At 65.4% G+C, this 337,651-nt stretch carries 330 protein-coding genes, 1 tRNA gene and 8 pseudogenes (1 of these 339 cut by a window edge); 203 read left to right on the top strand and 136 right to left on the bottom strand.

Annotated features, from left to right (window positions below; genetic code table 11):
• Together AC2EAL_RS09430 and AC2EAL_RS09425 are read left to right on the top strand one after the other, a co-directional pair.
• Positions 1-100 (top strand): annotated as a pseudogene (locus tag AC2EAL_RS09430) (IS5/IS1182 family transposase); the annotation flags it as partial.
• A 104-nt stretch (positions 101-204) separates the two neighbouring features.
• Positions 205-321: pseudogene (locus tag AC2EAL_RS09425) on the top strand (IS6 family transposase); the annotation flags it as partial.
• A 182-nt stretch (positions 322-503) separates the two neighbouring features.
• On the opposite strand, the gene AC2EAL_RS09420 reads toward AC2EAL_RS09425, so the two are convergent.
• The 4 genes from AC2EAL_RS09420 to AC2EAL_RS09405 are packed head-to-tail and all read right to left on the bottom strand — an operon-like array spanning position 504 to position 5,203.
• Positions 504-1,967 (bottom strand): FGGY-family carbohydrate kinase, encoded by a 1,464-nt coding sequence (locus AC2EAL_RS09420; RefSeq protein WP_484723941.1) that lies wholly within the window; start codon positions 1,965-1,967, stop codon positions 504-506.
• Positions 1,964-2,917, bottom strand: coding sequence for a transketolase family protein (locus tag AC2EAL_RS09415; RefSeq protein WP_484723940.1), 954 nt, complete (start codon positions 2,915-2,917; stop codon positions 1,964-1,966). The genes AC2EAL_RS09420 and AC2EAL_RS09415 overlap by 4 nt, the downstream gene beginning before the upstream one ends.
• Positions 2,917-3,684: a transketolase gene (locus tag AC2EAL_RS09410; RefSeq protein WP_484723939.1), complete on the bottom strand. Its 768-nt coding sequence runs from the start codon at positions 3,682-3,684 to the stop codon at positions 2,917-2,919. The genes AC2EAL_RS09415 and AC2EAL_RS09410 overlap by 1 nt, the downstream gene beginning before the upstream one ends.
• A gap of 52 nt (positions 3,685-3,736) precedes the next feature.
• The gene (locus AC2EAL_RS09405; protein ID WP_484723938.1) at positions 3,737-5,203 is read right to left on the bottom strand and encodes an L-fucose/L-arabinose isomerase family protein; all 1,467 of its coding nucleotides are present in this window, start codon (positions 5,201-5,203) and stop codon (positions 3,737-3,739) included.
• 266 nt (positions 5,204-5,469) lie between these two features.
• Here AC2EAL_RS09405 and AC2EAL_RS09400 point away from each other — a divergent pair, with 266 nt between their 5' ends.
• From AC2EAL_RS09400 to AC2EAL_RS09345, 12 genes and pseudogenes are all read left to right on the top strand, one after another.
• Entirely contained in the window at positions 5,470-6,417 is a 948-nt protein-coding gene (locus AC2EAL_RS09400) for a substrate-binding domain-containing protein (protein WP_484723937.1), read from the top strand.
• 70 nt (positions 6,418-6,487) lie between these two features.
• On the top strand, positions 6,488-7,129 hold the full coding sequence (locus AC2EAL_RS09395) for a DUF2291 family protein (protein WP_484723936.1): 642 nt from the start codon (positions 6,488-6,490) through the stop codon (positions 7,127-7,129).
• On the top strand, positions 7,126-8,652 hold the full coding sequence (locus AC2EAL_RS09390) for a sugar ABC transporter ATP-binding protein (RefSeq protein WP_484723935.1): 1,527 nt from the start codon (positions 7,126-7,128) through the stop codon (positions 8,650-8,652). Before AC2EAL_RS09395 ends, AC2EAL_RS09390 begins: the two co-directional genes overlap by 4 nt.
• Positions 8,649-9,689 (top strand): ABC transporter permease, encoded by a 1,041-nt coding sequence (locus AC2EAL_RS09385; protein ID WP_484723934.1) that lies wholly within the window; start codon positions 8,649-8,651, stop codon positions 9,687-9,689. Before AC2EAL_RS09390 ends, AC2EAL_RS09385 begins: the two co-directional genes overlap by 4 nt.
• A 52-nt stretch (positions 9,690-9,741) precedes the next feature.
• The gene (locus tag AC2EAL_RS09380) at positions 9,742-10,575 is read left to right on the top strand and encodes a DeoR/GlpR family DNA-binding transcription regulator (RefSeq protein ID WP_484723933.1); all 834 of its coding nucleotides are present in this window, start codon (positions 9,742-9,744) and stop codon (positions 10,573-10,575) included.
• 616 nt (positions 10,576-11,191) lie between these two features.
• Positions 11,192-12,430: an ABC transporter substrate-binding protein gene (locus tag AC2EAL_RS09375; protein ID WP_484723932.1), complete on the top strand. Its 1,239-nt coding sequence runs from the start codon at positions 11,192-11,194 to the stop codon at positions 12,428-12,430.
• Positions 12,431-12,511: 81 nt separating this feature from the next.
• Positions 12,512-13,393, top strand: coding sequence for a carbohydrate ABC transporter permease (locus tag AC2EAL_RS09370; protein ID WP_484723931.1), 882 nt, complete (start codon positions 12,512-12,514; stop codon positions 13,391-13,393).
• Positions 13,390-14,256 (top strand): carbohydrate ABC transporter permease, encoded by an 867-nt coding sequence (locus tag AC2EAL_RS09365; protein WP_484723930.1) that lies wholly within the window; start codon positions 13,390-13,392, stop codon positions 14,254-14,256. The genes AC2EAL_RS09370 and AC2EAL_RS09365 overlap by 4 nt, the downstream gene beginning before the upstream one ends.
• A gap of 3 nt (positions 14,257-14,259) precedes the next feature.
• Positions 14,260-15,768: a DUF5060 domain-containing protein gene (locus tag AC2EAL_RS09360; protein WP_484723929.1), complete on the top strand. Its 1,509-nt coding sequence runs from the start codon at positions 14,260-14,262 to the stop codon at positions 15,766-15,768.
• Positions 15,769-15,771: 3 nt separating this feature from the next.
• A complete protein-coding gene (locus AC2EAL_RS09355; RefSeq protein WP_484723928.1) occupies positions 15,772-16,842 on the top strand; it encodes an ABC transporter ATP-binding protein in 1,071 nt (356 codons plus the stop codon).
• A gap of 572 nt (positions 16,843-17,414) precedes the next feature.
• Positions 17,415-19,871: a methyl-accepting chemotaxis protein gene (locus AC2EAL_RS09350; RefSeq protein ID WP_484723927.1), complete on the top strand. Its 2,457-nt coding sequence runs from the start codon at positions 17,415-17,417 to the stop codon at positions 19,869-19,871.
• A 74-nt stretch (positions 19,872-19,945) separates the two neighbouring features.
• Positions 19,946-20,652, top strand: a pseudogene (locus AC2EAL_RS09345) (IS6 family transposase).
• A 108-nt stretch (positions 20,653-20,760) separates the two neighbouring features.
• On the opposite strand, the gene AC2EAL_RS09340 reads toward AC2EAL_RS09345, so the two are convergent.
• Genes AC2EAL_RS09340 through pcaD form a run of 6 tightly spaced genes read right to left on the bottom strand, consistent with a single transcriptional unit; the run spans position 20,761 to position 25,461 of the window.
• Positions 20,761-22,086, bottom strand: a complete 1,326-nt coding sequence (locus AC2EAL_RS09340; RefSeq protein WP_484723926.1) for a lyase family protein — start codon at positions 22,084-22,086, stop codon at positions 20,761-20,763.
• A 27-nt stretch (positions 22,087-22,113) separates the two neighbouring features.
• Positions 22,114-22,956, bottom strand: a complete 843-nt coding sequence (locus tag AC2EAL_RS09335; protein WP_484723925.1) for a 3-oxoadipate:acetyl-CoA acetyltransferase — start codon at positions 22,954-22,956, stop codon at positions 22,114-22,116.
• Positions 22,957-22,958: 2 nt separating this feature from the next.
• Entirely contained in the window at positions 22,959-23,576 is a 618-nt protein-coding gene (pcaG, locus tag AC2EAL_RS09330; protein ID WP_484723924.1) for a protocatechuate 3,4-dioxygenase subunit alpha, read from the bottom strand.
• Between the two features lies 1 nt (position 23,577).
• A complete protein-coding gene (gene pcaH, locus AC2EAL_RS09325) occupies positions 23,578-24,300 on the bottom strand; it encodes a protocatechuate 3,4-dioxygenase subunit beta (protein WP_484723923.1) in 723 nt (240 codons plus the stop codon).
• The gene (gene pcaC, locus AC2EAL_RS09320; protein WP_484723922.1) at positions 24,297-24,683 is read right to left on the bottom strand and encodes a 4-carboxymuconolactone decarboxylase; all 387 of its coding nucleotides are present in this window, start codon (positions 24,681-24,683) and stop codon (positions 24,297-24,299) included. Before pcaC ends, pcaH begins: the two co-directional genes overlap by 4 nt.
• Complete coding sequence (gene pcaD / locus AC2EAL_RS09315; RefSeq protein ID WP_484723921.1) at positions 24,676-25,461, bottom strand: 3-oxoadipate enol-lactonase; 786 nt, start codon at positions 25,459-25,461, stop codon at positions 24,676-24,678. Before pcaD ends, pcaC begins: the two co-directional genes overlap by 8 nt.
• Positions 25,462-25,538: 77 nt before the next feature.
• Between pcaD and AC2EAL_RS09310 the strand changes: the two genes are divergently transcribed.
• The gene (locus tag AC2EAL_RS09310) at positions 25,539-26,462 is read left to right on the top strand and encodes a LysR substrate-binding domain-containing protein (RefSeq protein WP_484723920.1); all 924 of its coding nucleotides are present in this window, start codon (positions 25,539-25,541) and stop codon (positions 26,460-26,462) included.
• Here the strand turns inward: AC2EAL_RS09310 and AC2EAL_RS09305 are convergent.
• The 4 genes from AC2EAL_RS09305 to pobA all read right to left on the bottom strand — a co-directional run bounded on the left by AC2EAL_RS09305 (position 26,440) and on the right by pobA (position 30,747).
• Complete coding sequence (locus AC2EAL_RS09305; protein ID WP_484723919.1) at positions 26,440-27,753, bottom strand: TRAP transporter large permease; 1,314 nt, start codon at positions 27,751-27,753, stop codon at positions 26,440-26,442. The two genes, AC2EAL_RS09310 and AC2EAL_RS09305, sit on opposite strands and share 23 nt — an antisense overlap.
• Positions 27,750-28,271, bottom strand: coding sequence for a TRAP transporter small permease (locus tag AC2EAL_RS09300; protein WP_484723918.1), 522 nt, complete (start codon positions 28,269-28,271; stop codon positions 27,750-27,752). The genes AC2EAL_RS09305 and AC2EAL_RS09300 overlap by 4 nt, the downstream gene beginning before the upstream one ends.
• Before the next feature lie 88 nt (positions 28,272-28,359).
• A complete protein-coding gene (locus AC2EAL_RS09295; RefSeq protein ID WP_484723917.1) occupies positions 28,360-29,391 on the bottom strand; it encodes a TRAP transporter substrate-binding protein in 1,032 nt (343 codons plus the stop codon).
• A gap of 186 nt (positions 29,392-29,577) precedes the next feature.
• Complete coding sequence (gene pobA, locus AC2EAL_RS09290; protein WP_484723916.1) at positions 29,578-30,747, bottom strand: 4-hydroxybenzoate 3-monooxygenase; 1,170 nt, start codon at positions 30,745-30,747, stop codon at positions 29,578-29,580.
• Positions 30,748-30,824: 77 nt separating this feature from the next.
• Between pobA and AC2EAL_RS09285 the strand changes: the two genes are divergently transcribed.
• On the top strand, positions 30,825-31,742 hold the full coding sequence (locus tag AC2EAL_RS09285; RefSeq protein ID WP_484723915.1) for a helix-turn-helix domain-containing protein: 918 nt from the start codon (positions 30,825-30,827) through the stop codon (positions 31,740-31,742).
• 22 nt (positions 31,743-31,764) lie between these two features.
• Here the strand turns inward: AC2EAL_RS09285 and AC2EAL_RS09280 are convergent, their stop codons facing one another.
• Positions 31,765-33,393: a XylR N-terminal domain-containing protein gene (locus AC2EAL_RS09280; RefSeq protein ID WP_484723914.1), complete on the bottom strand. Its 1,629-nt coding sequence runs from the start codon at positions 33,391-33,393 to the stop codon at positions 31,765-31,767.
• A gap of 309 nt (positions 33,394-33,702) precedes the next feature.
• Here AC2EAL_RS09280 and AC2EAL_RS09275 point away from each other — a divergent pair, with 309 nt between their 5' ends.
• The 8 genes from AC2EAL_RS09275 to AC2EAL_RS09240 all read left to right on the top strand — a co-directional run bounded on the left by AC2EAL_RS09275 (position 33,703) and on the right by AC2EAL_RS09240 (position 42,022).
• Positions 33,703-35,175, top strand: coding sequence for an aldehyde dehydrogenase family protein (locus tag AC2EAL_RS09275; RefSeq protein ID WP_484723913.1), 1,473 nt, complete (start codon positions 33,703-33,705; stop codon positions 35,173-35,175).
• A 74-nt stretch (positions 35,176-35,249) separates the two neighbouring features.
• A complete protein-coding gene (locus tag AC2EAL_RS09270) occupies positions 35,250-36,302 on the top strand; it encodes an NAD(P)-dependent alcohol dehydrogenase (RefSeq protein ID WP_484723912.1) in 1,053 nt (350 codons plus the stop codon).
• Between the two features lie 104 nt (positions 36,303-36,406).
• On the top strand, positions 36,407-37,714 hold the full coding sequence (locus tag AC2EAL_RS09265) for an ABC transporter substrate-binding protein (protein WP_484723911.1): 1,308 nt from the start codon (positions 36,407-36,409) through the stop codon (positions 37,712-37,714).
• Positions 37,715-37,800: 86 nt separating this feature from the next.
• Positions 37,801-38,532, top strand: coding sequence for an ABC transporter ATP-binding protein (locus AC2EAL_RS09260; RefSeq protein ID WP_484723910.1), 732 nt, complete (start codon positions 37,801-37,803; stop codon positions 38,530-38,532).
• Positions 38,529-39,266 carry an ABC transporter ATP-binding protein gene (locus tag AC2EAL_RS09255; protein WP_484723909.1) on the top strand — a complete coding sequence of 246 codons (738 nt, stop codon included), beginning with the start codon at positions 38,529-38,531 and terminating at the stop codon, positions 39,264-39,266. The genes AC2EAL_RS09260 and AC2EAL_RS09255 overlap by 4 nt, the downstream gene beginning before the upstream one ends.
• On the top strand, positions 39,259-40,185 hold the full coding sequence (locus AC2EAL_RS09250) for a branched-chain amino acid ABC transporter permease (RefSeq protein ID WP_484723908.1): 927 nt from the start codon (positions 39,259-39,261) through the stop codon (positions 40,183-40,185). The genes AC2EAL_RS09255 and AC2EAL_RS09250 overlap by 8 nt, the downstream gene beginning before the upstream one ends.
• Entirely contained in the window at positions 40,182-41,171 is a 990-nt protein-coding gene (locus AC2EAL_RS09245; protein WP_484723907.1) for a branched-chain amino acid ABC transporter permease, read from the top strand. Before AC2EAL_RS09250 ends, AC2EAL_RS09245 begins: the two co-directional genes overlap by 4 nt.
• Before the next feature lie 2 nt (positions 41,172-41,173).
• The gene (locus tag AC2EAL_RS09240) at positions 41,174-42,022 is read left to right on the top strand and encodes an alpha/beta fold hydrolase (RefSeq protein ID WP_484723906.1); all 849 of its coding nucleotides are present in this window, start codon (positions 41,174-41,176) and stop codon (positions 42,020-42,022) included.
• A gap of 58 nt (positions 42,023-42,080) precedes the next feature.
• On the opposite strand, the gene AC2EAL_RS09235 is transcribed toward AC2EAL_RS09240, so the two are convergent.
• Complete coding sequence (locus AC2EAL_RS09235) at positions 42,081-42,464, bottom strand: winged helix-turn-helix transcriptional regulator (protein WP_484723905.1); 384 nt, start codon at positions 42,462-42,464, stop codon at positions 42,081-42,083.
• A 124-nt stretch (positions 42,465-42,588) separates the two neighbouring features.
• On the opposite strand from AC2EAL_RS09235, the gene AC2EAL_RS09230 reads away from it, so the two are divergent.
• The 3 genes from AC2EAL_RS09230 (at position 42,589) to AC2EAL_RS09220 (ending at position 44,624) form a co-directional block, all read left to right on the top strand.
• A complete protein-coding gene (locus AC2EAL_RS09230; RefSeq protein ID WP_484723904.1) occupies positions 42,589-43,473 on the top strand; it encodes an MBL fold metallo-hydrolase in 885 nt (294 codons plus the stop codon).
• Between the two features lie 38 nt (positions 43,474-43,511).
• A complete protein-coding gene (locus tag AC2EAL_RS09225) occupies positions 43,512-43,955 on the top strand; it encodes a nuclear transport factor 2 family protein (protein ID WP_484723903.1) in 444 nt (147 codons plus the stop codon).
• Positions 43,956-44,024: 69 nt separating this feature from the next.
• Entirely contained in the window at positions 44,025-44,624 is a 600-nt protein-coding gene (locus AC2EAL_RS09220) for a dioxygenase family protein (protein ID WP_484723902.1), read from the top strand.
• Between the two features lie 18 nt (positions 44,625-44,642).
• Here AC2EAL_RS09220 and AC2EAL_RS09215 read toward each other — a convergent pair whose 3' ends face one another.
• From AC2EAL_RS09215 to AC2EAL_RS09185, 7 genes are all read right to left on the bottom strand, one after another.
• Positions 44,643-44,966, bottom strand: coding sequence for a YciI family protein (locus AC2EAL_RS09215; protein ID WP_484723901.1), 324 nt, complete (start codon positions 44,964-44,966; stop codon positions 44,643-44,645).
• Positions 44,966-45,805 (bottom strand): class III extradiol dioxygenase family protein, encoded by an 840-nt coding sequence (locus tag AC2EAL_RS09210; RefSeq protein WP_484723900.1) that lies wholly within the window; start codon positions 45,803-45,805, stop codon positions 44,966-44,968. The genes AC2EAL_RS09215 and AC2EAL_RS09210 overlap by 1 nt, the downstream gene beginning before the upstream one ends.
• On the bottom strand, positions 45,798-46,844 hold the full coding sequence (locus AC2EAL_RS09205) for an alpha/beta fold hydrolase (RefSeq protein WP_484723899.1): 1,047 nt from the start codon (positions 46,842-46,844) through the stop codon (positions 45,798-45,800). The genes AC2EAL_RS09210 and AC2EAL_RS09205 overlap by 8 nt, the downstream gene beginning before the upstream one ends.
• Before the next feature lie 62 nt (positions 46,845-46,906).
• A complete protein-coding gene (gene ligM / locus AC2EAL_RS09200; RefSeq protein WP_484723898.1) occupies positions 46,907-48,310 on the bottom strand; it encodes a vanillate/3-O-methylgallate O-demethylase in 1,404 nt (467 codons plus the stop codon).
• Positions 48,311-48,422: 112 nt separating this feature from the next.
• Positions 48,423-49,151, bottom strand: a complete 729-nt coding sequence (locus AC2EAL_RS09195) for a GntR family transcriptional regulator (protein ID WP_484723897.1) — start codon at positions 49,149-49,151, stop codon at positions 48,423-48,425.
• A 63-nt stretch (positions 49,152-49,214) separates the two neighbouring features.
• Complete coding sequence (locus tag AC2EAL_RS09190; RefSeq protein WP_484723896.1) at positions 49,215-50,090, bottom strand: amidohydrolase family protein; 876 nt, start codon at positions 50,088-50,090, stop codon at positions 49,215-49,217.
• A 5-nt stretch (positions 50,091-50,095) separates the two neighbouring features.
• Positions 50,096-50,884 carry a crotonase/enoyl-CoA hydratase family protein gene (locus AC2EAL_RS09185; RefSeq protein WP_484723895.1) on the bottom strand — a complete coding sequence of 263 codons (789 nt, stop codon included), beginning with the start codon at positions 50,882-50,884 and terminating at the stop codon, positions 50,096-50,098.
• 204 nt (positions 50,885-51,088) lie between these two features.
• Between AC2EAL_RS09185 and AC2EAL_RS09180 the strand changes: the two genes are divergently transcribed.
• From AC2EAL_RS09180 to AC2EAL_RS09170, 3 genes are all read left to right on the top strand, one after another.
• Positions 51,089-52,888, top strand: coding sequence for a feruloyl-CoA synthase (locus AC2EAL_RS09180; protein ID WP_484723894.1), 1,800 nt, complete (start codon positions 51,089-51,091; stop codon positions 52,886-52,888).
• Positions 52,888-53,646, top strand: coding sequence for an SDR family NAD(P)-dependent oxidoreductase (locus tag AC2EAL_RS09175; protein WP_484723893.1), 759 nt, complete (start codon positions 52,888-52,890; stop codon positions 53,644-53,646). Before AC2EAL_RS09180 ends, AC2EAL_RS09175 begins: the two co-directional genes overlap by 1 nt.
• A 137-nt stretch (positions 53,647-53,783) precedes the next feature.
• The gene (locus AC2EAL_RS09170) at positions 53,784-54,251 is read left to right on the top strand and encodes a MarR family winged helix-turn-helix transcriptional regulator (RefSeq protein ID WP_484723892.1); all 468 of its coding nucleotides are present in this window, start codon (positions 53,784-53,786) and stop codon (positions 54,249-54,251) included.
• Here AC2EAL_RS09170 and AC2EAL_RS09165 read toward each other — a convergent pair.
• Positions 54,248-55,405: a LysR family transcriptional regulator gene (locus AC2EAL_RS09165; RefSeq protein WP_484723891.1), complete on the bottom strand. Its 1,158-nt coding sequence runs from the start codon at positions 55,403-55,405 to the stop codon at positions 54,248-54,250. The two genes, AC2EAL_RS09170 and AC2EAL_RS09165, sit on opposite strands and share 4 nt — an antisense overlap.
• A complete protein-coding gene (locus tag AC2EAL_RS09160) occupies positions 55,402-56,286 on the bottom strand; it encodes a DUF1932 domain-containing protein (protein ID WP_484723890.1) in 885 nt (294 codons plus the stop codon). Before AC2EAL_RS09160 ends, AC2EAL_RS09165 begins: the two co-directional genes overlap by 4 nt.
• A 134-nt stretch (positions 56,287-56,420) precedes the next feature.
• Here AC2EAL_RS09160 and AC2EAL_RS09155 point away from each other — a divergent pair, with 134 nt between their 5' ends.
• The 4 genes from AC2EAL_RS09155 to AC2EAL_RS09140 are packed head-to-tail and all read left to right on the top strand — an operon-like array spanning position 56,421 to position 59,838.
• Positions 56,421-57,167 (top strand): PIG-L deacetylase family protein, encoded by a 747-nt coding sequence (locus AC2EAL_RS09155; RefSeq protein ID WP_484723889.1) that lies wholly within the window; start codon positions 56,421-56,423, stop codon positions 57,165-57,167.
• Positions 57,167-58,117, top strand: a complete 951-nt coding sequence (locus tag AC2EAL_RS09150) for a VOC family protein (RefSeq protein ID WP_484723888.1) — start codon at positions 57,167-57,169, stop codon at positions 58,115-58,117. Before AC2EAL_RS09155 ends, AC2EAL_RS09150 begins: the two co-directional genes overlap by 1 nt.
• A gap of 1 nt (position 58,118) precedes the next feature.
• A complete protein-coding gene (locus AC2EAL_RS09145) occupies positions 58,119-58,790 on the top strand; it encodes a 4-carboxy-4-hydroxy-2-oxoadipate aldolase/oxaloacetate decarboxylase (protein ID WP_484723887.1) in 672 nt (223 codons plus the stop codon).
• Complete coding sequence (locus AC2EAL_RS09140) at positions 58,783-59,838, top strand: 4-oxalomesaconate tautomerase (RefSeq protein ID WP_484723886.1); 1,056 nt, start codon at positions 58,783-58,785, stop codon at positions 59,836-59,838. Before AC2EAL_RS09145 ends, AC2EAL_RS09140 begins: the two co-directional genes overlap by 8 nt.
• Positions 59,839-59,872: 34 nt before the next feature.
• Here the strand turns inward: AC2EAL_RS09140 and AC2EAL_RS09135 are convergent, their stop codons facing one another.
• Together AC2EAL_RS09135 and AC2EAL_RS09130 are read right to left on the bottom strand one after the other, a co-directional pair.
• Positions 59,873-60,790 (bottom strand): sugar kinase, encoded by a 918-nt coding sequence (locus AC2EAL_RS09135; RefSeq protein WP_484723885.1) that lies wholly within the window; start codon positions 60,788-60,790, stop codon positions 59,873-59,875.
• Between the two features lie 2 nt (positions 60,791-60,792).
• A complete protein-coding gene (locus AC2EAL_RS09130; protein WP_484723884.1) occupies positions 60,793-61,440 on the bottom strand; it encodes a GntR family transcriptional regulator in 648 nt (215 codons plus the stop codon).
• Positions 61,441-61,618: 178 nt separating this feature from the next.
• On the opposite strand from AC2EAL_RS09130, the gene uxaC reads away from it, so the two are divergent.
• From uxaC to AC2EAL_RS09090, 8 genes are read left to right on the top strand one after another with little or no spacing between them, the layout of a single operon-like run.
• Positions 61,619-63,016 carry a glucuronate isomerase gene (gene uxaC / locus AC2EAL_RS09125; protein ID WP_484723883.1) on the top strand — a complete coding sequence of 466 codons (1,398 nt, stop codon included), beginning with the start codon at positions 61,619-61,621 and terminating at the stop codon, positions 63,014-63,016.
• Between the two features lie 28 nt (positions 63,017-63,044).
• Complete coding sequence (locus AC2EAL_RS09120) at positions 63,045-64,028, top strand: TRAP transporter substrate-binding protein (protein ID WP_484723882.1); 984 nt, start codon at positions 63,045-63,047, stop codon at positions 64,026-64,028.
• 52 nt (positions 64,029-64,080) lie between these two features.
• Positions 64,081-64,602 (top strand): TRAP transporter small permease, encoded by a 522-nt coding sequence (locus AC2EAL_RS09115; protein ID WP_484723881.1) that lies wholly within the window; start codon positions 64,081-64,083, stop codon positions 64,600-64,602.
• Positions 64,603-64,605: 3 nt separating this feature from the next.
• On the top strand, positions 64,606-65,886 hold the full coding sequence (locus tag AC2EAL_RS09110; protein ID WP_484723880.1) for a TRAP transporter large permease: 1,281 nt from the start codon (positions 64,606-64,608) through the stop codon (positions 65,884-65,886).
• Between the two features lie 8 nt (positions 65,887-65,894).
• A complete protein-coding gene (locus AC2EAL_RS09105) occupies positions 65,895-66,209 on the top strand; it encodes a cupin domain-containing protein (RefSeq protein ID WP_484723879.1) in 315 nt (104 codons plus the stop codon).
• 12 nt (positions 66,210-66,221) lie between these two features.
• Entirely contained in the window at positions 66,222-67,046 is an 825-nt protein-coding gene (gene kduI, locus AC2EAL_RS09100; RefSeq protein WP_484723878.1) for a 5-dehydro-4-deoxy-D-glucuronate isomerase, read from the top strand.
• Positions 67,043-67,771 carry a 2-dehydro-3-deoxy-D-gluconate 5-dehydrogenase KduD gene (gene kduD / locus AC2EAL_RS09095; RefSeq protein WP_484723877.1) on the top strand — a complete coding sequence of 243 codons (729 nt, stop codon included), beginning with the start codon at positions 67,043-67,045 and terminating at the stop codon, positions 67,769-67,771. Before kduI ends, kduD begins: the two co-directional genes overlap by 4 nt.
• Entirely contained in the window at positions 67,761-69,203 is a 1,443-nt protein-coding gene (locus AC2EAL_RS09090; protein WP_484723876.1) for a mannitol dehydrogenase family protein, read from the top strand. The genes kduD and AC2EAL_RS09090 overlap by 11 nt, the downstream gene beginning before the upstream one ends.
• 345 nt (positions 69,204-69,548) lie before the next feature.
• On the opposite strand, the gene AC2EAL_RS09085 is transcribed toward AC2EAL_RS09090, so the two are convergent.
• The 3 genes from AC2EAL_RS09085 to AC2EAL_RS09075 form a co-directional block, all read right to left on the bottom strand.
• Positions 69,549-70,037: an ester cyclase gene (locus AC2EAL_RS09085; RefSeq protein ID WP_484723875.1), complete on the bottom strand. Its 489-nt coding sequence runs from the start codon at positions 70,035-70,037 to the stop codon at positions 69,549-69,551.
• Positions 70,038-70,605: 568 nt separating this feature from the next.
• On the bottom strand, positions 70,606-71,019 hold the full coding sequence (locus AC2EAL_RS09080) for a hypothetical protein (RefSeq protein WP_484723874.1): 414 nt from the start codon (positions 71,017-71,019) through the stop codon (positions 70,606-70,608).
• Between the two features lie 157 nt (positions 71,020-71,176).
• Positions 71,177-72,613 (bottom strand): ATP-binding protein, encoded by a 1,437-nt coding sequence (locus tag AC2EAL_RS09075; RefSeq protein ID WP_484723873.1) that lies wholly within the window; start codon positions 72,611-72,613, stop codon positions 71,177-71,179.
• A gap of 345 nt (positions 72,614-72,958) precedes the next feature.
• Here AC2EAL_RS09075 and AC2EAL_RS09070 point away from each other — a divergent pair, with 345 nt between their 5' ends.
• The 11 genes from AC2EAL_RS09070 (at position 72,959) to AC2EAL_RS09020 (ending at position 82,898) form a co-directional block, all read left to right on the top strand.
• Entirely contained in the window at positions 72,959-73,669 is a 711-nt protein-coding gene (locus tag AC2EAL_RS09070; RefSeq protein ID WP_484723872.1) for a GntR family transcriptional regulator, read from the top strand.
• Between the two features lie 214 nt (positions 73,670-73,883).
• Positions 73,884-75,002: an ABC transporter substrate-binding protein gene (locus AC2EAL_RS09065; protein ID WP_484723871.1), complete on the top strand. Its 1,119-nt coding sequence runs from the start codon at positions 73,884-73,886 to the stop codon at positions 75,000-75,002.
• Positions 74,999-75,901, top strand: a complete 903-nt coding sequence (locus AC2EAL_RS09060) for an ABC transporter permease (protein WP_484723870.1) — start codon at positions 74,999-75,001, stop codon at positions 75,899-75,901. Before AC2EAL_RS09065 ends, AC2EAL_RS09060 begins: the two co-directional genes overlap by 4 nt.
• Positions 75,901-76,686, top strand: a complete 786-nt coding sequence (locus AC2EAL_RS09055) for an ABC transporter permease (RefSeq protein WP_484723869.1) — start codon at positions 75,901-75,903, stop codon at positions 76,684-76,686. Before AC2EAL_RS09060 ends, AC2EAL_RS09055 begins: the two co-directional genes overlap by 1 nt.
• On the top strand, positions 76,683-77,768 hold the full coding sequence (locus AC2EAL_RS09050) for an ABC transporter ATP-binding protein (RefSeq protein WP_484723868.1): 1,086 nt from the start codon (positions 76,683-76,685) through the stop codon (positions 77,766-77,768). Before AC2EAL_RS09055 ends, AC2EAL_RS09050 begins: the two co-directional genes overlap by 4 nt.
• 9 nt (positions 77,769-77,777) lie before the next feature.
• Complete coding sequence (locus tag AC2EAL_RS09045; RefSeq protein ID WP_484723867.1) at positions 77,778-78,269, top strand: nucleoside deaminase; 492 nt, start codon at positions 77,778-77,780, stop codon at positions 78,267-78,269.
• Positions 78,269-78,889, top strand: a complete 621-nt coding sequence (locus AC2EAL_RS09040; RefSeq protein ID WP_484723866.1) for a flavin reductase family protein — start codon at positions 78,269-78,271, stop codon at positions 78,887-78,889. Before AC2EAL_RS09045 ends, AC2EAL_RS09040 begins: the two co-directional genes overlap by 1 nt.
• The gene (locus tag AC2EAL_RS09035; RefSeq protein ID WP_484723865.1) at positions 78,886-80,121 is read left to right on the top strand and encodes a cytosine deaminase; all 1,236 of its coding nucleotides are present in this window, start codon (positions 78,886-78,888) and stop codon (positions 80,119-80,121) included. Before AC2EAL_RS09040 ends, AC2EAL_RS09035 begins: the two co-directional genes overlap by 4 nt.
• A gap of 20 nt (positions 80,122-80,141) precedes the next feature.
• Positions 80,142-80,618: a nucleoside deaminase gene (locus tag AC2EAL_RS09030; protein ID WP_484723864.1), complete on the top strand. Its 477-nt coding sequence runs from the start codon at positions 80,142-80,144 to the stop codon at positions 80,616-80,618.
• A 2-nt stretch (positions 80,619-80,620) separates the two neighbouring features.
• A complete protein-coding gene (locus AC2EAL_RS09025) occupies positions 80,621-82,147 on the top strand; it encodes an amidohydrolase family protein (RefSeq protein WP_484723863.1) in 1,527 nt (508 codons plus the stop codon).
• Complete coding sequence (locus tag AC2EAL_RS09020) at positions 82,137-82,898, top strand: creatininase (protein WP_484723862.1); 762 nt, start codon at positions 82,137-82,139, stop codon at positions 82,896-82,898. The genes AC2EAL_RS09025 and AC2EAL_RS09020 overlap by 11 nt, the downstream gene beginning before the upstream one ends.
• 60 nt (positions 82,899-82,958) lie before the next feature.
• On the opposite strand, the gene AC2EAL_RS09015 is transcribed toward AC2EAL_RS09020, so the two are convergent.
• The 3 genes from AC2EAL_RS09015 to AC2EAL_RS09005 are packed head-to-tail and all read right to left on the bottom strand — an operon-like array spanning position 82,959 to position 86,705.
• Positions 82,959-84,206 (bottom strand): ribulose-bisphosphate carboxylase large subunit family protein, encoded by a 1,248-nt coding sequence (locus tag AC2EAL_RS09015; RefSeq protein ID WP_484723861.1) that lies wholly within the window; start codon positions 84,204-84,206, stop codon positions 82,959-82,961.
• A 12-nt stretch (positions 84,207-84,218) separates the two neighbouring features.
• Positions 84,219-85,841, bottom strand: coding sequence for a D-apionate lactonase family protein (locus AC2EAL_RS09010; RefSeq protein ID WP_484723860.1), 1,623 nt, complete (start codon positions 85,839-85,841; stop codon positions 84,219-84,221).
• A gap of 33 nt (positions 85,842-85,874) precedes the next feature.
• Complete coding sequence (locus tag AC2EAL_RS09005) at positions 85,875-86,705, bottom strand: phosphogluconate dehydrogenase C-terminal domain-containing protein (RefSeq protein ID WP_484723859.1); 831 nt, start codon at positions 86,703-86,705, stop codon at positions 85,875-85,877.
• 78 nt (positions 86,706-86,783) lie between these two features.
• Between AC2EAL_RS09005 and AC2EAL_RS09000 the strand changes: the two genes are divergently transcribed.
• A complete protein-coding gene (locus AC2EAL_RS09000) occupies positions 86,784-88,151 on the top strand; it encodes a four-carbon acid sugar kinase family protein (RefSeq protein WP_484723858.1) in 1,368 nt (455 codons plus the stop codon).
• Here the strand turns inward: AC2EAL_RS09000 and nanR are convergent, their stop codons facing one another.
• From nanR to AC2EAL_RS08975, 5 genes and pseudogenes are all read right to left on the bottom strand, one after another.
• Complete coding sequence (gene nanR / locus AC2EAL_RS08995; protein ID WP_484723857.1) at positions 88,152-88,871, bottom strand: transcriptional regulator NanR; 720 nt, start codon at positions 88,869-88,871, stop codon at positions 88,152-88,154.
• Between the two features lie 227 nt (positions 88,872-89,098).
• Positions 89,099-89,410, bottom strand: coding sequence for a Gfo/Idh/MocA family protein (locus AC2EAL_RS08990; protein WP_484723856.1), 312 nt, complete (start codon positions 89,408-89,410; stop codon positions 89,099-89,101).
• A 13-nt stretch (positions 89,411-89,423) separates the two neighbouring features.
• Positions 89,424-89,612 (bottom strand): annotated as a pseudogene (locus AC2EAL_RS08985) (Gfo/Idh/MocA family oxidoreductase); the annotation flags it as partial.
• 58 nt (positions 89,613-89,670) lie between these two features.
• Positions 89,671-90,513 carry a phosphogluconate dehydrogenase C-terminal domain-containing protein gene (locus tag AC2EAL_RS08980; protein ID WP_484723855.1) on the bottom strand — a complete coding sequence of 281 codons (843 nt, stop codon included), beginning with the start codon at positions 90,511-90,513 and terminating at the stop codon, positions 89,671-89,673.
• A gap of 165 nt (positions 90,514-90,678) precedes the next feature.
• Entirely contained in the window at positions 90,679-91,515 is an 837-nt protein-coding gene (locus AC2EAL_RS08975; RefSeq protein ID WP_484723854.1) for an amidohydrolase family protein, read from the bottom strand.
• 165 nt (positions 91,516-91,680) lie between these two features.
• Between AC2EAL_RS08975 and AC2EAL_RS08970 the strand changes: the two genes are divergently transcribed.
• From AC2EAL_RS08970 to AC2EAL_RS08925, 10 genes are all read left to right on the top strand, one after another.
• A complete protein-coding gene (locus AC2EAL_RS08970) occupies positions 91,681-92,991 on the top strand; it encodes an ABC transporter substrate-binding protein (RefSeq protein WP_484723853.1) in 1,311 nt (436 codons plus the stop codon).
• Between the two features lie 80 nt (positions 92,992-93,071).
• Positions 93,072-93,959, top strand: coding sequence for a carbohydrate ABC transporter permease (locus AC2EAL_RS08965; RefSeq protein ID WP_484723852.1), 888 nt, complete (start codon positions 93,072-93,074; stop codon positions 93,957-93,959).
• A gap of 3 nt (positions 93,960-93,962) precedes the next feature.
• Positions 93,963-94,829 carry a carbohydrate ABC transporter permease gene (locus tag AC2EAL_RS08960; RefSeq protein WP_484723851.1) on the top strand — a complete coding sequence of 289 codons (867 nt, stop codon included), beginning with the start codon at positions 93,963-93,965 and terminating at the stop codon, positions 94,827-94,829.
• A 3-nt stretch (positions 94,830-94,832) separates the two neighbouring features.
• Positions 94,833-95,918 (top strand): ABC transporter ATP-binding protein, encoded by a 1,086-nt coding sequence (locus AC2EAL_RS08955; RefSeq protein ID WP_484723850.1) that lies wholly within the window; start codon positions 94,833-94,835, stop codon positions 95,916-95,918.
• A gap of 1 nt (position 95,919) precedes the next feature.
• Positions 95,920-97,029: a mandelate racemase/muconate lactonizing enzyme family protein gene (locus tag AC2EAL_RS08950; protein WP_484723849.1), complete on the top strand. Its 1,110-nt coding sequence runs from the start codon at positions 95,920-95,922 to the stop codon at positions 97,027-97,029.
• Entirely contained in the window at positions 97,026-97,355 is a 330-nt protein-coding gene (locus AC2EAL_RS08945) for an L-rhamnose mutarotase (protein WP_484723848.1), read from the top strand. Before AC2EAL_RS08950 ends, AC2EAL_RS08945 begins: the two co-directional genes overlap by 4 nt.
• Entirely contained in the window at positions 97,345-98,406 is a 1,062-nt protein-coding gene (locus AC2EAL_RS08940; RefSeq protein ID WP_484723847.1) for a Gfo/Idh/MocA family protein, read from the top strand. The genes AC2EAL_RS08945 and AC2EAL_RS08940 overlap by 11 nt, the downstream gene beginning before the upstream one ends.
• A complete protein-coding gene (locus tag AC2EAL_RS08935; RefSeq protein WP_484723846.1) occupies positions 98,399-98,845 on the top strand; it encodes a MaoC family dehydratase in 447 nt (148 codons plus the stop codon). The genes AC2EAL_RS08940 and AC2EAL_RS08935 overlap by 8 nt, the downstream gene beginning before the upstream one ends.
• Positions 98,846-98,912: 67 nt before the next feature.
• Entirely contained in the window at positions 98,913-99,650 is a 738-nt protein-coding gene (locus AC2EAL_RS08930; protein ID WP_484723845.1) for an SDR family oxidoreductase, read from the top strand.
• Positions 99,651-99,661: 11 nt separating this feature from the next.
• Positions 99,662-100,501 (top strand): fumarylacetoacetate hydrolase family protein, encoded by an 840-nt coding sequence (locus tag AC2EAL_RS08925; RefSeq protein ID WP_484723844.1) that lies wholly within the window; start codon positions 99,662-99,664, stop codon positions 100,499-100,501.
• 17 nt (positions 100,502-100,518) lie between these two features.
• Here the strand turns inward: AC2EAL_RS08925 and AC2EAL_RS08920 are convergent, their stop codons facing one another.
• The 3 genes from AC2EAL_RS08920 to AC2EAL_RS08910 are packed head-to-tail and all read right to left on the bottom strand — an operon-like array spanning position 100,519 to position 103,368.
• Positions 100,519-101,088 (bottom strand): MaoC family dehydratase, encoded by a 570-nt coding sequence (locus AC2EAL_RS08920; protein ID WP_484723843.1) that lies wholly within the window; start codon positions 101,086-101,088, stop codon positions 100,519-100,521.
• Positions 101,081-102,232, bottom strand: coding sequence for a CaiB/BaiF CoA transferase family protein (locus tag AC2EAL_RS08915; RefSeq protein WP_484723842.1), 1,152 nt, complete (start codon positions 102,230-102,232; stop codon positions 101,081-101,083). The genes AC2EAL_RS08920 and AC2EAL_RS08915 overlap by 8 nt, the downstream gene beginning before the upstream one ends.
• Positions 102,229-103,368 carry an extracellular solute-binding protein gene (locus AC2EAL_RS08910; RefSeq protein ID WP_484723841.1) on the bottom strand — a complete coding sequence of 380 codons (1,140 nt, stop codon included), beginning with the start codon at positions 103,366-103,368 and terminating at the stop codon, positions 102,229-102,231. The genes AC2EAL_RS08915 and AC2EAL_RS08910 overlap by 4 nt, the downstream gene beginning before the upstream one ends.
• Before the next feature lie 134 nt (positions 103,369-103,502).
• On the opposite strand from AC2EAL_RS08910, the gene AC2EAL_RS08905 reads away from it, so the two are divergent.
• On the top strand, positions 103,503-104,321 hold the full coding sequence (locus tag AC2EAL_RS08905; RefSeq protein WP_484723840.1) for an IclR family transcriptional regulator: 819 nt from the start codon (positions 103,503-103,505) through the stop codon (positions 104,319-104,321).
• Between the two features lie 87 nt (positions 104,322-104,408).
• Here AC2EAL_RS08905 and hypE read toward each other — a convergent pair whose 3' ends face one another.
• Genes hypE through AC2EAL_RS08845 form a run of 12 tightly spaced genes read right to left on the bottom strand, consistent with a single transcriptional unit; the run spans position 104,409 to position 113,316 of the window.
• Positions 104,409-105,431: a hydrogenase expression/formation protein HypE gene (gene hypE / locus AC2EAL_RS08900; RefSeq protein ID WP_484723839.1), complete on the bottom strand. Its 1,023-nt coding sequence runs from the start codon at positions 105,429-105,431 to the stop codon at positions 104,409-104,411.
• Entirely contained in the window at positions 105,432-106,568 is a 1,137-nt protein-coding gene (hypD, locus tag AC2EAL_RS08895) for a hydrogenase formation protein HypD (protein WP_484723838.1), read from the bottom strand. It lies immediately after the preceding gene.
• On the bottom strand, positions 106,565-106,846 hold the full coding sequence (hypC, locus tag AC2EAL_RS08890; RefSeq protein ID WP_484723837.1) for a HypC/HybG/HupF family hydrogenase formation chaperone: 282 nt from the start codon (positions 106,844-106,846) through the stop codon (positions 106,565-106,567). Before hypC ends, hypD begins: the two co-directional genes overlap by 4 nt.
• Positions 106,847-106,849: 3 nt before the next feature.
• A complete protein-coding gene (locus AC2EAL_RS08885; RefSeq protein WP_484723836.1) occupies positions 106,850-108,328 on the bottom strand; it encodes a sigma-54-dependent transcriptional regulator in 1,479 nt (492 codons plus the stop codon).
• On the bottom strand, positions 108,325-109,203 hold the full coding sequence (gene hypB / locus AC2EAL_RS08880; protein ID WP_484723835.1) for a hydrogenase nickel incorporation protein HypB: 879 nt from the start codon (positions 109,201-109,203) through the stop codon (positions 108,325-108,327). The genes AC2EAL_RS08885 and hypB overlap by 4 nt, the downstream gene beginning before the upstream one ends.
• Positions 109,203-109,544 carry a hydrogenase maturation nickel metallochaperone HypA gene (hypA, locus tag AC2EAL_RS08875; protein WP_484723834.1) on the bottom strand — a complete coding sequence of 114 codons (342 nt, stop codon included), beginning with the start codon at positions 109,542-109,544 and terminating at the stop codon, positions 109,203-109,205. The genes hypB and hypA overlap by 1 nt, the downstream gene beginning before the upstream one ends.
• Positions 109,537-110,379: a HupK protein gene (locus AC2EAL_RS08870; RefSeq protein WP_484723833.1), complete on the bottom strand. Its 843-nt coding sequence runs from the start codon at positions 110,377-110,379 to the stop codon at positions 109,537-109,539. The genes hypA and AC2EAL_RS08870 overlap by 8 nt, the downstream gene beginning before the upstream one ends.
• Positions 110,376-111,134 (bottom strand): [NiFe]-hydrogenase assembly chaperone HybE, encoded by a 759-nt coding sequence (hybE, locus tag AC2EAL_RS08865; protein ID WP_484723832.1) that lies wholly within the window; start codon positions 111,132-111,134, stop codon positions 110,376-110,378. The genes AC2EAL_RS08870 and hybE overlap by 4 nt, the downstream gene beginning before the upstream one ends.
• The gene (locus AC2EAL_RS08860; RefSeq protein WP_484723831.1) at positions 111,131-111,964 is read right to left on the bottom strand and encodes a hydrogenase expression/formation protein; all 834 of its coding nucleotides are present in this window, start codon (positions 111,962-111,964) and stop codon (positions 111,131-111,133) included. The genes hybE and AC2EAL_RS08860 overlap by 4 nt, the downstream gene beginning before the upstream one ends.
• 9 nt (positions 111,965-111,973) lie before the next feature.
• Complete coding sequence (locus AC2EAL_RS08855) at positions 111,974-112,390, bottom strand: thioredoxin domain-containing protein (protein WP_484723830.1); 417 nt, start codon at positions 112,388-112,390, stop codon at positions 111,974-111,976.
• A 3-nt stretch (positions 112,391-112,393) separates the two neighbouring features.
• The gene (locus tag AC2EAL_RS08850) at positions 112,394-112,714 is read right to left on the bottom strand and encodes a HypC/HybG/HupF family hydrogenase formation chaperone (protein ID WP_484723829.1); all 321 of its coding nucleotides are present in this window, start codon (positions 112,712-112,714) and stop codon (positions 112,394-112,396) included.
• The gene (locus AC2EAL_RS08845) at positions 112,714-113,316 is read right to left on the bottom strand and encodes a HyaD/HybD family hydrogenase maturation endopeptidase (protein ID WP_484723828.1); all 603 of its coding nucleotides are present in this window, start codon (positions 113,314-113,316) and stop codon (positions 112,714-112,716) included. The genes AC2EAL_RS08850 and AC2EAL_RS08845 overlap by 1 nt, the downstream gene beginning before the upstream one ends.
• 288 nt (positions 113,317-113,604) lie before the next feature.
• Between AC2EAL_RS08845 and AC2EAL_RS08840 the strand changes: the two genes are divergently transcribed.
• The 8 genes from AC2EAL_RS08840 to cybH all read left to right on the top strand — a co-directional run bounded on the left by AC2EAL_RS08840 (position 113,605) and on the right by cybH (position 124,149).
• Positions 113,605-114,930, top strand: coding sequence for a sensor histidine kinase (locus tag AC2EAL_RS08840; protein WP_484723827.1), 1,326 nt, complete (start codon positions 113,605-113,607; stop codon positions 114,928-114,930).
• Positions 114,927-115,913: an NADH-quinone oxidoreductase subunit B family protein gene (locus AC2EAL_RS08835; protein WP_484723826.1), complete on the top strand. Its 987-nt coding sequence runs from the start codon at positions 114,927-114,929 to the stop codon at positions 115,911-115,913. The genes AC2EAL_RS08840 and AC2EAL_RS08835 overlap by 4 nt, the downstream gene beginning before the upstream one ends.
• Entirely contained in the window at positions 115,910-117,334 is a 1,425-nt protein-coding gene (locus tag AC2EAL_RS08830) for a nickel-dependent hydrogenase large subunit (RefSeq protein ID WP_484723825.1), read from the top strand. The genes AC2EAL_RS08835 and AC2EAL_RS08830 overlap by 4 nt, the downstream gene beginning before the upstream one ends.
• 153 nt (positions 117,335-117,487) lie before the next feature.
• Positions 117,488-119,761, top strand: a complete 2,274-nt coding sequence (gene hypF / locus AC2EAL_RS08825; protein ID WP_484723824.1) for a carbamoyltransferase HypF — start codon at positions 117,488-117,490, stop codon at positions 119,759-119,761.
• 168 nt (positions 119,762-119,929) lie between these two features.
• On the top strand, positions 119,930-121,015 hold the full coding sequence (locus AC2EAL_RS08820) for a hydrogenase small subunit (RefSeq protein ID WP_484723823.1): 1,086 nt from the start codon (positions 119,930-119,932) through the stop codon (positions 121,013-121,015).
• 3 nt (positions 121,016-121,018) lie between these two features.
• Positions 121,019-122,818, top strand: coding sequence for a nickel-dependent hydrogenase large subunit (locus tag AC2EAL_RS08815; protein WP_484723822.1), 1,800 nt, complete (start codon positions 121,019-121,021; stop codon positions 122,816-122,818).
• Positions 122,819-122,832: 14 nt separating this feature from the next.
• Positions 122,833-123,405 (top strand): HupE/UreJ family protein, encoded by a 573-nt coding sequence (locus AC2EAL_RS08810; RefSeq protein WP_484723821.1) that lies wholly within the window; start codon positions 122,833-122,835, stop codon positions 123,403-123,405.
• Between the two features lie 3 nt (positions 123,406-123,408).
• On the top strand, positions 123,409-124,149 hold the full coding sequence (cybH, locus tag AC2EAL_RS08805) for a Ni/Fe-hydrogenase, b-type cytochrome subunit (protein ID WP_484723820.1): 741 nt from the start codon (positions 123,409-123,411) through the stop codon (positions 124,147-124,149).
• Positions 124,150-124,211: 62 nt separating this feature from the next.
• Here cybH and AC2EAL_RS08800 read toward each other — a convergent pair whose 3' ends face one another.
• Complete coding sequence (locus AC2EAL_RS08800) at positions 124,212-125,258, bottom strand: LacI family DNA-binding transcriptional regulator (protein WP_484723819.1); 1,047 nt, start codon at positions 125,256-125,258, stop codon at positions 124,212-124,214.
• A gap of 214 nt (positions 125,259-125,472) precedes the next feature.
• On the opposite strand from AC2EAL_RS08800, the gene AC2EAL_RS08795 reads away from it, so the two are divergent.
• The 19 genes and pseudogenes from AC2EAL_RS08795 to AC2EAL_RS08705 all read left to right on the top strand — a co-directional run.
• Positions 125,473-126,468: a substrate-binding domain-containing protein gene (locus AC2EAL_RS08795; RefSeq protein WP_484723818.1), complete on the top strand. Its 996-nt coding sequence runs from the start codon at positions 125,473-125,475 to the stop codon at positions 126,466-126,468.
• A gap of 114 nt (positions 126,469-126,582) precedes the next feature.
• On the top strand, positions 126,583-128,106 hold the full coding sequence (locus tag AC2EAL_RS08790; RefSeq protein ID WP_484723817.1) for a sugar ABC transporter ATP-binding protein: 1,524 nt from the start codon (positions 126,583-126,585) through the stop codon (positions 128,104-128,106).
• Entirely contained in the window at positions 128,099-129,091 is a 993-nt protein-coding gene (locus AC2EAL_RS08785; protein ID WP_484723816.1) for an ABC transporter permease, read from the top strand. The genes AC2EAL_RS08790 and AC2EAL_RS08785 overlap by 8 nt, the downstream gene beginning before the upstream one ends.
• Positions 129,088-130,083 (top strand): ABC transporter permease, encoded by a 996-nt coding sequence (locus AC2EAL_RS08780; protein WP_484723815.1) that lies wholly within the window; start codon positions 129,088-129,090, stop codon positions 130,081-130,083. Before AC2EAL_RS08785 ends, AC2EAL_RS08780 begins: the two co-directional genes overlap by 4 nt.
• Entirely contained in the window at positions 130,053-130,952 is a 900-nt protein-coding gene (locus tag AC2EAL_RS08775; RefSeq protein ID WP_484723814.1) for a sugar phosphate isomerase/epimerase family protein, read from the top strand. Before AC2EAL_RS08780 ends, AC2EAL_RS08775 begins: the two co-directional genes overlap by 31 nt.
• An 11-nt stretch (positions 130,953-130,963) precedes the next feature.
• Positions 130,964-132,364 carry an FGGY family carbohydrate kinase gene (locus AC2EAL_RS08770; protein WP_484723813.1) on the top strand — a complete coding sequence of 467 codons (1,401 nt, stop codon included), beginning with the start codon at positions 130,964-130,966 and terminating at the stop codon, positions 132,362-132,364.
• Complete coding sequence (locus tag AC2EAL_RS08765; RefSeq protein WP_484723812.1) at positions 132,361-133,053, top strand: class II aldolase/adducin family protein; 693 nt, start codon at positions 132,361-132,363, stop codon at positions 133,051-133,053. The genes AC2EAL_RS08770 and AC2EAL_RS08765 overlap by 4 nt, the downstream gene beginning before the upstream one ends.
• Before the next feature lie 118 nt (positions 133,054-133,171).
• The gene (locus AC2EAL_RS08760) at positions 133,172-134,206 is read left to right on the top strand and encodes a cysteine synthase A (RefSeq protein WP_484723811.1); all 1,035 of its coding nucleotides are present in this window, start codon (positions 133,172-133,174) and stop codon (positions 134,204-134,206) included.
• A complete protein-coding gene (locus AC2EAL_RS08755; protein ID WP_484723810.1) occupies positions 134,203-136,635 on the top strand; it encodes a DUF3772 domain-containing protein in 2,433 nt (810 codons plus the stop codon). Before AC2EAL_RS08760 ends, AC2EAL_RS08755 begins: the two co-directional genes overlap by 4 nt.
• On the top strand, positions 136,632-137,345 hold the full coding sequence (locus AC2EAL_RS08750) for an alanyl-tRNA editing protein (protein WP_484723809.1): 714 nt from the start codon (positions 136,632-136,634) through the stop codon (positions 137,343-137,345). Before AC2EAL_RS08755 ends, AC2EAL_RS08750 begins: the two co-directional genes overlap by 4 nt.
• A gap of 107 nt (positions 137,346-137,452) precedes the next feature.
• Positions 137,453-137,542 (top strand) — tRNA-Ser (locus AC2EAL_RS08745).
• 1,060 nt (positions 137,543-138,602) lie between these two features.
• Positions 138,603-139,769: an ABC transporter ATP-binding protein gene (locus tag AC2EAL_RS08740; RefSeq protein ID WP_484723808.1), complete on the top strand. Its 1,167-nt coding sequence runs from the start codon at positions 138,603-138,605 to the stop codon at positions 139,767-139,769.
• Positions 139,766-140,680, top strand: a complete 915-nt coding sequence (locus AC2EAL_RS08735) for a carbohydrate ABC transporter permease (RefSeq protein ID WP_484723807.1) — start codon at positions 139,766-139,768, stop codon at positions 140,678-140,680. The genes AC2EAL_RS08740 and AC2EAL_RS08735 overlap by 4 nt, the downstream gene beginning before the upstream one ends.
• Entirely contained in the window at positions 140,680-141,519 is an 840-nt protein-coding gene (locus AC2EAL_RS08730; RefSeq protein WP_484723806.1) for a carbohydrate ABC transporter permease, read from the top strand. Before AC2EAL_RS08735 ends, AC2EAL_RS08730 begins: the two co-directional genes overlap by 1 nt.
• A 39-nt stretch (positions 141,520-141,558) precedes the next feature.
• Complete coding sequence (locus AC2EAL_RS08725; protein WP_484723805.1) at positions 141,559-142,845, top strand: ABC transporter substrate-binding protein; 1,287 nt, start codon at positions 141,559-141,561, stop codon at positions 142,843-142,845.
• Positions 142,846-142,901: 56 nt separating this feature from the next.
• Positions 142,902-143,759: a metallophosphoesterase family protein gene (locus tag AC2EAL_RS08720; protein ID WP_484723804.1), complete on the top strand. Its 858-nt coding sequence runs from the start codon at positions 142,902-142,904 to the stop codon at positions 143,757-143,759.
• Between the two features lie 9 nt (positions 143,760-143,768).
• A complete protein-coding gene (locus tag AC2EAL_RS08715) occupies positions 143,769-144,698 on the top strand; it encodes a DMT family transporter (RefSeq protein WP_484723803.1) in 930 nt (309 codons plus the stop codon).
• A gap of 9 nt (positions 144,699-144,707) precedes the next feature.
• Positions 144,708-145,622 carry a PHP domain-containing protein gene (locus tag AC2EAL_RS08710; RefSeq protein WP_484723802.1) on the top strand — a complete coding sequence of 305 codons (915 nt, stop codon included), beginning with the start codon at positions 144,708-144,710 and terminating at the stop codon, positions 145,620-145,622.
• A 114-nt stretch (positions 145,623-145,736) separates the two neighbouring features.
• Positions 145,737-146,264, top strand: a pseudogene (locus AC2EAL_RS08705) (IS6 family transposase); the annotation flags it as partial.
• A gap of 79 nt (positions 146,265-146,343) precedes the next feature.
• Here the strand turns inward: AC2EAL_RS08705 and AC2EAL_RS08700 are convergent.
• From AC2EAL_RS08700 to phnF, 14 genes are all read right to left on the bottom strand, one after another.
• A complete protein-coding gene (locus tag AC2EAL_RS08700; RefSeq protein WP_484723801.1) occupies positions 146,344-146,952 on the bottom strand; it encodes a DapH/DapD/GlmU-related protein in 609 nt (202 codons plus the stop codon).
• 14 nt (positions 146,953-146,966) lie between these two features.
• On the bottom strand, positions 146,967-147,785 hold the full coding sequence (locus AC2EAL_RS08695; RefSeq protein ID WP_484723800.1) for a transglutaminase-like domain-containing protein: 819 nt from the start codon (positions 147,783-147,785) through the stop codon (positions 146,967-146,969).
• Positions 147,785-148,642: a phosphonate ABC transporter, permease protein PhnE gene (phnE, locus tag AC2EAL_RS08690; RefSeq protein ID WP_484723799.1), complete on the bottom strand. Its 858-nt coding sequence runs from the start codon at positions 148,640-148,642 to the stop codon at positions 147,785-147,787. The genes AC2EAL_RS08695 and phnE (AC2EAL_RS08690) overlap by 1 nt, the downstream gene beginning before the upstream one ends.
• Complete coding sequence (gene phnE / locus AC2EAL_RS08685) at positions 148,639-149,541, bottom strand: phosphonate ABC transporter, permease protein PhnE (protein ID WP_484723798.1); 903 nt, start codon at positions 149,539-149,541, stop codon at positions 148,639-148,641. Before phnE (AC2EAL_RS08685) ends, phnE (AC2EAL_RS08690) begins: the two co-directional genes overlap by 4 nt.
• 65 nt (positions 149,542-149,606) lie before the next feature.
• On the bottom strand, positions 149,607-150,509 hold the full coding sequence (phnD, locus tag AC2EAL_RS08680; RefSeq protein WP_484723797.1) for a phosphonate ABC transporter substrate-binding protein: 903 nt from the start codon (positions 150,507-150,509) through the stop codon (positions 149,607-149,609).
• Between the two features lie 26 nt (positions 150,510-150,535).
• Positions 150,536-151,342, bottom strand: coding sequence for a phosphonate ABC transporter ATP-binding protein (gene phnC / locus AC2EAL_RS08675; RefSeq protein WP_484723796.1), 807 nt, complete (start codon positions 151,340-151,342; stop codon positions 150,536-150,538).
• Between the two features lie 88 nt (positions 151,343-151,430).
• Positions 151,431-152,600 (bottom strand): alpha-D-ribose 1-methylphosphonate 5-triphosphate diphosphatase, encoded by a 1,170-nt coding sequence (locus AC2EAL_RS08670; RefSeq protein WP_484723795.1) that lies wholly within the window; start codon positions 152,598-152,600, stop codon positions 151,431-151,433.
• The gene (locus tag AC2EAL_RS08665) at positions 152,587-153,300 is read right to left on the bottom strand and encodes a phosphonate C-P lyase system protein PhnL (RefSeq protein WP_484723794.1); all 714 of its coding nucleotides are present in this window, start codon (positions 153,298-153,300) and stop codon (positions 152,587-152,589) included. Before AC2EAL_RS08665 ends, AC2EAL_RS08670 begins: the two co-directional genes overlap by 14 nt.
• Positions 153,287-154,030, bottom strand: a complete 744-nt coding sequence (locus tag AC2EAL_RS08660; RefSeq protein WP_484723957.1) for an ATP-binding cassette domain-containing protein — start codon at positions 154,028-154,030, stop codon at positions 153,287-153,289. The genes AC2EAL_RS08665 and AC2EAL_RS08660 overlap by 14 nt, the downstream gene beginning before the upstream one ends.
• Before the next feature lie 53 nt (positions 154,031-154,083).
• Positions 154,084-154,998: an alpha-D-ribose 1-methylphosphonate 5-phosphate C-P-lyase PhnJ gene (locus AC2EAL_RS08655; RefSeq protein ID WP_484723793.1), complete on the bottom strand. Its 915-nt coding sequence runs from the start codon at positions 154,996-154,998 to the stop codon at positions 154,084-154,086.
• Positions 154,995-156,047 carry a carbon-phosphorus lyase complex subunit PhnI gene (locus AC2EAL_RS08650; RefSeq protein WP_484723792.1) on the bottom strand — a complete coding sequence of 351 codons (1,053 nt, stop codon included), beginning with the start codon at positions 156,045-156,047 and terminating at the stop codon, positions 154,995-154,997. The genes AC2EAL_RS08655 and AC2EAL_RS08650 overlap by 4 nt, the downstream gene beginning before the upstream one ends.
• Positions 156,047-156,580, bottom strand: coding sequence for a phosphonate C-P lyase system protein PhnH (gene phnH, locus AC2EAL_RS08645; protein ID WP_484723791.1), 534 nt, complete (start codon positions 156,578-156,580; stop codon positions 156,047-156,049). Before phnH ends, AC2EAL_RS08650 begins: the two co-directional genes overlap by 1 nt.
• A complete protein-coding gene (locus AC2EAL_RS08640) occupies positions 156,580-157,008 on the bottom strand; it encodes a phosphonate C-P lyase system protein PhnG (RefSeq protein ID WP_484723790.1) in 429 nt (142 codons plus the stop codon). Before AC2EAL_RS08640 ends, phnH begins: the two co-directional genes overlap by 1 nt.
• Positions 157,001-157,726 (bottom strand): phosphonate metabolism transcriptional regulator PhnF, encoded by a 726-nt coding sequence (gene phnF, locus AC2EAL_RS08635; protein ID WP_484723789.1) that lies wholly within the window; start codon positions 157,724-157,726, stop codon positions 157,001-157,003. The genes AC2EAL_RS08640 and phnF overlap by 8 nt, the downstream gene beginning before the upstream one ends.
• Positions 157,727-157,879: 153 nt before the next feature.
• Between phnF and AC2EAL_RS08630 the strand changes: the two are divergent.
• A pseudogene (locus AC2EAL_RS08630) lies at positions 157,880-158,586 on the top strand (IS6 family transposase).
• Between the two features lie 620 nt (positions 158,587-159,206).
• Here the strand turns inward: AC2EAL_RS08630 and AC2EAL_RS08625 are convergent.
• Positions 159,207-160,112 (bottom strand): LysR family transcriptional regulator, encoded by a 906-nt coding sequence (locus AC2EAL_RS08625; protein WP_484723788.1) that lies wholly within the window; start codon positions 160,110-160,112, stop codon positions 159,207-159,209.
• 114 nt (positions 160,113-160,226) lie between these two features.
• Here AC2EAL_RS08625 and AC2EAL_RS08620 point away from each other — a divergent pair, with 114 nt between their 5' ends.
• Genes AC2EAL_RS08620 through AC2EAL_RS08600 form a run of 5 tightly spaced genes read left to right on the top strand, consistent with a single transcriptional unit; the run spans position 160,227 to position 164,412 of the window.
• Entirely contained in the window at positions 160,227-160,949 is a 723-nt protein-coding gene (locus AC2EAL_RS08620; RefSeq protein ID WP_484723787.1) for a LamB/YcsF family protein, read from the top strand.
• Positions 160,950-160,958: 9 nt separating this feature from the next.
• Positions 160,959-161,192, top strand: a complete 234-nt coding sequence (locus AC2EAL_RS08615; RefSeq protein WP_484723786.1) for an acetyl-CoA carboxylase — start codon at positions 160,959-160,961, stop codon at positions 161,190-161,192.
• The gene (locus AC2EAL_RS08610) at positions 161,192-162,568 is read left to right on the top strand and encodes an acetyl-CoA carboxylase biotin carboxylase subunit (protein ID WP_484723785.1); all 1,377 of its coding nucleotides are present in this window, start codon (positions 161,192-161,194) and stop codon (positions 162,566-162,568) included. The genes AC2EAL_RS08615 and AC2EAL_RS08610 overlap by 1 nt, the downstream gene beginning before the upstream one ends.
• Positions 162,569-162,578: 10 nt before the next feature.
• The gene (locus AC2EAL_RS08605) at positions 162,579-163,454 is read left to right on the top strand and encodes a 5-oxoprolinase subunit B family protein (protein ID WP_484723784.1); all 876 of its coding nucleotides are present in this window, start codon (positions 162,579-162,581) and stop codon (positions 163,452-163,454) included.
• The gene (locus tag AC2EAL_RS08600; RefSeq protein ID WP_484723783.1) at positions 163,444-164,412 is read left to right on the top strand and encodes a 5-oxoprolinase subunit C family protein; all 969 of its coding nucleotides are present in this window, start codon (positions 163,444-163,446) and stop codon (positions 164,410-164,412) included. The genes AC2EAL_RS08605 and AC2EAL_RS08600 overlap by 11 nt, the downstream gene beginning before the upstream one ends.
• Positions 164,413-164,474: 62 nt before the next feature.
• Here the strand turns inward: AC2EAL_RS08600 and AC2EAL_RS08595 are convergent, their stop codons facing one another.
• Complete coding sequence (locus tag AC2EAL_RS08595; RefSeq protein WP_484723782.1) at positions 164,475-165,440, bottom strand: AraC-like ligand-binding domain-containing protein; 966 nt, start codon at positions 165,438-165,440, stop codon at positions 164,475-164,477.
• 245 nt (positions 165,441-165,685) lie between these two features.
• On the opposite strand from AC2EAL_RS08595, the gene capB reads away from it, so the two are divergent.
• The 8 genes from capB (at position 165,686) to AC2EAL_RS08555 (ending at position 174,761) form a co-directional block, all read left to right on the top strand.
• Positions 165,686-167,470 carry a caprolactamase subunit beta gene (capB, locus tag AC2EAL_RS08590; protein ID WP_484723781.1) on the top strand — a complete coding sequence of 595 codons (1,785 nt, stop codon included), beginning with the start codon at positions 165,686-165,688 and terminating at the stop codon, positions 167,468-167,470.
• Between the two features lie 12 nt (positions 167,471-167,482).
• The gene (gene capA, locus AC2EAL_RS08585) at positions 167,483-169,573 is read left to right on the top strand and encodes a caprolactamase subunit alpha (RefSeq protein ID WP_484723780.1); all 2,091 of its coding nucleotides are present in this window, start codon (positions 167,483-167,485) and stop codon (positions 169,571-169,573) included.
• Positions 169,570-170,334 carry an ABC transporter ATP-binding protein gene (locus AC2EAL_RS08580; RefSeq protein ID WP_484723779.1) on the top strand — a complete coding sequence of 255 codons (765 nt, stop codon included), beginning with the start codon at positions 169,570-169,572 and terminating at the stop codon, positions 170,332-170,334. The genes capA and AC2EAL_RS08580 overlap by 4 nt, the downstream gene beginning before the upstream one ends.
• Positions 170,331-171,065 carry an ABC transporter ATP-binding protein gene (locus AC2EAL_RS08575; RefSeq protein ID WP_484723778.1) on the top strand — a complete coding sequence of 245 codons (735 nt, stop codon included), beginning with the start codon at positions 170,331-170,333 and terminating at the stop codon, positions 171,063-171,065. The genes AC2EAL_RS08580 and AC2EAL_RS08575 overlap by 4 nt, the downstream gene beginning before the upstream one ends.
• Positions 171,065-171,979, top strand: a complete 915-nt coding sequence (locus AC2EAL_RS08570) for a branched-chain amino acid ABC transporter permease (protein WP_484723777.1) — start codon at positions 171,065-171,067, stop codon at positions 171,977-171,979. The genes AC2EAL_RS08575 and AC2EAL_RS08570 overlap by 1 nt, the downstream gene beginning before the upstream one ends.
• Entirely contained in the window at positions 171,979-173,076 is a 1,098-nt protein-coding gene (locus AC2EAL_RS08565; protein WP_484723776.1) for a branched-chain amino acid ABC transporter permease, read from the top strand. The genes AC2EAL_RS08570 and AC2EAL_RS08565 overlap by 1 nt, the downstream gene beginning before the upstream one ends.
• Positions 173,076-174,254 (top strand): ABC transporter substrate-binding protein, encoded by a 1,179-nt coding sequence (locus tag AC2EAL_RS08560; protein ID WP_484723775.1) that lies wholly within the window; start codon positions 173,076-173,078, stop codon positions 174,252-174,254. The genes AC2EAL_RS08565 and AC2EAL_RS08560 overlap by 1 nt, the downstream gene beginning before the upstream one ends.
• A 63-nt stretch (positions 174,255-174,317) precedes the next feature.
• Positions 174,318-174,761, top strand: a complete 444-nt coding sequence (locus AC2EAL_RS08555; protein ID WP_484723774.1) for a GNAT family N-acetyltransferase — start codon at positions 174,318-174,320, stop codon at positions 174,759-174,761.
• Between the two features lie 39 nt (positions 174,762-174,800).
• Here AC2EAL_RS08555 and AC2EAL_RS08550 read toward each other — a convergent pair whose 3' ends face one another.
• Both AC2EAL_RS08550 and torT read right to left on the bottom strand, forming a co-directional pair.
• Positions 174,801-175,466 carry a nuclear transport factor 2 family protein gene (locus tag AC2EAL_RS08550; protein WP_484723773.1) on the bottom strand — a complete coding sequence of 222 codons (666 nt, stop codon included), beginning with the start codon at positions 175,464-175,466 and terminating at the stop codon, positions 174,801-174,803.
• Positions 175,467-175,878: 412 nt separating this feature from the next.
• A complete protein-coding gene (gene torT / locus AC2EAL_RS08545) occupies positions 175,879-176,955 on the bottom strand; it encodes a TMAO reductase system periplasmic protein TorT (protein WP_484723772.1) in 1,077 nt (358 codons plus the stop codon).
• 65 nt (positions 176,956-177,020) lie between these two features.
• Here torT and AC2EAL_RS08540 point away from each other — a divergent pair, with 65 nt between their 5' ends.
• Complete coding sequence (locus AC2EAL_RS08540; protein ID WP_484723771.1) at positions 177,021-179,879, top strand: ATP-binding protein; 2,859 nt, start codon at positions 177,021-177,023, stop codon at positions 179,877-179,879.
• Here AC2EAL_RS08540 and AC2EAL_RS08535 read toward each other — a convergent pair.
• On the bottom strand, positions 179,860-180,561 hold the full coding sequence (locus tag AC2EAL_RS08535) for a response regulator (protein WP_484723770.1): 702 nt from the start codon (positions 180,559-180,561) through the stop codon (positions 179,860-179,862). The two genes, AC2EAL_RS08540 and AC2EAL_RS08535, sit on opposite strands and share 20 nt — an antisense overlap.
• Before the next feature lie 181 nt (positions 180,562-180,742).
• On the opposite strand from AC2EAL_RS08535, the gene AC2EAL_RS08530 reads away from it, so the two are divergent.
• From AC2EAL_RS08530 to AC2EAL_RS08520, 3 genes are all read left to right on the top strand, one after another.
• A complete protein-coding gene (locus AC2EAL_RS08530; RefSeq protein ID WP_484723769.1) occupies positions 180,743-181,684 on the top strand; it encodes an ABC transporter substrate-binding protein in 942 nt (313 codons plus the stop codon).
• Between the two features lie 81 nt (positions 181,685-181,765).
• Positions 181,766-182,788 (top strand): quaternary amine ABC transporter ATP-binding protein, encoded by a 1,023-nt coding sequence (locus tag AC2EAL_RS08525; RefSeq protein WP_484723768.1) that lies wholly within the window; start codon positions 181,766-181,768, stop codon positions 182,786-182,788.
• Complete coding sequence (locus tag AC2EAL_RS08520) at positions 182,785-184,737, top strand: ABC transporter permease (protein ID WP_484723767.1); 1,953 nt, start codon at positions 182,785-182,787, stop codon at positions 184,735-184,737. Before AC2EAL_RS08525 ends, AC2EAL_RS08520 begins: the two co-directional genes overlap by 4 nt.
• 172 nt (positions 184,738-184,909) lie before the next feature.
• Here the strand turns inward: AC2EAL_RS08520 and AC2EAL_RS08515 are convergent.
• A pseudogene (locus tag AC2EAL_RS08515) lies at positions 184,910-185,029 on the bottom strand (IS5/IS1182 family transposase); the annotation flags it as partial.
• Positions 185,030-185,572: 543 nt separating this feature from the next.
• Positions 185,573-186,067 (bottom strand): hypothetical protein, encoded by a 495-nt coding sequence (locus AC2EAL_RS08510; RefSeq protein WP_484723766.1) that lies wholly within the window; start codon positions 186,065-186,067, stop codon positions 185,573-185,575.
• Between the two features lie 196 nt (positions 186,068-186,263).
• Between AC2EAL_RS08510 and AC2EAL_RS08505 the strand changes: the two genes are divergently transcribed.
• The 18 genes from AC2EAL_RS08505 to AC2EAL_RS08420 all read left to right on the top strand — a co-directional run bounded on the left by AC2EAL_RS08505 (position 186,264) and on the right by AC2EAL_RS08420 (position 205,503).
• Positions 186,264-186,983, top strand: a complete 720-nt coding sequence (locus AC2EAL_RS08505) for a FadR/GntR family transcriptional regulator (protein WP_484723765.1) — start codon at positions 186,264-186,266, stop codon at positions 186,981-186,983.
• Complete coding sequence (locus AC2EAL_RS08500) at positions 186,980-188,626, top strand: amidase (RefSeq protein WP_484723764.1); 1,647 nt, start codon at positions 186,980-186,982, stop codon at positions 188,624-188,626. The genes AC2EAL_RS08505 and AC2EAL_RS08500 overlap by 4 nt, the downstream gene beginning before the upstream one ends.
• A gap of 98 nt (positions 188,627-188,724) precedes the next feature.
• Entirely contained in the window at positions 188,725-190,269 is a 1,545-nt protein-coding gene (locus AC2EAL_RS08495) for an ABC transporter substrate-binding protein (protein ID WP_484723763.1), read from the top strand.
• A gap of 55 nt (positions 190,270-190,324) precedes the next feature.
• Entirely contained in the window at positions 190,325-191,266 is a 942-nt protein-coding gene (locus tag AC2EAL_RS08490) for an ABC transporter permease (protein WP_484723762.1), read from the top strand.
• 5 nt (positions 191,267-191,271) lie between these two features.
• Positions 191,272-192,087 carry an ABC transporter permease gene (locus AC2EAL_RS08485; RefSeq protein ID WP_484723761.1) on the top strand — a complete coding sequence of 272 codons (816 nt, stop codon included), beginning with the start codon at positions 191,272-191,274 and terminating at the stop codon, positions 192,085-192,087.
• A 9-nt stretch (positions 192,088-192,096) separates the two neighbouring features.
• Positions 192,097-193,902, top strand: a complete 1,806-nt coding sequence (locus AC2EAL_RS08480; RefSeq protein ID WP_484723760.1) for an ABC transporter ATP-binding protein — start codon at positions 192,097-192,099, stop codon at positions 193,900-193,902.
• Between the two features lie 10 nt (positions 193,903-193,912).
• Positions 193,913-195,085, top strand: a complete 1,173-nt coding sequence (locus AC2EAL_RS08475) for a M20 aminoacylase family protein (RefSeq protein ID WP_484723759.1) — start codon at positions 193,913-193,915, stop codon at positions 195,083-195,085.
• Positions 195,086-195,096: 11 nt separating this feature from the next.
• Entirely contained in the window at positions 195,097-196,464 is a 1,368-nt protein-coding gene (locus AC2EAL_RS08470; RefSeq protein ID WP_484723758.1) for a dipeptidase, read from the top strand.
• A gap of 245 nt (positions 196,465-196,709) precedes the next feature.
• Positions 196,710-197,273 (top strand): hypothetical protein, encoded by a 564-nt coding sequence (locus tag AC2EAL_RS08465; protein ID WP_484723757.1) that lies wholly within the window; start codon positions 196,710-196,712, stop codon positions 197,271-197,273.
• Between the two features lie 38 nt (positions 197,274-197,311).
• On the top strand, positions 197,312-199,894 hold the full coding sequence (locus tag AC2EAL_RS08460; RefSeq protein ID WP_484723756.1) for a methyl-accepting chemotaxis protein: 2,583 nt from the start codon (positions 197,312-197,314) through the stop codon (positions 199,892-199,894).
• Between the two features lie 108 nt (positions 199,895-200,002).
• Complete coding sequence (locus AC2EAL_RS08455) at positions 200,003-200,515, top strand: chemotaxis protein CheD (RefSeq protein WP_484723755.1); 513 nt, start codon at positions 200,003-200,005, stop codon at positions 200,513-200,515.
• The gene (locus AC2EAL_RS08450; RefSeq protein ID WP_484723754.1) at positions 200,499-200,849 is read left to right on the top strand and encodes an STAS domain-containing protein; all 351 of its coding nucleotides are present in this window, start codon (positions 200,499-200,501) and stop codon (positions 200,847-200,849) included. The genes AC2EAL_RS08455 and AC2EAL_RS08450 overlap by 17 nt, the downstream gene beginning before the upstream one ends.
• Positions 200,846-201,214, top strand: coding sequence for a response regulator (locus AC2EAL_RS08445; RefSeq protein WP_484723753.1), 369 nt, complete (start codon positions 200,846-200,848; stop codon positions 201,212-201,214). The genes AC2EAL_RS08450 and AC2EAL_RS08445 overlap by 4 nt, the downstream gene beginning before the upstream one ends.
• Before the next feature lie 7 nt (positions 201,215-201,221).
• A complete protein-coding gene (locus tag AC2EAL_RS08440) occupies positions 201,222-203,351 on the top strand; it encodes a chemotaxis protein CheA (protein ID WP_484723752.1) in 2,130 nt (709 codons plus the stop codon).
• Between the two features lies 1 nt (position 203,352).
• Positions 203,353-203,829: a chemotaxis protein CheW gene (locus AC2EAL_RS08435; RefSeq protein ID WP_484723751.1), complete on the top strand. Its 477-nt coding sequence runs from the start codon at positions 203,353-203,355 to the stop codon at positions 203,827-203,829.
• Positions 203,826-204,695, top strand: coding sequence for a CheR family methyltransferase (locus AC2EAL_RS08430; RefSeq protein WP_484723750.1), 870 nt, complete (start codon positions 203,826-203,828; stop codon positions 204,693-204,695). Before AC2EAL_RS08435 ends, AC2EAL_RS08430 begins: the two co-directional genes overlap by 4 nt.
• Before the next feature lie 46 nt (positions 204,696-204,741).
• Positions 204,742-205,128, top strand: a complete 387-nt coding sequence (locus AC2EAL_RS08425; RefSeq protein ID WP_484723749.1) for a response regulator — start codon at positions 204,742-204,744, stop codon at positions 205,126-205,128.
• A gap of 3 nt (positions 205,129-205,131) precedes the next feature.
• On the top strand, positions 205,132-205,503 hold the full coding sequence (locus AC2EAL_RS08420) for a hypothetical protein (RefSeq protein ID WP_484723748.1): 372 nt from the start codon (positions 205,132-205,134) through the stop codon (positions 205,501-205,503).
• Positions 205,504-205,851: 348 nt separating this feature from the next.
• Here the strand turns inward: AC2EAL_RS08420 and AC2EAL_RS08415 are convergent, their stop codons facing one another.
• The 4 genes from AC2EAL_RS08415 to cobU form a co-directional block, all read right to left on the bottom strand.
• A complete protein-coding gene (locus AC2EAL_RS08415) occupies positions 205,852-207,369 on the bottom strand; it encodes a YifB family Mg chelatase-like AAA ATPase (protein WP_484723747.1) in 1,518 nt (505 codons plus the stop codon).
• Positions 207,370-207,575: 206 nt separating this feature from the next.
• On the bottom strand, positions 207,576-208,448 hold the full coding sequence (locus tag AC2EAL_RS08410) for a glutathione S-transferase (RefSeq protein ID WP_484723746.1): 873 nt from the start codon (positions 208,446-208,448) through the stop codon (positions 207,576-207,578).
• Between the two features lie 74 nt (positions 208,449-208,522).
• Entirely contained in the window at positions 208,523-209,086 is a 564-nt protein-coding gene (locus tag AC2EAL_RS08405; RefSeq protein WP_484723745.1) for a histidine phosphatase family protein, read from the bottom strand.
• The gene (gene cobU, locus AC2EAL_RS08400; RefSeq protein WP_484723744.1) at positions 209,083-209,613 is read right to left on the bottom strand and encodes a bifunctional adenosylcobinamide kinase/adenosylcobinamide-phosphate guanylyltransferase; all 531 of its coding nucleotides are present in this window, start codon (positions 209,611-209,613) and stop codon (positions 209,083-209,085) included. Before cobU ends, AC2EAL_RS08405 begins: the two co-directional genes overlap by 4 nt.
• A gap of 62 nt (positions 209,614-209,675) precedes the next feature.
• On the opposite strand from cobU, the gene AC2EAL_RS08395 reads away from it, so the two are divergent.
• From AC2EAL_RS08395 to AC2EAL_RS08380, 4 genes are all read left to right on the top strand, one after another.
• Positions 209,676-210,554, top strand: coding sequence for an RNA polymerase factor sigma-32 (locus AC2EAL_RS08395; protein WP_484723743.1), 879 nt, complete (start codon positions 209,676-209,678; stop codon positions 210,552-210,554).
• Between the two features lie 112 nt (positions 210,555-210,666).
• A complete protein-coding gene (gene coaBC / locus AC2EAL_RS08390; protein WP_484723742.1) occupies positions 210,667-211,863 on the top strand; it encodes a bifunctional phosphopantothenoylcysteine decarboxylase/phosphopantothenate--cysteine ligase CoaBC in 1,197 nt (398 codons plus the stop codon).
• A gap of 49 nt (positions 211,864-211,912) precedes the next feature.
• Entirely contained in the window at positions 211,913-212,383 is a 471-nt protein-coding gene (gene dut / locus AC2EAL_RS08385) for a dUTP diphosphatase (protein ID WP_484723741.1), read from the top strand.
• A complete protein-coding gene (locus tag AC2EAL_RS08380) occupies positions 212,380-213,414 on the top strand; it encodes a HesA/MoeB/ThiF family protein (RefSeq protein ID WP_484723740.1) in 1,035 nt (344 codons plus the stop codon). The genes dut and AC2EAL_RS08380 overlap by 4 nt, the downstream gene beginning before the upstream one ends.
• Positions 213,415-213,510: 96 nt before the next feature.
• Here the strand turns inward: AC2EAL_RS08380 and AC2EAL_RS08375 are convergent, their stop codons facing one another.
• Complete coding sequence (locus tag AC2EAL_RS08375; protein WP_484723739.1) at positions 213,511-214,950, bottom strand: amidase; 1,440 nt, start codon at positions 214,948-214,950, stop codon at positions 213,511-213,513.
• Between the two features lie 145 nt (positions 214,951-215,095).
• Between AC2EAL_RS08375 and AC2EAL_RS08370 the strand changes: the two genes are divergently transcribed.
• Together AC2EAL_RS08370 and AC2EAL_RS08365 are read left to right on the top strand one after the other, a co-directional pair.
• Positions 215,096-215,881, top strand: coding sequence for a transporter substrate-binding domain-containing protein (locus tag AC2EAL_RS08370; protein ID WP_484723738.1), 786 nt, complete (start codon positions 215,096-215,098; stop codon positions 215,879-215,881).
• Between the two features lie 36 nt (positions 215,882-215,917).
• Positions 215,918-216,718 carry an amino acid ABC transporter permease gene (locus tag AC2EAL_RS08365; protein ID WP_484723737.1) on the top strand — a complete coding sequence of 267 codons (801 nt, stop codon included), beginning with the start codon at positions 215,918-215,920 and terminating at the stop codon, positions 216,716-216,718.
• Between the two features lie 3 nt (positions 216,719-216,721).
• On the opposite strand, the gene AC2EAL_RS08360 is transcribed toward AC2EAL_RS08365, so the two are convergent.
• Positions 216,722-217,894 (bottom strand): cytochrome P450, encoded by a 1,173-nt coding sequence (locus AC2EAL_RS08360; RefSeq protein WP_484723736.1) that lies wholly within the window; start codon positions 217,892-217,894, stop codon positions 216,722-216,724.
• A 219-nt stretch (positions 217,895-218,113) separates the two neighbouring features.
• On the opposite strand from AC2EAL_RS08360, the gene AC2EAL_RS08355 reads away from it, so the two are divergent.
• Positions 218,114-220,123, top strand: coding sequence for a M3 family metallopeptidase (locus AC2EAL_RS08355; protein ID WP_484723735.1), 2,010 nt, complete (start codon positions 218,114-218,116; stop codon positions 220,121-220,123).
• A 72-nt stretch (positions 220,124-220,195) separates the two neighbouring features.
• Here AC2EAL_RS08355 and AC2EAL_RS08350 read toward each other — a convergent pair whose 3' ends face one another.
• A complete protein-coding gene (locus AC2EAL_RS08350) occupies positions 220,196-221,155 on the bottom strand; it encodes a GlxA family transcriptional regulator (protein WP_484723734.1) in 960 nt (319 codons plus the stop codon).
• Positions 221,156-221,227: 72 nt separating this feature from the next.
• On the opposite strand from AC2EAL_RS08350, the gene bcoG reads away from it, so the two are divergent.
• From bcoG to AC2EAL_RS08295, 11 genes are all read left to right on the top strand, one after another.
• Positions 221,228-222,142, top strand: coding sequence for a 3-dehydrocarnitine:acetyl-CoA trimethylamine transferase BcoG (bcoG, locus tag AC2EAL_RS08345; RefSeq protein ID WP_484723733.1), 915 nt, complete (start codon positions 221,228-221,230; stop codon positions 222,140-222,142).
• 19 nt (positions 222,143-222,161) lie between these two features.
• Complete coding sequence (locus tag AC2EAL_RS08340; protein WP_484723732.1) at positions 222,162-222,497, top strand: hypothetical protein; 336 nt, start codon at positions 222,162-222,164, stop codon at positions 222,495-222,497.
• Between the two features lie 22 nt (positions 222,498-222,519).
• A complete protein-coding gene (locus tag AC2EAL_RS08335) occupies positions 222,520-222,804 on the top strand; it encodes a hypothetical protein (RefSeq protein WP_484723731.1) in 285 nt (94 codons plus the stop codon).
• Positions 222,805-223,071: 267 nt separating this feature from the next.
• Complete coding sequence (locus AC2EAL_RS08330; RefSeq protein WP_484723730.1) at positions 223,072-223,296, top strand: hypothetical protein; 225 nt, start codon at positions 223,072-223,074, stop codon at positions 223,294-223,296.
• The gene (locus tag AC2EAL_RS08325) at positions 223,293-224,768 is read left to right on the top strand and encodes a carnitine 3-dehydrogenase (protein ID WP_484723729.1); all 1,476 of its coding nucleotides are present in this window, start codon (positions 223,293-223,295) and stop codon (positions 224,766-224,768) included. The genes AC2EAL_RS08330 and AC2EAL_RS08325 overlap by 4 nt, the downstream gene beginning before the upstream one ends.
• Complete coding sequence (locus AC2EAL_RS08320) at positions 224,765-225,520, top strand: SDR family oxidoreductase (RefSeq protein WP_484723728.1); 756 nt, start codon at positions 224,765-224,767, stop codon at positions 225,518-225,520. Before AC2EAL_RS08325 ends, AC2EAL_RS08320 begins: the two co-directional genes overlap by 4 nt.
• A 10-nt stretch (positions 225,521-225,530) precedes the next feature.
• Positions 225,531-226,694, top strand: a complete 1,164-nt coding sequence (locus AC2EAL_RS08315; RefSeq protein WP_484723727.1) for an acyl-CoA dehydrogenase family protein — start codon at positions 225,531-225,533, stop codon at positions 226,692-226,694.
• Positions 226,695-226,982: 288 nt separating this feature from the next.
• Positions 226,983-228,971, top strand: a complete 1,989-nt coding sequence (locus AC2EAL_RS08310; RefSeq protein ID WP_484723726.1) for an acetate--CoA ligase family protein — start codon at positions 226,983-226,985, stop codon at positions 228,969-228,971.
• Entirely contained in the window at positions 228,971-229,774 is an 804-nt protein-coding gene (locus AC2EAL_RS08305) for a carnitinyl-CoA dehydratase (RefSeq protein ID WP_484723725.1), read from the top strand. The genes AC2EAL_RS08310 and AC2EAL_RS08305 overlap by 1 nt, the downstream gene beginning before the upstream one ends.
• Before the next feature lie 6 nt (positions 229,775-229,780).
• On the top strand, positions 229,781-230,299 hold the full coding sequence (locus AC2EAL_RS08300) for an OsmC family protein (protein ID WP_484723724.1): 519 nt from the start codon (positions 229,781-229,783) through the stop codon (positions 230,297-230,299).
• A gap of 160 nt (positions 230,300-230,459) precedes the next feature.
• The gene (locus AC2EAL_RS08295) at positions 230,460-232,073 is read left to right on the top strand and encodes a GMC family oxidoreductase (RefSeq protein ID WP_484723723.1); all 1,614 of its coding nucleotides are present in this window, start codon (positions 230,460-230,462) and stop codon (positions 232,071-232,073) included.
• A 22-nt stretch (positions 232,074-232,095) separates the two neighbouring features.
• On the opposite strand, the gene AC2EAL_RS08290 is transcribed toward AC2EAL_RS08295, so the two are convergent.
• Entirely contained in the window at positions 232,096-232,821 is a 726-nt protein-coding gene (locus tag AC2EAL_RS08290; protein ID WP_484723722.1) for a helix-turn-helix transcriptional regulator, read from the bottom strand.
• 84 nt (positions 232,822-232,905) lie between these two features.
• Here AC2EAL_RS08290 and AC2EAL_RS08285 point away from each other — a divergent pair, with 84 nt between their 5' ends.
• Positions 232,906-233,301, top strand: a complete 396-nt coding sequence (locus AC2EAL_RS08285; protein WP_484723721.1) for a RidA family protein — start codon at positions 232,906-232,908, stop codon at positions 233,299-233,301.
• 31 nt (positions 233,302-233,332) lie between these two features.
• Here the strand turns inward: AC2EAL_RS08285 and betC are convergent, their stop codons facing one another.
• Together betC and bhcR are read right to left on the bottom strand one after the other, a co-directional pair.
• Positions 233,333-234,835 (bottom strand): choline-sulfatase, encoded by a 1,503-nt coding sequence (gene betC, locus AC2EAL_RS08280; RefSeq protein ID WP_484723720.1) that lies wholly within the window; start codon positions 234,833-234,835, stop codon positions 233,333-233,335.
• Positions 234,836-234,920: 85 nt separating this feature from the next.
• Positions 234,921-235,733 carry an HTH-type transcriptional regulator BhcR gene (gene bhcR, locus AC2EAL_RS08275; protein ID WP_484723719.1) on the bottom strand — a complete coding sequence of 271 codons (813 nt, stop codon included), beginning with the start codon at positions 235,731-235,733 and terminating at the stop codon, positions 234,921-234,923.
• Positions 235,734-235,881: 148 nt separating this feature from the next.
• On the opposite strand from bhcR, the gene bhcA reads away from it, so the two are divergent.
• The 4 genes from bhcA to bhcD all read left to right on the top strand — a co-directional run bounded on the left by bhcA (position 235,882) and on the right by bhcD (position 240,307).
• Positions 235,882-237,072 (top strand): L-aspartate--glyoxylate aminotransferase BhcA, encoded by a 1,191-nt coding sequence (bhcA, locus tag AC2EAL_RS08270; protein ID WP_484723718.1) that lies wholly within the window; start codon positions 235,882-235,884, stop codon positions 237,070-237,072.
• A gap of 88 nt (positions 237,073-237,160) precedes the next feature.
• On the top strand, positions 237,161-238,123 hold the full coding sequence (gene bhcB, locus AC2EAL_RS08265; protein ID WP_484723956.1) for a beta-hydroxyaspartate dehydratase BhcB: 963 nt from the start codon (positions 237,161-237,163) through the stop codon (positions 238,121-238,123).
• 5 nt (positions 238,124-238,128) lie between these two features.
• Positions 238,129-239,292 (top strand): 3-hydroxy-D-aspartate aldolase BhcC, encoded by a 1,164-nt coding sequence (gene bhcC / locus AC2EAL_RS08260; protein ID WP_484723717.1) that lies wholly within the window; start codon positions 238,129-238,131, stop codon positions 239,290-239,292.
• Between the two features lie 55 nt (positions 239,293-239,347).
• Positions 239,348-240,307 carry an iminosuccinate reductase BhcD gene (gene bhcD, locus AC2EAL_RS08255; protein ID WP_484723716.1) on the top strand — a complete coding sequence of 320 codons (960 nt, stop codon included), beginning with the start codon at positions 239,348-239,350 and terminating at the stop codon, positions 240,305-240,307.
• 31 nt (positions 240,308-240,338) lie between these two features.
• On the opposite strand, the gene AC2EAL_RS08250 is transcribed toward bhcD, so the two are convergent.
• From AC2EAL_RS08250 to AC2EAL_RS08240, 3 genes are all read right to left on the bottom strand, one after another.
• On the bottom strand, positions 240,339-241,826 hold the full coding sequence (locus tag AC2EAL_RS08250; RefSeq protein ID WP_484723715.1) for an EAL domain-containing protein: 1,488 nt from the start codon (positions 241,824-241,826) through the stop codon (positions 240,339-240,341).
• A 76-nt stretch (positions 241,827-241,902) separates the two neighbouring features.
• Positions 241,903-242,769, bottom strand: coding sequence for a tRNA 2-thiocytidine(32) synthetase TtcA (ttcA, locus tag AC2EAL_RS08245; RefSeq protein ID WP_484723714.1), 867 nt, complete (start codon positions 242,767-242,769; stop codon positions 241,903-241,905).
• Between the two features lie 131 nt (positions 242,770-242,900).
• On the bottom strand, positions 242,901-243,632 hold the full coding sequence (locus AC2EAL_RS08240) for an SDR family NAD(P)-dependent oxidoreductase (protein ID WP_484723713.1): 732 nt from the start codon (positions 243,630-243,632) through the stop codon (positions 242,901-242,903).
• A 102-nt stretch (positions 243,633-243,734) separates the two neighbouring features.
• On the opposite strand from AC2EAL_RS08240, the gene argB reads away from it, so the two are divergent.
• The 7 genes from argB to AC2EAL_RS08205 all read left to right on the top strand — a co-directional run bounded on the left by argB (position 243,735) and on the right by AC2EAL_RS08205 (position 250,275).
• Positions 243,735-244,634: an acetylglutamate kinase gene (argB, locus tag AC2EAL_RS08235; RefSeq protein WP_484723712.1), complete on the top strand. Its 900-nt coding sequence runs from the start codon at positions 243,735-243,737 to the stop codon at positions 244,632-244,634.
• A gap of 140 nt (positions 244,635-244,774) precedes the next feature.
• Positions 244,775-245,566 carry a sterol desaturase family protein gene (locus AC2EAL_RS08230; RefSeq protein WP_484723711.1) on the top strand — a complete coding sequence of 264 codons (792 nt, stop codon included), beginning with the start codon at positions 244,775-244,777 and terminating at the stop codon, positions 245,564-245,566.
• Positions 245,506-246,192: a ferredoxin gene (locus tag AC2EAL_RS08225; RefSeq protein ID WP_484723710.1), complete on the top strand. Its 687-nt coding sequence runs from the start codon at positions 245,506-245,508 to the stop codon at positions 246,190-246,192. Before AC2EAL_RS08230 ends, AC2EAL_RS08225 begins: the two co-directional genes overlap by 61 nt.
• Positions 246,189-246,692, top strand: a complete 504-nt coding sequence (locus AC2EAL_RS08220; protein WP_484723709.1) for a SixA phosphatase family protein — start codon at positions 246,189-246,191, stop codon at positions 246,690-246,692. Before AC2EAL_RS08225 ends, AC2EAL_RS08220 begins: the two co-directional genes overlap by 4 nt.
• A 264-nt stretch (positions 246,693-246,956) precedes the next feature.
• Entirely contained in the window at positions 246,957-247,619 is a 663-nt protein-coding gene (locus AC2EAL_RS08215; RefSeq protein ID WP_484723708.1) for an SDR family NAD(P)-dependent oxidoreductase, read from the top strand.
• Complete coding sequence (locus tag AC2EAL_RS08210; RefSeq protein WP_484723707.1) at positions 247,613-249,136, top strand: cryptochrome/photolyase family protein; 1,524 nt, start codon at positions 247,613-247,615, stop codon at positions 249,134-249,136. Before AC2EAL_RS08215 ends, AC2EAL_RS08210 begins: the two co-directional genes overlap by 7 nt.
• A gap of 377 nt (positions 249,137-249,513) precedes the next feature.
• The gene (locus AC2EAL_RS08205) at positions 249,514-250,275 is read left to right on the top strand and encodes a hypothetical protein (protein ID WP_484723706.1); all 762 of its coding nucleotides are present in this window, start codon (positions 249,514-249,516) and stop codon (positions 250,273-250,275) included.
• A gap of 80 nt (positions 250,276-250,355) precedes the next feature.
• Here the strand turns inward: AC2EAL_RS08205 and AC2EAL_RS08200 are convergent, their stop codons facing one another.
• Both AC2EAL_RS08200 and hemC read right to left on the bottom strand, forming a co-directional pair.
• Entirely contained in the window at positions 250,356-251,369 is a 1,014-nt protein-coding gene (locus AC2EAL_RS08200) for a glycosyltransferase (RefSeq protein ID WP_484723705.1), read from the bottom strand.
• 64 nt (positions 251,370-251,433) lie between these two features.
• Complete coding sequence (hemC, locus tag AC2EAL_RS08195; protein ID WP_484723704.1) at positions 251,434-252,372, bottom strand: hydroxymethylbilane synthase; 939 nt, start codon at positions 252,370-252,372, stop codon at positions 251,434-251,436.
• Positions 252,373-252,462: 90 nt separating this feature from the next.
• Between hemC and hemE the strand changes: the two genes are divergently transcribed.
• The 3 genes from hemE to AC2EAL_RS08180 all read left to right on the top strand — a co-directional run bounded on the left by hemE (position 252,463) and on the right by AC2EAL_RS08180 (position 255,189).
• A complete protein-coding gene (hemE, locus tag AC2EAL_RS08190; RefSeq protein ID WP_484723703.1) occupies positions 252,463-253,503 on the top strand; it encodes a uroporphyrinogen decarboxylase in 1,041 nt (346 codons plus the stop codon).
• Positions 253,504-253,507: 4 nt separating this feature from the next.
• The gene (locus tag AC2EAL_RS08185) at positions 253,508-254,395 is read left to right on the top strand and encodes a DMT family transporter (RefSeq protein ID WP_484723702.1); all 888 of its coding nucleotides are present in this window, start codon (positions 253,508-253,510) and stop codon (positions 254,393-254,395) included.
• Positions 254,396-254,466: 71 nt separating this feature from the next.
• On the top strand, positions 254,467-255,189 hold the full coding sequence (locus tag AC2EAL_RS08180; protein ID WP_484723701.1) for a BUD32 family EKC/KEOPS complex subunit: 723 nt from the start codon (positions 254,467-254,469) through the stop codon (positions 255,187-255,189).
• Positions 255,190-255,260: 71 nt separating this feature from the next.
• Here the strand turns inward: AC2EAL_RS08180 and lpdA are convergent, their stop codons facing one another.
• From lpdA to sucC, 13 genes and pseudogenes are all read right to left on the bottom strand, one after another.
• Positions 255,261-256,649, bottom strand: coding sequence for a dihydrolipoyl dehydrogenase (gene lpdA, locus AC2EAL_RS08175; protein ID WP_484723700.1), 1,389 nt, complete (start codon positions 256,647-256,649; stop codon positions 255,261-255,263).
• Between the two features lie 85 nt (positions 256,650-256,734).
• On the bottom strand, positions 256,735-257,130 hold the full coding sequence (locus AC2EAL_RS08170; RefSeq protein WP_484723699.1) for an MAPEG family protein: 396 nt from the start codon (positions 257,128-257,130) through the stop codon (positions 256,735-256,737).
• Positions 257,127-258,116, bottom strand: a complete 990-nt coding sequence (locus AC2EAL_RS08165) for a glycosyltransferase family 2 protein (protein WP_484723698.1) — start codon at positions 258,114-258,116, stop codon at positions 257,127-257,129. The genes AC2EAL_RS08170 and AC2EAL_RS08165 overlap by 4 nt, the downstream gene beginning before the upstream one ends.
• Before the next feature lie 3 nt (positions 258,117-258,119).
• The gene (locus tag AC2EAL_RS08160) at positions 258,120-259,688 is read right to left on the bottom strand and encodes a hypothetical protein (protein WP_484723697.1); all 1,569 of its coding nucleotides are present in this window, start codon (positions 259,686-259,688) and stop codon (positions 258,120-258,122) included.
• A 91-nt stretch (positions 259,689-259,779) separates the two neighbouring features.
• Positions 259,780-260,229 carry a hypothetical protein gene (locus AC2EAL_RS08155; RefSeq protein WP_484723696.1) on the bottom strand — a complete coding sequence of 150 codons (450 nt, stop codon included), beginning with the start codon at positions 260,227-260,229 and terminating at the stop codon, positions 259,780-259,782.
• Positions 260,230-260,384: 155 nt separating this feature from the next.
• On the bottom strand, positions 260,385-260,762 hold the full coding sequence (locus tag AC2EAL_RS08150) for a hypothetical protein (protein WP_484723695.1): 378 nt from the start codon (positions 260,760-260,762) through the stop codon (positions 260,385-260,387).
• Positions 260,763-260,838: 76 nt separating this feature from the next.
• Positions 260,839-262,056 (bottom strand): annotated as a pseudogene (gene odhB, locus AC2EAL_RS08145) (2-oxoglutarate dehydrogenase complex dihydrolipoyllysine-residue succinyltransferase); the annotation flags it as partial.
• A 13-nt stretch (positions 262,057-262,069) separates the two neighbouring features.
• Positions 262,070-265,042 carry a 2-oxoglutarate dehydrogenase E1 component gene (locus tag AC2EAL_RS08140; RefSeq protein ID WP_484723694.1) on the bottom strand — a complete coding sequence of 991 codons (2,973 nt, stop codon included), beginning with the start codon at positions 265,040-265,042 and terminating at the stop codon, positions 262,070-262,072.
• Between the two features lie 4 nt (positions 265,043-265,046).
• Positions 265,047-266,189, bottom strand: coding sequence for a glycosyltransferase (locus AC2EAL_RS08135; protein ID WP_484723693.1), 1,143 nt, complete (start codon positions 266,187-266,189; stop codon positions 265,047-265,049).
• Between the two features lie 134 nt (positions 266,190-266,323).
• Positions 266,324-266,728, bottom strand: a complete 405-nt coding sequence (locus AC2EAL_RS08130; RefSeq protein ID WP_484723692.1) for a hypothetical protein — start codon at positions 266,726-266,728, stop codon at positions 266,324-266,326.
• A 2-nt stretch (positions 266,729-266,730) separates the two neighbouring features.
• The gene (sucD, locus tag AC2EAL_RS08125; RefSeq protein WP_484723691.1) at positions 266,731-267,615 is read right to left on the bottom strand and encodes a succinate--CoA ligase subunit alpha; all 885 of its coding nucleotides are present in this window, start codon (positions 267,613-267,615) and stop codon (positions 266,731-266,733) included.
• Between the two features lie 16 nt (positions 267,616-267,631).
• Positions 267,632-268,108, bottom strand: coding sequence for a hypothetical protein (locus tag AC2EAL_RS08120; RefSeq protein ID WP_484723690.1), 477 nt, complete (start codon positions 268,106-268,108; stop codon positions 267,632-267,634).
• The gene (gene sucC / locus AC2EAL_RS08115) at positions 268,105-269,298 is read right to left on the bottom strand and encodes an ADP-forming succinate--CoA ligase subunit beta (RefSeq protein WP_484723689.1); all 1,194 of its coding nucleotides are present in this window, start codon (positions 269,296-269,298) and stop codon (positions 268,105-268,107) included. Before sucC ends, AC2EAL_RS08120 begins: the two co-directional genes overlap by 4 nt.
• A 267-nt stretch (positions 269,299-269,565) precedes the next feature.
• On the opposite strand from sucC, the gene AC2EAL_RS08110 reads away from it, so the two are divergent.
• The gene (locus AC2EAL_RS08110; protein WP_484723688.1) at positions 269,566-270,894 is read left to right on the top strand and encodes an aminotransferase family protein; all 1,329 of its coding nucleotides are present in this window, start codon (positions 269,566-269,568) and stop codon (positions 270,892-270,894) included.
• Between the two features lie 74 nt (positions 270,895-270,968).
• Here the strand turns inward: AC2EAL_RS08110 and AC2EAL_RS08105 are convergent, their stop codons facing one another.
• The 4 genes from AC2EAL_RS08105 to AC2EAL_RS08090 form a co-directional block, all read right to left on the bottom strand.
• On the bottom strand, positions 270,969-272,150 hold the full coding sequence (locus AC2EAL_RS08105) for a hypothetical protein (RefSeq protein WP_484723687.1): 1,182 nt from the start codon (positions 272,148-272,150) through the stop codon (positions 270,969-270,971).
• Between the two features lie 63 nt (positions 272,151-272,213).
• Positions 272,214-272,750 carry a class I SAM-dependent methyltransferase gene (locus AC2EAL_RS08100; RefSeq protein ID WP_484723686.1) on the bottom strand — a complete coding sequence of 179 codons (537 nt, stop codon included), beginning with the start codon at positions 272,748-272,750 and terminating at the stop codon, positions 272,214-272,216.
• 110 nt (positions 272,751-272,860) lie between these two features.
• On the bottom strand, positions 272,861-273,028 hold the full coding sequence (locus AC2EAL_RS08095; RefSeq protein ID WP_484723685.1) for a hypothetical protein: 168 nt from the start codon (positions 273,026-273,028) through the stop codon (positions 272,861-272,863).
• A 229-nt stretch (positions 273,029-273,257) separates the two neighbouring features.
• Positions 273,258-273,839 (bottom strand): TetR/AcrR family transcriptional regulator, encoded by a 582-nt coding sequence (locus AC2EAL_RS08090; RefSeq protein ID WP_484723684.1) that lies wholly within the window; start codon positions 273,837-273,839, stop codon positions 273,258-273,260.
• Positions 273,840-273,930: 91 nt separating this feature from the next.
• Here AC2EAL_RS08090 and AC2EAL_RS08085 point away from each other — a divergent pair, with 91 nt between their 5' ends.
• Positions 273,931-274,317: a DUF4345 domain-containing protein gene (locus AC2EAL_RS08085; protein WP_484723683.1), complete on the top strand. Its 387-nt coding sequence runs from the start codon at positions 273,931-273,933 to the stop codon at positions 274,315-274,317.
• A 53-nt stretch (positions 274,318-274,370) separates the two neighbouring features.
• Here AC2EAL_RS08085 and AC2EAL_RS08080 read toward each other — a convergent pair whose 3' ends face one another.
• Together AC2EAL_RS08080 and mdh are read right to left on the bottom strand one after the other, a co-directional pair.
• Complete coding sequence (locus AC2EAL_RS08080; RefSeq protein ID WP_484723682.1) at positions 274,371-275,579, bottom strand: hypothetical protein; 1,209 nt, start codon at positions 275,577-275,579, stop codon at positions 274,371-274,373.
• 95 nt (positions 275,580-275,674) lie between these two features.
• Positions 275,675-276,637 (bottom strand): malate dehydrogenase, encoded by a 963-nt coding sequence (gene mdh / locus AC2EAL_RS08075; RefSeq protein WP_484723681.1) that lies wholly within the window; start codon positions 276,635-276,637, stop codon positions 275,675-275,677.
• 157 nt (positions 276,638-276,794) lie between these two features.
• Between mdh and AC2EAL_RS08070 the strand changes: the two genes are divergently transcribed.
• Complete coding sequence (locus tag AC2EAL_RS08070; protein ID WP_484723680.1) at positions 276,795-277,541, top strand: sulfite exporter TauE/SafE family protein; 747 nt, start codon at positions 276,795-276,797, stop codon at positions 277,539-277,541.
• Positions 277,542-277,589: 48 nt separating this feature from the next.
• Entirely contained in the window at positions 277,590-277,949 is a 360-nt protein-coding gene (locus AC2EAL_RS08065; protein ID WP_484723679.1) for an Ada metal-binding domain-containing protein, read from the top strand.
• Here the strand turns inward: AC2EAL_RS08065 and AC2EAL_RS08060 are convergent.
• Both AC2EAL_RS08060 and AC2EAL_RS08055 read right to left on the bottom strand, forming a co-directional pair.
• The gene (locus AC2EAL_RS08060; protein ID WP_484723678.1) at positions 277,901-278,212 is read right to left on the bottom strand and encodes a hypothetical protein; all 312 of its coding nucleotides are present in this window, start codon (positions 278,210-278,212) and stop codon (positions 277,901-277,903) included. The genes AC2EAL_RS08065 and AC2EAL_RS08060 overlap by 49 nt on opposite strands.
• 81 nt (positions 278,213-278,293) lie before the next feature.
• Positions 278,294-279,004: a DUF3592 domain-containing protein gene (locus AC2EAL_RS08055; RefSeq protein ID WP_484723677.1), complete on the bottom strand. Its 711-nt coding sequence runs from the start codon at positions 279,002-279,004 to the stop codon at positions 278,294-278,296.
• Between the two features lie 154 nt (positions 279,005-279,158).
• Between AC2EAL_RS08055 and AC2EAL_RS08050 the strand changes: the two genes are divergently transcribed.
• The 13 genes from AC2EAL_RS08050 to AC2EAL_RS07990 all read left to right on the top strand — a co-directional run bounded on the left by AC2EAL_RS08050 (position 279,159) and on the right by AC2EAL_RS07990 (position 288,926).
• Positions 279,159-280,025, top strand: a complete 867-nt coding sequence (locus AC2EAL_RS08050) for an HpcH/HpaI aldolase/citrate lyase family protein (RefSeq protein WP_484723955.1) — start codon at positions 279,159-279,161, stop codon at positions 280,023-280,025.
• Between the two features lie 39 nt (positions 280,026-280,064).
• Complete coding sequence (locus tag AC2EAL_RS08045) at positions 280,065-280,610, top strand: NnrU family protein (protein WP_484723676.1); 546 nt, start codon at positions 280,065-280,067, stop codon at positions 280,608-280,610.
• A 151-nt stretch (positions 280,611-280,761) separates the two neighbouring features.
• On the top strand, positions 280,762-280,965 hold the full coding sequence (locus tag AC2EAL_RS08040) for a DUF1737 domain-containing protein (RefSeq protein WP_484723675.1): 204 nt from the start codon (positions 280,762-280,764) through the stop codon (positions 280,963-280,965).
• Positions 280,962-281,984, top strand: coding sequence for a MaoC family dehydratase (locus AC2EAL_RS08035; protein ID WP_484723674.1), 1,023 nt, complete (start codon positions 280,962-280,964; stop codon positions 281,982-281,984). The genes AC2EAL_RS08040 and AC2EAL_RS08035 overlap by 4 nt, the downstream gene beginning before the upstream one ends.
• Before the next feature lie 199 nt (positions 281,985-282,183).
• On the top strand, positions 282,184-282,570 hold the full coding sequence (gene sdhC, locus AC2EAL_RS08030) for a succinate dehydrogenase, cytochrome b556 subunit (RefSeq protein WP_484723673.1): 387 nt from the start codon (positions 282,184-282,186) through the stop codon (positions 282,568-282,570).
• A gap of 7 nt (positions 282,571-282,577) precedes the next feature.
• Positions 282,578-282,949: a succinate dehydrogenase, hydrophobic membrane anchor protein gene (gene sdhD / locus AC2EAL_RS08025; RefSeq protein ID WP_484723672.1), complete on the top strand. Its 372-nt coding sequence runs from the start codon at positions 282,578-282,580 to the stop codon at positions 282,947-282,949.
• Positions 282,950-282,960: 11 nt separating this feature from the next.
• Entirely contained in the window at positions 282,961-284,763 is a 1,803-nt protein-coding gene (gene sdhA / locus AC2EAL_RS08020) for a succinate dehydrogenase flavoprotein subunit (protein WP_484723671.1), read from the top strand.
• Positions 284,763-285,086: a hypothetical protein gene (locus AC2EAL_RS08015; protein ID WP_484723670.1), complete on the top strand. Its 324-nt coding sequence runs from the start codon at positions 284,763-284,765 to the stop codon at positions 285,084-285,086. The genes sdhA and AC2EAL_RS08015 overlap by 1 nt, the downstream gene beginning before the upstream one ends.
• Positions 285,079-285,945, top strand: a complete 867-nt coding sequence (locus tag AC2EAL_RS08010; RefSeq protein WP_484723669.1) for a hypothetical protein — start codon at positions 285,079-285,081, stop codon at positions 285,943-285,945. Before AC2EAL_RS08015 ends, AC2EAL_RS08010 begins: the two co-directional genes overlap by 8 nt.
• Positions 285,945-286,238 carry a hypothetical protein gene (locus AC2EAL_RS08005; RefSeq protein ID WP_484723668.1) on the top strand — a complete coding sequence of 98 codons (294 nt, stop codon included), beginning with the start codon at positions 285,945-285,947 and terminating at the stop codon, positions 286,236-286,238. The genes AC2EAL_RS08010 and AC2EAL_RS08005 overlap by 1 nt, the downstream gene beginning before the upstream one ends.
• The gene (locus AC2EAL_RS08000; protein WP_484723667.1) at positions 286,238-287,029 is read left to right on the top strand and encodes a methyltransferase domain-containing protein; all 792 of its coding nucleotides are present in this window, start codon (positions 286,238-286,240) and stop codon (positions 287,027-287,029) included. Before AC2EAL_RS08005 ends, AC2EAL_RS08000 begins: the two co-directional genes overlap by 1 nt.
• 3 nt (positions 287,030-287,032) lie before the next feature.
• Complete coding sequence (locus AC2EAL_RS07995) at positions 287,033-287,809, top strand: succinate dehydrogenase iron-sulfur subunit (protein WP_484723666.1); 777 nt, start codon at positions 287,033-287,035, stop codon at positions 287,807-287,809.
• A 250-nt stretch (positions 287,810-288,059) separates the two neighbouring features.
• Positions 288,060-288,926 (top strand): urea carboxylase-associated family protein, encoded by an 867-nt coding sequence (locus AC2EAL_RS07990; RefSeq protein ID WP_484723665.1) that lies wholly within the window; start codon positions 288,060-288,062, stop codon positions 288,924-288,926.
• Here AC2EAL_RS07990 and AC2EAL_RS07985 read toward each other — a convergent pair.
• The 4 genes from AC2EAL_RS07985 to deoD all read right to left on the bottom strand — a co-directional run bounded on the left by AC2EAL_RS07985 (position 288,917) and on the right by deoD (position 292,479).
• Positions 288,917-289,900 carry an aldo/keto reductase gene (locus AC2EAL_RS07985; protein WP_484723664.1) on the bottom strand — a complete coding sequence of 328 codons (984 nt, stop codon included), beginning with the start codon at positions 289,898-289,900 and terminating at the stop codon, positions 288,917-288,919. The two genes, AC2EAL_RS07990 and AC2EAL_RS07985, sit on opposite strands and share 10 nt — an antisense overlap.
• Positions 289,897-291,216, bottom strand: a complete 1,320-nt coding sequence (locus tag AC2EAL_RS07980) for an aminotransferase class I/II-fold pyridoxal phosphate-dependent enzyme (protein WP_484723663.1) — start codon at positions 291,214-291,216, stop codon at positions 289,897-289,899. The genes AC2EAL_RS07985 and AC2EAL_RS07980 overlap by 4 nt, the downstream gene beginning before the upstream one ends.
• Positions 291,217-291,280: 64 nt before the next feature.
• A complete protein-coding gene (locus AC2EAL_RS07975) occupies positions 291,281-291,715 on the bottom strand; it encodes a rhodanese-like domain-containing protein (protein ID WP_484723662.1) in 435 nt (144 codons plus the stop codon).
• Positions 291,716-291,774: 59 nt separating this feature from the next.
• Positions 291,775-292,479: a purine-nucleoside phosphorylase gene (gene deoD / locus AC2EAL_RS07970; protein ID WP_484723661.1), complete on the bottom strand. Its 705-nt coding sequence runs from the start codon at positions 292,477-292,479 to the stop codon at positions 291,775-291,777.
• A gap of 129 nt (positions 292,480-292,608) precedes the next feature.
• Here deoD and AC2EAL_RS07965 point away from each other — a divergent pair, with 129 nt between their 5' ends.
• Positions 292,609-293,349, top strand: a complete 741-nt coding sequence (locus tag AC2EAL_RS07965; protein ID WP_484723660.1) for a hypothetical protein — start codon at positions 292,609-292,611, stop codon at positions 293,347-293,349.
• 9 nt (positions 293,350-293,358) lie between these two features.
• Here AC2EAL_RS07965 and AC2EAL_RS07960 read toward each other — a convergent pair whose 3' ends face one another.
• The 4 genes from AC2EAL_RS07960 to AC2EAL_RS07945 all read right to left on the bottom strand — a co-directional run bounded on the left by AC2EAL_RS07960 (position 293,359) and on the right by AC2EAL_RS07945 (position 296,731).
• Entirely contained in the window at positions 293,359-293,718 is a 360-nt protein-coding gene (locus tag AC2EAL_RS07960; RefSeq protein WP_484723659.1) for a hypothetical protein, read from the bottom strand.
• Positions 293,719-293,803: 85 nt separating this feature from the next.
• A complete protein-coding gene (locus AC2EAL_RS07955; protein WP_484723658.1) occupies positions 293,804-294,259 on the bottom strand; it encodes a hypothetical protein in 456 nt (151 codons plus the stop codon).
• Positions 294,244-294,645 carry a hypothetical protein gene (locus AC2EAL_RS07950; protein ID WP_484723657.1) on the bottom strand — a complete coding sequence of 134 codons (402 nt, stop codon included), beginning with the start codon at positions 294,643-294,645 and terminating at the stop codon, positions 294,244-294,246. Before AC2EAL_RS07950 ends, AC2EAL_RS07955 begins: the two co-directional genes overlap by 16 nt.
• Before the next feature lie 70 nt (positions 294,646-294,715).
• The gene (locus AC2EAL_RS07945) at positions 294,716-296,731 is read right to left on the bottom strand and encodes a protein meaA (RefSeq protein WP_484723656.1); all 2,016 of its coding nucleotides are present in this window, start codon (positions 296,729-296,731) and stop codon (positions 294,716-294,718) included.
• 141 nt (positions 296,732-296,872) lie between these two features.
• Here AC2EAL_RS07945 and AC2EAL_RS07940 point away from each other — a divergent pair, with 141 nt between their 5' ends.
• The 5 genes from AC2EAL_RS07940 to AC2EAL_RS07920 all read left to right on the top strand — a co-directional run bounded on the left by AC2EAL_RS07940 (position 296,873) and on the right by AC2EAL_RS07920 (position 301,807).
• Complete coding sequence (locus AC2EAL_RS07940) at positions 296,873-298,231, top strand: 1-acyl-sn-glycerol-3-phosphate acyltransferase (protein WP_484723655.1); 1,359 nt, start codon at positions 296,873-296,875, stop codon at positions 298,229-298,231.
• Positions 298,232-298,336: 105 nt separating this feature from the next.
• The gene (ccrA, locus tag AC2EAL_RS07935; protein WP_484723654.1) at positions 298,337-299,629 is read left to right on the top strand and encodes a crotonyl-CoA carboxylase/reductase; all 1,293 of its coding nucleotides are present in this window, start codon (positions 298,337-298,339) and stop codon (positions 299,627-299,629) included.
• 123 nt (positions 299,630-299,752) lie between these two features.
• Entirely contained in the window at positions 299,753-299,941 is a 189-nt protein-coding gene (locus tag AC2EAL_RS07930; RefSeq protein ID WP_484723653.1) for a hypothetical protein, read from the top strand.
• A gap of 38 nt (positions 299,942-299,979) precedes the next feature.
• Positions 299,980-301,515 (top strand): ATP-dependent DNA helicase, encoded by a 1,536-nt coding sequence (locus AC2EAL_RS07925; protein WP_484723652.1) that lies wholly within the window; start codon positions 299,980-299,982, stop codon positions 301,513-301,515.
• A gap of 55 nt (positions 301,516-301,570) precedes the next feature.
• On the top strand, positions 301,571-301,807 hold the full coding sequence (locus AC2EAL_RS07920; protein ID WP_484723651.1) for an Lrp/AsnC ligand binding domain-containing protein: 237 nt from the start codon (positions 301,571-301,573) through the stop codon (positions 301,805-301,807).
• A 71-nt stretch (positions 301,808-301,878) separates the two neighbouring features.
• On the opposite strand, the gene AC2EAL_RS07915 is transcribed toward AC2EAL_RS07920, so the two are convergent.
• Complete coding sequence (locus tag AC2EAL_RS07915; protein ID WP_484723650.1) at positions 301,879-302,940, bottom strand: quinone-dependent dihydroorotate dehydrogenase; 1,062 nt, start codon at positions 302,938-302,940, stop codon at positions 301,879-301,881.
• Positions 302,937-303,275 carry a DUF952 domain-containing protein gene (locus AC2EAL_RS07910; RefSeq protein WP_484723649.1) on the bottom strand — a complete coding sequence of 113 codons (339 nt, stop codon included), beginning with the start codon at positions 303,273-303,275 and terminating at the stop codon, positions 302,937-302,939. The genes AC2EAL_RS07915 and AC2EAL_RS07910 overlap by 4 nt, the downstream gene beginning before the upstream one ends.
• A gap of 148 nt (positions 303,276-303,423) precedes the next feature.
• On the opposite strand from AC2EAL_RS07910, the gene AC2EAL_RS07905 reads away from it, so the two are divergent.
• On the top strand, positions 303,424-304,923 hold the full coding sequence (locus AC2EAL_RS07905) for a bifunctional metallophosphatase/5'-nucleotidase (RefSeq protein ID WP_484723648.1): 1,500 nt from the start codon (positions 303,424-303,426) through the stop codon (positions 304,921-304,923).
• Positions 304,924-305,004: 81 nt separating this feature from the next.
• Here the strand turns inward: AC2EAL_RS07905 and AC2EAL_RS07900 are convergent, their stop codons facing one another.
• Positions 305,005-305,355, bottom strand: a complete 351-nt coding sequence (locus AC2EAL_RS07900) for a VOC family protein (RefSeq protein WP_484723647.1) — start codon at positions 305,353-305,355, stop codon at positions 305,005-305,007.
• A gap of 45 nt (positions 305,356-305,400) precedes the next feature.
• The gene (locus tag AC2EAL_RS07895; RefSeq protein WP_484723646.1) at positions 305,401-305,793 is read right to left on the bottom strand and encodes a hypothetical protein; all 393 of its coding nucleotides are present in this window, start codon (positions 305,791-305,793) and stop codon (positions 305,401-305,403) included.
• A 110-nt stretch (positions 305,794-305,903) separates the two neighbouring features.
• On the opposite strand from AC2EAL_RS07895, the gene AC2EAL_RS07890 reads away from it, so the two are divergent.
• Entirely contained in the window at positions 305,904-306,560 is a 657-nt protein-coding gene (locus AC2EAL_RS07890; protein ID WP_484723645.1) for an SOS response-associated peptidase, read from the top strand.
• A 6-nt stretch (positions 306,561-306,566) separates the two neighbouring features.
• Here AC2EAL_RS07890 and AC2EAL_RS07885 read toward each other — a convergent pair whose 3' ends face one another.
• Genes AC2EAL_RS07885 through AC2EAL_RS07850 form a run of 8 tightly spaced genes read right to left on the bottom strand, consistent with a single transcriptional unit; the run spans position 306,567 to position 314,953 of the window.
• Positions 306,567-306,986 (bottom strand): RidA family protein, encoded by a 420-nt coding sequence (locus AC2EAL_RS07885; protein WP_484723644.1) that lies wholly within the window; start codon positions 306,984-306,986, stop codon positions 306,567-306,569.
• A 10-nt stretch (positions 306,987-306,996) separates the two neighbouring features.
• Entirely contained in the window at positions 306,997-308,220 is a 1,224-nt protein-coding gene (locus tag AC2EAL_RS07880; RefSeq protein ID WP_484723643.1) for a flavin-containing monooxygenase, read from the bottom strand.
• Between the two features lie 12 nt (positions 308,221-308,232).
• Positions 308,233-310,326: an oxidoreductase gene (locus AC2EAL_RS07875; RefSeq protein ID WP_484723642.1), complete on the bottom strand. Its 2,094-nt coding sequence runs from the start codon at positions 310,324-310,326 to the stop codon at positions 308,233-308,235.
• 2 nt (positions 310,327-310,328) lie between these two features.
• Positions 310,329-311,084 (bottom strand): nitrilase-related carbon-nitrogen hydrolase, encoded by a 756-nt coding sequence (locus AC2EAL_RS07870; protein ID WP_484723641.1) that lies wholly within the window; start codon positions 311,082-311,084, stop codon positions 310,329-310,331.
• 52 nt (positions 311,085-311,136) lie between these two features.
• Positions 311,137-312,153, bottom strand: a complete 1,017-nt coding sequence (locus tag AC2EAL_RS07865; RefSeq protein ID WP_484723640.1) for an extracellular solute-binding protein — start codon at positions 312,151-312,153, stop codon at positions 311,137-311,139.
• Positions 312,154-312,171: 18 nt separating this feature from the next.
• Positions 312,172-312,972, bottom strand: coding sequence for an ABC transporter permease (locus AC2EAL_RS07860; RefSeq protein WP_484723639.1), 801 nt, complete (start codon positions 312,970-312,972; stop codon positions 312,172-312,174).
• A complete protein-coding gene (locus AC2EAL_RS07855) occupies positions 312,969-313,895 on the bottom strand; it encodes an ABC transporter permease (protein WP_484723638.1) in 927 nt (308 codons plus the stop codon). The genes AC2EAL_RS07860 and AC2EAL_RS07855 overlap by 4 nt, the downstream gene beginning before the upstream one ends.
• Positions 313,895-314,953 carry an ABC transporter ATP-binding protein gene (locus AC2EAL_RS07850; protein ID WP_484723637.1) on the bottom strand — a complete coding sequence of 353 codons (1,059 nt, stop codon included), beginning with the start codon at positions 314,951-314,953 and terminating at the stop codon, positions 313,895-313,897. The genes AC2EAL_RS07855 and AC2EAL_RS07850 overlap by 1 nt, the downstream gene beginning before the upstream one ends.
• Before the next feature lie 78 nt (positions 314,954-315,031).
• Between AC2EAL_RS07850 and AC2EAL_RS07845 the strand changes: the two genes are divergently transcribed.
• From AC2EAL_RS07845 to AC2EAL_RS07810, 8 genes are all read left to right on the top strand, one after another.
• A complete protein-coding gene (locus AC2EAL_RS07845) occupies positions 315,032-315,844 on the top strand; it encodes a response regulator transcription factor (RefSeq protein ID WP_484723636.1) in 813 nt (270 codons plus the stop codon).
• Positions 315,845-315,983: 139 nt separating this feature from the next.
• Positions 315,984-316,673 carry a DUF4129 domain-containing protein gene (locus AC2EAL_RS07840; RefSeq protein WP_484723954.1) on the top strand — a complete coding sequence of 230 codons (690 nt, stop codon included), beginning with the start codon at positions 315,984-315,986 and terminating at the stop codon, positions 316,671-316,673.
• Positions 316,670-317,989 carry a hypothetical protein gene (locus AC2EAL_RS07835; protein WP_484723635.1) on the top strand — a complete coding sequence of 440 codons (1,320 nt, stop codon included), beginning with the start codon at positions 316,670-316,672 and terminating at the stop codon, positions 317,987-317,989. The genes AC2EAL_RS07840 and AC2EAL_RS07835 overlap by 4 nt, the downstream gene beginning before the upstream one ends.
• On the top strand, positions 317,979-318,935 hold the full coding sequence (locus AC2EAL_RS07830) for an AAA family ATPase (protein WP_484723634.1): 957 nt from the start codon (positions 317,979-317,981) through the stop codon (positions 318,933-318,935). The genes AC2EAL_RS07835 and AC2EAL_RS07830 overlap by 11 nt, the downstream gene beginning before the upstream one ends.
• A gap of 32 nt (positions 318,936-318,967) precedes the next feature.
• The gene (locus AC2EAL_RS07825) at positions 318,968-320,215 is read left to right on the top strand and encodes a DUF58 domain-containing protein (RefSeq protein ID WP_484723633.1); all 1,248 of its coding nucleotides are present in this window, start codon (positions 318,968-318,970) and stop codon (positions 320,213-320,215) included.
• Positions 320,215-321,213 (top strand): stage II sporulation protein M, encoded by a 999-nt coding sequence (locus AC2EAL_RS07820; protein WP_484723632.1) that lies wholly within the window; start codon positions 320,215-320,217, stop codon positions 321,211-321,213. Before AC2EAL_RS07825 ends, AC2EAL_RS07820 begins: the two co-directional genes overlap by 1 nt.
• Positions 321,210-322,124, top strand: a complete 915-nt coding sequence (locus tag AC2EAL_RS07815; RefSeq protein WP_484723631.1) for an RDD family protein — start codon at positions 321,210-321,212, stop codon at positions 322,122-322,124. Before AC2EAL_RS07820 ends, AC2EAL_RS07815 begins: the two co-directional genes overlap by 4 nt.
• 150 nt (positions 322,125-322,274) lie before the next feature.
• Positions 322,275-323,069, top strand: coding sequence for a hypothetical protein (locus AC2EAL_RS07810; protein WP_484723630.1), 795 nt, complete (start codon positions 322,275-322,277; stop codon positions 323,067-323,069).
• A gap of 66 nt (positions 323,070-323,135) precedes the next feature.
• Here the strand turns inward: AC2EAL_RS07810 and sucD (AC2EAL_RS07805) are convergent, their stop codons facing one another.
• From sucD (AC2EAL_RS07805) to AC2EAL_RS07790, 4 genes are all read right to left on the bottom strand, one after another.
• Positions 323,136-324,035 (bottom strand): succinate--CoA ligase subunit alpha, encoded by a 900-nt coding sequence (gene sucD, locus AC2EAL_RS07805; protein ID WP_484723629.1) that lies wholly within the window; start codon positions 324,033-324,035, stop codon positions 323,136-323,138.
• Positions 324,036-324,045: 10 nt separating this feature from the next.
• Positions 324,046-325,218 carry a malate--CoA ligase subunit beta gene (locus AC2EAL_RS07800; RefSeq protein WP_484723628.1) on the bottom strand — a complete coding sequence of 391 codons (1,173 nt, stop codon included), beginning with the start codon at positions 325,216-325,218 and terminating at the stop codon, positions 324,046-324,048.
• A 92-nt stretch (positions 325,219-325,310) separates the two neighbouring features.
• The gene (locus AC2EAL_RS07795) at positions 325,311-326,249 is read right to left on the bottom strand and encodes an HpcH/HpaI aldolase/citrate lyase family protein (protein ID WP_484723627.1); all 939 of its coding nucleotides are present in this window, start codon (positions 326,247-326,249) and stop codon (positions 325,311-325,313) included.
• Positions 326,250-326,252: 3 nt separating this feature from the next.
• Positions 326,253-327,452, bottom strand: coding sequence for a pyridoxal-phosphate-dependent aminotransferase family protein (locus AC2EAL_RS07790; protein ID WP_484723626.1), 1,200 nt, complete (start codon positions 327,450-327,452; stop codon positions 326,253-326,255).
• A 153-nt stretch (positions 327,453-327,605) separates the two neighbouring features.
• Here AC2EAL_RS07790 and AC2EAL_RS07785 point away from each other — a divergent pair, with 153 nt between their 5' ends.
• The gene (locus AC2EAL_RS07785) at positions 327,606-329,000 is read left to right on the top strand and encodes a helix-turn-helix domain-containing protein (protein WP_484723625.1); all 1,395 of its coding nucleotides are present in this window, start codon (positions 327,606-327,608) and stop codon (positions 328,998-329,000) included.
• Between the two features lie 34 nt (positions 329,001-329,034).
• Here AC2EAL_RS07785 and AC2EAL_RS07780 read toward each other — a convergent pair whose 3' ends face one another.
• Positions 329,035-329,673 carry a TetR family transcriptional regulator gene (locus AC2EAL_RS07780; protein WP_484723624.1) on the bottom strand — a complete coding sequence of 213 codons (639 nt, stop codon included), beginning with the start codon at positions 329,671-329,673 and terminating at the stop codon, positions 329,035-329,037.
• 187 nt (positions 329,674-329,860) lie between these two features.
• On the opposite strand from AC2EAL_RS07780, the gene AC2EAL_RS07775 reads away from it, so the two are divergent.
• The 8 genes in view from AC2EAL_RS07775 to AC2EAL_RS07740 are tightly spaced (at most 42 nt apart) and all read left to right on the top strand, a layout consistent with a single transcriptional unit that may run on beyond the window.
• Entirely contained in the window at positions 329,861-331,003 is a 1,143-nt protein-coding gene (locus AC2EAL_RS07775; RefSeq protein WP_484723623.1) for an aromatic ring-hydroxylating oxygenase subunit alpha, read from the top strand.
• On the top strand, positions 331,000-332,217 hold the full coding sequence (locus AC2EAL_RS07770) for an aromatic ring-hydroxylating oxygenase subunit alpha (RefSeq protein ID WP_484723622.1): 1,218 nt from the start codon (positions 331,000-331,002) through the stop codon (positions 332,215-332,217). Before AC2EAL_RS07775 ends, AC2EAL_RS07770 begins: the two co-directional genes overlap by 4 nt.
• Positions 332,218-332,259: 42 nt before the next feature.
• Complete coding sequence (locus tag AC2EAL_RS07765; protein WP_484723621.1) at positions 332,260-333,363, top strand: polyamine ABC transporter substrate-binding protein; 1,104 nt, start codon at positions 332,260-332,262, stop codon at positions 333,361-333,363.
• Positions 333,364-333,366: 3 nt separating this feature from the next.
• Positions 333,367-334,473: an ABC transporter ATP-binding protein gene (locus AC2EAL_RS07760; RefSeq protein ID WP_484723620.1), complete on the top strand. Its 1,107-nt coding sequence runs from the start codon at positions 333,367-333,369 to the stop codon at positions 334,471-334,473.
• A gap of 2 nt (positions 334,474-334,475) precedes the next feature.
• Positions 334,476-335,390 carry an ABC transporter permease gene (locus AC2EAL_RS07755; RefSeq protein ID WP_484723619.1) on the top strand — a complete coding sequence of 305 codons (915 nt, stop codon included), beginning with the start codon at positions 334,476-334,478 and terminating at the stop codon, positions 335,388-335,390.
• On the top strand, positions 335,387-336,226 hold the full coding sequence (locus AC2EAL_RS07750) for an ABC transporter permease subunit (protein WP_484723618.1): 840 nt from the start codon (positions 335,387-335,389) through the stop codon (positions 336,224-336,226). The genes AC2EAL_RS07755 and AC2EAL_RS07750 overlap by 4 nt, the downstream gene beginning before the upstream one ends.
• Positions 336,219-337,070: a dimethylsulfonioproprionate lyase family protein gene (locus AC2EAL_RS07745; RefSeq protein WP_484723617.1), complete on the top strand. Its 852-nt coding sequence runs from the start codon at positions 336,219-336,221 to the stop codon at positions 337,068-337,070. The genes AC2EAL_RS07750 and AC2EAL_RS07745 overlap by 8 nt, the downstream gene beginning before the upstream one ends.
• On the top strand, positions 337,063-337,651 hold the beginning of the coding sequence (locus tag AC2EAL_RS07740; RefSeq protein WP_484723616.1) for an amidohydrolase. It continues 1,016 nt past the right edge of the window; 589 of the gene's 1,605 nt are visible here — the first part of the coding sequence; the start codon lies at positions 337,063-337,065; its stop codon lies off the right edge, out of view. The genes AC2EAL_RS07745 and AC2EAL_RS07740 overlap by 8 nt, the downstream gene beginning before the upstream one ends.

The raw sequence follows: 337,651 nt of genomic DNA, 5'->3' as shown, positions 1-337,651 counted from the left end.
ACTGAAGGACTGGCGACGTGTTGCTACCCGATACGACAGGTGCCACAAGGTCTTCCTCTCCGCCGTCGCTCTCGCTGCAACTGTCATGTTCTGGCTATGAAGCAAGAACGAGTCCTGACCCTAGCCTCGCCAACTGACCAAACGGTCCCGCTTCCGCTACTTCAAGACGATCCCCGAGATCATCCGCCTGCCGTTAATCTTCTAGTCCTCGCATCGATCCACAGCCACTTTCCGACGGAGCGCCATCTCCAAGATCGCAACGCCTACAAGCAGACCCGTGCCGCCGCTCTCGCCGAGTGGCGCGGCCTGCTCGGTGCCTGACCCGAAGGTGGGGTTGGGGTAACGGAGACTGGTTCGCATTCGTCTGACAGCACCCCCCAGGTCTTCCTCGCTGCAGTCGCTCTCGCCGCAACCGCAATATACTGGCTATGATGCCAGAACGAGTCCCGCCCCCAGGTTCAATGCGAAGTGTCTCGGACTGGCAGCTTTGGATGAGAATGCACTCAACCTTCGCGTACCGATTGCCGTACGGACGTTGACCAAAGCGATCGAGCTGCTGTCCGAAGATTCTCTGGCATCCGTGGCGAGAAGGTTGTGAACTCGACCTTTGGCACAACCGGGCAGCCAATACTTGCCATTGCCATGCCGGCAACACCCAAAGCACCGATTTCCTCGACCTTGGCCGCGCTTACTGTGTGAGCCAGCAGGTCCGCCTGCAATTGCATCAAGAACCCGTTGCCCGATGCGCCCCCGTCCGCCGAAAGAGTGGCAAGGGGCTGGCCGATATCAGCCTCCATCGCATCCAACACATCCGCGATCTGGTGCGCGATCGCCTCAAAGGTTGCACGTGCCAGATGGGCAGGTTTGGTGGCATGGGTCATGCCGGCAATTGTGCCGCGTGCTGCGTCTTTCCAATGCGGTGCTCCTAGACCGGCGAGAGCCGGCACGAAGGTTACGCCACCTGCGTCTGGTACGGTTTGAGCCAGCGCGGAAACTGCAGCCGCGTCAGCAAGACCCAATATGCTTGCCATGAACGCAGCGGCCTGGGCGGACACTGTGATGTTGCCCTCAAGCGCATAGGCCGTGCCGTTGCTATCGGTCCAGGCAATGGTCCCCGAAAGGCCATGGTTCGAAGTCACTCGGGAGGGCGTCAGCGTCATCAGGCTGGAGCCGGTGCCGTAGGTCGCCTTGACTGGTCCCGGCTGGCGGATGCCATGGCCATACAGTGCAGCATGGCTGTCGCCCAGCATCGCGCGAATTGGCAGTCCGGCGGGGAGTGCAGTCGCGCCAGCCGATGTGACACCAAACAGGCTGTCCGACGGGAGCGGTTCCGGCAGGCAATCCACCGGCGCGCCGAAGACCCGGCCAAGGTCAGCCGAGAAAGTCAGGCTGCGCGTATCGAAAAGCTGCGTGCGGCTAGCGTTGGAATGGTCGGTCGCAAAGGCGGCGCCCCCGGTGAGGTTCCAAAGTAGCCAGGCGTCGACGGTCCCGGCACGGAGGCGGCCCTCTAAGTGAAGTCCCGCAGCCTTCTCGACATTCCGCAGCGCCCAGGCGAGTTTCGAGGCCGGGAAAAGCGGGTTGATTCCCAGACCTGTGGCGGCGGTCACTTCCGGGTCATGGCCTTGAGCGATGAGCGCGGCGCAGTCGTCAGCGGTGCGGCGGCATTGCCAGATCGGAGCGGGGCAGACCGGCTCGCTGGTTTCGCTGTCCCACAGGACCAGAGTCTCACGCTGGTTGGCGATGGCGATCGCGTCGATCTGCGACCCGGTTTCGGTAACAATCTGCGCAATGACGGACTGGACCGAAGCCCAGATGTCCGACGCGGACTGTTCAGCCCAGCCGGGGTGCGGGTACGAGGTTCTCAGCGGCGCGGAGGCACGGGCGAGGACACTGCCGGTCTGGTCTATGAGCAGCGCCTTGGTGTTGGTGGTGCCCTGGTCGATGGAAAGGACTCGCAAGACGCTCATTTGCGACCCAGCGCTCGGTGAGCGGCGGCAATGATGCCATCAATTGAAAGGCCGTACTCCTTGAAAAGCCAGTCGGTGGATCCGGTGGGAAGAAAACCAGGGAAGCCCATGCGTTCGACTGGCACGGGCCTGTGGGCCGAGGTGAACTCGGCCACCGCGCCGCCAAGGCCGCCCCGGACCGAGGCCTCTTCGACCGTGACGATGGCGCCGGTGGCAGTGGCCTCGTGGAGGGCGGCTTCGTCGAGGGGATTGATCGTGGAGAAGTTCAGGACGCGGGCAGTGATGCCTTCAGCCCTGAGCCGGTACGCTGCAGAGGCTGCCAAGTGCACAGTGGTCCCGCAGGCAACGATTGTCAGGTCATCGCCCTGAAGGACGACCTCGGCCTTGCCCGGATGAAAGGTTCGGTTCGGGATATCAAGGTCGGGGACGGGCGTGCGGGAGAGCCGGAGGTAGACCGGGCCCTCGTGCCTTGCAGCCCATTTCACGGCTTCGGCGGTTTCCCAGGCGTCGGCGGGAACGATGACGGTGAGATTGGTCAGGGGCCGGAGCCAGGCGAGGTCTTCGATGGAGTGGTGGGTGGCCCCAAGTTCTCCGTAAGCGACGCCAGAGGATTGACCGACCAGCTTCACGTTGAAATTGGCATATGCAATGTCGGCCTTTAGCTGTTCAAGCGCGCGACCGGTGAGAAAGCAGCTTGCGGCGGAGACGAAAGGAATACGGCCGCCATTCGCCAGCCCTGCGCCGACGCCGACCATCACTTGCTCGGCGATGCCCACGTTGATCAGGCGGTCCGGGAACTTCTTCTGGAAACTCCCAAGCTTGGAGGACCCGACCGAGTCATTGACCACCGCGACAATGCGGGGGTCAGACTCGGCCAGTTGCTCCAGAGTCTGCACCCAGATGTTCCGGCAATCGTGAAGCCCGGCGGCGGCGGTTGAGGCGTGGGCCATCAGGCAAGCTCCCGCATGGCTTGGGCATATTGCGCATCGTTCGGGACGCCGTGGTGCCACGAGGCGACGCCTTCCATGAAGCTTACACCCTTGCCCTTGACCGTGTTCGCGATCACGCAGCGCGGCCTGGTGCCGGGGGCAGCCCCAAGTGTAGCCAGCAGGGCCTCGGGAGTATGGCCGTCCACCTCGAACACGTCGAAGCCGAAGGCGCGGTATTTGTCGTCGAGGGGGTCAAGGCCAGAGGTCTCCTCGGTCCCCGCGCCCTGTTGCAGGCGGTTGCGATCGATGATGAGGGTGAGGTTCGCAAGCTTGCGGTGGCCCGCGACCATCGCGGCCTCCCAGTTCGACCCCTCTTGCTGTTCTCCATCGCCGGTCAGCACAAAGGTCCTGTAGGTCGCGCCGGTGATCTGGCCGGCAATGGCGATGCCGGTGGCGACGGGGAAGCCGTGACCCAGGGGGCCGGTGTTGGTTTCGATTCCGGGCAGGTAGTTGCGGTTCGGGTGGCCGTTGAGGAGCGACTTCGGTTGCATGTAGCTGGACAGCCAATCCTCGGGAAAATAGCCCGCCGCGCAGAGGGCGGAGTAGAGCGCTCCGGTGGCGTGGCCTTTGGACATGACGAAGCGGTCACGCCCATCCCAGTCGGGGCGTTGGGGGTCGTAGTTCATCACCCCGAAGTACAGCGTGGCGAGGATGTCCATGGCCGAAAAGTCGCCACCCGGATGGCCCAGTTGTGCGCGATGTACCATGGTAAAGGCTGTGCGCCGCATCCACAGTGCCTTTTCCCGGATTAGCGGGATCTTGTCATTCGTCAGCATATTGTCAGAACCGGTTCGGGAAGGTGAGTTGGGGTTCAGGCTCTTGCCCATGGTGGTAGATCGGCCAACCGAGATACCGGGTCATTGCCTCGTTGACGACATCAGCATGGTGGCCGCGGACCATGGCGACGTGGTGTTCGAAGCCGTTTTGCGTCACGAACTTCAGCAACTTCCGCAATTCCTTGACGCGGGTGGTGGCGATGCCTCCGTCCATCGCGAAGGGATGGTCGGTGAACTCGCCCTCGCCCAGGTAGCACTTCACGGTGCCGCGCCGGTCGTCCGTGGACAGACGGAAATAGGTCATCGGACCGGGCTTCACCTTGCCCTTGACCGCGCCGAAGCATTTCGACCGCCCGATGCTTTCGCCCAGCACGTCCAACTCGCCCACTTCGGGCGTGTCGCCGATGAAGGACTTCGGGTAGTTCCCGCAATGGGTGCAGACGCAGAGGTCTTCTTCGTAGGCGTAGTTGTTGTTCCAATCGAGGATCGCCGGGGGTGCGCCACTTGCCAGCGCCAGCGCATACATCGACAGTGCGCCCATGATGTCGACCTCGCAGGCCGAGGGCATCAGGTCTTCGCCCATCATCGACATCGTCAGGCAGGTGGCGCAGCCAAAGTTGTCCTGCAGGCTGCGCCAGCATTGAATGGCGCTGGCGTCGCAGCCGTTTTCCTCGATCCAGCGATTGACGGCGAGCGTCCAGCGGGCTTGCCTTTCGATCTGGGCAGGCTGGATATGGGCGGGGATCTTCCCGTAGTTCTTGACCTTTTCCAGCGTGCTCAGCAGGGCCGGGTCGTCAGTCTTGATGGCTGACGCAGCCCCCATCATTTCGGACAGGTCCACGGTCACCACGGTGACGCCGGCTGCCTGCAGCAGCTTTTCGGAATAGCGCATGGTCTGAAAGGCACCGGTCCGCGCCCCTATAGAGCCAAGTCGGGCGTTCCGCAGGCCTTTCACTGTGCGGCAGACGCGGGCAAAGCGGTCAAGGTCGCGGCCAAGTTCCTCGCCCCAGGTGTCGCAGGTATGGCTTGTGGTTTCCGAGAACGGGACACCGTACTGCCAGAAGTTGTTGGTGACGCTGATCTTGCCGCAAAACGCGTCGCGACGTTCGGAGACGGAGACTTTGGCAACCTCGTCATTTGAAGCCTGGACGAGAACCGGAACGTTCAGCCGGGCGCGGTTCACCAGTTCGGCCACGGCGATTTCATCGCCGAAGTTCGGAAGGCAGATTACCAACCCGTCGATCCTATCGGCGTGCGCCTTGAAGTGGGCCGCGTAGAGATCGGCGTCAGCGATGGATTGAACCGCGCCGTTCGCTGTGGCCTCGAATGGCAGGATCACTGCGTCGATGTTCAGCTTTGCCAGCTGCGATAGCACGTCATCGCGTGCGGCCTTGCAGGGGGCGGGGCTGAAGAAGGCGCGGCTGCCGATGACGACACCAAGGCTGATCTTGCGCTGGAAGATGGTGGACATGGTTCCCTTCCCCGGTCGCGGTGGCTTCCTCGCCCCGCAGGCGATTTCGTTTGCTTTCGAGTGCTGTGCTTTTACAGCGAGTCTTCCCGCGGTGCAAGCGGAGTTACCGGATGCGAGTGGATGAACGGATGATCTTGCAGGAAAGAGGATGCCATAAGCGCAATGATCGAAAACATTATAAAGCAATTGACAATCAAAAGCGAGGTCATCATGCATGTATCCCAACGAATCGAAACCTATCGATATCGTTTGAAAGGGAGGACATCATGAAACTGAACCGCCGCCTCTTTGTGGGCAGCCTTGCTGCTGCTGTCTCGGGCATCCTGCCGACGCTGTCCCTAGCGCAGGCCAAAGGCACCATCGCGATCATCACCCCCAGCCATGACAACCCGTTCTTCAAGGCCGAGGCCGACGGCGCCGCCGCAAAGGCGGTCGAACTCGGCTATGAAGTCATGGTGCTGGTGCACGACGACGACGCCAACAAGCAGAACCAACTGTTCGACAGCGCGATCGCTGCGGGCGTGAAGGCGATCATTCTGGACAACGCCGGGGCCGACGCGTCGGTGGCAGCCGTCCAGAAGGCAAAAGACGCTGGGATCCCAAGCTTCCTGATCGACCGCGAGATCACCGCGACCGGCGTGGCCGTCAGCCAGATCGTGTCGAACAACTACCAAGGCGCGCAGCTTGGGGCCGAGGAGTTCGTGAAGCTGATGGGCGAAGCCGGCGACTATGCCGAACTCGTCGGCAAGGAATCCGACACCAATGCCGGGATCCGTTCCCAAGGCTACACCGACGTCATCTCGCAGTATCCCGACCTGAAGCTGGTCGCCAAGCAGACTGCCAACTGGTCGCAGACCGAAGCCTTCACGGTGATGGAATCGATGTTGCAGGCGAACCCAAGCATCAAGGGCGTGATCTCGGGTAACGACACCATGGCGATGGGTGCTTGGGCGGCTCTGGAGGCTGCAGGCAGGACGGATGTGATCGTCGTCGGTTTCGACGGATCGAATGATGTGCGCGACAGCATCTTGGCGGGCGGCATCAAGGCCACCGTGCTGCAACCGGCCTATGCGCAAGCTCAGATGGCGGTCGAGCAGGCCGACAAGTATCTGGCAACCGGGTCAACCGGGCTAGAGGAAAAGCAGCTGATGGATTGCGTTCTGGTCAACGCCGACAATGCGGCCAAGCTTGAGACCTTCGCACTGGGCAGCTGATGTCGGTGGCCTGAACCGGCGCGGCCTGCTCCCGGCCGCGCCGGACCCTTCCATTTGCCTCGGAACGAAAATGACCCGTCTGCCGACCATCGCGCTAGCCTGCCTGGCGACCTTGTGCATGACCGCCTGCAAGATCATCAAGAACCCCGAACCGGGGGCTGCGACGGAAATTGCCAGCGGCGAGGCGGGGGATGAGGCGCGGATTGCACTCTTGCTGGACGAAACACTGCAAAGCCAACTCCTACCCTTTATTCGCGACAAGGCGTCAGAGGCGGGACCGCTACGGGCTGCCGTTGCAGCGGGGCTGGATGCCACAGGGACCGCGACGGGAAATCGGGGTGCAGGCGAAGGCGCAGCTTGGAACTTCGCAGTCAAGGGGAGCGGCCAAGTGGTGGAGGCCAATCTGCAAAGCCGGGCAAGGACGGCGGCTCTGGATCTTGACGGTGACGGCAAGGCAGACCTGACCCTGCAACTTGGTCCGGTGATTAAGGGCACTGCACTGCGCGACGTGGCGCCAATCTACGATTTCAACGATTTCCGCGACCAGATCGAATTTGCCAAGCTCGGTCGTGCGATCAACGACCGGGTCTCGGCCGCACTGAACCTGCCCGAGGGCGACCTGATTGGCACGACGCTTGGCTTCACGGGTGCCGTTACGCTGAAGACTGCAAATGACCCATGGCTCGTCACTGTGATCGAGGTCTCGAAATGAACGACCACAGCGTCGGTTTGCAGGTTCGGGGCGGAGTTAAGGTTTATCCGGGCACGCGCGCCTTGAAAGGCGTGGACTTCGACCTGCACATGGGCGCAGTAAACGTGCTTGTCGGCGAAAATGGTGCCGGAAAATCGACCCTGATGAAAGTGATCGCCGGGGTAGAGACGCTGACCGAGGGTTGCATCCTGATGGATGGGCGCGAGGTGCAGTTCCGGTCAAAGGCAGATGCGGTGGCGCATGGCATCGGCATCGTCTTTCAGGAATTGAATCTCTTTCCCAACCTTACCGTGGCCGAGAACATCTTCATCGGCCGGGAACCCCTGCGAGGCGGGATCGACATCGACGCGGCCCGGCAAAGACGCTCCGCCGCCGACTTGATGCAGCGGTTGGAACAGGACATCGACCCTGACACCCCGCTTGGTCACCTGCGCGTAGGTCAACAACAGATCGTGGAAATTGCGAAGGCTTTGGCGCAAGATGCGCGCATCCTGATCCTTGACGAACCTACCAGCGCCTTGTCAGCGGCGGAAGTTGACGTGCTGTTCCGCATCATTCGGGACCTGACGGCGCAAGGCGTTTGTATCGTCTACATCAGTCATCGTCTTGAAGAACTGATCCGCATCGGCGACCGCATCACTGTCTTGCGCGATGGCCTGATCACGGGCGATCGACCCATGGCGGGTGTGGACATCCCCTGGATTGTGCGTGCGATGATCGGCGATGGCTCGAAGGAGTTCCCGCGGACAGAACCGCCGAGCTTTGGTGATGAAGTGTTTCGCGCCGAGGACGTCACCCTGCCGCGCGCTGGTGGTGGTTATGCGGTTGACCATGTTTCTCTTTCGGTACGTCGCGGCGAAATTGTCGGGCTTTACGGGCTTATGGGTGCAGGGCGAACAGAGTTCGTCGAGTGCGTGATGGCCCAGCATCCCCACTCAAGCGGACGCTTCTTCATCAATGGCAGGCCCTTGACCGAACCCGACGTTGCATCCCGCATCGCGCGCGGCGTGGCACTGATCCCCGAAGATCGCAAGCGCGACGGTCTAGTGCAGATCATGGCGATCCGCGAAAACCTGACCCTTTCGGCCCTAGACCGCTTCAGCCGCTTCTTCCATCTCAGCCTGAAGGCTGAGGCGGCCACTGCGATGGACTTCGTGAAACGACTGACCATCAAGATCGCCAGTCCCGAAAATCCGGTCTCATCGCTATCGGGCGGCAACCAGCAGAAAGTGGTCATCGGCAAGGCCCTGATGACCAACCCGAAGGTCCTCTTGATGGACGAACCCAGTCGCGGCATTGACATCGGAGCGAAGGCCGAAGTGTTCCGCACCATGCGCAAGCTCGCGGCCGAGGGCCTCGGCATCCTCTTTGTCACCTCCGATCTCGACGAAGTTCGCGCTCTCTCCGACCGCATCCTGGTCATGGCGAATGGCCGTATCACCGGAGAGTTCGCGGGTGATGCCGAAGCCGCAGCAATCATCGGGGCGGCCAGCCCAGGCAAATCGAAGGCTTCCGCAGCATGAGCACGCTCTCTCCCACAACCAATGCCCTGCTAATGCTGTTGCGTCTTCGCACCTTCGTGGCGCTGATCCTGGTCTTTGCGTTCTTCGCGGTAATGGCCCCCAACTTCCTGTCTGCCGCCAACGCCGTAATCATCTCCAAACACGTGGCGCTGAATGCCTTCCTGGCCATCGGCATGACCTTTGTGATCATCACCGGCGGGATTGACCTTTCGGTTGGCTCGATCGTCGGGCTGTGCGCAATGGTGGCGGGCTGGCTGATGCTGAATGGGGTCGACACCGGATTGGGCTATACGATCTGGTTCAACACCTACGAAATCGTCGGCCTTGTCGCATTGGTCGGGGTTGGCGTGGGCATGATCAACGGAATCCTCATAACCCGGCTGAATGTTGCCCCCTTCATTGCCACTCTGGGCACGCTCTACATTGCGCGGGGGGCTGCCCTGCTGTCGTCGGGTGGGCGCACCTTCCCCAACCTTTCAGGCACGGAAGAGATGGGCACCACCAGCTTTGCCTTCATCGGTACTGGCACCATCCTGGGCCTGCCCTTCATGGTCTGGATGCTGATCGCGGTCGCGGTACTGGCCCATTACATCTCGCGCCGCACGCCCCTCGGCCGGCACATCTATGCCGTTGGCGGCAATGAACGGGGGGCGGCGCTTTCGGGGGTCAAGGTCAACCGCATCAAGATGTTCGTATACATGTTCTCGGGCTTCTGTGCCGCTTTGGTAGGTCTGATCATCGCCAGCCAGCTGCAGGCCGCCCACCCCGCCACCGGCGAGACCTTCGAGCTGAATGCCATCGCCGCCGCTGTCCTTGGCGGCACCTCGATGAGCGGCGGGCGCGGGCGCATCACCGGCACGATCGTCGGGGCCTTTGTGATCGGCATTCTTTCCGACGGGCTCATCATGATGGGGGTGTCCAGTTTCTGGCAGACCGTGATCAAGGGCATTGTCATCATTGTCGCAGTGGTGATTGACCAGGCCCAAAGCCGCTTGCAGGCCCGCGTTGCTCTGGCCCAAGAGGCAGCAGCGCGGTAATCGGCGTTGCGCGGCTGTCGGATCACGACTAAATCTTGACGCCAACGGCGACATGCCAAAGCAGAAAGACCTTTGGGTGGATAAGCGACCAGAAAAGCTTGGCAAAGACAACATGGCCGGACTGCTGTCCGAACCACGCCGTCGGCGCATTCTGGAGTGGATTCAGGAAGAGGGCGCCGCGCGCGTTCGCGACCTTGCCGCCGCGTTTCAGGTGTCCGAGGCCACCATCCGCCAAGACCTTGAACGGCTGGAGCAAGAGGGCGTTCTGACACGCGAACACGGCGGGGCCTTCCTGAACTCGGTTCCGACGCCGGTTGGCGCGCCTACGCTGCACCATCAGGAGAACATGGACAAAAAGCGCAAGATCGGCGCGCTGGCAGCCGGTCTGGTCAAGGACGGCGAAACCTTGATCCTGGATGCCGGCACGACGACAACTGAAATTGCTCTGCGCTTGGTGGGCCACCGCAACCTGACCGTGATCACCAATGCGCTGAACATCGCCATGATCCTGGGCGCCGTTCCCGGTAACGCGGTGCATATGCCGGGTGGTCAGTTCAAAGCACCGACCCTGTCCCTGACCGGTGACAAGTCAGCCGAGTATTTCCGCAATATCTTTGCCGGAAAGCTGTTCCTTGCCACCGCCGGGGTTGCATCGGATTCCGGTCTGACCTACCCCAGCTTTGCCGACCTCCAACTGAAGGAGGCGATGATCAAGGCGGCCAGCCACGTCTACCTTGTGGCGGACTCGACGAAGATCAACAGATCCTCATTCACGCGTCTTGGCTCGCTGGACTTGATCCAGACCTTCATCACGGATGACGCAATATCCGAGTCGGATGTTGCCGAATTCGAACGCTGCGGCCTCACGATGATGATTGCCCGTTGACCACACCTTGATCTGGCCCGGCAGACCTTGAACACCCTGACCCCAGGTGCCAGCCATCACCGCTAAGGGCCGGAGCCGGGTAGCGGCTCTTCACGCGTCTTGCCCGCATTCTGTGCCGCTTCCGCCGCTTCGCGTGCCTTCGGTGCGATGTGCACACGGAAGGGCCGCCCTTTGTACTCGGACTCGCGAAGGTGACGTCGAGGCAATGTAACCGAGTTTGTGGGGAGATGAATTTCAATCCCTAGCAAAGTGGCACTCAGCACCTCTCCGGCCACTTCGGAACCTAAACCCATGGCTGCTTCGCCGACAAGATCAGCCTCTGGCCAGCAGGCTCTGTTCCTTGTGTCAGCGACGATCTCTAGCTGATTGGTGCAGTTCTTGTGTTGCAGTCAACGGATGTACCCCTTGCCGGAATGAACCTGCAGAGCCATGCGCTAAGGACAGAAATACGTGAGGATCATTGCCCAGTTTCAGGCCCTGGGGCCCAGAACCGAAATCAAAACGCGCCAACCGTAAATATTTGCGGTTACGGAGATTGACGAGTGCGGAATTTCTGTCACTGTGGCCTTGCGAATGATCGTGAACGCGAACGAGCGTTCTTTCGGGGAGGAGCACCATGAAGCGCATGAATCGTACAGGATTGTCTGTCATCGCCTTTTCGGCCGCATTCTGCAGTCAGGCTGCCGCGCAAGACTTGACAGTCTGGGCACTCACGTCGGGATCGGAAGAGGTGACGGCTGCTTGGGATCGCATAGTTGCCGACTTTCAGACTGCGAACCCGGACATCTCTGTGACGCTCGAACGTCGCTCGACGGACGAACACAAGGCGGCGCTGCGCGTCGCTGCGCAGTCCGACCAAGGTCCCGACATTTACTTCATGTGGGCAGGCCTCGGCCTGGGGGGCGAGTTCGTCAACTCCGGACTATCGCTGCCACTGGACGACTATTACGCGCAGTATAACTGGGACGACCGGCTGGTCGGCACGGCAGAGGGCTTTACGCGTAGTTATCCGCCCAACCGCCACGGCGTGCCGTATACGTTCCGCGGCGAAGCGATCTACTACAACAAGGCGCTGTTCGAGCAGGCCGGCATCACCGAGCTGCCTGACACCTATGACGAGTTGAAGGCCGCAGCGCAGAAGCTGAAAGATGCGGGGATTCCGGCATTCACCTTTGGCGGCACGGTGAACTGGCACGTGATGCGTCTAATGGACGTCGTGCTTGAAACGACGTGCGGCGCCGAGAAGCGCGATGCGCTCATGGGCATGAAACTCGACTGGTCGACCGAACCTTGCGCGACCGAGGCATTCGTAGAATTCCACGGCTGGACGTCGAACCACTTCCTCAAGCCGTTCATGGGGATCGATCAGGCGCAGTCCTTCAACCTCTTCATTGCGGATCGCGCCGCGATGATGCTGGAAGGCGACTGGCTGGTGAACCAGGTGAGTGAAGCCGGTCGCGGAGACGACATGGGCGTCTTCCCCTTCCCGACCGGAACGGGGCGGCTTTACGGCTTCGGGGAGAATTTCTACATCTCGACCCAAAGCGACGCTCCCGATGCGGCGGCAGTCTTCCTTGACTACTTGACATCAGACGCAGTCCAGCAGTCCGTGTCGGGCCTGTTCGGATCGATCTCGATCAATTCGAACGTGACCTATACGGATGTTCGGCCGCTCGATCAGGCGTGGATGGACATCTTCGCTACGTATAGCGAGACTTTCGTGAATGGCGATCAGGCCTTCCCGCTGGACGTGACGACAGAATACTTCCGGGTTATCAATGAGGTGGCTTCTGATGTGCTGCCGCCAGAAGAGGCTGGCGCGGCGCTGCAGAAGTTCATTTCCGGCCGCAGCTAGTAGGCGAAACTCAAGGGCGGTGGCCTCGATCGGCCGCCGCCCTTCCTTACTGAGAGCGGTACCACGATGGCTGCAAGGCCAATGCTCAAGTCCTCGACGACGGGCTGGTTAATGCTTGCCCCGGCCGTCGGGGTTTATCTTCTGTTTGCCGTCTATCCGATGCTTGACGTCATACTGATGTCTTTCTCGCGTTGGAACGGTCTGACCACGGACAGTAACTTCGTGGGGTGGGACAACTACCACTGGGTTACTACGCAAGACCCGGTTTTCTGGACAGCGCTCTGGAACACCATTGCTTGGACACTGCTTGCGGTGATCGTGCCAAATCTGGTGGCCTTTGGCCTCGCGCTTGCGCTCAATCAGAACATCCCCGCGGTGGCACCACTGCGGGTCATTTTCTACCTTCCAGTGATCATCGCCTCGATAGCCGTCGCGACAATCTGGAAGTGGATGTACGATCCTTTTTTTGGCCTCCTCAACGCTACTCTTCTGGGACTTGGGCTTGACGGTTGGATCCTCGACTGGCTGGGGGATCGGCAAGTGGCGCTCTGGTCGGTTTTTGCCGCCCATGTCTGGCAGTCTGTGGGCTTTGCAATGGTCCTCTTTCTGGCTGGTTTGCAGTCCGTCTCTCTAACTCTGATCGAAGCTTCACGGATCGATGGGGCTGGACGCTGGGGAGTGTTTCGTCACGTAACACTGCATGCACTCAAGCCCACGATCACTGTCGTCGTGGTCCTGTCGTTGATCAACTCGCTCAAGGCCTTTGACATCGTCTATGGCATGACCGGCGGCGGACCGGCGCAGTCAACCCAGATGCTTGCCATGTGGGCCTACTCACAGGCGATGCAATTGGGCGACTTCGGCCGCGGTGCAGCAATCTCGGTCATCCTTCTGGGCATCACCCTGATCATCGTAATTCCCTATCTTCGCTGGATGCTGAATTCCGAGGATTCTAGACGATGAGCCTCTTCGAACAAGCCTTCCGCCCTGTCGGCAGTTCGCGACGCGACCCGGTGCTGGTGGCCTTGTGGATATCACTGATTGTCGTCGCACTGATCTGGATCATGCCTTTCGTCTTCATCGTGTTCACATCGCTGAAGTCTACGGCCGAGGTGATGCGCTCCTCTGCCTTCGCTGCGCCCACCACACCGGAATGGGCAAACTACGCCTTTGCGTGGGAGACTGGCAGCTTCAATACCACCGCTCTCAACTCCGCACTAATTAGCTTAGTCAAGGTTCCGCTCGGGGTGTTTCTTTCAGCGATGGCCGCGTATGCACTGACCCGGATTGAACTGCCGTTTCGCAGGGCTCTCTTCGTGCTCGTCGTTTTTGGCACAATGATACCTTTTCAGGTCATGCTGGCTCCGATCTTTCGGCAAGTGAATGCTTTTGGTCTGATCAACACCTATCCAGGTATCATCCTGCCCTACCTTGCCTTCGGTGTGCCCTACCAGGTCTTCATTCTGTACGGATTCTTCAATGCGGTTCCGCGAGAGCTGTCCGAAGCTGCACGGATCGACGGAGCAGGGCATTTCACCATTTTCCGGCGAATATTCTTGCCGATTTCGCTTCCTGTTCTCGCAGCTCTGCTGATCCTGGACTTCGTTGCGACCTGGAACGAATTTGCCATGGCCCTGGTGATCCTTCAGGAGCAGGAAATGTGGACGCTTCCCTTGGGGATGATGGGATTCTCGAGTCAGTTCTCCAACGACTATGGTGAACTGAATGCTGCAATCGTAATGACCGTCCTGCCTGCTGCAATCGTCTATCTGATGTTTCAGCGCTACTTCATCTCGGGCCTGACAACTGGCGCCGTTAAGGAATGAACCATGACCCACGTCTATGACCTTCATGAAATACGCTTGGTCGGGCCAGCTGTCGGCAACCCCTATCTGGAGGTGGAGTTGTATGCGACCTTTTCACAGGGCAATCGCAGCGTGCGCGTCACTGGGTTTCATGATGGCGGGGACGAGTATGTTCTGAGATTCATGCCCGACCAGCCGGGCACCTGGGAATGGACCACGCAATCGAACGCCGCGGCATTGGACCGGCAGACAGGAAGCTTCTCTGCCCTGGCTGCCCGGCCTGATGTGCACGGCCCGATCCGGGTACGTGACCGGTTTCATTTCGCCTATGATGACGGTACCCCCTATCTGCCCTTTGGCACCACTTGCTATGCTTGGACGCATCAGCCGTTGGCCATGCAGGAGGAAACTCTGGCCACCTTGGCTGGCACCCGGTTCAACAAGATCCGCATGGGTGTGTTTCCGAAGGACTATCCGTTCAACGAGAACGAGCCGCTGCAGGACATCTATCTGCGAGGAACTGATGGCAAGATCGACTTTGATCGACCCAATCCAGTCGCCTTCCGTCACTTTGAGGCACAGATTGCTCGGTTGGCCGATATGGGCATCGAAGCCGATGTGATCATGTTCCATCCCTATGATCGTTGGGGATACGCCAGTATGTCGGCAGCGCAAAATCGTGCCTACGTTAAGTACCTTGCCGCGCGGCTTTCGGCGTACCGCAATGTCTGGTGGGCGCTTGCAAACGAATATGACTTTCTTCTCGACACCATCCCGATGTCGGAATGGGACGGTTTCTGCCATATCTTGGAAGAACACGACCATGTTGGCCATCTCAGGTCGATTCACAACGGCGACCAGAAAATGAACTTCGACCATCGAAAGCCATGGATCACACATGTCTGCATTCAGAACTGGGACGTAAAACGAACCCAGGAATGGCGTCGCGACTTTGGCAAGCCCGTTGTCAATGATGAGCCGGAGTACGAGGGCACGATCTGGGCATCATGGGGCAACATCTCGGCGAGCGAGCTGACGCACCGGTTCTGGATAACGCTCACCCGCGGGGGATACGCCGGCCACGGTGAAACCTATTCCGACCCCGACGATCTGATTTGGTGGGCAAAGGGGGGAAAACTACATGGACAGGCATGGCAGCGTATCGGATTCCTGCGCGACATTCTCGAATCTTCCGGTGTTCGAGGACTAGAGCCTATCGGATCGAACGATGCCTGGCCCTGGTCGCGCGTGTCGGCTGCGAGAGATGTTTCCGGGCGGGTCGCCTTCATTTATCTGGGCGAACATCAGCCTGACCAGTGGACCAGCGGCTTGCCCAAAACCGATGTCCCTTGCGATGTCGACATTATCGACACCTGGGAGATGACCGTCACGCCGGCCGAACGCATTCCGGCTTATGTTCCACATCCCACCCGACATGGCGAGGTGGTCCGCGGGGGCGTGGCAGACGCGGCGTTTGGTGTACGGTTGCCTGGGCGACCTCATCTCGCCATTCGCGTTACGTTGAAGGGGTAAGAGATGGGTTCCGTCTCGATCCGCAAGGTCGTGAAGTCTTACGGCGCTGTGAAGGCTTTGCATGGAATTGATGTTGAAATAGCGGACGGCGAGTTCACCGTATTGGTCGGTCCGTCGGGATGTGGGAAGTCCACGCTCTTGCGTATGGTTGCGGGACTTGAAACGGTCACCGGGGGCGAGATTGCCATCAATGACAAGCGTATAAATGACCTTGAGCCCAAAGACCGCGACATTGCCATGGTCTTTCAGAACTATGCTCTTTATCCACAAATGACCGTAGCCCAGAATATGGGCTTTGCGCTTGAGATGCAGAAGAAGCCTCGCCACGTGATCGATGCCGAGGTTGCAAGGGCGGCTGAAATTCTGTCACTTGGAGCACTTCTTGACCGAAAGCCTGGTCAGTTGTCGGGCGGGCAACGCCAGCGCGTTGCAATGGGGCGCGCCATTGTTCGCCATCCATCCGTGTTTCTGTTCGACGAGCCCTTGTCCAACCTGGATGCAAAGCTGCGCGTCCAGATGCGCGCCGAGATCAAGGCGCTGCACCAAAGGCTCAAGTCGACCATACTATATGTCACGCATGACCAGATCGAAGCCATGACCATGGCCGACAAGATTGTGGTGATGAATGGTGGTCGGGTTGAGCAGGTCGGAACACCGCTGGAGCTTTATGACCGGCCGGCAAACATCTTCGTTGCTGGCTTCATGGGCAGCCCGGCAATGAACCTTTTGCCGACCACTATAGACGGGGCTGACCTGATAGTTGCTGGGGTGAGGCTTCCCGCTCCGTCAGGGCTCCCGACTGGGCGACCACTGACCCTGGGCATCCGTCCGGAACATGTTCTAATTGGACAAGGCAGCCCAGCACGCGTGCTCTTGTCCGAGCCGACGGGGCCGGAACTTCATCTGACTGTAGAGTTGGGTGGAGAAACCGTGGTTCTGGTCAGCCGAGAACGACTTTCCGCGCGACCAGGCGGCGAGGTCCTCATTAGTTTTGACCTTAGGCACAGTCATGTCTTCGACTCTGAAACCGGGCTTAGGGTCAGGACTAGTTCTCCTGAAATGACCCGATCATGACCTCGCTCATTCTGAGCCATTTGGATCGGCGCTTGTGGTGTTTGATGGGCTTCATGTGCGACGTCCAGCCTGGACCAAAGGGCTTCTACCCCTGATTTTCAATGCTTCTCTGAATCCATCTGCATCGTAGCCCTGTTCGGTCAGTTGCTATTCTGCATTTGGCGATCCAGCCAAGAGGGTGGTCGTGCCCGTAGGCGGGGCGAAAGGGGAAATTGGCGTCGCCGTGGCCTTCGACCAGACGGCTGCGTTTTTCGATCAGGAGGGCGTCGATCAGCGCGACCACGTCGGTCTCGCACTCTAGATGCGCCGCTTCTTCAGTGCTGCCACATAGGTCTTGGCGCTACGGCCGGGGTAGCTGGCGAAGCCGGCCATTGCACCACCTCCGGGGCCGGGGACGATCTCCCAACGATGCATGCAGCCGCGCAAACAGCCATTGGAGGTGCGGTATGGTTGAGACCCGATGGTGCAGTGGCGCGTCCTGCGCTTCGCTAGAATAGCACATGCCGGCCAAGAACGACGCCTAACCGAGCGTTAGGACTTGCGTGGTATCTGATTCGCGAGGTGGTACGGGAATGGCCATGAAACTTCAGACGATGATCCTGGCCGTTTTCGGCCTTATAGCGGTCCTGCTTGCGCTGTTTGGCGGCCAGCTTGCCTGGACGGCCATTTCGGAGCAGCGTGATATCCGGCGTGCGGCCCTTTTGGGAAGCGCCGAGTCGGCCGCGATCAGCGCCGCGATTGAGATGTCGCTCGAAAGAAGTGTCGTCCAAGTGGCGCTTGCGCAGCCGGACCCAATTCCTGCCGACTTCAGCGAGATCGTGATCCGGCAACGCGCTGCGGCAGATGCCGGACTTGCCGATGCCATCCTTCAGCTGGAGCCGCTCGCCGACATGCCGAGTACGGCGGAGTATGTTGCGCTGACGACCGCCAGCCTTGCCCGCGTCGAAGCCTTGCGCGCCGAGATCGACGCGATCCTTGCGCTGCCCGGACCCGAAAGGGATCCGGTGCGGGCCCGGCAATTGCCCGAAGAGCTGAAGCGCGAGGTGGTCAGCCTGCGCAATGCCACGGAGTTGCTGCGCAACCGCGTCGGGGTCTCGACGCAGCTTGCGGGCGCCCTGCAGCATGTCAAGGCGAAGTCCTGGGAAGCGCGCGAGTTCGGTGGGCGGGCCCGCACGTACCTTGCGATTGCCACCCTGACCGGTGCTCCGATTTCCGGCGCCAACCTCGCGGCATTCGAGGTCGACAGCAAGCGGGCAGGCGAGGCCTGGGAGTCGCTTCTGAACGCGATCCGACACGTGGAGGACGTCCCCGAAGACATCCTGCGCGAGATCGCAGCTGCGGATGAGCTGTACTTCGGCCAATACCGTCAGCTGACCGAGCAGCTCGTCGCGGCCTCGCGGGCCGCTGCAGACGGCACGAGAGCCGGCTACGGCATGGATTTCGCGACGTTCTTCGCGACGTCGAACGACGCACTCGGCGCGCTGGAGACCCTGTCGAAGAGCAGCGGTGCCGCGCTGACGGAATACTGGCAGGGCCGACAGGGCCAGGCGACGACGGTTGCCGTCCTGAGCACAGCCTTTGCGGTCCTGTCGCTGATATTGTTGGCATTCACCTACCGGGCGCTGACGGTCCGCGTCATCGGGTTGCTGGGTGCGTCGCGACGGATCTTCACCAGCCTCGCGGCGGGCGACCTCGACATCCGGGTGCGCCAGAACCGGCGCGAACTGCCGGAAATCACGGAATTGCACGCCACAGTGATGGGATTCCGCAGCGCGTTCGAGGCTGCGCGCACGGCCGAGGCCGAGGCAAAGGAAGCGTCCGCACGGCAGAAGGAAGCGGAGATGGAGGAGGCCAAGCGGGAACGCGACCGGATGGCCGAGCGCGAGGCGCTTGCCGAACGGGAACGTGCCGAGACCGAGGCCCGCCTTGCGCAAGAGCGGCGCGCGGCGGCGGAAATCGCCGCAGTCGTCGAGGCCTGTGCCGCAGGCGATTTCTCGCGTCGGCTGGCGACGGACGACAAGGAGGGGATCTTCCGGGAAATCTGCGACGGTATGAACCGGATCGGCGAGGCAGCCGACGCAGGCCTGGGCGCTGTCCGCAGTGCCCTCGACCGGATGGCCGCAGGGGATCTGAGCCATCGCATGCCCGACGCCTTTGCGGGCGTCTTTGCCGAGATCGCCCGCGCCATGAACGGGACGGCGGCAAGCCTGTCGGAGACCCTGACGCGCATCGCTCAGTCTGCGGAACGGGTGGATGGCTCGTCGCAGATGATCGCGGGCTCGGCGCGCGACCTTATGCAGCGGTCCGACACCAACGCGATCCGGATCGAGCGGACGGCGCGGGAACTGTCGCAGATCCTGGAGAACGTGACGACGGCCGCGAAATCGGCCGAGACCGCGCGTGTTTCGGTCGAGGATGTCACCGCAATGGCGCGTGTGGGCAATGACGTGATCACGCAGACCATCGCCGCGATCGATCTGATCCAGACCTCGTCCGACCAGATCAGCAAGGTCCTGAAACTGATCGACGACATCGCCTTCCAGACCAATCTTTTGGCCCTGAACGCAGGCGTTGAGGCTGCGCGCGCCGGAGACGCCGGCCGCGGCTTCGCGGTCGTCGCCTCCGAAGTGCGGGCGCTGGCGCAACGGTCCTCGGAAGCAGCGCGCGAGATCTCGGGGTATGTCGAGACCTCTGCGGGCAATGTTCGCAGTGGCGTCACCCTCGTGCAGCAGTCCGGCGACGCCTTCCGAAGGATCGTCGCAGGGCTGGAGGACGCGACGGTCAGGATCCACGACATCGTGGCGGCGACGAGCGAGACGTCAACTGGGATCGGCGAAATATCCAAGGCCACGACGGCCCTCGATGCGGACACCCGCCAGAACGCCGCTGCCTTGCGCGGGACGGCCGACGCCGTGACGTCGCTGCGGACCGAGGCCTCGACCCTGAACACTGCCGTGGCAGCCTTCCACCTCGACGCGCTCGCCGCCAAAGCTCAATCGTCCAGTCGGCGTCCGGTACGCGCCGCCTGAGTGCCGAGCAAAGAGCGGCGTTTTCAGAAGAACTTGCCTTGCGTTGGGGCAGGGTACTCTGATCGCGTTTCTCGCTGACCACACGATCCCCCTTGCGCTACTTCAAGCCGAGCCCCGAGATCATCCGCTTGGCGGTGATGCTCTACATCCGCTTCCTGTTCTCGCTGCGCAACGTCGAGGATCTTTTGCATGAGCGGGGCGTCGAGGTCAGCCAGAGACAGTGCGATACTGGTGGAACCGGTTCGGCCCGATGTTCGCCTCTGAGATCAATGGCAAGTGGGTAGCGGCAATACGCGCTTGCCGACGATGGCATCGGCACCTGGATGAGGTCTTCGTGAAGATCAACGGGGTGACTCATTACCTTTGGCGCGCTGTCTGTCACGAGGGCGAGGTGCTGGAAAGCATCGTCACCAAGTCCCGAGATCGCAAGGCATCCCTTAAGCTCTTGAAGGGATCCATGAAGCGGCACGGTGGGCCAGAGACCAACGTCACGAATCGCCTTCGGTCCTACGGTGCCGATCTGAAAGACCTCGATCACGGTGATGATCGCCAAATGGGACGCTGACTGAGCAATAGGGCCGAGAACTGGCTCCTGTCGTTCCCACGACGCGAGCGAGCGATGTTGCTGTTCCGGCGCATGCGGACGTTGCAGAAGTTCGCCTCAGTCCATGCCTCGGTCCACAACCACTTTCCGACGGAGCGGCACCTCCAAGGTCGCGACCCCAGCAAGACAACCCGCGCTGCCGCTCTTGCGGAAATGCGCGGCCTTCTCGCTGCCTGAGCCGAAGGTGGGTGGGCGTAACGGAGACTGGTTGCCACTCGTCTGGCAGCACCTCTCCAGTAGACGAAAAGAACAGCCAACCGCGCACGCATCTGGCTGCAGTTCTTGTCAGTTTGCCTGGTGGTCATGTGACGCGGATACTTGCCTGGAAAAGGCAAGTGCGTCGTTCGAAGCCTGACCAAGGCTGGTGGCCATGATGCTGGACCAGTCGAGTGCGGGGTGTGTGCGCAAGGCGAGGGTTGCAAGGGGCTGGCCAGAGGCTGCAGCCTCGGCCAGAAGTGCCTTGACCTGCCGCTCGGCTTCGGGTCGGGGAAGCTGACGGGCAAGGGCGAAGGTCAGCGCCTCGGCATGGATGGCGCCGTGAGCGGTCTCCATCTGTGCGGCCATAGCGGCTGGATCGGGGTGCAGTCGCGACAGGCAATCGTGCGAAAGGGTCAGCACGCGGCCAAGGGCGATGCAGGTCTGCGGCAGGGCCAGCCATTCGGTGAACCAGGCGGCGCCATCGCGCTGCTGGCGATGCAGGCCCGCGCCTTGCAGGAGGGCGGCCTGTCCGACGACGTGACGGGCCAGAGCCACAAGCGCCGAGGGACCAACGGGGTTCTGTTTCTGCGGCATGGTGGACGAGGCCCCGCCTTCGCCCAACGTCACCTCGGCCAGCCCGGATTGGGTGAAGAGGATCAGATCCTCACCGATCTTGCCGAGCGACGCGGCAAGCGTGGCGGCATAGCCTGCAAGCTGGCCGATGCCGGAGCGGTCGCTGTGCCAACTGTGGTCGGGGTCGGACAGGTTCAGCGCCCGGGCCAGGGCGGCGCGGACAGCGGGGCCCTCGGAGCCCATGGCTGACAATGTGCCGGCGGCCCCGGACAGGGACACTTGCAGAACGGCAGGGCGCAAGGCGGCCAGGCGGTCGCGCGCGGCGATCAGGGGCCAGCCCCAGCTTGCAACGACGGCGCCAAAGCTGGTCGGAGTGGCGATCTGGCCGTAGGTGCGGGCGGCCATGGGCAGGGCCGCATGGGTTTCGGCAAGAACGGCCATCTGCTGCAGCAGTGTGCCAAGGCGGGCCTCGTACAAGGCCAGCACCGGCCTCAGACGCAGGGCAAGGCCGGTGTCCATGATGTCCTGACTGGTGGCCCCCCAATGCAGGTACTGCATCAACTCGGGCGCAGTTGCCGCCTTGCGAAAGGCCGCCAGAAGCGCTGGCACCGGCACTCCGTTGCGGGCCGTGTCTGCCGCAAGGGCCGCAGGGTCGATCTGCGCTTCATGGGCGGCCCGCGCGATGAAGGCGGCCGCGTCTGCCGGGATCACGCCGAGGCTGCCCTGCACGCGGGCCAGTTCCCCTTCGACCAGCAACAGGGCGCGCAGCTCGGCGCTGTCGCTGAACAGACGCTCGGTTTCCGGGTCGCCGAAGAGCCCCGCGTAGATCTGAGAGTTCATCGGGCTGGCGGGCATGATGCTGGCTTTCTAGGCAGGCTGCCTCAGGGGCAGCCCGAGAATGGCGCGGGCCTCGGCCCAACTGGCAACGGGGCGATCGTAGCGATGGCAGAGATCGACCACCCGCTGCACAAGAGCCGCGTTCGAGGGGGCAAGCCGGTCGCGGTCAAAGCGCACGTTATCCTCCAGCCCGGTGCGGGCATGGCCGCCCGACGAGACAGACCATTCGTTCAGAACGATCTGGGCCGGGCCGATCCCGGCGGCGCACCAGGGCGCGTCTGGGCCGAACAGGCGTTTGACGGTGGCAATGTAGTAGTCGAACACATGCCGGTCGGCGGGCATGGCGTTCTTCACGCCCATGACGAATTGCACATAGGGCGTGCCGACCAACTGGCCCTTGGTCTGCATCTCTTTGGCCTTGAAGATGTGCGACAGGTCGAAGGCCTCGATCTCGGGCCTGACGCCATAGGTCAGCATCTCGGTGGCAAGCCAGTCCACCAGGTCAGGCGGATTTTCATAGACGCGGGTGGGGAAGTTGTTCGACCCCACCGAGAGACTGGCCATGTCGGGCCGCAGGGGCAGCATGCCGCCACGCGCCTGACCGGCACCGGAGCGGCCTCCGGTCGAAAGCTGCACAATCATGCCGGGGCAATGCTTGTGCAGTCCCTCCAACAGCCGGGCAAAACGTTCCGGGTCGCTGGTCGGTTTCCCTTCGTCATCACGCACATGGGCGTGGACGATGGTGGCACCCGCCTCAAAGGCCGCATGCGTCGATTCCACCTGTTCGGAGACCGTGATCGGTACGGCGGGGTTGTTGGCCTTGGTGGGCAAGGACCCGGTGATGGCAACGCAGATGATGCAGGGGTTGGACATGGTCAGACGTCGATGAACACGGTTTCGCGGTCGCCCTGCAGGCGGATGTCGAAATGGTAGGTGGACGGGCCGGTCGCGGTGGCGATCAGGGTCGCGACGCGGGTGCGCTGTTCGATGCTGGCAAGGACCGGGTCGGCGGCATGGGCGGCTTCGTCTTCGGGGAAGTACATCCGCGTGTTCAGTCCGATGTTGATGCCGCGCGACACCAGCCACAGGCTGAGGTGGGGGGCCTGAACGCGGCCAGCCCGGCCCGGAACCGGCCCTGGCTTGATGGTTTCAATCCGGAACACCCCGGTGTCAAAGTCGGAAATCACCCGGCCCCAGCCCCGAAAGCCCGGCGCGCAATCGGCCATGCGGGGGTCTTCGGGATGGGGATAGATGCCCTGTGCATCGGCTTGCCAGACTTCGATCAGCACATCCTTCACCGGCGCGCCAAGGCCATCCAGCACGAGACCCTCGATGGTCACGCGCTGACCCGGCACGCCTTCCGGTGCGAGGTTCTGGCCCAACTCCGTCTCGAAGGTGTGGAAACCTGCCGCACCGGGGGCGAGGCCGATATGGACATACGGACCGGCGGTCTGCGAGGCGCTTTCGCGCAGGTAGGGCAAGGATTGCACCATCTTAGTTCCCCTCGAGCCGGTTTTCAAACAGCGTCGACCGCCGCCCGCGCAGGACGATGTCGAACTTGTAGGCCAGACAATCCATCGGCACGGCGGAATTCAGGTCGAGGACGGCAGTCAGTTGCTGGACCGCCTGTGGATCGGGGATGGTCTGCACGATCGGGCATTTCGGGATCAGGGGATCGCCTTCAAAGTAAAGCTGCGTGATCAGGCGCTGGCTGAAGGACGTGCCAAAGACCGAGACATGAATATGTGCAGGCCGCCAAGAGTTGACGTAGTTCAGCCAGGGATAGGGTCCGGGCTTGATGGTGCGAAAGGCATAGCGGCCTTCTGCGTCGGTCAGGGTTCGCCCGCAGCCGCCGAAGTTCGGGTCAAGCGCACCAAGGTAGACATCCTTCTTGTGGCGATAGCGCCCCGAGGCATTGGCTTGCCAGATCTCGACCAGGGTGTTCGGAACGGGGCGGTTGTTTTCATCGAGGACCCGCCCCTGCAGAATGATCCGTTCTCCGACCGGCAGTCCGCCATGGTTGAAGTTCAGCGTCAGGTCATTGTCCAACGCGCCGATGTCATTGTGCCCGAAGGTCGGTCCGGTGATCTCGGACAGGGTCTGTTGCAGCGTCAAAAGCGCGTTGCGGGGCGAGCGGGGCACACTGGTCTTGTAGCCCGGATGATGGGCCGGCGGATGCAGGGAACGGTCACGCATGTAGAACTCGGCTGGCTTCATGGGGTGTCCTCCTGCGCCATGGCGGCGAAAACCTCTTTGGCGATCGATATGGCGTGATTGGCGCGCGGGACACCGGCGTAGATGGCGACATGCAACAGCGCCTCCATCACGTCGGCTTGCGTGGCGCCGGTGTTGCGGGTGGCGCGGATGTGCATGGCGAGTTCGTGGTCGTTGCCCAAGCCCGCCAGCAGCGCGATGGTCAGCATGGACCGTTCGCGCAGGGGGATGGTGTCGCGCGACCAGACATGGCCCCACGCCGCATCGGTAATCAGCGCCTGGAATGGGGTATCAAGGTCGGTCTTTGCCGCCTCGGCACGGTCGACATGGGCATCGCCCAGCACGCGTCGGCGGGTTCGCATGGCCGTGGTGGCAAGGTCAGGCATGGGCATGGTCTTTCAGGAAAGGCGCGACGACGGCGGCCCAGGCTTCGGGGGTCTCGACGCAAGGCAGGTGGCCTGCGCCGGGGATGACATGGAATGCCGCATCGGGGATCAGCGCTGCCGTGGCCTGAACAAGATCAGGCGGGCTTGCACCATCTTCCGCCCCGGCAATGACGAGCGTCGGCAGGCGCAGGGCGGCGGTGGCCTGTCGCTGATCGGCGGTCGCAAGGGCACGGCAGGCGGCGATGTAGCCCTCGGCTGGCGTGCGCAGCAACATGTTGCGCCAGGGCGCGCAGGCCGCGCTGGTGCGGAACGGGACGGCGAACCACCGCTCCATCACCGCGTCGGCGATCGAGGTCAGACCCCGGGTAGAGACGGCATCGATGCGGGCCTGCCAGCTGCCCGCGGTGCCAAGCCGGGCGGCAGTGTTCGACAGGACAAGGGCGCGCACAAGGTCAGGGCGCTGGCTGGCCACGACCTGCCCGATCAGCCCGCCGATGGACAGGCCGACAAAGACCACAGGGCCGGGTCCGACAGCTTCGATCACGGCAATCGCGTCGTCGGCGTGATCCTCGATCCTTGTGCCGCCACCCTGATCCGACAGGCCATGCCCGCGTTTGTCATAGCGCACAAGGCGCAGGCCCGGCGGCATGAGGGGAAGGATGGCATCCCAAAGCCGCAGATCGGTGCCGAGCGAATTGGCAAAGACCACCGCGGGTGCGCCCTGCGGCCCGTCGATGCGGATGTGAAGCGTGCCAAAGGGCCGTGTCAGGACTTGCATCAAAACCTCCCCCATTCATAATATAGATGGAATGGAAACGAGAGAAAAATGCAAAAGAGCAGATTGAGCATAACCGAATGATTATGCACCCAGCGATCAAGCTGCGCCATATCCGTGCCTTTCTGGATATTGCTGCCGCAGGGGCGCTGTCGCCCGTGGCGCGTGCCCAGGGCATTTCGCAGCCCGCGCTCAGCCGGACGCTTGCGGAACTTGAGGACCTGCTGGGCGTCCTCTTGTTTCGCCGCGAACGGCGGCGGCTGGTTCTGACCGAACAGGGGGCACTCTTCCGCCACCATGCCATTCTTGGCCTTGGGGCGCTGGAAGATGCGGTGGCGGCCCTGCACCCGGGATCGCGGGACAGCCTGCGCGTCGGTATCCTGCCGACCGCTGCGACGCGTCTGTTCCCGCGTGTCGCCCTGCGGTTTTGCACTCTCCAGCCCCAGACCGTGCTTAAGATCGAGACCGGCCCCCATGCCTATCTTCTGGGGCTGTTGCGCGATGGGGGGATCGACATGATGGTCGGGCGTATGCCCGATCCGCAGGACATGGCGGGCCTGCGGTTCACCCATCTTTACGAAGAGGATGTCGTGCTGGTTGCCCGCGCCGGACATCCAATGGCTGGCCGCTCTGTGGCTGAGCTTCTGCAGGCGGTGCCGGTGATCCTGCCGACCGAGGGCGCCCTGATCCGGCGCACTCTGAACGACTACCTGGCCATGCTGGGCCTTTCCACGCTTCGCCCGGCGATCGAGACGGTTGCCTTGGCTGTTGGTCGGGGTCTCCTGGCGGCCTCGGACGCCGTATGGTTCATCTCGCGCGGGGTGGTGGCCGAGGAACTGGCGAGGGGCGAGATGGTTGTCATTCCAACTGGCGCGCGGTTCCTGTCGGGCGCCGTTGGCGTCACGCAAAGACAGGCCGCCCCGGTCAATTCCGGGGCAGCGCTGTTGCTGCAACTTTTCAACGAGGAAACGCACGCCGGGCCTACGGGATCAGGAACAGCGTGATCCCCGGCACCAGCACCAGAAGGACGACGCGCGCAAGGTCGGTGCCCACGAAGAACATCACCGCGCCATAGGTCTGCCGGATCGGGGTGGTACGGTCTATGGCGTTGATGACGAACAGGTTCATCCCCACCGGCGGGGTTATCATTCCCACCTCGACCACGATCAGCACCAGGATGCCGAACCAGATCGCCATGTGTTCCGGCGACATTCCGAAATCCAGCGCCAGCATGACGGGATAGAAGATCGGAATTGTCAGAAGGATCATCGACAGGCTGTCCATGATGCAGCCAAGCACAAGGTAGATCAGAAGGATGCAGGCCAGGACCAGCCAGGGGCCGAAGCCCTGTTCCACGATCCAGGCCGAGGCGATCTGCGGCATCTGCGTCAAGGCCAGGAAGGCGTTGAAGAACCCCGCGCCCAGCACGATCAGGAAGATCATCGCCGTGCCCGTGGCCGTGGACATCAACGCCGCCTTCAGGCGCGGCCAATCAAGCCCGCCCGAGGCCCAGGCAACCAGCCCGGTCCCCAGCGCGCCGATCGAGGCGCCTTCGGTCGGGTTGAAGATGCCGGTATAGATGCCACCCACCACCGCCAAAAAGATCAGCATGACCGGCCAGACGTTGAACAGCGCCCGGAACCGGTCGCGGTAGGGCATGCGGGGCAGGCTGCCGGCCGAGTCGGGGTAAAGCCGGACATAAAGTGCGATGACCAGCATGTAGCCGATGGCCGCCATGATGCCGGGGATGAAGGCCGCGAGGAACAGCTTGGCGATGTTCGTCTCGGTCAGCGTGGCATAGATCACCAGAACGACCGACGGCGGGATCAGGATACCCAGCGTGCCGCCTGCCGCCAGTGTCGCGGTCGACAGTCCGCCCGAATAGCCCGCCCGGCGCAGTTCCGGTAGCGCGACCTGCGCCATTGTCGCAGCCGTCGCGACGGACGAGCCGCAGATCGACCCGAAGCCAGCACAGGCCCCGATGGCGGCCATGGCCGTGCCGCCCTTGCGGTGGCCTAACCAGGCTTCGGCCGCCTTGAACAGCGCCCGGCTCATGCCGCCGAGACCCGCCAGATGCCCCATCAAGAGAAAGATCGGGATGATCGACAGCGAGTGGCTGGAGAAGGTCGAGAATGTCTCTGTCTTGAATTTCGACAGGACAATGTTGGGACTGCCCGTCACCATCCACATCCCGAACACGCCGACGATCAGCATGGCAAGTCCGATGGGCGCGCGCAGGAAGATCAGCCCCAACAGGACCGGAAAGGCCAGAAGGCCAAGCTCGACGCCGGTCAATGGTTTGCTCCCTCGACGGTGCGGGTGTCTTGCCCGGTCAGGGCGGACCGCACCCGGTCTGCTGCAGACCAAAGACCCACGAGAACACCGATACCCGCAGGGACAAGCGCCGCCGCATAGCCCCACCAGACCGGGAACTGCAGCAGCATCGTGATCTCGTTGTTGCCAAGCTTGCCGAGGAAGCCTTCATAAAGCCGCCAGGCGATGAAGATGACGGTAGCGGTCAGCGCCACTTCCCAAATGGCCAGCAAGATGCGGTTTGCCTGCGCGCCAAGGCCCGCGGTGAAGACATCCACCGTGGCATGGCCTGCCACAAGCTGACATAGCGGCAGAAAGCAGAAGACGGCAAAGGCGATGCCCATCTCGGTCAGCTCGAAGTCGCCGGGCACGGGACCGAGCCCGAGCGGCACAAGCGCGCGACCGATGACGCTGGTGACCGTCATCAGGATGATCAGCACGAGCACCGCCCCGCCGAGCAATGCCGTTCCATTGGCCAGCCCGTAGGCAAGTTTCTTCATCTGCCGCCCTCCCCAGCGCAAAATCAGAAAGGAAAACCCGCGCCGGGCATCTGCCTTGGGCAAGGCTCGGCGCGGGTAAGGCGACGGCTTACTGTGCCAGAAGGCCCAGAGCGTCGTTCAGCAGGGCTTGTCCGTCGAAGCCGGCGGCGGCCGATTCCGCGATCCAGGCATCATAGGTCGGCTTGGCCGCGGCCTCCCACTCGGCCGATTGCGCAGCGTCAAGGACGGTGATGGAGTTGCCGAGGTCCACTGCGATCTGGCGGGCCTTGGCATCTGCCTCCTGGCCGATCCGGCCGGCCATGGCCGAGAATTCGACCCCGGAATTGGCGTCGATGACCGCCTTGAGGTCATCGGGCAGTGCATCATAGCGGTCCTTGTTCATCGCGATCAGGAAGGCGCCGACATACATCGCCTTCCCGGTGAATTCGGTGTGGTTCGTCACCAGTTCCGAGGTCTTGAGCGCACCGGTAACTTCCCAGGGAAGCATCGTGGCGTCGATCACGCCCTTGGAGAGCGACTCCGGTACAGCGGGAACCGGCATGCCGACAGGCGTCGCCCCGAGGCTGGTGACCATCATGTTCGTGACCCGCGTCGGCGCGCGCAGCTTGATGCCCGCAAGGTCCGCCGGTTTGAGGATCGGCGTCTTGGAATGGATCAGGCCCGGGCCGTGGGTGAACAGCGCCAGCACCTTGTAGTCGGCGTACTCGGTGTCGAACATGTACTTCTCGCCCAGCGTATAGAGGACGCGGGACGCGGTCTCGGCATCGTTCACCAGGAACGGCAGTTCGATCACTTCAGTGCGCGGAAAGCGTCCGGGGGTATAGCCTGGCAGCGTCCAGATGACATCGGCCACGCCGTCGACCACCTGATCGACAAGCTCTGGCGGTTTGCCGCCAAGCTGCATGGCCGGATAGTGTTCAAAGACGATCCGGCCGCCCGATTCAGCGGTGATCTTGTCCATCCAGGGCTGCAGCACTTGCGCCGGGATCGGTGCCTGTGCGGGCAGCATCTGGTGCAGCTTAAGCACGACCTCCTGCGCCCAGGCGGCCGAGGCTGTCAGGGCCGAGACGAGGGCAGCGGCCGAAATCCAGCGCGCGGCCTTGGTGTAGGTGATCTTCATGATTTCCTCCCTTTCTTGTGGCAGTCAGCCTTTAGTTTTCCTTCCCGTGGCCGCCCTTGGTCGCCTTGGCTAAACCGGACGGCATGTAGCACGCTCCCATTTTTGGTATACCGATCAATGATGATCCAGAATAATAAAATATTGGACGCTATTCATACCCTATAGATTATGAACTTTTGTCCTTCGTCAGTAGGGCAGGCCCGTGTAGTTTTCCGCCAGGATGCCTCGGGCGGCGGCGGAATTTGCCAGAGTCTCTAGTTCGACTCGCTGCACGCGTCGGTCAAAGGCGCTTTGCCCGGGGAAGTCGTGCAGCATGGTTGTCATGGACCAGGAAAAGCGCATCGCCTTCCACACCCGCTGCAGCGCATCGGCGCCATAGCTGGCCAGCAGCGTCCCGTCGCCGCCAAGATATCTGGCCTTGAGCGCGCGGCTAAGGTAGAAGACGTCGGAAACCGCCAGGTTCAGCCCCTTGGCCCCGGTCGGCGGAACGATATGGGCCGCATCGCCGCACAGGAACAGGCGCCCCCACTGCATCGGCTCGCAGACAAAGCTCCGTAGGGGAGCGATGCTTTTCTCGATCGACGGGCCGGTGACAAGGGTATCCGCCACTTCGGCAGGCAGCCTGCGGCGCAGTTCCTCCCAGAAGGCGTCATCGGACCAGTCTTCGACCCGGTCGGTCAGCGGCACCTGGATGTAATAGCGCGACAGCATCGGGTTGCGCATCGAGGCCAGCGCAAAGCCGCGCGTATGGTTGGCGTAGATCAGTTCTTCGTGGACAGGCGGAGTTCTTGAAAGAATTCCAAGCCAGCCAAAGGGATAGACCTTCTCGAACTCTTGCCGCACTTCGGCCGGGATGCTTGGGCGGCTGACGCCGTGAAAGCCGTCGCACCCCGCGACATAGGCGCAATCGAGGCGGTGCTGCGCGCCTTCATGCTTAAACGTCACGTAGGGCGCTTCCGACTGCAGGTCATGCAGGGCGACGTCGTCAACCTCGTGCAGGATCGTTGCGCCAAGGGCCTCCTGCGCCTCGTAAAGGTCGCGCGTCACTTCGGTCTGGCCATAGACCATGACCTGCTTGCCGCAGCCTTCGAGAAAGTCGATGCGGATCATCCTGTCATCCGAGGTCAGGTAGCAGCCGTGGTGCGGCTGGCCTTCCTTGTGCATGCGATCGCCGACCCCGGCCGCTTCAAGCAGTTCCACGGTGCCCCATTCAAGCACACCGGCCCGAATGCGCGACAGGACATAGTCGCGCGACTTGCGCTCTAGCACCACGGTACGAATGCCAGCCTTCATCAAGAGCTGCGACAGCAGCAGGCCTGCCGGGCCTCCACCAATGATGGCAACATCGGTCTGCAAGGGGACACTCCCATATCCGATTTCTTAACGACGTCGCTTGTGCGTAAAGATGCACTGGCGCTTCGGGAATGGACGTGATGCGCAAAGGATGGTACTTTTCGGACATGCCGCAACCATCCCATGCCCCCGTTGCCAGCACCTCTGCCCGGACCATTCCCGTCTGGCACCTTTATGGTGAAGACAGCGCCTTTCCCGATGTCCTGCACATCGAGACGATCACCCATCGCGCTGCGGGCCTTGACTGGCAGATCGCCGTGCATCGCCATCGGCATCTGCACCAGTTCTTTCTGATTGAGGCAGGTGATGTCCGGATCGAGCTTGATGGACAGACCTTGCAGACCGAACCGCCCTTCCTGCTGAATGTGCCCGCCGGGATGGTGCACGGCTTTTCCTTTGCGGCAGGGACCTCGGGCTGGGTGCTGACCGTGCCGTTGCAGACGCTGCCCGACCTGCTGGACCCAGCCGTAACTCAACAAACAGCGCTGGGGCTGGGGAGGACCACCAGCGCTTCGACCGAGATGTTCGCCCTGTTCCGCAAGATCGAAGCCGAGCACGGCGCTTCCCACCAGGCGCGATCGGTCATGCTGCGGGCCCTTGCTTGCCAGCTGGCCTGCCTTGCGCTGCGCGACATGGACGATGCGGCGGGGGGCGCTTCAGCGACGATGGACCCGCGGTTCCAGCGGTTCCTGGCGCTTTTGGACCTGCATCTGCGCGACCGCTGGCGGCTGACCGACTACGCCCGCGAGATCGGCGTGTCCGAGCGCCACCTGAGCCGGATCTGCCAGGTCAGCTCTGGCATGTCAGGGGCGCGGATCCTTGAGGCAGCCGTGATCCGCGAGGCCTGCCGGCTGCTGGTCTATACCCGGGCCTCGGTGGCCTCGGTCGGCTATGGGCTGGGCTTTGACGATCCGTCCTATTTCTCGCGTGCCTTTCGCCGGGCAATGGGCCTGTCGCCCGCCGCCTACCGCGCAGGGTTCGAACGCGATCTGCGCTGACACATCACAGCTGCTTAGGCTGTCAGGTTCGGCGCGAAAGCCCCAGCTTGGCCAGCCGGTAATCCAGCTTGGCACGGCTGAGCCCAAGCGCCCGTGCCGCGGCCGAGACATTGCCATCGGCGGCGGCAAGTGCGGCGCGATAGGTGTCGATCTCCAGCTCGTCGAAAGTGCGACTGTCCATCGGCCCGGCCAACGCGCCCTGGGGACTGCGCCGCACGATCCGGCCCGAGGCGTGCAGGCCTTCGACAAACTCTGGCAGCTGCTCGATGCCTGTGAAGATGTGCGAAATCTCCAGATCGCCCCCCGGTTCGGCATAGATCACGCCGCGTTCGATCATGTTGGACAACTCGCGCACGTTGCCGGGAAAGTCGTAGCGCATCAGCAGATCGCGCGCTGCGGCGGTAATCTGGCGCAGCGGCTTTCTATGCGTACGGCTGTGGGTCAGCACGAAGTGATCGATCAGCATCGGCAGGTCATCGCGCCGGTCACGCAAGGGCGGAATGACAATCGGCAAAAGCGACAGACGGAAGTAGAGGTCGGTCCGAAATGCGCCAGAGGTGACAAGGTCGCGAGGGCCGGCGCCAATCGCCGACATCACGCGCGTCGAGGTCAGAAGCGGGGCTCCCTCGCCCAGATGGGCCGCAAGCTGAGACTGCAAGGGACGCGGCAACGACAGCAGGTCGTTCAGGAACAGGGTCCCACCCTGCGCACGTTCGACGGCTCCGCCCTTACCGAACAGCGGGGTGTCGGCGTAGCCACTGGAGAACGCGTCACAGTTGACCGTTACGAAGGGCGCCTTCGGTGTTCGGCCGATCTCGTGCAGGCGGCGCGCGAAGAACTCCTTGCCGGTGCCGGGTTCGCCCATGAACATCACCGGCTCGTCATAGCCTGCCACCCGCTCCAGCAGGCGGCGCGCCCGCTCGATGGCTGCGCTCTTGCCGATGATCGGGTGCGGCACAGTGAGCGTGGGGGATTTCGGCTCGGTGGTGGCAGGGTTCCACGGTTTGGCCCGGGGCCGTGTCGTGGCGGGCGCGAATTCGGCCAGTTCGGGCACGTCCTTGCCCCAGGCCGCCGCATTGCGCCCGATCACGACGCAACGCTCCGCCCCCATTCCCATGCACTCGACCTCGCGGAAGATCACGGGCTGACCAAGTAGGGAGGTGGTGAACCCGGCCGGTGCGCCGACCTGCATCCAGCATGTCGGGCAATCGGACACACCGAAGGCCTGCAGGTGCTCGACCGCCTCGGTGCTGTCGTGCCAATGGAATTCGCCGTGGTAGTGCCCGCGCTTGATGTCGAACTCGAACCGCTTGGTGGTGACCTTGACGAAGCCTTCCATCGTGTGAAGGCGCGGCCCGGCGGCAAGAGCGGCGGTCAGGTCATCCTGCCGGAACCGTTTGCGGACCAGATCGGCGTAGCGTTGACCCTGGGACCATCCGGTGCGGTAGAACAGGCTGCGCGCCCGATCCAGGCCCACCACGTTGATCACGTCGCGCCTGAGCATGCCCAGAATGGCTGTCTGCATCATGACCATCCGCTCGTCGCTGAGCCAGATGCGGCCATCGCCCAGTGCGAACTGCAGCGCGCCTGCCAGATCCTCCAGCGTCGGGGCCGCGCCCTCCTTCAACAGCCGGCTATCCCCACGCGCCATGATTCGGGGCGCTTGGCGCGACGCTTCGGTCAAGGTGATGCGCTTGGACATGTTTTCATCATTTCATGAATATGGATCCATCTTTCTCATTTACATGAAAATCCCGCCGAAGCAAGAAGATCAGATTTTTATACTGAAAATCATTATGTTAAGCCTTTATAGGTGTAACACATAATTATTTGTTGCAAAACGAACTCAATCTGACCCGCTCTGTCCACGCCGCTCAGGGAGGAGCCCGGCAGCAACTGCTGACATGCATCGCGGATGCCAGTCAGCGTCGAATGCGCCGGTTGAAACAGGGAGAGAGACATGGACGGATCAGCACCGATTTTTCTGTCGCAGGACGCATGGGAAGGAAAGATCTTCTCTGGTGGCTGGGGCGCTGCGAACGGCGGGGCCTATGAAGTGACCGCGCCTGCAGACGGCAGCCACGTCGCAAAGGTGGGCAATGGCAACAAGGCCGATGTCGCCCGCGCCGCTGCCGCCGCCGCCGCCGCCCAGCCTGCATGGGAGGCCGCTGCCGCCGCCGAGCGTGCCCGTATCCTGAACGCCACCGCCGATATCCTTGAGGCGAACCGTGACGAGTTGATCCCCTGGATCATCCGCGAGTCGGGCTCGATCTACCCCAAGGCCGCCATCGAGATCGAACACTCGGCAGGCTTCCTGCGTGCCGCCGCCGCCGCTGCCACAGAGGACACCCGCAAGGTCGTGCAATCGCTGGATGGGCGCGACGAAGAAGTGATCCGTGTGGCGCATGGCGTCGTCGGGGTGATTTCGCCCTTCAACTTCCCGCTGATCCTGTCGGTCCGCGCGATTGCGGCGGCACTGGCCACCGGCAACGCCGTGGTCCACAAGCCCGATCCGCGCACGCCGATCAGCGGCGGGATCATCATCGCCCGCATCTTCGAAGAGGCGGGGCTGCCGAAGGACCTTCTCCACATCATCCCCGGCGGGGCCGAGGTGGGTACCGCGCTTTGCGAGGACCCCAACATCGCCATGGTCTCCTTCACCGGCTCGCCCGGCGTCGGCGCCAAGGTGGGCGAGGCTTGCGGTCGCAACCTCAAGAAGGTGCAGCTGGAACTGGGCGGCAAGAACGCCTTGATCATCCAGGATGATGCCGATTTCGCACTGGCCGCGGCCAATGCAGCCTGGGGCACCTGGCTGCACCAGGGGCAGATCTGCATGGCGACGGGGCTGATCCTTGCGCCGGCTGCGATGGCCGACCAGCTGGCCGCAGAACTCGCCGCCAAGGCCAGCCGTCTGCCAGTGGGCAACCCGGCAACCGAACAATGCGCGCTCGGGCCGTTGATCTCGGACGGGCAAGCGGCACTGGTGAAGGCGATCGTCGATGATGCTGTCGCCAAGGGTGCAAAGCTCCTGGCCGGTGGCACGCCCAAGGGGCGGATGTTCCCGGCGACCGTTCTGTCGGGCGTGAAGCCGGGCATGCGGGCGTTCGAGGAGGAGATCTTTGGCCCCGTGGCAGTTGTCGTCGCCTATGACAACGACGAACACGCGATCCAGCTGGCCAACATGTCGGAATTCGGCCTTGCCGCCGGGATCATCGCCAAGGACGTCGGCCGCGCCCGCCGTATCGGAATGCGCCTGAAAGTCGGCCATCTGCACATCAATGATCAGACTGTGATGGCCAGCCCGAACGCTCCCTTCGGCGGTCGCGGCAAATCCGGCAACGGCAGCCGCATCTCGGGCCCGGCGATCTGGGAAGAGTTCACGCAATGGGTCTGGATCACCTCGCGCGCTGACGCCGTGATGTACCCGTTCTGATCGACCACCAAACGCAGGTAAGCAAAATGACTGTTCAAATCCGGGCCGCGGTCGCGCGCGGCGCAGGGCAAGATTTGTCGATCGAAACGATCGCTCTGGAAGAGCCACGCCCCGACGAAATCCTGGTCAAGGTGGTTGCCACCGGGGTCTGCCACACCGATCTGGTGGTGATGGCGGGTCACCTGCCCACCCCGATGCCCGTTGTTCTGGGGCACGAAGGCGCTGGGATCGTGGAGCGTGTCGGCAGTGCCGTGAAGAAGGTGAAGGCGGGCGATCATGTCGTCATGACCTTCAACTCCTGCGGCACCTGTCCTTCGTGCCGCGACCATGACATTTCGTATTGCTACGAGTTCTTCCCCCGCAACTTCTTTGCCACCCGCGCCGATGGGTCGGTGGCGATCAGCAAGGGGGCCGAGAAGATCCATTCGAACTTCTTTGGGCAGTCGTCCTGGGCCAGCCACGCCATCTGCCATGAGGCAAACGTGGTCAAGGTAGACCCTTCGGCGCAGCTGGACCTCCTTGGCCCCTTGGCCTGCGGCATCCAGACCGGGGCGGGCACGGTGATGAACGCGCTGAAGGTGCAGCCGGGCAAGAGCTTCGTAGTCTTCGGTGCGGGTTCGGTCGGGCTGTCGGCGGTCATGGGTGCGGTGGTGCAGGGTGCGACCACGATCATCGCGGTCGACATGCACGACAGCCGCCTTGACCTGGCGCGCGAGTTGGGGGCCACCCACACGATCAACGCCAAAACCGACGATGTCGTGGGCCAGATCCACGCGCTGACGGCTGGGGTGAACTATTCGCTCGACACCACGGGACTGCCTGCGGTGATCCGGCAAGCCGTGGATGCGCTCGCCCCGCGCGGCACTTGCGCAATCCTGGGTGCCCCGATGCCGGGGTCGGAAATCTCGGTCGACAACACCGGCTTCATGTCGATGGGCAAGAAGCTGATCGGGGTCGTCGAAGGGCAATCCAACCCCGACAGCTTCATCCCGACGCTGATCGCGCTGTGGCAGGCGGGGCGCTTCCCCTTCGACCGGTTGGTCAAGTTCTACGACTTTGCCGACATCAACACAGCCATCCACGACAGCCACGCCGGCACAACCGTGAAGGCGATTGTGCGCATGTAACCCCGACGGCCGCCTTCCGAAGAAGAGAGGGCGGCCTCGGTGAAGGACCCAACAACCGATGCAGGGGCAGGAAGGCCACTGCACGCATTAACTCGGAGGAACCCATGACGAAGTTTGCCTTGCCATCCGCGAACGGCATCAGCCGCCGCAGTTTCAACCGCCTGATCGCCGGTTCGGCCCTGGCCGCGCCGCTGATCGGGACACGCGCCTTCGGTCAGGACGCGGCCACCTTCAAGATCGGCTATATCGGGCCGCAGTCGGGCCCGCTGGGCATCTTCGGTGCGCATGACGGCTGGCTGATCGAGACGATCAAGGCCAACCTCGCCGGCGGCATCGACGTCAACGGCACCAAGATGAACGTCGAGATCATCACTGCCGACACCCAGTCGGACCCGGTACGGGCCAGCCAGATCACCCGCGACATGATCAATTCGGAGGCCCCTGACCTGATCCTGACCCACTCGGCCCCGGAAACCGTCAATCCGGTGTCGGATGCCTGCGAGGCCGGCGCGACCCCCTGCCTGTCGACCGTCGCCCCGTGGGAGGCGTTCTATTTCGGCCGTGGTGGCAAGCCCGATGCGCAGTCGTTCAAGTGGACGTTCCACTACTCCTTCGGTTCGGCGAACTTCCTCAACCTCTACAATGGCCAGTGGTCTCTGCTGCAGACCAACAAGAAGGTCGGCACGCTGGTTCCGTCGGACGCCGATGGCAATGCGATCCGGGCAGGCCTGCTGCCCAAGCTGGCCGAAGCCGGTTGGGAGGTTGTCGATGCCGGTCCGTACGAGAACATGAGCCAGGATTTCAGCACCCAGATCAACGCCTTCAAGGATGCAGGCGTCGAGATCGTGGTCTGCTTCCCCTTCCCGCCGGACTTCCCCGTGTTCTGGCGCCAGGCGGCACAGCAGGGTCTGGCCCAGCAGCTGAAGATCATGCAGATGGCCAAGGCCGGGCTGTTTGCGGCCGAAATGGAAGGCCTCGGGGACCTTGGGCAAGGCCTTTGCACCGGCGTCTACTGGCACCCTGCCTTCCCGTTTGCCTCGGCCGCGACAGGCATGACCAACGCCGACCTTGGCGCAAAGTACGAAGCCGCGACGGGCGCGCAGTGGGCGCAGGCGCTGGGTGCGTCCGCCTCGCTGTTCGATGCCGCCCTTGCGCTGGCGGTGCAGGCCGGCAGCCCGAAGGACAAGGAAGCGATGGCAGCGGCACTGCCCAAGCTGAAGGCAGAAACCGCGGTCGGCACGGTCGATTTCGGCACGGGCCCGATGCACAACTGTGCTGTCAGCGGCCTGGCAGGCGGGCAGTGGAACAAGGCCAGCGAAGGGCCGTTCCAGTTCCAGCTTGACCTCGTGTCGAACGCCGACTTCCCGCAGATCCAGCTGACTTCGGAGTTCAAGCCGCTGGCCTTCGGCTGAGCTGATCCAGAACGGGGCGGGTGCGAAACCCGCCCCCTTTCTCTGCGTGCGGACAGAAAGGAACGAAGCGCGTGATGATGCCTGCCATGACGGCCGAACCCATCCTGAGAGCCGAAGGCGTGAACAAGTCCTTCGGTGCGCTGAAAGTGCTGTTCGACGTGGATTTCCATGTCATGCCGGGTGAGGCGGTCGGCGTTGTCGGGCCGAACGGCGCGGGCAAGACGACGCTGTTCGGCGCGCTTGCCGGGTCCTTTCCCGTCAGTTCCGGGGCCATTCAGCTTGCCGGGCGCGATCTTTCGGGCACATCTGCTGCCGAGCGCTGCCGGTTGGGACTGGCCCGCACCCATCAGGTCCCGAAGCCCTTTCTGGGCATGACGGTGTTCGAGAACGTCCATGTCGCTGCCCGCGCGGGTGCGGGGATGGACCAGACACGGGCCACCACCGAAGCGGCCGACATATTGCGCCGGACGGGCCTTCTGCCCTTGGCAAACCGCCCGGCTGCGGCACTGGGCCTTCTGGACCGCAAGCGTCTGGAGGTCGCGCGCGCGCTGGCCACGCAGCCAAGCGTCATCCTGCTGGATGAAATTGGCGGCGGCCTGACCGAGGCGGAGCTGGTAGCGCTGGTCGATCTGATCCGCAGCCTTCAGGCAGGCGGTCTGACCGTGGTCTGGATCGAACATATCCTGCACGCGCTTCTGCGTGTGATCACGCGGCTGGTCTGCATGGCCGAGGGGCGGGTGCTGGCCCAGGGTGATCCCCGCGACGTGATGGCCCACCCCGAAGTGCAACGCGCCTATCTGGGGAGCAGCCCGGAATGACTGCAGCCCAGAAACCAGCCTTGACATTGACCGACCTTGTTGGTCGCCACGGGCAGTTGCAGGCGGTCAAGGGCCTGTCCCTGACGGTCGAGCCCAACGAAGTGCTGGCCGTGATCGGGGCAAATGGCGCGGGCAAGACCACGCTGATGCGCATGATCGCGGGCCTGCATCCGGTGGCCGAAGGCGGCATTCTCCTGCATGGCGCCCCGGTCACCAGAATGCCCGCGCATGAGCGCGTGAAGGCGGGCATAGCGCTGTCGCCGGAAGGGCGCCGTCTGTTTGGCGACATGACGGTTGCGGAAAACCTGATGATTGCCGCCGAGAACGGCCGCAAGGGTGACTGGACGCTTGCCACCGTCTGCGACGCCTTTCCGCAACTGACCCCACTGCTGGGAAGGCTTGCGGGCGGCCTTTCGGGCGGTCAGCGGCAGGCGGTGGCGATCGGTCGGGCGCTGATCGCCAACCCCTCGGTCATCCTGCTGGATGAAGTGTCGCTGGGCCTGTCGCCAGCGGCGGTCGAGGGCCTTTATGACTCCCTGGCCGGGCTGAAGGGTCAGGTGACCCTGATCGTGGTGGAACAGGACCTGACCCGTGCGATGGGGTTTGCCAGCCGCCTGATCTGCATCGCCGAAGGGGTTCTGGAACTCGACGGGACACCTGCCACCCTCACCCGCCAGCAGATCACGGATGCCTACTTCGGCATCCACAAGGCCGAGGAGCCGAGCCATGCTTGACAGTCTGATCCAGGGCATCCTGCTAGGCGGCTACTACGCCGTTCTTGCCGCGGGCCTGTCGCTGATGTTCGGCGTCGTGCGGTTCATCAACCTGGCGCATGGCGATATGGCGGTGCTGGGGGCGCTCGGCTCGCTCTGGCTGGTGCAAAGCGCCGGAGTTGTCGTGCCGCTGGCCATCGTCATCACCTTGATCGGCATGGCGGCCCTGGGCTGGCTTATGCAGCGCTTCATCTTCGAACGGGCGCTTGCAGGCGGGTTCCTGATCCCGATCCTAACGACCATCGGCCTGGGCGCAGCGCTGCAAAACGGCATGTTCGCGGCCTTCGGGTCGGACACGAAGTCACTGGGCGCACATATCGGCAATTTGTCCTGGGCCAGTTGGGAACTGCCCGGTGGCATCTTTGTCGGCCAATTGCCGGTCTACATGTTTGCCACCGCAGTCCTGGTGCTGGGGTCCTTGCATCTGCTCTTGACGCGGACGGCCTTTGGCCGCGCGGTACGGGCTACGTCGACCGATGCCGAAGCGGCCAGCCTGTGCGGCGTCGATCCGCGCAAGGTGCACCGCTGGGCCGCAGCCATTGCTGTGGCTTTGGCGGGGCTTGCCGGAATCTTTCTGGCGATGCGGGCGCAGGTCACGCCGTTTTCGGGGCCGATGATGCTGATCTTCGCCTTCGAGGCAGTGGTGATCGGCGGCATCGGGTCGCTGCGCGGCACGCTGATCGGCGGGATCGTGTTGGGCGTGGTGCAGGCGCTGGGCGCGCTGATATCGCCGCAGATCTCGATCCTGGCGGGCCATCTGGTGTTTCTGGCCGTCCTCGGCTGGCGGCTGATGCACGTCGCCGCGTCCGAGCGGGGCGGCTGGCGTGCGGCCCTGAAGGCTGCCTTCAACAAACCTGACCTGTCGCGGAGCCAAGCATGACACCCGCCCAAACCCTGCCCATGGCGACGTCTGACCGCAGGCTCTTGGTCCTTGTCGGGATCGTCCTTCTGGGGCTTGTCACCCTGCCCTGGCTTGGGTCTGCCCTTGTCGTCGACAAGCTGATCTACCTCTTCATCCTGGTGATGTTCGCCGTGATGTGGAACCTGCTGGCGGGCTATGCCGGGCTGGTGTCGGTTGGCCAGCAGGCGTTCATCGGTCTGGGTGGCTATGCCCTGGTCCGATTGGTCGAGGCAGGCCTGCCCCCCTTTCCGACGATCTTCCTCGCTGCTGCACTGACGGGTGCCGTGGCCTGGGCCTTGTCGTGGTTCATGCTGCGCATGAAGGCGGGTGAGTTCGCCGTGGCCACTTGGGTGATTGCAGAAACCATCCGGTCCATCGTGATGTTCGATCCGATCGTGCAGGGGGAAACTGGCACCTCGCTCTTGGCGCTGAATGCCTATGACCCCGATCTGCGCCGCATGGTGCTGTATCTTCTGTCGCTGGGCAGCATGGTCCTGATGGTGGGTGGCACATGGGTTCTGCTGCAGCGTCGGATCGGTGCGGAAAGCCAGGCGATCCGGGATGACGAGGACGCCGCTGCCTCCATCGGGATCTCGACCTTTCAGGTCAAGCAGCGGATCTACATCATCGCCTCGGTTGGCTGCGCGCTGGCGGGTGCGCTGTGGCTGGCCTCGGCCATCACCTTCCAGCCGCGCACGTCCTTCGGCGTGCAATGGTCCGTCTTCATGCTGTTCATGGTGCTGGTCGGTGGCATCGGCACCTTCATCGGGCCGATCCTTGGCGCACTTCTGTTCTTTGCCCTGCAGGAAATCTTTGGCGACTTCGGGGCCTGGTATCTGGCGGGCATCGGGATCGTGGCAATCCTCTTCGCCCTTTACCTCCCGCGCGGGCTGGTGGGCCTCTGGCTGGACCGGGGCCGGGATGAGCCCTTGTCCTTGCGCAAGCGGCTGCGCCTGAAGGAATGACCATGGCTGACCGGTACATAGATGTATCCGGCCTCAGGATCCGCTATCGCGACAGCGGCGGTCCGGGCCTGCCCATCGTGCTGAGCCATGGCATTGCAGGCTCGCTGGAACTGTGGTCGGCGCAACTGGCTGGTCTGGGGGGAACCCATCGGATCATCGCCTGGGACGCGCCGAACCACGGGCTGTCAGGTCTGACCGGCAAGGCCGAAGACTGGGAAAGCTATGCCAAGTGGCTTCTGGCCTTTGCCGATGCGCTGCGACTGGACCAGTTCATCGCGGCCGGCAATTCGATGGGCGGGGCCTTGTCGCTGCGGGTTGCAGGGCTGGCACCGGAGCGCGTCAAGGGAGTGGTGCTGGCCAATGCCGCCTCGTTGGGACGCGAGGTGGTTCCGGCCTTCCGCCTGACGACCCTGCCTTTTCTGGGCGAGGTGATGAACAGGCCCAGTCCGAAGGGCGTCGATCTGATGCTGTCGGCGATTGTCAAAGACAAGGGCTGTGTAAGCGGCGACCTCTACGATGACCTGCTGCGCAACCAGTTCAAGAAAGGCGGTAGAGCCGCGTTCCTCGCCACCCTGCGCGCCACGACAAACGTCTTCGGACAGCGGAAATCAGCCTGGGAACCCAGCCACAGGCTGCTGTCCACGCTGGATGTGCCGATGCTTATCCTGCATGGGCGTCAGGACGCCGTTCTGCCCCTGAAGCACAGCGAAGAGGCCGCCAGACGGGCGCGGAACGCGACCTTGATCGTGCTGGAAGACTGCGGCCACACCCCGCAGGTTGAAAAGCCGGAAGCGGTCAACAAAGCTCTCCACGATTTCGCGGTGCGCGTTTCGGGCCGTGATGCTGCGTGACGTCTGGATGCGGCCTCGTCTGTCGCGCCCACAGGTCCGAACCTAACCCGTGGTCAGATCATTTCCGCGCGTCAAACTCGGCCCGGGCCGCATCAATCTCGGCCCGGTTTTCAATGACCCAGCGCGCCATGCTGGAGAGCCGCACGAACAGGCTTTCGCCCAAGGGCCGCAGCCGATAGTCCACGCGCGGCGGGGCGGTCGGGGTCACGATCCGCTCCAGAAGCCCGTCCCGCTCCAGCTTGCGCAGCGTGTGGGTCAGCATCTTTTGCGACACATCGGGGATGTCGCGGCGCAGCTCCGAAAACCGCCGCGATGACATCGACAAAGCCGCCATCACCAGGATCGACCATTTGTCGCTGACCCCGTCCAGCACCTGCCGCACGGGGCAAGTGGCCGGGTCCAACGAAATCCGGTGCGGTTCGTGCGCGTCGTCAAGGGACATGGCCATCTCGCGGTACTGTGATCGTTGAAGGCCATGGTTACCAAATGGTGCCTCCTTTTCCAACCCTAAATCATCAAATAGATTGCTGGTATCAAAATTATACTAGACATGGAAAGGAAACTGCATGGAGATCTTGAACCGCCGAACGCTGCTGAAGACGGCAGCTGCGACCGGGGCCTCTGCGACCTTGTGGCCCGGTCTTGCTCAAGCCGCTGCCTCGGGGACCGAGCTTTTCACTTCGGATGAAGCCGGGCTCCTTGTCGACAGCGTCGTTGTCCTTGGCGAGCAGTCGGCAGTGCTGATCGACGCGCAGTTCACCGCCGGCAACGCTGGCCTGCTGGCCGACATGATCGCAGCCTCGGGTCGCACGCTGGAAAGCATCCTGATCACCCACCTGCATCCCGATCACATCCTTGGACTGCCCGTCCTGATGGACCGCTTCCCACAGGCGCGGGCCTATGCACAGACCGACATCCAGGCGATCCTGGCGCAAATCCTTGGCGGCATGCATGCGGAAATCGCGGGCAGCGCCCCGGCGGGCGTGTTTGCGGACCGCTTTGTCCTGCCCGAAGCGCTCAGCGCCGATCACCTGATGCTGGAAGGTGAGCGGATCGAGATACTGCCGCCCATGGCAGGCGACACCGCGCTGATCACGCCCGTGCACATCCCCAGCCTGGATACGCTGATTGCGACCGACGTGGCCTATATCGACACCCACCTGTGGATGGAGGAAGTCGCCACCACCGATGGCATCGCCCCCTGGCGCGCCAGTGTCGAGGCCCTGCGGGCCATCGGCGCCAGGACGGTGATCCCGGGGCATCGCAAGTCGGGCAGCCCGAACGATGCCAGCGTCTTTGATGCGACCATCGCCTACCTCGACCATTGGGAAGCGGCCCGCGCCGCCTCGGCCAATGCCGAGGAGTTCCGCGCCAAGCTGATGGTCGGGACCGAAGCCCTTGGTTTCGCTTTTGCCATCGACCGTGGCGTCGCCGCCGCGTTCCCCAGCTGAACCACCTGACCGAAACCCGACATCACAGGAGAAACCCGATGTCCTATCTGAGAAACACCACCTTCGCGCTGGCCCTTGCCATGACTTCCCTTGCCGCCCCGGCCTTCGCGCAGGAGTCCAACAAGGACTTCGTCGTCAAGGCGGTCACGGAATTGTTTGTGAACAAGGACCTGACGGCCATCGACCGCTATTGGGCCGACAGCTACATGCAGCGGAACCCTGGGCTGGCTTCGACCAGCGCCGTGCTGAAGGACGCGCTGAAGGACATGCCAGCCGACATGACCTATGAAATTGGCATGGTCATCGCCGAGGGCGATCTGGTGGCGATCCATGGCCGCTACTCCGGCTGGGGTCCGACGCCGCTGATCGTGGTCGACATCTACCGTGTCGAGAACGGCAAGATCGCCGAGCACTGGGATGTCGGCCAGGACGAGGTCCTTGAGACGGCCTCCGGCCTGCCGATGTTCGAGCCGATGAACTGATCCCCTGGCGGGGCTGACAACCTGACTTTCGGCCCCGCCGCCATGACCATTCCAGACCGGAGGCCTTCAATGACCGATGAAAGCAGAAACCCCGCCAGACGCCGATTTCTGACCTTTGCCGCCTCTCTTCCTGCGGCCTTCGGGTTGGGCGCTGGCAGCGCGTCGGCCGAACAGGCGATGATCCCCACCGCAAGCGATATGGAGGGGCCTTTCTACATCAGCAATGTCCCGGTCGTCACCAACATGAACCGCTTCGGAAAGAAGGGCGAGGTCATGCGCATCGCCGGGCGCGTCATGAACGCCGCTTCTCCCGAGACCCCCGTAGCTGGCGCGAAGCTGGAACTTTGGCAGACGGACGGCAGCGGCAGATACTATCCGGAAGCCAAAGGCGACTACAGCGACTTCCGCGATGCCGAGATGGACCTGCGCGGCACGATCATTGCCGATGCGAACGGCTATTTCGAGGTGCTGTCCCTGTTCCCCAAGGAATACTGGCCCCGCCCGCCCCATATCCACTACCGGATCAGCGCCGATGGTTTTCGCACGCTGATCACCCAACACTATCTGGACACCCGGCCCCGGGATCGGCCGCACCGCACGGCCAACGTCCTCCGCGACCAGGCGCCCGCGCTGTTCCCCGCGCCGACCATCTACATCGAGCCCGCTTGAGGCGGAGGGTCCGGGCAGTCAACCCTGAATGGTTAGCGGCGAGATCCGGCCGGCCTGAAACGTGTCAGCCAGCCGCGTCAGTTCCACCCGCTTGACCACACCGCCCTTGAAGAAGGGATCGCCCTCGGCAAAGGCGCGGGCGGTTGCCTCGTCCTGGGCCTCAAGGATGCCAAAGTTGCCGATCCCTTCGGCCTTGGGGTTCCACAGTGCCGAACCCGTCAGCACCCGGGCAAGACCATTGCCGCCCGAAGCCACCCAGTCGCGGTGCTGCGGGCGCAGACGGTCGCGCAGGGCGCCAACTTCGGCCCCGCTTTTGTGGGGGCAGATCATCAGGAAATACATCAGGCGTTCTCCAGAAGCACCATGCCCGCCCCCGTCATCGAGGCGGGGGCGAAGTAGTGGCGGTGCAGCGTCTTCACTTCGTCGTCCATGCAGCCGCGCATCACCAGCCACATGATCAGTTCCGCCCCTTCGGATCCGAACACCTGCACATATTCCTCACGCGTCATGTCGCGGTAGCGTTGCGGGGCCGGGCCGATGTCGGCGATCCAGCGGCGATCTTCCTCGGGGTTGATGTAGCCGGCCCGCGCGCCCTGCAACTGGTGCGAAAGGCCCCCCGTGCCCAGGACGATGACCCGCTCGTCGGTCGGCCAGCTTTCGATGGCTTGCCGCAACACGCGGCCAAGGTCCCACATGCGTTGCGGGGTGGGGATCGGATACTGGATCGTGTTCACCAGGATTGGCACCACCTTGACGGGCCAAGCCTTGGGCCGCCCGAAGACCAGCTCCATCGGCACCTGCATCCCATGATCCACGTCCAGTTCACGGCAGATCAGCGGGTCGAAATGGCTGGCCACCATCTGATCAGCCAAATGCCATGCGAAATCGGCGGCCCCTTCGAACACGGGCACTGGGCGCGGCCCCCAGCCTTCGTCGATCGGGGCGTAGCTGTCGGCCACGCCGAGCGCCAGCGTCGGCACACGGTCCAGGAAGAAGGCATTGCCGTGGTCGTTGAAGATGACCACGGCGATATCCGGCTTTTGCGCGGCCACCCAATCCTGCGCCGGGATATAGCCGTCAAAGAAGGGTTTCCATTCGTCCGAATGGCGCAAGCCCTTGTCCAGCGCCGCCGCGATGGAGGGCACATGGCTGGTGCCCAATCCGCCGATCAGTCTAGCCATTGCTCACCTTCCCCAGCCGGGTTTCCAGAAATGCGTCAAGGCTCATCCCCGCCTGGGCCGCGCCAATCGCGCGAATGGGCGTTGGGTCCACGGCCGAAATCTTCAGGATGTAGAACAGGTTGCCGCCAAGGCGGACCATCTCCTCCCAATCCCGCGCCACAACGGCAGCGCGCTGTTCGGGTGTCAGGCGAAAGCGGTCAAGGTAGGCCCCCTCATCCGCCAGAAAGGCCGCCCGACCCTCGGGCGTAGACAGGCCCATTGCCATCTTGTTCAGCGCATAGCCTGCATTGGCGCGGGGTCGGTCAAAGAGCGGCGTGTCCGGGATGCGGTCCAGCCCTGCATCCGCGGCGACCACCGGCTTGGCCCAATCGGCCAGCAACCGGGCCACGAGGCTGGGTTGCTCCACCGGGGCGAAATGGCCCGCGTCAGGAACAATCTCCAGGAGGGCTTGCGGGCAGAGGCGGGCGATATCCTGATGCTGGGCCACCGGGCTCCACGCATCTTCGGCCCCGGTGATCAGCAGCATGGGGCCGGAATAGGCAAGGCTCGCCGCCGCATCGGGGCGCGACAGGAGCGCGCGCAACTGGCGTTCGTGAATCTCGGGTGTCATCCGGCAGACCATGGCCGTCAGGTCCGCCATCAGGGTGGGGTTCGGGGCGGCCTTGGCATTCATCATGCCCGGCAACCACGCGCCGGCCAGCGCTGCCATTCCTTCGCCATGGGCCAGGTCAATCATCACCTGACGCTTGGCCTCTTCGCCCTCCCGCCGTGGATGCATGCCCGTGTTCAGAAGCGCCATGCCCGCGATCCGTCCGGGGGCCAGGCGCGCCATTTCCATCGCCACGCGCCCGCCCATCGAATGACCGGCCAGCACCAGCCGCCCCTCGTGCCGCGCAAGCAGGCTGCGCGCCATGTCCTCGATGCTGTTTTGGGTGGTCACATCGGCCACCACCACGGCCAGAGGGTCCAGCGCTGCCACGGCGGCAGTCCAGACAAAACCATCGGACACAAGGCCCGGGATCAGAAGAACAGTCGCCATCGGGGAAGCCTTGACAGGAAAAGGGGCCGCCCGGTGAAGGGCGGCCCAGGGTCTCAGGGAGGTTAGCGTTTCGTCCGCCAGCTGTCGGCGTAGTTCGTCCGCGCCTCGGCGGCATAGGGGGTTGCGGCCACACGCACGCGGATTTCCGTCTGGCGGTGCGGCTCGGTCGAGGTCTTGCAGGTGGTTTCCGGCTCGCCCCATTTCAGGGTCAGGATGTCGCCTTCCTGCACGTCTTGCGCCACCACTCCCAAGGACAGCATGCAGCGTTCGTTGTAGGAATAGCCGTTGAACATGCTCATCCCCACCATCTTGTCGCCCTGCATCACCATATCGGCGCTGGAGGAGGCATAGTTCGGCTGCGGGAAATCGATCCACTTGTACGGCACGCCGGGTTCGAAGTTCGACGCGATGACCTTCAGTACATCGTCGCGGTTCCACTCGAAGGTCACCTTCTTGCGATTCTTCGGGCTGCCCTTCATCGCTTGCAGCGCGGCCTTGCCGACGAAGTCATCCTTCTTCCAGCCGATGTAGAAGTCATACCCTAGCTCGAACGGGTTGACGTAGTAGTCCTCGATGTTGTCGCTGACGAAGCTGCCACCGATGGCACCTGCGGCCTCATAGCTGTCAGCGCCCAGCCAGTCGCGGTAATCCTTTAGCATCCCGTCGCCGGTATAGATGCCCGGCAAGGGTGAGGGGATCCAGCCAGATTCCAGCGTGTTGGTCGAATAGGCCCTGCTGCCGCACTGCACGAGGTTCACGCCGGCATCGCGGGCGGCCTGCAGGATGGTGGAATGGATGTAATCCTTGTCCTTGTAAGGACCCCAGATTTCCAGCCCCGGCGCGCCCGACATGCCATGCCGCAACGCCTGCACCTTCTTCGACCCGATGTTGATCCAGTCGACATGGAAGAACTTGATGTCCGGCACCGGGCCGCCATTCATCTTCTCAAAGACCTTGGGCGCGTCCGGCCCCTGGATCTGGAAGCGGTAATGTTCGCGCAGCACGCGCTCGCCCTCGGGGCGGCTGGGGCTGCGGGGATCGTACTTCAGGCGCACGTTCCACTTGCCCCAGGCCGCGCAGAACATCAGCCAGTTCGAGGTCGGCGCGCGTCCGACGAGGATGTATTTGTCCTCGCGCTCGCGGAAGATGATGTGGTCACCGATGACATGGCCATTGGGCGTGACGGGCACGAAATGCTTGGCGCGGTTCAGGTCGAAATTCGCGAAGCTGTTGATCCCATGATGGGACAGGAACTCGGTCGCCTGCGGGCCTTCGACGATGACTTCGTCCATGTGGTGCGACTGGTCGAACAGCACGGCCGACTGCCGCCAGGCCACCTGTTCGTTGCGCCAGTTCTGGAATTCCGGCGCCACGACCGGGTAGACATACATCCCCGCCTTGGAATTGCGCAGCATGGTGACCGGGTTCCCGGCAGCGGCCATGACGGTTGACAAACTTAAAGCCATCGAAGCTCCTCCCTGAAGCATATGTATACACTGATACGGAAGGGTGGCGATGAATCAAGGCATAATGCGTGAAAATGGGTCGTTGCGCGTGGGAAATGTATACAGAAACCCCTCAGGCGGACAGGATTGCCAGACTCGCCACGCCTTCGCGCATCGCCGCTTCCTGAGACAGCAGGAATTCCACGTTCCGCCTCGCTGCGCGGGCGTGTTCCCGGGCGAGTGATTCGGCGCGAAACCCCTCTCGCTGGGCGATCGCCTCGATCATGGCGCGGTGCTGTTCCTGCGCGGCGGAAAGGGTTTTCGTCAGTTCGGCCTGACGCGTCTGGTCATCCAGGAACGCCGAAGGCGAGGCAAACGGCAGGGCGGTGATCCGTTCAATCTCGCGGCACAGAACGTCACTTTGCGACAGGCGGGCCAGAAGTCGGTGGAACTGCGCGTTCAGGACAGAATATCCATCCATATCAATATCCTGAACAAGGAAAAGTCGGTCAATTCGGCGCAGGATTTCGCGGGCTTCGGCCATCAGGTCATCCGGGGCACCGCGTTCTGCCGCCAGCCGTGCAGCAGTGCCTTCCAGGACGCCCCGCAGTTCGATCGTATCGACCACATCCCGCACCGCGAAACTTCGCACCACAAAGCCACCGCCGGCGGTGCGGTCCAGCAAGGCCTCTTCGGCAAGCCGCGACAGGGCCGCCCTGACCGGGGTGCGGGAAATGCCCAGCTCTTCGGCCAAGGCCACCTCGAACAGGCGGGTTCCGCCCTGCAGATCGCCACCAAGGATCCGCTTGCGCAGGGTGATCAGCGCCCGTTGCGCGTGAGTTGAGCTTTTCTCTTCCGGCACGTCCGATCTCGTCCTGTATACAGGGTCAGAATACCATCAGATGGCAGAATGTATACAAGCCCCTTAGATCTTCAGGATGCGCCGGGCGTTTTCCTTCAGGATCAGCGGGCGCACGTCATCGCGGATCGGCAGTTCGGCAAAATCCTTAAGCCAGCGATCCGGGGTGATTGCGGGCCAGTCCGAGCCGAACAGCATCTTCTTCTTCAGGATTGTATTTGCGTAGTGCACGAAGATCTGCGGGAAGTATTTCGGCGACCAGCCCGACATGTCGATGTAGACGTTCGGCTTGTGCTGGGCGATGGCCAGCCCTTCCTCGGTCCAGGGAAAGGACGGGTGGGCAAGCACGATGGTCATGTCGGGGAAGTCGACAGCCACATCGTCGATATGGATCGGATTGGAGTACTTCAGCCGCATCCCCATGCCGCCGTGCATGCCCGATCCCACCCCGGTCTGCCCGGTGTGGAACAGCGCAATCGCACCTTCCTCGGCAATCGCCTCGTACAGCGGATAGGCCATGCGGTCGTTGGGGAAGAACCCCTGCATCGTGGGATGGAACTTGAACCCCTTCACGCCAAACTCGCGCACCAGGCGCCGCGCCTGTCGGGCGCCAACCTTGCCCTTGGCCGGATCGATGCTGGCAAAAGGGATCAGGATATCGCTGTTTTCGGCGGCGAGTTGCGCGATTTCCTCGTTGTTGTGGCGGTAAAATCCGGTCTCGCGTTCAGCGTCCACGCCAAAGATCACCGCAGCGATCTTGCGTTCGCGGTAGTAGGCGGCGGTCTGCGGCACGGTGGGCAGCATGCCGTCGATCCCGGCCGGGTTCTTGAAGTACGCGGCCATGCCGGCCTGAAACTCGTTGTAGCCATCGTCACGATGGCAATTGCACGGCTCTTCGGCATGGGTGTGGAAGTCGATGGCAATGATGTCGTCAAGGTTCATCGGCGTCAGTCCTTGGGCGCTTCAAGCTTGGCGGTCCGCTTTTCCAGGAAATCCCGCAGGCGATCCTTCGCCTCGGGCGTGACCGAGGTCAGCGAGGACATCAGGCTTTCCACGAACAGCCCGTCTTCGGACGACATGTCGCGGATCCGCGGCAGGGCGTTGATGATGGCATAGTTCGACATCGGCGCATTCTGCGCTGCGGCCTTGGCCAGCTCGATGGCCTTCTCCAAAGCCTTGCCCTCGGGCACCACGTAGCTCACCCCGCCCCATTGCTCCATCTGCACGGGCGACACGGTGCGACCGGTCAGCATCATGTCACCCATCCGCTGCGAGCCGATCAGCCGTGCAATCCGCACCGAACCGCCGCCTCCGACAAAGATGCCGCGCGTGCCTTCCGGCAGGCCGAAGAAGGCGGTTTCATCGGCCACCCGCACATGGGCCGCAGCCGCAAGCTCGAACCCGCCGCCGACAACGGCGCCCTTCAGCGCCACGACAAAGGGAATCCCACCGCGCTCGATGCCGTCAAAGATCTTGTGCCAGCGGCGCGAGCCCTGCACGGCGGCGATCAGCGGCTTTTCCACATGCTCTGCCAGGTCCAACCCGGCGCAGAAATGCTTGCCTTCACCGTAGATGACGGCGGCCTTGGCCTGCGATTGCGCGGCTTCGACGGCAAGGTGCAGGGCCTCGACCACACGGTCGCTGATGGCATTCCGCTTGGCCGGACGGTTCAGACCGATGAGAGCAATGTCTTCGCGCAGGTCGTAGGTGACCAACTGCTCCATACTTCCGTCCATGTCCTGCTCCTTCACGGCCTTGTGCCCGGACCGGGCATCTGCTGATAGTTATAGAACATAAACATTATGCTGTAAACATCTCTTGCGCTGCTTCGTGGCGTGACATACTGTTATATCCAATAACTATTCGGCATCTTCTGGTGACCGGCTGCGTTCGGGGGGATCATGCAAGGCTTAACCGTTCAATACGTTGGCGCAGGCACGGTGCCACTTCTCAGTGAAACCAGACCGGACGGGACGGTCCTGATTCGTCAGGCGGCGCAGCTGAGCGACTGGCCGCGCTGCATCACCGAACGCTTCATGCACTGGGCGAAGGTCGACCCCGACCGGCTCTGGATGGCCGAGCGCGGGGAAGATGGCGCATGGGTGCGTATGACCTATGGGCAGGGCGCGCGGGCGATCCGCGCCATCGGGTCGGCCTTGCTGCAAAGCGGCCTTTCGGTCGAGCGGCCCCTGCTGATCCTGTCGGGCAACAGTCTGTCGCATGCGCTGATGGCGCTGGGTGCACAGCATGTCGGTATCCCCTCGGCTGCCCTGTCGCCCGCCTATGCCCTTTCGGGCGAAGACAGGGGCAAGCTTGCTCAGGTGGTGGCACAACTGACGCCCGGCTTGGTCTTTGCCGATCATGCGGCAAAGTTCCTGCCGGCGATTGATGCCGTTCTGGCCACCGATGTGATTCTGGTCAGCCGGACTGGCCGCAGCGAGACGCGTCTGTCGCTGGACTTTGACAGCCTGCTCGCCACCGCTCCGACAGCCGAGGCCGACGCAGCCCATGTCGCCGTCGGGCCCGACACCATTGCCAAGTTCCTGTTCACCTCGGGCACGACCGGCAGCCCCAAGGCGGTGATCCAGACGCAAGGGATGCTGTGCTCCAATCAGGCGATGGTCGCGGCCGCCTATGACTTTCTGTCACAAGAGCCGCCAGTTCTGGTGGACTGGGCCCCCTGGAACCATACGGCCAGCGGCAACAAGGTCTTCAACATGGCCATCTTTCACGGTGGCACCTATTACATCGACGATGGTCGCCCCACGCCCGCCGATATCGGCAAGACCATCCGCACCCTGCGCGAAGTGGCGCCCACCTGGTACTTCAACGTGCCCGTCGGATATCAGTTCCTGCTCGACGCGATGGAAACGGACGAGGCGCTGGCCGACACCTTCTTTTCGCGCCTCAGGATGATGATGTATGCGGGCGCGGGGATGAGCCAGCCGGTCTGGGATCGTCTTGCCGCGGTCGCCGCGCGCAAGGTGCCGGGCGGTGTGCCGATCGTGTCCGGCCTGGGCGCGACTGAAACCGGGCCCTTCGCCCTGTACTACAGCGACAAGAAGGACCGGCCCGGCAATATCGGCGTGCCCGCCCTTGGCGTGACGCTGAAGCTGGTTCCGCAAGAGGGCAAGCTGGAGGCCCGTTTGAAAAGCCCCTCGATCACGCCCGGGTACTGGCGCAATCCTGCTCTGACGGCGGCCGCCTTCGACGAGGAAGGCTTTTACAAGCTGGGCGACGCCCTGCGCTACGCCGAGCCCGGAGAGCCTTCCGCGGGCTTCATCTTCGACGGGCGGCTGGCCGAGAACTTCAAGCTGTCGACCGGCACTTGGGTCGCCGTGGGTGCGCTGCGGGCCGCGCTGATCAATGCGATGGGGGGCCTGATCTCGGACGCTGTGATCGCGGGCGAAGAAAGGGACGATCTGCGCGCGCTTCTGGTGCCGAACTGGGCCGCCCTGCGTGAGCTTGCGGGTGGCGACGAGGAAGCGCACTCCCATCCCGCTGTTCGGGCCGCCCTGGCCGAACGTCTTTCCGCCCATGCCCGCGCCGCCACAGGCAGTGCCGCCCGCGTGGTGGCGGCGCTGGTGCTGGAAGAACCGCTCAGCTTTGACAGGGGCGAGGTGACCGACAAAGGCTCGGTCAACCAGCGCGCCGTCCTGCGCGAAAGGGCCGATCTCGTGGCTGCCCTCTGGGACGCAGACGACCGCGTCATTGCCGCGGACTGGAAGGGAAGACGCTGATGGAACTTGCCGGCAACCACATCGCCGTCACCGGCGGCGGCTCGGGTCTGGGTGAGGCCGTCGCACGTGCGCTTGCCACAAAGGGGGCCCGCGTCACGGTCATCGACCGCAGCGCCGAAGGGGCCTCCCGCGTAGCTGCAGAGGTCAAAGGCCATGCCCTGACGCTAGACGTGACGGACGAAGCCGCCGGTGCGGAACTCGACGCCGCCATCGCGATGCAAGGGCCGCTCTGGGGGCTGGTCAATTGCGCCGGTATCGGCGGGGCCAGCCGCATTGTCGGGCGTGACGGGCCGATGGACCTTGCGGCTTTCGAGCGCACGATCCGCGTCAACCTGATCGGCACCTTCAACATGCTGCGCCTTGCGGCAGCGCGGATGCAGGCCAATACGCCCGACGCCGATGGCGCACGCGGGGCGATCGTGAACACGGCCTCGGTCGCGGCCTTTGACGGGCAGATCGGCCAGGCGGCCTATGCGGCCTCCAAGGGGGGGATCGTGTCGATGGCCCTTCCCGCCGCCCGGGAACTCGCCCGCTTCGGCATCCGGGTGAACACGGTCGCCCCGGGCATCTTCCTCACCCCCCTGCTGGCCGAACTGCCGCCCGAGGTGCAACAGGGAATCGCCGGCTCGATCCCGTTTCCGAACCGTCTGGGGGATCCGGCCGAATTTGCCGATGTGGTGCTGATGTGCCTGACCAACAGCTATCTGAATGCCGAGGTCATCCGGCTGGACGGCGGTGTGCGCCTGCCGCCGAAATAGGCGCGAGGCGATGAATGCGGCTGTTCAATGCCCTGACAATGGTACGTGAGAATATTGATATGGCAGCGCTTTCGGATCGCAGTATTCTGCAGCCAGACCTGCTGCACTGAAGTCCCGACCGGGGAAAGGGCCAAACCATGGACGCAATCGCTGAGGCGCCAGATCAGACGGCCGAAACGGATCGCCACCTGTCCGCTTTCATTGGCTATGCCATGAAGCGCGCCTTGTCGATCGTGCAGGCGGATTTTGCCAGGACACTGGCCGAGTATGACTTGCGGGCGGTGTCGTTCTCGGCGCTGTCCATCATCGTGGGTGAACCGGGGCTGACCCAGACGCAGCTCGCCGATGCGCTGCAGATCGAACGGTCGAACCTTGTCACCATCATTGACGAGCTGGCCGGCCGCAACCTTATCATCCGCGCTCCGGTGGCGCAGGATCGCAGGCGTCATGCGTTGATGCCGACGTCGGCAGGCAAGCAACTGGCCGCTGCGGCACAGGCAAGCGCCATTGACCACGAGCGCCGCTTGTTCGCCTGCCTGACCGAGGGCGAACGCGCCGAATTGCAGCGCATTCTGCGCAAGTTCCGCAAGGAGGCCGTGGCCTAGACGGCGACGGCCCGCAGCGCAGCCAGCATATCGCTCTGCGCCTGCGTGGGTTGCCAGTCGGTTCGCGTGGTTAGTCCGATCGGCCGCAAGGTCCCCGTTGGTTGAAACGGCAACCGCACGAGTGCGCCCTGCGCGACATCGCGCGCAACCTGACGGGCCGAGATGAACCCAAGATGATCCGAGGTCCCGACCAGATGGCTCAGCAGCGCCATTGATCCGGTTTCAACCAGACTTTCAGGGATCTGCAGTTTCGCGGTGCGGAACATCGCTGTGAAATGGTCACGGGCGGGGGTGCCCTCGGCGGCCACGACCCATGGATAGAGCGCCATCTCTGCGGGCTCGGTCGGGCCCTGAGCCAAAGGATGTCCGGGCCGGGCAACGATGGCCATTTCGTCCTGAAACAGCACTTCCTGGCTCAGATCGGCAGCTGCCGGGCGCAGCGCCCCGACCAGAACATCCATCTCACCCCGGCGCAGGGCCAGGGCCAATTCTGCATAAGGCCCGTCGATCACCCGCACCGGCAGGGTTTTCCACCGCTTGCGAAACAGCGAGATGGCCGGACCCAGAAGCGCCGCGCGGGCCAATGGCATAGCCCCGATGACCACTCGCCCGACTTCGCGCCCGGTCAGTGCGCCAACATCGGCTTCGGCCTGATCCATTTCGGCAAAGGCCAGACGGGCGGCCGTCGCCAGATGCCGCACGGCGCGGATCGGGATCACGCCATGTGAAGTGCGCTCGAACAGCGGCTGGCCAACTTCGCGCTCAAGCTGGCTGATGGCGCGATGCACGGTGGGCTGTGCGATGTTCAGCCGGCGTGCAGCCGCGGAAAAGCTTTCGCACTCGGCGCCCGCGATCAGCGCGTTCAATTGCGCAACGGTTGCCGTTCGGATCAGACGCGGGGCAAGCGACGCCAGGGCCGGATCGAGCCAGGCCAGCGCCCGCTGGAACCGCAGGGCCACAGCCTCACCTGCCGGGGTCGGGATGAACCCGGCGCGTCCGCGCTGAAAGACCGGTACGCCAAGCGCCGCCTCGATCTGCGCCACCGCGGCCGAGACGGCGGGCTGCGAAACATGGCAGCGGGCTGCGGCTAGGGTGACGGACCGGGTCTCCTCCACCGCAAGCACGATCCGCGTATGGCGCAGGCTGATCTTCATTCCCAGGCGCGCAGGATCAGATCTGCCCTTGTCCCCAGATCCTCTGGCCCCGGATCCAGCGCCAGGGCGGCAAGGTCGGACTGCCAGGCTTGCGTTGCCTGGGCCATCCGGTCAGGCATACCCAGTTCGCGCAAGGTGGCGGCGACTTCGGTCATCTCCGCCGCGCGCCGTGATCCATGGACCAGCATCCGTTCCAGATTGTAGGCGCCGCGACGGGTCCAGTCGAACCCTGGGTCCGACGCCTGAAGCGACGCAATCACCGCACCTTCCACTCCCGCCGCCCGTGCGGCCAGAAAGGATTCCGCCGTCAGCGCCTCAAGCCCCTTGATGATGACCGACCGCAGCATCTTGATCGCCGAGGCTTGCCCCACCTGGTCGCCCGCAACCCCGACTTCGATGCCAAGGCTGGCGAGGGCGGCCGCGCCCGCGACGGCGTCTGGTCCGGAGGCAAGCATGGGCGTGCGATGCAGTCGCGGGTGAACCGGGGCCATCAGGGCAAGATCGACATAGCGCCCGCCCGCTGCGCCGATCACATCGGCCGCCTGCTGCTTGGTGCCGGGCGAGCATGAATTGCCGTCAAACCAGAAGGCCCCCGGCGCCAGATGCGGGGCAGCGGCCCGGGCCGCATGAAGCGCCTGATCGGCAGTGACAAGGCAGACTACCACTCCCGACACGCCCAAGCCCTCAAGCTTGCAGGGCGAGACGTCCAGCCGGGACATCGCCTGCCGGAAAGGGGCACCTTCTTCTGGGGTGTCTAGCTTCAAGTCATAGGCTGCGATGCGCAGGGATGCAAGCTGCAAGCCTTTGGCAAAGGCCTGACCGGCCTCACCGAACCCAATAAAGGCGATGTCCTGCACCCGATGAACCCCTACTTTGTCCACCCGGGAGCCTGCAGGAACAGCACGCTTCTCACAAGTAGCTATAGCAAAGACTTATGCCGATTGTCCGAGTTCCGAATTGGCCAAACAGCGCGTCCGGTGCATGACACTTGCACTGTCGAAGGAAGGACCCTGTCATGCCAGCCGCTGGAACTGCCCGGAAAACCGCTCTCATCATCTCGGCCCATGCCGCCGATTTCGTCTGGCGTTGTGGTGGAGCCATCGCGCTGCACGCGGCCATGGACTATCAGGTGACCGTCGTCTGCCTGTCCTTCGGGGAACGCGGCGAAAGCGCCAAGCTTTGGAAACAGCCCGGCATGACGCTTGACACCGTCAAGGCCGCCCGCCGCGCCGAAGCCGAAGCGGCCGCAAAGGCCCTTGGGGTGCACGACCTGATCTGCCTCGATCTGGGCGACTACCCGTTGCGGCTGACGGATGACGACAAGATGCGCCTCGTCGACATCATCCGCGCCGTGCAGCCCGCCTTCATGATGAGCCACAGCGCCTTCGACCCCTACAACACCGACCACATGTACACGACGCAAGTGGCCCTTGAATGCCGGATGATCGCGCAGGCCTGGGGGCACAATCCGGGGCAGAAGGTGCTGGGCGCACCGCAGCTCTACCTGTTCGAGCCCCACCAGACCGAACAGATGGGCTGGAAGCCGGATGTCTTCCTCGACATCACCCCGGTCTGGGACCAGAAGCGCGCCGCCATCGAATGCATGGCAGGGCAAGAGCATCTGTGGGAGTTCTACACCCGCGTCGCACAAAACCGCGCCAACCATTTCCAGCGCAATTCGGGCGGCCAGTCCGGCGGGCGGCAGGCGCTTTACGCCGAAGGCTTCCAGTCGATGTTCCCCCGCACCGTGGATGAGCTGTGATGGGCAACATCGCGCATCTGGGGCATGTCGAGGTCTATACCGACAGTTTCGACGAAAGCCTTGATTTCTTCACCCGCGTCTACGGCCTGAAACTGTCGGGGCAGGACGAGGCCAGCGCCTATCTGCGGGCCTGGGATGACTATGAACTCTGCTCTCTCAAGCTGACGCGGCACCATACCACCGGGGTGGGTCACATCGGCTATCGTGCCGCTTCGGCGCAGGCGCTGGCCGATCAGGTGGCAGTGATCGAGACGTCGGGGTACAAGGTACACGGCTGGACGTCAGGCGACCAGAGCCATGGCCCTGCCTTCCGGTTCGAAGACCCCTTTGGCCATGTCTTCGAGATCTATTGGGACACCGTCCGCTATGCGCCCGGCGAAGGCGACCGCCCGGCGCTGAAGAACATGGCCAGCCGCTATACCGCGCAAGGGGCGGCTCCGCGCCGGATTGACCATCTTAACCTGCTTGCCTCCGATGTGGCCGAGTTCCGGCGCTTCATGGAAACCTGCCTTGGGTCCCGCGTGACCGAGATGATCCAGCTCGACAATGGCCGCACTGGCGGCTGCTGGTTTACCGTCAACAACAAGACCTACGATCTCGCCTGTACCGAAGACCATGGCGGCGGCCATGCCCGGCTGCACCATGTGACCTATGCCACCGACACCCGCGAAGACATTCTGCGCGCCGCCGACATCTTTCTGGAAAACGGTGTCCACATCGAGACCGGCCCCCACAAGCATGCCATTCAGGGCACCTTCTTTCTGTACGTCTGGGAACCCGCAGGCAACCGGGTCGAGCTTGCCAATGCCGGTGCGCGGTTGATCCTGGCGCCCGATCATCAGCCCGTGGTCTGGACCGAGTCTGAGCGCAAGAAAGGTCAGGCGTGGGGCCTGAAAACCATCGACACTTTCCACACTCACGGCACTCCGCCTGCAAAAGGGGATCATTGACATGGGCATTGTCGTGCAGAACATTTCCCGTGTACCGCAAGATGTTGTCGACGGTCTGGCGCGTGCCGGCGTTGCCACCGTGCACGAGGCCCAAGGCCGCAAGGGCTGCCTGCAGTCCTACATGCGCCCGATCTATGCGGGCGCGCAGATTGCCGGCAGCGCAGTGACGATCAGCGCGCCCCCGGGCGACAACTGGATGCTGCACGTTGCCATCGAACAGCTGCAACCCGGCGATCTTCTGGTCCTGGCGCCGACCAGCCCCTGCGACAACGGCTATTTCGGCGACCTACTGGCGACCAGTGCCATGGCGCGCGGCTGCCGCGGGCTGATCATCGACGCGGGCGTGCGCGATGTGCGCGACCTGACCGCGATGGGCTTTCCGGTCTGGTCCAGAGCGATTTCGGCCCAGGGCACCGTCAAGGAAACCCTTGGGTCGGTGAACGTCCCCATCGTCTGCGCGGGTCAGGCGATCGAGGCCGGCGACGTGATCGTTGCCGATGACGACGGGGTGGTGGTGGTGAAACGCGCCGAGGCCGAAGCCGTGCTTGCCGCCGCCAACAAGCGGCTTGCCGCAGAGGAGGCAAAACGCAGCAAACTCGCCGCCGGTGAGCTGGGCCTCGACATCTACAACATGCGCCCGGCGCTTCAGGCCAAGGGCCTGCGCTATGTCTGACGGCATCCCCTGCCTGTGGATGCGGGGGGGCACGTCAAAAGGGGCCTACTTCCTTGCATCCGACCTGCCCGCCGACCCCGACGCGCGCGATGCGCTCCTCTTGCGCATCATGGGCAGCCCCGATCCGCGCCAGATCGACGGGATCGGCGGGGGCGACCCCCTGACCTCGAAGGTTGCGATCCTGTCGCCGCCCTCGCGCCCCGATGCCGATGTCGACTACCTGTTTCTGCAGGTCTTCGTCGATCAGCCGCTGGTCAGCGCTGCCCAGCCCTGTGGCAACATCCTTGCCGCTGTCGGCCCTGCTGCCATCGAACGCGGCCTTGTCACGGCCCGTGACGGTACGACCGACGTCCGCATCCACATGCTGAATACCGGCGAGATCGCCACGGCCCGCATTCATACCCCCGGCGGTCGGGTCAGCTATGACGGTGACGCCCGGATCGACGGCGTGCCGGGCGCCCATGCAGCCGTGCCGCTGATGTTCACCGGCATCGCCGGGTCGATGTGCGGGGCGATGCTTCCGACGGGCCGTGCGGTGGATGTGATCGACGGTGTTGCCTGCACGCTGATCGACAACGGCATGCCGGTCGTGGTGCTGCAGGCTGCAGACCTTGGCCTGACCGGACGGGAAAGCCCCGATGTGCTGGAGGCCGACACCGCGCTCAAGGCCCGGGTTGAATCCATCCGCCTGCAAGCCGGACTGCTGATGAACCTTGGCGCGGTGGCCGCAAAATCGGTGCCGAAGATGACCCTTGTCTCGCCCCCCGTTCAGGGTGGCGCCATCCATACCCGCAGCTTCATTCCGCACCAGGTGCATGCTGGCATCGGTGTCCTGGCGGCTGTCAGTGTCGCGACCGCCTGCCTCTTGCCGGACAGCCCGGCTGCAAAGCTTGCAAAACTGCCAACTGACGGCAGGTTCCTGATCGAACATCCCGGTGGGGCAACCGACGTGCTGCTGGAGATCCGCGATGGCCAGGTGACTGGCGCGGGCACCCTCCGCACGGCCCGCAAGCTGTTTGACGGGCGGGTGTTTCCGGCAGCGGGCTGATCGAACCGGCGCACGTCACCCTGTCACAGGCAACTTACTCGATGTTTGCCACCGAGACACGCGGCAGGCGCACCAGGGCGCCGCGCGCGCCGATCACGTGGCGGGCGAGGCTTGCGGCCTCGGACAAGGCATCTTGGAGTGGTCGCCCAGAGAGATGTGCAGCCAGGAACCCGGCATTGAAGCTGTCGCCTGCGGCGGTCGTGTCTACGACGATGGCGGCGGCATCGGGTTGGTGGCGCAGGGTCTTGCCATCGTTATGCAGGACGACTTCCCTGGCGCCGTCCTTCACCACGACCATGCGCGCGCCGGCCCTTTGGTAGCGCTCTGCCGTCGCAACAGGGTTGGCATCGCCAAAATGCTGGGCTTCTTCATCGAAGGAAGGAAGCACAATGTCCATGCCAGAGGCGGCCTGCGTCACTACCCGGCGCATCGTGTCGTTGTCCGACCAGAGACGCGGTCGGAGGTTCGGATCAAAGGCAAGAAGGGTGCCCTTCGCCCGGGCCACGGCCAAGGCTGCAAGGAGGCGTGCGCGGTCCGCCTCGGGCAGGATCGCCAGCGTGATCCCTGAAAGGTAAGCCAGATCGGCACCTGCCAGGGCGCGATGCAGCGCAGCCTCGTCCTCGGCCAGCCGACGCGCCGCCGACGCCGACCGCCAGTAAGAGAAGCTGCGCTCGGCCCCCGTCAGCGAGATCATGTAGAGACCGACCGAGCCGCCAGCGATCAGCCGGACATGTCGGGTGTCGATGCCTTCCGATGCAATGAAGTCGGCCATTCGCGTCGAGATCGGATCGTCGCCGACAGCGGTCAGGTAGTCCACCTGCCAGCCTTCCGGCAGAGAGCGCCGCAGATACCAGGCCGTGTTGAAGGTGTCTCCCGCAAAGCCCATCGCAAAGCGGCCATCGGCTTCGGGCGCCAACTCTACCATGCATTCCCCGATAGAGACGACACGCAAGGTCAGTCTTCTTCCGCGAAATAGGCCGAATGCGTCCCGCGGATCTGCACGATCTGGTCCAGGATGCGAATGAGATGTCTACGGATGGCGGCGGTTGCCGCATTGGCATCGCGGGCTTGGATCGCCTGCAGGATTTCGCGGTGTTCCTTGTAGGCGCGTTCGGACGCGAAGGAGAGCGAAAGGTATCGCACCCGGTCCATGTGGGCCTTGTTCTCACGGATCGTGTCCCAGACATAGCCATGCCCGGCCCGTTCACAGATTTCCCGGTGAAACTGATCATCCAGCCGATGAAAGCGTTCGGCATCCTGCGGTGCTACTGTGAGGGCCTGTTCGTCCAGGATGGCCGACAAGGCAGTGAAGTCCTTTTCCGTCAGCCGCTCGCAAGCCTCACGGACGGTTTCAAGCTCGATCGCCGTCCGCATGAACCGGGCCTGCTTGACGGACCGCTCCGAGATCAGGGAAACCATCGTCGCGCGCTGGGGGCGGATGGTCAGGAACCCAAGTTTCGATAGCCGGTAGAAGGCATCCCGCACGGGTTGGCGCGAGACGCCAAGTGCCTGCGCGACATCCACTTCCGAAAGCTTTGTGCCAGGGGCAAGGACGAGAGTCAGGATCTGGCGATTCAGCTCTTCGAACACCGAATCCGCCACCGATGGCCGCTGAATCCGTTCGAGAACTTGCAAAGCCCCGTGCACCTGACGCCCCCCTTCGTGCCGCCTTGGGCCGACACTACTGGGCAGGGGTAGAATTCACAACTAGAATATTACTTGACTAGTATGTATCGCGACGGCATCGTCCGTGGGGCAAGGCAGGGGGGGAGACATCGCTTTGGACGACGACAGGCTCTTTCCGGTTGACCCGGCCTTGCGCACTTTGGCGCGCAGGCTGTACGGGCTGGTCCGGGACCTGCCGATTGTCAGCCCGCATGGCCATACCGACCCGCGCTGGTTTGCCGAAGACCGGGCTTTCCCTGACCCCGCTCAGCTGTTCGTGACACCGGATCACTATGTCTTCCGCATGCTCTGCTCGCAGGGGATCGCGCTGGAGGATTTGGGGGTGCCACGGGCCGACGGTGGACCGGTCCAGACAGACGGGCGGGCGATCTGGCGGCTTTTTGCGGCCAACTTCCACTTGTTTCGTGGCACGCCGTCGCGGCTGTGGCTGGACCACGCCTTTTCGACCGTCTTTGGCTGGCACGAACGGCTCTCGGCCGACACTGCCGATGCCGCCTACGACCACATCGCGGACTGTTTGACCCGACCGGAGTTTCGCCCGCGCGCGCTGTTCAAGCGGTTCAACATCGAGGTCATTGCCACGACAGAAAGCCCGCTGGATGATCTGCGCTGGCACCGGATGATCCGCGAAAGCGGCTGGGGCGGGCGGGTTGTAACGGCTTATCGGCCCGATTCCGTGGTGGACCCCGAGTTCGCCGGCTTTGCGCAGAATGTCGAGCAACTGGGTGCCCTGACCGGCGAGACCGCGACCGACTGGCAGGGCTACCTGCGCGCCCATCGCATCCGGCGTGCCTACTTTCGCGAGCTGGGCGCGACCTCGACCGATCACGGCCATGCCACGGCGAGGACCGAGAACCTTTCGCAGACGGATGCCGCCGCGCTGTTCGACAGGGCCTTGCGGGGGCTGTGTTCGGCCGAAGAAGCCGATGCGTTCCGGGGCCACATGCTGACCGAGATGGCCCGGATTAGCCTTGGCGACGGGATGGTCATGCAGATCCACCCCGGATCGTGGCGCAATCATTCGCCCCAGGTGCTGGCCCGGTTCGGTCGCGACAAGGGCTTCGATATCCCGACCCGAACGGACTACGTGCGCGCGCTGAAGCCGCTTCTCGACGCGGTCGGGATGGAGCCGGACCTGGCGATCATCCTCTTCACGCTGGACGAAAGCGCCTATGCCCGCGAACTGGCGCCTCTGGCAGGGGCCTATCCGTCGCTGAAGCTGGGGCCGCCCTGGTGGTTCCACGATTCCGCGGAAGGGATGATGCGGTTCCGCCAGATGGCGACTGAAACGGCCGGTTTCTACAACACGGTCGGTTTCAACGACGACACCCGAGCCTTCTGTTCCATTCCCGCCCGGCATGACGTGGCCCGGCGGGTGGATTGTGCCTTCCTGGCGACCCTCGTGGGAACGGGAAGGCTGGACCTGGACGAAGCCGAAGAGCTTGCGCCGGACCTCGCCCATGGGCTTGCAAAACGGGCCTACAGACTTTGACCAACGACAAACCGGGAGGAGACCCAACATGAAACACCTGAAGACCACGCTGGCCGCCCTGCTGGCCAGTGCCGCCCTGGCCGGGGCCGCGATGGCGGAATGCGAATTGACGCTGAGATCGTCGGACACCCATCCCGACGGCTACCCCACGGTCGCCGCCGTGCAGAAGATGGGCGAGATGCTCAAGGAGCGTTCGGGCGGCCGGATCTGCGTCGAGGTGTTCCACTCGGCGCAGCTGGGCGAGGAAAAGGACACCATCGAACAGACCAAGTTCGGCGTCATCGACATGAACCGCGTCTCGATGGGGCCGTTCAACAACATCATCGAGGAAACCAAGGTCGTCTCGCTGCCCTTCATTTTCCGGGACACCAGCCACATGCACCGCGTGATGGACGGCCCGATCGGCGACGAGATCCTGGCGGCGTTTGAGCCGCACGGCTTCATCGGTCTGGCCTATTTCGACGGGGGCTCGCGCAGCTTTTACAACTCGAAGAAGCCGATCACCTCGATTGCCGACCTTGCCGGCATGAAGGTACGCACCATGCAGTCCGACGTCTTCGTCGACATGATGTCGGCCCTTGGCGCCAACGCCACCCCGATGCCCTTCGGCGAGGTCTATTCCGCGCTGCAGACCGGCGTCATTGACGGTGCCGAGAACAACTGGCCGTCCTTCGAATCCTCGGGCCACTACGAAGTCGCGGGCTATTACACGCTGAACGAACACCTGATCGTGCCCGAGGTGCTGGTCATGTCGAAGGTCAGCTGGGACAAGCTGACCCCGGAAGACCAGGCGCTGATCCGGCAGGCCGCGAAGGACGCGGTTCCGATCAACCGCGAGCTCTGGGCCGCGCGCGAAAAGGTCTCGGAGGAAAAGGTCCGCGCGGCGGGCGTCGAGATCGTCGAGGAGATCGACAAGACCCCGTTCATCGAGGCGATGGTCCCGGTCTATGAAAAGCACGCGAACACGCCGAAACTGCAGGACCTCGTGACCCGCATCCAGGCGACCGAGTGAGCTGACATCAGGGCGGCCGCGTCAGGCCGCCCGCACCAAACCGGGGGAAATCGTGCAGGACGTGATGAAACGGGTGGCCTGGCTTCTGGGCCATGTGGCGAACGCTGCCCTTTGGGTTGCGGGTGCGGCATTGGTGCTGATGACGGCCGTCATCGCTGCGCAGGTGGTCTTCCGCTATGGCCTCAACTCCTCGCTGATCTGGAGCGAGCCGCTGGCCGTCATCCTGATGGGCTGGTTCATCTTCCTTGGGGCCGCAGTGGGTATCCGCGAGGGCTATCACCTCTCGTTCGACATCCTGATCTACATCCTGCCGCAACGCGCCAAACTTTGGCTCTTTTCAGTGTCCGACATCGTCGTCGGCGGCTTCGGGGTCGGCATGGTCTGGTTTGGCGGCCAGCTTGCGGGGTCGGCATGGAACATCAAGCTGCCGTCCCTGGGCATCACCGGTGCCGTCGACTTTGCCCCCATCGTGGGCGGCGGGGTGCTGATCGTGCTCTTTTCCCTGGAACGTCTGGCCCGCCGCGCCGCTGGCCTTCCCACCATGCGCTTCGGCGACAGCCCGGCAGAGGCTTGATCAATGGAACTCTGGATTCTTTTCGGCACCTTCGCCACGCTCCTGCTGATCGGCACGCCCGTTGCCTTCTGCCTTGGCATCGCGTCCTTCGCGACCGTCCTCTACATGGAGATGCCGCCCATCGTCGTCTTCCAGCGCCTGAATTCGGGCGTCTCGGTCTTTGCGCTGATGGCAATCCCATTCTTCATTTTCGCCGGTGAGCTGATGGTCCGGGGCGACATCGCCCGCCGACTGGTGGCCCTTGCCGGGGGCCTTGTCGGCCACATGCGCGGCGGGCTTGGCCAGGTCAACATCTCGGCTTCGGTCCTCTTTGGCGGCATCTCCGGCTCCGCCGCCGCGGATGCCTCGGCCATCGGTGGCCTGATGATCCCGCAGATGAAAGAGCGTGGCTACGGCGTCGACTACGCGGTCAACGTGACCGTGGTCTCGTCGATCATCGCGCTGATGATCCCGCCCAGCCACAACATGATCATCTATTCCATCGCCGGGGGCGGGCGCATCTCCATCGCCGACCTCTTTACCGCGGGCATCCTGCCCGGCCTGCTGCTGGCCGTCTCGCTGATGGTCGCGGCCTGGCTCGTGGCCTCGCGGCGCGGTTACCCGACCGACCCCTTTCCCGGCTGGTCCGCCGTTGGAGGCCTGCTTCTGAACGCGATCCCGGGCATCCTGCTGATCGCGATCATCTTCGTCGGTGTCCGGTCCGGCGTCTTCACGGCCTCCGAGTCAAGCTGTGTCGCTGCCGTCTATGCGCTTGTAGTCACCGCGCTCGCCTACCGCACGATGGACTGGCAGAACTTCGTCGCGGCCACCTTCGCTGCCGTCCGTACGACGGCGATGGTGCTGATGGTCATCGGTTGCGCTGCCGCCTTCGGCTGGCTCTTGGCGGTCCTGAAGGTCCCAACCACGATGATCGAGGTGATGAAGGGCGTGTCCGACAATCCGATCGTGATCCTCCTCCTCATCAATCTCCTGCTGCTCTTCCTCGGCACCTTCATGGACATGTCGCCTCTGATCGTGATCACCACGCCGATCTTCCTGCCCGTTGCCACGGCCTTCGGCGTCGATCCGGTGCATTTCGGGGTCATCATGGTGCTGAACCTTGGCATCGGGCTTTGCACGCCACCGGTCGGAGCGGTCCTTTTCGTCGGCTGTGCCGTGGGCCGCATCGGCGTCGGCGAAGTGCTGAAGACGATCTGGCCCTTCTACGGTGCCGCCTTCGTCACGCTGATGCTGGTGACCTACATCCCCGCGCTTTCGCTGTGGCTGCCCTCGCTCTTTCACTAGGTGACGAAATGCCCTCAAAGACCTACCCAACCGCCACCACCGGCCCCGGTGTCACGCGCCAGGTGCTGGCCGATCACCCCGACCTGATGGTCGTCGCCTTCCGCTTCGTGGAAGGGGCGACGGGCGCGCTGCACAGCCATCCACATGTGCAGGCGACCTACGTCCAGTCGGGCCGCTTCGCCTTCACCATCGACGGGAAGGACCATGAGGTCGGTCCCGGCGACAGTTTCGTGATCCCCAGCGGCGCAACTCATGGCTGCCGCTGTCTAGAAGGCGGGGTGCTGATCGACAGCTTCACCCCCCGCCGTGACGACTTCCTGTGAAAGGCCCTGCCCATGCTCACCGTTGAAACCCGCCCCGCCATTTCCCCGTCCGAGGCCAAGGGTATGGACACCACCGCCCTCCGCGCGGCCTTTCTGGGGCAGGGCCTCTTTGCCAACGGCGAGGTCCGCCTGATCTACTCGCACTACGACCGGATGATCACCGGCGGCGCGGTCCCGGCGGGCGGCAGCCTTATGCTGGACCACGTCAAGGAATGCGGCACTGCCAGCATCCTTGACCGTCGCGAGATGGGGATCGTCAACGTCGGCGGGTCCGGCGCCGTTTCGGCCGGAGGCCAGACCCATACAATGGGAAAGGGTGACGTTCTCTACCTTGGCCGTGGCCTCGGCCCCGTAACCTTCACGGGGCAGGGCAGGTTCTACCTCACCTCCGCCCCTGCGCATGCCAGCCTTCCCGCCCGCCTGATCCGCCTGGCCGAGGCGAAGAACTTCACGACCGGCTCGCCCGAGACGGCAAACCACCGCACGATCTACCAGTTCATCCACCCCGAAGTGATGGAAAGCTGCCAGCTGGTTCTCGGCTATACCAAATTCCACGGGGGTTCCGTCTGGAACACCATGCCTGCCCACCTGCATGACCGCCGGATGGAGGCCTATTTCTACTTCGATCTCGCCCCCGAGGCCCGCGTCTTCCACATGATGGGCCGCCCGGAAGAGACCCGCCACCTCGTCGTCGCCAACGAAGAGGCCGTCCTGTCGCCGCCCTGGTCGATCCACTGCGGCGCAGGCACTGGCAGCTACACCTTCATCTGGGCGATGGCGGGCGACAATGTCGACTACAAGGACGTCGAGATGGTGGGCATGGGGGACCTTCGGTGAGCGCCTTTTCGCTGGACGGCCGCCATGCGCTGGTGACCGGCGCGAATACCGGGATCGGTCAGGCCATCGCTATTGCTCTCGCGCAAGCGGGCGCAAGGGTGACGCTCGCCGCTCGCCGCGATTGCGTCGAGACATTGGCGAGGATTCCCGGGGCCAGTGCGATACGCCTGGACTTCGCCGACCCCCTGGCGGCCCGTGACGCCTTTGCCGGTCAGGACTATGACGTGCTGATCAACAACGCCGGCACGATCCGCCGGGCGGACAGCCTCGACTTCACCGAGGCCGACTGGGACGAGGTGATGGATGTGAACCTGAAGGCCGTGTTCTTCACCGCCCAGGCTTTCGCCAGGGCCTTGCTGCAGCGGACGGCGCGCGGCGCGATCGTCAACATCGCGTCGCTCCTGTCGTTCCAGGGCGGCATCCGCGTGCCGTCCTACACGGCGGCCAAGCACGGCGTGGCCGGACTGACCAAGCTTCTGGCCAACGAATGGGCGGCCAGGGGCATCAATGTCAATGCGATTGCTCCGGGCTATATCGAGACCAACAACACCGACGATCTCCGCGCCGACCCAGAGCGCAGCAAGTCCATCCTTGACCGTATCCCGGCCGGACGGTGGGGCAGGCCCGAGGATATCGCGCAGACGGCGGTCTTTCTGGCCTCGCCCGCGGCGGCCTACATTCACGGCGCGATCGTTCCCGTGGACGGAGGCTGGCTTGCCCGCTGACGCGGTCCGCCTGATCCGTCCGCCCGGCCCGCGCCCGGGCATCGGCATCGTGCACCTTGGGCTCGGCGCCTTCTTCCGGGCGCATGGTGCGGTCTACATCGAAGAGGCGATGGCCGTGTCGGGCGGCGACTGGGGGATCCTTGGCGTAAGCCTGCGCAGCCCCGACATCCGTGACGGATTGAACCCGCAGGGCGGCTGCTACACGGCGCTGGAACTGGCTCCCGAAGGACCGAAGGCACGGGTCATCGGCTCGGTCCAGGCGGTGCTCTACGCGCCGGAGAACCCGCAGTCTGTGCTGGATGCCATGGCCGATCCAGCCGTGCGGATCGTGACGTTGACGGTGACCGAAAAGGGCTATTGCCACGCGCCCGCCACGGGACGGCTGAACCTTGACCATCCCGAGATCCGGCATGATCTGGCCCATCCGCTGCCCGCATCTGCACCGGGCTACCTGGTCCGCGCGCTGCAGATGCGCCGGGCGGCGGGGCATGCGCCCTTTACCGTGCTGACCTGCGACAATCTGCCAAGCAATGGACCTCTGGTCCGGGGTCTGGTCCTTGAGCTTGCCGAAAGGATCGACCCCGGCCTGTCCGCCTGGATCGCTGAACATGCCCGCTTCCCCGCGACCATGGTCGACCGGATCGTCCCGGCCACCACCCCCGATGACATCGCCCGCGTCCGCGCTCTGACTGGCCATGACGACGCCGCCCCCGTGGTGCACGAGCCCTTCCGCCAATGGGTTGTCGAGGATGACTTCGTTGGCGGCCTGCGTCCCGACCTCGGCGCGGTCGGCGTTCAGATGGTCCGGGATGTGGCCCCGTTCGAGCTGATGAAGCTGCGCATGCTGAACGGCGCCCATTCCGCCCTGGCCTACCTTGGTTATCTTGGCGGACACCGGACCATTGCCGAGTGCATGGCCGATCCGCCCTACCAGGATTTCGTGCGGCGGCTCTGGGCCAACGAGATCATTCCAGCTCTGACACCGCCTGCGGGGGTAGACCTTCCAGCCTATGCAGCGGCACTGGAGACCCGCTTTTCGAATCCAGCCGTCCATCACCGCACCTGGCAGATCGCCATGGATGGCAGTCAGAAACTGCCGCAGCGGATCCTTGGCACGCTGGAGACGAACATGGCGGCGGGGCGTGACAGTCCGGGCCTGATGCTGGCTGTCGCGGCCTGGATGACCTATGTCGGGGGCATTGACGAAGGGGGTCAGAAGATCGACGTTCGCGATCCGCTGGCAGACCGTCTCCGCGCGCTATCGGTCGGCCTGCCCGAGGCTCGGGTGGCGGCACTTCTGTCGGTCCGCGAAATCTTCCCGCCTACGATTGTCTCCGTCATCGCGCCCGGCGTGACAGATGCTTTTCTCAGGCTGCAGAACCATGGCGCACGCCACGCTTTGATGACCTGGACACAAGGAGGGTCAGTCTGAGGCGTTCTTTCAGATGAACCTTGCTTCAGACAGGGCAAGGCAGTCCACTAGCCTACAGGCATGACCAAAAGCTCCCCTTTCCGCATTTGCGGCTCCGGCATGTGCAAGCGTTGCAGAAGTTCGCTACGGTCCAAGCCTCGGCCGACAACCGTTCTCCAACGCAGCGCCATCTTCAGAACCGCAACACCTGCAAGCTGATCCAAGCCGCCGCATTCTCCGCGTGGCGCGGCCTTCTCGCGGCCTGACTCCTGGATCGGCTAGAGGCAACAGAGGACGGCACCCATACAGTCGCTTGGCTCGGGGCTTACGCCTCGAGCCAAGCCGTTGGTTGGGCGGTATGCGCCTTCACTGCTCGAATGCGCCCATCTGAAAGAGGCCACCGAGCCAGTCTTCCAGGTGCCAGGTGGTCTGGACCATGCCGTCTTCGTTGAACTCGTGGATGTCGATGGTCATGATGGTGAACTCGCGGCCCTTGGCGGGGAAGCCTGCAAAAGGGCCGATCTGCTTGGCGGTATAGGTCGAGCGCACGGCCACCTTGTTGCCCTCCTGGACGATGTCCTCGATCGTCAGCTTGCCGTCGGCGAAGGTGGCGGCAAAGCCCGGGATCTGCTTCTTGAAGCCCTCGCGGCCCGGTTCCTCGCCCGGGGCGGCGGGAATGTGGACCCAATCCTCGGCGATGATCTGGTCCAGAAGGTTGGCGTCGTTCGTGTTGAAGGTTTCGTAGAAGATGCGGATGCGTTCCTTGTAGTCGTCCTGCGCCATGGCGGTCCCGGCGAACAGTGACAAGGTGGCGGCGGTGGCAACGGCCAGCGCGGCGCGGCGGGTGATGGACATGTTGGTCTCCTTCCTTTGGGTTAAGGTCGCCGGATCGGTGCCGCGCGTCCTGCGCGGCCCGGCGGGCCGTTCGAGTTTCGGTTCTTCCTCGGGAGCCGCTGGCGCCCTCAGGCGGATTGCGGTCCGATAGGGGAAGGCTAGACCTTCACCTGCAGGAGATCATCGGCCCGATCGTTGATCCTGTCTTTCAAGGCGTGAGATGATCCTAGGGGTCCCGCCGTCTTGCAGGCCGCCCGTCGGAACCCGGTGCAGGCCATGATCCCTCGGCCCGAAAGTGGCCCGGCGCGCCCTTCCAGTCCCGGGTTTCACGACAGGGATCAGCTGACACGGTCAAGATGGCGGGCCACCGGATCGGCGGTGCTGTGCGCCGTGGGGTCAGGTCCCAGCGCAGCGGCCAGCTAAGCCTTGGCAGGCGTCAACTGAAGCAGTCGGCACATAGCCCAAAATTCCGCTTCAGAAGACCTTCTCCGGGTCGCGCAAGAAGATCTTCCACGATTGACTTGGCGCCACTTGCAGTCCCGGACCTTCCGTCCAATTCGTCCCGCTCCGGTCGGAAGACCGCCGGTGCTCAACCCTCAGCAAGCTCTTCGATGTGCAAGTCGGGTCTCTGTGTTGCGGCCCGAAGCGCATCCTCGTCGAAAACGACCCGCACCGTGATCGGCGACAAAAACGCAAGCACCTGTTCCAACATCCTGGCGTAACCCAACTGTGTGCTGTCGCTGACGAGGATCGCGCTGATCGACCCGCGCTCAAACTTGGCCAGCAGATCGCGCAGTCCCTCAACTCCAAACAGAACATCCTGGAAGCTCGCGTGGATCTTGGTCACGTCGCGGGCGTCAGTGACCATCAGATAGGTGGGATCGAAGTTCTCATCCTTGGTGTACCGGACGAAGGCTTCCTTGGCCGACACCGTCGCGACATCGTCCCAGAACTTGAAGAACGCGACGCGCTTTTCGGGGAAGACCTTGATCCTGTAGGCCAATCTTGATCCTCGCTGCCCAGGTATAATCAGATTAGAATATCGGCATTCGAGGGAAGATATGTCGCACCTTCAGGAGATCAATCACGAAGTCTGACTTTCTGAAAAGGGTAGCTGACGCGAAGACATGCGTTGGCTCACCAACAGCGGATGGTGAAGTTCAGATTCGGGAACGTTCGGAAGCGTTCGCGCCGTTCGAAACCGCGTCCCGCACTACGGCGGCAAGCTTGGCCATGTCGATGGGCTTGCTCAGGTACCCTGCAAACCCGCGGGCGATATAATGGTCGCCTTGTTCACGCACCACGTCTGCAGTGACGGCGATGACCGGAATGCCGGAGGGTCTTCCGCCAAGCTCCCTGATCTTCTGCAAGACCTCGAAGCCATTGGACTCAGGCATCCAGATGTCCATCAGGATGACATCAATCTGTTCAGTCTGCACCAGATGGAGGGCCGAAACCCCGTCCCCTGCCTCCAGACAGTCTGCACCCAGGGCGCACAACATCGACCGCACAACGATGCGGTTGGTCTGGGTGTCGTCGACAACCAACGCTTTGACATTGCTCAGAACCGCGACCCGGTCTGGTGGGGTCACGACGGGCCGGGCGGGCGCCAGCGCCCCGGAAGCCTCTGCGCGGAATGAAAGACGGAACTCCGATCCCTTCCCCAGTGCCGACGTGACCGTCAACTGTCCACCCATAAGCTTGGCAAGCCGACGGGATATCGCCAAACCAAGACCGGTGCCTCCGGGCACGTATGACTTCGCCGTTCCCAATTGCTGAAAAGGCTGGAAAAGACGGGGTATATCCTCCTCGGCTATGCCGATTCCGGAATCCCTCACTCTGACTTCGATGGTCCAACCTTCCGACTCGGGTCTCGCAGACAGGGTGATGATGATGTCGCCGTTCCTCGTGAACTTCACGGCATTCGAGATGAGGTTGGCCACGCATTGGCGCGCGCGCACCGAGTCGTAGCTCGCAATTTCCGGAATCCCTGGATCGACGATGACAGCCAGCTTGTTGCCGCGTTCGACCGCCCTGGCCCGAAAGAGTTCGGCACAGGAGGTTAGGACTGGCACGATCGGTTGCGGAACAGGCTCCAAAGTGACCTGCCCGACATCGATCTTCGACAGGTCCAGCACCTCGGAAATGACCGCCATCAGGACGTCGCCGGATTCCTGGATGACGCGCAATGCTTCCTTCTGGCTTTCGTCCAGCGAACTCGCCTCAAGCATCTTCGCCATCCCCAGGACGCCATTCAGCGGCGTACGCACCTCATGGCTCATGTTCGCGAGGAACTCGGTCTTGGAGCGGTTGGCCAGGTCGGCCGCGGCTAGCGCTTCCCGAAGTTCGGCGCTGATCATGTTGATGCGCGCAAAGAGCGCATAACCAAGAAAGACCGATGGGGCACCTACGGCGAACGAGACTGCGGCCGCGATCATCAAGACAAGAAGGGCAGATCGCTCTGGGACTGTCCAGCCGAACCAGCTTATGGCCGCAGACCAGAGGACCAGCGAGATGAGCGCACTTGTCACGACGATGCCAAACAGCAGCCAGAGGTTGAAGCGCAGAACGTCGATCCGTGCGGCGCGTTCCAGCATGCCGTCGAACCAGGTCGTTCTAAGTGTTTTCACGTCTGAAGGCCCGGGCATCTCACGTTTCCAGCGGTAAACCGGCCTGAAAGTCCTCTGGCTACAGAAGGTAGTATTTGCGTACGGAACGACCACTTGTAACGGACTAGCCAGAAGGGCGTACTGCCACGGCGGCGACTACGACACGACTGTAGAAGCGCCGCATCAATTCACAAAAAGGATTCTGTCTGACAGGGCGTAAAGCAACTTGCAGTCTTTCGCAGTTTGGCCGGACGAGACCCTGATGGCGACTTGAACCTGCAAGGCACCCTATGCAAACTCGGTTGCAGACCGTATGCAATCAAAGGTTGACCTGTGCCCCATTCCCGCAAGCCAAAGCCGCCTGGCACTCGGACCGAAAGGCTGCACGTCATGCTGAGGCAGGCAATCATCGAACAGCGCCTCGCCCCTGGCATGCGCCTGCCCGAAGATGCGATCGGCGAAAGCTTCGGCACCTCGCGCACCATCGCGCGTGAGGCTTTGGGGCGGCTTGCCGTTGAAGGCCTGGTTGAGCTGATCCCGAACCGTGGGGCGTTCGTGGCCAACCCCACCCTGGACGATGGGCGCGACATCTTCGCCGTGCGCAAGTCGCTGGAGCGACTGGTTGTTCAAGAAGTGGCCGCCCGCATGACACCACAAATCGCCAAGGATCTGCGGGCTCTCGGCCAAAAAGAAGCCGATGCCGGGCCGATTTCCGAGGCCGAGGCCATTCGTCTGGCAGGAGAGTTCCACCTCCGCCTCGCCGAGCTTAGCGGCAATGCACTTCTGTCGCGCTATGTGACCGAGCTTGTGTCGCGCTGTTCCCTTGTGCTGGCCATGTATGGCCGCCCCCATTCCGCCGACTGTGCCGTCAACGAACATATGGCCTTGGTCGAGGCTCTGGCCGCTGGTGACGGGGCTCGGGCCGGTGACCTGATGGACCAGCATCTGGATGCCGTCGCGGGGCGCGCGCTTTTGCCGAAGCCGGTCCCCACTGACATCCGCAGCATCCTGGCAAACGTCTCGCGAGACCTTGGATCCACCTAGCGCCACGCGATTCGGGCCAGAAATCGCATGCAATCCGTGTAGTGATTATTGTGCGATCGTATCGCATCAGAGCAGACAGCCTCTGATTCCGCCCAAGATCCGTGCAAGCTTTGAATAGCGGCCTTTTCGCGCCGCTCAACCGCACGAAGACCTGAGTGGGTGCCCGCATCTGGCGCAGACTTCCTTGCACCATGAAAAGATGCAGGAGAGGTCCATGAAACGTCCGATTGATCTAAGCCGCCGTGGCTTCCTTGGGGCCGGTGCGGCACTTGCGGCCACAAGCACCCTGCGCTGGTCGCCCGCCTATGCCCAGGAGCCGCAGGTCCTGAACTACCTGTCATGGCCGGGCAACGCCGACCCCTATCTGGTCGCTGCGTTCGAGCAGGAGAACAACTGCAAGGTCGCGATCAAGGAATACGTCGGCGGCGACCAGATGCTTGCCGTCATCAACCAGTCGCCCCCCGGGTCCTTCGACGTGGTGCTGGCCGATGCGGAGTATCTGCACCTCTTGAAAGAGGCCGATTTCATCGAAGAACTTAACCCGGCCGACTACCCGCTGCAGGATTTCTGGCCCGAGTTCCAGAAGTTCCCGTTGCACTGGTTCGACGACAAGCTTTACGCGGTCATGACCGACTTCGGCTATCTGGGCCTGTCGTACAACACCGAGGTCTACAAGCCCGAGGAGGTCTCCTCCTACGCAGCGATGTGGGAGCCGAAGGCCACCGGCAAGGTCGGCTTCTTCGACTGGTATCTGCCCTCGATGGGCTGCATCAGCCTGTCGAACGGCAACAAGCCGCCCTTCGACATCGACGAAGCCGCCTTCGAGGCGCTGAAGGAAAAGCTCTTTTCGCTGAAGCCGCAGACGGCGGGGTTCTATACCATCGCCGACATCTTCTCGTCCCTTCGCAACGGCCAGGCGCATCTGATCCCCGGCATTGGCGAATGGGTGACACTGGGCCTGCGGCTCGACGGCGCGCCGGTCGACACGATCCTGCCCGCCGAGGGTGGCATCCAGTGGACCGAAAGCATGTCGATCGTGAAGGGCACGCCGAAGGCTGACCTTGCACGGAAGTTCATCCAGTACACGACCTCGCCGGCCGGACAGGTGGCAATGGCGACCAAGGCCGACAACAAGAAATCGATCCCGTCGATCCCTGGCTGGAAGCTTCTGAACGAGACGATGCCGGACCAGGCCGAGTTCCTGCGCCTGCAGCTGGATAAGCCCAACGTCATGGACGACTGGAAAGCCGGTCGCGTGGCCCTGCGCCAACTGCCGCAACAGCAGTCCATCGAAGACTGGAACGACGTCTGGAGCGAGATGAAGAGCCTGTGACCGACGCAGTTGTCATAAGCGAAAGCGCGCCCCCCCAAGCGGGGGGCCGCAAGTCGGCGCGGCGGGCGATGCCCCTGCTTCTGGGCGTGCCGGTGGCCCTGTGGCAACTGGCCTTCTTTGTGCTGCCGCTGGTCTTTCTGGTCGTGATAACCTTCTGGAAAGTACAGAATTTCAAGCTGGCGCCCGCCTTCGACTTCGGCAACTGGGAGAAGGTGCTGACCTCCACTCCGTTCCAGCGGGCACTGGTCTACACCTTTGAGGTGGCCGCTATCACCACGGTTCTGGCGATGCTGCTGGCCTTTCCGGCCGCTCACGCCATTGCTCTGCGTCTGTCGGAAAAGGCGCGGGCGCGATGGATCGCCTTCCTGATCATCCCGATTTTCTCCAGCTACATCCTGAAGGTCTACGCCTGGCAGGTCGTGCTGTCGCCCGGCGGGATCGTGAATGTGGTGCTGGAGTGGCTGGGCCTTCCCGCCGTTGACCTCCTGGGCGGCGCGTTTTCGCTGTACGTGGGCCTGCTGACGCTGACCCTGCCCGTTGTCACGCTGATCCTTGTTTTCTCGATGATGGGCCTCGACCGCACCCAGTTGGAGGCCGCGCGCAACCTTGGTGCCTCGGGCTGGCAGGTGCTGACCCAGGTCACCTTGCCCGCGATCAAGTCGGGCCTTGGGCTTGCCGGGGTGACGGCGTTCCTGATGTCCTTTGGCGACTATGCGAGCCCAGTGTTCCTGACCGGATCGAACCCGCCGACCCTGTCGATCCTGATCGTGGACACGGTCAAATCCGGCTCGCAATGGCCGCGCGCGTCTGTCGTGGGGGTGTCGATGCTGGCCATTCTTGTGGTGGCCTTCGTGCTTGTCCAGTTCGCCACGCAGAGACGCAAGGTAGGGGGGGTGTGATGGCGACGCTGGTCCGTACGCTCTACCTTGCCGCGCTGGCGCTGTTCATCCTGACGCCGATGCTCGTGATCGTCGTCTTCTCCTTCGATGCCAACCGGTTTCCGACCCTGCCCTGGGGCGGGTTCACGCTGGCCTGGCACCGCGAGGCTTTGGGCGACGCGATGATCGTCAGCGCGATCTGGAATTCGATCATCGTCAGCCTTGGCACTGCCGTCATCGCCACCGTGCTTGGCTTCTGCGCGGCTTATCTGGACTACCGCTACAATTTCTTCGGCAAGCGGACCCTGATGCTGGCCATCGCCGTGCCCCCTGCCGTGCCGGTGACGATCCTGGGCATGGCGATGCTTGCCGCCTTGTCGCGCACGCCGATCTTCGGCACGCCGATGGGCATCATCGTCTGCCACGTGGCGATTGCCGTGTCCTTCGCCATGGCGCTGATCCGCCTGCGGCTGAACGAGCTTGGCCCGGACATGGAACAGGCCGCCTGGAACCTGGGTGCCTCGACCGGTGGCGCCTTGCGGCACGTGGTGATCCCGTTCTGCAAGCCCAGTCTTATCGCCGCCTTCTGCCTGTCGGCGGCGGTGTCCTTCGACGAGTTCATGGTGGCCTGGTTCGTCGGTGGGGTGAACGAGACGCTGTCGGTGCGGGTCTTCAACATGCTGCTTGGTCAGGTGAACCCCAAGATCAACGCCATCGGCACGCTGGTGCTGGCGACCTCGCTAGTGCTGGTGACCATCGCGCAAGTCTCGGCCCGGTTGGGCAAACCCGGAAAGGAGGCCGCATGAGCAGCCCTTATGTGCGGCTTGAAGGCCTGGACATGCGCTATCCCGGCCACCACGCGGTCAAGAACCTGAACCTGGACATCGCGGCAGGCGAGTTCATCGCGCTGATGGGACCGTCGGGCTGCGGCAAGTCCACAACCCTGCGGATGATCGCAGGGCTGGAGCAACCCACATCCGGCCGCATCCTCATTGGCGGTGAGGACATGACCCATGTCCCCCCCGACCGGCGCGGCACGCCGATGGTCTGGCAGAGCCTGGCGCTGTTTCCGTTCCTGTCGGTCGAGGACAATGTGGCCTTCTCGCTGAAAATGCGGGGCGAGACACCAAGCGCGCGGCGCAGGCTTGCCAATGAGTGGCTGGAAAAGGTCGGCCTCGGCGGCATGGGCAAGCGCGACATCGCCCAACTGTCGGGCGGCCAGCGCCAGCGCGTGGCGATTGCCCGGGCGCTGGTCACGCAGCCCTCGATCCTGCTGCTGGACGAACCCTTGTCGGCGCTGGACGCGCACTTGCGGGTGCATCTGCAGACCGAACTGGCCCGCCTGCATCGTGAGCTGAAGATCACCTTCATCTACGTCACCCACAGCCAGTCCGAGGCCTTTGCCCTCGCCGACCGGGTGGTGGTGATGGCGGACGGCATCGTGCAGCAGGCGGGAGCACCTCGTGACGTCTACCGCGCGCCGGTCAACGGGTTCGTGGCCTCGTTCATGGGGATGAATACGCGGCTGGATGGCAAGGTCACGGCCCGTGACAACGGGCTGATCTGGGTCGACTGCCCCGAGGGGCGCATTGCCGTGCCGGATACGGTTCCCACCCCTGCCGGGGGCGAACTGTCTTTCGTCATCGGCGCCGACCGTATCCGCATGGTGGCCGAAGGCACGGCCCTCGATGGCCAGCCGCAAGTGCCCGGCCATGTCGTCGGGATGGAGTTTGTCGGCTCGACCCAGACGATCTTCGTCACCTCTGCCACCGGGCGCGACTTCCGCCTGCAACGGCTCGACCTGGGGGATGAGGCTGTTCTGACCCCTGGCACCCCGGTGACCCTGACCTGGGACCCGCGCCATGCCTGGGCCCTGCCGAACCCATAGGAGGACAAGATGTACGAAGAGAAATTTATGCGCCGGGCGCTGGAATTGTCGGCGCTTGCCCTGACCCAGCCGGGAACCGAGCCTTTCGGGTCGGTCGTGGTCAAGGATGGCAAGATTGTCGGCGAAGGGCTGAACCATTCGCTGGCGCATTTCGACCCCACCTCGCATGGCGAGACCGAAGCGATCCGCGATGCCTGTCGCAACCTCAAGACCGTCGATCTGCGCGGGTGCGAGCTTTACACCTCGGCCGAGCCCTGCGCGCTGTGCGTGGCGGCAATGGTCATCGCCGGCATCGGGCAGATGTACTACGCGGCCTCGATGGCCCAGTGCGACCCGATCTTCGGGCCGTTGCCGATGGCGGAACGTTTTCCCATCGACTGCGACCACCTTCGCGCCGAATGCGGGGCGACCGTCACGGGCCGCAGCCTGAAAGCGGAACAGCGCATGGACGCAGAAGCGATCGAGGTTCTAAAGGCCTGGGCAAGCCCGCGGCTGGGCTGATGGAGGCCGACTTCACCACGCTGCCCGAGGCAGACCGTTACCGGTTGCTGACGAACTTCGTCGGACCAAGGCCGATCGCGCTGGTGACCACGCGGAACGAAGACGGCACCAACAATGCCGCCCCGATGAGCTTTTTCAACGTTTTCTCGCATGAACCGCCGCTGCTGGTCCTGGGCATCCAGCCGCGCAAGGACGGGCGGGCCAAGGACACTCTGGCGAACCTGCGCCGGACGGGCAGCTTTACGGTGAACATGGTGGACATTGCGCTTGGCCCCGCGATGGCCACTACTGCGATGACGGTCGAGCCGGGAGTGGATGAACTGGCGCTGGCCGGGCTGACCCCCGTTGCGGGCCACAGCATCCCGGTCCGTAGCATCGCCGAAAGCCCTTGCATCATGGAATGCCGGGTGGAGCGGTGTCTGGACTGGCCGAAACGCACTCTGGTCATTGGCGAGGTCCTGTTCATGCGGGTCCGCCCCGACTGCCTGGACGCGACGGGCCGCTATGTGGACCCCGCCCGCTACCACCCCATCGCCCGGCTGCACGCCGACAACTACATCGTCGCGGATCGTCAGTTCGAGCTGAAGGTCCCGCCCCTGCCCGAAAAGGTGGCCGGATGAGCTATGATCTTCTGATCAAGGGCGGGGTCCTGCCCGATGGCTCTCAGGCCGACATCGCCATTTCCGGCGACCGGATCGCTGCCGTGGCCCCCGGTATCACAGCCGCCGCCGGACAGGTGATTGATGCCATTGGCAAGCTGGTCAGCACGCCCTTCATCGACTGCCATTTCCACATGGATGCGACGCTGAGCTATGGCACGCCGCGGATCAATGCGACGGGGACGCTTCTGGAAGGCATCCGGCTGTGGGCCGAACTCAAGGTCCTGCAGACCAGGGAAGACATCATCGCGCGGGCCATGCGCTATTGTCACATGGCGGTGGGTCAGGGGATCCTTGCCATCCGCAGCCATGTCGACGTCACAGACCCAAATTTCTGCACCGTCGAAGCACTGCTGGAGGTGCGCGACCGCGTCCGCCATGTGATCGACCTGCAGCTTGTGGCCTTCCCGCAGGACGGCTGGTACCGATCCCCCGGGGCCGAGGCGGCGGTGATCCGGGCGCTGGACGCGGGCATCGATATCGTCGGCGGCATCCCGCATTTCGAACGCACGATGCAGGCCGGGCATGACTCGGTGACTGCCGCCTGCCGGTTGGCTGCCGAGCGGGGCCTCATGGTCGACCTCCACTGCGACGAGACCGACGACCCGATGTCGCGCCATGTCGAGGTGCTGGCGACAGAGACCCTTCGCTTTGGCCTGCAAGGCCGGGTCGCAGGGTCGCACCTGACCTCGATGCATTCGATGGACAACTACTATGTGTCCAAGCTTCTGCCGCTGATGGCCGAGGCGCAGGTGGCTGCCATCGCCAATCCGCTGGTCAACATCGTTCTGCAGGGCCGTCACGACACTTACCCCAAACGCCGCGGCCTGACGCGGGTGCCCGAGCTGATGGCTGCCGGCGTGACCGTTGCCTTGGCGCAGGACAGCACGCGCGACCCCTGGTACTCGATGGGCTCCGGCAACATGCTGGAGGTCGCGATGATGGGCTTGCACCTCGCGCACATGACCGCCCCCGCTGCGATGCGCGCCTGTTTCGAAATGGTCACCACCACCCCCGCACAGATCATGGGGCTGGACTACGGCCTCCGCCCCGGTGCCCGCGCCTGCCTGATGGTGCTGGACTGCGCCGATCCCGTCGACGCCATCCGCCTGAACCCCGCGCGCCTTGCGGTCATCGCCAACGGCAAGTTGGCGGCACGGACTGCACCCGCCGTCACTGAAACCTTCCTTTGACCCGCCAGAAAGGCCCCCCGATGGACAAGACCGACTTCATGGCCCACGCCATAGCCATCAGCCGCCGCGACATGCTGGAAAAAGGCTGCGCGCCCTTTGCCGCCGTGATCGTCAAGGACGGCAAGATCGTGGGCGAGGGATGCAATCACGTAGTCGCCAACCACGACCCCACCAGCCATGGCGAAGTCGAGGCGATCCGCGACGCGGGCCGCAACCTGGGCACCTGGGACCTCTCCGGCTGCGAGCTTTATACCACCTGTGAGCCCTGCGAGATGTGCGTCGCCGCGATGTACTGGGCGCGGATCGACAAGATGTACTACGCCAACACCCTGAAAGATTGCGAAGATATCGGCTTCGAACTCGCCCCCCTCCGCGCCCTTGTCCGCAGTGACCTGCACGACCGCGCGCTTCCTGCCGAACGCCTGCTGGGGGCAGAGGGGCGCGAGGTGCTGGACCTCTGGACCCGGCAACCCAGCTTCAACCGGTTCCAGGGGTAACCATGTCCATTCTCATCAAGGGCGCCGAGATCATCTCAATGGCCGAAGGCCAGGGCGCCACCCCCTTCACCGGCGATATCCTGCTCGAAGGCGACCGAATTGCCGCCATCGGCAAGCTGGACCAGGCACGCGCCGATACCGTCATCGACGGCAAGAACCGGCTGGTGATGCCCGGGCTGGTCAATAGCCACCTCCACACGCCCGAGGCTTTGTTCAAGGGCCGCTACGACAACATGCCCTTGGAAATCTGGATGCTCTACGCCTATCCGATCCTTGGTGCGCAAACCCTTTCGCCCCGCATGGTCTACCTCCGCACCGCCCTCTGCGCGATGGAGTCGCTGAAATCGGGCACCACCTGCGTCACCGATGACGTCTACGAAAGCCCGAACCAGACGCCCGAGCAGCTGGAAGCGGTGTTCCAGGCTTATGAGGATGTGGGCCTGCGCGCCACCATATCGGGACATATCGTCGACCGGCCGTTCCTGGACACCATCCCCTTCGCCCGCGAGCTGGTGCCCGCAGCCCTGCAGGCCGAGGCGGATGTGCTGGGCACGGCCGATGGCGCGCTGTGGCTGGATCGCTGCCGCCATGCGCTGACCCATCTGCATGGCCGGGCCGGGCGGCTGAACTTCATGGTCGCCCCCTCCGCCCCCCAACGCTGCACGCCCGCTTTGATGCAGGCCGCGATGGAACTGGCCGAGGCGCATGATGTGCCCTTCCACACCCATATCCTGGAAACCAAGGTCCAGGCGGTCACGGGGCCGGAATTCTACGGCGAGACCCTGATCGCCTACATGAAACGCATGGGGCTTCTGCGCCGCCGCACGACGATCGCCCATTCGATCTGGATCACCGACGCCGACATGGCACTGATGGGGGACGCAGGCGTCTCCATCGTCCACAACGTGATTTCCAACCAGAAGCTTGGCGCCGGGGTCGCCCCGGTCAAGCGCATGCTGCGCGCCGGGATCAACGTGGCGTTGGGGTCGGACGGGGTCTGCTCGTCGGACAGCACGCGGATGTTCGACGTGGTCAAGGCGGCGGGGCTGATCCACAAGGTCCAGACGCCCGATGATGACCTGTGGATGACCGCCGAAGAGGTGCTCCACTGCGCCACTGTGGCCGGGGCGCGCAGTGCCTGCCTTGATGGCAAGGTCGGATCGCTTGAGGTTGGGATGAAGGCCGACATGCTGGTCCTCGACCTCAACTCCATCGCCTTCACCCCGCGCAATGACCTGGCCAAGCACCTGGTCTACAGCGAGAACGGAAGCTCCCTGACCCATGTCATCGTCAACGGCGAAGTGATGGCCGAAGGCGGGCGCTGCCTGCGGGTGAATGAGGCCGAGCTTCTGGCCGAGCTTCGCGACGAGATGCCCAGGTTCCTTGAAGGCCACGCGAAGACCGAAGCACTGAACCGCCAGTTCGAGCCGTTTTTCCAGGAGATCCACAAGCGCGCCAACCGCCGGGATGTGGGCATTCATCGCCTCGGGCTGGAACCCGCCTGGGGAGGCAACAGCCATGCGGCTTGATGACCTGACCTGGCCGGAACTGGAGGCTTTGACGAAGGCCGGGCCGCCGATCCTCATCCTGCCGACCGGATCGCTGGAACAGCACGGGCCGCATCTGCCGCTGAACACCGATACGATCCTGCCCTTGGCGGTGGCCGACCGCGTGGCAGCCATGATCGGCGCGCTGGTCGCCCCGCCCATCCCCTACGGCTACAAATCGCAACCGAAATCCGGCGGCGGCAACCACTTTCCCGGCTGCGCCAGCCTGGATGGCGCGACCTACATCAACCTTGTCCGCGACCTGATCTGCGATTTCGCGCGCCATGGGCTGACACGGATCGTTCTCTTCGACGGCCACATGGAAAACCAGTGGTTCCTGACCGAAGCCGCCGACCTTGCCTTGCGCGCCCTGAAGGGCGAGGGGATCGCCGGGGTGAGGATCGTCAAGCTTGGCTACTGGACCTTCATCAACGCCGCGACCGAAGCGGTGCTGTTCCCCGAAGGCCTGCTCAGCTGGGAGCTGGAACATGCAGCTGTGATGGAGACATCGGTCATGCTGCATCTTGTGCCGCATCTGGTGCGCAAGGAGCTGATCCCGGACGGCCCACCTGCAGACTTCCCGGCCTACGACGTCTATCCCTTTGATACGAGACCCATTCCGCCAACCGGGGTGCTGTCTTCGGCGGCCTCGGCCACCGCCGCGAAGGGAGAGGCCGTTCTTGCGCAAGTCGTGCCGGACATCGCAGGCGCGCTTCAGGCAGCCTGGTCCTGACAGTGCGGGCGCTTTCTCGGGAGAGTTTGCAACAGGCCGCGCCGCGGTGATGGGCCACCCCTAGCCGAAGGTTGCGAGCGCGGCGGCTAAAGCCGGGCTTTCCTTCGCCGCAACGTCAAGCGGGATGCCCGCCATTGCAGCGTCCCATGCGTCACGCAAGGAGCGGACGCCAGCAGCCGGGCCGTTGCGGTGCGCCATGATCCCTCCGCCTGCCGCGTAGATGAGGTCGGGTGAACGAAGCGCGGCCCAGGTGTCGTGCACCTGAAGCGCCGACTGGCCCGAGGAAAACACCGGCATGATGATCGAGGGGTGCGCCGCCGACATCGGCGTCAGGAGAGCGCGCGCCGAGGCAATCACGCTGTCGTCCGCTTCGCAGAACTTGTTGCGGATGCCGTTCACATGCATGTGGTCGGCACCAGCCAGCCGCCACAGCGCGGACCAGGCCGGATAGTCGAAGCCGAGCGCGGGATGCCGCGACAGATAGCCCCAACCGTTGCGATGCAGGTGGATCGGCAGGCTGGCGTGCCGCCGCAGGGCGATCAGACCTGTCAGCCCGACAGAATTCGCGCTGGCCATCACGCAGGTCCCGCCTTCGGCAAGGACAAGGTCGTGGCGGCGGCGCATCTCGTCGACCTCGCCGGTCAGGTTGAAGGCGTACATCACTTTTCGCCCGGTCCGTTCGGCGTGGGCGTTGATGACGGGCATGACGGCCCGCACACGGTCCTCGAACGGACAGACAGCACCATCGGCCTGCAACTCGTCGTCCTTGATGAAGTCGATCCCGGCGGCGCAGAGCGTGTGGACCATCGCCGCGGTTTCCTCAGGGGAAAGCCCAATGGAGGGCTTGATGATCGTCCCGATCAGGGGCCGCCCCGTGACGCCCGACAGTCGGCGCGTGCCGTCGATGCCGAATGCGGGGCCCGGGCTTGCCGCAACCATCTCGGGCGGAAAGCGCAGGGCGGTCAGGCGCAGCCCGGCGACGCAGTTCAGTTCGAACAGGTTTCCCGCAACGGTCGCAAGGATGTTCGGCAGGCTGATGCCGGTGTTGGAAAGCGGCCAGGACAGCGTCATGGCTACGCGCCGATGCGGCGCATCGGGACGAACCGCGCCGGGCAGAGACGGGCCGGCGACGGGGCCGAGGTCCGTGATCCGCTCGATCCGGGCGGCAGAGCGCGCCTTGAGTTCCTCGGTCTCGCCGGGCACGGCCATGAAAGTCCCGGACGACTGTTCGCCCGCGATCGTGGCCGCTGCTTTCTCTGGGGCGATGGAGGTTTCGAGAAGGTAGTCGGCTTCGAACCGGGCGGTCATCTGCATCCCTTTTCAGGACAAGTGGATTGTGGCGCTTTCCGGAGGAAGCGCAGCGAGTCCCGGCACCGGCGAAGGCGCCAGCTCGGACGTGCAATTCGCGGCGAGCGTGGTGGTGCCCGATGACAGAACGAGCACGCCGCCCCTTTCCACGATCTCCAGGTCGCGTCCCGCGATCCCTGCCGCGACCCGGATAACATCGCCGAGGGGCCCTTCGGCACCAAGCGGACCGGAGGCCATGCCAAGGGCAAGGCTTTCCACCCCAGCCGCTGCTGCCCGGGCGAGGATTCCGATGGCATAGGCGGCGGCGAAACCCGTGGCCTGACGTGGGTCGTGCATGGCCATCGGCAGCCTCAGGCCCTTCGGGTTGGGTGCCACTGCCGCGCCATAGGGGTTCGACCGCATCCCGATCGACAGAAGCCCGAGGTGGAGCGGCTTCCCACCCGCGATCTGCCGCGCCGTGGCAAGGATGTCGGGCAGGGCTTCCAGGGTCTGCCAGACCGACAGGTCGTCGGCGGCGTGTACGACGGCGGTGTTGCCGAAGGTCACAAAGTCGACCGACCCCGGATCGGGCCGGCAGCGGTTAAGCTCGGTGAAGTTGGTCAGGCTTCCGCCCCCGACGGCTGCAGCGGGAAATCCCTCACGCAGCGGCGCAAGTGCCTCGCCCGGGTGCGTGCCTTCCGGCCATGGTCCCTCGGGCTGATGGCTTTTCAGATAGTCCGCCGGCAAGGCTGCAACACGCACCGGGTCGACCCCCGCCGCGCGCGCCCGCCCGATCAAGGCAATCAGGTCGGGCAGGTCTTCGAACACGATCTCAAGTGCTGTGCCCGCGCGGCCCGCCACTGCCCGCAGCTCGCTGTCGGGCGTCGCTGCGGTCAGGCGGAACAGGACGGGCAAATCGGGGAACCGGTCAAGCGCCGCAAGGTCGGACAGTCCGGCTTCATGCGCAAGCATCACCTGCGGCATGCGCGCGACGATGGGCCCCGCTAGAGTGTCCGGACTGCCGACAACTGCCTCCGCCTGCACAGTCAGGACAATCCGTTGGCGGATCGTCTCGCCTGCGGCGACGTCATAGGGGAAGGGCAGCGACAGCGGGCGGCAATAGGTCTTGAACGAGGCGTCCGACCAGTTGCGCTGGTCCTCCATCTCGAAGACGTCGCCCTCCATGGTGATGTCGACACGAACACCGCCCAGCGCGTGCCGCAGTCCGGCGATGTCGCGGGCGGGCTGGGCGGGGCTGACCAGCGCGGGAAAGACCGTATCGGTCCGTCGGCCGTCAGGATGCAGGATGGAAAGCGGGCTGCCGCCCAAGCCGCGGATCGGGTGCAGCAGCGTGAAACCGCAGCGGTTCACCCGCGCCGCACGTCCGAACGTGAAGCTCACTTCTGCCTCGATCCGGTCGGGGCCGAGCGTCACATGGAAGAGGCCCGTGAAACCTCCGCCGCTATCGGCAAAGCGCCGCAGATAGGTCGTGGCGCCGATCTCCTCGGCCTCGGTCACCGTCAGGTGGGTGCCCCAATCGGGGTTGCGCACCGGATAGGTCAGGCCGCGCAGGACCTCGACGCCGCCGCAGGTCACCGCGCCAAGCGCACCATCGCGGATCAGCACCGAAAGCCGGCCGTTCTGCAAATTCGGCACTGAGTCCTCCCGTCCTTACTGCCCGGGGCAATGTCAGGTGATGCGGCGGATCGAGGCGGTGATCTCGTCCCAGTCGAACACCCGTTTCCAGTCGTCCCGCATCAGCACGGGCTTCCCGAAGGCGATGGCCTTGTTGCACGCATCCGAAAAGACGCCCTGCCGCTCTTCGAAGATCACGGCGGCCAGGATGTTCATGTGGCCAAGCAGGAAGTCGCGGGCGCAGTCACGCTGGACGCCGCTTCGGGCAACGCATTCGTCCATCGCCTCGCGCATCACCGTCAGAAGCGAGGCGCAGACCGTCTCGGACAGGCCGGGTTCCAGCATGGCCATCTGTTCCACCGTCACTTCGTGGCTGCGCATGACGGGCGCGAACATCGCCCGCGCAATCCGTTCTCCCAGCGCATAGTGCGAGCGCGGGCCCTGCATCAGCGCGCAGACGATGGCCTGTTTTGCCGCCACGCCGCCGAAGTGATCGGCCTTGGCCTCTGGCGTCGTCTCGTCGTTGAAGATCGGCGGATGACAGGGATGGGTCACGAAATAGGTAATGTCGGTCCGATCCGGCAGGTGCCCTGCAAAGGGTGCCGCCGCATCAAGGATCACCACGATCGTGCCCGCAGCAAGCTGCGGCACGACCTCGGCAGCGACGCGCCCGATATGCGTATCGGGTACGGCAAGGATCACCGCCTCGGCCCCGCGCAGCGCCTCTGCCGCCGGGACGCAGGCAATGCCAAGGGCGTCCTTCAGGCGGGTTCGTCCGGCCTCGCTGACTTCCACATGGGCAACGTCGAAGTCTGTCCGGGCAAGGTTCGTCGCCGATCGCACCCCCATCTTTCCTCCCGCTCCGAAGAGGGCGATCTTCGTCATATTGCGGCTTCCTTCCGTCGCGGCACTGGTATTATCTGCTACTGGGTATACCAACAAAGTCAAGGCGACGCGGCACCCATGGCACATCGGACAGCGGGCCGACCCCGCATCGCCTGGCTGGGCGACGACTTCACCGGATCGGCCGCCGTCATGGAGGTTCTGACCTTCGCGGGCCTTCCTTCGGTCCTGTTCACCGAGGTCCCGGACGCGGCCTTCGCGGCGCGGTTCGACGGCATGGCCGGCATCGGTCTTGCAACAACCGCGCGAAGCCACGGTCCGGACTGGATGGAGCGGGAATTGCCGCCGCTCCTCCGCTGGCTTCACGACCGTGAACCCGATCTCCTGCACTACAAGATCTGCTCTACCTTCGATTCTGCACCCTCTGTGGGCAGCATCGGTCGGGCCATCGAGATTGCACTTACCGTGCGGACCGCCGCCATCGTGCCGCTGCTGACCGCAGCGCCTGCGATCCGGCGGTATCAGGTGTTCGGGCATCTCTTCGCGGCCGCACCTGGCGGGGTTTTCCGGCTGGACCGGCACCCGGTGATGGCGCACCACCCGGTCACGCCGATGACGGACTCGGACCTGCTTTGCCACCTTGCGGCGCAGACCGACCTGCCCACGGCTCTGCTGGACCTGGAGGGACTGGCAGACGATCCGCAGGCCTGCCTGGGGGTCGCGCTGGGGCAGGGGGCCCGCATCCTGTCGATCGACAGCGCAGATCCTTCGTCCGAGGCGGCGGCCGGGCGGCTGATCTGGGAAAACCGCGACAAGATGGGCCTGGTTGTCGGTAGCCAGGGGGTGGAATACGCGCTTGTCCGTCACTGGCAGGACACGGGATTGCTTGCGCCGCCACCCGCACCAAGGGGGACAGGTGCGGTGGACCGGATCGCCGCAGTATCGGGCTCGGTCTCGCCGGTAACGGCGCGGCAGCTGGAGTGGGCAGGGAAGCAGGGCTTTGCACTTCTGCCGTTCGATGCCGCCTCTGTGTGTCTTGCGCCGGCCGACCTTGCGTCCGAGGAAGCGCGGGTCATCCATGCCGCCACCGAAGCGGCAGCCCGCGGTCAAAGCCCGCTTGTCCATTCCGCCGCAGGCACCGACGATCCGGCGGTCGGGCGCTTCCGCGCCGCGTTGTCGGCCAGCCGATTGTCGTCCGAAGCGGCAAACCGCCGGATCGGCGAGGCACTCGGCCGCATTCTGGACGCGGTCCTCCGCCAGACCGGTTTGCGCCGTGCCGTCATCTCGGGGGGCGACACGTCCGGTCACGGCATGCGACAGCTTGGCCTCGGCGCTCTGGAGGCGCTGGCGCCCACGGTTCCGGGTGCCGCGCTGTGTCGCGCGCATGGGGCGGGACCGCATGACGGGCTGGAGATCGCGCTGAAGGGCGGGCAGATGGGATCGGATGACTATTTCGCATGGATCAGGTCGGGTGGCGGCCCGCGTTGATCAGGGGCGATCGCCGTCGGGCTTGCGATAAAGATCGTTCGCCCGCGTGAGGTGGTTGCGCATCGACGCTGCGGCCTTCGCGGGATCGCGCGTGGCGATGGCCTCGATGATTTCCCGGTGCTCGGCGACCGTCAGCCGCTCCTTGCCCGGAACCGACACCAGGTCCACGTGAAAATCGTTCAGCCAGCGAAACAGCGCGTCAGACAGTGCGGGCCAGATCGGGTTGCCGCTGAGGGCCGCGATTTCCCGGTGAAACTGGCCGTCGATCAGACGGAACGTCGGGCCGTTGCCAAAGTTTGCCGCCTGCTCGTCGACGATGCGCGACAGGCGTGCAAGATCGGCCGCCTGGTGCCGCTCGGCTGCAAGCCGGGCCATCTCAAGCTCGAAGGTCAGCCGGGCGTCCTTGAGATTCTCCAGGCTCGCAGCCGAATGGACAAGCAGATGCTTCATCGACTCGGACATCTGGTCGATCATCCGGTTCATCGAGGGTTCGGCTACCCGCGCCCTTTCCCCGTGCCGGATCTGGATAAGCCCCGCGCGTTCCAGCGATTGCATCGCCTCGCGGATGGCGGGCCTGCCAACGCCAAGGCCATCCATCATTTCGCGTTCCGAAGGCAGGACATCGCCGGGCCGCAGCTCTCCGCTCTCGATCATTGCAAGAAGCCTTTCCCGCACTTCATCGGCAAGCTTGCGCTTCTGGATCGGCATCCCCTTGAGCATCCGCTGCTCCCTTCTCGGTCCTGGCGCTCCCGGGCTCGGGCCCTGTGCTTTGTCTCTGGCAATTCTCTTGCGCAGTCAAACCCTTTGCGGGTCGCCGCAGCAGGCCTGGTCGATCGGCCGACTGGTTCAGTCCAGCCGGACGTGCTGCCGATGTCCGTGCAGCACTCGCATGCGGCCGGGCTTCTGCCCGTTGCCGCCGGCCCGTCACGTAAAGGTCTCCTCCTGGGTCACGGTGGTGCCGGTCCGCGCAGCCGTGATTGCAGCCGGCTTGACTGGAAGGGTTCCCAGGTTGTGCGCCCCCTGACGCGCGGGTTCAGCCGCTGCGTCTTGCAAGACACGCGCAGGACATCGCCCATCAGGTTTCGGGCCATGTCGAACAGATGCAGACCGATATCGGTCAGCGCCGGATCCGGTTCCTCAGCAAGATAGGGCTGGTAGGTGTAGATGTCGCAGGCATGTCGAAAGGACAGCTGCAGAAAGCGCGGCGTTCCGATCTCGCCCGCCGCAACCCGGGCTGTGATCTCGCGCCAGGGCCTCATCGGCAATGTCTGGCCGGATGTCTGTCAGCATTGCGGCGGCATCGGTGTAGGGCCGGGCGCCGAATTCGGCCGCGAAGGTCTTGGCCTTTGTCCGGTTCAGGTTACAGACCGCCTCGACCCTGGCCCCCGCAAGATCCCGCCACGCCGGAACGTGGTTGCGCGCGAAGAAGCGGCAGCCAACAAGCGCGACACGTGCCGTCAACGGGCATATCCTTGATGCAGCGTCCCTGACACTTCGCGCCCGCGCAGCGTTGTGGCTGTCACTTCTTGCCGTGAACGATCAGCTCAGCCGCTTCGCGCACCACCTTGGGTGACAGCGCCTCGCGCCAGTTTTCCTTCATGATCTTCGACTTGCCGAACTCCAGCAGACGAAGCGCGGCGTCCGAGGGGACTTTCGGCGAATAGCCGAACCACATCGCAATCTCGACGTTGAGGTGCCCGATCAGGAAATCATGTGCCGCTTCGCGCGGAATGCCGTAACGCGTCGCGCATTCGTCTACCGCCTCGGTCATGACGTCGACCATGCACATTGCAAGCATCTCGGACAGGCCGGGTTCCAGGATGGCAAGCTGCTCGGTCGTCACCCGATGCACTTTCGTCACCGGCGACCACATTGCCGTGCAGATCTCGGCCCCCAGCGCAAAGTGCTCTTCCGGCCCCTGCATCAGCGCGCAGACGATCGCCTGCCGGGCGACCCCGCCGTGATAGTCGCGCCGCGCCGCCATGTCGGTTTCGTCGTTGTAGAGCGGCGGATGGCAGGGATGACCGACGAAGTAGGTCAGGTCCGGCCGATCCTTCGGCAAGACATCCGCATAGGGCGCGGCGGCGTCGAGGATCAGGACCATCGTCCCGGGGGCAAGGCGCGGCGCGATCTCCGCCGTGACCTTGCCGATCAGGTTGTCAGGCAGCGCAAGCACCACAACCTGCGCGCCCGCCAGGCCGCTATCCACATCGACTGCCTTGATCCCGGCCTCGGCGAGCCGGATCTTTCCGGCCTCGCCAATTTCGACAGCGCGAAGGTCGAACCCGGCCTCCCTCAGCTTCCGCGTCACCCGGTAGCCCATCTTTCCGCCGGCGCCGAAAACGGCCACGCCGTATGTCATCGCATGCCTCTTGCAAGTTGGTTCGCGTCCGGCCGACAGGACCGAAGCGCAGCCTGCACGCTGGTATACTGAGTATGTTATTGTCAAGCGCGTTGCTGGCAGAAGTGGCAAGCGAGAAGGCCAGGACGTGGCCCGGCGCGCGCGGGACTGCAGCCTAGGCTGGCATCATTGGCCCGTGGACCAGATCCGTTGGGCGTTTCGGGCAAGGATGCTGTTGCGATCCTCTGCCGTCTGATCCTGCAGCAAGGCCTGCGTGGTCGCCACCCATTCGGCCAGCGTAGACTGCAGGGTGCACACCGGGCTGTCCGACCCCCAGACGATGCGACCTGGGCCGAAGGCATCGATCAGGTGGCTCACATAGGGCTTGAGCGTCTGCAGGGTCCAGTCCGCTGGTCCGTAGGCACTGATGCCGGAAAGCTTGGCAATCACGTTCGGCCGTTCGGCGATGCGGCTGATCGAGGCCGCCCAGTCTTCGAATGCCCCCGAGGCGATTGCGGGGACGCCGCAATGGTCAAGCACGAACACCGTGTCCGGGCAGGCGTCCACGAGGTCGATGGCCAGGGGCAGCTGACGCTGCAGCATGCAGACGTCGAAGGGCAGGCCGGCCCGCCCGAGCCGGCGCAGGTTGCGGCGGAAGAGGTCGCCTTGCGAGACATCGTCGGGGACGACATGCAGCACCCGTCGCACCCCGCGGACAACCCGGCGGTCGACCCGGTCGAGCCAGGCCTCGAAACCGGCGGACTCCGGGCGGGCGGCGCTGATCGCGCCCCGCAGCGGACTGCCGGGCCGGGCCATCATCTCGGCGACCCAGGCGGTTTCCCGGTCCATGTCAGCCTCGGCCACGTCCACTTCCATGTGCAGGACATCGGTGATGCCAACCCGGGCTGCCGTGGACAGGTAAGCGTCGAAATCCCAGTCCCGGTCCAGCGGCGGAAATCCGGCCAGCCAGGGGTAGTTCAGCCGCGACCGGTCGATCAGGTGCAAGTGGGTATCGAAGATCATCGGATGCTCCCCGCTTTTCGCAAGTGATGGCCGGTTTCATACTTAAACGCGGCTTGACGCAGTCTTGCAACTGCATTTATACATGAAACATCGTTCCGAATATGAAATAAAGCGCGGACGAGGTGCGGTCACGGACGGCACGGCAACAGCCAGGGAGGAAATGCCATGAAGACATTCGCGGCCAGCAGCGCGCTGGCACTCTTGGCGGGGCTTGGCCTTGCCACGGCCGCGCTCGCCGATGGCGAGTTCGCGGGCATCACCATCGATGCCAAGCTGATCGGCGGCCAGCAGTACGAGGCGCTTTACGCCCGCATCCCGGAATGGGAAGCGCAGACCGGCGCAAAGGTGAACATCGTCAGCCAGAAGAACCACTTCGAGCTGGACAAGGAATTCAAGGCCGACATCGCTGCGGGCTCGATCACCTGGTGCGTGGGGTCGAACCATTCGTCCTTTGCGTCGCAGTATCCACAGCTTTACACCGACCTGACGCCCCTCGTCCCGGCCGAGACGGTCGCGGGCTTTGTTGGCGCGAACATCGCGGCGGCCACACTCGACGGCAAGCTCGTGATGCTGCCGCGGGCGCAGTTCGACGTCTCGGCGCTGTACTATCAGAAGTCGCTGTACGCCGACCCGGCCAAGGCCGAGGCGTTCAAGGCGAAGTACGGCTATGACCTCGCCGTGCCGGAAACCTGGGACCAGGTCCGCGACCAGGCGATCTTCTTTGCCGACCCACCGAACTTCTACGGCACGCAGTACGCGGGCAAGGAAGAGGGGATCACCGGACGCTACTACGAGATGGTGATCGCCAATGGCGGCAAGCTGTTCAACGATGACTTCTCGCCGGCCTTCAACTCGCCCGAAGGCAAGATGGCGCTGCAATGGTTCGTCGACCTCTACAAGGCGGGCGCCGTGCCGCCGGGGACCACGAACTATCTGTGGGATGACCTGGGCAACGGCTTTGCCTCGGGCACCATCGCGCTGAACCTGGACTGGCCGGGCTGGTCGGGCTTCTTCAACGATCCGGCGGCCTCCAAGGCCTCGGGCAACGTCGGCGTGGCGCCGGCACCGAAAGGGGCTGCGGGCGTGCGGACCGGCTGGTCGGGCTTCCACGGCTTCTCGGTCACCGAAGCCTGCGCCAACAAGGAAGCCGCCGCCTCGCTGGTGGACTTCCTGACGAACGAGGACAGCCAGACGCTGGAATCCGCCGCCGGTCCCCTGCCAACCCGCACGGCGGTCTGGGACAAGGTGATCGCCGCCGCAGCCTCGGACCCCTACAAGTCCGAAGTGCTGGCCGCCTTCCAGGAAACCGCGAAGACCGCCTTCCCGGTGCCGAAGACCCCCTACTGGATCGAGGCCTCGAACCTGATCTACCCGGAACTTCAGGCGGCCATCCTGGGTGACAAGACGGTGGACGAGGCGTTGCAGGCGGCCTCGGATGCCGTGGACGGTCTTATGCGAGAGAACGGGGTCTACTGACCCACTGATCGCGCAACGAAGCGGCGCCTGTCTCCCCGGCGCCGCTTCACCCTTTTGCCGGAAAGAGCCTGATGTACCGGATGCGCTTGCCCCCCTGGCTGGTCCTTCTCACGCCGGCCTTCGTGATCCTGCTTGCGGTGGTCGCGATCCCGCTGGTCCTCAGCCTCTATTCCAGCTTCACCGCCTTCCAGCTGACCCGGCCCGAGACGATCACCCGTTGGATCGGGACCTTCAACTATGAAAAGGCCGTTGGAGACGCCAACTTCTGGGCGGCCTTCGGGCGCACGGTGTTGCTGCTGACGGTGGCGCTGAACCTCGAGATGCTGCTCGGGCTTGGGCTAGCCTTGATGGTGGCAAAGGTCACGCACGGGCAGCGCCTTCTGCGCACCATCATGATGTTCCCGATGATGTTCTCGCCCATCCTGGTGGGCTTCCAGTTCAAGTTCATCTTCAACGACAACGTCGGGCTACTGAACAACGCGCTTCAGTCGCTGGGCCTGACCGACGTGGCGATCCCCTGGCTGGTGGACGGCAACCTGGCCTTCATCGCCATCGTGACCGCCGAGGTCTGGACCTCGACCTCGGTCTTCGCGATCCTGATCCTGGCGGGCCTCTTCGCCATCCCGCAGGACCCGGTCGAGGCTGCACGGGTGGATGGCTGCACACCCTGGCAGACCTTCCGCTATGTGACGCTGCCGTTCCTCATGCCCTTCATCTACATCGCTATGGCGATCCGGTCGCTGGACGTGGCCCGTGCCTACGACATCGTGCAGGTGATGACAGCGGGCGGGCCTGCGCGGCGGACCGAGCTGTTGTGGACGCTGATCGGGCGCACCGGCTATGTCGATGCCCGCATGGGCTATGCCAACGCGATGGGCTACATCGCGATCCTGCTGTCCATCGCCTTCACGGTTTACTTCTTCCGCAAGCTCTCGGCGGCGCGGACCAGCCTTGGCATGGGGGACTGACGCATGGACGCAGGTACCCAGCACCGCCTCCGCCGCCGCCTCATGAAGGCAGGACATTTCATCGGCCTCTTCCTGGCCATGAGCCTGATTTGCCTGCCCGGGCTTTGGGTCGTGCTGAACAGCTTTCGTCCCACCGTGGAAATCATGGCCAAGCCCCCGGTCTGGATCCCGACCGAGCTGAACTTGGACCACTACCGTGCCATGTTCGGCGGGATCGGCGAGGGCGGGGTGCCGGTCCTCACCTACTTCTGGAATTCGCTGGTCATCTCGCTGACCTCGACCTTTATCGCCCTGCTGGTCGGCATGGCAGGCGGCTATGCCTTTGCGCGCTATCGTATCCCCGGCAAGGGGGCGATCTTCGTGGGCCTGATGGTCACGCGGGCGGTTCCCGGCGTGGCGCTGTCCCTGCCGCTCTTCATCCTCTACGGGCGGCTTGGGATCATCGACACGCATTTCGGCATGATCCTGGTCTATGTCGCGCTGAACGTGCCCTTCACGATCTGGCTGATCGACGGCTTCTTCCGCCAGGTGCCGAAGGAACTGGCCGAGGCGGCCGAGATCGACGGCTGCACACGCTGGCAGGCGTTCTGGAAGGTCGAATTCCCGGTGGCGCGGGCGGGCATCGCCAGCGCGGGCATCTTCGCCTTCCTCACCTCGTGGAACGAATATGCGCTGGCCAGCCAGCTGACCCGCTCTCTCAATTCCAAGACGATGCCGGTGGGCCTGATGGACTTCACTTCGCAATTCACTCTCAACTGGGGGGGCATGTGCGCGCTGGCGGTCTTGATGATCATCCCTGCATTGATCCTGACCTTCCTCGTGCAGAAACACCTCATCGCCGGCCTGACCTTCGGCGGCGTGAAAGGATAAGACATGGCCGACGTGGTCCTGCGGGACGTTGTGAAAAGCTACGGCGCGGTGCCGGTGGTCCATGCGATCAACCTCGACATCGCGCACGGCGAGTTCGTGGTGCTGGTCGGGCCTTCGGGCTGCGGCAAGTCCACCACGCTACGGATGATCGCGGGGCTGGAGGAGATTTCAGGCGGCAAGGTCCTGATCGGCGGGCGCGAGGTCAACGACCTGCCCCCGCGTGACCGCAACATCAGCATGGTGTTCCAGAACTACGCGCTTTACCCGCACATGAGCGTGCGGGAGAACCTGGGGTTTTCGCTGCACATCGCCAAGCGGTCCAAGGCCGAGATCGAGAAGGCGGTGGCCGAGGCGGCAGAGATCCTGTCCTTGACCCCGCTGCTGGATCGCAAGCCCGGGCAGCTGTCGGGCGGCCAGCGCCAGCGCGTCGCGATGGGCCGCGCTATTGTGCGGCATCCCGACGTGTTCCTGTTCGACGAACCGCTGTCGAACCTCGACGCAAAGCTCCGCACCCAGATGCGGGTCGAGATCAAGCGCCTGCACCAGAAGGTCGGCACCACGATCATCTACGTCACCCACGACCAGGTCGAGGCGATGACGCTGGCCGACCGCATCGTCATCATGCGCGACGGGCATATCGTGCAGATTGGCACACCGCTCGACGTGTTCGAACGGCCGGTGAATGCCTTCGTCGCGACCTTCATCGGCAGCCCCCCGATGAACCTTCTGCCTGCAACGGTGACGGGCAGGGCCCTGCGGCTGGCGGACGGCTCTTCGATACCCATGCCGCCCGGCCTATCGGTGCGGGACGGGCAGGCCGTGCACTTCGGCGTCCGCGCTGACAACATCATGCCCGAGGGCCATTCCATGCCGCCCACCGCCCACATGGCCCATGTCGAGATGCCGGTGACCCTGACCGAACCCCTGGGCACCGAGACGCTGCTGTTCGCCACGCTCGCCGGGACCGAGGTGCAGGCCAAGATGCTGAACCCCCGACCCGTCCGCACCGGAGAGGTCCTGCGCTTCGGCATCGCGCTGGACAAGTGCCACCTGTTCGACGCCGAAACCGGCGCCAGCCTGAGGGTCTGACATGCCGCGCATCACCCGGGCCGAGGCCTTCCTTGTCGATCTGTTGCCCAAGGTCAAACGCACCGACGCTATACAAAGCTTCAAGAGCCAGGAGACGATCTTCGTCACCCTGACCGATGCCGAGGGCGCGACGGGGCGGGGCTACAGCTACACCATCGGTGACGGCGGTCCTTCGGTGCTGGCGCTCCTCCGCCACACCCTGCTGCCCGCGCTGATGGGGCGCGAGGCCGAGATGATCGAGGCCATCTGGCGCGACCTTCTCTTCACCAGCCATGCGACCGCCGTGGGGCCGATCATGTCGCTGGCGCTGGCCGCCATCGACACCGCTCTCTGGGATTTGCGGGGCAAGCGGGCGGGGCTGCCGCTGCATGTTCTGGCGGGCGGGGCCAAGAACCGGGTGCCGATGTATTCCACCGAAGGCGGCTGGCTGCACCTGGAACCCCAGGCCTTGGTCGAGGATGCGCTGGCGATGCGCGCGGGCGGGTTCCTGGGGTCGAAGATCAAGATCGGCAAGCCGACCGTCGCAGGCGATGCTGCCCGGCTGGAGGCGGTGCGCGCGGCGCTGGGTCCGGATTACGAGATCATGACCGACGCCAACCAATCGATGACCGCGGCCGAAGCCGCGCGTCGGTTGCCCCTGCTGGAAGGCCTTAACATCGGCTGGTTCGAGGAACCGCTTCCCGCCGACGACATCGCCGGCCACGCCCGTCTGGCCCGCCTCTCGCGCGTGCCGATCGCGGTGGGCGAAAGCCTCTATTCCCCCGGCCAGTTCGCCGACTACATCGTCGCCGGCGCCTGCGGCATCGTGCAGGCCGATGTGGCGCGCATCGGTGGCATCACCCCCTGGCTCAAGGTCGCCCACATGGCCGAGGCGCATAACCTGTCGATCTGTCCCCACTTCCTGATGGAGATCCACGTTAGTCTGGTCTGCGCCGTGCCAAACGCGCCCTGGCTGGAATACATCCCGCAGCTGGACGACATTGCCGCCCCGATGGCGCGCGAGGGTGGCTTCGCTTTGGCCCCCACAAGACCTGGATTGGGGATAGACTGGGACGAAGACGCGCTGACCGCCCGCCGCGCACCGGGCAGCCATTTCGAGGTGACAGCATGAAACGCTATGGGTCCGTCATCGGCCTGTCGGAAGAGGGCAAGGCCGAATACCGCAAGCTGCACGCCGCCGTCTGGCCCGGCGTGCTAGCCAAGATCGCCGACTGCAACATCCGCAACTACTCGATCTACCTGAAAGAGCCCGAGAACCTGATGTTCTCGTACTTCGAATACCACGGGACGGACCTGGCCGCCGACATGGCGAAGATGGCCTCGGACCCGGAAACCCAGCGCTGGTGGGCGATCAACATGCCGCTGCAACGCCCGCTGGACACCCGGAAAGAGGGCGAATGGTGGGCCGACATGACCGAGATCTTCCATGTCGACTGAACTGCGTCAGTCCCTGCCCCTGCCGAAGACCAGCCTGCCCGTCGTGATCTTCGGCGCGGGGTCCATCGTGACCGACGCGCACCTTCCCGCCTATGCCCGGCTCGGCTTCACGGTGGCAGGGATCTACGACCCGGATCAGGCCAAGGCGCAGGCGGTTGCGGCAAAGCACGGCACTAGCGCCTTTGCCTCGGTGGCCGAGGCGACGGCGCTGGGCCTAGGTGCGGTCTACGACCTGGCCACGCCCCCCGACGCCCATGCCGACCTGCTGGCAGAGCTTCCCGATTGTGCAGTCTGCATCATGCAGAAACCGATGGGCTCGGACCTGGCCGAGGCGGACCGGATCATCCGCATCTGCCGCAGGAAAAGTCTCAAGGCTGCCGTCAACTTCCAGCTCCGCTTCGCGCCCGCCCTGCTGGCACTCAAGGAGGCCATCGCGCAGGGCAAGCTGGGACAACTGGTCGATGTCGACGGGCTCTTGGCAGTGGACACGCCCTGGCATCTGTTTGCCTTCCTGGCCAACCTGCCGCGAGTCGAGATCCTCTTGCACTCGATCCACTACCTTGATGCGATCCGCGACCTTCTGGGCAATCCGCAGGGGGTGCATGCCCGGACCATGGGCCATCCGTCCTCGACCGTGTCGAACACCCGCACGGCGATGATCCTGGACTACGGCCAGAACGTGCGCTGTGCGTTGTCGATCAACCACAACCACAGTTTCGGCCGCCGCTTCCAGGCCTGCGAGTTCCGCATCTGCGGCACCAAGGGCGCGGCTTATGTCAAGCTGGGGGTGAACCTGGACTATCCGAAGGGCGAACCGGACGAGTTGTGGCTGAACACCGGCGCAGGATGGGAACAGGTGCCGCTCATCGGCAACTGGTTCATCGAGGCCTTCCTGGGCCGCTTCACCCAGGTCATGCGCTTTGCCGTGGGCGAGGATGCCAGCCTGCTTGGCAGTGCCGAGGATGCCTGGCACACCATGGCGCTGGTCGAGGCGGCCTATGAGAGTGCCGCGCTGCCGGCCCATCCGATCAAGGGGACGCCTGATGCTTGAACAGGTGAAGTACTTCGAAGACTTTGTCATTGGCGAAGGGCGCGACACGACGGGTCGCACCATCACCGAGACGGATTTCGTCGTCCATGCCGGCCATTCGGGCGACTTCTTTCCGCATCACCTTGACGCCGAATTCTGCAAGACCCTGCCTTTCGGCCAGCGCATCGCCCATGGCACGATGGTCTTCACCATCGGCGTCGGCCTGACGGCCACCATCATCAACCCGGTCGCCTTCTCCTACGGCTACGACCGGCTGCGATTCGTGAAACCGGTTTTCATCGGGGACACGATCCGGTCACGCGTGGAGATCATCGCCACCGAGCCGATGGAGAAGCGCCCCGGTTTCGGCCGAGTGACCGAACGACTGACGGTCACCAACCAGAAGGGCGAAACGGTGCTGGTGGCCGATCACATCTACATGGTGGAACGGCGGCCATGACCATCTGCGCCCGTGCGGCTGGGGCCACCCGGCGCCGGTATGTGGCGGGCGTTGCAGGAGGATGACGATGGAACGACTGACTGGAAAGACCGCCCTGGTCACGGCCGCGGGGCAAGGCATCGGACGGGCCAGCGCCGAACGCATGGCCCGCGAGGGCGCAAGGGTCATCGCGACGGACGTGAACGATGGGGCCCTGGCCGAACTTGCGCGGGTGCCGGGCATCACGGCACGCAAGCTGAACGTGCTGGACCCCGCCGCCATCGCCGCCTTGGCCGAAGAAGTCGGGCCGGTCGACATCCTGTTCAACTGCGCCGGGGTCGTGCACAGCGGTACAGTGCTTGAGGCGACCGAGGCCGAATGGGATTTCGCCTTCGACCTGAACGCCAAGGCCCAGTTCCGGATGATCCGCGCCTTCCTGCCCGGGATGCTGGCCAAGGGGGCTGGGTCGATCATCAACATGTCCTCGGTCGCGGGGCCGAAGAAGGGTCCGGTCAATCGTGCGGTCTATTCCGCCTCAAAGGCGGCGGTCGTGGGTCTGACGCGGGCGGTGGCGGCGGACTATGTGACCAGAGGTATCCGCTGCAACGCGATCTGCCCGGGAACGGTGGACAGCCCCTCCCTGCACGAACGGCTGCGGGCCACCGGCGACTATGAGGGCGCGCTGCAGGCCTTCATTGCCCGGCAGGCGATGGGCCGTCTTGGCCTGGCCGAAGAGGTGGCGGCGCTGGTCTGCTATCTGGCGGCGGACGAATCCGGCTTTACCACCGGGACCGAACACGTGATCGATGGTGGCTGGACCGCCTGACGGGGGATGCAATGAAGCTGTGCCGCTATGGCGACCGGGGCCAGGAAAAGCCCGGACTGATCGACCCGCAGGGCCGGTTGCGCGACCTGTCTGGCCATGTCGCCGACATATCGGGGCCTGTTCTGGCCGATCTGGCTGCCCTTAGGGGCGTCGACCCCTCCAGCCTGCCGCTGGTCACGGGTACCCCTCGGCTCGGTGCCTGCGTAGGCGGCATCGGCAAGTTCATCTGCATCGGGCTGAACTACAGCGACCATGCCGCAGAAAGCGGAATGGCCGTCCCGCCGGAACCGGTGATCTTCGCCAAATACACCAGCGCGGTCTGCGGGCCGAACGATCCGATCATCATCCCGCGCGGGTCGGTGAAGACTGACTGGGAGGTGGAACTGGCCTTCGTCATCGGCAAGCCCGGCAAGTACATCACCGAAGCCGACGCGATGGATCATGTCGCAGGCTTCTTTGTCTGCAACGATGTCAGCGAGCGCAGCTTCCAGGCGGAACGCTCGGGCCAGTGGTCCAAGGGCAAGTCGTCGGACAACTTCGGCCCCATCGGCCCCTGGCTCGTTACCCGAGACGAGGTGCCGGACCCGGGCTCCTTGCGCATGTGGCTGGAGGTGAACGGCAAGCGGATGCAGGACGGCAGCACGGCGACGATGGTCTACAAGGTGCCCTTTCTTGTCAGCTACCTGTCGCAGTTCTTCACCCTGCATCCGGGCGATGTGGTGTCGACCGGCACCCCGCCCGGTGTGGGCTTGGGCATGAAGCCGCCGCAGTACCTGAAGCCCGGCGACGTGGTGGAGCTGGGGATCGAGGGCCTGGGCCAGCAGCGGCAGGTCTGTGTCGCCGACAGCTGACGGCCAAGCTCGCCCCGTCAGGCGCGGGACTTCTCTTTCGCGGCCATCTTCGCCTGTGCCTCGGCCGCAAAGGTCGCGGGATCGCGGTAAAGCGCGGTCAGCAGGTGTTCGGCATAAAGCACAAGCTCCCCTTCGCCCTTGTACACCGAATAGCTGACCTTGAGCTTGCCCATCGTCAGGTTGTGCACCTCTTTCGACAGGTTCTCGCGGATCGTGTAGATCGTGTCGCCGATGAACACCGGCTTGATGAACCGTAGCCGGTCATAGCCGTAGCTGAACGAATTCAGGCAGTTCGTCGCCGCCAGCCCAAGCCCCAGCGAAAAGACGAAGGCCCCCGCCACCAGACGGCGACCGAAGACGCCCTCCTCACGCGCGAAGGTCTCGTCGCTGACATAGGGGTGGTGGTCCATGACCAGGCTGTTGAACATCATCGACTCGCCCTCGGCGATGGTGCGCCGGATCGAGCGGATCTTGTCGCCGATCACGAAGTCCTCGAAGTACCAGTCCTCGGAATTCCAGACCGGTATCGCGGCGTGGTCCGCCGGAAGTCCCGCCATCGCGCGTGCATGAACGCCAATCTCAGCCATTCCGTGTCCCCCATCCCTGTGACAAGAGATCGTTCGCATCTCCCAGCGCGGGTGCCGCACGGGATGCGGCTGGTCGTGCGCCGTCGAACTTGATCGGCAGCCGCGTCGTCTTCAGCCGCACCTCGCCGCGCTGCACCTCCTGCAGCATGTCCAGCGTCTCCATCATCCCGGTCGCCACCAGCGCCTGCCAGTCCATGACCGGGGCGGCCCAGATGTCGGCGGCGATGAAAGCCTCCATCCAGTCGGCGTTGGGCTTTGTCGCCAGCGCCGCCGCCAGGCCCGCCTTGATCCGGTCGCGCGCGGCGAAGGGGTCCAGCCCAGCCGTCGCGGGGTCGAGCCCGGTGATGCCGGCAAGGATGTCCAGCTTGCCCATCGCAATCGCCACATGCCCGTCGGCCGTGGCATAGACCCCATAGGGCGCTGCCAGATAGGCATGGGCCGGGTTCTGCGCCGAGCGCTTGGGCATCCGGCCGCCATCGTTCAGCCAGGTGGTCAGAAGCTCGAACTGCAGGTCGGCCAGCACCTCGATCAGCGAGGTCTCGACCAGCCCGCCAATTCCGTGGCGTTCGCGCCGGAACAGCAGCGCCAGAACCCCATGCGCCAGCGCCGCCCCCGCCAGCACATCACCGATGGGCAGGCCCACCGCGACCGGCCCGTCCTCGGCTCCGCCGGTCAGCCACATCATTCCCGACCGCGCCTGCGCCAGTAGGTCCTGCCCCGGCAGGTCCACCCAGGGGCCCTCGGTGCCATAGCCGGTGACCGACCCGTAGACGACCTTCGGATTGATCGCCCGCACGGCGTCATACCCAAAGCCCAGCCGCTCCATCACGCCGGGGCGGAAGTTCTGCAGCACCACATCCGCGCCCCGGACCAGATCCCGCAGCGCCGCCCGGTCGGTTTCGGATTTCATGTCCACCGCGACCGACCGCTTGTTGCGGTTGATCGCATGGAAGATCGTGCTTTCGCCGCCGATCCGCGTGTCGGTCAGGTACAGGTGCCGCGACAGGTCGCCCGTGCCGATCCGTTCCACCTTCACCACGTCCGCGCCCATGTCGGCCAGTTTCAGCGCGGCATAGGGACCGGCAAGGAACTGGCTGAAATCAAGGACGCGCAGTCCCGCAAGCGGCAGGGGAGGAGGTGTCATTCCGGGAAGCTTTCGATGAATCTCTGGTCCAGCGCATCCAGTGCTGCGGCATGGGAGGTGCGGCCTGTGATCGCGTCAAGGACGATCTGGCTGCCCTCCTCCTGAAACGCCATATAGCCCTTGTGGCGCGGACGCAGCCAGGCGGCCTCATGCGTGAGGCGGGTGTTGGCATAGGCATTTCCGACAGCGGCATTCACCGCCGCATCGCCCCAGGCGCGGGCATTGCCGGGCTGGCCGTTGCTGGCCGAATAGAGGCCCCGCTGCACCGCGGCCGAGGCAAGCCAAAGGGCAAAGCGGGTGCACAGCTCGGGATGACGGGTGTGCGCCGACACGGCGATTCCCGTCCCGCCAAGGGCCGATCCGATGGGGCCACCGGCTCCGATGGCGGGGATATCGCAAAAGGCAATCCGGTTGCGGCGATAGCCTTCGCGCGCATAGGGGGCATAAAGGTAGGTCAGTGGGATGACCCAATGCCGAGGGCTTTCGGCCAGCGCGTTCAGGGCGGCAATCGGGTCCATCGCCCGGCAGGCGGGGTCCACCAGCTCGGCCAGGGCCTGCAGCGCCTCCAGCACGGCAAGGCCCGTGGCGCGACTGACCAGGGGGCCGCGGGTGACGGCGCAGGGATCGCCGAGATTTGCCGCCAGGGTGAAGAACCCCATCAGCACATGCGGCGGGCGCAAGGGCCACAGCACTGCCCCCTCGCGCGCGGCCTCCATCACCTGATCCCAGCGCCGTAGCGGGGCGGCCTGCCGGTCAGGCCGGATCGCCTGCACCTGGGTCGCGGCATCGATGGGCAGCGCCCATTGCCGCCCGGCCAGCCGGTACGAGGCAAAGCTCTTGCCCACCGTCTCGCCCTCAAGCCGCAGAAGGCTTTCTGCATCGCCATGCTGGTCGATGGGCAACAGGCAGCCATCCGCCACTACAGCGCCAACATGCGGATGGTCGATCACCATCAGGTCATAGGTCGCGGCCAGTTCATCCACCGGCGTTGATTCAAAACCCTGAAGCGACCGCTTGTCCCATTCGATCTGTACACCGGGGTGCAGCCGGGCAAATTCGGCCGCAGCGGCTACGACCGGATCGTAGCCCCTCGGATCGGACCACGTCATCCCCCTGAGATCGATTTCCGTCGCCAAGTCTCGTCCTCCGCCCTCACCGGATTAGTAGCAAGCACAAGTTCACAAGTAAAAGGTATTTTTACATTTCAAACATTCTGGATCATTTGATTTCAGATTTGAACCCATGCTACCACCAGCGAAAGGGGATCAGCATGCCGCGCAAGGATCAGGACGAGGACGACCTCGAAGAGGCCGAAGGCCCGGAAGAAAAGTATCGCGCGCCGGCGCTTTCGAAAGGTCTCGACATTCTGGAGCATTTGGCAAGCGAGGCTGAAGGCAAGACCCAGGCCGAGATTGCCAAGACGCTGGGCCGTACGACGTCGGAAATCTTCCGGATGCTGATGGTCCTGCGCAAGCGCGGCTATGTGCACCTGAACGAAGAGGACGACCGCTACAGCCTGACCACCAAGCTGTTCGAGATTGCCCACCGCCATCCTCCGGTCCGCCGCCTGACCAGCATCGCGGGAGAGGCGATGCAGAAACTGGCCAACCGCATCAACCAGTCGATGCACATGGCAATCCTGCATTCCGGCAAGGTGCTGGTCATTGCGCAGGTCGACTGCAACGACAACAACATCACCGCCGTCCGCCTTGGTGCGCAGATCTCGCTTTATGACACCTCCTCAGGCCGCGTGCTGGCTGCCTGGATGGATGCCGAGTCCCTTGCGGCCTTGCTGGCCGAGGCGGGGCCCGGCACCGATGACCGTCAGGTGGCCTTTGTGCGCGACCTGCCCTCCGTTCGCGCTGCGGGCTACGCGCAGAACGAATCCTTCACCATTGCCGGCGTCGTCAACATTGCCGCCCCCGTTCGCGACATGACCGGCCGGGTCATCGCGGCAATCACCATTCCCTTCGTCCGCCGCCTGTCTGGCACCAACACGGCCACTGTCGACGGGGCCCGGGAAGAGCTGCTTGCGATGGCGGCAATGATTTCGCAGCGACTCGGGGCCGGAGCAAACCGCGAAAGCTGAAGGCATGCCGACAGGTAGCGGCAGAGCAAGCGCCTGGGTCCTTGCCCTGGGCCGGAACGCCGGGTCAGCGCTGCGCCGATCACGGCCCTAGCAGATGCGCGGCAACTGCTCGCCGATCAGCATGTCGACCAGCCGCCCCCCGCCAAAGGCGGTGCGCAGGGTGACCCGACCGGTGGGGCCGGGCAGGGCCTTGCCGATCACGCAGGCCCCCTCGCCATGCGGCAGCGCGCGCAAGGCTGCTACCACCGCCTCGGCCCGGTCGGGCGGGCAGAACAGGACCAGCCGCCCCTCGTTGGCCAGATACAGCGGATCGAGGCCCAGAAGCTCGCACACCCCCGCCACCTCGGGGCGCAGGGGCAGGGCGGTTTCGTCCAGTTCGACCGCTACCCCGGCCTCTGCGGCCAGTTCGTTCAGCGCCGAGGCAAGCCCGCCCCTGGTGCAGTCCCGCGCCGCACGCAGGTCGGGTGCCGCCGCCAGCGCCGCCTGCATCAGGTGCCCCAGCCCCGCGCAGTCGGACGACAGGTCCACCGACAACGCCAGGTCGCCCCGGGCGGCCAGGATCGTGGCGCCATGGTCGCCCAAGACGCCGTTGACGATCACCGCGTCGCCCGGCCGGATGTTCTGCGGCCCCAAGTCCAGGCCCGGCGGAATGACCCCGACCCCGGCGGTGGTGATGAACACCCCGTCGCCCTTGCCGCGCTCGACGACCTTGGTGTCCCCCGTGACGATCCGCACCCCGGCCCGCGCGGCCTCGGCCGCCATCGACGCGACGATCCGGCGCAGAAGCGCGATCTCGCAGCCCTCCTCGATGATGAAAGCCGCCGACAGCCACAGGGGCCGCGCCCCGCCCACCGCCAGGTCGTTGACCGTGCCGCAGACCGCCAGCGTGCCGATGTCGCCGCCGGGAAACTCCAGCGGAGTGACGACAAAACTGTCCGTAGTGAACGCGAGCCGCGCGCCGGGTTCCTGCAGGGCCTCCGTCATCAGCCGGGCCTGGTCATCCGTGCCGGGCGGCTGGAAGACCGAAGTGAAGACCTCCTCGATCAGGTCGCGCATGGCCCGCCCGCCCCCGCCGTGGGCCATGGTCACATGGGTGTCGCGCAACGCCATCTATTCCGCCGCCACCCGCGCACCCGCATATTGCCAATAGGCCGCGCAGGCCCCTTCCGAGGACACCATCAGCGCGCCCAAGGGCATTTCCGGAGTGCAGCCCTTGCCGAACTGCGGGCACCCGGTCGGCTTCAGCTTGCCCACCATCACCGAGCCGCAAGCGCAACCCTCGACCTCGGGCACCTGGCGGCGGCCAGTGGCATAGCCGATGCCGAACTTCTCCTCGGCGTCGAAGGCCGCGTATTTCGCCCGGATGCGCAGACCGCTCGCGTCGATCTCCCCCAGGCCCCGCCACTCAAACGTTGGGCGACGTTCGTAGACATCGGCGATGGCGGCCAAGCTGACCGGGTTGCCATGCTCCGGCACCACCCGGGCATACTGGTTCTCCACCGCCGCGCGGCCCTCGGCCACCTGGGTCAGGACCATCAGCACCGACTGCAGCAAGTCCGTGGGTTCAAACCCCGCCACCACGATGGGCTTGCCGAACTCCTCGGCAATGAAATCATAGGGATGCGTGCCGATCACCATCGACACATGCCCCGGCCCGATGAACCCGTCCAGGACCATGTCCGGGTCCCCCAGCAACGCCCGGATCGGTTCGGGCACCGTGATGTGGTTGCAGAACACACTGAAATTCCTCAGCCCCTCGCGCGCCGCCTGCTGGATCGACAACGCCGTTGACGGAGTCGTCGTCTCGAACCCCAGGCCGAAGAACACCACCTCGCGCCCGGGGTTGCGGCGGGCCAGTTCCAGCGCGTCCAGCGGCGAATAGACCATGCGGATGTCGGCCCCGCCGGACTTGGCCTGCAACAGGCTCTTCCGATGCCCCGGCACCCGCATCGCATCGCCGAAGGTGGTGAAGATCACGCCTGGCTTTTCGGCAATCTCCACGCATTCATCGACCCGCGCCATCGGCAAGACGCAGACCGGACAGCCCGGGCCGTGGATGAACTCCACCCCCTCGTGGATCAGCTTGTCGAGGCCATAGCGGAAGATCGAATGCGTATGCCCGCCGCAGATTTCCATGATGTGGACCGGCTTTGCCCGCGTCGCCCCGATCTCGTCGGCCTTGCGGGCGATGGCGGCCAGCAGTGCGCGGGCCGCGACCGGATCGCGGAATTCGGATGCGAATTTCATGCCAGCGCCCTTTCCGCAGCCGCCATCTGCTCCAGCGTCTCCTGCGCCTCGCCCAGATCGCGCAGCGCCTCCAGCGTCTTCTCTGCCTCGTCCTCGTCGATCAGGCTCATCGCAAAGCCCACATGGATCAGCGCCCATTGCCCGACCAGCGCCTCAAGGTCGTTGCCTGCGACGCATGCCACGTTGACCTCGCGCCGCACGCCCGAGACCTCGGCCATAGCCATCAGGCGGGCGGCATCGGTGATTGCGGTGATCTTGCCCGGAATCCCCAGACACATGGCCTATTCCTCCTCTTCGTCCTGCATCTGGCCCGAGGGATCGGCGATCCCGTAGCGGTCCAGTTTCGCCCGCAGTCCCACGCGGCTCAGGCCCAGTTCCACCGCCGCCCGGCTCTTGTTCCAGCGGTGGCGCGTCAGCGTCTCGCGCAGGATGCGCATTTCGATCAGTTCGACCCGGTCCTTCAGCGTGCCGTCCGACATGAGCACCGCCTGCGCCGTGCGGTCGGCCCCTTCGTCAGAGGGGAGCGCCTGCAGGATCGGGCGGCTGATGAGGTCGGCCCCCAGCATCGGGCTGCGGGCGAAGATCAGCATCCGGGTGACTTCGTTCTGCAACTCGCGCAGGTTGCCGGGCCAGTCGTAGTTCTCCAGAAACTCCAGCGCGGCGGGGGCAAAGCCCTGTGCGGCCTTGCCGTGCGCGGCGGCCAGGTCGGACAAGAAATGCTGGGCCAGGATCGCCACGTCCCCCCGCCGGGCGCGAAGGGGCGGGATCGCCATCTCGGCCACGTTCAGCGCAAAGTAGAGGTCGGGCCGGAAACGGCCATCGGCCACCCGGGCGGGCAGGTCCGGCCCAGCCCCGGCGATCAGTCGCAGGTTCGTCGTCAGCACTTCCTGCCCGCCCACGGGGCTGAAGCTGCCTTCATCGACCAGCCGCCACAGCGCCAGTTGCAGCGCGGGCGCGGCCTGTTCGATGCCTTCCACGAACAGCGTTCCCCGGTCTGCCTTCTGCGCCAGGCCGATCTTGTTCACCCCGCCCGGCAAGACGCCGCGCTTGGCCCCGAACAGCTCCACCGCCGCCAGGTCCTCGGGCAGGCCGGAAAGGTTGATGGCATGGAACGGCTTGTCCGACCGCAAGGACCCATAGTGCATCGCCCGCGCCAGCCGCGCGCGTCCGGTCCCGGGTTCGCCCAGCAGCAGGGCGGGTACGTCAAAGCTCGCATAGTGCCGCGCCATCTCGATCAGCGCGTTCATCGGGCTTTGCGGACTGCGGAGCAGCGTCTCGAACCCCATCCCGTCGCGCAACGCGGTGCGGCGTTTTTCCAGCTTGGTCTGGCTGGTCGAGGCGAGGAACCGCATCTCCAGCGCCATGCGCTCGTTGTCGCGCGCCAGCTGGAACAGCCGCGCACCGTTCCGCGCCGCCATCACCAGCTGGTCGGGATGCCAGGGCTTGGTGATGAACTGGTGGATGCCCGCATCGTTGATGGCCTGCGCCATGGCGGACGGGTCGGTATAGCCGGTGATGATGATCCGCACGGTGTCCGGCCAGCGGTCGCGCAGGTCAGTCAGCAGCTCAACCCCTGTGCGCTCCGGCATCCGCTGGTCACAGATCACCACATGCACCCATTCCTCCTCCATCCGCGCCAGCGCGGTTTCGGCGTCGGTGGCCGTGACGCAGTCGAACTCGTCCTCCAGCGCCATGCGCATCGCCGACAGCGAATGCGGCTCGTCATCGACGAGGAGTAGCGTGGGGCGCGTGCCGGTCATGCCTGCGCCTCGGCAAGCCGGGCGCGCAGCCAGGTCAGCCAGGCGGGCATCCCCTCGCCGGTGCGGGCCGAGACGCGCAGGATTTCGATCCCGGGGTTCACCCGACGCAGGTTCGCCTCGTACAGGTCAAGGTCCACGTCGCAATGGGGCGCAAGGTCGGTCTTGTTCAGGATGGCCAGTCGCGCGGCGGTGAACATGTCGGGGTATTTGAGCGGCTTGTCTTCGCCCTCCGTCACCGACAGGATCGCGACCTTGGCGGCCTCGCCCAGGTCGAAGGCGGCGGGGCAGACGAGGTTGCCGACGTTTTCGATGAAGAGGTAGGACCCGGGGCGCGGACGCACGTCGTCGATGGCATGGCCGACCATTTGCGCGTCGAGGTGACACCCCTTGCCCGTATTGATCTGGATCGCCCGCGCCCCCGTCGCCCGGATGCGGTCGGCGTCCGCGCTGGTCTGCTGGTCGCCCTCGATCACCGCGAGCGGCGCGTCGCCCAGGGCCTCGATCGTCTTGCAGAGCAGCGTGGTCTTCCCCGACCCGGGACTGGAGACGAGGTTCAGCGCCAAGACCCCCAGTGCGTTCAACACCCGACGGTTCGCCGCCGCGATGCCGTCGTTCTTGGCCAGGATCGACGTCTCCACCTCGATCAGCCGCTCCTGCGACATCCCCGGCACCGAGACCCCGGCGGGGCCTTTGCCATAGTGATGGTCGTGGTGGTGATGCCCCTTCGCCTGGACATGCGGGAAGGGCAGGGCAGGGGCCGCGGGCTGGAAGGCGGGCGCGTGGCTGTGGGCCAGACCCAGGCGATGCGCCTCGTCATGGCTCATCACCTTGCCATCCGCCGTCACCGTGTCCCCGCAGCCGCAAACCGTGCACATCACGCCACCTCCATGTCCTTGATCCGCATCTCGTCCCCGCCCTGCGGGATCAGCTTGCCGCCACCGCACATCGGGCAGGGGTCCAGCCGGTCGGCCAGCTCCACCGTCTTCCCGCAGTTGTAGCAGAGCGCCTGCCCGGGCAGGTCGATCATCTCCAGCCGCGCGCCCTCGGCTGGGCTGCCGCGCATGACGACGTCGAAGGCAAACTCCAGAGCGGGCTTTTCCACCCCCGCAAAGCGCCCGATCTCCAGCCGCAGCACGCGGACCTTTGCGAACCCATGTGACCGCGCCTGGTCAAGGACGATGCTGCGGATGCCTTCGGCGAGGCTCATCTCATGCATGGTGGACCTCGCGGACCGTGACCGGAATGCAGGGATCATGCAGCGCGACCAGCTTTGCGACAAGGTCGGGTCGGTCACCCGGCAGGCTTGCCAGCGCGCGAGCCAAGGCACCGCCCGGTGCCAGCTGGTGGTCCGTGGGGGTCACCCGCACCACCCCCGTCACCAGCCCCCCGGCCTGACCCAGCCGCAAAGCATAGGCCCCCCGCGCCGCCTGCACCACCGCCGTCCCATCGGCCAACCGTCGCGGCGCGGCCAAGTCCCGCGTACCCTCCAGATCCGCCAGCAATCCCAGATAACGCCACAGCGGGCTGCGGCCCTGATCGGCCTCCACGGCCCGCAAGAGAGGATGCCCCGCCTGCCGCCCGGCAGGGGAGTTCTCGAACGCCCCCACCTCCGTGCCCTCAGGCCAGGGCAGGACCGGCACTACACCCACCCCTTTCGGAAAACTGCGCAACACCGCCCGGCCCAGTTCCGCCGCTGGCAGTGGAGCCGCCAGCCACTCCGCCAGCCCCGCCAGACCGCGCGGCAGGTACGTCACGGCTTTAGGATCGGGGCGCAGGGGCGGCAGGTCGAAGGCCCGGCGCAGGGTGACATAGAGCCGCGCCAGGTGATCCTGCACCACCTCGGCACTGGTGTCGGGCGCGTGGTCCAGCCTCAGCGCCAGCCGCGCCGCCGTGGTCTGCGCCATCCGGCACAGGTTGAACAGACGCGGCAGCAGCGCCGCCACTTCCGCCACTGGACGACCCGTCAACAGGGCGGCCAGGTCCGGCCCGGGCTGCCGGTCGATCTGCCAGCCCCCCGCGCCCAAGACAACCTCTGCCGCCCCCAGCGTCATCCGCCCATCCCCCCGGTGATCAGCCTGCGGCGCGACGGCTCGGCCTCGGGTTCGGGCGGCGGCGCAAGCTCTGCCTCACGCCTCGCGCGGATCTCGGCGGCACGGTCGGTCTCCTCCCGGTTCTCGGCCTTGAAGAGCTCTCCCATCGCCGCGCGCGCCACGTCCACCGCCTGCAGCTGGCTGGTGAAATCCCCCATCGGCGAGAAGAGCGCGCAGGCCATGTACGGCCCCACCATCTCGCGGCTCGCATGCATGAACTCGTACTCGCCCGAGGGGAAGGCCAGCACCTCCTTCGCCCCGACCTTCAGCGCCGGACGGTCAGGCCCAGGAAGGAACACCAGGTTCATGAACCAGGGCGCGACCAGGATCCCCAGGAACCCGCCCTCATGCGGCTGGAAACCCACGGCCTGCACATGCAGCGCCTGGTTGACCATCGGCAGGTCGCGCATCCGGGAATGGAAGACCTCGGTGAAATCGGCAACCAGCGCCTTGGTCCGCGCCTCCATCTCCGCCCGCTGGGCCGCCGCCGGAGCACCCGGGTCGTCATGCACCAGGAACTGCGCGCGGGGGGCAGAGCAGCCGGGGCAGGTCCAGTCCTCGGGCAGGTCCAGGAACGAGGTGCCCGGTTCGATCTGCCGGGTCTCGTCGCCCACCGCCGGGTCATAGGGCGTCCAGCAGATCTTGCATTCCATGATCGCCGCCGGGCTGATCTTGTCGGCCGACCCCAGGAAGCTGCCCTCGAATCCCGGGGTCATTGGATCGCCCCGATCACGTCGCGGATGCGGATGGCGCTGTCTTCCAGATCCTCGACCGCCGCAACGGCGACCTCGGGGATCTCGCAGACCTCGTAGGTGTCCAGGATCAGCGTGTCCATCGAGTTGAAGAATTGCACCTTCCAGACATGGGCTTGCGCGCAGGCGGTGACGCGGCAGTTGCCATAGCCGCGCGACAAGACGGTGACCGCGCCTTCGCCAAGCGCCTCGGACAGCCAGTCCAGGTCCTCGGGCGTGTGCGGCAACAGCGACAGGTTGACGACATGCGCCAGGGTCCCCGGCTGGCGGGTCAGCGACTTGTCGACCAATTCCGCCAGGATCGCCGGCGCATTGGCCAGCCCCGGCACGCGGCGCGCAAGGACGCCAATGGCCGGGCGATGCGGCAAGTGCGCGCGCGACAGGACCAGCGAGGGGACGGGCGCCACCTCGACCACATCCATCCCGGCTGCCAGCATCAGCCAGACCCCGGCGAAGACGCTTTCCTGCACCATGACCGCAGGCTTGCCGCGCACCTTCATCGACACTTCGCCCTGACCCAGCGCATCGGCCATCACGGCGCGCGCCCCGGGCGACAGGGTTGCCAGGTCAAAGGATACCGGGGCCGCACCCTTGGCCACCGCTTCGCAGGCCTCGGCCATCCGGGTCAGCATCGCCACCGCCTCGGTCATGGCCGCCGCGTCGTCGGCGTCGGGGATATGGGGGGTGTAGACCCGCATCCCCGACGGCATCGACATGTACTGCAGGTCGCCCTCCGGATCGGGCTGCGAGCCGGGGCCGAAACCGGCAGGGGGCATCGTGAAGGGCGAAACCATGGGCAAACCTCAAGCGGCTTTCAGCGACAGGAAATGGGTGATGCGGGCCAGGTAGTCCGACCAGTCGCGGACCTTCTCGATCCCGCCCAGGTATTCGGCCTGGCGGAAGAACAGAAGACCGGGCGTCTTCAGCGCGCGGTAGGTTTCGCGCAAGTCGGCCTCGATGGAGTCGTCGATCACGGCGCAGTCGAAAGCGCCCTGGAAGGCCTGGCGCAGTTCCGGCAGGATCACCGCCGCATCGGCGGTCTCCAGGTTGCGGCGCGCGTCGCCGGGGATGAACAGGCAATGCACGCCGGGGCGGGACAGGAACGCGGCCACCTCGGCGTCGCTATCCAGGCGCGGATAGCCGAACTCGGTCTCCAGCCTTGCGATCAGGGGGTGGAGGTCGGTGGCAGGCGGCAGGTCGTAAGGGGCGTGGTCGTGCATGGGTCACCCTGTGGCTTGGCCCGCGTCCAGCGCGGCTTGCAGATGGGGGGGGAGGCGGGGCGTGCGGGCGTCAAGGTCGGCGAAGGCATCGCCCGCGTCGCCCCCCGCCATTATGGCCGACAGACCGGCCAGCGCCTTGCGGATCAGCAGCGCCTCGGCTTCCGGCAGGATCTCCCGGGCGGTGCCAAGGAAGCCCAGCACCCAGTCGCCAACCCGGGCGTCGGGGAGGAGCGACAGGTCGAGAAGGGTAGGGCGCCCGTCCTCCAGCGCCTGGCCGACGATCCCGTCGATGGAGATGAGCTGCAGGGGAATGCCGACGCACATCACGCGGCTCCGGGAAAGAAACGGTCATCGCCGGTGCGGCAGGCCTCGGCCTCGGACGGGCGCCCCGCCTCATAGGCGTCACGGCGGATCGACGGGTCGGCCAAAAGCGGGCTGTCGGTGCGGCCCTCGGCCACCGGCACGCCCCAGTCGGCAAGGATGCCCCGCGCGATGGCCAGCGCCTCGGGGATGCGGGCCGCGACCGCCGGGCGCAGGCCGCCACCGTAATCCTCCAGCTCCACGGGCTGGCAGCCGATCAGCACCATCCGCTCGGGGCAATAGCCCATTAACTGCGCTGTGGCGATGACGTCCTGAAAGCCGGTCTGGTGCAGGCTCATCTTCTTCGCCCCCATGAAGGAGGGCACCTCGCCATCGCGGACCACCTTCATCGTGCCGGGGGGCAGGCCGTAGTCGATGGCGTCAAAGACGATCAGCGCCTCGGCCTCTTCCAGGAAGGGCAGAAGGTACAGCCCCTGCGTCCCGCCATCCAGAAGACGCACCGTATCGGGCAGGGCGTGGGTCTCGGCCATCGCCTCGACGCAGCGGACGCCAAAGCCCTCATCCGCCCAAAGGACATTGCCGATGCCCAGAATCAGAACCCTCACCGCCCGTCCCCCCGGTTTCGTCTGGTCGAAACCCTTTCAGTTTCGCCTTGAAGTGAGAGTATGGTTTTCAGCGTCTCAGGACAGCAAAAAGCCCTTTGCCCAAGGAAAAGTCCAAGAAACTGAATTTGCAGGCGAATTCTGGATGGCACGCGGGTCGCTTGGCATCAAACTGCAAACTATCCTTCCACTCTGCGCCGCCGATGCAAGCCTTTCTGCCAGCCACCTTCCCGCCCCCACGCCCCGACGATTTTTCTGTTCCCGCACCCGGCTCGCTTCTATGATTCCGCCATGGCACCCCTGCACGGCCTTCTCGATCCCGACCGCCCGGCGCATTTCTCGGATGACGCCTGGGTCGAGGTGCTGTCGGCGATGGACCGCACCTATGCTGACCTCGTGGGCTACCAGGAACAGCTCGAACGCCAGAACGCCGAGCTGCAGGAGATGCGCACTTTCCTGACGGCGATCCTGTCCTCGGTCTCCGACGTCCTGATCGTCGTTGACCGCAACCGCCGCATCGCGCGCACCAGCCAGTCCTTCGTCCAGCTTGCCGGGCCGGGGCGCACCGTGCTGCACGAACCCCTCGCCCAAATGTTCGTCGAGGCCGACCGCCCCCTGGTCCTCGCCATGCTGCAGACCGTCCAGGACCAGCGCCGCACCGCCAGCTTCGAGGCCAACCTGCAGACGGAAGCCGGCCTTGAGCCCCTCGACATCTCCATCGCCCCCCGCCTCGACGACCGTGGCCGGGTCGACGGCTTCGTCCTGACCGGCCGCCCCCTTGGTGCCCTCCGCACCGCCTATGCCGACCTCAGCCAAAGCCACGAGGCCTTGAAGACCGCCCAGGCCCAGCTTGTCCGCAACGAAAAGCTGGCCTCCCTCGGCCGCCTCCTCGCCGGGGTCGCGCACGAACTGAACAACCCGATCAGCTTCGTCTACGCCAACACCCATGCGCTGGAACGTTATGCCGGCAAGTTCGAGACCTACTTCGCCCGCGTCCAGGACGGCGCCAGCCGGGATGAGCTGATCCAGCTTCGCGCCGACCTGCGCCTGGATCGTGAGGTGGCGAACCTCCGCGATGCGATCAACGGCGCGCGTGACGGGGCGGAGCGGGTGCGCGACATTGTCGAGGACCTGCGCCGCCTGTCCTCGGACGGCTCGGGCCAGATGGCGGTGTTCGACCTGGCCGAAACCGTGCGCGTCGCCGCCAGCTGGGTGGCGCGCGGGATGAAGCAGCCGGTGACGCTCCAGATGGATCCGATGGAACCCGTCCAGGTCCTTGGCCGCGCCGGGCATATCCAGCAGGTGGTGATGAACCTCGTCCAGAACTCGGTCGACGCGCTCGAGGGTCAGGCCGACGCCACGATCCGGCTGTCAGTCGAACGCCAGGGTGACCGCGCCGTGCTGACCGTTGCCGACAACGGCCCGGGCATCCCCGCCGAGCTACGGACTGCGATCTTCGACCCGTTCTTCACCACCAAACCCGTCGGGCGCGGCACCGGCCTTGGCCTGTCGATCAGCCACAAGATCACCGAGGAACACGGCGGTTCGCTCACCCTGTGTGACGTGCTCCAGGGCGCCTCTTTCCGCCTGTCCCTGCCGGTAGGGGACGCAGCATGACCACGCTCCTCTGGCTCCAGGCCTCGGGCTGCGGCGGCTGCACCATGTCGCTCCTTTGCGCCGAAAGCCCCGGCGTGATCGAGACGCTGGAAGACGCCGGCATCCGCCTTCTCTGGCACCCCGCCCTGTCGCTGGAAACCGGGGCCGAAGCGCGGGCGATCCTCGACGATGTGGCCGAGGGGCGCATCACGCTCGACATCCTCTGCGTCGAAGGCGCGATCGCGCGGGGGCCAGCGGGCACGGGGCGCTTCCAGATGCTGTCGGGCACCGGTGTCAGCCTGATGCACTGGGTGGAACGCATCGCCCCACGCGCCCGGCATGTGATCGCCGTAGGCTCTTGCGCGGCCTTCGGCGGGGTCACCGCGGCGGGCGGCAACCCGACCGATGCGGTCGGCCTGCAATATGACGGCGCGCATGCCGGGGGCCTCTTCCCGCCCGCCTGGCGCAGCGGCTCCGGCGCCGCCGTCATCAACGTCGCAGGCTGCCCGACGCACCCAGGCTGGGTGACTGAGACGCTGATGATGCTGGCAGCGGGCGAGACCATCGCGGTCGACGGCTACGCCCGCCCCCGCTTTTTCGCCGATCACCTTGTCCATCACGGCTGCCCGAAGAACGAGTTCTACGAATACAAGGCCAGCGCCCGCGACCTGTCGGAACAGGGCTGCATGATGGAAAACCTCGGCTGCATCGGCACGCAGGCGGTCGGCGATTGCAACATCCGGCCCTGGAACGGCGAAGGCTCCTGCACGCGCGGCGGTTACCCCTGCATCAACTGCACCGCACCGCAGTTCGAGGACCCGGCCCACGCCTTCGTGGAAACGCCCAAGATCGCGGGCATCCCGGTGGGCCTGCCGACCGACATGCCCAAGGCCTGGTTCATGGCGCTGGCCTCGCTGTCGAAGGCCGCAACCCCTGACCGCATCGGTGCCAATGCCCGGGCCGACCGGGTGGTGGTCCCGCCCACTCTGCGCAAGCCGCGATGACCGAGGCTCGGCTGGTGGTCGGCCCGTTCAACCGGGTCGAGGGCGATCTTGAGGTGACGCTGGACCTGGCCGATGGCCTGGTGGCGCGCGCGCAGGTAAATGCCCCCCTTTATCGCGGGTTCGAACGGATGCTGGAAGGCCGCGACCCGCGTGACGCGCTGGTCATCACGCCGCGCATCTGCGGCATCTGCTCGATCAGCCAGTCCTCTGCCGCGGCCCATGCCCTGGCCGCTGCGATGGGGCTGACCCCCACACCGCAGGGCGCACTGGCGGCGGCGCTGATCCATGCGGCGGAAAACGTGGCCGACCACCTGACGCATTTCCACCTGTTCTTCATGCCCGACTTCGCGCGGCCCGATTATGCCGGGCGGCCCTGGCATGGCCGGGCGGTGGAGCGCTTCACCGCGCTCGAAGGCGGGGCGCAGCGCAGTGCCGTGGCCGCGCGGGCCGAGCTTCTGCACGTCATGGGCCTGATGGCGGGCAAGTGGCCGCATACGCTGGCTGTCCAGCCGGGCGGCGTCACCCGCGCACCGGGTCCGCGCGAAAAGGCGCGGCTTGCCGCAACGCTCCGCGCCTTCCGTCGCTATCTGGAAACCGTGCTCTTCGGCGGGCGGCTGGAGGATTTCTGTGCTTTGCCCGATGTTCCTGCGCTCATGCGCTGGCCGGGCGGCGATGTGGCCCTGTTCCTTGAGATCGCCGCTGACCTGGGCCTTGCGACCCTAGGTCGCGGGGCAGGGCGCTATCTGTCCTATGGGGCCTATCCCCTTGCCGATGGCCGCGCCTTCGCCGCCGGGACGCTGGTCGGGGCGCAGCCCGGCCCGGTGCAGCCCGAAGGCATCGTCGAAGACCTGAGCCACGCCTGGATGAAGGGTCGGGCCGCGCATCCCTTCGACGGCATGACCACCCCGGACGAGGCGATGGCCGACCCCGCCTATACCTGGTGCAAGGCCCCGCGTCTGGGCGGCTTGCCGATGGAGGTCGGCGCGCTCGCCCGGCAGGCAGTGGATGGCCATCCGCTCGCCCTGGCGATGGCTGCCGAGGGCGGTGTCCTGGCGCGGGTCGGCGGGCGGCTTCTGGAACTGGCGCGGACCCAGCTGATGATGGAGAAGTGGGTGGCCGACCTCGTCCCCGGCGAAAGCTTCATGGCGCGGGGCCAAATGCCACGCCACGGGACTGGCGCCGGGCTGGTCGAGGCCGCACGTGGGGCGCTGGGCCACTGGCTGCGGATCGAGAACGGGCGGATCGCCAGTTACCAGATCATCGCGCCGACGACCTGGAACTTCAGCCCCCGGGACGGGCAGGGCGTTCCGGGCCCGCTGGAGGCCGCGCTGGAAGGCACCCCGATCGAAGGCCCGGTGCCGCTGGCCGTCCAGCACATCGTCCGCAGCTTCGATCCCTGCATGGTCTGCACGGTGCACTGATGTCGCCCCGCCCACAATTCTTCTGCGAAGAATTGCCCCCCGATCCAGCGGCGCTAAGGCCCGTGGGCAATTATGAAGATTTCCCTAACAGAAATTTTCAACCCATTGATTTCATTTGGATTGCGCGTTTTGTCCACCGTGGACACTTTTTCCATGCCCGCCCCTTCTGACCCCCGGCCCGCCCATCTGATCCGGGTCCGCGGCCAGGTCCAGGGGGTCGGCTTCCGCCCCTTCGTCTGGCAGCTCGCCCAGGAGATGGGCCTGCGGGGCCGGGTCTGGAACGATGCCGAGGGCGTCGGGATCGAAGCCGCCGGCGACCGGATCGACGCCTTCGCCGAAGCCCTCTCCTCCCGGGCCCCGGCCCTCGCCCGGGTCGACGCGGTCGAGGTCTCGCCCATCCTGGCCGACCTTCCCGATGGCTTCCAAATCGCCCCCAGCCGCGGCAGGGGTGCCGAGACCCGGGTCACCCCCGACGCCGCGACCTGCCCCGCCTGCGCCGCCGAAATCCGCGCCCCCGGCCGCCGCCAGGGCTACCCCTTCACCAACTGCACCCATTGCGGCCCCCGCTTCACGATCCTGCAGGGCTTGCCCTACGACCGGTCGCAGACCACAATGGCCGCCTTCCCGATGTGCCCCGCCTGCCGCGCAGAGTACGAGAACCCCGCCGACCGCCGCTTCCACGCCCAGCCCGTAGCTTGTCCCGCCTGCGGCCCCCGCCTCTGGTACGAGGTGGCGGGGCAGGAGGTCTCGGGCGACCCTTTGGCGCAGGCGGTGGCCTGCCTCCGAAGCGGAAGGATCGTCGCGATCAAGGGCCTCGGCGGGTTCCACCTCGCCTGCGACGCGGCGAACCCCGACGCGGTGGCGCTCCTCCGCGTGCGGAAGCGGCGGCCGTCGAAGCCCCTCGCCCTGATGGGGCACGAACCCGCGTTGGACCGGATCGCCCACCTGTCCGTGGCCGATCGTACCCTTCTCCACGACCCCGCCGCTCCGATCGTTCTGGTCCCCTCGCGCGGGCGGCTGCCGGAAGGCGTGGCGCCCGGCATGACCTCGCTCGGGGTGATGCTCCCCTACACGCCGCTCCACCACCTCTTGCTGGACGCATTCGGCGGGGTGCTGGTGATGACCTCCGGCAACCTCTCGGGCGAACCGCAGGTGGTGGGCAACGACGAGGCGCGGGAGAAGCTCGCGGCCTTCGCCGACGGTTTCCTGATTCACGACCGCGACATCGCCCGGCGGCTGGACGACAGCGTCGAGCGTGCCGATCCTCCGATGATCCTGCGCCGCGCGCGGGGGCGGGTGCCGGGGACCTTGCCGCTGCCCAAGGGGTTCGAAGGCGCGCCGCAGGTGCTGGCTTTGGGCGGGCAGATGAAGGGGGCAATCTGCCTGCTGAAGAACGGGCAGGCCCTTCTGGGGCACCATCTCGGCGACCTGGACGACGCCCTGTGCGCCGAGGAGTTTGGCAAGGCTGTCGCCGACTACTCCGCTCTCTTCGACCACCGGCCCGAGGTGGTGGCGGTGGATGCCCACCCCGGCTACCGCGCGACGCAGGCGGGTCTGGCGATGGGCCTGCCGTTGGCGGAGGTCTTCCACCACCACGCCCATCTGGCGTCCTGCCTGGCCGAGAACGGCTGGCCGTTGGGCGGGGGCAAGGTGGCCGGGATCGTGCTGGACGGTACGGGTCTGGGGCCGGATGGCACGATCTGGGGCGGGGAGCTTCTGATCGGGGATTACCTGGGGTTCGAGCGGCGGGCCTGGCTGAAACCGGCACCCCTGACGGGCGGCGACCGGGCGGCGCGGGAACCCTGGCGGAACGCGCTGGTGAGGCTGGATCAGGCGGGGCTGTCGGACTGGGCGGATGAGCTGTTCCCCGGTCACCCTCGTGAGGTGCTGCGGCAGGCTGTGGCCAAGGGGATCAACGCGCCGATGTCCTCCAGCGCCGGGCGGCTGTTCGATGCCTTTGCGGCGGTGCTGGGGATCTGCCCCGGCGGCATCAGCTATGAAGGCGAGGCGGCGATGCGGCTGGAGGCAATGGCGGAAGATAAGGGGCCGACCCTGACCTTTGCCCTGCAGGACGGCCGGATCGACCCCGCGCCGATCTGGGCCGAGACGCGCGCAGCGCTGGCCGCAGGTGTTTCGAAACCGCGCTTGGCCCGGGCCTTCCATGAGGGTCTTGCGACCGCCTTTGCCGGGGCTGCGAGGGAATTGGTAAAGCGGGGCGAGGCATTCGCCGTGGCCCTGTCCGGCGGCTGCTTCCAGAACATGCTCCTGCGCGACCTGACCCTGCGCGCGCTGGGCGACGTGCCTGTCCTGACCCATCGTGTGACGCCAGCGAATGACGGGGGACTCGCGCTGGGGCAGGCGGTGATCGCAGCAGCGCGGGCGCTGCGGGGTGCAAAGGTCGTAACCAGCGAGATGGAAAGCCGGTAAGCGCGCATCCGGTAACCCCGATCGTCCCTCCAGACATCGCATTGATAACAAGAGAGAATAAGGGCGGCTAAAGCGCAGGCATTTTTCTTTGTATGCCACGGCACACGCTGCTTCCCTAAGACCGGAGAGGTGCGAATGCGCCTTTGGGGACAAGAGGGAGGGCCAGCGTTGAGCCAGATCGAAACCTTCTACGAGGTCATGCGCCGTCAGGGGATCACCCGGCGAAGTTTCATGAAGTACTGCTCGCTGACGGCAAGCGCGCTGGGCCTTGGACCGGCCTTCGTGCCGCAGATCGCGCATGCAATGGAGACAAAGCCCAGGACCCCGGTGATCTGGGTCAATGGCCTTGAATGCACCTGCTGTTCGGAAAGCTTCATCCGCGGCGCGCATCCGTTGGCCAAGGATGTGGTGCTGTCGATGATCAGCCTCGACTACTCCCACGTCCTGATGGCCGCCGCCGGTCACGCAGCCGAGGCGGCGCTGGCCGAGGCGATGGAGACCCACAAGGGCAACTACATCCTGGCTGTCGAAGGCAACCCGCCGCTGAACGAGGACGGGATGTTCTGCATCGTCGGCGGGCGGCCCTTCGTCGAGAAGCTGAAAGAGGCGGCCGCAGGGGCCAAGGCGGTGATCGCCTGGGGCGCCTGTGCCTCCTACGGCTGCGTCCAGGCGGCCAAGCCGAACCCGACGCAAGCCACGCCAATCCACAAGGTCATCACCGACAAGCCGATCATCAAGATCCCGGGCTGCCCGCCCATCGCCGAGGTCATGACCGGTGTCATCACCTACATGCTGACCTTCGACCGTATGCCGGAGCTTGACCGCCAGGGTCGTCCGGCGATGTTCTACGGCCAGCGCATTCACGACAAATGCTATCGCCGCCCGCATTTCGACGCCGGGCAGTTCGTCGAGGCCTGGGACGACGACAACGCGCGCAAGGGCTATTGCCTGTACAAGATGGGCTGCAAGGGGCCGACCACCTACAACGCCTGTTCGACCGTGGGTTGGAACGAGGGCGTCAGCTTCCCGATCCAGTCCGGTCACGGCTGCATCGGCTGTTCCGAGGACGGCTTCTGGGATCAGGGGTCGTTCTACAACCGGCTGACCAACATCAAGCAGTTCGGCGTGGAACAGAACGCCGACCAGGTGGGCATGGCCGCTGCTGGCGTCGTCGGCGGGGCCGTCGCGGTCCATGCGGCGATCAGCGCGCTGAAGCGGGCACAGAAGAAGACGCAGGACAAGGTGGAGGGCTAAGCCATGACGATCGAAACCCCGAATGGCTTCACTCTGGACACCACCGGCACCCGCGTCGTGGTAGACCCGGTCACCCGGATCGAAGGCCACATGCGCTGCGAGGTGAACGTCAACGCCGAGAATGTCATCACCAACGCGGTCAGCACTGGCACGATGTGGCGCGGGCTGGAGGTGATCCTGAAGGGCCGCGACCCGCGGGACGCCTGGGCCTTCACCGAACGCATCTGCGGCGTCTGCACCGGAACCCATGCGCTGACATCCGTGCGCGCGGTCGAGGATGCGCTGGGGATCACCATCCCGGACAACGCGAACTCGATCCGCAACATCATGCAGCTGAACCTGGAGATCCACGACCACGTCGTGCATTTCTACCACCTCCACGCGCTGGACTGGGTCAATCCGGTCAACGCGCTGAAGGCGGACCCGAAGGCGACCTCCGAGCTGCAGCAGATGGTCTCGCCCAGCCATCCGCTGTCGTCGCCCGGCTATTTCCGGGACGTGCAAAACCGGCTGAAGGCTTTCGTGGAGTCGGGCCAGCTTGGCATCTTCAAGAACGGCTACTGGGACAACCCGGCCTACCTGCTGCCGCCCGAAGCCGACCTGATGGCGACGACGCACTACCTGGAAGCGCTGGACCTGCAGAAGGAGATCGTGAAGATCCACACGATCTTCGGCGGCAAGAACCCGCATCCGAACTGGCTGGTGGGCGGCGTGCCCTGCCCGATCAACGTCCATTCGACGGGGGCCGTGGGCGCGATCAACATGGAGCGGCTGAACCACGTCTCCTCGATCATCGACAAGTGCATCGAGTTCAACACCAACGTCTACATCCCCGATGTCATCGCCATCGGCGGGTTCTACAAGAACTGGCTCTACGGCGGTGGGCTTTCCGGCAAGTCAGTACTCGCCTATGGCGACATCCCGGAAAACGCCAATGATTTCAGCGCCGGGAACCTGCACCTGCCGCGCGGCGCGATCATCAATGGCAACCTGAACGAGGTGCTGGACGTCGATGTCCGCGACCCCGAGCAGATCCAGGAATTCGTCGACCACTCCTGGTATGAATACGCCGGTGCCGAAGCGGGCAAGGGCCTGCACCCCTGGGATGGCGAGACCGCGCCGAAATACGAACTCGGTCCGAACGCCAAGGGCACCCGCACCAACATCGAACAGCTGGACGAGGCGGCGAAGTACAGCTGGATCAAGGCCCCGCGCTGGAAGGGCAACGCGATGGAGGTGGGCCCGCTGGCCCGCTATGTCGTGGGCTATGCCAAGGGCCACGAGGACATCAGGAACCAGGTCGACGGGCTTCTCCGCACCATGAACCTGCCGGTCTCGGCGCTGTTCTCGACCTTGGGCCGCACGGCGGCGCGGGCGCTGGAAAGCGAATACTGCGGGCGTCTGCAGAAGCACTTCTTCGACAAGCTGGTCGCCAACATCAAGAACGGCGACGAGTCGACCGCGAATGTCGCGAAATGGGACCCCTCGACCTGGCCGAAAGAGGCAAAGGGCGTTGGCATGACGGAAGCCCCGCGTGGGGCACTTGGGCATTGGGTCAAGATCAAGGATGGCCGGATCGAGAACTACCAGTGCGTGGTGCCGACCACCTGGAACGGCAGCCCGCGCGACACGGCCGGAAACATCGGGGCTTTCGAGGCGGCGCTGATGAACACCAAGGTCGAACGCCCCGAGGAGCCGGTCGAAATCCTGCGCACGCTGCACAGCTTTGACCCCTGCCTTGCCTGTTCGACGCATGTGATGAGCCCCGACGGCCAGGAACTGGCCAAGGTCAAGGTCCGCTGAGGGAGGAACCAGACATGAAGAAACTTGCACTTGCCGCCACGCTGGCCCTGATCGCCGGTCCGGCCCTCGCCCATACCGGCCATGGCGACGCGAACGGCTTTGTCCATGGACTTGCGCACCCGATTTTCGGACCCGACCACCTGCTCGCCATGCTGGCGGTGGGGCTCTGGTCCGGCTTTGTCCTGCCCAGCCGCTTTTGGGCCGGGGCTGCGGCCTTCATTGGCGCGATGGCCTTCGGGGCGGGCCTGTCCTGGGCAGGCGTCGGCTATCCGATGGTCGAGACGGTGATCGTCGCCTCGGTCGTGGCCTTCGGCCTGCTGACGCTGGTCTCGCGCCGGGGTCAGGCGGCAGCGCTGACCGGCGCATCGCTTGCAGCCATCGCGCTTTTCGCCTCGGCCCACGGACACGCCCATGCGACCGACGCTGCAGGCAATGCGTTTGCCTATCTCGCTGGCTTCCTGATCTCGACCGCCGCGCTGCACCTGGCCGGGATCGGCATCGCCCGGGCCGTGGCGACCCGGCCCCTGGTCCAGCAGGCATTGGGCGCGGGCATTGCGGCCTCGGGCCTTCTGATGATGGCGGGCTGAGCCATGGCCAGCCCGTCCACCAATGTTCCGGCGCATGACGTGGCACCGGAAGACCTGGCCAGCGTCAGCCGCCAGACCAGCGTCTATGTCTACGAGGCCCCGGTCCGCATCTGGCACTGGATCAATGCGGCGGCGATCCTGGTGCTGATCGTCACCGGTTACTTCATCGGCTCGCCCCCACCGACGATGATCATCGGCGAGGCCGCAGAGCAGTTCGTCTTCGGCTACATCCGCTTTGCCCATTTCGCGGCGGGCTGGGTCTTGGCTATCGGCTTTCTGGGCCGGATCTACTGGGCCTTCTTCGGCAACCACCATTCGCGCCAGCTGTTCTATGTGCCGTTCTGGTCCGGCACCTTCTGGCGCGAGGTCTGGTTCGAGATCCGCTGGTACCTGTTCCTGGCGAAGGAGCCGAAGAAGTACGTGGGCCACAACCCGCTGGCACAGCTGGCCATGTTCTTCTTCATCACGCTGGGCGTCAGCTTCATGATCGTGACCGGCATTGCGCTTTATGCCGAGGGCGCGCAGGAGGGGTCGCTGGCCCATGACCTGTTCGGCTGGGTCCACTCCCTGACCTGGAACAGCCAGCGGCTGCACACGCTGCACCATCTGGGCATGTGGTGGATCGTGATCTTCATGATCGTGCACATCTATGTGGCGATCCGCGAGGACATCATGAGCCGGCAGTCCATCGTGTCGACGATGATCTCGGGCACCCGCACCTTCAAGGACGACCGGGAGGACTGAGAGGCGGCGGGTCGGGTGTTCCCGGCCCGCTTGTCTCTCGCCGTGCCTGGGCCAGTGACGGATCAGCCGATCTGACCGTGTGGCCCATAGTCGATGGTGCGCGGTGGGATGAGTTCCGGGGCGACCTCGTGCACCACCGGCTCCATTTGCCCGGCGTCGATGAGTTCGTAGGCCTGTTCGATCAGCCGGTGGCCGTCCTGCCGCACCATGTGCACCGGGAATTGCAGGTAGGCGGCGAAGGGATCGTAGTCGTAACAGCCGATCACCGTGCCCTCCAGCGCCTCGGCGGGCAGCCCCACAAGATAGCCCAGCACCCCTTCGAAGGCGGTGAGCGAGTTCACGAACAAGGCGGCGGGGAGACCGCCAAGCCGGTCGTAGAGCGCGGAAATTTCCTGCATCGCCAGGCGCGGCGCATAGCCGGTGGCCAGGATCTGGTCAGGCTCGGCGGGATGGCCCGCCGCTGCCAGCACATCGCGAAAGCCCTCGATCCGGCGCGAGGTTGCGTAGTCACTGTCGATGCCGCCGAGGAAGTGGATGCGCCCCCGGGCAGAGCCGTCGCCGCGCATGTCATCCAGCAGCTGCCGCGTCAGCCGTGCCGCGCCCAGGTGGTTGTCCGAAATCACCGAGGGCGCGCCCGGTCCGGGCAGGTCAACAAAGACATGGCGCAGGCCTGCCGCCTGGCAGAGCGCGGTGATCGCGGCAGGGTCGGTCGCTCCGGCGATGAACAGGTAGTCGACCGCGTAGGAGATCAGCGTGCGGACAATGCGGCGTTCCTCGGCCGGGTCACGCATGGAGCTGGCGATCACCGGGACCAGGCCGCGGTCGCGCGCGAAGCCTTCAAAGCTTTGCGACATCGAGCTGAAGAAGCGGTTGTCGTGCACGGGGATGATCATCCCCACCAGGCCCGAGCGCGCCTGCCTTAGCCCGCGCGCCTGCATGTTGATCGAATAGCCCTGCTCGGCCGCGATGCGGCGGATCTCCTCTACCCGCGCTTCCGAGATGCGGCGGGACTTCCAGTTGTCGGACAACGCCGCCGACACGGTGGACGGCGAGGCCCCGGACAGGCGGGCGATGTCGTGGATCGTGGCCTTGCGCGTCGAGGGTTCCATGGCCAGTCCGTCTGCCCGAAAGATTCCGCTTGACGATTCTAGGCGGAGTGAGGCCTCATGTGCAATATCGTTTGTGCATGCCCTTGGCGCAGGGAGTGAGGCGCCGTCCAAGGCAATTCGGGAAGGGAAAGCCAGCAATGGCGCTGTTCTCGGATCAAGATGCACAATCGATTGCGCAATCACCGCCCTGGAAGGCGGATCATGGGAGGAAGACATGAAAAGACGGACGTTCGGCGCCCTGATGACGGGGGTCGCCCTTTCGGTGGGACTCATGGGCACGGCCATGGCGCAGGACGCGCCGACGATGGGGGTCGTGGTCAAGATCGGCGGCATCCCGTGGTTCAATGCCATGGAAGCCGGGATCAAGGAGCAGGGCGCTGCGCTGGGCATGGATGCCAGCATGATCGGCCCCACCTCGGCCGACCCGGCTCTGCAGGTCCGCGCGATCGAGGACCTGATCGCCAAGGGTGTCGACGTGATCGGCGTCGTGCCGAACGACGAGGCCGCGCTGGAGCCCGTGCTGGAAAAGGCCCGTGCCGCCGGCATCAAGGTGGTCAGCCATGAAGGCCCGGGCATCAACAACGTCGACTGGAACTTCGAGATGGCCTCGGCCACCGGTTTCGGCGAGACGCATGCCGAGCTTCTGGCGCAGAAGATGGGCGGCAAGGGGGAGTATGCCGTGTTCGTCGGCTCGCTGACCGTGCCGCTGCACAACGCCTGGGCCGATGCGGCCATCGCCTATCTGGCTGCGAAGTACCCCGAGATGAAGCTGGTCGGCGACCGCTATGGCGTGGCCGAAAACGTCGACGACAGCCGCAAGACTGCGCTGGACGTGATGTCGGCGAACCCGGGGCTGGGCGGCTTCCTGGCCTTCGGCTCACAAGGGCCGATCGGGGCGGGCCGCGCCATCGAGGAACAGCGCAAGATCGGTTCCGTCCATGTGATCGGACCGTTCTCGCCCGGACAGGGTCGCGACCTGATCAAGTCCGGCGCGATCTCGGGCGGGTTCATGTGGAACCCAATGGAGGCGGGCCGTGTCTTCGTGACGATGGGCAAGATGCTGGTCGACGGGACCGAGATCGCCGACGGCACCGACATCCCAGGCCTTGGCGTCGTCTCGCCGGATGTGGCTGGCAAGGACATCATCACCAACAACCTGATCCCGATCAACGTCGACACGGTCGACGGCCTGGCGGACATGGGTCTCTGAGCCCGTTGGCGTGATGCCTTTGTAAATTATTGCCGGGGCGGTTATTGCCGCCCCGGACCCTTCCCGATCATCCCGAAGCCTGCCAGACTGGCGCCATTGCCTGCGCCGGAGCGAGTGTCCGTGCCCACTACCGAACCAGATCCCGGCCCTACGCCACCCGCGCTGCGCCTTCGCCATGTGTCGAAGACGTTTGGTGGTGTCCGGGCGTTGCAGGACGTCTCGTTTGAGGTCGGTGCGAGTGAGGTGCATTGCCTGGCGGGGGAAAACGGCTGCGGCAAGTCCACGCTGATCAAGATCGTGACCGGGGTCTACACGCCGGAGCCCGGGGCCGAGATGCAGCTGTTCGGCGAGGTGGTGGACCGCATCACCCCGACCCTGGCGCGCAAGGCCGGGATCGCGGTCATCTGGCAGGACCTGGCCCTGTTCCCCGAGATGACGGTGGCGGAAAACATCGCCTTCGAGGCAGTCCTTGGTGGTCGCCCGCGCCTGGTTCGTCATGCCGCGCTGCGGGCAACGGCGCGGGCCGCGCTGGACCGGCTGGGGGTGCGGCTGGACCTGGACGCGCGGCTGGGCACGCTGCCCATCGCCGAACGCCAGATGGTCGCCATTGCTCGTGCCCTGGTGGCCGATGCGCGGCTGATCTTCATGGACGAGCCGACCGCCAGCCTGACCCAGTCGGAAACCGATGCGCTTCTGGCCGTGGTGCGCACCCTTTCGGCGCGCGGGGTCGCCATCGTCTTTGTCAGCCATCGCCTGGCCGAGGTGCTGGACATCTCGTCGCGCGTCACAGTGCTGCGCGATGGCCGCCTGGTTGGGGTCTTCCCGACGGCGGGCATGACCCAGGCCCGGCTGACCGAGCTGATGACGGGTCGCACGTTCGATACCGCCGTCGCCGCGCGCGACACGATGGCGGCCCCGCCGGTGCTGGAGGTCGAGGGCCTGGCGCGGCGGGGTGAGTTCCGCGATGTCAGCCTGATCCTGCGGCGGGGCGAGGTGCTGGGTCTGACCGGTCTGATCGGCGCCGGGCGGACAGAGCTGGCGCACACGCTGTTCGGCATGACCCGACCCGACGCGGGCCGCATCCGCCTGGAGGGGCGCGAGGTAAGTTTCCGGTCGAACCGCGATGCCGTGGCCGCGGGGATCGCCTATGTCTCGGAAGACCGGCTGGCGCTGGGGCTGATCCAGCCGCAGTCGATTTCGGACAATGCCGTCATCTCGGTGCTGAAGAGAATCACCGGGGCAGGGGGCCTGCTCTCTCGCAGCCGGCAAGAGACGCTGGTCGACCACTGGATCCGTGAACTCGCCGTCAAGGTCGGCGCGCCGGGCGATGCGGTGTCTACCCTTTCGGGTGGCAACCAGCAGCGCATTGTGCTGGCCAAGTGGCTTGCGACCGAGCCGCGCGTCCTGATCCTGGATTGCCCCACGGTGGGGGTCGACGTTGGTGCACGGGCGGGCATCTTCCGCATCGTGCGCGACCTGGCAGCGCAGGGGCTGGCGATCCTTCTGATCTCGGATGAGGTGACCGAGGTACACCAGAACGCCGACCGCATCCTGCACATGGCGGGCGGGCGGCTGGTCGGCGAACATGACCCGCGCGCAACCTCGATCGAGGCGCTGGAGGCCGCAGTCTATGCGTAACTTCCTGCGCGCCTATCCCGCCGAGGCCAAGCTGTTGGCCGTACTCCTTATCCTTTGTACCGGCCTGTCGCTGGCCGCGCCCGAATTCCTGACCCTGGTCAATTTGACAAGTTTGCTGAACAACAACGCCGTCAACGTGATCTGGGCGGTGGGCCTTCTGGTGGTGCTGATTGCCGGGGGGATCGACATTTCCTTCGCGGTGGCCGCCTCGGTCGTGCAGTACATCGCGGTGAGCCTGTTGATCGCGATGGGCGGGGGCGGCTGGCTGATCGGCATTCCCCTGGCAGCGGCGCTGGGGATCGGTCTGGGGCTGATCAACGCGGCGCTGATCCACCGGTTCCGCATCATCTCGATCGTGGTGACGATCAGCACGTTCAACGCCTTTTTCGGGCTTCTGATGTTCGTGACCTCGGGAAAGAGCATCTACAGCCTGCCCGATTGGCTGTCGCGGCCGGTCTATCTGTGGGAAAGGCAGACCGAGATGGGCTGGGCCGACATCCGGCTGCCGGTGCTGGCCATGGTGCTGTGCATGGCGGCGACCTGGGCCCTGATCCGCCACACCACCACGGGCCGCCAGTTGTACGCCTTTGGCGACAACCCCGAGGGCGCGCGGCGGGCCGGGATCAACATCTGGGCGATGCAGGCGATTGCCTTCGGCTGGTGCGGGATGATGGCGGGGATCGCGGGTCTGATGCAGGCCCATGTCACCAAGGAGGTCGTCCCGAACGCCCTCTTCGGGCGCGAGCTGGACGTGCTGGCCGCCGTCGTCCTTGGCGGAGCGCGGCTGGGCGGCGGGCGCGGGTCGGTGCTGGGCTGCGTGCTGGGCGTGGCCCTGGTGGCGGTGACGCAGAACGGGCTCGTCCTGCTGGGCATATCGTCCTACGCCTTCAAGATGGTGCTGGGCGCGATCATCCTGATTGCGATTTCCACCTCCAACCTCGACATCGCCCGTCTTCTGGCCCCGAAACGGGAGGGACGGGAATGACCGGCCTGTGGAACCGCCTGACCGCAACCCTTGGCCCCGAGGTGCCGGGCCTTGTCGTCTTCCTTGCGGTCGTCGTCCTGTTCTTCGGCACGCAAGCCGACAACTTCCTGACCGCCGCCAACTTCGGGTCCATTGCGTTCCAGCTGCCGGAACTGGGCCTGCTGACGCTTGCCATGCTGATCCCGATCATCTCGGGCGGGTTCAACCTGGCGATCATCGCCACGGCGAACATGGCCGGGCTGACCCTGGCCTGGGTGCTGAACCAGTACGGCGGGCCCGAGGCCGGGGTTGCGCCCTTCCTGATGGGCACCATGCTGGCGCTGGCGGTGGGGGCGGCCTCGGGCGCGGCGATGGGGGCGGTGATCGCCTATATCGGCGCGCATCCGATCCTGGTCAGCCTGGCGATGATGATCTTCCTGCGGGGTTTGGGAGAGTTCCTGACCCGTGGCGGCGACATCTCGGGCTTTCCGCCGTTTCTGGCGACGCTGGGGCATGGGACGGTCTTCGGCATTCCCGTGCCGCTGCTGCTGTTCCTGGGCTGTGCGGTGGTCTGGCACCTGCTCTTGACCCGCAGCCGCCACGGGTTTGCCGCGCGGATGATCGGGTCGAACCTGCGTGCGACCGAATATGCCGGCGTCAATGCCCGCCGAACGCTGGTGCTGATCTACACGCTGTCCGGCCTGATGTGCGCCATTGCCGGCATCCTGATGCTGTCGCGCTTCAACTCGGTCCGCGTCGGCCATGGCGAGGCACTGCTTCTGGTCACCGTGCTGGCCTGTTTCCTGGGCGGGGTGGACCCGTTCGGCGGCTTTGGCCGCGTGGCGCCGGTGGTGCTTGCCCTGGTCGTACTGCAGGTCCTTGCCTCGGGCCTGAACCTGATGGAGGCGAACCAGCACCTGGCCACGGCGGTCTGGGGCCTGTTCCTCTTGGCAGTGATGATCCTGCGCTGGGGCGCGGGGCAATGGAAAGACCGACGAAGATCAAAGGACTGAACGACCGGGAGGGACTGAACATGGAAGGCTTTGGCGTCCACACCAGCATGTGGACGATGAACTGGGACCGCGCGGGGGCGGAACGCACCATACCCGCCGCAGTGGACTACAAGATGGACTTCATCGAGATCGCGCTTTTGAACGCACCCGCGGTCGATGCGGCGCATACCAAATCGCTGTTGAAGAAGCACAACATGCGCGCCGTGGCCTCGCTTGGCCTGCCGCAAAAGAACTGGGCCAGCGTGAACCCCGAAGGTGCGACGGCCCACCTGGTACAGGCGATGGATGTGGCGGCGGCCATGGGCTGCGAGGCGCTGTCGGGCGTCACCTATGGCGGGATCGGCGAGCGGACCGGCGTGCCCCCGACCATGGCGGAATATGACAACATCGCCCGGGCGCTGGGAGCGGCGGCGAAACACGCCAAGAAGCTGGGGATCGCCTTCGGGATCGAGCCGGTGAACCGCTATGAGAACCACCTGATCAACACCGGCTGGCAGGCCAAATGGATGATCGAGAAGGTGGGCGCCGACAACATCTTCATCCACCTCGACACTTACCACATGAACATCGAGGAAAAGGGCGCCGCCAATGGCATCCTCGATGCGCGGGACCACCTGCGCTACATCCACCTGTCGGAATCCGACCGGGGCACCCCAGGTGAGGGCACCTGCGACTGGGACGAGGTCTATGCTGCGCTTGCCGCTATCGGGTTCAAGGGCGGGCTGGCGATGGAAAGTTTCATCAACATGCCTCCCGAAGTCGCCTACGGGCTTGCCGTCTGGCGCCCGGTGGCCGAAAGCTTTGAAGAAGTGATGGGCAAGGGCCTGCCGTTCCTGCGCAACAAGGCAAAACAGTACCGGCTGATCTAGGGGGCATTGGCGTGGACGGGGCGACCGTCGCGGTTCTGGATGTCGGCAAGTCGAACGTGAAGCTTTCGGCCTGCACGGCCGCAGGCCACGTCGTCGAGACGTTGTCGACGCCCAACCCCGTCCGCCCCGGCCCGCCCTGGGCGTACCACGACCTTGACGCCCTGAACCCCTGGGTGATGCAGGGTCTTGTCGCCCTGTGCCGCCGCCATCCGCTGACCGATGTCGTGGCCACCGGCCATGGCTCGGGCGGGATGCTGGTCGCCGATGATCCCGATGAAGGCGGTACCGGACTGGTGCTGCCGATGGTCGACTATGAACAGCCCCTGCCACCGGGTCTGGACGAGGCTTACGCCCCGTTGGCGGGCAGTTTCTTCGACCGGGGCAGCGCGGTGATGATGGCTGCAACCCACACCGCGCGGCAGATGTTCTGGGCCGAGACCGCTGATCCGGAGGGCTTCGCCCGGGTGCGGTGGTGCCTGGGCATTCCGCAGTATTGGGCCTGGCGGTTGTGCGGCGTAGCGGTGTCCGAGGCATCGATCCTGGGGGCGCAGTCCCATCTGTGGAACGTCCGCGACCGCTGCTGGTCGCCCATCGTTGCGGCGCGCGGCTGGGGTCGGCTGATGCCGCTCTTTGCCCGCGCCGCCGATGTGCTGGGCACGGTGCGCCCGGCGTTGCAGGCGCGCCATGGCCTGCCGGCCCTGCGGGTCCGGGCCGGGGGGCACGACAGTTCGGTCAGCTTTCACCGCTATCAGGCTGCTGGCCGCGAGGATGTCGTGGGCCTGTCGACCGGGACCTGGATCGTGGCAATGGCCACCGGCGTCGACCCCGCCCAGCTGGACGAGGCTCGTGGGATGACGCTGAACGCCGACATGGAGGGGCAACCGCTGTCGGGGGCGCTGACCATGGGCGGGCGCGAGTATTCCGCTGTTGCCGGGGACCAGCCGTCCGAGTTTGGCTCCGACCCGGCCTGCCTGGCGCGTCTGGTGGCCCAGGGCAGCATGGCGCTGCCGGCGTTTGGCACGAACGATGGCCAGTTTCCGGGCCGTGCGGGGCAGGGCCGTCTGGTCGGGCCCGCACCAATCGATGCTGGGGAGCGCCATGCGCTGGCTGTCCTTTACGCGGCACTTCTGGCCTGCGCCTGCGCCGAGACGCTGGCCCCCGACCGGCCCTGGGTCCTGTCGGGCAGCTTTCTGCGTGATCCGGCCTTTGCGGCGCTCGTCGCGGCGCTGCGTCCAGGGCGGGAAACGCTGACCGATCCCGAGCCTTACGGCATCGCCGCGGGGGCGGCCCTTCTATGCCGCGAGGACGAAGCCCCCGTGCCCCTTTCGCTGAACCCTGTCACGCCGCTGGCCCTGCCGGGGCTGGCCGCTTACGCCGCGCGCTGGAGCGCCCTTACCGGAGACATCGCATGACCGCCGACACCCCCGCCCTTCGCCAGGCCATAATCGACACCTGCCGCGCGATGGAGGCCAAGGGCCTGAACCAGGGCACGGCCGGCAACCTGTCGGTCCGGGTCGATGAGGGGTTTCTGGTCACCCCCTCGTCCTTGTCCTACGACGTGATGCAGCCCGCCGACATCGTTGCCATGGGCTGGGACGGGACCTACGTCGGTCGCCGCCCCAGCTCGGAATGGCGCTTTCACCGCGACATCCTGAAGGCGCGGGCGGATGTGAACGTGGTCCTGCACTGCCATTCGCTTTATGCAACTTCGGTCGCCTGCCACCACCGTACCATCCCGGCCTTCCACTACATGGTCGGCGTGATGGGCGGCACCACGTTGCGCTGCGCCCGCTATGCCACCTTCGGAACACAGGCGCTGTCCGATGCGGCGATCGAGGCGCTGGTGGACCGCAAGGCCTGTCTTCTGGGCCAGCATGGTCAGATCAGCCTGGGCAGCTCGCTGGAGGCCGCGCTGTGGATGGCAGTCGAGGTCGAAACCTTGGCCCGCATGTACATCCAGGCCTGCGCCCTTGGCGAGCCGCCGGTGCTGTCGGACGAGGAGATGGAGCGCGTGATCGCCCAGATGACGCGGATGTCCTATGGCCTTGGCCCCGAGGCCGAGGGGTCGAACGACGTGGCCCGCCCGCGGAGTGCGACCTGATGGGGGCCAACGTCCGGGGGTCGCGGCAGGTTGCCGGATCGGCTGGCCGCCCCCCGTCGTGCCTTGAGTTTGCCGGGCGACGCACATACACCTTGGAAACCAAGGAAGGACCGCCCGCATGCGCATTCACAGTGATCTGGCCGACACGATCGGAAACACGCCGCTTCTGAAGCTGAAGAAGGCCTCCGAGATCACCGGCTGCACCATCCTGGGCAAGGCCGAGTTCATGAACCCCGGCCAGTCGGTCAAAGACCGGGCGGCGCTTTATATCATCAAGGACGCTGTGGCGAAGGGCCTGCTGAAACCCGGCGGGACCATTGTTGAGGGCACGGCAGGAAACACCGGGATCGGGCTGGCTCTGGTCGGGGCCTCAATGGGCTTCCGCACGGTGATCGTGATCCCGGAAACCCAAAGCCAGGAAAAGAAGGACATGCTGCGCCTGGCAGGCGCCGAGTTGGTGCAGGTCCCGGCGGCACCTTACCGCAACCCGAACAACTATGTCCGTTATTCCGGTCGTTTGGCCGAGGCGCTGGCCAAGACCGAACCGAATGGCGCGATCTGGGCCAACCAGTTCGACAACGTGGCCAACCGCCAGGCGCATATCGAAACCACCGGGCCGGAGATCTGGGAACAGACCGGCGGCAAGGTCGATGGATTCATCTGCGCCGTGGGGTCGGGCGGTACGCTGGCGGGCGTTGCGGCGGCCCTGCAGCACAAGGGCGTAAAGATCGGCCTGGCCGACCCCGAGGGCGCGGCCCTGCACGCGTTCTACACCAGCGGCAAGTTGGAAGCCCCCGGCAATTCGATCACCGAAGGCATCGGCCAGGGGCGGATCACGGCGAACCTTGAAGGGTTCACCCCCGACTTCAGCTATCGCATTCCCGATGCCGAGGCGTTGCCGATCATCTTTGACCTTCTGACGGATGAAGGCCTGTGTATGGGCGGGTCCACCGGCATCAACATCGCGGGCGCGATCAGGATGGCGCGCGAGATGGGGCCGGGGAAGACCATCGTCACCATCCTGTGCGACTACGGCAGCCGCTATCAGTCCAAGATCTACAACCCGACCTTCCTGCGCGAAAAGGGCCTGCCGGTCCCTGAGTGGCTCGACCGTCTTGCCCGCCCGATTCCGCCCGTTTACGAAGACGCATGATCCGGCTGGTCCGGGGCCTTGCGCTGATCCTGGCGCTGGCGGCAGCCCCGCTTTCAGCGCAGGATCTCACCGGGCCGCCTCCGTTGCAGGAAATCACCGGCGACGGCTCGGTGCTGGATTATGGCGACTGGGACCAGATGGCCGGGCGCGCCGAAGTCGAGATCGGTGCCCGGAGTACCTCGGACGAACGGCTTGAGGAAATCCGCGGGCATCTGGCGCAATGGCGCGCAGCGCTGCTGACGGCGCAGAACGCGAATTCGGCCCGGATCGCCACGGTGCGGGAGCAGATTGCCGCACTTGGTCAGGCACCAGCAGAGGGCGAGACCGAAGCCGACGAGATTTCAAGTCGCAGGCAAGAGCTGGCGCAGCAGCTGGTAAAGCTGCAGGCCCCCGGCATTGCAGCCGAGGAAGGCTATCGCCGGGCCGATGGGCTGATCCGCGAGATCGACCGGACCTTGCGGGAACGGCAGGCAAACGAGCTTTTGCAACTGTGGCCATCGCCCTTGAACCCCGGCAACTGGCCCGAGGCGGCCATCGGCCTTGCAGATACGGTGCAGCGGTTGTGGGACGAAACCGCCGAGGCGTGGGACGATCCCAATGCGCGGGGCGAGCTGTTCGACAATCTGCCGCTGATCCTGGTGCTTCTGGTCGTGGCCGTCGCACTGGTGGTCTATGTGCGGCGCTGGATCGAGTTGTTCGCCGAACGTCTGCAGACCGGCGCTTCCGTCCGCGGGCGGCACTTCTGGGCGCTGATCGCCTCGCTGGGCGGGATCGTGCTGCCGTCCCTTGGCGTGGTGGCGCTGTCTTCGGCACTGCTTGCCAGTGGCATGCTGGGTGACATCGGCCGGCTGATCGCAGTCGCGCTGCCCTTTGCCGGTCTGATGGTGTTTGCCGCGGCCTGGCTTGGGGCTCGGGCCTTTCCACGGGTCCAGGAAGGCGATGCCGTCCTGCCCATGGCACCAGAGCGGCGGGCCGAGGGGCGGTTCCTGTCGGTGATGATGGGCCTGGTGATGGCCGCCGACCTGCTGCGCAGCGCGGCCATGGACGCGCAGGCCTATTCCGACGCGACGACCTCGGTCATGTCCTTCCCGATCCTTTTGACGGGCGGCCTCGTTCTGATGCGTCTGGGCCGGACCCTGCGCAAGAGCCGCGAGCTGGACGAGAAGTCGGCAGGCTATTCGCTGCGCCTTATCCTGCTGCTGGCGCGTGGGCTGATGGTCCTGGGCTTCATCGGTCCGATCCTGGCCGCCTTTGGCTATGTCCAGGCCGCCGAGGCAGTGATCTATCCAGCGATGCTGTCCTTTGCGCTGGTCACGCTTCTGTTCATCCTGCAGCGGATGGTCGGCGACGCCTGGGCGCTGGTCACCAAGTCGGACGAGACCGCCCGCGACGCTCTGGTTCCGGTGCTGGCGGGCTTTGCCCTGTCGATTGCGGCGCTGCCGCTGCTGGCGCTGATCTGGGGTGCGCGGCTGTCCGACCTGACCGAGCTCTGGACCCGGTTCACCGAGGGCATCCAGATCGGCAGCACGAAGATCTCGCCGTCGAACTTCATGATCTTCGCGATTGTCTTTGTGATCGGCTACATGCTGACACGGCTTTTCCAGGGGGCCTTGCGGACGACAATCCTGCCAAAGACCAGGATGGAGCCCGGGGGCCAGACCGCCCTGGTGGCGGGCGTGGGCTATGTCGGCCTCTTCCTGGCCGCCCTGATCGCGATCAACGCCGCGGGGCTGGACCTGTCGGGCCTGGCCATCGTCGCCGGTGCCCTGTCGGTCGGTATCGGTTTTGGCCTGCAGAACATCGTGTCGAACTTCATCTCGGGCATCATCCTTCTGGTCGAGCGTCCGGTGAGCGAAGGCGACTGGATCGAGGTCGGCGGCGTGCAGGGCAAGGTGCGGGCGATCTCGGTCCGGTCGACCCGGATCGAGACCTTCGACCGCAACGACGTGATCGTCCCGAATGCGGACCTGATCACCGGGCGGGTGACGAACTGGACCCGCTTCAACCTGTCGGGCCGGATCATCGTGCCGGTCGCGGTGGCGATGGGTACCGACACCCGGCGGGTCGAGGCGCTGTTGAAGGAAATCGCCGAGGAGCAGCCGCTTGCGATCCTGAACCCGCCGCCGATCATCGCCTTCATGGGCTATACCGCGACGCAGCTCAATTTCGAGATCCGGGTGATCCTGCGCGACGTCAACTTCGGGATGCAGGTCCGCAGCGAGATGAACCACCGCATCCTGCAGCGCCTGGCCGAGGAAGGGATCGCCATCGTGCCCGCCCCGGCCCCGGCTGCCGAGCCGGACCCGGTCAAGACCGCCGAGACTGTACTGGCGCTGGCCGATCTGGTCGAACGCGACCGCCCGTCCGCCCCGCGCCGCAAGTCCAGCAAGGCGGTGCCGGCAGCCGATGTGAAAGGGGCCGAAAGGTGACCGAGCTTCTGTTCCGCGACGATGCCTATCTGACCACGGCCGAGTGCCGGATCATCGGTCACACCCCCGAGGGCGGGGTGATCGTCGACCGTTCGGTCTTCTATGCCACCAGTGGCGGCCAGCCGGGCGACAGCGGAGTTCTGGACTGGGGTGGCACGCGGATGCCCATTGCGACGGCCCTGAAGGTCGAGGGTGGGGTCGCCCTGATCCCCGCCGAGCCGATGCCGATGCCCCCCATCGGAGTCCCAGCGCGCCAGCAGATCGACTGGAGCCGCCGCCACCGCCACATGCGCGTCCACACCGCGCTGCACCTGTTGTCCGTGGTGATCCCCCTGCCCGTGACCGGCGGCCAGATCGCGGCGGACAAGGGGCGGCTCGACTTCGACATGCCGGACCCCCCGGGTGACGTGGCCGCATTGGAAGAGGCGCTGAACACACTGATCGACCGCAACCTGACGGTGGACGACCAGTGGATCACCGATGACGAGCTTCTGGCCAACCCGGGGCTGGTGAAGACGATGTCGGTCCGGCCTCCGATGGGGCAGGGGCGCGTCCGGCTGGTGCGGATCAGCGACGGGATGGCGCAGGTTGACCTGCAGCCCTGCGGCGGCACCCATGTTCGCCAGACAAGCGAGATCGGCCGCATCGAGATTGGCAAGATCGAGAAGAAGGGCCGCCAGAACCGCCGCGTGTCGATCAGCCTGACTTGACACTGAAGTTCCGTGTCCGTCCCTGCACAGGCAATGGGACGGAATTCGTGTCCTCCACCAACTAGCCCCTTGAAGAGGCCGGCTAAGCCGGGGTATCAGCGCCCGACGGACAGTTGGCCGAGTGGTCGAAGGCGCACGCCTGGAAAGTGTGTAGGCGGGGAACCGTCTCGAGGGTTCGAATCCCTCACTGTCCGCCACCCACCCCCGCCATTGGTCTCTCGTGCCGCCGCCCGCCACCAACTGCCCGTAGCAGCGGCCTTTTCCGACCGTCATCCGGTTCCTCTCCAGCCGATCCCACCCCTGTTCAAGCCAGTTCCGGCCCTTCGCGCGGCCCGGTCTCCGGCTGCCCGGAACGAGGTGGAGTTTGCGCGGAACAGGGGATTTTTTGGCGATTTTCGGGGCAAGAACAGGCCTGGATCGCGCGGAATCCGCACCTGTGTGCCAGATAGGGACGGAGATTCAGGGATTTGCGCCGCAAAGAACCAGTTTCCTGTTTTGACGCAGAACAGGTGTTTAGGCCCGGTAACAGGGCCTGTTCGCGCCCGTTTTCGGGGTAATTCGTCAGAATAACAGGGCGCTCCAATTTGGCACCAATGGGCACCCAAAGTTCCGTTGGACCCGGCTCGCCGCGGACTTCGCTGTACGGTGCCAAGGACGATCATCTGTGCCGGTGACGGTGCTTGTAGGCGAGGGCCGCGAAAATTCGTCGCTGGGCCGCCCAGGATTGGGGCAGGTCGCTGTTGGGGAAGCTCGCGAGGTGTCAGGCGCGGCGGCATTGTCAGAGGAACCGCCGTACTGACTGCTTGACGTCCCACCCACTAGATCTGACGGCATAAGTTACTGCCTTCGAGGACAACTGTGTTGAAACCGAGCGCTGCAGCCCAACAACTGAGCAGCCACAGGCCGAGCAGACTGGTTTCCTCTGACAACTCCGATCAGGACCTCAACTGGACCTCTCGATCCGGGCCGGCCATCGACGGCACCAGACATGAACTGTTCCGCAGCCGCCGATCCCCGACCGTAACAGTCATCCGAATGATTCCAACATTTCACATCAGCGCCATCCAAGGTTCACCCGCCATGGCTATCCCTTCGCCTGTCGTCGGTCATGAGCCCGTCATGGGCCCTGTCGCGGCGCCAAGAGCTGCACCACCAGCTTCAAGGCAATGCTGATCTCGCCGCGCCTGCGGCGGATGCAACTGACACATTTGCAGACTGCAAACGGCGGACATCCAGTCCGGCAGAAGGGGCTTGTCCATGGCGAACCTGACTCTTTCGAACATTTCCAAGGCGTTCGGGACAACGCATGTGCTGAAGGACGTTTCTCTGTCGGTGCGGGATGGCGAGTTTCTCACCCTCGTTGGCGCTTCGGGCTGCGGCAAGTCCACGGTCCTGCGGGTGATCGCGGGGTTGGAGCCTCAGGACGCAGGCTCGGTCCAGATCGGCGGGCGCGAAGTGGACCATTTGCGCCCGAAACAGCGAAACGTCGCGATGGTGTTCCAGTCCTACGCGCTTTACCCGCATATGAGCGTGGCCGAGAACATGTCGATGCCGCTGGTGATGCAGCGGTTGAACCTTGCCGAACGTCTGCCGCTGATCGGCAGGCTCAGCCCCAACCGGCGCCGTGTGATGTCCGAAATCGCGGCCGAGGTCGACACCGTCGCCAAGCAACTGCAGATCGAGGCGCTCTTGGCGCGCAAGCCCGCGCAACTGTCAGGCGGGCAGCGGCAGCGCGTCGCCCTGGGCCGGTCGATGGTGCGCCATCCCGACGTGTTCCTGATGGACGAACCGCTTTCGAACCTTGACGCCAAGCTGCGCGTCCACATGCGCACCGAACTGACCGACCTGCACCGCCGTCTGGGCGTCACCTTCATCTATGTGACCCACGACCAGGTCGAGGCGATGACGATGTCAGACCGCGTCGCGCTGATGGATGAAGGCCGCATCGTGCAGCTTGGCACCCCGTCCGAGCTTTACCACAACCCGACCGACCTGCGTGTGGCGCGGTTCATCGGCAGCCCCCAGGTCAACATCGTATCGGGCACCACAACCGGCGACGGCGTGATGGTCGGGGATACCCTGTTGCCGATCAACGTGACCGTGCCGCGGGGTCAGGTTGTGTCCGTCGGCCTGCGCCCAGAAGCGCTGACGCTTGATCCGGTGGCAGGGCGGGCGAGGATGCTGGCCAAGCTAAGCCACGTGGAGAACCTTGGGGCCGAGGTCTTTTTGCACTTCGTTCTGCCCGACACGGGCGCGCCTTTGACCTTGCGCGCCACGTTGGACACTTACGAGGCGCATCGCGGGCGGCTGGATCAGGTCGTGCCGATCAGCGTCGATGTTTCGCGGGCACTGGTGTTCGATGCCGAGGGCCGTCGGGTTGACGGGCCCGCCCGCGCCCCACTGCGCACGATGGTGTCGGCATGACCATCGCTGTCGCCCGGCCGTCCGTCAGTCGCAACACCCAGATGCGTGCCGAAGCGGTGGCGGGATATGCCTTTGCCACTCCGGCGCTGGTGCTGATCCTCGTCCTCCTGATCGCGCCGATCATCGTCGTGTTAATGATGAGCCTGACGGATTACCAGTTGGGCGCGCTGGACTGGTCCTGGGTCGGGCTTGGCAACTATGCCGAGATCTTCAGCGACCGGGTTTTCCTGCGCTCGCTGGGGAACACCTTCATCTACGTGGCCATCGTGGTGCCTGGATCGGTCATTCTGGGCCTCGTTGTTGCCATCCTCGTCCATGAGCGCACGAAGTCGAAGGCGATCTACCAGACGATATTCTTCCTGCCGGTCACGACTACGCTGATCGCGATGTCGGTGGTCTGGCACTTTCTTCTGAACCCTTCGCTTGGGCCCGTCACCAGTCTGTCGCGGGCCTTGGGCTGGGGCGAGTTCGACGTGTTCGGTGACCCCAATCTTGTGTTGGTTGGGCTTGCCGTCATCGGCATCTGGCAGCTCGTCGGCTTCAACATGATCCTGTTTCTGGCAGGTCTCACCGCCATCCCGCGCGATCTTTACGATGCTGCCGACATCGACGGCGCCGACGGTGCCTGGGACCGGTTTGCCCGCGTGACCTGGCCGATGCTGGGGCCGACCACGCTTTTTGTCGTGGTCACTACCACGATCACCGCCTTCCGGGTGTTTGACACGGTCGCGGTCATCACCCGCGGCAATCCGCAGGGCCGCAGCGATGTGCTGCTCTACACGCTCTACAAGGTCGGGTTCCAGGATTTCAACATGGGTCCCGCCTCGGCGATGACCATCGTCTTTCTGGTCTTCGTGCTGGTGGTCGCACTGGTCCAGGCCTTCGTGATCGACAGAAGGACGCATTACTGATGGCACATGTTCGCAAGGACCGTCTGATCGGGTCGATCGCTGCGCATTTCGTCCTGATCCTTGGGGCGGCGTTCATCCTTCTGCCCTTCGTCTGGATGCTTCTGACCTCGATCCGCCCGGCCTCCGAGGTGTTTACCGCAGGGTTCAACCCGATCCCGTCCAGTTTTGCCGGTGTGACCAACTATTCCGAGGCGCTGACGAAGTCGCCCTTGCTGCAATACATGCTGAATGGGGTGATCGTCTGTGCCGGCATCCTTGTGGTGCAGCTTTTGTTCGCCATTCCAGCCGGTTACGCGCTGGCCAAGCTGTCGTTCCGCGCCCAGCCGGTAATCTTTGCACTGGTGCTCTTCGGCCTGACCGTGCCGGTCCAGGTTACCGCATTGCCGATTTACATCGCACTCGCGAACCTGAGCCTCCTGAACACCTACTTCGCGATCATGCTGCCGTTCTTCCTGTCGGTCTTCGGCATCTTCCTGTTCCGCCAGTTCTTCAAGAGCTTCCCGCAGGAAATCATCCATGCCGCCCGCCTCGATGGCTTTACGGAACTTGAGATCATCATCAGGATCATCACGCCCTCGGCGGTGCCCGCAATCGCCGCCTTCGCGGTGTTCTCGATCACCTCGCACTGGAACGACCTCTACTGGCCGCTGATCGTCACGACATCGTCGGATCATGCGACGCCGCCCCTCGGCATGATGATCTTCCGCGACCAAGAGACCGGGTCGAACTACGGCGCGCTGATGGCCGGGGCCGCGATCATCACCGCCCCGCTGATCATCGTTTTCCTGTTCGCGCAACGGCAGTTCGTGCGCGGCATCACCATGACCGGGGTGAAATAGCCCCGGCTCCCCTATCCCCCCAGCCCCAAGAGGTTCCCCATGGATCGCAGAACGCTTCTTCAATCGGCCGCAGGTTTCGCTGCCCTTGGCCTTGCCGCCCCGATGATCGCCCGCGCGCAGACCGGCGTCGAGCTGTCGGTCACCCATTGCTTTCCCGGCCATGACGGCTTTCACACCGAGATTGCCAATGCTTTCATGGCAGCCAACCCGGATGTGAAGATCACCTTCAACACCTCGCCGCCGACCTATGAGGAAGGCCACTCGCTGATCCTGCGGCAGGCGATGACCAACCAGCTGCCCGACATCTACTATTCGGGCTTCCACCTGCTGCCGCCCTTGTCGCGCCAGCTGACCGAACGGGGCCAGATCACCCATCTGGACAGCTTCTTCGCCACCGAAGGCGATGCCTGGAAGACCGAGAACTACTCGCAGCGCATCCTTGATCTGGGGCGCTTCGACGACACCCAGATGGCGATGCCTTTCAACACCTCGACCCCGATCTTCTACTTCAACGAAGAGCTGGTGAAGCAGGCTGGCGGCGATCCGGAAAACTTCCCCACCACCTGGGACGGCGTGTTCGAGCTGGCCACCAAGATCGACGCGCTTGGCGACGACATCGACGGTTTCTTCATGGCGATCCACACCGAGGCAGGCGACTGGTTCTGGCAGGCCCTGGTCTATTCCAACGGCGGAGAGCTGATGGATGCGGCCGAAAAGACCGTGGCCTTCGGCGATGACAAGGGTCTGGCGGCGCTGACCCTTACGAAGCGCTTCGTCGATGACGCCAAGATGAACCTGCGCGAAACCCAGCAGGGCGTGCAGCAGTTCTACGCCGGCAAGACCGGCATCATCGTGCAGTCGACGGCCAGCTTGCGCGGCACGACCGACAGCGTCGGCACGAACTTCACCCTGCGCACCGCCCGCTATCCCTTGGCCGACGCCACCAATGGCCGTCTGCCGACGGGGGGCAATGCGCTCGTCATGCTCAGCACCGACGAGGCCAAGAAAGATGCGATGTGGCGCTTTGCCAAGTGGATCTCGGGTCCGGAAGGCCAGACCGTGGCAGTGAAGTTCTCGGGCTACATGCCGACCAGCCTGATCGCCGAGCAGGAGCAGTATCTGGGCGGCTTTTACAAGGAAAACCCGAACTACCTGACCAGTGTCGGACAGATCCCGGTCGCTCGCAAATGGTTCGGCTATCCGGGCAAGAACTCGAACAAGATCATCGACATCCAGCGCGAGAACATCAACCTCGCCATGCGCGGCGAAATGCCGGTGGCCGATGTGCTGGCCAAGATGGTGTCCGACACGCAGGGTCTGATCTGACGAAAAGCCGGGCCGGGGGCGACATGCTCCCGGCCCATTTCCCGCAAAGGCGCATCATGACCAAATTCACGCTTGTCCAGCTGACCGATACGCACCTCAGCGCGTCGCGTCCCTACTTTCAGTTCAATTTCGAGATGGTGGTTGAGGCGATGGCCGACATCGCGCCGGATCACATCGTGATCACCGGCGACCTGGCGTTGAACGGCCCGGATGACATTGCCGACGTCGCCTTTGCTGCCCGCCAGTTCGACCGGTTGGGCGCGCGTTGGTCTGCGGTGCCCGGCAACCACGACGTCGGGCTTGTGCCCTTTGAGGGCGGCCTGCATCAGCCGATCACCGAGGCGCGGCACGCGGCCTATCTGGACGCCATGGGAGCGGATCGTTTTCTTCAGGACATCGGCGACTGGCGCCTGATCGGCATCAACAGCCAGCTTCTGGGCAGCGGCCTTGCGGCGGAAGCCGATCAGCACGACTGGCTTGCAGCGACCCTTGCCGAAACGACACGTCCCATCGCGCTTTTCCTGCATTATCCCGTCTATCTTGATGACCCGGCCGATCCGGCGCGCAGCCATGCCGTGATCCTGCCCGAGGCGCGCGCGGCCCTTCTGTCCCTGATCGATGCCCATCCGACCGTGCGGCTTGTCGCCTCGGGCCACCTGCATGAGGAACGCCGGGCAGAGCGCAATGGTGTGGTCTACCAATGGGCACCCGCCACGTCCTTCGTGACGACCGAAGGCGGCCATGGCGGCAAAGCCACGGTAGGCTTCCTTGTGCACCGCTTCGACGGACAGACTTTCACGACGGAACGGCTCGCCGCCCGCTGGATGATCGCGCATGACATCGCCAGCTGGGGCAACACCGAACCGCACGGTTACTACGAGATCGTCAAGCGGCCCTATCCCCATGTGGTCTGAGACGGACTGATGCCTGCCACTCTCCCCCTGCCGGTGCGACAACGGATCGAGGGTATGTCACCCGACCTGCAAGCCTCGATCCTGATGATCGCGGCTTTTGTCGTGTTCAGCGCAATGGCGGTGTTCATGCGGATGATTTCCGACCGCATCCCGGTTTCGCAAGTCATCTTCCTGCGTCAGGTGCTGGCGCTGGCCCTGATGGCGCCGCTGTTCTGGGCCAGTCGTCGGGTCATCCTGCATCCGACCGGCCTTGTCCTGCACCTCACGCGCGGCCTCTTGGCCATCGGTGCCATGTACTGCGGCCTGACGTCGATCATCCACATCCCGCTGGCCGATGCGACCGCCATCGGGATGGCCGAGGTGCTGATCGCCACCGCCTTTGCAGCCCTTGTCCTGCGCGAACCGGTGGGCTGGCGTCGGTGGACGGCAACGGCCATTGGCTTTCTGGGCGTCCTGATCATGATCCGCCCGTTTGGCGACGGCTTTGACGCCTATGCGCTCGTGGCGCTGGCCGGGTCGGTCTGTGGCGCCCTCAGCATGATCGCCCTGCGTCTGGGATCCGGGCATGACACCACGGTGACCGTGCTTTTCTGGCAAGGTTTGGTCGTTGCCGTCCTGTCCGCACCGCTGGCCGCCCAAAGCTGGGTGACCCCAACATTGGCCGAGGCGGCAATCCTGCTTGCGATGGGCATGATCTTTACCGCCGGCATCTGGCTTTTCACGGCAGCGATCCGGTTGGGTCGCGCGTCTGCAGTGGCGCCCTTGGGCTATTTGCGCCTCGTCCTGATGGCCGCCACCGGCTGGCTGTTCTACGGCGAGGTTCCGACCTGGGCCACGGTCATCGGCGGTTTTCTTGTCATCGCCTCAGCCACCTACACGATCACGCGCAACGCTGCCCGCATCCCAACGCTGCCCCCCGCCAACCCCGACACACATTGAGGATATTCCATGATCGTTTCCCCCTTCGACAAGCCTGGTCGCTTCTGGCGCGGCAATCTGCATTGCCACTCCACCCGGTCGGACGGTGCCCTGCCGCCTGAAGAGGTCGCCCGTCGCTACCAAGCGCAGGGCTATCACTTCTACTGCCAGTCGGACCATTTCATGCAGGAGTTCGACTACCCGATCACCGACACGACGGGTTACCGGACGGAGGATTTCACCACGATCCTTGGCGCAGAGCTTCACGCGCCCAGCCTGGCGAACGGCGAGATCTGGCACATCCTTGCCGTGGGCCTACCCGCCGATTTCGCCCCGCCGCAGTCCGGCGAAACCGGCCCCGACCTTGCCCGTCGCGCGCAAGAAGCCGGGGCCTTCGTCGCCATTGCCCATCCGCAATGGTATGGTCTGACGCTTGAGGACGCGCGGACCGTCGCCTTCGCCGATGCGATCGAGGTCTACAACCATACTTGCGCGGTGCAGGCCGACCGCCCGGACGGCACTTACATGCTGGACCAGATGCTTCTGGATGGCATCCACCTGAACGCAATCGCCACGGACGACGCCCATTTCCGGGACGAGGTCAATTCAAACGCCGATGCCTTTGGCGGCTGGGTGATGGTCAAGTCTGAGACGCTTGCCCCCGAAGCCATCCTTGCCGCCTTGAAGCGAGGCGACTTCTACGCGAGCCAGGGCCCGGACCTTCGCCAGATCAGGCTTGCTGATGGTCTTCTGGAGATCGAGTCCTCGCCAGTCGAGCGGATCACGGTCCTGGGTCCCCGGGCACGGTCGCGCACGATGTCCGGCAAGTCGATGACATCAGCCCGTCTTGACGTCTCGACTTTCTCCGGCGACTGGTCGCGGGTTGTCGTCGTAGATGCGGCAGGACGGCGCGCCTGGTCCAACCCCATCCGTCTTCCTGGGTGACCGGGACCTGGCCATGTCCTCCCGACAACCGCTCCCACTTACCCAATCACCTTGGACAGGCCGGTTTTGTCAGAAGAGCTTCGTTTGAGACAAGCGGGGTGCCCGGTTTGCGGTCTGGATGACCAAAGGCTCCCTTTCCGGTACTTCAAGACGAGATCCGGGATCATCCGCTTTCCGCTGTCGCTGCGGAACGTCGAGGACCACTTGCACGAGCGAGGCATTGATCTGAGCCAAGTGACCGTGCGGTTCCGCTGGAACAGCTTCAGCCCAATGTATGCTGTGGAGAGCAGGGGTAAGCGTGTGGAGGCGAATCGAGCCCATCGACACTGGCGGTGGCACCTGGACGAAGTATTCGTGAAGATCAACTGCGTTTAAGGCGCAACCTAATAGGAGCTCGGCCGCGACGATGACCGCATGATAGGTCGCTGGCTAAGCAACAGGGTCGGGAATTAGCACCAGTCACTCCAATGACGCAAGCGAGCGATGTTGCGGTTCCGGCGCATGCGGACGTTGCAGAAGTTCGCCTCAGTACACGCCTCGATCCACAACCAATTTCCGAAGGAGCGCCACCTCCAAGATCGCGGCGCCGATAAGACGACCCGTGCCGCCGCCCTCGCCGAGTGGCGCAGTCTTCTCACAGCCTTACCCGGTAGTGGGGTAGTGGCAACGGAGACTGGTTCGCGTCGTCTGAGAGCGCCGACTGACATCATCCATTGTCGGGCTATACGTATCTTTCGATGAAGGCGTGAATGTCCAGCGCACGAATGTCGGGCAAGGCTTCCTTCAGCCGCGCATGGTCCCAGTCCCACCACGCGATCTCTTGCAGCGCTTCCGCCTGAGGCTGTTCGAAGCGCCATTTGATGTGGCGGGCAGGCACACCGCCTACGATCTCGTAAGGGGCGACATTCTTGGAAACGACCGCCCCCGCGCCGACCACGGCGCCCGTCCCGATTGTGACACCGGGAAGGAGCGTGACGCCATGGCCGATCCACACATCATGGCCGATGGTCACCCAATGGTCTCGGCGCCACTGGAAGAAGTCGTCGTCATCTTCGCCCAGCCCGAACTGGGCGGCGCGGTAGGTGAAATGGTGCTGTGCCGCGCGCCAGGTGGCATGGTTTCCCGGGTTGATCCGCGCGCCCTCGGCGATGGAGCAGAACTTGCCGATGCTGGACCAGACCACGTTGCCGCCCCGGACAATGTAGGAATAGTCGCCAAAGGTGACCTCACGCATCGTCACATGGGCCATGACTTCCGTCCATTTGCCCAGGCTGCAGTCGACAAGCGTTGCGGTGTGGTGGACGGTCGGGGCTTCGGTCAGCAGTTTCATCTCGAGGATCCAGGTCAGGCAATTGCGGGCAGCGAAAGGCATATGCTCTTGGTGTCAAAGCGGACCGGCTGGCCGTCCTTCATCACCATCGGTTCGACCAGCAGCTTCAGGTCGGCAAAGCCGATCTCAGGCTGGCAAAGGGCCGTGGAGTGGCCCACGGGCAAGCGAAAGCCGCCTTTGGGGTTCAGCGCCGGACCGGCGTCGCGCCGCCCGATCTGCAGGTAATGCGAGATATCCCATTCCTGAGTTTTCCCGTCGATCCGGGTCACCGCCCAGCAATGCCCGCTGGTGCATTCTCCGATCTCGGGGAAGAAGTAGCCCACCACATAACCCGCCTCGATCCCCGCCGCCCGTAACGAAGCCAGGAAGTAGGTGTGGATGTCGACGCAGGACCCTTCGGTCAGGCCGCAGGCAAGATGCGGAACATGGTCGAACCCGTCGGTGAATCTCTGTTCCGGGTGGCCGTAGTCGAACCGTTCGGCCACGGCGCGGGCAATCCGAATGGCGCGGGTCAGATCATCACCCTCGCCCGCCACGGCACGGGCTTCGGCCTCAAGCGCAGGGGCCCAGCGGGTAAAGCGCGACGGAGCGGGGTAGAACATCGCTTCGGGATACTGGCCCGGGTGATTGGCATAGCTATAGCGGAAGGTCACGTCGGGTGCATCCGGGTCCACAAGCAGGATCTCTTGTCCGGACGTGGGCTCGACAAGACGGCGCAGGGTGCCACCATTCACGGTGCAGCCTGTGCAGTCGGCTTGTGGTGACGACAGACCCGCAGGGGCGAAGATTGGCCCTAAGGTGCCCGGAACCGTGACGTCCAAGGTGAAGCCCATCAGCGTGCCCCCTCCCAAGTGCCAATGAACCGGGCGCGGATCAGGTCCGACAGCCAGTCGATCAGGTAGACCATGGCGATGATCAGGAAGATGATCGACCAGGCCTCGTCCCAGCGATAGGCGGTGATCCGGTCGGCCAAGAGGAACCCTATCCCGCCCGCGCCAACGATGCCCAGGATCGTGCCGGACCGCACGTTGGATTCGAAGTTGTATAGCGTAATCGACAGCAGCACCGGCATCACCTGCGGCAGCACCGCAAAGCGGATCGACTGCGTCCGGCTGCCGCCTGCCGCGACGACTCCGTCGACCGACTTGTTCGAGGTATTCTCAATCGCCTCGGCAAATAGTTTTGCCAACACTCCGATCTCGCCCACGGCAATCGCCAGCACCCCGGCCAGCGGCCCAAGACCAAAGGCCCGAATGAAGATCAGCGCAAGGATCAGCGTCTCGAAGGCGCGAATAACGTCAAAGCCGCGCCGGACTGTGAAACGCAGAAACGGCAAGCGGTTGATATTCTTGGCCCCCAGAAAGCAAAGCGGGAAGGCGATGACTGCCCCAAGAAGCGTACCCAGGAAAGCCATGGACAGGGTTTCCATCAAGCCTTTCCCGATGTCCGCGAACTCTTGCCACGTTGTCCAGACATGCGGCGGGAACATGAAGGACAGCACGCGGCCAAGGCGGCCAAGTCCCTCCCAGATGCGGGCGGGTGAGAAGCCGAAATCGTACAGGCACCAGCCAAACAGCAGCACAAAGCCGGTCCAAAGCGCAGCTCGGCGCAATCGCACGGTCAAGGGTGCGCGGAAGGCAAGGGGGTGGGCAGCGCGGGCCTGTGCGATGGCTTCGGGGGTGATGGTCATGCGCGGGCCTCCATCCCGATGACGCGGTGACGGAGCATTTCCGACAGCCGGTCGATCACGGTCACGGTCACCAGAATGATGATGAACAGGGCCGAAAGGTCGGTGTATTCCTGATAGGACATTGCGGTGCGGAACTCTTGGCCCAGCCCCCCGGCCCCGACATAGCCGATGATGGAGGAGGCGCGGACGTTGATCTCGAACCGCAGAAGCGTGTAGCTGAGCACATTCGGCAGCACCTGTGGCACGGCCCCATAGCGGATCATGTCGAACCAGGACCCGCCCGCGGCCTTAACCCCGTCAAGCGGGCGCATGTCTATGTTTTCATTGGCTTCCGAGTATAGTTTGCCCAAAGCCCCCGCCGTATGCAGCCCGATGGCCAGCACCCCGGCCAGGGGTCCGACGCCAAAGCAGAAGACAAAGATCAGTGCGAAGATCAGTTCCGGCACAGTGCGGGCGATTTCGAGATAGCGCCTGCACAGCCACATCACCCAAGCATTGGGCGCAAGGTTGCGCGCGGCGGGAAAGGACAGGATGAACCCGCCGACAACGCCCAGCACCGTCGCCATGAAGGCGATCAGCACCGTTTCAAGCAAAAGCTGCGCCCAGATCTGCCAGCGGGCAAACCAAACGGCAATGTCGCTGCCCAGAGTCGCCCATCTGATGTCCGGGATGGTTTTTGCGATGTATTCGCCCAGGCGCGGCAGACCGGCCCCAATGACCCAGCGCTCGGCTCGGCTGCCGTCTGCAAGGGTGACTTGGGTGATCTTAAAGAAATTCGACGCGTCGGCGGTCAGCAGGAACAAGAGGACCAACACGCCGGTCACGATGACAAAGGTCATGCGGGCTCTGCGCCGGTGCAGGGCATAGTCGCGCTCAAAGGCAAGGATGGCTGCGGACATCTGGGTTTCCGGGCAGGGGTGGGGCGGGCCTTGCTGGCCCGCCCGCGGACGAGGATCGCCAGATCTCAGCTGTCGCGGTTGGCCTTGAACCAGTCGCGCATGTCGATCAGGATCTGATACTGGTCATGCGTGACTTCGACATAGCCCTTCGCAGTTGACGAGTCGCCGCCCGTGACCTGTTTGAAGACGTCCGGAGCATCCGTCGGGGTGGCCATGACCACCTTCTTCATGTCGTCGATCAGACCCTGCGGCAGGTTGGTGCGCGCGGTGAAGGGGCTGGCCATGATCAGGGGGCTGGTCCAGACCACGCAGACGTCGCCTGCCTTGATCATCTCTTTCTCGACCATCCGCTGGATGTTGCCAGAGGTTTCGTTCGTCCAGTGCGTCGCGGCGGCATCGAACTGGCCGTTCACAACACCCATGATTCCGGCTTCGTGGCTGCCCGAGAAGGGGACGGCGCCGAAGAACTCTTCCGGAATGTAGCCTTGGGCGTGCAGGTTGTAGTAGGGGACCGTGTAGCCAGAGGCGCTGTCGGGGTCGGCAAAGGCCATCGTCTTGCCCTTCAGGTCGTCCAGCGTCTTGTAGCCAGCATCGCACCGGGTGGCGACGACGCTGTAGTATCCGACCGAGTCATCGTTCTGCTGGGTGGTCAGCAGCGGGATCACGCCGCCATTGGTTTCGGTCCAGGCAGCGGCGTAGGCCGAGGGCCCAAGCCAGGCGAATTCGATCTGGCCTGAGGCCAGCGCCTGCACGACGCCGTCATAGTTGCCGGCAGTGAAGATTTCGACGTCGACGCCGAGGGTCTTCTCCAGATGCTCTTCGAACGGGGTCCAGCGGGCGATCCGGTCGGCTTCGTTCTCGCCTGACAGGATGCCGAAGCGGACGATACGGTAATCGGTCTTCCAGTCCTGGGCCATCGCCGGAACGGCGGCAAGCGCGATGAAGGCAGTGGTGGTGAGCAGACGCATGGTAGGCTCCCTTCTGGGGTTGGGGGTCAGGCCGGCACCTTGGCCCTGACAGAGGTCGAGGTGACGGATTCGGAAAACTCGGCCAGCCCCTCGCTGCCGTAGATGTCGCGCAGGACATCGTCGGTCAGCTGCCGTGGCGAGCCGTCAAAGAACACCCGGCCTTCGCGCATGGCGATGATGCGCTGGCAGTAGGTGCGGGCGGTGTCGATGGTGTGCAGGTTGACAAGGACGGTCAGCCCGTCTTCGGCGTTGATCGTGCGCAAGGCCTCCATCACGCGGGTGGCGTTGCCGGGATCAAGGCTGGCAATGGGTTCGTCGGCCAGCATGATGCGGGGTTTCTGCACCAGGGCGCGGGCAATGGCGACGCGCTGCTGCTGGCCGCCCGAAAGGGTTCCTGCCCGTTGCAGGGCCTGGGGTAGCAAATCCAGCCGGTCCAGCGCGCGCAAGGCCTCAGCGCGTTCAGCGTCGCTGAACCACATTGCCATCGAGGACAGAAAGCCATGGTCGGCCAGCCGGCCCACGAGCACATTCGAAAGCACATCCAGCCGGTCGACCAGATTGAATTGCTGAAAGATCATCGCGCAGTCGCGGCGCCAGTCGCGCAGCGCCTTGCCGCGCAGCCCGGTGATGTTGCGGTCGCCGTGGCGGATCGTGCCTTCCGAGGGGTCAATCAGCCGGTTGATAAGCCGCAAGAGCGTGGACTTGCCGGCGCCCGATCTCCCGATGACCCCGACAAACTGCCCGGCAGGGATTTCCAGCGAGACGCGGCTTACCGCCGTTGTCTCGCCGAAGCGGCGGGTGACGTCCGAGAGGATGAGGCTGTGCTGTTGCATGACCCCATCATTTGCGCATCAGGTAACCTCACAGAGTCATCCGAATGAATTTTCCAACACGGCTATGTGACGCTTCCAAGACGCCGGTTCAGGCTGCGGCATCCAGGGTCAGCGATCCGTCGGAAAAGATCTTGCGCCCGCCCCGGAACGTGGAGCGTACGTGCCCGATGCCGGCGTCATCGGCGATCACGAGATCGGCGCGAAGGCCAACGGAGATTGCCCCGCGATCCGTCAGCCCAAGCGCGCGCGCCGGGTTCAGCGTGGCCAGCCGCGTGGCGCCGGAAAGCCCGGCGGGATCGGTCTTCGCCAGCTCCAGCACTGCCGGAAGGATGGCCGAAGGATGATAATCGGCGGCGAGGATGTCCAGAAGCCCGGCTGCATGCGCGGCGCGTGCGGACAGGTTGCCGGAATAGCTTTCGCCGCGCACCGCATTCGGCGCGCCCATCGCGGTCGCTAGACCGCGCGCGCGCGCCTCTGACGCCGCCTCGACCGTCACGGGAAATTCGCTGATCGTGGCGCCCAGCGACTGCATCAGTGCCACCTTGTCCACCGTATCGTCGTCGTGGCTGGCCAGCGGAATGCCATGCGCCGCGCAGATGCGCGAGATTGCTGCCAGCGTCGCTGCCACGTCGCCCGCATGGGCGCGCTTTTCGTCGATCCGGTCCTGGATATGCGCCTCGGCCTCCTCGGGCGTCAGGCCAAGGTCGCGCTGAGTGCGCCGGGCCAGATGTTCCAGGTCGCGATACTGGCCCTGTCCGGGCGTATGGTCGGTCAGGGACACAAGGTCCACCGTGCCATCGGCGATCAGTTCCTCGACCACGGACAGAGCGTTCGGATAATTGATCTCGAACCGGGCATGCACGCGGTGATCGACCTTCAGCATCGATCGCATCTCCTTCAGCGCCCGCAGCATGTCCTTGGAATGTTCATAGCTGCGCATGTGGCCGTAAGCCGACTTGGGGTTGAAACTTACCGCCGCATAGGCCGTGGTCACGCCGGATACCTTCAGCCGCCGGTCGAGGTCGCGCAAGCCCAGTTCCATCGGCATCTTGACGTTCGGGCGCGGTTCCACCTCGCGCTCGATCATGTCGCCATGCATGTCGATAAAACCGGGCATAAGCAGCAGCCCTTCGCCATAAAGCGCCGCACCGGGGACGATGCCGTCGCGCACCTCGGCGATGGTTTCGCCCTCGATCCGGAGGCTTCCGCACGGCAGGACTCGGTCTTCCAGAACGATACGGAAATCAGACAGCCACATCGCTTGCCTCTCTTGCCTGCAGTTCAATCTCGCCGTCGATCAGCGCCGCCACATCGCCCGGATGGTGAAAGACGCCGATCATTGCGACACCCGCGGCCTTCAACTCGCGCAGGCGGGAGACCAGCGCGGTCCGGGCGCCCACGTCGAGGGACGCCGTGGGTTCGTCCAGAAGCAGAAGGCGCGGTGGCTGGATCAGGGCGCGGGCCAGGTTCACCTTCTGCTGCTCGCCCCCAGAGAAATTGGTCGGATAGGCGCGCCAGAGGTCGCGCTTGACCCCGAAGGCCGCCAGCCAGTGCCGGGCATCGGCCAGCGCTTCCTCGCCCGGCAGACCGGACCGTCGCAGGGGCTCGGCCACGATCTCTTCCGCCGAGACGCGGGGCCGGGCGAGCAGGAATTGGGTGACAAAGCCCATTTCGCGCCGCCGCAGCTGCGCGATGTCGACGTCAGCCGCTCGGGCCAGGTCGATCATGCCGCCCGCATGGCGGAACCAGACCTGTCCGGCGTCCGGCAGGTAGCTGCGCCAGATCGTGCGCAGAAGCGTGGACTTGCCGACCCCGTTCGGCCCTTTCAAGAGCAGGAACTGTCCAGGCCGCAGGTCGAAGCTGATGCCAGTGAAGGCGTGCAGGCTTTGGCCGAGATGGTGCATGGTGAAGGTCTTGGACAGGCCTTCCACCCGCAGGAGGGGTTCAGAGTTTGGCATGGACCAGCTCCTGCGTGTAGGGGTGCTGCGGGTCCTGGAAGACTTGGTCGACCAGCCCTTCTTCGACCACCCGGCCATGGCGCATCACCATCACCCGGTCGGCCATGGTGCGGATCACGCCGAGGTCGTGGCTGACGATGACCATTGTGATCGCCAGATCGCGTTGCAGCCGCTTCAGCGTGTCGAGGACAAGGGCCTGAACGCTTACGTCGAGCCCCGTGGTGGGTTCGTCCAGCAAGAGAAGCGCGGGTTCCAGCGCGATGGCCTTGGCTAATTGCACCCTTTGCTGCATGCCCCCCGACAGCAGTTTTGGCGGATCGTCCATCCGGGTCAGGGGAAACTCGCTGGCCTCCAGCGCGGCCTTCGCCCGGGCGCGCAGCGCGACAAAGCTGCGCTCGCCCGCCACAAGCAGGCGTTCGGCCACGTTGCCCGATGAGGAATGCCCCATCAGAAGGCCCAGATGCGGGTTCTGATAGACAATCCCGATCCGCAGCGCGCAAAGCTTACGGCGGGCAAAGCGGTCCAGTTCAAACAGGTTTCCCGGGGTGTCGGGCAGGGCCAGCCGATAATCGCCCGCGTCCGGCGTATCCTCAAGATTCATCATCCGCAGAAGCGTGGACTTGCCCGATCCGCTTTCCCCGACGATGCCCAGCACCTCGCCCGGCCAAACGGTGACATGCACATCCTCCAGTGCCGTTACCGCGCCGAAACGGCGCGACACGCCTCTCATCCGAATCAGCGGTGCGCCTGTCACCAGCGCCGGGGGCAAGCGGTCCATCATCGTCATGGCTTGAACTTTCCGTTTTCATACCACATCGGGCCGATAGTCGCGGGTGCGCCTTCTGCCCGGCGGATCGCCTTGATACCAAGGTTGCTGTCCGAAGCTTCGAACAGCGACCCGCCGCCCTCTTGCGGGATTTCATTCATGAACACGCCCCGCAGCCCCGACCGATGGCAGGCCAGATCGGCATGATCCTCCACCTTGTAGGGCACGTCGGAAAAGACCAGTGGCTCCACCCTGGTGAAGGGGGGCACGGCGTAAAGTCGTTTCTCGCGACCCGCCGAAAGGAATGTCAGATGCTGCGCCATATGCAGCTTCGGCACGTCCCAGCGCGGGATGGGCGACGGCGTCATCACATGTCGCCCATTCACTAGCGACGGATAAGCCGCACCCTGCATGATGCGGCCCGACCGGACCATCTGTTCATAAAGCACCAGCCACAGCCGCCCGTAATCGGCGTCGGCGTGCATCTGGCGGGCAATCGACATGTTTGGTTGCACGGGGCGCAGGGGTTCGGGGTTCGGAACTTGCAGGACCAGAACCTGATCCTCGCGCAGCTTCTCCTCCGGCACGCGGTGGCGGCTCTGGATCAGCGTTGCTCCAAGCGTGTCCCAGGTCTCGGCCGCGCCCGACACGCGCGACAGGAAGCGTCGGATCGAGGCGGCGTTCACACTGTCATCCGCGCCCTGATCAATCACCTTCACGACCGAATTCGTCCGCAAGAGCGTCAGCGTGACCTGCAATCCGCCGGTACCCCAACCGCGCGCCATCGGCACTTCGCGGCTGGCATAGGGCATCTGGCAACCGGGCACAGCGATGGCCTTCACCATCTTGCGCCGCATCTCGCGCTTGGCCGAGGCGTCGAGGAACCCCCAGCTCATCGCGGCCCAAGGCTTGGTCAGGCTGGACAGGGTCATGCCGGAACCTCTTCGGTCTTGGCGGCCTTTGCGCCCCGCAGCGCGTCAAGCGACGACTGGAAGGTCACATAATGCGGCAGCTTGAAATGGATGCAGAAGCCCGAGGCTTCGACCGGCTCGGTGTGATAAAGGACGAACTCTTCCTCGACCGGCGACCCCTTGGCCGCCCCCGGCGCGTTCAGATCCAGCGTGGCCCCGGCGATGGCCTTGACCTCGTTCCAGCCGAAGGCGGCGCAGAAGCCAAGGTCCAATTGCCCCGACTTCCCCTTCGACGTCACCTCGGCCTGCGAAACCCGCACCCGCCCGGCCGAAAACAGGGTGCCCGAAGGGTGGCGGACCATCACCTCGGCCTCGCCAAGGCGCAACTCGTTCACGGTGGGATGGGCGTTGCCATAGCCGCGCATCGCGGAATAGCCCAAGGCTAAAAGCCCGCCCGTATCGGCCCGGGCCAGAGATTGCAGGCTGTGCGCGCGGCTGGCCGGAAACAAAAGCGGTTCGCGCGTGACATCCGGAATGGCATCAAGGGCAACATCCCTGCGTGGCGGGTCAGCGACCAGACCGTTGGCCTTTTGCCAATCGGCCAGACTGGGCTGCCGGGCCGGGGCCGGATGCGCCGCTGGTGTCACCGGCGGCGGAGTGAAGGTTTCGCCCTCAAGCACCTCCGTCGCCAGAATGCGGTGGGAGTAATCGAGGGTCGGCCCAAGGATCTGGCCGCCCGGAATATCCTTGAACGCCGCCGAGATGCGACGATGGGTCAGGATTTCCCCCTGCTGCACGGGTTCGGCAATCGCCAGTCGTGGCTGCGTGGTGCGCCACGCCCGCAGCAGAAGCACCGCCTCGTAAAGATCTCCCCCCGCCTGTGCCAGCGCCAAGGCCGCAAGATCGGGGTCATAGAGCGACGCCTCGCCCATCACCCGATCCACCAGAAGGGGCAGCGCGTTACGGACCTGCGCCACCCGTTCGGGTGTGATCGGACCAAGAGCCGCACGATATAGCCTTTCGGCCTGTTCGATGGCGCGTTCCCCGCCTCGCGTTGCGACATAGGCCATCAGAGAACCTCCACGGCGGTGGATCGTGGTAGTCCGACAAGACGCTGCCCATCGATAAGGACAAGATCGATACCCTCTGGATACCGACAGCGGGCACTACGCAGATCGAGCAGGCCCGCCGGCAACCCGCCAAGACGCAGTGTCGCCTGCCCGTCGATCCCCGGCCCGGCCAAGCGCAAGTGAACCCCCTCACCGATGATCGCAGACATCACCAGCGTTGCGCCTTCATCAGGATAAAGCGCCGATCCGACAGGCAGCACGGCCAGCGCCGCCATGGCGCCTTCGGCCGTCGCGCAAAAGGCGTGGTCTGCCCGGTCGGGCGCGACAAGCGCCGCCCCGGTGGCCGCGATACAACGGGCCAGTGCAGGGTCCTCGACATGGGCGCGGGTTTCCCGGTCAAGCAGGGCAAGCGCCAAATCGGCCATACCCTCGGGCAGGCTGTGCACCGTGCCGGGCCGCGCCATGGCCCACATCAACGCCTCGAAGGCGGCCGTATCGCGCAGGTCATCAGGGGTGGGTTGTGGCAGGCCCATCAGAAAGTCTCCATCTCGACACGCGTCGCCTCAACCCGACGCAGCAGAGCCGCGTCCTCTTCAGCCAACCCCGCCGCTTCGCGGGCGGAAAAGTCCGCCACCTCCGGCAGGCCGAGCGCCCGCCCGGCGTCCAGCACGGCCATCGCCATGGCGCGTTCCAGATCGCGCCCGGTCACCATCCCATAGCCCTCGACCCCCGCGGCGCGGATATGGGCCTCGGCCACCAGAACCTCACCCAGGAAGAAATCCGTCCCTTGAACCGTGTCACGGAAGGGCAGCATCACCAGCCCGGTGCGGGACTGGACCACCTCGACTGGGCCAAGCTGCGGCAGCAGGGTTTCGGCCACTGCCTTCAGCCTTTCAGGACAGCTCCGTGCCAGGGTCGAAAGGTATGCGCCAAGGTCTCCTGTCTCGCTAAGGTCAAGCATCCTCTGCCTCCAGGCTGTCGATGGAAAAGCGCACGCGGTCGGCGGACCAAATCGCCTCGGAATGACCGATCAAGAGTCCATCCGGCGCCACGTCAGTCTTGACCACCACCATCACCGGCTGGTCCGGATGCTGGGAAAGAAGTCGCGCTTCTTCTTGGTTGGCGCGGCGGGCAAAGATCTCGGTCCGCTTGCGGTAATAGTCCCCGATTCCATGTGCGGAATAGGCTTCGGTCACCGAAAGACCTGCCGCTCGCTGCTGCAGAAAATCCGGCAGGATGGCGGCCGGATGCCAGGACAGTCCGAGGCTCACCGGAATGCCGTCGGCAAGCCCGCGCCGCAACAGGCGATGCACCGGCTCACCGGTCTTGATCTCCAGCGCTTCGGCGACAGCGGCAGGAGCGGGGACGGTCTCGGCAGCCAGCGGCTCACCGGACGGGGTCAGACCCTGATCGAGCAGGTTCTGGCGGAACCGCGTCCTCCGACCGATCGCATAACGGATCAACGGAGCCGCCTCGACAAAGGTCCCGCGCCCCTGCACCACACGCAGGCGACCCTCAACCGCCAGCGCCTGCACCGCGCGCCGTACGGAATGGCGGCCGGTCTCGAATTGCGCGCAAAGGGCGGATTCTGTCGGCAGCTGCGCTCCCGGTGGCAAGCTACCTCCGTCAATTTCTGCTGCAAGTCCGTCACGTATGCGACGCCAGCTTTCCCGCCCCAAGGTCCGTGCTCCTGGTTTCAGTCATTCGAATGACTCGGGTATGACGCCAGGTTGCGACAGATGGATGACGATCGACCAAGCCTCGTGCAGCATTCTGTGTCGTCAGACGGCCTGTGGCCGTCGCCGGGCAGGAAGCATGGCCAGCGTTCCTCGCTGACCACACGATCCCCTTTCCGCTACTTCAAGCCGAGCCCCGAGATCATCCGCTTGGCGGTGATGCTCTACATCCGCTTCGTGTTCTCGCTGCGCAACGTCGAGGATCTTTTGCATGAGCGGGGCGTCGAGGTCAGCGAGAGACAGTGCGATACTGGTGGAACCGGTTCGGCCCGATGTTCGCCTCTGAATTCAAGGGCAAGCGCGTTGAAGCCATGCGCGCACATCGCCACTGGCAGTGGCTCCTGGACGAGGTCTACGTGCAGATCAACGGGGTGACTCATTACCTTTGGCGCGCTGTCGATCACGAAGGTGAGGTACTGGAATGCATCGTCACCAAGTCCCGCGATCGCAAGGCATCCCTTAAGCTCTTGAAGGGATCCATGAAGCGGCACAGCCGTCCGGAGACGATCCTGACCGATCGGCTTCGGTCCTACGGTGCCGATCTGAAAGACCTCGATCGCGGTGATGCTCGCCAGATGGGACGCTGACTGAGCAATAGGGCCGAGAACTGGCTCCTGTCGTTCCCACGACGCGAGCGAGCGATGCTGCTGTTCCGGCGCATGCGGACGTTGCAGAAGTTCGCCTCAGTCCATGCCTCGGTCTACAACCACTTTCCGACGGAGCGCCACCTCCAAGATCGCAACCCCTGCAAGATAACCCGCGCTGCCGCTCTTGCGGAAATGCGCGGCCTTCTCGCTGCCTGAGCCGAAGGTGAGTGGGCGTATCGGAGACTGGTTCCCACTCGTCTGACAGCACCACAATTGCTTCTTAGATGTGAGTCTTCCGGATCCCGCCGCGGCCGGATTTTCCCCTTGTTGGTTGTACGGGGCGGGCTGAGCACTGGCCCTTGCGAAAGGAAGCCCGGAAGCGGTCTTTCAGAATGGATGTCATCTGGGCCTCATGAGTGACCGGTTTCAGTGTCGAGGTTGTAATGCATTGAAAAATATTTTCTATTTGCAACCTCTGGCTGGAGTTGGATCAGATTGCCCCCTGCTTGCGTGGGAACTGCGGTCGAACTTCCGAGGGTCACGCCCGCCGAGTGGCGGAAGAGGGCCGGACACGATGTGCCTGCGCCGACGGGTCGCCGGTCCCTTGCTTCGTTGACGGTCTCCGGTCATGGCAACGAAGCGTCGGCTGCAGCGGGCCACTTTCCACCTGCTCCACGATCCCGCGTGCTACAGCAATCGTTTTGCAGTTCTCGGGCGGGGTCATTGGCGGCGGCTGGACGGCGCGGTTCATCCGGGGTGTGGCGCAGTTTGCGTGGCGCGACGTGTCGGCGTCGGACCTGAGGCCGGGTCAATCACGTGGGCCCGTCGCTGTGGCGTCAGCCCCCGGAACTGAGCGTGAGCGAGAGGAAGGCGCGGAATACCTGCGCGGTGCCGGAAAGCGGCCGCATCCGCGCCCATGTCAGACCCACATCCATTGATGGCACCGGTTCCACCATGACGCGCTGTTCGATCCGTTGGCCTTCCAGCGACCAAGGCCGGTAGACCATGTCGGAAAGGATCGTGACCCCCATACCGGCCGCCACCATCGACCGGACGGCCTCGACCGACGAGGTGGAGAACACCACCTGGGGCGACAAGCCATAGTGATCCCAGTATCGGCCGGCGGTGCGGCTGGCCTCGTCCACGGTCAGCATGACGTAAGGCTGCTTAGCCACGTCGTGGAGGCTGATCTGTGGCGAGGCCAACAGGGCGTGGTCCGACGGCAGCCAGAGCCGCCGGCGCGACCGGAACAGCGTTTCGGCGTCCAGCTCGCCGTGGTTGGCAAGGTTGGACGTAAGCATCACCGCCAGGTCAAGCCCACCGGTGACAAGCGCGTTTTCGATGGCCGCCCGCGGCTGTTCGGACAGTTCAAGCGTGATTCCGGGGTAGCTGCGGCGAAAGGCGGCGTAGTGGCGGGCCATGAAGTAGCCCGCGACTGTGTAGGTGACCCCAAGGCGCAGGCGGCCGGTAACACGCGATTCCTCTCCCAGCGGGCTGCGTGTAGCGTCTTCGACTGCGGCAATGATCGCGCGGGCTCGGGCCAGGAACCGCGCACCTTCCGGCGTGACGGCCACGCCCTGCGCCATGCGGGTCAGCAGCTTGACCCCCAGCTCGGCCTCAAGCCCCTGGATGCTGGCCGTCACGGCGGATTGCGAGACGTTCATCTCCATCGCCGCATGGCTGATCTGGCCGGTCTCGGCTGCGGCAATGAAGTAGCGAAGCTGTTTCAGGGTCAGTGGCATCGGGCAACCTTATCGTATTTTTCGATATCGTCTTACAGAATTTCGTATTTGCCAATGCGGGCCGAGTCGGTCCAGCATCCGGCTCAATCAAGAAAACTGACGCAGGGGGATGCGATGCCTGTCACGGTCAACTGTGACATGGGCGAAAGCTTTGGCTTGTGGAAGATGGGGGATGACGCCGGGCTGATGCCCTTCATCCACATCGCCAACGTTGCCTGCGGCTTTCATGCCAGCGACTTCGACCACATGCGCGCCACCGTGCGGCTGGCGAAGAAACATGGGGTCAAGGTTGGTGCCCACCCCAGCCTGCCCGACCTGCAGGGCTTTGGCCGGCGCGAGATGAAGGTGGGCCGCGAAGAGATGGCCAACTGCATCATCTACCAGGTTGGCGCGCTGACAGGCTTTCTCAGGGCCGAGGGGATGGAGTTGAACCACATCAAGCCGCACGGCAGCCTTTACGGCATGGCGGCGCGGCAGGAAGACATCGCTCAGGCGGTCTGCGACGCGGCGGACGTGTTCAAGGTACCGCTTCTGGGCATGACGGGAACCCTACACGAAAAGATCTATCCGGCCCGCGGGCATGGCTTTGTGGCCGAATTCTACGCCGATCTGGAATACCGCCCCGACGGCAGCCTCATCGTCACCCGCGAACATGACGCCAAGGACCCCGCACTGATGGCCGCGCGCTGCGTCCGCGCGATCACCGAGGGCAAGGGCACCGCCACCGACGGCAGCGACATCCCGGTGCGCTGCGATTCGATCTGCATCCACTCCGACACACCGAACGCCATCGCCATCGCCCGCGCGGTGCGGGCGGCGGTGCAGCCCTATACCTGAGAGGACCCCATGGCACAGCTTCTGTCCCCACTTCCCGGCACCTTCTACCGCGCCAGCGCCCCCGACAAGCCGCCCTTCAAGGCCGATGGCGATGCTGTCGCGGTGGGCGACGTGATCGGGCTGATCGAGGTGATGAAGTCCTTTCACGAAGTGAAGGCCGAGGTGGCGGGCCGGAACATCCGCTTCGCGACCGACAACGAGGAACCGGTGATGGCAGGCGCCGTCCTGGCCGAGGTGGATTGATGCTGCGAAAGCTTCTGGTCGCGAACCGGGGCGAGATCGCCGTGCGGGTCATCCGTGCGGCGCAGGACCTTGGGATCGCGACCGTCGCCGTCCATTCCGACGCCGACCGCGACAGCCTGCATGTGCAGATCGCGGATGAGGCGGTGAACATCGGCCCACCGGCCGCGAAGAAAAGCTATCTGAACATTCCGGCAATCCTTAAGGCGGCCGAAGAAACCGGGGCGGACAGCATCCATCCCGGCTACGGCTTCCTCGCCGAGAATGCCGATTTCGCTGACGCCTGCGCGGGTGCCGGGCTCGTCTTTGTCGGCCCCTCGGCCGAGGCGATCCGCACCATGGGCGACAAGGTCGCCGCGCGCTCGGCCGCCCATGCGGCGGGGGTGCCGGTGGTGCCGGGCTCGCTGGGCCGGGTCGGGTCAATCGAGGAGGCGCGCTCGATCCTGTTGGACACCGGCTTTCCGGTGATGATCAAGGCCGCCGCAGGGGGCGGCGGGCGCGGCATCCGCATCGCGAATGACCTGGCCGAGTTCGAGGCGGCCTTCCCGCAAGCGGCGGCCGAGGCGCTGGCGGCCTTCGGCGACGGCAGGCTTTACATGGAAAAGGTCGTGGCCCAGGCCCGCCACATCGAGGTGCAGGTGTTGGGCGATGGCCGCGACGCGGTGCATTGCTGGGAAAGGGAATGCTCGCTCCAGCGCCGCCGCCAGAAGGTGTGGGAAGAAGCCCCCTCCCGCGCCCTGTCCGACCGAGTACGGGATGAGCTTTGTCAAAGCGCGGTTCGGCTGACCCGAGCGGTCGGCTATTCCGGCGCGGGCACCATCGAATACCTCTACGACGACGCGGCGGACCGCTTCTACTTCATCGAGATGAACACCCGCATCCAGGTCGAACACCCGGTGACCGAGATGATCACCGGTATCGACCTTGTGGCCGAAGGCCTGCGCATTGCGGGCGGCGAACCGCTGCGCCTGAAACAGCACGACATCGTCGCGCGCGGCCACGCCATCGAAGTGCGCCTGAACGCCGAGGACCCCTCCCGCGACTTCGCCCCCTTTCCGGGAACCGTCAGCGCCCTGCGCGTGCCAGGCGGCCCCGGCGTCCGGTTCGAGTCGATGCTTTACGCGGGCTACACCGTGCCGCCCTTCTACGACTCGCTTCTCGCCAAGCTGGTCGTGCATGCCGAAACGCGCGAGGCCGCGATCACCCGGCTGGTCCGCGCCCTGCGCGAGACCCGCATCGACGGCCTGCGCACGACGAAACCCCTGTTCCTCGCACTTGCCGATGACCCGGCCGTGCAGGCCAACGCCGTTCACACCCGCTGGCTGGAAGGCTGGCTTGCAACCCATTCCACCCGGCTGGTGCCGGAGCTGGAGCCCTGAGGGAGGACCCATGTCGATCCGATTCACCTTTGGCGGCGACGAGCACATCTTCGGCGAAGTCAGCGAGGACATGTCGCTTGAAGCCTTTTTCACCTCGCTGTCCATGACCAACGCGGTCAAGGCGGCAGGCATCGCAGGCGTGACCGAGATCTGCCCGGCCAACGCCAGCTTCCAGGTCAAGTTCGACCCCGACCGCATCAAGCCCGGCGACCTCTTGAAAGAGCTGCAGGGCATGGAGGCCGCCGCGTCAAAGTCCGACGCCAGCCTCAAGACCCGCATCATGGAAATCCCGGTCCTCTACCAGGACCCCTGGACGCATGAGACGCTGATGCGCTTCCGCGAACGGCACCAGGATCCATCGAAGACCGACCTCGAATACGCGGCAGAGGTCAACGGCCTTGGCACGGTCGAGAACTTCATCAAGGCGCATTCCAGCCAGCCCTGGTTCGTCTCGATGGTGGGCTTCGTGGCGGGCCTGCCGTTCCTCTACCAGATGGTCGAACGCAAGCAGCAGCTGCAGGTGCCAAAGTACCTGCGCCCCCGCACCGATACGCCAAAGCTGACCATCGGCCACGGCGGCTGCTTTTCCTGCATCTACTCGGTCCGCGGCGCGGGCGGCTACCAGATGTTTGGCGTCACACCTATGCCGATCTACGACCCGTCGCAGAAGGTCAGCTACCTGCAGGACGAGATGTGCCTCTTCCGCCCCGGCGACATCGTGAAGTGGAAACCGGTCACGCGCGGCGAATACGACGCGGCGATCGAGGCGGTCGAGGCGAACCGGTACGAGCCGGTGATCCGACCTGCAACGTTCAGTCTGTCCGAATTCAACAAGGACATGGCCGGGACCAATGCCAAGCTGATGGAGGCGCTCAATGGCCGTTAAGGTACACTCTCCGGGCCTGTCGACCACAGTGCAGGACCTGGGCCGCCCCGGCTACTACCACCTCGGCATTCCGATCTCGGGCGGGATGGATCGCTTTGCGCTGCGTGTGGCCAACATGCTGGTCGGCAACGACGAGGGCGCGGCGGTGCTGGAAGCCGTTTTCATGGGGCCCGACCTCGAATTCACCGCGCCCGCGACCGTCGCCGTCACCGGGGGCGACTTGCCTCCCAAGCTCAACGGCGAGGATCGGCCGGGCTGGGAAGCCTTCCCGGTCAAGGCCGGGGACCGGTTGACCTTCGGCTTCCTGAAATCCGGCGCGCGGGCCTATATCGCGGTCTCGGGCGGGATCGACGTACCGGTCAAGCTCGGCTCGCGGTCGACCTACACACTGGGCGCGCTTGGGGGCCACGAAGGCCGCGCGCTGAAGGCGGAGGACGAACTGCCCGTGGGCAAGGGCGCGGGCGGCAAGGGGTCGGTGCCCCCTGCCCTGCGGCGTGGCCCCGGCAACCCTGCAGAGCTGCGGATGCTGCCGGGCCTCTATTGGCACCGGATCACGGCGGAGGCAGGCAAGCGGTTCTTCGCGGACACCTGGAAGGTCGCACCTGAGGCCGACCGCATCGGCTACCGCTTCAAGGGCGGCACCGCACTGGATTTCGTGCCCCGCGAACAGCCCTTCGGGGCAGGGTCGAACCCGTCGAACATCGTCGATGCCTGCTATCCCTATGGCAGCATTCAGGTGCCGGGCGGCACGGAACCCATCGTCCTGCACCGCGACGCGGTGTCGGGTGGCGGCTACATGATGCTTGGCTGCGTCATCAGTGCCGACATGGACCTGATCGGCCAGTTGCAGCCGCATTCCCCGGCACGATTCGTCGAAGTGACGATGGATCAGGCGCTGGCCGCGCGCCACGACCGGCAGGCGGCGCTGCAGCGCGTCCGCGACCATCTGGGCAAGTGATGCAGACGGCCGCTCATCGCTCCCCTGCGGGGGCTCTTCGCTGGGTCCGGCGAAGACGCCCGTCAGGGCTGATGGGCGGCCCCCGAACCGTGGACGCGCGCCTCTTTCGGCGTCACCCCGAACCGCCCCCGGAACGCACGGGAAAACTGTGCCTGGTCGGTGAAGCCCCGGGCATAGGCGATCTCGCCGATGGCGCGGCGGTCGGACGGGTTGCGCAAATCCTCCATCGCCGCCGCCAGCCGGGTGTCGCGGATCCACTGACCCAGCGTCTGGTTCGTGTCGCGCAACAGCTCGTGCAGATAGCGCAGCGAGATGCCGCAGCCTGCCGCCACAGTCTCGGGGCCAAGATCGGGGTCGTCGATATGGCGGCGCACAAAGCTTTCGATCCGCGCCAGATGCGCCGCCCGCACCGTGGACGCCCCCGAGGTCAGCACCCGTTCATCCGACTGGATCGCCAGCGCCAGCAGATCGACCAGCTGTCGGCCCACGATAGCGCGGGTCTCCTCGGTCATCGCGTCATAGCGCTGCGGGATCAGGTGGACCATATCGACGAAAAGGCCGTTCGCCCCGTTCGTCGCATCGAACTGCAGCGAACAGAACCGGTCCGGCGCGCGGATGCGGCCGCCCAGCATGTCCTTGGACAGCTTCATCACCCAAAGGTCCGCCGCTTCGGCATGGCTGAACTCGTAGGGCTCATGGCTGCGTTCCAGGAAGAAGGCACCGGGATTGGCCCGCACTTCGCGGCCCCCCTGGACAAAGCGGACCTCGGACTTGGCGGGCAGCGTGACCAGAAACTCCTCTGGCCCCGGTTCGCGGAAATGCCTTGGCAGCCGGCGGTAGAGCAGTGCGTCCGAGGTCAGGCGCGACAACGAAACCTCGCCCAGGTCCCAGCTGGTCAGCTCACCGTCAAAGGCCTCGGGGCGCGGAAACGTCAGGTCAAGCGGGAAGTAGGCGCGCGCGATGGTGTCGTGCCAGTGCCGACTGCGCGCCTCCTGGGCGACACCGCGGGTGGTAATGGTGCTTTTCATCGCCTCGGCCCCTGTTCCACCCATCTGGCCACGCCCCCCCGAGTCGGACAAGCCGCCATTTGGCCCGACTGCACGGAAACACAAAAGGCAGCGCACCGGGTGCAAAGACCGCCCCGCCCCGCCGCCGCTAGGCTTTCCCGATCAACGGCGCAACAGACGCCGCGCGACAGGGAGACCATGCCATCTGACCGGGCCATCAGCCCGACCGGCGCCCTTTTGCGCGGCCCCTATCGGAGGGCTTCGTAGTGGCAAAGGCAGCAAGACGGAAAGTTGAGGTCGACCCCATCACCCTGTCGGTGGTGCGGGGCATCCTGGAAACCACGCAGCGCGAAATGACGCTGTCCCTGGAAAAGACCGCGCGATCCAGCGTGTTCAACCTGGCGCATGACTATTCCACCGCGCTCTTCAATCACCGGCCCGAGATGATCCTGCAGGGGCAGGACATCCCGATCCATCTGGGCAGCCTGATCCCGGCGATGAAGGTGGTGGCAAAGTACTTCGAGGGCGACATCCACGAAGGCGATCTCATTATCCACAACGACCCGGCCTGGGGCGGCAGCCACGCTATCGACACCTGCTTCTACAAACCCGTCTTCTGGCGTGGCAAGCTTAAGTACTGGACCGTGTGCAAGGGCCACCTGACCGATGTGGGCGGCCCGGTTCCGGCGGGCTACAACCCGAACGCCAAGGAAATCTATGCCGAATGCCTGCGCATCCCGCCGGTCAAGGTCTGGGATCGGGGCCAGCCGCGCAAGGATGTGCTGAACTTCATCCTGACCAACATGCGTGCCCGCCGCGACCAGGAGGGTGACTTCAACGCGCTGATCGGCGCCTGCCAGGTCGGCGAACGCGCGCTGATCGCGATGCTGGAGAAATACGGCGAAGAGCAGGTCGATGCCTGCATCGAGATGCTTCTCGACATGGCCGAACGCCAGATGCGCGGCTTGATCGCGGGCGTGCCGGACGGCACCTACGAAGGCATGGCGATCCTGGAAGACGCGGGCCACGGCTACGGCGATTTCGAGATCAAGGCGACCGTCACGATCAAGGGTGACAGCTGCCACATCGCCATCTCCTCGCCGCCGCAGATCCCCTATTTCATCAACAGCTACGAGGGGAACAGCCACTCGGGCGTCTACCTGGGCCTGATGATGTTCGCCCAGCTGCCGCCCCCCTACAACGAGGGGCTTTACCGCTGCGTCAGCGTCGATTTCGGCCCCAAGGGCACGATCTGCAACGCCGCCGAACCCGCGCCGCACATGAACTGCACGACGACGCCGATGGAGACGCTGACCGACGCCGTGCGGCTCGCGTTCGAAAAGGCGGTCCCCTCTAAGGTCTCGGCGTCCTGGGGTCACGCCAACGGCCTCAACATCGCGGGCTGGGACAAGCGGCACAACGAGGAATATGTGACGATGGTTCTGGCCACCATCATCTCGGGCGCCGGGGCCACCCCGTCCCAGGACGGCTGGCACGCCTGCGGCCCGGAATGCTGCTTCGGCGCGCTGACATCCGGTGACGTGGAACTGCTGGAATACAGCTACCCGATCATCATCCACCGCTATTCTCTGATGACCGACTCTGGCGGCGCCGGGAAGTTCCGTGGCGGATCGGGCACTGCCTGGGAAGTGGAGCCGCTGAACGACGACATGACCTTCATCACCTTCGGCGAAGGCCGCCGCATCCCGGCAGTGGGCGCGGCGGGTGCGGCGTCGACGATGATCGACACCAAGGTCGGCCGTCTGGAACTGGTGGAAGGCGACCGGCAGGAAACCATCCGCGAGAACGTCATCAAGGTCATCAAGCCCGGCGACCGCATCACCAACATGAACCCCGGCGGCGGCGGCTATGGCAACCCGATGGACCGGGCCGTCGAAAAGGTCGTCTGGGACGTCAGGAACGGCCTCGTCTCGATCGCCGGCGCAAAGGAGGACTACGGCGTCATCATCACCAACCCTGCCACGCTCGACGTGGACATGACGGCAACCGAAGCCCTGCGTGCGCGTCGTCGCGCCGTGGCTGCGAAATAGGGGGGCGGGGCGATGAAATCCGATTACCGACTGGGCATCGACGCGGGCGGCACCTTCACCGACTTCGTGCTGGCCGACCGCAAGGGGCAGGTAAAGCTCTACAAGGCGCTCTCCACCCCGCAGGACCCGACGCTCGCCATCCGCAACGGCCTCCAGCTGATTTCCGAGGATCTGGGGGTCAGCCCGGAATCCGTCGTCTCGAACTGCGATCTCTGCATCAACGGCACCACCGTCGGCCTGAACGCGCTGATCCAGCACAAAGGCGCAAAGACCGGGCTGATCTGTACCGCCGGGCATGAGGACAGCCTGGAAATCCGCCTGGGCCATAAGGAAGACGGCTACCGCTACGACGCCGACTACCCGCCCGCTACCATGCTGGTGCCGCGCTACCTGCGACGGGGCGTGCGCGAACGGGTGCTGTCCGACGGCAACGTGCGGGAACCCCTGAACGAAGCCGACGTCCGCGCCGCCTGTGAGCTGTTCAAGGCTGAAGGCGTGGAAACCGTGGCGATCAGTTTCGTCTGGTCCGTCCTGCATCCGGGTCACGAAACCCGCGCCGCGGACATCGTACGCCAGATGCTGCCGGGCGTGATCCTGACCGTGGGGTCAGAGCTTTACCCCCAGGTCCGCGAATACACCCGCACCTCGACCGCCGTGGTCAACGCCTACCTTGCACCGATCATGAAACGCTATGTCGACGCGGTCGACAGCTACTTCCGTTCGCTCGGCGCGAAACAGCCCGTCCGCTACTACCAGTCGAACGGTGGCCTCGCCATCGGCCAGGCGATGACCGACCGCTCGGTCTATGCCATCAATTCCGGCCCCGCCTCGGCCCCGGCTGCCGGGCAATATGTCTGCGAACCCTTCGGCAAGAAGGACGTGATCACCGTCGACATGGGCGGCACCTCCTTCGACATCACGCTGACCAAGGACGGCAGCACGAACATCAACAAGAACATCGACTTCCTGCGCTACCGCATCGGCGTGCCGATGATCCAGGTCGAAACGCTCGGCGCAGGCGGCGGGTCGATCGGCTGGATCGACGAGATGGGCCTGATGCAGATGGGCCCGCAATCGGCGGGATCTGACCCGGGGCCCGCCTGCTATGGCCAGGGCGGCAAACTGCCCACCGTGTCGGACGCGAACCTTGTCCTCGGCTACCTCAACCCTGACGGACTCGTAGGAGGCCGCCTGCCGCTCGACGCCGCGAAAGCGCATCAGGCGATCAAGACCCACCTCGCCGATCCCTTGAAGATGAGCGTCGAACGCGCCGCCTATGGCATGTTCACCATCGTCAACGCCAACATGGTCAACGGCATCCGCCGGGTGACGGTGGAACGCGGCTACGACCCGCGCGACTTCGTGCTGGTCGGTGCCGGGGGAGCCACAGCCGCGCATATCACCGCGCTGGCCGACGCGATGGGGACCCAGACCATCGTCCTGCCGAAACTGGCCTCGGGCCTGTGCGCCTTTGGCCAGATCATCAGTGACGTCAAGTATAACTACATGGCCACCGCGCCCCTGCGGCTGGACAACGACGCGGCTTATGCCCGGATTGACGAGCTCTTCGGCCAGATCGAGGCCCAGGGGATCGGCCATCTGAAATCCGATGGCTTCAAGGGCCGCGACATCGTCGTCAAGCGCAGCCTCGACATGCGATATGTCGGCCAAGTGCATGAATGTACGGTGGAAATCGGCACCTTCAAGGTCGACGCAAAGTCCATCGGCAAGGTGAAAGAGGCGTTCCACAAACGGCACAAGGAGCTTTACACCTACGCCGAACCCGCCTCGACCGTCGAAGTGGTGAACATCGAAAGCACGCTTTACGGCGTGGTCGACAAGCCCGCCCGCATGTCCATCGGCAAGGGCGACAACCCCGCCAAGGCACTGAAGGGGTACCGCGACGCGGTCTTCAGCGCCGATGGCAAGCGGGTCAGAACGCCGATCTACGACGGCACGCCCTTGGGCGCCGGGGCCACGATCAAGGGCCCCGCCGTGATCGAGGAAGTCACCACCACCATCGTCATCGAACCGGGCTGGACCGCCCGGCTGGATGCCAGTGGCTCCTACCTCATCACCCGCGACCGGAAAGGAGCGAGATGACCGCGCTGACCGCTGACAAGGTATCGGTCGCTTTCGCCGGGCTGCGCGCCCTGTCGGACGTCGACCTGTCGGTCGAACCCGGCCGGATCGTCGGGCTGATCGGCCCGAACGGCGCGGGGAAGACCACCCTTGTCAACGTGCTGACCGGCTTTCAGGCCGCAACCGAGGGCTCTGTCCAGCTGGACGGGCAAAGCCTTCTCGGCCTGAAACCGCATCAGCTGCGCCGCCGTGGCATCGCCCGCACGTTCCAAGGCGGGCGGCTCTTCCGCGACCTTTCGGTCATCGACAACCTTGAAGTGACCGGCGTGGGCCTCGGCCAAAGCCGCGCCGCCGCCATCGCCGAGGCCGAGGCGATGCTGGACTGGGTCGGCATCGCACCCCTGGCCGACCGTATCGCCGGGACCCTGCCCTACACCGACGAACGCCGCGTCGCCATCGGCCGGGCGCTGATGGGCGCGCCACGCTTCCTTTTGCTGGACGAACCCGCCGCCGGGATGTCCGCGCAAGAGGCCTCCGACCTCTCCGCCCTCGTCCGCCGCATCGCGCGCGAACGCGGGATCGGGGTCCTGCTGATCGAACACAATGTCGGGCTGGTGCTGGGCCTCTGCGACCACATCGTCGTCCTCGATTCCGGCGCGGTGATCGAGACCGGCCCCCCCGCCGCCATCCGCGACAGCGAGAAGGTGCGTCACGCCTATATGGGCACTGCAGCCGATACCAACCTCCCGATCCTCGAAGCCGGGCTGGAGGTGCAGGGATGAGCCTTCTGTCCCTCTCCAACATCTCGGTCCGCTATGGGCGGCTGACGGCGGTACGGGGTGTCACCTTCACGCTGGCCGAGGGCGAGATCCTGTTCATCACCGGGCCGAACGGGGCGGGCAAGTCCAGCCTTCTGCGCGCCATTGCCGGGGTCACGCCGCCCGCCGGGGGCCGGGTGGACTTTGCCGACCGCGACATCACCGGCCAGGCACCCGAAGACATCGCCCGGCTTGGCCTGTCGATGGTCCCCGAGGGCCGCGACGTCTTCGGCTCGCTCACCATCGAGGAAAACCTGCTGGTCGGAACCGGCATGCACGCAGGCGCCCGCGGCTGGCGTGCCCGCGCCGCGACCGAGCTTGAGGCCGTCTACGCCACCTTCCCGATCCTGAAGGACCGCCGCCATTCGCAGGCCGGGCTTCTGTCGGGCGGCCAGCAGCAGATGCTGGTCATCGGGCGGGCCTTGATGACGACGCCTCGCCTTGTCGCCATCGACGAACCCTCTCTGGGCCTTGCGCCGAACATAACCGACCAGGTCTACGAACGACTGATCGCCCTTCGCGCCGAACGCAAGCTTACGCTGCTCATCGTCGAACAGTCCTCGACCCGCGCGATGATGGTCGGCGGGCGGATGATGCTGATGCGCGGCGGCGAGATCCTGCTGGATGGCGACGCGCGTGCGCTTGGCCAGTCCGAGGCGATGCAGGCCGCCTATTTCGGATACGGAGAGCACTGATGGGATCGCTCCTCCAGGTCGTCTTCGACGCGCTCTCGCTCGGCTCGCTCTATGCGCTCGGGGCGCTGGGGATCGCGCTGATCTTCGGCGTCATGCGGCTGGTCAACTTCGCCCATGGCGACGTCATCGCCTTCTGCGTCTTCGCGCTTCTCTGGCCCTCGGTCGACGCGGTGGCGATCATCTTTGCCGGCAACCTGCCCTGGTATCTGCTGATCCCCTTCACGCTGGCCATCGGCGCGGGCCTGTCGGTCCTGTCCGAGGCCCTGGTCTTCCGCCGGTTCCGCCGGGCGAACCCGGCCACGATGATGATCGCGTCCTTCGCCCTCGGCTTCGTGATCCGCTACTTCCTTCTGATGCTGTTCTCCTCGCGGCCGAAAAGCATCTCGCTTCTGCCCGAACTGTCCCAGCCGGTCGAGATCCTGGGCGCCCGCATTCCCCTTTTGCAGCTCATCACCATCCTCGTGACCATCGCGGTCCTGATCGGGCTGACCGCTTTCCTGCGCCGCACGCGCTTTGGCCTGGAAATGCGCGCGGCGGCGGAAAACTTCACCATGGCCCGCATGCTGGGCGTCCGGGCGAACCGGGTCATCATGGGGGCCTTCGCGCTGTCGGGGGCGCTGGCCGCAGCCATCGCGCTGATCCTCGGGTCGCAGACCGGCACCGCGAACATCATGATGGGCGCGAATGTCATGCTGATGGCGTTCATCGCCACCGTGATCGGCGGCATGGGCTCGCTGGCTGGAGCAGTGCTCGCCGGGTTCCTCCTCGGCGCCGTCGCCACCGTGATGCAGGTCGTCCTGCCGCCCGATGCCCGCGCCTTCCGTGATGCCTTCGTCTATGGCGCCGTGATCCTGGTCCTGATCTTCCGCCCGCAAGGCCTCCTGTCGGCCCGCGGCACGAAGGAGCGCGTGTGATGCCCTCCTCTGTCGCCCGCCGCACCATTGCCACCCCCCTGCTGCTGGCCCTTCTCCTCGTCGCCTTCGCGCTTCTGGCCTGGGCCGTGGGGTCGCGGCCGTTCAACCAGACCGTCATCGACATCTTCCTAAAGGTCATCTTCGCGGTCGGCCTCTGGGTCTTCATCGGCAATTCCGGCGTCATCTCCTTTGGCCACATCGCCTTTGCCTGTCTCGGCGGCTATGTCGCGGCCTGGACCACGATCAAGCCGATGCTCAAGGGCACCTCGATGCCCGGCCTGCCCGACTGGCTGATGCAGACCGAGATCCCCTACTGGGCCGCCGCCGCCGTCGGTGCGGGATGGGCCGCCCTCTGGGCACTGATCTTCGGCGCCGTCCTGATGCGCCTGTCCGGCATCGCCGCCTCGATCGCGACCTTTGCCATGCTGGCCATGGTGAACTCGATTTACTCAAACTGGGACAGCGTCACCGCCGCCACCTCCTCGGTCGTGGGCATCCCCATCATCCGCACCGTCTGGCCCTACATGGCGGCTGCGATCCTGGCGGTCGTCGTGGCCTGGGCCTACGGCATCTCGCGCTATGGCCTGGCTCTCAGGGCTGCACGGGACGAGCCGACGGCCGCCGCAGCCAGCGGCATCGACATTCCCCGGATGCGGCTGATCGCCTTCGTCGTGTCCGGCGCGATCATGGGCATGGGCGGCGCGCTTTACGCCCATTCCATCGGCATCGTCACCCCCGACACCTTCTACCTGGGCCTGACCTTCATCACCCTCTCGATGCTGGTGGTGGGGGGCATGTCCACCCTTTCGGGCGCCGTCCTTGGCGTCCTGATCCTGTCCAGCCTGATTCAGGTCCTGCGCTGGCTCGAGGCCGGCGTGCCCGTCGGCGACACCACTTTTGCCCTGCCCGGCGGCGTCCAGGAAATCGCCCTGGGCGTCGTGATGATCCTCATCCTCATGTTCCGGCCGTCCGGGATCATGGGCAACAAAGACCTGACCCTGCCCCGGCGCACAAGGCCGCGTGCAGGGGCAGAAGACCCGGGCCGCACCGGCCCCACCAACGAACCCGACACCCGACCCAACAAGGAGACGACGTGATGAAAAGATTTCTGACCGCGCTTGCCGCGACCACCTGCCTCACCGCCCCGGCCCTCGCCGACGACGAACGCATCGTCGTGGGCTTCGCCACGGCCGAAACCGGCTTCATGCAGGCCTATGACAAGCCCGCCCAGGATGCCGCCATGATCCGCATCGCCGAGATCAACGCGGCGGGCGGCCTGCTGGGCAAGCAGATCGAGGTCGTGAACGCCGACACCAAGACCGACCGCGCCGAGGGTGCCAAGGCGGGCCTCTCGGTCATCGACCAAGGGGCCGACCTGGTCGTGGTCAGCTGCGACTACGACTTCGGCTCTCCGGCAGCCCTTGCCGCCGAAAGCTCGGGCCTTGTGTCGTTCTTCCTCTGCGCGGAGTCGATCAAGGCCGGCATCCAGGGCGTCGGCCCCTATTCCTTCTCGGCCTCGGTCCTGGCCGCCGTGCAGGGCGCGACCATGGCCGAATGGTCCTACAACAAGAAGGAAGCCCGGACCTACTACCGGCTTCTCGACACCTGGACCGAATACAACAAGGGCATCTGCGACGGCTTCGACTGGATGCTGCCGCAACTCGCGGACGCCAAACTGGTGGGCGAGGACACCTTCCTGAACGAGGACGCCTCGATCGCCGCGCAGATCACCCGGATCAAGGCCCTCCCGGAAGAGCCCGACGCCATCATGCTCTGCACGATGATGCCGGGCGCGGTTTCGGCCATCAAGCAGATCCGCGCGGCGGGCATCAACTCGATGATCCTGAACGGCTCGGGCGTGGACGGGTCCTACTGGCTGTCGGCGGTGCCGGACCTGTCGAACTTCTTCGTCCCCGTCCAGGGCTCGATCTACGGCGATGACCCGAACCCCGATGTCACCGCCTTCAACGCCAAGTACAAGGAAGTGACCGGGGGCGATCCGTCCACCCAGTATGTGTACCCGGGCTATGTGATGATCGACGTCTGGGCCAAGGCAGTGGAACGTGCCGGCACGACCGAGGCCTCGGCCGTGGTCGCAGAGCTTGAGAAGATGAACGGCGAGCCCACGCTCTTTGGCCCGCGCACCTTCACTCCGGAAATCCACCACCAGAATCAGGCGCGCTACCTGATCGTCGAAACCAACGCGGGCAAGCCCGGCGTGGTGGATGAATGGACGATCTCGGCACCCATTCCGGTTGCTGACCTGATGAAGTAAGCCTGACCGCCAGGCAAGGCCGGTCCCTCGCAAGCGGGGCCGGCATCAATACCCGGAGGCCCAATGTCCGACGTCACGATCCGCCCGCTGGTTGCCGCTGATGAAACCGACTGGCGCAGGCTGTGGACCGGCTATCTCGACTACTACGAGACGAAGGTCCCCGAGGCGGTCTATGCCAGCACCTTCGCCCGCCTTCTGGGCAAGGACCCGCAGGATTTCAACGGCTTCATCGCCCATGTCGACGGTCAGGCCATGGGGTTGACCCATTATCTCTTCCACCGCCACTGCTGGAAGATCGAGAACGTCTGCTATCTGCAGGACCTATACGTCGACCCGGCGGCCCGCGGCACCGGCCTTGGGCGCAAGCTGATCGAGGCGGTCTATGCGGCAGCGGACGCGAACGGCACGCCCGCGGTCTACTGGCTGACGCAGGATTTCAACGCAACCGGGCGGCGGCTTTATGACCGGATCGGCAAGCTGACCCCCTTCATCCGCTACACCCGCTGACCGACACGACCTGTCGTCGACAAATCCCGGCCCGGCCGGTCAGCCGCGCGCCTTACGGTAGCTGTCCTTGAGGGCAATCAGATCGCCGTCGAAGGCAAAGATATCGCAGCCCCGCACATCCACCGTCGCGCCCTCGCGCGTCGTCCCACGGAAACGCCAGGTCGATAGCCCGGTGTCGCCTGACACATGATGCGCGCCCTCGCCCCACTCCGCCTTCGGGAAGGTCTCGAAGATCGCCGCATAGGCCGCGCGGACAGCATCGCGGCCCCGATGTCCCTTGCCTTCGACGCCCGGCCCGGCCGCCGCGTGAAAGGCGCAGTCCTCGGCCATGCAGGCCATCAGCCCGTCCAGATCCCTTGCATTGAATGCCTCCATCAGACGCTGCATCGTCTCCTGACGCCTGTGGGATAGTGCGTCATCCAGAACCTCGATCTCCAGGAAGGCGAGCGGGTCCGTGGCGGAACCATTGGTGACGTTGTGTTCCACACCGGTGCGGCGGGAATAGGGAACACCATGCTTGAGCTGCGCTTGGGCCTGCTGGCCGTCGGGAAGGTCCAGCTTCAGGGTCCCGTCCGTCAACGGCACGATGACGTAGTCATGGCCATGCCGGTGCCATCCTGTTTCTGCCCCCGGAGAAAAGCGCCATTCGGTGACCACGAAGCGGTCATCTTCGATATGAACGATCGGTTCGGCCTTTGCCGGCATCTGCCTTACTCCCTGAACACTTACGCCAAGAGAATAAGCCACTCTCGCGGGGTCGCACATTGAAATCGACGCTCGGGCGCTGTCAGGTCCTGCGGGCGATGGTCAAGCGTGTCAGACTGCCCGACATGGAAGGCACGCCCTTCCGACTATGGAGCGCAGCCATTGATGTGCTTCGCGGGACGTTGATCTGGCAAGAGGTCGCCCAGTCGGCGCTGAGACCGAAAGACGCTTTGGTCTGTTGCATCACTAGGTCATCAATCACCGCACGATCTCAAACAAGATGTGGGCGACCGCGCTGCTGGAAGGCGCCCTGCCGCCCGTCTCAGGTGGTGATCAAGAGCCGCTCCGGCGTGTGAACTGCGACACATCGCTTCTGGTGGCCAACAACTCTTGATTGGAGATTTGCGCGTCCTCAAGGGCCTGCGCCAGAGTCGATGTTTGCCTCCATCGAGAAGACCGGGACAAAACTTGCCGGGGCGAGCGACTCCTTGATGACTTCGACGCCTACGCTGTCTGGGGTCACCGTCCAGACGGGCGGTCCTGCATGACGGGTCGCAAGGGAGTCCTCCAGCGAACGAACTGCCATCTCGACGGACAGCCGACCCTGCAAGACCGGCGAGTCGGTTGGCGCGGCTAGGATTCTACCGCGCACCACGCCGCGGTAAACCGCATGGCTGAGATAGGTCGAGACGACGCCGATCTTCCCCTCGAGCCCCCGTGCCCGCAGGATCGGAACCGCGGCCTCGGACATCGGTCCGCTGCCGACAAGGTAGTCGATGTCGGGCATCGTTTCGAGCACGTCTTCGACCAACAGGACCTGCTCTTCGGTCCCGGTATCGCCAAAACGGGTCACGACGATACGGGCCGAACTGTCGTCGAGAGCGGCTCGAAACCCGGCCTCGACGAAGGTCACCCAGCCCGCGCCGTACGGACCGGGAAACCAGGCGACGTCGACCGGAGGGCCGCCCTTGGGGTGGCTTTCGGCCAGGTAGCGTCCGGCGGCGGCGCCCATTTCGACCCAGGGGACGCTGGCCTTGGCGGTGATTCCGCTGTCATCGATGTCGTTCACGGCTGCGATCACCGGCTTCAGGCGGGCGATCCGTTCGACTTCGGCGGTAAGGCCGGAATAGGACACCGCGCCCAGGATCACTGCGTCGAATTCCTCGCTGGCGCAGCCTTTCAACTGCTCGATCTGCCGCGACAGGTTGGGGTAGCCCCCGGCCTCGAACACGTCGAAGGCGACGCCCAGGCGACGGGCTTCTTCGACCATGCCGTAGTTCACCGACAGCCAGTAGGCGTCCTTAAGGTGGGGATAAAGGACGCAGAACCGCCAGGGCCGCGCCGCCCGGTCCAGCGCGGCATAGCTCAGCGGCACGGCGGGGCTTGCATCGTCGAACGGGACGGCACGGGCTTCCAGGGTCCAGGTCTCGGCCTGGGCTGAACCGCCAAGAACGGTGGCCAGAATCGCGATCCCAGGCAGCCTGTGCATCCACTCTCCCCTTTCGCGGAATAGGTGATAGCCTGTGCCGCATCACGTGGCATCCGGGGCAAGCCTTGCGGAACTTCGGCACCAAGTCTAGTCTTGGCGGACGGCTTCTCCTGGCGATCGTGCTGATCGCTGGATTTCCGGCCGCGACCGGGGTGCTTGGCTGGTTCGAGTTGAGGGGTGTAGCGGCGAACCAGTCCCGCGTCGTGACCGAGGCGATCCCGGCGATTTCGGAAGTGCGCGGCGTGGCCGAAGAGACGAGCCGCGTGGTCGCCGTCGCGCCAGAACTGGCGGCCGTCGCCGACGAGGCGCAACGGGCCGAGCGGGCGGCGTTCCTGTTCGGTCAGGCTGATGCGTTGCGCGCAAGGCTGCAGCGGCAGGAAGGGATGCCGGATGATGCGCTGGCCAACGCCCTGCGCGCCGAGGAGGTCCTGCGCCATGCCCTGACTGCCATCGATCGCCTGGTGCGGCAGCGGATCAACCTGATTGCCCGACGCGAGGCACAACTGCGCGAAGGGCTGGCGGCGGCGGCGGAGCTGACAGAAATCGCAGATACGCTGGTGGCCAATGCCGAAATGGGAACTTCGGCCGTCATTTCCAGCCTCTACGGCATGGACGGCACCGACACCGCCGATCCCGAAACCCGGCTTGCCACGCTGGACAAGCTGATCGAGGTCGATCTCTTCCAGATGGGCTTGATGTTCGAACTGCGCTCGCACGCCTCTGAGGTGGGTCTTTTGCTGAACCGCGTTGCGGGGGTGCAATCGCAGGCGGACCTTGAGGTGCTGCGCGACGAGTTGGCGGCGCGGGCCAAGGTGATCTCGCGGCGGCTTGACTCGGTGCAGGATCCGCGTCGGGCAGATCGGGTGCGCGTACTATTGCGGGTGATCGGGGCCGCCCCCTCGCCTCCGCCCGAGACCGATGCGATCTTCGAAACGGCCGGCCAGGTCCTGGACGTCACCGAGCGGATCGCGCTGGCGGAAACCGAACTGCGCCGCGCCGCGCTGTCGCTGGAGGCTGCGGCTTCGGCACTCGCCGACCGGATCGAGGCGAATGCGGTGACAGCCGGGCGATCGGCCGAAGAGGCGATCCTGGCGACGCAACGGCTTTATGCCTTTTCGGCGCTTGTCGCGTTGGGGATGTCGCTGGCTGTGCTGTGGTTCTATGTTCGGGGCAACCTGATCCGGCGGCTGGACCTCTTGTCCTTGCGGATGACCGACCTGGCCGAAGGAGCCCTTGGCGACAGGATCACACCGTCGGGAACCGACGAAATCGCAAGGATGGAGGGCGCGGTCGAGGTCTTCCGCCAGCAGGCCATTGCCAACCGCGAACTGGCGGCCGAACGCGAGAGGCACCTGGAAGAACTGCGGCGCCACCGCAGCGAATTGCAAGGGCTGGTGGACGAACAGACCGAGGCGCTGCGCGGAGAGGTCGCCGCGCATGATGCGGCGCGCGACCGGGCCGAGGCAGCGGATCGTGCGAAATCGGAATTCCTGGCGATGATGAGCCACGAAATCCGGACCCCGATGAATGGGGTCCTTGGCATGTTGCGCAACCTGCCTCGGGGGGGGTTGACGCCCGAGCAAGTGGCGCGGCTTGATGCGGCACTGGCTTCGGGCAAGGGATTGATGGGGCTTCTGAACAGCATCCTGGACTACTCCAAGCTGGACCAGGGTCAGACGGCCGGGGAGACGGTTGATTTCGAACTTGCCGAGGCCTTGGGGGACATCGCGCTTTTGATGGCGCCGATGGCCGAGGAGAAGGGCCTGCAGCTGGTGACAAGGATGCCCGAAATGCCTCTGCCGACGCTGCGCGGCGACATGGGAAAGCTGCGGCAGATTTTGTTCAACCTGGTGTCCAACGCGGTGAAGTTCACCGACCGGGGCGAGGTGCGCATTGTTGTAGACGTGCAAGGACCGGTCGATGCCGACCCCCTTCTGCTGCAGTTCACTGTCAGCGACACGGGTCGCGGCATTGCGCCAGAGGCGCTAGAGCGTATCTTCGACGCGTTCCAGCAGGAAGATCCGCAGACGGCTAGAACACATGGTGGAACCGGCCTCGGCCTGTCGATCAGCCGCCGTCTGGCCGGGTTGATGGGCGGTGCGCTGGCCGTGGCAAGCGAAAAGGGCAGGGGGGCGACGTTTACGCTACACCTACCCTTTACCCGGGGTGCGGCGCTGCAGGACACGCCCGCCCAAGGGACCGGCCCCTTGCCCGCGCTGACTGTGCTGGTGGTCGAGGATCATCCGGTGAACCAGGAGGTCGCGGCGGGCTTTCTTTCGGCCTTGGGCCACCGCGCCGTGATTGCCGAAACGGGCGAGGCGGCATTGGATATGGTGGCGGCGGGTGGGTTCGACGCCGTCCTGATGGACGTGAACCTGCCCGGCATCTCGGGGATCGAGACGACGCGGCGGCTGCGCGGGTTGCCAGGACTGGCGGCGCTGCCGGTCATCGGGGTATCGGCCCATGCCCAGCCAGCCGATCTGGCGGCATGTCGGGCGGCCGGGATGGACGAGATCGTGGCAAAGCCTCTGTCGCCCGAGGCGCTGGCCGGGGCGCTGCAGCGGTTGTGCGGTGCGCAGGTGCCCTGGGCGGTGCGCGAGACGCTGGCTGACCTTGGCCCGAAGGCAACGCACGAGCTGGTGGCGCTGATGCTGGCGCGCCTTGGGCCCGAGGTACAGGAACTGGCGGCCGCGCTGCGATCCGGCGATCACACGGAGGTGGATCGCCGCGCGCATCAGTTGAAGGGGGCCGTGGGCAACTTTTCCCTGCTGGAACTTGTCGAGACCCTAGCGTCCTTGGACCGGCAGTCGGACCCTGCGGCGGTCGATCGCCTAATGATTGCAGCCTCCGCGGCTGAACGCGAGCTGACCCGATCGTTGCAGATTCTGGCGGATCAGGACGCCCTCAGGACAGCGGCGCAGTGAAAACATAGCCCTCGCCATGCGAGGTGCCGAAGATGCGCGGCTGTTTTGGGTCGTCGCCGAACTTGGACCTCAGGCGCTTTAGCATCACGTCAACCGTACGTGACCCCGAGTCGCCGTGCCGGTGGGTGATGCTGGCCAAGAGCCTGTCGCGGGACAGGACGATCCCGGGGTTCAGGACGAAGGTCCGCAACAGCTCGTATTCTGCGCGGGTCAGCTGGACCGCCGCACCGTTGTCGGCAGTCACATGGCGGGCGGCGGTATCGAAGGTGAAGCCTGCGAAGTGAACCACGCGACGCGACAGCTGCCGCATCGCCGCCGTCCGCCGCAAAAGGTTCTTGACCCGCGCTAGAAGCTCACGACGATTGAAGGGCTTGCAGACGTAGTCGTCGGCACCAAGCTCCAGACCCACGATCCGGTCCACGTCGTCTGTGCGGCCTGACAGCAGGATGATTCCGATTTCAGACCGCGCCCGCTGTTCGCGGGTGATTTCCAGCCCGTCCTTTCCGGACAGGTTGATGTCCACGATCAGAAGATCTGGGTTGTCCTGCGCCAAGACTCTTTCCGCCGCCTCGGCCCCGGCACATGCGGTGATGCGGTAGCCGAATCCCTCCAGATAGCCGGTTAGCGCGGTGCGGGTCACCGGATCGTCCTCGATCACGACGATATGGGCGGCAGAGGTCATGCGACTCCCCGAAGGCGGCGGGATCTTGTTAACATTTTGTAACAACATTCTCCAGCCCGTTCATGGCTTGGGTCTGACGTGTTCACATCCGGTGCATAACCTTGCCTCTCAGGAAAGCGATCGACTTTCCGGGGAAACGTCGGCGCCGGAGATGGCGCGACATGAACAGGGATCGAAAACCATGCAGACATTGACCAGACTGCTGATTGGCGCGGCGACCTTCGCCTTGGCCGCCCCCGTACTGGCCGAGGATTCGTCCGACCCGATCATCATCCCGACCCACAACTGGTCGAGCCAGATCGTGATGTCGAACGTGGTCGGCCAGATCTTCGAAGGAATGGGCAATTCCGTCGAGTATGTCTCGACCGACAGCCAGGCCGTGTACGAGGCCGTGCGCCTCGGCGATGCCACGCTGGAGCTGGAGGTCTGGGAAGGTGCCTTCGGCAAGTCGTTCCGTGCGGCGCTGGACAAGGGCGGCCTTCATGACGTCACCACCCACGCCGCCATCACCCGCGAAGACTGGTGGTATCCGATGTGGACCAAGGAGGCCTGCCCTGGCTTGCCGGACTGGAAAGCCCTGAACGACTGTGCCGCGCTGTTCGCCACTCCGGAAACCGGTGACAAGGGCCGCTTCCTGGGCGGGCCGGTGGACTGGTTGAAGCATGACCAGGAAAAGGTCGAAGCGCTGGGGATGAACTTCGTCGTTGTGAACGCAGGCTCCGCAGCTGCGCTTTGGGCCGAGATCGCGGCGGCCGAAAAGGACAAGACGCCGATCGTCCTGTTCAACTGGACCCCGAACTTCGCCGAGGCCGTCTGGCCGGGCGAATTTGTAAACTTCCCCGAATGGGAAGACGGCTGCGACGTCGACCCGGCCAAAGGCCCGATCCCGGACAAGGTATTCGACTGCGGCAACCCGGCGGATGGCTACCTTAAGATCGCCGCGTGGGATGGAATGAAGGACAAGTGGCCCAAGGCCTATGCCACGCTGCAGAAGGTGAACTTCACCAACGCCCAGATCGCCGAGATGGCCAAGCTGGTCGACATTGACGGGATGGAACCCGAGGATGCCGCGACCGCCTGGCTGGAAGCGAACGAGGCGGTCTGGAAGCCCTGGACCGAATGATCTCCGGCACCCGTTTCGGGTGAACCACCTTGCCACCCGGGGCTCATTCCCCCCGGGTGGCCCTTTGTATCGGAGGCCCGCATGACCGCAAGCGACACCGTCATTTCCTGTCGGAACGTGTGGAAGGTGTTCGGCGACCACCCTGAACGGCTGCGGTTGGTGCCCACGACTACGGCAGAGGAACTTCGGGCGACAAATCACATTGCCGCCGTGCGCGACGTCTCGTTGGACATCCGTCGCGGAGAGATGCTGGTCGTGATGGGGCTGTCGGGGTCGGGCAAGTCGACGCTGGTGCGCTGCCTGGCGCGGCTACTGGACATCACGGCAGGCACGGTCGAGGTCGAGGGGCGTGATATCGGCAAGCTGTCCGAGGCCGAGCTGATCGAGCTACGCCGCAAGAAGATGGGCATGGTGTTCCAGAGCTTTGGCCTTCTGCCCCACCGCACAGCGCTGGAGAACGTGGCCTTCCCGCTGGAAATGCGTGGGCAGGACCGGCCTTCGCGCATCCAACGGGCGCGCGAGATGCTGGCGCTGGTGGGACTGAAGGGCCGCGAAGGCTATTTCCCGCGCGAGTTGTCAGGCGGCCAGCAGCAGCGTGTGGGCATCGCGCGCAGCCTGGCGGTTGAGCCTGACATCTGGTTCCTGGACGAACCCTTCAGCGCGCTCGATCCCCTGATCCGGCGCGAGATGCAGGACGAGTTTCTGCGCCTGAAAGGAATGCTGCAGAAGACCATCGTCTTCATCACCCACGACTTCGACGAAGCTTTGCGCCTGGCCGACCGCATCGCGATCATGAAGGACGGCGCAGTCGAGCAGATCGACACGCCCGACCGCATCGTCATGGCCCCCGCCACGCCCTATGTCGCCAAGTTCACCGAAAGCATCGACCGCGCGCGGGTGATCCATGCGGGTGCGCTTGCCCTGCCGGTCGAGGGCCGCGCGGTTGAAGGCGAACCGCTTCCGGCGCGCGAAACCCTGCATGCGCTTGCCCGCCGCATCGTGGGCGACAGCCGCGCACTGATCCCGCTGGCGGACCAGGGCCGGATCGCCGGGCTTCTGGACCGCAAGGCGGCGCTCGACCTCATTCTCGGACCGGCGGCATGATGACGGCAACGCTTCCGAACCCTCCACTCCGACTTGACCAGAAACGCATCGCCACCGCGATCCTTCTGGCCGGGCTGGTGCTGGTCGTCTTCCGCGGCGTCCTGCCCGCAGGGCTTGTGCGTCTGCCCGAGGGCATGGTCCTGCCCTTCGCCGACTGGATCAACGCGGTCTTCACCTTCGCCCAAGACGACCTGGGTCTGATGGCCTTCACCCGCGCCTTTTCCGACGTGGTGGAGTTCTGCCTCGATGTCACGGCGAACCTTCTTTACGGCAAGTCGCGTTGGCCGAACGTCGGGCCGATCCCCTGGGTGGTGATCGCTGCGACCGCCGGGATGGCGGGCTATGCCTTGGGAGGTTGGCGGCTGGCGGCGCTGGGGGCGGGGACCTTCGTCTGGATCGCCGTCATGGGCCAGTGGAAATGGGCGATGGAGACGCTGTCGGTCATCGTCGTGGCGGTACCGTTCTCGGTTCTGCTGGGGCTTCTCATGGGCATCCTCGCCTGGCGGTCACGGCTGGCCGAAAGCATCCTGAACCCCATCCTCAACATCGCGCAGTCGCTGCCGCATTTCGCCTACATGATCCCGGTCGTGGTCTTCATCGGTGTCGGCCCCAAGGCGGGGGCCATCGTCACCATCATCTTCTCGGTCCCGCCGATGATCCGGATGACGCTGGTCGGCCTGCGGGCCGTGTCGCCGGAAATCATCGAAAGCGGCAAGATGAGCGGCACCACCCGCTGGCAGCTGATGACGCGCGTCCGCCTGCCCGCCGCGCGGACCGAGATCCTGATCGGCGTGAACCAGGTCATCATGCAAAGCCTTGCCATGGTGGTGCTGGCCAGCTTCATTGGCATGCCGGGGTTGGGGCAGAAGCTGTTGCAACTCCTCCAGGCGCTGAAGATCGGCCTTTCGGTCGAGATCGGCATCACCATCGTCCTTCTGGCTATCGTACTGGATCGGATGTCCAAGGCCTGGGCCATGAAGCAGCCCGAGCATGTGGACGGCCCCTGGCTGCAACGCCATCGCCTGATGGTGATCTGGCTAGGCCTGGTGGCCCTCGGCTTCCTCGCGGCCTGGGCACACCCCTACTTTGCCGAGGTCGAACGGAAACAGGCGCTCAGCATGGCCGCCCCCATCGACGCCGTCGTCGGCGGGTTCATCGACCTGATCGACCCGGTGACCGAATGGCTGCGCTGGTTCCTCATCACCTGGGTCCTGATCCCGCTGCGCGATGCCTTCCTGTGGCTGCCGACCTCGGCCGTCCTCCTTGCGCTGGCGGGTGTCGGCTGGCGGATCGGGGGGCTGCGCTCGGCGCTTGTCTGCCTCGCCTTCGCGCTGCCCATCGCGCTGTCGGGCTGGTGGGACCGGGCCATGATTACCGCCTATACGGTCTTCGTCTCGGTCACCCTTGCCATCGTGATCGGCGTCCCGCTGGGTCTTCTGGGTGCCGCGAACGAGACGCGGGCACGCCGTTTCCTTCTGGTCTGCGACACCGCCCAGACCTTCCCCAGCTTCATCTACCTGATCCCGGTTGTCATGCTGTTCGGCGTGAATGACGTAGCCGTCGTTGCCGCCGTCATGGTTTTCGCCACCGTCCCCATAGTCCGCTACACGATCGAGGGCCTGCGGATGATCCCGCCCGAAATCGTGGAGTCTGCGCAGATGTCCGGGGCAAGCCAAGGCCAGCTGCTGCGCCACGTAAAGCTTCCTCTTGCAATCCCGACGCTGGTCGTGGGTGCCAACCAGTCGATCATGTTCGCTCTCTTCATGGTCATCATCGCGGCCTTCATCGGCACGCAGGACCTGGGGCAAGAGATGCAGCGCGCGCTGTCCTCAACGGATGTCGGCAAAGGTCTGGTCCTTGGCCTGGCGGTCGCCTTCATGGGTCTGATGGCGGACCATCTGTTGCTAAGGTTTGCGCACTCGAAAAGGGACAATCCTGGTCACAGATAACTAAGGTCGGATTGGCCTTTTGGCATCCCGGAAGAGAACTGACATTGCGTCAGTGGTGGACGGTTTTGCAGCGCGACCTTCGCGCGGGAATGCAGTGGCATATCCCCTTGTTCTTCAGCGCCGCCCGAAACCATTCGGCATCGTGGTGACGGTCGGTGACCTGTCCTGCAATCATGAAGACAATTCCTGTTAGCACCCATCTGTCATCGACTCTCGGCTTGCACCGTCTCCTGTGGATGAACGCCCTCAGCTGCTCCACCCGCGCGTCCGTCAGCCAGAACAGGCTGCTCAAAATCACTCCCGTCTGCTAGGGAGCTTGAATTACGCAGGAACTGCAGCCTCAACCAGAGTGATCAGTGCTGACCCTCTAGGGTGCGTCCATTCCCAAAGTCCCCGCCGCATCAAGCCCGCGAACTGGTTTGCGGGCTACCGAGCTGCAGTAGGAACTGCATCAGTCTTTCGCCGGCCTGCGTCGGGCTGAGGTCCTCCGGCCGAAGGTCACATCCCCATCGGCTGGTGATCTTCCCCGGAAAGTGATCCACCAGCGATCCACGCTTGCTATGGACCTTGGCTAGTGAGGCCAGAGTGACCACACAGCCAAGGCCGGCAATAGCCATCTCCAGCGCGACGTTCGAGCTGTCGGTCTTGCGCCCCTGAACCAGCGGCAGGTCGAGGATCCCGTGGTGACGGGCGTACGAATGGCGTCGGGGCCGGTCAGGAAGTCGGGGCGGCCGACCACGACCAGAAGCTCCTCACCCAGGCTCTGGCCGACAAGCGCCTGGCTGACGTGGCGGGGAATGATCCTGAGGTCGACGATCTGTTCGATGGTCTCTGCCTAGATCGTCGCGTGGTCGGTCACTTCGACTTCCAGGTTCTCTTCTCGGTAGGCGACCAGCCGCCCGCGCAGCCAGGTGGTGGTCAGGCTCGCCGGGCAGGCGATCGTCATTTCCTTGCGGTGCTGGACCGTCTGCACCTGCCCCATCGCCACGTCGATCTGCGCCAGTGCTCGCTGCAGGTGCGGAAGATAGACTGAGGCGACCTCGGTCAGCATCAGGCTGCAAGGGGCGCGGTAGAACAGGGGCCGTCCGATGATCTGCTCCGCCACTTGTTCCAGCGAAAGCGTTCCCGAGATCCGGCTGCGGCCGGATATGCTGCAACGTACGGCGCGCTCCCTTAGCATACGAATCCGACAAGTCGAGAACGGCTTCTGGCCCTCGCCGATGTCGGCCATGCCTGCGTGCAGGCCCGCCAACGCCTGTCCGACGATATCAACGAGGAAGTCGACTTTTCGAGCTACCCTGGCGGGCCAGACCTTGGCGATGCCGCTCATCAATCCAGACTTGGTGCGCAAAACGGGGGCAGGACGCCGTGGCCCTGCCTTCGCGTTTCACTGCTGCCTGCTTTCGCGGCAACTGCATATTCGTATGCAAAGCCTTCGGTCACCCGCTCTATCCGCGCCGGAATGCAGTTGACAGAATCAGGCAGGAAATCCCTCATCGGTGAACCAAGTCAGGATTGGTTCACCGATGCCGACACCCCGCCGCAATCCGGTCGTGACCGACAGCGCCAATGTGGTGCGGGCGCGCCTCTTGGCGATGATCGAGAGCGGAGGGCTTCCAGCAGACGGACGGCTTCCAACCGAACGGGACCTGTCGGACAGCATGGGCATCGGGCGGCGGGCGGTGCGCACGGCACTTGAAAGTCTGCTGGCCGAGGGGCTGATCTGGCGCAAGCAGGGCAAGGGCACTTTCGCCGGACAACCCCCCGACAAGACCCAGCTTCTCGCGGCCGAGATCGTGGGCGAAACCAATGTCGCGGAGGTGATGGAGGCGCGCCTTTGCATCGAGCCGGTCCTGGCGGCGATGGCGGCGCGCCACGCCATGCCGACGGACATCGACCGGATGCGAAACCTTGCCACGCGGATCGTGCAGGCTAGCGACCCCGATTCCATCGAGTTGTGGGACGGAGCGCTGCACCGGCTGATCGCACGGACGGCGCGCAACAAGCCGCTCCTCACCGCCTTCTCGATGATCGACGAAATTCGGGGCAACCCGGAATGGCGGGGTGTCCGGCAGAAGGCGCGCTCAATGCGGTCGCTGCAGGACCGCAACGACGAACATGTCGAGATCATCACCCGGATCGAGGCCGGGGACGCCCCCGGAGCCGAAGCCGCGATGCGCAAGCATCTGACGATCCTCGCCGACAACCTGAACCGCATCCTTTCCCCGGACGGAGGCCCAAAGTGACCCAGATCACTGTCGAGACGATTGTGGCCGCCGAACGGCTGATGGGGGTGGAGTATACGCCCGCCGAACGCCAGTTGATGCTGGACAACCTTGAAGGCCAGATTGCCTCGGCTGTCGCGCGGCGTGCTGTGCCGTTGGCGAACCATGTCCCAATGGCGATGCGCTTCGATCCGCGCTTGCCGGAATTCGCCATGCCGCATGGGGCGGACGCGCTGCGACTATCGCCCGTCACCGCTCCGCTGCCCAAAGCGGACGAAGACATCGCCTTTGCCCCTGTCACCCACCTGTCCGCCTGGATCAAGTCCGGCCTGCTCACCAGCCGCCGTCTGACCCAGATCTACCTGGACCGGATCGACGCGCTGGACCCAAAGCTGGAATGCTGGGCCCAGGTGACGCCGGACCTTGCGCTGGCCGAGGCTGATGCGGCGGATGCCCTGACCCGTGGCGGGGTCAACCTTGGCCCCTTGCACGGCATCCCCTATGGGCTGAAGGACCTCTTTGACGCCAAGGGCACGATCACCGGCTGGGGGGCCGAGCCGTTCCGCGACCGCATCGCGGACAGCGACGCGACCATCGTGAAAAAGCTGCGCGCGGCGGGCGCGGTGCTTCTGGGCAAGACCACGGTGGGTGCCTTGGCCTACAACGACATCTGGTACGGCGGGGTGACCCGGAACCCGTGGAACCTGAACGAAGGCTCCTCGGGCTCTTCTGCCGGATCGGCCAGTGCGACGGCGGCGGGGCTTTGCGCCTTTGCCATCGGAACCGAGACGCTGGGTTCGATCACCTCGCCCAGCCAGCGTTGCGGCACGACGGGCCTGCGCCCCACATTTGGGCGGGTCAGCCGGGCCGGGGGCATGGCGCTGTGCAACTCGCTCGACAAGGTCGGCCCCATCTGCCGGTCGGTGGAGGATACGGCGATCGTCCTTGCCGCGCTCAACGGGGCGGACCCCGCCGACCGCTCGACAGTCGCGGCGCCCTTCGTCTTCGATGCCGGGGCCGATTACAGCCGGCTGACCGTCGGCTACCTGCCCGAGGCCTTTGGCGAAGGTGCCACGACGGTGGACCATGCCGCCCTTGCCGCCATGCGCAAGCTGGGCGTGAAAGTGGTCGAGACCAGCCTTCCCGACCTGCCCTACGGTGCGCTGATGAACATCCTTTTTGCCGAGGCTGCCGCAAGTTTCGAGGACCTGACCCTCACCAACCAGGACGACACGCTGACCTGGCAGGACGCGGCCGCCTGGCCCAACGCCATGCGCAAAGCGCGCTTCCTGTCCGCCGTGGACCACGTGCAGCTGGACCGCCTGCGGTACCTGGTGATGCAGGCGCTGGACGGCCTTTTCGGCCAAGTCGACGTGCTGATCGGACCTTTCATGACCGGGCCGATGCTGATCGCGTCGAACTTCACCGGACACCCCTGCCTGCATCTGCGGGCTGGCTTCGAGGACTTGGGAACCCGAAGCCCCGCCTCGCTCGCGTCAGGCAAGCTGACCACTGGCGAGGCCGCAGGGGGCAAGACTTACACCGTGCCGCAGGGCATCTCGCTTTGGGGACGGCTGTTCGACGAGGGACCGATCCTGCGCCTTGGCATGGCGCTGGAAGCAGCACTGGACGTGGCAGGGATACGGCCCGGATTGCCGGAGTGAACCAACGACCCGCAGTCCATGCGGGCAGACGAAAACGGGGCCGTGGAACCGGCCCTTAACCAAAGTCCGCACCCGCGGCCAACCAACAGGGAAACGACATGAAGCGCAGGGAATTCCTTCTGAACTCGACGGCGGTGATGGGTGGCAGCGTGCTCATGGGCGGCTTCGCTCTGCCCGCGCTGGCCCAGGACACGCCGGTTTCGGGCGGCACGCTGATCTGGGGCCATTCCGAGACGACGCAGAATCTGGACATGCACCAGACCGGTACCGCATCGTCGGGCCGCGTCCTGCAGAACATCCATTCGTCCATCGTCACGGTGGACGCGAACCTCAAGGTCATCCCCGGCCTGGCCGAAAGCTTCGAAGTGGCCGAGGATGGGCTGACCTACACCTTCAAGCTGCGCCCGAACGTGAAGTTCCACAACGGTGCGACGATGACCTCGGCCGACGTGAAGTATTCCTTCGAACGCTGCAAGGACCCGGCCACCGGCGCGGTGAACTTCGAGGTGTTCAACAACGTGGCCGCAATCGAGACGCCCGACGACCTGACCGTCGTGATCAAGATGAGCGCGGTGAACGCGCCCTTCCTGTCGCGTCTGGCCGAGAACGGCGCGGGCGTCATCATGCCGGTGGACAGTGGCCCGACGCAGGGCACCAACCCGATGGGCGCCGGTCCGTTCAAGTTCGACAGCTACGAGGTCGGTACTGTCGTCAAAATGTCCCGCTTCGACGACTACTGGGACGGCCCCGCCTACCTTGACGCCGTGGAAGCGCGCGAGATCACCGAGCCGACCACCCGCCTGACCGGTCTTCGCACCGGCGAATTGCACATGATCAACGACATCCCGCTGGACCGTGTGGGGGAAATCGAAGGCGATGCGGGGCTGCAGGTGAAGAAGTGGTTCCCGCTGAACTTCGACTTCATCAACATGAACCACACCTTCGAGCCCTTCAAGGACAAGCGCGTCCGCGTGGCCTTCGACATGATCATCGACAAGGAAGCGCTGATGCAGGGCGCGCTCTGGGGCCAGGGGGCGACGACCGCCTCGCCCAGCTTCCCGACCGATGCCGCCTACAACAAGGACCTGGTCCAGCGCCCGCAGGATATCGAAGGGGCGAAGGCGATGCTGGCCGAGGCGGGCTATCCCGAAGGCAGCCTGAACATCGTCTTCAAGGCCACGACGAACTACCCCTACCACATCGAGACCGCGCAGATCCTGGTCGAATGGTTCAAGATGGCGGGCGTCAACCTGACCATCGAGCAGCTGACATGGGCCGACTGGCTGTCGCAGTGCTGGGTCGACAAGGACTACCAGATGACGATGATGAACTTCTTCACGCTCTGGGAAAGCGACTTCCTGTATTACTCGGTCTGGAACTCGAAGGGTGCGTTCAACTACCGCATGATCTCGGACCCCGTGATCGACGAGCTGACGGAAAAGGCCCGCGTCACGGTGGACGACGCCGCCCGGGCCGAGGTCTACAAGGCCGTGCAGAAGCAGATCTTCGACGAGGCGCACGATATCCTTCTGTGGTTCCGCAACGGCACCATCGGGGCGCAGCCCAAGGTGATGGGACTGGATACTGTGGTCCATCCGAACGGGTCGAACCTGAACTTCCACAAGGTCTGGCTCTCGGCCTGACGCCTTTCCGGCGGGCCGACGCCCGGCCCGCCGGTCCCCCCTTGGGTGCATCGCCATGACCTATGTCCTCAACCGGCTTCTGTCGGTGATCCTGACGCTGTTCCTGATCACGCTGGTGACCTTCGCCGTCACTAACATCCTGCCCGGCGACGTGGCGATGATGATCATGGGCACCCAGTCGAACGAAGCCGCGCTGGAGGGCCTGCGCCAGTCGCTGGGCCTGAACGACCCGCTCATCGTCCAATACGGGCGCTGGATCGGCGGGCTCTTGACCGGGGACCTGGGGAATTCGCTTATCTTCAAGAAACCCATTGCCGAGCTTCTGGTGCAGAAGGCCGTGGCCTCGGCGATCATCGTCGTGATGTCGATGACCATCGCCCTTGCCCTGGCCGTGCCGCTGGGCGTCTGGGCCGCCGTCCACCGTGACAAGTGGCAGGATACCGTAAGCTCTTCAGCCTCGCTGATGGGCGTGTCGCTGCCTGATTTCTTTTGGGGGATCGTGATGATCCTCGTCTTCGCGCGCTGGCTGGGCTGGTTCCCGTCCTCAGGGATCGTCGAGCCATCCGAGGATTTCCTGGGTGCCCTCCGCTACGCCTTCCTACCGTCCCTCGCCCTCGGCCTTGGCCTCATGGCGCATCTGACACGGATGACGCGGTCCACGATGACCGGCATCCTGGGACAAGAGTTCATCCGGGTGGCCCGCGCCAAGGGCCTGACCGAGCGCACCGTCATCTGGCGTTATGCGCTGGCCAATGCGATCGGGCCGGTCATCACCATCGCGGGCTTGCAGATCGGCTACCTCTTCGGGTCGATCATCGTGATGGAAAGCCTCTTCGGCTATACCGGCATGGGCTGGTTGACCTATCAGGCGCTTCTGAACCGCGATCTGCCGCTGATCCAGGCCACCGTCGTCGTCATCGCCGCCGTGGTGATGATCACCAACCTCCTCGTCGATCTCCTCTACGTCCTGATCGACCCGCGTGTGAAGCTGGGGTGAGGGGGATGAAGCGCTTCAAGACCACCAAGGGCCTGATCGGCATCGTTCTTCTCACGCTGATCGCCCTTGTCGCCATCCTTGGCCCGATGATCCTTCCGCCCGATGCGGCGACCAAGATGGACATGCTCGCCCGCCGCTCGCCGCCGACCTGGAACCACCTTCTGGGGACCGACCAGCTGGGCCGCGACATGCTCTACCGCGTCATACTCGGTGCCCGGACCTCGCTGGAGATCGCCGTGTCCGCCGTCCTGATGAGCATCGTCCTCGGCCTCCCCCTCGGCCTCGTCTCGGGCTATTTCGGCGGCTGGATCGACAACGTGCTGATGCGCCTTGTCGACACGCTGCTGGCCTTCCCGGCCCTCCTCCTGGCGCTCACCATCAGCGCGGTCCTTGGCCCCAACGTCCAGAACACCATCATCGCAATCGGCGTCGCCTTCACCCCCTACCTTGCCCGCATCATCCGGGGCGAGGCGCTGAAGGTCGCGCAGATGCCCTATGTCGAGGCCGCCCGCGCCTCGGGCACGACCGACGGGATGATCATGCTGCGCCACGTGCTGCCGAACATCCTGCCGGCCGTGATCGTACAGGCCACCATCAGCCTTGCCTTCGCGATCCTGGCCGAAGCCGGGCTGTCCTTCCTCGGCCTCGGAACCCAGCCCCCCGCCGCAAGTTGGGGTCTGATGATCCAGGCCAGCCGCGACCAGCTGGACGTGGCGCCCTGGACTGCGCTTGTGCCGGGGGCGGCGGTGGCGCTGACGGTCCTGGGCCTCAACATGTTCGGCGATGTCCTGCGCGACATCCTTGACCCGAAGTCGAAATAGGGGGCGGCGATGAAGGACATCGTTTCGGTCGATCACCTGCGGGTCGAATTCGCCACCGACAGCGGCCCAGTCGTGGGGGTGGAGGATGTGTCCTTCACCATCGCCCCTGGCGAGACCGTCTGCGTCGTGGGTGAAAGCGGGTCAGGGAAATCCGTGACCTCCCTTTCGTTGATGCGGCTGGTGGAATTCGGCGGGGGCACCATCGCCGCGGGACAACTCCGCTTCCGCCGCGAGGACGGCACCGAGCTTGACGTCGCCGCCGCCTCCCCCGCCGTGATGGGCGAGGTCCGCGGCAACGAAATTGGGATGATCTTCCAGGAGCCGATGACGGCCCTGAACCCGGTCTTCACCATCGAACGCCAGCTGACCGACGGCCTCATGCTGCACAAGGGCCTGAGCCAGGCCCAGGCCTCCGCCCGCGCGCTGGAGCTTCTGAAAAGCGTCCGCATCCCCGAACCCGAACGCCGGTTGAAGCAGTACCCGCACGAGCTTTCCGGCGGGATGCGCCAGCGCGTGGTGATCGCGATGGCGATGGCCTGCGAACCGAAGCTTCTGATCGCCGACGAACCCACCACCGCGCTTGACGTGACGATCCAGGCGGAAATCCTCGCCCTCATCAACCGCCTGAAGCGCGAGAACGGGATGGCGGTCCTGTTCATAACGCACGACATGGCGGTCGTCGCCCAGATGGCCGACCGCGTGGTCGTGATGTATCGCGGCAAGATCGTGGAGACGGGGACGGTCGACCAGATCTTCACCGCCCCGAAGGAGGATTACACCAAGGCCCTCCTCGCAGCCGTCCCGAAACTTGGCGAGATGAAGGGCAAGGCCGCCCCCGAACGGATGCGCTTGATCGGCGACGAAGCAACGCCCCCGCGCCCTGCCAAGACGCGGAAGCCCGAGGTCCTGCTGGAGGTCAAGCACCTCACCACCCGTTTCCCGGTCAAGGGCGGCATCCTGCGCCGCACAACGGCCCAAGTCCACGCGGTCGAAGACGTCAGCTTCACGCTCAATGTCGGCGAGACGCTCGCACTGGTGGGCGAATCCGGTTGCGGCAAGTCCTCCTGCGGCCGGTCAATCCTTCGTCTGGTGAGGCCCACCAGCGGCGAGGTCTGGATCGGCGGCCGCGACATCGGCGCGCTCAACCCCCACGACCTGCGCCGCGCACGGGCCGACATGCAGATGGTCTTCCAGGACCCCTTCGCCAGCCTCAACCCCTACCGCCGCCTCAAGGACCAGGTGGCCGAACCCATCGTCAACTTCGGCCTCGCTTCCGGCACCGAACTCAAGGCCCGCGTCGAACAGCTTTTCGACCGCGTCCACCTTCCCCGCACCTTCATGAACCGCTTCCCGCATGAGCTTTCCGGCGGCCAAAGACAGCGCGTCGCCATCGCCCGCGCGCTGGCCGTGAACCCAAAGCTTATCGTCGCGGACGAGGCCGTCTCCGCCCTCGACGTCTCGGTCCAGGCGCAGGTCCTGAACCTGATGATGGAGCTGCAGGAGGACCTTGGCCTCTCCTACCTCTTCATCTCCCACGACATGGCCGTCGTCGAACGCATCGCGCATCAGGTGGGGGTGATGTATCTGGGCCGGATCGTCGAAATCGGCCCCCGCGCGGCGATCTTCGACAACCCCACCCACAGCTACACCCGGCAGCTGCTCTCGGCGGTCCCTATCGCCGACCCCGCGAAGCGCCGCTTTGCCGAGGATCTGGCCTTCAAGCCGATCAAGTCGCCGATCTTTCCGCTGGGGCACCAGCCCGCCCCATCGGTCTATACCGAAGTGGCCCACGGCCACTTCGTCCTGCAGGACTAGGGAGGAAGACATGCCGATCAAGAACCGTCTGGCCGAGATGCAGGCCGAGATCACCGCCTGGCGGCGGGACCTGCACGAAAACCCGGAGCTGATGTACGACGTCCACCGCACCGCCGCCACGGTCGCCGACCGCCTGCGCGAATTCGGCTGCGACGAGGTCGTGACCGGCATCGGCCGCACCGGGGTCGTCGGCGTGATCAAGGGCAAGACCGACACGCACGGCCATGTCGTGGGCCTCCGCGCCGACATGGACGCGCTGCCGATCCTGGAGGCCACGAACCTTCCCTACGCCTCCAGGACTCCCGGCAAGATGCACGCCTGCGGCCATGACGGGCACACCGCGATGCTCCTCGGCGCCGCCAAATACCTCTGCGAAACCCGCAACTTCGACGGAAAGGTCGCCGTGATCTTCCAGCCCGCTGAGGAAGGCGGCGCGGGGGGCGAGGCGATGGTCAAGGACGGCCTTATCACTCGCTTCGGGATCAAGGAGGTCTACGGGATGCACAACTCCCCCGGCCTGCCCGTCGGCCAGTTCTCGATCAAGCCCGGCCCATTCTATGCCGCGACCGACAACTTCACCGTCCATTTGCGCGGCAAGGGCGGCCACGCCGCCTATCCGCACCGGACCGTCGACACCACCGTCATGGCCTGCCAGACCGTCATGGCGCTGCAGACCATCGTCTCGCGCAACTCCGATCCCTTGGAGTCTATCGTGGTCTCCGTCACCTCGATGAAGACCGAGTCCGAGGCCTGGAACGTCATCCCCGAACGCGTCGAACTGCGCGGCACGGTGCGGACATTCGACGCGGGCATCCGGAAGCTCGCCGAGGAACGCTTCCGCGCGCTGGTCGAAGGCACCGTGGCGGGCTTCGGCGGGTCGGTGGAGATCGAGTGGAAACCGGGCTACCCCGCGATGGTCAACGCCGACCACGAAACCGAATTCGCCGCCAAGGTCGCCGAAAGGATCGGCGGCGCGGGGTCGGTAGACGCGAACTGCCCCGCCATCATGGGCGGCGAGGATTTCGCCTACATGCTTCAGGCCGTCCCCGGCGCCTATATCCAGGTCGGCAACGGCGACACGGCGGAAGTCCACCATCCCGAATACAACTTCAACGACGACGCGATCCCCTACGGCGCCTCCTACTGGGCGGAACTCGTCGAAACCCGCATGCCCGCGGCCTGAAAGGAAACATGATGGACTGGTCCGACTACCTCGACGCGCATCAGGCGCGCTTCGTGGATGAACTCATCGACTTCGTCCGCATCCCCTCGGTCTCGGCCGCGCCCGCGCATATCCCCGACGTGGTAGCTGCGGGCGAATGGGTCGTCCGTCGCCTGCAGGCGGCGGGTATGGAGAACGTCCGCATGATGCCCACGGACGGCCACCCGGTCGTCTACGCCGACTGGCTGCACGCGCCGGGCAAGCCCACGATCCTCATCTACGGCCATTTCGACGTTCAACCGGCCGAGCCCTTCGACCTGTGGGAAACCCCGCCGTTCGAACCGCAGGTGCGCGACAACAAGGTCTGGGGACGGGGCGCTTCGGACGACAAGGGGGGAATGCTGATCCCGATCCTGTCGGTCGAGGCGATGCTGAAGACAAATGGGCGCCTGCCCGTCAACGTGAAGATGTTCTTCGAGGGGCAAGAGGAGATCGGCTCCCCCCACCTGCCGCCGTTCATAAAGGCGAACGGCGCACTTCTGAAAGCCGACATGATCTTCTCCGCCGACGGTAGCCAGTGGGGCGAGGATCAGCCGAACCTGATCACCGGCCTCAAGGGCCTTGTGGCGGCGGAGATCACGGTCAGTGGAGCGAAGGGCGACCAGCACTCTGGCCAGCAGGGCGGGGGCATCGCCAACCCGATCCAGGGTCTGGCGCAGATCATCGCCTCGATGAAGGCCCCGAACGGCAAGATCACCGTGCCGGGCTTCTACGACGACGTCATCGACCTGACCGTCGAGGACCGCGCCGCCTTCGCCCGCATCCCTTTCGACGAGGCCGCCTATGTCGCCGAACTCGGCGTCCCAGACACCTTTGGCGAGGAAGGCTACACCACCCGCGAACGGCTCTGGGGTCGGCCCACGCTAGATATGAACGGCATCTGGGGCGGCTGGCAGGGCAGCGGGATCAAGACGGTCCTGCCCGCCGAGGCCCATGCCAAGATCACCTGCCGCCTTGTCGCCAATCAGAAGCCCGATGCGATCTTCGACCTTCTGCGCGCCCATATCGAGGCCTCCTGCCCCAAGGGCCTGCGCGTCAGCGTCAAGCGCCTGCCCGGCAGCGCCGACCCCTTCCTTGTCCCGCCCGGCCACAATGCCAGCACGGCGGCGGCCCGGGTCCTGACCGAGGTTTACGGAAAGACGCCCTACGTCACGCGGACCGGCGGCTCGATCCCCGTCATGTCCATGCTTCTGAACGAACTCGGGGTCCACGCCACGGTCTTCGCCTTCGGAATGAACGACGAGAATCTCCACGCCCCGAACGAGTTCTTCCGCCTGTCGAACTTCCGGACCGGCCAGACCGCATACTGCAAGCTTCTTGAAAGACTGGCAGCAAGCTAAGGGGTCGTCCCGGCCAGATCCAGGAACAGGACGAGGCCACATAGGCCGGAACAATCATGAAGCAATTTTACGGAAACTCCGTCGGGGTGCAGGTTAGGTTTTGAAAAACATACAAAAAAGGTGATCTCCGCACGGCGTGGAAAGGTCAATCGGACTGCCAAATCGCCAGATCCGGAATGAGATCATTAAGGATTGTCTGCGAATGCTGCTTCAAGTCGACCCTTCCCATCGCTTCGGAGGCAGCAGTGAAAGCCCTGTATCTTCTCGTTCTGGCGTGCATCACGCCCACCCTTGTGTCGGCCGACGCGCTTGAAGACAGCATGACAGCCTTCGTCAACACCGAGGCGCGCAGCAGGCTGTCTGACCCGGTCATCATCAATGCGATCAATGCCGCGAATGCCGCCAACATCGCGTTGACCCCGGATGACATCCAGGCCCTTGACGAAAAGTGGAAGGCTGAAGTTGGCAAGGACGGCGCGCTGATCAAGGGCGTAGTCGACAACGCCGCCTCGGCGATGCTGCGCGACTATGTCGCCGCGTCGGGCGGGAAAGTGACCGAAGTCATCCTGATGGATGCGCAAGGGCTGAACGTTGCCGTCAGCGACGTCACCTCGGATTACTGGCAGGGCGACGAAGACAAGTACCAGCTGACCTACGTCCTGGGTCCGGACGCGTTGCACGTCTCGGAAGTGGAGTTCGATGAGTCCACGCAAACCTATCAGGTGCAGGTGTCCTACACCGTCACCGACCCGGTGACCGGGCAAGTCCTTGGGGCTGCCACGATCGGCCTGAACGCCGAATCCTTCTGATCTGCGCTGCGCGCGCGGCACGTGCTTGGGAAATGAAAATGCAGACGCAACACAGAATTTCGCGACTGAACTCGATCTTTGTAAAGCTCACCGGGATTGCAGTTCTTCTGACCGCCCTCGTCACGGGCGCGCTGACTTCCAAGATGTGGATTCAGTCCGAACAGATGATCGAAGACATCGTCCTCCACCGGGCCCAGTCGGAAACCCAAGGACTGGCGGATGATGCCGCTGCCAGCATTCGGTTCGGCCGCGGTGACAAGGTCGACGAACTTTTTGTTGGCTTGATGAAGCATTCGGAGGGCAGCTCGACAGCGGCGGTTGCGGTCGGGCTTGACGGCGAGATTGTCGGGGACGGTGCCAATGGTCAGGATGCGGAGCTGCTGGAATACGCCCGACGCGCGCTCAGTTTGGGGCAGCTGACGCAAAGCAGCGATGGCTTCATCGTGGCCGCTCCCGCGCACTTTGGCGAATCCGGGGAACTCATCGGCGCGGTTGCGACACGGTGGACAAGTGCGCCGTTGCTCGCCGTTGCAAACGGGAACAAGACAACGGCCCTGTTGATTGCACTTGGCGTGCTAGCGCTCGCGGTGCTGGTCAACATGGTCTTCCTGAACCGGGTGATTGCAAATCCGCTCAAGCGTCTGCAGGCGGTGATCCAGCATCTTGGGCGTCGGGATTATCTGGTGGACATCCCGATGCAGACCCGCAAGGACGAGCTTGGATCGATCGCCGTGTCGCTGGGCGACCTGCGTGACACCCTGGTGCAGGCGCAAGGCGCCGAATTTGAGAACACCCTGAAAGGCGCAGCATTCATGGGGTCTTCCGCGGCCATGCTGCTGGTGGATCTGAACATGGTGGTCACCCATTTCAACGTGAAGATGGTGGAGCTGTTCCGGACCCATCTCGCTGCCCTCCGCGAACGGGTTCCAGAGTTCGACCCCGAGAACCTGGAGGGGCTGTCGGTCGCGCGGTTCCACACCGTCGCCCAGCACGGTCGCGCCACGAAAGAGATGCAGGCCGTGGCCGGCGGGACCTTCAGCACCATCGTGAAGCTGGGCAATGCAAGGCTGTCGCTGTCCGCCTCAGCCATCCGCGATGCCGAGGGCAAAGTGGTGGGCTACGTCATGGAATGGACGGATGTCACCGCAAGCTGGCTGAATGCGGCCGTCATCCAGGCAATCGAATCCAGCCAGATCAAGGCAGAGTTCGGCATGGACGGTGTTCTGCTGTCCGCGAACGGTCCCTTCTTTGCATCGCTTGCCGCCTCGGCCGAGACGATGAAGCATCGTCCGCTGGCGGAACTCCTTGTCGGCGCAGGAAATGAAGCGGGCGAAGAGGTCTCGGTGCCCGAGATCTTGAAGGCGGCCGCCCTGGGCCAGAGCTACTTTGGGACCATGCGCATGGCCCGGGGCACCAGCGATCTTGCCATCATCGACGGCAGCCTTGGCTGCGTGAAGGATCACGAGGGTCGCCCGATCCGGATCCTGCTTCTCGGCAAGGATGTCACGCGGTCAGAGGCCGAGATTGCAGCGGCACGGCTTCAGCGCGCCGAAGCAGAAAAGCAGCAGTCTAACGTGGTCGAGGCCTTGCGTCTGGGTCTGCGCAAGCTGAACGCGGGCGACCTGACCGCGCGGATCGACGAGCCCTTCGCGGGCAACTACGAAGAGCTTCGTCAGGATTTCAACAATACCGTCAACAACATGGCGATGGCGATGAGCGCGATCCTGAAGAACGCGGAAAACATCAGCAACGAGGCCCGCGACATCAGTTCCACCGCCGACGGGCTGTCGCGCCGGACCGAAAGCACAGCGGCGACGCTCGAGCAGACCGCTGCGGCGCTGGATATGTTGACCGACTCGGTCAAGGCGACTGCCGACGGGGCTGAACGTGCCGACCAGGCCGTTTCGAACGCCAAGGCCAGCGCCGAGAGCAGCAGCAAGGTCGTGGTTGAAACGGTCTCGGCCATGGACCAGATCGCAAGTTCGTCGGAACGCATCACCTCGATCATCAAGGTCATCGACGACATCGCCTTCCAAACCAACCTTCTGGCGCTGAACGCAGGCGTCGAGGCCGCGCGCGCCGGGGATGCCGGTCGCGGCTTCGCTGTCGTCGCCTCGGAAGTGCGGGCACTTGCGCAACGCTCGTCGGATGCAGCGCGCGAGATCAACGATTTGATCGCCAACAGCGCCAGCCAGGTCCGCCGCGGCGTCGCCCTGGTGGACAAGACCGGAGATGCGCTGAAGCAGATCGCCGGATCGGTTTCGGAGATTGCAGAGCTCGTTTCCGACATTGCCGTCGCCTCGCGCCAGCAGTCGGCCAACCTGGTCGAAATCAACAGCGCAGTGACCCAACTCGATCAGTCCACGCAGCAGAATGCCGCCCGGCTGGAGGAAACCACGGCCGCAAGCGAGGGACTGACGCAGGATGCCGTCGCGCTGGTTGCCACTGTGTCCCATTTCAAGGTCGGTGCAACCTCGGCGCCCGAGACGGTTCTTTCCTTCCGTTCGGACAGGTCCACCAAAGCCGCCAAACCGGCGCCTGCGCCAGGAACGGCGGTCCAGAGCCGGGGCAATGCCGCAGTCGCGATCAAGGCGGATGCGGCAGGCTGGGAAGATTTCTAAGCCAGCCAAAAGCAGGCCGCCAGCACGGCCTGCCATTCCCCGAGACACCGCAATGCAAGAATGGATCCAACCTTGACAGGCCAGACTGACATCCGAACTCGAGACGCGGTGACCTACGTCCACGTCGTGCAGGGCGACTACGTCGTATCCGACCGTGAGAACACGATCCTCACCACGATCCTCGGCTCCTGCGTATCCACCTGCATCAGCGACCCTGTTGCTGGGGTGGGCGGCATGAACCACTTCCTGCTTCCCGGCAACGGTTCAGGCGACAGCCAGTCGATCCGCTACGGACTTTATGCGATGGAGCTTCTGATCAACGGTCTCCTGAAAATGGGGGCAAACAAGAACCGACTGTCAGCAAAGCTGTTCGGCGGCGCCATGATGAGCGATGGCTTCGGTCGGATCGGCGAAGCGAACGCCCGCTTCGCGCTGGAGTTCCTTGCAAACGAAGGCATCCCCTGCGTGGCGCAGAGCCTCGGGGGAACTTTCGCCCGGCGCGTCCGCTACACGCCGACCACGGGCTATGCCCAGCAGATGATCGTGCAGACGAACGAGTTGAGCACGGTTCCGCCGCCACGCGATCAATCGAGGAGCGACAACGATGTCACGTTCTTCTAGCGCCGATCCCATTCGCGCCGACGGCGCCAGCTCTGGTGATCAGCCGCAGAGGCTGGAAACGGGCTCCACCGTCCTGCTGGCCGAGCGTCTGGATTTCGCCGCCACCCGAGAGCTCTACGAGCGTCTCGGCCAGTTGCGGGGTGCAGCCGTCCACGTCGATGGTGCCGCCGTCGCCCTGTGCGGTGCACTTGCCGCGCAAGTCCTGCTTGCATCGATGCGCGCCTGGGAAGCTGCAGGCCATGCCTGGACTTTGACTGCTTCGCCGGCCCTGCGTGACGACCTGAACCGCCTGGGTCTGCAAGGCGCCTTCCCGAATTCTGCCGAGGTTGAATGATGCTGACTGTGCTTGCAATTGACGATTCCCGAACCATCCGCGAGATGCTCCGCGAAACCCTCACCAATGCCGGTTTCGACGTGCACTTGGCGGTCGACGGCCAGGACGGGCTGGACAAGCTCGCGGAAGTCCAGCCGAATGTCATCATCACCGACATCAACATGCCCCGGTTGGATGGCTTCGGCGTGATCGAGGCGGTGCGCGCCGGTACGGCGTGTTCCGCCTTGCCGATCCTGGTCCTGACGACCGAAAGCGCTCCGGACCTCAAGGAGCGCGCCCGGAAAAGCGGCGCGACCGGCTGGATCGTCAAGCCGTTCGACGATCTGAAACTGGTGTCGGCCATCCGCCGCATCGCTGCACATTGAGGTCACGATGAGCACAGCCAGCGACATTCGTCAGACATTCTTTCAGGAATGCGAAGAGCTTCTGGAAACCCTGGATGACGGGTTGGCCGAACTCGCCGGGCAAGCCGAGACCGGCTCTGCCGATTCCGAGGTTGTCAACGCCGTCTTCCGCGCGGTGCATTCCATCAAGGGCGGCGCTGCTGCCTTCGGTCTGGAAGCACTGGTCCGCTTTGCACATCAATTCGAGACGGTGCTTGATGAGGTCCGATCCGGTCGGCTTACCCTCTCGTCCGAGATCATCCGCGTTTCGCTGCGCTCCGCCGACTATCTTGCGGACCTGGTGGCCGCGGCGCGCGACGATGTCGAGCCGAATAGCGGTGCAGGCCTCGAACTGTTGAAGCGACTGGAGCAGTTGGCTGCGCCCAGGCCGAAGGCCCCAGCCAAGGCAGATGTGGTCGTGGAGCAGCCGGCGGACACTGATGGCTTTCAGCCGATCGCGATGGCATTCGACTTCGGCGCGGAGTCCGGGGCAACGTGTACCTACAGCATCAAGCTGGCGCCGACGCGGCAACTCCATGCCGTGGGCAACGACCCGGTCCTTCTTTTCCGTGCGCTTGAGGACATGGGCACCCTGTCAGCCCAAGTCGACACTTCCGCCTTGCCCGACTTCGCCGACATGGACTGGTCGGAGCCCTACCTGACTTGGGATCTTGCCCTGACAACGGCTGAGCCGATGGAAGCAGTGCAGGAAGTCTTCGAGTTCGTCGAAGAGCTTTGTAGCCTGGAGATCACGATGCTGCCTGGCGACGAAGAGCCATTTCCGGAACCGGCAGATGCTGCCGACGCCGCTGACGTTGAGTTGCCGGATCCCGCGACGCCTGTCGCAACGGCGGGGCAATCCGCTGCGAAGGTGGCCGCAAAGGCAGGTCCAGCAACGCAAGGCGGTGGGCAGAAGGGATCGGTGCGCGTCGACCTGGAGCTGGTCGACCGCCTGATCAACATCGTGGGCGAACTGGTCATCAACCAGGCGGTGCTTGCGCAATGGGCGCAAGATGCCGGACTTTCGGGGCAGAGCGACCTCGGGACCGGACTGAACGAGTTTCGCAATCTTGCCCGCGAGTTGCAGGAAAATGTCATGGCCATTCGCGCCCAGTCGGTGAAGCCGCTGTTCCAGCGCATGGCGCGCATTGTCCGGGAAGCATCGGACCTGGCGGGGAAGAACGTCAGCTTCGAGACCGAGGGCGAAGCGGTTGAGGTGGACAAGACGGTGATCGAGCGCCTGGTCGATCCCTTGACCCATATCATCCGCAATGCCGTCGATCATGGGCTCGAAACCCCAGCCGCACGACTGGCGGCCGGAAAGCCCGAAGCGGGTTGCGTGCGCCTGTCCGCAGCGCATCGGTCCGGCAGGGTTCTGATCGAGGTTTCAGATGACGGCGCCGGCATCAACCGGCCCAAGGTGAAGCAGATCGCCATCGACAAGGGCCTGATCACTGCCGACGCCACGCTTGACGACAACGCGATCGACCAGCTCCTGTTCCTGCCCGGTTTCTCGACGGCAGAGAAGGTCACTGACCTGTCGGGGCGTGGCGTCGGCATGGACGTCGTCCGTTCGGCAATTCAGGCGCTGGGGGGGCGGGTGAACATCCTTTCGGTGCCGGGCAAGGGCACAACCCTGTCGATCAGCCTGCCCCTGACCCTTGCGGTGCTGGATGGCATGGTCGTCGATGTTGCTGGCCAGACCATGGTGGTGCCGATCACGGCGATCATCGAGACCCTGCGACCTTCTGCAACCGACATCCATCACCTTGCCTCTGCGGGTGTCGTGGTGGCCGTGCGTCAGACTTTCGTGCCCATCATCGATCTTGCCGCAACCTACGGTTATCGGTCCGCGGTCAGCGACTATTCGAGAATGGTCCTGATCCTGGTGGAATCCGGCCAACATGATCGCTGGGCACTGGCGGTCGACCGCATTCATGACCAGCGGCAGGTCGTCATCAAGGGCCTGGAGTCCAACTACGGGCGTGTGCCCGGCGTTGCGGCCGCAACCATCCTGGGCGATGGCAAGATCGCTCTCATCATAGATCCAGACGAAACCGCTCAGCACCGGCATCGCCCTCTGACGCTGGCGGCAATTCCAGTTCCCGAGGAGGTTTGACATGTCGTCTGCAGTCGCAGAAGCAATAAATGCTGACGAGCGCGAGTTGGTCAGTTTCCGTGTGGGTGGTCAGGATTTCTGCGTGGACATCATGGCTGTCCGGGAAATCCGTGGCTGGACGCCTGCCACCGTCCTGCCGCATGCGCCGCCCTTCATTCTTGGGGTGATCAACCTGCGTGGTGCGGTCGTACCCATCATGGATCTTGCCGCTCGGATGGGGCTTGATCCGATCACTCCTGACGACCGACATGTGATCGTCATCTGCGTGGTCGAAAACCAGACGGTCGGCTTCCTGGTGGATTCCGTGTCGGATATCCTGAGCGTCGATCGCAAGGTGGTGCAGCCGACACCGTCGGTCTCCTCTGACCTCACTCGCGCCTTCATCGAGGGGGTCATCGCGATCGACCAGCGCATGCTGCGGCTGATCGACGTCTGTGCCGTCCTGCCGCGGGCCGCCGCGCGGGAGACCCGTCCATGACCGCGGTGGCCACTCCTGTCCGGTCGGAACGGCGCGATCAGATGAAGGTGACGTACACACCGGCGGACTTCGCCAGGATTTCCAGCCTGCTGCATCAGTTGACCGGCATCCAGCTGACCGAATCAAGCGACAGGATGGTCTATGCCCGCCTTGCCGCGCGGGTCATCGAACTAAATCTCGACACCTTCGAGGCATACCTTGACCGCGTGCTCAACACTGCCGAAACCGAAGAGCGGGACCGGTTCGTTTCGGCGCTGACCACCAACACCACCCACTTCTATCGCGAAAGCCACCATTTCGACTTTCTCGAGACCGAGGTCCTGCCCAGGCTCATCGAACGCGCGCGGACGGGACAGCGGGTGCGCATATGGTCCGCCGGATGTTCCACCGGTGAGGAGGCCTACAGCATCGCACTTTGCCTTCTGAAGGCCTTTCCCGATGCTGCTTCGCACGACGTGAAGATCCTAGCAACCGACGTTGATCGTGATGTGCTGGCCCGCGCCGAAGCTGGAACCTATGGGGTGAACAGCCTGCGCGAGGTGCCGCAGCCGCTGATCGACGGCGGGTTCGACTGCGTCAAGCCCGCCGAGCTATGGTCCCCGAAGCCGAAGGTTCGCTCTCTGGTGACCTTCCGACGCTTGAACCTGATCGACACCTGGCCGTTCCAGGGCCGGTTCGACGTCATCTTCTGCCGCAATGTGGCGATCTACATGCATGAAGACACGCAGGAGCAGATCTGGTCCGCCTTCAGCAATGTGCTGCATCCGGACGGGTATCTGTTCATTGGCCATACCGAGCGAATGTCGCCGTCCCTGCGGTCAAGATTCACGATCGTCGGCAAGACCATCTACCGCCGCGAACCATGAGCATGGCAATCCGGCAGATTTGCAGATTGAGGTATAGGAGAGCGAAATGGCGCTGAAGGAAAGCCTGTCCATCATGGTGGTCGACGACATGGCAACCAGCCGGGGCCTGATCATCATGGCCCTGGAAGAGATGGGAATCAAAAAGATCGACTTTCGCACGGATGGGGCGGATGCGCTGCGTTCACTGGTGGCAAAGCCGGTCCATCTGGTGATCTCGGACTACAACATGCCGGGGATGACGGGCCTCGATCTGCTCAAGTCGCTGCGCGAGAACAAGATCACGGCGCGCATCGGCTTCATCCTAGTCAGCGGGCGCATGACCCCCGAGATCATGGAAGCCGGAAAGGCCAGGGGGATGAACAACTATATCCAGAAGCCGTTCAGCACCGCCCAGCTGAAGGCCTGCATACAGGCCGTCGTGGGGCCGCTGTAGTCCATGTCAGTCATTTCCCAAGCGGATCAGATCCCTCTCCCGGTCCTGCTCAAGAACGTTTCCGCCGAGATGCTGTTGCTTGCCTCAGCGGCGGTGGAAGTCGAAAAGCAGGTCGGCATCATCCTTTCGGAAGGCGTCGACGGATTGGAGCGTCTTTCGGCGCCCATACAGCGGCTGGATCACCTGGCGCAGCTGGCCATCGAATTGGCGACCTTCATGGCCGAGGTTGCCCAATCGGTCGATAGCGACATCTCCGTGGACATTTCCCACTCCATTCACGCCATGGGCTTGCGTGCCCTGGCCGACGCTCTGATCGGCCGTCCTCGCGGCGGGCCGGGCGATCAGGAGACTATGGGTGAAGTTGACCTGTTCTAAGAGCATCGGGCGTTGGATCGACACCGGCGCATCCGGCGTTGCAGAACCGCTGTCGCGGGTCTTTTCGACCTGACGCTTGACTGTCACCGACGGTGGCCAAGCTGTCGAAAGGTCCCTGGTCTGCCGACAGATCGGACATCGTGGGCGCTGCGAGCTTCGGGACAAAGTTGTCTCGCCCGCCCGCCAAGCGCCTGTCCTGACTTGAGCTGTCCAGTGCGCTCACACGCCGCCGGCCATCGCGACGAAGTGCAGCTCGAAAGTTGGCCATGGCAAGAGCCGCGATAATCGAGCCGTCCTTGGCAAACGAAACCTCGGCCCCTCAGCCCGCGGGCCAACCGCTCACCAGACCTATAGTCCACCCACCGCCGAGGACAGCCGGAAACTGATTGCCTCGGCAATGTGCGGCTTGCGGACAGTTGCACTGGCATCCAGATCGGCGATGGTGCGCGCGACCCGCAAGACCCGGTGATACCCGCGTGCTGACAGGCCCATGCGTTCGGCAACCCGGCTGATCAGCTCCTTGCCCTCGCTGTCGGGGGCGGCGTGGTCCTCCAGCGCCGCGCCTTCCAGGTCAGCGTTCACCCGCAGACCGGGCGCGGCCGCAAAACGGGCGGACTGCCGGTCGCGGGCCTCGGCCACCCGGGCGGCAATGCTGGCCGAGCTTTCGCCAGAGGCCGGCAGGTCAAGGTCGGCAAAAGCGACCGGCGGCACCTCGACACGCAGGTCGAACCGGTCGATCAGTGGTCCGGAAATGCGGCCAAGGTAATCCTCGCCGCACAGGGGCGCGCGCCCGCAAGCGCGGGACGGGTCCGACAGGTAGCCGCATTTGCAGGGATTGGCTGCAGCGACCAGCAGGAACCGGCAGGGATAGCGGATATGGGCATTGGCCCGAGCAACCATCACCGTTCCGGTCTCGATCGGCTGGCGCAGCGTGTCCAGGACCATGCGCGGAAATTCGGGAAACTCATCCAGGAACAGCACGCCATTGTGGGCGAGCGAGATCTCTCCCGGTTTGGCGCCGCGGCCACCGCCGACAATGGCAGCCATCGAGGCGGTGTGGTGCGGTTCGCGGAACGGTCTGTCGCGCGAAATGCCGCCTTCGGTCAGAAGGCCCGCGAGCGAATGAATCATCGAGGTTTCAAGGGCTTCCGGGGCGGAAAGCGGTGGCAGGATGCCGGGCAGGCGCGCGGCCAGCATGGACTTGCCCGATCCCGGCGTGCCGACCATGAACAGGTGGTGCCGCCCGGCGGCGGCGATCTCCAGCGCGCGCTTGGCGCGTTCCTGTCCCTTCACCTCGCGAAAGTCGCGCGGGGCGGCGGTGCGGGTGACCTCGCCGGCCTCGGCCGGGACCAGGGGCGTGCGGCCGGTGTAGTGGTGCAGAACCTCTTCCAGTGAAGCGGCGGCGAGGACCGTGGTCGCGCCGACCCAGGCGGCCTCGGCCCCGCAGGCCTTTGGGCAGAGAAGGCCCCGGTCTTCCACGGCGGCGGCCATTGCGGCGGGAAGGGCCCCGGCTACGGCGATGAGGCGACCGTCGAGCGACAGTTCCCCGAGCGCGACCGTGCCTTCGACATCCTCGCGCGGAATGATGTCCAGCGCGGCCAGCAGCGCGATCGCGATCGGCAGGTCGAAATGCGAGCCTTCCTTGGGCAGGTCGGCGGGTGAAAGGTTGACAGTGATGCGCTTGGCCGGAAGCGCGATGGACAAGGCCTGCAGCGCGGCTCGCACGCGTTCCTTCGCCTCGGTCACCGCCTTGTCGGGCAGGCCGACGAGCGTAAAGGTGGGCGATCCGGGCGAGACGGCGCATTGCACTTCGACCAGGCGGGCCTCGACTCCTTCGAAGGCAACGGTATAGGCGCGGGCAGTCATGCGGAGCGCCTGAGGGTCGGGGCGGCTATGAAATCGAGCGCGTTCCGCGCGAGCCTTTTGTCTCGCCTTTGCGCGTGAAGGACGCGCAACCGGCTCGGGCGTGCCTCCGGCGGGGATACTTGGGGACAGAAAATCTGTTGTGCTGTTCTGGACCGTCCCATGCGCCCCACCCGATTCATCTTGGTTAACGGGTAGGGCGGAATGGTTTACGAATGGTAAAGCGCCATGAACTTCGGCCAGGCTTCGGCATCGGCCACGGTCTTGTCGCGGCAGAAGGCGTTGCAGAAGCCGAAGCGGCGTCCGTACAGTTCCAGTGCAAGGGTGACGGGCTTGCCGGAATAGGGGCAGCTTTGGTTCACGGTATCGACGCAGTCCACCGCCTTGGCGGGCAGCGGGACCGGGCCGGGCCAGTCACGACGAGGATAGTCGCGGCGGTAGAAGTCCTGGTCCGCCCCATCGACCAGACCCATCGCGCGCCAGCGCCGGAAGCTCGGGTGCGCAAGGTGGGCGTTGACATAGACCATCGCCTCGGGCCCGACGGGCAGGTTGTAGGTGGCGATCCGGGTGGCCACCGGGGCAAAGAAGGCATCGGCTGCGGAATAGGCGCCGCAGAGCCAGGGGGTGGTGGACCGCGTCGTCTCACGCGCCCAAGCCCAAAGGGTTTCAAGCCGGGCAAGATCGGCCAGCACCTCGGGCGGGGGCTGGCAGTCGGTATAGCTGACGCGCAGGTTCATCGGGCAATAGCTGCGCAGGCTGGTGAACCCGGCGTGCATTTCGGCGGCGAGGACCCGGGCAGTGGCCCGGGCGTGGGGATTTTGCGGCCAGAGACCGGCTTCCGGGTGGCGGGTGGCCAGTTCCTCGGCGATGGCGATGGTTTCCGGGACCACCGAGCCCTCTGGCGTCCGCATGGTCGGCGCGGTCCGGGCCGGGAAGTAGTCCTTCAAGAGGGTGGGCAGTTCATCGGTGTAAAGCCGGGCGGAATGGGTCTTCACCGGAATGCCGAAAGCGTCGAAGAGAAGCCAGCCGCGCAGGCTCCAGCTGGAATAGCCGCGGTCGCCGATCACGAGGTCATAGGTCATGTCTATTGTCCTTTCGGCGGCGATTGAACCCCGGGCAGGCGGGAAAGGGAAACGACGATTTGTGCCGTCGGCAATCACGGTTGGTGATTGATCGCGAAGACCTTTGGCGGCGGGCCGAAGGTCAGGCTGGTGACTGAGAGGTTGTCGATCCGGTGCGCGAAGACCGCTTCGGGGGAAAGATCTTCGGCGCGCTGGACGGCAGCCAGGATCGGGCCGAAATGCGCGACGACGATCAGGTCGGGCGGGCCCTGCAGCCGGTCAAGTGCCGCCCAGGTCCGGGCAGCAAGGTCGTTCCAGCTTTCCCCGCCCGGGGGGCGCACCTCGCCCGGGGTTTCCCAGAAGGCGCGGATCAGGTCGGGCGTCTCGGCCTCGATCTCGGCGAAGGCGCGGGTTTCCCAGGCGCCGAAATGGATTTCCCGCAGGGCCGGGTCATCCGGCAGGCGCGGGCGGACACCCAGCGCATCAGCCGTCGCCACGGCGCGGGAGAGGTCAGATGAAATGACCGGAGCCTCGGCAGGCAGATGGGCCGAAAGCCGAGCGAGCGCGGCACTGTCCGACAGATCGGCCGGCAGGTCGGTCCAGCCGGTCATGGTCTTGGCATGCGTCGGCCCATGGCGGACCAGCCAGAAGCGGGTCACGGCAGGCTGCCCTTCAGCACCATCGGCAGCCCCGCGATCACCGTCACCACCAGGCCCGCCTGCCGCGCCAGGCGTTGGTTCAGGCGGCCCTGCTCGTCACGAAACCGCCGGGCCAGCGCATTTTCGGGAACTATGCCCCATCCGGTTTCGTTACTGACGACAAGGACCGGGGCAGGGCAGGCCTCCAGCGCATGGAGCAGCCGTTCGGTTTCGGCGGCGATGTCGTGATCGGCCAGCAAGTGGTTGGTCAGCCACAATGTAGCGCAGTCGACCAGCACGACCTCCTCCGCGCGGGCATTGTCCAGGGCTTCGGGCAGGTCAAGCGGCGCCTCGACGGTGATCCAGTCGCCGCCCCGGTCGCGTTGGTGTTGGGCGATCCGCTGGCGCATCTCGTCATCCCAGGCCTCGGCTGTCGCGATATAGCGGCGCGGTCGGCCCGACGCGGTGACCAGGGCCTCGGCAAAGGCGGATTTCCCGGACCGCGCCCCGCCAACAACCAGAGTGAGAGGCGAAAGTGATCCGGTCAACGGCGGGCTCCGTAGAAGGTTCAAGAACGGCGAGAACGCCACGACAGGGTCTGGAGGTTGCCATGGCACTTGACGGATATACCGACCTGAGCATGTCGCGCCAAGCGATGAAGGCAGAGCTTCTGGACGCCGAAACAGAGCTGCGCCTTGCCCGTGCCTGGCGGGACCTGCGCGACGAACGTGCGCTGCACCGGCTGATCACCGCCTACATGCGCCTGGCAATCAGCATGGCCGCCAAGTTCCGTCGCTATGGCGCACCGATGAACGATCTGATCCAGGAGGCCTCGCTGGGCCTGATGAAGGCGGCCGACAAGTTCGATCCCGACCGGGGCGTGCGGTTTTCGACTTACGCGGTCTGGTGGATCAAGGCCTCGATCCAGGACTATGTGATGCGCAACTGGTCGATGGTGCGCACCGGATCGACCTCGGCGCAGAAATCGCTGTTCTTCAACCTGCGCCGCGTGCAGGCGAAGCTGGAGCGTGAGGCCGCCGAACGGGGCGAGGCGATTGATCCGTTCCGCTTGCGTCACCTGGTCGCGGCCGAGCTTGGCGTGCCGGTGGGCGATGTCGAGATGATGGAGGGCCGTCTGTCGGGCTCCGACCTGTCGCTGAACGCCACGCAAAGCAGCGACGAGGATGGCCGCGAATGGATCGACGCGCTGGAGGACGATGGTACCCAGGCTGCGGAAGCGGTCGAAGGCGCGCATGATGCCGAGCTTTTGCGCAGCTGGTTGACCCGGGCGCTGATGGGGCTGAACCCGCGTGAGCGTTACATCGTCTCGGAGCGCAAGTTGAAGGACGAGGGCCGGACGCTGGAGTCGCTTGGCGAAGAGTTGGGCCTGTCGAAAGAACGCGTGCGCCAGCTGGAAGCAGCGGCCTTTGCCAAGATGCGCAAGAACCTGGAAGGCCAGTCGCGCGAGGTCCGCCACTTCCTGGCCTGACCGCCGGGTGGACGGGCGGCTTGCACAGTAGAAGGTCCGTTGCCTGCGGGCGGGTGTTGAGTTTGCCGGTCGGTGACCCTACACCTTGTGACCTGACAGGTGGGAGCCGGTGATGCTGGCGGACAGGCGCATTCTTCTGATCATCGGTGGCGGCATCGCGGCCTACAAGGCGCTGGACCTGATCCGCCGCTTGCGCGAACGCGGGGCTTCGGTTCGGGCGGTGATGACCGGAGCGGCGCAGCAGTTCATCACGCCGCTGTCGGTGGGCGCGCTGACGGCGGACCATGTGTTCACCGATCTTTTCGACCGGCAGGACGAACAGGACGTGGGCCATATCCGTCTGGCGCGCGAGGCTGACCTGATCGTGGTCGCCCCGGCGACGGCGGACCTGATGGCCAAGACGGCACAGGGGCTGGCCGGGGACCTGGCGGGGGCAGTGCTGCTGGCGACCGACAAGCCGGTGTTGATGGCCCCGGCAATGAACCCCGCGATGTGGGCGCACCCGGCCACGCGGCGCAACCATGCGCAGCTGCAGGCGGACGGCGTGCGCTTTGTCGGCCCGAACAAGGGCGAGATGGCCGAAAGCGGTGAGGCCGGCGAGGGCCGGATGGCCGAACCGCTGGAGATCGTAGCGGCAATCGACTTGGCCCTCGGCGGCGGGCCCTTGGCGGGCAAGCATGTGCTGGTGACCTCGGGCCCGACGCATGAACCGATTGATCCGGTCCGCTATATCGCCAACCGGTCCTCGGGGGCTCAGGGTACCGCATTGGCGGCGGCCTTGCGGGACCTCGGCGCGCGGGTGACCTTCGTGACGGGACCTGCGACTGTAGCTCCGCCGTCAGGGGTCGAGGTGGTTCGGGTGGAGACTGCGCGCGAAATGGCTGCGGCGGTCGACGCTTCCCTGCCCGCCGATGCGGCGGTCATGGCGGCGGCGGTAGCGGATTGGCGGGTGGCCAATGCGTCGGCGCAGAAGATGAAGAAGGACGGGTCGGGCAAGACCCCGGCGCTTGAATTCGCCGAGAACCCGGACATCCTTGCGAGTGTGTCGAAGGGGTCCAAGCGCCCTCGGCTGGTGGTGGGCTTTGCCGCCGAGACGGTGGATGTGGTTGCCCATGCCACGGCCAAGCGGGCGCGGAAGGGCTGCGACTGGATCGTGGCGAATGATGTGTCGCCCGCGACCGGCATAATGGGTGGGGCGGAGAACGCGGTCACGCTGATATCAGAGGCCGGAGCCGAGGCTTGGCCCCGAATGGCCAAGGACGAGGTCGCGCGGAAGCTGGCGGCGCGGATTGCCGAGGCGTTGCGCTAAGTCAGGTGCCTCCGGCGGGGATATTTGGAGACATGAAATGGGGGATGGGTTGCGCCCGCTCGTGAGCGTTCTTTGGGAAGACTGGGCCGACCGCAGTCTGCCCTTGCCGGCCTATCAGACGGCCGGGGCGGCGGGGGCCGACCTCTGCGCAAACTTTCCACCAGAGGCGCGGGAGACGGGGCTGACCCTGGCGCCGATGGGGCGGGCGATCTGTCCGACGGGCATTCGGGTTGCGATCCCGGAAGGGTATGAGATGCAGGTGCGGCCCCGGTCGGGGTTGGCCACCAAGCATGGCATCACCGTTCCGAACACTCCGGGCACGATCGACAGTGACTACCGGGGTCCCTTGGGCGTGGCGCTGATCAACCTCGGGACCGAGCCCTACACGATCCGCCACGGCGATCGGGTAGCGCAGGTGGTGGTGGCGCCAGTGGTGCAGGTTGGCTTTGCGGTCGTCGAGGCGCTGGACGAGACAGCGCGGGGGACGGGCGGGTTCGGGTCGACGGGCTTTCGCGGATGATCGGGCTTCTGGGCTTTGCCGGCCTCTGGGCACTGGGCCGCTGGCGCGACTGGGGTGCCCGGTGGCTGGTGCTTGCGGCGATCTGGTGGGGCTTGCTGATGGTGGTCCATCTGCCGGGCCAGGTCGAGAACCCCCTCGCTCGGGTCGTCGGGGGCGATTTCCGGGCCTGGACGGTGTTTGGCCTCCTCGCGGTTCTGGTGCTGGGCTACCGCGAGGCGTTCCGGGCGCTGCGGCGGCGGAAGGGGGTGGAGCAGGTGGCGGCCCCGCCCTCAGGGACGTTCCGCGAGGCGGAGCTGGACCGCTATGCCCGCCACATCATCCTGCGTGAGATCGGCGGCCCGGGGCAGAAGCGGCTGAAGGGGGCGCGCGTGCTCGTCGTGGGCGCGGGGGGGCTGGGGTCTCCGGTCCTGTTGTACCTTGCCGCCGCCGGGGTGGGGACGATCGGGGTGATCGATCATGACGTGGTCGAGGGGTCGAACCTGCAGCGGCAGGTGATCCACACCGACGGGCGGATCGGGATGCCGAAGGTCTTCTCGGCGGAAGTGGCGATGCGGGCGTTGAACCCGTTCATCGAGGTGCGGCCCTATCACCGGAAGCTGACCGAGGAGATCGCGGCCGATCTGGTCCGGGACTACGATCTGGTGCTGGACGGGACCGATGATTTCGACACCCGGTATCTGGTCAACCGGGCTTGCGTGGCGGCGGGGGTGCCGCTGATTTCCGGGGCGATCACGCAGTGGGAGGGGCAGGTGTCGCTGTTCGATCCGGCGAAGGGCGGCCCCTGCTACGCCTGCGTCTTCCCGGTGAAGCCCGCCCCCGGTCTGGTGCCGACCTGTGCGGAGGCCGGGGTGGCGGCGCCGCTGCCGGGGGTCATCGGGTCCATGATGGCGATGGAGGCGGTGAAGTGGGTCACCGGGGCAGGAGAGACGCTGGCCGGGCGGCTGATGATCCACGATGCGCTCTATATGGAGACCCGGGTGATCGGGGTGAAGAAACGGGTGGACTGCGAGGTCTGCGGGGGGCGGCACTGAGATGTGTCCACGGTGGACATTTTCCGGAAAATTTTTGAAATCAATATTTTGTTCGTGGTCGTTTACGAATCGTTAAGGGCATGGTTGATGGCGTGCTTACGTTGATTTCGAGCGCCGTGAGGCGCACCTCGCGGCCTGAAGGGGAGTCGGTCTGAAGCCCGACCTAGGGGTCGCGGCGGGGATTTCGGGGGCGAGGAGGTCGGCCAGGTCGAGGAGGATGTGTTCGCATTCCCGGTCGGCGAGGGCCTGGATCCCGATGGGGTGGGTGGCGGTGCGACCGGTGGTGAGGGCGAGGCCCGGAAGCCCCATGTAGGGCGGGGCGATCTGGGGCATTTGGGCTTCGATGACCTGGGCGAAGGCTTCGGGGCCGCTGGTGTCGTAGTGGTCGGGGAAGGGGAGTGCGCCGGAGACCGGGGTCAGGAGGACCGGCCAGTCGGCGAAGAAGAGGCGCCAGAGGCGGGCGAGGCGGGCGCGGGATTGCAGCGCGCGCATGAAGCTTTCGAGCGTTGGCGCCGGGGCGAGGGTGGTCAGCTCGCGGTGGATGAAGCTCGCGTCGGGGTCGGCTTCGCGGGCGATGGCCTCGGCTCCACCCAGGCCGAATTCGGAGAGCCAGAGGGTGAGTTGCAGCTCCATCGCCTCGCGGAAGGGGGGGAGGGGCGGGGTGCCGATCTCCCACCCGTTTGCTTCCAGGGTTCGGGCAGCCTCGGTCAGGGCCCGCTGGATTGCCGGGTCCGTCTGCAGGCCGTCCGGGGTCAGTACGAGCGCCGCGCGTTTGGGGTAGGGCGCGGGAGTGGCGGGGGTCCACCACGGATCGCGTGGGTCGGGCTGTGAGAGTGCCTGCAAGCCCAGGCGGAGGTCGGCGGCAGAACGGGCGAGGGGGCCGGAGACTGCCATCAACTGCCCACCGATCAGCCGGTCCCCTGCGGTCGCGTTGAACGCGGGGACGCGGCCAAGGCCCGGGCGCAACCCATGGATGCCGCAGGCATAGGCGGGGTAGCGAATGGAACCGGCGATGTCGGTGCCGTGGGCGATAGGGCCCATGCCCGCCGCGGCAGCGGAGGCGGCCCCGCCGGAGGAGCCTCCGGGCGTGAGGCCGGGGAAGGCTGGGTTTCGCGTTGCGCCGTGCAGCGAATTGCGGGTGAACCAGCGGAGGGAGAAGGCGGGGGTGTTGGTGCGTCCGACGATCACGGCCCCAGCGCGGCGGAGGTTTGCGACGGGCGGGCTGTCTTCCTGCGCGATGAGGTTTTCCTGGATGCGCAGGCCGTTGGTGGTGGCGTAGCCCTTCTGGTCGATGTTGACCTTCACCGTGACGGGGACGCCCGCGAGGGGGCCGGGGTCCTCTCCGCGAGCGAGCCGGGCGTCGATGGTGCGGGCCTCGGCCAGGGCCTCCTCGTCGCAGCGCTGGACGATGGCGTTGAGGGTGGGGTTCAGCCGCTCGATCCGGGCGAGGGTGGCGCGTATCGTCTCCTCGGCCGAAATCTGGCGTGCGCGGATCAGGGCGGTGAGGGCGGTGGCGGTGAGGGTGGCGGGGTCCATCGGGGGCTCCTTTTTCTTGGGCAAGGTGGACCGGATTGGTTGCGCTTGGAAGGGGGCAGGGCCGAGTGTACGTGCCTGCCGCCTTGCATCGGCATGGGAGCATGGCATAGTCGGGATTTGATCAATCAGCCCTGGAGACTGACCGATGAAACTGACCGCTGCTGCCGTTGTGGGACTTGCCGCCCTGACACTGCCTGCCCTAGCGCAGGACCTGCCTGACCTTGGCGGGAAGGAGGTCGTCGTGGTGACCGAAAACGCCTATCCGCCGCTGCAGTTCCTGGACAAGGACGGCGCGGCCGTGGGCTGGGAATACGACGCGATGGCCGAGATCGCCAAGCGGCTGAACATCACGGTGAAGTACGAGAATACCTCGTGGGACGCGATGATCCCGGCGGTGTCGGAAGGCCAGTACGACCTCGGCATGACCGGCATCACCATCAAGGACGAGCGCAAGGAAAAGGTCGACTTCTCGGACCCCTACATGCGGTCGGAAATGCTGATGATCGTGCGCGGGGATGAAGAGCGGTTCACCGATGCGGCGTCCTTTGCGGCGATCCCGGAGCTGCTGGTGAGCGCCCAGCCCGGGACCTCGCCCTTCTACGCGGCGGTTTACAACATCCTGGATGGCAACGAGGAAAACCCGCGGGTCATCAAGTTCGAGACTTTCGGCGCTGGGCTTGAGGCGCTGAAGGCGGGTGACGTGGACCTGACGCTGTCGGATTCGACGGCGGCGAACGGTTATGTGACCGCCTCGAACGGCGGGCTGAAGATCATCGGTGAGCCGCTGGCGTCCGAGGATTTCGGCTTCATCTTCCCGAAGGGTTCGGAGCTGGTGGCCCCGATCAATGCGGCGATTGCCAGCATGAAGGCGGACGGGACGCTGGATGCGCTGAACCAGAAGTGGTTCGTCGAGTACAAGATGGGCGAATGAAGGGCGGCCCCCGGGCTTGACCCCGGGGGCAACCGCATGACGCCAAGCAGCGAGCCTGATCGCGACTTTCCCTGGTGGCTGGTGATCCTTGCGGTCATCGGCCTTTGGCTTTTGTACGAGATGCTGGCGGACGAGGTCTATGCCGCGGCGCTGAACGTGCTGACCAAGGGGTTGTGGGTCACGCTCGGGGTGGCCGTGGTGGCCTACGTTGGGGCCTGCGCGATGGGCCTTGGGCTGGCGGTGATGGGCATGTCGCGCTTCCTGGTCCTTCGGCAGGCGGCGCGGCTCTATATCGAGGTGATGCGGGGCGTGCCCATCATCGTCCTTTTGCTGTACGTGGCATTCGTCCTGGTGCCGGGGCTGGTCTACGGGGTGAACTGGCTGGCAGGCCGCGCGGAGGGGGAAGAGCTGATCCGGACCCGCGATGTGCCCCTGTTGTGGCGGGCGGTCTTCGCGCTGATGCTGGCCTATTCGGCCTTCCTGGCCGAGATCTTTCGGGCGGGCCTGCAGGCGGTGGACAAGGGCCAGATCGAGGCGGCGCAGGCCTTGGGGCTGAACGGGTGGCAGCGGTTCCGCCATGTTCGATTTCCGCAAGCATTTCGGCTGATCCTGCCGCCGTTGGGCAATGATTTTGTGGCAATGGTGAAAGATTCGAGCCTGGTCGCGGTGCTGGGCGTGACCGATGTCGCGCAGCTGGCCAAGGTCACGGCGGCGGGCAACTTCCGGTATTTCGAGACCTACAACGTCGCGGCCTTCCTGTACCTGGTGATGACGATAACCCTGTCCCTTGCCCTGCGCCGGTTCGAGCGGCGGATGCGGGACCGTTACCAGCGCTAGCGGTCAGAGCCTGATGCGGCAGTGTTCCGGCGCGCGGAACTCCCACCCCCGGAAGGCGGGGGGCTGATCGGCGAAGGCAAGGTCCGGGAAGGCCTCGAACAGGACGCGCATCGTCACCTCGATCTGGGCCTTGGCGAACCATTTCCCGGCGCAGAAGTGGCTGCCCTGGCCAAAGGCCATGTGGGCCTGTTGCGGGCGGAAGAGGTCGAAGCGATCGGGGTCGGGCCAGCGCGCCTCGTCCCGGTTGGCCGAGGCGAAGATGCAGGAGACCGGGGTGCCTTCGGGGACGGGGACGCCGTTCACCTGCGTGTCGCGGGTGGCGGTGCGCATCATGGTGCCGATGGGCGCGATCCAGCGCAGCGCCTCATCGATGGCCTTTGGCAGAAGAGTGTCGAGGTCGGCGCGGAGGGCTGCAAACTGACCGGGGTTCTGCATCAGCCCGACAAGCAGGTTCGCCGCGCCGTGGCCGGGTTCTTGCATGCCACCAAGCAGAGTGACCTTGACCGAGGGCAGGATCATTTCTGGCGGCCGGGTCTGGCCTTCGGGCATGCCTGCATGAAGGAGGTGTGAGAGAGGGGACTGGTCTGGCGTGGCAGCCAGCCGATCCAGAAGCGGCAGGGCGACGGCTTCGATTTCGGCAACTACGGACCGGCAGATCGCGTCGCGGGTCGGATCGCGTTCGAAGTTGATCGCGCCTTGCGACAGGCCATGGAACCAGCGGCGCAGGGTGGGGGTGTCGACCTCGGTGAAGCCGAAGGACCGGGCCAGCGCGAGGGCCGAGACGGGTTCGAAGAATTCGGTCAGGAGGTCGTTCGAGCCCGTGGCGCGGAAGGCCTGCAACTGTGCCTCGGCAATCGGGCGGACCAGGGTTTCGATGTAGTCGGCCACGCGCTTCGGGCGGTAATGCGGCTCGATCCCGCCCCGCAGGGCCTGATGCGTAGCACCTTCCGAGGTCAGGACATTGGGCTGGCCGAAGGCTGCATTGACCGGGGCTTCGGGCGAGACGGCGGTGAAATCGGGGTGACGGGCGATGGCTTCCACATCGGTCCAGCGGGTGGCGAACCAGCAGTTGGCGGCGGGGACCGGGGCGATCGGATCCTCGGCCCGGAGGCGCGCATAGACCGGGTAGGGATCGGTTTCGAGATCGTCGATCGAGATCGTTTCGCTATAGCGCATGGCAGCCCCCCGCCGTCCTGGGCAAGGCTTGCCGCTGGTGCTTAACATGTCAAGCGTTTCGCGGGTTGCGGCGGTGATCTTGCGGAGCGCTGGCGCGCGAAGACTTTTTGTCTCGTCGTCGGGGCTTCGCCCCCCGAACCCCCCGAGAGTATTTGGACAAGGGCAAGTCTGGACCTTTTCGGGGGGTGGGCCTAGCTTTGCGGGCAAAGGAGAATTGCGATGAACGTGCTTTTGCAGACCTGGGACACCCCCTTTGGCCTTCCGCCTTTCGCCGCCATCCGGGACGAGGATTTCGGACCCGCCTTTGACGAAGCCTTCGCCCGGGCACGGGCGGCGATAACGGCGATTGCCGATGGGCCGGGGACGAGCTTTGCCGAGGTGATCGAGGGGCTGGAACTGGCGGAGGCCGATCTCGACCGGGTGTCGGGGGTGTTCTACAATCTGGCGGGAGCCGACAGCACCGAGGCGCGTGAGGCGCTGATGCGGGAGCTGGCGCCGAAGATGTCGGCCTTTGCCAGCGAGGTCACCAACAACAAGGCCTTGTGGGCCAAGATCGAGGCGCTGTGGCAGGGCCGCGACGGGCTGGCGCTGACGGCGGAACAGGCCCGGGTGCTGGACCTTTACCGCAGGATGTTCGTCCGGTCCGGCGCGGCGCTGGAGGGCGCAAGTGCAGAGCGGCTGACGGCGGTGATGGCGCGACTGGCGGTGCTGGGCACGCAGTTCAGCCAGAACCTCTTGGCCGATGAACGCTCTTGGCACATGGAGCTTTCGCCGGAGGACCTGGCCGCACTGCCGGGCTTTGTGCAGGACGCGGCGCGTGCGGCGGGGGCGGAAATGGGGCTGGGGCCGGTGGTGACGCTGAGCCGATCCCTCATCGTGCCGTTCCTGCAGTTCTCGCCCAACCGCGCCTTGCGCGAAAAGGCCTATGAGGCCTGGGTGGCGCGCGGGGCGAATGGGGGCGAGACCGACAACCGCGCCATTGCGGCGGAAACGCTGGCCTTGCGGGCGGAACGGGCGGCGCTGCTGGGTTATCCCGATTTCGCGGCCTTTAAGCTGGAGCCGGAGATGGCCAAGACCCCGGCGGCGGTGCGCGACCTCTTGATGCGGGTCTGGCAGCCGGCGCGGGGCAAGGCGCTGGCGGATGCAGGCGTGCTGGAGGTGATGCTGAAGGCCGACGGCTTCCCGGGGCCCTTGGAGCCCTGGGACTGGCGCTATTACAGCGAGAAGCGGCGGAAGGCGGAGCATGACCTCGATGAGGCGGCACTGAAGCCGTACCTGTCGCTGGAGGCGATGCTGGGGGCGATGTTCGACTGCTCGACGCGGCTTTTCGGGCTGGAGTTCCGCGAGACCCCTGGGCCGTTCTACCATCCGGACGTGCGGGGCTGGGAGGTGACGCGGGACGGCGCGCATGTCGCGGTGTTCCTGGGCGACTATTTCGCGCGGGGCTCCAAGCGGTCCGGCGCCTGGTGTTCGGCGATGCGGTCGCAGCGCAAGCTGGGCGGCGAGCGGCGGCCGATTGTCGTCAACGTCTGCAACTTCGCCAAGGGCGACCCGTGCCTGCTGTCCTATGACGACGCACGGACGCTGTTCCACGAGTTCGGCCATGCGCTGCACCAGATGCTGTCGGATGTGACCTATGGGTTCATCAGCGGGACATCCGTAGCGCGGGACTTCGTGGAATTGCCAAGCCAGCTTTACGAGCATTGGCTGGAGGTGCCTGCGGTGCTGGAAGCGCATGCCAGGCACCATGAGACCGGGGAGCCGATGCCCGCCGACATGCTGCAACGGCTCTTGGACGCGGGGACCTATGACCAGGGCTTTGCGACGGTCGAGTTCGTCGCAAGCGCGATGGTTGACCTGGAGTTCCACACGGGCACTCCCCCCGCCGATCCGATGCAGAAGCAGGCCGAGGTGCTGGAAGCGTTGGGCATGCCGCGGGCGATCCGGATGCGGCACGCGACGCCGCATTTCGCGCATGTCTTCTCGGGCGACGGCTATTCCAGCGGCTACTACAGCTATATGTGGTCGGAAGTGATGGATGCCGATGCCTTTGCGGCCTTCGAGGAAGCGGGCGATCCGTTCGATCCGGTGACGGCGGAGAAGCTGGAGCGGTTCATCCTGTCGGCAGGCGGGTCCGAGGAGGCCGAGGCACTGTACCTGAAGTTCCGGGGCCGGATGCCGGGGGTCGAGGCCTTGTTGAAAGGCCGGGGGCTTTTGGACGCGGCCTGAGGCGGGGCCATGGTTCGGGGGGACAGCCCCCCGCGCCCACTGAGATAGTTGCGGACAAGTGAATGGCCGGGGTCAGCGCGGTCGGAGCGATCCGGGCGAGGTGCCGAAGCGGGTCCGGAAGGCGCGCGAGAAGGTGGCGGGGCTGGAAAAGCCGGTCCGCAATGCGACCTCGGCCAGGGGGTGGCGGGTGTCGGTCAGCATCCGCCGTGCGGCCTGCAGGCGCAGGTCAAGCGCATGGGCGGCGGGGGTGGTGCCAAGCGCATCGCGGAACAGGGTTTCCAGGCGGCGGGGAGACAGGCCGACAGCGCGGGCGGTCTCTACAGCGGTTTCGGGGGCGTCGATCCGCGCCTCCATCCGGGCCAGCGCTGCGGCAACGCGGGGGTCTAGGGCGGGGTCCTGCGGCGCCGTCTGGGGTTCATGGCCGGGGCGGTGGGTGGCAAGGAAGCTGGCGGCAACCTGACGGGCCAGCGCCGCGCCGTGGCGAGCGCGGATCAGGTGGAGCATGAAGTCCTGCGCCGGGGCAGCGCCGCTGATCGTCACGCGGTTGCGGTCGATCACGAAGCGGTCGGGGACGACATCGATCTCGGGGTGGGCGGCGGCGAGGTCCTCCAGATCCTCCCAATGCACGGTGGCGCGGTGGCCGTCGAGGAGACCGGCGCGGGCTAGGACCCAAGGGGCGGCGTCAATGCCTCCGACCAGCTGGAAGCGGGGGGCTGCGCGGCGGAGGTCGCGGATGAGGGGGCGGGTGGCGACCTCGGCCAGGCGGTAGCCGGCGATGACGATGAGGGCATCGGCCCCGGTGGCGTGGGAGAGGGGGCCGGAGGAGGGCAGCTCGATCCCGCAGGTCAGGGGGACGGGGGCGCCGTCCGGGGAGACGACGCGCCAGCGGTAGGCCTCGTGTCCCAGCTGGCGGTTGGCGTTGCGCAGGGGGTCGAGGGCGCTTGCCACTTCCAGGATGGAGGCCTGGGGCAGGACCAGAAGCGCGATGGTGAGCGGTTGGTCCGAGGGGTGGAAGATGGCACTTTCCGTCATGCAGATTTCGTAAAGTGCAAAGCGGCGGCGCGCAAGGTAGCTATGCTGGGATCAAAGCCCGGGGAGGTCCGAATGCCGCTGAACATGAACAAGGAAGTCTTCATCACCTGCGCCGTGACGGGGTCGGGCGGGACGCAGGACCGCAGCCCGCATGTGCCGCGTTCCCCGAAGCAGATCGCCGACAGCGCGATTGCGGCGGCCAAGGCCGGGGCGGCGGTGGTGCACTGCCATGTGCGGGACCCGGAGACGGGGAAGCCGTCGCGCAAGCTGGAATACTACCGCGAGGTGACGGAGCGTATCCGGGACAGCGATACCGACGTGGTGCTGAACCTCACCGCCGGGATGGGCGGCGACATGTATTTCGACGGCACCGAGAAGATGACCGAGATGGCCGCGATCTCGGACATGTGCGGGGCCGAGGAGCGGGTGGCCCATATCGTCGAATGCCGGCCGGAGATCTGCACGCTGGACTGCGGCACGATGAACTTTGCCGAGGCCGACTACGTGATGGTCAACACGCCGGGCATGCTGCGCGACATGGCGCGGCGGATGACGGCGGCGGGGGTGCGGATCGAGATCGAGGCGTTCGACACGGGGCATCTTTGGCTGGCCAAGCAGCTGGTGTCGGAAGGCGTGATCCCCGACCCGGTGCTGGTGCAACTGTGCATGGGGGTTCCGTGGGGCGCGCCGGATGACCTGAACACCTTCATGGCGATGGTGAACAACGTGCCAGCGGGGTGGCACTTCAGCGCCTTTGGCCTCGGCCGGAACGAGATGGCCTATGTCGCGGCCGCCACCATTGCTGGCGGGAACGTCCGCGTGGGGCTGGAGGACAACCTGTGGCTCGAAAAGGGCGTCCTTGCGACCAACGCTCAGCTGGTGGAACGCGCAGCGACCATCGTGGAGAACCTGGGCGCGCGGGTGATTACCCCGGCGGAGGTGCGCGCCAAGCTGAAGCTGGAGAAGCGCGCACCGGTGGCGAAGTGATCGGCCGTGGCCGCCCCTGATGGATATCCTTGTGCTCTTCCTGCTGATTGTGGCCGGTTGCTACCTGGCTCCGCTTCTGATGCCGGGGTGGGCCTGGCTTCTTGGCCTTGCGGGTGTTGGAGTGTTGGCAGGTCTGGGCCTTTGGTTCGGCTGGGTCGAGCAGCAGACGGATTCGCTCGGCTCGGGCATTTCGGCGCTGTTCGTGATGAGTGTGGGCGGCGCACTGGCGCTTGGGGTCGTGGTCCGCGCGATCATGCTTTGGCGCGGCTGGACCGGGGGCAAGGCGGTGACGGCAGGCGTGATCGGTGCGCTGGTCTGGGTCGCGGCGATTGCCTGGGCCCTGTGGTACGGATGACGGGCGTGGCTAGGGGACCGGGATGGGCAAGATAGCGGTCGCGTCCGCACTGATGCTGGCGCTTGCGTCCTGCACGCCAGAGCCGGTTTGGGTCACGCCTGTCGGGGTTCCCTTGGGCGTGGTCGACTGCGACAGCCCGGCCCCCTTGGTCGGAGGCGAGCCGGCCGAGGTCTGCCTGGCACGCGCGATCCCCGAGACGGCGGAGGAGATCGCGCGGTGTGAACGGGATGGCGGGCGGGTCGGACCGATCTCGCCCATCGACGACAGGTTTGCCTGCACCTACCGGACACCGGGGGCGGCGGGGTGAGATGGTGACCAGGGACGTAGGAATTGACCGGAAAGCGGCAACCGTCGGGAAGCGAGGAGCGGGGGTGATTGCCCCGGTCGAAATGTGTGCGAAGCCAAAGCAGGAAGTACTAGCACCGGTGGCGAAATGAGCCAAAGTGGAGCATTTCTTATCGCCGGTGTCTTGGGTCTGATCACTTTTGTCCAAGCAAAGCATGATAGGCCGAGGTCGGCCCTAATCGAATGGACTCTTGCGGCAGCGCTCGCGGTGGGTGGCGTGCTCGCATACGTGCTGAACCTCGGGGCAGAAATTGAAAGCGGTTCCAATCGTCCGTGGATCATAGTTCTAGCGGTGGCCGTCATGGCAGGACCGGCGATCTTGGCAGGGGAGTTCCTGCGCAGAACCTCGGAATGGTCGCTTTCGCCAGTAAAGGTTGGAGCGATAGTCTTCCTCGCAAGCTATTTGCTTATCAACACAGTCTACTTTGTCATTCGTCTGAAAGAAGCATCATGAATAGAAAAGCGGCAATCATCGGTGGCGGGGTTATCGGCGGCGGCTGGGCCGCGCGATTCCTGCTGAACGGCTGGGACGTGGGGGTGTTCGACCCCGATCCGGAGGCCGAGCGGAAGATCGCCGCAGTGATGGCGAATGCCCGGGCTGCGCTGCCTGCGCTGTCGGATGTCCCGATGCCGCCGGAGGGGAAGCTGACCTTCCACGGCACCATCGGTGAGGCCGTCGAGGGGGCGGAGTATGTGCAGGAGTCGGTTTCCGAGCGGATCGAGCTGAAGCACAAGGTCTATGCCCAGTTGCAACAATCGAACCCCGGTGTGCTGATCGGGTCCTCTACCAGCGGCTTCAAGGCCAGCGACTTGCAGAAATCGAGCGTTGCGCCGGAAAACATCATCGTCGCGCATCCGTTCAACCCGGTCTATTTGCTGCCCCTGTCCGAGATCTCCGGGTCCGACAAGAACCCTCCCGCCGTGGTCGAAAGGACCGTGCAGATCATGAAGGACATCGGGATGTTCCCCCTGGTGATCCGCCACGAGATCGACGCCTTCATCGGCAACCGCTTCTTGGAGGCGGTTTGGCGCGAGGCGCTGTGGATGCTGAAGGACGGCATCGCCACCACGGAAGAAATCGACGAGGCGATCCGCATGGGCTTTGGCCTGCGCTGGGGGCAGATGGGCCTGTTCGAGACCTATCGGATCGCTGGGGGCGAGGCGGGGATGCGGCACTTCATGGCCCAGTTCGGGCCCGCCTTGAAGTGGCCCTGGACCAAGCTGATGGACGTGCCGGAATTCAACGACGAACTGGTCGATCTGGTGGCGAACCAGTCCGACGCCCAGTCCGGCATGTATGGCATCCGTGAGCTGGAGCGCATCCGGGACCGGAACCTGGTGGGCTTCCTGCGTGCGCTGAAGGAACGGAACTGGGGCGCGGGAAAGGTCCTGCGCGAACATGACGAGCGCCGCGCGGCGGTGTTCAATGCCGAGATGGCGAAGGGGTTGGACAGCGGGGCCAAGGCGGCCCCCTTGGTCATGTGGCAGGGCCAGGTCCTGCCGGGCTGGATCGACTATAACGGCCACATGACGGAAAGCCGGTACTACTTCTGCAATTCGGAGACGGTGGACAACTTCCTGCGGACCATCGGTGCGGGGATGGACTACGTCGCGGCGGGGCATTCGTATTACTCGGCCGAGACGCATATCCGCCATCTGGGCGAGGCCAAGCTGGGTGACCAGTTGCGCGGGGAGCTGCAGATCATTTCTGCGGATGAGAAGCGGTTCCGGTCCTTCGTGCGGATCATGAAGGGGGAGGAGTGCGTGGCGACGGTGGAGCAGCTGTGCCTCCACGTCGACATGAAGGCGGGCAAGACTGTAGCGGCGTCGGAAGAGGTCTGGGCGCGGCTTGAGGCAGTGGCGAAGGCGCATGCGGGGCTGCCCTTGCCCGAGGGCGCTGGCCGGGCGGTCGGGCAGAAGAAGTGAGCCGCCGGGTCCTTATCACCGCTGGGGCGAATGGCATCGGGCTGGTCATGGCCCGGGCCTTTGCCGCCTTGGGCGACCGGGTCTGGGTGACGGACGTGGACGACGCAGCCGTCGCAAGCCTGCCGCCGGGGATCAGGGGGACGGTCTGCGATGCCTCCAGCGAGGCCGCGATGGACCTGCTGTTCGCTGATATCGCCAGAGACTGGGGCGGGCTGGACGTCGCCATCGCCAATGCCGGGATCAAGGGACCGACGGCAGCGATCGAGGATATGCCACTGGAGGGCTGGCACCAATGCCTTGGCGTGAACCTCGACGGCGCGATGCTGTGCGCGCGGGGCGCGGCGCGGCTGATGAAGCCCGTGGGTAAGGGGGTGATCACCTTCATCTCCTCGACCTCTGGCCTGTACGGCACCCCCTTCCGCGCGCCCTATGTGGCGGCGAAATGGGGGGTCATCGGGCTGATGAAGACGGTGGCGATGGAGCTGGGGCCGTTCGGGATCAGGGCAAACGCGATCTGTCCGGGCTCGGTGAATGGCCCCCGGATCGACCGGGTGATCGAGGCGGAAGCAGCAGCCAAGGGCATGACCCCGGACGCCGTGCGGCAGGGCTATGCGTCGGGGACGGCGATGAAGCGGCTGACCGACCCCGAGGACGTGGCCGACATGGCGGTTTATCTCGCGTCGGACGGCGCGCGCATGGTCTCGGGCCAGGCGCTGGCGGTGGACGGCATGACCTACAACGTGGACCCGTGAGGGGGATGAGATGGATTTCGGACTGACCGAAGAACAGCAGATGATCGTCGACACGACGCGGGCCTTCGTCGAGGCGGAGCTTTACCCGCATGAGCAGATGGTCGAGCGGACCGGGGTGCTGCCGCTGGAGCTGATCCGGGAGATCCAGCAAAAGGCGATGGCGGCGGGGCTCTACGCGGCCAATATGCCGGTCGAGGTCGGCGGCGCGGGGCTCGATACGCTGTCGTGGCTGCTGTACGAGAAGGAGTTGGGCCGGGCGAACTATGCGCTGCACTGGACCTGCGTGGCGCGGCCGTCGAACATCCTTTTGGCGGGGAATGCCGAGCAGCGCGAACGGTACCTGATGCCGTGTATCCGGGGCGAGACCTGGGATTGCCTGGCGATGACCGAGCCCGGGGCGGGGTCGGATTTGCGGGGGATGAAGGCCAGCGCCCGGCAGGACGGTGGGGATTGGGTGCTGAACGGGACGAAGCACTTCATTTCCCACGCTGATCTGGCGGGCTTTGCGATCTGCTTCATGGCGAGCGGAGAGGAACAGACCCCACGGGGCCCGAAGAAGCTGATCACGGCGTTCTTCGTGGATAAGGGGACCCCTGGCTTCACGGTGCGCGAGGGGTATCGGAACGTTTCGCACCGGGGCTATACGAACGCGGTCCTGGAGTTCGACGACTGCCGCGTCCCTGCCGCGAACGTGCTGGGCGAGGTGCACAAGGGGTTCGAGGTGGCGAACTCCTGGCTGGGCGCGACGCGGCTGCAGGTAGCCTCGACCTGCCTCGGGCGGGCGGAGCGGGCGCTGGGGCATGCGATATCCTACGCGGCAGAGAGGAAGCAGTTCGGCCAGCAGATCGGCAAGTTCCAGGGGGTCAGCTTCAAGCTGGCCGACATGGCGATGGAGTTGAAGGCGGCGGAGCTTCTCACGCGCGAGGCGGCCTGGAAATACGACCAGGGCACGGTGACCGAGGCCGACATGTCGATGGCCAAGCTGAAGGCGACCGAGGTTCTAGCGCATATCGCCGACGAGGCGATCCAGATCCACGGCGGGATGGGGCTGATGGACGAGCTGCCTTTGGAGCGGATCTGGCGGGATAGCCGGGTGGAGCGGATCTGGGAAGGCACCTCCGAAATCCAGCGGCATATCATCAGCCGGGAATTGCTGCGGGCGGTTGGGGGGTGAACAACCGTTGGACTGGGGGTTTCACACCCCCCAGCCCATTGGTTTCTTGAACCAATGGCGAAACCAATGGGCTACCCGTGGGATATTTGAGGACAGATGAAAGGGTTTGTTAACCTTGGCCTGCAAGAGTGATCGGGCGGTACAGGCGGGGACGCCGATGACCGCGACAGGTGAAACCCTGCCACAGTTCGCTGGGGCAGGGCGCCTTTTGTCTCATTTCATCTGTCCACAAATATCCCGGGGTCCGGGGCAGCGCCCCGGGGCCAATGCAGCAGAACGAGGCCGGGCATGAGCCGCCTCGACCGCCTACTCCGCCCGCGCCACATCGCTGTTCTCGGGGCGGGCTGGGCGCTGAACGTTATCGAACAGTGCCGCAAGATGGGCTTCAAGGGGCCGGTCTGGCCGGTGCATCCGACCAAGAGTGAGATCGGGGGGCTGCGGGCTTATGCCTCGCTCTCCGCCCTGCCGGAGGCGCCAGACGCCGTCTTCATCGGGGTGAACCGCTTTGCGACCATCGAGGTCGTGGCGGAACTGGCCGCGATGGGGGCGGGCGGGGCGATCTGTTTCGCCTCGGGCTGGACCGAGGCGGGAGAGCCGGGGCTGCAGGACAAGCTGGTCGCTGCGGCGGGGGAAATGCCGATCCTTGGGCCGAACTGCTACGGGGTTATCAACTACCTCGACGGGGCGCTTTTGTGGCCAGACCAGCACGGCGGTATTCCGGTGGAAAAGGGGGTGGCGCTGGTCAGCCAGTCCTCGAACATCGTCATCAACATGGGGATGCAAGCCCGGGGCCTGCCGGTGGCCTATGTCGCCTGTCTGGGCAATGCCGCCGTCGTGGGGCTGGCGGAGCTGACCGGGGCGCTGCTGGACGATCCGCGGGTGACGGCGGTGGGGCTTTACATCGAGGGCATCGACGACGCCCCGGCCTTTGCCGCCCTGGCCGAGAAGGCGCGCGCGATGGGCAAGGGCGTCGTGGCGATCAAGTCGGGGAAGACTGAACTCAGCCGGAACGCGGCGGCCTCACATACTGCCTCGCTTGCGGGGGGCGGCGCTGCGTCCAGCGCCTTCCTGCGGCAGATCGGGGTGGCGGAAGTGAACACGCCCTCGGAACTGATCGAGACCTTGAAGATCTTCCACGTTCACGGGCCACAGATCGGGACGCGGATCTGTTCGCTGTCCTGTTCAGGGGGCGAGGCCGGGCTGGTGGCGGACCTGGCGGCGCCCTACGGCATCGACTTTCCGCCCGTCCCGCGGGCGACGCATGACCGGCTGTTCGCCGTGCTGGGGGAGATTCCGACGATCAGTAACCCCTTGGACTACCACACCTTCATCTGGGGTGACGGGCCGAAGACGACCGAGGTCTTCTCGGCCATGCTCGACGCCTATGACGCGGGGATCTACATCATAGACACCCCGCGTGCGGATCGCTGTGACCCTTCAAGCTATCAGCCCGCACTGGATGCGATCGTTGCCGCGCAGACGGCGACGGGCAAGATCGCCTTCCCAGTCGCCTCGATGGCCGAAAACTTCGGCGAGCCGCGGGTCACTGCGATGATGGAGCAGGGAGTCTGTACGCTTTTGGGTCTTGAAACCGCGATTGCGGCGATCAAGGCGGCGCAGACGCCGGCCGGGGAGACGGGCTGGCGCCCTGCAAATGCCTTGCCGGCGCGCGAGACGCGGTTGCTGTCGGAGGCAGAAGGCAAGGCGCTTCTGGCCGAAGCCGGGGTGGCGGTGCCGGGGTCGGTGACCGGGGCGACGATTGCCGAGGTTGCGGGCAAGGTGCGCTTTGGCGCACCCTACGCCTTGAAGGGACTGGGCTTCGCCCACAAGACCGAAGCGGGGGCGGTGCGGCTGGGGCTCGCCACGCTGGAGGGTCAGGCCGAGATGCCGGGGGCGACCGGTTATCTGGTCGAGGAAATGGTGACGGGCGCGGTGGCCGAGGTGCTGTTGGGCCTGCGCCGCGATCCGGTCTATGGGGTGACGCTGACCCTTGGCATGGGCGGGGTGACGGCGGAAGTGCTGGCCGATACGGTAACGCTGGTCCTGCCGGTCACCGAGGCGCAGGTGCTGGAGGCGGCGAAGGGTTTGCGCCTCTGGCCGCTGCTTGATGGCTACCGGGGGCGTCCGAAGGCGGACATGGCCTCGGTCGCGGCAATGGCGATGCGGCTGGGGGGGCTGATGCTGGCCGACGAAAGCCTGGAAGAGATTGAAATCAATCCGGTCATGGTGCGCGAAACCGGCGCCGTGGCGGTGGATGCGCTGGTCAGGAGGGTGTGATGGCCGAGATGAAGATGCGGACCGAGGGGCCGATCAAGACCCGCCGCGAGGGGGCGGTGCTGGAGGTCACGCTGGACGTGCCCAAGGCCAATGCGATCAGCCTGGCGACGAGCCGGGTGATGGGGCTGACCTTTCGCGATTTCCGGGATGATGACAGCTTGCGGGTCTGCATCCTGCGGGCCGCGGGGGAGAAGTTCTTCTGCCCCGGCTGGGACCTGAAGGCCGCCGCGGAGGGTGATGCAGTGGACGGCGACTATGGGGTGGGGGGCTTCGGGGGGTTGCAGGAACTCCCGAACCTCAACAAGCCGGTGATTGCCGCCGTGCAGGGCATCTGCTGCGGGGGCGGGTTGGAACTGGCTCTGTCGGCGGACCTGATCCTGTGTTCGACCATTGCCACCTTCGCCTTGCCGGAGATTCGGTCTGGCACGGTGGCCGATGCGGCCTCGATAAAACTGCCGAAGCGCATTCCCTATCATGTGGCGATGGACCTTCTGCTGACGGGCCGCTGGTTCGATGCCGAGGAGGCCTTCCGCTGGGGCCTGATCAAGGAGGTCTGCGCACCCGAGGAGTTGCTGGCCAAGACCTGGGACCTGGCGCGGCTTCTGGAAAGTGGGCCTCCGCTGGTCTACGCGGCGATCAAGGAAGTGGTGCGCGAGGCGGAGAACATGCGCTTTCAGGACGCGCTGAACCGGATCACCAAGCGGCAGATGCCGACGGTGGACCGGCTGTATTCAAGCGAGGATCAGTTGGAAGGTGCGCGGGCTTTCGCCGAAAAGCGTGATCCGGTGTGGAAGGGGCGCTAGCGTAAGGTGGGCGACACGCCCACCTTACGCACCCGCATCGATCTGACCGAGGTTCTCATGCCCAACCACGACTACACTACCCGCATCCTCTGGACCGGCAACCGGGGCGAGGGGACGGCGCATTACCGGGCTTACGATCGGACCTGGGATATCGCAGTGCCGGGGAAGGCCGCCGTGCATTGTTCGAACGATCCGCTTTTGGGCGGGGACCCGGGCAAGATGAATCCCGAGGACCTGCTCCTTTCGGCGCTCTCGGCCTGTCACATGCTGTGGTATCTGCATTATGCCAGCGATGCAGGCGTCGTGGTGACCGCATATTCCGACGCTCCGCTGGGCGTGGGCGAGGTCGGGCGCGGGGGCGCGGGGCGGTTCGTCAAGGTGACCTTGCGGCCCCATGTGACAGTGGCGGCTGGGACGGACCTGGCGGCGGCGGAGGCGATCCATCACCGCATCCATGAGGTCTGCTTCATCGCCCGGTCGGTGAACTTTCCGGTGGATTACGCGCCGACCTTCGAGGTCGCTTGACGGGCCGCTCGTCGTCGACTTCGTCGCTCCTCGCTGGATCGCTTGCGACGAGAAGACGAAGTCGCACGAGGAGCCGCCTCGTGCGACATTCAGTGTCGCAAACCGGACATTCCGCGCGCGGTCCCGCCGCTAGGGTCGCGGGCGATTGCCGGGGGGCGACATGGACGAGACCGATTACATCATCGTGGGCGCAGGGTCGGCGGGCTGTGTGCTGGCGGACCGGTTGACGGCAAGCGGAAAGCACAAGGTCACGGTATTGGAGGCAGGCGGGTCGGACCGGCGGTTCTATGTCCATCTGCCGCTCGGGTACGGGAAGCTCTTCTACGACCCGACGGTCAACTGGCTGTACAGGACCGAGCCTGATCCCGGGCTGAACGGCGCACGCGACCATTGGCCGCGCGGCAAGGTTCTGGGCGGTTCCTCCAGCATCAACGCGATGGTCTGGATCCGCGGGCACCGGGCGGACTACGAGGACTGGGGCAGCGCCGCACCGGGTTGGGGCTGGGAGGAGTGCCTGGCTGCCTACCGCGCGATGGAGGACAACGAGGCCGGCGGCGATGCCTGGCGCGGCAAGGGTGGTCCCTTGTTCATCTCGGCGAACCGGTCGGGGCTGCATCCGCTGGTGAAGCAGTATGTCGCGGCCTGTGGCGAGGCGGGGCTGGCGGAGAACCCCGACTTCAACGGTGCCACGCAGGAAGGTGCGGGCGTCTACCAGATGACGATCAAGGGGGCGCGGCGAAACTCGGCGGCGCGGGCCTTCCTGCGCCCGGCGATGAAGCGGGCGAACCTTCGGGTCATCACGCGGGCCATGGTGACGCGGGTGCTGATCGAGGGCGGCCGGGCCGTGGGGGTCGAATATCGGCAGGGCAGCGAGACCCGGGTGCTGCGCGCGAAGGCAGAGGTCATCCTGTCGGGGGGCGCGATCAACTCGCCGCAGCTGTTGCAACTGTCGGGGATTGGTGCAGGGGCCTTGCTGCAAGGCCTAGGCATTCCGGTCGTGCGGGACAACCCGAATGTCGGCAATCACCTGAGCGACCATCAGGGGATCAACTACACCTGGGCGATGACGGTGCCGACCTACAATGACGAGCTGCGCCCCTGGTGGGGCAAGGTTCGCGCGGGGTTGCAGTATTTCCTGGGCGGCGGCGGGCCGCTGGCCAAATCGATCAACCATGGCGGTGGGTTCTTCCGGACGCGTCCGGACCTCGACCGGCCAAACATGCAGCTGTATTTCCAGGCCTTTTCGACGCTGATCCCGCGTGAGGGGGAAAGGCCGCTGCTGACGCCGGACCCCTGGTCGGGCCTCTCCATCGGCCTGTCGAACTGCCGTCCGACCAGTCGCGGGCATATCCGGCTGCGGACGGCCCGACCGGAGGATCACCCGGTCATCACCGCGAATGCGTTTTCCACCAACAACGACGTCGAGGAGATGCTGGCGGCGGTCAAGTTCCTGCGCCACATCGCAGCCCAACCCGCGATGGCGCGCCTGATCAAGGAAGAGCTGCGCCCCGGGCCGAAAGTACAGTCGGATGAAGAGCTTATCCACGATTTCCGCGAACGGTCGGGAACGGTCTACCACCCCAGTTGCTCCTGCCGGATGGGGACGGACCCGACGGCTTCGGTCGTGGACCCTGGCTTGCGGGTGCATGGGGTGGGGGGCCTCAGGGTGATCGACGCCAGCGCCTTCCCGAACCTGATTGCCGGAAACACCAATGCCCCGGCCATGCTGATGGGCTGGAAGGGCGCCGAGGCGGTCTTGCGCGACGCGCGCTGATCCGGCGCGAGGGGACGGCCCCTCAGGCCCGGCGGCGCACGGCGCGGTAGGGGCAGACATCGGCCTTGAACGGGACATGCCGGCGGCGGAAGCTGGTGTCGGGCAAGGGCTCGGGCGCGCTGATCCGGTCCATGCGGAAATGGCGGAACCCGTCGCGGGCCGGGTCCCAGGCGACGAGGTACCAGAGCGGCGGCAGGATAAGCATCGCTTGCGGCTCGACCTTGCGCGTGGTCCGCCCGCCCTTGGCGTCGCGGTAGCGAAAGCGCAGAAGCTGGCGGTTCAGGAAGGCCGCCTCAAAGGCTGGAAGCAGGCGCGCATCCATCGGGCGCAGGTCCGACAGGTCCTGTTCCGGGGCGATCTGGCCGACATTCAGGCAGTCGAGGAACCGGCGCAGGTCGCGCAGCCGGTCGGGCGGCAGGGCGCGTTCGATCTTGGCCAGGCCCGCATCGGCCAGGCTGGCGAAGGGGAGGCTGCCCGCCGCGCGCATGGCCGCGACGCTGATCAGCAGCGCGAAGACCTCGGCCACCGTCAGGCGCGGGGTGGTCTGCACCGACTGCGGATCAAGCTGCAGCCCGCCGCCCCGGCCGGCCTCGGAATGGATGACGAAGCCCTGGTCCCGCAATGCGCCGATGTCGCGCAGGATGGTGCGACGCGAGGCACCGGTTTCCTGCGCAAGCTCGGCCACCGTCGCCGTGCTGCTGCGGCGGAGGTGGCGGATCAGGGTGTCCTGGCGGGTGCGGCTGTCCATGGTGTGCTGCAGCAGGATTTGGTGACAGATCGTGGCACCATTTCACCCTAGACCGGGCGGACAACAGTCAACAAGGAGAATGACATGCAACGCACCGCCGTAAACCCGTGGGACTGGTCGCTGGCGCTGGGCTACAATCAGGGCGAAATGCTGGAAGGCGTAAGTCGCCAGCTGATCTGCGCCGGGCAGACCGCCGTGGACGGGACGGGCGCGCCGCAGTTTCCGGGCGACATGCGGGGCCAGGTCGGGCTGGTCCTGGACAATCTGGAGGCGGTTCTGGCGAAGGCCGGCATGGGGCTGGGCAATGTGGTGAAGCTGACGGTCTATGCCACCGACGTGGACGCAGCCCTGCGGAACTTTGACCTGCTGGGAATGCGGTTCGGTCCGGCCGGGGTGCGGCCGCCGATGACTTTGCTGGGGGTCAGCCGGTTGGCAGTTCCGGGTCTGATGATCGAGATCGAGGCATTGGCCGCGGCGTGACCGCGTAGGGTGGGCGCGGCGCCCACCCTACCTATTCGCCGCGCGGGAAGCGTTTGCTTTCCTCCAGAACGTTCAGGTCCATGTGGTTGCGCATGTAGCGCTCGCTGGCCGCGCGGAGTGGCTGGTGGTCCCAGGGAAAATAGGCGCCGTTCCTGAGCGCCTCGTACACCACCCAGCGGCGGGCCTGGCTTTCGCGGACCTGGGCGTCATAGGCGGCGAGGTCCCAGCGCTGGTCGGCAAGGGTTCTGAAGTGCTGCAGGATTTCTGCCACGCGCGGGTCATCCGCCAGGTTCGCCGTCTCCCCCGGGTCGTTCGCCACATCGAAAAGCTGCTCGGGGTCGGCAGGGCAGCGGATGTATTTCCAGGCGCCTTCCCGCAGTGCGATCATGGGGGTGATCGTACCTTCGGCGGCGTATTCCATTGCCACGGGTCCCCGGGCCGCGCCGTTTGCGACAGGGATCAGGTTGACGCCTTCGGTCCAGGGCGCGACTTCCTCCATTGAGATACCTGCCAGCGCTGCAAGAGTGGGGGCCAGGTCGATGGAGGAGACGGGAGTTTCGACAAGGCCCGCGGGCATTTCGGGGGCGGCGATCATCAGGGGGACGCGGGCCGAGCCTTCGAAGAAGTTCATCTTGAACCAGAGGCCCTTCTCCCCAAGCATCTCGCCGTGGTCGGACAGGAAGACGATGTGGGCGTCCTGACGTGTGGCCTCCAGAACGCCAAGGATCTCGCCGATCTTGTCGTCGATGTAGGAGATGTTGGCGAAATAGGCCCGCTTGGCGCGGCGGATGTGGTCCGGGGTGATTTCCATGCCGCGCCAGTCGCAGGCGTCCATCAGGCGCTGGGAATGCGGGTCCATGTCCTCGTACGCCACAGGTTCGGGCGGTTCGCATTCCGGCGCGCCTTCGTAGAGGTCCCAGTACTTGCGGCGGGCGACGAAGGGGTCGTGCGGGTGGGTGAAGCTGACGGTCAGCGCCCAGGGGCGGGGGTCCTGTCCGCGCGACAGGTCGTAGATCTTCTGGATCGCCTGGAAGGCCACGTCGTCGTCGTATTCGTACTGGTTGGTGATTTCGGCCACCCCAGCCCCGGTGACCGAGCCGAGGTTGTGGTACCACCAGTCGATCCGCTCACCCGGCTTGCGGTAGTCCGGGGTCCAGCCGAAATCGGCGGGGTAGATGTCGGTGGTCAGGCGCGCCTCAAACCCGTGGAGCTGGTCGGGGCCGACGAAGTGCATCTTGCCGGAGAGGGCGGTCTGATAGCCTGCCCGGCGCAGGTGGTGGGCGTAGGTCGGGATGTCCGAGGCGAATTCGGCGGCGTTGTCGTAGACCCTCGTGCGGGAGGGGAGCTGGCCGGACATGAAGCTTGCCCGCGCGGGGGCGCAGAGGGGTGAGGCGGTGTAGCAGTTCTTGAAGCGCGCCGACCGGGCGGCCAGACGCTTGAGGTTCGGGGCGTGCAGGAATTCCGCCGGGCCGTCGGGGAAGAGCGTCCCGTTCAGCTGGTCGACCATGAGGATCAACAGGTTGGGCTTGGTCATTACGGTCGGTCCCTCGCTTTTCCGCCTGTCTAGCCGGTCGGAGTGCGCCGTCTGGCCCCCGACCGACCCGCCCATGTCGAAAGCGTCACGCCGGTTGGGTGCCGCCGGTGGCTTCCGTCACTTGGTCCGCCGCTGCCCTGACGAGGGCGCCTATCCGGGTGGCATCGGACAAGCCCATGCGGAAGGCGGGGCCCGAGACGGAAAGGCCTGCTACCGGCTCGCCATGCGCGTTGAAGATCGGGGCCGCGACGCAGCGCATCCCCTCGGCGCGTTCCTGGTCGTCGATGGAGAAGCCGCGGTCGCGGGTGCGGGAGAGGTCGCGGAGGAGGGCCGAGTCGCTGGTCATGGTCAGGGAGGTGAACTTCTCCAGCCCCTTGCGGGCCAGGATGCCGCGGGTCTTCTCCTCGGGGTACCAGGCGAGGAGCGCCTTGCCGATCCCGGAGGAGTGCATCGGCGCGCGGGTGCCGGGGGGGAAGAAGGCACGGATCGCCTCATAGGTTTCGACCTGGGCCACGAAGAAGACCTCGTCCTTGACCTCGATCCCCAGGTTCGCCGTCTCGCCGGTTTCGCGCATCAGCGCGTCCATCGGTTGCCGGGCGCGTTCGACGACCTTGGTCCGGCGCAGGAAGGCAGAGCCCACGCGGAAGGCGCCGGGGCCGATGTGCCAGAACTGGCCGGGTTCGTCGACCTCGACCATGCCGTGGCCCTGGAGCGTGACAAGCGCGCGGAAGACGGTGGCAATGGCCTCGCCGGTGTCCTCGGCGATCTCGGAAAGCGTCCGGCCGGGGTTCAGCGCGACATGGGTCAGGATGTCGAGGCCGCGGTCCAAGGCCTGCACGGTGTTCTGGTCGGTCTTGTCGTTGAACGCCTTCGGGCGGCCACGGGGTTTCTGGGCCATCGGGGCCTCCTGTTCGTGAAAAAGCACAAGTCATTGAGTGGATTAGGGAATAGCATGGATGTGTGACAGTGAAAAATCTTTTCGAAAAAATTGTGCGCATCCGCCGCAGGGCGTAGCTTTTCTGGGCGATCTTTCAGGGAGTTGCCCGATGTCCATGCAGAACCCGGTTTTCATCCCCGGCCCGACGAACGTCCCCGACTCGGTGCGGAAGGCCTGCGACATGGGCACGCTGGATCACCGCTCGCCTGCCTTTGCGCGATTGTTCAAGCCAGCGGTGGAAGGGGTGCGGCGGGTTCTGCGGATGGCTGAGGGCGAGGTCATCGTCATCCCGTCCACTGGCACGGGGGGCTGGGAGGCGGCGATCACCAACACCCTTTCGCCCGGCGACACGGTGCTGGCGGCGCGGTTCGGGATGTTCAGCCATCGCTGGATCGACCTCTGCCAGCGGCACAAGCTGGACGTCGAAATCATCGAAACTCCCTGGGGTCAGGGCGCGCCGCTTGAGGCGATCGAAAAGGCGCTGCGGGCGGACAAGGGCCACCACATCCGGGCAGTGCTGGCCACGCATAACGAGACGGCGACCGGGGTGAAGTCTGACATCGCGGGCATCCGGCGGGCACTTGATGCGGCGGGACACCCGGCGATGCTGTTTGTGGATGGGGTGTCGTCCATCGCCTCGATGCCGTTCGACTTTGCGGGCTGGGGCGTGGATATCGCGGTGGCGGGGAGCCAGAAGGGCTTCATGCTGCCAGCGGGACTGGCCATCCTGGGCGCCTCGCCCAAGGCCATCGCCGCGATGGAGACGGCGCGGCTGCCGCGAACCTTCTTCGATTTCAAGGACATGCTGGCGGCCTATGCGCGCGGCGGCTATCCCTACACGCCCGCCGTGGGCCTGATCGCGGGTCTGGCGCATTCGATCGACCTTTTGGAGAGCGAGGGGCTGGAGAATGTCTACGCCCGCCACCATCGGCTGGCCGAAGGGGTTCGTCGCGCGGTTTTTTCCTGGGGGATGACACCCTACGCGGCCTCGCCGGACCTTTACTCCGACACGGTGACAGCGGTGAAGGTCCCCGCCGGATGTGACGGGACGGCGCTGGTGCAGCTTGCGGCCAGCAAGTACGGCATGGCCTTCGGCGTGGGCCTCGGAGAGGTCGCGGGCAAGGTCTTCCGGATCGGGCATCTGGGCATGCTGACCGAGGCGATGGTGCTGTCGGGCCTGTGCGTGGCCGAGATGTGCATGGCTGATCTTGGCTGGCCGGTGACGCTCGGGTCCGGTGTAGCGGCGGCGCAGGAGTACTATCGCGGGACGGTTCCGGCCCTGGCGATGGCGGCGGAGTAGGGGCCCAAAATCCTTGAGAAAGGATTTTGACAAATTTCTTACTCAAGAAATTTGGGTCTCTGGCGGAAAGGGCAGGAAAATGAAGGACATGAACGGATTGCTGATCCCCACCTACGACGACATGCTGGCCGCGCATGACCGCATTCGCCCGCATATCCGTCAGACGCCGGTCCGCACTTCGGACTACCTGAATGAACTCGCCGGGTGCGAATTGTTCTTCAAATGCGAGAACTTCCAAGAACCGGGGGCCTTCAAGGTGCGCGGTGCGGCGAACGCGGTCTTTGGGCTGACCGACGACCAGGCGAAGCTGGGCGTTGCCACCCATTCCTCGGGCAACCACGCGTCCTGCCTGAGTTACGCAGCCATGCTGCGCGGCATCCCCTGCAACGTGGTCATGCCGCGCACCGCGCCGCAGGCCAAGAAGGACACCGTCCGCCGCTACGGTGGCGTCATCACCGAATGCGAACCCTCGACCACTTCGCGCGAGGCGACCTTTGCCGACGTGCAGGCTCGCACCGGTGGCGACTTCGTCCACCCCTACAACGACCCCCGCGTGATCGCCGGGCAAGGCACCTGCTCGCGTGAGTTCATGGAGCAAACGGGCGGCCTCGACATGGTCGTCGCGCCAATCGGCGGGGGCGGGATGATCTCGGGCACCTGCCTGACGCTCTCGACGCTGGCGCCGGAGACCAAGGTGATCGCCGCCGAACCGGAACAGGCCGACGACGCCTATCGCAGCTTCAAGGCCGGGCATATCATCGCCGACGATGCACCGAAGACCATCGCCGACGGGTTGCTGGTGCCGCTGAAGGACCTGACCTGGCATTTCGTGTCGACCCACGTCAGCGAGATCTACACGGCCTCCGAGGACGAGATCATCGACGCGATGAAGCTGACCTGGAAGCACCTGCGGGTCGTAATGGAACCCTCCAGCGCGGTGCCGCTGGCCGTGGTCCTGAAGAACCGCGCGGCCTTCCGGGGCAAGCGCGTGGGCATCATCATCACCGGCGGCAACGTCGATCTGGACAAACTTCCCTGGATGAAAGGCTGAAGACCATGAACAAGCACACGGATTTTCAAGGGCTTGAGGTGGGGTATGACATTCCGGCCCTGCCGGGAATGGATGAGAAGGATATCCAGACGCCCTGCCTGATCCTGGACCTCGACGCGCTGGAGCGGAACATCGTCAAGATGGGCGACTATGCCAAGGCCCACGGGATGCGGCACCGGGTGCATGGCAAGATGCACAAGTCGGTCGATGTGGCGAAGCTGCAGGAACGCCTGGGCGGCGCGGTTGGCGTCTGCTGCCAGAAGGTCAGTGAGGCCGAGGTCTTCGCGCGCGGTGGGATCAAGGACGTGCTGGTCTCGAACCAGGTGCGCGATCCGGCCAAGATCGACCGGCTGGCCCGGCTGCCGAAGCTGGGGGCGCGGACCATCGTCTGCGTGGACGACGTGGCGAATGTGGCGGACCTGTCGGCGGCGGCGGTTCGCCATGGCACCCAGATCGAGGTCTTCGTCGAAATCGACTGCGGCGCAGGCCGCTGCGGGGTGAAGACGCCCGAGGAGGTAGTGGCCATCGCCAAGGCCGTCGCCGCCGCTCCGGGCCTCAAGTTCACCGGCATCCAGGCCTACCAGGGCGCGATGCAGCACATGGACAAGTACGAGGACCGCAAGGCCAAACTGGATGCGGCCATCGCCCAGGTGAAAGCCTGCGTCGATACGCTGGAGGCGGCTGGCCTGAAGCCGGAGCTGGTCTCGGGTGGCGGCACCGGGTCCTACTATTTCGAAAGCAACTCCGGGGTTTACAACGAGCTTCAGTGTGGCTCCTACGCCTTCATGGATGCCGACTACGGCCGCATCCTGGACAAGGACGGCAACCGGATCGACCGGGGGGAATGGGAGAATGCGCTTTTCATCCTGACATCGGTGATGAGCCACGTGAAGGCCGACAAGGCGATCGTCGATGCGGGGCTGAAGGCGCAGTCGGTGGATAGTGGCCTTCCGGTGATCTTCGGGCGCGATGACGTGAAGTACGTCAAATGCAGCGACGAACATGGCGTGGTCGAAGACCCGCAGGGCGTGCTGAAGGTGAACGACAAGCTGCGGCTGATCCCCGGCCACTGCGACCCGACCTGCAACGTGCATGACTGGTACGTGGGCGTCCGGAACGGCAAAGTCGAAAGCGTCTGGCCGGTTTCGGCGCGGGGCAAGGCCTATTGAGGCACGATTTTTCTGCGAAAAATCGCTTACTTGGCCCGCAGATCAGGAGCACGTCATGCTGATTGTCCCCGAGGCGCTGATCGCCTCGCTTGTCACTGCGGACGACGCCTTCCGCGCCGTCGAGGCCTGTTTTGCCGCCATGGCGCGCGGGGATGCCTACAACTTCCCCGTGGTGCGCGAGGCGCTGGGCGAGGGGCGGCAGTATGGCTTCAAGTCGGGGCTCGACCGGGCGGGCGGGCAGTTGGGCGTCAAGGCTGGGGGGTATTTCCCGGGGAACGCGGCGAAGGGGCTGATCAACCATCAGTCCTCGGTCTTCCTGTTCGACCCTGAGACGGGGCGGCCGGTGGCGATGGTGGGGGGAAATCTGTTGACGGCCCTCAGGACAGCGGCGGCTTCGGCGATTGCCATCGACCGGCTGGCCCGGCCTGAGGCGCAGGTGCTGGGCATCGTCGGCGCCGGGCATCAGGCGGCGTTCCAGCTGCGGGCCGCGGCGCGGGTCAGGCGGTTCGAACGGGTGATCGCCTGGAACCTGCACCCCGAGATGCTGCCAAAGCTGGGCGCCGTCGCGGCCGAACTGGGCCTGCCGTTCGAAGCGGTGGACCTGCCCCGCATGCGCGAGGCGGAGGTCATCGTGACCATCACCTCCTCACCCGCCGCCAGCCTTGTGGCGGACCATGTCGCGCCCGGCACGCATCTGTCCTGCATGGGGACCGATACGAAGGGCAAGCAGGAAGTGGAGCCCCGTCTTGTAGCGTCATCTTCGGTCTTTGCCGACGAGGTCGCGCAGTCGGTGACGATCGGCGAGGCGCAACATGCGGTGGCGGCAGGTCTTCTGGACGCGACTGCCATTCGGCCCCTGGGCGAGGTGCTGATCGGGCGTCACCCTGGACGTACCCGGCCGGATGAGATCACGCTGTTCGACGGCACCGGGGTTGGCTTGCAAGACCTTGCGGTGGCCGCAGTCGCGGTGACGCGGGCGCGCGAGCGCGGTCTGGGCATCGAGGTCGGGGTCTGAACGCTTGGCAACCGAGCCGTTGGGTCGCAGCCTAGCGCGCGCGGACACCGATCCGCAGGGCCTCGGCCCGTTTCTTGCGGTGGGCATCAAGCCATTGGGCAAGATCCTCGACCGGCATCGGCTTGGCGATGACGTAGCCCTGGACGTGACCGCAGCCAAGCTGCGCCAGAAGCGCGTGTTCGCCGGGAGTTTCCACGCCTTCGGCCAGCGTCTCAAGCCCCAGACGTTCGGCGAGCGACAGGACTGCAGTGACCAGGTTCTGCTGGTCGCGGTTCAGGTCGACGTTCTGGACCAGGCTGCGGTCGATCTTCAGCCGGTTCAGCGCAAAGCGGCGGATCGCGGTGATCGAGGCATGGCCGTTGCCGAAATCATCCAGGTCGATGCCGCAGCCCATCGCTGCGATCCGGCCGATGTTCGAAACCAGGATGTCGTCCCCGTCACCTGCCACCACGGATTCCAGGACTTCGACGGTCAGGCGTGAGGGGGCGAGGCCGAACCGGTCAAGCGTCCAGTTAAGCCGTTCGGGCAGCTGCGGATCAAGCAGTTCCTGCTGCGAGAAGTTCACGCCGACCGTCGGAATGTGCACACCCTTGCGGTCGAACTCTGCCAGCGCGGCGAGCGACTGCGTCAGCATGGTCTGGCCCAGAAGCTCCATCAGGTCGGAGCCTTCGATGGCGGGCAGGAAGGCGGCGGGGGTCAGGCAGCCGCGTTCGGGGTGCTGCCAGCGCACCAGCGCTTCGATCCCGGTCACCTCACCGCTGTCGGTTGACAGTTGCGGCTGGAACCAGGCGCGGACTTCACCCTTGTCGACGGCATCAGCAAAGCTGGCGCGCAGCGCGTCACGGTCGGCGCGGGCCCGAGCCAGTTCAGCGGAGAAGCCGCGAATGGCGCCCGGAAGACAGGCTGAGGCCTCATCCCCGGCGACTTGGGCGGCATCCAGGATCGCGCGACCGCTGGGCTGTGCCAGTTGCAGCGCATAGCAGAAGCCGATGGAGCAGGTGACCTGCACCGGCCCCGAGGACAGCGACACCGGTTGCTGCGCGACAAGCTGCAGCCGCGCTGCGATGCGGACCATGATTTCGGGATCGAGCCGGGGCGAGGCCGCAAGCACGACCGCAAGGCTGCCGTCTTCCAGCGTGTAGAGCAGATCGCCCGGCCGCAGGGCACCGCGCAGGCGGGCAACGCAGGCCGACAGCACCTCGCTTTGGCGGGTGCGGCCCAGCCGGTCGCACAGAAGGGCGGCATCGTCGAACTGGATCACAAGGCAGCCAGTCGATCCGCCCTTGGTCCGGGTTTCCGCAAGCATGGCATCAAGTCGGGCAATCACCTGATCGCCCACCGCGCCGGACATCACCGGGACCGGCATGCGCCCAAGGGCGAGGACCGCGAGGGGAAGCGCCACCGCCAGCACGGCAAGTGCGTGTTCGCCGCCAATCCAGTAGGCCGACAAGGCAAGGAGCGGCAGGAGGGCCAGGATCTGCAGCGAATGGTTCGCCAGCCGTTGCAGCGCAAGAGTCATGCATTCGCCCCCGAGGCAGACGGGCAGGACGCCCGCGGTTCAGGGTCAGGCTAGGCGGATGTTCATGATAAGTTCGTTAACGCTCCCCCGAAAGTTGCGAAGAATTTTCGCTATCTCCCGGGGCGACAGTGAGTGACGCAAAGTCAAACAGCGTCGGGTCGGCCAGATGCGAGGGCCGCACGTTCATCAGCGACCGGAACATGACCTGTCGGCGGCCAGGGGTCCGCGCCTCCCATTCGTCCAGCAGCTTCTTCACCTGGGCGCGCTGCAGGCCTTCCTGGCTGCCGCACAAATCGCAAGGGATGATCGGATAGCCCATCGCGCCGGCGAACTTGCCGCAGTCTTCCTCGGACACGAAGGCTAAGGGGCGGGCGACGTAAAGATCGCCGTCCTCGTTCAGAAGCCGCGGCGGCATCGAGGCCAAGCGCCCGCCGTGGAAGAGGTTCATGAAGAACGTCTCGAGGATGTCGTCGCGGTGGTGGCCGAGGACAACGGTCGAGCAGCCCTCCTCGCGCGCAATTCGGTAAAGGTTGCCGCGGCGCAGGCGCGAGCAGAGCGAACACATCGTCCCGCCCGGCTTGATCTTGTCGATCACCACCGAGTAGGTGTCCTGGTATTCGATCCGGTGCGGAACGCCCATCTTCGTCAGGAATTCGGGCAGGACCGTCGCCGGAAAGTTCGGCTGGCCCTGGTCGAGGTTGCAGGCCAAAATGTCGACGGGCAGGAGGCCGCGCCATTTCAGCTCGGTCAGGATGGCGAGGAGGGTATAGCTGTCCTTGCCGCCCGACAGGCAGACCAGCCAGCGGTCGCCTGCGCGGGCCATGCCGTAGGTGTCAATCGCCTCACGCACCTGTTGCACCAGGCGTTTACGCAGCTTGCGGAACTCCAGTCCCTTGGGCGCGCCGTGAAACAGCGGGTGGATGTCGTCAGTGTCGTCGAGCATGGCCGGACCTTTCGGGATGCGCCCTTATGCCAGACCGGCGAGGGGGGTGCAAAGGTCGGCTCATCGCTTCCTTCGGTCGCTCTTCGCGGGGCGTTTCGCGAAGAGCGACCGAAGGAAGCGATGAGCCTCGGTCAGACGTGCTGCGCGCCGTTGACCTCGATCTCGGCACCCGAGATGTAGCTCGATTGGTCGGAGCAGAGGAACCAGATCACGTCGGCCACTTCTTTCGGCTGGCCCAGGCGCTGCATCGGCAGCTTTTCCACGATCTTGTCGGTGCCGGGCGACAAGATCGCGGTCTCGACCTCTCCCGGTGCAATGGCGTTGACGCGAACGCCCAGGGGTCCGAAATCATGGGCCATTTCCCGGGTCAGCGCCGCAAGCGCAGCCTTCGACGTGGCATAGGCCGCCCCCGCGAACGGGTGGACCCGGACCCCGGCGATGGAGGTCACGTTGACGATGGAGCCCTTGGTGGCGGTCAGTTCGTCCTTCAGGCCCCGGGCAAGGATCACGGGGGCGAAGAAGTTGACGTGGAAGACATGGCCCCAGGTGCGCAGGTCGGTGGTCATCGTGTTCAGCCGCGCGCCGCCCGGGCCTTTTGGGCTGATTCCGGCATTGTTCACCAGGGCATGGATCCGGCCGCCGACCTTGGCCTTGATCGTCTCGATGGCAGCGATGGTCTTGTTGGGGTCGGCGAGGTCGATTTCGATGTGGTTCTCCTCGCCCCCCGGCCAGGGGCAGCGCGGGTCGAATGGCTGGCGCGAGCAGGTCAGGACCCGCCAGCCCTCGGCGCCAAACCGCTTGACGGTGGCATGGCCGATCCCACGACTTGCGCCGGTAAGCACCAGGGTCTTCTGTTCGGACATCTGCGGTCTCCTTCACGGGAAGGCTACGCTTCCCGGCGGGGAAGGCAAGGCTTGGCAGGGGGGCGGAAAAGGCTTATGCGGCGCGAAACGATGGAGGCCCCGATGAAGCAGCAGACCCTGACCGCCGAGGATGCGAAGACGACCGCGAAGATGCTGTCCGAGGCGCTGCCCTACCTGCAGCGCTTCGAGGGCGCGGTGGTGGTCGTAAAGTTCGGCGGCAACGCGATGGGCGACGATGCGGCGATGGCCGAGTTTGCCCGCGACATCGTGCTGATGAAGCAGGTCGGCGTGCATCCCGTGGTTGTCCACGGCGGCGGGCCGATGATCAACGAAATGCTTGATAAGCTTGGGATCAAGTCCGAGTTCGTCCGGGGCAAGCGGGTCACGGACAAGGCCACCGTGCAGGTGGTGGAGATGATCCTGTCGGGCCTCGTCAACAAGCGGATCGTGCAGGCGATCATGGATGCGGGCGGGCGGGCTGTGGGAATCTCCGGCAAGGACGACGACCTGATGGTCTGCGAGGCGGATGATCCGGAACTGGGCTATGTCGGCCGCCCGGTGGAGATGAACGTGCAGGTGCTGCGCGACCTTTACAACGCCGGGATCATCCCGGTGGTGGCTCCGGTCGCGACGGGGATGAAGGACAACGAGACCTTCAACGTGAACGGCGATACGGCGGCGGGGGCGATTGCGGGGGCCTTGAAGGCGGACCGGCTCTTGCTCCTGACGGACGTGCCGGGGGTGAAGGATGCCTCGGGTCAGGTGATGACTCAGATCACGCCCGAGGAGATCCGCCGGATGACCGAGGAAGGCGTTATCTCGGGAGGCATGATCCCCAAGACCGAGACCGCGCTGATGGCGATCGAGCAGGGGACGCGGGCGGTGACGATCCTGGACGGCAAGGTGCCGAACGCCTGCCTGTTGGAGCTGTTCACCGACCACGGCGCCGGGAGCCAGATCCGAAGCACCGAGCCGCGGGTGAAGCCGCATGTCCGGCGCTGAGAGGGCGGGGCGTTAACCGGCTGAAATGCCCGGGTTTCTGGCGTATTCCCGGCGTATGATTTCCATATTCCTTCCATGCAAACGCAGGTATGCGCATCGGCCTGTTAACTCTGCGCTCGAATCGGGTGTAGGGTGGCCGCATGGAGCAGGAATTTCTCTGGCGTGGTGGGGTGTTCTTTGGCCTCTTCGCCCTCTTCGCGGGGCTAGAGGCGCTGGTCCCACGCCGTGAGCGCCGCTTGTCGCGGGGGCGGCGGTGGACGACCAATCTGGCGATTACCGTGCTGAACACTTTGGCGCTGCGCGGGATGGCCGTGGCGCTGCCGCTTCTTGCCATCGGGGCCGCAATGGATGCTCAGGCTCAGGGCTGGGGGCTTCTGAACAGGCTCGACTTGCCGGGGTGGCTGGAACTGGTGCTGGCGGTCCTGATCCTCGACCTTGCCATCTGGGCGCAGCATCTGGTCACGCACAAGGTGCCACTCTTCTGGCGGTTTCACCGGGTCCACCATGCCGACCGCGACATGGACGTGACCACGGGGTTCCGGTTTCATCCGGTCGAGATCCTCGCCTCGATGGGGCTGAAGATCGGGCTGGTCTACCTTTTGGGGCCGTCGGCGCTGGCGGTGCTGGTGTTCGAGATCCTGCTGAGCGGGACGGCGCTATTCAACCATTCCAACCTCGCACTGCCGGGGTGGCTGGACCGGGTGCTCAGGCTGGTCGTGGTGACGCCGGACATGCACCGGGTGCACCATTCGGTGCATCGCGAGGAGCATGACAGCAATTACGGCTTCTGCCTGTCGGTTTGGGACCGGATTTTCGGGACGCATGTGCCACAACCAAAGGCAGGGCATGACGCGATGACGGTGGGACTGGAATGGCAGGACGAAAGACCGGCGCGGCTGGGGTGGACCCTGGGTTTGCCCTTCCGGCGCTAGAGGCGTTGCTGGCCGGTGAGCACCTGGAAGTCTTGGGTGGCTTCGCGGTTGCCGAGGGGGAAGAGGGCTTTCCGGCAGGGACGCGGACTTTGCTGCTGCTTGGCCCTAAGGAGCCTGGGTTCTGGTCGCATCTGCAGGCTCAGCCAGAGTGGGGCGGGCCTGACCCGGTGGATCGCTGGTCTCGTCGCGTGATCGGGCGGATCGCCTGTGATCTGGGGGCCAAGGCGCTGTTTCCCTTTGGCGGGCCGCCGTACCATCCGTTCTACCGCTGGTCCTTGCGGACGGGCCGGGTCTGGGACAGCCCGGTGCGGCTGCTGGTGCATTCCGGGCAAGGGTTGATGGTGAGTTTCCGCGGGGCCTTGGCTTTGAAGGAGGCGTTGGAGGTGCCACCGCCGGTGGCGAAGCCGTGTGACGCCTGTGCGGCCCCCTGCCTGACCGCCTGCCCGGCCGGGGCGCTGACCGGGGCGGGGTATGACGTGCCCGCCTGCCACGCCTGGCTCGACCGGTCGGAGGGGGCGGAGTGCCTGTCGGGCGGCTGCCTTGTGCGCCGCGCTTGCCCGGTGTCGCAAAGCTATGCAAGACTGCCGGAACAGTCGGCCTATCACATGAGGCAGTTCCACAGATGAAGCGGTTGATCCTGACGCGGCACGCGAAATCCTCCTGGGACGACCCGCTGACCCCCGACCACGACCGGCCCCTGAACGAGCGCGGCAAGGCGGCTGCGGCGGATCTGGGGCAGTGGCTGGCCTCTCGCGATTACGTGCCGGGGGAGGTCTTGTGTTCGGATGCCGTCCGCACCCGGAAGACGTTTTCGGGGATTGCGCCGGCTTTGCCGGGGGCTCCGGTGCTGGAGCTGAAACCGGCGCTCTATCATGCCGGGCCGGATGTGATGATGGCAGTGCTGCGGCATGCCAAGGCGGATGTGGTGATGATGATCGGGCACAACCCCGGCATCGCCGATTTTGCCGCGCGACTGGTGGCGCATCCGCCGTCGAACCCGGAGTTCTCACGCTACCCGACCGGGGCGACGCTGGTGGCGGACTTCGACGTGGCGGACTGGTCTGAGGTGACTTTCGGGTCCGGGGTCACGGTCGATTTCATCGTCCCGCGCGAGATCGTCGCCTGAGCCTGTCCACGCGGGACGGGCCTTCGCACTTCAAGAAAATCAATTGGTTGGTCGCCCGCATTAGGGTGGACTTAACCTTTTCCCAGACGGGGGAGCCGCCTCGGGGCCCATTGAGGGCCCGCTCGGCGGCGCATCCGCGGACGGCGCGTGGCGTCGAGAGGTTGGGGCGCCGGCGGAGCCTCCGGCGGGAGTATTTGGCAAAAGGCAAGACATGGTCGCGTGCTTTCTGGGCGCTATCTGAGGGCGACGGCTTTTGGAGGCGGGATGCGGGCATTGGTGGTGGGGGCGTCCGGTGGGATTGGCGCGGCGCTGGTGGCGGAGTTGCGGCGGAGTGGCGCGGTCGTGACGGCGCTGTCGCGGTCGGGCGATGGGCTGGAGGTGACGGACGAAGCGTCGGTCGCGGCGGCCTTCGCGCGGTTGGAGCCGGGTTTTGATCTGGTGGTCGTGGCGACGGGGGCGCTGGTCATTGGCGGCGTCGGGCCGGAGAAGACGCTGAAGGCGGTGACGACTGAGGGGTTGGCGGCGCAGTTTGCGGTGAATGCGGTGGGGCCGGCGCTGGTGATGAAACATGCCTTGCGGCTGTTGCCGCGGGATCGGGTGTCGAAGCTCGCGGTCCTGTCGGCGCGGGTGGGGTCGATCGGGGATAATGGCTTGGGCGGCTGGTACGGCTATCGGGCGGCGAAGGCGGCGCTGAACCAGTTGGTGCGGACGGCCTCGGTGGAGGCGAAGCGGACGCATCCGCTGTCGGTCTTTGTCAGCCTGCATCCGGGGACGGTGGAGACGGGGTTGGCGCCTGCCTTGCGCGCGGGGCATCCCTCGGTCCGCCCGGAGGTGGCGGCGGGGAATCTGTTGCGGGTGCTGGAGGGGTTGGGACCGGAAGCCTCGGGCGGGTTCTACGACTGGAAGGGCGAGGTCGTGCCGTGGTGAGGCTGGTGCTGGTGCTGGGGGACCAGCTGACGCCTTCGGTGGCGGCCCTGCGGGCGGCGGACAAAGCGCGGGACGTGGTGGTGATGGCGGAGGTGATGGGGGAAGGGACGAGCGTGCCGCACCATCCGCAGAAGATCGCGCTGATCCTGGCGGCGATGCGGAAGTTTGCAGCGGGGCTGAAGGCGGAAGGCTGGCAGGTCGCCTATTCCGAGCTGGACGATCCGATGAATGCGCAGACGATTTCCGGGGAGCTTCTGCGGCGGGCGGGGGAGTTCGGGGCCTCGGAGGTGATCGCGACCAAGCCCGGTGAGTGGCGGGTGCTGCGGGATATGGAGGCGCTGCCGGTGCCGGTAAGGGTGCTGGAGGATGACCGGTTTCTGTGTTCGGAAGCCGAGTTCACGGCCTGGGCGGAGGGCCGCAAGCAGCTGCGGATGGAGTGGTTCCACCGCGAGATGCGGCGGAAGACCGGGTTGATGATGGAGGGGGATCAGCCGGCGGGTGGACAGTGGAACTTTGACCACGACAACCGGAAGCCGGCGAAGGCGGACCTGTTGCGGCCGCGGCCGAGGGACTTCGCTCTGGACGCGGTGGTGGAGGAGGTGTTGGGGCTGGTGGAAGCGCGCTTCCAGCATTTTGGGCGGCTGCGGCCGTTTCGCTGGGCGACGGATCGGGCGGGGGCTTTGGCGGCGCTACGGGAGTTCGTTGAGGAGCGGTTGCCTCGGTTTGGGGAGGAGCAGGACGCGATGCTGGAGGGGGAGGCTTACCTCTCCCATGCGGTGATCTCGCCTTACCTGAACATCGGGCTTCTCGGGCCGATGGAGGTGTGTCTTGCGGTGGAGGCGGCATGGAAAGCGGGGAAGGTGCCGATCCAGGCGGCGGAGGGGTTCATCCGGCAGGTAATCGGCTGGCGGGAGTATGTGCGGGGGATCTGGGCGCTGAAGGGGCCAGAGTATCTGGAGGGGAATGCGCTGGGGCATACGCGCGCGCTGCCGGGGGTGTATTGGGGCCGTGAGACGGGGATGGCCTGCATGAAGGCCGCTGTCGGGCAGACGCGGGACCTGGGGTACGCCCACCACATCCAGCGGCTGATGGTGACGGGGAATTTCGCACTGCTTGCGGGGGTGGACCCGGGGGCGGTGCATGAGTGGTATCTGTCGGTCTACGTGGATGCCTTCGAGTGGGTGGAGGCACCGAATACCATCGGGATGAGCCAGTTCGCGGATGGGGGGGTGTTGGGGTCGAAGCCCTATGTGTCCTCGGGGGCCTATATCGACAGGATGTCGGATCACTGCGGGGGGTGCCGTTACCGGGTGAAGGAGAAGGTGGGGGAGCGGGCCTGCCCGTTCAACCTGCTCTACTGGCACTTCCTGGTGCGGCATCGGGAGCGGTTCAGGGGGAACCCGCGGATGGGGCAGATGTACCGGGTCTGGGACGGGATGGACGGGGGCCATCGCGAGGCGGTTCTGGCGGGGGCGGAGGGGGTGCTGGCGCGGCTGGACCGGGGGGAGGTTGTGTGAGGTGTCCACGGTGGACAAAGGCCATGAGTGACGTGATTTCAAGGAGTTGGGCGCGGGCGTTAGGGGTTTGTTTATCTTTTCGGGCGGTGGGTCGACCTGCGCCGAAAAGGGCGCAGAACGACCCACCCTACGGGAGGCGCGCGGGGTCTGAGGCGGTGTGCGGGGGTCTCTTGCGGACTTGAGCCTGTCTTGAACGGGATGGGGAGCTGCCTCCGGCGGGAGTATTTTGGACATGGGCAAGTGTCGGGGGCTCTGGGGCGGCTTGGAGGGGGCGCAGGCTTGGCTGTGGGCCACGCCCAGATCTTTCGCGTTACCGGGCGGGGTTTGACGCGCGGTGCGCTGTAGCGCACCCTACGGTCGTGACGAGCGGGGGTGACATGGACGGGGTTCGGGCGCATCGGCGAGAGGAGGCGGCGCGGGGGTTTCCGCTGTTGCGCGGCTGTCCGTCGACATTCGTGTTGCGGCGGCTGGCGGTGCTGGACCGGCTGACCGAGCGGGACCGGGAAGACTATGCCGACCAGCTGTCCGCCTATGCGGCGGCTGATCCGGCCTTTCTGGCGGCTTCGGACCAGGCGGCCTTGCTGGCGCGGTTGCCGCTGGTGGAGGAGGTCGAGGCCGGGGGGCAAACGCGGCCGGATCTGCGGTTTCAGAATGTGAAGACTCTGGCTCGGCTGGCGGCGGAACCGGGGGGCATCGAGGGATTTATCCGGCTGCAGGGGCTGGCGGGCGAGGCGGCGGGGCCGCCCGCACCGCATGTGCCGGACTTTGCCGAGGCGGTGCCGGTGACGCCTGCGAAACTGCGCAAAGCGGTGGCCGGGGCTTTGGAGGCGCGGTTCGGGGGGAAGGTGGTGAAGCAGAGTTCGGACCTCGATCAGCTGCGGGTCGAGGTGCCGCGCGGGCAGATGGTGCTGAACCTGGGCTTCGCAGGCAAGGGCTGGGGGGCGATGTCACGGCAGTTCGACTATGGACTCTGGGCCGATCTGGACGGGGTGCGGATGCAGCCCACAAGCTATGAGGCGGTCTGGATGCTGCCTGCGCATTGGGACCTGCTGACGCCGTCGAATGTCACCGACGCAGCGGCGCATTTGGTGCGGCTGGTGGAGACGCGGCTGGCGCTGGAGGAGGCGGGCAGACACTAGCTGCACTGTCTGCACCTTTGGCCCGGCAGTTGCGGCGGACGCCGTGCTGGTCCCAGAGCGGAGTCACGGCAGGGCGGGAGTCAGGTGGCTCCCGGTACAGTACCCTGTAACCGTCTGTTCCTTCGGCGCGCACGCCTTGCCTCCAGCAGTGCCGGGCGAGGGGCGGGCTCATGCTTTTGCGGCGGGTGAACGGCGGGGTGTCTGGCAAATTCGACCAGATCCGGATGAACCGGGAAATGCCCCGCAAGGGGCAAGGGTTTGCGGGGTTTGTTTGACAGATTGCTGCCATGGATGATGCGGCACCACATGGGTCTGTCTTCAACAAGGGAATAGGAAACGAACCGTTTTGCCATGCGCCTGTGATTGTCGCAGAAGACGGTCATTACCTTGCCATTCACGGGCTCGATCAATGTTCCGAACGCATTTCCCGGATAGAGGATCCGGCTGTAGCGGGCGCGGTGTGTCAGGTAGTCCTGGCCATGGGGAAATCGGAAGTACCGGGCTTCCCTTGCCAGTTCGGGGTAAAGATTGTTCCCGACGCAATACTCATCGATCGTGCTCAGGTAGTCAGGGTGGAACATGTCGTCGCTGTCTAGGCGCGATGTCTGTATTGCCATACATCCGGCATCGGTGTTTTCCAGCAAGGTGGCAGGCAGGTTTCGCGGGTACGTGCTTTCGGCCTGCAGGAAAATGACATCCAGACCCTGCGTCGCGTGTCTGAGTGCCTCGAGAAAGCTTTCGGGTGTGGCGCTGTTGACCAGGAGGACGAGCTTGAAAGTCTTCAGGCTTTGCAGTTTCAGGGAATGAAAGGCGGTCAATTCCGCAAGTGCAAGCCGGTAGTCAAGCCAATCCCTGGAATTGGTGTCGAGATGTTCGTAGCCCGGAAATTCGACGTTGAAACGCATCACGACGAATCTTGCAACAGTCCGGTTGTTCATGCGCCATGACCTTGTTGCTGCGCCGCCGGTCTTGCCTGACTGGCCTGCCGTCAGGGACTGCCCCACGGGGGTGGTCCGGATTTCCGAATAAGGCAAGTCGGGTTTCAGTGCCAGAGCCTTGGAAACTGGACAGTCGAGCATACCGTGTCGGGTCAAGGACGCCCCGGGAAGGTGCAGCGGCTTGGCAGGGGCGAGGCCTTCTTTTCCCGGCTGCCGGTGCCTAGTGGAAGAAGTTCGGCCCGGCGCGGGTGAGGAGGGTTTCGGCGAGGGCGCGGCCGGTCTCGACGCCTTGTGCGATGGGGCCGCGTTGCTCTCCTGCGACGTTGGCGGAGCCGTCGGGGCGGAGAAGCTCGCCGCGGAGCCAGAGGGTGTCGCCTTCGATCACGGCAAGGCCCGCGATGGGGGTTTCGCAGGAGCCGTCGAGGGTGGCGAGGAAGCTGCGTTCGGCGGCGAGGCGGAGGCCGGTCGCCTGGTCGTGGATGCGGGCGAGCATCGCGGCGGTGCGCGGGTCGTCGGTGCGACGCTCGATGCCGATGGCGCCTTGGGCGACGGCGGGGAGCATTTCCTCGGGCGCGATGGCGGAGCGGGCGACGTCGAGCATCCCGAGGCGGGTGAGGCCGGCCATGGCGAGGAAGGTGGCGTGGGCGACGCCTTCGTCCAGTTTGCGCATCCGGGTTTGGACGTTGCCGCGGAACTCCACCAGCTGCAGGTCGGGGCGGCGCAGCGCGAGTTGGGCGCGTCTCCGCAAGGACGAGGAGCCGACGGTGGCGCCTTGGGGGAGGTCACTGATGCTGGCGTAGCGGGGAGACACGAATGCATCGCGCACGTCGGCGCGGGGCAGGTAGCAGTCGAGGATCAGGCCCTCGGGCTGGATCGTCGGCATGTCCTTCATCGAGTGGACGGCGATGTCGATGCTGCCGTCGAGGAGCGCCTCTTCGATCTCACGCGTGAAGAGCCCTTTGCCGCCGATTTCGCGCAGGGCCTTGTCCTGGATCTGGTCGCCGGTGACCTTGATCACCGCGATCTGGAACGCGTCTTCGGGCAGCGCGAAGGCGGCCATCAGGCTGCGGCGCGTCTCGTGCGCCTGCCAGAGGGCGAGGGGGGAACCTCGGGTGCCGATCTTGAGGGGCTTCGCGGGGGTGGGCAGATCATCGCTCATGCGCCTAGGCTTAACGGTGTCAGGCGCGCCTGACAACTCTTGACAAGCGGGGGCGCAGAGCCGACCCATGGGGCGACAAGAGGACAAGCGATGACCAAGACGATCCTGCGCGCCCTGAAGGGCGAGGTGCTGCCGACCCCGCCGATCTGGATGATGCGTCAGGCGGGGCGGTACCTGCCGGAATACCGCGAGACGCGGGCGAAGGCGGGGGATTTCCTGAGCCTCTGCTACACGCCCGACCTGGCGGCCGAAGTGACGCTGCAGCCGATCCGGCGGTACGGGTTCGATGCGGCGATCCTGTTTGCCGATATCCTGCTGCTGCCGCAGGCTTTGGGCCCGAAGCTGTGGTTCGAGACCGGCGAAGGCCCCCGGATGGAGACGACGGACACTCCCGGGCAGGTCGCGAACCTGAAGCCGGTGGAGGCGATCCACGAGACCTTGGCTCCGGTCTACGAGACGGTGCGGATCCTGGCGCGGGAGCTGCCGAAGGAGACGACGCTGATCGGCTTTGCCGGCGCGCCCTGGACGGTGGCGACCTACATGATCGCAGGGAAGGGCTCGAAGGACCAGGGCGCGGCGCATGCGTTGAAGGCTGAGGATCGGGCGACGTTCCAGGCGTTGATCGACAAGATCTCGGACGCGACGGTGGAATACCTGTCGGCGCAGATCGAGGCGGGGGCGGAGGTGGTGAAGCTGTTCGACAGCTGGGCCGGGTCGCTGAAGGGTCAGGATTTCAAGGACTTCGCCGAGGCCCCGGCGGCGAAGATCATTGCGGCTTTGAAGGCGCGGCATCCGGGCATTCCGGTCATCGCCTTCCCGCGCGAGGCGGGGCAGGGCTATATCGGGTTCGCGCACCGGACGGGGGCGGATTGCGTGGCCATCGACAACTCGGTCAGCCCGGAATGGGCGGCGGCGAATGTGCAGATCGACGGCTGCGTGCAGGGCAACCTTGCGCCCGAGCATATGGTGACGGGGGGCCAGGCGCTGGTGGCGGCGACGCAGCATGTGGTGAAGGCGTTCTCCAAGGGGCCGCATATCTTCAACCTCGGCCACGGGATCACGCCGGACGCGAGCCCGGACAATGTGCAGCTGATGATCGATACCATTCGCGGGACCCCGGGCGGCGGTTGAGCGCATGGGCTGGGTCATCGCCACGCTGATCGCGGCGGTGGCGCAGACGGCGCGGAATGCGGCACAGGCGCGGCTGACGCGCGAGATCGGCACTTTGGGTGCGACGCAGGTGCGATTCCTGTTCGGGCTGCCGTTTGCGGTGGTGTTCCTGGGGATTGCCGTGCTGGTGACAGGCGAGGCAGTGCCTGCGCTGACCCTGGGAAGTCTGGGTTGGACGGCGCTGGGTGCGGTGGCTCAGATCGGGGCGACGGCGCTGATGCTGGTGACGATGTCGCGGCAGTCCTTTGCGGTGACGACAGCCTGGATCAAGACCGAGCCGGTGATCGTGGCCTTGGTCGCCACGGTGGTGATCGGCGATCCGCTGACGCTGGCGAAGCTGTTGGCGATCCTGGTTGCGACGGCGGGGGTGGTGATCCTGTCGGTGAAGCCAGGGGCCGGGATGCTGGGCGGACCAGGGGCGGTGGCCACGGGGCTTCTGGCAGGGTTCCTGTTCGGACTGTCGGCGATCGGCTTTCGCGGCGGCATCCTGGGGCTGGAGGAAGGCGGGTTCCTGATCCGGGCGAGCACGGTGCTGGTCGTGAGCCTGGTGCTGCAGAGCGCGATGCTGGCGGTGTGGCTGCTGTTGCGCGACCGGGAGGCGTTGTGGGCGTCGTTTCGGGTCTGGCGTGCCTCGCTTGGGGCGGGGTTTCTGGGGGCCTTCGCCTCACAGTTCTGGTTCATCGGGTTTTCGCTGACCTCGGCGGCGAATGTGCGGACGCTGGCGCTGGTCGAGGTGATCCTGGCGGCGGGCGTGTCGCGGGTGGTGTTCGGGCAGCGGGTGACGGGGCGGCAGATGGTGGGGATGGCGGTTATAGTCATCGGGGTCGGGATGCTGTTGCGCAGTCAGGCGTGACGGGCGGGTGGGGTTTTGCAAATCCGTCACCCAGGCGTTACAGGGGCGGCAGGAACGCGAAGGAGCCCCGGGTGCCTGACCCTGATCTGGACAAGAGCCTCCGAAGCGCGCTGGCCGAGCCTCCGGTTCGCGTGCGGCCCGTGGTGCTGGCCGATGGGCGGCGGTTCTGGTTGAAGCGGGTGGAGCGGCTTGCGGGGCTCATGCGTCTGCAAAAAGGGGACCCGGCGCGGGCTTTTGCGGCGGAGCGGGAGGGCTTGCGCGCATTGGCGGCGGCGGGCTTGCCGGTGGCAGGCGTGGCGGCCGAGGGACCGGACTGGGTGCTGATGCCCGATGCGGGGCCGATCCTGCCGGTGGTCGTGGCCGATCCTGCACTGACCGAGGCCGAGAAGCTGCAGGCCTTTGCCGAGGCAGGGCGGGCGCTCGGGCGGCTCCACTGGGCCGGGATGGCGCATGGGCGGCCGGCGGTGCGGGATGTGTGCTGGGACGGGCAGGAGGCGCGGTTCATCGACCTGGAGCGGTTCCGGCGGTCTGGGCGCGGGGGCGTCTGGCAGGCGGCGGATGTGGTGATGTTCGCGCAGACGGCCTTCACGCTGTGGCCGGAGGAGCCGCGCTGGCTGGAGGCGGCATTGGGGGCCTATGCGCTGTCGGCGCCCGAGGGGGCGATGGCGGCGGTGCGGCGGTTGGTCTGGTGGATGGCCCCGGTCGGGTGGCTGGCGGCGGGGCTGTCGCGCCTGCGGCCGGCGAGCCGGGAGTTACGGGCGGTGGGGCTGACGCTGGCGCGGCTCAGGCGGTAGGCCGCTCGTCGGGGACTTCGTTCCTCCTCGCTGTCGGGAGCGAGGAGGAGCCGAAGGCGAACGAGGAGCGGTCAGGCATGAATCGCGCCGTCGCCGCAGGCGAGTGCTGCTTCGCGGACGGCTTCGGACCAGGTCGGATGGGCGTGGCAGGTGAGCGCGAGGTCCTGCGCGCTGGCGCCGAATTCCATCGCCACGCAGACCTCGTGGATCAGGTCGCCTGCAGCCGGGCCGATGATGTGGCAGCCGAGGATGCGGTCGGTCGTGGCGTCGGCGATGAGCTTGACGAAGCCCTCGGCCTGGAAGACGGCCTTGGCCCGCGCGTTGCCCATGAAGGGGAACTTGCCGACCTTGTAGGCGCGGCCTTCGGCCTTGAGCGCCTCCTCGGTGAGGCCCACGTTCGCGACTTCGGGCGTGGTGTAGATCACGCCGGGGATGACGCCGTAGTTGACGTGGCCGTGCTTGCCCGACAGGACCTCGGCCACGGCCATGCCTTCGTCTTCCGCCTTGTGGGCGAGCATCGGCCCGGCGATGGCGTCGCCGATGGCGTAGAGGCCGGGGATATTGGTCTGCCAGTGGGCGTCGGTCTTGATCGTGCCGCGGGGGCCCATTTCGACGCCGAGCGCTTCGAGGCCGAGACCGGCGGTGTAGGGTTTGCGGCCCGTTGCGACGAGGACGATGTCGGCGTCGAGGCTCGCCTCGGTGTCGTTCTTCTTCAGCTTGTAGGTGACAGTCGCGCCCTTTTTGCCCTTGGTCACGGACTGGACCGCAGCGCCGAGGACGAACTTCAGGCCCTGCTTCGTGAGGATGCGCTGGAAGGTCTTGGCGACCTCGGCGTCCATGCCGGGGGTGATGGCTTCGAGATATTCGACCACGGTCACTTCGGTGCCGAGGCGGGCGTAGACCGAGCCCATTTCCAGCCCGATGACGCCCGCGCCGATCACGACCATGGTTTTCGGCGGCTTGGCAAGGGTCAGCGCGCCGGTCGAGGTGACTATGGTTTCCTCATCGATGGTGACGCCGGGGAGGCTGGAGGCCTCGGATCCGGTGGCGATGACGATGTTCTTCGCGCTGTGCGTTTCATCGCCGACCTTGACCTGGCCGGGCGCGGGGATCGTGGCCCAGCCCTTCAGCCAGGTGACCTTGTTCTTCTTGAACAGGAACTCGATCCCCTTGGTGTTGCCGGAAACAACGTCATCCTTGTAGGCCTGCATCTTGGCCCAGTCGACCTTCGGGGAAGCGCCCATCAGGCCCATCTTTTCGAAGTTCTCATGCGTTTCGTGCAGCATGTGGGTGGCGTGGAGCATTGCCTTCGAAGGGATGCAGCCGACATTGAGGCAGGTGCCGCCCAGGGTCTCGCGTCCTTCGACGCAGGCGACCTTTTGCCCCAGTTGGGCTGCGCGGATCGCGGCGACGTAACCGCCGGGGCCGGCGCCGATGATGATGGTGTCGAATTCTGCCATTTGGTCGGTTCCTTGTGGTTCGCGGCGGAACCGGGGGTTTTGCACCCCCGGACCCCCGCAGGATATTTGTCGACAGATGAAAGGGTCAGATCAGGGCGGCCACGATCATCGTCAGGGTTGCAAAAAAGCCTACGCCCCAGATGGCCGAGCGCCAAGGGCGCCAGCCGAAGGCGTAGGCGGGGATGTAGAGGATGCGGGCCGCAAGGTAGACCCAGGCGGCGGTTTGGGTGACTTGGGTGGACTGATTGCCGAGGGTGACGACCACTACGGCGAGGGTGAAGAGGATCAGGCCTTCGAAATGGTTGTTCAATGCGCGCTGCAGGCGGCCCGTTAGGGTGGACATTTCACGCGAGGGCGGGCGGTCGCGTGGACTGGAGGTGTAGCCCACGCCAAGTTCCTTGTTTGCCGGAATGGCGAAGACGGTGAACTGAAGGGCCTGAAGGAGGCCTGCGAGAGCGAGCGCGGTCAGTTCGGGGGTCATGCGGCGGCCTTTTTCGTCCAGCGGGTCAGGTTTTCTGGGGTGAGGCGGGCGGCTTTCGTGGCGGTGAACCAGGCGCGGCAGCGGGCCTCGGCTTCCATGATGCCGGGGAGAGCGCGGAGGCGGGCGAGCTCGGCTGCGACCTCGGGCCAGCGGGTGAGGATGGAGCGGTCTTGCGCCTCGTTCCGGTTGGCGATGCGGTGCCATTTGGACCCGAGATGGTATTTGTCCGACGGCGGGCCCATGCCGCGGCCGCGGTCGTTCTTCAGGAGGAACACGTCTGGCGAGCGGGTGGCGTAGTGGTTGACATGCGCGCCGCCGCGGAGCGCGGTCTCGATGGGCTGGTAGCGCGAGCGGGGCTTGCCGTGGAGGGCGGCGGAGGAGAGGGGTTCCCCGTCTGCGTTCACGGCGAGGGGGGCGTCGATCAAGGGCTGCGTGGGCATGTGGTCCGAAGCCGTGGCGAAGGCGCGGAAGCGGAAGAGCGACTTGAACTTGACGGTGTCGGGGTGAGGCGCGGCTTCGCAGGCGGTGAAGGCTTGCAGCGTCTCGCCCGGCCAGTCGCGGTGGCCGCTGTCGCCGAACATCCGCCAGGGAAGCGCGATGGTGTGGGCGTCTTCGGCCCTGGTGATGATGGACTGGACGGGGTCGGCCCCGGGGGCGATGTTGAGGAACTCGTCGCTGTCGAGATGGGCGAGCCATTCGGCCCTGGTCTGCGCCAGGTGGGCCATGGCGCGCGGGATGCCGGCGGCCTGCGGCGGGGTGCCGGGGGGCAGGGGATTGGGCAGGTGGGTGACCTCGCCCTGGGCTTGCAGGAGATCGAGGAGAGTGTCCGAGCCGTCGTCGCAGTCGTTGGTGCAGACGACCACCAGGCCGAAGCCGATGACCCGGTGGTAGGCCAGCCATTCCAGGAGGTGGATGCCTTCATTGCGCATGCAGCTGACCAGCGCCACCGGGCGCATTGGGTCAGGGGCGGGCGCGACGGAGGCCATCAGTCAGCCTGCCTTCCGCCCTTGCGCGCGGTCGATCGCGGCTTGCAGGAAGCCCTGAAAGCTGTGCTCTGCGGCAAAGAATGCAAGATTCTTGAAGATCTTTTCAGTCTTCTTGGCCGTTGGCCGGGCATCAAGGTTGAAATAGTGCAAGTCCGGCTGCAGTGGCGGGGCGAGCGGTTCGGACATGAGCGGCTTGCCGCGCAGGTAGGCCTTCAGGAAGCGCGGGTACTCGGAGTATTCGCCGTCGCGGAAGTGCAGGTTCAGGACGGCGCCCTGCTTTGCGATCAGCGCGTCCAGCGGGGGGCCGAAGGTGCCATGGGGGGCGACTTCGATCTCTTGTTGTGTCTGCAGCTCGGCCAGGCGGCTGCGACGACGCTCGTTCATCGAGCCGAAGAAGACCGGCGGGGTGGGCTGGAAATCGGGGGCCACCGGCGCATCCGGGAAGACATGCGGGCCGAAGACCAGGTTCCGGCGCAGCGCTTCGGGCAGGAAGTCGTAGGCGGGGGCATTGTCGGCGCTGAAATCGAGGAGCACGTCGTAGAAGGTCGCATGGCGGGTGCGGAAGCGTTCCTTGGGGATGCGCCACATCGGCTGGCCGTTGCGGTCGAGGTACTGCTCTGTCTGTATCCCGACCCGGAAGTTGCCGGTGCTGAACGGGCGGTCGACGAGATGGACGCCGACATAGACGTCGACGGGCTGGGACAGGGGCGCGGTGATGCAGCGGGCCAGGTCGTGGCAGAAGTCACGCAGCACGCGGTGGCCGGCGTAAAGGTCGACGTTGTGGACCGAGATCTTCTGGATGTTCACCGGTTCGACCGGGATCGGCAGCGGCGGGCCGGTCAACGGTTTCTCGGGCGGGATGAACTCGGTCGCGACGGGGCGGAGGGTCTGGAACCCCTCGTTGGCGTAACTGACCGCGTCGACATACTCGAAGCTGTTGTAGAACTTCTCCACTCCGTAATCGAGCAGCGTCAGGTCGGTGTAGCGGGCGAGGATCTCATCATAGGCCTTGGTCAGCACCTGGCTTTTCGGGTTGAGGTTCGAGACCATGACAAGCCCGGTCGGCGCGCAATAGAGCACATCAATCTTCAGGTCGGGGCGGTATTCCTGCAGGATCGGGATCAGCTTCCAGACGTCCCCGGTCCAGGGCCCGCTGGGGATGTTGTCGATGTCGCGCGTGGTCATGCCGTGGCCGAAGGGGCAGCAGTCATGCAGCGCGATGACCGATTGGCGGGTGCCTGCGGCCTCGGTGTTGATGAAGTCGCGCAGGAGGTATTCGAACAGGTGCATCCCGTCGAGAAAGCTGAAGCCGGGCTTGGCATTCAGCGTCTTGAGGTGTCCGGCGGCAAAGAAATCGTCGCTGGTCGTCTGGTAGAGATGCAGGTGCGGCTTGTTGCCGGCGACGTCGTACTTGAAGCGGAACAGCGGGTCGATGGCGATCGAGGGGCTGCGCGAGGTCGCCAGCGACCGGCCGGTCTGCGAGCCGATCTCGAGGTACCAGTCAAACCGCAGCTGGCTGTGCAGCGCATCGAGGAAAACGCGGTAGTCGACGCCCTTGGCAGGGATGAACATCAGTGGCTCCGGGTCGTGAGTATTCGGGATACCGGAAGGAAGGCCGGGGCCGGTGTCAAGAGCAGTAGCGTGGGGTGCGGCGCGTTGGGGGTCATTCGAAGGCCCCCGGCAGCCTGAGGTCCAGCAGGGTGAGGTTCAGCTGAAAGTACGTCGCCTGCCAGTCGGGATGGCTGGCGCAGAGGCCCTGGACCTCGGCCCAGGGGGTGTCGGGGCCGGGCATGAGATTCTCGGGCCGGGCGGCGGCGGTGAAGGCGGCGATGGCTTCGGGCGGGACGTTGTTGGTCTTGAGGATGGCGGCGGCGGCGGTGACGTCGCGCTGCCAGGCCTCGGTGATCCGGGCGTGGAGGGCGGGGTCGAGGGCGGAGCAGGTGAGGTAGACGCGGTGTTCGGTGATGGCTTGCGACAGGAGGATATCGGCGGCGGGGGAGCCGGTGGGGATGATCTGGGCTGACAAGGGGGTGGAGAGGAGGAGGAGGAGGGGTGCGAGCCACGGTGCGCCATGAATGCGCACCCTACGCAGGCGGCTCGGGTGGCCCCCCACCCCCATCCCTTCCCCACGGAGGGGGAGGGGAGGCGCTTTGGGTGCGGCGGTGGGGGTGGGGTGGGGCATGTGGGGTTTGGGGGGGCGGGTTGCGTTGGCGTAGGGTGCGCTACAGCGCACCGTCGGATGGTGCGCTGTAGCGCACCCTACGGACTTCACGACCGTTTGGCGCTTACGGGTGGTGTTTTCAATACGATGCTGCCAAGAGTCGCGAAAAGGCCCACTGCCGAACCTGCTGCGGCTATCCAAATGATCGCCCTCTCAAAACTGCCCTGTTCCAAGAACAACAGAACGAAGTGGGCAACATATGCAGCGCATATCAACATGGCCAAGATGCTTCCAAGTGTATTGGCGCGCCGGACACCAACACGACCAATAAGCAGCAGGATCAAAGCTAGTGATCCAACGGCGACGTCGGACCAATTGTACAAGACCCTTTCATCGCCATTGAAGTACAAGAACAGAAACCCTCCGACGCCTAGCATGAGGAAAAGCGCAAGAAGTTCGATCCCAAGCAGTGCAAGCTTCCGCATTCAACGTCCCTCACTTTTGGTCAGACGAGGAGCGCCGAGCGAATGGCGCGTCCTTGAATGACGTCGGGTTTCACCATCACAAATCCATCAGCAGCCGACGCGGGTCCTCCAGCGCCTCTTTCACCCGCACAAGGAACGTCACCGCCCCTTTCCCGTCCACGATCCGGTGGTCGTAGCTGAGGGCGAGGTACATCATCGGGCGGATGACGATCTGGCCGTTCACCACCACGGGGCGGTCCTGGATCTTGTGCATGCCGAGGATGCCGGACTGCGGGGGGTTGAGGATGGGGGAGGACATCAGGCTGCCGTAGACGCCGCCGTTCGAGATGGTGAAGGAGCCGCCCTGCATTTCGGCCATCGACAGCTTGCCGTCGCGGGCGCGGAGGCCCAGTTCGGCGATTTTCTTCTCGATGGCGGCGAAGCCCATCTGGTCGGCGTCGCGGACCACGGGGACGACGAGGCCCGAGGGGGTGCCGACGGCGACGCCCATGTGGACGTAGTTCTTGTAGACGATGTCGCCGCCGTCGATCTCGGCGTTGACCTCGGGGACTTCCTTCAGGGCGTGGACGCAGGCTTTCACGAAGAAGGACATGAAACCGAGCTTGACGCCGTGCTTCTTCTCGAACGCGTCCTTGTATTCGTTGCGCAAGGACATGATGCCGGACATGTCGACCTCGTTGTAGGTCGTCAGCATAGCGGCGGTGTTTTGCGCGTCCTTGAGCCGCCGGGCGATGGTGGCGCGGAGGCGGGTCATCTTGACGCGTTCCTCGCGCGCGGCGTCTTCGGCCGGGATCGGAGCGCGGGGCAGGGCGGCCGGGGCTGGCGCGGGGGCGGCAGCAGCGGCGGCGGCACCGGGGGCGCCCGCGACAGTGCGGGCCACGTCTTCCTTCATGATGCGGCCATCGCGGCCGGTGCCCTGGACCTGGTCGGGGGTGAGGTTTGCCTCAGCCATCGCTTTCTTGGCGGCTGGCGCATCCTCGACCGCCTTGGCGGGGGCCGGGGTGGCTGCCGGGGCCGCTGGGGCTTCGGCCTTCGCGGCGGGTGCAGCGGCGGCGGCACCTTCGGTCACGATGGCGAGGCGGGCGTTGGCGGCGACCGTGGTGCCCTCAGGCGCGAGTATTTCGGCCAACACGCCCGAGACCGGCGAGGGGACCTCGACCGAGACCTTGTCGGTCTCAAGCTCGCAGAGCATTTCGTCCTGCTTCACCGCGTCGCCGGGTTTCTTGAACCAGGTCGATACGGTCGCCTCGGACACGGATTCGCCAAGGGCGGGTACCATCACGTCAGTCATTTTTCTTCTCCGGTCTTCAGGCGGACAGGCCTAGGGCCTGGGCGACGAGGGTTTGCTGTTCATGCTTGTGGCGGGAGGCGAGGCCCGTGGCGGGCGACGCGCTGGCCTTGCGGCCGGTGTAGGACATCCGGGTGGTCTTGCCGCGGATCTTGGTCAGGATCGCCTCCATGTCCGGCTCGACGAACATCCAGGCGCCCTGGTTCTTCGGCTCCTCCTGGCACCAGATGAATTCGGCCTTCGGGAATCGGCTGAGCTCCTGGGTGAGCGAAATGGTGGGCAGGGGGTAAAGCTGTTCCACGCGGAGGAGGTAGACGTCGTCGAGGCCCTGCGCGTCACGTTCGGCGAGGAGGTCGTAGTAGACCTTGCCGGAACAGAGGACGACGCGCTTGATCTTGTCGTCGGCCTTGAGCTTGAGCGTGGAGTTGCCCTTCTGCGCGTCGTCCCAGAGGACGCGGTGGAAGGTGGAGCCGTCGGTGAAGTCTTCCGCGCGGCTGATCGCCATCGGGTGGCGCAACAGCGACTTCGGCGTCATCAGGATCAGCGGTTTCCGGTAGGTCCGGTGCAGCTGGCGGCGGAGGATGTGGAAGTAGTTGGCGGGCGTCGTGCAGTTGGCGACGATCCAGTTGTCTTCCGCGCTGAGTTGCAGGAAGCGTTCGAGGCGGGCGGAGGAGTGTTCCGGGCCTTGCCCTTCGAAGCCGTGGGGGAGAAGGACGACGAGGCCGGACATCCTGAGCCACTTCGACTCGCCCGAGTTGATGAACTGGTCGAACATGATCTGCGCGCCGTTGGCGAAGTCGCCGAACTGGGCTTCCCAGAGGGTCAGCGCGTTGGGCTCGGCCAGCGAGTAGCCGTATTCGAAGCCGAGGACGGCATACTCCGAGAGCATCGAGTCGATGACCTCATACCGCGCCTGGCCGGGGCGGATGTGGTTCAGGGGGTAGTGGCGTTCCTCGGTCGTCTGGTCGATCCAGCCGGAGTGGCGCTGCGAGAAGGTGCCGCGGGTGCAGTCCTGACCGGCGAGGCGGACGTTGAAGCCTTCGACCTGCAGCGAGCCAAAGGCCAGCGCCTCCGCCGTGGCCCAGTCGAAGCCTTGACCTTTTGCAAACATTTCCCGCTTGGCGTCCAGCTGGCGGGCCACCGTTTTGTGAATATCGAACCCTTCCGGCACGCGGGTCAGGGCCGCCCCGACCTCGGCCAGGGTCTCGGCCTTGATCCAGGTTTCGCCGCGCTGGTAGTTGTTCAGATCCTTGGTCTGCAGGTTCTTCCAGCGGCCATCGAGCCAGTCGGCCTTGTTGGGGAGGAAGGCCTTGCCGGCCTCGAACTCCTCATTCAGGCGGGCCTGGAAGGCGGCCTTCATCTGCTCGATCTCGCCTTCGGGGATCAGGCCGTCGGCGACGAGGCGGTCGGTATAGAGCTGCAGCGTGGTCTTCTGCTTGCGGATGCGGTTGTACATCGCCGGGTTGGTGAACATCGGCTCGTCGCCTTCGTTGTGACCGAAGCGGCGGTAGCAGAAGATGTCGATGACCACGTCCTTGTGGAACTTCTGGCGGAATTCGGTGGCGACTTTGGCGGCGTGAACGACGGCCTCGGGGTCGTCGCCGTTGACGTGGAAGATCGGCGCCTCGACCATCAGCGCGATGTCGGTCGGGTAGGGCGAGGTACGGCTGAAGGCCGGGGCGGTGGTGAAGCCGATCTGGTTGTTGACGATGATGTGGATGCAGCCGCCGGTGCGGTGGCCCTTGATGCCGGAAAGCTGCAGGCACTCCGCCACGACGCCCTGGCCGGCAAAGGCCGCGTCACCGTGGAGGAGGATCGGCAGCACCGCGATGCGTTCCGCCGCGTCGTTCATCTGGTCCTGCTTGGCGCGGACCTTGCCGAGAACCACCGGGTTCACGGCTTCGAGGTGCGAGGGGTTGGCGGTCAGCGAGAGGTGGACCTTGTTGCCGTCGAACTCACGGTCCGACGAGGCGCCGAGGTGGTACTTCACGTCGCCCGAGCCATCCACGTCCTCGGGCTTGTAGGAGCCGCCCTGGAATTCGTGGAAGATCGCCCGGTAGGGCTTTTGCATCACGTTGGCGAGGATGTTCAACCGGCCGCGGTGCGGCATGCCGATGATGACCTCTTTCACCCCCAGCGCGCCGCCGCGCTTGATGATCTGCTCCATCGCGGGGATCAGGGCTTCGCCGCCGTCAAGGCCGAAGCGCTTGGTGCCCATGTACTTGACGTGAAGGAATTTTTCGTAGCCCTCGGCCTCGACCAGCTTGTTCAGGATGGCCTTGCGGCCTTCGCGCGTGAAGGCGATTTCCTTGCCGTAGCCTTCGATCCGCTCCTTGAGCCAGGAGGCCTGTTCCGGGTCGGAGATGTGCATGTACTGCAGCGCGAAGGTCCCGCAATAGGTGCGCTTCAGGATGTCGATGATCTGGCGCATCGAGGCGTGGGTCAGGCCCAGCACGTTGTCGATGAAGATCGGGCGGTCAAGATCGGCCTCGGTGAAGCCATAGGAGGCGGGGTCAAGCTCGGGGTGCGAGCCTTTCTCGGCCATGCCCAGCGGATCAAGGTCGGCGGCAAGGTGGCCGCGGATCCGGTAGGCGCGGATGATCATCAGCGCGCGGATGGAATCGAGGACGGCGCGCTGGATCTGTTCGTTCGAAAGCGCGACGCCGGCCTCGGCCGCCTTGGCGGCGATCTTGTCGCCGGCGGCCTTGGCCTCGCGCGTCGGCGGCGGGGCGGCCCATTCGCCGGTCAGCGCGGCGGTCAGGTCGTCGGCGGGCTGCGGCGGCCAGTCGGTGCGGGCCCAGGAGGGGCCGGAAGCAGCGCGCTTGGCGTCAAGCTCACTGTCGCCGAGGGCGCGGAAGAATTCGGCCCACTGCGGATCGACCGAGTTCGGGTCGGCGGCATGGCGGGCGGCCAACTGGTCGACGTAATCCGCATTGGCGCCGTCCAGGAAGCTTGAGGCGGCGAAGGCGGCGGTGGGGGACTGATCGGTCATTGCCTTATCCCTTGTTGTCTTGAGAGGAGGAGGAAGCGGTCGGCGAGGGTGCCGGGTTTGGCGGAAGTGTCGACCAGCCGAGGACGCGCATCTGCTGGCTGCAGTACCAGTCGTGAAACCCGACCAGGTCCTGCCGGAAGATGGCGACGGTTGGTAAAAATGCGGCTAACGCGCCCTGGAACTGCGGGAAGGTGAAGCGGCGCGACAGGCCGTCCTTCAGGAACTCGGCCAGCAGGCGGCGGACGTAGCGGCGGTAGTAGGCGAAGATGTCGGCCCGCCGGGTGCGGCTGTGCTTTGCGACAAAGGCCGCAAGGTTCATCAGGCCCAGCGTGATCGCCTGGCGGCGCCGGATCCGGGCCACGGCGGCCTCGAAATGATGGATATGGGCGGTTTCGACCAGGACGTTCATCCCGTGGCGGGTAAAGCGATAGCTCGCGTCCAGGTCCTCGGCCGGAGAATAGGACAGGAGGCTGTCGTCAAAGCGTTCCTTGCGGGCGACCGTGGCGCGGACGGCCATGGCGAAGCCGGACAAAATCGGCACCTGCAGAAGATGCAGCGGCCCGATCCGCACCATGTCGGGGGGCGCCATCCGCTTGGGCCGGTCATAGGGGATGAAGTGGCTGCGCGCGCTCATCATGAAGAGGTTGTCCCAGATCCAGGCGACGACCGGCAGGTCGCGGAGCCTGGTCCGTTGCACCGCGCGAAGACCGGTGACCTTGCGCTGGTCATCAGCAACCTCGGCCTGCCCGGGATAGTCGGGGCGGTTGAGCGCCATGGCGGCGGCAATCTGGCCGGAGGGGTCGGCGGCGAAGGTCTTGGCGATCTCTTCGGCGCAGGTCGGGAACATCAGGGTGTCGTCGTCGAAGAGAAACAGGATCTCGCCCCGCGCCCGTTCGATGGCCATGTTGCGCTGCCGGGTCAGCGAGCGGACCGGGCTGTGCAGGTAGATCAGGTCAGGCTGCGGGCCCTCGTAGGTGGTGATGATGTCCTTGATCCGGTCGCGGTGCTGGTCTGCTTCGTCGCTGGCATCGATGATGATGATTTCCAGCGGCGGCCAGGTCTGCGTCACCGAAAGCCGCACCGCCTGCTCCAGGATGTCGATCCGGTTCAGGGTAGGAATGCAGTGCGACCAGGTGGGGAGGGTCATGGGATCGGCCCTCGGTTCGGACCGCACGAACCGCAAGCTTGACGCAGCAGGCTGCCGATCCCGACAGCGCGGGATTGGCCTAGGCTTTCAAGACGCGTCGCAAGGGTCAAGCGGGGGTGCCTTTCGATCCTGTCTCAGTTCTGGAAGACGCTGATGGTGACGGCGCAGTCGGCGTTGACGAGGGTGCCGGTCGCCTTCTTTACCGGGCCAACCTTTTCGCCAAGTCGGTTGATGTGGTAGAGCGCGACCAGACGCCGCGTTCCGTCGGTCTGGAGAGGCCCCAGTTCAACGTCGCGCAGGGTGAGGACAACGCGGTCGTCGAGGTTGTTGCCCATGCGATCCTCAAGCGCGCTGCGCAGCGCGCTGCCGTGGTCGTAGAACCGATCCTTGCAATGCGCGCCGGCCGCGATCTCGGCTTCGGTGAAGTCATCCCGCCGGTTCTGCACCATCTGGTTCATCAGGTGTCGGTACGCGTAAAACATGGTGACTACCGCAGCCCCTGCGAGAAACATCATGATCAGGCGAGACGCCGCGCCCATTCCTACCCCTTGATCGCCTTCAGCACGGCTTCGCCCAGGCCCGCGGGGCTGTCGGCCACCACGATCCCGGCGCGCTTCATCGCCTCGATCTTGGACCCCGCGTCGCCCTTGCCGCCGGCCACGATGGCCCCGGCATGGCCCATGCGGCGGCCGGGAGGGGCGGTGCGACCGGCGATGAAACCGGCGGTGGGCTTCCAGCGGCCCTTCTTCTTTTCCGACGCCAGGAATTCTGCGGCTTCCTCTTCGGCGGCCCCGCCGATTTCGCCGATCATGATGATCGACTGGGTCGCAGGATCGGCGAGGAACATTTCCAGGACGTCAATGTGTTCCGTCCCCTTGATCGGGTCGCCGCCGATGCCGACGGCGGTGGTCTGGCCGAGGCCGACGTCGGTGGTCTGCTTCACGGCCTCATAAGTGAGGGTGCCCGAGCGGGAGACGACGCCCACCGAGCCCTTGGAGAAGATCGAGCCCGGCATGATGCCGATCTTGCACTCGCCGGGGGTCAGGACGCCGGGGCAGTTCGGGCCGATCAGGCGGGACTTCGAATTGATGAGCGCGCGCTTCACCTTCATCATGTCAAGGACCGGGATGCCTTCGGTGATGCAGACGATCAGCGGGACCTCGGCGTCGATGGCCTCCAGGATCGAGTCGGCGGCGAAGGGCGGGGGGACGTAGATCGCGGTCGCATCGGCGCCGGTCTTGGCGACGGCCTCATGGACCGAGTCAAAGACGGGGAGGCCGAGATGCTCGGTCCCGCCCTTGCCGGGGGTCACGCCGCCGACCATCTTGGTCCCGTAGGCGATGGCCTGTTCGGAGTGGAAGGTGCCCTGAGAGCCGGTGAAGCCCTGGCAGATGACCTTGGTGTGCTTGTTGACGAGTACGGCCATCGGGGCCTCCTTGTGTTCAGTTCGGAAGCGAGAACCGCAGCGCGGCCCCCGTGTCGGATGTGCATTGCGGGTCGTTGCCGGGGCCGTTAAGCGTGGCGATGACGCCATCATCCAGCGTATAGGTCGTGCAGCCGTCGGCGTCGGTGCCGACCTGCGGTGGCGCGCTCAAATAGTTCAGGAAGTTGGCGGCCATCGCTTCGGTGCCGGTTTCGCTGTCCTCGACCATGCAGAAACCCGGAACGGTCCACATCATTATGGTGAGGCTTCCGGAAGCATAGTTCCAAGAGCCTTCGTCTTCGGACCTGACAAACCCGGCTTCCGTGAGCGCCTGATCGGCAGCATCGGGATCGGTGGCTCCGATTTGGCAGGCAACAATTGCGGCGGCTTGCTCAATCTTCTTGAACATCGCCAAAGTCTCGGGGCTGACCGAATCCTCGGCAATCGCGGGGGTCGCGGCCACAATCATGGCACCAAGCGACAGTGGGCGGATCATCCCCGCACCGCCTTCACGATCTTCTCTGCCCCGTCCTTCAGGTCATCGGCTGCAATCACGTTCAGGCCGGATTTGCGGATGATGTCCTTGCCGAGTTCCACGTTGGTGCCTTCGAGGCGCACGACCAGCGGGACCTTGAGGCCGACTTCCTTCACCGCGGCGATCACGCCTTCGGCGATGATGTCGCAGCGCATGATGCCGCCGAAGATGTTGACGAGGATGCCTTTGACGTTCGGGTCACTGGTGATGATCTTGAAGGCCTCGGTCACCTTTTCCTTGGTGGCGCCGCCGCCGACGTCGAGGAAATTGGCGGGCTCGGCCCCGTAGAGCTTGATGATGTCCATCGTGGCCATCGCCAACCCCGCGCCGTTGACCATGCAGCCGATCTCGCCATCCAGGGCGATGTAGTTCAGGTCGAACTTCGACGCGGCGAGTTCCTTGGGGTCTTCCTCGGTCTCGTCACGCAGGGCGGCGATGTCGGGGTGGCGGTAGATGGCGTTGCCGTCGAAGCCCATCTTGGCGTCGAGGAGGCGGAGCGAGCCGTCCTTGAGGACGCAGAAGGGGTTGATCTCCAGCATGTCCATGTCCTTGTCGAGGAAGAGCTGGTAGAGCTTTTTCACGATCTGGACGCAGGATTTGACCTGCTGGCCGGAAAGGCCGAGGGCAAAGGCCACGCGGCGGCCGTGGAAATCCTGCAGGCCGGTGGCAGGATCGATGGTAAAGGTGTGGATCTTTTCCGGCGTGTCGTGGGCCACGTCCTCGATGCTCATCCCGCCTTCGGTGGAGGCGACGATGGAGATGCGGGAGGTGCCGCGGTCGATCAGGAAGGCCAGGTAGAATTCGCGGTCGATGTCGCTGCCGTCTTCGATGTAGATGCGGTTGACCTGCTTGCCAGCGGGGCCGGTCTGGACGGTGACGAGAGTGCGGCCCAGCATCTGGCGGGCGAATTCGGCGGCCTCACCGACCGAGCGGGCCAGGCGGACACCGCCCTTTTCCCCGGCTTCGGGTTCCTTGAACTTGCCCTTGCCGCGGCCCCCGGCGTGGATCTGGGATTTGACCACCCAGAGCGGGCCGTCAAGCTCCCCGGCGGCGGTCTTGGCGTCTTCGGCCTTCAGGACGACACGGCCGTCGCTGACCGGGATGCCGTAGCTGCGCAGAAGCTCTTTCGCCTGGTATTCGTGGATGTTCATGGGGCGCCCCTTCACGGCCGGGATTTGTCAGGGGCGTTTTGGCATGGGTTGGACGCCGGGCCAAACGGCAAATGCTTGGAATCCGCTGGAAATGCCCGGAAAATGACGCTTGTGATCACAGGGCGGAAATGTGTGATCACATGATGGAAAAGTGTGATCACATGGTGGCGGTAACGCCAGATCGGCCTGCGAATCACCCCGAACGTGGTCAGATTGACAAGGTTCGGGGGGATTGCGAAGGCTAGGGCCGGACAGAAGGAGACTGCCATGCCGCGCCCGAGTGCGAATGATATCACGCAAGATGTGCTGCCGAAGATCAGCCACGGGCGCGGGGTCTATCTGTGGGACATGACGGGGAAACAGTACATCGACGGCTCGGGCGGGCCGGCGGTGTTTTCGGTGGGCCATGGCGATCCGCGTGTGAACGAGGCGGTGGCGCGGCAGATGGAGAAGGTGGCCTATGGCTACCGGTATCTGTTCAGCTCGGACCCGCTGGAGGAGTTGAGCGAGATGCTGCGCGAGGCCACGGGTCTGGCGGACATGGTCTATACGACCTCGGGGTCGGAGGCGGTGGAAAGTGCGGTGAAGATTGCCCTGCAGTACCATTATGACCGGGGCGAGCCGGGGCGGGTGAAGTTCATCGCGCGGCAGCGGTCCTGGCACGGGAATACGCTGATGGCAACGGCGCTGTCGGGCTTCGAGGAGCGACAGCGGGCGTTCGCGGGGGCTTTGCCGGTGGTCGGTCGGGTAAGCGCGGCGAATGCCTATCGGCTGCCTGAGGGCGTGACGCGGGAGGGGCTGGTGGCCCATCTGGCGGCGGAGCTGGAGGCGGAGATTGTGCGCCTTGGGCCGGAAACGGTGGCCGGGTTCATTTGGGAGCCGGTGGTGGGCGCGGCTGGGGGCGCGTTGCCCGCGCCGAAGGGCTATGGGCGCGCGGTGGCCGAGGTCTGTCGGCGGCACGGGGTGCTGGTGATCTGCGACGAGGTGATGTGCGGCTCGGGCCGGACTGGGGTCTGGCGGGCCTCCGAGGAGGACGGGATCACGGCGGACATCATCACGGTGGCGAAGTCGCTGTCGGGGGGGTATTTGCCTCTGGGCGCGGCGGTCTACACTCAGGAAATCGCCGACGTGATGGCGGCGGGGCATGGCGGGCCGCTGACGGGGCATACCTATACCGGGCACACGGCCTGTCTGGCGGCCGGCGTGGCGGTGCAGAAGATCGTGGCGGAGGAGGAGCTTCTGGCCCGCATCCGGGACAAGGGGCCGCGCTGGCATGCGGAGTTGCGGACGCGGATGGCGCATTTGCCTCAAGTGGGCGATGTGCGCGGGCGGGGGTACTTCATCGGGGTGGAGCTGGTTGCGGACCCAGAGACGAAGGCTCCGTTCGATGCTGCGCTGGGGGTGAACGGGCGCATCCGGGCGGAAGGGCTGCGGCGGGGGCTGATCTGCTATCCGTCGGGCGGGCATGTCGACGGGGCGGCGGGGGATACAGTGATCCTCGCGCCGCCGTTCAATGCGACGGACGGGGAGCTGGACGAGATCGCCGACAAGCTGGTGGCGACGGTGGAGACAGTGATCGCTAGCATCTCGCGTTAGGCTTCTTGCTGCCGGGGGCACGATTATTCTGCGAAAAATCGGAGTCCAGTTTTCGCAGAAAACTGGTGCGACGCTCAGTTCAGGAACACCGCAAACAGCATTGCGTCGCCCTGGACGATATCCTCGAAGTCGCGCCAGGCCTGACCGGACATTTGCGGGCCTTTCTCGGCGTAGGGGAGGAGGCCCTCGCCCTGGATCCAGGTGACGAGGTCGACGGCGGGCGGGTTCTCGAAGGCCTTCTTGAGGTTGATGCCCGCCTCGGCCCCGAAGCGCCAGTGGGGGATGAGAAGCTCGCCCTTCAGCGCCTTTTCGGCGTCGGCGAGGACGGCCTGCCAGCGGTCTCCGGTGCCGGGGGGCATCATCAGGCCGAGGCCGGAGACCTGGTTGTCGTTCGGGACCCATTCGCCGGTGTTGTCCGTCTCCAAGGCGACGAGGGACCAGAAGCGGCGGTTTTCCTCGATCATCGAGAGAAAGTGGGTGTAGGCGTCCTGGGCCAGTGCCTTGTCGGGGGTCTTGGAGAGGGCGATGAGGACCATTGCGGCGCGGTCGACCTGGCGGCCGAACATCATGTCCATCGCGTTGTTGGGCGGTGTGGTGCCCCAGAGGGCGTAGATTTCCTTGGAGCTGTCGATGACGCGCTGGATCGCGTGTTCCGGGTCGTAGGCCAGCGCGGTGGAGGCGAAGCCGGAGAGGAAATGGGTGTAGGCGGAGAGCCAGGCGGCGTCGGCGGTGTCGAAGGTGATGACTGGGTCTACCACGGCGACGCCCATGCCGCGGCCGCCGCCGAGGGCCATGCCGGTGACTTCGGCAAGGCTTTCACTAGCCTCGCGGGTGCCGTTCGCGTTGATGTCGAACCAGAGATCGGCGACGCGGATGGGGAGGGCGAAGGGCTTGTCGCCGAGTTGGGTGAGGGCCGCGCGCGAGGCCTCCATGTCGGCGTCGAGGTTGCGGATCAGCGCGGTGAAGTCGGCGGCCTGGAAGGGGATGGCGTTGGGGTTCTCCGGGATGGGCAGGCGGAGGATCGGAAGCTCGGACCAGTCGGCCTTGACCCCGGTCTTCCAGCGGAGTTGCAGGGCCTGCTCGACCCCGCCGAGGAAGCGGAGGCCTGCGAGGGCGAAGAGGTCCTCGTTGGTGGGCGAGGGCATCGCGGCGAGGCGGGTTTCGGTGGCGGCGAGGCTGGTGCGGGCGATTTCCTGGGAGATCGTCTCGGCCGTTGCGGGGGTGGCGAGGAGAAGGGCGAGGGCGAGGCTGCGCATGTTGGTCTCCATTTCGGGGGAGTGTGGGGGTGCGCGGGGCGCGGCGCAAGGTGGGGAAATGCCTCAGGTGGCGGACCAGAGGACCTGACCCCGGGGGAGGAGCGTGGGGAGGCGGGTGGGTGTGAAGCCGGCTTCTCGGATGGTATCGCGGACCGTGGCTTCGGGCACGTGGTAGGGCGGGCGGTCGGGGTGGGTGACGACTCCGTCGGGTTGGCGGGTGGGGCCGGGGGCGTCGGAGAGGAAGACGGTGAAGAGGATCGCGCGGAGGTTCGGGAAGCGGCGGAGGTTCTGGAGGGCCGTGGCCAAGTCGGCGTGGGGGAGGTGGGTGAAGACACCGAAGGCGATGGCGAGGGTAATGCTGTCGGGGATGCCGGGGAAGGCGAAATGGGCGTCTTCGACGAGGTGATCTTCGGGCAGGCGCGTCGGGTCGGGGAGTTCGGTGAGCCGTCCGTGCCGCATCAGGGCGAGGGAGGCGTCGGTGCCCCAATAGTGGCCGGGGTCGAGGTAGGGGACGGCCTTGTGGCCGAGCCGGAGGGAGCCGCAGCCGATGTCGAGGAGGTCGTCTTGCGGGGTCATCCCCTGGCCAAGGAGGGCGGCCATCTGGACGCGCCCTGTCTCGTCCCAGCGGCCGCCGACGATGTCGCGGTGGCGGCCCTTGACGATGGCGTCGTCATAGAAGCCGGGGGCGAGGTAGGGGGAGGGGAGCCTCGTCAGGCTTTCGGCTCCTTCTTGGCGGCGGCGGCCTTCATCCGGGCGAGGAGCTGCTCCGGCGTCTCACGCGGGGGCTTCACTGCCTTGGGCGCGCCCTTCTGGGAATGGTCGGGGCCGCGAAGGGTGCTGCGGGCGCCCTTGGGGTTGCCGGATTTCGAGTAGTCCATGGGGGTCCCTCCGGGGCTTTGGGTCTGGAATGGGGATGCCGGATTTGGCGCGGCGGGGCAAGGGGGTGTGGGAGTGTCCACGGTGGACAAACGCTCGGAGGTGAGCGATTTCAACGGGTTGGGATTTTCTGTTAGGGTGGTGTTAACCTTTCGGAACCTGGGCAGAGCGGCTGATGTTCGGGAGTCGGGCTGAAGCCCGACCTACGGTTACGGTGCGCTGTAGCGCACCCTACGACAGCAGGATGCGGGTCGCGATGGCCTCGATGTGGGTGGCGTAGTCGGCCTGGCTCCAGCCGCGGTCAAGGCAGAGCGCCTCCCAGTTGCGGATCGACAGAAGCGTCCAGAGGAGGTCCGTGGCCTGGTCGGGGGTGAGGGGCGCGGCCAGGCGGCCCTCGGCGGCGAGCATCGTCACCGCGGCGCGGCAACCCTGGCGCACGTCCACCATCCGCTCGGACCAGGCGGCGGCGGCCTCGGGGTCGTGGATCGCCTGGTTCATGAGCGCCCGAGCGAGGCCGTGGATTTCCGGGATATAGGCGGCCCAGGCGCGGACCCAGAGGCGGAGACGCTCTTCCCCCGTAGGCGCGGCGCGGACCGGGGCGAGGCGGCCGTCACGGTCCTTCAGGCGGTCCAGATGCAGGGTTGTGGCGACCAGAAGCTCGGTCCGGGTGCGGAAATGAAGGTAGAGCGCCTGGCGGCTGATCCCGGCGGCGCGGGCGACATCGCCCATGCGGACGAGCCCGCCTTCGCTTGTAAGGAGCGCAAGCGAGGCGTCGAGGATGCGGTCACGGGTCGAGGAAGAGTCTGTTGACACGGTGTCAAGTGATCCGTAGGAAAGGGCTGCTTGACATTGTGTCAAGTCGGGGCGCCGAGCGCAACCCGTCATCGCAGGAAAGGACGCAGATATGGATCAGATTGGCCGAGTGACGCTGATGGCGGCGGGGATAGTCAGCCTGGCAATCGGGGTGTCGATCACCTTTGCCACCGGCTGGTTCTATGCAAGCACCGGGGTGAGCCTGCCGCAGGACCCGAGCCTGTTGAGCGAGCTGCGGGCCGAGGGGGCGGTGCTGCAGGTGGTGGGGGCCTTCCTGCTTCTGGCGGTCTGGCGGGCGGGCTGGCGGCGCGAGGCGCTGTGGGTGGCGGCGCTGTACTTCGGGGCCTATGGCACGGCGCGGGTCTATTCGGTGGTGGCCTCGGGCTGGCCGGTGAGCGGGATCATTGCGGCGATGGTGGCGGAACTGGCGGTGGCGCTGGTGGCGGGGACGCTGCTCTTGCGGGGTCAGAGGGTCTGAGGGGCAGGTGGCTGGACCTGCCCCCAGGGTTCAGCAGGTGACGTGACCGGCGGTCAGTTCAGGAACACCATCATCAGCCCGGCATTGCCGCCCATCAGCGCCTCGAACTGGCGGAAGCTGGTGCTGTCGATGACGGGGCCCTTCTCGAGGTAGGGCACGGCGGACCAGCCCTGGATCCAGCCGGTGATCGAGATGGGTGCAGGTTCGTCGAACATGCGGCCGAGGTTCAGGCCCTGACCAGCCTCACCGCGCCAGTAGGGGATCAGGAGGCGGCCCTGCAACAGCGCCTCGCCATCGGCAAGGACGCCAAGCCAGGTGTCGCCGGTGCCGGGGGGCAGCACGATTCCGAGTGCCGAGGTCTGGCTGTCGTTCGGGATCCATTCGCGATCATTGTCGGTCTCGGCCTTGACGGCGGCCCAGAAGCGGCGGTTTTCCGCGATCATCGCCAGGAAATGGTCTTTCGCGGCCTTGGCGCGGGCGGCATCGGGTTCCTGGTTCACTGCGCCCTCGAGCATGGCGAAGGCATCGGCGAAGGTTTCGAAGTCGAAGTAGGACGGGTATTCGGGCGGGGGTGTCAGGCCGAAGGCGGCGCGGGTGGCAAGCACGCGGTCGATGCTGGCGGCGGGGTCATAGGCGAGGATCGTGTTGGAGACGCCCGACATCACATGGGTGTAGGCCGCAAGCCAGGCGGCATCGGCGGCGTCGAAACGGACGGTCAGGGGCGGGGCGGCGGGGTCGCGGTCCTGCCATTGCCAGCCCAGAAGCTGGGGTCCGAGGATCGTCATCGCGTCCTCTTCCGGCTCGCGGCTGCCGTTCAGGTTCACGTCGAACCAGAGGTCGGAGAAGGTGAGTTCGAGGCCGAAGTCTTCACCTTCCGGCAGGGTGGCAAGGGCGGTGCGGGCAGCCGACATGTCCGCGTCGATGTCGGTGAAAAGCTGGGTGATGACCGCGCCGGTGAAGGGTTCGGGCGCGGGGTTCGGCGGCACGGGCAGGCGCAGGAACGGCAGACCCAGGGAGTCTCCAGCGTTGCCGGTGACCTGATCCGCCCCGGTGCGCCACTGCGTCTGCAGCGCGCGTTCGACGGCGGACAGGAAGTGAAGGCCGCCGGTGGCGAAGAGGTCCTCGAGCGCGGGTTCGGGTTGGGCCTTGAGGCGGGCGAGGGTCGGAGCGATGCCGTTTGCGCCGATTTCTTGCGACAGGGTCTGGGCGGCGACGGGCGAAGCGAGGGTGAGGGCGAGAAGGGAGACGGCGAGACGGCGCATGGGATGCTCCTGAGGACAGCGTGAACAACGTTCAGAAGCATAATGCGCGCCCGGAGGCGCGCATTCAACAGGTCTGCAGGTGAGGGTTTCCTGACCTAGGCAAGCGACGGGTCGATGCCCTTGCAGGCGGCGACGAGGCCCTTCACGGCGTCGATCGACTTGTCGAGCATGGCTTTCTCGGCGGCGTCAAGTTTCACCTCGACCACGCGTTCGACCCCGCCCGCGCCGATGATGACCGGGACGCCGACGTAGATGCCGTCGAGCCCGTAAGCGCCCTTGACGTGGGCGGCGCAGGGCAGGAGGCGTTTCTGGTCCTTGAGGTAGGCTTCGGCCATTTCCACCGCGCTCGCAGCGGGGGCGTAGAAGGCCGAGCCGGTCTTCAGGAGGCCCACGATCTCGGCCCCGCCATCGCGGGTGCGCTGGACGATGGCGTCGAGTTTCTCTTGCGTGGTCCAGCCCATCGCCACGAGGTCCGGAAGCGGGATGCCGCCGACGGTCGAGTAGCGGACGGAAGGCACCATCGTGTCGCCGTGGCCGCCAAGGACGAAGGCGGTGACGTCCTTCATCGAGACGTTGAACTCAAGCGACAGGAAGTGGCGGAAGCGGGCCGAGTCCAGCACACCGGCCATGCCGATGACCTTGTTGTGCGGCAGGCCCGAAAACTCGCGCAGCGCCCAGACCATCGCGTCCAGCGGGTTGGTGATGCAGATGACGAAGGCGTTCGGGCAGTTGGCCTTGATGCCTTCGCCCACGGACTTCATGACCTTGAGGTTGATGCCAAGGAGGTCGTCGCGGCTCATCCCCGGTTTGCGGGGGACACCGGCGGTGACGATGCAGACATCGGCGCCCTTCAGGTCCTCGTAGGAGTTGGTGCCGCGGAGCGAGGCGTCGAAGCCTTCCACAGGGCCGGACTGGGCGAGGTCCAAGGCCTTGCCCTGCGGGGTGCCCTCGGCGATGTCGAACAGGACGACGTCGCCCAGTTCCTTGAGCGCGAGAAGATGCGCAAGCGTGCCGCCGATCTGACCGGCGCCGATGAGGGCGATCTTGGGTCTGGCCATGGGAGCCTCCTGGTTCGGGTGAATCGCGGTTTGGGTAGCGGCTTATGGCGCGTCTGTCCAGCCTTGCCAGGGCTTTGGTATACCATTGTATGCGAAAAATTTGACCTTTCGGGCGGGCCGAATAGGGGTTAGCGGTAACGCGACACGGAGGGGCAGGATGGATCTCTGGTTCTGGGTGGCGGCAGTTGCTGCGGCGACGCTGGTGGGGATGGGCAAGGGCGGCGTGCCGATCGTGGGCATGCTGGGGGTGCCGATCCTGGCGCTGGTGATGAACCCGGTGGTGGCGGCGGGGATGCTGTTGCCGGTCTATGTCGTGTCGGATGTCTTCGGGCTGTATGCTTACCGGCATGCCTTCGACCGGCGGGTGCTGGCGATCCTGGTACCGGGGGCGGTGGTCGGGATCGGGGTCGGCTGGGCGACAGCGACGGTTGTGTCCGAGGATGCGGTGACGCTGTTGGTGGGGGTGATCGGTCTGGCCTTCGCGCTGAACCTGATCCTGCGGAAGCCCGTGGTGGCCGAGCCGAAGGTGCCTCAGGTCGCGCCGGGCCTGTTCTGGGGGGCGGTCACGGGGTTCACGAGCTTTGTAAGCCACGCGGGCGCGCCGCCCTATCAGGTCTACACGATGCCGCTGGGTCTTACGAAAGCGGTGTTTGCCGGGACCTCGACCATTGCCTTTGCGATCATCAATGCGGTGAAGCTGGTGCCCTACTATGCGCTGGGGCAGCTGAATACGGGCAACCTGAAGTTGGCGGCGGTGTTGTCGCTGCCTGCGGCAGTGGCGGTCTTCGCCGGGGTGCGGCTGGTGAAGCGGATGCCGGAACGGCTATTCTTTCAGCTGGTGACCTGGGCCTTGCTGCTGATTTCCTTGAAGCTGATCTGGGACGGGGCACGGGGGCTGATCTGACCCGGATCCTGCGGGTTCGGCGACCGGCTGGGTGATCTTTGCGCGCGGATGTGCCAGGGTTCTGGCCAGGTGCCCCCCTCCCTAGCCCTCCCCCCGGTGGGGAGAGGGGACGCGGGGTGGACAGCGGTGCACCAGGTTTGCGGAGGTCGGTCGATGCTGAGGGATGCGGATGCGCTCTATGAAAGCCTCGCAGCGCGGGACGGGCGATATCCCGGGGTTTTCGTCTGTGTGAAGACCACAAGGATCTTCTGCCGGATGACCTGCCCGGCGCGGACGCCGTTGCGACGGAACGTGGAGTTCCGCGGTTCAGTGGCGGAGTGTCAGGCGGCGGGCTTCCGGGCCTGCAAGCGCTGCCACCCTCAGGCCGGGTCACCCTTGGCGGGCAGTTCCTCGGTCACCGCCTCGTAGTTCGAGCCCGAGGCCATCAGGCACATCAGACCGTCGGGCATGGTCATGGTGATCGACCAGGTGCCGGTTTCGTCGGAGGCATAAAGCTCCATCACCGCGGACTGGCCGGCGATGCCGACCGAGCGGCGGGTTTCACCGTAGCGGTCGGCGAGGAGGGTGGTCACCGCCTCGCGGCTGTCGCATTGCGGGGCGCTGTGGGCGACCTGGGTGGCGGAAAGAAGGACGGCAAATCCGAAGGAGAGGGCGAACATCTGCTGGGACATGAGCGGGCCTTTCTGGCGGTCGGGTACGCAGAAGAGGGTGCCGAAGAAGGGCTGACAGATGGTTAACGGGGCGGGCGTGGATCAGCTGCAGATTTCGGATTGCAGGCGGCCCGGTCTGCGGCCTTCGGGGTCGGTGACAACGGTCACGGTGGTTCCGACGTTGGGCAGGGCGGCCGAGAACATGCGCGCCGAGGTGCCTGTCATGCCGTCGGCCGCCCTCCATTCGGCGCGCCAAAGCGGAGCGCCGTTGACCTTTACCGTGGTCCGGGTATGGCCGGTGATCGTGGCGCTGCTGCGTTGGCCATGGCGGGCCAGCCATTGGGCCTCGGTCGCCTTGCGCCAGGCAAGGCCCCCGAGGACAACAGCCGCGCCCGAGGCGATAGCTGCCATGACCTTGCCCGTAAGGCTGTCGCTTTCGGTCTCGCCGAAAACGATCTCGGACTGGGCGGGGTCGCGGGTCCAGTAGTGGACGGGGATATGGTCGCCTTCGGAAAGGGCCTTGAACCGATCGCGCGGAAGTGCGGCGGTTGCAGTATAGGTGCCGCTGTCCACCTGAAAGCGGTAGGTCACCTGGTAGCTGTGGCTATGGCTGCGGCGGGTGGAGCGGCGATGCGTTTCGGTCAGGGCCACGACGACAGCATCGGCTGTGGCGCCCTCATCACGCAAATGCGCGGCCTTTTCGCCAGCGCTGACGGCGAGGGCGACCCCCATGCCGGTCAGGGCGAGAGCGATGAGCGCGCCCCAGCCGAAAAGGCCGAAGAAAAGCCGGATGAAGGGTTTTGGTCGGGGCATCGCAATCTCCAAGGCGCGTGGAGATAGGGAGCCCTGGGCGGAATGTAAGAGGTGTGGAACGATTTTGCTGCAACGCGGCGAAAATGGGCTTGCCGTTTGTGTCCGATCCGTGCTTTCAAGCGCAAGAATATTGCGCGGAGGTGAGTCGATGAAAATGAACAGGCCCCGTCCCTACCGGTCAGTCCTGTACATCCCGGCCTCGCGCGAGCGGGCGCTGGAGAAGGCGCGGGAGCTTCCGGCGGATGCGATCATCTTCGATCTGGAGGATGCGGTTGCCCCCGAGGAGAAGGTCCGGGCGCGGGAGCTGCTGGCCCAGGTCCTGGCCGAGACGGGCTATGGGCCGCGGGCGCGGATCGTGCGGGTGAATGGCCTGGGGACCGACTGGGTCGCGGGCGACCTGGCGGCCTTCGCCGACCATCCGGGGGTGGATGCGGTGCTGGTGCCGAAGGTGAACTCGGGCGCAGACCTGGACCAGGTGGCGGCCGAGGTGCGCGCGCCGCTGTGGGCGATGCTGGAGACGGCAAAGGGCTGCCTGAACGCAGGCGAGATCGCGGCGCATCCCCGGCTGGAGGGGATGGTGATGGGGACGAATGACCTGATGAAGGAGCTAGGCGCGCGGCACCGCGCGGACCGGTTGCCGCTGATGGCGGGGCTTGGCACCTGCGTGCTGGCGGCGCGGGCGGAGGGGAAGGTGATCGTCGATGGCGTGTTCAACGCCTTCAAGGACGAGGCGGGTCTGCGGGCGGAATGCGAGCAGGGCCGCGACATGGGCTTTGATGGCAAGACGCTGATCCATCCGGCGCAGCTGGAGGTGGCGAACGAGGTTTTTGCGCCAAGCGAGGAGGATGTGGCGCTGGCCCGCCGCCAGATCGCCGCCTACACCGAGGCGCGGATGCGCGGGCAGGGGGTGGCGGTCGTCGATGGAAAGATCGTCGAGAACCTGCATGTCGCGACGGCAAAGGCGCTGATCGGGAAGGCCGAGGCGATTGCAGCCCAGTCGATTGCAGTGAGGGCGGTTTAGGGGCAGGGTTGCGCCCGGTGAACCGGCAGGAGGCCTTCGATGACGTTGATTGTTCTGGGACTGGCGCTGTGGTGGGCGGCGCATCTGTGGAAGCGGCTGGCTCCGGGATCACGGGCATCGATGGGGAATGCCGGCAAGGGGCTGGTTACCGTCGGCGTGCTGGCGGGTGCCGTGCTGATGGTGATGGGCTATCGCGGGGTCGAGCAGATCGACCTATGGTATCCGCCGGCCTTCCTGACCCATGTGAACAACCTGCTGATGCTGTTCGCGGTCTACCTGTACGCGGCGTCCGGCATGAAGACGCGGATCACGGGCGTGATCCGGCATCCGCAGCTGACGGCGGTGAAGACCTGGGCGGTGGCGCATCTTCTGGTGAACGGCGATCTGGCCAGCGTCATCCTGTTCGGCGGGCTGCTGGCCTGGGCGGTGGTGGAGGTGATCCTGATCAACCGCGCCGAGCCGCGCCCTGCGGCCCCTGCGCCTGCGCCTGTGGGCAAGGAGATCGGCGCCGCGGTGGGGGCCGTCGTCGTGCTGGTGGTGATGATGCTGGTGCACAACTGGCTGGGGGTGCCGCCCTGGGGCTGAGGTCGCTTGGGGGGTTTCACACCCCCCCGCGTCCAGTGGTGCTTGAACCAATGGCGCATCACTGGACGCACCCCGTGGGATATTTGGAGAAGAGAAAGACAATTTTAGTCGAATTGTCTGGAGTTTGGCGAAGGCTGGGACTTGAGGGAAGATGAAGCTGTACCGGTTCTTGAGCGCGGATGACACCTCGGCCTTCTGTCACAAGGTGACGGCCGCGCTGAACAAGGGGTGGGAGTTGCATGGCTCGCCTACGTACGCTTTCGACGCGGCCAATGGCGTGATGCGCTGCGGGCAGGCGGTGGTGAAGGAGGCCCCGGGGGAATACCACCCGGATGTGAAGCTGGGCGAGCAATGAAGACGAATCCGGGGCGGTTCTTCGAGGATTACACCTTGGGCGAGGTGATCCGGCATGCGGTGCCCCGGACCGTGGGTCATGGCGAGCGGGCGCTCTACCATGCGCTCTATCCGGCGCGGGGGGCCTTGTATTCCTCGGATGAATTTGCGCGGTCGGTGGGTCTGAAGGCCAGTCCGCTGGATGATCTGGTGGCGTTTCATACGGTTTTCGGGAAGACAGTGCCGGACATTTCGCTGAACGCGGTGGCGAACTTGGGGTATGCCGAGGGGCGCTGGCTTTTGCCCGTGTGGCCGGGGGACACGCTGCGGTCTGAGAGCGAGGTGATCGGGCTGAAGGAGACCTCCAGTGGTGCGACGGGGGTTGTCTGGGTTCGGACCCGCGGGATCAACCAGCGTGGGAATGTGGTGCTGGAATATGTCCGTTGGGTGATGGTGCGGAAGCGGCGGCGGGAGGTTGTGGTGCCGGTTGCAGTGCCGGAGCTGGCCACGGTGGTGGACCCGGGGGCGCTGGTGGTGCCGCAGGGGCTGGACTTTTCGGGCTATGACTTCGGGCTGGCGGGGGAGCCGCATCGCTGGGGTGACTATGCGGTGGGCGAGGTGATCGACCATGTCGACGCGGTGACGGTCGAGGAGGCCGAGCACATGCTGGCGACGCGGCTGTGGCAGAACACGGCCAAGGTGCATTTCGATGTCACGCAACGCGAGGACGGCAAGCGGCTGATCTATGGCGGGCATGTGATCTCGCTGGCGCGGGCGCTGTCGTTCAACGGATTGGCGAACGCTCAGATGATCGTGGCGCTGAACGCGGGTGCCCATGTGAATCCCTGTTTCGCGGGCGACACGGTGCGCGCCTGGTCCGAGGTGCTGGACCGGGCAGAGACCTCGGTTCCGTCCGTGGGGGCTTTGCGGCTGCGGCTGGTGGCGACGCGGGGCAAGGCCGGAGAGTTGCGGGGCGCCGACGGCAAGTATCTGCCCGAAGTGCTGCTGGACCTGGACTATTGGGCACTGGTGCCACGCTGAGTCGCTTGTGGTGCCAGCCTGTGATCACGCGCCGAAAAATCGTGATCACAAACTGAAGAAATCCGCGCCTGATAGCGACAACATGTTGCAGTTGCGGCATTCCCCGCGTGACACGCGCGAAATCCGCGCTATGCAGGAAAGCGAACGACAGCCTGGCGCAGGTCCGAAGCTCCCGCGCCGCCAGACGTGAGGACCGATCATGGCAGACATAAAGCGGGTAGAGCGGCCCCTTTCGCCCCACTTGCAGATCTATCGCTGGCAAGTGCCGATGCTGACCTCGATCCTGACACGGATCACCGGCCATGCGCTGGTCGCGGGTGTGGTGCTGGGGGTCTGGTGGCTGTTGGCGGCGGCCACATCGGACGCCTATTTCGAGGTGGCGAATGCGGTGGCGACAAGCTGGTTCGGCGATCTGGTGTTTACCGGCTCGCTTTGGGCGGTGTGGTACCACTACCTCGCCGGACTGCGGCATCTGGTCTACGACGCGGGCCGTGGTCTGGACATTCCGACAGCGGAAAAGCTGGGCTGGGCCTGCATCATCGGCTCGGTCGTGCTGACTGTGATCACAATTCTTCTGGTTCAGTGAGGACGCCATGCGCTATCTGACCCCCCGCAAGCGTGCCGAAGGCAAGGGCGCCGGTCATGCCGGGACCGAGCACCACTGGTCGATGACGGTTTCGGCCGTGGGACTCGCCTTCCTGGTGCCGGTCTGGCTGTACGTGTTCGGCAAGGCTCTTGGCCAAAGCCGTGATGTGGTGCTGGAGACCTTCGCAAGCCCGTTCCCGGCGATCCTGACCGCGCTGGTGCTGGTGGTGGGGATGCGTCATTTCGCGATGGGCGCGACCACGATGATCGAGGATTACGCAAGGGGCACGGCGCGGAAGATGCTGGTCATCTTCGTGATCTCGCTGGCCTGGGTGATCGCCGCGACGGGGCTGTTCGCCCTGGCCCGCACGGCGCTGTGAAGGACCTGATGATGACTGCCTATCCGTATGAGACGCATGAATATGACGTGGTCGTGGTGGGGGCCGGCGGGGCCGGTCTGCGCGCGACCTTGGGGATGGCCGAGCAGGGGTTGCGGACGGCCTGTGTGACGAAGGTGTTCCCGACGCGGTCGCATACCGTGGCCGCACAGGGGGGGATTGCGGCGTCCTTGGGCAACATGGGGCCGGACCACTGGCAATGGCACATGTACGACACTGTGAAGGGGTCGGACTGGCTGGGTGACACCGACGCGATGGAATACCTGGCGCGGGAAGCCCCCAAGGCGGTTTACGAGCTGGAGCATTACGGAGTGCCCTTCAGCCGCACCGAAGAGGGCAAGATCTACCAGCGGCCCTTTGGCGGGCACACGACGGAGTTCGGCAACGGCCCGCCGGTCCAGCGGACCTGCGCGGCGGCGGACCGGACGGGGCATGCGATCCTGCATACGCTGTATGGGCAGAGCCTGAAAAACAACGCTGAGTTCTACATCGAATACTTCGCGCTGGACCTGATCATCACGGACGGGGCCTGCACGGGGGTCGTCGCGTGGAAGCTGGATGACGGCACGATCCATGTCTTCAACGCGAAGATGGTGGTTCTGGCGACCGGCGGTTACGGGCGGGCGTACTTCTCGGCCACTTCGGCGCATACTTGCACCGGGGACGGCGGGGGGATGGTGGCGCGGGCTGGTCTCCCGCTGCAGGATATGGAGTTCGTGCAGTTCCACCCGACGGGGATCTATGGCTCGGGCTGTCTGATCACCGAAGGCGCGCGCGGGGAGGGCGGGTATCTGACCAACAGCGCGGGTGAGCGGTTCATGGAGCGGTATGCGCCGCACTACAAGGACCTGGCGCCGCGCGACTATGTCAGCCGCTGCATGACGATTGAAATTCGCGAAGGCCGGGGCGTGGGGGCGAATGGCGACCATATCCACCTGAACCTGTCGCACCTGCCGCGCGAGTCGCTGGAATTGCGGCTGCCGGGGATCACGGAATCGGCGCGCATCTTTGCGGGCGTGGATCTGCACAAGGAGCCGATCCCGGTGCTGCCGACCGTCCACTACAACATGGGTGGCATTCCCACGAACTATTGGGGCGAGGTGCTGAACCCGACGAAGGACGACCCGGACGCGATTTTCCCGGGCCTGATGGCGGTGGGCGAGGCGGGGTGTGCCAGCGTTCACGGGGCGAACCGGCTGGGGTCGAACTCCTTGATCGATCTGGTGGTGTTCGGGCGCGCGGCGGCGATCCGGGCGGGGCAGGTGGTGGACCGGGGTGCCTCGGTTCCCGCCACGAACAAGGCCGAGGTCGACAAGGCGCTGGGCCGGTTCGACGGGTTGCGTCACGCCAAGGGCACGGTGCCGACGGCGGAGCTGCGGCTGGAGATGCAGAAGACCATGCAGGCCGATGCGGCGGTGTTCCGGGCCGAGGAGACCCTCGCCGCGGGTGAGAAGAAGATGACGGTCATCGCGGGCAAGATGGATGACCTGCACGTGACGGACCGCTCCCTCGTCTGGAACAGCGACCTGATGGAGACGCTGGAACTGACCAACCTGATGCCGAATGCGCTGGCGACGATCTACGGGGCGCATGCCCGGACCGAAAGCCGGGGGGCCCATGCGCATGAGGACCACCCGCAGCGCGATGATGCCAACTGGCGCAAACATTCGCTGGCCTGGGTGGAGGGCGACAAGGTCACGCTTGACTACCGGGCGGTGCACACGGACCCTCTGACGACCGAAGCCCAGGGCGGGATCGCATTGTCTAAGATCGCGCCGGCAGAAAGGAAGTTCTGATGCGCGTCGTGGCCCTTGCCTTTGCATCCTGTCTTGTGTTGGCCGCCTGTGACCCTGCCGAACTGGTCGATTCCGCGCTGAAGCGGACGGCGCATTCGGTGGTGTTCCCGGTGGTCAGCATCGACCTGCCGGCGGAACCGGCGCGGCTGGCCACGAAGTGCATCCTGGACACGGCAAGCCAGTATGAGCTGGAGCAACTGGCCCGGGATGTGGGGGTCGAGGCCGGGACCCGGACCAAGGCGACGATCCGCGAGATCGCGCTGCGCCCGGCGGCGCAGGCCTGTTTCGCGGCAAACGGCGTGCCGCCCGTGGCGGGTGGCTGACAGCGGCATGGCGACAGCGGGGCCAGGGCAGGCGGGGGTGAAGGGGCGGATCAAGCCGGACCTGCGGGTCGCGGTTGTCTTCTTCGGCATCACCCGGGCGCTGCGGCTGACGTTGCCCGCGATCACCGAAAACCTGATCGACCCGGCGCGGGCGATTGCAAAGGAGGTCAGGCTGTTCGGCCACTTCTTCACCCAGACCGCGATCAGCAATGCCCGGTCGGGCGAGGAGGGGACGCTCGACCCCGAGGAGTACCGGCTTTTGAACCTGGACAGGGTGGAGCTGGAAGAGCCGGGCCTGTGCCTGGAGCAGTATCCGATCGCCGAGATGCAGGCGCTGGGCGATATCTGGCAGGACGATTTCGCCAGTTTCCGCAACCTGGTGCATCAGCTGCATTCGTTGCGCCGCGCGACCTTACTGGCCGAGGGCTTTCAGCCGCATGTCGTGATCTTCGCGCGGCCGGACCTTCTGTACCATGACAGCATGGCCGAACAGCTGGATTTCCTGGGACGGGCGCATCGGTCGTTTGTGCTGGTGCCGGACTGGGCGCAGTGGTTTGGCCACAACGACCGCTTTGCGCTTGCCAAGGGGGACACGGCGATTGCGGCCTATGGGCGGCGGGCGGAACGGATGGGCGAATACTGCGCGCGGGGCAAGCGGATGCATGCTGAGCGGTTCCTGAAATACGCGCTGCGCGATGAACGGGTGCGTCCGGTGCATCTGCGCGCCTCGCGCGTCAGGTCGAACGGCTTGCAGGTGCTGGAGGATTTCACCCCGGGCCGGGGTCCGATGGGCAAGCGCGAACTGGTGCCGCTGGGGACGATGCAGCCCGAGACCCCGGTTGTGGCGAGGAGCGCGTGATGCGGAGTGTCATGGTGCTGGCGGTTCTGCTGGGGCTTGCCGGTTGCGGGCCGATGACGCTGGCGCAGGCCGAGCAGCAGTGCTTTGAGCGCGCGCGGCTGGCCAAGCAGCCAAGGGGCGAGATCACGGTCGGCGCGGGGTCAGGCGGGCGGACTTCGGCCGGGCTGGAGTTGAACGTAAGTTCCGATTTCCTGTTGGGGCGCGACCCGGCGGCGGTCTATGAGTCCTGCGTGATGCAGAAGGCGGGCGAGCCGCCAAGCCGACCGCTGTACATGCGACCGGACTGGCGCTGATGGCCAAGGACGTGATCCCCACGCCGGACCCGAGGGCCGTGCGCTTTGCCAAGGGCGCGCTGCAGCGGATCCGCGCGCGGCGGCTGCGCGAGTTCGAGGCGATGATGGTGACGGGGTTCACCCGGACCTGCCCGGTCTGCGGCTATGTGGGCGAGTTTGCCCCGGTGGGAGAGCCTCCACGTCTGGACGGGCTTTGTCCGCTCTGCCGGTCGCGGGAACGGCATCGCCTGTTCAAGCTGTGGATCGACCGGCGGGGTGGGATCGGGCCCGCGATGTCGGTCCTGCACTTCGCGCCCGAGCCGATGTTCGAGCCATTGCTGCGCGGGATGGCGGGGACCTATGTCACGGCGGATTTCATGCGGACGAAGGTCGACCGCAAGCTGAACATCGAGGCGCTGGACCTTGCGGATGCGAGTTTCGACCTGATCGTCGCGCATCAGATCCTGGAGCATGTCGACCATCACAAGGCGCTGGCGGAATGCTTCCGGGTGCTGCGGCCCGGCGGGCGGCTGCTGGTGACGACCCCGGTGATCGAGGCCTGGGAGAAGACCTATGTGAACCCCGAGGTTACCACCGCGCGGGACCGGGTGCTGCATTTCGGCCAGAAGGACCACAGCCGCTATTTCGGGCGGGACCTGAAGGATCACATGCGCGCGGCGGGGTTCGCGCTTTACGAATTCGTATCGGTTGAGCCCGATGTTTCGACCTATGCCCTGATGCGCGGCGAGACGCTGTACGAATTGACGAAACCTGCGGCTCTGAAGGCTGCAAAGAAGACCAGGAAAGGCTGAGACATGGTTCAGTTCTCGCTCCCCAAGAATTCGAAGGTCCGGACCGGCAAGACCTGGCCGAAGCCGGAAGGCCGGAACGTGCGGAAGTTCCAGATCTACCGCTGGTCGCCCGATGACGGGGAAAACCCGCGGGTCGACACCTATTTCGTCGACATGGATACCTGCGGGCCCATGGTTCTGGACGCGCTGATCAAGATCAAGACCGAGATCGATCCCACGCTGACCTTCCGCCGGTCCTGCCGGGAAGGCATCTGCGGGTCCTGCGCGATGAACATCGACGGGATCAACACTCTGGCCTGCATCTATGGCCTGGACGAGATCAAGGGCGATGTCCGCATCTACCCCTTGCCGCATATGGCGGTGATCAAGGACCTGATCCCGGACCTGACGCACTTCTATGCCCAGCATGCGTCGATCATGCCCTGGCTGGAGACGAAGACCAACCGCCCGGCCAAGGAGTGGCGGCAGTCGATCGAGGATCGTCAGAAGCTGGACGGGCTTTATGAATGCGTGATGTGCGCGTCGTGTTCGACGTCCTGCCCGTCGTACTGGTGGAACAGTGACCGGTATCTGGGGCCGGCGGCTTTGCTGCACGCCTATCGCTGGATCATCGACTCGCGCGATGAAGCCACGGGCGAGCGGCTGGATCAGCTGGAGGACCCGTTCAAGCTGTACCGCTGCCACACGATCATGAACTGCGCCAAGACCTGCCCCAAGGGGCTGAACCCGGCGAAGGCGATTGCCGAGATCAAGAAGATGATGGTCGAGCGGGTGGTCTGATCCTGTGCCGCTGCTCCTGCTGCTGCTGGCGGTCGGGGTTTACTTGTTCCTCTGGCATCAGTGGCGGACGACTTCGCTGACCCGCGACTGCCGCTGGCGGCTGGACCGGAGCGTGGCGCCAGACTACTGGCGTTGCGCCGTGTGCGGGGCCGAGGCGCGGGGGGCGGAACCGAAGGATTGTCTGCGGAGGAAAGGGTAGGACCTTTCCCAGGGCTTGCCATCCGGTCCGTTTGCGTCAAGCCTTCCGGGCATGAAGATGGACAATCCCGAACACCCCGCCCCCGTTGATGCTGCCGCCCGCAAGGCCGTTGCGCCCGTGATCTGCTATCCGGTCGAAGGGCTGCCCCGACCTGATGTCGCGGCTTACCGCGCGGCGCGGGAGGGGTGGAGTCTTGCCTCGGAAGTGCTGGTGCCCCCGCGTGAGGCCCGCAGTTTCGAGGTTCCGGCGGGGTGGTTCTTTCGGATTGTCAGCGTCGAGGGGCCGCAGGTGGGCGATCTGAACCTGTTCGCGGCGGAGAACCTGGGGGAGCGGTTCTTCAGCGGCAAGACGCGGGCCTTGCACGGGACGCATCTGTCGACGGGGGACCGGATGTGGTCCTGCCTGCCCTATCTGCGGCCGATGGCGACGATCACCGAGGATACCCTCGACTGGTATGGGTTCGACGCCTTTGGCGGGTCGGTTCATGACGTGATCGGCACGCGGTGTGACCCCTATACCCATGCGCTCTTGTCGGGGGGCGAGCAGTATCACCATTGCTGCCATTCCAACCTGACGCGGGCCGTCGCCGACCACTGGGGCCTGCCCGCGAAAGCGGCGGAGCTGCATGTGCATGACGTGCTGAACGTCTTCATGTGCACCGGGTTCACCCGCGACACGGGGCAGTACTTCATGAAGGCGAGCCCCGTGCGACCCGGGGATTACCTGGAGTTCATGGCGGAGATCGATCTGCTGGGGGTCCTCTCGGCCTGCCCGGGTGGGGATTGTTCCAGCGAGCATTCCTCGGACGTGGCGGTGTGTCACCCGCTGCTGGTGCAGGTGTTCAAGCCCCTGGCCCCTCCCGTGGGCTGGGCGCCGTCAGGGCCGAATGCTTACGACCGGAGCCACGGTCAGGAGTAACGCTCGACCGTCGCGGCTTGGTGGTCGTCGTAGCGGTCGCCCCAGGCCCAGCCTACCGGCAGGATACGGTCGATCTCCTCGCGGTCGTCGTCGGTGAGGTCGATTTCGGGGGCCATGGCCCAGACGCGGAGGTGAGAGGCCGAGCGGGTGCCGGGGATCGGGATGATGTGTGTGCCGCGGTCGAGGAGCCAGGCGAGGGCGAGGGCGGCGGGGGTGAGGCCCCCTTGGCGCGCGAAAGCGTGGAAGGCGTCGAGCTTCGTCTTGTTGTGCGGCCAGTTTTCCGGGTGGAAGCGCGGAATGCGGGTGCGGAATTCCTTCGGCTGGAAGTTCGCCGGGTCGGCCATCGGGGTGCCGAAGGCTCCGCGCGCGAGGGGGGAGAAGGGGACGAAGGCGACGCCAAGGCTGGCACAGCGCTGGATGAGGCCGAGTTCAGGGGTGCGGGTCCAGAGGGAGTATTCGTTCTGGACAGCCATCACCGGGTGGACGGCGTGGCAACGTTCGAGGGTGTAGGGGCCGATTTCACTGAGGCCGTAGCCGAGGATTTTGCCGTCCTCGACAAGGCGTTGCATGGTGCCTGCCAGGTCTTCCGCCGGGATCTGGGGGTCGTGGCGGTGGGCGTAGAAGAGGGTGACGTGGTCCTGCCCAAGGCGTTTGAGCGAGCCTTCGAGTTCGGACCGCAGGTGTTCGGGCCGGTTGTCGATGCGGCGGTTGGGGTCGTTGGAGAAGGCGGCCTTTGTGGCGATGTGGGGGCGCTTTCCGCTGCGCTTGAGCCAGGTGCCGATGAAGGTCTCTGACACGCCTTCGCCGTATCGGTTGGCGGTGTCGAGGAAGGTGATCCCGGCGTCCCAGGCGGCGTCGAGGGTTCTGAGGGATTCGGCCTCGGTCGTGGGGCCGAACATGCCGCCGAAGGACAGGCAGCCAAGGCCGAGGGCGGAGACGTCGGGGCCGTGCTGGCCGAGTCTGCGGGTTCTCATGGCGTGACGTAGTGGAGGCCCTGGAACCGGGCGCGGAGGGCCTTTGTCCGGGGGGCGACGGTTTCGGGGGCGTTGGAGCGCAAGGCTTCGGCAATAAGGGCGCCCATCGCCGGGGCGTCGGCGGGGGTGACGCCGCGGCGGACGAGTTCGGGGGTGCCGATCCTCAGGCCGTTCATGTCGCCGGGGACCTCGGGGATGGGGAGGCCGATGCCGCAGGCGAGGAAACCGGCCTTGCGCAGGGTCTTGGAGGCGGCCTGGCCCCCGCCAAATGGGGCGGCTTCGATGGCGAACTGGTGGGAGGTGGTGGCGCCGCGGTCGGCGGCGAAGACGGGGAGGCCGAGTTTGGTCAGTTCGGTGGCGAGGGCTTTGGCGAGGTCGACCATCGCCTTGGCGTAGTCCTGCCCATGGTCGCGCCAGTCGAGGAGGGTGTAGGCGAGGGCGGCGGACTTGGCGGCGTCGAAGTTGGCGGTGAGGCCGGGGAAGGCGATGGCGTCGAGGGTCTTGGCGATCTCGGCGTCGTTGGTGACGATCAGGCCACCAGCGGGGCCGCCGAGGCTCTTGTAGGTGCTCATCGTCATCAGATGCGCGCCTTCGGTGAGCGGGTTGGCCCAGACGCCCCCGGCGATGATGCCGCATTGATGGGCAGCGTCGAACAGGACTTTCGCGCCGACTTGGTCGGCGATCTTGCGAACCTCGGCCACGGGATGCGGGAAGAGGTTCAGGCTGCCGCCGACAGTGATGATCTTGGGGCGGACGGCGTGGGCGAGGTCTTCGAGGGCTTTCAGATCAAGCGTATAGCCGTCGGCGTCGATGGGGGCGGCGTGGGTGGTCAGGCCGTAGAGGCCCGCGCAGCCAGCGGCGTGGTGGGTGACGTGGCCGCCGATGGTGCCGGGGGGCGCGATGATGCTGTCGCCGGGTTTCGCCAGCGCCATGAAGCCATAGAGGTTGGCCAGCGCGCCGGAGCCGACGCGGATTTCGGCGTACTTCGCGTGGAAGATCTCGGCGGCGAGTTCGGCGGCGATGACCTCGATTTCCTCGATGGCCTCAAGCCCCATCTCGTACTTGTCGCCGGGATAGCCGAGGGAGGGGCGCGAGCCGATGCCGGAGGCCAGCGCGGCCTCGGCGCGGGGGTTCATCACATTGGTCGCGGGGTTCAGGTTGAAGCAGTCCTGGTCGTGGATCTCGCGGTTCTTTGCGATCAGGGCGTCGAGGCGGGCGGCGACCTGGGCGGAGGGGTTCCCGGCGTCGCTGGCGAGGCGCTGGATGTAGGTCTCGCAGGCTTGCGGGACCCAGGGGCGGGGGGCGAGGTGGGGCATGAGGGACTCCGGTCAGGTCACCGGAGAAAAGCCGTGCGAAGCGGGGGATGCAAGCGGGAAGCGGTCAGTCGGTGACGACAGGCAGGCCACGGGCAAGCCAGCCGGGGCCGGCGGAGGAGCCGAGCATGCCTTCGGAGACGTCGAGGACACTGGTGAACCCGGCCTCGGTCAGCGCTGTGGCGGTGCGGGCGGATCGGCCGCCGCTGGCGCAGATGAGGGCGATGGGGCGGGTGGTGTCGCCTTCGGCAAGGGTGGTGAGTTGGTCGAGAAAGTCGGGACTGCGAAGGTCAAGACGCTGCGCGCCCTTTGGGCTGCCGGTTTCGGCCCATTCCTCGGGCTGGCGGATGTCGATCAGAAGGAGGTCGCCCGCCCGGGCGCGCTGGAAGGCAGTTTCAGCGTCCAGCGTCGTGTCGGCCTGAGCCGGTTGCATCAGGGTGTAGGCGGACCCTGCGGCCAGGAAGGCCAGCGGCAGGGCAAGCACGAGGCGACGTTGCAGCATGAGTCGAACCCCTTGGTATTTGCTCAAGATGGGATGCGGACTGTCCGGTGCAAGGGGTCCTAGGCGAAGGCGGCTTCCAGCGCGATTTCCACCATCGCGCCGAAGCTGCGTTCGCGCTGGTCGGAGGGCAGCGCCTCACCCGTCGTGATGTGGTCGGAGACGGTGAGGACGGCGAGCGCGCGGACCTTGTGGCGGGCGGCGAGGATGTAAAGCTCGGCGGCCTCCATCTCGACCCCCAGGCAGCCGTGGCGGAGAAGCTGGTCGGAGAGGTCGGGGCGTTCGTCGTAGAAGGTGTCGGAGGAGAAGATGCCGCCGACATGCACGGGGATGCCCTTGGCGGTGGCGGCGGCGTGGGCCTTCTGGAGGAGGCCGAAATCGCCACACGGGGCGAAGTTCAGCTCCTTGAAGATCGTCCGCGAGGGCGTGCCGACAGTGGAGCAGGTCTGGGCGAGGATGACGTCGCGGACCTTGACGTGGGTGGGGAGCGCGCCTGCCGAGCCGATGCGGATCAGGGTCTTGGCGCCGTAGTCGCGGATCAGCTCATTGGCGTAGATCGAGAGCGACGGCATCCCCATGCCCGAGCCGTGGATTGTGACGCGGTGGCCGCGCCACATGCCGGTGTAGCCGAGCATCCCCCGCACCTCGTTCACCAGCACCGGGTTTTCCAGGAAGGTCTGCGCGGCCCAGCGGGCGCGGTAAGGGTCGCCGGGGAGAAGCACGGTTTCGGCGATGTCGCCGGGCTTGGCACCAATGTGGACGGTCATGACAGGCTCCCTTCGGCATTTGTCATGCCAGCTATGGAGCGTGGCGCGGGCGGGGACAAGCAAAACGGTTGGCCAGCCGCGTCTAGCCGCGCTAATTGGGGGGAAAGGGGTGACAGACGGAGGCCGGGCTTGGACTATGACGTGACGCTGATCGCCGGTCACCGCGAGGCGCTGCTGGCGCAGACGTTGGAGTCGTTCACCCGCGACGTCTTTCCGAATTTCCCGGTCCGCCGGCTGATTGCGAACATCGACCGGTTCATGGGTGACGAGGCGGAAGGCGACCGCTGCGAGGCGCTGATCCGGCGGCATTTTCCGGATGCGCTGATCTTCCGGCCCGAGACGCCGGATTTCGCCTCGGCGGTCAAGCGGGCCTGGGAAGCGACGACGGCACCGCGCGTCTTGCATCTGGAGGATGACTGGATCGCGCTGGAGCCGATCGGGCCCGAGCGGATCGAGCCGCTGTTCGAGCCCGATGTCGGCGGGGTGACCTTCATGTGCGTGAACAAGCACACGCGGGGGCTGTTCCACCAGACCTCGCGCCGGTTGGTCAAGCGAGGGCGCAGGGTGGTGGAGGACAAGCTGGTGAACGCGTTTTCGACGTCGCCCGGCGTGTTCGAGGGCGAGTTCCTGCGCGAGGCGGCGCGGCGGATGAAGCCGGGGCTGGACCCGGAAAAGCAGTTCTATCGCCAGATCAACCCCGAGCTGGAGGAGCATGCCCTGCCCAGGCGCTGCATGTTCCTGCGCGGGACGCAGCACCGCGAGTTGGTGCGCGACATCGGCCGGCAGGCGCGGCTGGATGTGGGGCTGGTCAAGCTGTACGAGAACGGCGCTTCGGTCTGGCGGAAGGCGGAGGTGGGGCCGGAGGACTGAGGCTTGCGCTCAGCCGGGGCGATGCGCGATTTCGGCGAAGGCGGGGCGGTTGCCGCAGAAGGCCGCGTCCTCAGGCGTTGCCGCGCTGCCCTTGTCCAGGACCTTGCGGCAGGCCGCACGATCTGGGCAGAGGCCGCAGGTGGCAAGAAGGTCGATCCACTGCGGATAGTCGCGTCTGAGATCCTCCTCGGGGATGCCGAAGAGCGCGGCCATCGCGGTCAGGCGTTCGGTGATGTCTGGCGGCATGCGCAGAAAGGCCAGAAGCTGGTCGCGGCCGACGCCGAGGTCGTTCAGATCGCGGTCGGTTAGCGCGTTGGCCTCGGCGACATCGTGGAGGCGCTCGATCAGGGCATGGAGACGGTCGAACATAGGTAGGGTCCCGGGTGCTGTCCTGTCACCCTTAGCCCCCCGCGACGGTATGTTCCTTGATATGTGTCAAGCGGTTACCGCTTGGTCAGCTTTCCGGGACGGTCGCCAGCGATGTGGTGGTCGGGTCCCAGGTCATGCGGTAGGTGCCGGGTTCGGGCTTGTTCAGAAGCTCTCCGGCGATGGTGACCTGCAGGAGCTGGCGGTCATCGTCGGGGACGAGCGACCAGTCGAGGACGACAAGGCTGTGCTGGGCGTTACCCACGAAGACGTTGATTTCACGGCCGATCCCGTTGGCCACGAACATCGCGGGCGCGGTCGAGCAGGTGAGGCGACCGGAATCGAGGATCAGGGCGGGGTCTTCGGGGCCTTGCAGGTAGGCCGGGGAGACGGCGTCTTCAGGCACGGTCAGCGTGCCCGATTGGGCGGTGCAGGCGGCCTGGTGGTAGTCGAGAAGCGCCTGCAGGGCCTGGGGGCGGTCCTGCGCGGCGGCGGGGGTGGCGAGGGCGAGGAGGAGGGCGGCGCGGATCATTGCAGCTGCCATTCGTTGCCGGTCCAGAGGAAGCGGACGGTTTCGCCGCGATCGTTCGGGGCCGTCAGGTAGGTTGTGCCATTCTCGGTCACCGTGCCCCAGTTGTGCAGGATCAGTGAGCCCAGGGTTCCGTCGATCAGCGTCTCGACGCCACAGCCACGGGTGCCGCAGTACAGCCCGTAGCTGTCCGAGCAGGCGAAACCGGCCGTGTCGAGCACCCAGTCCGGCGTCCCGTCCCCGTTCAGGTCGCGCTGGGTGACGGTTTCGGGGGCGACGGAGAACTCGCCCGAGCAGTAGGTCTTGCCCTCTTCGATCATCGAGACGAATTCGCTTGGCCAGGCGGGGTCCTGGGCTACGGCGGGGCTGGCAAGAAGGAAAAGGACGATGGCAGCGCGCATGGGTGGCCTTTCGGGTTGCGGTCGGCCCTGTGCTAAGGCGGGGCCGACCGGGGCGAAAGGCAGGAAAACCCTATTCGGCGGCGACGGGGGTGGGGTCGGCGAGCGCCACGAGGTCCAGCATGATCCGGTTCAGCTGGAAGTCCTTGGGCGTGTAGACTTGGGCCACCCCCATCGCCTTCAGCGTCTTCGCATCGTCGTCCGGGATGATGCCGCCGACGACGAGGGGCTGGGTCAGGCCCTGTTTCTGCATCAGGTCCAGCGTTTCGCGGATGAGGGGCAGGTGGGAGCCGGAGAGGATGGAAAGGCCGATGACATCGGGCTGTTTCTCGGCGGCGGCGGTGACGATTTCCTCGGGGGTCAGGCGGATGCCGTCGTAGGTGATCTCCATCCCGCAGTCGCGGGCGCGGGCGGCGATCTGCTCGGCGCCGTTCGAGTGGCCGTCGAGGCCGGGCTTGCCGAGGAGGAGGCGCATGGGACGGCCGAGTTTGGTCGCGACGGCTGCGACGGCGTCGCGGACGGGCTCCAGGCCTTCGGTGCGGTTCGAGGGGTTGCGGGAGACGCCGGTCGGGGCGCGGTATTCGCCGTAGAGGGCACGCATCGCCCCGCCCCATTCGCCGGTAGTGACGCCGGCTTTGGCGCAAAGGATCGAGGCGGGCATGATGTTTTCGCCGGTTTGCGCGGCTTGGCGGAGGGCTGACAGAGCTTCCGCGACGTGTCGAGGGTCACGGGTGGCTCGCCACTGGGCAAGGCGGGCGCACTGGTCGGCCTCGGCCTTGGGGTCGGCGGTCATGATCGCGCCTTCACCGGTAGCGAGGGGGGAGGGTTCCGTGGTGGTGAACTTGTTGACGCCGACGACTGTGGTTTGGCCGGATTCGATCTTTGCCAGGCGTTCGGCGTTCGCTTCGACCAGGCGGCCCTTCATGTAGGCGATGGCGGCGACGGCGCCGCCCATCGCGTCGATGTGGGCGAGTTCGTCGAGGGCGCCTTTCTTCAAGGCGTCGACCTTGCGGTCGATGGCGGGGTTGCCGTCGAAGAGGTCGTCGTATTCCAGAAGGTCGGTCTCGTAGGCCAGGATTTGCTGCATGCGAAGCGACCATTGCTGGTCGAAGGGTCGGGGAAGGCCGAGCGCCTCGTTCCAGGCGGGCAGTTGCACGGCGCGGGCGCGGGCGTTCTTGGAGAGGGTGACGGCCAGCATTTCCAGAAGGATGCGGTAGACGTTGTTTTCCGGCTGCTGTTCTGTGAGGCCGAGGGAGTTGACCTGCACGCCGTAACGGAAGCGGCGGAACTTGGCGTCGGTGATGCCGTAGCGGGTTTCCAGAAGCTCGTCCCAGAGGGCGGTGAAGGCGCGCATCTTGCAGAGCTCGGTCACGAAGCGAATGCCGGCGTTTACAAAAAACGACATTCGGCCCGCCATGGCGGGGAAATCTGCGGCAGGAACTTTCACTTTCAGATCATCGAGGACGGCGCAGGCTGTGGTGAGAGCGAAGGCGAGCTCCTGTTCCGGCGTAGCCCCGGCTTCCTGCAGGTGGTAGCTGCAGACGTTCATCGGGTTCCACTTGGGCAGGTGTTTCCCGGTATAGGCCGCCACGTCGGTGATGAGGCGGAGCGAGGGTTTCGGCGGCAGAATGTAGGTGCCGCGGGAGAGGTATTCCTTGATGATGTCGTTCTGCACGGTGCCTTGCAGGGCGGACACGTCGGCGCCCTGTTCTTCGGCCACAGCGATGTAGAGCGCCAACAGCCAGGGGGCCGTGGCGTTGATCGTCATCGAGGTGTTCATCTGTTCCAGGGGGATGTCCTGGAAGAGGGCTCTCATGTCGCCGAGGTGGGCAACGGGGACGCCGACTTTGCCGACCTCACCCCGGCTCCGCGGATCGTCGGAGTCGTAGCCGGTCTGGGTGGGCAGGTCGAAAGCGACCGAGAGCCCGGTCTGACCCTTGGCGAGGTTGGTGCGGTAGAGCGCGTTCGAGGCTGCGGCGGTGGAGTGACCGGCGTAGGTGCGGAAGAGCCAGGGTTTCTCGGACATGTCGGCCTCGTGAATCGGGCGGGTAATTTTATTGCGTTGCGGCAGGGATACGGGAAAGATCATGCCGCTGTCAATCGCTGCGCTGCGGCAACGCGGGCGGAGCGGGGGTTTCACACCCCCGCGCCCCCGTCCCGCGCCCCCGTGGAGTATTTGTGAAAAGAGCAAATGGATTGCGGGACGGGGCGCATCGGCTAGTGTGAACCGATGTTCGGCACGGTCGCGGTTCCCGTCTGGTTGCTGGTCCTGATCCTTGGCTTTGCCGCGATCAGCTTTGCGACGCATTTCCTGTTCCCCTCGGTCCGCTGGTTCTTCCGGCGGCGGGCGGAAAAGGCGCTGTCGCGGCTGAACGCGCGGCTGGACCGGAAGATCGATCTGTTCAAGTTGGCGGAGCGGGCGGACATGGTCGCCCGGTTGGCCTATGACCAGCGGGTGGTCGATGCAGCGATGGCGCATGCGGCGGAAACCGGGGTGCCGACCGAAGTGGCCTTCGAGGAGGCGCGGCGCTATGCGCGCGAGATCGTGCCGAGCTTTTCGGCCACGTTCTACTTCGGCTTTGGCACTAGGGCCGCGAAGTGGCTGAGCCGCCTGCTGTTCCGCGTCCGGGTTGGCAAGGTGGACCAGGCGCTGCGCGAGATCGACCCGAAGGCGACGGTGGTCTTCGTGATGAACCACCGCAGCAACCTGGACTATGTGCTGGTGACCTGGCTGGTCGCGGATCGGTCTGCCGTCAGCTACGCGGTGGGGGAATGGGCGCGGGTCTGGCCCTTGTCGGCGCTGATCCGGTCGATGGGGGCCTATTTCATCCGGCGCGGCAGCCGTAACGCTTTGTACCGCAAGGTGCTGGCGCGCTATGTGCAGCTGGCGGCGCAGGAAGGGACGACGCAGGCGATGTTCCCCGAGGGGGGCCTCAGCCTGGACGGGCGGGTGGGGCCGGCGAAGCTGGGGCTGCTCAGCTACATCGTCGAAGGCTGGGAGCCTTGGGAGCGGGACGTGGTCTTTGTCCCGGTGGGCCTGGCCTATGACCGGGTGCTGGAGGACCGGGTGCTGGTCGAGGCGGCAAAGGCCGGGACGCGGCGGTTCCGCAACCGGCCGGTCGTGGTGGCCTGGCACGCTGCGCGCTTCCTGTGGGCGCGGTTCCGGGGGCGGACCAAGGGGTTTGGCACAGCGGCGGCAGGGTTCGGCGCGCCGGTCAGCCTGCGGGTGCATCTGGCGGAAGGCGGGTCGATCGAAGCGCTGGGCGAGAGGCTGATGACCGCGATTGCGGCGGTGGTGCCGGTGCTGCCGGTGCCGCTGGTGGCGCGCGCGCTGGGCGAAGGGGCAGACAGCCGCGAGGCGCTGGGCCTGCGGGTGCAGGAGATGATTGCGCGGCTGACGGCGGCAGGGGCGGTCCTGAAGCTGCCGCCGGTCGGCGGAGCCTCGGTCCTGGACGAGGGGCTGGAGCCCCTGATCCGGCGGGGGCTGGTGTCGGCGGACCTGAAGCCGGTGGCTGCAGAGCGGGCGCTGCTGGACTTCTATGCGGCCTCGGTCCCCGCCATCGGCGATGCTGCGACGCCGCAGACATAAAATTACAATATTGGCGATCAGACTATTGCAAAATTGCGCGCAAGAATATTATCTGGCCGCAAGAGCGCAGCGATTCTGCGGCGCGGCATCTGGTTGGAGGCTAAGTTGGCTTTGGATACGCAAAACGCTTCTGTGATCTACGACGCGCCAAAGAAGGACCTGTACGAGCTTGGCGAAATGCCCCCCCTGGGGCACGTGCCAGCCAAGATGTACGCCTGGGCGATCCGGCGGGAACGGCATGGCGCTCCGGACCAGTCCTTCCAGGTCGAGGTGGTGGACACCTGGAAGATCGACAGCCACGAAGTGCTGGTCCTGGTGATGGCGGCAGGGGTCAATTACAACGGTGTCTGGGCGGGTCTGGGCCAGCCGATCAGCCCCTTTGACGGCCACAAGCAACCGTTCCACATTGCCGGGTCGGATGCGGCAGGCATCGTCTGGGCGGTGGGCGACAAGGTCAAGCGCTGGAAGGTCGGCGATGAGGTGGTGATCCACTGCAACCAGGACGACGGCGACGACGAGGAGTGCAACGGCGGCGATCCGATGTTCAGCCCGACGCAGCGGATCTGGGGCTACGAGACGCCGGACGGCAGCTTTGCGCAGTTCACCCGCGTCCAGGCCCAGCAGCTGATGCCGCGCCCGAAGCACCTGACCTGGGAAGAATCGGCCTGCTACACGCTGACGCTGGCCACGGCCTACCGGATGCTGTTCGGGCACGAGCCGCATGACCTGAAACCGGGGCAGAACGTGCTGGTCTGGGGCGCGTCGGGGGGCCTCGGGTCCTATGCGATCCAGCTGATCAACACGGCAGGGGCGAATGCGATCGGCGTGATCAGCGACGAATCGAAGCGGGATTTCGTGCTGGGACTGGGCGCGAAGGGCGTCATCAACCGCAATGAGTTCAAGTGCTGGGGCCAGTTGCCCACGGTGAACTCGCCCGAGTACAACGAGTGGCTGAAAGAGGCGCGGCGGTTCGGCAAGGCGATCTGGGACATCACCGGCAAGGGCGTGAACGTCGACATGGTGTTCGAGCATCCCGGCGAGGCGACCTTCCCGGTCTCAAGCCTGGTCTGCAAGAAGGGCGGCATGGTGGTGATCTGCGCCGGCACCACCGGGTTCAACTGCACCTTCGACGTCCGCTACATGTGGATGCACCAGAAGCGCCTGCAGGGCAGCCACTTCGCGCATCTGAAGCAGGCGGCCAGCGCCAACAAGCTGATGTGCGAGCGGCGCCTGGATCCCTGCATGTCCGAGGTCTTCCCCTGGGCCGAAATCCCGCGGGCGCATACGCTGATGTGGAAGAACCAGCACAAGCCGGGCAACATGGCGGTGCTCGTGCAAGCGCCGCGCACGGGCCTCCGGACCTTCGAGGACACGCTTGAGGCGAGTAAGCTGACTTAAGGTCAACCTTTAACAACCAATTCACCCATCGCCCGGATATCTGTGCTTAAGTGAGTCGCCGAGGGCTGTAACCCGTCATGGGTCAGGCCCGAGGGCGGCACAGGTATCTGGCCGAGGGAATTCATGCGCCACGACTGGGTCTTCGACGTGTTGTCGGATCTTCTTACCTATGCGACCCAGAACGGCCTGCCCCGGCTGGCGGAGAAGGTCTCGGAAACGATGGACGTGGCGCGGAAAGAACTCGACGCGCCGGACCAGGGGCCGGACGAGCCTCCGCCATCCCCGCCGACCACGGATCGGCCGATGCACTGACCCTACCGCTTGGGGCGCGGGCGGGCTATGGTCACAGGATGCAGGCGCCCGCGCTGATCTTTTCCGACGACCAGGCCGAGGCCTATGACCGGTTGGCCGCCGGGTTCATCGGGGCCGGGATCGACCTGGCTGAGGGGACCCTGACGCCGATGGCGGAGGGGCGGACCTCTGTCCTCGCCGTGGTGGGCAAGGCCGGGTCGGGCAAGACCATGCTGCTGGCCGAGCTGTACCGCGGGATGAAGGCGGCCGGGGTCGAGATCATCTCGGGCGACTATGAGGGCCGCAGGCGTAAGGACCGGCGGACGCTGGCGATCCTGGCGCCGACGAACAAGGCGGCGAGCGTGTTGCGGCTGCGCGGGGTGCCGGCGACGACGATCCACCGGATCCTGTACACGCCCGTCTATGACCCGGAATACGAGAAGATCGCCGAATGGCTGGCGGGGACCGGGACGCGGCCGGTGATCGATAGCCTGGCGATTGCCGGGCTGACCGATCTGGCGCTGGACCGGGCGCATGCGTTCTATCAGCAGGTTGCCAGCATCCCGGGGGCGCTGGCGGCGGCGGGGTTGAAGGGCAGCGACTTCATCAAGGGCTGGAAGCGGCGCGAGGAGCCCTTGGACGTGGGGTTCGTCGATGAAAGCTCCATGCTGGATGAGCGGCAGTTCGAGGACCTGCGGGAGATTTTCCCGACGCTGGTCCTGTTTGGCGATCCGGCGCAGCTGGCCCCGGTCGGGCAGTCGGGCGAGATGGTCTTCGACAAGCTCTCCGAGGGGCGGAAGCTGATCCTGCACCGCATCCATCGGCAGACAGAGGACAACCCGATCCTGGACCTGGCGCATGCGTTGGCGGACGAGAAGCTGGGGTTCGAGGACTTCGAGCGCATGGTCGAGGCGACGGCGCGGAAGGACGATCGCGTGGTCTGGGCGGAACGGGTCGAGGCGGCGCTGATGGCGCGGTCGCCGGTGCTCGTCTGGCGCAACGCGACGCGGGTGCGGCTGATCCAGGCCTTCCGGGCAGCCTATGGTGCGCCGGAAGATGCGCTGCTGCCCGGGGAGCCCTTGATCTGCGATGGGATCGAGCTGCCCTTGAAGCACCGGAAGAAGCGGATCGACCTCGAGGCTCGGGGGCTGATCAAGGGCGCGCAGGTGATCTATCTGGGCGAGGGCAACCGCGAGGGGTTCGCGCGGCTGCATGTGGTGGGGGCGGAGGAGCCTCAGGTTTCGGCGGCGAGCATCATCAAGATCGAGAAGCCGGACGAGGAGGAGCCGTTCATCCCCCACGCGGCGCGGATGGGGGCGGCGTTCCTGCACGGGGCGGCGGTGACGATCCACAAGGCGCAAGGGTCGCAGTGGGACGAGGTGCAGGTCTTTGCGCCGGACCTTTATGCAGCGGCGCAGTCGGGCCGGTCCGAGGCCGGGGTGCCCTTGTGGAAGCGGCTGGCCTATGTGGCGATCACCCGGGCGCAGACACGGCTGTACTGGGTGGTGCGGAACCGGCTGGCGCGGCCTGCGGGGCCGTTGACGGTGGACGACCTGAAGCGGGAGGCCGGGCCGCTGGCCCTGGGTGAGGAGTGAGGCTTTTCCTTCGCCGGAGGGCGGGCTAGACTTCCGCACAAGAATGGAGGCCCCGATGGCTTTGGTTTTCGTCCAGTTCCGCTGCACCCCCGGCATGACCTACGAGGTTGCGAATGCGATCTGGGACCGCGAGGTGGTGAGCGAGCTGTATTCGACCAGCGGCGACTATGACCTGATCGCCAAGGTCTACATCCCTGATGGCGCGGATACCGGGCATTACCTGTCGTCGAAGCTGTTCGATATTCCGGGCATCCAGCGGACGCTGACGACGATGACGTTCAAGGCCTTTTGATCTCGTGCGCCATCGGGGATGCAAATTCCTTGAGTAAGGAATTTGACAAAATTCTTGCTTAAGAATTTTGGCTACAGCCAGGCGCTGCGGCGGGTGCCGACGGCGAGCGAGACATTGGCATAGCCGTCGCGGGCCAGTAGCGCGTCGAGCCCGGTGGCAACTTTCGGCACCATCGAGAGCCCCTGGTAGACCATCGCGGTATAGAGCTGCACCGCAGTGGCCCCGGCGCGGATTTTTTCGTAGGCCTGTTCGGCGGATTCAACGCCGCCGACCCCGATCAGCGGCAGGAGGCCATGGGTCAGTTGCGACAGGCGTGCCAGAACTCGGGTGGACTTTTCGAACAATGGAGCGCCGGAAAGGCCCCCGGTTTCCGACCGATTTGCAGATTTCAAACCTTCGCGCGACAGCGTGGTGTTGGTAGCGATGATCCCTGCCACCCGGGCGGCCAGGGCGACATCGACGATGTCCTCCAGTTCCCCCGGAGACAGGTCAGGGGCAATCTTCAGGAAGACCGGGATCGGGCGCGGCAAGGCCAAAGCTGCCTCCATCACCCGTGACAGGAGCCCGGCGAGGAGCGTGCGCCCTTGCAGGTCGCGCAATCCTTGCGTGTTGGGCGAGCTGACGTTCACCGTGACGAAGTCGACATGCGGGCCGCAATGGGCAAGGACCGTGGCGAAATCGGCGGCGCGGTTGTCCGAAGTCTTGTTCGCGCCAAGGTTCAGCCCGACGGGCACCGGACCGCGGCGGCGGGCTGCCAAGCGGGCCCCGATCGCTTGCATGCCCATGTTGTTGAAGCCGAAGCGGTTGATCGCGGCACGGTCCTCGGTCAAGCGGAAGAGGCGGGGGCGATCATTGCCGGGCTGGGGCTTGGGGGTCGCAGCGCCGACCTCGAGAAAACCGAAACCGGCACGCGACAGGGAGGCAATGGCAGTTGCGTTCTTGTCATAGCCTGCGGCCAGCCCGACCGGATTCAAGAGCGGGATGCCCGCAAGCTTGATATGCAGTCGGGGAAGGTCAACCGGCCCGGGAAGCGGCACCAGCCCGGCGCGGAGCGCAACAATCGACAGACCGTGCGCGCGCTCGGGGTCCAGCCGGTGCAGGGCCGCAAGTCCGAGACGTTCGAGGGTGTTCACCAAAGCCCCTCAGGGAAGATGTGGCCGGTGGCGCCGAGGGGGAGCGACTTGTCCCAGACGACCTCGTCAATCCGCAGGGGGCGGTAGAGATGCGGGAAGAGCTGCCCGCCACGCGAGGGTTCCCACTTCAGGGCCGGGCCGAGGCGGTCGGGGTCGAAGGCCACGAGGACGAGGTCGCTTTCGGTGGCGAACCATTTGGCGGCGGTTTCGGCGACCTGGGCGGGGGTGGAGAAGTGGATGTAGCCATCGGCAAGGTCAATCGGCGCGCCCAGGGTTTGCCCTGCGGCCTTGAACGCATCCCATTCGGGGCGGCGGAAGATCTTGAGGATCAGCATTGGGGCCGAATAGCGAAGGTTAACGCGGCTGGCAATGCCCGGGCGCGTGTCGCGGGAACGTAACGTCAACGGGTGATGTTCCTTTGACACCCGCCGCGGGGCGGGCGCAAGCTACGGATGTTCGGCAACAATCCTTGGGAGAGTCGCGATGCGCGGAATTTCGAGACTGGCAATTGTCGCTGCCCTGTTGGCCGCCCCGGCAGGGGCCGAGACGGTGAAGCTGACACTTCTGGGTGTGGGCGATGTGTACAACTTTGAGGAAGAGGACGGGCGCGGCGGTTTTGCCCGGCTGAACGCGGTGGCAAAAGCCGAACGCGCGGCAAACCCGAACACCCTCTACCTCTTCAACGGGGACATGCTGTCGCCGTCGCTCGCCTCGGGCTTTGACAAGGGGCAGAACACCATCGATTTCACCAACCTGGTGCCCTTCGACCTGGCGGTGCCGGGGAACCATGAGTTCGACTTCGGGCCGGAGAATTTCTTCGAGAAGATGAAGGCGTCGAAGTACCCCTGGGCGGCGATCAACATCACCAATGGCGACGGGTCTGCCATCGAGGGCCTCGGCGGAGTGATGATGAAGGAGGTCGCGGGGCTGAAGGTGGCGCTGATCCCGGTGGCGCAGGATACCTCGCCCGAGGTTTCGTCGACCGGGAGCCTGAACTTCCTGCCGACGGTGGAGACCGGCGTCGCCGCCGCCGAGAAGGCGCGGGAGGAGGGCGCCGATCTGGTCGTCGGCGTGGTGCAGACCAACATGGAGAATGACCGCGCGCTGATGGCGAGCGGGGCGTTCGACGTGATCCTGTCGGGCGACGATCATTCCTATGCGACGGCCTATGATGGGCGGACGGTCTATGTGGAGACCTCGATTGATGGGCAGTTCCTGTCGCCGATCGATCTGACGGTGGAGGTGACGACGACCGACGACGGCAAGCGCGAGATCAGTTGGGTGCCGGCTTTCCGGTTCATCGATACGGCCTCGGTGACGCCGGACCCTGAGTCGGTGGCGATGGCAGATGCCTTGCGGGCGACGATGGACCAGAACCTGAATGTCGAGATCGGGACGGTGGAAGCTCCGCTCGACAGCCGCCGCAACGTGGTGCGGGCCGAAGAGGCCACGATGGGCAACCTGATCGCGGATGCGATGCGGGATGCGACGGGCGCGGATATCGCGATCATGAACGGCGGCGGCATCCGGGGCGACACCACCTATGAGGCAGGCCGCAAGCTGACGCGACGGGATATCCTGACCGAGCTGCCGTTCGGCAACGTGACGGTGGTGACGGAACTGCCGGGGTCTCAGGTGCTTCTGGCGCTGGAGAACGGGGTGAGCCAGGTCGAGAAGGGCGCGGGGCGCTTCCCGCAAGTGTCTGGGCTGACCTATGCTTTTGATCCTTCTGCCGAGGCTGGGAAGCGCGTGAGCGAGGTGATGGTCGGCGGGGCGCTGCTAGAGGCGGACAAGCTGTATAAGGTCGCGGTCAACGACTACATCCTGGGCGGCGGCGATGGCTATGCGGCGCTGGGGGGCGGTCGGATCGTCACGGATGGACCGACGGGGCAGCTCGTGGCCAATGACGTGATGGCCTATGTCGAGAAGCTGGGAACGGTGAACGTGGCCGTCGAGGGCCGGATCAAGAAGCTGGGGCAGTAGCGCGCTGGCGGCAGCTCCTCGCTTCCTTCGGTCGCTCGTCGCTGGGCGGCCGAGGAGAAGCCGAAGGCGCACGACGAGGGGTCAGCGGACGATGCTGTGCAAGGCTAGGTCGCGGCCTTCGTCGTCCTTGAAGAAGGCCATCCATTCCTCGGCCCCGTCCGGGTGCTTGTGGATCATGTGCGGGGCGCCGGTCAGGCTGGCGCCCTTTTCCGTCAGGTCGGCATGGGCGGCGGCGATGTCGGGGGTGGAGAGGTATAGGATGTCCGCTTCCTCACGCGTGCCGGTTTCGCGCAGCATCAGGCGGGTGCCCGCGAGGTCGAAGAAGGCGAGGCCGGGGAAGGCGTAAAGCTCGGGCACCTGGACGACGTCGCGCCAGAAGGCACGGGCGCGGTCCAGGTTTTCGACGCGGCGGGCGATCTGGGACAGGGACATGGGCGGGTCCTCCTGTCGGCAGGATAGCACGAAGAGACGGGTGGGTCAGTTCCCTGTCGGGCAGCGCTGCAGGGTGGTGATTTCCTCGCCCTCGATCACGGTCAGGCGGTCGGCAGGATCGGCAAGGCCGGGGTTGGCGCTGTCGAGGGTCAGGCCGATGCGGCGGGTGCTGGCCTGCATCTCTTCGCCCGGGATCGGGCAGAGGAGGTCAAGCACGATGTCGATGCCGCCATCGGTGCCGGGCCGGTCGAAGCCGCAGGTCGAACCGCCGTCGCCGTGGATGATGACGCTGCCCTCGGCGAAGTCCCAGGTTTCCTCGGTTACGCAGGCGGCGGGGGTTGCGGCCCAGGTGCCATGGACCAGCTTGTACAGCGCCTCGGGGTTGGCCTCGGCCTGGGCGGTGAAGGGGAGGCAGGCGAGAAGGATGGCAAGGCGCATTCTGGGCTCCGGTCTGACGAGGTCGGGTCTGCCATGGCCGGGGTGCGATTGGAAGTGAGGTTCCGGCCCCTTGACTTGGTCTTGGCAGGACAATCGCGTATCTTGGCCGCATGTGCGGACGCTTCACCATCACCCATCCGAACGAGGCGCTGGCGGCGTTGTTCGACGCGGTGCCGGGGAATGACTTGCCGGTCACGCCGAACTTCAACGTCTGCCCGACGAACCAGGTGGTGGTGGTCACCTCCGAGGGCGGCCAGCGTCGGCTGCGAGCGATGCGCTGGGGGTTCATCCCGACCTGGTACAAGGCGCCTAACGACGGGCCGCTGATCATCAATGCGCGGTCCGATACCTTGGCGACGAAGCCTGCCTTCAAGGCCGCGATCCGGGAACGACGCTGCATCGTTCCGGCATCCGGCTTCTATGAATGGAGCGAGGGCGAGAACAAGGCCCGGCTGCCGTGGTATTTCACCCGGGCCGACGGGTTGCCGATGGCGTTGGCGGGGGTCTGGCAGCGCTGGGGCGACATGGACACGGTGGCCATCGTGTCCACCGAGGCGGGGCCGGGGATGGGCCAGATCCACCACCGCGAGCCGGTGATCCTGGAGCGCGAGGACTGGCCCCTGTGGCTGGGCGAGGCCGGGCATGGAGCGGCGGTGTTGATGAAAGCCACCGCCGAGGGGGTGATGACCAGGCCTTACCGCGTGGGGGTGGCAGTCAATTCGAACCGCGCCAGCGGGGCGCAGTTGATCGAGCCGGTGGCGGCCTGAGGGACGTCAGTCGGGGATGACGGCGGTGGCGTCGATCTCTACCAGCCATTCCGGGCGGGCCAGCGCCACGACGGTCAGGCCGGTGCAGACGGGGTGGACGCCCTTGATGTATTCCCCCATCACCCGGTAGACCGGCTCACGATGGCGGACGTCGGTCAGGTAGACGACCAGCTTGACCAGATGCTCCATCTTGCCGCCGGCTTCCTCGATCAGCTGCTTGATGTTCTGCATCACCTTGTGGGCCTGTTCCGCCGCGTCGGTGGTCATCAGGCTTTCCGAAGTATCAAGGTCCTGCGGGCAGGCGCCGCGGAACCAGAGCGTGGTGCCGCCGCGGGTCGCGACCAGGTGGCAGAGGTCGTTGTCGAGCTTCTGCTCGGGGTAGGTCACCTTGGTGTTGAACTTGCGATAGCGGGTGTGGGTGGTCATTTTCGGGGCCTCATGTCCTGGATGCGACCTGGGTCGCAATGTGTTCGCCGTCTTTCCAGCAGCCCCAGATAAAGCTGGAGCCGCGCCGTGTCAGCCAGGGGAGGCCGACGAAGTAGAACCCGGGGACGCGGGTCACGCCCTGGATATGGTCGGGGCGGCCTTCCGGGGTCAGGACCGGAAGGTCCAGCCAGCCGTAGTCGAAGGCGAAGCCGGTGGCCCAGATGATCGAGCCGATGCCTTGCGCTTTCAGGTCCAGCGTGCGGATGGGCTGGGTCAGGCAGGCGGGGTCGGGGTAGGTGCGCCGGGCTTCGGGGTCTTCGGGCAGGTCGATGCCCTGCGCGCGGACATGGGCGTCGCATTCGTCGAGGAGGTTCGCGAGGTAGGCGTCGCCGCGGGCGATGTTGCGTGCCAAATCGTCGGCGATGGTCAGGATGCCGTTCGTGCAGGCCTCGGTCCGGCCCAGAAGCTGCAGGCCCTCCCCGGCAAGGCGGCGGAAGTCGATGTTCTGGCCGCCGTAGGCGCCGGAGACGGCGATGGTCACGTGTTCGGTGCCGGGGGTCGGGGCTTGCAGGTCCCATTTGCCAAGCGCACCCAGCCACCAGACGAAATCCTTGCCGCGATAGCGCCGGGGCGGGCGGTCGTGGGGGCCGAGGGACAGCCAGGTCGGGCGACCGGCGCGGTTCAGCTCGTCCGCGATCTGGGTGCCGGAGGAGCCGCCGCCGACGACCAGAACGCCACCCGGAGGCAGTTGCGCGGGGTTGCGGTAGTGGGTGGAGTGGATCTGCATCAGGCCGAGGTCGGTGGGGACCAGGGGCGGGATCATCGGCTTTTGAAAAGACCCGGTGGCCGAGACGACGTTCTTTGCAGTGATCGTCCCGGCTGGGGTTTCGGCGTGGAAGCGGCCATCGGCGGCGCGGGTCAGCCGCGTGACCTCGACCCCTTCGCGGATCGGGGCGTGGTTGGCGCGGGCGAAGGCGCGGAGGTAGTCGGCGACCTCTTCCTTCCCCGGGAAGGCGTCGGGGCCGCAGGTGGGGAATTCCATTTCCGGAAAGCGGTCATGCCATGCCGGGCCGTTCGCGACGAGGGAATCCCAGCGCTCGGCCCGCCAGCGGTGGGCGATCTGGTGGCGTTCGAGGACGAGGTGCGGCACGCCCTTGCGACCGAGGTGGACCGAGGTGGCGATCCCGGCCTGTCCAGCGCCGATGACAAGGGTGTCGATGTGTTCAAAGGTCATCGTCGGGTCCTTTCAGGCGGGCAGACGGGAGGGGAGGGGTTCCAGCGCCGCGACTTCCCGGCGGAAGGCGGGGGTGTCGCCGCGGTCGTCGGGGGTGTCGATCTCCTCGGCAAAGCGGCGGCCGGCGTAGGTGGCCCAGGCGATGGGTCCGGGGGCGGCGGCGTCGCCGATCAGCTTGACGGAGCGGATGCCAGAGGCCTCCCACGCTGCCTGCCGGGTGCGGAGGTCGTGGTAAAGCGCGTCGTTGGGCGTGCGGGAGGTGACCATGACGACGGCATCGGCGGGCAGGCTTTCGGTGCGTCCGGTCCAGGTGCAGGCCAGCGTGACCTCTCCCGGGCCGATGGTTTCGGGGGCCTTGTTGACGATGACGTTGACCCCGATCTCCAGCATCCGGCGCATGATGATGCCCTGTTCCAGCGTGTTCTTCGCCCATTCGGCGATCTTTGTCGCGGGGCAGACGAGATCGACCGTGCAGCCGCGCGCGACCAGAAGCTCGGCCAGAACCGACCCCATGTAGAAATGATCGTCGTCATAAAGCATGACGCGGCCCCCGGTCGGCCCCGCGCCCGCCATCAGGTCGTCGGGGGTGAAGACGGGCATGGCGGGGTCGGTCGGGATCGGGTGCAGGTAAAGCCGCGCCACGGCATCGCGCCGCCAGGTAGCGCCGGTGGCAATGGCGACGTGTTCGGCGCCCATGGCAAGGATGTCATCGGCGGTCAGGCGGCTGTCGCGGTAGACGTCGAGGTTGGTCAAGGGCGCGATCTGGCCGGTGCGGTAGTCGGCGACGCGGCCCCAGGCGGAAAGGCCGGGGAGGAGGCGTTCCTTGGCCACGCGGCCCCCCAGCACGGTGGTCGCCTCGGCGAGCGTCACCTGATAGCCGCGGCGGGCGGATTGCAGGGCGGCCTCCAGCCCGGTGGGGCCTGCGCCGACGATCAACACGCTGGTCGACGGGCCCTTGGGGCGCGGTCGCTCGGGGTGCCAGCCCTTGCGCCATTCCTCCATGAAGGCGGTGTTCTGGGTGCAGCGGCTGATGCCGCCGGTCATGTCGCCGGTGACGCAGATGTTGCAGCCGATACATTCGCGGATGTCCTCGATCCGGCCTTCTTCGATCTTCAAGGGCAGGAAGGGGTCGGCGATCGAGGGCCGGGCCGCGCCGATGAAGTCGAGGATGCCGGAGCGGATCTGGCGGACCATCGCATCGGCGCTGGTGAAGCGGCCGACACCGACCACGGGGCGCGAGGTGAGTGCCTTGATGCCGCGGACGAGATCCTCTTGCGCAGCTTCGGCCTTGAAGCGCGAGGTGCCGCTGCAGGCCTCCCACGTCCCGTGGGCGAGGTCCCAGAGGTCGGGGAGGTCGCCATGCATTTCGACGAAATCGCGCACCTCGGCGTTGGAAAAGCCGTAGGGGCCGTCTTCGTGCAGGCTCATCCGGTAGGTGATGGCCAGTTCGCCCTTGGTCTCTTCCCGCGCCTCGTCGATCACTTCGCGCAGGAAGCGGGCGCGGTTTTCGAGGGAGCCGCCGTATTCGTCGGTCCGGTGGTTGGTGGCGCGCGACAGGAAGTGCTGGAAGATGCCGAAGCCATGCGCGCCGTAGAGGCAGATCAGGTCGAAGCCCGCAGTCTGGGCGCGGCGGAAGGCGTGGCGGAACCAGCGGCGGAGGTCGCGGATGTCTTCCTTATCAAGGGTCCGGGCCTGCACCGGGTCGGAGGTGAAGGTCAGGATCGGGCCGCCGGTCACGGCAAGCGGCACGTCGCGGGAATAGAGGTTCGGGCCGTTGATGCCGGAATAGGCCAGCTGGATGCCTGCAAGCGCGCCGTGGGATTTCATCGCCTCGGCCATCTTTGCGAGGGCGGGGATGTCCTTGTCCTCCCACAGGTGCTGCTCGATGAAGGGGGTGATTTCGGACGAGGGGTGGATTTCGGTCTGTTCGGTGAAGACCACGCCCCAGCCGCCCTCGGCCTTGGTGCGGCGCATCTCGGCCACGGCGGAGGGGTCACGGTAGCCGCCGCCGTTGCAGTGCGGGACTTGGTAGAAGCGGTTCTTCGCGGTCTTTGGCCCGATCTGGACGGGGTCGAACAGGATGTCATAGCGGGGGTCGCGGGGCATGGTCAGAGGGTCCGTAGGTCTTGGGCCTGGGTGGTGATCCGGGTGGGATCGACCGCGGGGATGTCGGCGATGAGGAGGGCGGGGTGGGTGCCGGCCTGGGCCAGCACTTCGCCATGGGGGCCGGCGATCAGGCTGCCGCCGACATAGGTCAGGTCGCCCTCTGTGCCGCAGAAGTTGGCATAGGCGATGGCAAGGCCGTGGTTCGCAGCCATCGCCGGGACGGTGTGCTGCACGACATGGGTGAAGGGCATCATGTTGGCGGTGGGGACCAGGATCGCCTGCACCCCTTGGGCGGCAAGCGCGGCGATGTGGGGGGCGAATTCGACGTCGTAGCAGATGAGGAGCGCGAGCTTGCGGCCCCCAAGGGTGAAGGTCGCGTAGCGGTCGCCGGGGCGGTAGATCGCCTTTTCCCGGGGGCCGTAGAGCTGGATCTTGCGGTAATGGGCGAGGTCCTGACCATCGGGGCCGATGCAGAGCGCGGCGTTGTGGACCGCGCCGTCGGCGGATTCGGCATAGCCGAGGACGAGGGCGGTTGTCGCCTGGCGGGCGGCTTGGCGCAGGCGGTCCAGCGCCGGGGCGTCGTTCGTCAATGCCAGGCTTGCCACGTCGGGGTGGTTGTAGCCGGGCAGGAAAACCTCGGGCACGACAAGGGCGGTTGCACCGGCGGCTGACGCGGCGGTGAGGGCTTGTTCGACGGTGGAACAGGCAACAGCAAGGTCACCCCCGGGAGAGGGAGCCTGGAGGACGGCGAGGCGCATCGGGTCACCTTTGGCTGGTGCGCCCCGCCCCTGGGGGCAGGGCGCTGGGGCTTTACTTCTTCAGGTTGGTCCAGATCGCGTCATACAGCGCCTGGGTTTCGGCATCACAGGCGACGATGAATTCGCCCTTCTGCCCGGCGGGCGGGTTGTTTTCCGGCGAGTCCTTGATCGCGGCATCGAGGAAGTCCGTCGCGCCGGTCACGCCCGGGCTGTAGGCGGCATAGTTGGTCACCGCTGCGGCGTTCTGCGGATCAAGCAGGAAGTTCATGAACTTGATCGCGTTGTCGCGGTTCGGCGCGTCCTTCAAGAGGACCACGTTGTCCATCCAGACCACGTAGCCTTCCTTGGGGAAGGCGTATTCGACATTCGCGCCCTCGGCCCGGGCCTTGGCGGAGAAGCCGTTGTAGATCATGCCCGCTGCTGCATCGCCCGAGACCAGCACGTCCTTGGCGATGTCTGACCCGAACGAGGCCCAGCTTTCCTTGGCCGTCAGGAGCATGTCGTTCAGCGCCTTCAGCTGTTCCCGGTCGGTCGTGCACTGCGGGATGCCGAGGTAGAGCGAGCCGAGCGCCAGAACCTCGCCCTGGCTGTCGAGGACGTTGATCTTGCCCTTCAGTTCGTCCGGCGGGTTGAAGATGATGCCAAGGCTGCCAATGTCGCCCTGGTAGACGTCGCGGTTCACCGAGAAGGCGGTCGAGCCCCACTGGTAGGGGATGGAATGCTTGCGGCCCGGGTCGAAGGGGACGTCGAGCCACTGCGGATCGATGTTGGCGAAGTTCGGCATTTCCTCGGGCGCGAATTCGCCCAGGATGCCCTCGCCGCGCATGATTTCCACCATGTAGTCGCCGGGGACGGCCACGTCGTACTGGCCAAGCTTGCCGGCCTTGAGGGAGGCCAGCATCGCCTCGTTGCTGTCGTAGGTGTCGATGGTGACGGTGATCCCGGTCTCGGCGGTGAACTTGTCGACCAGTTCCTGCGGGATGTATTCGAACCAGTGGTAGACCTTCAGCTCGCCCTCGGCAAAGGCCGGGGTGGCGAGAAGGGTGGTCAGTGCGAGCAGTCGTTTCATGCGGTTGTCTCCCTGTGCTTATCGGGCCGGGCGGCCCCTGCGGTTGATGAGGTAACTTAGGCTGACGAAGAGGACCGAGACGGCCAGCATCATGGTCGAGATCGCCATGATGTTGGGTTTGATCCCCTGCTTGACGGACCCGAAGATCGCGGTCGGCAGAGTTTCCATCCCGGCGCCCTTGACGAAGTTGGTGATGATGAAGTCGTCGAGGCTGATGATGAAGGCGAGAAGGAAGCCCGACAGGATGCCGGGGCCAAGAAGCGGCAAAAGGATCAGGCGGAAGGCCTGCCAGGGGCTGGCGTAAAGGTCGCGGGCGGCCTGTTCGTAGTAACCCTCGATCCCTGACAGACGGGCGGCGATCGGCAGGTAGGCGAAGGGGATGCAGAAGGTGATGTGGGCGATCAGGATGGTCAGGTAGCCCGTGGTCAGGCCGATGGTGGTGAAGAAGATCAGCGTAGCCACGGCGATGACGATTTCCGGCACAAGTAGCGGCAGGTTGATCAGTGCGTAGCTGGCGGTCTTGCCGCGAAACCGGCCGCTGCGGATCATTGCGAGTGCGGCGGCGGTAGCGATGCCGGTGGAAGCGGTCGCGGCGATGATGGCGATGGTGAGCGAGTTCCAGGCGGCCTGGCCGAAGCGGGTGGCCTCGGGGCCGGTGAAGACATCGGCGTACCAGCGCAAGGAAAAGCCGCCCCAGGTGGTGATCGAGGTGGAGCCGTTGAAGGAATAGACGGCGACCACCGTGAGCGGCAGGTACAGGACCAGCAGGCACACGAGCGTGATGGCCATAAAGCCCGGGTAATGGCGGACGCCCATCATCGCTCAGCCCTCGCCGCCGCGCGGGCCTGGAAAAGAAGGACGATCAGGACGAGGGTCATCAGGATGACCGAGACGGCGGCCCCGAACGGCCAGTTGCCCTGGCTGCCGCGGAACTGTTCGTCGATCAGCGAGCCGATCATGAAGGTTTTCGCTCCGCCCAGCAGGTCGGGTGCAAGGAAGGCGCCAAGGGCGGGGACGAAGACCAGGATGCAGCCTGCGACGATGCCGGGGCGGACGACGGGGAGGACGACCTCGAACAGGGTGCGCCAGCGGTTCGCGCCGAGGTCGGCGGCGGCCTCGGACAGGGCGAAGTTGTAGCGCTCGACCGCGGCATAGATCGGCAGGACCATGAAGGGCAGGTAGCTGTAGAACAGCCCGATCTGCACGGCGAGGTTGGTGTTCAGGACCTCCAGCGGTTCTGAGATCACGCCAAGGCCAATCAGCGCGTCGTTCATCGGCCCCTGGTCGCGCAGGATGAAGCGGAGCGAGACGGTGCGGATCAGGAGGTTGACCCAGTAGGGGATGGTGATGAGAAAGAGCCAGATCGGGCGGGACGACTCGGGCCGTGTCGCAATGAACCATGCGGTGGGGAAGCCGATGAGGAGGCAGAGGAGCGTTGCCAGTCCGGCCTGCCAGATCGAGCGCCAGAAGATCGAGATGTAGGTCCATTCGATCTGGGCGGGCTCGTCGCCGAAGAGGCCACGGGTGACGAAGAACTGGTCGTAGGCGGCGAGGGTGAAATCCCATTCGACCCCGCCGCGGAACTCCTTGGTCAGGAAGGAATAGACGACCATGAGAAGGACGGGGAGCAGGAGGAAGACCCCGATGACGGCCCAGGTCGGCGCGAGGAGGGGTTTGCGCAGGCGCGCGTAGGTGGCGTCGCTGCCGCCTGCCGTTCCAGGGGTGGGGGCGGCGCCGGCCATCAGTCGGCCAGAAGGCGCGCGGCGCCTTCCTCAAGCTTCAGGCCGATCTTGGTGCCCGCTTCGGGCAGGGCCACGCGGGCGGCGTTCTGCAGGCGCAGGGAAAACGGCGCGCCGCCGTCCAGCCGGGTGATGAGATGCAGGTCGGTGCCAAGGTAGATCACCCGTTCAACCGTGGCCTGCAGGTCTGCCGCTTCGCTGCTGATCGTCACCCGCTCCGGGCGGACTGACAGGGCATGTCGCCCGCCGCTGTTCGTTGCCGCAGCGCAGGTGAGGCGGTGGCCGCCCGGCAGAGTTACGGTGGCGCGGCCATCGGCGACACTCACCACCTCGACCTCGATCAGGTTGGTCTCGCCGATGAAGTCGGCGACGAAGCGGTTGACCGGGGCCTCGTAGATCTCGCGCGGGGTGCCGATCTGCTGGACCTGGCCTGCCGACATCACCGCGATCCGGTCGGACATGGCCAGGGCTTCCTCCTGGTCGTGGGTGACGAAGATGAAGGTGATGCCGGTTTCTTCCTGCAGGGCCTTCAGTTCGACCCGCATCGCCTGGCGGAGCTTGAGGTCCAGCGCGGAGAGCGGTTCGTCGAGGAGGAGGACCTTGGGCTGCGGCGCCAGCGCCCGGGCAAGCGCCACGCGCTGCTGCTGGCCGCCGGACAGCTGCGCGGGCTTGCGGTCGGCGAAGCCGGAAAGGTGGACAAGGTCCAGCATCTTCCCCGCCCGCGTCGTGCGTTCGGCCAGGGGGATGCCTTTCATCTTCAAGCCGAAGGCTACGTTTTCCAGCACGGTCAGGTGCGGAAACAGGGCGTATTGCTGGAAGACCGTGTTGACCGGGCGCTTTTCCGGAGGCAGGGACGCGATCCTTTCGCCGAAGAGGAGGATCTCCCCCTCGGTCACATCCTCGAATCCGGCGAGCATCCGCAGCAGCGTGGTCTTGCCGCAGCCGGAGGGGCCGAGAAGGGTGAAGAACTCGTTATCCGCGATATCCATCGACACGCCATGGAGCGCGGTCACGGTCCCGTAGCGCTTCACCGCCTGGCGGATCGAGATCGCCGTTTGCATGGATGGTATACCCCCCGATTCGCAGATAAAGGGTATGATGGGCCGTTTCGGGTTGTATATACCCCCGCAGAGGTATCGATGCGCGCAGAAGCCGATCTGGTCGAAAGCTGCCTGGCAGCTGCCATCCGTGCGAACGGAACGCCTGATTTTCCGGCAGCCTTGTTCGCTTATCTGGTCGCGGCGACCGAGGCGGACAATCTGGTGATCCTGGCCTTTCCCAAGGGCAATGCGCCGCGGGTCCTGTTTCGCAAGGCATCGGACCCGCGCGTCTTCGCGCAGATCGAGACGACCTATGTCGACGGGGCCTATCTGCTGGACCCGCTGTACGAGCTGCAGCTGTCGGGGGCGCCGCCCGGGGCCTACCGGCTGCTGGAGGTCGCGCCAGATGCATTTCACCGCAGCCGGTATTTCCAGGAATACTACCAGCAGACGACCATACAGGACGAGGTCGGCTTTCTCTTGTACCCGCGCCCCGGCGTCGGGCTGACGCTGTGCATTGCCCGGGACGCGACCTCGGGTCGGGGCTTTTCCGCCCGCGCGTTGGAGACCTGTCGGCGGATTGCGCCGATCGTGGTCGCTTTGGCGGAACGGCACTGGCCCGACATCGCGGCCCCGGCACCGGAAGGCCCGGATGCCCTGGCCCGGATGAAGGCGGCACTTGAGCGGGACCGGGGGATCGTGCTGTCCGCCCGGCAAAGCGAAGTCGCGCTGTTGATCCTGCGCGGGCATTCCACCGCGTCGATTGCCCAGCGGCTGGGGTTGTCGCCGCTGACGGTCAAGGTGTTCCGCCGCCAGATCTATGAGCGCTGCGGGATATCGTCCCAGGCCGAGCTGTTTGCCCTGCTGATCCCACATCTGGAGGTTGGAAAAGCGGCCTCGTCGGGGGCCTGACTGCCCAGGGGAGAGGCATCGGCCTGATGGAAACGCTGTGTCGCTGTCGGGCGAGTGATCGGATCGCATAGGTTGATTGCGGGCTTGCCGGGGTTCGGCTAACCCTAGTGGCATGTGGCCGTTTCGTCTTGCTTTCCTTGTGTTGTGCCTTGCTCTTTCCCCCCTTGCGGCCGGGGCGCAGGAGGTCACGGCTCAGCCACTGGAAATCGGGCCATCGGGCGAGGCTTATCTGAAATCGCTGGGCTATCGCCGGATCGAGACGGACGTCGGCTATTTCGACCCGACCGGGGCGCTGCCGGAACTGGACACGCAGCAGGAACCGGCCAAGCCCAAGGCCGTGGCTGGCGACGATGCGGAGATTCCCGCGCCGACGCGGACCATGATGCTGGTTCTGGCCGCGGCGATCCTGATCGGGATCCTGTTGGCCTTCGTGAAATTCGGCGGCGGGCTGACCCTTTCGCTGGAAGGCGATGTGCAGAACCCGGCCCGGGCGCGCCGTGGGCGGGGGTCGCCGAACCTGGCCGAGACGGGGCCGCCTGCCGATCTGCATGCGATCCTGACGACCTCGGACCGCAGGCGCGCGCTGGTTATGCTGGTGCAGGCCGCCTTGGCAAAGACCATTGCGGCGAATGGGGTGCTTTTGCAGTCCAGCTGGACGATGCGCGACACGCTGCGGCACATCCCCAAGGGCCAGGCGCATCTGGAGGGGCTGCGGAGCCTGGTCATGGCGGCGGAGCGTGTGCTGTTCGGCAACCGTGAGGTCACCGAGGAGGAGTTCCAGGCCCATGTCGAGGCCGTGCGGCCGCTGATCGCGGGGCGGCCGGCATGAGTGACGCCAGCATCCAGCGCGCCTCGCCGATCCGGACCGACCTGCTGATCGTGGGCCTGGTCGCCGTCGTGGTGCTGGCCGGGCTCATGTATCTGTTGTCGCAGCGCCAGCAGGAACTGCGCCAGTCGCCGGTCGGCTATGACGGGTTGCAGGTGTGGCTCGCCTCGGAAGGGGTCAGCGCGCAGAACTTTACCGGGGGCTGGCTACTGGACCCGGCCAGCATCGGGCTTCTGGTGCTGCCCGTCTTCGACACGGTCCCGGACCGCGATCTTGAGCCGCCGCTGGACAAGATGCAGCTTCTGTTCCAGCAGGACGAATCCGACCTGGACTGGCAGCCCCTGCGCGAGAAGATCGAGACCCTGCCCGCGCTGATCGTGCTGCCGAAATGGCGCAGTGGCATGCGGCTGACCGGGATCGCCCATCCGGCGCTGTTGGTCGAGGAGGCTCGGCTGAATGCGTTCCTGCGGTCGCTGACCGGAGAAAACGGGATGCGCCTGACCCGGATCCCCCGCGTCTTCACCAGCCTGTCCTATCGGTCGGACACGGGCGGCGAGCTGAGGTCCGAGCTTTATGCCGCGCAGCTGTTTGACTCGACGGGGTGCGATCCGATCATTGGGCGGGGGGCGGAGACGCTCTTGGCCTCGTGTCCGGTGGCGGGGTCGGACGGGACGGTGCTGATCCTGTCGGACCCCGATCTGCTGAACAACCACGGGCTGCGGTTGGGCGAGAATGCCTTGATCGCGCGTGAGGTCCTGACCTCGGCAGCGGGTGAGGGGAGCCTGGTCATCGACTACAGCCGCGAGAACTGGCTGGCCTCGACCGAGGAGCCCATCGCGCGCGAGCGGACCTGGTCGGACCTGTTGCGGTTCTTCCAGCCGCCGTTCCTGGCGCTGTGGCTGGGCGCAGGGCTGGCGCTGGCGCTGGTCTTGTGGCGGTCGTTCCGGCGGGCCGGGCCGGTACTGCTTGGGCCGGAGCCGCGCGCGCGGGTGACGCAAGGCGGCAAGCTCTTGGCGATCCGGGCGCGGGCGCGGCTGATGCGGCTGACCGGGCAGGACGGCGCGATATTGGCCGACTATGCCGCAGCGCGGGTTGCGGCGACGGCAGCGCGGCTGGTGGGGCCGGGGCATGCCCGTCAGATCGGCGAGGAGCAGGCCTTCCTGCGCTATCTGGGCCGCCGTCGCCCAGACCTTGCCAAGCGGCTGGACGAAGTGCTGGAGCGGATCAAGGCGGTTCCCGCCCGCATTCCTGCCTCGGTCGCAATCCATCATGTCGAAGACCTGGAACAGATCCTGGAGTTGATAGCGAATGACCCTTGAGACCCTTCGTGACCGTGCCGACGCGCTGCGCGCCGAGATCGGGCGCACCGTGCTTGGCCAGGAAGAGGCTGTGGACCTGTTGCTGGTCGCCCTGTTCGCCCGGGGGCATATCCTTCTGGAAGGCCCGCCCGGCACGGCGAAAACGCTGCTTGCCCGCAGCTTTGCCGCCGCGCTGGCGCTGGACTTCGGGCGGGTTCAGTTCACGCCGGACCTGATGCCGGGCGATATCCTCGGGACCTCGATCTTCAATTTCCAGACCAACGCCTTTGTCCTGACCAAGGGGCCGGTGTTCAGCCAGGTGCTGCTGGCCGACGAGATCAACCGCGCCCCGCCGAAGACCCAAGCCGCGCTGTTGCAGGCGATGAACGAGCGGACGGTCAGCATCGACGGGACGGACCACACGCTGGGCTCGGACTTCATCGTCATCGCCACGCAGAACCCCATCGAGCAGCAGGGCACCTATCCCTTGCCCGAGGCGCAGCTGGACCGGTTCCTGTTCAAGATCGAGATCGACTTCCCGCCCGAGGACGTGGAAATGGCGATCCTGAAGGCGCATGCCGCCAAGCCCATTGAGGCGGGGCTGGAGACGGCGGGGTTTGCGAAGGTGCTAGACGCAGCAGCCTTGGCCGAAAGCCGGGCGCTGATCGACGGGATCATCCTGAAGGACGACATCCTGGCCTATATCTTGCGGCTGATCCGGGCGACGCGGACGAACCCGGAGATCTCGCATGGCGCCTCGACCCGCGCGGCGGACGCCGTGGCGCGGGCGGCCCGGGTGCTGGCAGCGCTCAGCGGGCGCGACTTTGCGATCCCGGATGACGTGAAGCGGCTGTTCATCCCGGCGCTGCGCCACCGGATCGTGCTGGGCCCCACCGCCGAGATCGAGGGCCGGGACGCCGAGCAGGTCCTGCAGAACATCCTGAACCAGATCGAGGCCCCGCGCTGATCCGTCCATCCGCCAGATTGCTGAAGGCTGCCGTGGCCGCGCTCTTGGCCTCGGTCGCGGCCGGGCTTTGGGGCGGGGCGCTGCGCGATCTTGCGCTGGCGCCCTGGATCTTCCTGACCGTGCTGGCGCTGGGGGATGTGGTGCTGTCGCTGCCGCGGCGGAAGGCGGTGTCGGTGCAGCTTGCGCCGGAAATCTTCCTGGGGGAAAGCGCCGACCTGGTCCTGACGATCTCGCCCGCGCCCGACCGATTGGTGGCCCGGTTCGACTGGCCCGATGGGCTGAGCGGCCCGGCGGAGTGCCGATTCAACGGCGATGTGGCCACGGTGTCCTGCCGGGCGGTGCGGCGCGGGGTCTGGCGGCTGACGCGGTTGTGGCTGGTCTGGCCGTCGCGCCTGGGGCTGTTCGAGTTCACGCCGCGCCCGGCCATCGAGGTAGAGACCCGGGTGGTGCCGAACATCCGGCCGATCCAGTCGGGCGAGATCACCACCACGGTGATGTCCACGCTCTATGGCTCCAAAGAAAACCGGGCGATTGGCGAGGGGTCCGAATTCCACCAGCTGCGCGATTTCGTGCGGGGGATGGATGTGAAGACCATCGACTGGAAGCGGTCGGCCCGGAAGCGGTCGCTGGTCGCGCGCGAGCTGCAGGCCGAGCGCAACCACCATGTCATCCTGGCCTTCGACACCGGCTATCTGATGCGGGAAGAGGTGATGGGCCTGCCGAAGATCGACCATGCCACCACGGCGGCGCTGGCCACGGCCTGGGCGGCGGCGGTGGGCGGCGATCTGGTCGGCTATTTCGCCTATGATGCGCGGCCCACCACGTTTATCGCCCCGCGGCCGGGCCGGCAGGCCTTTGCCCGGCTGCGCAGCTGGACGGCGGACCTGGACCCGGTCGGGCGCGAGACGAACCACACGCTGGCCCTGACCGATCTGAACGCCCGCACCCCGAAGCGCAGCCTGATCATCATCTTCACCGATTTCATCGACACCACCTCGGCCGAACTGATGATCGAGAACATCGGCATCCTGTCGCGGCGCCACCTGGTGGTTTTTGTCACGATCCGCGACCCCGACCTTGAGGCGGTTGTCGATCAGGGGCCCGAGGACCTGGACGGTGTGGTGACGCTGGTCGCGGCGAACCAGTGGGTGCAGGACCGCCGCCGCGTGCTGGAGCGGCTGGTGCGGCTGGGGGTGACAGTGGTCGATGCGAAACCCAACACGGTGACGGCCCGGCTGGTGTCGACCTACCTCGATATCAAGGCGCGGGACCTGATCTGATGGCCGAGACGCTTACCCTTCGCTCTGCCCGGTTCCGCGCCGAACGCGAGGCGGACTGGCGGCTGCTGGAAAGTCTTGTCGCGCAGGCCGAACGCCGGGGGTTGCACCGGATGGACTATGCCGCCGCGCGTGACCTGGCGGCGAGCTATCGGCGGGCGACGACGTCCTTGGCGATTGCGCGAGAAATCTCGTTGGACCGGGCGCTTCTGGAGTATCTGGAGGCGCTGACCGCGCGGGCCTATCTGTGCGTCTATGCCCCGCAGGAACGGCTGGGCGGGCTGGTGAGCCGGTTCTTCGCCAAATCCGCCCCGCAGGCGCTGCGGCGGTCGTGGCTTTTCATCCTGATCGGTTTCCTGTGCATGGGGCTGGGGGCGCTGACCGGCTTTGTCCTCTATCTGGAAAACCCGTCCTGGTACTTTGTCTTCCTGCCGCCGGAACTGGCCGGGGGCCGCAGTCCGGATGCGACCACGGCCTATCTGCGGTCGGTGATCTATTCCGATGACCCCGACACCACCGGCCTTGGGGCCTTTGCGACGTTCCTGTTCTCGCACAACACGCGGATCGCGATCTTCATCTTCGGGTTGGGGGTGTTTGTCTGCCTGCCGGCGATTGCGCTGACCTTCTACAACGGCCTTGGGATCGGCGCGTTCATGGCGTTGCATGTTGACCGGGGCCTCGGCTGGGACCTGGGTGGGTGGCTGTCGATCCATGGCGTGACCGAGCTTGCGGCGATCTGCATCGCCTGTGGTGGGGGCGTGCAGCTGGGGGCGGCGGTCCTGTTCCCGGGCGGCGTGACCCGGCGTGAGGCGCTGCGAAGCGCGGGCCGTGATGCGGTGAAGCTGGCGCTGGTCGCGGCGGTCATGCTGGTGGTGGCGGCGATCCTGGAGGGGTTCTTTCGCCAGACGGTGCAGGACATGACCACCCGCTATGCCATTGGCTGGGGGATCGGCCTTCTGTGGCTGGCCTGGGCGGTCTTTGCTGGGCGGGGCCGGGCATGAGGTTCTTCCGCCGCAAGAAACCGCGTCCGTCGCCGGATACCATCCTGTCGCCGGAAGGTGTGCCGCTGACGCTGAAGGTCGCGGGGATCGGCGTGCGCATGTCCGCCCAGCTGGCCGACATTCTGCTGACCCTCGCGGGGGCCGTGGCGATCCTGATCCTGCTGGGCCTTCTGCAGCTGACCGAGCCGCACACGCTGTTCGCCATCGGAGCGATGCTGTTCTTCCTGACGCGCGTGCCCTACTACGTCGTGACCGAGCTGATCTGGAACGGCCAGACGCTGGGCAAGCGGCTGATGAAGATCAAGGTCATCAGCCACGACGGCGGCACGCTGTCCACCCATGCCATCGTCCTGCGCAACCTGCTGAAAGAGGCCGAGATCTTCCTGCCGGGCACGCTGGTGCTGGCGCTGGACGTGGCCTCGCCCGTCGTGTCGCTGATCGCGCTGGCCTGGGTGGTCATGGCCTTCCTGATCCCGCTGATGAACCCCTACCGGCAGCGGCTGGGCGACCTGCTGGCCGGGACGCATGTGATCCACCTGCCGCAGCCGGTGTTGCTGAAGGACCTGGCGCAAGAGACGGTTCCGGTCGAGACCGACGGCACGCGGATCGTCTTCCTGTCGCACCAGCTGGACCATTACGGCGCGTTCGAACTGCAGACGCTGGAGGGTATCCTGCGCGCCGATACCGGGCGGATGTCGCCCACGGCCTATGACAACCACCGCAAGACCCTGGCCACCGTCATCGAGAAGATCCGCCGCAAGATCGGCTATGCCGACCCGGTGGACCCTGCCGATCATGCGGCCTTCCTGCAGGCCTTCTACACCGCACAGCGCGCGCATCTGGAACAGCGCCAACTGTTCGGCGACCGCCGCGCCGACAAGCATCATGCCGAGACCGATACCCAGGCGTGAACATTTTGCCACAATTGCAAGGCACGGTTGCGAGACGGCTTGATGGGCAGGGCAAGATCAGGTGTCATCCTCACGCGGCCGTGAGAAGGTTCGGCGTCATATTCCAGGAAAGGCCTTTTTTTGGCTGAAGTCACATCGGAAGGAGTTCACATGAGTTCAACAACCACCAACCTGTCGGGGCCTGCGCTTGGCGTCGGCTCGATCATCAGCGAAAGCTTTTCCATCCTGTTCGGCAATGTCTTTGCCGTGCTGATCCTGAGCCTGGGGCCCACGTTGCTGGGCATCGTGATCTCGGGCCTCTTGAATGGCTGGGACGTGGCTTTGGGCATGGGCGGACCCACCGGTGTGGGAGACAGCGGAATGCTGGTGCGTTCGGCAGTCGACATCGTGGTTCAGTTGGTGCTGAGCGGGATCACGACGGCGCTTCTGGTGCAGATGGCCTACGACGCGAAACTGCGTCGGCAGCTGAAACTGGGCGGCTACTTCGGCCCGGCGCTGTCAGCGGCCATTCCCATCGCCATCCTCAGCTTGGCAGCCGGTATCCTGATGGTGCTGGGACTGATCGCGCTGATCATTCCGGGGCTCTGGATCTATGCGGTGTTCTCGGTGATGCCTGCGGCGGTGGTGATCGAAAAGGTCGGGTTCGGCGGCCTTGGGCGCAGCGCGGCGCTTACGAAAGACTATCGCTGGCCGATTGTCGGCGCCTTCATCCTGATCACCATCATCTCGGCGATTATCGGTTTCGTCGCAATGTTCCTGGTTGGTCTGATGATGGCCGGAGCCGGGCTGGGCGGCGGCGCGATGGTAATCGGGATCATCGTTCTTGCGCTGATCACAACCTTTGGCGCGGCGCTTGGCGCAATCACTGTCGCGCTGATCTATGCGCGACTGCGCGAGATCAAGGAAGGCGCGAGCGTTCAGGACATCGCGGCGGTCTTCGACTGATCTGCATGAAAGGACCCGGCGACCTTCCTGGTCGCCGGGTCATATTGTGTTGCCGTCGCGGGCGGGTCAGGCTGCGGCGCGGCGCTGGGTCAGGACGCGGGCCATCGTTTCGCCCATCGCCGAGGGGTTCGGCGCGACGGTGATCCCGGCGGCGGTGAGGATTTCCACCTTTTCCTGCGCGCTTTCGCCGAAGGCCGAGATGATCGCCCCGGCATGGCCCATCTTGCGGCCCTTGGGCGCGGACAGTCCGGCGATGTAGGCGACGATGGGCTTGGTCATATGCTTGGCAGCCCAGGCGGCGGCTTCGGCCTCTTGCGGGCCGCCGATTTCGCCGATCATCATCACGGCATCGGTTTCCGGGTCCTGCTGAAAGAGCTCCAGGATGTCGCGGAAGGACGAGCCGTTGATCGGGTCGCCGCCGATGCCGACGCTGGTCGAGACGCCGATGCCAAGCGCCTTCATCTGCGAGGCGGCTTCATACCCGAGCGTGCCCGACCGGCCGATGATGCCGACGCGGCCCGGCATGTAGATGTGCGGCGGCATGATGCCCATGAAGCCCTTGCCGGGCGAGATGATGCCCGCGCAGTTCGGCCCGATCAGGCGCAGCTTGCGGCTTTCGGGATAGCGGCGGAGATAGCGCTTGACCCGCATCATGTCCTGCGCCGGGATGCCGTCGGTGACGCAGACGGCGGTGCGGATGCCGGCATCTGCGGCCTCCATGATCGCGTCGGCGGCGAAGGGCGGCGGGACGAAGAGGAGCGAGGCCTCGGCCCCGGTCGCGTCCACCGCCTCGCGGACGGTGTTGAAGAGCGGGCGGTCCAGGAGCCGCTCGCCGCCCTTGCCGGGGGTCACGCCGCCCACGACGTTGGTGCCGTGCTTGATCATGTCGGCGGCGTGGAACTGGCCAATGCGGCCGGACATGCCCTGGACGATGACTTTGGTCTTCTCGGTGATCAGGATGGCCATGGTGTCCTCCTTATGCAGCCAGTTTCGGACGGGCGGCCACGGCCTTTGCGGCGGCCTCGGCCAGGGTGTCGGCGGTGATGAGCGGCAGGCCCGAGCCTTCGAGGATCGCCTTGCCTTCCTCGACGTTGGTGCCCGCCAGGCGGACGACGACCGGGATGGTCATGCCGACCTCGCGGTAGGCTTTCACAACGCCCTCGGCCACCCAGTCGCAGCGGTTGATGCCGGCGAAGATGTTGACCAGGATCACGCTGACGATGGGGTCGGCCAGCACGGTGCGGAAGGCACGGACCACGCGTTCGGGGCTGGCACCGCCGCCGATGTCGAGGAAGTTCGCGGGCTCGCCCCCGGCCAGCTTGATCATGTCCATCGTGGCCATCGCGAGGCCCGCGCCATTGATGATGCAGCCGATGTCCCCGGTCAGGCCGACATAGGCGAGGCCGTGGTCCCCGGCGGTGGATTCCCGCGGGTCTTCCTGGCTGCGGTCGCGAAGCTCGGCGATCTCGGGGCGGCGGAAGAGGGCGTTGGTGTCGAAGCTCATCTTCGCGTCTACCGCCAGAAGGTCGCCCGAGCCGGTGATGACCAGGGGGTTGATCTCGACCATCATGGCGTCAAGGTCGCGGTAGGCGCGGTAGCAGGCCTGCAGGACGGTGACCATCTGGTTGACCTGCTTGCCGGTCAGCCCCAGCCCGAAGGCCAGCTCGCGCGCCTGGAATTCGACCAGCCCGGCGGCGGGGTCGATGGTCATCCGGCGCAGGCTTTGCGGGTCGGTTTCGGCGAGGTCCTCGATCTCCATCCCGCCATGGGCGGAGGCGACGATCATGATGCGTTCGGTCTTTCGGTCAAGGACGAAGCCCAGGTACAGCTCCTTGGCGATGTCGCAGGCGGGTTCGACCCAAAGCCGGTAGACGCCCTTGCCCGCCTGGTCGGTCTGCTTGGTCACCAGCTGGCGGCCGAAAAGGGAGGAGGCATAGGTCTGGACCTCGTCCACCGATTTGCACAGCTTGACACCCCCGGCTGCGCCCCGGCCCCCGGCGTGGACCTGGGCCTTCACGACCCAGGCGTTGCCGCCCAGTTCGCGCGCCCGGTAGGCCGCCTGTTCCGGGCTGTAGGCCAGTCCGCCCTTCGGCACCGGCACGCCGAAGCGGCCGAGGATTTCCTTCGCCTGGTATTCATGGATGTCCATGTCCGTCCTCCTTGGGCATGACCGCATCGGTCACGGTCTGCCCGTGTTGTGGGGTCCTGTGGTCGGGAAGGGGGCCGGGTGGCCCGCCGTTTCTATTTCGCGCTGATCGCGTCGGCGACGACGAGGACGTTGCGGGCCATCTTTTCACTGGCGGCGTCGATCATCTTGCCGTCGAGGCTCGCCGCGCCCTTGCCCTGCGCCTCAGCCGCGCGCAGTTCCTCGATGATGCGGCGGGCCTTGGTCACCTCGGCCTCGGTGGGGGAGAAGACCTCGTTCGCGAAGGTCACCTGGCTGGGGTGGATCGCCCATTTGCCTTCGCAGCCAAGCGCCGCGGCGCGGCGGGCGCCGGCCTTGTAGCCTTCGGGGTCCGAGAAATCGCCGAACGGGCCGTCGATGGGACGCAGGCCATAGGCGCGGCAGACGGTGACCATGCGGGCGATGGCGGCGTGCCACTGATCGCCCGGGTAGTCGGGGTTCAGCCCGCCGATGTTGACGGTGCGTGCCCGCATCGAGGCGGCGAAGTCGGCGACGCCGAAGTGCAGCGCCTCCAAGCGGCTGCCGAACTGGGCGATGGCTTCGACATTGGCCATGCCAAGCGCGGTTTCGATCAGCGCCTCAAGCCCGACGCGGGTGGTGAAGCCCTTGGCCATCTCGATCTGGTTGACCATGGCGTCGACCATGTAGAGGTCGCCCGGCACGCCGACCTTGGGCACCAGGAGCGTGTGGACCCGGTCGCCCGCCTGCTCCATCACGTCGACCACGTCGCGGTACATGTAATGGGTGTCGAGGCCGTTGATGCGCACCGACACGGTCTTGCCCTTCGCGGCCCAGTCGATGTCGTTCAGGGCCTGGATCGCGTTCTTGCGGGCCTGTTCCTTTTCCGGCGGGGCGACGGCGTCTTCGAGGTCAAGGAAGACATAGTCGGCGGGGCCGTTGGCGGCCTTGTCGATCATCGTCGGGTTGCTTGCGGGAACCGCGAGTTCGGACCGCTGCAGGCGTTGCTTCTTGAGGGGGTAGAGGGTGTGGCTCATGACTTACTCCGCGGCCAGGGCGACGACCCGGGCACTCTGTTCATAGACTTCCTGCGCCGCCGCGACGCCCGCGCCCAGGGCGACCTTGGCCCCGGCGGCACGCAGCGAAAGCTCCGCCACGGCCAGCGCAGTCAGGCACATGCCTTCGTTCAGGTCGCCCAGGTGGCCGATGCGGAAGACCTTGCCCGCGAGTTGCGCGAGGCCCGAGCCGAAGGACGTGTTATAGCGGGTGAGGCCGGTGCGGATCACATCGCGGGCGTCTACATTCGCCGGAGTCCGGATCGCGGTGACGGTGTCGGAGGCAATCGAGTGATGCTCGGCGCAGGTGTCCAGGCCCCAGGCGTTGACCCCGGCACGGACGCCTGCGGCAAGGCGGGCGTGGCGGGAGAAGACATTGTCCAGCCCTTCGCGGTTGATACGGTTCAGCGCCTCGCGCAGGCCATGCAGGACGGGGGTGGGCGGGGTGTGGGGGAAATAGCCGGTATCGGTCTGGATCGCGTAGTCGTCGAACTTGAGGAAGCTGCGGGCGATGCCCTTTGCCTTTGACGCCGCCATGGCCTTGTCGCTGACGCCCAGGATGCCCAGGCCCGCGGGGGACATCAGCCCCTTCTGGCTGCCGGTGACGGCGAGGTCGACGCCCCAATCGTCCATCAGAAAGGGGATCGAGCCGATGGAGGAGACGCCGTCGACGAAGAGGAGCGCGTCGTGGAACGAGGCGTCCAGCGCCTGGCGGACACCGGCGACGTCCGAGGTGACGCCGGTCGCGGTTTCGTTGTGGGTGACGAAGACCGCCTTGATCTTGCCCTCGCGGTCGGCGCCCAGGCGGCGGGCGAATTCGTTGACCGGGGTGGCCGCACCCCAGGCCACGTCGACCAGCTCGACGTCCAGGCCCAGGTCCACCGCCATCTTGGCCCAGAGGGTCGAGAACTGGCCGTGCCGCGCCATCAGCACGCGGTCGCCGGGGGAGAGCGTGTTCACAATGGCCGCTTCCCAGGCCGAGGTGCCCGAGCCCGGGAACAGCATCACGCGGCCCTGGGTGGTGCCGAAGATCGGCTTCAGGTCGGACAGGATCGACAGGACGAATGCGCCGAACTCGGGCCCGCGCTGGTCCTGCTGGGGCACGTTCATCGCCATGCGGACGGTGTCGGGGACGTTGGTCGGGCCGGGGATGTAGAGGTGGTTCAGGCCGGGGCGGAAGGTCATGGCGGGTCCTCTGGGGTGTGGGATTGAGGGGAAGATGCGGCGCGCCCGGTATTTCGGCAAATGCTGCCGCGTTCTGCTGTGAATGCAGCAATTTACAAACTTTCATTTTTGTAATATTGTAAATTCGACAATAGCCAAATTGTGTGCGACGGTATGCAGAAGACCTTCATCGGCCCGCAGTTGCGCCGGTTGCGGCAGGAACGGCGCGAGACGCAAGGCGCTATGGCGCGGACGCTGGGGATCTCGGCGTCCTACGTCAACCTTCTGGAAAACAACGAAAGATCGGTGTCGGTCCAGGTCCTTCTGCGGCTGATGGAGGAATACGGCGTCGACTGGCGCGATCTGGCGGATGACCAGACCGGGTCGATGCTGGCCGACCTGCGCGCCTGTCTGCAGGACCCGATCTTTGCCGGAAGCCAGCCTGACCTCGCGCAGCTTCGCGCGGCGCTGGTCCATGCGCCGGACCTGGCGGCGGCCTTGCTGCGGTTGCATCGTGCCTATGGCTCGGCGATCGACCGCCTGTCGGCCTTGTCACAGTCCGCGACGGACCCGACGGGGACGCCCGAGGCATCGGTGCACATGATCTTCCGCCGCAACCGCAACCATTTCCGCGAGCTGGAGCTGGCGTCCGAACGGTTCTGGGACGGCAAGCAGCCGGACCGGGACGACGTCTATGCCAGCCTGAAGGCGCGGCTGGCCGACCGGCTGGGCGTGACGGTGCGGCTGGCGCGGGTCGAGGACTTGCCGGGCACTCTGCGCACCTATGACGAGACGCGGCGCGAGATCCTGCTGTCCGAGGCGATGGACCATCCCAACCGCAGCTTCCAGCTGGTCCACATGTGCGCGCTTCTGGAATGGCGCGACCTGCTGGACGGCCTGATCGCGCGGGCGGCCCTGACCGATCCGGCGGCGGTCAGCCGGCTGCGGGTGGAGCTGGCGAACTATTTCGCGGCGGCGGTGCTGATGCCCTATGCCGCCTTCCTGGCCGAGGCGCGGGCGACGAAGTACGACTTCGACCTGATGGCGACCCGCTTCGGGGTCAGCTTTGAACAGGCCTGCCACCGGGCAACGACTCTGCAGCGCGAAGGCGCGCAGGGGGTGCCATTCTTCTTCCTGCGGATCGACAAGGGCGGCAACGTGACCAAGCGCTTCAACGCGACCGAGTTTCCGCTGGCCGAATACGGCGGGGCCTGTCCGCGGCTGGACGTCCACACCTCGTTCCGCACGCCCGGGCGGATCGTGCCGCAGTTCGTCGAGATGCCGGACGGCAGCCGGTTCTTCGTGGTGTCGCGCACTGTCGACCGGCCGACCTGGTTCCGCCATGCGCAGGACAACCGGCTGGCGGTGGCCATGGGCTGCGCAATCGAGCATGCCGGGCAGATCGGCTATGCCGAGGGGCTGTCGCTGACCACGGCCCGGATGACACCCATCGGCATCAACTGCCGCATCTGTCCGCGCACCGGCTGTGACCAACGGGCGCACCAGGCAGTGATCGACACGCGGCCGGTGGACGAACGGCGGCGGGGTGCCAACCGTTTCGACGGCTAGGGCCCGGGCCCCTGCACCGCATGACGCCAAGGGTTCAGTAGGGAAACTGATCGCCAAACAGCGTGCGGGCGCAATGCAATACGGTCTGGTGCGCCTCTTCGACCGAGTAGGGGACAGCCAGCGTGGTCATGTCCAGCCAGGTGCCTTCCTGGGTCAGGCGCAGGATCCGCGCGGCAATCCGGGGGTCGTCCGACCGGCCCGCCCGCTGCAACAGCTTGCGCGCGATGCCTTCAAGCACCAGCGCATAGGCCTTGTCCTTTTCGCCGCAGATTTCCTGATACATCGGCAGGCTTTGCGTCTCGCCCCAGTAGGACCCCCAGGCCGCAAGGCGGGCCGGGGTGCAGATTTCCGGAGTGAAATCCGCGTCGATCAGCGCCTTGAGCTGTGCGGCGGGGTCGTCTTCCTTGCCGGCAATCGCCTCGGTCCAGCTGCGGTGGTATTCGTCCGCCATGAAGGTCAGCGTTTCGCCAAGCAGGTTTTCCTTCGAGGCAAAATGAAACAGCACCAGCCCGTGGCTAAGCCCGGCCCGGCGCGCCACCTCGTTCAGGGTTGTCCGGGAAATCCCGCGGGCGGCAATGGTTTCTATCGTCGCCTCGATCAGCTGCAGCCGACGGGCATCTCGGCTCATCGTGCGCGGCGGGCGGCTTTTCTCGATGGGTTGACTGTCTGTCACTGATCCTGCCACGTTCGGTTTTGGCCATAGTAGCCGGTTCATCATCACCGGCAACGGCAAGTTTCTGATTGACAGTACAGTCAGTCATCTGCACTTCTAGGGCGGCACCTGTGGGGGCACGTACCGGTGATCGACCGCCCGTCCGTTGACCCGGCCTTCGCTGCGCCACATCCCCTGGGAGGTACCGATGGGAAGCCATGACCGCCACCCGCTGTCCCCGCGTCTGGACCATTGTCCGGAGGGTCTGCCCCGGGCGGCCTATATGGACCGGGCCTGGCATGATCGCGAGATGGCCACGATCTTTGCCCGGCAGTGGGTGATGGTCGGCCGGGCAGGGGACTTTCCCATGGGGAAGATGCGCCGGGTCACCGTCGGGGCGGCAAGTGTCATCGTCCTGCGCGACGCCGAAGGCCGACTTGCCGCCTGGCACAACTCTTGTCCGCATCGCGGGTCCGAACTTTGCCGCGAGGAGGAAGAACCGGTCGGCAAGCTGGTCCGCTGCCCTTACCACGCCTTTGCCTTTGCAGCGGACGACGGGCGGCTGGTGTCGACGGGCCATGCGGTCCCGACCGAGGATTTCGACCGCAGCGCACATGGGCTGAAACCCGTCCAGACCCGGATATGGAACGGGTTTCTGTTCCTGAACCTTGCGCCAAATCCCGGCGCGGTCTGGGCAGATGTCGGATTGGAAACGCTGGACAACTGGCCGATGGACAGCCTGCAGACCGGCCATCGCTGGGAGACCGACCTTGCCTGCAACTGGAAGGCCTTCTGGGAGAATTATTCGGAATGCCTGCACTGCCCGGGCATCCACCCCGAACTGTGCGACATGGTGCCCCTGTACGGCAAGGGCATCATGGGCCAGTCCGAGGCCCTGGGCTGGACGCCAGACGATCCCGTCCGACCGAACCTGCGCGAGGGGGCGGGGACCTGGACCCTGGATGGCAGGCCGTGCGGGCCGGTCTTTCCCGGGCTGACCGAAGCCGAGCAGAGGGCAGGCTACAGTTTCGTCACGCTTTGGCCCTCGGCCTATGTGGTGGCGCATGTCGACTATGTCCGGTCGGTGCGCATCGTCCCCACCGGCCCCGAGACGACCCGCCTGATCGCCGAGTGGCACTTTGCGCCGGAAACCCTGGGCCAGCCCGAGTTTGACGCCGCCGAAGTCGCGGCCTTCGCCAAGATCGTGATGCAGCAGGACGGGGCGGCTTCCGAGATGAACCAGCGCGGCATGCGATCCCCAGCTTTCACGGCGGCGCGGCTGATGCCCGAGGAATACGAGATCCACCGCTTTCAGCAGTGGGTTCTGGCCGAGATGGAGGATCCAGCATGACCGAGCTTCCCTATGCCATCCTGCCGATCCCGAACGACTGGGATCGCCGGGGTTTGCCGGCCTGGGCCTATCACTCGAAAGCCCTGTTCCAGCTGGAGCGGGAGCGGCTGTTCCTCACGCATTGGCAGGTTGCGGGCCATGAATGCGACATTCCGAACCCGGGTGACTGGCTGAGCTTTGATCTTTTGGGCGAGCGGGCGGTCATCATGCGGGGTCAGGACGGAGAGGTCCGCGCCTTCCACAACCTCTGCCGCCATCGTGGCGCGCGGGTGGTTGACGGGGACCGGGGCCATTGCAAGGGCTCGATCGTCTGTCCGTTCCACGGCTGGGTCTACAATCTGGACGGCAGCCTGCGCGGGGCGGCCCAGCCTGCCAGCTTTGGCCAGATGAACCGCGAGGAGTTCGGGCTGAAGCCGATTGAGCTGGGGCGGTTTCACGGCTTTCTGTTCCTGCGGTTCCACCCCGGGCCGCAACCAGACATTGCCACCTTGCTTGCGCCGTTCGATGCCGACTTCGCTGCCTACGGGCTTGGCGGGCTGGTGCCCGTTGCGACGCCGCAGTGGACGAACGATCTGCCCGTCAACTGGAAATCGGTCCGCGATGTGGACAACGAAGGCTACCACGTCGCGCTGGCCCATCCGGGGCTGCAGGAGCTTTACGGCCGCACCTACCGCGACCATCATCTGGAAAACGGCCTGTCGATGTCGATCGGCTGGTTCGGCGACGTGCCGGGGCGGCTGTGGTCAGTGCGGAACTATGTGAAGGCCTCGGTCGACCGGCCATCCCTTCCCTGGCATCTGCAGAAGGCCTGGACCTATTACGGACTTTTCCCGAACCAGGTTTTCGCCATCACCCCGGAAGGCGTGCAATTCTACCAGGACCTGCCCCTGACCGAGGGCCTGACCCGGCTGACCGGGCGGCTGTACCGCTGGCCGAACGAGACGCGGCAGCAACGGCTGGCGCGCTATCTGGCGCTGCGCATCGACCGCGACACCTCGGCCGAGGACCGGCAGCTGTCGATCTGGTCGAACGAGTCGATGAAAAGCTCGGCCTTCGAAGGGTTTCACCTGTCGGACCTGGAGTACGGCCTGCGTCGCCATCACGATGGGCTGCGGGCCTTGTTGCCGGTTCTCAACCTTGCCGAAGCGCCGCCCGAAGACCGGATCGCCGCCCTGAATGCAGAATTGTCTTGTCAGGTAACCGGGCACGAATAAGCTGACTGAAAAATCAATCACGACCATCTGGGGAGAGACGCCATGAAGCTGAACCGCCGCCAGGCGCTGATCGGTGCCAGCGCAACGCTTGCGACCCCCTGGGTCCGGCCTTCCTGGGCGCAAGGCGGCACGGTGAATGTCTACAACTGGGCCGACTATATCGGCGAGACCACGTTGGCGGATTTCACGGCAGAAACCGGGATCGAGGTGGTCTACGACCTCTATGCCAGCGCCGAGGAGATGCAGGCCAAGCTCTTGGCCGGATCGACCGGCTATGACGTCGTCCTGCATGCCGGGCAGGGGCTGCCCCGGTCGATCCAGGCGGGGGTGCTGCAGAAACTGGACCGGTCCAAGCTGACGGGTTGGGGCAATCTTGACCAGGAGATCCTGAAGGTCTTTTCGCTGTACGACCCGAACTATGACTATGGAGTGCCCTACATGTGGGGCTCGGTCGGGATGACGTACAACATCGACATGGTGAAGGAACGCTTGCCCGATGCCGATCTTGAATCGCTCGATCTGATCCTGAAGCCCGAGAATGCCGCAGCGCTTGCCGACTGCGGCATTTCCTTGCTGGACAGCCCCAACGACATCGGATTCATGATCCTGAGCTATCTTGGCATCGACCCGAACAAGGCAGGCCCTGCCGAGTGGGCCAAGATGGTCGAGGCGGTCAAGCCGGTGCGGGAATACATCTCGACCTTCGACAACGCGAACTACCTGACGGCGATCCCGAATGGCGAGCTGTGCGCGGTCAACAACTGGTCGGGCGACTATGGTGTGGCCAAGGCGCGGGCGGCAGAGGCCGGGATCGAGATGAACCTTGGCTACTTTGTCCCGAAGACCGGTGCCCCGGCCTGGTTCGACGTCTGGGCCATGCCGGCGGATGCCCAGAATGTCGAGAACGGCCACAGGTTCATCGACTATCTGCTGCGCCCGGAGGTCATCGCGGGCTGCACCAACTTTACCGGCTATGCCAATGTGAACAAGGGTGCGCGGGAGTTTGTCGACCCGGCGATCCTGGCCGATCCCGCAGTCTACCCCGATGCCACGGCCATCGCCCGGCTGTACACACCGCTACCGCAGACGATCGAGCAGGAAACCGACCTGAACCGCGCCTGGACCGAGATCAAGACGGGCGGCTGACCGATGCAGGCCGACGGGGGCGAGCCCTTCCTGAAGATCGAGGGTGTCTCGAAGTCGTTCGGTCACTTTCAGGCCGTCAGGGATGTCAGCCTGACTGTCGGCAAAGGCGAGATCTTCTCGCTTCTGGGTGGGTCGGGCTGCGGCAAGACCACGCTGTTGCGGATGCTGGCGGGGTTCGAGGAACCGACCTCGGGCCGCATCTTCCTGGACGGTCGCGACATGGCGGGAGTGCCCCCGTGGGAGCGTCCGGTCCACATGATGTTCCAGTCCTACGCGATCTTCCCGCACATGACCGTCGAAGCGAACGTGGGCTACGGGCTGAAGCATGAGAAATCCATGACCAAGGCCCAGCGTGCCGACCGCGTGGCCGAGGTGCTGGACCTGGTGCAGCTGACGCCCTTTGCCGGCCGCAAGCCGCACCAGATTTCCGGCGGGCAGCGTCAGCGCGTGGCGCTGGCCCGGGCCCTGGCGCGCCAGCCGAAGCTCCTATTGCTGGACGAACCCCTGGCAGCGCTGGACAAGAAGCTGCGCGAGCACACTCAGTTCGAGCTGATGTCGATCCAGGAGCGCACCGGGGTGACCTTCATCGTCGTGACCCACGACCAGGAAGAGGCGATGACACTGTCGGACCGGATTGCCGTGATGGACAAGGGGCAGGTCAAGCAGGTGGGCAGCCCCACCGAAATCTACGAGTTTCCCACAAGCCGCTTTGTCGCCGGGTTCATCGGGTCGATCAACAGCTTCGAGGCGACGGTGACCGGGCGACAGGGGGGCCAGTTGCGCCTTTCGGTTCCGGCGGTGGGCGGCGAGGTTCTGGCCAATGATGTGGCCCATGTCACGGAAGGACAGGTTGTCACCCTAGCGGTCCGGCCGGAGAAGATGCACCTGACAAAGGACCGGCCAGAGCGCGCGAATGCCTTCCGGGGCCATGTCAAGGACCTGGCCTATTTCGGCAAGGACAGTCTTTACCGTGTCGAGCTGCCCGGAGCGCTGGTGCAGGCCCATGCCGTCAACGCCCGACGCGGGGATGAGGCGACGCGGGTCGCCGACTGGAATGACGCGGTCTGGGTGTCCTTCGATCCGGGCTCGGTCCTGGTGCTGGTGGACTGACCATGCAGCATAGCCGCCTGTCCCGCTGGTTCGACCGCAAGGGCTGGGTGATGATCCTGATCGGCCTGCCCTATGTCTGGCTGGTCGTGCTGTTCCTGCTGCCGTTCCTCATCGTCGTCGCGATGAGCGTGGCGACCAACACGCCGACCGCCCCGCCGTTTTCCTTTGGCGGCGAGCATCCCATGGTGAACCTCGAACCCTTCAGCCGGGTTCTGACCGACACGCTTTATGTCCGGGCCTTCCTGACCTCGGTCTTCAACGCGCTGGTTGCGGCGATCCTGTGCCTGTTGATCGGCTATCCGATGGCGCTTGGCCTGACGCGGGTATCGAAAAGTTGGCGCAACATCCTGTTGATGCTGGTGATCCTGCCGTTCTGGACCTCGTTCCTGCTGCGCGTTTATGCCTGGATGGGATTGATGGGCAAGAACAGCTGGTTCAACGGCCTTCTGACCGATGCCTGGAACTTCCTGGTGCCGATCGACTGGGCAGTGCGGTCCGTGCCGATGATGAACACGAACTTTGCCGTCGTCCTGGTGATGGTCTACACCTACCTGCCGTTCATGATCCTGCCGCTCTACGCCAGCCTGGAACGGCTTGACCCGACCCTGGACGAAGCCGCGATGGACCTTGGGTCGCGCCCGTCGCAGGTCTTCCGCGACATCACCTTGCCGCAGTCGATCCCCGGGATCATCGCGGGGGGCATGCTGGTCTTCATCCCGGCGGCAGGAGAACTGGTGATCCCGACGCTGGTCGGCAATGCCTCGCAACCGATGATCGGCAAGATCATCCAGGATGAGTTCGGTCAGGCGCGCGACTGGCCGATGGCTTCGGCGGTTGCGGTGGCGCTGCTGCTGTTGATGGTCGTGCCGACGATGATCTACAGCCATTACCAGGCGCGGGCGGAGGGGTCGAAATGAGACGCCGGCCGACCTTCCTGATTACCGTGATGTGCTTCGGCTTTGCGTTCCTCTATATCCCGATCCTGTCGATGATCGTTTACAGCTTTAATTCCTCGCGGCTGGCGACGGTCTGGGGCGGGTTCTCGACCAAGTGGTATGTGTCGCTGTTCTCGAACCAGCAGGTTTGGGACGCGCTGATCCTGTCACTGAAGATCGCGCTGGTCTCGGCGACCTTCGCCACGATCCTGGGCACGATGGCAGGGATTGTCCTGGCCCGGTTCACCAAGTTTCGGGGAAGGACGCTGTTTTCGGGCCTGGTGACGGCGCCCCTGATCATGCCCGAGGTGATCACCGGCATCTCGATGCTGATCTTCTTCATCCTGATGGCGGACTGGATCGGCTGGCCCGGACAGCGCGGGTTCACCACGATCACGCTGGCCCACATCACCTTCTCCATGGTCTTCGTCACCACCATCGTCAATGCGAGGATGCTGCAGGCCGACCGTGCCATCGAAGAGGCGGCGATGGACCTCGGCAGCCGGCCCTGGCAGGTGATGTTCGACATCACGCTGCCGGTCATCGCGCCTGCCATCGTCTCGGGTTGGCTCTTGGCTTTCACGATATCGCTGGATGATGTGGTCATCACGGCCTTCACCACCGGGCCGGGGGCGACGACGCTGCCGCTGCTGATCTGGTCCAAGGTCAAGCTGGGGGTCACGCCGGATATCAACGCCCTGGCGACGCTGATGGTGCTGACCGTCGGGGCAGGGGTCATTGCGGCGGGGATCATCCTGAACCGGGCCGAGAAACGGCGACTGGAGGACGAGCGCATGGCTTTCCGCAGCAATGACTGACGTGCTGGACCACCTGCATGCGCCGCTGGGCGTCAAGGGCTCGGGCCGGGTGCGGTACGGCGCGGCGATGGCGCTGTGGCGCGAGGGTCTGATCTCGGCCGAGGTGCTGGAGGTCTATCGCGTTGCCGCCGCGCATGACGCCCGCGATCCGCTGGGCGAGCTTGCCAGTCGGGGCCTGCCCCTGCCGCCGGGGCTGGCGGGTCAGTCGCCGGTCCGCAGGCTGTACCAGGCGGCGCGCGACTATCTGCTGGCTCTGGACCATCCGGGCGCTGCCGAAGTCGCGGCGGGCCTGCCTGCCGAGCCGGGTCCGGAAAGGGTGGTGAACGCGTGCCCGAATGCCGTCCTGTCGACCTGGCTGCCGGTCGCGTTGGCCGATCTTTCCGCCACGCATCCGGCCCTGGCCAGCGCCATCGCGGCAGCGGCACCGCAGCTGGAATGGGTCACCTACGATTCCTATCCGCGCACCCTGATCGGTGACGCCTTTCCGAATGGCCACGCCTTCGCCTCGGTCTTCGGGGGCGACGCGCCCTTTGCGGGGAATGATTTCGAGCTTGGGGTGTTCCTGATCGCGCCCGGCGTGCTGTACCGGGATCACCATCACGCGGCACCCGAGCTCTATGCCCCGCTGACCGGCCCGCATGGCTGGCGGTTCGGTACCGGTCGACCCCTGACGATCAAGCCTGCGCATCAGCCGGTCTGGAACCCGGCACACCAGCCGCACCTGACGCGGGTCGGTGCGGTGCCGTTTCTGTGCTTCTTTGTCTGGACCCGGGATGTGAACGAGATCGCCCAGGTCATTCCGGCGGATGACTGGGCGCAGCTTGAGGGGGCAGAGATTGTCTGACCGCTTGATCCACAACGCCCGCATCCGCACGATGGATGCCAGTGCCCCCCATGCCGAATGGGTGCTGATCCGCGACGGTCGCATCGCCGCGATCGGGCAGGGCGTGCCGCCCGAGGCGGCTCAGCGCATTGATGCGGGCGGACGGCTGGTCCTGCCCGGGTTTCAGGATGCGCATATCCACCTTCTGTCCGGCGGGATCGACATGGCGACGGCGGCCTACCTGTACGACGTCGACAGCGAGGCCGGGCTGATCGAGGCCTTGCGCGCCCATGCCGCCACCCATCCCGACTTGCCGGTCGTCTGGGGCTCGGGCTGGCAGGCCGGGGTCTTTGGCGATCACAACCTGACGGCGGCCGTTCTGGACCGGGCGGTCAGCGACCGTCCGGTGGTGATCTACGACAGCTCGTTCCACAATGCCTGCGTGAACAGCCGGGCGCTGGACATGGCGGGCGTGCAGGCGATGGCCGACCCACCGAACGGCCATGTCGTCCGCGATGCGGCGGGGCGGGCGACAGGCATGCTGCATGAAGAGGTGATCCCCGTGGTCACGGGCCGCCTGCCCGATCTGACGGATGAACATC

The sequence above is a fragment of the Tabrizicola sp. T74 genome, from assembly GCF_057219935.1.
Note: the sequence above shows the minus strand (reverse complement) of the source record. Positions and strands in the feature narration are given on the sequence as shown.

Excerpts from the sequence above, each read along its gene's own strand:
- AC2EAL_RS09255 (WP_484723909.1), top strand. The coding sequence starts at position 38,529 with ATGACTGCAGCCCAGAAACCAGCCTTGACATTGACCGACCTTGTTGGT.
- AC2EAL_RS08230 (WP_484723711.1), top strand. The coding sequence starts at position 244,775 with ATGGAGCAGGAATTTCTCTGGCGTGGTGGGGTGTTCTTTGGCCTCTTC.
- hypC (WP_484723837.1), bottom strand. The coding sequence starts at position 106,846 with ATGTGTCTGGGGATTCCGGGCAAGATCACCGCAATCACCGATGCCGCC.
- bcoG (WP_484723733.1), top strand. The coding sequence starts at position 221,228 with ATGCCGCTGAACATGAACAAGGAAGTCTTCATCACCTGCGCCGTGACG.
- AC2EAL_RS08140 (WP_484723694.1), bottom strand. The coding sequence starts at position 265,042 with ATGACCGATCAGTCCCCCACCGCCGCCTTCGCCGCCTCAAGCTTCCTG.
- AC2EAL_RS09260 (WP_484723910.1), top strand. The coding sequence starts at position 37,801 with ATGACGGCCGAACCCATCCTGAGAGCCGAAGGCGTGAACAAGTCCTTC.
- AC2EAL_RS09240 (WP_484723906.1), top strand. The coding sequence starts at position 41,174 with ATGGCTGACCGGTACATAGATGTATCCGGCCTCAGGATCCGCTATCGC.
- AC2EAL_RS08120 (WP_484723690.1), bottom strand. The coding sequence starts at position 268,108 with ATGATCCGCCCACTGTCGCTTGGTGCCATGATTGTGGCCGCGACCCCC.
- AC2EAL_RS09215 (WP_484723901.1), bottom strand. The coding sequence starts at position 44,966 with ATGTATTTCCTGATGATCTGCCCCCACAAAAGCGGGGCCGAAGTTGGC.
- deoD (WP_484723661.1), bottom strand. The coding sequence starts at position 292,479 with ATGACCGTCCACATTGGTGCCAAGCCCGGCGACATCGCCGAAACCGTG.
- AC2EAL_RS08005 (WP_484723668.1), top strand. The coding sequence starts at position 285,945 with ATGCGGAGTGTCATGGTGCTGGCGGTTCTGCTGGGGCTTGCCGGTTGC.
- AC2EAL_RS09085 (WP_484723875.1), bottom strand. The coding sequence starts at position 70,037 with ATGTCCATCACCCGCCGCGCCGCGCTGGCCGTTGCCACCGCCGCCACC.
- AC2EAL_RS08855 (WP_484723830.1), bottom strand. The coding sequence starts at position 112,390 with ATGCACGACCACGCCCCTTACGACCTGCCGCCTGCCACCGACCTCCAC.
- AC2EAL_RS08110 (WP_484723688.1), top strand. The coding sequence starts at position 269,566 with ATGCCGCGCCCGAGTGCGAATGATATCACGCAAGATGTGCTGCCGAAG.
- AC2EAL_RS08570 (WP_484723777.1), top strand. The coding sequence starts at position 171,065 with ATGGGATCGCTCCTCCAGGTCGTCTTCGACGCGCTCTCGCTCGGCTCG.
- AC2EAL_RS07775 (WP_484723623.1), top strand. The coding sequence starts at position 329,861 with ATGGGAAGCCATGACCGCCACCCGCTGTCCCCGCGTCTGGACCATTGT.
- bhcA (WP_484723718.1), top strand. The coding sequence starts at position 235,882 with ATGTCCATGCAGAACCCGGTTTTCATCCCCGGCCCGACGAACGTCCCC.
- AC2EAL_RS07880 (WP_484723643.1), bottom strand. The coding sequence starts at position 308,220 with ATGACCTTTGAACACATCGACACCCTTGTCATCGGCGCTGGACAGGCC.
- AC2EAL_RS08215 (WP_484723708.1), top strand. The coding sequence starts at position 246,957 with ATGCGGGCATTGGTGGTGGGGGCGTCCGGTGGGATTGGCGCGGCGCTG.
- AC2EAL_RS08655 (WP_484723793.1), bottom strand. The coding sequence starts at position 154,998 with ATGACCCTGTCCAGCCTGACCAAGCCTTGGGCCGCGATGAGCTGGGGG.
- AC2EAL_RS09370 (WP_484723931.1), top strand. The coding sequence starts at position 12,512 with ATGCTCAAGTCCTCGACGACGGGCTGGTTAATGCTTGCCCCGGCCGTC.
- AC2EAL_RS07980 (WP_484723663.1), bottom strand. The coding sequence starts at position 291,216 with ATGCCCCACCTCGCCCCCCGCCCCTGGGTCCCGCAAGCCTGCGAGACC.
- AC2EAL_RS09175 (WP_484723893.1), top strand. The coding sequence starts at position 52,888 with ATGGAACTTGCCGGCAACCACATCGCCGTCACCGGCGGCGGCTCGGGT.
- ttcA (WP_484723714.1), bottom strand. The coding sequence starts at position 242,769 with ATGCTCGACGACACTGACGACATCCACCCGCTGTTTCACGGCGCGCCC.
- AC2EAL_RS08575 (WP_484723778.1), top strand. The coding sequence starts at position 170,331 with ATGAGCCTTCTGTCCCTCTCCAACATCTCGGTCCGCTATGGGCGGCTG.
- AC2EAL_RS07885 (WP_484723644.1), bottom strand. The coding sequence starts at position 306,986 with ATGACCACCCACACCCGCTATCGCAAGTTCAACACCAAGGTGACCTAC.
- AC2EAL_RS07745 (WP_484723617.1), top strand. The coding sequence starts at position 336,219 with ATGACTGACGTGCTGGACCACCTGCATGCGCCGCTGGGCGTCAAGGGC.
- AC2EAL_RS09300 (WP_484723918.1), bottom strand. The coding sequence starts at position 28,271 with ATGAAGAAACTTGCCTACGGGCTGGCCAATGGAACGGCATTGCTCGGC.
- sucD (WP_484723691.1), bottom strand. The coding sequence starts at position 267,615 with ATGGCCGTACTCGTCAACAAGCACACCAAGGTCATCTGCCAGGGCTTC.
- AC2EAL_RS09140 (WP_484723886.1), top strand. The coding sequence starts at position 58,783 with ATGTCTGACGGCATCCCCTGCCTGTGGATGCGGGGGGGCACGTCAAAA.
- AC2EAL_RS08605 (WP_484723784.1), top strand. The coding sequence starts at position 162,579 with ATGTCGATCCGATTCACCTTTGGCGGCGACGAGCACATCTTCGGCGAA.
- sdhD (WP_484723672.1), top strand. The coding sequence starts at position 282,578 with ATGCGCTATCTGACCCCCCGCAAGCGTGCCGAAGGCAAGGGCGCCGGT.
- AC2EAL_RS08735 (WP_484723807.1), top strand. The coding sequence starts at position 139,766 with ATGACCATCGCTGTCGCCCGGCCGTCCGTCAGTCGCAACACCCAGATG.
- AC2EAL_RS08305 (WP_484723725.1), top strand. The coding sequence starts at position 228,971 with ATGGCCGAGATGAAGATGCGGACCGAGGGGCCGATCAAGACCCGCCGC.
- AC2EAL_RS08970 (WP_484723853.1), top strand. The coding sequence starts at position 91,681 with ATGAAGACATTCGCGGCCAGCAGCGCGCTGGCACTCTTGGCGGGGCTT.
- hypD (WP_484723838.1), bottom strand. The coding sequence starts at position 106,568 with ATGAAATTCGCATCCGAATTCCGCGATCCGGTCGCGGCCCGCGCACTG.
- AC2EAL_RS07765 (WP_484723621.1), top strand. The coding sequence starts at position 332,260 with ATGAAGCTGAACCGCCGCCAGGCGCTGATCGGTGCCAGCGCAACGCTT.
- AC2EAL_RS08315 (WP_484723727.1), top strand. The coding sequence starts at position 225,531 with ATGGATTTCGGACTGACCGAAGAACAGCAGATGATCGTCGACACGACG.
- AC2EAL_RS07815 (WP_484723631.1), top strand. The coding sequence starts at position 321,210 with ATGAGGTTCTTCCGCCGCAAGAAACCGCGTCCGTCGCCGGATACCATC.
- AC2EAL_RS08395 (WP_484723743.1), top strand. The coding sequence starts at position 209,676 with ATGGCACTTGACGGATATACCGACCTGAGCATGTCGCGCCAAGCGATG.
- AC2EAL_RS08340 (WP_484723732.1), top strand. The coding sequence starts at position 222,162 with ATGGATATCCTTGTGCTCTTCCTGCTGATTGTGGCCGGTTGCTACCTG.
- AC2EAL_RS07950 (WP_484723657.1), bottom strand. The coding sequence starts at position 294,645 with ATGCGCGCTGCCATCGTCCTTTTCCTTCTTGCCAGCCCCGCCGTAGCC.
- AC2EAL_RS07785 (WP_484723625.1), top strand. The coding sequence starts at position 327,606 with ATGCAGAAGACCTTCATCGGCCCGCAGTTGCGCCGGTTGCGGCAGGAA.
- AC2EAL_RS08480 (WP_484723760.1), top strand. The coding sequence starts at position 192,097 with ATGAAGGACATCGTTTCGGTCGATCACCTGCGGGTCGAATTCGCCACC.
- AC2EAL_RS08670 (WP_484723795.1), bottom strand. The coding sequence starts at position 152,600 with ATGTGGCTGTCTGATTTCCGTATCGTTCTGGAAGACCGAGTCCTGCCG.
- AC2EAL_RS07860 (WP_484723639.1), bottom strand. The coding sequence starts at position 312,972 with ATGATGGGCGTCCGCCATTACCCGGGCTTTATGGCCATCACGCTCGTG.
- AC2EAL_RS08850 (WP_484723829.1), bottom strand. The coding sequence starts at position 112,714 with ATGTGCGTCGGCATTCCCCTGCAGCTCATCTCCATCGACGGGATCGTC.
- AC2EAL_RS09150 (WP_484723888.1), top strand. The coding sequence starts at position 57,167 with ATGGGCAACATCGCGCATCTGGGGCATGTCGAGGTCTATACCGACAGT.
- hypB (WP_484723835.1), bottom strand. The coding sequence starts at position 109,203 with ATGTGCACGGTTTGCGGCTGCGGGGACACGGTGACGGCGGATGGCAAG.
- AC2EAL_RS08040 (WP_484723675.1), top strand. The coding sequence starts at position 280,762 with ATGAAGCTGTACCGGTTCTTGAGCGCGGATGACACCTCGGCCTTCTGT.
- AC2EAL_RS08930 (WP_484723845.1), top strand. The coding sequence starts at position 98,913 with ATGGAACGACTGACTGGAAAGACCGCCCTGGTCACGGCCGCGGGGCAA.
- AC2EAL_RS08765 (WP_484723812.1), top strand. The coding sequence starts at position 132,361 with ATGACCGCCGACACCCCCGCCCTTCGCCAGGCCATAATCGACACCTGC.
- AC2EAL_RS08950 (WP_484723849.1), top strand. The coding sequence starts at position 95,920 with ATGCCGCGCATCACCCGGGCCGAGGCCTTCCTTGTCGATCTGTTGCCC.
- AC2EAL_RS07945 (WP_484723656.1), bottom strand. The coding sequence starts at position 296,731 with ATGATCTTTCCCGTATCCCTGCCGCAACGCAATAAAATTACCCGCCCG.
- hybE (WP_484723832.1), bottom strand. The coding sequence starts at position 111,134 with ATGACCCCGGGATTCGAGGGCAGCTTCCTGGGGTCGGCCGACAAGATC.
- AC2EAL_RS08490 (WP_484723762.1), top strand. The coding sequence starts at position 190,325 with ATGACCTATGTCCTCAACCGGCTTCTGTCGGTGATCCTGACGCTGTTC.
- AC2EAL_RS08530 (WP_484723769.1), top strand. The coding sequence starts at position 180,743 with ATGCAGACATTGACCAGACTGCTGATTGGCGCGGCGACCTTCGCCTTG.
- AC2EAL_RS09075 (WP_484723873.1), bottom strand. The coding sequence starts at position 72,613 with ATGCTGGAACGCGCCGCACGGATCGACGTTCTGCGCTTCAACCTCTGG.
- AC2EAL_RS08730 (WP_484723806.1), top strand. The coding sequence starts at position 140,680 with ATGGCACATGTTCGCAAGGACCGTCTGATCGGGTCGATCGCTGCGCAT.
- AC2EAL_RS08415 (WP_484723747.1), bottom strand. The coding sequence starts at position 207,369 with ATGACTGCCCGCGCCTATACCGTTGCCTTCGAAGGAGTCGAGGCCCGC.
- sdhC (WP_484723673.1), top strand. The coding sequence starts at position 282,184 with ATGGCAGACATAAAGCGGGTAGAGCGGCCCCTTTCGCCCCACTTGCAG.
- pcaG (WP_484723924.1), bottom strand. The coding sequence starts at position 23,576 with ATGGTGCAATCCTTGCCCTACCTGCGCGAAAGCGCCTCGCAGACCGCC.
- AC2EAL_RS08055 (WP_484723677.1), bottom strand. The coding sequence starts at position 279,004 with ATGCCCCGACCAAAACCCTTCATCCGGCTTTTCTTCGGCCTTTTCGGC.
- AC2EAL_RS09030 (WP_484723864.1), top strand. The coding sequence starts at position 80,142 with ATGGACAAGACCGACTTCATGGCCCACGCCATAGCCATCAGCCGCCGC.
- betC (WP_484723720.1), bottom strand. The coding sequence starts at position 234,835 with ATGACCAAGCCCAACCTGTTGATCCTCATGGTCGACCAGCTGAACGGG.
- AC2EAL_RS09120 (WP_484723882.1), top strand. The coding sequence starts at position 63,045 with ATGAAACACCTGAAGACCACGCTGGCCGCCCTGCTGGCCAGTGCCGCC.
- AC2EAL_RS09405 (WP_484723938.1), bottom strand. The coding sequence starts at position 5,203 with ATGTCCACCATCTTCCAGCGCAAGATCAGCCTTGGTGTCGTCATCGGC.
- AC2EAL_RS08250 (WP_484723715.1), bottom strand. The coding sequence starts at position 241,826 with ATGACTCTTGCGCTGCAACGGCTGGCGAACCATTCGCTGCAGATCCTG.
- AC2EAL_RS08625 (WP_484723788.1), bottom strand. The coding sequence starts at position 160,112 with ATGCCACTGACCCTGAAACAGCTTCGCTACTTCATTGCCGCAGCCGAG.
- cybH (WP_484723820.1), top strand. The coding sequence starts at position 123,409 with ATGGCCAGCCCGTCCACCAATGTTCCGGCGCATGACGTGGCACCGGAA.
- AC2EAL_RS08410 (WP_484723746.1), bottom strand. The coding sequence starts at position 208,448 with ATGACCTATGACCTCGTGATCGGCGACCGCGGCTATTCCAGCTGGAGC.
- phnE (WP_484723799.1), bottom strand. The coding sequence starts at position 148,642 with ATGACCATCACCCCCGAAGCCATCGCACAGGCCCGCGCTGCCCACCCC.
- AC2EAL_RS08130 (WP_484723692.1), bottom strand. The coding sequence starts at position 266,728 with ATGGGCGCGGCGTCTCGCCTGATCATGATGTTTCTCGCAGGGGCTGCG.
- AC2EAL_RS08915 (WP_484723842.1), bottom strand. The coding sequence starts at position 102,232 with ATGACACCTCCTCCCCTGCCGCTTGCGGGACTGCGCGTCCTTGATTTC.
- AC2EAL_RS08665 (WP_484723794.1), bottom strand. The coding sequence starts at position 153,300 with ATGCCAAACTCTGAACCCCTCCTGCGGGTGGAAGGCCTGTCCAAGACC.
- bhcR (WP_484723719.1), bottom strand. The coding sequence starts at position 235,733 with ATGGCCCAGAAACCCCGTGGCCGCCCGAAGGCGTTCAACGACAAGACC.
- AC2EAL_RS08885 (WP_484723836.1), bottom strand. The coding sequence starts at position 108,328 with ATGACCGGCACGCGCCCCACGCTACTCCTCGTCGATGACGAGCCGCAT.
- AC2EAL_RS08100 (WP_484723686.1), bottom strand. The coding sequence starts at position 272,750 with ATGGCCGCCCTCCTTGGCCAGGGGATGACCCCGCAAGACGACCTCCTC.
- AC2EAL_RS08325 (WP_484723729.1), top strand. The coding sequence starts at position 223,293 with ATGAATAGAAAAGCGGCAATCATCGGTGGCGGGGTTATCGGCGGCGGC.
- AC2EAL_RS08740 (WP_484723808.1), top strand. The coding sequence starts at position 138,603 with ATGGCGAACCTGACTCTTTCGAACATTTCCAAGGCGTTCGGGACAACG.
- AC2EAL_RS09250 (WP_484723908.1), top strand. The coding sequence starts at position 39,259 with ATGCTTGACAGTCTGATCCAGGGCATCCTGCTAGGCGGCTACTACGCC.
- AC2EAL_RS08580 (WP_484723779.1), top strand. The coding sequence starts at position 169,570 with ATGACCGCGCTGACCGCTGACAAGGTATCGGTCGCTTTCGCCGGGCTG.
- AC2EAL_RS08815 (WP_484723822.1), top strand. The coding sequence starts at position 121,019 with ATGACGATCGAAACCCCGAATGGCTTCACTCTGGACACCACCGGCACC.
- AC2EAL_RS09235 (WP_484723905.1), bottom strand. The coding sequence starts at position 42,464 with ATGTCCCTTGACGACGCGCACGAACCGCACCGGATTTCGTTGGACCCG.
- hemC (WP_484723704.1), bottom strand. The coding sequence starts at position 252,372 with ATGAGCGATGATCTGCCCACCCCCGCGAAGCCCCTCAAGATCGGCACC.
- AC2EAL_RS09410 (WP_484723939.1), bottom strand. The coding sequence starts at position 3,684 with ATGCGGCGCACAGCCTTTACCATGGTACATCGCGCACAACTGGGCCAT.
- AC2EAL_RS08335 (WP_484723731.1), top strand. The coding sequence starts at position 222,520 with ATGGGCAAGATAGCGGTCGCGTCCGCACTGATGCTGGCGCTTGCGTCC.
- AC2EAL_RS09340 (WP_484723926.1), bottom strand. The coding sequence starts at position 22,086 with ATGAACTCTCAGATCTACGCGGGGCTCTTCGGCGACCCGGAAACCGAG.
- AC2EAL_RS09210 (WP_484723900.1), bottom strand. The coding sequence starts at position 45,805 with ATGGCTAGACTGATCGGCGGATTGGGCACCAGCCATGTGCCCTCCATC.
- AC2EAL_RS08725 (WP_484723805.1), top strand. The coding sequence starts at position 141,559 with ATGGATCGCAGAACGCTTCTTCAATCGGCCGCAGGTTTCGCTGCCCTT.
- AC2EAL_RS08870 (WP_484723833.1), bottom strand. The coding sequence starts at position 110,379 with ATGACGCTGGGGGCGGCAGAGGTTGTCTTGGGCGCGGGGGGCTGGCAG.
- AC2EAL_RS08425 (WP_484723749.1), top strand. The coding sequence starts at position 204,742 with ATGGCGCTGAAGGAAAGCCTGTCCATCATGGTGGTCGACGACATGGCA.
- AC2EAL_RS08905 (WP_484723840.1), top strand. The coding sequence starts at position 103,503 with ATGCCGCGCAAGGATCAGGACGAGGACGACCTCGAAGAGGCCGAAGGC.
- AC2EAL_RS08085 (WP_484723683.1), top strand. The coding sequence starts at position 273,931 with ATGGATCAGATTGGCCGAGTGACGCTGATGGCGGCGGGGATAGTCAGC.
- AC2EAL_RS07760 (WP_484723620.1), top strand. The coding sequence starts at position 333,367 with ATGCAGGCCGACGGGGGCGAGCCCTTCCTGAAGATCGAGGGTGTCTCG.
- AC2EAL_RS09185 (WP_484723895.1), bottom strand. The coding sequence starts at position 50,884 with ATGGACGGAAGTATGGAGCAGTTGGTCACCTACGACCTGCGCGAAGAC.
- AC2EAL_RS09045 (WP_484723867.1), top strand. The coding sequence starts at position 77,778 with ATGTACGAAGAGAAATTTATGCGCCGGGCGCTGGAATTGTCGGCGCTT.
- AC2EAL_RS07955 (WP_484723658.1), bottom strand. The coding sequence starts at position 294,259 with ATGGCAGCTGCAATGATCCGCGCCGCCCTCCTCCTCGCCCTCGCCACC.
- AC2EAL_RS09165 (WP_484723891.1), bottom strand. The coding sequence starts at position 55,405 with ATGAAGATCAGCCTGCGCCATACGCGGATCGTGCTTGCGGTGGAGGAG.
- AC2EAL_RS08775 (WP_484723814.1), top strand. The coding sequence starts at position 130,053 with ATGGAAAGACCGACGAAGATCAAAGGACTGAACGACCGGGAGGGACTG.
- AC2EAL_RS08360 (WP_484723736.1), bottom strand. The coding sequence starts at position 217,894 with ATGCGCTATAGCGAAACGATCTCGATCGACGATCTCGAAACCGATCCC.
- AC2EAL_RS07985 (WP_484723664.1), bottom strand. The coding sequence starts at position 289,900 with ATGAGAACCCGCAGACTCGGCCAGCACGGCCCCGACGTCTCCGCCCTC.
- AC2EAL_RS08550 (WP_484723773.1), bottom strand. The coding sequence starts at position 175,466 with ATGCCGGCAAAGGCCGAACCGATCGTTCATATCGAAGATGACCGCTTC.
- AC2EAL_RS08940 (WP_484723847.1), top strand. The coding sequence starts at position 97,345 with ATGTCGACTGAACTGCGTCAGTCCCTGCCCCTGCCGAAGACCAGCCTG.
- AC2EAL_RS07910 (WP_484723649.1), bottom strand. The coding sequence starts at position 303,275 with ATGCTGATCCTCAAGATCTTCCGCCGCCCCGAATGGGATGCGTTCAAG.
- AC2EAL_RS08525 (WP_484723768.1), top strand. The coding sequence starts at position 181,766 with ATGACCGCAAGCGACACCGTCATTTCCTGTCGGAACGTGTGGAAGGTG.
- AC2EAL_RS08560 (WP_484723775.1), top strand. The coding sequence starts at position 173,076 with ATGAAAAGATTTCTGACCGCGCTTGCCGCGACCACCTGCCTCACCGCC.
- AC2EAL_RS07795 (WP_484723627.1), bottom strand. The coding sequence starts at position 326,249 with ATGAGCCACACCCTCTACCCCCTCAAGAAGCAACGCCTGCAGCGGTCC.
- AC2EAL_RS07890 (WP_484723645.1), top strand. The coding sequence starts at position 305,904 with ATGTGCGGACGCTTCACCATCACCCATCCGAACGAGGCGCTGGCGGCG.
- AC2EAL_RS08840 (WP_484723827.1), top strand. The coding sequence starts at position 113,605 with ATGGCACCCCTGCACGGCCTTCTCGATCCCGACCGCCCGGCGCATTTC.
- AC2EAL_RS07800 (WP_484723628.1), bottom strand. The coding sequence starts at position 325,218 with ATGGACATCCATGAATACCAGGCGAAGGAAATCCTCGGCCGCTTCGGC.
- AC2EAL_RS07755 (WP_484723619.1), top strand. The coding sequence starts at position 334,476 with ATGCAGCATAGCCGCCTGTCCCGCTGGTTCGACCGCAAGGGCTGGGTG.
- AC2EAL_RS08290 (WP_484723722.1), bottom strand. The coding sequence starts at position 232,821 with ATGGACAGCCGCACCCGCCAGGACACCCTGATCCGCCACCTCCGCCGC.
- AC2EAL_RS07850 (WP_484723637.1), bottom strand. The coding sequence starts at position 314,953 with ATGCAAACGGCGATCTCGATCCGCCAGGCGGTGAAGCGCTACGGGACC.
- AC2EAL_RS08510 (WP_484723766.1), bottom strand. The coding sequence starts at position 186,067 with ATGAGCGGCATCGCCAAGGTCTGGCCCGCCAGGGTAGCTCGAAAAGTC.
- AC2EAL_RS08695 (WP_484723800.1), bottom strand. The coding sequence starts at position 147,785 with ATGGGCTTCACCTTGGACGTCACGGTTCCGGGCACCTTAGGGCCAATC.
- bhcB (WP_484723956.1), top strand. The coding sequence starts at position 237,161 with ATGAACGGATTGCTGATCCCCACCTACGACGACATGCTGGCCGCGCAT.
- AC2EAL_RS08135 (WP_484723693.1), bottom strand. The coding sequence starts at position 266,189 with ATGACCCTCCCCACCTGGTCGCACTGCATTCCTACCCTGAACCGGATC.
- AC2EAL_RS08640 (WP_484723790.1), bottom strand. The coding sequence starts at position 157,008 with ATGCTTGACCTTAGCGAGACAGGAGACCTTGGCGCATACCTTTCGACC.
- AC2EAL_RS09400 (WP_484723937.1), top strand. The coding sequence starts at position 5,470 with ATGAAACTGAACCGCCGCCTCTTTGTGGGCAGCCTTGCTGCTGCTGTC.
- AC2EAL_RS09230 (WP_484723904.1), top strand. The coding sequence starts at position 42,589 with ATGGAGATCTTGAACCGCCGAACGCTGCTGAAGACGGCAGCTGCGACC.
- AC2EAL_RS08000 (WP_484723667.1), top strand. The coding sequence starts at position 286,238 with ATGGCCAAGGACGTGATCCCCACGCCGGACCCGAGGGCCGTGCGCTTT.
- coaBC (WP_484723742.1), top strand. The coding sequence starts at position 210,667 with ATGCTGGCGGACAGGCGCATTCTTCTGATCATCGGTGGCGGCATCGCG.
- AC2EAL_RS09145 (WP_484723887.1), top strand. The coding sequence starts at position 58,119 with ATGGGCATTGTCGTGCAGAACATTTCCCGTGTACCGCAAGATGTTGTC.
- phnE (WP_484723798.1), bottom strand. The coding sequence starts at position 149,541 with ATGTCCGCAGCCATCCTTGCCTTTGAGCGCGACTATGCCCTGCACCGG.
- AC2EAL_RS08165 (WP_484723698.1), bottom strand. The coding sequence starts at position 258,116 with ATGGCCTCCGTCGCGCCCGCCCCTGACCCAATGCGCCCGGTGGCGCTG.
- torT (WP_484723772.1), bottom strand. The coding sequence starts at position 176,955 with ATGCACAGGCTGCCTGGGATCGCGATTCTGGCCACCGTTCTTGGCGGT.
- AC2EAL_RS09380 (WP_484723933.1), top strand. The coding sequence starts at position 9,742 with ATGCCAAAGCAGAAAGACCTTTGGGTGGATAAGCGACCAGAAAAGCTT.
- AC2EAL_RS08435 (WP_484723751.1), top strand. The coding sequence starts at position 203,353 with ATGTCGTCTGCAGTCGCAGAAGCAATAAATGCTGACGAGCGCGAGTTG.
- AC2EAL_RS08660 (WP_484723957.1), bottom strand. The coding sequence starts at position 154,030 with ATGAGAGGCGTGTCGCGCCGTTTCGGCGCGGTAACGGCACTGGAGGAT.
- AC2EAL_RS09355 (WP_484723928.1), top strand. The coding sequence starts at position 15,772 with ATGGGTTCCGTCTCGATCCGCAAGGTCGTGAAGTCTTACGGCGCTGTG.
- sucC (WP_484723689.1), bottom strand. The coding sequence starts at position 269,298 with ATGAACATCCACGAATACCAGGCGAAAGAGCTTCTGCGCAGCTACGGC.
- AC2EAL_RS08475 (WP_484723759.1), top strand. The coding sequence starts at position 193,913 with ATGCCGATCAAGAACCGTCTGGCCGAGATGCAGGCCGAGATCACCGCC.
- AC2EAL_RS08955 (WP_484723850.1), top strand. The coding sequence starts at position 94,833 with ATGGCCGACGTGGTCCTGCGGGACGTTGTGAAAAGCTACGGCGCGGTG.
- AC2EAL_RS08365 (WP_484723737.1), top strand. The coding sequence starts at position 215,918 with ATGACGCCAAGCAGCGAGCCTGATCGCGACTTTCCCTGGTGGCTGGTG.
- bhcC (WP_484723717.1), top strand. The coding sequence starts at position 238,129 with ATGAACAAGCACACGGATTTTCAAGGGCTTGAGGTGGGGTATGACATT.
- AC2EAL_RS07975 (WP_484723662.1), bottom strand. The coding sequence starts at position 291,715 with ATGCTGCAACGTCGCCTCGTGCTTGCCCTGCCGCTGGCCTTCCTGGCC.
- AC2EAL_RS07845 (WP_484723636.1), top strand. The coding sequence starts at position 315,032 with ATGCGCGCAGAAGCCGATCTGGTCGAAAGCTGCCTGGCAGCTGCCATC.
- argB (WP_484723712.1), top strand. The coding sequence starts at position 243,735 with ATGAAGCAGCAGACCCTGACCGCCGAGGATGCGAAGACGACCGCGAAG.
- AC2EAL_RS09375 (WP_484723932.1), top strand. The coding sequence starts at position 11,192 with ATGAAGCGCATGAATCGTACAGGATTGTCTGTCATCGCCTTTTCGGCC.
- phnH (WP_484723791.1), bottom strand. The coding sequence starts at position 156,580 with ATGGGCCTGCCACAACCCACCCCTGATGACCTGCGCGATACGGCCGCC.
- AC2EAL_RS07835 (WP_484723635.1), top strand. The coding sequence starts at position 316,670 with ATGAGTGACGCCAGCATCCAGCGCGCCTCGCCGATCCGGACCGACCTG.
- AC2EAL_RS09040 (WP_484723866.1), top strand. The coding sequence starts at position 78,269 with ATGGAGGCCGACTTCACCACGCTGCCCGAGGCAGACCGTTACCGGTTG.
- AC2EAL_RS08830 (WP_484723825.1), top strand. The coding sequence starts at position 115,910 with ATGACCGAGGCTCGGCTGGTGGTCGGCCCGTTCAACCGGGTCGAGGGC.
- AC2EAL_RS08295 (WP_484723723.1), top strand. The coding sequence starts at position 230,460 with ATGGACGAGACCGATTACATCATCGTGGGCGCAGGGTCGGCGGGCTGT.
- AC2EAL_RS09420 (WP_484723941.1), bottom strand. The coding sequence starts at position 1,967 with ATGAGCGTCTTGCGAGTCCTTTCCATCGACCAGGGCACCACCAACACC.
- pcaD (WP_484723921.1), bottom strand. The coding sequence starts at position 25,461 with ATGCAAGTCCTGACACGGCCCTTTGGCACGCTTCACATCCGCATCGAC.
- AC2EAL_RS08160 (WP_484723697.1), bottom strand. The coding sequence starts at position 259,688 with ATGTTCATCCCTGCCAAGGGCGTCGACTACCGCGTTTTCCTCGATGCG.
- AC2EAL_RS09415 (WP_484723940.1), bottom strand. The coding sequence starts at position 2,917 with ATGGCCCACGCCTCAACCGCCGCCGCCGGGCTTCACGATTGCCGGAAC.
- AC2EAL_RS09155 (WP_484723889.1), top strand. The coding sequence starts at position 56,421 with ATGCCAGCCGCTGGAACTGCCCGGAAAACCGCTCTCATCATCTCGGCC.
- AC2EAL_RS08920 (WP_484723843.1), bottom strand. The coding sequence starts at position 101,088 with ATGGCTGAGATTGGCGTTCATGCACGCGCGATGGCGGGACTTCCGGCG.
- AC2EAL_RS08860 (WP_484723831.1), bottom strand. The coding sequence starts at position 111,964 with ATGGTTTCGCCCTTCACGATGCCCCCTGCCGGTTTCGGCCCCGGCTCG.
- AC2EAL_RS09365 (WP_484723930.1), top strand. The coding sequence starts at position 13,390 with ATGAGCCTCTTCGAACAAGCCTTCCGCCCTGTCGGCAGTTCGCGACGC.
- AC2EAL_RS09000 (WP_484723858.1), top strand. The coding sequence starts at position 86,784 with ATGGCACATCGGACAGCGGGCCGACCCCGCATCGCCTGGCTGGGCGAC.
- AC2EAL_RS08960 (WP_484723851.1), top strand. The coding sequence starts at position 93,963 with ATGGACGCAGGTACCCAGCACCGCCTCCGCCGCCGCCTCATGAAGGCA.
- AC2EAL_RS09395 (WP_484723936.1), top strand. The coding sequence starts at position 6,488 with ATGACCCGTCTGCCGACCATCGCGCTAGCCTGCCTGGCGACCTTGTGC.
- sucD (WP_484723629.1), bottom strand. The coding sequence starts at position 324,035 with ATGGCCATCCTGATCACCGAGAAGACCAAAGTCATCGTCCAGGGCATG.
- AC2EAL_RS08615 (WP_484723786.1), top strand. The coding sequence starts at position 160,959 with ATGGCACAGCTTCTGTCCCCACTTCCCGGCACCTTCTACCGCGCCAGC.
- AC2EAL_RS09025 (WP_484723863.1), top strand. The coding sequence starts at position 80,621 with ATGTCCATTCTCATCAAGGGCGCCGAGATCATCTCAATGGCCGAAGGC.
- AC2EAL_RS08225 (WP_484723710.1), top strand. The coding sequence starts at position 245,506 with ATGGCAGGACGAAAGACCGGCGCGGCTGGGGTGGACCCTGGGTTTGCC.
- AC2EAL_RS08800 (WP_484723819.1), bottom strand. The coding sequence starts at position 125,258 with ATGGAACCCTCGACGCGCAAGGCCACGATCCACGACATCGCCCGCCTG.
- AC2EAL_RS08445 (WP_484723753.1), top strand. The coding sequence starts at position 200,846 with ATGATGCTGACTGTGCTTGCAATTGACGATTCCCGAACCATCCGCGAG.
- AC2EAL_RS08555 (WP_484723774.1), top strand. The coding sequence starts at position 174,318 with ATGTCCGACGTCACGATCCGCCCGCTGGTTGCCGCTGATGAAACCGAC.
- AC2EAL_RS08355 (WP_484723735.1), top strand. The coding sequence starts at position 218,114 with ATGAACGTGCTTTTGCAGACCTGGGACACCCCCTTTGGCCTTCCGCCT.
- AC2EAL_RS09055 (WP_484723869.1), top strand. The coding sequence starts at position 75,901 with ATGGCGACGCTGGTCCGTACGCTCTACCTTGCCGCGCTGGCGCTGTTC.
- AC2EAL_RS08460 (WP_484723756.1), top strand. The coding sequence starts at position 197,312 with ATGCAGACGCAACACAGAATTTCGCGACTGAACTCGATCTTTGTAAAG.
- phnC (WP_484723796.1), bottom strand. The coding sequence starts at position 151,342 with ATGCAACAGCACAGCCTCATCCTCTCGGACGTCACCCGCCGCTTCGGC.
- AC2EAL_RS07810 (WP_484723630.1), top strand. The coding sequence starts at position 322,275 with ATGAGTTCAACAACCACCAACCTGTCGGGGCCTGCGCTTGGCGTCGGC.
- AC2EAL_RS08240 (WP_484723713.1), bottom strand. The coding sequence starts at position 243,632 with ATGTCCGAACAGAAGACCCTGGTGCTTACCGGCGCAAGTCGTGGGATC.
- AC2EAL_RS09035 (WP_484723865.1), top strand. The coding sequence starts at position 78,886 with ATGAGCTATGATCTTCTGATCAAGGGCGGGGTCCTGCCCGATGGCTCT.
- AC2EAL_RS07875 (WP_484723642.1), bottom strand. The coding sequence starts at position 310,326 with ATGCCCCGCGACCCCCGCTATGACATCCTGTTCGACCCCGTCCAGATC.
- AC2EAL_RS08080 (WP_484723682.1), bottom strand. The coding sequence starts at position 275,579 with ATGCGCCGTCTCGCCGTCTCCCTTCTCGCCCTCACCCTCGCTTCGCCC.
- AC2EAL_RS07895 (WP_484723646.1), bottom strand. The coding sequence starts at position 305,793 with ATGCGCCTTGCCATCCTTCTCGCCTGCCTCCCCTTCACCGCCCAGGCC.
- AC2EAL_RS09225 (WP_484723903.1), top strand. The coding sequence starts at position 43,512 with ATGTCCTATCTGAGAAACACCACCTTCGCGCTGGCCCTTGCCATGACT.
- AC2EAL_RS07990 (WP_484723665.1), top strand. The coding sequence starts at position 288,060 with ATGAAGATGGACAATCCCGAACACCCCGCCCCCGTTGATGCTGCCGCC.
- AC2EAL_RS07960 (WP_484723659.1), bottom strand. The coding sequence starts at position 293,718 with ATGTTCGACCGTCTCCATGCCCTGATCGAGCGCCTCCACGATGTCGCC.
- hypA (WP_484723834.1), bottom strand. The coding sequence starts at position 109,544 with ATGCATGAGATGAGCCTCGCCGAAGGCATCCGCAGCATCGTCCTTGAC.
- AC2EAL_RS08520 (WP_484723767.1), top strand. The coding sequence starts at position 182,785 with ATGATGACGGCAACGCTTCCGAACCCTCCACTCCGACTTGACCAGAAA.
- AC2EAL_RS08700 (WP_484723801.1), bottom strand. The coding sequence starts at position 146,952 with ATGAAACTGCTGACCGAAGCCCCGACCGTCCACCACACCGCAACGCTT.
- nanR (WP_484723857.1), bottom strand. The coding sequence starts at position 88,871 with ATGCTCAAGGGGATGCCGATCCAGAAGCGCAAGCTTGCCGATGAAGTG.
- AC2EAL_RS08505 (WP_484723765.1), top strand. The coding sequence starts at position 186,264 with ATGCCGACACCCCGCCGCAATCCGGTCGTGACCGACAGCGCCAATGTG.
- AC2EAL_RS09295 (WP_484723917.1), bottom strand. The coding sequence starts at position 29,391 with ATGAAGATCACCTACACCAAGGCCGCGCGCTGGATTTCGGCCGCTGCC.
- pcaC (WP_484723922.1), bottom strand. The coding sequence starts at position 24,683 with ATGCCTGACCTTGCCACCACGGCCATGCGAACCCGCCGACGCGTGCTG.
- AC2EAL_RS08715 (WP_484723803.1), top strand. The coding sequence starts at position 143,769 with ATGCCTGCCACTCTCCCCCTGCCGGTGCGACAACGGATCGAGGGTATG.
- AC2EAL_RS08780 (WP_484723815.1), top strand. The coding sequence starts at position 129,088 with ATGACCGGCCTGTGGAACCGCCTGACCGCAACCCTTGGCCCCGAGGTG.
- AC2EAL_RS09050 (WP_484723868.1), top strand. The coding sequence starts at position 76,683 with ATGAGCAGCCCTTATGTGCGGCTTGAAGGCCTGGACATGCGCTATCCC.
- ligM (WP_484723898.1), bottom strand. The coding sequence starts at position 48,310 with ATGGCTTTAAGTTTGTCAACCGTCATGGCCGCTGCCGGGAACCCGGTC.
- AC2EAL_RS07905 (WP_484723648.1), top strand. The coding sequence starts at position 303,424 with ATGCGCGGAATTTCGAGACTGGCAATTGTCGCTGCCCTGTTGGCCGCC.
- AC2EAL_RS08045 (WP_484723676.1), top strand. The coding sequence starts at position 280,065 with ATGACGTTGATTGTTCTGGGACTGGCGCTGTGGTGGGCGGCGCATCTG.
- AC2EAL_RS07830 (WP_484723634.1), top strand. The coding sequence starts at position 317,979 with ATGACCCTTGAGACCCTTCGTGACCGTGCCGACGCGCTGCGCGCCGAG.
- AC2EAL_RS08150 (WP_484723695.1), bottom strand. The coding sequence starts at position 260,762 with ATGCGGAAGCTTGCACTGCTTGGGATCGAACTTCTTGCGCTTTTCCTC.
- AC2EAL_RS08980 (WP_484723855.1), bottom strand. The coding sequence starts at position 90,513 with ATGACATACGGCGTGGCCGTTTTCGGCGCCGGCGGAAAGATGGGCTAC.
- AC2EAL_RS08965 (WP_484723852.1), top strand. The coding sequence starts at position 93,072 with ATGCGCTTGCCCCCCTGGCTGGTCCTTCTCACGCCGGCCTTCGTGATC.
- AC2EAL_RS08760 (WP_484723811.1), top strand. The coding sequence starts at position 133,172 with ATGCGCATTCACAGTGATCTGGCCGACACGATCGGAAACACGCCGCTT.
- AC2EAL_RS08785 (WP_484723816.1), top strand. The coding sequence starts at position 128,099 with ATGCGTAACTTCCTGCGCGCCTATCCCGCCGAGGCCAAGCTGTTGGCC.
- AC2EAL_RS09385 (WP_484723934.1), top strand. The coding sequence starts at position 8,649 with ATGAGCACGCTCTCTCCCACAACCAATGCCCTGCTAATGCTGTTGCGT.
- AC2EAL_RS08755 (WP_484723810.1), top strand. The coding sequence starts at position 134,203 with ATGATCCGGCTGGTCCGGGGCCTTGCGCTGATCCTGGCGCTGGCGGCA.
- AC2EAL_RS07995 (WP_484723666.1), top strand. The coding sequence starts at position 287,033 with ATGGTTCAGTTCTCGCTCCCCAAGAATTCGAAGGTCCGGACCGGCAAG.
- AC2EAL_RS08220 (WP_484723709.1), top strand. The coding sequence starts at position 246,189 with ATGAAGCGGTTGATCCTGACGCGGCACGCGAAATCCTCCTGGGACGAC.
- AC2EAL_RS08610 (WP_484723785.1), top strand. The coding sequence starts at position 161,192 with ATGCTGCGAAAGCTTCTGGTCGCGAACCGGGGCGAGATCGCCGTGCGG.
- AC2EAL_RS08945 (WP_484723848.1), top strand. The coding sequence starts at position 97,026 with ATGAAACGCTATGGGTCCGTCATCGGCCTGTCGGAAGAGGGCAAGGCC.
- AC2EAL_RS09020 (WP_484723862.1), top strand. The coding sequence starts at position 82,137 with ATGCGGCTTGATGACCTGACCTGGCCGGAACTGGAGGCTTTGACGAAG.
- AC2EAL_RS08420 (WP_484723748.1), top strand. The coding sequence starts at position 205,132 with ATGTCAGTCATTTCCCAAGCGGATCAGATCCCTCTCCCGGTCCTGCTC.
- AC2EAL_RS08050 (WP_484723955.1), top strand. The coding sequence starts at position 279,159 with ATGAACAGGCCCCGTCCCTACCGGTCAGTCCTGTACATCCCGGCCTCG.
- AC2EAL_RS08710 (WP_484723802.1), top strand. The coding sequence starts at position 144,708 with ATGATCGTTTCCCCCTTCGACAAGCCTGGTCGCTTCTGGCGCGGCAAT.
- lpdA (WP_484723700.1), bottom strand. The coding sequence starts at position 256,649 with ATGGCAGAATTCGACACCATCATCATCGGCGCCGGCCCCGGCGGTTAC.
- AC2EAL_RS08375 (WP_484723739.1), bottom strand. The coding sequence starts at position 214,950 with ATGGACCCCGCCACCCTCACCGCCACCGCCCTCACCGCCCTGATCCGC.
- AC2EAL_RS07750 (WP_484723618.1), top strand. The coding sequence starts at position 335,387 with ATGAGACGCCGGCCGACCTTCCTGATTACCGTGATGTGCTTCGGCTTT.
- AC2EAL_RS09110 (WP_484723880.1), top strand. The coding sequence starts at position 64,606 with ATGGAACTCTGGATTCTTTTCGGCACCTTCGCCACGCTCCTGCTGATC.
- hemE (WP_484723703.1), top strand. The coding sequence starts at position 252,463 with ATGACCAAGACGATCCTGCGCGCCCTGAAGGGCGAGGTGCTGCCGACC.
- AC2EAL_RS08035 (WP_484723674.1), top strand. The coding sequence starts at position 280,962 with ATGAAGACGAATCCGGGGCGGTTCTTCGAGGATTACACCTTGGGCGAG.
- AC2EAL_RS07930 (WP_484723653.1), top strand. The coding sequence starts at position 299,753 with ATGCGCCACGACTGGGTCTTCGACGTGTTGTCGGATCTTCTTACCTAT.
- AC2EAL_RS07790 (WP_484723626.1), bottom strand. The coding sequence starts at position 327,452 with ATGACCTTCCGCCCCGGCCTGAACCACCTCTACATCCCCGGCCCGACC.
- AC2EAL_RS08620 (WP_484723787.1), top strand. The coding sequence starts at position 160,227 with ATGCCTGTCACGGTCAACTGTGACATGGGCGAAAGCTTTGGCTTGTGG.
- AC2EAL_RS09285 (WP_484723915.1), top strand. The coding sequence starts at position 30,825 with ATGCGCAAAGGATGGTACTTTTCGGACATGCCGCAACCATCCCATGCC.
- AC2EAL_RS08810 (WP_484723821.1), top strand. The coding sequence starts at position 122,833 with ATGAAGAAACTTGCACTTGCCGCCACGCTGGCCCTGATCGCCGGTCCG.
- AC2EAL_RS08350 (WP_484723734.1), bottom strand. The coding sequence starts at position 221,155 with ATGACGGAAAGTGCCATCTTCCACCCCTCGGACCAACCGCTCACCATC.
- AC2EAL_RS08380 (WP_484723740.1), top strand. The coding sequence starts at position 212,380 with ATGATCGGGCTTCTGGGCTTTGCCGGCCTCTGGGCACTGGGCCGCTGG.
- AC2EAL_RS07900 (WP_484723647.1), bottom strand. The coding sequence starts at position 305,355 with ATGTCCCTGTCCCAGATCGCCCGCCGCGTCGAAAACCTGGACCGCGCC.
- AC2EAL_RS08470 (WP_484723758.1), top strand. The coding sequence starts at position 195,097 with ATGGACTGGTCCGACTACCTCGACGCGCATCAGGCGCGCTTCGTGGAT.
- AC2EAL_RS08650 (WP_484723792.1), bottom strand. The coding sequence starts at position 156,047 with ATGGCCTATGTCGCAACGCGAGGCGGGGAACGCGCCATCGAACAGGCC.
- pcaH (WP_484723923.1), bottom strand. The coding sequence starts at position 24,300 with ATGAAGCCAGCCGAGTTCTACATGCGTGACCGTTCCCTGCATCCGCCG.
- AC2EAL_RS09190 (WP_484723896.1), bottom strand. The coding sequence starts at position 50,090 with ATGAACCTTGACGACATCATTGCCATCGACTTCCACACCCATGCCGAA.
- AC2EAL_RS09275 (WP_484723913.1), top strand. The coding sequence starts at position 33,703 with ATGGACGGATCAGCACCGATTTTTCTGTCGCAGGACGCATGGGAAGGA.
- AC2EAL_RS08015 (WP_484723670.1), top strand. The coding sequence starts at position 284,763 with ATGCGCGTCGTGGCCCTTGCCTTTGCATCCTGTCTTGTGTTGGCCGCC.
- AC2EAL_RS08835 (WP_484723826.1), top strand. The coding sequence starts at position 114,927 with ATGACCACGCTCCTCTGGCTCCAGGCCTCGGGCTGCGGCGGCTGCACC.
- AC2EAL_RS08975 (WP_484723854.1), bottom strand. The coding sequence starts at position 91,515 with ATGATCTTCGATACCCACTTGCACCTGATCGACCGGTCGCGGCTGAAC.
- AC2EAL_RS08565 (WP_484723776.1), top strand. The coding sequence starts at position 171,979 with ATGCCCTCCTCTGTCGCCCGCCGCACCATTGCCACCCCCCTGCTGCTG.
- AC2EAL_RS09065 (WP_484723871.1), top strand. The coding sequence starts at position 73,884 with ATGAAACGTCCGATTGATCTAAGCCGCCGTGGCTTCCTTGGGGCCGGT.
- AC2EAL_RS08430 (WP_484723750.1), top strand. The coding sequence starts at position 203,826 with ATGACCGCGGTGGCCACTCCTGTCCGGTCGGAACGGCGCGATCAGATG.
- AC2EAL_RS08595 (WP_484723782.1), bottom strand. The coding sequence starts at position 165,440 with ATGAAAAGCACCATTACCACCCGCGGTGTCGCCCAGGAGGCGCGCAGT.
- AC2EAL_RS08990 (WP_484723856.1), bottom strand. The coding sequence starts at position 89,410 with ATGAGGCCCTGGCGCGAGATCACAGCCCGGGTTGCGGCGGGCGAGATC.
- AC2EAL_RS09015 (WP_484723861.1), bottom strand. The coding sequence starts at position 84,206 with ATGACCGCCCGGTTCGAAGCCGACTACCTTCTCGAAACCTCCATCGCC.
- AC2EAL_RS08310 (WP_484723726.1), top strand. The coding sequence starts at position 226,983 with ATGAGCCGCCTCGACCGCCTACTCCGCCCGCGCCACATCGCTGTTCTC.
- AC2EAL_RS09390 (WP_484723935.1), top strand. The coding sequence starts at position 7,126 with ATGAACGACCACAGCGTCGGTTTGCAGGTTCGGGGCGGAGTTAAGGTT.
- AC2EAL_RS09360 (WP_484723929.1), top strand. The coding sequence starts at position 14,260 with ATGACCCACGTCTATGACCTTCATGAAATACGCTTGGTCGGGCCAGCT.
- AC2EAL_RS08925 (WP_484723844.1), top strand. The coding sequence starts at position 99,662 with ATGAAGCTGTGCCGCTATGGCGACCGGGGCCAGGAAAAGCCCGGACTG.
- AC2EAL_RS07865 (WP_484723640.1), bottom strand. The coding sequence starts at position 312,153 with ATGAAACGACTGCTCGCACTGACCACCCTTCTCGCCACCCCGGCCTTT.
- AC2EAL_RS08935 (WP_484723846.1), top strand. The coding sequence starts at position 98,399 with ATGCTTGAACAGGTGAAGTACTTCGAAGACTTTGTCATTGGCGAAGGG.
- AC2EAL_RS07940 (WP_484723655.1), top strand. The coding sequence starts at position 296,873 with ATGTTCGGCACGGTCGCGGTTCCCGTCTGGTTGCTGGTCCTGATCCTT.
- AC2EAL_RS09350 (WP_484723927.1), top strand. The coding sequence starts at position 17,415 with ATGGCCATGAAACTTCAGACGATGATCCTGGCCGTTTTCGGCCTTATA.
- AC2EAL_RS09245 (WP_484723907.1), top strand. The coding sequence starts at position 40,182 with ATGACACCCGCCCAAACCCTGCCCATGGCGACGTCTGACCGCAGGCTC.
- AC2EAL_RS07820 (WP_484723632.1), top strand. The coding sequence starts at position 320,215 with ATGGCCGAGACGCTTACCCTTCGCTCTGCCCGGTTCCGCGCCGAACGC.
- kduI (WP_484723878.1), top strand. The coding sequence starts at position 66,222 with ATGCTCACCGTTGAAACCCGCCCCGCCATTTCCCCGTCCGAGGCCAAG.
- AC2EAL_RS07870 (WP_484723641.1), bottom strand. The coding sequence starts at position 311,084 with ATGCGCCTCGCCGTCCTCCAGGCTCCCTCTCCCGGGGGTGACCTTGCT.
- AC2EAL_RS09310 (WP_484723920.1), top strand. The coding sequence starts at position 25,539 with ATGATTATGCACCCAGCGATCAAGCTGCGCCATATCCGTGCCTTTCTG.
- AC2EAL_RS08070 (WP_484723680.1), top strand. The coding sequence starts at position 276,795 with ATGGATCTCTGGTTCTGGGTGGCGGCAGTTGCTGCGGCGACGCTGGTG.
- hypE (WP_484723839.1), bottom strand. The coding sequence starts at position 105,431 with ATGGCGTTGCGCGACACCCATGTGACCATGGCCCACGGCGGGGGCGGG.
- AC2EAL_RS09280 (WP_484723914.1), bottom strand. The coding sequence starts at position 33,393 with ATGGCGCGTGGGGATAGCCGGCTGTTGAAGGAGGGCGCGGCCCCGACG.
- AC2EAL_RS09005 (WP_484723859.1), bottom strand. The coding sequence starts at position 86,705 with ATGACGAAGATCGCCCTCTTCGGAGCGGGAGGAAAGATGGGGGTGCGA.
- AC2EAL_RS08600 (WP_484723783.1), top strand. The coding sequence starts at position 163,444 with ATGGCCGTTAAGGTACACTCTCCGGGCCTGTCGACCACAGTGCAGGAC.
- AC2EAL_RS08185 (WP_484723702.1), top strand. The coding sequence starts at position 253,508 with ATGGGCTGGGTCATCGCCACGCTGATCGCGGCGGTGGCGCAGACGGCG.
- AC2EAL_RS08095 (WP_484723685.1), bottom strand. The coding sequence starts at position 273,028 with ATGGACTACTCGAAATCCGGCAACCCCAAGGGCGCCCGCAGCACCCTT.
- AC2EAL_RS08795 (WP_484723818.1), top strand. The coding sequence starts at position 125,473 with ATGAAAAGACGGACGTTCGGCGCCCTGATGACGGGGGTCGCCCTTTCG.
- AC2EAL_RS08065 (WP_484723679.1), top strand. The coding sequence starts at position 277,590 with ATGTGCCAGGGTTCTGGCCAGGTGCCCCCCTCCCTAGCCCTCCCCCCG.
- AC2EAL_RS07855 (WP_484723638.1), bottom strand. The coding sequence starts at position 313,895 with ATGGCCGGCGCCGCCCCCACCCCTGGAACGGCAGGCGGCAGCGACGCC.
- AC2EAL_RS09335 (WP_484723925.1), bottom strand. The coding sequence starts at position 22,956 with ATGTCCAACCCCTGCATCATCTGCGTTGCCATCACCGGGTCCTTGCCC.
- AC2EAL_RS07920 (WP_484723651.1), top strand. The coding sequence starts at position 301,571 with ATGGCTTTGGTTTTCGTCCAGTTCCGCTGCACCCCCGGCATGACCTAC.
- AC2EAL_RS08495 (WP_484723763.1), top strand. The coding sequence starts at position 188,725 with ATGAAGCGCAGGGAATTCCTTCTGAACTCGACGGCGGTGATGGGTGGC.
- AC2EAL_RS08060 (WP_484723678.1), bottom strand. The coding sequence starts at position 278,212 with ATGTCCCAGCAGATGTTCGCCCTCTCCTTCGGATTTGCCGTCCTTCTT.
- AC2EAL_RS09170 (WP_484723892.1), top strand. The coding sequence starts at position 53,784 with ATGGACGCAATCGCTGAGGCGCCAGATCAGACGGCCGAAACGGATCGC.
- hypF (WP_484723824.1), top strand. The coding sequence starts at position 117,488 with ATGCCCGCCCCTTCTGACCCCCGGCCCGCCCATCTGATCCGGGTCCGC.
- phnD (WP_484723797.1), bottom strand. The coding sequence starts at position 150,509 with ATGCGTCTGCTCACCACCACTGCCTTCATCGCGCTTGCCGCCGTTCCG.
- AC2EAL_RS08205 (WP_484723706.1), top strand. The coding sequence starts at position 249,514 with ATGGACGGGGTTCGGGCGCATCGGCGAGAGGAGGCGGCGCGGGGGTTT.
- sdhA (WP_484723671.1), top strand. The coding sequence starts at position 282,961 with ATGACTGCCTATCCGTATGAGACGCATGAATATGACGTGGTCGTGGTG.
- AC2EAL_RS08370 (WP_484723738.1), top strand. The coding sequence starts at position 215,096 with ATGAAACTGACCGCTGCTGCCGTTGTGGGACTTGCCGCCCTGACACTG.
- AC2EAL_RS08450 (WP_484723754.1), top strand. The coding sequence starts at position 200,499 with ATGTCACGTTCTTCTAGCGCCGATCCCATTCGCGCCGACGGCGCCAGC.
- AC2EAL_RS07770 (WP_484723622.1), top strand. The coding sequence starts at position 331,000 with ATGACCGAGCTTCCCTATGCCATCCTGCCGATCCCGAACGACTGGGAT.
- AC2EAL_RS08105 (WP_484723687.1), bottom strand. The coding sequence starts at position 272,150 with ATGCGCAGCCTCGCCCTCGCCCTTCTCCTCGCCACCCCCGCAACGGCC.
- AC2EAL_RS08440 (WP_484723752.1), top strand. The coding sequence starts at position 201,222 with ATGAGCACAGCCAGCGACATTCGTCAGACATTCTTTCAGGAATGCGAA.
- AC2EAL_RS08535 (WP_484723770.1), bottom strand. The coding sequence starts at position 180,561 with ATGACCTCTGCCGCCCATATCGTCGTGATCGAGGACGATCCGGTGACC.
- AC2EAL_RS07925 (WP_484723652.1), top strand. The coding sequence starts at position 299,980 with ATGCAGGCGCCCGCGCTGATCTTTTCCGACGACCAGGCCGAGGCCTAT.
- bhcD (WP_484723716.1), top strand. The coding sequence starts at position 239,348 with ATGCTGATTGTCCCCGAGGCGCTGATCGCCTCGCTTGTCACTGCGGAC.
- capA (WP_484723780.1), top strand. The coding sequence starts at position 167,483 with ATGAAATCCGATTACCGACTGGGCATCGACGCGGGCGGCACCTTCACC.
- AC2EAL_RS08720 (WP_484723804.1), top strand. The coding sequence starts at position 142,902 with ATGACCAAATTCACGCTTGTCCAGCTGACCGATACGCACCTCAGCGCG.
- mdh (WP_484723681.1), bottom strand. The coding sequence starts at position 276,637 with ATGGCCAGACCCAAGATCGCCCTCATCGGCGCCGGTCAGATCGGCGGC.
- AC2EAL_RS08170 (WP_484723699.1), bottom strand. The coding sequence starts at position 257,130 with ATGACCCCCGAACTGACCGCGCTCGCTCTCGCAGGCCTCCTTCAGGCC.
- AC2EAL_RS09105 (WP_484723879.1), top strand. The coding sequence starts at position 65,895 with ATGCCCTCAAAGACCTACCCAACCGCCACCACCGGCCCCGGTGTCACG.
- AC2EAL_RS08485 (WP_484723761.1), top strand. The coding sequence starts at position 191,272 with ATGAAGCGCTTCAAGACCACCAAGGGCCTGATCGGCATCGTTCTTCTC.
- AC2EAL_RS09205 (WP_484723899.1), bottom strand. The coding sequence starts at position 46,844 with ATGGCGACTGTTCTTCTGATCCCGGGCCTTGTGTCCGATGGTTTTGTC.
- AC2EAL_RS08285 (WP_484723721.1), top strand. The coding sequence starts at position 232,906 with ATGCAACGCACCGCCGTAAACCCGTGGGACTGGTCGCTGGCGCTGGGC.
- AC2EAL_RS09265 (WP_484723911.1), top strand. The coding sequence starts at position 36,407 with ATGACGAAGTTTGCCTTGCCATCCGCGAACGGCATCAGCCGCCGCAGT.
- AC2EAL_RS09220 (WP_484723902.1), top strand. The coding sequence starts at position 44,025 with ATGACCGATGAAAGCAGAAACCCCGCCAGACGCCGATTTCTGACCTTT.